The organism is Thioalkalivibrio nitratireducens DSM 14787 (assembly GCF_000321415.2).
Taxonomy (GTDB): Bacteria; Pseudomonadota; Gammaproteobacteria; order Ectothiorhodospirales; family Ectothiorhodospiraceae; genus Thioalkalivibrio; species Thioalkalivibrio nitratireducens.
This window is the reverse complement of record NC_019902.2, coordinates 1,874,131-2,331,144: the sequence shown is the minus strand read 5'-3', so window position 1 is coordinate 2,331,144 and position 457,014 is coordinate 1,874,131. Positions and strand designations below refer to the sequence as shown.

At 66.9% G+C, this 457,014-nt stretch carries 393 protein-coding genes, 6 tRNA genes and 6 pseudogenes (2 of these 405 cut by a window edge); 254 read left to right on the top strand and 151 right to left on the bottom strand.

All coding sequences use genetic code 11. From position 1 onward, the window contains the following. Nucleotides 1-2,431, bottom strand: the 5' portion of a protein-coding gene (locus tag TVNIR_RS10715; RefSeq protein ID WP_015259051.1) for a DEAD/DEAH box helicase. 467 nt of this gene lie to the left of the window's left edge; only the first 2,431 of its 2,898 coding nucleotides appear in the window; its start codon is at nucleotides 2,429-2,431; its stop codon lies off the left edge, out of view. 373 nt (nucleotides 2,432-2,804) lie between these two features. On the opposite strand from TVNIR_RS10715, the gene TVNIR_RS10710 reads away from it, so the two are divergent. The 9 genes and pseudogenes from TVNIR_RS10710 (at nucleotide 2,805) to TVNIR_RS10670 (ending at nucleotide 18,607) form a co-directional block, all read left to right on the top strand. Next, a complete protein-coding gene (locus tag TVNIR_RS10710) occupies nucleotides 2,805-5,669 on the top strand; it encodes a DEAD/DEAH box helicase (RefSeq protein WP_083499437.1) in 2,865 nt (954 codons plus the stop codon). A 528-nt stretch (nucleotides 5,670-6,197) separates the two neighbouring features. Continuing rightward, nucleotides 6,198-6,734 (top strand): REP-associated tyrosine transposase, encoded by a 537-nt coding sequence (locus TVNIR_RS10705; RefSeq protein WP_015259048.1) that lies wholly within the window; start codon nucleotides 6,198-6,200, stop codon nucleotides 6,732-6,734. Between the two features lie 304 nt (nucleotides 6,735-7,038). Then, nucleotides 7,039-12,060, top strand: coding sequence for an Eco57I restriction-modification methylase domain-containing protein (locus tag TVNIR_RS10695; protein ID WP_015259047.1), 5,022 nt, complete (start codon nucleotides 7,039-7,041; stop codon nucleotides 12,058-12,060). Between the two features lie 176 nt (nucleotides 12,061-12,236). Beyond that, nucleotides 12,237-13,601: an SIR2 family protein gene (locus TVNIR_RS10690; RefSeq protein WP_043739611.1), complete on the top strand. Its 1,365-nt coding sequence runs from the start codon at nucleotides 12,237-12,239 to the stop codon at nucleotides 13,599-13,601. Nucleotides 13,602-13,894: 293 nt separating this feature from the next. Then, a pseudogene (locus tag TVNIR_RS21385) lies at nucleotides 13,895-14,444 on the top strand (IS91 family transposase); the annotation flags it as partial. 372 nt (nucleotides 14,445-14,816) lie between these two features. Continuing rightward, nucleotides 14,817-15,587 (top strand): restriction endonuclease, encoded by a 771-nt coding sequence (locus TVNIR_RS19060; RefSeq protein WP_083499436.1) that lies wholly within the window; start codon nucleotides 14,817-14,819, stop codon nucleotides 15,585-15,587. A 1,187-nt stretch (nucleotides 15,588-16,774) separates the two neighbouring features. Beyond that, nucleotides 16,775-17,914 (top strand): transposase, encoded by a 1,140-nt coding sequence (locus tag TVNIR_RS10680; protein ID WP_015259045.1) that lies wholly within the window; start codon nucleotides 16,775-16,777, stop codon nucleotides 17,912-17,914. 223 nt (nucleotides 17,915-18,137) lie between these two features. After that, nucleotides 18,138-18,323 (top strand): hypothetical protein, encoded by a 186-nt coding sequence (locus TVNIR_RS20010; RefSeq protein ID WP_015259044.1) that lies wholly within the window; start codon nucleotides 18,138-18,140, stop codon nucleotides 18,321-18,323. Further along, nucleotides 18,311-18,607 (top strand): type II toxin-antitoxin system RelE/ParE family toxin, encoded by a 297-nt coding sequence (locus TVNIR_RS10670; protein WP_043739610.1) that lies wholly within the window; start codon nucleotides 18,311-18,313, stop codon nucleotides 18,605-18,607. Before TVNIR_RS20010 ends, TVNIR_RS10670 begins: the two co-directional genes overlap by 13 nt. 228 nt (nucleotides 18,608-18,835) lie before the next feature. Here the strand turns inward: TVNIR_RS10670 and TVNIR_RS10665 are convergent, their stop codons facing one another. Beyond that, the gene (locus TVNIR_RS10665) at nucleotides 18,836-19,090 is read right to left on the bottom strand and encodes a type II toxin-antitoxin system RelE/ParE family toxin (protein ID WP_015259042.1); all 255 of its coding nucleotides are present in this window, start codon (nucleotides 19,088-19,090) and stop codon (nucleotides 18,836-18,838) included. On the opposite strand from TVNIR_RS10665, the gene TVNIR_RS20715 reads away from it, so the two are divergent. The 4 genes from TVNIR_RS20715 to TVNIR_RS10645 all read left to right on the top strand — a co-directional run bounded on the left by TVNIR_RS20715 (nucleotide 19,004) and on the right by TVNIR_RS10645 (nucleotide 20,523). Further along, the gene (locus TVNIR_RS20715; RefSeq protein ID WP_237251813.1) at nucleotides 19,004-19,255 is read left to right on the top strand and encodes a hypothetical protein; all 252 of its coding nucleotides are present in this window, start codon (nucleotides 19,004-19,006) and stop codon (nucleotides 19,253-19,255) included. The genes TVNIR_RS10665 and TVNIR_RS20715 overlap by 87 nt on opposite strands. 198 nt (nucleotides 19,256-19,453) lie before the next feature. Further along, nucleotides 19,454-19,744, top strand: a complete 291-nt coding sequence (locus TVNIR_RS10655; protein ID WP_043740560.1) for a nucleotidyltransferase family protein — start codon at nucleotides 19,454-19,456, stop codon at nucleotides 19,742-19,744. A 120-nt stretch (nucleotides 19,745-19,864) separates the two neighbouring features. Beyond that, nucleotides 19,865-20,119 (top strand): type II toxin-antitoxin system VapB family antitoxin, encoded by a 255-nt coding sequence (locus TVNIR_RS10650; RefSeq protein ID WP_015259040.1) that lies wholly within the window; start codon nucleotides 19,865-19,867, stop codon nucleotides 20,117-20,119. Further along, entirely contained in the window at nucleotides 20,119-20,523 is a 405-nt protein-coding gene (locus TVNIR_RS10645) for a type II toxin-antitoxin system VapC family toxin (protein ID WP_015259039.1), read from the top strand. The genes TVNIR_RS10650 and TVNIR_RS10645 overlap by 1 nt, the downstream gene beginning before the upstream one ends. Nucleotides 20,524-20,842: 319 nt before the next feature. Here TVNIR_RS10645 and TVNIR_RS20710 read toward each other — a convergent pair whose 3' ends face one another. Then, on the bottom strand, nucleotides 20,843-21,094 hold the full coding sequence (locus tag TVNIR_RS20710) for a hypothetical protein (protein ID WP_052316634.1): 252 nt from the start codon (nucleotides 21,092-21,094) through the stop codon (nucleotides 20,843-20,845). Next, nucleotides 21,085-22,587 (bottom strand): IS1182 family transposase, encoded by a 1,503-nt coding sequence (locus TVNIR_RS10635; protein ID WP_015259037.1) that lies wholly within the window; start codon nucleotides 22,585-22,587, stop codon nucleotides 21,085-21,087. Before TVNIR_RS10635 ends, TVNIR_RS20710 begins: the two co-directional genes overlap by 10 nt. Nucleotides 22,588-23,012: 425 nt before the next feature. Here TVNIR_RS10635 and TVNIR_RS10630 point away from each other — a divergent pair, with 425 nt between their 5' ends. From TVNIR_RS10630 to TVNIR_RS10615, 3 genes are all read left to right on the top strand, one after another. Further along, the gene (locus tag TVNIR_RS10630; protein ID WP_043739607.1) at nucleotides 23,013-24,185 is read left to right on the top strand and encodes a Fic family protein; all 1,173 of its coding nucleotides are present in this window, start codon (nucleotides 23,013-23,015) and stop codon (nucleotides 24,183-24,185) included. Nucleotides 24,186-24,406: 221 nt separating this feature from the next. Then, nucleotides 24,407-30,832: a DEAD/DEAH box helicase gene (locus TVNIR_RS10620; RefSeq protein ID WP_083499435.1), complete on the top strand. Its 6,426-nt coding sequence runs from the start codon at nucleotides 24,407-24,409 to the stop codon at nucleotides 30,830-30,832. A gap of 340 nt (nucleotides 30,833-31,172) precedes the next feature. Further along, nucleotides 31,173-33,317 (top strand): UvrD-helicase domain-containing protein, encoded by a 2,145-nt coding sequence (locus TVNIR_RS10615; protein ID WP_015259034.1) that lies wholly within the window; start codon nucleotides 31,173-31,175, stop codon nucleotides 33,315-33,317. Between the two features lie 695 nt (nucleotides 33,318-34,012). On the opposite strand, the gene TVNIR_RS19800 is transcribed toward TVNIR_RS10615, so the two are convergent. The 3 genes from TVNIR_RS19800 to TVNIR_RS10605 all read right to left on the bottom strand — a co-directional run bounded on the left by TVNIR_RS19800 (nucleotide 34,013) and on the right by TVNIR_RS10605 (nucleotide 34,389). Then, complete coding sequence (locus TVNIR_RS19800; protein ID WP_015259033.1) at nucleotides 34,013-34,159, bottom strand: hypothetical protein; 147 nt, start codon at nucleotides 34,157-34,159, stop codon at nucleotides 34,013-34,015. A gap of 15 nt (nucleotides 34,160-34,174) precedes the next feature. Continuing rightward, nucleotides 34,175-34,250: transfer RNA gene (locus tag TVNIR_RS10610), tRNA-Thr, on the bottom strand. Nucleotides 34,251-34,302: 52 nt separating this feature from the next. Continuing rightward, a tRNA-Leu gene (locus TVNIR_RS10605) sits at nucleotides 34,303-34,389 on the bottom strand. Nucleotides 34,390-34,597: 208 nt separating this feature from the next. Between TVNIR_RS10605 and queA the strand changes: the two genes are divergently transcribed. The 5 genes from queA to secF all read left to right on the top strand — a co-directional run bounded on the left by queA (nucleotide 34,598) and on the right by secF (nucleotide 40,107). Then, a complete protein-coding gene (queA, locus tag TVNIR_RS10600; RefSeq protein ID WP_015259032.1) occupies nucleotides 34,598-35,665 on the top strand; it encodes a tRNA preQ1(34) S-adenosylmethionine ribosyltransferase-isomerase QueA in 1,068 nt (355 codons plus the stop codon). After that, complete coding sequence (tgt, locus tag TVNIR_RS10595) at nucleotides 35,655-36,770, top strand: tRNA guanosine(34) transglycosylase Tgt (protein ID WP_043739604.1); 1,116 nt, start codon at nucleotides 35,655-35,657, stop codon at nucleotides 36,768-36,770. Before queA ends, tgt begins: the two co-directional genes overlap by 11 nt. A 169-nt stretch (nucleotides 36,771-36,939) precedes the next feature. Next, a complete protein-coding gene (yajC, locus tag TVNIR_RS10590) occupies nucleotides 36,940-37,269 on the top strand; it encodes a preprotein translocase subunit YajC (protein WP_015259030.1) in 330 nt (109 codons plus the stop codon). A gap of 9 nt (nucleotides 37,270-37,278) precedes the next feature. Beyond that, nucleotides 37,279-39,144 carry a protein translocase subunit SecD gene (secD, locus tag TVNIR_RS10585; RefSeq protein WP_015259029.1) on the top strand — a complete coding sequence of 622 codons (1,866 nt, stop codon included), beginning with the start codon at nucleotides 37,279-37,281 and terminating at the stop codon, nucleotides 39,142-39,144. A 15-nt stretch (nucleotides 39,145-39,159) separates the two neighbouring features. After that, a complete protein-coding gene (secF, locus tag TVNIR_RS10580) occupies nucleotides 39,160-40,107 on the top strand; it encodes a protein translocase subunit SecF (protein WP_015259028.1) in 948 nt (315 codons plus the stop codon). 24 nt (nucleotides 40,108-40,131) lie between these two features. Here secF and TVNIR_RS10575 read toward each other — a convergent pair whose 3' ends face one another. The 3 genes from TVNIR_RS10575 to aceK form a co-directional block, all read right to left on the bottom strand. Continuing rightward, nucleotides 40,132-40,938 carry an inositol monophosphatase family protein gene (locus TVNIR_RS10575; RefSeq protein WP_015259027.1) on the bottom strand — a complete coding sequence of 269 codons (807 nt, stop codon included), beginning with the start codon at nucleotides 40,936-40,938 and terminating at the stop codon, nucleotides 40,132-40,134. A gap of 249 nt (nucleotides 40,939-41,187) precedes the next feature. Further along, the gene (locus TVNIR_RS10570) at nucleotides 41,188-45,030 is read right to left on the bottom strand and encodes a DUF3683 domain-containing protein (RefSeq protein ID WP_043739603.1); all 3,843 of its coding nucleotides are present in this window, start codon (nucleotides 45,028-45,030) and stop codon (nucleotides 41,188-41,190) included. Nucleotides 45,031-45,282: 252 nt separating this feature from the next. After that, complete coding sequence (gene aceK, locus TVNIR_RS10565) at nucleotides 45,283-47,082, bottom strand: bifunctional isocitrate dehydrogenase kinase/phosphatase (protein WP_015259025.1); 1,800 nt, start codon at nucleotides 47,080-47,082, stop codon at nucleotides 45,283-45,285. A 161-nt stretch (nucleotides 47,083-47,243) separates the two neighbouring features. Here aceK and aceA point away from each other — a divergent pair, with 161 nt between their 5' ends. From aceA to TVNIR_RS10550, 3 genes are all read left to right on the top strand, one after another. Beyond that, a complete protein-coding gene (gene aceA, locus TVNIR_RS10560; protein ID WP_015259024.1) occupies nucleotides 47,244-48,566 on the top strand; it encodes an isocitrate lyase in 1,323 nt (440 codons plus the stop codon). 231 nt (nucleotides 48,567-48,797) lie between these two features. Then, a complete protein-coding gene (locus TVNIR_RS10555) occupies nucleotides 48,798-49,391 on the top strand; it encodes a Uma2 family endonuclease (protein ID WP_015259023.1) in 594 nt (197 codons plus the stop codon). 81 nt (nucleotides 49,392-49,472) lie between these two features. Further along, on the top strand, nucleotides 49,473-50,054 hold the full coding sequence (locus TVNIR_RS10550; protein WP_015259022.1) for a class I SAM-dependent methyltransferase: 582 nt from the start codon (nucleotides 49,473-49,475) through the stop codon (nucleotides 50,052-50,054). A gap of 301 nt (nucleotides 50,055-50,355) precedes the next feature. Here the strand turns inward: TVNIR_RS10550 and TVNIR_RS10545 are convergent, their stop codons facing one another. The 3 genes from TVNIR_RS10545 to TVNIR_RS10535 form a co-directional block, all read right to left on the bottom strand. Further along, on the bottom strand, nucleotides 50,356-51,057 hold the full coding sequence (locus tag TVNIR_RS10545) for a class I SAM-dependent methyltransferase (protein ID WP_015259021.1): 702 nt from the start codon (nucleotides 51,055-51,057) through the stop codon (nucleotides 50,356-50,358). Between the two features lie 15 nt (nucleotides 51,058-51,072). Further along, nucleotides 51,073-52,341 carry an ergothioneine biosynthesis protein EgtB gene (gene egtB / locus TVNIR_RS10540; protein ID WP_043739602.1) on the bottom strand — a complete coding sequence of 423 codons (1,269 nt, stop codon included), beginning with the start codon at nucleotides 52,339-52,341 and terminating at the stop codon, nucleotides 51,073-51,075. A 175-nt stretch (nucleotides 52,342-52,516) separates the two neighbouring features. After that, a complete protein-coding gene (locus tag TVNIR_RS10535) occupies nucleotides 52,517-53,461 on the bottom strand; it encodes an L-lactate dehydrogenase (RefSeq protein ID WP_015259019.1) in 945 nt (314 codons plus the stop codon). A 200-nt stretch (nucleotides 53,462-53,661) separates the two neighbouring features. Between TVNIR_RS10535 and TVNIR_RS10530 the strand changes: the two genes are divergently transcribed. Next, nucleotides 53,662-54,198: an MOSC domain-containing protein gene (locus TVNIR_RS10530; RefSeq protein WP_015259018.1), complete on the top strand. Its 537-nt coding sequence runs from the start codon at nucleotides 53,662-53,664 to the stop codon at nucleotides 54,196-54,198. 172 nt (nucleotides 54,199-54,370) lie between these two features. Here the strand turns inward: TVNIR_RS10530 and TVNIR_RS10525 are convergent, their stop codons facing one another. The 4 genes from TVNIR_RS10525 to glcD form a co-directional block, all read right to left on the bottom strand. After that, nucleotides 54,371-56,563, bottom strand: a complete 2,193-nt coding sequence (locus TVNIR_RS10525; RefSeq protein ID WP_015259017.1) for a malate synthase G — start codon at nucleotides 56,561-56,563, stop codon at nucleotides 54,371-54,373. 259 nt (nucleotides 56,564-56,822) lie between these two features. Beyond that, nucleotides 56,823-58,073 carry a glycolate oxidase subunit GlcF gene (gene glcF / locus TVNIR_RS10520; RefSeq protein WP_015259016.1) on the bottom strand — a complete coding sequence of 417 codons (1,251 nt, stop codon included), beginning with the start codon at nucleotides 58,071-58,073 and terminating at the stop codon, nucleotides 56,823-56,825. A gap of 2 nt (nucleotides 58,074-58,075) precedes the next feature. Beyond that, a complete protein-coding gene (gene glcE, locus TVNIR_RS10515; RefSeq protein ID WP_015259015.1) occupies nucleotides 58,076-59,158 on the bottom strand; it encodes a glycolate oxidase subunit GlcE in 1,083 nt (360 codons plus the stop codon). A gap of 143 nt (nucleotides 59,159-59,301) precedes the next feature. Further along, on the bottom strand, nucleotides 59,302-60,801 hold the full coding sequence (gene glcD, locus TVNIR_RS10510; protein WP_015259014.1) for a glycolate oxidase subunit GlcD: 1,500 nt from the start codon (nucleotides 60,799-60,801) through the stop codon (nucleotides 59,302-59,304). 335 nt (nucleotides 60,802-61,136) lie between these two features. On the opposite strand from glcD, the gene TVNIR_RS10505 reads away from it, so the two are divergent. Beyond that, entirely contained in the window at nucleotides 61,137-61,790 is a 654-nt protein-coding gene (locus tag TVNIR_RS10505) for a retropepsin-like aspartic protease family protein (RefSeq protein WP_015259013.1), read from the top strand. Nucleotides 61,791-62,583: 793 nt separating this feature from the next. Further along, the gene (thpR, locus tag TVNIR_RS10500; RefSeq protein ID WP_015259012.1) at nucleotides 62,584-63,108 is read left to right on the top strand and encodes an RNA 2',3'-cyclic phosphodiesterase; all 525 of its coding nucleotides are present in this window, start codon (nucleotides 62,584-62,586) and stop codon (nucleotides 63,106-63,108) included. A 49-nt stretch (nucleotides 63,109-63,157) separates the two neighbouring features. Here thpR and TVNIR_RS10495 read toward each other — a convergent pair whose 3' ends face one another. From TVNIR_RS10495 to TVNIR_RS21045, 5 genes and pseudogenes are all read right to left on the bottom strand, one after another. After that, complete coding sequence (locus tag TVNIR_RS10495; RefSeq protein WP_043739601.1) at nucleotides 63,158-64,438, bottom strand: Nramp family divalent metal transporter; 1,281 nt, start codon at nucleotides 64,436-64,438, stop codon at nucleotides 63,158-63,160. 488 nt (nucleotides 64,439-64,926) lie between these two features. Further along, the gene (locus TVNIR_RS10490) at nucleotides 64,927-65,316 is read right to left on the bottom strand and encodes a sulfur globule family protein (protein WP_015259010.1); all 390 of its coding nucleotides are present in this window, start codon (nucleotides 65,314-65,316) and stop codon (nucleotides 64,927-64,929) included. Between the two features lie 317 nt (nucleotides 65,317-65,633). After that, a complete protein-coding gene (locus tag TVNIR_RS10485) occupies nucleotides 65,634-66,149 on the bottom strand; it encodes a tellurite resistance TerB family protein (RefSeq protein ID WP_015259008.1) in 516 nt (171 codons plus the stop codon). Nucleotides 66,150-66,229: 80 nt separating this feature from the next. Then, a complete protein-coding gene (gene arsS, locus TVNIR_RS10480; protein WP_043740552.1) occupies nucleotides 66,230-67,192 on the bottom strand; it encodes an arsenosugar biosynthesis radical SAM (seleno)protein ArsS in 963 nt (320 codons plus the stop codon). A 90-nt stretch (nucleotides 67,193-67,282) separates the two neighbouring features. Then, a pseudogene (locus TVNIR_RS21045) lies at nucleotides 67,283-67,477 on the bottom strand (DUF3047 domain-containing protein); the annotation flags it as partial. Nucleotides 67,478-67,812: 335 nt separating this feature from the next. Between TVNIR_RS21045 and TVNIR_RS10475 the strand changes: the two are divergent. From TVNIR_RS10475 to TVNIR_RS10395, 17 genes and pseudogenes are all read left to right on the top strand, one after another. Then, entirely contained in the window at nucleotides 67,813-69,963 is a 2,151-nt protein-coding gene (locus TVNIR_RS10475; RefSeq protein ID WP_015259006.1) for an FAD-dependent oxidoreductase, read from the top strand. A gap of 263 nt (nucleotides 69,964-70,226) precedes the next feature. Continuing rightward, nucleotides 70,227-71,438 carry a DNA polymerase IV gene (gene dinB, locus TVNIR_RS10470; RefSeq protein ID WP_083499433.1) on the top strand — a complete coding sequence of 404 codons (1,212 nt, stop codon included), beginning with the start codon at nucleotides 70,227-70,229 and terminating at the stop codon, nucleotides 71,436-71,438. A 311-nt stretch (nucleotides 71,439-71,749) separates the two neighbouring features. Next, a complete protein-coding gene (locus tag TVNIR_RS10465) occupies nucleotides 71,750-72,631 on the top strand; it encodes an undecaprenyl-diphosphate phosphatase (protein WP_015259004.1) in 882 nt (293 codons plus the stop codon). A gap of 269 nt (nucleotides 72,632-72,900) precedes the next feature. Further along, nucleotides 72,901-73,330: pseudogene (locus tag TVNIR_RS10460) on the top strand (YbhB/YbcL family Raf kinase inhibitor-like protein); the annotation flags it as partial. Between the two features lie 26 nt (nucleotides 73,331-73,356). After that, nucleotides 73,357-74,904: a BCCT family transporter gene (locus TVNIR_RS10455; protein ID WP_015259002.1), complete on the top strand. Its 1,548-nt coding sequence runs from the start codon at nucleotides 73,357-73,359 to the stop codon at nucleotides 74,902-74,904. A gap of 398 nt (nucleotides 74,905-75,302) precedes the next feature. Next, complete coding sequence (locus TVNIR_RS10450) at nucleotides 75,303-75,884, top strand: hypothetical protein (protein ID WP_015259001.1); 582 nt, start codon at nucleotides 75,303-75,305, stop codon at nucleotides 75,882-75,884. 481 nt (nucleotides 75,885-76,365) lie between these two features. Further along, entirely contained in the window at nucleotides 76,366-76,971 is a 606-nt protein-coding gene (locus tag TVNIR_RS10445) for a hypothetical protein (RefSeq protein ID WP_015258999.1), read from the top strand. 279 nt (nucleotides 76,972-77,250) lie between these two features. Further along, nucleotides 77,251-77,526, top strand: coding sequence for a hypothetical protein (locus TVNIR_RS10440; RefSeq protein WP_015258998.1), 276 nt, complete (start codon nucleotides 77,251-77,253; stop codon nucleotides 77,524-77,526). Between the two features lie 92 nt (nucleotides 77,527-77,618). Next, nucleotides 77,619-79,535, top strand: a complete 1,917-nt coding sequence (thrS, locus tag TVNIR_RS10435; RefSeq protein WP_015258997.1) for a threonine--tRNA ligase — start codon at nucleotides 77,619-77,621, stop codon at nucleotides 79,533-79,535. Between the two features lie 21 nt (nucleotides 79,536-79,556). Further along, a complete protein-coding gene (infC, locus tag TVNIR_RS10430) occupies nucleotides 79,557-80,108 on the top strand; it encodes a translation initiation factor IF-3 (protein WP_471546464.1) in 552 nt (183 codons plus the stop codon). 98 nt (nucleotides 80,109-80,206) lie between these two features. Further along, complete coding sequence (gene rpmI / locus TVNIR_RS10425; RefSeq protein ID WP_006748586.1) at nucleotides 80,207-80,404, top strand: 50S ribosomal protein L35; 198 nt, start codon at nucleotides 80,207-80,209, stop codon at nucleotides 80,402-80,404. Nucleotides 80,405-80,419: 15 nt separating this feature from the next. Beyond that, the gene (rplT, locus tag TVNIR_RS10420; protein ID WP_015258995.1) at nucleotides 80,420-80,779 is read left to right on the top strand and encodes a 50S ribosomal protein L20; all 360 of its coding nucleotides are present in this window, start codon (nucleotides 80,420-80,422) and stop codon (nucleotides 80,777-80,779) included. 232 nt (nucleotides 80,780-81,011) lie between these two features. Beyond that, nucleotides 81,012-82,040, top strand: coding sequence for a phenylalanine--tRNA ligase subunit alpha (gene pheS, locus TVNIR_RS10415; RefSeq protein WP_015258994.1), 1,029 nt, complete (start codon nucleotides 81,012-81,014; stop codon nucleotides 82,038-82,040). Between the two features lie 5 nt (nucleotides 82,041-82,045). Further along, on the top strand, nucleotides 82,046-84,409 hold the full coding sequence (gene pheT, locus TVNIR_RS10410) for a phenylalanine--tRNA ligase subunit beta (protein WP_015258993.1): 2,364 nt from the start codon (nucleotides 82,046-82,048) through the stop codon (nucleotides 84,407-84,409). 2 nt (nucleotides 84,410-84,411) lie between these two features. Further along, nucleotides 84,412-84,711, top strand: coding sequence for an integration host factor subunit alpha (locus TVNIR_RS10405; RefSeq protein ID WP_015258992.1), 300 nt, complete (start codon nucleotides 84,412-84,414; stop codon nucleotides 84,709-84,711). Then, nucleotides 84,695-85,051 (top strand): MerR family transcriptional regulator, encoded by a 357-nt coding sequence (locus TVNIR_RS10400; RefSeq protein ID WP_015258991.1) that lies wholly within the window; start codon nucleotides 84,695-84,697, stop codon nucleotides 85,049-85,051. Before TVNIR_RS10405 ends, TVNIR_RS10400 begins: the two co-directional genes overlap by 17 nt. Nucleotides 85,052-85,127: 76 nt before the next feature. Beyond that, nucleotides 85,128-85,204 (top strand) — tRNA-Pro (locus TVNIR_RS10395). A 369-nt stretch (nucleotides 85,205-85,573) separates the two neighbouring features. Here the strand turns inward: TVNIR_RS10395 and TVNIR_RS10390 are convergent. The 7 genes from TVNIR_RS10390 to TVNIR_RS10360 are packed head-to-tail and all read right to left on the bottom strand — an operon-like array spanning nucleotide 85,574 to nucleotide 93,173. Then, nucleotides 85,574-86,398, bottom strand: a complete 825-nt coding sequence (locus TVNIR_RS10390) for a symmetrical bis(5'-nucleosyl)-tetraphosphatase (RefSeq protein WP_015258990.1) — start codon at nucleotides 86,396-86,398, stop codon at nucleotides 85,574-85,576. 13 nt (nucleotides 86,399-86,411) lie between these two features. Then, nucleotides 86,412-86,792 (bottom strand): Co2+/Mg2+ efflux protein ApaG, encoded by a 381-nt coding sequence (gene apaG, locus TVNIR_RS10385; RefSeq protein WP_015258989.1) that lies wholly within the window; start codon nucleotides 86,790-86,792, stop codon nucleotides 86,412-86,414. Continuing rightward, entirely contained in the window at nucleotides 86,789-87,796 is a 1,008-nt protein-coding gene (locus TVNIR_RS10380; protein WP_015258988.1) for a glucokinase, read from the bottom strand. The genes apaG and TVNIR_RS10380 overlap by 4 nt, the downstream gene beginning before the upstream one ends. Continuing rightward, entirely contained in the window at nucleotides 87,793-88,623 is an 831-nt protein-coding gene (gene rsmA / locus TVNIR_RS10375) for a 16S rRNA (adenine(1518)-N(6)/adenine(1519)-N(6))-dimethyltransferase RsmA (protein ID WP_015258987.1), read from the bottom strand. Before rsmA ends, TVNIR_RS10380 begins: the two co-directional genes overlap by 4 nt. Then, entirely contained in the window at nucleotides 88,620-89,663 is a 1,044-nt protein-coding gene (gene pdxA / locus TVNIR_RS10370) for a 4-hydroxythreonine-4-phosphate dehydrogenase PdxA (RefSeq protein WP_015258986.1), read from the bottom strand. The genes rsmA and pdxA overlap by 4 nt, the downstream gene beginning before the upstream one ends. A gap of 11 nt (nucleotides 89,664-89,674) precedes the next feature. Further along, nucleotides 89,675-90,994: a peptidylprolyl isomerase gene (locus tag TVNIR_RS10365; protein ID WP_015258985.1), complete on the bottom strand. Its 1,320-nt coding sequence runs from the start codon at nucleotides 90,992-90,994 to the stop codon at nucleotides 89,675-89,677. Further along, the gene (locus TVNIR_RS10360; protein ID WP_015258984.1) at nucleotides 90,972-93,173 is read right to left on the bottom strand and encodes an LPS-assembly protein LptD; all 2,202 of its coding nucleotides are present in this window, start codon (nucleotides 93,171-93,173) and stop codon (nucleotides 90,972-90,974) included. Before TVNIR_RS10360 ends, TVNIR_RS10365 begins: the two co-directional genes overlap by 23 nt. A gap of 214 nt (nucleotides 93,174-93,387) precedes the next feature. Here TVNIR_RS10360 and ppa point away from each other — a divergent pair, with 214 nt between their 5' ends. The 9 genes from ppa (at nucleotide 93,388) to lipB (ending at nucleotide 102,380) form a co-directional block, all read left to right on the top strand. Beyond that, a complete protein-coding gene (gene ppa / locus TVNIR_RS10355) occupies nucleotides 93,388-93,924 on the top strand; it encodes an inorganic diphosphatase (protein ID WP_006748599.1) in 537 nt (178 codons plus the stop codon). A gap of 85 nt (nucleotides 93,925-94,009) precedes the next feature. Next, nucleotides 94,010-95,902 (top strand): penicillin-binding protein 2, encoded by a 1,893-nt coding sequence (gene mrdA / locus TVNIR_RS10350; protein ID WP_015258983.1) that lies wholly within the window; start codon nucleotides 94,010-94,012, stop codon nucleotides 95,900-95,902. Continuing rightward, nucleotides 95,899-97,017, top strand: coding sequence for a rod shape-determining protein RodA (gene rodA / locus TVNIR_RS10345; RefSeq protein WP_043739600.1), 1,119 nt, complete (start codon nucleotides 95,899-95,901; stop codon nucleotides 97,015-97,017). Before mrdA ends, rodA begins: the two co-directional genes overlap by 4 nt. Beyond that, complete coding sequence (gene mltB, locus TVNIR_RS10340; protein WP_015258981.1) at nucleotides 97,014-98,048, top strand: lytic murein transglycosylase B; 1,035 nt, start codon at nucleotides 97,014-97,016, stop codon at nucleotides 98,046-98,048. The genes rodA and mltB overlap by 4 nt, the downstream gene beginning before the upstream one ends. 70 nt (nucleotides 98,049-98,118) lie before the next feature. Further along, the gene (locus TVNIR_RS10335) at nucleotides 98,119-98,979 is read left to right on the top strand and encodes a septal ring lytic transglycosylase RlpA family protein (protein WP_083499530.1); all 861 of its coding nucleotides are present in this window, start codon (nucleotides 98,119-98,121) and stop codon (nucleotides 98,977-98,979) included. A 334-nt stretch (nucleotides 98,980-99,313) separates the two neighbouring features. Continuing rightward, nucleotides 99,314-100,543, top strand: coding sequence for a D-alanyl-D-alanine carboxypeptidase family protein (locus TVNIR_RS10330; protein WP_418081030.1), 1,230 nt, complete (start codon nucleotides 99,314-99,316; stop codon nucleotides 100,541-100,543). Beyond that, the gene (locus TVNIR_RS10325) at nucleotides 100,540-101,409 is read left to right on the top strand and encodes a D-amino acid aminotransferase (protein ID WP_015258978.1); all 870 of its coding nucleotides are present in this window, start codon (nucleotides 100,540-100,542) and stop codon (nucleotides 101,407-101,409) included. Before TVNIR_RS10330 ends, TVNIR_RS10325 begins: the two co-directional genes overlap by 4 nt. Beyond that, on the top strand, nucleotides 101,406-101,675 hold the full coding sequence (locus TVNIR_RS10320) for a YbeD family protein (protein WP_015258977.1): 270 nt from the start codon (nucleotides 101,406-101,408) through the stop codon (nucleotides 101,673-101,675). The genes TVNIR_RS10325 and TVNIR_RS10320 overlap by 4 nt, the downstream gene beginning before the upstream one ends. 24 nt (nucleotides 101,676-101,699) lie before the next feature. Then, nucleotides 101,700-102,380 (top strand): lipoyl(octanoyl) transferase LipB, encoded by a 681-nt coding sequence (lipB, locus tag TVNIR_RS10315; protein WP_015258976.1) that lies wholly within the window; start codon nucleotides 101,700-101,702, stop codon nucleotides 102,378-102,380. Nucleotides 102,381-102,424: 44 nt separating this feature from the next. On the opposite strand, the gene lipA is transcribed toward lipB, so the two are convergent. From lipA to TVNIR_RS10300, 3 genes are all read right to left on the bottom strand, one after another. Continuing rightward, nucleotides 102,425-103,396: a lipoyl synthase gene (gene lipA, locus TVNIR_RS10310; protein ID WP_015258975.1), complete on the bottom strand. Its 972-nt coding sequence runs from the start codon at nucleotides 103,394-103,396 to the stop codon at nucleotides 102,425-102,427. A gap of 174 nt (nucleotides 103,397-103,570) precedes the next feature. After that, nucleotides 103,571-104,134, bottom strand: coding sequence for a hypothetical protein (locus tag TVNIR_RS10305; RefSeq protein ID WP_015258974.1), 564 nt, complete (start codon nucleotides 104,132-104,134; stop codon nucleotides 103,571-103,573). Further along, a complete protein-coding gene (locus TVNIR_RS10300; RefSeq protein WP_015258973.1) occupies nucleotides 104,121-104,360 on the bottom strand; it encodes a BolA family protein in 240 nt (79 codons plus the stop codon). The genes TVNIR_RS10305 and TVNIR_RS10300 overlap by 14 nt, the downstream gene beginning before the upstream one ends. A 170-nt stretch (nucleotides 104,361-104,530) precedes the next feature. Between TVNIR_RS10300 and TVNIR_RS10295 the strand changes: the two genes are divergently transcribed. The 4 genes from TVNIR_RS10295 (at nucleotide 104,531) to TVNIR_RS10280 (ending at nucleotide 109,713) form a co-directional block, all read left to right on the top strand. After that, entirely contained in the window at nucleotides 104,531-105,283 is a 753-nt protein-coding gene (locus TVNIR_RS10295) for an MBL fold metallo-hydrolase (protein ID WP_015258972.1), read from the top strand. A 336-nt stretch (nucleotides 105,284-105,619) separates the two neighbouring features. Further along, the gene (locus TVNIR_RS10290; RefSeq protein ID WP_015258971.1) at nucleotides 105,620-107,671 is read left to right on the top strand and encodes a hypothetical protein; all 2,052 of its coding nucleotides are present in this window, start codon (nucleotides 105,620-105,622) and stop codon (nucleotides 107,669-107,671) included. 54 nt (nucleotides 107,672-107,725) lie between these two features. Continuing rightward, complete coding sequence (locus TVNIR_RS10285) at nucleotides 107,726-108,346, top strand: YdbL family probable chaperone protein (RefSeq protein ID WP_015258970.1); 621 nt, start codon at nucleotides 107,726-107,728, stop codon at nucleotides 108,344-108,346. Further along, nucleotides 108,343-109,713, top strand: a complete 1,371-nt coding sequence (locus tag TVNIR_RS10280; RefSeq protein WP_015258969.1) for a YihY/virulence factor BrkB family protein — start codon at nucleotides 108,343-108,345, stop codon at nucleotides 109,711-109,713. The genes TVNIR_RS10285 and TVNIR_RS10280 overlap by 4 nt, the downstream gene beginning before the upstream one ends. Nucleotides 109,714-109,717: 4 nt before the next feature. Here the strand turns inward: TVNIR_RS10280 and TVNIR_RS10275 are convergent, their stop codons facing one another. The 3 genes from TVNIR_RS10275 to TVNIR_RS10265 all read right to left on the bottom strand — a co-directional run bounded on the left by TVNIR_RS10275 (nucleotide 109,718) and on the right by TVNIR_RS10265 (nucleotide 112,821). After that, the gene (locus tag TVNIR_RS10275) at nucleotides 109,718-109,924 is read right to left on the bottom strand and encodes a hypothetical protein (protein ID WP_015258968.1); all 207 of its coding nucleotides are present in this window, start codon (nucleotides 109,922-109,924) and stop codon (nucleotides 109,718-109,720) included. 84 nt (nucleotides 109,925-110,008) lie between these two features. Continuing rightward, on the bottom strand, nucleotides 110,009-111,187 hold the full coding sequence (locus tag TVNIR_RS10270; RefSeq protein WP_015258967.1) for an SAM-dependent methyltransferase: 1,179 nt from the start codon (nucleotides 111,185-111,187) through the stop codon (nucleotides 110,009-110,011). A gap of 80 nt (nucleotides 111,188-111,267) precedes the next feature. Beyond that, nucleotides 111,268-112,821 carry a methyltransferase regulatory domain-containing protein gene (locus TVNIR_RS10265; protein ID WP_015258966.1) on the bottom strand — a complete coding sequence of 518 codons (1,554 nt, stop codon included), beginning with the start codon at nucleotides 112,819-112,821 and terminating at the stop codon, nucleotides 111,268-111,270. Nucleotides 112,822-113,171: 350 nt separating this feature from the next. Here TVNIR_RS10265 and TVNIR_RS10260 point away from each other — a divergent pair, with 350 nt between their 5' ends. The 3 genes from TVNIR_RS10260 to TVNIR_RS10250 all read left to right on the top strand — a co-directional run bounded on the left by TVNIR_RS10260 (nucleotide 113,172) and on the right by TVNIR_RS10250 (nucleotide 116,377). After that, nucleotides 113,172-113,900, top strand: coding sequence for a TorF family putative porin (locus TVNIR_RS10260; RefSeq protein WP_043739599.1), 729 nt, complete (start codon nucleotides 113,172-113,174; stop codon nucleotides 113,898-113,900). A 234-nt stretch (nucleotides 113,901-114,134) separates the two neighbouring features. Further along, the gene (locus TVNIR_RS10255) at nucleotides 114,135-114,998 is read left to right on the top strand and encodes an ATP cone domain-containing protein (protein ID WP_083499431.1); all 864 of its coding nucleotides are present in this window, start codon (nucleotides 114,135-114,137) and stop codon (nucleotides 114,996-114,998) included. Beyond that, nucleotides 114,995-116,377: an MBL fold metallo-hydrolase gene (locus TVNIR_RS10250; protein ID WP_015258963.1), complete on the top strand. Its 1,383-nt coding sequence runs from the start codon at nucleotides 114,995-114,997 to the stop codon at nucleotides 116,375-116,377. The genes TVNIR_RS10255 and TVNIR_RS10250 overlap by 4 nt, the downstream gene beginning before the upstream one ends. A gap of 92 nt (nucleotides 116,378-116,469) precedes the next feature. Here TVNIR_RS10250 and hemN read toward each other — a convergent pair whose 3' ends face one another. The 7 genes from hemN to ccoN form a co-directional block, all read right to left on the bottom strand. After that, on the bottom strand, nucleotides 116,470-117,852 hold the full coding sequence (gene hemN, locus TVNIR_RS10245; RefSeq protein WP_015258962.1) for an oxygen-independent coproporphyrinogen III oxidase: 1,383 nt from the start codon (nucleotides 117,850-117,852) through the stop codon (nucleotides 116,470-116,472). A 118-nt stretch (nucleotides 117,853-117,970) separates the two neighbouring features. Continuing rightward, nucleotides 117,971-118,477 (bottom strand): FixH family protein, encoded by a 507-nt coding sequence (locus TVNIR_RS10240; protein ID WP_015258961.1) that lies wholly within the window; start codon nucleotides 118,475-118,477, stop codon nucleotides 117,971-117,973. Nucleotides 118,478-118,495: 18 nt separating this feature from the next. Then, nucleotides 118,496-119,920: a cytochrome c oxidase accessory protein CcoG gene (ccoG, locus tag TVNIR_RS10235; RefSeq protein ID WP_015258960.1), complete on the bottom strand. Its 1,425-nt coding sequence runs from the start codon at nucleotides 119,918-119,920 to the stop codon at nucleotides 118,496-118,498. A 108-nt stretch (nucleotides 119,921-120,028) separates the two neighbouring features. Further along, the gene (ccoP, locus tag TVNIR_RS10230; protein WP_015258959.1) at nucleotides 120,029-120,982 is read right to left on the bottom strand and encodes a cytochrome-c oxidase, cbb3-type subunit III; all 954 of its coding nucleotides are present in this window, start codon (nucleotides 120,980-120,982) and stop codon (nucleotides 120,029-120,031) included. After that, nucleotides 120,979-121,161 carry a cbb3-type cytochrome oxidase subunit 3 gene (locus tag TVNIR_RS10225; protein ID WP_015258958.1) on the bottom strand — a complete coding sequence of 61 codons (183 nt, stop codon included), beginning with the start codon at nucleotides 121,159-121,161 and terminating at the stop codon, nucleotides 120,979-120,981. Before TVNIR_RS10225 ends, ccoP begins: the two co-directional genes overlap by 4 nt. A gap of 3 nt (nucleotides 121,162-121,164) precedes the next feature. Beyond that, entirely contained in the window at nucleotides 121,165-121,773 is a 609-nt protein-coding gene (gene ccoO, locus TVNIR_RS10220) for a cytochrome-c oxidase, cbb3-type subunit II (protein ID WP_015258957.1), read from the bottom strand. A gap of 19 nt (nucleotides 121,774-121,792) precedes the next feature. Further along, nucleotides 121,793-123,259: a cytochrome-c oxidase, cbb3-type subunit I gene (gene ccoN / locus TVNIR_RS10215; RefSeq protein ID WP_015258956.1), complete on the bottom strand. Its 1,467-nt coding sequence runs from the start codon at nucleotides 123,257-123,259 to the stop codon at nucleotides 121,793-121,795. A gap of 383 nt (nucleotides 123,260-123,642) precedes the next feature. Here ccoN and TVNIR_RS10210 point away from each other — a divergent pair, with 383 nt between their 5' ends. Then, entirely contained in the window at nucleotides 123,643-124,926 is a 1,284-nt protein-coding gene (locus TVNIR_RS10210; RefSeq protein WP_043740539.1) for an O-acetylhomoserine aminocarboxypropyltransferase/cysteine synthase family protein, read from the top strand. Between the two features lie 110 nt (nucleotides 124,927-125,036). Here TVNIR_RS10210 and TVNIR_RS10205 read toward each other — a convergent pair whose 3' ends face one another. Next, nucleotides 125,037-125,522: a DUF2390 domain-containing protein gene (locus TVNIR_RS10205; RefSeq protein WP_043739597.1), complete on the bottom strand. Its 486-nt coding sequence runs from the start codon at nucleotides 125,520-125,522 to the stop codon at nucleotides 125,037-125,039. Next, the gene (fnr, locus tag TVNIR_RS10200; protein ID WP_015258952.1) at nucleotides 125,497-126,228 is read right to left on the bottom strand and encodes a fumarate/nitrate reduction transcriptional regulator Fnr; all 732 of its coding nucleotides are present in this window, start codon (nucleotides 126,226-126,228) and stop codon (nucleotides 125,497-125,499) included. The genes TVNIR_RS10205 and fnr overlap by 26 nt, the downstream gene beginning before the upstream one ends. Before the next feature lie 160 nt (nucleotides 126,229-126,388). Here fnr and TVNIR_RS10195 point away from each other — a divergent pair, with 160 nt between their 5' ends. The 11 genes from TVNIR_RS10195 to TVNIR_RS10145 all read left to right on the top strand — a co-directional run bounded on the left by TVNIR_RS10195 (nucleotide 126,389) and on the right by TVNIR_RS10145 (nucleotide 136,106). After that, the gene (locus TVNIR_RS10195; protein WP_015258951.1) at nucleotides 126,389-127,507 is read left to right on the top strand and encodes a 4Fe-4S dicluster domain-containing protein; all 1,119 of its coding nucleotides are present in this window, start codon (nucleotides 126,389-126,391) and stop codon (nucleotides 127,505-127,507) included. Beyond that, nucleotides 127,494-128,327 carry an FAD/NAD(P)-binding protein gene (locus TVNIR_RS10190; protein WP_015258950.1) on the top strand — a complete coding sequence of 278 codons (834 nt, stop codon included), beginning with the start codon at nucleotides 127,494-127,496 and terminating at the stop codon, nucleotides 128,325-128,327. Before TVNIR_RS10195 ends, TVNIR_RS10190 begins: the two co-directional genes overlap by 14 nt. Nucleotides 128,328-128,339: 12 nt before the next feature. Then, complete coding sequence (locus TVNIR_RS10185; protein ID WP_015258949.1) at nucleotides 128,340-129,182, top strand: NADH-quinone oxidoreductase subunit B family protein; 843 nt, start codon at nucleotides 128,340-128,342, stop codon at nucleotides 129,180-129,182. Continuing rightward, nucleotides 129,179-130,477: a Ni/Fe hydrogenase subunit alpha gene (locus TVNIR_RS10180; RefSeq protein ID WP_015258948.1), complete on the top strand. Its 1,299-nt coding sequence runs from the start codon at nucleotides 129,179-129,181 to the stop codon at nucleotides 130,475-130,477. The genes TVNIR_RS10185 and TVNIR_RS10180 overlap by 4 nt, the downstream gene beginning before the upstream one ends. 21 nt (nucleotides 130,478-130,498) lie before the next feature. After that, nucleotides 130,499-130,951, top strand: a complete 453-nt coding sequence (locus tag TVNIR_RS10175) for a hydrogenase maturation protease (RefSeq protein WP_043740536.1) — start codon at nucleotides 130,499-130,501, stop codon at nucleotides 130,949-130,951. Between the two features lie 198 nt (nucleotides 130,952-131,149). Further along, nucleotides 131,150-131,458: a hypothetical protein gene (locus TVNIR_RS10170; protein ID WP_015258946.1), complete on the top strand. Its 309-nt coding sequence runs from the start codon at nucleotides 131,150-131,152 to the stop codon at nucleotides 131,456-131,458. 77 nt (nucleotides 131,459-131,535) lie between these two features. Continuing rightward, complete coding sequence (locus TVNIR_RS10165; RefSeq protein WP_015258945.1) at nucleotides 131,536-132,609, top strand: glycosyltransferase family 9 protein; 1,074 nt, start codon at nucleotides 131,536-131,538, stop codon at nucleotides 132,607-132,609. Nucleotides 132,610-132,655: 46 nt separating this feature from the next. Next, on the top strand, nucleotides 132,656-133,432 hold the full coding sequence (locus TVNIR_RS10160; protein WP_015258944.1) for a BUD32 family EKC/KEOPS complex subunit: 777 nt from the start codon (nucleotides 132,656-132,658) through the stop codon (nucleotides 133,430-133,432). 117 nt (nucleotides 133,433-133,549) lie between these two features. Continuing rightward, nucleotides 133,550-134,281, top strand: a complete 732-nt coding sequence (locus TVNIR_RS10155; protein ID WP_083499430.1) for an FkbM family methyltransferase — start codon at nucleotides 133,550-133,552, stop codon at nucleotides 134,279-134,281. After that, entirely contained in the window at nucleotides 134,278-135,048 is a 771-nt protein-coding gene (locus TVNIR_RS10150; protein ID WP_015258942.1) for a glycosyltransferase family 2 protein, read from the top strand. Before TVNIR_RS10155 ends, TVNIR_RS10150 begins: the two co-directional genes overlap by 4 nt. Then, nucleotides 135,045-136,106 carry a glycosyltransferase family 4 protein gene (locus TVNIR_RS10145; RefSeq protein ID WP_015258941.1) on the top strand — a complete coding sequence of 354 codons (1,062 nt, stop codon included), beginning with the start codon at nucleotides 135,045-135,047 and terminating at the stop codon, nucleotides 136,104-136,106. Before TVNIR_RS10150 ends, TVNIR_RS10145 begins: the two co-directional genes overlap by 4 nt. A 107-nt stretch (nucleotides 136,107-136,213) precedes the next feature. On the opposite strand, the gene TVNIR_RS10140 is transcribed toward TVNIR_RS10145, so the two are convergent. Next, complete coding sequence (locus TVNIR_RS10140) at nucleotides 136,214-137,380, bottom strand: glycosyltransferase family 4 protein (RefSeq protein ID WP_015258940.1); 1,167 nt, start codon at nucleotides 137,378-137,380, stop codon at nucleotides 136,214-136,216. Nucleotides 137,381-137,601: 221 nt separating this feature from the next. Here TVNIR_RS10140 and TVNIR_RS10135 point away from each other — a divergent pair, with 221 nt between their 5' ends. Further along, entirely contained in the window at nucleotides 137,602-140,061 is a 2,460-nt protein-coding gene (locus TVNIR_RS10135) for a VWA domain-containing protein (protein ID WP_015258939.1), read from the top strand. Between the two features lie 316 nt (nucleotides 140,062-140,377). Here TVNIR_RS10135 and TVNIR_RS19795 read toward each other — a convergent pair whose 3' ends face one another. Together TVNIR_RS19795 and TVNIR_RS10130 are read right to left on the bottom strand one after the other, a co-directional pair. Continuing rightward, nucleotides 140,378-140,551, bottom strand: a complete 174-nt coding sequence (locus tag TVNIR_RS19795; RefSeq protein WP_157092256.1) for a hypothetical protein — start codon at nucleotides 140,549-140,551, stop codon at nucleotides 140,378-140,380. A gap of 59 nt (nucleotides 140,552-140,610) precedes the next feature. Further along, nucleotides 140,611-140,832: a hypothetical protein gene (locus TVNIR_RS10130; protein WP_015258937.1), complete on the bottom strand. Its 222-nt coding sequence runs from the start codon at nucleotides 140,830-140,832 to the stop codon at nucleotides 140,611-140,613. A gap of 305 nt (nucleotides 140,833-141,137) precedes the next feature. Here TVNIR_RS10130 and TVNIR_RS10125 point away from each other — a divergent pair, with 305 nt between their 5' ends. Beyond that, a complete protein-coding gene (locus tag TVNIR_RS10125; protein ID WP_015258936.1) occupies nucleotides 141,138-142,112 on the top strand; it encodes a L,D-transpeptidase family protein in 975 nt (324 codons plus the stop codon). Between the two features lie 124 nt (nucleotides 142,113-142,236). On the opposite strand, the gene TVNIR_RS10120 is transcribed toward TVNIR_RS10125, so the two are convergent. Beyond that, the gene (locus TVNIR_RS10120; protein WP_211263112.1) at nucleotides 142,237-142,524 is read right to left on the bottom strand and encodes an Lpp/OprI family alanine-zipper lipoprotein; all 288 of its coding nucleotides are present in this window, start codon (nucleotides 142,522-142,524) and stop codon (nucleotides 142,237-142,239) included. 175 nt (nucleotides 142,525-142,699) lie between these two features. Beyond that, nucleotides 142,700-143,317, bottom strand: a complete 618-nt coding sequence (locus TVNIR_RS10115; RefSeq protein ID WP_043740533.1) for a L,D-transpeptidase family protein — start codon at nucleotides 143,315-143,317, stop codon at nucleotides 142,700-142,702. A 304-nt stretch (nucleotides 143,318-143,621) separates the two neighbouring features. On the opposite strand from TVNIR_RS10115, the gene TVNIR_RS10110 reads away from it, so the two are divergent. Beyond that, complete coding sequence (locus TVNIR_RS10110; protein WP_043739595.1) at nucleotides 143,622-144,572, top strand: NmrA/HSCARG family protein; 951 nt, start codon at nucleotides 143,622-143,624, stop codon at nucleotides 144,570-144,572. A 132-nt stretch (nucleotides 144,573-144,704) separates the two neighbouring features. Next, nucleotides 144,705-145,031: a hypothetical protein gene (locus TVNIR_RS10105; RefSeq protein WP_043739594.1), complete on the top strand. Its 327-nt coding sequence runs from the start codon at nucleotides 144,705-144,707 to the stop codon at nucleotides 145,029-145,031. Nucleotides 145,032-145,152: 121 nt separating this feature from the next. Here TVNIR_RS10105 and TVNIR_RS10100 read toward each other — a convergent pair whose 3' ends face one another. Continuing rightward, nucleotides 145,153-145,617 (bottom strand): hypothetical protein, encoded by a 465-nt coding sequence (locus TVNIR_RS10100; RefSeq protein WP_043739593.1) that lies wholly within the window; start codon nucleotides 145,615-145,617, stop codon nucleotides 145,153-145,155. Between the two features lie 970 nt (nucleotides 145,618-146,587). On the opposite strand from TVNIR_RS10100, the gene TVNIR_RS10095 reads away from it, so the two are divergent. The 22 genes from TVNIR_RS10095 (at nucleotide 146,588) to TVNIR_RS09995 (ending at nucleotide 176,873) form a co-directional block, all read left to right on the top strand. Then, entirely contained in the window at nucleotides 146,588-147,175 is a 588-nt protein-coding gene (locus TVNIR_RS10095; RefSeq protein WP_043739592.1) for a Pvc16 family protein, read from the top strand. Continuing rightward, the gene (locus tag TVNIR_RS10090) at nucleotides 147,172-147,954 is read left to right on the top strand and encodes a carboxypeptidase regulatory-like domain-containing protein (RefSeq protein ID WP_157092255.1); all 783 of its coding nucleotides are present in this window, start codon (nucleotides 147,172-147,174) and stop codon (nucleotides 147,952-147,954) included. Before TVNIR_RS10095 ends, TVNIR_RS10090 begins: the two co-directional genes overlap by 4 nt. Nucleotides 147,955-147,963: 9 nt before the next feature. Next, entirely contained in the window at nucleotides 147,964-150,171 is a 2,208-nt protein-coding gene (locus tag TVNIR_RS10085; protein WP_015258926.1) for a phage tail sheath family protein, read from the top strand. 17 nt (nucleotides 150,172-150,188) lie between these two features. Beyond that, complete coding sequence (locus TVNIR_RS10080; RefSeq protein WP_006745980.1) at nucleotides 150,189-150,650, top strand: phage tail protein; 462 nt, start codon at nucleotides 150,189-150,191, stop codon at nucleotides 150,648-150,650. A gap of 4 nt (nucleotides 150,651-150,654) precedes the next feature. Then, the gene (locus TVNIR_RS10075; RefSeq protein ID WP_015258925.1) at nucleotides 150,655-152,130 is read left to right on the top strand and encodes a hypothetical protein; all 1,476 of its coding nucleotides are present in this window, start codon (nucleotides 150,655-150,657) and stop codon (nucleotides 152,128-152,130) included. Further along, a complete protein-coding gene (locus tag TVNIR_RS10070; RefSeq protein ID WP_015258924.1) occupies nucleotides 152,127-152,633 on the top strand; it encodes a phage tail protein in 507 nt (168 codons plus the stop codon). Before TVNIR_RS10075 ends, TVNIR_RS10070 begins: the two co-directional genes overlap by 4 nt. Further along, on the top strand, nucleotides 152,633-153,520 hold the full coding sequence (locus TVNIR_RS10065) for a CIS tube protein (protein WP_015258923.1): 888 nt from the start codon (nucleotides 152,633-152,635) through the stop codon (nucleotides 153,518-153,520). Before TVNIR_RS10070 ends, TVNIR_RS10065 begins: the two co-directional genes overlap by 1 nt. Before the next feature lie 20 nt (nucleotides 153,521-153,540). After that, entirely contained in the window at nucleotides 153,541-153,702 is a 162-nt protein-coding gene (locus TVNIR_RS20005; protein WP_006745975.1) for a hypothetical protein, read from the top strand. Then, a complete protein-coding gene (locus TVNIR_RS10060) occupies nucleotides 153,702-154,745 on the top strand; it encodes a phage late control D family protein (protein WP_015258922.1) in 1,044 nt (347 codons plus the stop codon). The genes TVNIR_RS20005 and TVNIR_RS10060 overlap by 1 nt, the downstream gene beginning before the upstream one ends. Before the next feature lie 208 nt (nucleotides 154,746-154,953). Next, nucleotides 154,954-155,595, top strand: a complete 642-nt coding sequence (locus TVNIR_RS10055; RefSeq protein ID WP_015258921.1) for a phage baseplate assembly protein V — start codon at nucleotides 154,954-154,956, stop codon at nucleotides 155,593-155,595. 11 nt (nucleotides 155,596-155,606) lie between these two features. Then, nucleotides 155,607-157,253 carry a hypothetical protein gene (locus TVNIR_RS10050; protein ID WP_015258920.1) on the top strand — a complete coding sequence of 549 codons (1,647 nt, stop codon included), beginning with the start codon at nucleotides 155,607-155,609 and terminating at the stop codon, nucleotides 157,251-157,253. A 9-nt stretch (nucleotides 157,254-157,262) separates the two neighbouring features. Continuing rightward, on the top strand, nucleotides 157,263-157,658 hold the full coding sequence (locus TVNIR_RS10045; protein ID WP_015258919.1) for a GPW/gp25 family protein: 396 nt from the start codon (nucleotides 157,263-157,265) through the stop codon (nucleotides 157,656-157,658). A gap of 14 nt (nucleotides 157,659-157,672) precedes the next feature. Further along, nucleotides 157,673-159,838 carry a putative baseplate assembly protein gene (locus TVNIR_RS10040; RefSeq protein ID WP_015258918.1) on the top strand — a complete coding sequence of 722 codons (2,166 nt, stop codon included), beginning with the start codon at nucleotides 157,673-157,675 and terminating at the stop codon, nucleotides 159,836-159,838. A 165-nt stretch (nucleotides 159,839-160,003) separates the two neighbouring features. Next, nucleotides 160,004-162,376, top strand: a complete 2,373-nt coding sequence (locus tag TVNIR_RS10035; RefSeq protein ID WP_043740532.1) for a phage tail protein — start codon at nucleotides 160,004-160,006, stop codon at nucleotides 162,374-162,376. Between the two features lie 11 nt (nucleotides 162,377-162,387). Further along, complete coding sequence (locus TVNIR_RS10030) at nucleotides 162,388-163,281, top strand: hypothetical protein (RefSeq protein WP_015258916.1); 894 nt, start codon at nucleotides 162,388-162,390, stop codon at nucleotides 163,279-163,281. 19 nt (nucleotides 163,282-163,300) lie between these two features. Beyond that, the gene (locus TVNIR_RS10025; protein ID WP_015258915.1) at nucleotides 163,301-164,989 is read left to right on the top strand and encodes a hypothetical protein; all 1,689 of its coding nucleotides are present in this window, start codon (nucleotides 163,301-163,303) and stop codon (nucleotides 164,987-164,989) included. 10 nt (nucleotides 164,990-164,999) lie between these two features. Then, nucleotides 165,000-168,413, top strand: a complete 3,414-nt coding sequence (locus tag TVNIR_RS10020) for a hypothetical protein (RefSeq protein WP_043739591.1) — start codon at nucleotides 165,000-165,002, stop codon at nucleotides 168,411-168,413. A 4-nt stretch (nucleotides 168,414-168,417) separates the two neighbouring features. Further along, nucleotides 168,418-168,627 carry a hypothetical protein gene (locus TVNIR_RS10015; protein WP_058933132.1) on the top strand — a complete coding sequence of 70 codons (210 nt, stop codon included), beginning with the start codon at nucleotides 168,418-168,420 and terminating at the stop codon, nucleotides 168,625-168,627. Beyond that, the gene (locus TVNIR_RS10010) at nucleotides 168,628-170,286 is read left to right on the top strand and encodes a hypothetical protein (protein ID WP_015258914.1); all 1,659 of its coding nucleotides are present in this window, start codon (nucleotides 168,628-168,630) and stop codon (nucleotides 170,284-170,286) included. Next, the gene (locus TVNIR_RS10005; protein WP_015258913.1) at nucleotides 170,283-172,229 is read left to right on the top strand and encodes an ATP-binding protein; all 1,947 of its coding nucleotides are present in this window, start codon (nucleotides 170,283-170,285) and stop codon (nucleotides 172,227-172,229) included. The genes TVNIR_RS10010 and TVNIR_RS10005 overlap by 4 nt, the downstream gene beginning before the upstream one ends. 211 nt (nucleotides 172,230-172,440) lie before the next feature. Beyond that, complete coding sequence (locus tag TVNIR_RS10000; RefSeq protein WP_211263111.1) at nucleotides 172,441-175,917, top strand: eCIS core domain-containing protein; 3,477 nt, start codon at nucleotides 172,441-172,443, stop codon at nucleotides 175,915-175,917. Next, on the top strand, nucleotides 175,917-176,873 hold the full coding sequence (locus TVNIR_RS09995) for a tetratricopeptide repeat protein (protein WP_015258911.1): 957 nt from the start codon (nucleotides 175,917-175,919) through the stop codon (nucleotides 176,871-176,873). Before TVNIR_RS10000 ends, TVNIR_RS09995 begins: the two co-directional genes overlap by 1 nt. A gap of 415 nt (nucleotides 176,874-177,288) precedes the next feature. Here the strand turns inward: TVNIR_RS09995 and TVNIR_RS09990 are convergent. Next, a pseudogene (locus TVNIR_RS09990) lies at nucleotides 177,289-178,503 on the bottom strand (IS110 family RNA-guided transposase). Between the two features lie 1,155 nt (nucleotides 178,504-179,658). Here TVNIR_RS09990 and TVNIR_RS09985 point away from each other — a divergent pair. The 3 genes from TVNIR_RS09985 to TVNIR_RS09975 all read left to right on the top strand — a co-directional run bounded on the left by TVNIR_RS09985 (nucleotide 179,659) and on the right by TVNIR_RS09975 (nucleotide 183,558). Further along, nucleotides 179,659-180,933, top strand: coding sequence for an N-acetylmuramidase domain-containing protein (locus TVNIR_RS09985; RefSeq protein WP_015258910.1), 1,275 nt, complete (start codon nucleotides 179,659-179,661; stop codon nucleotides 180,931-180,933). 104 nt (nucleotides 180,934-181,037) lie between these two features. Then, nucleotides 181,038-182,324, top strand: a complete 1,287-nt coding sequence (serS, locus tag TVNIR_RS09980) for a serine--tRNA ligase (RefSeq protein WP_015258909.1) — start codon at nucleotides 181,038-181,040, stop codon at nucleotides 182,322-182,324. A 190-nt stretch (nucleotides 182,325-182,514) separates the two neighbouring features. Then, nucleotides 182,515-183,558: a thioredoxin family protein gene (locus TVNIR_RS09975; protein ID WP_043739589.1), complete on the top strand. Its 1,044-nt coding sequence runs from the start codon at nucleotides 182,515-182,517 to the stop codon at nucleotides 183,556-183,558. 72 nt (nucleotides 183,559-183,630) lie between these two features. Here the strand turns inward: TVNIR_RS09975 and TVNIR_RS19790 are convergent, their stop codons facing one another. Further along, nucleotides 183,631-183,801 (bottom strand): hypothetical protein, encoded by a 171-nt coding sequence (locus TVNIR_RS19790; protein WP_015258907.1) that lies wholly within the window; start codon nucleotides 183,799-183,801, stop codon nucleotides 183,631-183,633. Between the two features lie 95 nt (nucleotides 183,802-183,896). On the opposite strand from TVNIR_RS19790, the gene TVNIR_RS09970 reads away from it, so the two are divergent. Beyond that, a complete protein-coding gene (locus tag TVNIR_RS09970; protein ID WP_015258906.1) occupies nucleotides 183,897-184,262 on the top strand; it encodes a hypothetical protein in 366 nt (121 codons plus the stop codon). A 205-nt stretch (nucleotides 184,263-184,467) separates the two neighbouring features. Here TVNIR_RS09970 and TVNIR_RS09965 read toward each other — a convergent pair whose 3' ends face one another. After that, entirely contained in the window at nucleotides 184,468-184,845 is a 378-nt protein-coding gene (locus TVNIR_RS09965; protein ID WP_015258905.1) for a DUF423 domain-containing protein, read from the bottom strand. Between the two features lie 30 nt (nucleotides 184,846-184,875). On the opposite strand from TVNIR_RS09965, the gene TVNIR_RS09960 reads away from it, so the two are divergent. Then, nucleotides 184,876-185,358, top strand: a complete 483-nt coding sequence (locus TVNIR_RS09960; protein ID WP_015258904.1) for a YajQ family cyclic di-GMP-binding protein — start codon at nucleotides 184,876-184,878, stop codon at nucleotides 185,356-185,358. A 62-nt stretch (nucleotides 185,359-185,420) separates the two neighbouring features. On the opposite strand, the gene TVNIR_RS09955 is transcribed toward TVNIR_RS09960, so the two are convergent. After that, nucleotides 185,421-186,947, bottom strand: coding sequence for a WG repeat-containing protein (locus TVNIR_RS09955; RefSeq protein ID WP_083499429.1), 1,527 nt, complete (start codon nucleotides 186,945-186,947; stop codon nucleotides 185,421-185,423). 276 nt (nucleotides 186,948-187,223) lie between these two features. Between TVNIR_RS09955 and TVNIR_RS09950 the strand changes: the two genes are divergently transcribed. Beyond that, on the top strand, nucleotides 187,224-190,274 hold the full coding sequence (locus TVNIR_RS09950) for a winged helix-turn-helix domain-containing protein (protein WP_157092254.1): 3,051 nt from the start codon (nucleotides 187,224-187,226) through the stop codon (nucleotides 190,272-190,274). Between the two features lie 513 nt (nucleotides 190,275-190,787). On the opposite strand, the gene TVNIR_RS09945 is transcribed toward TVNIR_RS09950, so the two are convergent. Continuing rightward, complete coding sequence (locus TVNIR_RS09945; protein WP_015258899.1) at nucleotides 190,788-191,153, bottom strand: hypothetical protein; 366 nt, start codon at nucleotides 191,151-191,153, stop codon at nucleotides 190,788-190,790. A 335-nt stretch (nucleotides 191,154-191,488) separates the two neighbouring features. Between TVNIR_RS09945 and TVNIR_RS09940 the strand changes: the two genes are divergently transcribed. Next, the gene (locus TVNIR_RS09940; protein ID WP_043739586.1) at nucleotides 191,489-192,040 is read left to right on the top strand and encodes a Rieske (2Fe-2S) protein; all 552 of its coding nucleotides are present in this window, start codon (nucleotides 191,489-191,491) and stop codon (nucleotides 192,038-192,040) included. A gap of 188 nt (nucleotides 192,041-192,228) precedes the next feature. Here the strand turns inward: TVNIR_RS09940 and TVNIR_RS09935 are convergent, their stop codons facing one another. The 5 genes from TVNIR_RS09935 to TVNIR_RS09915 form a co-directional block, all read right to left on the bottom strand. Beyond that, complete coding sequence (locus TVNIR_RS09935; protein ID WP_043740523.1) at nucleotides 192,229-193,032, bottom strand: class I SAM-dependent methyltransferase; 804 nt, start codon at nucleotides 193,030-193,032, stop codon at nucleotides 192,229-192,231. 8 nt (nucleotides 193,033-193,040) lie between these two features. Continuing rightward, nucleotides 193,041-193,265, bottom strand: a complete 225-nt coding sequence (locus tag TVNIR_RS09930; RefSeq protein WP_015258896.1) for a SlyX family protein — start codon at nucleotides 193,263-193,265, stop codon at nucleotides 193,041-193,043. Further along, the gene (locus TVNIR_RS09925) at nucleotides 193,262-194,224 is read right to left on the bottom strand and encodes an NAD(P)-dependent oxidoreductase (protein ID WP_015258895.1); all 963 of its coding nucleotides are present in this window, start codon (nucleotides 194,222-194,224) and stop codon (nucleotides 193,262-193,264) included. Before TVNIR_RS09925 ends, TVNIR_RS09930 begins: the two co-directional genes overlap by 4 nt. 71 nt (nucleotides 194,225-194,295) lie before the next feature. Continuing rightward, nucleotides 194,296-194,976: a Bax inhibitor-1/YccA family protein gene (locus tag TVNIR_RS09920; protein WP_015258894.1), complete on the bottom strand. Its 681-nt coding sequence runs from the start codon at nucleotides 194,974-194,976 to the stop codon at nucleotides 194,296-194,298. Nucleotides 194,977-195,080: 104 nt separating this feature from the next. Further along, nucleotides 195,081-197,183 (bottom strand): SulP family inorganic anion transporter, encoded by a 2,103-nt coding sequence (locus TVNIR_RS09915; RefSeq protein ID WP_015258893.1) that lies wholly within the window; start codon nucleotides 197,181-197,183, stop codon nucleotides 195,081-195,083. Nucleotides 197,184-197,464: 281 nt separating this feature from the next. On the opposite strand from TVNIR_RS09915, the gene TVNIR_RS09910 reads away from it, so the two are divergent. From TVNIR_RS09910 to TVNIR_RS09830, 18 genes are all read left to right on the top strand, one after another. Continuing rightward, nucleotides 197,465-197,554 (top strand) — tRNA-Ser (locus tag TVNIR_RS09910). A gap of 217 nt (nucleotides 197,555-197,771) precedes the next feature. Continuing rightward, nucleotides 197,772-199,055, top strand: coding sequence for a tyrosine-type recombinase/integrase (locus TVNIR_RS09905; RefSeq protein ID WP_015258892.1), 1,284 nt, complete (start codon nucleotides 197,772-197,774; stop codon nucleotides 199,053-199,055). 267 nt (nucleotides 199,056-199,322) lie between these two features. Beyond that, nucleotides 199,323-199,547, top strand: a complete 225-nt coding sequence (locus TVNIR_RS09900; RefSeq protein WP_015258891.1) for a helix-turn-helix transcriptional regulator — start codon at nucleotides 199,323-199,325, stop codon at nucleotides 199,545-199,547. Nucleotides 199,548-199,907: 360 nt separating this feature from the next. Beyond that, nucleotides 199,908-200,267 (top strand): hypothetical protein, encoded by a 360-nt coding sequence (locus tag TVNIR_RS09895; protein ID WP_043739584.1) that lies wholly within the window; start codon nucleotides 199,908-199,910, stop codon nucleotides 200,265-200,267. Beyond that, nucleotides 200,257-201,780, top strand: a complete 1,524-nt coding sequence (locus tag TVNIR_RS09890; protein ID WP_015258889.1) for a YfjI family protein — start codon at nucleotides 200,257-200,259, stop codon at nucleotides 201,778-201,780. The genes TVNIR_RS09895 and TVNIR_RS09890 overlap by 11 nt, the downstream gene beginning before the upstream one ends. Before the next feature lie 227 nt (nucleotides 201,781-202,007). Continuing rightward, the gene (locus TVNIR_RS09885; protein ID WP_015258888.1) at nucleotides 202,008-202,496 is read left to right on the top strand and encodes a hypothetical protein; all 489 of its coding nucleotides are present in this window, start codon (nucleotides 202,008-202,010) and stop codon (nucleotides 202,494-202,496) included. Next, nucleotides 202,493-202,828 carry a single-stranded DNA-binding protein gene (locus tag TVNIR_RS09880; protein WP_157092253.1) on the top strand — a complete coding sequence of 112 codons (336 nt, stop codon included), beginning with the start codon at nucleotides 202,493-202,495 and terminating at the stop codon, nucleotides 202,826-202,828. Before TVNIR_RS09885 ends, TVNIR_RS09880 begins: the two co-directional genes overlap by 4 nt. A 677-nt stretch (nucleotides 202,829-203,505) precedes the next feature. Then, nucleotides 203,506-204,183, top strand: coding sequence for a hypothetical protein (locus TVNIR_RS09875; protein ID WP_015258886.1), 678 nt, complete (start codon nucleotides 203,506-203,508; stop codon nucleotides 204,181-204,183). Continuing rightward, nucleotides 204,167-204,328 carry a hypothetical protein gene (locus TVNIR_RS19785; protein ID WP_015258885.1) on the top strand — a complete coding sequence of 54 codons (162 nt, stop codon included), beginning with the start codon at nucleotides 204,167-204,169 and terminating at the stop codon, nucleotides 204,326-204,328. Before TVNIR_RS09875 ends, TVNIR_RS19785 begins: the two co-directional genes overlap by 17 nt. After that, nucleotides 204,325-204,507 (top strand): hypothetical protein, encoded by a 183-nt coding sequence (locus TVNIR_RS09870; protein WP_015258884.1) that lies wholly within the window; start codon nucleotides 204,325-204,327, stop codon nucleotides 204,505-204,507. The genes TVNIR_RS19785 and TVNIR_RS09870 overlap by 4 nt, the downstream gene beginning before the upstream one ends. A gap of 18 nt (nucleotides 204,508-204,525) precedes the next feature. Then, the gene (locus tag TVNIR_RS09865) at nucleotides 204,526-204,969 is read left to right on the top strand and encodes a hypothetical protein (RefSeq protein ID WP_015258883.1); all 444 of its coding nucleotides are present in this window, start codon (nucleotides 204,526-204,528) and stop codon (nucleotides 204,967-204,969) included. Between the two features lie 63 nt (nucleotides 204,970-205,032). Beyond that, entirely contained in the window at nucleotides 205,033-205,392 is a 360-nt protein-coding gene (locus TVNIR_RS09860) for a hypothetical protein (protein ID WP_015258882.1), read from the top strand. Beyond that, nucleotides 205,392-205,607 (top strand): hypothetical protein, encoded by a 216-nt coding sequence (locus TVNIR_RS09855; RefSeq protein WP_015258881.1) that lies wholly within the window; start codon nucleotides 205,392-205,394, stop codon nucleotides 205,605-205,607. Before TVNIR_RS09860 ends, TVNIR_RS09855 begins: the two co-directional genes overlap by 1 nt. Nucleotides 205,608-205,758: 151 nt before the next feature. Then, nucleotides 205,759-206,577 (top strand): DNA-binding protein, encoded by an 819-nt coding sequence (locus tag TVNIR_RS09850; RefSeq protein WP_015258880.1) that lies wholly within the window; start codon nucleotides 205,759-205,761, stop codon nucleotides 206,575-206,577. A gap of 46 nt (nucleotides 206,578-206,623) precedes the next feature. Further along, nucleotides 206,624-206,956: a hypothetical protein gene (locus tag TVNIR_RS09845; RefSeq protein WP_015258879.1), complete on the top strand. Its 333-nt coding sequence runs from the start codon at nucleotides 206,624-206,626 to the stop codon at nucleotides 206,954-206,956. Between the two features lie 21 nt (nucleotides 206,957-206,977). After that, a complete protein-coding gene (locus TVNIR_RS09840; protein WP_015258878.1) occupies nucleotides 206,978-209,107 on the top strand; it encodes a hypothetical protein in 2,130 nt (709 codons plus the stop codon). Beyond that, nucleotides 209,095-209,568: a lytic transglycosylase domain-containing protein gene (locus TVNIR_RS20700; protein ID WP_335338131.1), complete on the top strand. Its 474-nt coding sequence runs from the start codon at nucleotides 209,095-209,097 to the stop codon at nucleotides 209,566-209,568. Before TVNIR_RS09840 ends, TVNIR_RS20700 begins: the two co-directional genes overlap by 13 nt. Before the next feature lie 131 nt (nucleotides 209,569-209,699). Further along, nucleotides 209,700-210,509, top strand: coding sequence for a hypothetical protein (locus TVNIR_RS09830; RefSeq protein ID WP_043739582.1), 810 nt, complete (start codon nucleotides 209,700-209,702; stop codon nucleotides 210,507-210,509). Between the two features lie 305 nt (nucleotides 210,510-210,814). Here TVNIR_RS09830 and TVNIR_RS09825 read toward each other — a convergent pair whose 3' ends face one another. Continuing rightward, nucleotides 210,815-211,141: an addiction module antidote protein gene (locus tag TVNIR_RS09825; RefSeq protein ID WP_015258875.1), complete on the bottom strand. Its 327-nt coding sequence runs from the start codon at nucleotides 211,139-211,141 to the stop codon at nucleotides 210,815-210,817. Nucleotides 211,142-211,145: 4 nt separating this feature from the next. After that, entirely contained in the window at nucleotides 211,146-211,442 is a 297-nt protein-coding gene (locus TVNIR_RS09820; protein WP_015258874.1) for a type II toxin-antitoxin system RelE/ParE family toxin, read from the bottom strand. Nucleotides 211,443-211,558: 116 nt separating this feature from the next. Between TVNIR_RS09820 and TVNIR_RS09815 the strand changes: the two genes are divergently transcribed. The 4 genes from TVNIR_RS09815 to TVNIR_RS09805 are packed head-to-tail and all read left to right on the top strand — an operon-like array spanning nucleotide 211,559 to nucleotide 213,360. Next, nucleotides 211,559-212,290, top strand: coding sequence for a hypothetical protein (locus TVNIR_RS09815; protein WP_083499529.1), 732 nt, complete (start codon nucleotides 211,559-211,561; stop codon nucleotides 212,288-212,290). A 1-nt stretch (nucleotide 212,291) separates the two neighbouring features. After that, nucleotides 212,292-212,498: a hypothetical protein gene (locus TVNIR_RS09810; protein ID WP_043739580.1), complete on the top strand. Its 207-nt coding sequence runs from the start codon at nucleotides 212,292-212,294 to the stop codon at nucleotides 212,496-212,498. Beyond that, nucleotides 212,491-212,790, top strand: coding sequence for a hypothetical protein (locus tag TVNIR_RS19045; RefSeq protein WP_015258871.1), 300 nt, complete (start codon nucleotides 212,491-212,493; stop codon nucleotides 212,788-212,790). Before TVNIR_RS09810 ends, TVNIR_RS19045 begins: the two co-directional genes overlap by 8 nt. Nucleotides 212,791-212,793: 3 nt before the next feature. Then, nucleotides 212,794-213,360, top strand: coding sequence for a hypothetical protein (locus TVNIR_RS09805; protein ID WP_015258870.1), 567 nt, complete (start codon nucleotides 212,794-212,796; stop codon nucleotides 213,358-213,360). A 38-nt stretch (nucleotides 213,361-213,398) separates the two neighbouring features. Here TVNIR_RS09805 and TVNIR_RS09800 read toward each other — a convergent pair whose 3' ends face one another. Beyond that, nucleotides 213,399-213,923, bottom strand: a complete 525-nt coding sequence (locus tag TVNIR_RS09800) for an HD domain-containing protein (protein WP_015258869.1) — start codon at nucleotides 213,921-213,923, stop codon at nucleotides 213,399-213,401. Next, nucleotides 213,916-214,101 carry a hypothetical protein gene (locus TVNIR_RS09795; protein WP_015258868.1) on the bottom strand — a complete coding sequence of 62 codons (186 nt, stop codon included), beginning with the start codon at nucleotides 214,099-214,101 and terminating at the stop codon, nucleotides 213,916-213,918. Before TVNIR_RS09795 ends, TVNIR_RS09800 begins: the two co-directional genes overlap by 8 nt. Nucleotides 214,102-214,606: 505 nt before the next feature. On the opposite strand from TVNIR_RS09795, the gene TVNIR_RS09790 reads away from it, so the two are divergent. After that, entirely contained in the window at nucleotides 214,607-215,428 is an 822-nt protein-coding gene (locus TVNIR_RS09790; protein ID WP_237251622.1) for a hypothetical protein, read from the top strand. A gap of 43 nt (nucleotides 215,429-215,471) precedes the next feature. On the opposite strand, the gene TVNIR_RS09785 is transcribed toward TVNIR_RS09790, so the two are convergent. The 7 genes from TVNIR_RS09785 to TVNIR_RS09755 form a co-directional block, all read right to left on the bottom strand. Further along, nucleotides 215,472-216,422 (bottom strand): isoaspartyl peptidase/L-asparaginase family protein, encoded by a 951-nt coding sequence (locus TVNIR_RS09785; protein WP_043740511.1) that lies wholly within the window; start codon nucleotides 216,420-216,422, stop codon nucleotides 215,472-215,474. Nucleotides 216,423-216,432: 10 nt separating this feature from the next. Beyond that, nucleotides 216,433-219,945 carry an EAL domain-containing protein gene (locus TVNIR_RS09780; protein WP_083499427.1) on the bottom strand — a complete coding sequence of 1,171 codons (3,513 nt, stop codon included), beginning with the start codon at nucleotides 219,943-219,945 and terminating at the stop codon, nucleotides 216,433-216,435. Further along, nucleotides 219,935-220,939, bottom strand: coding sequence for an ABC transporter substrate-binding protein (locus TVNIR_RS09775; protein WP_043740508.1), 1,005 nt, complete (start codon nucleotides 220,937-220,939; stop codon nucleotides 219,935-219,937). Before TVNIR_RS09775 ends, TVNIR_RS09780 begins: the two co-directional genes overlap by 11 nt. A gap of 304 nt (nucleotides 220,940-221,243) precedes the next feature. Next, a complete protein-coding gene (locus TVNIR_RS09770) occupies nucleotides 221,244-221,633 on the bottom strand; it encodes a hypothetical protein (RefSeq protein ID WP_015258863.1) in 390 nt (129 codons plus the stop codon). Nucleotides 221,634-221,788: 155 nt separating this feature from the next. Further along, entirely contained in the window at nucleotides 221,789-222,112 is a 324-nt protein-coding gene (locus tag TVNIR_RS09765) for a hypothetical protein (protein WP_015258862.1), read from the bottom strand. 158 nt (nucleotides 222,113-222,270) lie between these two features. After that, entirely contained in the window at nucleotides 222,271-222,564 is a 294-nt protein-coding gene (locus TVNIR_RS09760) for a hypothetical protein (protein WP_015258861.1), read from the bottom strand. Nucleotides 222,565-222,629: 65 nt separating this feature from the next. After that, a complete protein-coding gene (locus tag TVNIR_RS09755) occupies nucleotides 222,630-222,947 on the bottom strand; it encodes a hypothetical protein (RefSeq protein WP_015258860.1) in 318 nt (105 codons plus the stop codon). Nucleotides 222,948-223,676: 729 nt separating this feature from the next. Between TVNIR_RS09755 and TVNIR_RS09750 the strand changes: the two genes are divergently transcribed. Continuing rightward, nucleotides 223,677-224,237, top strand: a complete 561-nt coding sequence (locus TVNIR_RS09750; RefSeq protein ID WP_157092251.1) for a hypothetical protein — start codon at nucleotides 223,677-223,679, stop codon at nucleotides 224,235-224,237. Nucleotides 224,238-224,320: 83 nt separating this feature from the next. Here the strand turns inward: TVNIR_RS09750 and TVNIR_RS09745 are convergent, their stop codons facing one another. Next, complete coding sequence (locus TVNIR_RS09745; protein WP_015258858.1) at nucleotides 224,321-224,794, bottom strand: LEA/WHy family protein; 474 nt, start codon at nucleotides 224,792-224,794, stop codon at nucleotides 224,321-224,323. Nucleotides 224,795-224,973: 179 nt separating this feature from the next. Here TVNIR_RS09745 and TVNIR_RS09740 point away from each other — a divergent pair, with 179 nt between their 5' ends. Next, a complete protein-coding gene (locus tag TVNIR_RS09740; RefSeq protein WP_015258857.1) occupies nucleotides 224,974-225,282 on the top strand; it encodes a DUF1840 domain-containing protein in 309 nt (102 codons plus the stop codon). Nucleotides 225,283-225,375: 93 nt separating this feature from the next. Then, on the top strand, nucleotides 225,376-225,630 hold the full coding sequence (locus TVNIR_RS09735; RefSeq protein ID WP_015258856.1) for a GlsB/YeaQ/YmgE family stress response membrane protein: 255 nt from the start codon (nucleotides 225,376-225,378) through the stop codon (nucleotides 225,628-225,630). 44 nt (nucleotides 225,631-225,674) lie between these two features. Here TVNIR_RS09735 and TVNIR_RS09730 read toward each other — a convergent pair whose 3' ends face one another. Beyond that, on the bottom strand, nucleotides 225,675-226,427 hold the full coding sequence (locus TVNIR_RS09730; protein ID WP_043739579.1) for a lytic transglycosylase domain-containing protein: 753 nt from the start codon (nucleotides 226,425-226,427) through the stop codon (nucleotides 225,675-225,677). Nucleotides 226,428-226,491: 64 nt separating this feature from the next. Between TVNIR_RS09730 and TVNIR_RS09725 the strand changes: the two genes are divergently transcribed. Genes TVNIR_RS09725 through TVNIR_RS09715 form a run of 3 tightly spaced genes read left to right on the top strand, consistent with a single transcriptional unit; the run spans nucleotide 226,492 to nucleotide 228,348 of the window. Next, entirely contained in the window at nucleotides 226,492-227,295 is an 804-nt protein-coding gene (locus tag TVNIR_RS09725) for a biotin--[acetyl-CoA-carboxylase] ligase (RefSeq protein WP_015258853.1), read from the top strand. After that, nucleotides 227,288-228,088, top strand: a complete 801-nt coding sequence (locus TVNIR_RS09720) for a type III pantothenate kinase (RefSeq protein WP_043739577.1) — start codon at nucleotides 227,288-227,290, stop codon at nucleotides 228,086-228,088. Before TVNIR_RS09725 ends, TVNIR_RS09720 begins: the two co-directional genes overlap by 8 nt. Continuing rightward, nucleotides 228,085-228,348, top strand: a complete 264-nt coding sequence (locus TVNIR_RS09715; RefSeq protein ID WP_169794299.1) for a hypothetical protein — start codon at nucleotides 228,085-228,087, stop codon at nucleotides 228,346-228,348. The genes TVNIR_RS09720 and TVNIR_RS09715 overlap by 4 nt, the downstream gene beginning before the upstream one ends. Before the next feature lie 19 nt (nucleotides 228,349-228,367). Here the strand turns inward: TVNIR_RS09715 and TVNIR_RS09710 are convergent, their stop codons facing one another. Next, nucleotides 228,368-229,966, bottom strand: coding sequence for a thioredoxin family protein (locus TVNIR_RS09710; RefSeq protein ID WP_015258850.1), 1,599 nt, complete (start codon nucleotides 229,964-229,966; stop codon nucleotides 228,368-228,370). A gap of 57 nt (nucleotides 229,967-230,023) precedes the next feature. After that, nucleotides 230,024-230,449, bottom strand: coding sequence for an SRPBCC family protein (locus TVNIR_RS09705; protein WP_015258849.1), 426 nt, complete (start codon nucleotides 230,447-230,449; stop codon nucleotides 230,024-230,026). Between the two features lie 27 nt (nucleotides 230,450-230,476). Here TVNIR_RS09705 and TVNIR_RS09700 point away from each other — a divergent pair, with 27 nt between their 5' ends. Continuing rightward, a complete protein-coding gene (locus tag TVNIR_RS09700) occupies nucleotides 230,477-231,091 on the top strand; it encodes a Crp/Fnr family transcriptional regulator (protein WP_015258848.1) in 615 nt (204 codons plus the stop codon). A gap of 37 nt (nucleotides 231,092-231,128) precedes the next feature. Here TVNIR_RS09700 and TVNIR_RS09695 read toward each other — a convergent pair whose 3' ends face one another. Together TVNIR_RS09695 and menA are read right to left on the bottom strand one after the other, a co-directional pair. Next, nucleotides 231,129-232,607 carry an SDR family oxidoreductase gene (locus TVNIR_RS09695; protein ID WP_015258847.1) on the bottom strand — a complete coding sequence of 493 codons (1,479 nt, stop codon included), beginning with the start codon at nucleotides 232,605-232,607 and terminating at the stop codon, nucleotides 231,129-231,131. Continuing rightward, complete coding sequence (gene menA, locus TVNIR_RS09690; RefSeq protein ID WP_015258846.1) at nucleotides 232,604-233,470, bottom strand: 1,4-dihydroxy-2-naphthoate octaprenyltransferase; 867 nt, start codon at nucleotides 233,468-233,470, stop codon at nucleotides 232,604-232,606. Before menA ends, TVNIR_RS09695 begins: the two co-directional genes overlap by 4 nt. A gap of 509 nt (nucleotides 233,471-233,979) precedes the next feature. Between menA and TVNIR_RS09685 the strand changes: the two genes are divergently transcribed. Next, on the top strand, nucleotides 233,980-234,882 hold the full coding sequence (locus tag TVNIR_RS09685; protein ID WP_015258844.1) for a bile acid:sodium symporter family protein: 903 nt from the start codon (nucleotides 233,980-233,982) through the stop codon (nucleotides 234,880-234,882). Nucleotides 234,883-235,236: 354 nt separating this feature from the next. Here TVNIR_RS09685 and TVNIR_RS09680 read toward each other — a convergent pair whose 3' ends face one another. The 7 genes from TVNIR_RS09680 to TVNIR_RS09650 all read right to left on the bottom strand — a co-directional run bounded on the left by TVNIR_RS09680 (nucleotide 235,237) and on the right by TVNIR_RS09650 (nucleotide 241,803). Continuing rightward, nucleotides 235,237-235,563, bottom strand: a complete 327-nt coding sequence (locus tag TVNIR_RS09680; RefSeq protein ID WP_015258843.1) for a hypothetical protein — start codon at nucleotides 235,561-235,563, stop codon at nucleotides 235,237-235,239. 432 nt (nucleotides 235,564-235,995) lie between these two features. After that, nucleotides 235,996-237,735, bottom strand: a complete 1,740-nt coding sequence (locus tag TVNIR_RS09675) for a nickel-dependent hydrogenase large subunit (RefSeq protein ID WP_015258842.1) — start codon at nucleotides 237,733-237,735, stop codon at nucleotides 235,996-235,998. Beyond that, on the bottom strand, nucleotides 237,732-239,096 hold the full coding sequence (locus tag TVNIR_RS09670) for a (Fe-S)-binding protein (RefSeq protein WP_015258841.1): 1,365 nt from the start codon (nucleotides 239,094-239,096) through the stop codon (nucleotides 237,732-237,734). The genes TVNIR_RS09675 and TVNIR_RS09670 overlap by 4 nt, the downstream gene beginning before the upstream one ends. After that, a complete protein-coding gene (locus tag TVNIR_RS09665) occupies nucleotides 239,093-239,746 on the bottom strand; it encodes a hypothetical protein (protein WP_015258840.1) in 654 nt (217 codons plus the stop codon). The genes TVNIR_RS09670 and TVNIR_RS09665 overlap by 4 nt, the downstream gene beginning before the upstream one ends. A gap of 2 nt (nucleotides 239,747-239,748) precedes the next feature. Then, the gene (locus tag TVNIR_RS09660; protein ID WP_083499426.1) at nucleotides 239,749-240,810 is read right to left on the bottom strand and encodes a hydrogenase small subunit; all 1,062 of its coding nucleotides are present in this window, start codon (nucleotides 240,808-240,810) and stop codon (nucleotides 239,749-239,751) included. A gap of 40 nt (nucleotides 240,811-240,850) precedes the next feature. Continuing rightward, nucleotides 240,851-241,279: a hydrogenase expression/formation protein gene (locus TVNIR_RS09655; protein ID WP_015258838.1), complete on the bottom strand. Its 429-nt coding sequence runs from the start codon at nucleotides 241,277-241,279 to the stop codon at nucleotides 240,851-240,853. Then, entirely contained in the window at nucleotides 241,276-241,803 is a 528-nt protein-coding gene (locus TVNIR_RS09650) for a HyaD/HybD family hydrogenase maturation endopeptidase (protein ID WP_015258837.1), read from the bottom strand. Before TVNIR_RS09650 ends, TVNIR_RS09655 begins: the two co-directional genes overlap by 4 nt. A gap of 376 nt (nucleotides 241,804-242,179) precedes the next feature. Here TVNIR_RS09650 and TVNIR_RS09645 point away from each other — a divergent pair, with 376 nt between their 5' ends. Genes TVNIR_RS09645 through hypA form a run of 4 tightly spaced genes read left to right on the top strand, consistent with a single transcriptional unit; the run spans nucleotide 242,180 to nucleotide 244,572 of the window. Then, on the top strand, nucleotides 242,180-242,476 hold the full coding sequence (locus tag TVNIR_RS09645; RefSeq protein ID WP_043739574.1) for a HypC/HybG/HupF family hydrogenase formation chaperone: 297 nt from the start codon (nucleotides 242,180-242,182) through the stop codon (nucleotides 242,474-242,476). Nucleotides 242,477-242,479: 3 nt separating this feature from the next. Next, complete coding sequence (gene hybE / locus TVNIR_RS09640; RefSeq protein ID WP_083499425.1) at nucleotides 242,480-243,109, top strand: [NiFe]-hydrogenase assembly chaperone HybE; 630 nt, start codon at nucleotides 242,480-242,482, stop codon at nucleotides 243,107-243,109. Continuing rightward, nucleotides 243,087-244,196 (top strand): nickel-dependent hydrogenase large subunit, encoded by a 1,110-nt coding sequence (locus TVNIR_RS09635; RefSeq protein ID WP_015258834.1) that lies wholly within the window; start codon nucleotides 243,087-243,089, stop codon nucleotides 244,194-244,196. The genes hybE and TVNIR_RS09635 overlap by 23 nt, the downstream gene beginning before the upstream one ends. Continuing rightward, complete coding sequence (gene hypA / locus TVNIR_RS09630) at nucleotides 244,189-244,572, top strand: hydrogenase maturation nickel metallochaperone HypA (RefSeq protein ID WP_015258833.1); 384 nt, start codon at nucleotides 244,189-244,191, stop codon at nucleotides 244,570-244,572. The genes TVNIR_RS09635 and hypA overlap by 8 nt, the downstream gene beginning before the upstream one ends. Before the next feature lie 344 nt (nucleotides 244,573-244,916). On the opposite strand, the gene TVNIR_RS21270 is transcribed toward hypA, so the two are convergent. Next, nucleotides 244,917-245,162: a hypothetical protein gene (locus TVNIR_RS21270; RefSeq protein WP_418081017.1), complete on the bottom strand. Its 246-nt coding sequence runs from the start codon at nucleotides 245,160-245,162 to the stop codon at nucleotides 244,917-244,919. On the opposite strand from TVNIR_RS21270, the gene hypB reads away from it, so the two are divergent. From hypB to TVNIR_RS09610, 3 genes are all read left to right on the top strand, one after another. Then, nucleotides 245,157-246,158, top strand: coding sequence for a hydrogenase nickel incorporation protein HypB (gene hypB / locus TVNIR_RS20695; protein ID WP_418081016.1), 1,002 nt, complete (start codon nucleotides 245,157-245,159; stop codon nucleotides 246,156-246,158). The genes TVNIR_RS21270 and hypB overlap by 6 nt on opposite strands. A gap of 320 nt (nucleotides 246,159-246,478) precedes the next feature. Further along, nucleotides 246,479-248,944, top strand: coding sequence for a carbamoyltransferase HypF (gene hypF, locus TVNIR_RS09615; RefSeq protein WP_015258829.1), 2,466 nt, complete (start codon nucleotides 246,479-246,481; stop codon nucleotides 248,942-248,944). 255 nt (nucleotides 248,945-249,199) lie between these two features. Then, nucleotides 249,200-249,829: a hypothetical protein gene (locus TVNIR_RS09610; protein ID WP_157092249.1), complete on the top strand. Its 630-nt coding sequence runs from the start codon at nucleotides 249,200-249,202 to the stop codon at nucleotides 249,827-249,829. A 19-nt stretch (nucleotides 249,830-249,848) separates the two neighbouring features. On the opposite strand, the gene TVNIR_RS09605 is transcribed toward TVNIR_RS09610, so the two are convergent. After that, complete coding sequence (locus tag TVNIR_RS09605) at nucleotides 249,849-250,163, bottom strand: hypothetical protein (RefSeq protein WP_015258825.1); 315 nt, start codon at nucleotides 250,161-250,163, stop codon at nucleotides 249,849-249,851. Nucleotides 250,164-250,489: 326 nt separating this feature from the next. Between TVNIR_RS09605 and TVNIR_RS09600 the strand changes: the two genes are divergently transcribed. Genes TVNIR_RS09600 through hypE form a run of 3 tightly spaced genes read left to right on the top strand, consistent with a single transcriptional unit; the run spans nucleotide 250,490 to nucleotide 252,923 of the window. Further along, a complete protein-coding gene (locus tag TVNIR_RS09600) occupies nucleotides 250,490-250,723 on the top strand; it encodes a HypC/HybG/HupF family hydrogenase formation chaperone (RefSeq protein WP_043739570.1) in 234 nt (77 codons plus the stop codon). Further along, nucleotides 250,720-251,865, top strand: a complete 1,146-nt coding sequence (hypD, locus tag TVNIR_RS09595; RefSeq protein WP_015258823.1) for a hydrogenase formation protein HypD — start codon at nucleotides 250,720-250,722, stop codon at nucleotides 251,863-251,865. The genes TVNIR_RS09600 and hypD overlap by 4 nt, the downstream gene beginning before the upstream one ends. Continuing rightward, nucleotides 251,862-252,923 carry a hydrogenase expression/formation protein HypE gene (gene hypE, locus TVNIR_RS09590; RefSeq protein WP_015258822.1) on the top strand — a complete coding sequence of 354 codons (1,062 nt, stop codon included), beginning with the start codon at nucleotides 251,862-251,864 and terminating at the stop codon, nucleotides 252,921-252,923. Before hypD ends, hypE begins: the two co-directional genes overlap by 4 nt. A 681-nt stretch (nucleotides 252,924-253,604) precedes the next feature. On the opposite strand, the gene TVNIR_RS09585 is transcribed toward hypE, so the two are convergent. From TVNIR_RS09585 to TVNIR_RS09570, 4 genes are all read right to left on the bottom strand, one after another. Then, nucleotides 253,605-253,913, bottom strand: a complete 309-nt coding sequence (locus tag TVNIR_RS09585) for a hypothetical protein (RefSeq protein ID WP_015258821.1) — start codon at nucleotides 253,911-253,913, stop codon at nucleotides 253,605-253,607. Beyond that, entirely contained in the window at nucleotides 253,891-255,744 is a 1,854-nt protein-coding gene (locus tag TVNIR_RS09580; protein WP_043739569.1) for a Na/Pi cotransporter family protein, read from the bottom strand. The genes TVNIR_RS09585 and TVNIR_RS09580 overlap by 23 nt, the downstream gene beginning before the upstream one ends. 11 nt (nucleotides 255,745-255,755) lie before the next feature. Then, nucleotides 255,756-256,907: a tRNA 2-selenouridine(34) synthase MnmH gene (gene mnmH / locus TVNIR_RS09575; protein ID WP_015258819.1), complete on the bottom strand. Its 1,152-nt coding sequence runs from the start codon at nucleotides 256,905-256,907 to the stop codon at nucleotides 255,756-255,758. A 115-nt stretch (nucleotides 256,908-257,022) separates the two neighbouring features. Continuing rightward, complete coding sequence (locus TVNIR_RS09570) at nucleotides 257,023-257,631, bottom strand: NapC/NirT family cytochrome c (protein WP_015258818.1); 609 nt, start codon at nucleotides 257,629-257,631, stop codon at nucleotides 257,023-257,025. A 367-nt stretch (nucleotides 257,632-257,998) separates the two neighbouring features. Between TVNIR_RS09570 and TVNIR_RS09565 the strand changes: the two genes are divergently transcribed. Further along, complete coding sequence (locus TVNIR_RS09565) at nucleotides 257,999-258,427, top strand: universal stress protein (protein ID WP_015258817.1); 429 nt, start codon at nucleotides 257,999-258,001, stop codon at nucleotides 258,425-258,427. A 34-nt stretch (nucleotides 258,428-258,461) separates the two neighbouring features. On the opposite strand, the gene ccmI is transcribed toward TVNIR_RS09565, so the two are convergent. The 10 genes and pseudogenes from ccmI to TVNIR_RS09515 form a co-directional block, all read right to left on the bottom strand. Then, nucleotides 258,462-259,379: a c-type cytochrome biogenesis protein CcmI gene (gene ccmI, locus TVNIR_RS09560; RefSeq protein ID WP_015258816.1), complete on the bottom strand. Its 918-nt coding sequence runs from the start codon at nucleotides 259,377-259,379 to the stop codon at nucleotides 258,462-258,464. Next, on the bottom strand, nucleotides 259,376-259,882 hold the full coding sequence (locus TVNIR_RS09555) for a cytochrome c-type biogenesis protein (RefSeq protein WP_015258815.1): 507 nt from the start codon (nucleotides 259,880-259,882) through the stop codon (nucleotides 259,376-259,378). The genes ccmI and TVNIR_RS09555 overlap by 4 nt, the downstream gene beginning before the upstream one ends. Next, nucleotides 259,879-260,409: a DsbE family thiol:disulfide interchange protein gene (locus tag TVNIR_RS09550; protein ID WP_015258814.1), complete on the bottom strand. Its 531-nt coding sequence runs from the start codon at nucleotides 260,407-260,409 to the stop codon at nucleotides 259,879-259,881. The genes TVNIR_RS09555 and TVNIR_RS09550 overlap by 4 nt, the downstream gene beginning before the upstream one ends. A gap of 122 nt (nucleotides 260,410-260,531) precedes the next feature. Continuing rightward, nucleotides 260,532-262,542, bottom strand: a pseudogene (locus TVNIR_RS09545) (heme lyase CcmF/NrfE family subunit). A gap of 3 nt (nucleotides 262,543-262,545) precedes the next feature. Next, nucleotides 262,546-263,067 carry a cytochrome c maturation protein CcmE gene (gene ccmE / locus TVNIR_RS09540; RefSeq protein ID WP_015257133.1) on the bottom strand — a complete coding sequence of 174 codons (522 nt, stop codon included), beginning with the start codon at nucleotides 263,065-263,067 and terminating at the stop codon, nucleotides 262,546-262,548. Then, nucleotides 263,064-263,234: a heme exporter protein CcmD gene (gene ccmD, locus TVNIR_RS09535; RefSeq protein ID WP_015257132.1), complete on the bottom strand. Its 171-nt coding sequence runs from the start codon at nucleotides 263,232-263,234 to the stop codon at nucleotides 263,064-263,066. Before ccmD ends, ccmE begins: the two co-directional genes overlap by 4 nt. After that, nucleotides 263,231-263,980 carry a heme ABC transporter permease gene (locus TVNIR_RS09530; protein WP_015258811.1) on the bottom strand — a complete coding sequence of 250 codons (750 nt, stop codon included), beginning with the start codon at nucleotides 263,978-263,980 and terminating at the stop codon, nucleotides 263,231-263,233. The genes ccmD and TVNIR_RS09530 overlap by 4 nt, the downstream gene beginning before the upstream one ends. Before the next feature lie 13 nt (nucleotides 263,981-263,993). Then, nucleotides 263,994-264,662, bottom strand: a complete 669-nt coding sequence (ccmB, locus tag TVNIR_RS09525; protein WP_015258810.1) for a heme exporter protein CcmB — start codon at nucleotides 264,660-264,662, stop codon at nucleotides 263,994-263,996. Between the two features lie 4 nt (nucleotides 264,663-264,666). Further along, nucleotides 264,667-265,311 carry a cytochrome c biogenesis heme-transporting ATPase CcmA gene (ccmA, locus tag TVNIR_RS09520; RefSeq protein WP_418081011.1) on the bottom strand — a complete coding sequence of 215 codons (645 nt, stop codon included), beginning with the start codon at nucleotides 265,309-265,311 and terminating at the stop codon, nucleotides 264,667-264,669. A gap of 248 nt (nucleotides 265,312-265,559) precedes the next feature. Next, complete coding sequence (locus TVNIR_RS09515) at nucleotides 265,560-267,068, bottom strand: multiheme c-type cytochrome (protein WP_015258808.1); 1,509 nt, start codon at nucleotides 267,066-267,068, stop codon at nucleotides 265,560-265,562. A gap of 474 nt (nucleotides 267,069-267,542) precedes the next feature. On the opposite strand from TVNIR_RS09515, the gene TVNIR_RS09510 reads away from it, so the two are divergent. Then, the gene (locus TVNIR_RS09510) at nucleotides 267,543-267,968 is read left to right on the top strand and encodes a hypothetical protein (RefSeq protein WP_015258806.1); all 426 of its coding nucleotides are present in this window, start codon (nucleotides 267,543-267,545) and stop codon (nucleotides 267,966-267,968) included. 260 nt (nucleotides 267,969-268,228) lie between these two features. Next, nucleotides 268,229-271,069: an FAD-binding and (Fe-S)-binding domain-containing protein gene (locus TVNIR_RS09505; RefSeq protein WP_015258805.1), complete on the top strand. Its 2,841-nt coding sequence runs from the start codon at nucleotides 268,229-268,231 to the stop codon at nucleotides 271,067-271,069. Between the two features lie 44 nt (nucleotides 271,070-271,113). On the opposite strand, the gene TVNIR_RS09500 is transcribed toward TVNIR_RS09505, so the two are convergent. The 6 genes from TVNIR_RS09500 to TVNIR_RS09475 all read right to left on the bottom strand — a co-directional run bounded on the left by TVNIR_RS09500 (nucleotide 271,114) and on the right by TVNIR_RS09475 (nucleotide 277,874). After that, nucleotides 271,114-271,554, bottom strand: a complete 441-nt coding sequence (locus TVNIR_RS09500; RefSeq protein ID WP_015258804.1) for a DsrE family protein — start codon at nucleotides 271,552-271,554, stop codon at nucleotides 271,114-271,116. Between the two features lie 115 nt (nucleotides 271,555-271,669). Next, entirely contained in the window at nucleotides 271,670-273,268 is a 1,599-nt protein-coding gene (locus TVNIR_RS09495; RefSeq protein WP_015258803.1) for an inorganic phosphate transporter, read from the bottom strand. Nucleotides 273,269-273,367: 99 nt separating this feature from the next. Then, complete coding sequence (locus TVNIR_RS09490) at nucleotides 273,368-275,059, bottom strand: FAD-dependent oxidoreductase (protein ID WP_015258802.1); 1,692 nt, start codon at nucleotides 275,057-275,059, stop codon at nucleotides 273,368-273,370. 67 nt (nucleotides 275,060-275,126) lie between these two features. Then, a complete protein-coding gene (locus tag TVNIR_RS09485; protein ID WP_015258801.1) occupies nucleotides 275,127-276,119 on the bottom strand; it encodes a thiamine pyrophosphate-dependent enzyme in 993 nt (330 codons plus the stop codon). Between the two features lie 26 nt (nucleotides 276,120-276,145). Then, on the bottom strand, nucleotides 276,146-277,321 hold the full coding sequence (gene porA, locus TVNIR_RS09480) for a pyruvate:ferredoxin oxidoreductase subunit alpha (protein WP_015258800.1): 1,176 nt from the start codon (nucleotides 277,319-277,321) through the stop codon (nucleotides 276,146-276,148). Beyond that, nucleotides 277,305-277,874 carry a 2-oxoacid:acceptor oxidoreductase family protein gene (locus tag TVNIR_RS09475; RefSeq protein ID WP_015258799.1) on the bottom strand — a complete coding sequence of 190 codons (570 nt, stop codon included), beginning with the start codon at nucleotides 277,872-277,874 and terminating at the stop codon, nucleotides 277,305-277,307. The genes porA and TVNIR_RS09475 overlap by 17 nt, the downstream gene beginning before the upstream one ends. Before the next feature lie 356 nt (nucleotides 277,875-278,230). Between TVNIR_RS09475 and TVNIR_RS09470 the strand changes: the two genes are divergently transcribed. From TVNIR_RS09470 to TVNIR_RS09445, 6 genes are all read left to right on the top strand, one after another. After that, entirely contained in the window at nucleotides 278,231-278,548 is a 318-nt protein-coding gene (locus tag TVNIR_RS09470) for a hypothetical protein (RefSeq protein ID WP_015258798.1), read from the top strand. A gap of 114 nt (nucleotides 278,549-278,662) precedes the next feature. After that, on the top strand, nucleotides 278,663-279,817 hold the full coding sequence (argE, locus tag TVNIR_RS09465) for an acetylornithine deacetylase (protein ID WP_015258797.1): 1,155 nt from the start codon (nucleotides 278,663-278,665) through the stop codon (nucleotides 279,815-279,817). Between the two features lie 163 nt (nucleotides 279,818-279,980). Further along, nucleotides 279,981-280,511, top strand: a complete 531-nt coding sequence (locus TVNIR_RS09460; RefSeq protein ID WP_043740486.1) for an NUDIX hydrolase — start codon at nucleotides 279,981-279,983, stop codon at nucleotides 280,509-280,511. A 433-nt stretch (nucleotides 280,512-280,944) separates the two neighbouring features. Beyond that, complete coding sequence (locus tag TVNIR_RS09455; protein WP_015258795.1) at nucleotides 280,945-283,962, top strand: putative bifunctional diguanylate cyclase/phosphodiesterase; 3,018 nt, start codon at nucleotides 280,945-280,947, stop codon at nucleotides 283,960-283,962. A gap of 126 nt (nucleotides 283,963-284,088) precedes the next feature. After that, nucleotides 284,089-284,418, top strand: a complete 330-nt coding sequence (locus tag TVNIR_RS09450; RefSeq protein WP_015258794.1) for a hypothetical protein — start codon at nucleotides 284,089-284,091, stop codon at nucleotides 284,416-284,418. Between the two features lie 239 nt (nucleotides 284,419-284,657). Beyond that, nucleotides 284,658-285,170 carry a GlcG/HbpS family heme-binding protein gene (locus tag TVNIR_RS09445; RefSeq protein WP_015258793.1) on the top strand — a complete coding sequence of 171 codons (513 nt, stop codon included), beginning with the start codon at nucleotides 284,658-284,660 and terminating at the stop codon, nucleotides 285,168-285,170. 102 nt (nucleotides 285,171-285,272) lie between these two features. Here the strand turns inward: TVNIR_RS09445 and TVNIR_RS09440 are convergent, their stop codons facing one another. Then, entirely contained in the window at nucleotides 285,273-285,914 is a 642-nt protein-coding gene (locus TVNIR_RS09440; protein WP_157092248.1) for a hypothetical protein, read from the bottom strand. A gap of 846 nt (nucleotides 285,915-286,760) precedes the next feature. Between TVNIR_RS09440 and TVNIR_RS09435 the strand changes: the two genes are divergently transcribed. The 7 genes from TVNIR_RS09435 (at nucleotide 286,761) to TVNIR_RS09410 (ending at nucleotide 294,464) form a co-directional block, all read left to right on the top strand. Next, nucleotides 286,761-288,818, top strand: a complete 2,058-nt coding sequence (locus tag TVNIR_RS09435) for a sodium-translocating pyrophosphatase (protein WP_015258791.1) — start codon at nucleotides 286,761-286,763, stop codon at nucleotides 288,816-288,818. Nucleotides 288,819-288,886: 68 nt separating this feature from the next. Then, nucleotides 288,887-289,096 carry a hypothetical protein gene (locus tag TVNIR_RS09430; protein ID WP_211263192.1) on the top strand — a complete coding sequence of 70 codons (210 nt, stop codon included), beginning with the start codon at nucleotides 288,887-288,889 and terminating at the stop codon, nucleotides 289,094-289,096. 526 nt (nucleotides 289,097-289,622) lie between these two features. Beyond that, complete coding sequence (locus TVNIR_RS09425) at nucleotides 289,623-290,075, top strand: hypothetical protein (protein ID WP_015258789.1); 453 nt, start codon at nucleotides 289,623-289,625, stop codon at nucleotides 290,073-290,075. Between the two features lie 145 nt (nucleotides 290,076-290,220). After that, on the top strand, nucleotides 290,221-290,373 hold the full coding sequence (locus TVNIR_RS19030) for a DUF3096 domain-containing protein (protein ID WP_015258788.1): 153 nt from the start codon (nucleotides 290,221-290,223) through the stop codon (nucleotides 290,371-290,373). Between the two features lie 38 nt (nucleotides 290,374-290,411). Further along, a complete protein-coding gene (locus tag TVNIR_RS09420) occupies nucleotides 290,412-290,807 on the top strand; it encodes a DUF6627 family protein (protein WP_043739568.1) in 396 nt (131 codons plus the stop codon). Between the two features lie 297 nt (nucleotides 290,808-291,104). Continuing rightward, complete coding sequence (locus TVNIR_RS09415) at nucleotides 291,105-293,111, top strand: CocE/NonD family hydrolase (protein ID WP_015258786.1); 2,007 nt, start codon at nucleotides 291,105-291,107, stop codon at nucleotides 293,109-293,111. Nucleotides 293,112-293,165: 54 nt separating this feature from the next. Continuing rightward, a complete protein-coding gene (locus TVNIR_RS09410; protein ID WP_015258785.1) occupies nucleotides 293,166-294,464 on the top strand; it encodes an ATP-grasp domain-containing protein in 1,299 nt (432 codons plus the stop codon). Nucleotides 294,465-294,619: 155 nt separating this feature from the next. Here the strand turns inward: TVNIR_RS09410 and TVNIR_RS09405 are convergent, their stop codons facing one another. Next, a complete protein-coding gene (locus tag TVNIR_RS09405) occupies nucleotides 294,620-295,063 on the bottom strand; it encodes a hypothetical protein (protein WP_043739567.1) in 444 nt (147 codons plus the stop codon). A gap of 448 nt (nucleotides 295,064-295,511) precedes the next feature. On the opposite strand from TVNIR_RS09405, the gene TVNIR_RS09400 reads away from it, so the two are divergent. Next, nucleotides 295,512-296,588, top strand: a complete 1,077-nt coding sequence (locus tag TVNIR_RS09400; RefSeq protein WP_237251619.1) for a PQQ-dependent sugar dehydrogenase — start codon at nucleotides 295,512-295,514, stop codon at nucleotides 296,586-296,588. A gap of 211 nt (nucleotides 296,589-296,799) precedes the next feature. Here the strand turns inward: TVNIR_RS09400 and TVNIR_RS09395 are convergent, their stop codons facing one another. The 9 genes from TVNIR_RS09395 to TVNIR_RS09355 all read right to left on the bottom strand — a co-directional run bounded on the left by TVNIR_RS09395 (nucleotide 296,800) and on the right by TVNIR_RS09355 (nucleotide 311,990). Next, nucleotides 296,800-298,104 carry an HlyD family type I secretion periplasmic adaptor subunit gene (locus TVNIR_RS09395; protein WP_015258782.1) on the bottom strand — a complete coding sequence of 435 codons (1,305 nt, stop codon included), beginning with the start codon at nucleotides 298,102-298,104 and terminating at the stop codon, nucleotides 296,800-296,802. 1 nt (nucleotide 298,105) lies between these two features. Beyond that, nucleotides 298,106-300,316 (bottom strand): type I secretion system permease/ATPase, encoded by a 2,211-nt coding sequence (locus TVNIR_RS09390; RefSeq protein ID WP_015258781.1) that lies wholly within the window; start codon nucleotides 300,314-300,316, stop codon nucleotides 298,106-298,108. Next, nucleotides 300,313-301,572 carry a TolC family protein gene (locus TVNIR_RS09385; RefSeq protein ID WP_015258780.1) on the bottom strand — a complete coding sequence of 420 codons (1,260 nt, stop codon included), beginning with the start codon at nucleotides 301,570-301,572 and terminating at the stop codon, nucleotides 300,313-300,315. The genes TVNIR_RS09390 and TVNIR_RS09385 overlap by 4 nt, the downstream gene beginning before the upstream one ends. Before the next feature lie 202 nt (nucleotides 301,573-301,774). After that, nucleotides 301,775-303,904, bottom strand: a complete 2,130-nt coding sequence (locus TVNIR_RS09380) for an Ig-like domain-containing protein (RefSeq protein WP_043739566.1) — start codon at nucleotides 303,902-303,904, stop codon at nucleotides 301,775-301,777. Next, on the bottom strand, nucleotides 303,888-304,391 hold the full coding sequence (locus TVNIR_RS21265) for a BapA prefix-like domain-containing protein (RefSeq protein ID WP_157092247.1): 504 nt from the start codon (nucleotides 304,389-304,391) through the stop codon (nucleotides 303,888-303,890). Before TVNIR_RS21265 ends, TVNIR_RS09380 begins: the two co-directional genes overlap by 17 nt. A gap of 282 nt (nucleotides 304,392-304,673) precedes the next feature. Beyond that, nucleotides 304,674-305,273, bottom strand: coding sequence for an OmpA family protein (locus tag TVNIR_RS09370; protein WP_157092246.1), 600 nt, complete (start codon nucleotides 305,271-305,273; stop codon nucleotides 304,674-304,676). 1,302 nt (nucleotides 305,274-306,575) lie between these two features. Then, nucleotides 306,576-308,750, bottom strand: coding sequence for a RelA/SpoT family protein (locus tag TVNIR_RS09365; RefSeq protein WP_015258776.1), 2,175 nt, complete (start codon nucleotides 308,748-308,750; stop codon nucleotides 306,576-306,578). Nucleotides 308,751-308,790: 40 nt separating this feature from the next. Continuing rightward, complete coding sequence (locus TVNIR_RS09360) at nucleotides 308,791-311,286, bottom strand: ABC transporter permease (protein ID WP_015258775.1); 2,496 nt, start codon at nucleotides 311,284-311,286, stop codon at nucleotides 308,791-308,793. Further along, nucleotides 311,283-311,990: an ABC transporter ATP-binding protein gene (locus tag TVNIR_RS09355; RefSeq protein WP_015258773.1), complete on the bottom strand. Its 708-nt coding sequence runs from the start codon at nucleotides 311,988-311,990 to the stop codon at nucleotides 311,283-311,285. The genes TVNIR_RS09360 and TVNIR_RS09355 overlap by 4 nt, the downstream gene beginning before the upstream one ends. Between TVNIR_RS09355 and TVNIR_RS09350 the strand changes: the two genes are divergently transcribed. Then, complete coding sequence (locus tag TVNIR_RS09350) at nucleotides 311,989-312,684, top strand: arylesterase (RefSeq protein ID WP_015258774.1); 696 nt, start codon at nucleotides 311,989-311,991, stop codon at nucleotides 312,682-312,684. The genes TVNIR_RS09355 and TVNIR_RS09350 overlap by 2 nt on opposite strands. A gap of 719 nt (nucleotides 312,685-313,403) precedes the next feature. Here TVNIR_RS09350 and TVNIR_RS09345 read toward each other — a convergent pair. From TVNIR_RS09345 to TVNIR_RS09315, 6 genes are all read right to left on the bottom strand, one after another. Continuing rightward, nucleotides 313,404-314,084 carry an ankyrin repeat domain-containing protein gene (locus TVNIR_RS09345; RefSeq protein ID WP_169794298.1) on the bottom strand — a complete coding sequence of 227 codons (681 nt, stop codon included), beginning with the start codon at nucleotides 314,082-314,084 and terminating at the stop codon, nucleotides 313,404-313,406. 387 nt (nucleotides 314,085-314,471) lie between these two features. Next, nucleotides 314,472-316,811: a hypothetical protein gene (locus tag TVNIR_RS09340; RefSeq protein ID WP_015258770.1), complete on the bottom strand. Its 2,340-nt coding sequence runs from the start codon at nucleotides 316,809-316,811 to the stop codon at nucleotides 314,472-314,474. A 13-nt stretch (nucleotides 316,812-316,824) separates the two neighbouring features. Beyond that, the gene (locus TVNIR_RS09335; RefSeq protein WP_157092245.1) at nucleotides 316,825-318,444 is read right to left on the bottom strand and encodes a hypothetical protein; all 1,620 of its coding nucleotides are present in this window, start codon (nucleotides 318,442-318,444) and stop codon (nucleotides 316,825-316,827) included. A gap of 152 nt (nucleotides 318,445-318,596) precedes the next feature. Then, entirely contained in the window at nucleotides 318,597-320,216 is a 1,620-nt protein-coding gene (locus tag TVNIR_RS09330; protein ID WP_015258768.1) for an ankyrin repeat domain-containing protein, read from the bottom strand. 558 nt (nucleotides 320,217-320,774) lie between these two features. Beyond that, entirely contained in the window at nucleotides 320,775-322,559 is a 1,785-nt protein-coding gene (locus TVNIR_RS09320; protein WP_157092244.1) for an Lcl C-terminal domain-containing protein, read from the bottom strand. 589 nt (nucleotides 322,560-323,148) lie between these two features. After that, a complete protein-coding gene (locus tag TVNIR_RS09315) occupies nucleotides 323,149-323,478 on the bottom strand; it encodes a hypothetical protein (protein WP_015258766.1) in 330 nt (109 codons plus the stop codon). A gap of 204 nt (nucleotides 323,479-323,682) precedes the next feature. Between TVNIR_RS09315 and TVNIR_RS09310 the strand changes: the two genes are divergently transcribed. Both TVNIR_RS09310 and TVNIR_RS09305 read left to right on the top strand, forming a co-directional pair. Next, nucleotides 323,683-323,759, top strand: a tRNA-Arg gene (locus tag TVNIR_RS09310). 58 nt (nucleotides 323,760-323,817) lie between these two features. After that, nucleotides 323,818-324,438: a DUF4124 domain-containing protein gene (locus TVNIR_RS09305; RefSeq protein ID WP_157092243.1), complete on the top strand. Its 621-nt coding sequence runs from the start codon at nucleotides 323,818-323,820 to the stop codon at nucleotides 324,436-324,438. Between the two features lie 19 nt (nucleotides 324,439-324,457). Here the strand turns inward: TVNIR_RS09305 and hrpB are convergent, their stop codons facing one another. Continuing rightward, on the bottom strand, nucleotides 324,458-326,938 hold the full coding sequence (gene hrpB / locus TVNIR_RS09300) for an ATP-dependent helicase HrpB (protein WP_015258764.1): 2,481 nt from the start codon (nucleotides 326,936-326,938) through the stop codon (nucleotides 324,458-324,460). A gap of 170 nt (nucleotides 326,939-327,108) precedes the next feature. Here hrpB and TVNIR_RS09295 point away from each other — a divergent pair, with 170 nt between their 5' ends. Then, entirely contained in the window at nucleotides 327,109-327,930 is an 822-nt protein-coding gene (locus TVNIR_RS09295; protein ID WP_015258763.1) for a hypothetical protein, read from the top strand. A gap of 134 nt (nucleotides 327,931-328,064) precedes the next feature. On the opposite strand, the gene glnD is transcribed toward TVNIR_RS09295, so the two are convergent. Continuing rightward, nucleotides 328,065-330,725 (bottom strand): [protein-PII] uridylyltransferase, encoded by a 2,661-nt coding sequence (gene glnD, locus TVNIR_RS09290; protein WP_015258762.1) that lies wholly within the window; start codon nucleotides 330,723-330,725, stop codon nucleotides 328,065-328,067. Next, entirely contained in the window at nucleotides 330,722-331,507 is a 786-nt protein-coding gene (gene map, locus TVNIR_RS09285; RefSeq protein WP_043739561.1) for a type I methionyl aminopeptidase, read from the bottom strand. The genes glnD and map overlap by 4 nt, the downstream gene beginning before the upstream one ends. A gap of 199 nt (nucleotides 331,508-331,706) precedes the next feature. Between map and rpsB the strand changes: the two genes are divergently transcribed. From rpsB to TVNIR_RS20685, 14 genes are all read left to right on the top strand, one after another. Beyond that, complete coding sequence (gene rpsB / locus TVNIR_RS09280) at nucleotides 331,707-332,447, top strand: 30S ribosomal protein S2 (protein WP_015258760.1); 741 nt, start codon at nucleotides 331,707-331,709, stop codon at nucleotides 332,445-332,447. Between the two features lie 62 nt (nucleotides 332,448-332,509). Further along, nucleotides 332,510-333,379, top strand: a complete 870-nt coding sequence (gene tsf, locus TVNIR_RS09275) for a translation elongation factor Ts (protein WP_015258759.1) — start codon at nucleotides 332,510-332,512, stop codon at nucleotides 333,377-333,379. Between the two features lie 85 nt (nucleotides 333,380-333,464). Further along, a complete protein-coding gene (gene pyrH / locus TVNIR_RS09270) occupies nucleotides 333,465-334,199 on the top strand; it encodes a UMP kinase (protein WP_015258758.1) in 735 nt (244 codons plus the stop codon). Further along, entirely contained in the window at nucleotides 334,196-334,753 is a 558-nt protein-coding gene (frr, locus tag TVNIR_RS09265; protein ID WP_015258757.1) for a ribosome recycling factor, read from the top strand. Before pyrH ends, frr begins: the two co-directional genes overlap by 4 nt. Further along, complete coding sequence (gene uppS, locus TVNIR_RS09260) at nucleotides 334,753-335,487, top strand: polyprenyl diphosphate synthase (protein ID WP_157092350.1); 735 nt, start codon at nucleotides 334,753-334,755, stop codon at nucleotides 335,485-335,487. Before frr ends, uppS begins: the two co-directional genes overlap by 1 nt. Next, a complete protein-coding gene (locus tag TVNIR_RS09255; protein WP_015258755.1) occupies nucleotides 335,480-336,319 on the top strand; it encodes a phosphatidate cytidylyltransferase in 840 nt (279 codons plus the stop codon). The genes uppS and TVNIR_RS09255 overlap by 8 nt, the downstream gene beginning before the upstream one ends. A 2-nt stretch (nucleotides 336,320-336,321) precedes the next feature. After that, a complete protein-coding gene (ispC, locus tag TVNIR_RS09250) occupies nucleotides 336,322-337,521 on the top strand; it encodes a 1-deoxy-D-xylulose-5-phosphate reductoisomerase (protein WP_015258754.1) in 1,200 nt (399 codons plus the stop codon). A gap of 12 nt (nucleotides 337,522-337,533) precedes the next feature. Then, entirely contained in the window at nucleotides 337,534-338,895 is a 1,362-nt protein-coding gene (gene rseP / locus TVNIR_RS09245) for an RIP metalloprotease RseP (protein ID WP_015258753.1), read from the top strand. Nucleotides 338,896-338,934: 39 nt separating this feature from the next. Next, nucleotides 338,935-341,220, top strand: a complete 2,286-nt coding sequence (bamA, locus tag TVNIR_RS09240) for an outer membrane protein assembly factor BamA (RefSeq protein WP_015258752.1) — start codon at nucleotides 338,935-338,937, stop codon at nucleotides 341,218-341,220. Nucleotides 341,221-341,277: 57 nt separating this feature from the next. Continuing rightward, on the top strand, nucleotides 341,278-341,790 hold the full coding sequence (locus tag TVNIR_RS09235; protein WP_015258751.1) for an OmpH/Skp family outer membrane protein: 513 nt from the start codon (nucleotides 341,278-341,280) through the stop codon (nucleotides 341,788-341,790). Continuing rightward, entirely contained in the window at nucleotides 341,756-342,790 is a 1,035-nt protein-coding gene (gene lpxD / locus TVNIR_RS09230; RefSeq protein WP_015258750.1) for a UDP-3-O-(3-hydroxymyristoyl)glucosamine N-acyltransferase, read from the top strand. The genes TVNIR_RS09235 and lpxD overlap by 35 nt, the downstream gene beginning before the upstream one ends. A 75-nt stretch (nucleotides 342,791-342,865) precedes the next feature. Continuing rightward, nucleotides 342,866-343,324 (top strand): 3-hydroxyacyl-ACP dehydratase FabZ, encoded by a 459-nt coding sequence (fabZ, locus tag TVNIR_RS09225; protein ID WP_015258749.1) that lies wholly within the window; start codon nucleotides 342,866-342,868, stop codon nucleotides 343,322-343,324. Next, the gene (lpxA, locus tag TVNIR_RS09220) at nucleotides 343,321-344,100 is read left to right on the top strand and encodes an acyl-ACP--UDP-N-acetylglucosamine O-acyltransferase (protein WP_015258748.1); all 780 of its coding nucleotides are present in this window, start codon (nucleotides 343,321-343,323) and stop codon (nucleotides 344,098-344,100) included. Before fabZ ends, lpxA begins: the two co-directional genes overlap by 4 nt. Before the next feature lie 151 nt (nucleotides 344,101-344,251). Beyond that, nucleotides 344,252-344,458 carry a hypothetical protein gene (locus TVNIR_RS20685; protein WP_083499420.1) on the top strand — a complete coding sequence of 69 codons (207 nt, stop codon included), beginning with the start codon at nucleotides 344,252-344,254 and terminating at the stop codon, nucleotides 344,456-344,458. A 141-nt stretch (nucleotides 344,459-344,599) separates the two neighbouring features. On the opposite strand, the gene TVNIR_RS09215 is transcribed toward TVNIR_RS20685, so the two are convergent. Beyond that, the gene (locus tag TVNIR_RS09215) at nucleotides 344,600-345,283 is read right to left on the bottom strand and encodes a HEAT repeat domain-containing protein (RefSeq protein ID WP_015258747.1); all 684 of its coding nucleotides are present in this window, start codon (nucleotides 345,281-345,283) and stop codon (nucleotides 344,600-344,602) included. Between the two features lie 39 nt (nucleotides 345,284-345,322). Beyond that, nucleotides 345,323-347,803, bottom strand: a complete 2,481-nt coding sequence (locus tag TVNIR_RS09210; protein WP_015258746.1) for a glycogen/starch/alpha-glucan phosphorylase — start codon at nucleotides 347,801-347,803, stop codon at nucleotides 345,323-345,325. A 231-nt stretch (nucleotides 347,804-348,034) separates the two neighbouring features. Here TVNIR_RS09210 and TVNIR_RS09205 point away from each other — a divergent pair, with 231 nt between their 5' ends. The 14 genes from TVNIR_RS09205 (at nucleotide 348,035) to TVNIR_RS09140 (ending at nucleotide 362,297) form a co-directional block, all read left to right on the top strand. Then, on the top strand, nucleotides 348,035-348,487 hold the full coding sequence (locus TVNIR_RS09205) for an NADH-quinone oxidoreductase subunit A (protein WP_015258745.1): 453 nt from the start codon (nucleotides 348,035-348,037) through the stop codon (nucleotides 348,485-348,487). Between the two features lie 145 nt (nucleotides 348,488-348,632). After that, nucleotides 348,633-349,127, top strand: coding sequence for an NADH-quinone oxidoreductase subunit B (locus TVNIR_RS09200; protein WP_015258744.1), 495 nt, complete (start codon nucleotides 348,633-348,635; stop codon nucleotides 349,125-349,127). Nucleotides 349,128-349,130: 3 nt separating this feature from the next. Continuing rightward, nucleotides 349,131-349,604, top strand: a complete 474-nt coding sequence (locus tag TVNIR_RS09195; protein ID WP_015258743.1) for an NADH-quinone oxidoreductase subunit C — start codon at nucleotides 349,131-349,133, stop codon at nucleotides 349,602-349,604. A 163-nt stretch (nucleotides 349,605-349,767) separates the two neighbouring features. After that, the gene (gene nuoD / locus TVNIR_RS09190; RefSeq protein WP_043739558.1) at nucleotides 349,768-350,994 is read left to right on the top strand and encodes an NADH dehydrogenase (quinone) subunit D; all 1,227 of its coding nucleotides are present in this window, start codon (nucleotides 349,768-349,770) and stop codon (nucleotides 350,992-350,994) included. Then, nucleotides 350,982-351,455, top strand: coding sequence for an NADH-quinone oxidoreductase subunit NuoE family protein (locus TVNIR_RS09185; RefSeq protein ID WP_015258741.1), 474 nt, complete (start codon nucleotides 350,982-350,984; stop codon nucleotides 351,453-351,455). The genes nuoD and TVNIR_RS09185 overlap by 13 nt, the downstream gene beginning before the upstream one ends. 1 nt (nucleotide 351,456) lies before the next feature. After that, nucleotides 351,457-352,770 carry an NADH-quinone oxidoreductase subunit NuoF gene (gene nuoF, locus TVNIR_RS09180; RefSeq protein ID WP_015258740.1) on the top strand — a complete coding sequence of 438 codons (1,314 nt, stop codon included), beginning with the start codon at nucleotides 351,457-351,459 and terminating at the stop codon, nucleotides 352,768-352,770. Next, nucleotides 352,761-354,191 carry an NADH-quinone oxidoreductase subunit G gene (locus TVNIR_RS09175; protein WP_015258739.1) on the top strand — a complete coding sequence of 477 codons (1,431 nt, stop codon included), beginning with the start codon at nucleotides 352,761-352,763 and terminating at the stop codon, nucleotides 354,189-354,191. Before nuoF ends, TVNIR_RS09175 begins: the two co-directional genes overlap by 10 nt. Continuing rightward, nucleotides 354,188-355,345 carry a complex I subunit 1/NuoH family protein gene (locus tag TVNIR_RS09170; protein WP_015258738.1) on the top strand — a complete coding sequence of 386 codons (1,158 nt, stop codon included), beginning with the start codon at nucleotides 354,188-354,190 and terminating at the stop codon, nucleotides 355,343-355,345. The genes TVNIR_RS09175 and TVNIR_RS09170 overlap by 4 nt, the downstream gene beginning before the upstream one ends. Before the next feature lie 361 nt (nucleotides 355,346-355,706). Then, entirely contained in the window at nucleotides 355,707-356,351 is a 645-nt protein-coding gene (locus TVNIR_RS09165) for a NuoI/complex I 23 kDa subunit family protein (protein ID WP_083499418.1), read from the top strand. Nucleotides 356,352-356,634: 283 nt separating this feature from the next. Continuing rightward, nucleotides 356,635-357,198 (top strand): NADH-quinone oxidoreductase subunit J family protein, encoded by a 564-nt coding sequence (locus tag TVNIR_RS09160; protein WP_015258735.1) that lies wholly within the window; start codon nucleotides 356,635-356,637, stop codon nucleotides 357,196-357,198. Further along, the gene (nuoK, locus tag TVNIR_RS09155; protein ID WP_015258734.1) at nucleotides 357,191-357,493 is read left to right on the top strand and encodes an NADH-quinone oxidoreductase subunit NuoK; all 303 of its coding nucleotides are present in this window, start codon (nucleotides 357,191-357,193) and stop codon (nucleotides 357,491-357,493) included. Before TVNIR_RS09160 ends, nuoK begins: the two co-directional genes overlap by 8 nt. A gap of 4 nt (nucleotides 357,494-357,497) precedes the next feature. Continuing rightward, the gene (gene nuoL / locus TVNIR_RS09150) at nucleotides 357,498-359,378 is read left to right on the top strand and encodes an NADH-quinone oxidoreductase subunit L (protein WP_015258733.1); all 1,881 of its coding nucleotides are present in this window, start codon (nucleotides 357,498-357,500) and stop codon (nucleotides 359,376-359,378) included. Next, entirely contained in the window at nucleotides 359,371-360,918 is a 1,548-nt protein-coding gene (locus tag TVNIR_RS09145; RefSeq protein WP_015258732.1) for a complex I subunit 4 family protein, read from the top strand. The genes nuoL and TVNIR_RS09145 overlap by 8 nt, the downstream gene beginning before the upstream one ends. Then, nucleotides 360,915-362,297, top strand: a complete 1,383-nt coding sequence (locus tag TVNIR_RS09140) for an NADH-quinone oxidoreductase subunit N (RefSeq protein WP_015258731.1) — start codon at nucleotides 360,915-360,917, stop codon at nucleotides 362,295-362,297. The genes TVNIR_RS09145 and TVNIR_RS09140 overlap by 4 nt, the downstream gene beginning before the upstream one ends. A gap of 249 nt (nucleotides 362,298-362,546) precedes the next feature. On the opposite strand, the gene TVNIR_RS09135 is transcribed toward TVNIR_RS09140, so the two are convergent. After that, entirely contained in the window at nucleotides 362,547-362,957 is a 411-nt protein-coding gene (locus TVNIR_RS09135) for a glutaredoxin family protein (protein ID WP_043739556.1), read from the bottom strand. Between the two features lie 119 nt (nucleotides 362,958-363,076). Further along, a complete protein-coding gene (locus TVNIR_RS09130; RefSeq protein WP_043739555.1) occupies nucleotides 363,077-363,778 on the bottom strand; it encodes a murein L,D-transpeptidase catalytic domain family protein in 702 nt (233 codons plus the stop codon). Between the two features lie 218 nt (nucleotides 363,779-363,996). On the opposite strand from TVNIR_RS09130, the gene TVNIR_RS09125 reads away from it, so the two are divergent. Further along, nucleotides 363,997-365,736 carry a L,D-transpeptidase family protein gene (locus TVNIR_RS09125; RefSeq protein WP_237251790.1) on the top strand — a complete coding sequence of 580 codons (1,740 nt, stop codon included), beginning with the start codon at nucleotides 363,997-363,999 and terminating at the stop codon, nucleotides 365,734-365,736. Between the two features lie 194 nt (nucleotides 365,737-365,930). Here TVNIR_RS09125 and TVNIR_RS09120 read toward each other — a convergent pair whose 3' ends face one another. Next, a complete protein-coding gene (locus tag TVNIR_RS09120; RefSeq protein ID WP_157092239.1) occupies nucleotides 365,931-367,367 on the bottom strand; it encodes a transglycosylase SLT domain-containing protein in 1,437 nt (478 codons plus the stop codon). A 455-nt stretch (nucleotides 367,368-367,822) separates the two neighbouring features. Here TVNIR_RS09120 and TVNIR_RS09115 point away from each other — a divergent pair, with 455 nt between their 5' ends. Beyond that, entirely contained in the window at nucleotides 367,823-368,044 is a 222-nt protein-coding gene (locus TVNIR_RS09115; RefSeq protein ID WP_015258725.1) for a hypothetical protein, read from the top strand. Between the two features lie 3 nt (nucleotides 368,045-368,047). Here the strand turns inward: TVNIR_RS09115 and TVNIR_RS09110 are convergent, their stop codons facing one another. Then, the gene (locus TVNIR_RS09110) at nucleotides 368,048-368,350 is read right to left on the bottom strand and encodes a hypothetical protein (protein WP_015258724.1); all 303 of its coding nucleotides are present in this window, start codon (nucleotides 368,348-368,350) and stop codon (nucleotides 368,048-368,050) included. A 147-nt stretch (nucleotides 368,351-368,497) separates the two neighbouring features. Here TVNIR_RS09110 and TVNIR_RS09105 point away from each other — a divergent pair, with 147 nt between their 5' ends. The 5 genes from TVNIR_RS09105 (at nucleotide 368,498) to TVNIR_RS09085 (ending at nucleotide 376,221) form a co-directional block, all read left to right on the top strand. Next, entirely contained in the window at nucleotides 368,498-369,061 is a 564-nt protein-coding gene (locus TVNIR_RS09105) for a glycine cleavage system transcriptional repressor (RefSeq protein WP_043739554.1), read from the top strand. Between the two features lie 123 nt (nucleotides 369,062-369,184). Continuing rightward, the gene (locus tag TVNIR_RS09100; protein WP_015258722.1) at nucleotides 369,185-370,453 is read left to right on the top strand and encodes a metallophosphoesterase family protein; all 1,269 of its coding nucleotides are present in this window, start codon (nucleotides 369,185-369,187) and stop codon (nucleotides 370,451-370,453) included. A gap of 5 nt (nucleotides 370,454-370,458) precedes the next feature. After that, nucleotides 370,459-373,992 carry an ATP-binding protein gene (locus TVNIR_RS09095; protein WP_015258721.1) on the top strand — a complete coding sequence of 1,178 codons (3,534 nt, stop codon included), beginning with the start codon at nucleotides 370,459-370,461 and terminating at the stop codon, nucleotides 373,990-373,992. 271 nt (nucleotides 373,993-374,263) lie between these two features. Then, nucleotides 374,264-375,109 (top strand): hypothetical protein, encoded by an 846-nt coding sequence (locus TVNIR_RS09090; protein ID WP_043739552.1) that lies wholly within the window; start codon nucleotides 374,264-374,266, stop codon nucleotides 375,107-375,109. A 212-nt stretch (nucleotides 375,110-375,321) separates the two neighbouring features. Beyond that, nucleotides 375,322-376,221, top strand: coding sequence for a sulfotransferase (locus tag TVNIR_RS09085; RefSeq protein WP_043739551.1), 900 nt, complete (start codon nucleotides 375,322-375,324; stop codon nucleotides 376,219-376,221). A gap of 200 nt (nucleotides 376,222-376,421) precedes the next feature. Here TVNIR_RS09085 and rfbD read toward each other — a convergent pair whose 3' ends face one another. From rfbD to rfbB, 4 genes are read right to left on the bottom strand one after another with little or no spacing between them, the layout of a single operon-like run. Continuing rightward, on the bottom strand, nucleotides 376,422-377,312 hold the full coding sequence (gene rfbD / locus TVNIR_RS09080; RefSeq protein ID WP_015258718.1) for a dTDP-4-dehydrorhamnose reductase: 891 nt from the start codon (nucleotides 377,310-377,312) through the stop codon (nucleotides 376,422-376,424). After that, complete coding sequence (gene rfbC, locus TVNIR_RS09075; protein WP_015258717.1) at nucleotides 377,312-377,878, bottom strand: dTDP-4-dehydrorhamnose 3,5-epimerase; 567 nt, start codon at nucleotides 377,876-377,878, stop codon at nucleotides 377,312-377,314. The genes rfbD and rfbC overlap by 1 nt, the downstream gene beginning before the upstream one ends. Continuing rightward, nucleotides 377,875-378,795, bottom strand: a complete 921-nt coding sequence (gene rfbA, locus TVNIR_RS09070) for a glucose-1-phosphate thymidylyltransferase RfbA (protein WP_015258716.1) — start codon at nucleotides 378,793-378,795, stop codon at nucleotides 377,875-377,877. The genes rfbC and rfbA overlap by 4 nt, the downstream gene beginning before the upstream one ends. 15 nt (nucleotides 378,796-378,810) lie before the next feature. Then, complete coding sequence (gene rfbB / locus TVNIR_RS09065) at nucleotides 378,811-379,911, bottom strand: dTDP-glucose 4,6-dehydratase (RefSeq protein ID WP_043739550.1); 1,101 nt, start codon at nucleotides 379,909-379,911, stop codon at nucleotides 378,811-378,813. A 327-nt stretch (nucleotides 379,912-380,238) separates the two neighbouring features. Here rfbB and TVNIR_RS09060 point away from each other — a divergent pair, with 327 nt between their 5' ends. The 21 genes from TVNIR_RS09060 to TVNIR_RS08960 all read left to right on the top strand — a co-directional run bounded on the left by TVNIR_RS09060 (nucleotide 380,239) and on the right by TVNIR_RS08960 (nucleotide 406,711). Then, a complete protein-coding gene (locus TVNIR_RS09060; RefSeq protein WP_043739549.1) occupies nucleotides 380,239-382,890 on the top strand; it encodes a glycosyltransferase family A protein in 2,652 nt (883 codons plus the stop codon). Then, nucleotides 382,890-384,143, top strand: a complete 1,254-nt coding sequence (locus tag TVNIR_RS09055) for a glycosyltransferase (RefSeq protein WP_015258713.1) — start codon at nucleotides 382,890-382,892, stop codon at nucleotides 384,141-384,143. The genes TVNIR_RS09060 and TVNIR_RS09055 overlap by 1 nt, the downstream gene beginning before the upstream one ends. After that, the gene (gene gspE / locus TVNIR_RS09050; RefSeq protein ID WP_015258712.1) at nucleotides 384,143-385,843 is read left to right on the top strand and encodes a type II secretion system ATPase GspE; all 1,701 of its coding nucleotides are present in this window, start codon (nucleotides 384,143-384,145) and stop codon (nucleotides 385,841-385,843) included. The genes TVNIR_RS09055 and gspE overlap by 1 nt, the downstream gene beginning before the upstream one ends. A 6-nt stretch (nucleotides 385,844-385,849) precedes the next feature. Beyond that, nucleotides 385,850-387,064, top strand: a complete 1,215-nt coding sequence (locus TVNIR_RS09045) for a type II secretion system F family protein (RefSeq protein ID WP_015258711.1) — start codon at nucleotides 385,850-385,852, stop codon at nucleotides 387,062-387,064. Nucleotides 387,065-387,134: 70 nt separating this feature from the next. Next, a complete protein-coding gene (gene gspG / locus TVNIR_RS09040; protein WP_015258710.1) occupies nucleotides 387,135-387,593 on the top strand; it encodes a type II secretion system major pseudopilin GspG in 459 nt (152 codons plus the stop codon). 17 nt (nucleotides 387,594-387,610) lie between these two features. Then, nucleotides 387,611-388,093 (top strand): GspH/FimT family pseudopilin, encoded by a 483-nt coding sequence (locus TVNIR_RS09035; protein ID WP_043739548.1) that lies wholly within the window; start codon nucleotides 387,611-387,613, stop codon nucleotides 388,091-388,093. Beyond that, nucleotides 388,086-388,517: a type IV pilus modification PilV family protein gene (locus TVNIR_RS09030; RefSeq protein WP_043739546.1), complete on the top strand. Its 432-nt coding sequence runs from the start codon at nucleotides 388,086-388,088 to the stop codon at nucleotides 388,515-388,517. Before TVNIR_RS09035 ends, TVNIR_RS09030 begins: the two co-directional genes overlap by 8 nt. Continuing rightward, nucleotides 388,514-389,167, top strand: a complete 654-nt coding sequence (locus tag TVNIR_RS09025; RefSeq protein ID WP_043739545.1) for a prepilin-type N-terminal cleavage/methylation domain-containing protein — start codon at nucleotides 388,514-388,516, stop codon at nucleotides 389,165-389,167. Before TVNIR_RS09030 ends, TVNIR_RS09025 begins: the two co-directional genes overlap by 4 nt. After that, entirely contained in the window at nucleotides 389,164-390,102 is a 939-nt protein-coding gene (locus TVNIR_RS09020) for a type II secretion system minor pseudopilin (protein ID WP_015258706.1), read from the top strand. Before TVNIR_RS09025 ends, TVNIR_RS09020 begins: the two co-directional genes overlap by 4 nt. An 8-nt stretch (nucleotides 390,103-390,110) precedes the next feature. Next, nucleotides 390,111-391,163, top strand: coding sequence for a type II secretion system protein GspL (locus tag TVNIR_RS09015; RefSeq protein WP_157092236.1), 1,053 nt, complete (start codon nucleotides 390,111-390,113; stop codon nucleotides 391,161-391,163). After that, entirely contained in the window at nucleotides 391,160-391,744 is a 585-nt protein-coding gene (gene gspM, locus TVNIR_RS09010; RefSeq protein WP_015258704.1) for a type II secretion system protein GspM, read from the top strand. Before TVNIR_RS09015 ends, gspM begins: the two co-directional genes overlap by 4 nt. After that, nucleotides 391,741-392,343: a hypothetical protein gene (locus TVNIR_RS09005; protein WP_015258703.1), complete on the top strand. Its 603-nt coding sequence runs from the start codon at nucleotides 391,741-391,743 to the stop codon at nucleotides 392,341-392,343. Before gspM ends, TVNIR_RS09005 begins: the two co-directional genes overlap by 4 nt. Then, nucleotides 392,321-394,561: a type II secretion system secretin GspD gene (gspD, locus tag TVNIR_RS09000; protein ID WP_157092235.1), complete on the top strand. Its 2,241-nt coding sequence runs from the start codon at nucleotides 392,321-392,323 to the stop codon at nucleotides 394,559-394,561. The genes TVNIR_RS09005 and gspD overlap by 23 nt, the downstream gene beginning before the upstream one ends. 77 nt (nucleotides 394,562-394,638) lie before the next feature. Next, complete coding sequence (locus TVNIR_RS08995) at nucleotides 394,639-396,489, top strand: PIG-L family deacetylase (RefSeq protein WP_169794297.1); 1,851 nt, start codon at nucleotides 394,639-394,641, stop codon at nucleotides 396,487-396,489. A 696-nt stretch (nucleotides 396,490-397,185) separates the two neighbouring features. Then, nucleotides 397,186-397,536 (top strand): hypothetical protein, encoded by a 351-nt coding sequence (locus tag TVNIR_RS08990; RefSeq protein WP_043739543.1) that lies wholly within the window; start codon nucleotides 397,186-397,188, stop codon nucleotides 397,534-397,536. 80 nt (nucleotides 397,537-397,616) lie between these two features. Continuing rightward, complete coding sequence (locus TVNIR_RS08985) at nucleotides 397,617-398,720, top strand: hypothetical protein (protein WP_015258699.1); 1,104 nt, start codon at nucleotides 397,617-397,619, stop codon at nucleotides 398,718-398,720. A gap of 86 nt (nucleotides 398,721-398,806) precedes the next feature. Continuing rightward, the gene (locus TVNIR_RS08980; RefSeq protein ID WP_043739542.1) at nucleotides 398,807-400,663 is read left to right on the top strand and encodes a sialidase family protein; all 1,857 of its coding nucleotides are present in this window, start codon (nucleotides 398,807-398,809) and stop codon (nucleotides 400,661-400,663) included. 70 nt (nucleotides 400,664-400,733) lie between these two features. Further along, complete coding sequence (locus TVNIR_RS08975) at nucleotides 400,734-401,552, top strand: ABC transporter permease (protein ID WP_015258697.1); 819 nt, start codon at nucleotides 400,734-400,736, stop codon at nucleotides 401,550-401,552. Further along, complete coding sequence (locus TVNIR_RS08970) at nucleotides 401,549-402,889, top strand: ABC transporter ATP-binding protein (RefSeq protein ID WP_015258696.1); 1,341 nt, start codon at nucleotides 401,549-401,551, stop codon at nucleotides 402,887-402,889. The genes TVNIR_RS08975 and TVNIR_RS08970 overlap by 4 nt, the downstream gene beginning before the upstream one ends. Before the next feature lie 378 nt (nucleotides 402,890-403,267). Continuing rightward, complete coding sequence (locus TVNIR_RS08965) at nucleotides 403,268-404,365, top strand: GNAT family N-acetyltransferase (protein WP_015258695.1); 1,098 nt, start codon at nucleotides 403,268-403,270, stop codon at nucleotides 404,363-404,365. A gap of 432 nt (nucleotides 404,366-404,797) precedes the next feature. Continuing rightward, entirely contained in the window at nucleotides 404,798-406,711 is a 1,914-nt protein-coding gene (locus TVNIR_RS08960) for a polysaccharide biosynthesis protein (protein ID WP_237251789.1), read from the top strand. A 24-nt stretch (nucleotides 406,712-406,735) separates the two neighbouring features. Here TVNIR_RS08960 and TVNIR_RS08955 read toward each other — a convergent pair whose 3' ends face one another. Further along, nucleotides 406,736-408,520 carry a CotH kinase family protein gene (locus tag TVNIR_RS08955; protein ID WP_015258693.1) on the bottom strand — a complete coding sequence of 595 codons (1,785 nt, stop codon included), beginning with the start codon at nucleotides 408,518-408,520 and terminating at the stop codon, nucleotides 406,736-406,738. Nucleotides 408,521-409,117: 597 nt separating this feature from the next. Here TVNIR_RS08955 and TVNIR_RS08950 point away from each other — a divergent pair. Then, complete coding sequence (locus tag TVNIR_RS08950) at nucleotides 409,118-410,035, top strand: glycosyltransferase family 2 protein (RefSeq protein WP_237251788.1); 918 nt, start codon at nucleotides 409,118-409,120, stop codon at nucleotides 410,033-410,035. Next, nucleotides 410,032-410,895: an NAD-dependent epimerase/dehydratase family protein gene (locus TVNIR_RS08945; protein ID WP_015258691.1), complete on the top strand. Its 864-nt coding sequence runs from the start codon at nucleotides 410,032-410,034 to the stop codon at nucleotides 410,893-410,895. The genes TVNIR_RS08950 and TVNIR_RS08945 overlap by 4 nt, the downstream gene beginning before the upstream one ends. 52 nt (nucleotides 410,896-410,947) lie before the next feature. On the opposite strand, the gene TVNIR_RS08940 is transcribed toward TVNIR_RS08945, so the two are convergent. Further along, nucleotides 410,948-411,940 carry a glycosyltransferase family 2 protein gene (locus TVNIR_RS08940; RefSeq protein ID WP_015258690.1) on the bottom strand — a complete coding sequence of 331 codons (993 nt, stop codon included), beginning with the start codon at nucleotides 411,938-411,940 and terminating at the stop codon, nucleotides 410,948-410,950. A gap of 233 nt (nucleotides 411,941-412,173) precedes the next feature. Between TVNIR_RS08940 and TVNIR_RS08935 the strand changes: the two genes are divergently transcribed. After that, nucleotides 412,174-413,193, top strand: a complete 1,020-nt coding sequence (locus tag TVNIR_RS08935; protein WP_015258688.1) for an MraY family glycosyltransferase — start codon at nucleotides 412,174-412,176, stop codon at nucleotides 413,191-413,193. A gap of 4 nt (nucleotides 413,194-413,197) precedes the next feature. Then, nucleotides 413,198-415,120 carry a polysaccharide biosynthesis protein gene (locus TVNIR_RS08930; RefSeq protein ID WP_015258687.1) on the top strand — a complete coding sequence of 641 codons (1,923 nt, stop codon included), beginning with the start codon at nucleotides 413,198-413,200 and terminating at the stop codon, nucleotides 415,118-415,120. Between the two features lie 128 nt (nucleotides 415,121-415,248). On the opposite strand, the gene TVNIR_RS08925 is transcribed toward TVNIR_RS08930, so the two are convergent. From TVNIR_RS08925 to TVNIR_RS08905, 5 genes are all read right to left on the bottom strand, one after another. Then, on the bottom strand, nucleotides 415,249-416,040 hold the full coding sequence (locus tag TVNIR_RS08925; protein WP_169794295.1) for a DUF4197 domain-containing protein: 792 nt from the start codon (nucleotides 416,038-416,040) through the stop codon (nucleotides 415,249-415,251). A gap of 329 nt (nucleotides 416,041-416,369) precedes the next feature. Then, nucleotides 416,370-416,445: transfer RNA gene (locus tag TVNIR_RS08920), tRNA-Ala, on the bottom strand. Between the two features lie 376 nt (nucleotides 416,446-416,821). Further along, nucleotides 416,822-417,982: a lipid-A-disaccharide synthase gene (gene lpxB, locus TVNIR_RS08915; RefSeq protein WP_015258685.1), complete on the bottom strand. Its 1,161-nt coding sequence runs from the start codon at nucleotides 417,980-417,982 to the stop codon at nucleotides 416,822-416,824. Between the two features lie 65 nt (nucleotides 417,983-418,047). After that, the gene (locus TVNIR_RS08910) at nucleotides 418,048-419,145 is read right to left on the bottom strand and encodes a DegT/DnrJ/EryC1/StrS family aminotransferase (protein WP_015258684.1); all 1,098 of its coding nucleotides are present in this window, start codon (nucleotides 419,143-419,145) and stop codon (nucleotides 418,048-418,050) included. Nucleotides 419,146-419,147: 2 nt separating this feature from the next. Continuing rightward, nucleotides 419,148-420,137 (bottom strand): Gfo/Idh/MocA family protein, encoded by a 990-nt coding sequence (locus TVNIR_RS08905; RefSeq protein WP_015258683.1) that lies wholly within the window; start codon nucleotides 420,135-420,137, stop codon nucleotides 419,148-419,150. A gap of 170 nt (nucleotides 420,138-420,307) precedes the next feature. On the opposite strand from TVNIR_RS08905, the gene rnhB reads away from it, so the two are divergent. The 14 genes and pseudogenes from rnhB (at nucleotide 420,308) to TVNIR_RS08835 (ending at nucleotide 434,942) form a co-directional block, all read left to right on the top strand. Next, entirely contained in the window at nucleotides 420,308-420,928 is a 621-nt protein-coding gene (gene rnhB, locus TVNIR_RS08900) for a ribonuclease HII (RefSeq protein ID WP_015258682.1), read from the top strand. After that, entirely contained in the window at nucleotides 420,925-424,380 is a 3,456-nt protein-coding gene (gene dnaE, locus TVNIR_RS08895) for a DNA polymerase III subunit alpha (RefSeq protein WP_015258681.1), read from the top strand. The genes rnhB and dnaE overlap by 4 nt, the downstream gene beginning before the upstream one ends. Nucleotides 424,381-424,466: 86 nt before the next feature. Further along, nucleotides 424,467-425,432, top strand: a complete 966-nt coding sequence (locus TVNIR_RS08890; RefSeq protein ID WP_015258680.1) for an acetyl-CoA carboxylase carboxyltransferase subunit alpha — start codon at nucleotides 424,467-424,469, stop codon at nucleotides 425,430-425,432. Further along, nucleotides 425,404-426,813: a tRNA lysidine(34) synthetase TilS gene (tilS, locus tag TVNIR_RS08885; RefSeq protein WP_015258679.1), complete on the top strand. Its 1,410-nt coding sequence runs from the start codon at nucleotides 425,404-425,406 to the stop codon at nucleotides 426,811-426,813. Before TVNIR_RS08890 ends, tilS begins: the two co-directional genes overlap by 29 nt. A gap of 73 nt (nucleotides 426,814-426,886) precedes the next feature. Further along, a complete protein-coding gene (locus tag TVNIR_RS08880; protein ID WP_015258678.1) occupies nucleotides 426,887-428,551 on the top strand; it encodes a CTP synthase in 1,665 nt (554 codons plus the stop codon). An 8-nt stretch (nucleotides 428,552-428,559) separates the two neighbouring features. Next, nucleotides 428,560-429,402, top strand: a complete 843-nt coding sequence (kdsA, locus tag TVNIR_RS08875; protein WP_015258677.1) for a 3-deoxy-8-phosphooctulonate synthase — start codon at nucleotides 428,560-428,562, stop codon at nucleotides 429,400-429,402. 81 nt (nucleotides 429,403-429,483) lie between these two features. Next, entirely contained in the window at nucleotides 429,484-430,770 is a 1,287-nt protein-coding gene (gene eno, locus TVNIR_RS08870) for a phosphopyruvate hydratase (RefSeq protein ID WP_015258676.1), read from the top strand. Nucleotides 430,771-430,931: 161 nt separating this feature from the next. Beyond that, nucleotides 430,932-431,204 (top strand): annotated as a pseudogene (ftsB, locus tag TVNIR_RS08865) (cell division protein FtsB); the annotation flags it as partial. 28 nt (nucleotides 431,205-431,232) lie between these two features. Further along, complete coding sequence (gene ispD / locus TVNIR_RS08860; protein ID WP_043739538.1) at nucleotides 431,233-431,961, top strand: 2-C-methyl-D-erythritol 4-phosphate cytidylyltransferase; 729 nt, start codon at nucleotides 431,233-431,235, stop codon at nucleotides 431,959-431,961. Beyond that, nucleotides 431,958-433,052, top strand: a complete 1,095-nt coding sequence (locus TVNIR_RS08855; RefSeq protein ID WP_015258673.1) for a lipoyl protein ligase domain-containing protein — start codon at nucleotides 431,958-431,960, stop codon at nucleotides 433,050-433,052. The genes ispD and TVNIR_RS08855 overlap by 4 nt, the downstream gene beginning before the upstream one ends. Nucleotides 433,053-433,079: 27 nt before the next feature. Further along, nucleotides 433,080-433,745, top strand: coding sequence for a ceramidase domain-containing protein (locus tag TVNIR_RS08850; protein ID WP_015258672.1), 666 nt, complete (start codon nucleotides 433,080-433,082; stop codon nucleotides 433,743-433,745). 18 nt (nucleotides 433,746-433,763) lie between these two features. Continuing rightward, nucleotides 433,764-434,255, top strand: coding sequence for a 2-C-methyl-D-erythritol 2,4-cyclodiphosphate synthase (ispF, locus tag TVNIR_RS08845; protein ID WP_015258671.1), 492 nt, complete (start codon nucleotides 433,764-433,766; stop codon nucleotides 434,253-434,255). A 139-nt stretch (nucleotides 434,256-434,394) separates the two neighbouring features. Beyond that, nucleotides 434,395-434,673 carry a BrnT family toxin gene (locus tag TVNIR_RS08840; protein WP_015258670.1) on the top strand — a complete coding sequence of 93 codons (279 nt, stop codon included), beginning with the start codon at nucleotides 434,395-434,397 and terminating at the stop codon, nucleotides 434,671-434,673. Beyond that, nucleotides 434,670-434,942, top strand: coding sequence for a hypothetical protein (locus TVNIR_RS08835; RefSeq protein WP_015258669.1), 273 nt, complete (start codon nucleotides 434,670-434,672; stop codon nucleotides 434,940-434,942). Before TVNIR_RS08840 ends, TVNIR_RS08835 begins: the two co-directional genes overlap by 4 nt. 101 nt (nucleotides 434,943-435,043) lie before the next feature. Here TVNIR_RS08835 and TVNIR_RS08830 read toward each other — a convergent pair whose 3' ends face one another. From TVNIR_RS08830 to TVNIR_RS08810, 5 genes are all read right to left on the bottom strand, one after another. Then, on the bottom strand, nucleotides 435,044-436,462 hold the full coding sequence (locus TVNIR_RS08830) for a Y-family DNA polymerase (protein WP_043740443.1): 1,419 nt from the start codon (nucleotides 436,460-436,462) through the stop codon (nucleotides 435,044-435,046). A 112-nt stretch (nucleotides 436,463-436,574) separates the two neighbouring features. Continuing rightward, the gene (gene imuA / locus TVNIR_RS08825) at nucleotides 436,575-437,249 is read right to left on the bottom strand and encodes a translesion DNA synthesis-associated protein ImuA (RefSeq protein WP_015258667.1); all 675 of its coding nucleotides are present in this window, start codon (nucleotides 437,247-437,249) and stop codon (nucleotides 436,575-436,577) included. A gap of 23 nt (nucleotides 437,250-437,272) precedes the next feature. Beyond that, nucleotides 437,273-437,881 (bottom strand): transcriptional repressor LexA, encoded by a 609-nt coding sequence (lexA, locus tag TVNIR_RS08820; protein WP_015258666.1) that lies wholly within the window; start codon nucleotides 437,879-437,881, stop codon nucleotides 437,273-437,275. Nucleotides 437,882-438,088: 207 nt separating this feature from the next. Further along, the gene (locus tag TVNIR_RS08815; RefSeq protein ID WP_015258665.1) at nucleotides 438,089-438,877 is read right to left on the bottom strand and encodes an ABC transporter permease; all 789 of its coding nucleotides are present in this window, start codon (nucleotides 438,875-438,877) and stop codon (nucleotides 438,089-438,091) included. A gap of 1 nt (nucleotide 438,878) precedes the next feature. Continuing rightward, nucleotides 438,879-439,784 (bottom strand): ABC transporter ATP-binding protein, encoded by a 906-nt coding sequence (locus TVNIR_RS08810; protein WP_043739537.1) that lies wholly within the window; start codon nucleotides 439,782-439,784, stop codon nucleotides 438,879-438,881. A 230-nt stretch (nucleotides 439,785-440,014) separates the two neighbouring features. On the opposite strand from TVNIR_RS08810, the gene trkA reads away from it, so the two are divergent. Next, nucleotides 440,015-441,394 (top strand): Trk system potassium transporter TrkA, encoded by a 1,380-nt coding sequence (trkA, locus tag TVNIR_RS08805; RefSeq protein WP_015258662.1) that lies wholly within the window; start codon nucleotides 440,015-440,017, stop codon nucleotides 441,392-441,394. A gap of 57 nt (nucleotides 441,395-441,451) precedes the next feature. Then, the gene (locus tag TVNIR_RS08800; RefSeq protein WP_043739536.1) at nucleotides 441,452-442,906 is read left to right on the top strand and encodes a TrkH family potassium uptake protein; all 1,455 of its coding nucleotides are present in this window, start codon (nucleotides 441,452-441,454) and stop codon (nucleotides 442,904-442,906) included. Nucleotides 442,907-443,056: 150 nt separating this feature from the next. On the opposite strand, the gene TVNIR_RS08795 is transcribed toward TVNIR_RS08800, so the two are convergent. After that, nucleotides 443,057-443,680: a Spy/CpxP family protein refolding chaperone gene (locus tag TVNIR_RS08795; RefSeq protein WP_015258660.1), complete on the bottom strand. Its 624-nt coding sequence runs from the start codon at nucleotides 443,678-443,680 to the stop codon at nucleotides 443,057-443,059. A gap of 153 nt (nucleotides 443,681-443,833) precedes the next feature. Here TVNIR_RS08795 and TVNIR_RS08790 point away from each other — a divergent pair, with 153 nt between their 5' ends. Further along, complete coding sequence (locus TVNIR_RS08790) at nucleotides 443,834-444,400, top strand: Crp/Fnr family transcriptional regulator (RefSeq protein ID WP_015258659.1); 567 nt, start codon at nucleotides 443,834-443,836, stop codon at nucleotides 444,398-444,400. A 162-nt stretch (nucleotides 444,401-444,562) separates the two neighbouring features. Continuing rightward, nucleotides 444,563-444,700: a hypothetical protein gene (locus TVNIR_RS19775; RefSeq protein WP_015258658.1), complete on the top strand. Its 138-nt coding sequence runs from the start codon at nucleotides 444,563-444,565 to the stop codon at nucleotides 444,698-444,700. A gap of 214 nt (nucleotides 444,701-444,914) precedes the next feature. On the opposite strand, the gene TVNIR_RS20675 is transcribed toward TVNIR_RS19775, so the two are convergent. Then, nucleotides 444,915-445,058 carry a hypothetical protein gene (locus tag TVNIR_RS20675; RefSeq protein ID WP_015258657.1) on the bottom strand — a complete coding sequence of 48 codons (144 nt, stop codon included), beginning with the start codon at nucleotides 445,056-445,058 and terminating at the stop codon, nucleotides 444,915-444,917. 48 nt (nucleotides 445,059-445,106) lie between these two features. Between TVNIR_RS20675 and TVNIR_RS08785 the strand changes: the two genes are divergently transcribed. Next, nucleotides 445,107-446,003 carry a DUF3179 domain-containing protein gene (locus tag TVNIR_RS08785; RefSeq protein ID WP_015258656.1) on the top strand — a complete coding sequence of 299 codons (897 nt, stop codon included), beginning with the start codon at nucleotides 445,107-445,109 and terminating at the stop codon, nucleotides 446,001-446,003. Between the two features lie 370 nt (nucleotides 446,004-446,373). On the opposite strand, the gene TVNIR_RS08780 is transcribed toward TVNIR_RS08785, so the two are convergent. After that, on the bottom strand, nucleotides 446,374-447,873 hold the full coding sequence (locus TVNIR_RS08780; RefSeq protein ID WP_015258654.1) for a DUF1538 domain-containing protein: 1,500 nt from the start codon (nucleotides 447,871-447,873) through the stop codon (nucleotides 446,374-446,376). 221 nt (nucleotides 447,874-448,094) lie between these two features. On the opposite strand from TVNIR_RS08780, the gene TVNIR_RS08775 reads away from it, so the two are divergent. The 8 genes from TVNIR_RS08775 to TVNIR_RS08740 all read left to right on the top strand — a co-directional run. Further along, complete coding sequence (locus TVNIR_RS08775) at nucleotides 448,095-448,463, top strand: hypothetical protein (protein WP_015258653.1); 369 nt, start codon at nucleotides 448,095-448,097, stop codon at nucleotides 448,461-448,463. A gap of 43 nt (nucleotides 448,464-448,506) precedes the next feature. Beyond that, nucleotides 448,507-450,021, top strand: coding sequence for a DUF1538 domain-containing protein (locus tag TVNIR_RS08770; RefSeq protein WP_015258652.1), 1,515 nt, complete (start codon nucleotides 448,507-448,509; stop codon nucleotides 450,019-450,021). Continuing rightward, on the top strand, nucleotides 450,018-450,365 hold the full coding sequence (locus TVNIR_RS08765) for a P-II family nitrogen regulator (protein WP_015258651.1): 348 nt from the start codon (nucleotides 450,018-450,020) through the stop codon (nucleotides 450,363-450,365). The genes TVNIR_RS08770 and TVNIR_RS08765 overlap by 4 nt, the downstream gene beginning before the upstream one ends. Before the next feature lie 240 nt (nucleotides 450,366-450,605). Continuing rightward, nucleotides 450,606-451,019, top strand: coding sequence for a CBS domain-containing protein (locus TVNIR_RS08760; RefSeq protein ID WP_015258650.1), 414 nt, complete (start codon nucleotides 450,606-450,608; stop codon nucleotides 451,017-451,019). 190 nt (nucleotides 451,020-451,209) lie between these two features. Next, nucleotides 451,210-451,674: an archease gene (locus TVNIR_RS08755; protein WP_015258649.1), complete on the top strand. Its 465-nt coding sequence runs from the start codon at nucleotides 451,210-451,212 to the stop codon at nucleotides 451,672-451,674. A gap of 52 nt (nucleotides 451,675-451,726) precedes the next feature. Next, nucleotides 451,727-453,157, top strand: coding sequence for an RtcB family protein (locus TVNIR_RS08750; RefSeq protein WP_015258648.1), 1,431 nt, complete (start codon nucleotides 451,727-451,729; stop codon nucleotides 453,155-453,157). A gap of 161 nt (nucleotides 453,158-453,318) precedes the next feature. Further along, nucleotides 453,319-455,802, top strand: coding sequence for an HsdM family class I SAM-dependent methyltransferase (locus tag TVNIR_RS08745; RefSeq protein ID WP_015258647.1), 2,484 nt, complete (start codon nucleotides 453,319-453,321; stop codon nucleotides 455,800-455,802). After that, nucleotides 455,802-457,014, top strand: partial view of a restriction endonuclease subunit S gene (locus TVNIR_RS08740; protein ID WP_083499411.1) — the 5' portion only. The gene runs 122 nt beyond the window's last position; 1,213 of the gene's 1,335 nt are visible here — the first part of the coding sequence; the start codon lies at nucleotides 455,802-455,804; its stop codon lies beyond the right edge, outside the window. The genes TVNIR_RS08745 and TVNIR_RS08740 overlap by 1 nt, the downstream gene beginning before the upstream one ends.

Here is a 457,014-nt window from a genome sequence, read left to right as displayed (position 1 = left end):
CTTCCTCGACCAGTTCGCGCACCATCGCGCGCAGGTGCTCGCGTTTCGCCGACCCGGTATCGCGGTAGCGTTCGGCATCGAGCAGGCGCGGGTCGCAGCAAAGCTGGCGCAATTGCAGCAGGGCGTTGAGCACGTTCAGTGGTTCCGGGCCATGATCGCCGGGGGTCGCGCGCAACTCGGCAAGGCTGCGCTGGCGCAACAGCTCGTACAGCTCGCGTTGCGCGCCTTCCAGCGGCAGCCGCAGGGTGACCTCGGTCTTGGCGGGCAGATCGGTCGCGACCTCGGCCTTGGTCCGGCGCAGCAGGAACGGGGCGATGCGATCGAACAGCGCCTGCGCGCGCAGGGTGTCGCCGTCGTCCTCGATCGGGCGGCGATAGCGCCGGCGGAACGCGGCCTCGCTGTCGAGGCAGCCCGGGAGCACGAAATCGAGCAGTGCCCAGAGATCACCCAGATGGTTCTGCAACGGCGTTCCGGTGAGACAGAACCGCGCCGATGCGCGCAACTCGCGGACCGCGCGGTGGATACGGGTCCGCGGGTTGCGGATCGCCTGCGCCTCATCCAGAAACACCGCCGAAAGTTCCTGTCCCCGCCATTGGTCGAGATCGTTGGCCAGCACCGCGTACGAAGTAACCAGCAGTTCATGGCGGTCGACGGCGGCCCATAGCGGCTGCCGGGCTGCTCCGTGCAGCAACAGAACCCGCAACTCGGGGCAGAAGCGGCGAGCCTCGGCGATCCAGTTGCCGAGCACGCTGGTGGGAGCGACCACCAATGCCGGACGGTGCAGGCGCCCCTCGGCGCGCTCCAGCATCAGATGCGCGAGGACCTGCAACGTCTTTCCGAGGCCCATGTCGTCGGCCAGAATGCCTCCCAGTTCCAGGCGTTGCCGCTGCTGCAGCCAGGCGATCCCGAGCCGCTGGTAGCCGCGCAGCTGCGCGTGCAGCCCGGGCGGCGTCCGGAAATCCTCGGTGGTGACTCCGCGGCGCAGCGTCCGGGCTTGCTCGAGCAGGCCGGTGTTGTCCGCGCCGAATACGGTCGCGCCATCGTCGAGCTCCGCGAGCCGTGTCGCCTGGGACGCCGGCAGGCGCAGATGGCCCTGGATCGTCTCCCCATCGAGCAGTTCTCCGAAGATCTGGATCCAGTGCAGCACGCGGCCCACGGGCATCAGCACCTGGCGACCGTCGTCCATGGACAACGCGATCTCCCGGTCCGCGGGCATGTTCCGCAGTTCCGATACAGGGTATCTGTCGTGCAGACGTGCCAGCAGCGGGAGTAGCGCGACCGGTTTCCCATCGAGTTCGATCCGCAACGCCAGTTCGAACCAGTCCCGATCCAGCCACCGGGTGTCCACAGCGACCGAATCCGGCCGTACCCAGTACTGGCGAAAGCCGGGTTCGATCTCGATCCGCCAGCCCTCGGCGCGCAGCGCGGGCAGCACCCGCGTCATCGCCTCGACCCAGCCCCGGGGCTCCGCGAACGCGATGTCCCTGACGTCCTGCACCCGGGGGGCGCAGGAGGAGAGCGCGGCGTGCAGCTGCAGGCGAAGCCCGTCTTCGCGAACCGGGTCGCGCTGGAAGACCAGCCGTTCCCCGGCATCGGGCGCCACCACGGTGCAGTCGCTTTGGGCGTCGCCGGCTTCGAACACGGCCTCCTGTCCCTCGTCGGTGTAACGAAACCCGAGCCGCATGCGGTCGCGTGTACCCGGAGTGCCCTCGGGCAAGCTGAACAGCCGAAGCATGCCCCCTGGTGCCGGCCGCAGCCGTCGCCGCGGCAGTGGTCTCGGTTGCGGCAGGCCCCAGGAGGCGAGTCGCGTACCCTGGTCGCGCAGGAACGCGGCCACCGCATCGGGTGGCAGCGCTGGCGCATTGGCGAGCCAGGCAACAGCCGCCGGCGGATATTCCGACCGGATTTCCCCGCATTGCCCCGTCGTCGGATCCCAATAGCCCGGCGGGCGTGTCGGCAGGGGCCGCAGCGGTTCAGGAAGCTCCCAGACGAGCCGCTGGCAACCGTCGTCGGGGTCGACGCGCCAGCCACAGCCGGCAGCGACCGGCGTGCCCCAGCACATCGGGTTTCCTTCGCCATCCTGGACCCGTCGGGTGTCGAGAAGTTGCCGGAGCCAGTCGAGGTCCAGCGAGTCGGGCAGTGGCCCGGCACTCGACTGCACCCAGCCGGGAGCATGCACCGAGAGCGCGTTCAGCAATCGCCGGTCGTCGGGGCTCAGAAACGGGGGCGGATGGCGCAGATGCGCGGGCTGAAGCCGGTAGGGGACGGTGGCTTCGATGCTGCCATTCGGCGCCACGGTGGCGACGTGCAAGCTCAAGTGCAGCGCCTCGGCGCCCGCGTCGAGTTGGTATCGCAACTGCTGCGTGGAGCGCAGGCTACTGGCGGCATGCGTCTGGGAACGACGAAGCTGTTCGATGAATCGGCTGGCCATCGTCCACGCGGAGGGTCGGATGCCGGCCGAAGTCTAGCAGACACCGGTGCGCCGCTCCTCAACCCGCGTCCGGAAAACGCGGGGCGGTTCAGCTGCGGGTGCCCGACCTTGGCGAGTGTGTTTCGCGCGCGGGCTGGAACAGTCGAGAACCGGCCTCAGGAGGAGTAGGTGCGGGATCAGGTAGCGGTGCAAGGCATCTTCTGAACAGCCGGCTGATGCTGTTGTGCCGGAGGTGGTCGCCACCTCTCGCGACGTCTTGCGTGCCGCGGGGGGCATGCTCACGCACGATCAGCCTGCAATTCCACGGTCGTGATAGGGTTCTGTCGGTGACCATGCTGCGTGAGACAGCGGAGATCGGGGGGCAGCCGCAGGAATGAATTACACGCCAGGGATGCGGGTGGAGATCCGCGATGCGGAGTGGCGGGTTCGCCACGTGGATCGCGCGACCGATGGGGGCTACCTGCTCGGTTGCGAGGGGTTGTCGGAACTGGTGCGCGGGCGCGGGGCGCGATTTCTGACCAGGCTCGAAGGCAACATCCGCATCCTCGATCCGCGCGAGACGCTGCTCACCGACGACACATCCAGCGGCTTTCAGGCCAGCCTGCTGTACCTGGAAACCGCGTTCCGCAAGACCCCGGTCGCGGGCGAGAAGGTGTTTCTGGGCCACCGCGCCGCGCTGGACCCGTTGCCGTTCCAGCTCGATCCGGCGGTACAGGCCCTGCGCCAGCCACGTACGCGCATTCTCGTGGCGGACGCGGTCGGTCTCGGCAAGACGCTGGAGGCCGGCATCCTCGTCTCCGAATTGATCGCCCGCGGGCGCGGCAAACGCATCCTGGTGCTGGTGGTGAAGTCGATGCTCGCGCAGTTCCAGCAGGAGTTCTGGAACCGCTTCACCATCGGCCTCACGCGTCTGGACTCGCTCGGTCTCCAGCGGGTGCGCAACCAGATCCCCGGCAACCACAACCCGTTTCATTACTTCGACCGGGCGATCATCTCGATCGACACGCTGAAGCAGGATATCGAGTACCGGCACTACCTCGAACAGGCCTACTGGGACATCATCATCATCGATGAGGGCCACAATGTTGCCGAGCGCAGCACGCACTCGCAGCGTTCCCGTCTCGCCCGGCTGCTCGCCACCCGATCCGACACGCTGATCATGCTGTCGGCCACGCCGCATGACGGCAAGGCGCGCAGCTTCGCGAGCCTGGTGAACATGCTGGACCCCACCGCGATCCCGGACCCGGACAACTACGCGCACGAGGACTTCCGCGACAAGGGCCTGGTGATTCGCCGCTTCAAGAAGGACGTGCAATCCCAACTCGCGCAGCACCTGCCGGAGCGCGAGATCGGGATTGAGCGCAACACCGCCTCCGACCCGGAAGAAGAGGCCTACGCGATGCTCGAGGCGCTGAGCTTCCATAGCCTCGACGGACGCCGCAACGCGGGTGGCAGCCAGCTCTTCCGGACCACGCTCAAGAAGGCGCTGTACTCCAGCCCCGCCGCCTGCCTGAGCACCATCGAGAATCGCATCCGTCGTCTTGAGAAACGGGAGTCAGCGCAGGAGGTGGCCGCCGACCTCGACAAGCTCAACGGCCTGCATCTGGCCGTGTGCGCCATCACCCCCGATGCCTTCAGCAAATACCAGCGCCTGCTCGCGCTGCTGCGTACCGGTCCGGAGTCACTGGGCTGGAATCCAGGAGATGCCGACGACCGACTGGTGATCTTCACCGAAAGCCTGAGGACCCTCGAGTTTCTCGAAGAACACTTGGCCAAGGATCTCGGCCTGCGTGCGAAGCAGCTCGCGATCCTGCGCGGCGATCGACCGGACCGGGAACTGATGCAGATCGTCGAGGACTTCGGCCGCCGTGAGAGCCCGGTCCGCCTGCTGCTGTGCTCGGATGTCGCCGCCGAAGGGATCAACCTGCACCACCTCGCGTATCGGCTGATCCACTTCGACGTGCCCTGGTCGCTGATGGTCTTCCAGCAGCGCAACGGCCGCATCGACCGCTACGGACAGACGCGCCGGCCGCAGATCCGCTACTTGATCACCGAGTCGCGCAATCCCCGCATCCAGGACGAGCAGCGCGTGCTCGAAGTGCTGATCGAGAAGGACGAACAGGCGCAGCGCAACATCGGCGATCCGTCGGAATTTCTCGGCGAGTACTCGGTGGAACAGGAAGAAGAACGGGTGGCGGAGTTCCTGGAGCGGGAGGAGGCCGATCTTGCCGCGCTGTTCGCCGAGTTCCTCGACGTCCAGCACGAATCCAGTGCCACGCCGCTGGAGCCCTTCCTGCCCGACCGTGCGCCCAGCGACACACTCGCCGAAGTGGCCGACCAACCGTTCAGCCTGTACCGCGACGACTTCCATTACGCCGCCGACGCGGTGCAATGGCTGCGGGCAAGCGGCGTGCCGATGCAGGCCGAAACCGATCGCGCCGCGCGCCGGCTGACGCTGACTGCGCCGCCGGACCTGAAACAGCGCCTGCGCCATCTACCGCCCGAGTCCCGCCCCGACGGCGACCGCTTCATCCTCACGCCGGAAGTTGCCGAGATCCAGGAAGAACTGCGCCGGCGCCGCGACGAGGACAGCCCCTGGGCGCAGCGCCAGTACCTGTGGCCGCTGCACCCGGTGATGGAATGGCTGGCCGACCGCGCGCTCGGCGCCTTCGGCCGCCACACCGCCCCGGTACTGCGTCTGCCGGGACGGCTGCAACCCGACGAGGCCGCGTTCCTCCTCCAGGGAGGCTTCCCGAACCGCCGCGGCTACCTGCTGATCCAGCGCTGGGTCGGTTTCGTGCTGCGTAACGGCGAAGTGGCCGAGGAGCTGGACCCGGCGCGTTTCTTCGCCCGGCTGGGTCTGGAACCCGGGCAGGTGCCGAACCCCGGCGTGCCCGGCGACACCACGTTCCTTCAGGCCCAGCTCCCGCGGGTGGTCGACCTCGCCATCCAGCGTCTGCGCGCGCACAAACACGATGTGGAGACCGTGCTCGACCAGCGCCTGAACACCCAGATGGCTGCGATGGACGCGCTGAAGCAGCGTCACGTGCAACAGCTCGAACTCGAACTCGCCCGCAGCAACCAACCCGAAGTGTTCAAGACCCGCCGCCGCGACGAACGCCTCGCCCACATCGACCGCATCTTCCGCGACTACGAAAGCTGGCTCGAAGAGACCCAAATGACCGAACCCGACCCCTACGTCCAGGTCATCGCCGCCTTCACCGGCCGGCCAGCATGATCGCCACCCCAGCCCACGCAGGCCGCCCTGGCATGGCAACGGCGGATGACGCTGCGCGCTTCCCCCCCCCCAGCCCCGCGTAGGGCGGAAAAGGGCGAAGCCCGTCATCCGCCGAGGAGGCTGTGCCGAAACCCCATGCGCCGGTACCGTGGCCACCGCCGCGATGGCGGATGACGCTGCGCTCTTCCGCCCTACGGGTCTGCCCCGGCCCCGCGTAGGGCGGAAAAGGGCGAAGCCCGTCATCCGCCAAACGGCGTGCGCCGAAGCCTCATGCGCCGGTACCAAGCCCACCGCCGCGATGGCGGGATGACGCTGCGCTCTTCCGCCCTACGGGTCTGCCCCACGCCCCCTGTAGGGCGGAAAAGGGCGAAGCCCGTCATCCGCCAAACGGCGTGCGCCGAAGCCCCGGACGGTTGCACCATAACGCACGCCCGAACGGTGGATGACGGCCTGTGGCCTTTTCCACCCTACGCTTTCCGGTTTACCGTACGTGTATCGATCAACCCATCATTCCAATGGACTGGAATCATGCCGAACTATCTACGGAATCGCGTTCCGGGAGGAACCTACTTTTTCACGGCCAACCTTGCGGATCGCCAAAGCGGCTATCTCGTCGAGCATATCGACACCCTGCGCGAAGCCGTGCGCCACGTCCTGCGCGCCCGTCCATTCCATATCGACGCCTGGGTCGTGCTGCCCGAGCACATGCACTGCGTCTGGACCCTGCCGCCCGGCGACCACGACTACTCCGGCCGCTGGCGCGCCCTCAAAACCGCTTTCGCCAAAAGGGTGCCCCGGCCTGCGGCAGCGCGCCCTCGCACCACCCGTCCCGGCGAGCGCGGCATCTGGCAGCGCCGGTTCTGGGAACACACCATCCTCTCCGACGAGGATTACGCTGCGCACATCGACTATGTCCACATCAACCCGATCAAACACGGATGGGTTAACGCCGTCGCCGATTGGCCGTATTCAACCTTCCACCGGTACGTGCGCGAAGGCGTGTATCCGCCCGATTGGGGCGGCGGCCTGGAAGACCGGGTGCAAGGAGGCTCCGGTGAACGTTAAGCAACACGCCGAGCGAATGCCCGACGCCGAGACGGCGGATGACGGCCTGCGGCCTTTTCCGCCCTACGCATGGGCCGCGGCCGGGGTGGGAATGGCGGATGACGGCCTGCGGCCTTTTCCGCCCTACGCATACCCGGCTCCGACCCGTAGGGCGGAAAAGCGAAGCGTCATCCGCCGCACGGCGCCCCTCGAAGCCCCGACCCGTAGGGCGGAAGAGCGCAGCGTCATCCGCCATCCGGCGCCCGCCAACGCCCGCACACCTCAAACCCACCCCACCCCCCATCTGGCCCCGGAGCTCTAACCCATGACCTGGGCCGGCATCGTCAACGACAACGAGTTCTACTCGGAGCACTACCTCAGCGAACTTTTCCTGAACGACATCGGCGATGCGCTCGAACGCTGGCAGCAGGCCGAAACCGCTGCCCGGGAGGCCGCCAGCAAAGCCGACCAGGGCCCGCTCCCCGACCACCACCTCACCCCCTGGAACCGCCTGAACCGCCTCGCGCACAGCTACCTCCAGGACCTCTCCATCCTCGAACGCGAACGCCAGATCGAGCGCCGCGTCGAGGCCCAGCGCGAACTCGTCCGCACCCTGCTCGAAGCCCTCGGCTACCACTACCAGCCGCGCCGCCTCCCCGCCGGCGACGACGCCGAATTCCCCGTGCTCTCCGAATACCTCGGCTCCGACGGCGCGCCGCTGCTCTGGGTCGTGCAGGCCGTCCCACTGGAAGAACCCGACCTCGACCCCCTCGCGGTGCCGCTGCGCGCCGCGCAGTACCTCTCGCTCTCCGCGACCCCGGTGCCGAAAGCCCTGCACGCCGAAGGCGGCGGCCTGATCGAATGGCAGACTGCGCTCGGCCGCTTCGTGCTCGCGCAGCCGCGCCCGCCGCGCTGGGTATTGCTCGCGAGCCCGCGCCAGTGGGTACTGGTCGACCGCGCCAAGTTCGCGCAGGGCCGTGTGCTGCGTCTCGATTGGGTCGAACTCTTCTCGCGCCGCGAGACCGAGAGCCTGAAGGTCGCCGCCGCGCTGCTGCACCGCGAGTCCCTGGTCGAACCCGGTGGCCAGCCGCTGCTCGACACGCTGGAAGAGAACGCCCACAAGCACGCCTATGGCGTCTCCGAGGACCTGAAATACGCGCTGCGCGAGGCCATCGAGCTGCTCGGCAACGAGGCCGCCGCGCAGCTCATCGAGCAGGCCCGCGCGCGCAAGGAAGGCATCTTCTCCGGCCAGCTCGACGCCGCGCAGCTCTCGCTGCAATGCCTGCGCTACATGTACCGGCTGCTGTTCCTGTTCTACATCGAGGCCCGCCCGGAACTCGGCTACGCGCCGATGAACGCGGCCACCTACCTGCACGGCTACAGCCTTGAACACCTGCGCGAACTCGAACTCGTCCCGCTCACCAGCAGCGCCGAGCAGCAGGGCCGCTACTTCCACGACAGCCTGAACACGCTGTTCCGCCTGGTGCAGGAAGGCTACCAGCCGCACGCGAACCGCCAGCAGGACCTGCTCGCGACGAACACCGGCGCCGACGCCTTCGACATGGCGCCGCTGCAATCGCACCTGTTCGACCCGGAGCGCACCCGGCTGCTGAACCGCGTGGTGTTCACCAACCAGACACTGCAACAGGTGATCCGCCTGATGTCGCTCTCGCGCCCGGCCCAAGGTGGACGCGGGGGCCGGCGCCGGCGCGGCCGCATCTCCTACTCACGGCTCGGCATCAACCAGCTCGGCGCGGTGTACGAGGCGCTGCTCTCCTACCGCGGCTTCTTCGCGCAGGAAGACCTGTACGAAGTGAAAAGGGCAGGGGACGACAACCCGGACCCGCTCGATACCGGCTACTTCGTAAGCGCCGACGCGCTCGAGCAGTACAAGGACGACGAACGCGTGTACGACCGCGACGAACACGGTCACCGCGTGTTGCGCCGTCACCCGAAGGGCCGCTTCCTCTACCGCCTGGCCGGGCGCGACCGCGAGAAATCCGCGTCGTACTACACCCCGGAAGTGCTCACCCGCAGCCTGGTCAAGTACGCGCTGAAGGAACTCTACGCCGAACAGCTCGACCCGCTGCCGAACGACGCCGCCCGCGCCGAGCGCGTGCTCGGCCTGCGCATCTGCGAACCGGCGATGGGCTCCGCGGCGTTCATCAACGAGGCCATCGACCAGCTCGCCGACAAGTACCTCGAACTCGCGCAGAGCGCCCGCGGCGAGCGCATCCCCCAGGCCGACTACGCGCGCGAGAAGCAGCGCGTGAAGATGTACATCGCCGACCACAACGTCTTCGGCGTCGACCTGAACCCGGTCGCGGTCGAACTGGCCGAGGTCTCGCTGTGGCTGGGCGCGCTCTCCGACGACCGCCACGTGCCCTGGTTCGGTCTGCAGCTGCGCGCCGGCAACTCGCTGATCGGCGCGCGCCGCGAGACCTACCCCAGCAGCAGCCTCGCGCTGAAGCCGAACGAAGACGCCTGCTGGCTGAACCGCGCCCCGGACCGCACGCCGCTCGGCCAGCCGCGCCCCGAGGGCCGCATCTGGCACTTCCTGCTGCCCGACGCCGGCATGGCCAACTACTCCGACAAGGTCGCGAAAACCCTCTACCGCGAGGAGATCCAGGCGATCAACGCCTGGCGCAAGGCCTTCACCCGCCCGTTCGACCGCGAACAGCGCGAGCGCCTCGAACGCCTGAGCGCGCGCATCGACGACCTCTGGCACGAGCACGCAAACAGCCTCGCCGACCTGCGCCGCCGCACCACCGACCCGTACCCCATCTACGGCCGCGACGCGAAGGGCGAACGCTCGCCGCTGCGCTACAAGGACCAGGCGCTCGCCGGCGAACTCTTCGCCGAGTACCAGAAAAACGCCACCGCCTACCGCCGCCTGAAGCTGGTGATGGACTACTGGTGTGCGCTGTGGTTCTGGCCCATTGCCGAACACGCTAGCCTGCCCGACCGCGAGGAGTTCCTGTTCGACCTCGAAAACCTGCTGCTCGGCGACACGCTCCGCGCCGGCCCGAAATACGAAGTGCGCGACCTCTTCGCCCCCACCGAAAACCCCGAAGACGGCAAACGCTTCATCAACCGCTTCGGCGTCGTCGACCTCAAAATCCTGTTCCACAGCTTCCCGCGGCTAGAGCTCGCCCAGCGCATCGCCGACCAGCGCCGCGTGTTCCACTGGGAACTCGAGTTCGCCGACGTTTTCTCGCCTCTCCCGCAAGCGGGAGAGGTTAGGTCCCCAGGGTTCGACCTCATCCTCGGCAATCCCCCCTGGATCAAAGTCGAATGGCAGGAAGCCGGCATCCTCGGCGACCACGAGCCGCTATTCATGCTGCGCAAGTACAGTGCGAGCCAGCTCACCCAGCTACGGGAACGGGCGTTTCATGAGAATGCCGGGCTGGAGGCTGCGTGGCGGAGCGAGTATGAGGAGGCGGAGGGGACGCAGAATTTTCTGAATGCGGCTGCGAACTATCCGGCGCTGACGGGGCAGAAGGCGAATCTCTACAAGTGCTTTTTGCCGATGGCGTGGAAGCTCGGGAATGAGCATGGGGTAGCCGGATTTCTGCATCCGGAGGGGATCTATGACGATCCGAACGGTGGGCCGCTGCGGCGGGAGGTGTATCCACGGCTGCGGGCGCATTTTCAGTTTGTCAACGAGGTGAAGCTCTTCGCGGACGTCGACAACCATACGCGGTACAGTGTGAACGTTTACGGTCCGCAATCTGCGCCACCACGCATCGCACACATCTCGAATCTCTTCGTCCCGCGCACTATCGACGCCTGCTTTTCCCACCGTGGCGAAGGCCCAGTGCCGGGTATCAAGGAGGAAATTGAGGGAGATGATGGGCGGAGCCGCGTTCGCTGGGGCACCCAAGGACACGCCGAGCGGATTCTCGAGCTTGGCGAGCAACAACTGGCGTTGTTTGCCCAGCTCTACGACGATGCGGGAACTCCGCCACCCGAAGCGCGGCTGCCGGCCCTGCATGCCCAACCGCTGTTATCGGTTCTGGAAAAGTTTGCCGCGCAGCCGCGCCGTCTTAGCGATTTGAAGGGAGAGTACTATTCGACTCAGCACTGGAACGAGGTTAATGCCCAGCAGGACGGTACTATACGCCGCCAAACCCGATTTCCTACGAGTCCCCGCGAATGGATCCTCTCTGGTCCCCACTTCTTCGTCGGTAACCCGTGCTTTAAAACTCCACGCACCGGGTGTAAGAGCAACAAAGACTACGACGTCCTCGACCTCGAGAGCCTCCCCGACGACTACCTCCCGCGCACCAACTACGTCCCAGCCTGTACCCCGGACGAATACCGCGCGCGGACCCCGAAAGTCCCCTGGACTGACTTGGGCGAAACCCGACCTTTGCGTGTGACGGATTATTACCGCGTGATCTCCCGTACGATGATCGGTTCCGCCTCAGAAAGGACACTTCAGTCGGCCATTGCACCGATGGAAGTAGGTCACATCGATCTTGGCTTCTCGATAGGCCTCAAAGATACGTCGCAGACTGCGTATCTCGCGGGCCTGTTCGCATCGGTAGTTTTTGACTTTTTCGTGAAGTCGACGGGTAAAGGGCATTTCCGAAACGACATAGCGTCGTTGCTTCCCCTCCCAGATTCCGCGCAAACTATCCGTCGCGGCATCGTTGTCCGAAGTCTTGCGCTAAATTGCTTGACGAAGCTGTATAGCAGTCTCTGGCGAGCCGCATGGCGATCCGACTTCCGTTCGGAACGATGGACGGTTTTTCCGGAAGGCGATAGGGTCGGCATTCTCCCCCAAGCGTTCTTTGCGAACCTCACCCCCGACTTGCAGCGAAATTGCGCCCTACGCGCGGACTTTGCCCGCCGCCAAGCCCTGCTCGAAATCGACGTCCTCGTCGCCCAAGCCCTCGGCTTAACCCTCGAAGAACTGCTCACCATCTACCGCGTCCAGTTCCCCGTCATGCGCCAGTACGAAGCCGACACCTGGTACGACGCCCGCGGCCGAATCGTCTTCACCCCCAGCAAAGGCCTCGTCGGCGTCGGCCTCCCACGCAAGGCACGCAAGGCCGACCTCGACGAAGGCACCCGCTACGGCATCCGCAGCCCAACCCGCAGCGAGCAGAACATCGCCCTCGGCTGGGAAGACATTCGCGACATCCAGGAAGGCACCGTCACCAAGACCTTCCTCGACGACACCCTCCCTGGCGGCCCGACCGAGCGCACCATCGAATACCACGCCCCTTTCCACAAACCCGACCGCGAAGAGGATTACCGCACCGCATGGGCTATCTTCGAGCACCGGGGCAGAGAAAGGAATTCAGAGCGATTGACACGCTCGAACTATTCGGCTCGCTAGCGCAGATTGCCGGGCAGCTGAGCCGGTGAGTGCGATACGGGTACCCGGACGTGTGTTCTGGAGCCCGCAAATGCCGGATATCTCAGAATCTGTCTATCGCCAATATTCTAATCTGTTATTTTTTGTCCAGATTTAGGACACGACATTTCAAGCAATTCTGAGCGAGGTAAGCTTCTATGACCAAAGAGTTTGAGCAGTACCAGGAGAGAATTCGCGATGACATTGCCACGTGCATGGACACAATGGGCGTTCAACCGATTCTGTTTGTCGGGTCTGGACTCTCGCGGAGATACTTTCTTGCTCCTTCTTGGGAAGGTTTGCTTCAAAGATTGGTCGATGCGTGCCCCCTCATCGATAAGGACTACGGCTACTACAAGCAGAAGTTCCACTCCCCGATTGACATAGGGAGTGCATTTGCTGACATCTACCGTGAGTGGGCTTGGGGCGACGGGAAAGGCGTCTTTCCTCCTGAGCTCTTTGGGCCGTCACAACCTGCCGAAATATACATAAAGTACAAAGTCGCAAGATATTTCGAGGAGCTGTTGCTATCGTCTGACGCAGAGAGCACAGAAGAAACACATAAGGAAGAACTTGAGTCTCTCCAAAAAGTGAGGCCTCATGCCATTATTACGACGAACTATGATCGTTTTCTTGAGAAACTGTTCCCTGAGTACAGCCCTATCATCGGCCAAAAAATATTAAACGGGAACTTTGCCCAGATTGGAGAGATCCTCAAGATTCATGGGTGCTCGTCCGAGCCTGAAAGCCTTGTATTCGTGCGAAATGACTATAAGGAGTTTCATGCAAAGAAAAAGTACCTGAGCGCGAAGCTCCTCACCTATTTTGCCGAGCACCCGCTCTTCTTCTTGGGATACAGTGCAGAGGATCCAAATATTCGGTCCATACTTGCGGATATTGACGAAATACTGTCGCCTCATGGCCAGCTCATACCCAACATTTACTTAGTTGAATGGAGTAACAAAGCGCAGCAGCAGATGTCATTTGCCTCCGAGAGGCTCGTTGCCATTGATGCCGAGCGTAGCGTCAGAGTAAAGAGTATTGTCGCCGATGGATTTGGGTGGGTCTTTGATGCTCTTGGTTCAAATGAAGCATTGCCATCTGTGAGCCCCAAGATCCTTCGTGCCCTGATGGCGCGCACATACTCGCTGGTTCGCCACGACATTCCGAAAAGAATTGTGGAGGTAGATTACGACACGTTGGAGCATGCAGTTTCAAGCGAGCAGGAATTGGCAAAGCTCTATGGTATTACTACGCTTGACGATCCGTCCGCCGTCAATGCAATGTATCCGTTTTCTTTGACGCATGTGGGCCAAAAGCTTGGCTACCCGGGCTGGCATCAAGCAAACCAGTTGATTAATCAAATAAAGAGCGAGCAAGGAACGGATATTAAGGCCGCAGACAATCGGTACCATATTGCGATACTTGCCGGGAACACAATGCAAGCCCACAAGTATTCGCAAGCTGCTGTGGAATTGCTCAAAAAGGTAAGAGACGGCGAGGACTACCAAGTCGAAATTTGATGCCTATGAAGGACCGCGCACAGATATGAGACGATTAGTGTGGTGAGAACGCTTTGCGGTGAGACACCCACTTAACGCTTTGTGGTGATCACACGTGTAAACACGCACGTTGTTGGCCGTCGCTGAGGCGGGGCCGTAGGCTTTCGCCGATGGCGTTCGTATGGATTCGAACCGAGAAGGAAGGGGATGCCGGAACCACGTTTCCGTCTGGGAACATGATTAGAAACACGGCTAATTGACCGGGGAGAGGGGGTCGAGGATATATGGCGGCACTGTGAGACACCCAGGGCGCCGCGGCCCTGCGCCGGGCGGCCACCGAGGGTGAACTGCATCGGGTCACGCGCCCAGGCGAGATCGACGCGGTGCTGGATCGACTCATGGCCACCGAGTGGGTGGCCTACGCCAAGGACTCTCACGAAAACACCCCCCCACTGTGATCGACTACCTGGCGCGCTATACCCACCGAATCGCGATCGACAACGCGCGTATCCTGGACATCGATGCCAAGGACGTCTCGCTGCGCTACACCGACTACCGCGACCACGACCGACCAATGTGATGCGTTTGGCAGGCGAGGAGTTCGTGCGCCGATTCCTGCTGCACATCCTGCCCAAGGGCCTGATGCGGCACTACGGCTTCGTGGCCAATCGCTGCCGGCGGACCAAGCTCCCGCGCATCTGCAGCGCGTTGAACGCACCGCCACCCGACACAACCGCTTCCCCGGAAGGCCGTTCCGCGCCCGCGACCTATTCATGTCCCCGATGCCGGGTCGGTCGCGCGTGCGTGATCACGGTACTGTGCCCGCGACCGAACCGAACCGACATCCCGGAGCACCGACGATGACCTCGGCCTGACGAGTATGAACCGCCGGATCCCTTGTGTCGCCCTTGAAAAAAGGGGGGGTGGGTCCGCCTGTGCATGCGACTGGATCTCAGCAGAAAACGGGGCTACTGTACAAGACATTGGAGCCTTCAGGGAGCCCGATCATGATCCCGACCAGACGCAAGGACCGCCGCTACGCCCAATCCCGGGTTCCTTTGACCTGCCGGCCCGGTGCGCGCTGAATACAATCCCCTTTGCATGAACCTGTGTCTCAGCCCATGGGCGGCCCAGTCCAACAGACGTTTATCCGCCATGCTGCGCACGCCGGATAAACGCTAATCTGTTAGAGCAATAACGGTCAAGCACAATTCCGGTATTGGAGGTATCGAAGAAATGGGTCAAGGCGCTATAGACGAGAAGAATGTTGCTCTTCTATCCGCCAGTCACAACTATGTGGAAGGTCTGAAGAAGATTGCATCTGATGCAAGACTGCGCGCGGAGAAAGAGGGCGTATTTGACTCGGGCGACCTGGCTCTATTAGATGCGCGTTGGTTGATAGAGAAATATCGTCAACTTTGGTTTAAAAGCGTAAACGCAGAGCGGTATATACAAGAGTTCTGCCCCAATATCTCACTTTTTGGAGCGCATGATTTTGAAAAATTAATACAGGTAATGTTCGCGGTTATTGATCGCCGACATTTTTCTCTAACACCGGTGTCGCATGATGGTGGAATAGATCTTACGTATTCAGAACTGGTCGATCCAACATGGGATGCCTATGGGCATATTGTTATTCAATGCAAACTATATAGGGGTATTGTCCCCACGAGCGAGTTGCGCGATTTCTTTGGTGTAATGACATCAAAGACCGCAACGGGGATATTTATGACAACCGGAGAAATAACAAACGCCGGACGGGAATTCGTGGCAGAGGCCAACTCTTCGCCGCACGCGAATCGATATCATGTAATTACAAGCGCGTCTTTTCAACAGTTGTTCGTAATTCTAGAGGCCATGGTTTCTAATATTGAAGCGGCCGTAGATGCTTTAGACGATGAGCAAGAAGAACTACGGCTGGCAGAACTTAATGATGATCTCGAATCGAAAGGTAAAGCGATAATTTATAGAATAGAGGTCTCGCCGTGCCAGCAAAAATTGTTCTAACAATGGGCCGCACCGGACATCCAAAAGCTGCGTCGCTCGTGCCTCGCTCTTCACTTTTTTGCTGCCGGTGAGCCCAGGCGTTATGAATCGGAACATTGTGAGACACCCACTTTGTTGACCGTCGCCGTGGCGGAGCCGTAGGCTTTAGGTGTTTCCGTTCGCATGGAATCGAACCGAGGAGGAGGCAGGGAGATGCCGCAGCCGCGTTCCAGTCTGGTCAGTCCGAGCGATACCCCCTGGTACCAGGTCGCGTCCTACGAGACACCCAATTTGTTGACCGTCGCCGCGGCGCGGTCGTAGGCTGTCGGCGTTGCCGTTCGCATGGAATCGAACCGAGAACGAGGCAGGGAGATGCCGTAGCCGCGTTTCAGTCTGGTCAGTCTGAGCGATACCCCCTGGTACCACGTCGTGTCGCGCTGTGTGCGGCGGGCGAACACTGTAGGACACCCACTTTGTTGACCGTCGCTGCGGGGGCGTAGGCTTTCGCCGATGGCGTTTGCATGGAATCGAATCGGGAAGGAGGGAGGGAGATGCCGGAACCGCGTTTCGGTCTGGGAACATGAATAGAAAACACGGTTGGTTGACCGGGGAAAGGGGGCGAGGATATATGGAGGGAATATTGGAGAACCTTAGAGACCCCTCGTGGTGGTTTACGGGGTTGTTCTTTATCGTTATTGGACTGATGATCGCGGGATTTAGCCGAAGGTGGGTTGTGCCTGGTGTGGGTGGTCTTGCCACGCGGGTCCCCTATTTTGCACGTCTGTTCGTTCGGGGTTGTCGACTGAGGAGGCTTCGTCGGATAAAGAACGCGCGTCTAGATGGCGTGTTGGCGATTCGAGAAATCGTTAAAAGCTATGTTTTTCTCATGCTGTTTCTTCTGTCAGCCTTGATTTTCTTTGCAACGTTTCTTGGGGCTTTGTTAAATGTGGATCAGGTAGCCGGAACTTTGGGGGAAAAGCGGCATGAATTTGGAGTAACCATGATGATCGTTTCGACACCAACATACGTCTTTGAGTGGTTGTATCTTAGGCAAAGCGCGTTCGTAAAACAGCTACTCGAAAGACGGAAGAAAATTCGCCGAACACGCATACTGTAAGACACCCACTTTGTTGACCATCGCCGCGGCGGGGTCGTAGGCTTTCGGTATCGGTGTTCGCATGGAGTCGAACCGAGAAGGAGGCAGGGAGATGCCGCAGCCGCGTTCCAGTCTGGTCAGTCTGAGCGATACCCCCTGGTACCACGTCGTCTCGCGCTGTGTGCGGCGGGCGTATTTGTGCGGGGAGGATGCCCATTCCGGGCGAAGTTTCGAGCACCGAAGGGGCTGGATCGTGGAGCGTCTGGAGCAGTTGGCCGGGGTGTTCGCGGTGGACGTCGCGGCCTATGCGGTGATGTCGAACCATGCTCACCTGGTGGTCCGCATTGACGCCGAGCGAGTGCAGGGCTGGGACGCCGAGGAAGTCCTGCGGCGCTGGACGCAGGTGTTTTCCGGGCCGTTGCTGGTGCAGCGCTATCTGGCGGATCCGGCATCATTGGGAGAGGCCGAAACCGCCGCAGTATTCGACTGGGTGGAGACCTACCGCAGCCGGTTGGCGGATCTGTCCTGGTATATGCGCGTGCTGAACGAGTCCATCGCCCGCATGGCGAATGCCGAGGACGGCGTGACGGGCCGGTTCTGGGAAGGTCGCTTCAAGAGCCAGGCGCTGCTGGACGATGCGGCGGTGCTGACTGCGATGGCGTATGTCGACCTGAACCCGATCCGGGCGAAACTGGCTGAGACGCCGGAAACCTCGGAGTACACCGCGATCGCCGAACGCTTGGCAGAGTTGCAGGGCAGGCTACCACGGCCTCACGTGGCGGGAAGCGCCAGCCCGAGCGGTGCAGACCGGACCGGCGAGGCGGACGAGACCGCGAAGTCGCCGGAGTCTCCCGATCTGGGCAACGAACGCCCCAGGTTGCAGAAGGAGCCGCGTCTGGCCGGATTACCGTGCGCCCCGCTGATGCCCTTCGATGCCACTGGACGCCTGGCCACCGCGGTGCCGTTCGCGTTGGAGGACTACCTGGAGCTGGTGGATGGCACCGGTCGGGTGATCCGCGAGGACAAGCGTGGGTTCATTCCCGGCGAGACGCCGGCAATCCTCGAACGGCTCAACATCGACCCGGAGCAGTTCATTCAGACCGCCGGCCGCACCCTGCACCGCTTCGGCAGCGCGATCGGTACGCCTGAGCGCCTGACCGAGCGCTGTGTTGCCAGAAATGTGGCCTACCTGCGGGGGATCCGGGCCGCGCGGGTGCTGTTCGATCGGTGCGCCTCTCGCTTCCCGGAATGATCTCGATGGGTAGGCACCAGCCCCCCTGGGCTGGCACGGCATTGGCGGCAAAGAGCCGGCACTGGGACCGTTTCTGGCGCAGGGGTTTACGGCGCATCGGCATTCGTTACACTGGTCTGGGACGTTTGCGACTTGAGCGCATCCAAGCCATCGGTTATGAACCACTGCCTGGGCGATCGCTTTTTGGTCGTCGCGGGTTCAGGTTTTGCGCATGGAGTGTGATATGTCGAGCGTGAAAGAAAAGATGACTGAGGTAATCCGTTCGCAGCCGGAAGATGCGAGCTATGAAGAAATCATGCGGGAACTTGCTTTTGAGCGCATGGTCGAGCGCGGTCTCGACGATTCTCGCCGTGGGCGCCTAATATCGAACGAAGATATGGAGCATCGGATTCGATCGTGGCAGAAATAAGGTGGACCGAGGAGGCGCATCGTTGGCTCCGCGATATCCATGACTACATCGCAGCCGACAATCCTGCCGCAGCACAAAAAGTCGTGTCCGGGATCTATGACAAAGCTCAGATGTTGAGGAGTTTCCCGGAAATCGGACACAGGTATCGTGCCGAAGCCGAAGGGGAAATCAGGATCCTTCTCTACGGGCATTATCGGATTGCTTATCTTCTCAAGTCGCCATGCAGTATCGATATCTTGGGCGTGTTCCACGGGGCACTTGATATCGACCGGTATTTTCCATAAGCCTTGAATGCAAGCAGCAGTGGGCCGGAGTGTTCGCGGTGGACCTCGCGGCCTAAGCCGTCATGTCGAATCATTTACATTTCGTGGTCTGCATCGACGCCGATGCGGGTTCAGGGCTGGGATGCCGAGGAAGTTCCGCGGCGCTGGATGCAGGTGTTGGCTGGCACGGCGTCGACACCGTTGATCCCGCCAGAGAGTCGGCAGACGATCGCGGTGTGAAGGTGGGATTCACAGGCTATCGCCGGGCGTCAAGATCGCTGGAATATCCCGGGCGCCGTGGAGGATACGGATGATCGTGATTTCCTCCGGCAACGCCACAAAGAAGATTACGTAGTTTCCGTAGGCGGAGGAGCGGATGTCGTCGCCCAGTTCTGGCCGCAGTCGGTAACCGGGTGGATTGGCGTAAAAGAACGCGGGCCCGCGTCCCGGGCGACCCGTAGGGCGGAAGAGCGCAGCGTCATCCGCCGCTCGGCGTTCGCGCATCCCCGGCGCCTGCGGCAATCCTGGCGCCGGATGGCGGATGACGGCCTTCGGCCTCTTCCGCCCTACGCGGGCCCTGGTAGGGCGGAAGAGCGCAGCGTCATCCGCCATTGCGGCGTTCGAACGGCCATTCGGCCGGGGGGCCGCCCACCCCAGGTCGGCGGATGACGGCCTTCGGCCTTTTCCGCCCTACAAGTTCTTGGGGCGCGGGGCAGCGCTGTAGGACGGGTCTGTAGGTCGTCGAAGCAGCATTTCTGACCCAGGTAATGCTGACGAACCGTGGTTGGAGTAACCGGCGCCGGTGGCAGTATGTTTAACTGTCGCTGTAGCCAATGGGGCCTCTTTACGAGGGAGATGGAGGACGCGATGACACGCGAGGAAGCCGTCCGGCTGCTGAGCAGCCATAAAGCGACCCTTGCAGAACGCTTTGGAGTGACTGACCTCGCACTGTTCGGTTCCATGGCCCGAGGTGAAGCGCTGGAGGACAGCGATCTGGATATTCTCGTCGCTTTTGACGGGCCTGCGACATCCAGGCGCTACTTCGGCGTTCAGTTCTACCTGGAGGATTTGTTGGGGGCGCGGGTGGACCTGGTCACCGAGAAGGCGCTGCGCAACGAATTGCGCCCCTACGTTGAGCGGGATGCGATCCATGTCTGATTCGACAGCCCCGGTAGGGCGGAAAAGGCCGCAGGCCGTCATCCGCCGACCGGCGCGCAGGTTGACGGCAATTGCTGTCGCGACTTAGTGTGTAGCTGTCTGCACGCGTGTAGGGAAAACATGGCGCTGAATATCCGAAATCCAGAAGCGGATCGGCTGGCAGCAGAGCTGGCCCAGGCCACGGGCGAAACCAAAACCGAGGCGGTGATTCAAGCGATGCGGGATCGCCTGGACCGGGTGCGCCGTGAGCGTGGGGGAACGCGGCTGGCGGACGAGCTGGACGAGATCGCGCGTGCCTGCGCGGCATTGCCGGTTCGCGATCGCCGCAGTGCGGAGGAGATCCTCGGTTACGACGAGCATGGTCTCCCGCGCTGATGGTCATCGATACATCGGCGCTGGTTGCCATTCTCCAGGACGAGCCGGAACGGCACGCTTTCAACGAAGCCATCGAGGCTGCGGAGTCGCGCTTGCTTTCGGTAGCCAACTGGGTCGAGACGTCCATCGTGATCGAGGTGCGCTACGGCACGGCGGGGCTGCATCTGCTCGACCGTTTCCTCGATCGCGCGGCGATCGACTGCGTGCCGGTGGATCTTCGGCAAGCAAAGGAGGCGCGCCGCGCCTTCAGCCAGTACGGCAAGGGGCGACACCCGGCCGGCCTGAACTATGGTGACTGTTTCGCTTATGCGCTGGCGCGCACGAATGGACAGCCGCTGCTCTTCAAGGGTGACGATTTCGCCCGCACGGACATCGCGCCCAGCATTGGCTCAGCCGCCCAGTAGCTACAGCGTAAGGCGGACGAGAGTTTGTAGGGCGGAAGAGCGCAGCGTCATCCGCCATTGCGGGGTTCGAATGGCCACCCGGCCGGGGACCCGCACACCGCCGGACGGCGGATGACGGCCTGCGGCCTTTTCCGCCCTACGCGGGCCCTGGTAGGGCGGAAGAGCGCAGCGTCATCCGCCATTGCGGCGTTCGAATGGGCACCCAGCCGGGGACTCGCCCACCGCCGGTCGGCGGATGACGGCCTTCGGCCTTTTCCGCCCTACGCGGGCCCTGGTAGGGCGGAATAGCGCAGAGACCGTGAAAGAATGGGCACCGATGCTAGGGAGCAGGCGTGAAACGCACTGGGACGAACGGAGCCGCGCGTGGACGGTGCGAGCCGCTAACGGTCCCGGCCATGGGCCACGGGTCATCGCGACCCCAGAACGGCTGGCAGAGGCGCTCGAGGAGCCCGTACCAAGCCGCAAGAAAGCCGCGCGCAACGCCCCGCGCCTGGCAGTAGGCGATGAAGGCCGCAACCCCCAGGATGCTGAGCACGCGGCGGAAGTTGTAACTGTGCACGATCATCGCCATCTCACCGCGCACCTTGTCAAACCCCGTACCAGGAAGTGGTCCCACCCCAGCCAGCGCTTCAGGGTTCCGAACGGGTGTTCGCAGAGCGCCGCGCGCTGGCGCATCACCTGCGGCGCCGCCGCCATCCGTTCCCGATGCCGCTCCACCGCCTCGGCGTGCTCGGAGCGGAGAATCTCCCGACGCTTGCCGGCCGGCGGCAGGCACTGCGCCTTCAGAGGACAGGACTGGCAGACCGACGCGCGGCTGCGATAGCGCCGGTAGTTCACGCCGTTACGGGTATCCGGCTGGCCGTACGGATGCAGGGCTTCCCCACCCGGACAGCGGTACCGGTCCTGCTCGGCGTCGTAGACAAACTCCCGGGCGCTCAGACGGCCGGCCCGCTCGGCCGCACCGGTCTTCTCCGGAACCGGCACATACGGCACGATGCCCCGCGACGCGCAGGCCGCGATGTCGGACTCGGTGAAATAACCGGCATCCGCCAACACCTCGAGCGGCTGTGCGGCTTCCGTGGTCTGCCCATCGAGCAGCATCTGCCGGGCCTGTTCCGCCATCGGCACCAGTTGGCCCAGGTCGTTTCCGGCGTTGGTGACCTCGTGGGTCAGGATCAGGTGGTGCTGGTCATCGACCACGCTCTGCACGTTGTAGCCGGTCACTTTCTGCCCGTTCTTGCTCAGGCGCCGGGCGTCCGGATCGGTCCGCGAGATCTGGGTCTCGCCGGTCCGGGCCAACTCCTCGAGTTGCTCTCGCCGGCGCTGCGCGCGCGCCTGCAGATCCGCAAGCTGCTGCGCGCTGACCGTTGTCGCTTCGGCCGCCGCTGCGTCGGCGTCCCCTCGCTCCAGCGCTGCCAAGTAGCCGTCGATGTCCTGTTCCAGTGCGGCCAGCTCCGCTTCCAACTGCTTCTTGGTCTTGACGCTGGCGGCACTCGCATTGCCGTGGAAGAAGCTCCCGTCCACCCCCACCCGGGTCCCGCTGATCAGCCCCAGCTCCCGGCACAGCAGCACAAACTCCCGGTTCGCCGCCTTCAGTGCCGCGGCGTTGTTCTTACGAAAATCAGCGATCGTGTGATAGTTTGGGCGCAGCCCGTTCAGCAACCACATCACCTCGAGGTTGCGGCGGCACTCGGCCTCCAGACGCCGGCTGGAATGCACCCGCTCCTGATAGCCATAGAGATACAACTTCAGCAGATCGCCGGGCGCGTACGCCGGCTGCCCCACCGTGAGCGCACCCCCGGCATGCCGAAAGCCCAACCGCTCCAGGTCCAGCATCTCCACGTAGGCCGCGATCGCCCGCACCGGATGGTTCGCCGCCACGTAGTCGTCCACGCACGCCGGCAGCAGCAGCGGCTGCTCTCCCGACGGCCCTTCCTTGTACCGCCGCGACCGGGGCAACGGCGGGCGCGGCTCCGGACCGGCCGCCGCCGGGGGTCCACCGTCCTCCGGGGACGGCCACAGGGTCAACGCTTCCGGTGGTGCAGACTCAGGCTCGCTCAGCATCGGCTTTCCTCAATCGCCCCATGCACGTGGGGGGGGCATCACAGCGTGCGCCAATTCTACCAAGCCCCCACCCCCGAACCGAGACTCGGGGCGAATACTTTCACAGTCTCGCAGCGTCATCCGCCATTGCGACGTTCGAATGGGCACCCAGCCGGGGACGCGCACACCGCCGGTCGGCGGATGACGGCCTTCGGCCTTTTCCGCCCTACGCGGGCCTCGGTAGGGCGGAAGAGCGCAGCGTCATCCGCCATCGCGGCGTTCGAATGGCCACCCAGCCGGGGACACGCACACCGCCGGACGGCGGATGACGGCCTTCGGCCTTTTCCGCCCTACGGAAGGAAGCTTTCGTTAGAGCTGATCTAGAGAAAGGATTTGCTCCTATCCCTTCGTTAGGGCATGCTCGGGAAAAGGAGTGTTTTCCGGCCATGATCTCAGCACCAGAACGGTCCCGCCTCGGGCAACGGGTGACGGTCTCGACCGCGGGTGAGCGGGTGGAGGCCTTTGTGCCGCCTGCATTGCCGCCGGATCCAGCCATTCGGATGGATCGCCTCTATCGACCGCTTGAAAACGCCAACCGCGCGCTCGGACGTCTCGACGGGGTCACGTCCATCCTGCCGGACACGCCGCTGTTCCTCTACATGTATGTCCGCAAGGAAGCGATTCTGTCGTCCCAGATCGAGGGGACGCAATCGTCTCTTTCGGACCTCCTGTTCTTCGAGAGCGAAGAGGCCCCCGGCGTTCCTCTGGACGATGTTCAGGAGGTCTCGAACTATGTCGCGGCAATGGACCATGGTCTTGTACGGATTCGAGACGGGTTTCCGGTATCGCTGCGGCTGATCCGGGAAATCCACGAGACGCTGCTTGCCCGGGGGCGCGGCAGCACGAAGCAGCCGGGGGAATTTCGCCGCTCGCAGAACTGGATCGGCGGTACGCGGCCGGGAAACGCGCTGTTCGTCCCGCCTCCACCCGACCGTGTGCTGGACCTGATGTCTGACCTCGAAGCCTTCATTCATGCCGACACGCCGGAGATTCCGGCTCTGGTCAAGGCTGGTCTGGTTCATGTGCAGTTCGAAACCATACACCCGTTTCTGGACGGGAACGGGCGCGTCGGCAGGCTCCTGATCACCTTGCTGCTTTGCGCGCAGGGTATCCTGCAGGAACCCGTTCTGTACCTCAGTCTCTACTTCAAGGCGCATCGCAGGCAGTACTACGATCTGCTCCAGCAGGTTCGGGAACGCGGCGCGTGGGAGGCCTGGATCGAGTTCTTCCTGGACGGCATCGCGGAGACCTCGCTGCAGGCGGCCGAGGCAGCGCGCGAGATTCTGGGTCTGTTCGAGGCCGACCGCGAGCGGATCGAGGGCCTCGGTCGTCCGGCCGCATCCGCGCTCCGTGTGCACCAACTTCTTCAGCAGAAGCCGCTCGTCGGAATCCCCGACGCCGCACAGAGGCTCGGCCTCTCCGCGCCGACCATCGCGAAGTCCATACAGCATCTTGCAGACCTCGGGATTGTCCGGGAAATCACGGGCAAGCAGCGCGGGCGGTTGTTCGTGTACGGCGGTTATCTCGATATCCTGAACCGCGGAACAGAGCCTCTTTGAATGGCCATCGTTAGCCAAGAGGTAGGCCAAGAGGTAGGGCGGAAGAGGCCGAAGGCCGTCATCCGCCGTTTCGGGATTTCGGGTTACCCGGAGGCTTACGGCTTCGCCCGGCGGTGCATGGCGGATGACGCTGCGCTTTTCCGCCCTACGCGGGTCTCGGTAGGGCGGAAGAGGCCGAAGGCCGTCATCCGCCATTCCCACGCGCGGCGGGATGCGGTGGCATGATCCCCTCGATCGTCGCGAGCGAGTTGCAGGAGGCGATCCGTCGCTTCCTGTACGCAAGCTTCCCGATGACTACGCCTGGGTTCCGGCGCGACGACGGCGGCACCATGCTCGACGATCTCCTCGCCGAGCCGGAGGCCATCTTCAAGGGTCCGTACTTGGGCTTGGGGCTACCGTTCCGGCGCATGGAGCCCGGCGCGACGCTGCCATTCGAGCGGATCGAGCTGGCGTTCACCCCGTATCGCCACCAGGTCAAGGCCTTCCAACGCCTCTGCGGTCCGAACCCCCGTTCCACGCTGGTCGCAACCGGAACCGGTTCGGGCAAGACCGAGTGCTTCTCGCTGCCCATCCTCGACTATTGCGCCGGGCGCCCGGAGCCGGGCGTGAAGGCGGTCATCGTGTACCCGATGAACGCGTTGGCGGCCGATCAGGCCCGGCGTTTTGCCCGCGACATCCACCGGGATCGGGAGAGCTTGCGCGGGCGGGTCAGCGTCGGTCTCTACGTGGGTGACAGCGGACCCTCGGTGCACAAGGTGATGAGCCGCGACAGCGTGATCACCTGCCGCGAGACCTTGCGCGAATACCCGCCGGACATCCTGCTCACCAACTACAAGATGCTGGACTTCCTGCTGCTGCGTCCGCGGGACCAGCGTCTGTGGCGCCATAACGAACCGGGCCGCTTGCGCTATCTCGTCGTCGACGAGCTGCATACCTTCGACGGTGCCCAGGGTACCGATCTCGCCTGTCTGGTCCGCCGCCTGCGCGATCGACTGCTGCCGGGCGAAGGGCTTGCCTGTGTCGGGACGTCGGCGACCCTGGGTGGCGAGTCGGCGGGCCAGGAACTGATCGACTACGCCTCCCAGGTGTTCGCGAGCCCCTTCGATGCCGATGCGGTGGTGATGGAGGATCGGGAAACCCCGGAGGAGTTCCTGGCAGGCGCCGAGGTCCGCTTCACGAACTGGCCCACCACCGGCACCTACGGTGGCGGCTATGCGCAGGTGCAGGACGCCGCAGTGGACAACCTGCGCAAGCTGGCGATGCGCTGGTTTGGGGGTGACGCCCCGGCGCTGGATGCACGCGATCCGGCCGTGGCGATGCAGGCCCGCTTTCAGCTCGCTGAGCGGCTGCGCGAGTGCCGCGCGTTCCGCGAGTTGCTGGAGCACGCACCGGGGTTGCTGGATGTGAATGCCGTGGTGGCCGACTGGGCGCAGCGGTTCCGAATCGAGCCGGCACAGGCGCGGCAAATGCTCGACAGCCTCCTGGCACTGGTTTCGTGGGCTCGCCGTCCGAACGATCCCCACGCGACGAGCACCGACGATCCGGGCCAGCCCTTCGTGACCCTGCGCCTGCAGCTCTGGCTGCGCGAGCTGAGCCGGTTGGTCGCGAACGTCGGAGTCCGCCCGATGCTCCGTTTCGCCGACGACCTGACGGACCTCGCATCGCCGCTGCACTTGCCGGTGGTGCACTGCCGCGAATGTCATGCGACTGGCTGGCTATCGGTGCGCAAGGCGGACGAAGGGCGGCTCGAGACCGACCTGCAAGCGATCTACCGGACCTATTTCGGCAATCACCCGGAAATGTGCCTGCTGTTCCCGCTGGAGGGGACACCGCCGGCCGAGCCGAAGGGCATCGAGGGGGCGATCTGCCCGCAGTGCGGGCAACTGCTTCCCAAGGCTGGCGCGACGCAGTGCCCGCACTGCAAGGGCGATGCCCCGGTCGTGCCGGTCTGGGAGCCCAACATGCGCCGCACGCAGGCGCGGGGCGAGCTGAACGTCCAGCGCAGCCACCACGACTGCCCGTTCTGCGGCGCGCACGAGGGGCTGAGCCTGATCGGCTCGCGCGCGGCGTCGTTGTCGAGCGTGCTGATCGGACGGCTGTTTGCCAGCCCATACAACGACCACCGCAAGCTGATCGCATTCTCCGACGCGGTGCAGGACGCCGCGCATCGGGCAGGATTCTTCGGAGCCCGAACCTACAGCACGCTGATCCGCGGGGCGATCGCGCGTTTCGTGACGGCGCAGGGGGAGGGCCTGCCGCTGTCGGTGGTCGCGAGCGAGATGCCGCGCTATTGGCGCAACCGCACCGGTAGTGAGGCGCGCTTCGTCGGCACCTTCATCGCACCGAACATGGAGTGGCTTCGGGACTACGAATATCTGAAAGTCCAGGGTCAGCTCCCGCCGCACAGCGCCGTTCCCGGGTGGGTGGAACAGCGCCTGACCTGGGAGGTGTTGCAGGCGTTCGGCCTGCGTGCCCGGATCGGGCGCACGCTGGAACGTTCCCGTGTCGCGGCCGTCGGGCCGGATCCGGGGGCGCTCCGGGAGTCCGCAACGCGCCTGGCCCAGCGGCTTTCGGAGGAGATCGGCTCCTTGCGCGGGATCGGTGAGACGCCCGTGCTGCGCTACCTGCTGGGGTTCCTCTGGCGCATGCGCGTGGGCGGTGCCTTTTATCACCCGATGCTGGATGGCTACATCCAGGATCGCGGCAAACCCTACGCGCTCTACCGCACCCCGCACATGCCGAATTACGGGGGTGCGGCCGCTCCGCCGGCGCTCGTGACATTGGGCCGGGTGGGGCGGTCGTTCACCGCACTCGCGGCCGATGGGCGCTCGGGCTATGCGGACTGGTTCGACAAGACGCTCGCGGTGGGCGATGCGGTGCTGGCCTCTGCCGAATACCGCCAGGTGATCCAGCGGGTGCTCGGGCAGCTCACGCAGGATGGTTTCCTGATCGAACAAGAGGTGGGTGGTGACTCGGTCTGGGGTCTGGACCCGGAGCGCTGGATCTGCACGACGGCGGTGGCGGCGCTGACCTGCGAACGCTGCGGTCATCAGATCCAGGTGCCACGACAGGAGCTCAGCGACTGGACCGAGATGCCCTGCTTGCGCAGCCCTTGCGCGGGCATCTACCAGCCGTCCACGGTTGCATTGCCAGCCTCCGGCGGCACGAGCGGGGCGCTGCACCGGTTGGTCGCGGCGGAGCACACTGCGCTGCTCGACAGCGAGACGCGTCACATGGTGGAGCATTCCTTCATCGATGGCGACGCGCCCTGGGACGTGAACCTGCTCTCCGCCACCCCGACGCTCGAAATGGGGATCGATATCGGCGATCTTTCTGCGGTGCTGCTGTGTTCCGTGCCTCCGGGGCAGGCGAACTACCTCCAGCGGATCGGCCGCGCCGGAAGGCGGGACGGCAATGCGCTGACCGTGACCCTGGCGAACGCACACAAACACGATCTCTATTTCTACGCCGATCCGCTCGCGATGCTGGCGGGCGAGGTGCGTCCGCCGGGCGTGTTCCTTCAGGCGACCGCGGTCCTTGAGCGGCAGCTCATCGCCTACTGTTTCGATCGCTGGGCCGCATCCGGGATCGACGATTCCGCGATTCCCGGTAACTTGCAGGAAACCCTGAACGGGGTCGAAGCGGAGGCCGGCGGTCGCTTCCCGTTGTCACTGCTTGAGTTCGTGGAACGCCACCGTGCCGAGATCCTGCGCAGCTTTCTCGGTTTCTTCCCGGATCTTCCGGACGAGTCGCGCGAGCACTTGGGCACCTTCCTGTTTGGCGGCGGCGGAACCTCCGGGATGGCGGTCCGGCTGGTGAACCGGCTGCACCAACTGGTGCAGGAGCGCAAGAGTCTTACGGCCCGGATCGATCGTCTGAAGAAACAGAAGGAACGTCTGGAGTCACAACCCCAGGACGATCGGGTCCGGGAGGAACTCGAGGCCGTGCTGGCCGAACGCGGCGCGCTGATGGCGCTGCGTCGGCGAATGAATGGCAAGCCCACGTTGAATTTCTTTACCGACGAGGGCCTGTTGCCGAACTACGCGTTCCCGGAAGAGGGAGTCACCATCCACTCGGTGATCCTGCGGCGCGTGACTCAGGCGGAGCGGGACGAGGGTGAGTCGGGACGTCGCTACGAGCGCATCAACTTTGAAATGCAGCGCCCGGCGGTGGCTGCGCTGAGTGAGTTGGCACCGATGAACCGCTTTTACGCGGTTGGCCGGCGGGTGGAGATCGATCAGGTGGATCTCTCGGTGAGCAGCGCGCAGGAGTGGCGGCTCTGCGACCGCTGCCACTACATGGAGAACGTGACCGAGAGCGGAGATGCGCACACGGTCTGTCCGCGCTGCGGGAGCCCGCAATGGGCCGATGCCGGGCGCAAACGCACGCTGCTGAAATTGCGCCAGGTGTTTGCCACCGCGGATGACCGAGGCAGCCGCATCGGCGATGACAGCGACCAGCGCACGCCGGCGTTCTTCCAGCGCCAGATGCTGGTGGACGTGCCCCTGTCCAGTGTGGGCAAGGCCTACCGGCTGGCATCGGAGGAACTGCCGTTCGGTTTCGAATACCTGCCGCGGGTGAAGCTGCGCGAGGTGAACTTCGGCCAGCCGGGTGTGGAATCCCACGAGTTTGCGGTGGCCGGCGAACTGGCCTCGCGGCCCGGATTCCAGTTGTGCCGGCACTGCGGCAAGGTGCGGCGCAAAGGCGGGCGCGAGCGCGCATCCTTCCAGCATGCCTACGACTGCAAGCTGCGCAAGCCGGGTGCCGAGGAGAGCGAAGCCGACTATTTCGACAGCCTGTACCTGTTTCGGGAGCTGGAGTCCGAGGCGGTGCGGATCCTGTTGCCGCTGGCCGAGGTGGGGTCGTCGGGAACACGGCTGCACTCCCTGATTGCGGCACTGAACCTGGGCCTGCGCCGCTTCTTCCGCGGCGATGTCGGTCATATCCAGGTGGCGCACCAGTCCGAGCCCGCGGGCGGCGAGAGCCGCAAGCACTTTCTGGTGCTGTTCGACAGCGTGCCGGGCGGTACCGGTTATCTGAAGGAGCTGCTGCGCCAGCCGGATAACCTGATGAACTTGCTGCGGGCGGCCTTTGAGGTGGTCAGTCGCTGCGAGTGTCGCGAAGACGAAACCAGCGATGGCTGCTACCGCTGCCTGCTCGCCTACCGCGAGAGCCGCCGGATGGACGAAATCTCGCGCAAGGCGGCCGAGGAGATCCTGGGCAAGATCCTGGCCGCCGCCGACACCCTCCAGCCGATCGACGGGCTCGCGTCGGTGGACATCAATGCGCTGCTGGAGAGCGAGCTCGAGCAGCGTTTCGTGGACGCGCTGGCCAACGCGCCCGGGGTGACGCTCTCGCCCCAACTCGTGCACGGCAAATCCGGGTTCTTTCTGTCGGTGCTGCCCCAGCGTGCCGGGCAGCGCGCCGCGGCCTGGAAAGTGGAACCGCAGGTGCAGCTCGGGCCGGGGCAGGGTGTTGCTGCGGTGAAGACGAAGCCCGATTTCGTGCTGTGGCCGGTACGCGAGGCGCCGGGTCTGCTGTCGGTGGCCGTCTTCATGGACGGGTTCCAGTATCACTGGAACAAGGCGGACGACGACACCCTGAAGCGTCAGGCCTTGCTCGACAGCGGCCGCTTCCGGGTGTGGAGTCTGAGCTGGCACACGCTGCCGATGCCGGGCATGAAGCAGGTCAACCCGGCGGCACAGCTGTTGAAGACGGGGCAGCAGGCGACGATGCAGACGCTGTTCACCCGACTCGCGCCCAGCGGTGGCTGGGATCCCTATTTGGCCTATGGCGGCTTCATCGACAAGGGACCATTTGGCTGGTTGTTGGCTTATTTGGCGGGCGACACGGAGAACCTGGACAGGCTGCGGTTTGCCGCGTTGTCCCGGGCATTGGGGTGGCTGGATTCGCGCAGCGTGCAGGACCCCGCGTTTCGGAATGCCTTGCTTGAGGACGTGCAGTCGCGGTTCCCGGAGGCGGTGCACGCCGGTTGGAGTGGCACGCAGCAGGACCCGAGAATCCTGGGTGGATTGCTGCCTGCAACCGGCGGTGACGACACACCGATGGCGGGGATCGATGTCGGCGTCTGCCTTCCACGCAGTGCGATGCAGGCGGCCGCCGGGGGCGATTTGCAGGGGTTGCAAGCGGACATCCGAGTGCACCTCGGGATGGACGATGAGCAGGCCCGGCAGGACAAGGATTTCGAGACCCTTTGGGGCATGTTCTGGGGTGCGGCGAACCTGCTTCAGTTCCTGCCGCGGCTGACGCTCGCTTCTGCTCGGGGCATCCAGCAGGGGCTGTACGGCGTGGTGTTTCGGGCGGCTGAACCGTCCGGGGAGGGGTCCGAGGCCGACGACGGCGATGCGTTGCAATGGCAGGAGATCGCCCAGAATTCGTTGTTTGGGGAACGTGTGCTTCGGCTGCGCGATGCCGGGGTGCCGCCACCGGAGGTCGGGATCGAGCTGGTCGACGAGGCGGGCGCGGTGCTGCCCGAGGTCGAACTCCTGTGGCGGGACCAGCGGATTGCGGTGGTGGCGGATGTGGACGAATCGGGGCGCGCGGGCCTGGAGCGGCTGGGCTGGACCGTGTTGGACGGTCTGGACGATGCGGTGATCGCCGAATTGACGGGCAGGCTTACGCCGTGAACCTGACAAACTCAGCATGGCGGATGACGCTTCGCTCTTCCACCCTACACGACCACCCTCGCCACCGTAGGGCGGAACAGGGCGCAGCCCGTCATCCGCCGGCCCCCGGCGCGGCAATGGCCCCCTGTAGGGCGGAAGAGGGCGCAGCCCGTCATCCGCCGGCCCCCAGCGCGGCAATGGCCCCCTGTAGGGCGGAACAGGGCGCAGCCCGTCATCCGCCGGCCCCCGGCGCGGCGACGCCCCCCTGTAGGGCGGAAGAGGGCGAAGCCCGTCATCCGCCATTCGACACCGCTGACCGGCACGCCTGCGATTCGGCCACCATGATCGACCGGAGACCGATGTGAGCGAAATGAGACCCACCGTTGCCATCTCGACGGATTTCCTGCAGGCCTACGCGACGATCCCGAAGGCCCAGCAGAAAAAGGTGATGAACTTCGTTACGAAGTTCCGCAACGATCCGTTCAGTTCGGGTATCAACTACGAGAGGATCAACGATGCGCGGGACGCGAACTTCCGGTCGGTTCGCATCGACCAGGACTACCGCGGGATTGTACTGAGCCCTGAAAAGGGCGACGTGTACGTGCTGCTGTGGGTGGACAAGCACGATGATGCCTACGCTTGGGCCCGCCGCCACACCTGCGGGGTTCACCCGGAAACCGGAAGCCTCCAGTTGTTCGAAGCGGACTCTGAGGTCCTGACTCCGGAGAGGGCCCCGGCGGTTGAAGTTGCGCAGCCGCCCCTGTTCAGCCTGCGGGAGCGCGAACTCCTGCGCATCGGGGTGCCGCACGATCGGCTGGCACGGGTGAAGGAAGTGAAGACCGAAGAGGAGCTCGAACGCCTCGAGACGCTGCTTCCGAAGGAAGCCTTCGAGGCGCTGTATCTGATCGCGGCGGGCAGCGATCCGCAGGAGATCATCCAGGAGTACGCGGCCAAGGCGGAGGCGGTGGACACGGAAGACTTCGCGACCGCACTGACGCGTGAGCAGAGCCAGCGTAGCTTCCACGTCGTCGAGAACGACCAGGAACTCGAAGCGATGCTCGTGGCTCCGCTCGAGAAGTGGCGGGTCTTTCTGCACCCGTCCCAGCGTCGGCTCGTGCATTGGCGTGTCAACGGTCCGATCCGGGTGCTCGGCGGCGCGGGCACCGGCAAGACGGTGGTCGCGATGCACCGCGCGCGCTGGCTCGTGCGCCACGCGCTGAGCGCACCGGACCGCAAGGTGCTGTTCACCACGTTCACCGCGAACCTGGCCACCGATATCGCCGAGAACCTGCGCAAGATCTGCTCGCTGGAAGAGCTGGAACGGATCGAGGTCGTCCACATCGATGCGTGGGTGAGCCGTTTCCTCAAGCGGCAGAACTACCCGCATCAGATCGTTTACGACGGCAATCCGCAGTACGAGGCCTGCTGGCGTGCCGCGCTGGATGCACGCCCTGCCGATCCACCGCTCCCCGAGAGTTTTTACCGCGAGGAGTGGGATCGGGTGATTCTGCCGCAGCGGGTCACGGATCGCGCCCAGTATTTCCGTGCGAAACGCGTCGGACGCGGGGTGCCGCTCACCCGTGCACAGCGCGCCGCGCTTTGGAGCGTGTTCGAGGAACTCCGGATCCAACTGCATCAGCGTGGCCTGAAATGCAGCGAGGACGCCACCCAGGATGCGGCCGACCTGCTGGCGAGCGGCAAGGCCTACCTGCCGTATGACGCCGTGGTCGTCGATGAGGCCCAGGACATGGGGCCGCAGGTGATGCGCCTGATCCGACTGTTGGTCCCGCCGGGAGCGAACGACATCTTCATCGTGGGGGATGGTCATCAGCGAATTTATCGCCGCCGCTACACGCTCAGGGCCTGCGGAATCGAGGTGCGCGGCCGCAGCCGGAAGCTGAAGATCAATTACCGCACCACCGAGGAAACCCGGCGGTTCGCGGTCGCGGTATTGGAAGGAGAGCCCATCGATGACCTCGATGGAGGCGAGGATTCCACCAGCGATTACCGGTCGTTAGTGCATGGGGTGCCGCCGACCGTCCGCGGGTTTGCCGGCCAGGAGGAGGAGCTGGACTGGCTCGCCGAGCAGGTGAGGGGTTTGCAACAGGAAGGCGCGGAGCTGAAGGACATCTGCGTGGTTGCCCGAACCAACGCACTGGTGGAGAGCTACGAGAGGGGACTCAGGACACGTGGCTCCGGCTGCATTCGACTGAGCCGCAAGCTGGCCGACAACCGTGCGCAGGAGGGCGTGCGGCTTGCAACCATGCACCGGATCAAGGGGCTGGAGTTCCGCCACGTGATGCTGGCGGCCGTGAATGAGGGTGTGATCCCGCTCCGGCAGGCCATCGAAAGCTCCGAGGATCCGACCGAACGCAGGGCCGGTGAACTCACCGAGCGGGCGCTGTTCCACGTCGCCGTCACGCGTGCCATGAGTCGTGTGTTCATCAGCTATTTCGGACAGGGCAGCGCGTTTTTGGTCGGGCCGCGATCAAGGTCTTTGTCGTGAGTATCGAAGACATGTCGCCTCCTGATTATCACGGAAGCTCCGCGAATTGGAACGGGCCGTCTTCGTTACCAACGTCATCGCGAGAAGCGAGGCCTTAAGCCGCGAGCGCAGCGTGGCAGGACGTGGCGATCCAGACGGCATCAGTTCTCCCAACGCCGCCTGGATTATTCGCTGCGCTCACCCTGCGGGCCAGCCTTCGGCTGTTCAATGCGCTGCGCGCATTAGTGCCGCGCTTCGCTCGCAATGACGACCGACGCAGAACGGTGGCCTGCTCGCGGCGGAGGCTTCGTGAAAAGGGAGCATTACACTTTTGTCCCAGACGAAATCCGTGCAAGTGGCTGATATTTCAGCGTGCGCGCCGTAACATGTTGATATTTTTGCGCCGTATCCATGTGATGGCGCTAGGCCAAAAACCGCACTGTCACAGGGTCGGGACAAAAGTGTAATGCTCCCCGTGAAAATTAAGTGTCGCCTTGTTGAACGCTGCCTGCGGCGAGGCTCTTACGCCATCCGTCTGGCCGCTTTCATTCGGCAATCTGAACGGACTGTCCCAATCCAATCGCTTCGCGTGCTCAGCTGAACAATGACTGTTGCGTGGCTTCCAGGACGTGGCCGCAGGCTGGACGGCACAGAGGCCATTTCACGCATCCGGGGTTCGGCGGATAAGCTTCCGCGGTTCAGGAACGCATTGCGCTTCACGTGGCCGGTCGTGATCTTCTACGCTTGGGCTGTCCGTGGCCCGTAACCTGGGTGCCGGCGAGACCGTCCACGCGGTCCCGGGTCGGTCCCTGGCGCTGTGCGGCCGCTGCCTTCAGCGACCGGTCGCGATCGGAGCTGTCCATGTCCGATCAAGTGTTTGGAGCCGGCGACAGGATTCGAACCCGCGACCCTCTGATTACAAATCAGATGCTCTACCAGCTGAGCTACACCGGCCGGACAGACCTTCCCCATGCCCACGGTGCCAAACCGCCGGGCCGGTCAACGATGGTGCCGGGAGCGAGAATCGAACTCGCACTCTGTTGCCAGAACCGGATTTTGAGTCCGGCGCGTCTACCAGTTCCGCCATCCCGGCGCGGGCCGGGAAGTGTACCGCAAAATCGGGCGCTGCAGTGATCCGGCCATCGCGGCTGAGCGCTGCCGGCCGGCGACCCGAACCGGGGCGGTGGCCATCGGCCGCGGCTGGCCGGTTCGGGTTGCCGGATGCGGCCGATCGCCGAACTCGGCCCCAGGTGCGTATGGACGGGCGTATGGACCGCGGGGCCGTGATAGCATCGCGCGCCATGCGCGTCGCCGACTTCGACTACTCGCTCCCCCCGGAGCTGATCGCCCAGCAGCCGCTGCCCGAACGCACCGGGGCGCGGTTGCTCGTGCTCGAAGGCGGGCAGCCGGAGGATGCAGCGCTGCGCGACGTCGCCCGCTGGCTGCGGGTGGGCGATCTGCTGGTCCTGAACGATACCCGTGTGATTCCGGCGCGGCTGCTCGGGTTCAAGGCGACCGGCGGGCGGGTGGAGGTGCTGATCGAGCGGATCGAATCGGCCGACACCGCGCTCGCGATGGTGCGCGCGAGCAAGCCGCCGCCGGTGGGAACGCGCCTGCGGCTCGAGGACGCGCTCGACGTCGAGGTGCTCGGACGCGAGGGCATGTTCTTCCGGCTGCGCCTGTCGAATCAGGGCGATTTCCTGCAGGCGTTGCAGCGCCACGGGCATGTGCCGCTGCCGCCGTACATCCAGCGTGTGGATCGGGCCGAGGACCGCGAGCGTTACCAGACGGTGTTCGCGGCCCGCGACGGTGCGGTAGCAGCGCCGACCGCGGGCCTCCATTTCGACGATGCCATGTTGCAGAACCTGAAGCAGCGGGGGGTCCGGATCTCCACGGTGACGCTGCACGTCGGCGCGGGCACGTTCCAGCCGGTGAAGGTGGAAGATACCGACGACCACGAAATGCACGCCGAGTACGCGGAGGTCGGTGCCGAGGTCTGTGCCGAGGTGGCCGCCTGCAAGGCGCGGGGGGGGCGCGTGGTGGCGGTGGGCACCACCGTGCTGCGCAGCCTGGAGTCGGCCGCCGCCGGCGGCGAGTTGCAGCCGTTCGCGGGCGAGACCCGACTGTTCATTACCCCCGGCTACCGCTTCCGGGCGGTCGACCGGTTGCTGACCAACTTCCACCTGCCGCAGAGCACGCTGCTGATGCTGGTCACGGCTTTCGGCGGCTACCGCCGGGTGCTCGACGCATACCGGCACGCGGTCGCGCAGCGCTACCGCTTCTTCAGCTACGGTGACGCGATGTGGCTCGCGCCGGGCGACCCGGGCGACCTGCCACCAAGCGTGGATACGAACCGACATGAAGTTTGAGCTGCAGGCCACGGATCGAAAAGCAAGAAGGGGTCGGATGACCTTCGAGCGGGGCACGGTCGAAACGCCGGCCTTCATGCCGGTCGGCACCTACGGCACCGTGAAGGCGATGACCCCGGAGGAGCTGCGCGAGACCGGCGCCGAGATCATCCTGGGCAACACCTTCCACTTGATGCTGCGGCCCGGGACAGACGTGATCCGCGCGCACGGCGATCTCCACGGTTTCATGCACTGGGACGGTCCGATCCTGACCGACTCCGGGGGCTTCCAGGTGTTCTCGCTCGCCAATCTGCGCAAGATCAGCGAGGAAGGCGTGCGTTTCCAGTCGCCGGTCGACGGCAGCCCGATCCACCTGACCCCGGAGGACTCGATGTGGGTGCAGCGGGAACTCGGCTCCGACATCGTGATGATCTTCGACGAATGCACGCCGTATCCTTCGACCGAGGATCAGGCCCGGGAGTCGATGGAGCTCTCGCTGCGCTGGGCGCAGCGCTCGCGCGAAGCGCACGGCGACAACCCCGCGGCATTGTTCGGAATCGTGCAAGGCGGGATGTTTCCGGAGCTGCGCGCGCGCTCGGCCGAGGCACTGCGGGCGATCGGCTTCGACGGCTACGCGGTCGGCGGGCTGTCGGTCGGTGAACCGGAGGCGAAGCGGCTCCGGGTTCTCGATGCGACGCTGCCACTGATGCCGCCCGAGCGCCCGCGCTACCTGATGGGCGTCGGGCGCCCGGAGGACATCGTCGAGGCGGTGCGCCGGGGCGTGGACATGTTCGACTGCGTGATGCCGACCCGCAACGCGCGCAACGGATTTCTGTACACGCGGGAAGGCATTCTACGCATCCGCAACGCCCGCTACCGCGACGACACGGCGCCGGTCGACCCGGCCTGCGGCTGCTACACCTGCCGCCACTACTCACGGGCCTATCTGAAACATCTGGACAAGTGCAACGAAATCCTTGGGCCGCGACTGGCCACCATCCACAACCTGCGGTACTACCAGGATCTGATGCGCGGGTTGCGCGAGGCGATCGCAGCCGGGGAACTCGAGCGCTTCGTGGTGGACTTCTATTCCATGCGCGGCATGTCTGTGCCTGCTGTGGCATAATCCGGCCCGTCTTGAATCGCTGCCGGCCCAGAGGGCCTGCCCGAGCCCGGCGAGGCCCTTGCGGTGTCCCTGCAGCGGCGTCTCTCGGGCCGGGATCTGAACAGCGCGTGGCGCGCGGTTCGGCCGGTGGCGCGAAACCAATCCCGACCCTTTCGAACGGAGCAACCAGATGGACTTTCTCATTTCCGCGGCCCATGCGCAGGAGGGCGCCGCCGCCGGTGGCGGCATGATCGAGTTCCTGATCATGATCGCGATCTTTTTCGCGATCATGTACTTTCTGATCATCCGCCCGCAGAGCAAGCGGGCGAAAGAGCACCGGGCGATGGTCGAGGCCCTGTCGAAGGGCGACGAGATCGTGACCAACGGCGGTCTGCTCGCGAAAATCACCGAGGTGGGCGAGAACTTCGTCAAAGCCGACGTGGCCGATGGCGTCAACGTCATCATCCAGCGCCAGTCGGTCGCCGCCGTCATGCCGAAAGGCACCATGAAAGACGTGTAAAGAACGCCGATGCGCAACACCTATCCTGTCTGGGTCTATGCCCTGATCGCCCTGGCCATCGTCACGGGTGGCCTGTATGCATTGCCGAACATCTTCCCGGAAGACCCGGCAGTGCAGGTCGCCAATTCCCGGACCGGGGTGGTCGACGAGAACATCGCTTCGATCATCGATGTGATCCTCGGTGCCCAGGGACTGACGCCGCACCGGATTGAGGAGCCCGATGGGCAGAAGCTGCTGCGGTTCGACAGCGCCGAGCGCCAGTTGCGCGCCGCCGATGTGCTGCGCGGTGCGCTGGACGACGACCATGTCGTGGCGTTGAGCCTTGCCCCGGCGACGCCGGAGTGGCTGCGGGCTATCAATGGCCGGCCGATGTCACTGGGGCTGGATCTGCGTGGTGGTGTGCACTTCCTGATGGAGGTGGATCTGAACGCCGTGATCGGCACGGCGATGGAGCGCTACACGAACGAGTTCCGTGGACGGCTGCGCGAGGAGCGCCTGGCGTTCGATGAGATCGAACGCGGCGCCCGCGACCTGATGATCCGCTTTGCGTCGGAACAGGATCGGGCGCAGGCGCTGACCTGGCTGCGCCGGAATTACCGGGGTGAACTCAACTTCGTCGAACGCGGTCTGGGCGCGGACAGCAGCCTCGAAGTCACGCTGGACGCGGAGCATTTGACCGAACTGCGGCGACTGGCGCTGCAGCAGAACATCTCGACGCTGCGCAAACGGGTGGACGAACTCGGAGTCGCCGAGCCGATCATCGCCCAACAGGGAGAGAGCCGCATCGTGGTGCAGCTTCCCGGGGTGCAGGATACGGCCCGGGCGAAGGAAATCCTCGGTGCCACCGCCACCCTCGAGTTTCGTATGGTCGCGGAGGGTGAGGATGCACCTGCGGCGGCCGCCTCCGGCCGGGCTCCCGCCGGAACCCGTCTCTATTACGAGCGCGACGGGGCCCCCGTCCTGCTGCAGCGGCGCGTGATGCTGACCGGGGACTACATCACCGGAGCCTCGTCCGGAATTGCGCAGGATACCGGGGGGCCGGCGGTGTTCATCAACCTGGATGGGCAGGGTGCACGGATCTTTTCCCGGGTCACGGCCGAGAACGTCGGGCGGCTGATGGCCACGGTGTTCATCGAGACCCGTACCGAGACCACGGAGGAAGACGGCGAACTGGTACGGCGGACCTCGCGCAGCGAAGAGGTCATCAACATCGCCCGCATCAACGAGCCGCTCGGCCGCCGGTTTCAGATCACGGGTCTCGAGAGTACCCGCGAGGCGCATAACCTGGCGTTGCTGCTGCGCGCCGGTGCACTGGCGGCACCGATGTCGATCGTGGAAGAGCGTACGGTCGGACCGAGCCTCGGACAAGAGAACATCGATAGGGGCATGCAGTCGGTGATCATCGGCTTCATCGCGGTGATGCTGTTCATGGTCCTCTACTACCGCGTGTTCGGGCTGATCGCGAACTTCGCGCTGGCTTTGAACCTCGTGTTCATCGTGTCGATCCTGTCGATGCTTCAGGCGACGCTGACGCTTCCGGGAATCGCCGGTATCGTGTTGGTGGTCGGCATTGCGGTGGATGCCAACGTGCTGATTTTTGAGCGAATACGCGAGGAGCTGCGCAACGGGATGTCGCCGAAGGCGGCGATTTCCGGCGGCTACGAGCGGGCGTTCTCGACCATCGCGGATGCGAACGTGACCACCCTGATCGCGGCGGTGGTGCTGTTTCTGTTTGGCACCGGCCCAATCAAGGGCTTCGCGATCACGCTTTCGATCGGGGTCGTGGTGTCGATGTTCACCGCGATCGTGGTCACGCGCGCCATCGTCAACCTGACCTACGGTCGCCAGCGGCGCATCACGCGGCTGGCGATCTAGTCCCGGAATCTATACATGCTGCCACATCTCAATTTCGCCGAATCGAACATCAACTTTCTGGGGCGCCGCAGGATTGCGATCGCCTTTTCGATCGTTCTGATCCTGGCGTCAGTGCTGCTGCTGGCCACACGGGGCCTGAATTTCGGCATCGACTTCACCGGCGGCACCTTGGTGGAGGTCGGGTATCCCGACGCTGTGGAACTGGATCCGATCCGGCAGCAACTGGACGAAGGCGGCTTCGAGCGCGCGACGGTGGTGTATTTCGGCACATCGCGGGACGTGCTGATTCGGTTGCCCCCGCGCGCGGACGATCCGGACCAGGCCGAGCTGTCGAACCAGGTGCTGCGCGCGCTGGAAGCGGGTGGCCCCGACGGCGTCGAGCTGCGCCGGGTGGAATTCGTCGGCCCGGCGGTCGGCGAGGAACTGCGCGAGCAGGGCGGCCTGGCGATGATCTATGCGCTGTTCGGGATCCTGATCTACGTGGCAGTGCGCTTCGAGTGGCGCTTCGCGGTGGGTTCGGTGCTGGCACTGGTGCACGATGTGGCGCTCACGCTGGGCTTTTTCGCATTGACGCAGTTTGAGTTCGATCTCGCGGTGCTTGCGGCGGTGCTCGCGGTGATCGGCTATTCGCTGAACGATACCATCGTGGTCTACGACCGAATACGCGAGAACTTCCGGATATTGCGCAAGGAAGGTACCGAATTCGTGATGAACAACGCGGTGAACAAGACGCTGGCGCGGACCATTGTCACCAGTACCACCACGTTGCTGGTGCTGCTGGCGCTGTTCGTGCTCGGCGGCGCCGCGTTGAACAACTTCGCGATCGCGCTGATCGTCGGCGTGCTGGTCGGAACCTACTCGTCGATCTTCATCGCCGCGGCGGCCGCGCTGATGCTCGGCGTCGACCGCAAGGTCCTGCTGCCGGTGAAGAAAGAGGGGGCCGAGCAGGAAGAGACGCCCTGATCGAAGGGCGCCGGCGCAATATCGTCAGGAACCGGCGGGCGCGGTGTCCGCCGCCAGCGCCGCGCGCAGGCGCTGCAACATGGCCTTCAGTACCTTCGGGTTTCCGGCGACCACGTCCCCGCGCCGGAACACATCGGGTTTGCCTTCCCAGTCGCTGACCAGGCCGCCGGCTTCCTGCACAAGCAGCACCCCGGCCGCGATGTCCCAGTCGCGCAGCCCCATCTCCCAGAAGCCGTCGAATCGGCCCGCCGCGACATAGGCCAGGTCCAGCGCTGCCGAGCCGGGGCGGCGTACGCCGGCGGTATCGGGAATCAGCGCTCGCAGCGTGGCCAGGTAGCGGTCGAGGTTCTGCTCGTCCCGAAACGGGATTCCGGTGCCGAGCAGGGCGCCGTGAAGGTCCGCGCGCTGGCCGACGCGGATGCGGCGGTCGTTCAGGAACGCGCCGCCGCCGCGGGTCGCGGTAAACAGCTCCTCGCCGATCGGGTTGTAGACCACCGCCTGTTCGAGCCGTCCGCGGTACCTCAGGGCGATGGAGATCGCGAAATGCGGGACGCTGTGCAGGAAGTTGGTGGTGCCGTCCAGCGGGTCGATCACCCAGACGTAGTCGTCCCCGGCCTGGTGACCGCCTTCCTCGGCGAGGATGCCGTGGTCGGGGTAGGCCTGGCGCAGGATCTGCACGATCGTCTGTTCGGCCTGCAGGTCGACCTCGGTCACGAAGTCGTTGCGGGTCTTTTCGCGGATGCTGACCTTGTCGGGGCGGTCCCAGGCACGCGTGGTCACGCGGCCAGCCGCCCGCGCGGCCTTGATGGCGGTGTTCAGCATCGGATGCATGGAAACGTCTCCGGTACGCGGTCAGGGATCGGGCCGGGAACGATACACAAGCCCGTCCGGAAGGGAAAGCGGCCCGCTCGGCGCCGGAACGGCGGATGACGGCCTTCGGCCTCTTCCGCCCTACGGGGCTGGTTCCACGATCCATGGCGAGCACGGGTAGGGCGGAAGAGCGCCAGCGTCATCCGCCGAACGGCGTATGAGGCGGCCGCGCGGCGGGTCCGACGCAGTGCGCCCATCGTGACTGAGGCGTCAGAGCAGCACCTTCTCGATGCCGCCGGCACGGGCCTGGGCGATGAAGTCCTGCTGCCAGGTATCGCCGAGCTGGCGTTTCGCGAGTTCGACCACGATGTAGTCGGTGTCCAGGCCGGTGTCCTCGCGGTAGCGGGACAGCCCCTGCTGGCAGGCGGGGCAGGAGGTCAGGATCTTCACGTTGCCGTCGTGCGCACGGTCTGCGCCGGTCAGCGCCCGGATCCCCTTGTGCAGTTCCTCCTGCTTGCGAAAGCGGACCTGGCTGGCGATGTCGGGGCGGCTGATCGCGAAGGTGCCGGCTTCGCCACAGCAACGGTCGGAGGGCAGCACCGGCTGGCCGAGCAGCGCGTTCGCGACGGTGGTCGGTGCGTGGGTCTTCATCGGCGAGTGGCAGGGGTCGTGGTAGAGGTACTGTACCCCGGGAACGCCCTCGGTCTGCACGCCTTTTTCCATCAGGAACTCGTGGATGTCGAGTAGCCGGCAGCCGGGGAAGATGCGGTCGAATTGGTATTTCAGCATCTGGTCCATGCAGGTGCCGCAGGAGACGACCACGGTCTTGATGTCGAGGTAGTTCAGCGTGTTGGCGACACGGTGGAACAGCACGCGGTTCTCGGTGGTGATCGCCTGTCCCTTCGCGGTGTCGCCGTTGCCGAGCTGCGGGTAGCCACAGCAGAGGTAGCCGGGGGGCAGTACCGTCTGCACGCCGGCATCGAACAGCATCGCCAGCGTCGCGAGCCCGACCTGGCTGAACAGGCGCTCGGAACCGCAGCCGGGGAAGTAGAACACCGCCTCGGAGTCGATGTCGGTCTTCACCGGGTCGCGCAATACCGGCACGTAGCGCGCATCCTCCAGCCCCAGCATCGCGCGGGTGGTCTGCGCGGGCAGGCCGGCCGGCATCGGCTTCTTCACGAAATGCATCACCTGCGCCGGGATCTTCATCTTGCCGGTCGTTGCGCCCGGCGGCTTCTGCTCTTTCAGCAATCTCAGCTTGCGGAAGGTCATGTGGCCGAGACGCTGCGCGGCGTAGCCCCACTGGATCAGCCCCTTGCGCATTGCCTTGATCGTGGTCGGGTCCTTCACGTTCAGGAACGCCATCGACGCGGCGGTGGCCGGCTTGAAGTGGCGCTGGCCGCGGCTTTTCAGGATCGCGCGCATGTGCATGGTCACATCGCCGAAGTCGATGTTTACCGGGCAGGGGTTCAGACACTTGTGGCAGATCGTGCAGTGGTCGGCCACATCGTTCATTTCGTCGAAATGCTGCAGCGACAGCCCGCGCCGCGTCTGCTCCTCGTACAGGAAGGCCTCGACGATCAGCCCGGTCGCGAGGATCTTGTTGCGCGGTGAGTACAGCAGGTTCGCGCGCGGCACGTGGGTATTGCAGACGGGCTTGCACTTGCCGCAGCGCAGGCAGTCCTTGATCTCGTCGTTCAGCGCGCCGAGCGCGCTCTCCTCCAGAATCAGCGCTTCCTGCTCGACCAGCCGCAGCGACGGCGTGTAGGCGTTCGCGAGGCCCGAGCCCGGCAGCAATTTGCCGGCGTTGAACACCCCTTCCGGGTCGGTCCGGCGCTTGTATTCGGCGAAGGCCTCGATCCGTTCGGGCTCCAGGAACTGCATCTTGGTGATGCCGATCCCGTGTTCGCCCGAGATCACGCCGCCGAGGTCGCGGGCCAGTTTCATCACCGCCTCGACCAGCCGCTCTGCCGTCTGCATCATCGGGTAGTCGTTGGAGTTCACCGGGATGTTGGTGTGCACGTTGCCGTCGCCGGCATGCATGTGCAGCGCGATGAACAGGCGGCTGGTCAGGATGCGGTCGTGGATCGCGGTAATCCGCTTGCGCACGGACTCGAGCTGGTGTCCGTCGAAGATCTCGAACAGGGGCCGTTCGGCCTCGCGCCGGTAGGAGATGCGCAGGCTGCGCCGCAGCAGCAGGTCGATGATCCGGTCGCCCGGACGCAGGTCGGCGCGGGCGGTGTCGTCCAGCCATTCGTCGCAGTCGGTCGCGGCACTGACGAAGTGCGCGTTGATCGCGGCCCACCGGCGCTGCACCGCCCCCAGCACTTCGACCGCCCGGGCGCGCTTGGCGTCGAACCAGTCCCAGCCCTCGCTGCCGCTCTCGCCGAGCAGCTCGCGCAACTCGGGATGTTCGCCGCGCAGGCAATCCAGGATCTCGTCGATCATCGCGCGCTTGTTCTTCAGCGATTCGCGCACGTTCAGCGTCTCGATGCCTTCGGTGTATTCGGCGAGCCGCTCCAGCGGGATCACCACGTCCTCGTTGATCTTGAAGGCGTTGGTGTGGGCGGCGATGGCCGCGGTGCGCGCACGGTCGGCCCAGAAGCGCTTGCGCGCGTCCGGGCTGACGGCGATGAAGCCGTCGCCGTTGCGCGCATTGGCGGCGCGCACCATCGCTGCGGTGCGGCGTGCCAGCGCGTCCTCGTCGTCGGAAACGATGTCGGCGATCAGGACCATCTTCGGTGCTTCGCCGCGGGCCCCTTTCGGCGTGTATTTCACCGCCTTCACGTAGCGCTCGTCGAGGTGCTCGAGCCCGGCTAACAGCACGTCCGGGTCGCCGTCCACCGCGTTCTTGATCTCGACGATCGCCGGCACTGCCTGGTGCAGGTCGCTGCCGTAGAACTCGAGACAGACGGTGCGCAGGTGTTCGGGCATCCGGTGCAGGATGAACTCGGCCGAGGTGATCAGGCCGTCGCAGCCCTCCTTCTGGATACCAGGCAGCCCCATCAGCGTCTTGTCGGTCACGTCCTTGCCGAGCCCGGCCTTGCGGAACGCCGGGCCGGGAAGTTCCAGGATCTCGGGCTCGCCGCTGGGAGTCTCGCCGTCGGGCTGGTAACGCGTGACGCGGAAGCGGACGGTTGGCGCGTCGTGGATCTTGCCCAGGTTGTGCTCGAGCCGTTCCACCTGCAGCCAGTGGGCCTGCGGCGTGACCATGCGCCAGGACGCGAGGTTGTCCAGCGCGGTGCCCCAGAGCACTGCTTTCTTGCCGCCGGCGTTCATCGCGATATTGCCGCCGATGGTGGAGGCGTCCTGCGAGGTGGGGTCTACCGCGAACACCAGCCCGTTCTCGGCGGCGAGTTCCGACACTCGGCGCGTGACCACGCCGGCCTCGACCCGTACCGTTGCGGCTTCGTGTTCGACACCCGGCAGACGCCGGTGCAACACCGACCCGATGGCCTCGAGCTTTTCGGTGTTGATCACCGCTGCACGCGGGCTCAGCGGCACCGCGCTGCCGGTGTAGCCGGTCCCGCCGCCACGAGGGATCACCGTCAGCCCGAGCTCGATACAGGCCGCGACCAGTCGACCCATCTCCGCCTCGGAATCCGGAGTCAACACCACGAAGGGCAGTTCCACGCGCCAGTCGGTGGCGTCGGTCACGTGCGAGACCCGGGCGAGCCCGCCGAACTGGATGTTGTCGCGGTGCGTGAGGCCGGACAGGCGTCTGCGCACCCGTTCGCGCAGATTGGCGGTGTCACGAAACGACGCGGCGAAACTGCTGACCGCCGCCTCCGCCCGGCGCGCGAGCTTGAGCGCTTTCTCGTTGCCGTCGGCGCGTGCGACGATCTGCTCGATGCGCTGGCGCATCGCGTCGATCAGCCCGTGCCGGCGCTTGCGGTCGCCGAGCAGGTCGTCCTGGATGTAGGGGTTGCGGGAGACGACCCAGAGGTCGCCCAGCACCTCGAACAGCATGCGTGCTGAGACCCCGGTGCGCCGCTCGCCGCGCAACTCGTTCAGCAGATCCCAGTAGGCCGATCCGAGGAAGCGGATCACGATCTCGCGATCGGAGAACGACGTGTAGTTGTAGGGGATCTCGCGGATGCGTTCGGCAGTCATGAAGGCGGGGTCCGGGTGCGGAGAGGGCGCTACAGGGTACCGGCCGCTGGCGGCAAAATCACGAACGCCCATGGCTTTTCCGTGAAGCCCTTCTGCGGGACGGCCGCAGCTAGCAGCCCAAGTCCGACCGGCTGCCAGGCGGCAGCGCGCGTCCACCGCGGTGCATACCCCTTCAGCCCTGGCGCCTCGCCCGCAAGCGGGCCACAGGCGGCCGCCCTCAGCGGCGCCGGTGTGCGCGCTGAGGTGTCCGCGTCACTGCGGGTGCGGGAAGCGGATCTGGCTCGAATAGGGAAACACGTCACCGTGGGCACCGTTGCGGATGTCCTGCTGGCGGGCCCGCCAGTAGCGGTAGTCGAACAGCTCCGGGTGGGTCTCGTTCAGGATCTGTCGGACTTCGGGATCTTGGCAGAGAAACGTCGGGAATTCCTCGGGGAAGATGTCGTGCGGACCGACCGAGAACCAGGGTTCTGCGCTCAGTTCGTCCTCGGGTGTCATTGCTGCGGGGATCCGGCGAAAGTTGCAGTCGGTCAGATAGGCGATTTCGTCGTAGTCGTAGAATACGACTTTGCCCAGGCAGTTCACGCCGAAGTTCTTGAACAGCAGGTCGCCAGGGAAGATGTTCACCGCCATCAGCTGCTTGATCGCCAGTCCCCAGTCGTCCAGCACCGCGCTGCGCTCCTCGAAGTCGGCCTCCTCCAGGAACAGGTTCAGCGGCAGCATGCGCCGCTCGATATACAGGTGCTTGATCACCAGCACGTCGCCGTCGAACTCCAGCAGCGAGGGGATCTCTGACCGCAGCTCGGCGAGCAGTTCCGGCGGGAAGCGGTCCAGCGGGAACGCCACATCCGAGAATTCCAGCGTGTCGGCCATGCGCCCGACGCGGTCGTGCAGCTTCACCTGCTGGTAGCGCTGCTTCACCTGCTCGTGGGTCACGTCCTTCGGCGGCGGGAAGCGATCACGGATCACCTTGAACACGTAGCCGTACGACGGCAGCGTGAACACCAGCATCACCATGCCCGGGGTGCCTTCGGCCAGCTTGAATTCATCGGTGCTCTGCGCCAGATGGGCCAGGAAATCGCGGTAGAACTCGTTCTTCGCCTGTTTCTGGAACCCGATGCTCATGTACATCTCGGCCAGCGGCTTGTCCGGCATCAGCGTCTGCAGAAAGGCGACCGTGGCTGCGGGGACCGGCGTCTTCGCCATGAAATAGGCGCGGGCGAAGTTGAATACCGCCTCCATCTGCTCGCGCGTGGTCAGCAGCGTGTCGGCGCGGATCGCGCCCTGCTCGTTGTTGATCAGCGGGGTCACGAACGGCTCCATTTCGTCGTCCCAGGTCACCCGACCGATCAGGTACGCGGCCTTGTTCCGAAAGAACGGAGATTCCAGCACGTCGATGCGCAGTTCTTCCATGCGCGCAGCGGCCTGCGGCGCACGCTCGCGGAATGCCTCGGCGATGCGCTGCACGTCGCGGTCGATGTCCTCGTAGGGGATGCTGAAGTAAAACGCAGACAGGATCTCCCAGACGCATTGTTCCAGCCCGGCGGCCCGCGGATGGAAGGACATGCAGACCCGGTAGCGCGCCGCCAGCTCCTCGCGGTCGATCGTCGACTCCACGAAGATATTGTCGTTGTGGTAGTACTTGCGCGCGAACAGCTGGCAGAACACCGAGTTGAAGAACGTTTCCGCCAGTTCCGGGCGGCTGTGGTGGCGCAGCAGGTCGGTGTACACCCGTTTCACTTCCTGCCACAGCGGCTCGTCCAGGCAATCGATCTCGAAGGTTGAATGCAGCTTCGAGATCGTCTCGCGCACCCGGACGTCGTAGAAGCTGATGCGCTGGGCCGAGGACTCGCGCACCGCATTCCAATCCGCGCGCTCGAACCGCTGCCGGGCGTCGCTGGTGATCTCGGCGAAAAATGAGTAGTGGCGTTCGAAACCGGTCAGGATCGCGCGCGCAAGCTGCGATGCGCGCCGGTGGCGCCCCCGGCGCGAGGCAAGGGTGTCGGAGCCTTCCTGTTCCGGGCAGGTGGCCAGTTGTTCGCGCGCTGTCGCCATGCTTCCTCGGAGGTTCCGCTTTACGAAATGCCTGATTTAGACTATTTTGCTGCAATGCACAAGTTGCGGCAAACCCCGGATGGGAGATGCCCAGCTTCTCTGCAGTGGACAACGCCTGAGTGTGAAAAGAGCCGTTTCACGGCAGCTTCGGAGGACCTGAGATGACCCAAAGCGATACCCCAAGCCGCGAGCAGCAGATCCGGGCCCTGGAGCGGGAATGGGCAGAGAATCCCCGCTGGCAGGGCGTACGCCGCGGCTATTCGGCCGCCGACGTGGTCCGACTGCGGGGGTCGGTGCGCCCCGAACACAGCTACGCGCGGATGGGGGCGGAAAGGCTCTGGAAAATCCTGCACGGCGGGGCACGCAAGGGCTACGTGAACGCCCTCGGCACGCTGACCGGCGGCCAGGCGCTGCAGCAGGCGCGTGCGGGCGTCGAGGCGATCTACCTGTCCGGCTGGCAGGTCGCGGCCGACGGCAACACCTCGGAGACGATGTACCCGGACCAGTCGCTGTACGCCTACGACTCGGTGCCGGCGATGGTGCGCCGGATCAACAACGCGTTCCAGCGTGGCGACGAGATCCAGTGGTCACGCGGTATCGGTCCCGGGGACGACGGTTATGTCGACCACTTCCTGCCGATCGTCGCCGACGCCGAGGCGGGTTTCGGCGGCGTGCTGAATGCCTTCGAGCTGATGAAGAACATGATCGTCGCAGGGGCCGCGGGCGTACATTTCGAGGACCAGCTTGCGGCGGTGAAGAAATGTGGCCATATGGGCGGCAAGGTGCTGGTGCCGACGCAGGAGGCGGTGCAGAAGCTGATCGCGGCGCGGCTCGCCGCCGACGTGACCGGCGTGCCGGCGGTTCTGCTGGCGCGCACCGACGCCGAGGCGGCGAATCTGCTGACCAGCGACGTCGACGACAACGACCGGCCGTTCCTGACCGGCGAGCGTACCTCCGAGGGCTTCTTCCGAGTGCGGAATGGTGTCGAGCAGGCGATCAGCCGTGGTGTCGCGTATGCACCGTACGCCGACCTGGTCTGGTGCGAGACCGGCACGCCGGATCTCGGCTTCGCGCGCGAGTTCGCGCAGGCGGTCCGGGCGGAGAACCCGAACCAGCTGCTGGCGTACAACTGCTCGCCTTCGTTCAACTGGAAGAAGAACCTGAGCGACGCGCAGATCGCGAGTTTCCAGGACGAGTTGTCCACGCTTGGCTACAAGTTCCAGTTCATCACGCTGGCCGGGATTCACAGCATGTGGTTCAACATGTTCGACCTCGCCTACGACTACGCGCGCGGGGAGGGTATGCGCCACTACGTGGAGAAGGTGCAGCAGCCCGAGTTCGCGGCGCGCGAGCGCGGCTACACCTTCGTTTCGCACCAGCAGGAGGTCGGCGCCGGTTACTTCGACGACGTGACCACTGTGATCCAGGGCGGCGGCTCCTCGGTCACCGCGCTGAAAGGCTCGACCGAGGAAGATCAGTTCTGACGAACGGCGCCCGGGCAACGTAGGAGGCCAGCCCCCTGGCCGATCCGGCGCTGTCCGGTCCCCGGCCACCCCTGTCGGCCTGCCGTCTGCTCGGTGTAGATGGGTAGGGCGGAAGAGGCCGAAGGCCGTCATCCGCCATTCCCACGTCGGGGCTGCCGCAGGCCCGCGCTGGCCCGTGCTTTTCGGGCGGGATAGACTTCAGGGCGAGGAATCCGCGACGGAGGGGCAGCCATGGGACTGGCGCGGCGCGACAGCATTCATCATACCTATGGCGACTACCTCGGCTGGCCCGAGGACGTGCGCTACGAACTGATCGATGGCGAGGCTTTCCTGATGGCGCCGGGCCCGGACCTGGAGCATCAGGACATCGCCGGGGAGATCTATCGTCAGCTGGGGAATGCCCTCGACGGCAGTTCGTGCCGCCCCTACATCGCCCCCCTCGACGTCCGCCTGCCCAGGGCCCATGAAGCGGACGAGCAGATCGACACGGTCGTGCAACCCGACGTGCTGGTCGTCTGCGATCCCGCCCGGCTCGACCGGCGCGGCGTGCGGGGCGCTCCCGACCTGGTGGTCGAGGTACTGTCGCCTTCCACCGCCGCCCACGATCACGTGCGCAAGCGGCGCGTATACGAACGCGCCGGGGTCCAGGAGTACTGGCTGGTCCACCCCACCGACCGGATGGTCACGATCTACCGGCTCGCCGACGGCGAGTACGGCAAGCCGGAGATTCAGGAGCTGCAGGGCGAGACGGCGGTGGCGGTGCTTCCGGGCCTCGCGATCGCCTGGGATGCACTGGTCGCTAGGCTGCCCCCGGTCGAGCCCTGATGGGGCAATTCGCGTACCGGACACGGGTACGCCCTGGCCGATGCCGACATCATGGGGCCCCAGCGATACCGAGGAATGGACATGAACGACGACATCCGCAGTAAGTGGGATGCGCGCCACGCGGAAGGCGACGTGGCCGCCGCACGGCCCTGCGCGGTGCTCGAGGCCTACGCGCACCTGCTCCCACGCGCCGGGACGGCGCTGGACCTCGCTTGCGGGCTCGGCGGCAATGCCCAGTGGCTCGCGAGCCGGGGCCTGGAAACCGCCGCCTGGGACATCTCCCCGGTGGCGATTGCCGGGCTCGGTCGGCACGCGGGCGAGCGGGGCCTGCCGATCCGGGCCGAGGTCCGCGACGTGGAACGGGCGCCACCGGAGCCGGAGCATTTCGACGTGATCGTGGTGTCCTACTTCCTCGAGCGCGAGCTGGCCCCCGCGCTGATGCGGGCGCTGCGCCCCGGGGGGCTGCTGTTCTACCAGACCTGGACGCAGGAGGCGGTCGACGCCCGCGGCCCCGAAAACCCCGCGTTCCGTCTCGCACCGAACGAACTGCTGCAGCTGTTCGCTCACCTGCGCCTGATCGCCTACCGCGAGGAAGGCGTCGTCGGCGACCCGGGGCAGGGTTTGCGCAACGAGGCCTGGCTGGTCGCGACCCGGAATCCCTAGTCGCCACGGCTGTTCCGGGAGTCCGCCAACCGTCATGGCGTGTGCGGCCACCTCCCGACCAAGGAGTACGTCGGCGGAAGAGGCCGAAGGCCGTCATCCGCCATCGGGCGCCGGGGTTTCCTCAGGCGCGGCGCGTGCCGAACGCCGCTGTAATCCACCGTGTGGGAGCGAGCCTCGCTCGCGAAACGGCGTTGGGGTGGCCGCCAGCGCCAGGCGCGCCTGCGGCGCGTTCGCGTGCAAGGCACGCTCCCACAGAGGCCCGGGCATGGTCGCGGCTTTGCCGGTGCCGCGGCGGCGGCCGCTACGCCGGGTTCCGCAGCAGCGCCACGTTCCGTGCCGGGAACTCGCAGTGCCAGCCATGGCGGTGCGCGATCGCGGCGAAGCTGCGTTCGCGGTAGAACACGACATGCGTCGGGTCGCGGCGGTAGTTCCAACGTGCGAACGCGGCGTCGTCGGTCTGGAAACAGGTCTGGATCGCAAGCCAGCCGCCCGGACGGAGCAGGGTCGCGAGCCGGTCGAACTCCCGGGCGGGGTGGTGGAAATGCTCGGTCACCTCGGTGCAGGTCACGAAGTCGTAGCGCCGCTCTAGCGCCTCGGGATTGCGGTGGAAGAACGGGTCGTACAGCCTGACCCGGTGCCCGGCTTCCTCGAGCATCGCGGCGAGCGCCGGGGCAGGACCGCAGCCGTAGTCGAGCCCCTGGCGCCCCCGTTTCAGCCGCGCCAGCAGCGGTTGTGCCAACTGCCCGAGAAACACGCGGTATGCGCGGTCATCCACGCGATTGCGATGGAGGCGGTACTCGGCAACCTCCATCTCCGGAGTCGGGAGCTGGTCGCGGCGGAGGAATGTCGCTTCGCAGGCTTCGCAGCGCAGGTAATCCCGTTCGCCGATGGTCGCGAACAGGCGGCTCGCATCGGCAAGGCAGACCGGGCATCGTCTTCGGCCCCGAAAGCCACCCGAGACCTCGCCGGCTGCAAAGCGGGCATCACCGATGGCTGCCGACATGGCCGTGACAATCGTTCAGGGCGTGTCCGATGCGAGACGGAACCCCAGCATCTGCCAGCGCTGGTGCGGGTAGAAAAAGCTGCGGTAGCTCGCGCGGATGTGGTCGGTGGACGTCAGGCAGGATCCTCCGCGCACGCTGATCTGGTTGCACATGAACTTGCCGTTGTACTCGCCCAATGAGCCGGCGAGGGGCCGGAATCCCGGATAGGCGACGTAGGGCGAACCGGTCCACTCCCAGACGTCGCCGAAGAGCTGCGTGAGCCCCGGCTGCGTGGCCGGGGCGGTCCGCAGCCAGCCGGACTCGAGCAAATTGCCGTGTATCGGGCGGGCTGCGGCCGCTGTCTCCCATTCCGCCTCGAGCGGCAACCGCGCCCCGGCCCAGCGCGCGAAGGCGTCGGCCTCGTAGAAGGACACATGGCACACCGGAGCACTGGCCAGTATCGGCTGCCAGCCTGCCAGTGTGAACTCCTGCGCAAGATCCTCCGACCAGTACAGCGGCCGTTGCCATCGTTCGCCCTGGACGTGTGCCCAACCGTCCGCCAGCCACAGGGCCGCATCCTGGTAGCCCCCGTCGTCGATGAAGTCGCGGAAATCCGCGTTCGTCACCAGCCGGTTGGCGAGACGATGAGCCGGCAGCCGAACCCGGTGGCGCGGGGTCTCGTTGTCGAAGTGGAACCCCGTATCCCCCGCACCGATCTCGACCTCGCCACCTACGCAGGGGATGAACTCGAGGCCGGGCGCCTCGACCCCGGGCGGCCGTTCGAGTTGAACGTCGTACGCAGGTCCCAGCGGGTTGGTCCAGAAGACGTGCTTGATGTCGGTGAGCAGCAGTTCCTGGTGTTGCTGTTCGTGATGCAGGCCCAGCGTCACCCTCGTGGCGACCTCGGGATCGTCGGCCGAGCTTGCCAACAGCCGCTGCATCGCGTCGTCGACATGGGCGCGGAACGCGAGTATTTCCGGCACCGTGGGCCGCGTCAGCAGGCCGCGCTCAGGCCGCGGGTGCATGGCGCCGACGGTGTAGTAGTACGAATTGAAGAGATAGTGCCAGCGCTCGTCGAAGGGTCGGTAACCGGGCAGATACGGCTGCAGCACGAAGTGTTCGAAAAACCAAGTCACGTGCGCGAGATGCCATTTCGTCGGGCTCACGTCCGGCATCGTCTGGACGACCTGGTCCTCGGGCATCAGCGTTCGGGCGAGGTGCTCGGAGAGTGCGCGCACGCGCCCGTAGGTTTCCAGGAGCGGGGATTCCGGAAGACTTTGTGCAGCGGCTGAGGCGGGGGGCATGTGAGAGCCTCCTCGGTACCGGGAAGTCGCCGCCGGCAGGGGACCGACGACCGGGGCTCCACGGTGCCCCATCGGTGGGTCAGGAATCAAGTTCGCGTGCCCCCGCAGATCGGACAACGGGGACTCGCACGAGGGACGCCGGCGATACCCCGGGGCCACGGCCAGGCTGGCTGTCCTAGTCTGCGATCGTCATCTGCCGCAGGCTGTCGCGCAGTACCCCGGCGGATGCCTCCAGCCCGCGACGCTCGGCGGAGTCGACCTCGGGCGCGAGCCGGTACTCGACGCCGTGGGCACCGATCACGCAGGGCACGCTGAAGCACACGTCGCGCTGGCCGTAGTCGCCCTCGGGGTTCACCGATACCGGGAGCACGCTGCGCTGGTCCTCGAGGATCACCCGGACCAGGTAGGCGATCACCAGGCCGATCGCCGTGTTCGTGTAGCCCTTGCGCGAGATGATGTCGAACGCCGCGGTGCGCACACGCTGGAACAGCGTTTCCATCGCTTCCGGGTCGAAACGCTGGCCGTTGATCACGTGTTGCATCACCGACAGGCCGCCGATCATCGCGCCGCTCCAGATCGGCACCTCGGAATCGCCGTGCTCGCCGAGAATGTAGGCGTGGACCGAGCGGGGGTTGACCTGGTACCAGTCGCCGAGCAGCGAGCGAAAGCGCGAGGTGTCGAGCATGGTGCCGGTGCCGATCACCCTGCGCGTCGGGCGGCGGCTCAGCTGCTGCATCACCTGAGTGAGAATGTCGACCGGGTTGGTCGCGATCACCAGCACCGCGTCGGGCGCATGGCGGTCGAGTTCCGCGGCGACCTCGCGGAAGACCGCGGCGTTTCGATTCAGCAGGTCGAGCCGGGATTCTCCCGGTTTCTGGTTGACCCCGGCGGTGATCACGATTACCTGGCATCCGGCGAGGGCGTCGTAGTCGGCCGCGCGGACCGTCACCCGGCCCACCAGCGGCTGGCCGTGCATCAGGTCCATCGCTTCGCCCTCGGCGCGCTGGCGGTTCTTGTCGACGAGCACGATCTCGCTCGCCAGCTGGCGTTGGAAGATGGCGTACGCCGCCGCAATGCCCACGTTGCCGGTGCCGATGATGCCTACGGACGATCTCGCCATGGAACTGATCCTCGAGGGGGGTGCGGAAGTCTGTTCCAGTGCTGCCGGTTTCGGGCAGTCTGGCGGGGCGCCCGGCAGGGTTCAAGAAAAAGACACCCCGGGAGGGGGCACCGCTCCGTCGGGGAATGACTGCGCCTGCCTTTCGCGGCAGCCGATCGCAGCGCGTGGTTTAATGCGACATCCCAGCCGACTGTCCGCCGATGCCCCCGCCGCAACCCGACCCAGCACTCGATCTCCGTGCCCTGTCCGGCCGTTTTCCGTATCCGGGGTGGCTGGAGGCGATCCTGCTCCGTGCCGAACGGCGCGGGCCGGTGGCGCGCGTTCCGGAGGCGCTCGCATTGACCGGACGCGGCCTGGAAGGCGATCACAGGGCCGCGGCGCGGGCGGATGCCTCCGCCAGGCGCCAGGTCACGCTGATCCAGGCCGAGCACCTGCCGGTGATCGCCGCGCTGAGTGGCCAACCGGAAGTCGACCCGCTGGCGCTGCGCCGTAACCTGGTCGTATCGGGCCTGAACCTGCTGGCCGCACGGGCACTGTTCGCCGACCAGCCGCTGGTACTGTGCATTGGCACGGAGGTGCGGCTCGAGATCACCGGCCCCTGTGAACCCTGCTCGCGGATGGAGCCGATCCTTGGACCCGGCGGCTACAACGCGATGCGTGGCCACGGCGGAGTCACGGCGCGGGTACTGGTCGGCGGGCTGCTGCGGGCTGGCGACGCGGTGACCGTCTCGCGTTGAACCTCGCCGCTCGCGCAGCGCCACTGGCGGAAAAGTCCGAAGGCCGTTATCGACCGTTCCGCTGTCCCCGGTTGCCGGGACGTGTCCGGTCTGCGCCACTGCCCGTCGGGAGACGGAGAGCCGGTAGCCGTGATGCTGCGGACCTGCGGCACGCCAAAGCGTGCCGTTGCGTTCAGGCCCCCTGCCGCTCGGCCTTCTGCACCGCGCGCCAGTGATGCAGCAGCGGCTCGGTGTAGCCCGAGGGCTGCTCGCGGCCCTTGAAGATCAGATCGGAGGCGGCGCGGAACGCGATCGACGCGTCGAAGTCGGCGGCCATCGGCTGATACAGCGGGTCGTCCCGGTTCTGCTCGTCGACCACGGCCGCCATGCGCTCCAACGTCGCATGCACCCGGCCGGCGTCGACCACGCCGTGGTGCAGCCAGTTGGCGATGTGCTGGCTCGAGATGCGCAGCGTTGCGCGGTCCTCCATCAGGCCGACGTCGTGGATGTCCGGGACCTTCGAGCAGCCGATCCCCTGCTGCACCCAACGGACCACGTAGCCGAGGATGCCCTGGCAGTTGTTGTCGAGTTCCTGCTGGATCTCCTCGTCGGGCCACTCGGGGCGTTCGACCACCGGCACCGCGAGCAGGTCGTCGAGCAGCTGCCGCTCGATGTCCGGGTCGAGGTTCGCCTCCATCTCCTGCTGGATCGCGGCGACATCGGCGTCGTGGTAGTGCAGCGCATGCAGCACCGCGGCGGTTGGCGAGGGCACCCAGGCGGTGTTGGCGCCGGCCTTCGGGTGGCCGATTTTCTGCTCGAGCATCGCCGCCATCCTGTCCGGCATCGCCCACATGCCCTTGCCGATCTGGGCACGGCCGCGCAGGCCGCAGGCGAGCCCGACGACGACATTGTTGCGCTCGTAGGCGGCGATCCACTTCGCGCCCTTCATGTCGCCTTTGCGCAGCACGGGACCGGCCTCCATCGCGGTGTGGATCTCGTCACCGGTGCGGTCGAGGAAACCGGTGTTGATGAACACCACGCGCGCGGCCGCAGCGGCGATACAGGCCTTCAGGTTCACCGAGGTGCGCCGTTCTTCGTCCATGATGCCCATCTTCAGCGTGTTGCGCGGAAGGCGCAGCAGATCCTCGACCCGGTCGAAGAGTTCGCAGGTGAACGCGACCTCGTCCGGACCGTGCATCTTCGGCTTCACGATGTACACCGAGCCGGTGCGCGAGTTGCCACCTTCGGACCGCTTCAGGTCGTGCAGCGCGAGCAGGCTGGTCACGATGCCGTCCAGGATGCCTTCGAATACCTCGCCGCCATTGCTGTCGAGCATCGCGGGGGTGGTCATCAGGTGGCCGACATTGCGCACGAACATCAGCGAGCGGCCGGGCAGGGACACGTTGCCGCCGTCCGGGGCGGTGTACTCGCGATCCGGGTTCTGCCGGCGGGTGATTACCTCGTCGCCCTTCTGGAACGAGGCCTCGAGATCACCCTTCATCAGGCCCAGCCAGTTGCGGTATACGCCGGTTTTGTCTTCGGCGTCGACGGCAGCGACCGAGTCCTCGCAGTCCATGATCGTGGTGACGGCGGCCTCGACCAGGATGTCCTTGATGCCGGCTGCGTCCTCGCGTCCGACCGGGTGGGTGGGGTCGAACTGGATCTCGAGGTGCAGGCCGTGGTTGTTCAGCAGCACGGCCGAGGGTTTCCGGGCCTCGCCTTGGTAGCCGGCGAACCGGGACGGATCCTCGAGTGCGGTCTCGTCGTCGTTGTCCAGGTTCACGATCAGTCGGCCCTCGTCGACCATGTAGCCAACCGCGTCGTGGTGTGAGCCGGACTTGAGCGGGGCTGCGCGGTCCAGCAGGTCGCGCGCGTAAGCGATCACCCTTTCGCCCCGTACCGGGTTGTAGTCGGCACGGCGTTCGGCGCCGTCGTCGTCGGGTATCGCGTCGGTGCCGTACAGGGCGTCGTACAGGCTGCCCCAGCGGGCGTTGACGGCGTTCAGCGCGTACCGCGCATTGCTCACCGGTACCACGAGTTGCGGCCCGGCCTGGACCGCGATTTCCGGGTCGACATTGGCGGTGCTGACGCGGACATCGGCGGGGGCGTCGGCCAGGTAGCCGATCTCCTCGAGGAATTCGCGGAACGCAGAGAGGTCGCGGATCGGACCGGGATGTGCTCGATGCCAGGCGTCGATCTGCTTCTGCAGCATGTCGCGTCGCTCGAGGAGATTCCGGTTGCGCGGAATCAGGTCGTGGACCAGCGCATCGACGCCGGACCAGAGGGCCTGGGGCTCGATGCCGGTGCCCGGAAGGGCTTCGTCTGCGATGAAGCGGTCCAGTTCCGCGGCCACCTGCAGCCGCTCATGGGTCACGTAACGGGTCATGCTGGCTCGGCCTCCCTTGTGAGTGGATCCTGCGCCTGTGTGTTGCCCCGGGGGCGGGTCGTTGCATGATGCCACGTCCCGTTGGGGCGTTGTCCCCCTGGGGTTTCCGTGAACGGGGAACGGCCTTGCGGTCGTCTCCCTTTCCCGCTTGCGGGAAAGGGGTGAGGGTGAGTGCATTGCGGGTGATCGTCGTGGCGGTCGGCATACCCTGAGGTGCGACCGGGTCAGAATGCCGCCCTGGTCCCTGCGCTCGGTTGTATTACCCTGGCAGGGGAGCGCGTTCCAGTGCCTCGTCGACGGCCTCGATCCAGTGGCGAACCGGTGTACGGTCGGCCGAGGCGAGGTGAGCCTGGCAGCCGATGTTCGCGGTGACGATCAGTTCGGGACTGCCGGCCTCCAGCGCTCGCATTTTCCGGTCCCGCAGCCGGCGTGCGATCTCCGGCTGGGTGATCGAGTTGGTGCCGCCGGACCCGCAGCAGATGTGAGCATCGACGACCGAGGTCAGCCGGAACCCAAGGCGGGAAAGCACCGACTCGACCGCACCGCCGAGGCGCTGCGCATGCTGTAGCGTGCAGGGGCAGTGGAACGCGAGTGACCGCGCGGTCCGCAGGCCGAGCTGTTCCAGCGGTTCTTCCTGCAGCACCTCGACCAGGTCGCGTGCGAGCCGACTGACCGCTGCGGCTTTCTCGGCGTAGGCGGGATCGTCGGCCAGCAATCGACCGTAGTCCTTCACGAAGGCGCCACAGCCGCTGGCGGTCTGCACGATGGCTTCGGCGCCGGGCTCGATTTCGGGCCACCAAGCGTCGATGTTGGCGCGGGCCCGGTCGAGGCCGTCCCGCGCTGCGTTCATGTGGTAATCCATGGCCCCGCAGCAGCCCGCGGATGCTGCGGGCCGCAGGTCGATGCCCATGCGGTCCAGTACGCGTGCCGCAGCGGCGTTCGTGTTCGGCGAGAGGCCGGGCTGCACGCAGCCTTCGAGCAGCAGCATGCGCCGCTCGTGTCGGCCGGGCAGCGGCCGCTGTCCCGCCGGCAACGCCGCGGGTGGAACCTTTTCCCGCAGGCGCGCAGGGAGCAACGGACGGATGCCGCGGGCCATCCGGAACAGCGCGGCGGCGGCGCGGGGTGACCCGAGCGCCCGGCGCAGCAGGTAGCGGAACGCGCGTTCCCGGAATCCGCGCGGCACACGGGACTCGATCTCGGCGCGGCCGATATCGAGCAGCCGGTGGAATTCGACACCCGAGGGGCAGGTGGTCTCGCAGTTGCGGCAGGTCAGGCACCGGTCCAGGTGCAGCCGGGTCTCGGCGGTGATCTTGTCGCCTGCGTGAGGCTGTTCGAGCAACGCCTTCATCAGGTAAATTCGCCCACGCGGGCCGTCGCGCTCGTCGCCGAGCAGCTGGTAGGTGGGGCAGGTCGCGTTGCAGAAACCGCAATGCACGCAGTTGCGCAGGATTCGGTCGGCCTCGCGGATGCGGGGCTCCTGCAGGGCCCGTTCGGTGAATTGCGTCTGCATCGTCAGAGGTCCGGGTAAAGGCGGCCGGGGTTGAAGATGCCGTGGGGGTCCAGTTGCGCCTTCAGCTGCCGGTGGTATTTCGCGATGGCCGGGGCCAGCGGGTGGAAGGGCTCGGCGGCACCCGGGGTGCAGCAGGTGGCATGGCCGCCCGCCCGGCTGGCGGCGTCGCGAATCCGGGGCGCGGCGACGTCGCTGCGCAGCCAGCGCTGGGCGCCGCCCCAGTCGAGGAACCAGTCGCCTTCCAAGGCCAGCGGCGGTGTGTGGTGCGGCAGCGACAGCCGCCACAGGGGGCGCGGGTCTGTGGATTCGAAGAACGGGAGGCGGTGCTCGCGCAGATCGTGCCAGAACGCCGGGTCGAGATCCTCGCCGCCGAGCCGGGCCCGGCTCGCGGCCACGGAGCGGCTGCCGCCCTCGAGACGGAGATGGAGGATGCCATCGGACCAGGCAGCGGCGGTGAGCGGTACCGGCTGACGGCCCCATTTGGCCAGCTTGGCCATTGCATGCTCCAGGGGCAGCGCGAGGCTGAGGCTGTACGCGGCTGCGGGCAGGGGCAGCACCTTCATCGAGACCTCGGTGATCACCCCGAGCGTACCCTGCGCACCGGCCATCAGCCGCGAGAGATCGTAGCCGGCGACGTTTTTCATCACCTCCCCGCCGAAGCGCAGCTCCCGGCCCCGGTGGGTGATCAGGCGCGTACCCAGCACGAAGTCGCGTACGGCACCGGACCAGGGGCGGCGCGGGCCGGAGAGCCCGGTTGCGACCATGCCGCCGACGGTCGCGGCCGTGCCGAAATGCGGTGGTTCGAACGGAAGGTGCTGACCGGCGGCGGCCAGCGTGCGTTCGAGCTCCGCGAGTGGAGTACCGGCACGCACCGAGACCACGAGTTCGACCGGATCGTAGTGGGTGACGCCACGATGGGCGGTCACGTCGAGTGGCGTGCCTGCCACCGGGCGCCCGTAGAAGGCCTTGGTACCCCCACCCGCGATCCGCAGCCGAGTGCCCGCTGCGTCGGCTTCGGCCACGCGGGTGCAGAGTTCGGCCGCGATGTCGTGGTCAACGGTGTCCGGGTGATCGGTCGGGTTCATGTGTGCGCTTGGGTCGCGGGCCGGTGAGGGGGTGGTTCTGGTGTCTGGTGCCACAACCTGTGGAACCCGGGTTGGCCCGGCAGGGTGTGCCGACGCAGGACGCATGGGGTAGCGCCCGGGATGTTCCATTCGCGCCGCATCGCTCAGAACCGGGGCAGGTCCGGGTGTGGAAGTTGATTGTTGTGTACGTGCATCGCGCCGTACTCTGCGCAGCGGGCGAGCGTCGGGATGTTCTTGCCGGGGTTGAGCATCGCGTCCGGGTCGAACGCGGCCTTCACCGCGTGAAACACCGTGATCTCGTCGGGCTGGAACTGGGTGCACATCTGATTGATCTTCTCGCGCCCGACGCCGTGTTCGCCGGTGATGCTGCCGCCGACCTCGACGCAGAGTTCGAGAATGCGTGCGCCGACGCGCTCCGCGAGTTCCAGTTCGCCGGGCCGGTTGGCATCGAACAGGATCAGGGGGTGCATGTTGCCGTCGCCAGCATGGAACACGTTCGCCACCGGTAGGCCGGATTCCGCCGACAGCGCCGCAATCCCCTTCAGCACCCTCGGCAGTTCACGCCGGGGAATGGTTCCGTCCATGCAGTAGTAGTCGGGTGCCAGGCGGCCAACGGCGGGGAACGCGTTCTTGCGTCCAGCCCAGAAGCGCGCGCGCTCGGCTTCGTCGCAGGCGAGCGCGATGTCGGTCGCTCCCGCCGCCGCCAGGACCTTGCGCACTCGCTGGCAGTCGTCGGCGACGTCGGCCTCGACCCCGTCGAGTTCACAGAGCAGGATCGCCTGTGCGTCGACCGGGTAGCCGGCATGGATGAAGTCCTCGGCTGCGCGGATCGCGAGGTTGTCCATCATCTCCAGGCCACCGGGAATGATGCCCGCCGCGATGATGTCACCGACCGCGCGGCCGGCCTTTTCGACGTCGTCGAAGCTGGCGAGAATCACCTTCGCAGTCTCGGGTCGCGGCAGCAGTTTCACCGTGACCTCGGTGATGATTCCGAGCATGCCCTCGGAGCCGTTGAACAGTGCGAGCAGGTCGTAGCCCGGCGCATCCAGCGCCGCCGAGCCGAGCGTGAGGCGTTCTCCTTCCAGGGTGATCGCCTCGATCGCAAGCACATTGTGCACGGTCAGCCCGTATTTCAGGCAATGCACGCCGCCGGCATTCTCGGCAACGTTGCCGCCGATCGAACACGCGATCTGCGAGGACGGGTCGGGGGCATAGTACAGGCCGTGGGGCGCGGCCGCCTCGGAGATCGCGAGATTGCGCACTCCCGGCTGCACTCGAGCGATGCGCGCGTCGGGGTCGAGTTCCAGGATTCGGTCGAAGCGCGACATCACCAGCAGCACGCCCTGTTCCAGCGGCAGTGCGCCGCCGGAGAGGCCGGTGCCGGCGCCGCGGGTCACCACCGGCACGCGGAGTTCACGGCAGGTGCGCAACAGGGTCACGACCTGCTCGACCGTTTCGGGCAGTGCGACCAGCATCGGCAACACGCGGTACGCCGACAAGCCGTCGCACTCGAACGGGCGCCGGTCCTCCTCACGGTACAGCAGGCTCATCCCGGGGAGAGCGGCCCGCAGGCGCTCGAGCGTGATCGCGGCGTCCACGGGGGGCAGCGGACCGTCCAGACGTTGGTCGAAAAGGATGTTCATCGCTTCGCCTTTGTCGCGAGGGGCGTGCTGCCACGGGATCCATCCGGAACCCGTCAGCGCCGGCTACTCTAGCCCGCGGGAAGTTCCGGTGTCGCGTTTACCGCATTGTGCCGCAGGGAACCGCCGGCGCGCGACCGGTCGTGCGCGGAGGCCGGATCGGACCCGGTTGTCAGGGAGACTTGCGCCGGGATCGCGGCTGTGGATTGATGGCAGCAGGGCGGCCGATCGACGCACATGTGCATCGCCCTATCGGCCGTCACCGGCTGCCGAGGTACCACGGGCTTCGGACATCCGCAGATCCGGCCGGGGCCGGACTTCCTTCTGGAGGATGCAACATGCAACGGTTTCAACAGATCGTCGTTCTGGTCGCCGCGCTTGGGTTTACCTGGGTCGCCGGGCCCGCGATGGCGGAACTCCGGGTGCAGGCACTGTTCGCGGGTAAAGCGCTGTTCCTGCTCGACGGGCAACGTTTCGTGCTGAGCGACGGGGAGACCGGCCCCGACGGGCTTCGCCTGTTGCGGGCCACGAGCGAGTCGGCGCTGGTCGAGTACCAGGGCCGGGAACAACGGCTGGGCCTTGAGCGCGGCCGTTTCGCGGGTGCCTATGAAAGCCGGTCGCTTCCGGAGCTGCGCCTGCTTCCCAATTCACAGTTCGGTGGCTACCGGGTGAACGGAACCATCAACGGGCAGCCGGTCGGCTTCGTGGTCGACACCGGGGCGACGCTGATCACCCTGAGCCAGCACGACGCGGAACGGCTGCGGTTGTCGCTGTCCGGGGGAAACCCGGTTCCGGTCGAGACGGCCTCGGGCCGGGTCATGGGGCAGCGCGTGGTCCTGGAGCGGGTGCAGATCGGCGGTCTGGAAGAACGCGACGTGGGCGCCGTCGTGTTGCCGGGCGACCGGCCTGCCACGGCCCTGCTGGGCATGAGTTTCCTGAGCCGCCTGGACATCCGCAACGAGGGCCCGACGCTGGTGCTGCAGGCACGCTGATCGCCGGGCGCGCCTGCGGCGCGTTCGCGTGCAAGGCACGCTCCCAAGGGAGCGCGCGGGCATGATCGCGACGTTCACGTTACCTTTCGGGCCAGCGGCCGCCTTGCACGATGCAAAGGCGAGCCACGGAAAGCACGGACAGACACGGGAAAACGGCTCCTCTTGAGAAACAAACTGTGTCCCTCATTGGAAATCAATCACTTGCGGAAAGGGCGCCTGCAGCAACCATCGGCCTCGCTCCGAGCACAGTTTCTCCGCGAGCGCCTGCCGCGGCCTCGGCCGGGGTTGGGAGGCTGATTATCACGGAAGCTCCGCAAATTGGAACGGGCCGTCATCGAAACCACCGTCATCGCGAGGAGCGAAGCCTTTAGCCGCGAGCGCAGCGTGGCGGGACGTGGCGATCCAAGCGGCGATGGTCTTCCCCATGCCGCCTGGATTATTCGCTGCGCTCACCCTGCGGGCCAGCCTTCGGCTGTTCAATGCGCTGCGCGCATGAGTGCCGCGCTACGCTCGCAATGACGACCGACGCTGCACGGCGTCGCACTCGCTGCGGAGGTTTCGTGATAATCAGCATCCCATCCCCGGGCCCATACCGGGGCAGGCGTTCGCGCAGAAACCGGGACTGCAGTGGGGCACCATCGGCACTCTGGTAACCCACATGATTTCATGTTGTCCTAGCAGTTTGTTTCTCAAGAGGAAACGGCTTGGTCTGTTTCATCTTCCGTGATTTGCGTGTTCTTCCGTGGCTGCTTTTCTACGTTGACTCGGGCGCGCAGTTCCATCGAGGCAAGCGATGAGTCAGGAAATTGATCGTCGGCGTGTGTTCTTTGCCCTGTGGCCGGACGATGCGCTGCGGGACCGCCTCGCGCGCCTTTCCCGGGAATTGCGCGCCAATGGCCGGCTGGTTCCGGTCGCGCACCTGCACCTGACGTTGGCATTCGCCGGGGTGGTTCCCGCGCCGGTGGTGACGCGGATCGCCACCGACGCGAATCGTCTGGCGCGGCCCGCCATCCGCCTGACACTGGATCGCCTGGGCCATTTCCGCCGACCGCGGATCGCGTGGGTGGGCCCGTCCGATGCACCGGCGGAACTGGACGCGCTCGCGCAATCACTGAGCGGGATCTGCCGCGATGCGGGAGTGGCGATGGACGATCGTCCCTTCCGACCCCACGTGACGCTGCGGCGGTTCGTGACCCGGATGGCATCCGGCCCGATCGAGCCCATCGCCTGGGTCGCGCCCGAGATGGTATTGATCGAATCGGGGCGGGGAGGCCATCCGGGACCGTACCGGGTCCTGCAGCGGTGGCGCCTGGCGTAGGTCGTGCCGCCGGCCGACTGCCGGACCCCGCCCCGCCTGGCGCGCTCGATCACGCCAGCATGCGCCAGCCGACCCAGATCAGCGCGAAACCGACGCCGAAGGCAAGCCCGAGCCAGGCCAGCGTGCGCAGCCAGAATCCCGGGCGTGCCGCCGCTGGCATGTGCGCGTCGGTGACCACGCGCAGCGTGAGCCAGGCGATCACCGGGGCGGCAAGGAAGGAAAGCGTGGTCGCGAAGTCGATCAGCTGGGTGAACGCCGCGCCGGCGAAGTACAGGATCAGCAGTGCCCCCGCGATCACCAGGGCCAGTGCCAGCAGATAGGTCGCCCGGTTATGCGGGTCCCGGGCGCGGCGATCGTCCGGGCCGAACCGCGCGACTGCAAGCAGCGCCGCGAGCACGCGTGGGTAGGCATCGGTCACCGCGAGGGTGGTGCTGAACATGGTGCTCAGGGCCGCCACCGCGATCAGCGGGCGGCTCCATTCCCCCAGCGTGCCGGCGTAGAGATCGACCAGTTGCGCCGAGAACCCCACGGCCGAGTCGGCGAAGGTCATGCCGCTGGCGTACATCAGCAGCGCGCCGAGCAGCAGGAAGGCCGCGGCCAGCAGCGTCGCGCCGATGTAGCCGATGCGGAAGTCGATCAGCGCATTGCGCAGCGTGGGCGTCTGCCCGGTCGCCTGCGCGCGTTCCTGGGTCCAGAGCGAGTGCCAGACCGCGACCTCGAGAGGGATCGGCATCCAGCCGACCAGCGCCAGCAGGAACGCGAAGCCGGTTGCCGTCCAGAGCTGGGGTGCGAGCTGCAGTCCGCTGATGGTGGTCATGTCCTGCAGACCACCGAAAGCGAGCACCACCGCGGCGACGGTCGATACCGTCAGCGCCGCCATGATCATTTTCATCGCGAGATCGAGCCCGCGGTAGTTCCCGATCGCCAGCAGCAGCACGCAGGCCAGCAGGATCCCGACCGAAAGGGTCGCAGGCGACGCGTCGATTCCCAGCACGAAACCGGCCAGCCCGGCCGTCACCACGGTGACCACCGCCAGGATGATGAACATCGTGGCGATGGTGATCAGCGCGAACAGCGCAAGCGCCCAGCGGCCGAGCCGGCGGTAGCCGACCAGCAGGTTCTCGCCGGTGGCGGCCACGTACCGCGGGCCGAATTCGAGGAAGGGGTATTTCAGCAGGCAGGCGAGCAGCACCACCGGGAGCAGTAGCAGTCCGAACTCGGCGCCCGCCCGGGTCGACTGCACGAGGTGGGAGACGCCGACCGCAGCACCGGCCATCAGCAGTCCCGGGCCGATCGCGGCGCGCAGCGGCGACATCGCGGACCGAGTCATCGGGATTGGCCGGAGGCGGGAAGCATCGCGGCACGATACGCGAAGCGCAGGCTGCGGAGAAGGGCCCGGTCGAGGGGGCCGGTCACCGGCATCCGGACTGCATCGCCCGCCACCAGGTCGGCGTGTCGGAATGCGTTGCCCCGCTCAGCTGCAGGATCCCCGGTAGCGGTATCCGGGGCAGGAACGCGTGCCGCCATAAAGACGTCTGCGTGCAGGACTTCGGCCACCGAGTGGGCCTTGGTCGTGGCCGTTGTTCGGCGGGAAGGTAACCGATTCGGGCACGGCGCGGGACCCGTTGCACTCGATCGCGCAGTGGGTGTCGCTTCCGCGACTGTTGGGCACGGCGCGGGACCCGTTGCACTCGATCGCGCAGTGGGTGTCGCTTCCGCGACTGTTGCCGTAGCCCGGCAACGAAAAAGGCCCGGTCCAGAAGGACCGGGCCTTGCCGTCATCCAGCGCTGTTGCGCTGGATGACCGGACCGCTCGCCTTATTCGGCGGGAGCGGCTTCAGGCTGCTGCTGGCCGTAGGGCATCGGGGCACCGTAGGGCGCGCCGTAGCCGTAGGGGGCGCCGTAGCCGTAGCCGCGGCCGTAGCCGTAGGGCTGGCCGTAGCCGTAGGCGTCGCCGTAGCCGCGGCCGTAGCCGTGGCCGTGGCCGCGACCGCGGGCGGAGAAGTCGAAGTCGCTGAACATGTCGCCCATGCCGAACATGTCACCCAAGCCGCGGCCGTAGCCCGGGCCGTAGCCGTAGCCGGGACCGCCGTAGCCGTAGCCCGGACCACCGTAGCCCGGACCGCCCCACTGGGCGCTGGCGTGCATCGGGATCGCGAAGGCACCAACCAGGGCGGCGGCGGCGAGAAGCTTCAGAGAGTTGCGCATGATTCAATCCTATTGGTTATGAATGGTGCCCTTTGGTACCGCTCTGGGCGGGCAGTGCCAAGGGCGGGACACCGCGGGTAAAGCCGAAACCGATCTAAAATATTAGAGAAACCTAATGTGTGGCGTAGTCTACAGAACCCGTCTGGGGATGGCAAGCGGTATTCCGAAAAAATCGAACATCGCGAGCGAAATACCGCGTTGCTGTCTCAGGAAGTGGTTGCTGTTCAGTGGCTTGAACGGTTCCCGTGTCAGCGACAATTTTCCCCGAACCGCTTCAGACGGTGGCCGCACGGGCAGCGGACCGTCGTGCCGGACTGTCAGGGATGGTCGGGATCACGGGTACCTCTGGCATTTTCGACTTCGATACGCGTCTGGACGAACACCGCGTGCGGAATGTACAGGAGGTCGGCGATCTGCCGTATGGCGGCCTCCTGGCGTGGGGCAAGTACACCGTCAGCATAGCCAACTTGCCAGAGATCCGCCATGATTCTGCGTTTGTCCTGCGGACTCATGTGGGTATTGATCACCCGGACAAAGGGGTGCAGGGACAGCAGTTCGTCGCTTTCCAGGCGGGCCAGGTGGATCAGTTCGCCGAGCTCCTCCGGTTCGAGATCGAATGCGGATGCGAGTTGCTCGCGGATCGTCACCAGTTCGTCATCGTGGATCTGGAAGTCGGCCCGACTGACTTCGAATAGCAGGGCTGCGGTCGCCAGGTGGATATCATGCTCGGTGACCGGCTGTGTAGCTGCCGACCGGCCGGGGCCGCCGGAGGGCACGATCTGATCCTGCACCGTCGCCAGGCTCCGGCGAAACAGGTCGATCAGATCCTTCATCGGCGGAGCCTCGGCATTCCGGGCGCGGCCGTGGCGGTGGACCCGGCGACGGAGTGGGCAATCAGCGGCACTTGCATCGGTCAGGCGAGGGCGCCCCCGCAACTCGAGCCCTGACCCGCGGTGCATCCGTAGCAGTGGTCGCCAACCGCGATCGTACCGCCTGCGAGCGAGGCCGGGTCCAGGTCGCGGATGTGGCTGCGCGGTCGTCCGGCCGCGGCCAGCGGGATGTGCAGCATCTGGTTGAAGTCACAATCGTAGACGAAGCCCTGCCAGTCGACCGATACCAGCGAACGGCACATCACCTGTTCCAGGTTCGCGTCCTGGTGTGCCTGTCGCAGCATCGTCAGATAGCGGTTGTATTCGCCCTTGCGCGCCAGCGTCTTCGCGAAGCGGTTGATCGGCATGTTGGCGATGGTCAACAGGCGATTGAACACGATGCCGTAACGGCTGCCGAGATGCGCGCGGTAGTCGGCCTCCAGCGCTGCCTGCGGTGGCGGCAGTTCTGGCCCCTGCGGATTGAACACGAGGTTTAGTTCGAGTCCGGAGCCGGGGTGCCCGTAGCCGAGGGCATTGAGTGCGCGCAGCCCCGACAGGCTGCCCTCGAACACGCCATCGCCGCGCTGGGAATTCACGTTTTCCTCGAGGTAGCAGGGGAGCGAGGCGATGACGGCCACCCGGTGGCTGGCGAGGAACACCGCGAGATCCTGCTGTCCGGGCTGTCCGAGCACGGTGAGGTTACAGCGGTCGATCACCTCGATCCCCAGTGCCCGTGCCCGGGTGACCAGGTCGCGGAAGTGGGGATTCAGCTCCGGTGCCCCCCCGGTCAGGTCCATCGTGCGCACACCGCCACGCGTCAGAAAGGCGAGTACATCCCCCACGGTTTCGCGCCCCATGCTCTCCTTGCGGTTGGGGCCGGCGTTCACGTGACAATGGAAGCAGGTCTGGTTGCAGACATAGCCAAGGTTGACCTGCAGCGTCGTCACCGCACTGCGCGTGATGGCGGGGAAGTCGCCAAGGAGAAGGACCGGCTCGCTGTTGGCCATGCGGTGCTCCATTTTCAGGATGGGTGATTCGGGGTCCGGGTTCACTCTGGCAGGAAGCGAATGCCGCCGTACCAAGCACACGCGCTGCCCGGTGTTGTCACAGTCGGTTGTTGTTGCGACCGCGTTCACGCGATCGGGTTCGAGGCCATGGTAGCGGAGAACGTCCGCCAGCAGGTTGGGCCGCTCGACGCGCCAGCCTGCGGCGGCGTCGGTGGCAACGGCCATCGCGATCATACGGACCTGCCGTGCAAAGGCATTTGGCCAGTCGCTGCCACCGGGCGGCATGCTGCTCGAGTGCTCTCGGTGATTCTTCGACGCATTGCCTTCGGTTTCGCCATCGGGGGGCCACGAATCGCCCATCACGTGCCATCCCTATCTTGGTGGCCCGAACATGGGTGCGGTATCGGGAAAAACCGAAATAGGCCGAAGGGCGGGGTGCAGGTATTCTGGGCCCAGGCTGGTCGGAGCGGTAGGCCCGACGGTTCCGGCCCCGGAGCCTCGGACCGCTGCAGTCGGTGCCGGCGTCGCAGGGTCTGTGCAGTCGGATCTTCCGGCACCGTTTTGACCCTGCACACTGCGGCCACGCGGGTACAGGTCGCCTTCCAACACGATACGGGGTGATGCGCGTGAACCGGACCCGATGGATCCTCCTTGCCGCGGTGGTGCTGGCTGTCGTCGCGTTCTTCGCGTTCGACCTCGACCGCTTGCTGGATTTCGATACTGTAAAAGCGGCCCAGGGGGACATCGAGGCGTATCGGGATGCCCGTCCGGTGCTCGCCAGCCTGCTCTATTTCGGCGTGTATGTGGCGGTCACCGCGCTTTCGCTGCCTGGAGCCACGGTGATGACGCTGGCCGGCGGAGCCGTCTTCGGTCTCGGCTGGGGCCTGCTGCTGGTGTCGTTTGCATCGACTTTCGGCGCGACGCTGGCTTTCCTGATCGTGCGCCTGATCGCCCGCGAACCGGTGCAGCGGCGCTACGGAGACAAGCTGAAAGTCATCAACGCCGGCATCGAGCGCGAGGGTGCTTTCTACCTGTTCGCGCTGCGCCTGGTGCCGCTGTTCCCGTTCTTCTTGATCAACATCGTGATGGCGCTGACCCCGATGCGGACCTGGACATTCTACTGGGTGTCACAGGTCGGGATGCTGGCCGGCACGGCGGTGTACGTGAACGCCGGCACCCAGCTTGGCCGGCTCGACAGCCCGGAGGGGATTCTGTCGCCAACCCTGATCCTGTCGTTCGCTCTGCTCGGGATCTTTCCGTTGTTTGCCCGCCGTGCGCTCGAGGTGCTGCGTCGCCGCCGGGTCTACCGGGGTTGGGAGCGCCCGCGGCGCTATGACCGGAACCTGATCGTGATCGGTGCGGGCGCTGCGGGCCTGGTCTCGGCCTACATCGCCGCGACCGTGAAGGCGAAAGTGACGCTGGTGGAGAAACACCGGATGGGCGGGGATTGCCTGAACTACGGCTGTGTGCCTTCCAAGGCGTTGATACGCACCGCGCGGCTGCTGGACGAGATCCGCCGTTCCGCCGACTATGGCATCCGGTCCGCGCGCGTCGACTTCGACTTTGGCGAGGCGATGGAGCGGGTTCGGCGGGTGATCGCCGAGGTCGCCCCGCACGATTCGCGCGAGCGCTACGAGGGGCTGGGGGTCGAGGTGCTCGAGGGAACGGCCCGGCTGACCGGCCCGTGGTCGGTGGAGATCACGGGAGCCGACGGGACCGCGCGCACGCTGACCAGCCGCGCGATCGTACTCGCCACCGGTGCCGAACCCCTGATCCCGCCGCTGCCGGGGCTTGCCGAGGCCGGGTACCTGACCTCGGATACGGTCTGGAACCTGCGCGCGTGCCCGCGCCGACTGGTGGTCCTCGGGGGCGGTCCGATCGGCTGCGAGCTCGCCCAGACGTTTCATCGCCTCGGCGCGCGGGTGATCCTCGTGCATCGGGGTGCGCGGCTGCTGCCGCGCGAGGATCCCGAGATCTCCGAGATGCTGCAGGTGCGTCTGCTGGACGAGGGCGTGGACCTGCGGCTCCGTAGCGAGGGCCAGCGCGTCGAGACCGGCGAGGCGGGAAAGCGCCTGGTCGTGAGACGCGACGGACGCGAGGAGGCGATCGAACTCGACGAGATCCTGGTCGCGGTCGGTCGCGCACCGCGGTTGGAGGGATTTGGCCTCGATGCGCTGGGTATCCGTACCGGCCGTACGATCGAGGTCAACGAGTTTCTGCAGGCGACCTACCCGAACATTTATGCTTGCGGCGACGCGGCCGGACGCTACCAGTTCACCCACGTCGCGGCGCATATGGCGTGGTTCGCCTCGGTGAATGCATTGTTCGGGATGTTCCGACGTTTCCGGGTCGATTATTCGGTGATTCCGTGGACCACGTTCACCGATCCGGAGATCGCACGGGTCGGGCTGAGCGAGCAGGAGGCGCGAGAGAAGGGCATCCCGTTCGAGGTGACGACCTACGGCATTGACGACCTGGACCGGGCAATCGCCGACGGCGAGGCACGGGGGATGGTCAAGGTGCTGACCCCGCCCGGAAAGGACCGAATCCTCGGCGTGACCATCGCCGGCCACCATGCCGGCGAACTCCTGGCCGAGTTCGTGCTCGCGATGAAGGCGGGCCTCGGCCTGAACCGGATCCTCGGCACGATCCACGTCTACCCGACGATGGCGGAGGCGAACAAGTACGTCGCGGGCGAGTGGAAGAAAGCGCACAAGCCCGAACGCGTGCTGCAATGGCTGCAGCGATTCCACGCCTGGCGCTTGTCGTGAACAATTCGGGACGGTCCTGGGGCCCGGTTCCAGGACCCGCACCGCACGGGGCCGAGGGCGAACCCTGCGGTCCGGCGCCGCTGGCGCGGGCGCCCTTGTGTCGAGAGTTCGTGCGACGCGAGGCCGTGTTCGGTCGAAGTGCGCGCAGGCTTCGCGGGGCCGGTAGCGGCGTGCCTCGCCGACCCGTGCGGCATCGGACCCGTTCGCGCGCCAATCGTGCCCGATGCCCCCGTGCGTCGAAGGCGGTAGGATTTCCCTCACCGATGAGACGACCATCCTCCAGTGCTGCGCGACAGCCGGTACGGGACAGCCGGCTTCCCGGTCGCGGAACCGAACGCCGGATCGCTCACCTCGACATGGACGCGTTCTACGCATCCGTCGAACTGCTGCGGTATCCACGGCTGCGGGGGCAGCCGGTCGTGATCGGTGGCCGCAGGCTGCAGCCAACAGCGGGGCAGGCGCGGGGCGATCCGCGATTTCGCCGGTTGTGCGACTACGCGGGGCGGGGCGTGATCACGACCGCGACCTACGAGGCCCGGGCGCTGGGTGTGCATTCCGGAATGGGGCTGATGACCGCGGCTCGGCTCGCCCCGGATGCGATCCTGTTGCCCGCGGACTTCGACGCCTACCGGCGTTACTCGCGGCTGTTCAAGACCGCCGTGGCGCACATCGCGCCGAGGATCGAGGACCGGGGTATCGACGAGATCTACATCGACCTGACCGAGATGTCCGCCGACACGCTGCCGCTTGCGAATGAAATCAAGGCTGCAGTGCGGGAAGCCACCGGGCTTTCCTGTTCGATTGGCATTGCGCCGAACAAGCTCCTGGCCAAGATCGCGTCGGACCTCGACAAGCCGGACGGTCTGACCGTGCTGGCGCCCTCCGACCTGGCTGCCCGCGTCTGGCTGCTGCCCGTGAACAAGATCAACGGGATCGGCCCCAAGGCTGGCGATAGGCTGCAGGGGCTGGGCATCCGAACCATCGGCGATCTCGCCGGTGCGGCCCCGGCCCTGCTGGAACGCCATTTCGGTGCCAGGATGGGCGGCTGGCTGATCCGGGCCGCCCACGGTCTCGACGAACAGCCGATCGTCACCGAATCCGAACCCAGGTCTATGACTCGCGAGACGACCTTCGAGCGTGATCTGCACCCGCGCCAGGATCGCGCGCTGCTGACCGCTGCGCTGACCGGCCTCTGCGAGAGGGTCGCAGGGGATCTCGCGGCCAGGGGGTATCGTGGCCGTACCATCGGAATCAAACTGCGCTACCACGATTTCCGTACGCTGACCCGCGACGTCACGCTGCGCAATCCGGTATGCCGTGCGGAGGATCTGCTCGCGTCGAGTCGGGAGTGCCTGCGCCGGGTGCCGCTCGACCGGCGCATCCGGCTGCTGGGTGTGCGTGCAGGCGCCCTCGTGGCGGACAGCCAGGAGGGCCCGGCCGGTGACCGGTGGGTTCAGGCCGAGCTGCCGTTCTGAGCCCGCGGGCACTGGCCGCTGCCGCTGCGTCGAGGGGGCACCCGCGCGCCGCGGGTGGGAGCGGTCGTCTCCTTGCGCGTGTGCGGGATTCATACGCCGCTAGCGTATTTCGAACGGCTGGAGGCGAGCCCGAAGGAAAGGGATGCGGGAGCGTATCCCGCGGCCAGGCAGTGCGCTCACTTCCTCCCGAACCCTGCGCCGTAAACGGGGGAGGGGTTTCTTGCCGCTGCCTGCAGCGGCAGCAAGGCGAAGCGCGTGTCGAGGATCCGATATACTGCGCGGCCCGTTGCCGGCCTGGAGTTTCGGCTGAAATGACGTTATGGATTGCCACCTTGCTCGGGATCGTGCAGGGGGTCTTCATGTTCGTGCCGGTGAGCTCTACCGCCCATCTGGTGCTGACCCAGCACTGGTTGATCGGCATGGGGCAACCCCTTCCGCCACCGGAAAGCCCGGAGATGATCCTGTTCGATCTGGTGGTGCATGTGGGCACGCTGGTGTCGATCGTGTTCGTGTTCTGGCGCAGCCTGCTGCATCTGTCCGGCAATATCGTGCGCGAATCGTGGCAGTGGGCGAGTTCGAGGGGGGCGGGTGGGCGCGAGATGCTCTATCTGCGGCTGGGGCTGCTGATCGTGCTGTCGGTGTTTGCCACGGCCGTGGTGGGTTTTACTCTCAAGCTGACCTTCGAGCGCGTGTTCGCCTATCCGTTGCTGATTGCGGGAACCCTGACCCTGACGGGGGTGCTGCTATGGTGGACGGACGGTTTGAGCCGGCGCCCTCGGGGCCTGCGCCAGATCAGCCCACGGGTGGCGTCGGTGATCGGGGTAGCCCAGGGGTTTGCGCTGGTTCCGGGGCTGAGCCGCAGCGGCATGACCATCACCTTCGCGTTGTTCAGCGGTCTCAAGCGCCGCTGGGCCGCGGAATACAGCTTCTTTCTCGCCATCCCCACCATTCTGGCTGCCACGCTGGTGCAGTCGCTGGAGGTTTTTCGTGCCGACGGCCTCGGTGACATTGGCTGGGCAGCATTGACCGTGGGGTTCGTGGTCTCGGCCGTGGTCGGTATCGTCTCTCTGAAGATGGTGCTGTATTTTCTGTACCGGGCGCAGCTCAAGGTGTTTTCCTTCTATGTCTGGGCGTTGGCGCTGCTGGTGCTGTTCGGGTTCCTGGACACCAGCATCATGTACGGTACGCATTGACCAGAACGGGTATGGCCGGTGGTGTGAAACGACGCGGGCTCCCGTCTCGGTGACGCGGAGGGTGGGACAACTCAGCGTCATCGGGCGCGCGGCGTGTGCAGTGCCCCGGTGGCCGCGGCAACCCTGGCGTGGGGATGGTGGATGACGGCTTCAGGCCTCTACGCGCTACGCATCGTTCTTGGTCCGGGGTGGTGGTCGCGCGCCGTGATCGTTCAACTGGGAGAGCAGCGATGGAACTGACCAGCCCCACCTTTGAGGAAGGCGGCCGAATGCCCTGGAGCGCGACGGCACCGAACGAGAATCGGTTGCCGGCGCTGGAGATCCGCGACGTGCCCGAGGGTGCGCGCAGCCTGGCGCTGATCCTGGAAGACCTGGATTCGCCGCTGGGCGAGGTGACCCACTGGCTGGTGTGGAACCTGCCGCCCGACACGGTTCGGGTCGATGCGCTGAACCTGCCCGAGCAAGGCCGGGTGGGCATGGATTCGTTTGGCAAGATCGGCTACCTGGGCCCCGTCCCGCCCGAGGGCGTACACCATTACCGCTTTCGCGTGCTGGCCCTCGATGCCGAACTCGAGCTCGAATCCGGTGGTACCCGTAGTCAATTCGACCAGGCGGCCGCGGGGCACGTGCTGGATGAAGGAGAGCTCACTGGCATGATCGAGCGGTCGCCGCCGGAGACGGACACCTGACCGGCCGGCCGCGCCGACGCCCCAGGAGGATTCGAGATGTCGAAGCACTACCGTCCACAGGCGTTCTTCGCTTCCGTGAACCCGACGGTGTTCATGGCCTCGGCGGTCATGGTCATCCTGTTCGTGGGCTTCGGCGTGCTGTTTCCGACGACCGCGAGCCGGGTGTTCGAGGGCATCCATGGTCTAATCACCGAGTACCTGGGCTGGGGTTACCTGCTCGCGGTGACGGTCTTTCTGGTGTTCCTGGTCTGGCTGGGCTTCAGCCGCTACGGGGCCATCCGTCTGGGGCAGCCCGACGACCGTCCGGAATTCAGCTACGGTGCCTGGTTCGCGATGTTGTTCAGCGCGGGCATGGGCATCGGCCTGGTTTTCTGGAGCGTGGCCGAGCCGATCATGCACTATCAGCAGCCGCCTCACGCCGAGGGCGAGACTGCCGAGGCGGCGCGGCGGGCGATGGTCTACACCTTCTTTCACTGGGGCCTGCACGCCTGGGCGGTGTATGTGGTGCTGGGGCTGTCGGTCGCCTATTTCAGCTTCCGGCATCGCCTGCCGTTGACGATCCGCTCGATCTTCTACCCTTTGCTCGGAGACCGCATCTACGGGCCGATCGGCCACGCGATCGACATCCTCGCGATCTTCGGGACGCTGTTCGGACTCGCCACCTCGCTCGGTTTCGGTGCGATGCAGTTGAACACCGGGCTCAATGTGCTGGTGGGCCTGCCGGTGTCGCACTGGTACCAAGTCGGCATCATCGCGGCGATCACGGCGGTGGCCGTGTTCGCGGTCCTTTCGGGTCTGGATCGCGGTCTGAAGTGGGTGAGCGTGTTCAACCTGACGCTCGCGATGGCCTTCATGCTGTTCGTGCTGCTGGCCGGGCCGACGCTGTTCCTGGTGCGATTTTTGCTCGACTCCACCGGCAGCTACCTGCAGCAGCTGATCGACCTGAGTCTGCATACCGACGCGATTGGCGGTTCCGGATGGCAGAAGGACTGGACCATGTTCTACTGGGCATGGTGGATCGCCTGGTCGCCGTTCGTCGGCATCTTCATCGCCCGCATCTCGCGCGGGCGCACGATCCGCGAGTTCATCGTCGGCGTGCTCGGAGTCCCGACGCTGTTCGTGTTCACCTGGCTGACGATCTTCGGCGGCACCGCGCTATACCTTGAATTGTTCGAGGAGGGCGCCGGCATCGCTGCAGCGGTCGCCGAGGACACGACCGTCGCGCTGTATGCCACCCTCGACCACCTGCCGTGGACGACGCTGACCTCGGCCATTGCAACGCTGCTGATCGCGACCTATTTCATCACTTCCTCGGCCTCCGGCACCTACGTGATCGATTCCCTGGTCTCGCGCGGGGCGATCCACTCGCCCAAGCGCCAGCGGGTGATCTGGGGCATCACCGAGGGGGCGGTGGCGGCCACATTGCTGATCGTCGGCGGTGAACGCGCGCTAGACAGTCTTCAGACCGCGTCACTCACCGGCGGCCTGCCGGTCGCAATCATCCTTGCCTTCTGCTGTTACAGCCTGCTGCGTGCTCTGCGGCGCGAATACCGGGTCGAGGGAGTGGAGCCGCCCTGGGGGTGATCGTTCCGGTCCGGCTTCGCGCCATCGCACCCTGTGCACGGTGCGCATGACGTGCGCATCGCCAGTCCGATGCGCTGCAGAGGCTTCGGGGATCGTAGCGGGCGATGCCGATGTGTCCGCAACGCCAATGGGCCGCCAGTGCACCTGCAGGCGATTCCCGGCCCGGCTGAATCGTGCGGGTTGCAGGGTCTTGCCGGACCCGTTTCGAGAGGCCCGATGGCAGCGCGTCGCCATAGCTGCCATGCTTGCCGTGGCTGCCGTCGTGCGCTGCGCGCGCTATCCGGGCCACGCGGGTACGTTCCCCGCGGATCACGGTTTACCCCCTTCAACAACGGAGAACACGCATGCGATTCCCACACCAGCCCCTCTTTGTAACGCTCCTTGGCGCGGGCCTTCTGATGTCAACCGCAGGTCCGGCACTCGCCGACGAGATCCAGGAGCAGATCGAACTGGGCCTGGATCTGTACCAGGAGCAGGACTACGGGGCGGCCATCACGGAACTCGAGTTCGCGATCAACGACATCCGTAAACTGATGGCCAACCGCATCGCGGACACCTTCCCGGATGCACCGGCCGGCTGGACCGCGGCGCTGGTGGAATCGCAATCCGGCGGGGGCGGAATGGCCGGGATGTTCGGCGGTGGCGGGACGATGTTGCAGCGTGCCTACACCCAGGACGACGGCTCCGGGCAACTGGAAGCGTCGCTGATCGTCGACAGCCCGATGATTCAGGGGGTGGCGGCCATATTCAACAACCCGGCGATGATGGCGGCACAACCCAATACCGAGCGCGTGCGCATCGGGCGCGAATCCGCGATGCTCAAATGGGAGCCGAATAGAGCGCAGGCTGAGGCGACGCTGTTGCTGGACGGCCGCATCATGATGCAGGTCAAGGGCAGGAATCTCGAGTCGTCGGATGTCGCCGTCGAGCTTCTGAGGAACTGGGATCTCCGGGCGGTTCGGGAGCAGACCGCGCGCTGATCCCTCCGCGCGGGCGGCACGCATGCGTGCGGCCGCTCGTCTCGCCGATGCCATGCGCGACCCGTTGGACCGCCGAGCCAGCGGTCGGGAAGGCGATGATCCGCATGGCATCGGCGCAGGGGGCGCATCGATGGCCTCGAGCGTCAAGGGCTAGACTCGACCTGATGATCACGAAACCTCTGCAGCCAGGATGGCACCGCTCTGCGTCGGTCGTCATTGCAGGCGTCGCGAAGCACCCATGCGTGTAGCGCATTGAACAGCCGAAGGCCGGCCCGCAGGGTGAGCGCAGCGAATAATCCAGGCGGCGTCGTGAGGACTCACGCCGTTTGGATCGCCACGTCCCGCCTCGCTGCGCTCGCGGCTAAAGGCTTCGCTTCTCGCGATGACGGTGCGTTCGAAGACGGTCCGTTCCAGTTTGCGGAGCTTCCGTGATAATCAGGAGACTCGATGGAACCGGCCTTGACGAGAGAGGGGGCGCACCATGAACGAAACACCACGTGAGGCGGAAGGGGCGGAGACCACGGACCTGCTGTACAAGGAGTACGTACGTCTCTCGGAAAGCTGCAACGCCTACATCAGGGGCGCGCTGTCGGATATCAAGTTGCTGGGGGCGGTCGGGGCCGTGCTCGCCTGGGATCCCATGGCGAGGATGCTGGATCTAAACGTGCGCCTCGACGAGCCGGTGACACCGGTAGGCTTCACGACGCTGCTGCTGGTGATCATGTTCGTGCTGTTCTACAACCTGCTCAAGCAGTCGATTTTCTTCTTTCATCAGGCACGCATGCGCCGCTTCGAAACACGGCTCAATGCCCTTTATCCGGGCCCGGAACCGGTGTTCGCGCTGGCATTGGCCTGGCCGGACTGGCAGCGCCGGGTGCATGACCGCGTTGCGTTCCCGACCTTCGGGATCTTTTACCTGATCCTGATCGGGTTCCCCACGACGCTGATGCTGTTGCAGGGTTTCGTACCCTGGGCCGTGTTCTACGCCGTGCTCGCGGTGTTGCTGGCCCTGGGCCACATGCTCACCGTCCTGTTCCTGATACGTTGCCTGGAGCGTGACGCGCAGGACACTCCATCGGCCTGCTGAAGCATGCCGGGCGGCCCCGGCGGCTATCGTTTTGCCGAATACCGTCGGTCCGGTGAACATGCACCGGCCGACGGCGCAGGTCGTCGTGGCCGGCGACACCGGCGCCTGCTGCGAGGAACCGGCTTTCCGCTGCGGCGGGACCGATGGCTGCGTCAGCGTGGGAAGGCAGCTGCGGACGAACACGGGAATCACGGGCGATGAGACGGACCGAACCGCATGTCCGTGTCGGTCCGTGTTCTGCGTGGCTCGCCTTTCCCTCGTTCAGGGTGGCCGCTGGCCATGAAAGTCAGCAGCGGCCGTCAGGGGCATAGCGTCGAGCGCTCGGTTCCGGCTGAGGACCTGACCTGGCAGGATCCGGTACCCGCGGTTGACCACGAACTGATCGATGCCCGGGACATCGTGTCGCTGAAGGATCGCATGCTCGCGTCGGAGCTGTCGGTCCCTGATCTGGTGTCGACGGCCTGGGCGTCGGCCTCGATCTTCGGCGGCTCCGACAAGCGCGGCAGGCCCACAGCGTTGCGGTATTTCGCTCCGGGCGGCGGGCCTCTGGTATGATCCGCCGTCCCTGACGGCCCCGGCACCACGCCGGGCGATCCATCCATCACTGCGCTCGACCCCGCGTACAGGTCGGCGAAGGAGTCCGAACGATGCCTGCAGTTTCTCTCCCCGATGGCAGCCGCCGCGAGTTCGATGCGCCGGTGACGGTGCTCGATGTTGCGCGCGACATCGGCCCGGGTCTGGCCAAGGCCGCGCTGGCCGGCAAGGTCAACGGGCGCCTGGTCGATGTCCGGCACCCGATCACCGAGGATGCGGAACTCGCGATCGTGACCGACCGCGATCCCGAGGGTGTCGAGATCATCCGGCACTCGACCGCGCATCTGCTTGCGCAGGCGGTGAAGGATCTCTTTCCGGGCGCGCAGGTGACCATCGGCCCGGTGATCGAGAACGGCTTCTACTACGATTTCTCGTTCGAGCGTCCCTTCACGCCCGAGGATCTCGAGAAGATCGAGAAGCGGATGAAGGAACTGGCCAAGGCCGACCTGCCGGTGGAGCGCTCCGTGATGCAGCGCGACGATGCGGTCGTCTATTTCCGCAACATGGGCGAGGAGTACAAGGCCGAGATCATCGAGAGCATTCCCGAGGGCATGGAAATCTCGCTGTACCGGCAGGGAGATTTCGTCGATCTCTGCCGCGGCCCGCATATCCCGTCGACGGGCCGGCTGAAGGCCTTCAAGCTGACCAAGGTCGCCGGCGCCTACTGGCGCGGCGACTCGAACAACGAGATGCTGCAGCGCATCTACGGCACCGCTTGGCCGAACAAGGAGCAGCTGAACGCCTACCTCGAGCAGTTGCGCGAGGCAGAGCGCCGCGACCACCGCCGGATCGGCACCGAACTCGACCTGTTCTCGATCCAGGACGACGCCGGTGGCGGCCTGGTGTTCTGGCATCCGAAGGGCGCGCGGATCCGCCGCGTGATCGAGCAGTTCTGGTTCGACCTCCACGAGCGTGCCGGTTACGACTTCGTGGTGACCCCGCATATCGCGAACCTCGACCTGTGGAAGACCTCCGGGCACGCCGACTTCTACTCGGAGTCGATGTACGAGCCGATGGAGGACGACAACCAGGCGTTCCAGCTCAAGCCGATGAACTGCCCGTTCCACGTGCTGGTGTACAAGGACCGGCTGCACTCCTACCGGGATCTGCCGCTGCGCTGGGGCGAGATGGGCACGGTATACCGGCGCGAGATGTCGGGCGCGCTGCACGGGCTGATGCGCGTGCGCGGCTTCACCCAGGACGACGCGCATATCTTCTGCCGGGAAGATCAGATCGAGTCCGAGATCATCGGCGTGCTCGACCTGACTCTGGAGCTGCTGAGTGCTTTTGGTTTCAATGATTTCGAAATTCATCTTTCCACGAAACCTGAGGACGCGGTAGGGTCTGTCCGAATCTGGGACCACGCGACTGCGGCGCTGCGCTCGGCGATCGAGAAGAAGGGACTGGAATACACCGTGGACGAGGGCGGCGGCGCGTTCTACGGGCCGAAGATCGACGTGAAGATCCGCGACGCGATCGGCCGGCAGTGGCAGTGTTCGACGATCCAGCTCGACTTCAATCTGCCGGAGCGTTTCGACATGGAATACGTCGCCGAAAACAACGAGCGCCGGCGGCCAATCATGATCCATCGCGCGTTGTTCGGCTCGCTGGAGCGGTTCTTCGGTGTGCTGATCGAGCACTACGCGGGTCTGTTCCCGCTGTGGTTGGCCCCGGTGCAGGTGGGGGTGCTGACCATCACCGAGCGCCAGGACCGCTACGCCCGGGAGGTCGTATCGGGCCTGCGTGCACAGGGGCTGCGGGTCGATGCGGACTTGAGAAACGAGAAGATCGGCTTTAAGATTCGCGAGCACACGCTCAAGCGCGTGCCGTACCTGCTGGTCCTCGGGGACCGCGAAATGGAATCCCAATCCGTGGCCGTGCGTACCCGGTCCGGGGAAGACCTCGGGAGCATGAGCCTCGGGGCGCTGTCGGAGCGGCTTCAGGGAGAGATCGCCAGTCGCGGTCACTGAGCGCAATCGGCCCCGGGATTCATTACCTACAATTGTCTGGAGAATAAGGCTATTAGCGGAGCCAAGAGTGTTCGACTGAACGAGCAGATCATCTGCCCGACGATCCGATTGATCGATGCCGAGGGTGAGAACCGCGGCGTGATGAAAACGGAGATCGCGCTGGGAATGGCGCTGGAAGCCGGAATGGATCTGGTGGAGATATCTCCCAACGCCGATCCCCCGGTCTGCCGGATCATGGATTACGGCAAGTTCAAGTTCGAACAGGCCAAGAAGGCTCAGGCGGCCAAGAAGAACCAGAAACAGGTCCAGGTCAAGGAAGTGAAGTTCCGGCCGGGGACCGACGAAGCGGATTACCAGGTCAAGCTGCGTAATCTCATCCGGTTCCTGGAGGCCGGCGACAAGGGCAAGGTGACGATCCGTTTCCGCGGCCGGGAGATGAGGCACCAGGAACTGGGCGGAGAACTGCTCGACCGGATCGAGTCGGATCTGGCCGACATCGCGGTGGTGGAACAGCGTGCCAAGATGGAAGGCCGGCAACTGACGATGGTGATGTCCGCGAAGAAGAAGTCGTAGCGGGCGTCGAACACAAGGGCCGGCGGGTTCCGGTATACCCGCAGGCCTCTGATAATCGGCCGTGCATGCACGTAGCGGCCTCTAGACTGGAGATACAAATGCCGAAACTGAAGACCAACCGGGGCGCAGCCAAGCGCTTCGCGAAGACCGGTTCGGGTGGGTTCAAGCGGGCGCAGTCGCACCGCCGCCACATCCTGACCAAAAAGTCCACCAAGCGTAAGCGCCACCTGCGTGGTGCGGCGATGATCCACGACAGCGATGTCGCGGCCGTCCGCCAGATGCTGCCGCACAGCTGATCGAGGAGGAGAACCATGCCACGAGTCAAGCGCGGCGTTACCGCCCACGCACGTCACAAGAAGGTTCTGGACCAGGCCAAGGGCTATTACGGTGCTCGCAAGAACGTCTACCGGGTCGCCAAGCAGGCTGTCACCAAGGCCGGGCAGTATGCCTACCGCGACCGGCGCCAGAAAAAGCGCCAGTTCCGGGCGCTGTGGATCGTCCGGATCAACGCGGCGGCCCGTCAGTTCGACCTGTCGTACAGCCGCCTGATCGACGGCCTCAACAAGGCCGGGGTCGAGATCGACCGCAAGGTGCTCGCCGACCTTGCGGTGCACGACATCGCGGCCTTCGGCAAGATCGCCAATACCGCGAAGGCCGCCTTGCCGGCATGACGGTTGCGGAAAATGCCCGGGGAGGCGCCCCGGGCGCATCATCCCGCAGGGATCGCCGAGTCCGGAGCGACTGAAGGGACTCGCCGCAGCGTGCACTCGCCTTGCGGTGGGTGTACCGGCAGCGAACCGAAGGGAGGGCCCCAGACCCTCCCTTTTTCTTTCAGGCAACCGATGCAGGATGCCCGTCGCCAGTGGTACCGCAGGCCGGCAGCGGGTCGTGGAGAAATCCGACGTGGAACAATTGCAGAAGCTGGTGGCCGAGGCCGTAGCCAGGATCGAGCAGGCCGAAGGGCTTGCCGATCTCGACGCGCTGAGGGTGCGTTATCTCGGCAAAAAGGGCGCGCTGACCGCGCTGCTGAAGGAACTCGGTCGCCTTCCCGCCGAGGAGCGACCGCGGGCGGGACAGGCGGTCAACGAGGCGAAGGGCGAGTTGTCCGGGCGAATCGAGGCGCGCCAGCGGGAACTGGCCGCCGCCGAGGTGGCGCGGAAGCTGCGCGAGGAACGGGTGGATGTGAGCCTGCCGGGGCGCCGTCCGGCGACCGGCAGCCTGCACCCGGTCACCCAGACGATCGAGCGCATCCGCGAGTTCTTCGCCGGCATGGGCTACCGGGTCGCCGAGGGGCCCGAAGTCGAGGACGACTTCCACAACTTCGAGGCGCTGAACATCCCCGAGGAACACCCGGCGCGGGCGATGCACGACACCTTCTATTTCGACGCCCACCGGGTACTGCGCACGCACACCTCGCCGGTGCAGATTCGCGCGATGAAAGAGCAGCGCCCGCCGCTGCGGATCATCGCTCCGGGGCGCGTGTACCGCTGCGATTCCGATCTGACGCACAGCCCGATGTTCCACCAGGTCGAGGGGCTGTATGTCGATTCCGGCGTCACCTTCGCGGACCTGCGCGGCGTACTCAGCGCGTTCCTGCAGGCCTTGTTCGAGAACGACGATCTGAAGACCCGGTTTCGGCCTTCCTATTTTCCGTTCACCGAGCCCTCGGCCGAGGTCGACATCCAGTGCGTGCACTGCGGGGGGTCCGGCTGCCGGGTCTGCAAGCAGACCGGCTGGCTCGAGGTGATGGGCTGCGGAATGGTGCACCCCAACGTGTTCGGCCATGTCGGGATCGACGCGGAGCGCTACACCGGCTTCGCGTTCGGTCTCGGAGTGGAACGCATGGCCATGCTTCGCTACGGAGTCAATGACTTGCGGCTTTTTTTTGAGAATGATGTTCGGTTTCTCGGGCAGTTCGCCAGAGCGGGGTAGCGACGATGCGGATCAGCATGCAGTGGTTGCGCGAATGGCTTCCGGTGACCGAGACGGAAGAAGAACTGGGGCACCGGCTGACCATGGCCGGTCTCGAACTCGACGCGATCGAGCCGGCGGCGCCCGCGTTCCGCGGGGTGCGGATCGGGCAGGTGCTGAGCGTCGCTCCGCACCCCGACGCCGACCGGCTGCGCGTCTGCCGGGTCGATGCCGGCGGCGATGCGCCGCTCGATATCGTCTGCGGGGCGCCGAACGTCGTCGGCGGGATGCGGGCACCGGTGGCCTGCATTGGCGCGGTGCTGCCGGGCGACTTCCGGATCAAGCGTTCGAAGCTCCGTGGAGTGGAATCGCAGGGGATGCTCTGTTCGGCGTCGGAGCTGGGGCTGGCGGAATCGTCCGAGGGTCTGATGGCGCTGCCCGACGATGCCCCGGTCGGGGCCGATTTCCGCGAGTGGCTCGGGCTGGATGACGCGATCCTCGAGATCGACCTGACGCCGAATCGCGCGGACTGCCTCGGGATGCTGGGTGTCGCGCGCGAGACTGGTGTGCTGCTGGACCGGGAGGTCTCCGGCCCGCGGATCGAGCCGGTGCCGCCGGAGTCGGACCTGCAGGTGGCGGTGCAGGTCGCGGACCCGGGCGCCTGTCCGCTGTATGCCGCGCGAGTGATCGACGGGCTGGACCCGGGCGCGCAGACGCCGATGTGGATGCGTGAGCGGCTCCGTCGCGCCGGGGTGCGCCCGCTGCACCCGGTGGTCGATGTGACCAACTACGTGCTGCTGGAACTCGGGCAGCCGATGCACGCGTTTGCCGCCGACGCGGTGGGCGATGGCATCGAGGTACGGTTCGGGCGATCCGGCGATCGTCTGCGGCTGCTCAATGGCGACGAGATCGAACCGGGCTCCGCAGACCTGTTGATTGCGAATGCACGCGGACCATTGGCCCTCGCGGGCATCATGGGCGGCGAGGACAGCGCGGTGACCGCGGACACGACCCGGGTGGTGCTGGAGAGCGCGCATTTCGCGCCACAGGCGCTGGCCGGGCGCGCGCGGGCGTACGGGTTGCACACCGACGCCTCGCACCGGTTCGAGCGTGGGGTCGACCCGACGCTGCCGCTGTATGCGATGGAACGCGCCACGGCGCTGATCCAGGCGATCGCCGGTGGTTCGCCCGGCCCGGTGACCCACCAGGGAGTGGTGCCGACAGCCCATGCGGATACCGCGATCGCACTGCGCCGGGAGCGGATCCCGCGGGTGCTGGGGATGGCCTTCGACCCGGCGGAGGTCGAACGGATCCTCGTCGGGCTCGGATGCCGGGTGAACGCGGTGGAGCACGGCTGGACGGTATATCCGTTGCGGGCCCGCTTCGATCTGACCCGGGAGGAGGATTTGATCGAGGAGCTTGCACGCGTCCACGGCTACGAACGCCTGCCGCAGACGCTCCCGGCCGCGACGGTCCCGGCGGCCCGCGCCGCCGAGGTCGCTCTGGTCCGGCACAAGCGCGAACTCGCGGATCTGGGTTTTCACGAGATCGTGAGCTTTTCGTTCATCGCACCCGATTGGGCCGACGCGTTCTATCCCGAAGTTCAGGGACTCGAACTTTCCAATCCCATCTCGTCCGAACTCGCGGTGATGCGCCCCGGTTTGTGGCCTGGCCTGGTGCGTACCGCGGCCCACAATCTGGCCCGCCAGCAGGGCGATCTCCGGCTGTTCGAATACGGCCTGAGATTCGTCCCGGACGCTTCCGGGCTGCGTCAGGAGCCCCGGCTTGGTGGGCTGCTGTGCGGCGGGGCGGAGCCGGAACACTGGCAGGCCGCACGCCGCGGCGTCGATTTCTTCGATGCCAAGGGGGTGGTCGAGGCGTTGTGCCCGGGCGGTGCGGGTGCGCTGCGTTTCGAACCGGCACTGCATCCCGCGCTGCACGATGGTCAGGCGGCGCGGGTGCTGCTGGACGACCGCCGCATCGGCTGGATCGGTGCACTGCATCCATCGCTGCGCGAACGCTTCGACGTGCCGGAGATGTTCTTGTTCGAGCTCGACGGCGCTGTGCTGTCGGCCGCACCGGTGCCCCGATTCCGGGCGCTCTCCGCATTTCCCGCGATCCGCCGCGATCTGGCGCTGGTGGTGCACGAGGATGTGCCCGTCGGTGAACTTCTGGCCGCGCTTGGCGAACTCGATCTGCCGCTGTTGCAGGAAGCCCGCCTGTTCGACGTGTATCGCGGCAAGGGGCTCGAAGAAAGCGAGAAAAGTGTCGCTTTTGGCTTGATTTTAAGGGCTTTTGATCGCACCCTTGAAGAAGAGGATGTACAGACTGTTACCAGGGCGGTTCTGGAGCATCTGGACGCCCATTTTGGCGCGAAACCGAGATACTGAGCATGGCAGCTGTAACGAAGGCAGAACTGGCGACGGTCCTGCACGAGGAACTGGGTCTGAACAAGCGCGAGGCGAAGGAACTCGTCGAGTTTTTCTTCGAGGAAATGCGGTTGGCACTGGAACGGGGTGACAGCGTGAAGCTGTCGGGATTCGGCAACTTCGTGCTGCGCGACAAGGGTGAGCGCCCCGGGCGCAATCCCAAGACCGGGGAGGAGATCCCGGTGTCGGCACGCCGGGTGGTCACCTTCCGTCCGGGCCAGAAGCTGCGGGAGAGGGTGGAGGCCTATGCTGGAAGCGAGTGAGCGTCAGGAACTGCCGGCGATCCCCGGCAAGCGCTATTTCACGATCGGCGAGGTCGCGGAGCTCTGCCAGGTGAAACCGCATGTGCTGCGGTACTGGGAGCAGGAATTCCCGATGCTCTCCCCGGTGAAGCGCCGCGGCAACCGGCGCTATTACCAGCGCCACGACGTATTGCTGATCCGCCAGATCCGGGCTCTGCTGTACGAGCAGGGCTACACGATTCACGGTGCGCGGCAAAAGCTGAGCGGCGAGGAGGCCAAGGGTGACCTGACCCAGACCCAGCAGCTCATCCAGGATACGATCACCGAGCTCGAAGGCATCCTGCGCATCCTGAGGCACTGAGTATCCGCGGCTCCTGTGCGCGGCGCGTATATTCGGACTTCCCCGGGGAGCTCCGATTCGCTACACTTACGCACTTCGGGGCGTAGCGCAGCCTGGTAGCGCACCTGCATGGGGTGCAGGTGGTCGGAGGTTCAAATCCTCTCGCCCCGACCAAATAAAACAAGCACGTACGAAAGCCGCCGAAAGGCGGTTTTTCGTTGGGGTCACAGAAAAGTCACGGTCACGGCGCACGAAAAACCCCGGCGCGGGGCCGGGGTCGGTGGGGTTGGGGTGCGTCAGGCCGTCATGCTGCCGCGCGGGCGGCGGCCCTCGCTTGGCAAAGCTTGTCCTCAGCCGCTTCCGTAGCGGCCTTGGCGTCGGTCAGTCCCGTAGGGCGGAATAGCGCAGCGTCATCCGCCGCTCGGCGTTCGCGCATCCCCGGCGCCTGCGGCAACCCCGGCGCCGGATGGCGGATGACGGCCTTCGGCCTCTTCCGCCCTACGCCTCTTCGTTACCGATGGGTGGCGCCGGCCTGGCGCGCAATCAGCCAGGGCAGGGCTGCTGCCACAGCGCTTCGTCGTCCGGCGCAGCGTCGAGTCGCACCATGGTCAGCTGGTTGCCCCAAACGCAGCCGCTATCGAGCGCCAGCCAGTCTGGCCCCCGGCGATGGCCCAGGGCCGACCAGTGGCCGAATACGATGCGCTGGCCCGCGCACGCGCGTCCGGACACCTCGAACCATGGGGTGAGCCAGCGCGGGGCGAGCCCGGGCGGACCGCTTTCCTCGAAGTCGAGCCCGCCATCGTCGCGAATGTAGCGCATGCGGGTGAACGCGTTCACGGTGTAGCGCAGCCGGTCGACGCCGCGCAGCCGCGCATTCCAGCGGTCCGGCTGGTTGCCGTACATCCGGGCGAGAAACGCCTCGCGCTGATCCGGATGTGCCAGAACCTCCTCGACGGCCCGGGCTTCGGCCCGGGCGCGGTCCAGATCCCATTGCGGCGGGATCCCGGCGTGGACGAGGGTCCATCCGAGGCCGGCATCGTGGTGGATCAGGGGCCGGTGCGCGACCCACTCGAGCAGTTCATCGGCGTCTGGCCGGTCCAGCACATTGTCGAGCGTATCGCGCGGTCGGGGCGTGCGCAGGCCGGCGGCGGCCGCCAGCAGGTGCAGATCGTGGTTGCCGAGCACGGTCACCGCCGCATCGCCCAGATCGCGCACCCGTTTCAAACAGCCCCCGGAGTCGGGCCCCCGGTTCACCAGGTCGCCGACCAGCCATAGACGGTCACGTGCCGGGTCGAACGCGACCCGCTCGAGCAGCCGCTCGAGAGGCTCCAGGCAGCCCTGCAGGTCACCAACGGCGTAAACAGCCATCAGGAACCCACCGTCAATGCAGCGAATGGGGGATCGAGAGAGTGAACGGGGGGATCGGGGCCTGGAAGGTGAAACCCGAATCGTCGCGCATCTCGTAGCTGCCCTCCATCGTCCCGACCGGGGTCTCGAGCACCGTGCCGCTGGTGTATTCGAATTCCTCTCCGGGCGGGATCCGTGGCTGCTTGCCCACCACACCTTCGCCGCGCACTTCCTGGGTCTGATCGCGGGCGTCGCGGATGATCCAGTGCCGGTTCAGCAGCTGGACCGCGGCCTCACCCGTATTGCGGATCGTGATGTGGTAGGCGAACACGAACCGCGAGGCCTCGGGATCCGACTGTTCTTCGATGTACGCGGTTGCGACTTCGATCTCGACGCGGTGTTCCGTAGGGCTCATGCAGTATCTCCAGGAGGTTCCATGGCCCGGTGCGCGGCCGCCGCCGCGCCCAGCAGGCCGGGTTCAGGATGGACGATCAGGTGCAGGGGCAGACCAGCCGCCAGATCCTGCATCGGTGGTTTGTTGCGGAACGCTTGAAGGAATCCCGGTGCCTCGAAATGCGCCTTCCACCGGGGAGCGATCCCGCCGGCGATGAATACACCGCCGCGAGGCAAGGCGGTCAGCGCAAGGTCACCGACCTGACCCGCATAGATGCTGACAAAGCGTTCGACGACCTGCAAGGCCGCCGGGTTGCCGCTGTCGGCCAGGGTGCCGATCGCGGCCGCCGGATCCGGTGCCGCCAGCGCATCTGCCAGCTCCGGCGCCGGCGTCTGTTCATGCACGAAGGCGGTGATCCGGGCGATGCCGGCTCCGCTCAGCAGGTGCTCCCGGGTGCAGCGTCCGAGGCGTCGGCGCACCCATTCTCCGAGCGCGGCCTGCCAGGCGTCGGCGGGCGAGAAGTCTGCGTGTCCGCCTTCCCCGGGGAAAAGGCGGTTCTGCGGCGGTGGTCCCACCAGGCAGGTGCCCAGCCCGGTCCCTGCACCGACCACCAGCCGGAGGCCGGCAGGGTCGTGATGACCGGCCTGCAGGGTGTCGAGATCTGCCGGGCGCAGCGCATCCAGGCCTGCGCCGATCGCCGCGAAGTCATTGAGCAGACGTACCGGCGCCCCGAACCGACGTGCGAGTCCACGCGCATCGAGGGGCGGCCAGTCCAGGTTGGTCAGGCGCGCCGTCGCCGAGTCGTTTTCGCCCTGGACGGGACCTGCCAGAGCCAGTCCGACCGCGGAGATCGGTTCCTCCCGATCGCCCTTGGTTGCAAGCCAGTGCTCCAGCAGATGCTCGAGGCTGGGATGGTCCTGGCTGGGCAGCCGGGCGCGGTGTTCGAAATGCCAGCCGCCGGCCTCCGGGCGTGCGACCGCGAGCAGCGTCTTGGTGCCCCCGATGTCACCGACCACGATGCTCACTGTGCACCTGCGGAATCGGCCGGTTTCGGTCGCATATCGTTGCTTCCCGGTGCGGTCAGCGACGCGAGACGGATGAACGTGGCGACCTCCAGCGCCTCCGGCCGAAGGCCGGAGGCCACACCTGCGGCGGCGAATGCGTCCGGTGGCAGCAGGCCCGCCAGAGCACGGCGCAGGGTTTTGCGGCGGTTGGAAAAGGCTTGGTGGACGAGCTGGCGGAACCGGCTTTCGAGTTCCGGTGGCACCAGGGGGCGATCCAGGGGCTCGATGCGCACGAGCGCGGATTCGACCTTCGGGGCGGGGCGGAATGCTCCGGGCCCGACCGTGAACAGCTGCTTGGCGCGCGCGCGCGCGCCCAGCATCACGCTCAGTCGGCCGTAGCGCTTGCTGCCGGGGCCGGCGACCAGCCGTTCGACGACTTCCTTCTGCAGCAGGAAATGCATATCGCGGATCGCTTCGGCCTGGTCGAGCAGGTGGAACAGCAGGGGGGTGGAGATGTTGTAGGGCAGATTCCCGACCACGCGCAGGCGCCCCGGACCCGGAGCACGGTGGGCGAAGTCGAACGCGAGTGCATCGGCAGAGTGGATGGTGAGCCGGTCGGGCGCGGCCAGCGTGCGCAGGTGGGGGATCAGGTCACGGTCGAGTTCCACGACCTCCAGGTGTTCAACTCGCTCGAGCAAGGGTCGGGTCAGAGCACCGAGTCCCGGGCCGATCTCGATCATCGAATCGTCGCGGGCCGGGGCGATCGCGGCGACGATGCGCGCAAGAACACCGGGGTCGTGCAGGAAGTTCTGTCCGAACCGCTTGCGCGCGGCGACCCCGGGGTTCACGTCCCGGCCCGTGGGCCCCGTGCGACCGGGTCGGGCCCCGCGTGCCTTCGTCGGACTACCAGTTCGCGGGCCAGCGCCTCGGCCGCAAGGAAACTGCCCGGGTCGGCGGATCCGGAACCGGCCAGGTCCAGCGCCGTTCCGTGGTCCACCGAGGTGCGGATGAAGGGCAGACCCAGAGTCACATTCACGGCCCGGCCGAAGCCGGCGTGTTTCAGTACTGGAAGCCCCTGGTCGTGGTACAGCGCGAGCACCGCGTCGACCTCGGCGAGCGCGCGGGGGGTGAAAGCGGTATCTGCCGGCAATGGCCCGCGCAGGTCGATCCCGCGCGCGCGCAGGGTGTCGAGCACCGGTATGATCACCGAACACTCCTCGGTTCCGAGCACGCCGTGTTCCCCGGCATGCGGGTTCAGGCCACACACCGCGATCCGGGGCGGGTCGATGTCGAAGCAGCTGCGCAGATCATGGTCGAGGATGGTGATGACCTCCTCGAGCAGGGCAGGGGTGATCGCATCGGGGACCGCGCGCAGCGGCAGGTGCGTGGTCGCCAGCGCGACCCGCAGGCTCCCCGCGGTGAGCATCATCACCGGGCGGCAGCCGCCGGCGCGCTCGGCGAGCCACTCGGTATGACCAGTGAAGGCGTAGCCGGCACGGTGGATCACCTCCTTGTGCACCGGCCCGGTGACCATCGCGTCGAACAGGCCGTCGATGCAGCCGGCGGCAGCGGTCTCCAACAGGGTCAGGACATGTTCGGCGTTGGCCGGATCCAGCACGCCGCAATGAACGGGTGCAGCCACCGGGACCGGAATCAGTTCGAGGGTTCCGGGTGGGGTCGGCGCACGCGGACCGTCCGGTGCAAAGGTGACAATGCGCAACGGGAGCCGGAGCTGCCGCGCACGCTGCTCCAGCAGCGCGGGGTTGCCGATCGCGACCCGCTGCGCGGCGATCGGCTGCTGTGCCAGCCGCAGCAGCAGGTCGGGGCCTACGCCGGCGGGTTCCCCGGTGGTGAGTGCCAGACGCGGTGTGGGTTCGCTGGTGGGCATCGACAGTGCCTTCAGGACCTGAGGCCCTCGATTCGGTATTCGATGAAGGCTTCGTCGCGCAGGCGGCGCAGCCAGAGTTCGGTCTCTTCTTCGCGCTTGCGGTTCTGCAGGATTTCCCGTGCCCGGGCACGGAGCAGTTCACGCGAGGCGTCCACCGCCCGGCGGTCGAGTACCTCGATGATGTGCCAGCCGAACGGGCTCTGGACCGGCGCGCTGACCTCGCCTACGGCCAGATGGGCGACCGCCTCCTCGAACGCGGGCACGGTCTCGCCCGAGCTGATCCAGCCGAGTTCGCCTCCGCGGGCGGCGGATCCCGGGTCGTCGGAGTGCGCCCGGGCGAGGTCGGCAAACGAGGCACCGTCCTGGATGCGACGATACAGGACGCGGGCCTGCTCCTCGGCCTCGAGGTCGCCGCGGATCTGGTCGGGGCTGATCAGGATGTGCCGGACGCGCGCCTGATCCACCGCAACGCTGGCGCCGCCCTCACGGTCGATCAGCTTCACGATGTGAAAGCCGTTCGGGGAACGCAAGACGGGGGTGATCTCGCCGGGGCGCATCAGGATCACGTTGCGCGCGAACAGGGTCGGGATGTCGGCGGCGCCGCGCCAGCCAAGGTCACCCCCCTCGAGCGCGTCCGGCGCGTCGGAGTGGGTGATGGCCAGGCCCGCGAAGTCTTCTCCGGCAACGGCGCGGTCCCGTAGCTCGCCCGCTTGCTCGCGTGCCCTGGCAATGGTGCCGGAGTCGGCGCCCTGCGGCAGCGCAACCAGGATGTGCGCCAGGTGGTAGCGCACGTCGCGGTCGATCGCGCCGCTTTCGGCGGCGATCAGGTCGTCGATCTCTTGCTCGCCCACGCGCAGCCGATCCTCGACTTGACGCCGCCGCAACTGCGCGATCGTGAGTTCGTCGCGGATCTGTTCGCGAAACTGGTTGAAGTCGACCCCCTCGGCTTGCAGCGCGTTGCGCAGTTGCAGCAGGGTCAGGTTGTTCTCGGCGGCGATGTTTTCCATCGTGCGGTTCAGCGCGAGTTCGTCGATCCGGATGCCGACCCGTTCCGCCTCTTGCAACTGGATGCGTTCCAGCACCATGCGCTCCATCACCTGGCGCACCAGCGCATCGCGGTCGGGGATCCCGACCCCGCGTTGAACGAGCTGCTGCTCGGCCATTTGCAGCCTCTGCACGAGTTCGCGCTGGGTGACCACATCTTCGCCGACCACGGCGACGATCCGGTCCATGAAGCGGTCGCGCTCCTGGGCCAGCGCCGGATGCAGTGCAGTGGACAGCACGATCAACACGATCGCTGCCAGTGCGCTAGTGGTTCTCGAATGTCCCATAGCCGGAGATGCCCTCGCGCAGCAGGTTGTCGAGCCCGGTATCGAAGCGCGTCAGACCGTCGAGCGTCAACTGGAAGTAGATCGCGTTATTGTACCCGCCATCGAAGTCGGTGAGGTATCGCCGGAGTGCCACGCGCAGACCGTAACAGCAGCTACGATACTCAAGACCGGCCAGCAGTTCGAGATCGCGGTCTTCGCGCAGGCTGTAATTCCAGCGCCCGATGGCCTGGATCCGGTCGCTCAGCGGCCAGTAGGCCGAGATGTCGGTCTGCTCGATCTGCCCTTCGCGCAAGCGGTAGCCCAGGTTCAGCAACGCCCGTTGCCCGGGGCGGTAGGACAGGGCGACGGTCGCGAGGCGCGCACGGTCGCGGTCGGTGTCGAACAGGATCGACCCGCGGCCATGCCAGTTCCGGCCCAGCAGCGCCTGGGCCTCGGCGGCAAGCTCGGAGCGGTTTTCCCGTCTGGGCGGCGCGCCCGGCCGAAGCCCGACACGGCGGTCGTCGAGGTAGGTGATCTGGCCGCCGGACAGGCTCAGCCGCTCGGCGCCCGTCGTGGGGTCGATGATCCGGCTGGTCACCGCCGTGGTGATCTGGTGGGTGTCTCCCACCCGGTCGGCGCCGATGAAACGCTGGGTAGTGAACAGGCTATCGAAGCTGAAGTCGCGTTCCCCGGTATCGAACAGCGGGATGTCGTCCTGATTCCGGAATGGCACATAGCCATAGAAGACCCGCGGTTCGAGGGTCTGCAGATTGCCGTCGTCCAGGATGCGTTCCAGGACCAGGCCACCGTCCACGCTCATGGCCGGGAGCGTCCGGCTCGGACTGCGGTCGGTGCCGGGCCCGATTCCGTCCAGGCGGTAGTCGGTTTGCCGGACGCTGACCCGCGGTTCGATGAAATAGCCGCCACCGTCGTGCCGAAAGCCGACCTCGGGTTCCAGATCCACGCGTGTGCCGGTGACCGAGTCGCTGCGTTCGAACCGCACCAGCTCCGAGCGCAGGCCCCAGTAAAGCCCCGAATCCAGCGAATGACCGGCCTGCAGCAGCACCTGCGGCAGGCGCTGGTACGGGCGGTCCTCCGCCGTCAGGCTCGGGTCGAGGGACTGAAACCCCTGCACGCGACCGGTCAGGCGCCAGGCCGGTTGGTCGTAGATCAGGTCCAGACGGCGCTCGACGACCGCGGTGCTGGAGCTGAAGAGGTCGGTGCCGAAGTCCTGGAAGTAACTCGGGTCCGATACGTCGGTGGCATCGATGCCCAGGAACAGATCTGGCCGCAGCGTGGCCTGCTGACGCCACCGGAACAGGTGCCGGTCGTCCCCGGTCACGCGATCGTCCGGCAGGAACGCAAGATCCACGATGCCACTCCCCCAGGGGCGCAGGTAGCGCCACTCGCTCTCCAGCATCAGACCGCGCCGGGACTGGATACGCGGCGTGAGTGTCGCGTCGTACTGCGGGGCGATGTTCCAGTACCACGGGGCGGCGATGTCGAGGCCGCTGTTGGTGCTGTAGCCAGCCCGTGGCGTGAGCAGCCCGGACTGGCGCCGGTCGTCGATCGGAAAATTGATGTACGGTGTGTAGAATACGGGGACGTTGCGCAGGCGCAGCGTCACGTTGCGGGCATGGCCGCGTCCGCTGTCCTGGTCCAGGCGCATGGAGCCCGCCGACAGCCACCAGCTGTCATTGTCTTCCGGGCAGGTCGTATAGCCGCCGGAGGTCAGGCGGATCCGCCCCGGTCCTTCCTGCTCCGCGTGGGCTGCGCTCCCGCGCGCGCGCCGGGAGCGCAGCCAGTAGTCGATGTCCGAGAACTCGCCCTGATCCTGGTCGAGCCAGTACCGGCCTTCGCCGGCCTCGACTAGCAGGTCGCCGTCGAACAGCCGGGTGCGGCCGCGCGTTTCCACCACACGCTCGCGCAGGTCGTAGTCGACCCAGTCCGAATCCACCCGGCGCCCGTCCGCGAACAGCCGGACGTCTCCGCGCGCGTGCACGCTGCGCTCGCGGATAGCCTCGACGAAATCGGATTCCACCTCGATCACGCCGGGTTCGAGTGATCGGAGCTGGGGCCAGAAGGCGTCGGGCGGGCCCGGGCAGAGGGACAGGTATTCGGAGATCGCGGGCTGCGGAAGCAGGGCCAGGAGCAGCGCAGGGACCAGCGCGGCAGGGCGTCGCAGCGGCTTGGCCGTCATGGTGTCGGGGGGGTGCGTCCGGTGAGTTCCATGATGATGTTCCTGTCGTGGTCGAGCTGTCGATCCGGGGACTGTCAGGGCCTGCCGGACGCCGCAGCCCCGGTGACATCCGCCTGCCGGACTTATACCGGTTGCGAGATCCCCCCGCAAGCCGATTCACCTGGACCCGATCACCGGTATAATGTGCCACCAACCCAGCCGTGAGGTTCCGTCCATGGACCTGAGCAAAATCCCCGCCGGCGCCGATATCCCCAACGATATCAACGTCGTGATCGAGATCCCAGCGCTGGGGCAGCCGGTCAAGTACGAGATCGACAAGGACAGCGGAGCCCTGGTCGTCGACCGGTTCATGACAGTGGCCATGTTCTATCCCTGCAACTACGGGTTCGTGCCGCATACGCTCGCGGAGGACGGGGACCCGCTGGACGTGCTGGTGATTACGCCGGTACCGCTGGTCCCGGGGGCCGTGGTGCGGACACGGCCGGTAGGGCTGCTGAACATGTCCGACGAGGCCGGCCCGGATTCCAAGGTGCTGGCGGTCCCCCTGACCAAACTCGACCCGCAATACGAGCGCATCCACGGGCCGGAGGACGTCCACCGGGAACTGCTGGATCAAATTACCCATTTCTTCGGGCATTACAAGGAAATGGAGCGCAACAAGTGGGTGAAAGTCGAGGGATGGTCGGACGCCGCCAGCGCCAAGGCGGAAATCCTCGCGAGCTACAAGCGCTATCAGAAAAGCAAGGTCTGAGCTGCTTCGACTCCGCCGTTCGGGAGCCGTGGCCCGGGTGCGAACGGACCCTCCCGCAAGGCCACCCGCTGCCGGGCCCTGACGCATGTTGATCGATCGAAACGACTCCTACGACGAGGGAAGCCGGGACCAGCGCCGTTTCTCGATCCGGGTGCTGGTCGCGATTGTGGTGCTGCTGGGCCTGGTGCTGACGATCGGCGTGCGTATGTTCAGCCTGCAGGTCGGAGCGCATGCTCACTTCACCACGCTGTCCGAGAACAATCGGCTGCGGATCGAACCGATTCCGCCGGCGCGCGGACTGATCTACGATCGCAACGGCGTGCTGCTGGCTGAGAACCAGCCGGCCTACCAGCTCGAGGTGACGGTGGAGCAGGCGGGCGATCTGGACCGACTGCTAAAGCGCCTCGCCCCCCTGGTCGACCTTACTCCGGCCGAGATCGAGCGCTTCCGGACGTCGGTGCGCCAGCGCCGCCCGTTCCAGCCGGTACTGCTGAAGGCGGGGCTGGACGACGAGGCCGTGGCCCGGATTGCGGTGGCGCGGCACGAACTCCCCGGCGTCGAGATCGAGGCCCGCCCCGTCCGTCACTATCCCCAGGGTGCCGATTTTGCCCATGTCGTGGGGTACGTGGGCCGGATCAACGAGCGGGATGTCCAGCGGCTGGATATGCGCAACTACGCGGGCAGTTCTCATACCGGGAAGACCGGGATCGAGCGCTACTACGAGGACGTGCTGCACGGAACCACCGGCCACAAGCAGGTCGAGGTCAACGCCCAGGGAAGGGTGATCCGTGAACTGTCGGTCACGCCACCGGTGCCCGGACAGGATCTGTTTCTGAGCATCGACGTGGAGCTGCAGCGGTCGGCGCGTGCTGCGCTGGCGCCACACGATGGCGCCGTGGTCGCGATCGATACCGCGACCGGGGAGGTGCTGGCGCTGGTCAGCAAGCCCGGATTTGACCCCGATCCCTTCGTGAACGGGATCTCCCACCGGGATTTTGCCGCCTTGCAATCCGATCCGCACAAACCGCTGTTCAACCGGGCGCTGAGCGGCCAGTATCCACCCGGATCCACATTGAAACCGGTGGTTGCGTTGGCGGGGCTGGAAGAGCAGGTGACCACCGCGGAACGGCGCATGTTCGCGACCGGTTACTACCAGCTGCCGGGGCACGAACGCCGCTACCGTGACTGGCGGCGCAGTGGGCACGGCTGGGTGGACATGTCGCGTGCGGTGGCCGTTTCCTCCGACGTCTACTTCTACGATCTCGGATACAAACTGGGCATCGACCGGATGGCGCCAATGTTCAAGGCCTTTGGTATCGGTGACCGCGTCGGCATCGATGCCACCGGCGAACGCCCGGGTATTCGCCCGAGCCGGGAATGGAAACGCTCGGTGCAGAACCTGCCCTGGTTCCCCGGCGAGACCCTGATTACCGCGATCGGCCAGGGCTACATGCTGACCACGCCGCTGCAGCTCGCGGATATCGCGAGCACTCTGGCGAACCGCGGGCAACGGCTGCAGCCACGCCTGCTGCGCGCGGTCCGCGATCACAGCGACGCAGAGCCGATCGTGCAACCGGTGCGCCGGCTGGCGCCGGTGTCGGCGAGCGACGACCATTGGGCTGTGATCCACGAGGCACTGATCGACGCGGTGCACGCACGTCATGGCACCGCCTGGGGCAGCATCGGCAGCACCGCGCCTTCCTACCGGATCGCCGGGAAGACCGGCACGGCGCAGGTGTTCAGCCTCGCGCCCGACCAGGAATACGACGAGTCGGAACTGGATCGCAGGCTCTGGGACCACGCGCTGTTCCTGGCCTATGCGCCTGCCGACGATCCGCAGATCGCGGTAGGGGTGCTCGTCGAGCACGGAGGCAGCGGGGGTCGGGTCGCGGCGCCCATTGCGCGCAAGGTGATCGATTTCCACCTTGCATCGCGCGGGCTGCTGGCCGATGCCGTCGAAGCCGGGGGCGTGCGTTGATCAGTGTGACCGGCAGAGAGCTTACTGCGTCGCAGTGGATTCTGCGCAGCCTGCGCCTGGACGGGACTCTAATGCTGCTGCTCGCCATCCTGCTCGCACTCGGTCTGGTCGTGCTCTTCAGCGCCTCCGGCGAGAACGTGGCGGCGATGGAACGGCAACTCGTCCGCGTTGGGTTCGGGCTGGCGGGCATGCTGTTGGTCGCCCGTATACCCGTCTCGACATTGCGGGCCTGGTCCCCCTGGCTGTTTCTGGCCGCTCTGGGCCTGCTGGTCGCAGTGATGTTCATGGGCGAAGTGGGCAAGGGCGCCCGGCGTTGGCTCGACCTGGGCATGTTGCGGTTCCAGCCGTCGGAGATCATGAAGCTGGCGATGCCGCTGATGGTCGCCTGGTACCTGTCGCTGCGTACTGCGCCCCCCCGCTTCCTCGATCTCGTGGTGGTCGCGGTGCTGATCGTCGTCCCGGTACTGCTGATCATGCGGCAGCCCGACCTGGGGACCGCGCTGCTGGTCGGTGCCGCGGGACTGCTGGTGGTGTTCCTCGCCGGGCTGAACTGGCGCTGGTTCGTCGGGCTGGGCGCGGTGGTCGCGGCGGCCATTCCCCTGCTCTGGGCGCAGATGCACGATTACCAGCGCCAGCGCGTGCTGACCCTGCTGAATCCGGAGTCCGATCCGCTGGGTGCCGGCTATCACATCATCCAGTCGAAGATCGCGATCGGATCCGGAGGGCTGTATGGCAAGGGCTGGCTGAACGGCACCCAGTCCCAGTTGCAATTCCTGCCCGAGCGATCGACCGACTTCGTGTTCGCGGTCTATGCGGAAGAGTTCGGCTTTCTGGGCGTGCTGGTGCTGCTGGCCTTGTATTTTCTGATCATCGCGCGGGGGCTCTGGATCGCGGGTATGGCTCAGGACCGGTTCTCGCGGCTGATTGCCGGTAGTATCAGCCTGACGTTTGCGGTGTATATGGTTGTTAACATTGGGATGGTGGCGGGGATGCTGCCGGTAGTCGGGGTGCCGCTGCCACTGGTCAGTTACGGGGGCACGTCGCTGGTGACGCTCATGGTGGGCTTCGGTATCCTGATGGCCGTTCACTCCCAACAGCGACTGGTGAATCGATGACTCCGACCCTGAAAACCCGGCCCGGGCTCTTGCTGCAGATCTGTATTCATGCCGTGTCCATCCTGTTGCTCGCGGCCTGTTCGCTCCCGGGCCTGGCCGTGTCGCAGTCGGAGTACCGCGCGGGCGATCCGCCGTACCTGGAGCGCCCCGAGGTCATCGCCTTTATCGACGAACTCGCGGCGGATGGGCTGGACCGCGGCGAGCTGGAGGCGCTGTTTGCCGATGTCGAGCCGCAGCAGCGGATTCTGGATCTGATCTCGCGGCCCGCGGAGGCGCGCCCGTGGAAGGATTACCGACCGATCTTCGTGAACAGTCCGCGGATCGAGCGGGGGCAGGTGTTCATGGAGGAACAGGCGTACTGGCTCGAACGGGCCGAGGAAGTCTTCGGGGTCGACCAGGCGCTGATCGCCGCGATCATCGGGGTCGAGACGAACTACGGGCGGAACCTGGGCGGGTTCCGGGTCATGGATGCGCTGGTGACGCTCGGTTTCGATTATCCTCCACGGGCGGACTTCTTCCGCAGCGAGCTGCGGCACTACCTCCAGCTCGTGGACGAGGAGGGGCTGGATACCCGCGAGACACGCGGCTCCTACGCCGGCGCGATGGGTCGCGGGCAGTTCATTTCGTCGAGCTACCGGGCGTACGCGGTGGATTTCAACGGCGACGGGCGCCGTGACCTGATCGATTCCTGGGCCGATGCGATCGGCAGTGTCGCGAACTACTTCCGCGAGCACCACTGGGAAACGGGACAGCCGGTGGTGGCCCGGGCGCAGGTGGAAGGCGAGGGCTACGAGGCCCTGCTGGGTGGGGGCTACCAGGCGCGTTTCTCGCTCGACGAGCTTGCCGCGCACGGCGTCTATCCGGCTGAAGTGGTGCCGGCGGACGGCCGTTTCTCGCTGATCCGTCTCGAGGGTGGGCACGGCTTCGAGTACTATCTCGGTTACCCGAACTTCTACGTGATCACGCGTTACAACCGCAGTCCACTGTATGCAATGGCGGTGCACCAACTCGCGGAGGCGCTACGGCAATGAGCAGCACCCGACCCGTTGCGGCACACGGCGCGGGTCGTGGTGCCACGGGTAGGGTGGTGGCAGCGTGATGATGAACCGCGGGCGCCGGCGCTTCCTTGCGCTGCTTCTGGTGCTGACGCTCGCTGGGGGGCTGTGCCTGGCCGGCTGCGGCGGCAGCCCGGGCCGCAAGGCGGTGGTGGACGGCCCGCCAGGGGCGGTGCCGCGCGACCTGGCATCGATCCCCGACGCGGTGCCGCGCGACGAACCCCGTAGTCGCTACGGAAATCCTCCCGAGTACGAGGTCTTCGGCCAGCGTTACCGGACGCTGGTGTCGAGCGAGGGATTCGAACAGCGCGGCCTCGCTTCGTGGTATGGAACCAAGTTTCACGGCCGCCGCACGTCCAGTGGCGAGCCCTACGACATGTTCGCGATGACGGCGGCGCACCGGAGCCTGCCGCTGCCCAGCTTCGTCGAGGTAACCAACCTGAACAACGGTAGGCGGGTGATCGTGCGGGTCAACGATCGGGGACCGTTCGTGGCCGGCCGCGTGATCGACCTCTCTTATGCCGCGGCCTACCGGCTGGGAATGCTGGAACGGGGAGTCGCGCCGGTGCTGGTCCGGGCGGCGGGTCCGCGCGACCACGAAGCCGGCCCGGTGCGCGTGGCCGATCAGGGCGGCGCGAACCACGAATCGATCGATTCCGGTGAGATGCCGGCGGATGATCGCTTTATCCAAGTGGGCGCGTTTGCCAGCCGTGTCGCGGCGGAGCGGGTGCAGGCCGATCTGCGGGATCTCGGCTTCGATGCGGTGCGGATCACCACGTTCGAGGCCGCGAATGGGGCATTGCATCGGGTGCGGATCGGGCCGCTGGTCGACCCCTTGGCCGTGCAGGATGCGACCGAGCGGCTGCACCAGGCCGCGCTGACCGATTACCGTGTCGTGGTGGACTAGTGGGCGATGCGGAAAATGCATCACCCGGTCGCTTCGCCAGACATGCCGTCGCTGCGTTGGGCAGGTTTGCGGTGGGTGGGTTGGTGATGGGTGGGTTAGTCCTGCACGTGCCGGCCTCGCTCCGGCGCGCCTGGCTGTGTTGCACAGGCACCGAAGTTCCCGCAGGGCCCGCTAGCGCATCGCGCGGACCGCCGGTATCCGCCGGGGTGGGCGGGCCGTTCAGCCGCGGGTAGAATCGCCGCGCGGAGGCCGGCCGGCCATGTACGGGCCCGGCGGTTAGCACGAACTCTGGTATCGTTCACTCATCAACATCATGCCCAGGTCACTCATCCTGATGAACAAGCATCTACTGGCCTTGCTCGGCTCCCTGCTTTTGATCGTCGCGTCCGTTCCGCAGCTGGGCGCGCAGCCACTGCCCACGCCGGGTCCCGCGACCGCATCGCTGGGGGTCATCCCGCAACCACCGTCGGACATCACCGCCAAGAGCTATATCCTGATCGATTTCGATTCCGGTCTGCCGCTGGCTTCCCTCGATCCCGACATGGAGCGCGAACCCGCGAGCCTGACCAAGCTGATGACCGCGTACGTGGTCTTCAGCGAGATTCGGGCCGGCAAGATCGGTCTGGAGGATCAGGTCACGATCAGCGAGCGTGCCTGGCGTACCGGCATGGACGGTGCATCGCGCATGTTCATCGAGGTCGGCGAGCGGGTCGCCGTGGAGGACCTGCTGCGGGGCATGATCGTCCAGTCGGGCAACGACGCGTCGACCGCGCTCGCCGAACGCGTGGCCGGTTCCGAGGGAGCGTTCGTCGATCTGATGAACGCCCAGGCCCGCGCACTGGGGATGCACCGTTCGTATTTCGCGAACCCGCACGGGCTCCCGGGCCACGAGGCACAGTACACCACGCCCGCGGATATGGCGCGCTTGGCGCGCGCGTTGATCCGTGATTTCCCGGAGCTTTACGGCTACTACAGCGAAAAGTCGTTCACCTACAACGACATCAACCAGTCGAATCGCAACCTGCTGCTGTGGCGCGACGAGAGTTTCGATGGCCTGAAGACCGGGTGGACCTCGGCCGCCGGCTACAACCTCGTGTCATCGGCCAAGCGCAACGATCGCCGGCTGATTGCGGTCGTGATGGGGATCGATGCGCCAAATCACCAGCGCGGCGGCATCATCCGCGCGAACGAGTCGCAGGCACTGATCAACTGGGGCATGCGTTTCTTCGAGTCGCGCAAGCTGTTCGAAGGTGGCACCGTGCTGAACGAGCCGCGCCTGTACAAGGGTGCGAGCACGACGGTGGAGGCGGGGCTCGCGGAGCCGTTCTGGGTCGTGCTGCCGCAGGGGCAGGGTGAACGGCTGCAGGCCACGATGGAACTGCATGGCCCGCACATGGCCCCGATCGAGGCCGGTGACACCGTGGGGGAGGTGCGGGTGACCCTGGGCGGCGAAACGCTGGGCCGGCAGCCGCTAGTGGCGCTCGAGACGGTCGAGGCCGGTGGCATCTTCCGCTGGCTGTGGGACAGCACCGTGCTGGCGATTCGCTCGGCCTGGCCTCTGTGATCGCATTCCTGAACGGAGACTACCGGCCGCTGGAGTCGGTCTGCATCTCTCCGCTGGATCGTGGTTTCATGTTCGGGGACGGGGTATACGAGGTCATCCCCAGCTATCGGGGGGTGTTGTTCGAAGTCGATGCTCACCTGGACCGGCTGCGCCGTTCGCTGGCGGCGATCCGGATCGCGGATCCCCTTACGGGGGACGCCTGGCGGAAGATGCTGGAACGCCTGCTCAGCCTGAATCCGGGCGCCGACCGTGCCATCTACCTGCAGGTCACGCGCGGAGTGGCCGCAAGGGATCATGCGTTCCCGCAGACGCCCTCAGCGACGGTGTTCGCGATGGTGAATCCGATCAGGCCGCCCGCTCCCGAACTGGCCGGGCGGGGCGTCGGTGCGATCACCCTGCCGGACCAGCGCTGGGGCCGTTGCGACATCAAGACCGTGACCCTGCTGCCGAACGTTCTCGCGCGGCAGCAGGCGGCCGAGCAGGGCGCGGTCGAGGCGATCCTGCTGCGCCAGGGGAAGGTGACGGAAGGCGCCGCGAGCAACGTATTCGTGGTTCGTGACGGACACGTGCTGACGCCCCCGCTGAGCGACGCGATTCTGCCCGGGATCACGCGGCGGGTGCTGATCGACGTGCTGCGCGGGACGCGATGGCCCTGCGACGAACAACCGGTCAGCGAAGACGAATTGCGCGGTGCCGACGAGATCTGGCTGACCAGTTCGACCAAGGAACTGCTCCCGGTCACGAGTCTGGACGGCAAGGCAGTGGGCGATGGACATCCAGGTGAGGCCTGGCACGAGGCGCTCGCCGCCTACCAGCGTGTGAAGCCGGCGGGCCCATCGGCGGCATCGCGAGAGGAGGGGATATGACCGACGAAGGCGACACCCTGCTGAAGTTTCCCTGCCGCTTTCCGATCAAGGTCATGGGGGAGGCGCACCCCGAACTGTTCGCCGCGGTCGAGAGCGCGATTGCGCAACATGTGCCGGACCGGGACTCGGTCGAGGTCGTTCGCCGCCCGTCCCGCGCCGGGAACTACGTCGGAGTCACCATTACCCTGACCGCTACCAGCCAGGCGCAACTGGATGCACTCTACCAGGCGCTTCAGCGGTGCAGTCGGGTGCGCATGGTGCTCTAGGACGGTCGCCAGGCATCGGCAGCCGTGCACCCCGCGATCCTGCACGCCCGTCGGCTGGGCCTGCAGCCCTACGTTCCCGTCTGGCGGGCGATGCAATTGCAGTTGTGCGAACGGGGTCCGGCAACGCCCGACGCCATCTGGCGGGTCGAGCACCCCCCGGTGTTCACGCTGGGCCGTAATGCCCGCGCGGAGCATCTGTTGACACCCGGGGCGATCCCGGTGGTCCGGATTGACCGGGGCGGACAGGTCACGTTTCACGGACCTGGGCAGGTGGTGCTCTACCTGTTGCTGGAACTGCGGCGGCACCGGCTGGGCGTGCGTTCTTTGGTCGACCTGCTGCAGGAAGCCGTGGTGGCGACACTCGGATCTTTCGGCGTTGCGGCATACGGCCGTCCCGACGCGCCGGGGGTCTACGTCGAAGGCGCGAAGATCGCCGCGCTGGGGCTGCGCATCCGCGGTGGCTGCAGCATGCACGGCGTCGCGCTGAACGTCGTGCCGCGGCTGGAGATGTTCCGGCAGATGAACCCCTGCGGGCACCCTGGCCTGGCCAGCACGTCGCTGCATGCACTCGGACAGCGCGTGGATCCGGACCGGGTCGCGTCGGTGCTCGAGGCAGAAGTCGCGGCGCGGCTGGGCTGCGTCCGCGAACCGGTTCCGGCACTGCCGGGGGAACTGGTGCGAATCTTCGCGCGCCCAATTCGCTGAGGCCCGGGCCGGCCGATCCGGCCCGCACGGTACTTCAGTCGGGTTCAGGTGCCGGTCGGGCGATCGGCCACGATCTCGTGGGCCTGCTGGTCGGCATGATACGACGAGCGCACCATCGGGCCGCTGGCGACCTGCCGGAATCCCATCTCCCGCGCGCGATCGCCGAGTTCGTCGAACTCTTCCGGATCCAGGTAACGTTCCACCGGGAGGTGATGGCGGCTGGGTTGCAGGTACTGGCCCAGGGTCAGCATCTCGCAGCCGTGGGCGCGGAGATCACGCAGAACCTCGAGCAGTTCCTCGCGGGTCTCACCGATACCCAGCATCAGCCCGGACTTGGTCGGGATCCCGGGGTGTCGCTCCCGGAACATTTCGAGCAGGTCGAGCGACCACTGGTAATCCGCACCCGGACGCGCCTTGCGGTACAGGCGGGGCACGGTTTCCAGGTTGTGATTGAACACGTCCGGCGGAGCAGCCCGCATGATCTCCAGCGCGATGTCCATTCGGCCGCGGAAATCCGGGACCAGGATCTCGATCCGGGCCTGCGGAGTGCGTTCGCGAATGGACTCGATGCAGGCGACGAAATGGCCGGCGCCACCGTCGCGCAGGTCGTCACGGTCGACCGACGTGATGACCACGTAGCGCAGCCCCAGGGCTTCGATCGTCTCGGCCAGGTGCCGGGGCTCGTCGGGATCGAGCGGGTTCGGACGCCCGTGCGCCACGTCACAGAACGGACAGCGGCGCGTGCAGATGTCGCCCATGATCATGAACGTTGCGGTGCCATGGGCGAAGCATTCGCCCAGGTTCGGGCAGCTGGCCTCCTCGCAGACGGTATGCAGCCGCTGCTCGCGCAGCACGCGCTTGATGCGCTGGACGCCCGGCTGCGTATGGCTCTGGGCACGGATCCAGCGCGGCTTGCGCAGCGGCCGTTCGGTTGGCGTGATCTTCACCGGGATGCGTGCGACCTTGTCGGCGGCGCGCTGCTTCTCTCCCGGTTGCGGTCGTTTGCGGGTCTCCATCAGGGCTCCCAGTCGGTTTCGCGGCGGCGGGCCGCGGATCTCCGGTGAACGGGTGGGGGTGGCCCGGCAGGCCATGATACGCGCCTGCGCGCGCAATCGGGCGGGGCTGGTGCGGGTGAGCGGGCCATCCGGTACCCTCGAACACGGCGGGAATCCGCCGCGCGCCTCGTTACACTATGCCATCGAGGCCTGATTGTTGCACGCAGCCGCCGGTTGCGCCGCCATCGTGTCGCGCAGCCGGAAGGTCACGCGGCCGGTGGCATCGACCAGGCCATGAAGCCGCAGCCAGTCGCGGGCGTCGCCGCTGTCGTTGGCCACCCAGGCCGCGGTGGAACCGAGACGGAAGCTGTAGCCCCAGGCATCCATGTCCGCCATCAGCCTGCGGCGCCCGACGCCCGGAAGGTGATCCGCCAGCAGAACTTGCAGCAGGCAGACCGCCTCCTCCTCGGGGTCGTTGCCGCCGGCGTCGGTATGCACGGTGCTGCGCCGGGCGGCGTCCATGCAGATCAGGTGGCAGGCCTCGTGCAGGGCGGAATGCACCGGCGTGTCGGGGCGCAGGTGCAGGGTGCTACCAACGATGCCGGCCTCGGGTTCGCCCCAGTAGCTTCCGGGAAGCCTGGCCGCGGGTGGATGTACCGCGAGCCCGATCCCGTAGCGCGCGAGAAGCTTGCGCAGATCCGCGATACGGTGCGGGTCACAGTACTGCACGCCGGACCCGTCGGGTTCAGGACCCGGCATATTCCTCCGGAGTCAGCGCCCGGATCGTCAATGCATGGACGGCGCCGCTGGCGATCTCGTCGCGTACGGTCGCATACACGGTCTGGTGCTTTTTCACCGCGCTCATGCCGCCGAAGACAGGACTGACGACCACGGCTTCGAACTTGCCTTCGCCTCCGGTGACCTCGACCTTTTCGGCCTCGGGGAGACGCGAGCGGATGAGTTCCGCAACTTCACTGGACTGCATCGGGATTCTCCGCTAAGAGTTTTCGAAAGCATGCATCATAGCCAAATCGGCTGGCGGTTACAGACGGGCGCACCTGGCGTCGGGTCACAGCCGGTGCCGTGTGTGCCTATGGAACCGCCGGCGGCCAGCGGGGCCCAAACGGGGAGTCGTCATCCAGAGGGAGTGATCCGATGATCTTCAGGCAATTGTTCGAGTCCGAGTCTTCCACCTACACCTACCTGCTCAGCTGTCCGGATACCGGCACCACCGCGCTGATCGACCCGGTGCTGGAGACCGTGGAACGCGACCTCGAGGTGCTGCAGCAGCTCGGCCTCAGGCTCGATTACGCGATCGAGACCCACATCCACGCGGACCACATCACTGGTGGTCGGGTGCTGCGCGAGCGCACCGGCTGCAAACTGGCCGGACCGGCGCTGGACGGCCTGACGTGCCGCGATATCGGCCTGCGCGAAGGCGAGCCGATGCGCATCGGCAATCTAGTGCTGAATCCGCTGTACACGCCCGGTCATACCGATACGCACCATGCCTACCTGTTCGACCACGGGGGGCTGGCGATGCTCTTTTCCGGTGATGCGCTGCTGATCGAGGCCTGCGGGCGCACCGATTTCCAGTCCGGCGACGCCAAGGCGCTTTACCATTCGATCCACGAGAAGTTCTTCACCCTGCCCGACGAGACGCTGGTCTACCCGGCACACGACTACGAGGAACGCCAGATCACCACCATCGGTCAGGAGAAGCTGCGCAACCCGCGTCTCGGCAAGGGTAGGACGCTGGAGGAATTCGTGCGCATCATGAACGAGATGGACCTGCCGTACCCGAAGAAGATCGACTGGGCGCTGCCGGGCAACGAGGGCTGCGGGAGTTGCCCGGACAACCTGCCACCGGAGAAGGAACGCCTCTGCGAGGTGGATCGCCAGGGTTGAGCCGGCATTCCGGCTGTCGCCCGGCTTGGTATCGTTGGTCGATCGGCGTCCGTGGTGCCGGCCCGGAGTCGCTCGCCGCGCTTGCACCGACACGGGCGTGTCCCGTCGCTCCACGCGGCGGCAGTTCCCGTGCCAGTACCGGATCTCCGCTTACCTCACGCCCGGCCGGGCATCGGCTCGCGGCCAGCAGCGTCGAAGGGCTTTCGCGCAACCGCAGGCGCATACCGGGGCCACGCACCGGTGTCGGCCTGCCATGGCTGCGATCGAGACGTCGCGGGCGGCCCTGCGCGGGTGGGTGATCCGCCTGTTCGGTCTGGGTCGACGGGGCTGAAGGACATGGCCCGGTGCCGGTTTCTGCAGGCACTGGCAGTGGTGGCGGTCTTGTTGGCGGTGCCCGGGGCGGGCGTGGCGGCGGGGCTCCAGATCGAGATCGATATCGGACGCGCGGTCCACCAGGCCATGGACGCCGAGAACCTGCGCGCGCGGGTGTTCCTGGAACAGCGGCAGCCGCGTTTCGAGTTGACCGCGGATGCCCTGAGCCTTCCGCAGCCGGTGGGCCGGGTCACAGAGCTGCGCCTGGATTGCCCGGCGGTCGATCTGGGCGACCGCCGCCTGGGCTGCCGCGACGGGCGCTTCAGTGCCCGGGCGCCCGGGGTGACACTGGACGCGGCGGCTCTGGAATTCCACTGGGATCGGTCTGCTGGGGAAATCGGGTTCGCCATGCCCTGGCCCGGTTTGTTCCAGGGCCGGGGCCGCATCCAGGGCTCCGCCGACCGGACGGGCCTGGGCCTCGAATTCGATCTCGGCGGGCTGGATTTGTCGAGCCTTGCGGCCTCGCCGCTGGTGCCGGTGCCGAACCTCGGGGTGACCATCGCCAGCGGCACGCTGGCGTTGTCGGGCAGGCTCGACACCCGTGAACATCTGCAGTCGCTGCGCACGGACCTGCGCGTTGCGGAACTCGCGTTCAGCGACGCACAGGGACTCCGTGCCGGCGAAGGGATCGCGGTCGCCGGCCGGTTCGTGCATCGCGCCGGAGGCTTCGACATTCAGCTCGGGTTCACCGACGGTGCGGTATTCGTGGATCCGTGGTTCCTGGATTTCTCCGAAGAGGGCCCGGTGGAGATGTCGGTGTCGAGGTTGCAGCAGACCGGGACGGCATCGTGGCAGGCTGCGGATGCGCTGCTGCGCCTGGGGGAGCATGCGGTCGCGCATCTACAGGGCTTGCGCACCACCGGCGCGCGTCTGGACCGCGGTGAGATCCGCTGGGAGGCGTCGCGTATGGACAGGGTGGGCGAGCTGCTGCTGGGACCGATGCTCGCGGGAACGGTGCTCGGGGACAGCCGTTACCAGGGTTCGGGCGAGGGCGAATTGTCCATTGCCGGGGGGCGGCTGCGTGCGGCATCCGCATCCTGGGGCGGGTTCGGGCTGGAGGATATGCGTGGGCGCTTCGGCCTGGATGCGCTTTCCGGACAGGCACACTGGCGTGACGACGGTCCTGGGCAGGCCAGCTTCGAGTTCGATCGGGGCGGTCACCTGTTCGGAATCCCGGTGGGCTCGTTCGCGGTGGAACTCGATCTCGAGCCGCGCGGCGTCCGGGTGAAGGAACCCGTCGACATCCCGACGCTCGACGGTGCCCTTGGCGTCGAGATCCTGAAGGTACGGATGCGCCCCGATGGACCCGAGGTCGAGTTCGAGGGGGCCATCCGGGCGTTGAACCTCGAGACCGCGACCCGCACGCTCGGTTGGCCGCCGCTGTCGGGAAAGCTCGCCGGCGTGATTCCCCGGGTCCGGTATGACATCGACGGCTTGCGTGTCGACGGCCGCCTGCTGGTGCAGGTGTTCGATGGCGACATCGTGTTGCGTGACCTGCGCATCCGCGACCTGTTCGGGCGCGCACCCACGCTGGAGGTCTCCGCCGACATCCGCCGGATCGAGTTGCGGCGGCTGACCGAGGCATTTGATTTCGGGCGCGTGGAGGGGCGAGTCTCCGGCAAGGCCGAGGATCTGCTGTTGGTCGGCTGGCAGCCCGAGCGCATGCGGCTTGCGATCGCCACTGCGGATGAGGATCCCGGGCGGCGCCGGATCAGTCAGCGTGCGGTGCAGAACCTGACCGAACTCGGCGGCGGCCTGCAGGGTGCGATCTCGGCTGCGTTCCTGCAGTTCTTCGAGGATTTCGGGTATCGCCGGATCGGCTTCGCCTGTGATCTGGAAGGCAAGGTCTGCCGGATGTCGGGTGTGGCCGACCGCGCCGACGGGTCGTTCGTGCTGGTGCAGGGCGGTGGTCTCCCAAGGATCGACGTGGTGGGTCACAACCGGCGGGTGGATTGGCCCGAACTGATCCGCCGTCTGAACGCCGTTCGAGACGGCCCGGGTCCTGTTGTACAGTAAGATGCGTTTCATGGAATTCTGCGGCTTGCAGCCATTGCCTCGAGGAGCAGACAGATGAAGGCCATGCAGCACCTGGTGGTGCTCTCCCTGATGGCGCTGTTGACCAGCGCCTGTGTCACGATTCACATCTACTTCCCGGCGGCCGCCGCGGAGGAGGCCGCCCGCGTGATCGTCCGCGAGGTGCTCCAGACCCCGGACGACGTGCCGGCAGCCGAGCCGCAGGACGCTCCGGAGCCCACCAGCCGCAGGGGTGCGCCCGCCGGCCTGTCGCTGCTGGCGATGGCGCTGGACCGCGTGGTGGCCCCCGCCGCGGCCCAGCAGTCTCCGGATCTGCGCATCGAGACGCCCGCAACCGACCGGATTCGTGCGTCCATGCGCGCCCGCAATGCCGACCTGGCGCCGCACCTGCGCAGCGGGGCGGTTGGATTCGGCAATGACGGTTTCGTGGCGGTCCGGGATCTTTCGGCGGTGCCGCTGCGGGACAGGGGGCAGGTGCAGCGGCTGGTGAACGAGGAGAACGCCGATCGTTCCGCGTTGTACCGGGAGATCGCGCGCGCCAACAACCGCCCCGATTGGGAACCCAACGTGCGCGAGACCTTTGCGCGGGTCTGGGTCGAGGAGGCGCCCTCGGGTTACTGGTACCAGGATGCCCGCGGGAACTGGCAGCGAAAATGAGCCCTGAACGGGGCGCGGCCGGGTCTCTGGCGCAGTGGCGCGGGAAGGCGGACTACCTGCTGAACCGGGCCGACCTGGCGGCACTGCCCCGAGTGCAGGCACTGCTCGTCGGAATCCTGCGTGGCCTGGGCGGGATCATCCGCGAGGCCACCGAGGGTCAGCTCACGCTGCGTGCGATGAGCCTGGTTTACACGACGCTGCTGTCCGTGGTGCCGCTGCTGGCGCTGTCGTTCTCCGTGCTGAAGGCCTTCGGGGCCCACAACGCGGTCGAGCCGCTGATGCTCGGACTGCTGGAGCCTCTGGGCGAGCAGGGCGTCGAGATCACCGAGAACGTGCTGTCGTTCGTGGACAACATGCGTGTCGGGGTTCTGGGCTTCATCGGGCTGATCTTCCTCGTCTACACCGTGATCGCGCTGGTACAGAAGATCGAGCTGGCGTTCAACAGCATCTGGCACATCGAGGGCACGCGCAGCCTCTCTCAGCGCTTCAGCAATTACCTGTCGGTGATCATGATCGGCCCGCTTCTGGTCGTTTCGGCACTGGGTGTGACCGCGACCGTGATGTCTTCGACCCTGATGCAGCGCATCACGGCCGTCGAGCCCATCGGGAGTCTGTTCGTGGCAGCGTCGAACCTGCTGCCGTTCGCGTTGATCGTCGCGGCGTTCACGTTCATCTACGTGTTCGTTCCCAATACCCGTGTCCGCCTGGTACCGGCGATCATCGGTGCGGTGGTCGCGGGTCTGCTGTGGCAGGGGGCGGGATGGGGGTTCGCGGCGCTAGTCGCCGGGTCGACCCGCTACGACGCGATCTACTCCGGATTTGCGATCATGATCATGCTGCTGATCTGGCTCTATCTCGCGTGGCTGATTCTGCTGATCGGTTCGAACATCGCATTCTACATCCAGCACCCCGAGTATATGCGCGTACGAGGAGCCGGCATGCGGGTCTCTGCGGCAATGCGTGAACGCCTGGGACTGCACCTGATGGCCGAGGTGGGGGCCCGTTTCCTGTCCGGCGAGAAGGCCCCGGCGCTGGACGAGGTCGCCTACCGCCTGCAGGTACCGAGCCGGGCGCTCGCAGGGATCGCCCGGGTGCTGACCCGGGCGGGTCTGCTGGTCGTGACCGGCGACGATGACCCGCGGTATCTCCCGGGGCGGGACCTCGCGGAGATCCAGGTGAACCAGATCCTGACCGCGCTGCGGGAGGGGGAAGACACCGAACGCTATCTGCGTCTGGCCGGGATACCCGCGGTGGAAGACGTGGTGGCGCGCGTGGAACGATCCCGCGTGCAGGCGCTCGAGTCGGCGACGTTGAGGGACCTGTTGACACAGCCGCAGGACACCGCTGCGGCCCGCCCGGCGCCATGACGGGTCAGCGGCGGGACTGGAACAGGAAGTAGATCCCCGCGGCCACGAACAGCGCCCCGATCACCAGGGCGCCGATGCCGCCCATGCTCTGCCCTTCGCTGACGGTCAGCCGGCTCAGGAAGATCTCGCCCTGGTACAGCGCGTAGCCGCCGATGCCGATCAGCACCAGGCCGACGATCACCAGGCCTTCATCGATCCGCCGGCGCTTCATCGGAGACCTCTGCCGGCAGGGCCCGCATCGCGGACCCTGCCGGCCTTCAGTGCCACGGGCGGGGATCCAGCATCGGGATCGGGTTCAGTCGCCACAGAGATAGTCCCTCGTGATGGGTACGGTCTGGCGATCCTTCGATAATTGCACCTGGAACACGATCTGGTCCCAGTGCCGGAAGGTGCCCTCGCAGGAGGCCAGGTAGAACTCCCACATGCGGCAGAAACGCTCGTCGAAGTGTTCCGCGGCTTCCGCGCGGATCTCCTGGAACCGGCGGAACCATTCGGCCAGCGTATCTGCGTAGTGCAAGCGCCAGACCTCGACGTCGGTGATCATCAGGTCGGTCGGTTCGCTGGCCGCAGTCAGTTCCGAGAGCGCGGGGGTGTAGCCGCCCGGGAAGATATACCGGCGCAGCCACGCATTCGTCGTTCCAGGCGGGTTGGTGCGTCCGATGGTATGCAGCAGCATCACGCCGTCATCGCCGAGCAGGTCGTCGACCTGGCGGAAAAACGCCCCGTAATAGGGTTGACCGACATGCTCGAACATGCCAACCGACACGATACGGTCGTACCGCCCCTGGTGTTCCCGGTAGTCCCGAAGGTGAAATTCGACCCGGTCGTCAAGACCGCGCCGGGTACACTCCTCACTCGCCACCCGCAGCTGCTCGCGCGACAGGGTCAGTCCATCCACGCGCACGCCATGGTGCTCGGCCAGATGCATGGCGAGCCCGCCCCAGCCACTGCCGATGTCCAGCACGCGCATCCCCGGCTGCAGACACAGCTTGCGCGCGATGATGCGGCACTTGGCCTCCTGTGCCTGTTCCAACGTCATTTCCGGCCGCTCGAAGTAGGCACAAGAATAGAACATTCCGCGATCCAGAAAACGCCGGAACAGCCACTCGTCCAGGTCGTAGTGATGCGCCACGTTCCGGTACGCTCGGCGGACCCGGTTCCCCTGCTGCAGCAGCTTGCGGAGGATCCCCAGCGGGTGGCGCGCTCGTTGCGCGAACATCGCGGCAAAGTTCCGCATCGTGATGTCCAGCACCGCCCGCAGGCCGTGCTGGCCGGGATCCCAGCCGCCCTCCATGTAGGTTTGGCCAAACTCGAAGCCGGGATCGTACGCGATCCGGCGCATCACCGCGGCATCGTGCAAGTGGATGCTGGCCTGCGGGGTTCCCGACCCGAATTCGCGGCGGGAACCGTCGGGCAGTTCGAGTCTCAGGGTTCCGTCACGGACGTATTCTTCTAATAGGCCGAGCAGGGTCATGTCTCGATCCGATGAGCTGGGTGGCACGGAGGAGCCCAGTATTCCTAAAGATGGGGTTCAGATAAAGGCCCGTCTCGAGGTCACGGCATCTTCACCAGCCCGTGGTGTGCTAGCAGCCGGAGCAGCCGGTCCAGACTGGTGCGCAGCTTCGGTAGGAGTCGCTCGGGCGGTCCGCCGCCCAGCGACCGGGCCCAGTCCGCGTCCGAAGCCGCCTCCGACAGCAGCGCGTCGACGATCTGTGGGGCGTTTCGGGTTCCGTCGAGCAGCACGACCATCCGGCGGGAAACCCGATCGAGCTCCAGCGCCTGGTGGCGCGGGGTGGGAATCAGTGCCTCCCCACGCTGCGCCAGTGTGCGCGCGAGCCGGGAGGCGCAGGGACCCGACGACCCAACCGGCACTTCGCGTCGCCACGCCTCCGACCCGATCCGCGTGACCTGCACGCCACCGGAGACGAACAGGTTGAACAGCGCCGATGCCAGGGTAGCCGGGATTCCGTCCGTGGCCCTTGCCCGCTGCTTCGCGGACAGGGAGGCCACGGCCTGTGGCCACGCCTCGGTCAGCGTGAGGGCGCGGGGAGTTGCCGCGGCCAGCACGCCGAGCACCGCCCGGGTGAGCGGATCGTCGACCCGAAACTCCTGTCCGGCGGCATTGCGGAAGCGGGGCCCGTTCCGTGCCGGAACCAGGTCCGCATACAGCGGCAGCGACAGCAGGGTATCGAGGTCGATGTCGCGATCCAACGGGTCGTTGGACCGGCACAGCAGGGACTGACGGAACGGGCGCAGGCGCAGGAAATCGGCGTACTGCTGCTCGCAGACCAGGTCGTCGAACCGGGAGAGCGCTTGTTCCGCGGCCGGCCCGAGCGTCGACGGGAACAGGGTATGCAACTGGCTGTCGGCCAGGTACTGCAGCCCGTGCCGCGACGCGGCCGCAACGAAGTCGGCGAAGAGCAGGGGATCGTTCCGGTCCTCGAGATACTCGTGATAGAGATAGCTGTCCCGTGCGCTACGCAGGTACTGCAGTTCCTGCTGCAGCCACTCGTGGCCGGCGGGCGTCTTCTCGAGCGGGGTGGCGAGAAAGTCGAGTAATTCCCGCGCTCCGGAAAGCCGCTCCCGGGGAGATTCGCGGCCGCGCAGGTGGTGCAGGAACATGTCGCGCAGCATTGCCCGCTGGCGACCCCCGGGCAGCGTGTTGTAGCTGATGTAGGCAATGCCCCCGGGCGCCAGGCGCGATCCGCAGAGCGCGAGAATGTGTTCGCGCACGTTCTCGGGAACCCAGGAAAACACGCCGTGCGCCACGATATAGTCGAAGGCCTCGCCTGCAAGCGGAAAATCCAGGATATCGCGGTGTTCGAGGGTCAGGTTGTTCAGGTCCATCGCCTCGGCGAGGGACTTGCCGCGCAGGGCCTGTTCTCGTGAAAGCTCGATCCCGACACAGCGGCTTTCGGGCAGGAACCAGGCGACCGGGAGCAGGTTCCCGCCGGCCGCGCAGCCCAGTTCCAGCACGCGCGCGCGGCGGGGATCCGGCGCCTTTAGGCCGAACAATTGGCCGATCGCGGCGAGCCGGTCGGGGTGGGTCTCCGTGATCGGGAAGCTTTCGTAGGGGATCTCGTCGTAGCCGCGTATCGTCTCGGGCATGCCTGCATCCAGTTCCGCTGGGAAGCCCGAGTCTCGGACAAAAGTACCGGCTGGACAATGCCGGATGCCGGTCGGCCGTTCCCGTCCGGTCCGATCGGCACCGTGATTCAGATGTCATTCCTGTGTCGCCGGTGAAACCTGTGCACCAGGTTGATGCGTATCTCTGGGTTGCCCGCACCCCCCTGGGGCAGCGGGCTGTTACATCACGGCAACAACTGTTGTAAGCACCCGATTCGGCCCCGTGGCGTTCCTGGCACGCCTCGTGCTGGGAGCTGGTCTGTCGATGAGCGACACGTCAACAACGTTGAATCCGTAATTCCACCGACCCATACCCATCAGGAGAACCGAAGATGAAGAGATTCACCCGCTCCACCGTTTCAGCAGCCGCGATCGCGATGGTGTCCACGGGCGGACTTGCGCTGAGTTCCACCGCCTCGGCCGAGCTCGCTGCGAACATCGGCGTGGTGTCCAACTACCTCTTCCGTGGGGTAACCCAGACCGACGACTCCGCCGCCATTCAGGGAGGCCTCGACTTCGAGCATGAGTCCGGGTTTTACGCCGGCACCTGGGCGTCGAACGTCGATTTCGGCGACGACACGGGCTACGAGCTCGATCTGTATCTGGGATTCGCGAGCGAGCTGGGCAACGGCATCGGCTACGATGTCGGCTACCTCTACTATGCCTACCCGGACTCCAGCGACAGCATCGATTTCGGCGAGATCTACGGCGAAGTCAGTTTCAACATGTTCAAGGCGGGATTGGCCTACACCGTCAACAGCGACAATGACGATGACCTGTTCGATACCGGAGATATCTACTACTACATCGGTGCGGACATCCCGCTGCCCGAGGACTTCGCACTGGGCCTGACGCTGGGCTACTACGACTTCGACATCGACGGTAAGGATGGAGTGAGCGCCAGTTACGGACATTTCGCGGCCAGCCTGGTGAAGGACGCCGCCACCTACGGCGAGTTCTCGTTCAATCTCGAGTATGCGGATATCGGCGAGACCGACGCTCTTGGCAGCTCGAACTCCGATGACCTGAAGGTCTGGGTCGGCTGGTCCAAGACGTTCTGACGCGTTGTCTGATGGCAGGAAGGGCCCGGGTTCCCGCGAACCCGGGCCCTTCGCTTTTGCTGATCGCCACTGGAATCGCGCGTTGGGGCAGCGTTGCGCTATGCTCGATATGCACAGCCGCGGCGATCGGCGGTGGGCTGCGCGCAACGCGGTCGGAACGATTGCGGGAGCCGCCGACGTGAAGACGGACCTCGGGTTTGCGGGAGGCGACAGGGTGTACAGGCGGGCGGGGTGATGCAGCGCGGGGACCCGGCGGAGGGCGGGATCGAGGTCCGCAAGAGTGACGGGCAGCGCGAAGCGTATTCGCGCGAGAAGCTCCGTAGATCCCTGCGTTGGGCAGGTGCCGGCAAGGCGATGGCGGAGGAGGTCCTCGCCGATGTCGAGCCACGCCTGCGCGACGGCATCACCACCGGAAAGCTGTACCGCATGGCGCGCAAGGCACTTCAGCGCCGATCGCGCGGGACCGCGATCACCTACAGCCTGAAGCGGGCGCTGATCGATCTCGGGCCCAGCGGGTTTCCGTTCGAGCAGTTCTGCGGCCGGCTGTTCGAGGCGATGGGCTATCAGGTGCACTACAATCGGTTTGTGCAGGGCCGCTGCGTGCAACACGAGATCGATATCATCGCCGAGCGCGATGGCGCCCGCCTGTTCGCCGAGTGCAAGTTCCACAACCGGGCGACGTATCGCAACGACGTGAAACTCCCGCTGTACCTTCGTGCGCGCTCCGTCGATCTCCTGGTCGGCGAAGACGGAAAGCACGATGCGTTCTGGGTCTTGAGCAACACCACCTACAGTGAGGATGCGCTCGCCTACGCGGATTGCGAGGGCCTGATCCTCGCGGGCCACAATACCGATCACTACCCGTTGACTCGTGGCCTGATCAATGAACATGGCTTGCACCCGCTCACCTGTCTGAACAGCCTGAAGGTGGCCCAGAAGCGCAACCTGATCGACGCAGGTGCGGTGCTCTGCCGCGATCTGCTGGAAAAGCCGCGTCTGCTCGAGCCGCTGCGGCTCGATGCGCGCCAGCGCGAGCGCGTGCGCCGCGAATGCCGGGAAATCCTGGAACGCGGCAAGGTCCGCAGGGAGTCGGCGTGAAGGTCGCGAGTTTCGGGGGTGCGGCGGGCGTCACCGGCTCCAAGCACCTGCTCGAGGCTGGTGGGCAGTGCCTGCTGGTCGACTGCGGGATGTTCCAGGGTGAGAAGGCCGGCCGGCTGCGCAACTGGGAACCGCCGCCATTCGACCCGCGCAAGATCGACGCGGTGCTGCTGACGCACGGCCATCTGGACCACTGTGGCTATCTTCCGCGCCTGGTGCGGGCCGGGTTCCGGGGGCCGGTATACACCACCCGGCCTGGACGCGAGGTCGCGCGCGTGATCCTGATGGATTCCGCGCGCTTGCAGGAGGAGGACGCCGACGCGGCGAACCGCGACGGGTGGTCCCGCCACCGGCCTGCGTTGCCGCTGTACGACACCGCCGACGTGGAACGGGCGCTGCACCAGTTCCGGAGCGTGACGTACGGCCGGGCTATGCGCATCGGGTCCGTGCAGGCAACGTTCCACTATGCCGGCCACATCCTCGGTGCCGCGGGTGTCGAGGTAGACGATGGACGACAGCGGGTCTGGTTTTCCGGTGACATCGGCCGCCCGGAGGATCCGGTGATGTATCCGCCGCGGCCACCCACGGCCGTGGACGCGGTGGTGATGGAATCCACCTATGGCGATCGCCGGCATCCTGCAGCCGATCCGCTGGACAGCCTCGCGGAGCTGCTCGAGCGGGTGCTCGAACGCGGCTCGGTGCTGCTCGTTCCCTCGTTCGCGCTCGGTCGCGCGCAGACGCTGATCGTGCTGATGGATCGCCTGCTGCGGCGTCGGCCCGAACTGGAGCTGCCGATCTATCTCAGCAGCCCGATGGCTGCCGAGGTTTCCGAACTCTACCGGAACTACCCGGACGAGCACCGGCTGACATCGGCTGATCTGGACGCCGCGTTCGGGCGGGTGCGCATCGTCGAGCACGCGCAGCGCGCACGGCGCCTGGACAAGCGCGAGGGACCGATCATGATCATCGCCGGCAGCGGCATGCTGACCGGGGGCCGCATCCTCGGGCACCTGTTGGCGCACGGTGGCGAACCGGAAAACCACGTGCTGCTGACCGGCTACCAGGCACCGGGAACGCGGGGCCGTGCGCTGCTCGACGGGGAACGCGAACTGAAAATGCACGGCCGGCATATGCGGGTGCGGGCCCAGGTCGAGGTGCTGGAAGGGCTCAGCGCCCACGCCGACCGCGACGAGTTGCGGCAATGGCTCGCGGCCGCTCCGTCCGTGCCGAAACAGGTCTGGCTGATGCACGGAGAAGCCGCGGCCCGGGCTGCGCTGGCGGAAGCATTGCGGCGCGACCGTGGGGCAGACGGCAGCGTCGATGAGCTCCCGGAAGGCGTGAGCGTCGATCTTGTCCCGGAGCGCCCCCGCGCTCCGTAGCGACGGTGCTTCCGGGCCGCGACCGGGGGGGTGGCGGTCGCTTGTGGTGGTTGTCTCCCGGGCGTTGGGAATCGTTACACCAGTGCCGGGGACTAGAGCGTCCGCGAGAAGCGCCGTTCCCCCGCGGTGTCGAGATAACGGTCGAAGGTCATGCAGATGTTGCGGATCATCAGGCGGCCGACCGGCAGTACCTGGATGCGGTTGCCGTCGACGTTTACCAGGCCGTCGTCGACGAAGGGTTCGAGGTGTTCGAGTTCGCCACTGAAGTAGTCGCCGAAGTCGATGCCGAAGCGTTCGCCGATCGCGTCGCCGTCGAGTTCGAAGTGGCAGATCAACTCCGTGATCACCGCCCGGCGAAGCTTGTCGTCGTCGTTGACCACCAGGCCGCGCTCGATCGGCAGGCGGCTCTCGGCCAGCATCGCGCGGTAGGTCTCGAGATCCTTCACGTTCTGGCTGAAGCTGTCGCCGACCTGGCTGATCGCGGACACGCCCATTGCCACCAGGTCGCATTCGGCGTGCGTTGCATAGCCCTGGAAGTTCCGGTACAGGCTGCCCTCGCGCTGCGCCACTGCCAGAGGGTCTTCCGGCTTCGCGAAATGGTCCATGCCGATCAGCACGTAGCCCGCCGAGGTCAGCCGTTCGATGCTGGCCTCGAGGATCGAGAGTTTCACCGCAGGGGCAGGGAGGTCAACTGCATTGATCCGTCGCTGCGGCATGAACCGGGTCGGCAGGTGAGCGTAGTTGAACACCGACAGCCGGTCCGGTCCTGCGTCGATCACCCGGTCCAGCGTGCGCAGGAAACTGTCGACGGTCTGGAACGGCAGGCCGTAGATCAGGTCGACGCTGATGCCATGGAAGCCCTCGGCCCGGGCCGCCTGCAGCACCGCGAGTGTCTGTCCCTCGGACTGAATGCGGTTGACGGCCTGCTGTACGGTCGGATCGAAATCCTGTACGCCGAGGCTCATCCGGTTGAAACCCAGTTCCCGCAGCACCGCGACCGTGCCGGCGTCGGCCTCGCGCGGGTCGATCTCGATCGAATATTCGCCGGTGTCGTCGGTTTTCAGCGCGAAATGTTGCCCGGTTCGGGCCATCAGTTCGCGCATCTGGTCGAGGCTCAGGAAGGTGGGCGTGCCGCCGCCCCAGTGCAGTTGTTCCACGTGCCGGCCCGGTTCGAACAGGGCCGCCTGCAATGCCATTTCCCGATAGAGGTCGTCCAGATAGGGGACGGCCTTTGCCCGGATCTTGGTGACCACCTTGTTGCAGGCGCAGTAATAGCAGACGGTGTCGCAGAACGGGATGTGGAAATACAGCGACAGCGGACCGCCGCGGGCGTTGCTGACCTCGGCCTGTCGGCGGAACTGGGTCTCGTCGAAGCCATCGTTGAACTGCACCGCGGTTGGATAGGAGGTGTACCGTGGTCCCGCCTTGTCGTAACGGCGGATCAAGTCGGCGTTGAAAATCGGGTTCGCTTGCATGTTCAGGATCCGGGCTGTTCGTGGGCCTGGCTGTCACCCGATCCCCGCCGGCACGGCCGCGCCGCAGGGCCAACGCAGCCCGATGCCCACGGGGTACGGTGGGCTGCGGCGGTCTCTCTCAGGTGCTGGGTTGCAGCACGACCTCGTGAGCATCGAGCGCATCGAGTCGGCCGCGCAGTCGCCAGGCGCCATTCTCGGGCTCCAGTTGGAGGTGCCAGCGGGCTTCCGGCAGTGGGTTGACATCGGCGTAATGCAGGCCGCGCCCCGCATCGTAGCCGAGTACGAGCGTCCGGTCGAAGTGGTTGCGGGTCGGGTGAACGAATGTCAGTTCCAGGCCGTCGCTCGGGATCGTCACATTGCTGTTCAGGTGCAGCCACACGCGCTCGCCCTCGATCAGGACCGCGGCCGAGAGCCCGAGGCTACGCGCGAATTCGGCCCGCTCGATGGAGTGGTTGATTCCGCGTCCTTCCTGGTAATAGTCATCGACGACCAGTCCGTCCGGGTCGTAAGTGGCCGCGGTCACCAGCAGGCCGCCCAGCAGGATGCCGACAAACGGTGGCGTGATCACGAACCAGAGCCAGAAATGCTTGTACCAGGGGTCGCTGTCTTCGCGAGGATAACGCATGCTTCTCTTCCTGTTCCGTCAGCGAATCGGGCCGACAAACCGGCTCGATCGCTCGTTGCTCAACTCGGGTCGATCGACGACCTGCGCGTGGAACATCAGCTCCGAACTGGCGCGGTCCAGCGCCGCAGGATCGACCCGTACGCTCGCCGGGAACTCGATCACCCGTCCCGGGGGCACCTCCACGAAACTGCCTTCTTCCCAGGCGAGTTCGGCGCCCTCGACGCCCGAGACGTCGATCACGTAATGGCGTGTCTCGTTGCTGCGGTTGGTCAGCTTCAGGGTGTAGACGTTCTCGACCTGGCCGTCCGGCAAATCCCTGTATAGCACGTTCCGGTCGCGGATCACATCGATACCGACCGGATTGCGTGCCCCCACTCCGTACACGAAGCCGGCTAGCAGCACCAGCAGCAGCATCCCATAGAGGATCACGCGCGGGCGCAGAATCTTCGCGGGTGTGCCTGCCATCGCGTTCTCGGTGGTGTAGCGGATCAGCCCCTTCGGGTAGTTCATTTTCTCCATCACCTCGTCACAGACGTCGACGCAGGCCGAGCAGCCGATGCACTGGTACTGCAGCCCGTCACGGATATCGATTCCGGTCGGGCAGACCTGCACGCAAAGCGTGCATTCGATGCAATCGCCCAGTCCCTTCGCCTTGTGATCCACCCCCTTCTTGCGTGGTCCGCGTGGTTCGCCACGTTCCTCGTCGTAGGAGATGATCAACGTATCCTTGTCGAACATCGCGCTCTGGAAACGTGCGTAGGGGCACATGTAGATGCAGACCTGCTCGCGCATGAAACCCGCGTTGCCCCAGGTCGCGAAACCGTAAAACAGGATCCAGAAGGTCTCCCAGGCGCCAGTGTTCAGGGTGAAGAAACGCGGGATCAGGTCGGCGATCGGTACGAAATAGCCGACGAAGGTCAGGCCGGTGAACAGCGCGAACGCGGCCCAGGCCGTGTGCTTGCCAGTCTTGCGCAGGATCTTGTCGCGGGTCCACGGCGCCTTGTCCAGCTTCATCTGCTTCGCTCGGTCGCCCTCGAACCAGCGTTCCATGCGCAGGAAGGCTTCGGTCCAGACCGTCTGCGGGCACGCGTAGCCGCACCAGAGGCGCCCGGCGAGTGCGGTGAAGAAGAACAACGACAGCGCAGCGATCACCAGCAGTACGGCCAGTAGGAAAAAGTCCTGTGGCCAGAACGTAAGCCCGAACACGTGAAACTTGCGCTCGGGCAGGTCGAACAGGACCGCCTGCCGGCCGTCCCACTGGACCCAGGGCAACCCGTAGTAGATACCGAGCAGCACGAGCAGCGCGGTGACACGAAGCCGCGCAAACAGGCCGTGGACCTGGCGCGGATAGATCTTCTGGTGCTTCGCGTAGAGTTCGCCTTCCAGTCCCTCTGCGGGCGTGGCGGAGCCCTTGCGTTTGCTACGTGTGTCGTTCTCAGACATGGCGGCTTTCGTGTCCAGTGGGATTTCAGGAACGGGTATTCCGGGACTCTGAAAAAACAGGGCGGGCTACAAGCGCATTGTAGCCCGCCCGTGGCTCGAGGACGACCGTCAGTTACGGTCGAGACTGTACACGTAGGCGGAGAGCACGTGCACCCGATCCTCGCCCAGCAGATCCAGGAAGCCGGGCATTTCGCCCTTGCGGCCTGCGGCGATGCTGGTCTTGATGTCCTCCAGCGAGCCGCCGAAGGTCCAGGTGTCCTGCGTGAGGTCCGGCGCACCCAGCGCGGTCATGCCGGTGCCGTCTGCGCCGTGGCAGGCCATGCAGTAGGTGTTGTAGTGCGCTTCACCCGCGCTGGCGAGGCTGGCGTCGGCATCGGGACGGCCGGACAGTTGCAGTACGTAATGGGCCGTCTGCTCGATGGCTTCCGAATCCATGAACGCCCCGTGCGCCGGCATTTCCCCGCGGCGGGTGTTCGGATCGCCATCGTAGTGGATGCCGTGCAGGATGGTCTTCTTGATCTCGTCCGGGCTGCCGCCCCACTGCCAGACGCCGTTGGCGAGGTCCGGGAAACCGCGGGCCCCGCGCGCATCGGCGCCGTGGCAGATCGCGCAGTAGTTCAGGTAGAGCCGCCGACCGGTCGTCAGGCTATCGAAATCGCGGGCCAGCGCCGGGATGCCGCGTTCGGCCATCGCGGCGAAGATCGGCTGGTAGCGTTCCTCGGCACGCTGCATCTCGCGGTGATACTGGCTGTCCTCGACGTTCAGCATGTTGCCCGAGTGCCAGCCCAGCAGCCCGGCGAAACGGCCGAGGCCCGGGTACAGGATCAGGTAGATCACCGAGAACACGATGGTGATCCAGAACATCCACAGCCACCAACGGGGCAGCGGGTTGTTGTACTCGGACAGGCCGTCCCAGGTATGGCCCATTTCCTCGCCCTGCGCGACCTCGCCTGGGCGCTTTTTGGACGTCCAGAGGATCAGCCAGACCATTCCCAGGATGTTGGCGACGGTGAGCCCAACGACCCACCAGTGCCAGAACGTTGTCATGTCGTGCTCGTTCATTTCTTATCTCCTTCGTGCGACCGCTTCGGGGCCGGGTGGTGTTCGTCATCGGCAAAGGGGAGATTGGCGGCTTCTTCGAAACGCTCTTTGTTCCGCCTGCTGAAGGCCCACCAGACGATCCCCACGAAGAGGATGATCAGCAGGACCGTCATCAGGCCGTGGATCACGCCGAAGCTCATCCATCATCTCCAGTGCGCGAGGACGGTACCCAGGCCCTGCAGGTACGCGATCATCGCATCCATTTCGGTCTTGCCGCGCACCTCGTCGGCGGCCGCGGCGATCTGCTCGTCGGTGTAGGGGACACCGAGACGCTGCAGCGCGCGCAGCTTGCGCGGGGTGATGTCCGCGTTGATCTCGCGGTCTTCGAGGAAGGCGTAGGCCGGCATGTTCGATTCCGGCACCACCGCGCGCGGGTCGATCAGGTGCAGGCGGTGCCATTCGTCGCTGTAGCGACCGCCGACCCGAGCGAGGTCCGGCCCGGTGCGCTTGGAGCCCCACTGGAAGTTGTGATCCCAGACGAACTCGCCGGCCACCGAGTAATGGCCGTAGCGCTCGGTCTCCGCGCGGAATGGACGGATCATCTGAGAGTGGCAGGTGTAGCAGCCCTCGCGGATGTAGATGTCGCGTCCCTCCAGTTCCAGCGCGGACCGGGGCTCCATCCCCTCGATCGGCTGCGTGGTGCTGTTCAGGTAGAACAGCGGCACGATCTGGACCAAGCCTGCGATGCTGATCACGATGATGATCAGCACGATCATCAGGCCGATGTTTTTTTCGACTACTTCATGACTCATGGTGTGTTCCCCCCCCTGATCAGTGTGCGGTCTGCGGCACGGTGTGCACGACCGGCTTGGTTCCCGCGATGGTCTTCCAGACGTTCCAGATCATGAAGAACATGCCGACGAAGAAGATCGCGCCGCCCAGGAAACGCAGGAAGTAGTACGGGTACATCTGCACCAGGGTCTCGACGAAGTTGTACGTCAGCGTACCGTCGGGGTTCACCGCACGCCACATCAGGCCCTGCATCACGCCGGAGATCCACATCGAGACGATGTACATCACGGTGCCGATGGTCGAGAGCCAGAAATGCCATTCGATCGCCTTGATCGAGTACATGCGCTCCTTGCCAAACAGCACCGGGATCAGCGCGTACAGCGAGCCGATCGAGATCATCGCGACCCAGCCGAGTGCTCCGCCGTGCACGTGACCGATCGTCCAGTCCGTGTAATGCGACAGCGCGTTCACGGTCTTGATCGACATCATCGGGCCCTCGAACGTCGCCAGACCGTAGAACGAGAGTGCGACGATCAGGAAGCGCAGGATCGGGTCGGTGCGCAGTTTGTGCCAGGCCCCGGACAGGGTCATGATTCCGTTGATCATTCCGCCCCAGGACGGTGCCAGCAGCATCAGTGAGAACACCATCCCGAGCGACTGCACCCAGTCGGGCAGCGCGGTGTAGTGCAGGTGGTGCGGGCCGGCCCACATGTACAGCGAGATCAACGCCCAGAAGTGCACGATCGACAGTCGGTAGGAGAAGATCGGGCGCCCGGCCTGTTTGGGAACGAAGTAGTACATCATCCCCAGGAACGCCGCCGTGAGGAAGAAGCCGACCGCGTTGTGGCCATACCACCACTGCACCATCGCGTCCACCGTGCCCGGGTACAGCGAGTAGGACTTGAACAGCGTGACCGGGATCGCCAGGTTGTTGACGATGTGCAGCATCGCGATGGTGAGGATGTAGGCACCGAAGAACCAGTTCGCGACGTAGATGTGTTTGGCCTTGCGCTTGACGATCGTGCCGAAGAACACGATCGCGTAGGCGACCCAGACCACCGCGATCAGGATCGCGATCGGCCACTCGAGCTCGGCGTATTCCTTGCCCATCGTTATCCCAAGCGGGAACGTAATGGCGGCCAGCACGATGACCAGCTGCCAGCCCCAGAACGTGAAGGCCACCAGCGGCCCTCCGAACAGCCGAGTCTGGCAGGTCCGTTGCACGATGTAGTAGGACGTGGCGAACAGTGCGGAACCGCCGAAGGCGAAGATCACCGCGTTGGTGTGCAGCGGGCGCAACCGCCCGAAGCTGAGCCATTCGTGGACGTTGAGCTGCGGCCAGACCAGCTGCGCCGCGATGATTACGCCGACCAGCATTCCGACCACGCCCCAGACGATGGTCATGATCGTGAACTGCCGGACGACCTTGTAGTTGTAGGTCTCCTGTGTCGCTTCCGCCTTGTGGGTACCTGCACCTGCTTTCTGAGTATCTGCGGTTGTTTCCATGGATTTCCCCCATCGGTGACAAAACCAGCCCGACCAGAGCCGCCACCCCGCTCGCGCTGCTCTGCGAAGTGTAGGCGAAGAAACACCGTTTGGGTTGATCCAGATCAAGACTTTTGTCCACTTCAGCCGACTTCCCGGGAACCGAACGGCCAGTCTCGTGGTCTCTACCCCCTTGGGGATAATCTTAATTGATGGTCCTGGGCCATGAATTCCTTAGGGCCGTGCCCGGCTACGTCTTGTGGCCGCGCGTCGCCGGCTGGCGCGCTGTCTCGCTCCAGCCGGGTTGTCGTATCCTTGGCGCGCACGTGGCTGCACGGCGCATCACGAACAGACGAACCCAGAGAGGCCTGCCGCTTGCCGCCCATCAACGAAGAGAGATGCCGATGAAGTTCGAGACGCAGGCGATCCACGCCGGCTTTGCGCCGGACCCGACCACCCGGGCGGTGGCCGTGCCGATCTACCAGACGACCTCCTACGCCTTCGACGACACCCAGCACGGGGCCGACCTGTTCGACCTGAAGGTTCCCGGCAATATCTACACCCGGATCATGAACCCGACCACCGACGTGCTCGAGCAGCGCGTCGCGGCACTGGAGGGCGGCGTCGGGGCGCTCGCGTTCGCGTCGGGGATGGCCGCGATCACCGCCTCGCTGATGACCCTGGCCGAGGCTGGTCACAACGTGGTGACGACCAGCACGCTGTACGGTGGTACCTACAACCTGTTCGCGCACACGCTGCCGCGCTACGGTATCGAGGTCCGCTTCGCGCCTCCCGGCGACATCGACGCGATGCGCGGGCTGATCGACCAGGACACGCGGGCGGTCTTCTGCGAATCGATCGGTAACCCGGCCGGCAACGTGGCCGACCTCGCGGCGCTCGCGGACCTGGCGCACGGGCACGGGATCCCGCTGATCGTCGACAACACCGTGCCGTCGCCATACCTCTGCCGGCCGTTCGAGCACGGTGCCGACATCGTCGTGCATTCGCTGACCAAGTACATGGGCGGGCATGGCACCACCATCGGCGGAGTGCTGGTCGATTCGGGGCGTTTCCCCTGGGCGGATCACGCCGAGCGCTTCCCGGGGCTGACCCAGCCGGATCCCTCGTATCACGGCGTGACCTACACCGAGGCGTTCGGTCCGGCGGCGTACATCGGTCGCGCGCGGGTGGTGCCGCTGCGCAACATGGGTGCCGCGATCTCGCCGTTCAACAGCTTCCAGGTGCTGCAGGGAATCGAGACGCTGGCGCTGCGAATGGACCGTCACTGCGAGAACGCGCTGGCAGTGGCCCAGTTCCTCGACCGACATGCCGCGGTGAGCTGGGTGGCCTATGCAGGGCTGCCCGACCATCCCGACCACCCGCTGGTTCAACGCTACCTGGGTGGCCGCGCCGCGGGCATTCTCAGTTTCGGAATCCGCAGCCCACACGGGGGTAGGGCGGCGGGAGCGAAGTTCATCGATGCACTGCAGCTGGTGACGCGGCTGGTGAACATCGGCGACGCCAAGAGCCTGGCCTGCCATCCGGCGACGACCACGCACCGGCAGCTCTCGGTGCAGGAACTGGAACGGGCGGGGGTACGGGAAGACATGGTGCGTCTGTCGGTCGGCATCGAGCATATCGACGATATCTTGGCCGACCTGGAACAGGCGCTCGTGGCGGCCGTCTGACTCCGCGGCCCGTTTCGTACATGCCCGGGTGGACGGGATCCAGCCTTGCGGGCCGGGTCCGGATCGGCCCGGTGCGCGGCGCCTGCGGGCCGCAGGCCGGACCGCGCGACTCAGCTGTCGCCGAGCGCGTTCAGCAACTCCGCGATTTCCGTTCCCGGCAGCCATGGGAACAGGCGTTCCAGCCGGAACTGGCGATCGGCCGGTAAGGTGCCCTCCGGTGCCGGACACGCCCTGCCGGCGAGCCAGGCGGCTTCCACGCGCTCGGATCCGAGTTCCAGTTGTTGCAGGGCGCGATAACCCTCGGGCCAGTCCAGGTGGCGGGTGCGCCGCCGGAGGCTCCGGATGCGGCGGGTCACGTCGTCGTTCCATTGGTCCGAGGCCTGTTTCAGCGCCGCCCACTGCGCGGACGTCAGTCGCGCCGGGTGCCAGCAGGCGAACAGGACGAACATCACTGCGATCCGATCCCGGTCCTGCCACAACAACAGCCGCTCGCGGACTTCATGGCTCTGCCAGACGGACAGCGCATACGACCAGAAATCGGCGTGCTCCGTTCGCGGGGCGGAGAGGCGGTCAGGCGATCCGGGAGAGGGGTTCAAACCGGATGCCGGCAATCCGGTGCAGGCTGTCCAGATCGAGCAGGGTCAGATCCCGCGTGTGGATCTCGATCAACCCCTGCTTGCGGAACTGGGTGAAAAGGCGGCTGATGGTCTCCTGCGTGAGCCCCAGGTGATTCGCGATGTCGGCGCGCGACATGCTCAGCGCGAAGTGGTCGGCCATCAGTCCGCGCGCGCGAAACCGCATGGACAGGCTCAGCAGGAATGCCGACAGGCGCTGTTCCGCGTTGCGCTGGCCGAGCAGTGCCAGCAGTGATTCATCCGAAGCGATCTCGCGGCTCATCGTGCGCATCACGTGTTGCCGGAAGCTCGGCAGGTGCCCCGCCAGCAGGTCGAGCTTGTCGAACGGAATCTCGCACAGGCTGGTCGACTCGAGGGCCACGGCGCTGACCGGGTGACGGCTCCGGTTGATCGCATCGAGCCCCAGCATTTCCCCGGCAAAGGTGAAGCCGGTCACCTGTTCGGTGCCATCGTCGGCGAGCAGCACGGTTTTCAGCGACCCGGTGCGCACCGCGTAGACGGAGTGGAACGGTGCCCCCATGCGGAAAAGCAGCTGGCCCTTCGCAATGGGCCGGCGCCGCTGGACGATCTCATCGAGCTGCCAGAGTTCGCTGTCCGGCAGACCCACGGGCAGGCACAGGAGCTTCAACGAGCACTGGTCACAGGAACCCGAAGCATGAATCGTCATGGATCCCGATGTAAGCAGAAACCGGACTCGAAAGAAAGAGGACGGGCGGCCAAGGTGGATTCTGCGAGCCCGCTGCCGGGCGTTTTCGAGCGGTGCCGTCGGCGCCGTTTCTGATTCAGGTCATCGCCTTGCGAGGGCGGATGGTCTAACCTCTCGCGCTATGACGACCTCCCCCCTATTCCTGCCGCGGGATACCCTGGATGCGTTCCTGCTCGCCCTCCGTGACTCGGGGTTCGAACGTATCCTGGGGCCGATGGCTCGGGACGGGGCGATCACCATGCGCGAGATCGATACGGCGGCGGATCTGCCCACGGGTGTGGGGGACCGTCAGCACCCCGGGCATTACCGGCTGACGGAAACCGGGCACGGTCGCTGTTTCGCCTGGGCGAATGGGCCGCAGGCGCTGAAACCGCTGACCTTCGCCCCGCGCGAGACGCTCTGGCGCTGCGAGCGCGATGACGACGGTCGGCTTGCCTTCCGGGACGCCGGCCTGCGCCACACGCCGACCGCCGTCATCGGCGTTCGCGCTTGCGACCTGGCGGCGTTGCGGATTCAGGAGCGCCACTTCCTGGGCGAGCCCGATCCTGATCCGCACTATGCCGCACGCCGCGACAGCCTGCTGCTGGTCGCAGTGCACTGCAGCCACCCGGCGGACACCTGTTTCTGCGCTTCGACCGGGGACGGTCCGAAGGCGGAATCCGGTTTCGATATCGCGCTATCCGAACTTGACGAGGGTTTTGTCGCCACCGCCGGGACCGATCGGGGGCAGCAGATCCTCGAGCGCCTGGGTCTCGCGCCGGCGACGATGGCACAAGGCGAACAGGCCGATGCCGAAATCGAAGCGGCCGTACGGTGCCAGACTCGGAGTTTGCCTGGGCAGAACCTGAAGGATGCGCTGTATGCACGCCTCGAGCACCCGCACTGGGACGACGTCGGGCGCCGCTGCCTGTCCTGCGGGAACTGTACCGCGGTCTGTCCGACCTGCTTCTGTCACGCCGAGCAGGATGAGCCGGTCCTGGACGGCGGCTCCAGCGATCACCTGCGCCAGTGGGATAGTTGTTTCACCGCGGTACACAGCTACATGGGCCATTTCCTGGTGCGCGAGGAGACCCGGCTGCGCTATCGCCAGTGGCTGACGCACAAGCTCGCGTCCTGGCACGAACAGTACGGCCGATCCGGCTGCGTCGGTTGCGGCCGCTGCATCGCATGGTGCCCGGTCGGGATCGACATCACCGCCGAGGTCTCGGCGCTGCTGGGGTCCGGCGATGCACAATCCTGACCGGCCGTTCGAGGTCGAGGTGGTCGAGCGGGTCGAGGAGACCCCGACGATCTACACGCTGCACCTGCGTTTCACCGATCCCGGGATCGAGCGGAGCTACCGCTGCCAACCGGGCCAGTTCAACATGCTGTACCTGTACGGCGTCGGCGAGATTCCGATCTCGATCGTCTCCGATCCCGACTCCCGGGGGCCGGTGGAGCACACGATCCGGTCGGTGGGCCGGGTGACGCGGGGCATGGAGATGCTCCGGGTCGGAGATCGCATCGGCCTGCGCGGTCCTTACGGCCGCGGTTGGCCGCTGCAGGAGGCCGAGGGCCGCGATGTCGTGTTCGTGACCGGCGGCCTGGGTTGTGCGCCACTGGTCTCGCTGATCCGGTACGTCGTCGAGCGCCGGGAACGCTTCGGGCGGATCGTGATCCTGCAGGGCGTCAAGCACAGCGACGACCTGATCTGGCGCCGCCAGTACGAGCGCTGGCAGCGTTTGCCCGATGTCCAGGTGCTGCTGGCCTCCGATGTCGGCGGGCCGAACTGGCCGTACAGCGTCGGCAGAGTCACTGTGCTGTTCAGCCAGGCGGCGATCGATCCCGATCGCAGCATCGTGATGCTCTGCGGGCCGGAAGTGATGATGAAGTCCTCGATCGAGCGTCTGCTGGCGATCGGCGTCCCGCCCGAGGTGATCTGGCTCAGCATCGAGCGCAACATGCAGTGCGGGATCGGCCATTGCGGGCACTGTCAGCTGGGTCCGTATTTCGTGTGCCACGACGGCCCGGTGTTTCACTACCCGGCGCTGCGTCCTTGGCTCGGCGTCACGGGCTTCTGACCGGAGGGGAACATGGCGACGACCGAGCGGGTTCTGCCGATCAGCGCACTAGACCGATTCAACGCGCGTGCGCAGCCGCGGCCGCGCATCGCGGTACACAAGTTCAGTTCCTGCGACGGCTGCCAGCTTGCCTTCCTGAACGCGGGTGAGGCGCTGCTACAGCTTGCGCAACGGGTCGATCTGGTGCATTTCGCCGAGGCCGGGCCGGTCGATCCGGAGGCTCCGGTTGATCTGGCATTCGTCGAGGGCAGCATTTCAACGCCGGAGGAGGCGGAGCGCATCCGCAGGGTGCGCGCGAACAGTCGTTACCTAGTCAGCATCGGCGCCTGTGCGACCTCCGGCGGACTGCAGGCGCTGCGCAATTTCAATGCCGACGGTGCCGTGGGTTGGACGGAGGCGATCTACGCGCAGCCAGAGTTCATCCAGAGCCTCGGTAGCGCAACGCCGGTCGCCGAGCACGTGAAGGTCGATCTCGAGCTGTGGGGCTGTCCGGTCAACGCGCGCCAGGTCTTCCAGGCGCTGCGCCAGCTGCTTTTCGGGGTCGCGCCGGTGGTCGACAAGGACAAGCTCTGCGTCGAGTGCAAGCGCCAGCAGCACGTCTGCGTGCTGGTCGCGAAGGGCGAACCCTGCATGGGCCCGGTTACGCACACCGGCTGCGGGGCGCTGTGCCCGGCGTTCGGACGCGACTGCTACGCCTGTTTCGGTCCGGCTGAGAATCCCAATACCGCCGCACTGGCGTGCCGCTTCGAGGGGCTGGGCCTGGTGCCCGAGGCGGTTGCGCGGCGCTTTCATTTCATCAACAGCCATGCGCCCTCCTTCCGCGCCGAGTGGTTGAAGTGGCAGGAGCCGGAATGAGCGAGCAGCGCGAGATCCGCATCGAGGTGCCGGTCCTGGCCCGGGTCGAGGGCGAGGGAGCGCTCGAGCTGACGGCTTCGGGGGGGCGCATCGAGGATCTGCGCCTGCGCATCTTCGAACCCCCGCGCTACTTCGAGAAGTTTCTGGAGGGAAGAGGGGCCGACGAAGTCCTCGACGTGGTCGCGCGTATCTGCGGCATCTGTCCGGTGGCGTACCAGATGACGGCAGTGCAGGCGCTGGAACAGGCCTTCGGCGTCGAACCCGCGCCTTGGATACTGGACCAGCGCCGGCTGATGTACTGCGGCGAGTGGCTTCAGAGCCATGCGCTGCACATCCACCTGCTCGCGCTGCCGGATTTCCTGGGCTTCGACAACGCGATCGCGATGGCGCAGAAGCACCCGGAAGCGGTGCGCCGGGGTCTGCGCCTGCAGCGCCTCGGCAACGACCTGATCCGGCTGTTCGGGGGGCGTTCGGTGCACCCGGTGGGCATGCGGGTCGGGGGCTTCCACCGCGCGCCCGATCCCGCGCGGGCCGCCGCGGTGCTGGCCGAACTGCGCGATGCGCTGCCCGATGCCGAGGCGCTGGTGGCGTTCACCGCCGGGCTGGATCTGCCGGAAGACGACCAGGAGTTCACCTCCGTGGCGCTGCGCCACGAGAACGAATACCCGATGTACTCGGGACGGATCGTTTCGGACCGTGGGCTGGATCTTGCGGTGCACGAGTACCCCGAGCATTTCGAGGAGTCGCATGTCGCGCATTCGACTGCGCTGTACGCCCATCTGCACGGGCAACCCTATCTGGTCGGGCCTCTCGCGCGGCTGAACCTGAACCACGACCGGCTTTCCGGCGCCGCGCGCGCTGCATTGGCCGCCACCGGGCTGCGATTGCCGAGTCGCAACATGTTCCATTCGGTGATCGCGAGGGCGGTCGAGGTGCACGAAGCGGTGCTGCAGGCGATCGAGTTGCTGGAACGCTACCGGCCGCGGGAGCCGGCCCATGATCCGGTCACCGCAAGGTTCGGCCAGGGCCATGGGGCGACCGAGGCGCCGCGCGGTCTGCTTTGGCACCGCTACCGGCTCGATGCCGACGGCATGGTCCGTCACGCGCAGATCGTGCCGCCGACGTCGCAGAACCAGGCGCGCATCGAAGATGACCTCCGGCGTTCGCTCGAGAGCTTCGGGTTGCACCACGACGACGATGCGTTGCGCCTGCATGGCGAGATGGTGATCCGCAACTACGATCCCTGCATCTCCTGCGCGACGCACTTTCTGAAAGTCCGCGTCCGGCGCAGGTGAGTGGGCAACCGGGGTGCCGCGATGCCCAGGCAGTTCCCAGCGCAGCGCTGGCGGATCCTGGGTGTGGGCTCGCCGACGGTCGGCGACGGCCTCGGTTGGGCAGCGATCGATCGGCTGCGCGACGCGGGTTTCGGCCGGCTGGTCGAACTCGAGGCGCTGGACCGCCCGGGCCCGACCCTGATCGACCATTTCGAACCCTCGATGAACGTGATCGTGATCGACGCGATCCAGGCGGGCCTGCCGCCCGGCAGCGTGCGGGAACTGGGTCTTGACGAGGTGATCGCGCACGCACGGGTAGCGTCGACCCACGACCTCGGCCTAGCCGAGACCCTGCTGCTCGCCCGCGCGCTGGGTGCCCTGCCGGCGCGACTGCACCTGATCGGCATCGAGGCGGGTTCGGCCACCGCGGGCCGCGCCTGGCGCGCCGCAGCGCTGCGCGAAGTGGCGGAACGTGTCCAGGTGCTGCTGGCCTGACAGCGCGCCGCGACCATGCCGCCCGCTGGCGCTGCTGCATCGGTCCCGCGGGCGGTACCGTTCACCCCCCAACCCGATGCAGGCTCGGGGACACGTGCCGGCGGGCCATCCATCCCCCGCAGCCGTGGGGTGGCGTCGCGTGCGAGGGCGAGCGTCTGCTATCTTCGCGTGATTGGCCCCGCGATCACGGAAACCCCCATGAGCGAACACGAAGCCCCCGAAGCCGAACTGACCAAGGAACAACGCATCCTCGCGATGGTGAAGAAGGTGCTGACCGACGTAGCACGCGATACCCATGCCCCGCCGGGCATCCAGCATCCGCTGACGGACCGGACCATCGAGGGCATCCGCGACTGCCTCTCGCTGATCGTCGCGCGAGAGCAGGAACTGGCCGATGCCCTGGGCCAGGAGATGAACATGCGGCCCCGCTATGTCGACGAGCCACGCCAGAACACTGTGGTTCCGATCAACATCGACGCCCTGCGCAAGAAGCCGAAAGGCGATTGAGGGCGTGTGGCTGGTGGCCGCGGGGCAACCTCGGCGCGGAGCCCGTGGCGTACGGCGACACGCGGTTGGATGACGGCATGGAGACGACGATTGCGTGCCGCCGGCTGTTGGTGGTCCGCAACGACCGGCTTGGCGATTTCATGCTCGCCTGGCCGGCACTGGCGCTCCTCCGGTCCTCCCTGCCGGACACCCGGATCGCGGTGCTGGTGCCCCCTTATACCGAGCCGCTCGCCCGGGAGTGCCCCTGGATCGACGACGTGGTCGTGGATCCAGGGCCGAACGCCGGTGCGGGCGCCCGGCGGACGCTGCTGGCCGAACTTCGGCGCCAGCGCTTCGACGCGATGCTCACCCTGTTTTCGACCGCTCGTATCGGCTGGCTTGGACTGCGGTCGGGGATCCCGCTGCGGCTGGCCCCGGCCACTAAGCCCGCCCAGTTCCTGTATCCGGTGCGAGTGCCCCAGCGCCGGTCGCGTTCGCTGAAGCCCGAGTATGTGTACAACGAGGATCTCGCCCGGGCGTTGCTGGGCAGGCTGGGTGCCGGGGCCCATCCAGTGGCGCCGCCATACTGGCCGCTTTCGCCGCAGGATAAGGCAGCGGAACGATCGGGCCTAGCCAGGCGGCTCAGGATTCCGCCAGAGCGCCCGTGGTTCTTCGTGCATGCCGGGTCGGGCGGTTCGTCGAACAACCTGAGCGTCGCGCAGTATGCACAGCTGGTACACGGGGTGCATGCCCGACTGACGCGCGACGCGGGAAACGATGCGCCCGTCTGGGTCCTGACCGCTGGTCCCGGCGAGGAGCCGCGGACCCGGGAACTGGCTGCCATGATGCTGGTCGAGGGCCGCGAGACCGCGGTCTATGCGTCTCGGGACGGCCTGGCGCGGTTCGCGCGCAGTCTGGCCGCCGCGGACCTGTTCGTGGCTGGGTCGACCGGGCCCCTGCATGTCGCCGGCTGCCTGGACGTGCCCACCGTGGGCTTCTTCCCTTCGAAGCGTTCGTCAACGGCGTTGCGCTGGCGCCCGTGCAACGCGGAGGGTCGCACCCTCGGCCTGGAGCCGCCGGCAGGGGCTAGCGACACGGAGATGTCGAGGATCGACCCGGGCCAGGCCGCGGACCGGATCGCTGAATTCTGGCGCGGGCTGCCGGCTGGGTGATGGCCACGACGATCCGCGCTTCGGAGTCTTGTGCCGAGCCTGTCCTGTGGTCGCGGTGCAGTTGGCGGGCATGACGGTGCCGTTGCCCCCGGAGTTCGCGATCCGCTGCCTGAAGGCTGATGGACCCCGGATCGTATGGCTGATCCATCCCCCCGGCGAGTCGCCGCAGGTGCTCAAGACCTGGCCGCTCAACCCGCGTCGGTTCCTGACCCATCTGCTCGGGATCAGCGCGGCCCAGCGCACGGTTCGGGGTAACCGCTTGCTGGGGCGGGTGGGAATTGCAGTGCCCGAGCTGTTGTCACGGCCCGAGATCCGGTTCGGTTGCCGCGGCTGGTGCGTCGATATGCGGCTGTCCTACGTGCCCGGCGTATCCGGTTGGGAAGTCCTGCAGCGGAGCGTGCAGGTTCCGGGGGGGTACGGGCTGCAGCTGCGCGCGGTCGCCCGTTCCGTCGGGATGATCGTCGGCCGCCTGATCCGGAACGGGCTGTTCCACCGGGATCTCACGATCGAGAATTTCGTGATCGGGGTTGCCGGACAGGTGTGGATCGTCGACACGGATGGCGTGCGACCCATGCGCAATCGGGTCAGGGAAACCGAGAGGATGCTGAGCCGGCTCGCGGTGCAGTCGCTGGAGGCCGGGATGCCCCTGCCCGTTGGTGTGCAGCGCACGCTGCTGCGCGCGGTGCTGCGCCCGCTTTCGCGGCGGGAACGCAGCGCGTTGATGGATCGCCTCCGGCAGCAGCCGTGGGTGCGCGATCTGCAATCGCGGCAGCATTGCGGCGATTGCAGTCCCGGCCACCGGACAGTGCCGGAGACGCCTTGATCCTGGCGCCACGATCCGTTGGCCCCCCGGCGGACGTTCGTCCGAACGGAGTGCGCGGATGCCCTGGATGACCCGTGGGGGTACCCTGTACCCCTGCATCGCTGACGGGTGAACGGGATGGCCCTCAATCAGACCTTCTACGCACGAGCCACCGCGACTGGCCATCGATTCGGCCATGTTGCGGAGGTCGGCGTGTACCATCCGGAAACGTCGAACGTGCACGATTTCATCCTGGACGGGGTCCGGGCCACATTGGTGGAGCCGGAGCCCGCGTCGGTGGAACTGATCCGGGCGTACTTCCAGGGCCGGCCGAACGTCGAACTGCACGCCTGTGCGCTCTGTGATTTCGACGGGGAAGTGAAATTGCTTTACCGGGGCAGCTCGACCCATGTCGCGACCCTGGACAGCAGCCCCGCGCTGGTCAACGACGGGGCCAACCGGGATGAAGCGCGAGCCTTCACGGCACCCTGCACGCGGTTCAGCACCATCGACGACGGCAGCATCGACCTGCTTTCCGTCGACACCGAAGGCAGCGAGTGGTTCGTGCTCAAGCACATGACCAGTCGGCCCACGATGATCTCCGTCGAGACCCATGGCGGCGCCTACACGAATCCGTATCTTCGGGAAATCCGCCACTGGATGGAGCGCAACGGCTACACGATCTGGTACAAGGACAGGAGCGATTCGGTCTACGTGCGCCGCGGCGAGATCGCGGTGACCCCGCTGGATCGGTTGCGGGTATGGGGTATGGATGCGCGCATCCGCGCGGGTGCGCTGGCCAAGCGGCTGAAGCAGTGGTTCCGGGCCTGGGCGGGTGCGCGTTCCGGTCCGGGGAGGGGAACCGGATGACGCCGTTGCCGATTACCGCGACCGTGATCACGCTCAACGAGGAGGCGATGATCGCGGGCTGTATCCGTTCGCTGCGCCCGGTCTGCGACGAGATCATCGTCGTCGATTCGCGCAGCACCGACCGCACCCGGGAGATCGCCGCGGCCGAGGGCGCGCGGGTGATCGAACAGGCCTACCTTGGGGACGGACCGCAGAAAGCGTACGGCGTGCCGCTGGCGACCAACGACTGGATTCTGTCGCTGGATGCCGACGAACGCCTCGAGGACGACGCGGTCGCGCTGATCCGTGCGCTATCGCTCGATGATCCGCAGACCGCCTACGCCCTGCGGCGCCGGAACTTCGTTGGCAACCACTGGATCCGTGCGGCCGGGTTTTATCCGGATTCGGTGGTTCGCCTGTACCATCGCGCGACGTCCGGCTACCTGCCGCGCAAGCATCATTCGCGGGTGGAGGCCCCGCGCGTGCGGCACCTGAAGGGCCACATCCGCCATTTTACCTACGAGGATCTGTCCCACTGGATCCGGCGCATCGACGAGTTGTCGGCGCTGGATGCCTGGGCGATGAAGGATCGCGGCGTCCAGCCCTCGGGCTGGCGGCCTGCAGTGCACGCGCTGGTGGCGCTGCTGCGCAAACTGGTGTTCAAGGGCGGATTCTTCCAGGGTCCGGACGGGATGACCGTTGCGGTCACGACCGCGTTCAATGCGTACATGAAGTATGCGAAGCTGAACGAGCTCTACGAGCGTGAGCAGGGTGGGCCGCGGGAGTGAACCTGCTGTTCGTCGATCCCAAGTCCTCCACCCCCTACGACGGTCAGGGCCTGCGGAGGGAGGCGGTGGGGGGCACCGAGGCGTCACTGGTCACCGTCGCCGAGGGGTTGGCCTCCGTGCATGCGGTGGCGGTGGAGCAACTGGGTCGTTCCCGGCCGGCCGAAATCTCACCGGGCGTGCGCTACCTGCCCCTGGATACGCCGGATCCGTTTGCCGGAGAACCGGCCGACGCGGTGGTGATCCTGCGACGCATCCGGCTCGCCTCCCGATACCGCCAGCGGTTCCCCGATAGCCGGCTCCATGTCTGGGTTCACAACTGGCAGCGGCCGGAGGTGATGTTGAAGCGGGCGGTGCTGGCGCGTACCCGCTGTTCCGTGATCGCGGTGTCCGATGCGCTGGCGCGGGCGAGCGACCGCCTGATCAACGGCGTTCCCGCGCGCCTGCTGGGTACGCTGTCAGGGTGCGGGTCGCGGGTGCCGATCCGGCGCATCTACAATCCTGTGGACGACCGCCTGCAGGTCGAGCCGGTACCCGTCGACCACGACCGGATGATTTTTTTCAGTACGCCGAACAAGGGCCTGCGCCGCGTACTGGAAGCGTTCCTGACCGTGCAGCGCGAGCTTCCCGCGATGCAGCTCGCGATCGCGGGAAGCGCCCCGGAGGTTCTGGAGCAGTACGTCCCCGGCTGCACGACCCGGCCAGGGATCCGCGTGCTTGGCCGGCTGCCGCGCGACGAGGTGCTGCGCCACGTGCGCGAATCATTGTGCGTCTTCTACCCGCAGGACGAGCATCCCGAGACCTTCGGCCTGGTGTTCGCGGAGGCCAACGCCGTAGGAACCCCGGTTCTGGCCCATGACTTCGGCGCTGCCGCCGAAATTCTCGGCGACCCGGTCCAACTGGTCGACGCGCGCGATCATGCCGCGATCGTTGCCCGGGTGGTTGACTGGCGTTCGGGCGGGCGGCCGCGGGTCGGAGGCCGGCCCGACCTGCGCAGATCCGCGGTGCTCGGCGAGTGGCGCCGGCTGCTGGAAGCGCCCGTTGGTTTCGATCGACCCTGAGGCCGGAACCGCCGCTGGGCCCGCGCCGGCGGGCGGTCCGCGCCGGGTCTGGCGCACGGCTTGAGGCGCGGGCTCCGGGGCAACGCCGGGACGGCCCCGGGACGGTTTCAGGATCCGGGTCTAGCGCGGGAGGCCGTTTGCCGCACATCGGCAGCGGCGTATTCCCGGGTTAGGGCCTCGACATGGGCGCGCAGGCTGAACACCTCGCAGGCGCGGTGGCGTGCCGCCAGCCCCAGGCGACTGCGCAGCTCGGGATCGGCGGCCAGTTCCGCGATGGCCGTGGCCCAGGCGGACGGATCCGACGGATCGGCGAGTCGCCCGACACGCGTGTCGAGGATCTCCGGGATTGCCCCGCTGTTCGACCCGATCACCGGCCGCGCCGCCGCCATCGCTTCGATCACTGTCAGGCCGAAGGCCTCATTCAGCGACGGGACGCAGACGATGTCCAGCGCCTCGAGCACACGCGGCAGGTCGGAACGGAAGCCGGTGAAGTGGACTCGCGACGCGAGGCCATGAGCCCGGACGTACCGCTGCAATTCTTGCACGAACTCCGGGTCGCTGCCTTCGTCGGCGTGCAGCCCCCCTGCGATGACGCCGTGGATCGCGAGCTCCGGCGCGTCGCGCTCGAGCCGGTGCAGGGCCTCGAGGAACAGCTGCTGTCCCTTCCCGGGGGTCAGGCGTCCGGGCAGCCCGACCGCGACCGCCCCGCCGGGAATCCCCAGCGAGCGGCGCATCGCCGCGCGTGGAGCCGGATCGAGCCGCGGCCGGTAGGGCTCGGGGTCGATCCCGAGGTACAGGCGCCGGATCCGCTCGGGCGGCAGCGGAAAGGCCTTCAGGTTGCGCGCCCGCGTCGCATCGCTGATCGAGAACAGCCGGTCGAGCCGGCGGTAGATCCAGCGATGCAGCAGATCCTTCTTGGGCCGAGTCGCACCCATGTGGTCGGTGAAGAACAGGCCGATCTCCGGCCAGAGGGACTTCATCAGTACTCCGACCCGCAGATCCGAGGACTTGTGACAATGGACGGTGCGGATATCTTCCCGCTTCATGCAGCGCAGCAAGCGCGGCAGGGATAGCAGGGCCCCGGCCCGCGACGACACCGTCAGCGGCGTGTCTCCCGCCGCCTCGAGGCTCGATGCCACGCGCGACCCGCGCAGGGCGAGTCCGCGGGGCTGCCAGCCCTGCCGGCGTAATTCGGGGAACACCCGCGCCGGATACATCTCCAGCCCACCCCAGCCCTCTGACAGGCAGATATGCAGAACCTTCTGCGAGAACAAGTCCGCCTCCGGGTTGGTGCGATGATGGCGGCTATTCTAGTGGCGTATGTGGAATGCGTGGTACCCGGCGGCGGTGCCAGTAGCGCTGGTGCTTCCGCCGGCTCGCGTACCGTTGTACCCTCGCCGGTTGTGGTGGGGACTTGCCCCCACCCTTGTGGTCCATGCAACCGGCGTACAGCCGTCGTCGGATTCTGCTGTCCATCAAGGAAGGAGTAACAATCGTGCGAAGCCTCTCCAGACCGTTCGCCACCCTGCTCGCCGTGGCCCTGTTCGGCACGGGCGCCGCCACCGCGGCGGATCGTGCCACCGTGATGGTATTCGATGCCTCGGGATCGATGTGGAACCGCATCGACGGCGACATTACCCGGATCGAGGTGGCCCGTGACGTGATGGAGGAGTTCTTCGCGGGCCGGGACGCCGGCGCGCCGATTTCGGTGATCGCCTACGGCCACCGGCGCCGCGGTGACTGCGCCGACATCGAGGTGCTGGCGCCGCTTGGAGTGCACGACCCGGGTGAACTCACTGCGCTGATGCGAGCGCTGAATCCCCGGGGCATGACCCCGCTGACCGACAGCCTCGAGCTGGCGCGCACCCAGATTCCGCGTACCGCGGAATCGGCCGACATCATCCTGGTGACCGACGGTCTCGAGAACTGCGGCGGCGATCCCTGCGCGCTGGCCGCGCAGCTGGCGGCCGAGGGTATCCCGATTCGTGCCCATGTGGTCGGCTTCGGGATGACCTCCGCGGAAGTGAACAGCCTCTCGTGTGTGCCGGAACAGACCGGGGGCCAGTTATTCCATACCAGCTCGGGTGTGGAGCTCGCCGAGGCCCTTGCCGCGGTGTCGATGCCACAGGCCGTCGAGCTGGTGTTCCGGGCGGTGGATGCACGTACCGAAGAGCCTCTTGGCCCGAGCGACTGGCAGATATTCGATGCGCAGACCGGAGCACGGGTCGCTGCGGCGGATGCCACGGCGTCGTTTACAGCGGCGCTGGAGGACGGGCGCTACCGCATCGCCGTGAGGCACCCGGGCTACGAGGGTGCACTCGAACTCGCGGTCGACGAGACGCTCTCGGGCGTCGTCGATATCCCTTTGCAGAGGATGTTGGCCACCGTGACATTGGAGGGGGTCGATGCCCGCACCGGTGTAGCGGTTCCCGATGTCCAGTGGACCTGGACCGATCTCGCGAGCGAGGCCGCGCAAACCGGGCGCGGTGCGGGCGAAAGGCATCGGATCCTCGTGACGCCTGGCGATTACCGGATCGAGGGCAACGCCGGGGCAATGTCCGGCGGCAGCACCATCGCGGCGACGCTGGAGCAGGATGTGACGGCGCGCGTGGAACTGGCCGAGGCCCTGCCCGAGGCCAGCGTGTCCGCCCCAGGGGAAGTCACCAGCGGGGAACGATTCCCGGTGGAATGGACCGGACCCGACGACCGGAGCGACTATATCGCGATCGTCGAGGCCGGGGCACCGGACGCTACTCATATCAGCTATGCCCGGACCCGTTTCGGCTCGCCCGCGCAGGTGACCGCGCCGGACGCGCTGGGTGCCTACGAGGTCCGCTATGTGCACCACGGGTCGGGCCGCACGCTGGCGAGCCAGGCCGTAACCCTGGTAGCGGCGAGCGCGGGCCTGCAGGCACCGGACGAGGCGGTAGCCGGGGCTGCGATCGAGGTGGCCTGGGAAGGGCCGGACAACCCGGGCGACTACATTGCGGTGGTCGAGGCCGGCGCGCCCGAGGGCACGAGCATCAGTTACGCCCGGACTCGTTTCGGTTCGCCGGCGCGGGTCACGCTGCCGGACGCATTGGGCACCTACGAGCTGCGTTATGTGATCAACCAGTCCGGGCGCACGCTGGCGAGCCGGGCGATCACGCTGGTGGCAGCGAGCGCGGGCCTGCAGGCACCGGACGAGGCGGTGGCCGGGGCTGCGATCGAGGTGGCCTGGGAAGGGCCGGACAACCCGGGCGACTACATTGCGGTGGTCGAGGCCGGCGCGCCCGAGGGCACGAGCATCAGTTACGCCCGGACTCGTTTCGGTTCGCCGGCGCGGGTCACGCTGCCGGACGCATTGGGCACCTACGAGCTGCGCTACGTGATCAACCAGTCCGGGCGCACGCTGGCGAGCCGGCCGATTACGCTGGTGGCGGCATCCGCCAGCCTCGAAGGCCCCGAGGTCATCGTTCCCGGTGGGCAGATCGAGGTGGTTTGGGAGGGTCCGGACAACCCGGGCGACTACATCACCATCGTGGAACTCGGCGCAGGCGAGGGCAGCCGCGGTGACTACTGGCGCACCAGCCGCGGAACTCCCGCGCGTCTGCGCGCACCGGAGGCGGAAGGCGACTACGAGCTGCGCTACGTGATCCAGCAATCGAGGCGCACGCTGGCCGCGCTGCCGGTCACCGTTGGTGCTGGCGATGTGTCGCTCGCGGTCGAAGGCGATGTGCAGGCCGGGGGCGTGATGACCGTGGCCTGGCAGGGCCCTGGGCGGTTCGAGGACTTCATCCAGGTGGTGAACGAAGGTGCCGCCGACGACGTGCCGGCGCTGCGCGAGGCGCGGGCGTCCCAGGGGAACCCGGTCCAGCTGTTCGCTCCCGCGGCGCCAGGTCGCTACGAAGTCCGGTATCGCGCATCCGATAGCGGGGAAGTGCTCGCGCGCACGCCGCTCGTCGTGGCCGAATAGGCAACGGCGACGCGATGCAAGCGGGTCGGGGCGCGGCGCTGGCACGGTCGCTGACGCAGCACATCGACATGCCCACGCCGTCTCCGGACAGCCGCGCAGGGGAGGGTTTGCCGGTCGGTTGGCCTCGACGGACGAACCCGCTGCTTGCGGGCTCGCCTGGAACGGCTCGACCGGCAAGGTTCGGCGTTCGCAGCCCGTTGTCGGTGGGGTGCACCCGGCGGTCGGTGGCGATGGCCCGGTCGGCAGTCCTGCGCCGTGAGCGCATAACCCGGGCGAGCTTTCCGGCAGAAGCCGTCTTGCCTGTGCCGATCGTGTGTCAGGCCAGGCGTGTGATCGTGACCCGAAGCGGTCCGTCGTGCTGGGCGGTCAACGCCCGCTTGTTCCAGTACATCCAGCGCCAGTCGTTGGCGAACAAATAGAGTGCGAGGCCGTCCGAGCCAGCGGCGGCGTCGGGTACCTCCCAGTCACATGCCCCCCACCGCGAAGGCACGCCAATCGTTGCGGCCCTGGCATCCGCAGAGCAGGAAGAACGGCTTCCCTGGCGAGCGATTAAAGCGAGTCGGCCAGCCGCACCCCCAGCCCCTCGGGCCCGCAGGTGATGGCGCCATCCCTCCACTTTCCGTGGGCCGCCAGGCGGTATCGTTTGCCGGCGCTGAGTGCGAGGCCCGCGGGCACGTACAGCGCACGCGGATCGACGTCCATCGTGATCGACATCCCCGGCGAAAGCCGCCGCAGGCGGGAATCGGGGTCACGTCGCGGAACCACGTTCATCAGGGTCTCCCTGCCACATCAGCGCTGTGTGATGTGCAGCGGGACGGCACATTCCGCTGGCTGCCGGCGGGCACTGGCACGCTGATCGCCAGTCCGGGTGCAGGAGAGTGTAGACGCGTCGACGGGGGTGCGAGCGTCATCACGGCATCGCCCGGGGGGGCGTTGTATCATCGATCCATCTCCAGCCCGGTGTGGCAATCGGTGCCGCCCGGGCGCGTATCCACGGTGAAGCACCGGGACACGGAGCGCTTCCCGAACGGTCAAGGGCCCCGCTGACGCGTGGGCCGGAAACGAGAGGACGGCTGATGTCGATTTCCCAATCCTGGTCCAGGGTCGTGCGCCAGGCGTGGATCCCGGGCCTGTGCGCCTGGCTGCTGGTGGCGGCTGCCGCGGCGGCCGAACCGTGGCCTCCCGGCCACTATCCGCTGCCCGAAACCGGCGACGTGATCGGCGAGATCCAGGTGGTCAGGGTTCGCGGCGACGAAACGCTGATCGACGTCGCGCGCAGGCACAACGTCGGGTACGAAGAGATTCGGATGGCCAACCCGGATGTCAGCATCTGGGCGCCCGAAGCCGGCGCCGAGGTGGTGATTCCCGGGCGCTACATCCTGCCCGACGCGCCGCGTGAGGGCATCGTGGTCAACCTCTCGGAGATGCGGCTCTACTACTATTCCAGCGAAGACGTGGTGGAAACCTATCCGATCAGCGTAGGCCGCGATGGCTTCGCGACACCGGTCGGCCTGACCCGCACGACGATCAAGGTGAAGGATCCGTCGTGGAACCCACCGCGCTCGATGCGCGAGGAGGCCGCCGCGCGGGGTGAGCCCCCGCCGGAAGTGGTGCCGCCGGGGCCGGACAACCCGCTGGGGCGCCACGCGATCCTGCTCGGGTTGCCCAGCTACCTGATCCATGGAACCAATCGGCCCGACGGTGTGGGCATGCGCGTCAGCCGTGGCTGCATCCGCATGTTTCCGGAGGATATCGAATCGCTGTTCGAGCGCGTGCATGCGGGGACTCCGGTCAATATCATCGACCAGCCGTTCAAGGCGGGGCGGACCGAAGACGGCAGGATCCTTGTCCAGTCGTTTCCGCAACTGGAGGAGAACGTAGGGAGTTTCGAACCGCTGAACAACGCGGTGGAAATGGTGAGGAGAGCTTCCGGCGGCGAGGAACTCAGCCCCGTGGCTTATGCCCGCCTGCGGGCGTTGGTGGAGGAACCCGACGGGCTGGCCGTGCCGCTGGAACGCCCGGTCGCCAGGCTCCTGTCGGTGCCGGAGTGAAGGCACGCGGGCGGGCGATCCCGCGCCTCGTCGCCTTGCCGGCCTGACCGGAGAACCACCGGCATTCGCTGGAGACACTCCGCGAGCGGCCGCCACCCGCCGGTGACGGGGGCGGCCGGCTGCGTCACTTCTGCATCGTGCGCTGGAACATGCGATTCATCTCTTCGCGATTCTGGTCCGCGGTCCGGCGGGCGGCTTCGGCATCCGCCTTGGCCTCGTTGGCCGTGGTCAGGGCCTGATCGGCGGTCCCCTGGGCTTGGGTGGCGATCCTGCGGGCCTCGGCCGCTTCGGCCTGTGCCGCCTCTGCGGTCATGCGCACCTCTTCCAGCGCGCTCGTGGAGGCGCATCCGCCCAGTATCGCGAGAGAAGCGGCTACGGCACCGAGTTTGAGGGACGTGATCTTCGGGTTCATGGTCATCTCCTTGCACTTCGCTGGTTGGGGACCGGGGTAAGGCCGGCTTCGAGGCGCCCCGCGTCTCCAGCACCGGTAGAGCCGCTTGGAACGCAGACGCGGGCTGCTGTACATAGGATGTACTGGAGTCGGCCGCGCGTGTCCATAGCGGGCGGGGGGCACCCGCGAATAATGTTCACCGGATCACAACGCGGGTTCCGATATCCACCAGTTCGGCCAGCCGCTCGATCTGCTCGTTGGTGACCGCAACGCAGCCCTCGGTCCAGTGGAAGCGGTTGTGGATCTCCGGGTCGCCTCCCCCGATCCCGTGAATGCCGATGGCCCCGCCCAGAATCGTATTTTGCGGCGGCTGGCCGTAGCGGTGGCGATGGCGCATGAAGGCCTGGTAATCCTGTTCGGTGAACACGCCGGACTCCAGTGCCATCCGGGCGTGCTCCGGCGTGGGATAGTCGATTCCGATGAAGATGTGCCAACGGCTCTCGTGGTTGAAACGGTTGACCCGGAACTCGCCCAGTGGCGTGACGTTGCCGCCGCGCAGCCGTTCCGGTTTCGCGCCGCTGCGTCCCAGCGACACCGGGAAGAAGCGTTCGATCACGGTGTGGCCGCGAAAGACGCTCAGGGTCGCCTCTGCGTCGTCTACCAGTACCCACAACTCGTCGTCGTGCAGGGGTTTCTGCGCGTCTGCCAGCAACGCCTCGATCGGGTTGGAACGGGCGGGTTCCATGGCCAGCAGCGCCAGCGGCACGCCCAGCATTATCCGTGTGAAACGGCGTCGGTGGGACAGGGGGCTCATCGTGTGTTCGAACAATTCCGTGGAGGACGAAGTATTCACCGCTCTTATAGCGCATCCTTGGCACGTCTGACATCTTCCAGCCGGTCCCCTGGCGCGCGGATCCCGGCCGGCAAGGTTTCCGGTGCCGATGACCTCGACGAGCCCATGCAGGGCTCGGGGATGCCGTCGGTCGCATAGGATGCTAAAAGGCAGGTTCGGGTCGTGGGAGCAACGGCCAGGGGGATGCGTTGAACCCTGAATGCCCGTGGTGGGCCCGCCGCTCCGGGGATCACCCCGCGGGATCGAATCACGGGAGGAGAATCAGATGGCTAAAGACAAAGTTATCGCGGTTATAGGGGCTACCGGCGCACAGGGTGGGGGGCTGGCGCGTGCGATTCTGGGGGATCCGCAGAGACCGTTCCGTGTGCGCGCCCTCACACGCCACGCCGCCTCCGAAAAGGCCAGGGAACTGGCCGCGCTGGGCGGCGAGGTTGTCGAAGCGAATCTCGACGATCCCGAGAGCCTGCAGCGCGCATTCCAGGGTGCACACGGCGCCTACTGCGTCACCAACTTTTGGGAACACTTCTCGCCGGACAAGGAATTGGCCCAGGCCGGAAACCTAGCGCAGGCAGCGAAGGCAGCCGGGGTGGAGCACGTGATCTGGTCCACGCTGGAAGACACGCGTCGCTGGGTTCCGCTGACCGACGATCGCATGCCGACGCTGATGGAGCGATACAAGGTGCCGCACTTCGACGCGAAGGGCGAGGCCGAGCATCTGTTCAGCGAACTCGGGCTGCCGACGACCTTCCTGCTCACCTCGTTCTATTGGGACAACCTGATTCATTTCGGCCTGGGCCCGAAACGCGGCCACGACGGCGTGCTGGCCATCGCCTTCCCGATGGGCAACCGCAAGCTTCCCGGTATTGCGGCCCAGGACATCGGCAGGTGCGCCTATGGCGTGTTCCGGCAGGGGCAAGAGCACATCGGCAAGACGGTAGGCATTGCCGGTGAGCATCTGAGCGGGCCGGAGATGGCTGTCGCGCTCACCGAGGCGTTGGGACAGGAGGTTCGCTACCACGATGTGCCGCCCGAGGTTTACCGTGGTCTCGGGTTTCCTGGCGCCGAGGATCTCGGCAACATGTTCCAGTTCAAACGCGACTTCAACGACGATTTCTGCCGTGCCCGCGACCCGGAACGGGCCCGCTCCCTGAACCCCGGGCTCCAGAACTTCCGCCAGTGGCTCGCCGAGAACGGGACGCGGATCCCGATCGATTGAGGGAACGCAAGTACCGGGCGTTCATCAGTTACAGCTTGATCGAGCAGGCGTGCCGGCGCGCCAGCCGCACGCTGCGCCAGTGCACCGAGGTGTGGGGGGCTGGAGGCGGAATCCGCGCGCGCAGCCGGTGTCGTGGCGATCCTGCGCGCACGCTTGATGGGACTGCCGGGGGCGGAGATGGACCTCAGCGCCCCGGCGGTGCAGGCGCTGCATTCGGCACCAGCGTCCGAGGCGGGGCAACTCGAGGCGATCCTGGGCGGTGAAGGGCCCGTAACCTGGCGCTGGTGGCAGACCGGGCTGGAGTGGGCGCGGGCAGTCTGCGCGGTGCGCGAACGTCTGGGCGGGCGCATCGGCACCGGATTCCTGGTGCGGGCCGGCGACCCCGCCGCCGAACGGCTGGTGCTGACCAACCACCACGTGGTGAACGACCAGGGCGTCAGCCCGGGACTGCCGCCATAGGCGGTGGAATTCGTGTTCGAGGCAGCCGATGCGCGCGGCAATACGTCGGCCCGGAATGACCCATATCCTTCCCGTGGCCGATTCGCCGGGGAAGAAGGGACGGCCTCTCCGGTAGCGCCGTTCAGCGGCTACGGCCGCGAGTGCCGTCGGAGGCAAAGTCCGGAAGGCCTGATGCGAGCCACCAGTTTTTCGAAGCATCGTCCCAGTGCCACTGCTGGCGGTCGGTCAGGCGCTGCACGACCTGGCTGTATTCGAAGACGTATTCGATCGCCGCGGTCTGCGTCGCGCGGTCGTCGGCATGTATCACTGGCGGCTGAACGATCTCGTACCGGGTAATGCGCAGGCCCGAGAAGTCGTCCAGCGCTTCCTCGTCCAGGCGCCGATCCGGAGACAGCATCCCCACCGCCGTCGCGTAATCGCCCCAGCGCAGCGCCGCCTGGTAGCTGTTCGCCGTGGCCTCCAGGCCCTTAACGCGCCGATCCTTGTGGACCGTTGCGCAACCTGCCACCAGCATGCTCGCGAGCATGCCCGCGAACACCACTCGACCGAAGTTCCGGATGCCTGCGCGATCACCTGAGCGTCTCATGTCTCCCCCGATGCTGCCATGCCAATCGTTACCCGAATCCGGCCCACGGATCGTTTGCGCCGCGCCGTGCAACCGGGAGACGGCGCTACCGCACGCCTTGCCCGGCCGACAGGCTCCTGGCAGCCCCTGCCTCGGGGTTCCCGGAGCCGGATATCAGCACCGAGAGTCCGTGACGCGATCCGCTGGCCTGTCGCGGCCGCTGCTCAATGCACCCGACGGCGGTTCGGAGCCCCGAGGGGAGTGTGCCGGCTTGGCACCGCGCGGATCCGTGCATCGTGCGCGGTGCCGGGCACGTCCCGAACCGTGCTCGCGGCCGCGGAGGCCATTCTCACGGGTCCGAGTGTACGGCGCATCGGCCCGTCCCTGCCATCCGCTACCGGTTCATCCCAGTTGCCGGCGAGGACAGCGGGTGACGCCGAGGCCCAGTGGGAAAGTACCGACGTCTGAATCTGCACATCGCGGAAAAGGTGTTGGCACGGGCAGGGGAGGGCTTTGCGGCGTTCCTGGACCCGGAGGGCGACTCCGCTACCGGAGAGCCGCCCGGCGGCGGGCTGTCGCCCGAAATAACAAGCAACCGAGGCGCCAACAGGGCGTAGTTTTCGGGTTCGGGCCGGTTGGGGTGCGAAATTTTGCAGTGTGCGTCACATATTCCTCGGGTATGCCCGGCAGGTGCCTGTGATTCGTCGGCATGCTGGACTAAGAACATTGCGACGGATGGGCCCATCTCGACCCCGCCAGGGATCCCGGTAGGTTCCACAGGTGTTCTGCAAGGGTCTGTCATCATGGCCGGCCCAAGCCTGGTGATTCTTTAGGATGGATCCCGCCGCCGTCAGCGGACTCTCCGTGGCGCGCAGGCGGATCATGGCCCGAGGGGAGATAACGTTCGGGGGGCTCCGAGCGGCTGCTGATTACGCGGTGTGTTCGGGGGCGGGCAGGAATTGCGGGTGCCGAGAAGCGGGGGCATGCGATCGTGGCATCGTATCGGGGGGTGAAGGCATCGTTGCTGGCACTCGCGGAGTTCCTTTCGCGGCGGCTGCCCAGCGAACTCCGCGACGACCCGGTCAATGGTCGTGTGTCCCTGCTCGGCAGCGCCGACGTGGCGACGGCCCTGACCGGCAACCTGCTGGGCATCTATCTGCACCGGTTGGTCGTCGATCCCCATGGCCGCAGTCGGCACTTTCCACAGACCGGCACTGGCGCCGGCGCGCCGCAGGCCGAACTGCCGCTCAATCTTCACGTCCTGCTGATCGCGAATGGCACGAGTCCCGAGCACGAGGCGGATCTGCTGACCTGGGCCATGCTCGAACTCGCGACCGATTGCCAACTGGACGTGGCGCACATGGTCGAGATCGACGATGGCTGGAGCGAGCGCGAACTGCTCACGGTGATGCCGGAAGAGATGTCCACGGAAGATCTGATGCGCATCTGGGACGTCTTCGAGGCCAAGTACACGAGCACCGCGCCCTATGTGCTGCGCACGGTGCGGCTCAGACTCAGGCCGCCACGCAGCGAGGGGCCGCCGGTGACCACGCGCGTGCTGCCCGCGGGGGTGATGTGAACCCGCGCGTGCTCGAGACCAACGTCCTGCACGCGAGCAACGTGGTCTATTTCCTGGACGCGACCACAGGCACCGATGCGAATGACCGGGAACGCGTGGACGCGCCGCTCGAGATCGAACTCAGCGACCGGCCGCCGCGCCTGCGCTGGCTGCAAAAGCCCGGGCGTCTGGCGCTGTGGCTGCACCCGGACGAGCATGCTGGCATGGTGCAAGGCAGGGCCGACGAGGCGCACCGTACCCGGCCTGCCGGTTCCCCGGTGCGCCTCGCCGGCCGCATGCGTGACCCGAACGGGCGCTACAACCCACGCAGCTTCGATATCACGGTGGGAACGGGTGGCGGCCATGTGCTGCTGGTCTATCCCACCCCATTGGGAACCCGCCTGCCCGTGGGCGGGGCCCTGATCGGGACGGTCCGCCGCGAGGATGGGACTCCACTGCCCTGGGCGCTGCTCGACCTGGCCGTCATCGTGTCCGAAGCCGGCCTCGGGTTCGTGGCCCAGACCGACGCCCATGGCGATTTCGTGCTGCCACTGCGTCGCTTGCCGCCGCTGCCGGAGAGCGTCGAGCACTATGCTGCGCAACTGACGATCCGCGCGCACCCGGCGGCGGATCCCCGCGTGCCGGCCGACCCGGCCGCCACTGACGTGCCGTTCGACATCGAGGCCGTCGATGATTCCGGATTCCATGCCCACATCGCGCTCAGCATTACGCCGGGCGAGGTCCGCTTGTTGCGATCGTTCGATAAGAACCACCTCGCGGTGCAACCACGCCAACCCTAGGAGCCCACCATGTCCCAGTACCTTGCGCCCGGCGTCTTTGTCGAGGAAGTCAGCTTCCGCGCCAAGTCGATCGAGGGCGTTGGCACCAGCGTTGCCGCCATCGTCGGGCCTACGCGCACCGGACCGTTGCGCGGGAAACCCGAGGTGGTCACGAGCTTCGGCGAGTTCGAGCGCATCTATGGCGACAGCGGCGATCTGAGCCTGGGCGGCACTTCGGTGCTGAACCACACCGCGGTTGCCGCGCGCGCCTTTTTCGACAACGGCGGCAAGCAGCTCTTCGTGGCCCGTACCCTGGCCGGGATCAACAACACCGATGCCGACGGTGGAGGCAGCACCGCTCAGCTCTCGACCGCGGCGGATCCTGGCAGCGTGGTGACGTTCCGCAGCCGATTTCCTGGCGCCGCGGGAAACTACACCCTGGAACTGCACTGGCGGGACAGCGAGAACCTGCTGCGTTTCCAGTCGGCCACTGCGCCGCTGGCCGACGGTGAGCTGGCGTACCTGGAGGCGACCGGGCTGCCAGGGGATGTCCGCGTGGGCGATATCGACGACCGGGCCCCGGACGCACGCTTTCCGATCGACGTCAGCGGACTGGTTCGCAGAGTCGGCGACCACTACGTGCTGGTGGGCAACCACGCGGTGATCGAGACTGCCGACGGCGTTGCGCTCGCAGCGGCGGACCTCCGTCCGGAAGATGCGCCGGATTCCGATGAGGGCGTTCTGGTGGCCGAGGTGGTGGTCGATGCCGGCGAGGCAAATGTGCATTTCACGCGTGTCCACGCGAGGTCCCCCGCCAGTGGCGCCCTGGCTGATGGCAGCTTCGCCACCCTCACGCTGCCCGAGGGGATCGACGTTTCCGGCATCACCGGCGGAACGGATTGGGGTGGCCTGACAGTTCTGCACGGCACCCTGAACGCGAACGGTACGGTCTTCACGGTCAGCCCCGGCGTCAATCCGGACGTGGCCGACGTGATCGAACTGCCGCTGGCTGCGCTGGCTGGAACGCCGTCGGCGCCCTCGGCGAGCGTCGTGCTCCGCAACTTCGACGTCGACGTGCGTTTGGGTGACGCCGATGGCCGGATCGTCTACAGCTATGGCGACGTGTCGACGGCCCCGGGCGGCGAGCGCAGCCTGTCGCAGGTGCTGTCCGCGGAGCCCGAGAGGCGCTACGACCGGCTGACCAGTCCCGTCGCGTGCAGCCTGGCCGACGGTGCCACCGGCGAGACCATACGGGCGGCGCTGTACGCGATGTTCGCCGCGGACGCGCTCCAGCCGCCGCCGCTGTCGGTCGAGGGGCCACGCTACCTGATCCAGATGTCCGGCGGCTCCGACGGCGACGTTCCGTCCGCTCGCGACTATGCCGGTGCGGTCGACGAGGTCAACGGTAGCACCGGGCTTGCCGCGCTCGAGGACATCGAGGATATCTCCATCGTGATGACACCTGCAGCTGCCGCGCACCCGGATAGCCACCAGGCCGTGGTCGTGGAAATGCAGAAGCACTGCCGCAGGATGCGCTACCGCATCGGCATCGTCGATGCCCGCCAGGGAATGGCGTTGTCCGAGATCCGTGACTTCGCGTCCAACTTCGATGACTCGCGGCTGGCCTTGTACTACCCGTGGGTGGTGATCTCCGACCCGCGCGGCCTCGAGGAGCACATCACGGTGCCGCCCGCCGGTTTCCTTGCCGGTATCTATGCCAACACCGACGTTACCCGCGGCGTGCACAAGGCGCCGGCCAACGAACCGGTGATCGGCGCGCTGCGTTTTGCCCAGGAGGTCAACCGGTTCCAGCAGGAACTGCTGAACCCGGCGGGCATCAACTGCCTGCGCTCGTTCCCCGGTCGTGGTCATCGCGTCTGGGGCGGGCGCACCCTCTCGAGCGACCCGGAGTGGATCTACGTCAACGTCCGCCGCTATTTCCTCTACCTCGAGCGATCCATCGACCGCTCGACCCAATGGGTGGTGTTCGAGCCCAACGGCGAGCGGCTGTGGGCGAACGTGCGCTCGTCGGTCGAGGATTTCCTCTACAACGAGTGGTTCAACGGTCGCCTGCTCGGCTCCTCGCCAAAGGCGGCCTACTTCGTGCGCTGCGACCGCAGCACCATGACCCAGAACGATCTGGACAACGGCCGCCTGGTCTGCGAGGTGGGCGTGGCCGCCCTGAAGCCGGCCGAGTTCGTGATTTTCCGCATCGGCCAGAAGACGGCTGACGCCTGAGCCCAAGGAGACAAGACATGGCTGAACTGAGGGATACCCCGTATTCGGTCTTCAACTACCTGGTGAACCTGGGCGACGGGTCCGAAGGCGACGTGCAGGGCGGCTTCTCCGAGGTGTCGGGGCTCAATGCCGAGGTCACCGTGGCCGAGTACCGCAACGGCAACGCTCCGGTGAACTACGTGAGCAAAATCCCCGCGATCCACAAGGCGGGGGACGTCACCCTGAAACGCGGTGTGATCGGCGCGCAGAACCTGTATTCGTGGCTCAACCAGATCCGCGCCGGGGACGTGACCGCCAAGCGCAACGTCGAGATCAAGCTCAAGAGCGAGGATCCGGGCGGCCAGGGCGCCGTCGTGACCTGGAAGCTGATCAACGCCATGCCCATCAAGTGGACCGGGCCGACGCTGACCGCCAAGGGAGGCAGCGACGTCGCGATCGAGGAACTGGTGCTTGCGGTCGAGTCCATCGAGCAGTCGTAGCCGCATGGAACTCCTCCAGCAACGTATCCGGGTCGCCCCGCGGCCGCCGGCCAGCCAGCGGCCGGTACTGCCGGTGCTGCTGCTCGGCCACGCCCCCGGGCGGGTGCGGCGCCCGCGCATCCCGGACGAGGCACTCGAGCAGATGCGTTCGGTGGGTCTGGGTCCGCTGCTGGAGGAGCGCCTGTTCGCGGCCCCGGAGGAACGAGCGCTATGTCATCTGCCGCTGCCGCTCAACTCCGTTGCCGAGTTCGACGACATCTTCCCCGATGCGCGCGAGGCTGCGACCGACTACCGCAGCATCCTCGCCGGTCGGCGGGCCTGGCTGCCGCAGGCGGTGACCGACTTCTTCGCCAATGGCGGCGAGCGGCTGTGGGTGCTGCGGATTCCCGAGGATGAGGCGCAGGCGGGGTTTCTGCCGTCGCGCAGGCTGGTTCCGCACGATCTGCACAGCCTGCGCGGTATCGCCCTGCTGCTGTCGCTGCCCGAGGTGGGCGTGGTCGCGCTGCCGGACCTGGAGCGGTTGCAGATTCCGGCCAACCTGCCCGACATTCCGCGCATGCGGCTGGCCAACGCGGAGCCACCGTTCCTGCCCTGTGGCACGGAGATCGACAACGGCCATCGCGAGCGGCGCAATCCCGGTGAGATCGAACACGCTCCGCCGCCGCTGCCTACCGGCGACCTGCTGCGGCCCTTGCAGTACCTGCTGGCGCGGCACCGTCCCGATGTGCAGTGCCTGTTCACGTTGCCGCTGGCCTATTCCGACACCGACAATGCCGACCGGCCGGGACTCGACCCTGCGGCGCTTGCTGACATCGAGGCGATCAAGGCGAGCAGCGACGGGCCCCAGCTGCGCCGGCTGCAGCTGCTCTTCCCCTACCTGCGTGGCGCGGGTTACCGGCTGGTCAGCAGCGTCGGTGCGCTCGCCGGCCTGCAGGCCGGCGGCGCTCGCCGACGGGGCATCTGGCGTTCGGTGGCGGGGCTGCCGATGCGCGCCGATGCGCGACCGTATCCCGCGGTGACCCTGCAACGCACCCTCGAACTGCGCGAGCGGCCGGGCATCGGCGTGCTGCAGGTCAACGGCGGCCGCGTGCACCTGGACGACGAGCGCCTCGCGGTGCCCGCGCTGCCGCCCGACCAGTACACGCTCACCGGGCGCGCGGAGTACCGCAGCGGCGAGGTGGCCCGTTTCATGGGGTTCCTGCTCCGCCAGTTGCGGGCGCTGGGCGAAGTGCTGGTGTTCAACGTGGACCACCGCGACCCGCGGCCCCGGCTGCTGCTGGAGGATTTCTTCCGGCGCCTATACCGGCAGGGCGCGCTGCGCGGCCGCAAGTCAGAGGACGCCTACCGCATCCGGCAGATCACCGGCCAGGACGCCGTAATCATCTTCGAGATCGAGGTGGCGCCGGCCTTTCCGATCGATCGCATTCATATCGCCTTCGTCCATCGCGGTGGTGACTGGACGGCGGAGCTGAGGACATGACCGAGTTCGTCCCCTTTCGCTTCCGGGTCTCGCTCTACAACGGCGACCGGTCCGAGCTCCTATGCGGTGGTCAGTTCAGCGAGGTGACCGGGCTCGAGGTGACCATGGAGCCCAAGCTGATCGCCGAAGGCGGCCGGAACTGGGGTGCTTTCCAGCGCGCCGGCCAGACCCGGTTCGCGCCGGTGGTGCTCAAGCGCGGCGTCACCAGCATCGATGATCTCTGGAAGTGGTTCGATATCACCACCCGCGGTGCGAACTACGGCTATCGCCTGGAGGGTGAGATCGAGGTACTCGGACACCCGTCGGTCACGGTCGACGGTACCGGCGACGTGACCTCGGTGCAGGACCACCCGGTTCTGGTCTGGAAGCTGGCCCAGGTACTGGCCACCAGGTTCAAGGGACCGGACCTGTCGGCTACGGCGAGCCAGGCCGCGATCGAGGAACTGCACCTCGTTCACGAGGGACTTACGCTGGTGCGCCCGGCGGCGGGGGAGGGCGCCTGATGGCCGATATCGAGCGCGCACAACTGATCCCCGTCTCCGGCAGCAACGACCAGCCGGATACCCACGACGCGATCGACGTGCAGTTCAACCCGGCCTCGCTCAAGGTCGCGCTGTCGAACACGCTGAAGGCCAACCCGCGCAACGGCACGAGCCAGGCGGCACAGTTCGTGGACAAGAGCTCGTCGACGCTGAGCGTGGAGCTGATCTTCGACACGACCGTCGGCTCGGATGCGCAGGGCGAGCCCGCGTCGAAGAGGATCGAGGAAGGGTCCGACGTGCGCAAGCTGACCGGGCAGATCGCCGAGCACTTCATGAAGCCGGTGGCGGCGGGCGATCAGCTGCAGGCCCCGCGCCGCTGCCTGTTCCAGTGGGGTGCATTCGAGTTTCTCGGCCTGGTGCAGAGCTTCGACGAGACGCTGGACTTCTTCTCTCCCGAAGGTCGGCCGCTGCGAGCCACCGTGTCGATCAAGCTCAGCGAGGACCGCTACCAGTTCCGCAGCCGGGACATCGAGCAGGCGGAACGGGCGACGCCCAGGCTCACGCCGACCGGTGGCGCCGCGCCGGACGCGGACAACCCCGCCGCCGGGAGCGACACCCCGGTGCACGAGGCGTCTGCGGCCGCCGGGCAGGATCCCCGTGACTGGCGCGAGACCGCCCTTTACAACGGGATCGAGTCGCCGCGGCTGCCGGCGGCGTCGGCCCTCGCGGTGCCGCCGGCCGGCGCCGCGGTGACCGGGGACGCGGCCTTCAGGGTCGGGGTGTCGGCCAGCGTTGGGACCGGGATCGGCGGTGCCTTCGCCAGTACCCAGACGGCCGGAAGCATGCGTGCGGAGGTCAAGACCGTGGCGACCTCCAAGCCCAGGCTGTCAGGCGTGGGTTTCGACTGACGTGACCAGAGGAACATCGAATGCCGGTAGTGATCCACGAAGTCATCGCCGAGGTCGAGGGGACGCCCGTACCGGAGCAGGCGCCAGCCGCCGAGTCGGTGCCACTCGGGCCCGACGAGCGCGACCTGATGGAGAACCTGGCGCTGCTGGAGGAACGCCGGGCGCGCCTGGCGGTGGATTGATGCACGACACCGCCTTCGCAAGCAGCCGCCCCCGGATCCGGGTCGCTGGCGAGGCGCGCCGCGATCTGCAGGACGCGCTGTCGGCGATGATCGTGAACCTTCCGCTCACCGGTTGTGCTCATGCCGAGTTGCAGCTGGCCAATTTCGGTCAGGGTGAAGGCCAGGCCCCCGGGCTGTTGTTCGAGGATCTCCGGCTGGGCGATGAGGTGGAACTGGCCATCGATACCGATGGCGAGGGCAGGATTTTCCACGGCGAAATCACCGCGCTCGAGGAGCGCTACGGCGATGGGGCCCCGCGGCTGGTCCTGCTGCTCCAGGACCGTCTCCACCGGCTGGGCCGCAGGCGTCGCAGCCGCGTGTTCGAGGACACGACGCTGGATGCGGTGGTGCGCTCGGTGGCCGATGACGCCGGCCTGGAGGTCGAAGTCAGCGCCTCGACGGTGGCCATGGACTATCACCAGCTGAACGAGAGCGACCTGGCCTTCCTGCTGAGGCTGCTCGCTCCGCTGGATATCGCGCTGCGCCTGGAGGATGGCCGCCTGCGGGTTCGTCCGGAAGAGCCCGACGCCACTCCGGTACGGGTGGACCCGCAGGACAATGCCCTGCAGGTGCGGCTGATCGCGGATCTCAACCACCAGCACGATGCCACCGAGGTCCGCGGCTTCAATGCGGCGACCGACCAGGCGGCGGTGGCCTCTGCGAGCACGCTGGCCACCCCGCCGCCGGGCACCACCGCCGCGCAATTACTGGGGAGGCTGGGCTGGCCCGGTCCGGAGGTCGTGGTGCAGCCGTTTGCACGCTCGCAGGGCGAGGCCGACGCCTTCGTCGCCGGCCGTTTCCGCCGCCGCGCGAAATACTTCGTCAGTGGCGACATCCGCATGCTCGGCCAGTCCGCGCTGCGCAGCGGCCGCGAGATCGAACTCACCGGTGTCTCCGGGCGGCTGCGGGGAACCTACCAGGTGGTGCACTGCGTGCACCGGTTCGACAACACCGCGGGCTACGAGACCGAGCTCAAAGTCCACCGCCCGGACTGGAACGATTGACCGGCATGCGCCTGTTGCCGTCAACGAGACCCCCTGCCGGAGCGGCGCCGTGTAGCGCCGGCGTGCACGACGCCACGGCCCCGGCCGCCATCGGCGCAGAGCATGTGCCTGCACGGCTGCCGGCGGTGGGCGTCCGCGCAGGTGTCGGCTTCGGCGCGCGGTGTCTGCGGTCCGCCCGGACGTCCCTTCCGCGCCGGGGGAGGGGCTCGTGACTCCACATGCGATCGGCGGTGTCTCGAGCCTGCATCTCGGCGAGGTGACCGACAACGCCGACCCGGAGGGCCGGGGCCGGGTCAAGGTGCGGCTGCACGGGGTGGACATGGAGCTCTGGGCTGCGGTGGTCGTCTCTTCCGCGGGAAGCGGGTACGGAGCGAGTTTCATTCCCCGCCGCCAGGAGGTGGTGGTGCTGGCGTTCGTCACGCCGGAGCTGCCACTGGTCCTCGGCAGCATCTGGAGCGGGCAGGGCAGTGTGCCCGACGAGGCCGAGCCGCAGGAGGAGCGCTATGTCGTGCGCACCCCGGCCGGCACCGTGCTGGAGTTCGACGACGGCGAGGGCCCCAGGCTGGAGATCCGCACCCCGCAGGGCCATCGTTTGACCGTCACCGACGGCAACGGTGGCGAGGTCGAACTCGCGCGCGGCGGCCAGAGCGTGAAGATGACCGCCAGCGAGGTCAGCGTACGCTCCACCGGCGAGGTGAAGGTCGATGCCGCCAGCATCACCGTCAGCGCCGGCATGGTGACGGTCAACGCCGGAATGTCGAAGTTCAGCGGCGTGGTGCAGGCCGATACCGTGATCACCAATGCCGTCGTGAGTTCGAGCTACACGCCGGGTGCCGGCAACGTCTGGTGAGAGGAACGCCCATGGCAAGCACAGCAGTCCGACACGCAAACGACCGGGTACGGCTGCAGCGGCCGCATTACTCGCTGGAGGCCGGAACCGAGCTGCATCGTTACCAGGAGACCGATTTCATCCCCCGCTTTTTGCAGGATCTGGAGAGTCATGCGCTGGAGCAGCCGCAGGCATCGATCTGGCAGTTCCAGGACCGCTTCAGCCGGCACGACGAAAGCGTGGTGCTGCGTCTGCCGATCCATCGCAGCTTCTACCTGATCAGCTGCGAGATCGCATGCGACCGGCCCGGCTTTCCGGCGCTGGATCCGGCCCGCATCGCGTCGGCCGGGTTTGTCATCCGCAGCGTGCGCGGCGGCGAGGAGTTTGCCTGGGTGCTGGAGGACGGCGCGGCGCTCGGCTGGCAGCCGGCTGCGGACGAGCTGCGCGACCCCGACGCGCAGCGCCGGCTGTGCCCGGACGGCAGCGTGCGGCCGCGGCAGGACAAGCCCACCTACAGCGGCGAGGAGACCCACCCGCTGCACCCGGTGGTCACCCGCGACCGCAACGGCAAATCCCGCACCGTGCTCTACGGCTACCTGCCGCTGGGCGGCTTTCATTACTACCAGCACAGCGCAGTCGAGACGCCGTTTGATGCAGCCTCCGAGCGCAGCGTGCAGCAGGCGCTGGAGCGCCAGCTGTCCTGGCCGTTTGGCCTGCGCGAGGCCCCGGCGCGGCGGCGCTGGCGTGACGGCGACGCGCGCCACGTGGAGGGCGGCCGGCCGACGATGGCGTTCTTTGAACTGCTGCGGATGCTGGTCAACCGGTACCATCTCGGTGAGGCCGGAATCGTGGAGAACGCCGGTCTGGAGGAACTGCTCGGGGAGGTCCGTTTTCTGAACGTCAGTCGCGGACGGGGTCGCGAGCAGGTGCGACCGCGCGAGAGCCTGGCCGAGTACCTGCGCAGCTGCGCCAGCCATGGTGGCGACAATCCGCTGCTGCGCTGGATCATCGGGCAGGAGGACGCGATCGACCGCCACGGGACCGCGGCCGTGCTCGCACGGCTGCCGGACGCCGCGCAGCCGGCCAGTGGTTCCAGCGCCAGCATCGAGTATCGGCTCGAGTTCACCGAGGCCCAGGCCGCCCGGCTCCGGGAGTTGCTCCTGGCCCGGGTATCCGGACAGTTGACGGAGCAGGCAAGGGAGGTGCCGATTCCGAAGTTCCAGCAAGGCCGGCACGATCTCTACCAGGTCGTCCCGTTCGTGCGTGTGCTGGACGTCGAAGGCAAGGAACACCTGGTCTGGGCCACCGCGGGCCAGCGCAGTCGGCGTTTCCGTGTTGCCGCTCCGTTCGACCCCGAGGCCAGCCGTCCGGCGCTGATCCAGATGCCGGGGTTGGCCGATCTCAAACGCGGCCTGGCGAAGGGGGTGAGCATGATCACCCCGGCGGACACCTTCAACCTGATCGACCGAATCAAATTCAAGAAGGGCGTCACCGCGGACGCGGTCCCCGACAGTGCCCCGCCGGGTGGAACGCTGCAGTGGATCTGCTCGTTCAGCCTGCCGGTCGTCACGCTGGTCGCGATGATCCTGCTGATGATCATGGTCTCGCTGTTGAACATCCTGTTCTGGTGGCTGCCGTGGGTGCGCATCTGCCTGCCGTTCCCCAAACTCAAACGCTAGGTGCCGCGAATGAACGTGCCGGTCCCCAGGCTCATCAGCTGGCCACTGCTCGGTGGCATCCAGCACGGCCGCCTGCCGTATTCCGAGCATGACCGCAGCATCCGCGAGGTGATGCTCAATATCCTGCTCACGCGCCCCGGGGAGCGGCTGATGCGGCCCGACTTCGGTGCCGGGCTGCTGGACTTCGTGCACCAACCCAACACCGAGACCACCCGGGCGCTGATGGCGCGGGTGGTACGCAAGTCGCTGGAGCGCTGGGAGCCGCGGGTCGTGGTGGAGGGAGTGGATGTGCAGACGACGCGCGAGCGCCTGTCCGAGGTGCACCTGACCGTGCGCTATCGCCTGCGTCATTCCGACGCCCCGCAGTCGCTGGCCCTCGCGCTGGATCTGAACCAGCTGACCTGAAGATGGAATGACCGATGCCGCTACCGGTGCCCAACCTGGACGATCGCCGCTTCGAAGACCTGGTCGCAGAGGCCAGGGCGAGGCTCGCCACTCATCTGCCGGAGCTCACACAGCTCGCGCCCGGCGATCCGGTGCACAACTTTATCGACTTGTTCGCCTGGCTGACCGAGACCATCCTCTATCGCGCCAATCTGATCCCCGAGCGGCAGCGGCGGGTGTTCCTGAACCTGTTGCAGATTCCGGTGCGGCCGGCACAGCCGGCGGTGGGGGTCGCCTGCGTCGGCACCGGACCGCGCTCGGTGCGCATCCCGCCGGCGGTGCCGGCCGGCGTGCAGCTGACCGGTGCGGGCCAGACCTTCACGACTGTGGGCGAGGTGCAGCCGACGCCACTCGAGCTGTCGGTCGCGATCAAGCAGACGCTGGGTGCGGAGGATCTGCAGGCGCTGGGGCTGACGCTCGATGATCTGCACGAGCAGTACGCGCTCGCGCGCGGCGAGATTCCCGCACCGTTCCAGCCGCACGTGTTCGACGTACCCCGCGAGCCACTGAGCCTCGCGCGGAGCCTGGACAAGGTGTACTACCTCGCCTTTTCGGTGCCGCGCACGCTGGTCGCCAACATCGACGAGATCCGCGCCGGGCTGGCCGGCATCGTCCTGAACATCGCGATCGCGCCGGACGATGCGGACACGGGTGAGAGTGTCAGCGACCTGCGCGCAAGGGCGCTGGACTGGACCCTGATGGTTCAGGGTCAGGAGGGCGAGATCCTTTCACTGCCGCTGGAGGTGGTGCACGACAGTTCGCTGGGCGGGCGCCGCGCCGGGGTGGCGCGCCTGCGGCTTCCGCCTAACCCGGCGCTGTTCCAGGGGCTGACCCGGGAGGATCCGATGTTTGCCGGTCTCGGCGAACTGCCGCCGGAGCTCCCGACCCAGATGGCCGCCAACCGCATCGTGTTCTGGCTCAGGCTCGGTTGTGCCGAAGAACCCGATCTGCCGCTGGGGTACCTGGACGCCAACGGTGTCGACATCGTCGGCCAGGGACTCAAGCGCGACCTGATGGTCGGGATCGGCAACGGCCGGCCCGATCAGGTCGTCGTGCTGCCGGACACTCAGATCGACGCCGGGACGCTGGAACTGACCGTGGCGGAAGAGGGGGCCTGGGTGCCCTGGCAGCGTGTGGACTTTCTGGCCGGCCGCGGCCCGGAGGACCGGGTGTTCCGGCTCGACGCGGTGGCCGGTCACGTCCATTTCGGCAACGGCCAGAATGGCAAGCGGCCGCCCGAGGGTCACCGCATCCGCGTGGCGGCTTACCGTTTCGGCGGCGGCCGCGGGGGCAACCTGCCTCCCGGCAGCCTGACCGAACTGACCGGGGCCAGCAGCCGGTTGGTGTTGCGCCAGGACTGGCCGACCCGTGGCGGGGTCGATGCCGAGACGGTGGAACAGGCCGAACAACGGATTCCGCAGTTCCTCACCCACCGCAACCGTGCGGTGACACGGGACGACTTCCGCCTGCTGACGCTGGCGAATCCCATCAATCCGGTCGCGCGCTGCGAGGTGCTGGAGGGCTTCCTTCCCGGGGCCAGCATCCGCGCGGCGCGGGAGGGTGTGCCCGGGGTCGTGAGCCTGGTCGTGCTGCCGCCTGGCGAGCCGGTGCTCGATGCCGCGCCCCGGCCCACGCAGGGGCTGTTGAAGGACGTCTTCAACTACCTGCGTCAGCGCATCCTGATCGGGACCGAGCTGTACGTGCTGAGCCCCGAGTTTGTGCCGGTTGCGGTCTCCGTGAAGATCTCGGTCCACGACGTGCAGACCGAGCAGCAGACCCTGCGGGCGGTGCGCGAGGTGCTGATGCACTACCTCTGGGCGCTGGCACCGGGCGGCGCGCAGGGCGAGGGCTGGCCGCTGGGAACTGCGGTGCGTGGCAGGGAACTGCTGACGCAGGCGGCGCGTGCGCCGGGCGTGCGGGAGGTGAACGCGCTTGCTGTATTCGTGCGCAGTGACGGTCATTGGCGGCGCCTGGAGTTCGACGAGCCACTGGACCTGGCCGCCTACCAGTTGCCCGAGCTGGTCGGCATCGGTGTCGGCAGCGGAACGGGAACGCCCGAGTTGCCCGAAGGGCTCGCACCGGCACCGGGCGACGGTGGCGCTCGCCCGGTGCCGGCGCCGGTGATCCCGGATGTGTGCTAGCAGCTCGATGATGCACTCCGCGCACTGGCAGGCAGGCCTCGTCCGGTACCCGGCGGTGGAGCCCCCGCCCCCGGTCAGCAGGCGGGGCGGGTCGCGAGGCGGTCCGTTCCGGAGCCGCCCGGCGCCAAAGCCCCTCCCACTGCAGCCGTGGCGGGGGTGCTGATCATGGACGTCAACAACACGCCGTACTTTCTGTTCAGGGAGGAAGCCGACTTCGACAATGGCTCGTCCTTCTATGCATGGAACGCCGGCTGCGGCGGCGCGCTCACGCTCGCCCAGCGGCAATCCCTGCAGCTGCCGGGCAACGCGCCGGCTGCGGCCCGGGCGCAGTGGCAGACTGCCGCGCCGCTGGTGCTCGATCCACACGGTCAGATCGGCCGCATCAGCCCGGACGGCCAACGCCTCGAATACAGTGTGGGCGGCGAGTTCTGGCCGCTCGAGGATCGGGAACTGGCCCCGGTGCAGGCGCCGGCCGGACGCTTCGTCGACCTGCACCTGGGCGGCGATGGCCGCCTCGTCGCGCCGTACCGGAACGATGCCGAGCAAGGCATGGTGGTGTTTCACCTGCGCCGGCGCTGGCAGCAGCACCTGCCCCTGCCGCAACCCGTGCTGCGTGCCGTGGTGGACCCGGACAGCCGGATCTGGTGCCTCAGCGAGGATCGCGTGTCGCTGTGCGAGGGCGAGCCCCTGCCGCTGCCGTACCGCGCGCAGCCCGAGCGCTTCGAACCGGTGCATCAGGTGCCGCAGCCGCTGCGCCTGCGCTGGCAGCAGCCGTTGCCGGATGGCCTGACACCGCTGGCCGTTGCCGCCGACGACGCGAACGTGTACGTGCTGGCGTACACCGCCTCGAACCTGCAACGGATCCTGGTGCGCCCGCGGACACCGGAGCCCGAGCGGGCGCTGAAGCCGTACCGGGTGGATCCCGCGGTGCCGTTCGCGCTGGATCTGACGGTTGCCGGTCCTGGCAGGCTGGCGCTGATGCCGCCGGGGCTGTTCCCGGGGCTGCCCCGGCGCGACCTGGGCGCGAGCCGGCAGCCGAGGGATTGCCCGGTGATCCGGCTGCAGGCGAGCGGCAAGGCGAGTTTGATCCGGGAACGCTACCCGATGCAGTCCAAGGCCGGGCTGCGGTTCGTCAGCGCGCTGGACGGCCGGTTGCGCTACCAGGCCGAAGCGGATCCGGCGTTCCCCGAGTTCTCCCCCAGGCCGCGGGAGCTGCATCCGTTGCGCCAGCCGCGTTACGCTACCGCGGCGGCCGCAACGCTGCGGCAGACGCTGGACTCCGGCCAGCCGGGCAGCGTTTGGCACCGGATCTACCTGGAGGCTTCGATCCCCCGAAGCGGCGCGATCACGATTTACGCGAAGGCCTTCGACAGTCCGGATGCGCGTACCGCGACTCCCTATCTGCGCCAGATCGCCCCGCTGTGGACGCCCCGCAGGTCGGAGCTTGCGTTCCAGTCCTGCACGGTCACACCCCGACCGAACGAGGCCGGATTGTTCGAGATTCTGCTGCAGCGGCCCGGCGGCAATGTGCGGCGCCTCTCCGGGCGCTACCTGCAGTTGCGCATCGTGATGCAGGGCGATGGTCGCCAGACGCCGTCCATCCACGCAATGCGGGTGTACGGCCCCCGCTTCTGCTACCAGGAGGCGTACCTGCCCGGGCATTTCCGCCAGGAAGAGGCGTACCTGCCCACCGCGGGCGGCGAGCCTCAAAGCGCCAACGCAGCCGACCTGCGCGAGCGCTTCCTGGCGAGTCTGGAGGGCATGCTGACACCCATCGAGGCCACCGTGGCGACCGCAGAGTCGCTCGTCTCTCCCGAAGCCACCCCGGCCGACAACCTGCCGTGGATCGCCGAGCTCCTCGGCCAGCCGATTCCCGCCGGGTGGCCCGAAGGGCGCCGGCGGCGCCTGCTGGGGCACGCCACCCGACTGCAGCAGTACCGCGGCACCGTGGCCGGCGTACAGCTGGCGCTGGATATCGCCACCGACGGCGGCGTCCAGCGGGGCGAGGTGGTCGTGGTGGAGAATTTCCGCCTGCGCCGGACGATGGCGACGATCCTGGGCGTCGACATGGATGACCGTGACCACCCGCTGACCCTGGGCACCGGCGTGACCGGCAACAGCATCGTGGGCGACAGCCTGATTCTGTCCGAAAGCGGTGCGCTGGAGTTCCTGGCGCTGTTCGCGCCGGAGCTGGCCGGGCTGGAACGCGAACAGGCGGTGCAGGCCTTCTTCGACCGCTACAGTCACCAGGTCAGCGTGCTGCTGCATGGCGACGGGCGTGCCCGCCGGCCGCAGGTGGAGGAGACGCTGTCCGCGCAGATGCCGGCACACGTGCGCTGGCGGGTACTCGAAAGCGATCATCCGTTCGTACTCGGTCTGGCGCCGCTGCTCGCGGTGGATACCTTCCTCGAGCACGCGCCGGCGCCAGGCCGCGTCACTCTGAACGACACCTATCTCGGCAGGGAAGGCCTGCTAAACAACCCGACGGCGCTGTCGCCGCGCGACGTCAACGCGCGGACCGGCGCCCCCGGAGCCTGATGGAGCCCACCATGACGTCATCGGCCAAAGACTTCGCAACCGTCGAGCACGACGCTGATCTGGAGAGCCCGCTGCGGCGCGTTGCCTACGAGGCCGGCATGATGCTGGGCCTGGAGGCGACCCGTGACGAGCAGGGGTATCACCGCCGCCGGCTGACTCGCCAGCAGTACTGGCTGCACGGGGCCGGCACACTGGCCGGAATGGCGGTGAGTATCGACCCGGACGCGGCCGAGGATCCGGACACCGACATGACGGTGCGTGTGCTGGTCGGGCCGGGATTCGGCATCGACGGGCTGGGCCGCGAGGTGCTGGTGCATGAATCGTACTGCGTGAACCTCGGGGAGTGGCTGGCCGCGCAGGGCGAAACCGCCCTGCACGATGGCTTCGATGCCGGCGAAAGCCGCCTCTGGCTGCGCGTGAGCGTGCGCCACCAGGACTGCCCGGTGGCCGCACAGCCGGTATTGGCACGCAAGCTCAACATGAGTACCGATCCGGTCCAGCCCAGCCGCATCGCCGATGGCGTGCTGCTCGAAATCCAGCCGGAACTGCCGCCAGCCGGGGAGCCCGGCTACCGGCCATGGCAGGCACACGGTCCGCTGGCGGATGCGCCCGAAGGGCTGACCGACGCCGAGCAGGCGACCCTGGCGGCCGCCGAAGCCGAGAGCGAGGCCGCCGGCCGGCTGATGAACCTGCACGCGCGGCTGCTGCACGCGCTGGACGACGGCGTCAGCCCCCAGACCGTGGCCGACCGGCTGCACGAGAGTGCCCGGCTGCTGCTTGCGCGCATCTCGATCGAGACCACCAGCCTGTCCCACATCGTGGTCAATCCTTCCCGCATCAGCGTCAACAACCTGGTCCGCCCATTCCTGGTCACGCCCGGCCAGCTCGCCCATCTGGCGCGCTAGCCCTGAGCACGAGGTCGTCATGAGCAACTCTACCGGTTTTCTACCCCTCGGCAGCGCCGTCCCCGCCGGGCGCGAGCTGGAACGCGTTGCGGACATCGATGCAAGGCTCACCCGCACGCATTACTTCGACGGCCGCCTGCTGACCGCGGAAGACCTGATCCGCGACCAGGTATACCTGGACCAGCGCCTCCGGGAGGTCGGCCAGACGCTTGGGTCGGGTGTCGTGCGCGGGCTCGAGGTATCGCTGTCCGCGGGTATGCTCGACGTCAGCCCCGGGTTGGCGGTCTCTTCGGCGGGGCGGGTGCTGCAGCTGGACCGTCGGCTGTCGCTCCATCTCGACGACCGGGCACTGATTGCACGGTTGAACGCCGGCCGTCACGGCCGCCTGGAACGCGGCCTGTACGCGGTGACGCTGCACTACGCCGAGGTCCGAACGGATGTGGCCGAGGTGTTCCCGCGAGATCTGGGCGCGCGCGCCGAGGTGCAGCACGATCGCGTCAACGAGGGGGTGCAGCTGGCGCTCACGCCCCTGCCGCAACCGCTGCCGCAGCAAAGCCAACTGCACCTGCGTGCGCTGCTGATGCGCGAATACCTGGGTGGGGCGGCTGCGGGCGTGGTGCCGGAGGATGCGGTGGCGCTTGGGGTGCTCGCGGTTGCCGGCGACCGGCCACTGTGGCTGGACGGCGAGTTGCTGCGCCAGCCGCTGCGGCCACCGCACGCGCCCAACGCCCTGCAGTCGGACCTGGCCCGCCTGTACGAGGCCCTGCTGCGCGACGTGCTCCGCGAACGCCGGATCACCAGCCCGGGCGCCGAGTTTGCCGCCGACCAGTATTTCAAGCTGCTGCCCCCGGTCGGATCCCTGCCCAAGGCGGCCATCGATCCATCGGCTGGACGCCAGAGCTATTTCCCCGAGTCCTTCCAGGTCTGGGTGGCGCCGGTGCGCGTGTCGGACCTGGAACTGGTGCGCCAGGAGTCGCTGCGCCTGGAGCCGATCGACCTCGGCCACGACCAGGCGGTGGACATCATCGTGCTCGCGCCGCTGGCCAACCGTGACTACGGCCGCTTCGCCCGGGCGCTGGAGCGCAGTCCTGCAGACGCGGCTCGCCTTCCCTTCACCGACCCGCTGATGCTGCGCATCTACCCGATGCGACCCGTGCACGAACTGGATACCGACCGGGTAACCTGGGAAGCGATCTGGGACCGCGTCGGCGACGACCGGCTCATCTACGTGCGCCGGCCGTTGCGGGTGGCCGAAACCGCGTTGAGCGGCATCGTGCTGGCCCAGGGCACCGCCCCTCCGCCGGAGCCGGACGACGGTCAAAGCCCCGCCGATGGCGTCCGACTGCTGCGGGACGAAGACTCGATACTGCTGAACCGGATCAACCTCGGGTGGCTCGCGTCGCTGCGCCCGCCGGGGGGGCGTGCCGCCGAGACCGCGCTCAGGGCGCTGATCCATGACCACGGCGACGATGCGGTCACCATCCAGGCGATGCTCGCGATCCTGCTGCGGGTCGAGCGCCGCTATGACGGCGTGATCTGGCAGACCCTGCGTCAGCTCGCCGACGACGGCCGGGTGCCCGCTTTCCGCGAGCGGCTGGTGGAGGCGCAGGCATCCGGGGAGACCACCGCCGATGCGGTCGCCCGCCTGGCCGGAGAGTTTGGCTTTGGAGCCGCCCTGGTCCGGTCCTGGCGGGCCGTGGAAGCCTGAGGAGGCCGTGATGTCGAGCATTCTGCTGCACGATCCGATCCCCGCGTCACCCCACCTGGAACGGCTGCATCTTTTCCCGGGCCGCCATCTGGGCGAGGACGAGTTCGACCGCCTACAGGCCTACGCCGATGCGCGGCTGGAACCGCTGCTGGCGGGCTACCCCCCGGGAATCCTCCACGGCCTGGAAGTCGCGGCCGACCGCGTGCCCGACGACAGTGACCCGCTACACCCGTACCGACTGGGCGACGGCTGCTCGGTGGCGCCGGGGATGGCGGTGGCCGGCAACGGCAGGGCCGTCGGCGTGTACTACCCGCTTTACCAGCACTGGAACAGCCTGATCGAAACCTATCTCGCCGAGACCGAGGCCAGCGACGCCGGCGGGATCTACTTTCTGATTCTGCGGCGCATGCCCTTGCACATCGACGCCGATCCCGACGTTGATCCCTGCCAGCGTGCCGAACTCGACCCGAACCGCGATTCCCGACGGGTGGTGGGGGCGGCGCTGGCACTGCGCCGTGTTGCCTTGCCCTCCGGCATCGCGGCCGGAGCGAGCCAGGAGCAGGCCGAGAACGCGGTGGCCGCGTACTGTGCGGACGGAGAATTCCTCGGCGACCTCGGCCACGCAGTACCCCTGGGATTGCTGGCGGTGGAGGAGACGGCCGAGGGGCCTCGGCCCCGCTGGTTCTCTGCCACCGTCGGGCGCTACCTGGCGCAGCCCGACAGCGGCTACAGGGTGCTGCACAGCCAGGTGACCGAGGCGTTTCGCCGCCTGATCACCCGGGCGCGGCGCGCGGGCGAACTTTCCGGCGACCCGGAGTTCGATTTGCTGGCGTATCTCGAGGAGCATCTGCTGCTGGATTATCTGCCGGCGGCCGGCCAGCTGCCGCTGGCGCTGCTCGAGGATGCTGCGTCGGTGACGCCGCGCGTGGCGTTTCTGCCATCGCACCTGCGCATCGACGCGGTGGCAGTCCCCGACACGGCGGTCGATGAGCTCATTGACCGCCACTTGCCGCGGCGCGTGGTGGATCTGCGCCGTCCGGCAGGCGAACACCTGCGCCTGCTGCTGGCTGTCCCCGAACGCCACTACCGGCCGGAGATGCTCGACATCCCGCAGACCGATGGCCGCCTGGAGCAGGACGTCTACCGCTATTTCATGCGCGCGCACGACAGCTGGCTTGCCTGGAGGCGCCAGTTCGAGCGACTGTATTTCGTGCAGGAGGAGGCCGGTGCGGCCCTGACGCCGGAGCAGTTGCGCGCGCTGTCGCTGCCGCAGCCGGTCCCGCCCCCGGCCGTGCCGTCGACGGTGTTCGAGGCCATCGTCGAACGTGCGCGGTCGGAGCTGGAGAGTCCGCTCCCGCATCCCTACGACCGCGCGTTCCCGGAGCCGCCGGAGCGCTATCAGCAATGGTTCGATGACGGCGCACCGCCCGCGGCCTCTGAGCCGGAGGACGACGGGCTGGTCATCCAGTACGCCATCGGCCAGGTGGAACTGGAGGCGCTCGACAACCGGATCCGCATCCTGCAGACGCGACTGAACAAGACCCAGGACTACCTGCTGCTGCAACGCCAGCAACTCGACTCGCAGACCGTGTCGCTGGCCGCACTGGCCGGCGGCGTCGCCGGCGATGGCTCGGGGCTGCAACTCGCGCGCTGGATGCCCTACACGCGGCTCAATCCGCTGCCGCTGGCGGCCGAGGCGGTGGCAGAAGCGGCCGAGCGGGAACAGCCGTCGCCGCCGGAGGAGGATGCGACGCCCCTACGTTCCTCCTCCGCCTCGCGGGAAGCGCTGTTCACGACGCTCTCGATGACGGCCGCCGACACGACCCACCGGGTCGCAATGACCCAGCCGCTGATTCCGACGCAGATCCCGTCGCTGGCCCGCAAGACGATCTCCACCACTGCCCAGAGCCAGCGTTTCTCCGTGCTGAAGCCGGCGACCCGCTCTGCGGTCGAGTTCGGCATCAACAAGGCGCGCCTGGAGCAGATGACCACGCCCGCACGGAATCCGGTGGCGCCGCCTGCCTTCCAGGCCGAAACGCCGCGGGTCGGTGTGCTGAGCCACATCCATCCCGAGTTCAACGAGTACAAGAAGGCCTACGACGAGATGGAGGCGCTGCTCGCCAACCTGGACGGGCTGTTCGACAGGAAGGAAACCAGGGCGATCAAGCGCCGGCTCGAGCGCATCCGCGACCGTGTGGGGCTGCAGCACCCGACCCAGATGGAAGAGAACCTACCCTGTGGTGATTCTACCGCCGAGCTGGTCCAGCACCGATACCAGCAACTGTTCAAGGCGGGGCAGATCCTGACCCAGCAGATTGCGATCATCGAGGCCCGTTTCGATACCCTTGAACGTGACCTCAATGCCCGCTTGCGCGAGCGCCAGGACCTGCAGCAGCGCCTGGTCAAGCTCGCGGCGATGATCGTCCAGGAACGGCAGGAACTCGATGTCCTGGACGGTCGGCGTCTCGAGCGCCTGGGGGATTATGCGGTGACGCAGCGGCTGCTCGATGAAGACTGGCGCAGGACCTACCTGCGCAACCAGGAGCGCACCCGCCTGCTGACGACCGGGCTCTCCGGGCTGTACTACGTGCGGGTGAACTCCGCCGCGGTGAGTCTGCCGCTGGCCGACCCGCTGACGCTGCGCCACGGCAGCGCGCGCGATATCGTTCCCGGCTGTCCGGCCGACGCCGAGTACGAGTTGCCGGACAGCCTGGCGGCCTTCTTCGATACCGTGCGCGAGGTGCCGGTGGCCGACTGGACGGCGCTGGCACCGGTACTTCCGCGGCTTGCCAACGCGGTACGTGTCGAGCAGGCGGCCGCACTGCGGGAGTTGCGGCTCGCCAGGCTCGGGCAGTCGGCGCCGACCCAGTCGACGCGGATCCCGCTGCAGCAGGCAATGTCGTCCCTGGGCCAGCAGAACCTCGCCGTGCTGGGTACGCTGGCCAGTCAGAAGCCGCCGGTCCGGACCGCGTCGCTGAACGCCTTCAGCCGGGGCAATGCCCGCGTGCTGTCGCTGCACGATCTGCTCACCGGCAGCGCCGGCAGGCCGCGACACGACGCGAACCAGCTCCAGACCCGGCTCGAGCAGTGCATCGGCTGCCTGGTCGAGTACCTGGAACGCCTCGACCCGTCCATTCGCCTGGAGTGGTCGCAGCTGGCCGAGGACGACCGGCTGCCGCTGCCAGGCACCGGTCATTGGCCCGGTCTCGACCGCGCCGAGCAGGACGACTTCAACACCGTGCGCACCATCGTCGAATTGGTCGACTGGTGGTTCCGCCAGCTGGCCCAGGACGCCTCCGGGGCCGGCCGGTCGGCGCTGCGGAACATGATTCGCGCGGCCGTGATTCACGCTGCGCTGGGCGACCCGGCCGAGATCCTGCGACGGGGAGGTGCAGGTGCCGCCGCGGCGCCTTGCGGTAGGTGAGCCGATGCGGCTGTCTCTGAACAAGCCGCCGCCGCCCGGAACGCTGCTGCAGCTGCTCGACCGCAGCCAGCAGGTGGTCGGTCTGCTCAGCGTCGCCGATGCCGATCCGCATGGCGTGGTGGCCAATCTCGTGCAGGTAGATCGCCCGGGTATCCGGGTCGGCAGCGGTTTCTCCGTGGTGGCGAGCAAGCTGACCAAGGGGCTGGGCCGCTAGATGCCGGCGCCGCGCTGGGGCGTGGTGGTTGATCGACTGCGTCTGCGCGGACAGGCGCCGGACCTCCGCGCCGTGGCGGCGCAGGTCGAAGCGGCCGACTGGCCGCAGCGACGCGACTGGGTGATCGTGCGCAGGATCGAGGTACGGGCGCCCCTTGGCCGCCTCGCCCGGCGCCTGGGTGAGGCGACCGATGCGCAGATCGCTCAGTCGGTGTCGCCCGGTTCGGCGGGCGCCGACCGCGCGGCGGCGATCCGCTTCGTCGACCGGGCCGATCTGCTGGCCTGGCTGAGCGAGGATCTGGCCCGGGGGCGCGCGGCGACCCGCTGGTATTGGCAGCACTGGCGGCACCTGTTCGGCCGTCCACCGCCGCGCGCGCTGGCGACACTCTGGCAGGATGACATCGCCCATCTTCCGGCGGTAACCGCCCGGCTGGCGGAACGCGGGGTCTTGGCCACCGTCTGGCAGGCACTGGATGCCGGCACTGCGGAAGGGCTGGTCGCGGCCTATGCGCGGCACGCGGGTGTGCCGCTGGCGCCCGCGGCGAATATGTCGCCACAGGCCGAGGTTACCCACGACGCCGGCCTGCCGCCGACCCTGCTCGGGCGTTGGATGGCGGTGCTGCGGGAGTGGGCGCCGGGCGATCCGCGCGTGACCCTGGCCGCGTTGCTGGTCGCGCTGGAATGGCAGCCGATCAGGGTCGTCAACCAGCCGGCCGCGCGCCTGCAATTGGTCTGCCGCGCGCTGCGTCCGCCTGTGCCGTTCGCGCCCCCGCCACCACCGGCGGACGACAGGGCGACCCCTGCGGAGCCTGGATTACCGGGAAGCGCCCATGTGGCTCGCAGCGGGGCCGGCGCGCCCCACGCCGGAACCGGGCCGGCTCAGTCCGAGCAGCCGGGTGCGGCACCGCGGCGCGGGGATGCTCCAAAGCGTCGGTCGGGCGAGCCTCGCATCGCCGAACCGGACACGACTCGACCCGGGGCGCCAGCGGGTACTCCGGCCGGGTCCGACGACCGTCCGGAGCTCGACGCTGCCGATGTGCCGCGACGGCGCGGCGCGCATCGGGCGTCCCGCGGGTCGGCTCTGCCGCACCCGGCGGCGCCGGGTCCGTCGCCGCCCCTTGCAGCGGAAACTCTGCGCCCCGATGCGCATGCGTTCACCCAGGACGAGGCCGGACCCGAGCCGAACCGGAATTCGCTGCAGACCGGGCAGGGGGGGCTGTTCTACCTGGTCAACGTGCTCGAACACCCGCAGATCAGGCGCTGGCTCGAACAGCGGCAGGCCTGGCAGGCGTTGCCCGACGGCTGGTTGTGGATGTTTCGACTCGGTCGCGAGCTGGACTTTGACCCGGAAGACCCACTCGCGCACTTCCTCGCCGGGCAGGCGGGCCTGAACGATCCGGCCGCGCTGGAGAATGCGCCCGAGCTGCCGCATCGCCGCGAGCTGCTGGCGCAGATCGTGCGCGTCTACCGTGAGCTCTGGAATCCGGACCTTCTCGCGGTGCCCGGACGGCTGGTATATACCGAAAGTCATCTCGACCTCCAACTACCGCTGCAGGCGGTACGCTTGCCCGTGCGCCTAGCCGGGCTGGACGTGAATCCGGGCTGGGTGCCGTGGTTGGGCCGGGTGGTAACCTTCATCTATACGGAGGCGGCAAAATGAGCCGTCCGGTGGAGTCGCTTCCATGGCCCCAGGCGCCTGAAGGGCTCAGGGCGCTGCTGCGGGCGGGACTTGCCGAATTCATCGCGCGCAGCCTGGGCCCGGAGGAGCCGCTGCGAGCACTGGTGCTGGACGAGCGTTCAGACTCGGGGGCGAGGCTGCCCTGGGCCGTGCGGCGCGATCTGGCGCTGCGTGCCTGGCCCCCGCGCCACGGTGCCTTGGCGCGGCTGGTCGAGGAACTCGGCCTCGACCTCCCTCAGGGGGTTCTGCTGGCGCTGGCGGGAGAGAGCGAGGCCTCGCACCCGGTCACACTGGCGGTCGCCGAACTGCAGACGCCAGGCCAGAGTGCGCGGCCAACGGTGCATCTTGCGGTGGCGCTGCTGCAGGCCCTGTTCGGCGCCGAGGTCATCGACGTCCCGAAACTGTGCACCGGCCCGTTGCTGCGGCACCAGGTACTGGAGCTCGAGGGCGATGACCCGTTGCCGCTGCAGCAGCTCAGGATCTCGCCCGCGCTCTGGGCCGTGCTGACGGACTCGGCCGTCGATTGGCCGCAGGGGCAGGTGCTGACGCCGCTGCGCGCACCGCTCCTGGCCAGCGCGGCGCGCGAGCAGGCACCGCGGCTGGCGGCCGTGATCGGTGGCGGCGCAGCGGCCGGGCTGGTGTTGCGCGGCGCGCCGGGCAGTGGCCGCTCGCAGCTGGCCGCACTGATCGGGGCCGAACTGGGCCGGCAGCCGCTGCAGATTACCGACGCACACTGGCTGCAACAGCCGGCGTTCCGGCTGGCCAGCCGTTTCGCCGGCTGGCTGCCCGTGCTGTCACCCCGGGTCGGGCCCGGCGAGGCCTGGCAGGGTGTGGTCGAGCCCGGCGTTCCGCTGGTCGTCCTGCTCGGGCGCGACGGGACCGTGGAGGGCGAGGGCTGGCTGGAGCTGGAGTTGCCTCTGCCCACACCGGCCGAGCGCCGGCGGTTCTGGCGCGAATGCCTGCCGGCCGGGTTGGCCGACGAGTGCGCCGGTGCGCTGCTGAGCGGGCCTGCGATCGCCCGCGTTGCCGCCAGCGCGAAGCTGCAGGCGGCGCAGGCGGGCATTGAGGTCGGGCGCGAACACCTGCTGCGTGCGCGACGGGAGCTGGGCGCGGCATCGCTGCGGCTGCTGGCGCAGCCGTTGGAGTGCACGGTGGGGAAGGACGCGCTGGTGGTGCCGGAGGCGGTGCAGTTCGCGCTGGAGGCGCTGATTGCCCGAGTGCACCAGCGCGAGGCAGTATGGGAAGGACTGGGGCAGACACTTGCGGCCACGCGCACCCCGGGCGTGCGCGCGCTGTTCGTCGGCGAGAGCGGCACCGGCAAGACGCTGGCGGCCAGCTATGTGGCCACCGCGCTGGCGGCGCCGTTGTACCGGGTCGATCTGGCCGCCGTAATGAACAAGTACATCGGCGAGTCGGAAAAGAACCTCGCCGCGTTGCTCGACCAGGCCGCTGCCTGCGATGCCGCGCTGCTGTTCGACGAAGCCGACGCGCTGTTCGGCCGGCGCAGTGACGGCAAGGACACCGGCGAGCGCTACGCCAACATGCTCACCAACTTCCTGCTCAGCCGGATCGAGACCCACCCGGGGCTGGTGATCCTCACCAGCAACAGCCGCGAGCGCATCGATGGCGCGTTCAACCGCAGGCTCGATGCGGTGATCGAGTTCCCGCTGCCGCGTTTTGCCGAGCGGCTGGCGTTGTGGCACAGCCATTTCGGCGCCCGTGTACCCGGTGCCGATGTCTGCCGTCAGCTTGCAAGCCACTGCGATTTGACCGGTGGCCAGATCCGCAATGTCGTACTGCATGCGGCGGTGGCGACCGCGGCGCAAGGGCCCATTGCGGTGCCGGCCCTGCTGGCGGCGTTGCGCAAGGAATACGACAAGCTGGGGCGCGGTCTGCCCACGCGGCTGGAGCGTCTGGGGGGGTGACATGGCGCAGATGATCCAGAAACCCCGCAGCGGCGCCAGGACGGTTGAAGCGAAACCCGCGTCACGGCCTTCGCGCAAGGCGATTGCGCGCAAACCGGCGTACCTGCAGGCGAAGCTCGCGGTCAGCCACCCGCAGGATGCGCAGGAGCAGGAAGCGGATCGCGTCGCCGACGAGATCAGCCGCACCCCGCGAGCCGCCGGACCGCGCGCCGTGCAGCGCAATGCCAGCGAGGGCTCGCCACAGGAGAACCACGAACTCGACGAGCAGCAGCCGGTGGTTGCGGCAGCGCGTGCGCTTTCCCGACTCTCCTCGGGGTTGCCGGCCGCGGCGCGTGAGCAGGCCGATGACGAGCTCGCGGCGGCGATGCGCCAGCCGGAGGAAGCCGAACCCGTGATGCGCGAGGTGGCTGAGCCCGACGAGGCGATGCGCGAGCCCGCCGGGCCCGAAGAGGCGATGCGCGAGGCGTTCGAGGAGTCGGAAACGCTCCAGCGCCAGGAAGGGGAAGAGATTGCCCAGGCCAGAGCCGCGCGCGAGGCCGGGACAGAAGTGGACGAGGTTGCCGGGCAGCCGCTGGACGCTGAGACCGAGGCGGCGATCGAGGCGCGGATCGGGCGCGGCGACCCGCTGCGGGAAGGCGTGCTGCACGACATGCAGACGCGCTTCGGCCGCAGCTTCGAACAGGTGCGCATCCACACCGACGCCGAGGCCGCCGCCCTCTGCGCCCGCATCAGGGCCCGTGCCTTCACCGTCGGCAGCGATGTTTTCTTCGGCCCGGGCGAGTTCGATCCGGGCACCGAGCGTGGCCGCAACCTCCTCGCACACGAACTCGCACACGTGGTACAGCAGACTGGCAGCGCCAGGCGGCAGGTGCAGCGAGACGGAGATGGCAGCACTGCGGCAGGGCGGTTCGGCGAGAAAAAGCGGGGCTACATCGAGTTTCCGCATCTCGCCGTACCGCAGGAACTCGTCAGCGACTACAGGCGGCTTGCGCCGTTCATCCTGCATAAGAGTTATTCGCGGGCGCGCAACGACCAGACGGACGTTTGGAGGCGTTCCATCAGGGTGGATGCCACCGTAACGAAGTTGCAGGCGCTGGTGCGTGGCAGCCCGGCCCATTTCCTGTTCGAGGTGCCGTCGGCACGTGCGTATCCACGTGCCAATGAAGGGCGTGGTCGGGCGACCGAATTCCTGAATACCTCATCAGTGGCGGATGCCGCAAGGCAGGCAGCCATCCCGCGCTGGGACAAGGAGGGCAACCCGCATGCCTCGCGCGGCAATCGGGGCGGAAACATGGGCAGCTACGACGTTGACCACAAGGTTGAACAGCGCTTCGGTGCGCGCGTGCCTACCGGCGATTTTGCCTTGCGCGACGATATCCACGCTATGCCCAACTTCTTCTTGTTGGACGGCAACATCAATCGCAACACCAAGGTCAACAAGCTCAATATCGCCATCGAAAGCGCGCTTGAGCGCTTCCGTCGGGACAACGATGAAGTCTACGGCGGCAAGCAGTTCAGTGAATGGGCGACCCGCGCGCTGATGGGCCGCTTGAGTCTGAAGTTCATGGGGGCCACCGGCGGCGATGCGATTGGGGCCAGCGGCAATAACGTCTGGACGCAGAGTGAGATCGAGCGCGGAGACCACATCGACGCTCTGCGGCCGGATGCGGGCGATCAGGCGCGCATTTTCTTCCGAACCGCTGAGGACCTCGAGCGACAGGTGCCTGCGAACCGCAGGCTAATTCTGTTCGGAAACACTCGGAAGACCGTGAATCCGAATGGGCCGGCGAGCTATCGGAACATGCTGGCGCCGTTCGTGCTGAGCAGGATCGAAAACGAAGACGCTGACGATCTTCTGCGCTTCAGCATTCGGCTTCCACCACGCGGCGGTCTTCCTGCCAAGGATCTCGAAGATCCGTTGGTCATCAAGTCGCTGGATGGTTCGGAGCGCATCGGTTACGCACCGATGGCCCGGTTCCCGCTGCTCATGGGGCTGTACCGGGTCGCTCGTGGCGAAAGCAGTTCGGTGCTGCAGCACAACGCGTTCAGTCCGATCTCGGTGGACAACTGGGAGGTTACCGAGCAGGGTCTGGTGATACAGGGAGAGATCCTGCCCGCGCTGCCGATGCTGGGGAATGCCGGCATCCACTTCGAAATCGCCGGCAACGATATCATTTTATACAAGACCTTCTCCGTAACGGATATCAGTGTACCGGCGCCCCTGTCCATAGATGGCTGCACGCTGACTGTCTCCGGAGGCACCCGTGGTCTGCGTGCCGAAGGGCAGGTGGATTTCGCCGTTGACAAGCTGGGCACCGGCTACCTCCGGGGGTTGGTCGGAAGCGATCGCAAATTCGGTGTGGAAGGCTCGTTCGATTTCAACAGCGAGATCTTCGATCCTGCGCGGATTACCCTCGGTTACCGCGACGACGCCTTCTATGGCGAGGGCATTATCGGCATTCCGGCTTCCAAGGTCCCGGGAATTCGTTCCGCCACCATCGCCGCGCGTTTCAACGAGGATGGTTTTGCCGCCAATGGCGACGCCGAACTGGACGTGCCGGGGGTTGAGAACGGCACGATGACAGTGAGCTACTCGGATGAAGAGGGCTTGACTGTCGGCGGCAGCTTCAACCTCTCTTCGGAGACGCCGGGCATCCGCAGTGGTACCGTCCGCGCCAGCCTGCGCGAGCGCGAGGATGGCGAAGGCTATGCGCTGTGCGCGACTGGCGAGGCAGTGCCGGATATCCCGGGTTTCCACTCACGCCTGCGCGTGAGTTACGAGGACGGCGCCATCACCGCGGAGGCCGAGGCGGAGTATGCGCGCGGGATGCTGGCGGGGAGCATACGCGCTGGCGCCACCAACCGGACGCTGGATGCCGACGGCAATCCCACAGGCGAACCGGGCGAAGAGATCGTCGTCTACGGCGGTGGGTCGGTGACGGTGCAGATCGCGCCCTGGCTGCAGGGGACTGCCGGTATCGCATTTGCGCCGGACGGCGAGGTCACCGTCACCGGGGAGATCGCGCTACCGAGCGAACTGCCCATCTTCGGCCGCCGCGAGTTCGAGCGCTCGTTCTTCAACATCTCCGTTCAGGTGCCGATCATTACCGGCGTCGTTGCCGAGATCGGCGGTGGCCTCTCCGCCAGTGCGGTGATCGGGCCGGGCGTGATCGACCGGCTGCGACTGGGAATCGAGTACAACCCGGCGCGCGAGCAGGACACGCATGTCACCGGTGCCGCGCACCTGAGCATCCCTGCCAGCGCCGGGTTGCGGCTTTCGGCCAACGCCGGTATCGGTCTGGGCATCACCGGCGCCAGCGCCACCGGTGGCCTGGAGATCGGCGGTACGCTGGGTGTCTCCGGGGCCGCCGAAGCCGGCGTGAACATCGACTGGATGCCCAGCCGGGGACTCGAACTCAATGCCCGGGTGGGCGTGCATGCGCAGCCCAGCTTCACGTTCGACATTTCTGGCTACGTGCGGGTGCGGGTGCTCGGCAAGAGCCTTTACTACAACCGCTGGGAGCTGGCATCGTTGCGTTACGGCTCCGACATGCGCTTCGGTATCCACCTGCCGGTGCACTATGTTGAGGGCGAGCCATTCGATATTTCCCTGAACGACATCGAGTTCGAGGTTCCGAATATCGACACCCGCCGGCTCGTGCGCGGACTGATTGCGAGGATCAAGTGATGACTGGCCCCCGCGACCATATCGAGCAGGGTGTGCGCCACCACCTCGCTGGTGAGCTGGAGGCGGCTGCCAGCGCGTATCGTGCGGCGCTGGAACTGCAGACGGACAACGCCTCCGCGCATAACAATCTCGGATTCATCTACGGCCAGCAGCAGCGCTGGGAAGAGGCGTTGCGCCACCTGAATCGGGCGGTCGAGCTGGCGCCCGGAATGGCCATGGCCCACAGCAACCTGGGCCAGGTCCTGGTGGCCCGGGGCGCGGGGGAGCAGGGCCTGAAGCATCTCGACCGCGCGACTGAGCTCGCGCCAGGCGAGGTGCAGGTCTGGGACAACCTCGCGCGCAATCGTCTGCACCTGGGTGATGCAGCCGGTGCCGTCGAGGCTTGGCAGGAGGCCGTGCGCCTGGTGCCGGGCGATCCCCGGCTGCTGACCCGCCTGGGCACGGCGATGGCCGCGTGCGGTCTGCTGGATCAGGCAATCGACCGCTTTCGGAGCGCGCTGGAAGTCGAACCCCGCCACGTCGACGCCTGGGTGCAGCTTGGCATCACCCTGTTCCTGCGCAAGGACCTCGGCAGTGCCCGGGAGGCCTTGCTGCAGGCGTTGGCGCTCGCGCCCAGCGACCTTTCAGCCTTGCGGCACCTGGGGCTGGTGCAGTTAGCCTGTGGCGAGCAGCGCGATGCGTTGCAGACCTTCGATGCGCTGTACCGCCTCGATGCCAGGCAACTCGACAACCGGCTGGACCTGGCCGTGCTGCTGCTGTCCCAGGGGCAGGCGCCCGACGCGCTCGCGCACTTGCGAGAGCTGTCGGAAGCGCTGGCCGGCAACGAGCGTGTTCGCTTCTACCTCGCGCTGGCCTTGCGCGAGACCGGGAACGCCGAAGAAGCAAAGGAATTGCTGGCCGCGCTGACGGCCGCCGGGGGCGAGTATGCGGAAAGGGCTGCGGAGCTTCTGGATTAGCGTGAAAATACGCCGCCCTAGAATCGTATGTCTCTGATTTATAATCGTATTTTCATCCTTCGGGGTGCCTCGCGGCCGAGGGCATGACAGTTAGCGTGAAAGAACCTGACGTTGGGGCGAGCGAGATTCTGGCGTGACGCATGCCGGTGCGCAAATGCCTGCTTGCGGGACTCGAAGAGCCTGTGTGGCGGCTCAGGTGGCGGTGAGATAGCCGTGCTTTTAGCGTGAAAATACGCCGCCCTAGAATCGTATGTCTCTGATTTATAATCGTATTTTCATCCTTCGGGGTGCCTCGCGGCCGAGGGCATGAAAGTTAGCGTGAAAGAACCTGACGTTGGGGCGAGCGAGATTCTGGCGTGACGCATGCCGGTGCGCAAATGCCTGCTTGCGGGACTCGAAGAGCCTGTGTGGCGGCTCAGGTGGCGGTGAGATAGCCGTGCTTTTCCAGCATCTTCAGCCAGCGCGGCGCGTTGCGCTGCACGACGAGAGCCTCGTAATCGACGGTGCGATCCTGGTAGGGGGCCGCATGATTGAGCATGGCGTAGACGATGCGCAGGAGCTTGTGCGCCAGGGCCACGATGGAGCGCTTGTGTCCCTTGCGGATGGACAAGGCCGAAACTTGTCCTTGAGCGCACAGCGGGTGCGGGAGGCGGCTTGCGCGAACTCGCACAGCAGGCGACGGACCCAGGCGTTGCCCTTGCGCGTGCGTCCGCTTTGCGTTTGCCGGCGCTCTCGTGGTTGCCGGGGCAGATGCCGACCCAGGACGCGAGGCGTTCGGCGCTGCCGAAGCTCGCCATGTCGGTACCGATTTCGACGAGCAGCATGGCGGCGCCAATGCGGTCGATGCCGGGCACGGTTTCCAGCAGGCACACCTGCGGCTCCCAGGGGGCCAGACCCGCAAGCAGTTCCTGTTCGAAGCGGGCGATCATGGCCTCGAGGTACTCGATGTGCGCCAGAACCTCGTTGAGCACGAAGCGGTGCCTGGTGCTCAGTTCCTCCGGTTGCAGGGCTTCGAACAGTTCTTCGCGGGAAGCCCGCAGGCGGCCGGCGAGGTCGAGGATTGCGTGCATGGGGCATCGGCGAGCAGGGCCTTGATCATGGCCCGTGCCGACGCGCCGTGTACGTCGGAGACCAGCACGTTCAGGCGAATCCCGGCATCGGTCAGCACCTTGTGCAGCCGGTTCTTCTCCGCGGCCAGCATCCCGACCAGCTTCTGGCGCTGCCGGGCGATCAGGCGCAGATGGCGGATCTCGGCCGGAGGAATGAACGAAGCCCGCAGCAGACCGGCACGGGCCAGCGTGGCCAGCCACTGGGCATCGGAGAGGTCGGTCTTGCGGCCAGGCACGTTTCGGGCGTGACGGGCATTGACCACCCAGGCCATGACGCCCACACGCTCAAGGGCCGCATAGGGGCTCTTCCAGTAGATCCCAGTGCTCTCCATCACCACGACCTCGGGGTCAAACCCGCGAACCCACTCGGCCAACGCCCGCCGATCGCGCTTGAAACCACCAAACTCCCGGTGCTCCACCGCCACACTGCCATCGGGCTGCTCGATCAGCGCACAGGCCGTGATCTTGCTCTGGTGCACATCCAGACCGACAACGCGCCGGTGAATCGGGGTAATGTCCATGCTGACCTCCTCGGGCAAACGCACTATCCTTCACGATGTGCTGTCGCCAAGGGCGCCGTCCTTCAACGGCCTGTCGGGACTCGACGGCTCTTTTTAGCGTGCGCTGTCCATGACCCTTCCAGGCCATGCCAGGCAATCCGGGGTACGAGTGAAGGGCAGCGGGTCGAGTTAGCGTGCGCGGTCAGGCGCCATCAAGAATTATCGCGACCTCAGCCCGACGCGACAGCACGCCCATTATCTTTCATCATCGGGGGTGCCGCGCGCCCGGCGGCATGACAGTTAGCGGCTCGCACCGTCCACGCGCGGCTCCGTTCGTCCCAGTGCGTTTCACGCCTGCTCCCTAGCATCGGTGCCCATTCTTTCACGGTCTCGCAAGCGTGATTCGCCATGCGGCGTATCTAATGCCCAGGAGTGTGCGGCAACCCCGGCGCTGGTCGGCGGATGACGCCCTTCGGCCTTTTCCGCCCTACGCTTCTTTCATCGTGGTGGTCTGAGCCATCGCAACGGGTGGGACGAACAGGGCGGAACCGGAACCTCCGGTAGCCATGCCGATTCGGGGTGATTCAGGCTTGGTGCCGGTGGTGCGATTGCGCGAAGACCAGTTGAATCCTGCATGCCGGGGGCCTAGGCTTCTGTAAGGGCACTCTGCGGTGTATCCCGCAAGGGTCCGTGATGCGGAAGGGAACAGATTGTCCTGGTGGTAGTAGGAACTGCGGAGCCGAGGATTGTGCCTACCGGCTGGATGCGGCGGATCTGTTACAGCAACGTGTCAGCATGAACGGAACTGAACGGAACACCGTCAAGCCATCCGTACGGGGTGTGCAAGCTTGGGAAACCGACAGACTTACATGCACTGAGTCGCAGCGAGAGCAGCGATACCGCACACGGCATCGGCGGAGAGCCGGCGGCTGGCGGCCAGACCACGGAGGATCCCGAGCCCCTTCCAGGCGCTCGGCGGAAACTCCCAACGATCTGAACGTCGTCGCCGGCGGGCCCTCCAACCCCCGGTTCAGCGTCGCCACCATCGCGTTCCGGTCACGGTGCCCCGTCGAGCCAGGCGCCCCGTGCCTCGCATACGGCCCCGTATGCGAGGCCAGCACGATGGCGCCGGGATCGAGCATCGGGGCATTTTGGAGCGCCTTGGGAGCGTGAACCATGACACTGGCTGAGCTTTCTGCCGATCCTCTGCTGCAGCGAATCCTCACCCATCCCGACGATGCCAACTCGGTCTGGCAGCGCGATCTCGAGCGCTTTCTGGCCGGGGACACGATGCTGACCCGGCGCTCGGCTGGGGAGACGGCGATCATGGCCGTGCAGCGCCTGATGGTCTTCCTCGGCTACTCCACTGCGGCTTCGGGCGGATTCCTGGTCGACGGCGATTTCGGCCGCGGGACGAACCGCGGCGTCGCGCAGTTCCAGTTCGAGCACGGACTCACGCGCAAGATCGACCGCGACACCCTGTGCTACCCCTGCCAGTGGAACACCGCGGCACGGCTGATCACCGCGATCCCCGACACCACGCTGACCGTGCCCACGCTGGAACGGATGGCGACCGTGGCGCTGGAGCGTATCGGTGCGGGGCGGGTGATGAGCGGCGACATCGAACACGCGATCTTTCACCTGAACGCGCTGCACAAGCGGCGTTTCCTGAACAGCCGCGCGATCCTGGCGCGCTACGGTGCGTATGTCCGGGCGGCATGCGATGCCCTTGATGCGGAGGAGGACATCGGGGTGCGGCCCGAGTGGGTGCTTGCGATCATCCGGCAGGAAACCGCGGGCGTGATCCGCCCGCGGTTTGAACAGCATTACCTGTCGCGCCTGAACGCCGCCGAGCCGGACACGTCGCTCGAGGATCTGCGGCTGCGTTCGATGAGCATGGGGTTGGGGCAGATCATGGGCGAAAACCACCGTGCCGTCGGCGCCGCGAACGCCGAGGCCCTGTTCAGCGCACCGGTGACCGAGCAGGTCGCGTTCATTGCCCGCTTCCTGCGCCCGCGGCACGAGGTGGTGCGCAAGGCGGCGCCCGGCGACGCCGATTTCCGCAGCGTGGCGCGGTTCTACAACGGGCCTGCGTACGAGAGCCATCACTACCACGAAAAGCTGGCACGCTGGTTCCGCGAGTTCCGGCAACTGATCGAAACCGAAGGCCTGCCCGAGCCGGCATCTCCCGCGGCGTCTCTGCCCCGCTTTTCGCGCGGAAACAGGCCCGATGGCATGACCTGGTTCCGCAAGAGCACCCGGGTGCAGTTGCTGCGGATGACCGAGCCGTTCGAGGTGGAGACGCAGGAGGGGGTGCAGCGGATCGCCCCTGATACCGTCGACGACTGGGACGGGGGCTATTACGTGGCCTTCCCCGAGGACGGCAGCAAGCCCTACGCCATCGCTCCCGCCTACGTGCGCGCGAACTACGAGCCGGCCGCCGCAGACTGACGGCACTGCGGTCGACCAGGAAATCTCCGGGTGTCACTGGCGATGGAAGTTTGCCGGGGCGGGCCTTACACTGCGCCGTTTCACCACATCCAGCGATTCGCTCCATGCTTGATATCCGGATTCTGCGGCAGCATCTCGATTCCGCTGCGGCCGCGCTCGCGCGCCGCGGTTTCGACTTCGACCGTGAACGGTTCCTGGCGCTGGAAGCCCGCCGCAAGGACGTGCAGGTCCGCACCCAGGAGCTGCAGAACGAGCGCAACACCCGGTCCAAGGCGATCGGGCAGGCGAAGGCGCGCGGCGAAGACATCGAGCCGCTGAAGGCGGCGGTTAGTGTGCTGTCCGACGAGCTGAAGCAGTGCGAGCACGATCTGCAGCAGGTGCAGCGCGAACTGGAGGACTTCCTGCTCCAGATTCCGAACCTGCCGCAGCCCGATGTTCCCGAGGGGACGGACGAGAGCGCGAACGTCGAGGTGCGCCGGGTGGGTGAGCCGCGCGCGCTGGACTTCGATCCGCGCGACCATGTCGATCTCGGGGCGCCCGGCGGCTGGCTGGACTTCGAGGCGGCCGCCCGCATGTCCGGGTCGCGCTTCGTGGTGATGCGCGGGGTGATGGCGCGGCTGCACCGCGCGCTGACCCAGTTCATGCTGGACCTGCACACCGGTACGCATGGCTACCAGGAGGTCTACGTGCCCTACCTGGTGAATCCCGGGGCCTTGCTGGGCACTGGCCAGCTGCCGAAATTCGACGCCGACCTGTTCTCGGTGAAGGGCGAGCAGGGCTTCCGGCTGATCCCGACCGCCGAGGTGCCGGTTACGAATCTGGTCGCGCAGCAGATCCTGGACGGGGACCAGCTCCCGCTGAAGATGGTCGCGCATACCCCCTGTTTCCGGTCCGAGGCCGGAAGCTATGGCCGCGACGTGCGGGGCCTGATTCGGCAGCACCAGTTCGAGAAAGTGGAACTGGTGCAGATCGTGCGCCCTGAGGACTCGGACGCTGCGCTCGAGTCGCTTCTCGGGCATGCCGAGGCGGTGCTGCAGGCACTGGATCTGCCGTACCGGGTCGTGCTGCTCAGTACCGGCGACATGGGCTTCGCGTCCACGCGCACCTACGACCTTGAGGTCTGGCTGCCCGGCCAGCAGGCGTACCGCGAGATCTCGTCCTGCTCGAGTTTCGGCGATTTCCAGGCACGGCGCATGCAGGCGCGCTACCGGCCCGAGCCCGGGGCGCGCCCGGAACTGGTGCATACGCTGAACGGCTCCGGTCTGGCGGTAGGCCGGACCCTGGTCGCAGTGCTCGAGAATGGGCAGCAGGCGGATGGGAGCATCGTGATCCCCGCGCCGTTGCAGCCCTATCTCGGTGGAACAGACAGGCTGGTTCCGCCGTCAAAGTGAAGGTGCACCCGGTGGCCGGGAGTGGCCGCCGGCGCCCGGGCATGGCCGCCCCGCGCGTGCCGGTGCGAGTGTACGTGTCCGGCGCAGCGCGTCGCTCGGAAGGTGTGGCGGCTGCGGGTACATTGGCAGCGGACGCGCCGGGCAGGCCAGTGCCTCGCCCCGTGGTATTGCAAATCGTGGAGATTCGACGATGGCTCGAGCAAAGCGTCTTCCGGTCGGGAACTGCCTCCGGATGATCCTGGCGACCGGCTTTCTGCTGTTCGCGGGCGTAGCCCTGGCGGCCACCGGTCCGGACTTCCCGAGCATCGATGACACCCCGCGGGAGATCGGACTGCACACACCGGAGTGGTTCGAACTGAGTTTCCTCGACTTCGGGGAGGATCTGGAGCGCGCGGTCGAACGGGGCAAGAACGGCCTGTCGATCTATTTCGGGATGGACGACTGTCCTTACTGCGAGGCGATGATCCACGAGAACCTCGCGCAGCCCGATATCGAGCAGTATTTTTCCGATCACTTCGATGTGATCGCACTCGATGTCCAGGGCAGCCGCGACGTGGTAACCCTGGACGGTGAAGTGATGAGCGAGCGCAACTTCGCGGTGCAGCGGCGGCTGAACTTCACCCCGGCGTTCACCTTTTTCGACGCCGAAGGCAACGAAATTCACCGGATCCGCGGCTACTACCCGCCGTATCGTTTCCGCGCAGCACTCGAGTATGTGATTGACCGGCACGACCGCGAGGGCAGTTTCCGGGAGTACCTGGAACGTGCCGATCCTCCGCCCAAGTTCGACGTCGACGACATCAATGAACGCGATTTTTTCCAGAACCCTCCGCACATGCTGGACCGCTCGCGGATCCCGGCGCAGCGACCGCTGGTGGTCTTCTTCGAGCGCCGAGCCTGCCATGCCTGCGATGTGCTGCACTCGGAGCCGCTGCAGGACGACAGCGTGCTGGACCTGATCGAGTTGTTCGATGCGGTGCAGCTCGATCTCGATGCCGAGACCCCGGTGATCACCCCGGACGGCGAGCGCACGACCGCGGAGGAATGGGGCCGGGCGCTGGATATCCACTGGGCGCCGACGATGGTCTTCTTCGACGAGCGGGGCCGGGAAGTCATCCGCATCGATTCGGTGGTGGCGCTGACGCGCCTGCGTAACGTGATGAACTACGTGCTCACGCGTGCCTACGAGGAATACCCGACCTTCGAACGCTGGCGTGCGGCCGGCGCGGAGTGATTGCAGCCGCAACCACCCTTCGTGGCAGCGCGCCCGGGACAGGTTCTGGTGTCCGTGCAACCTGCGCGGGTCTCAAGATAACAGCTGCACGCGGTCGCGGTCGATCTGCAGGGGAAAGTCGGGCAGGTCCCGGTCGTAGACGCGGCAGCACTCGGTATCCTCGCGCCGGGCCCAGCGGCCCCAGTGTCGGGCATTCTTGCGCAGCCGGTTCCCGAGCGCGGCAATGTCGGGTGTCCAGGTCATCGCGATGCCATTCGGGTAGGGCCGTGCGCGCTCATTGCCGCCGACCCCGGTGGCTTATACTGCGCGAGCCAAAGGCGGAACAGCGGAGTAGCGGCGTGTATTTCGAGCGTGAGTTCGTGGTGGAACATCGGGCCATTGTGGAGGAATTGATCGCGAGAACCCACCGGGCCGCACTCGCGATTTTCGTGGCCACGTTCGCGGGCTACGGGGTCGCCATCTGGGTCTGGTTCGCCGGGAACATGTGGGCCGCGCTGATCATCGCCACGCTGAGCTACTTGTTCTCCCGGCAGTTCCGCACGCTGTCGTTCGCGCTGGCGCGGGCACAGCTGCGCGGCCGTGCGGTCGCATTGCCCGTGGTGAAGCGGGTCGAGCAGGCGCTGGAGAAGGGCAGAGCCGTCGACGTGATGGCCGAGCTGGAAGCCCACCTGCATGCCATGGGCAAGGACCCGGCTGGCGACTGAGCCAGCAGTCGGGGCTCCGGAGAGTCTGTATTGCCGACTGGACGCGCCGGGTTCGTGCTCCGCGCGGTGTCCCTTCTCGGACGCAGTGGACCCGGCAGAATTTGAAAGCCCGGCGCGGCGACCGCAGCGATCGTGCATGGATGACGCCCGTCCGAACGGGCCGCCGGTGAACCCGATTCCCGGGCACGCAGGCGCGACCCGATGCTCAGACGCCCTGGCGCAGGGCCGCGATGGCCAGGGCAATCCAGCCAAGAATGAACAGCGTGCCGCCGATCGGTGCGACGGCACCGAGGGTCCGGGGCGCGCCCAGTGCCAACCCGTAGAGGCTGCCGGAGAAGAACACGATCCCCGCCAGCAGGGCCAGGGCGGCCGCGATGCCCCAACCGGGATCGATGCGACTCCACAGGCCTGCGATCAACACGAGCGCTAACGCGTGGATGAACTGGTATTGCACGGCCGTCTGCCAGGTTGCCAGCGCCCGTTCCGACAGCCGGGCCTCCAGACCGTGCGCGCCGAACGCGCCAAGGCCCACGGCCAGCGCGGCCAGCAGGGCTCCGGTTACAATCAGTGCGGGAATAGCCACGAGATTCAGTCCTTCAAGGGGAGGTTTTGCATGCCGTCCTTCGACGTAGTGTCCGAGGTCGAACTGCCGGAACTGCGCAACGCCGTCGACCAGGCGCGCCGCGAGATCGACAACCGTTTCGACTTCAAGGGTACGTCCGCCGCGGTGGAGCTGAGCGATACCACGATCCAGTTGCGCGGGGACGCGGAGTTCCAACTCGAACAGGTGCTCGATATTGTACGCATGAAACTGGCCAAGCGCGGTATCGACGTGGCCTGTATGGATCCGCAGGAGGTGACCAAGGCCGGAACCGGCGTCAAGCAGGACGTATATATCCGGCAGGGGATCGATGCCGACCTCGCCAAGAGGATCCAGCGGCTGATCAAGGACTCGAAGATCAAGGTCCAGGCCAGCCTGCAGGGCGACCAGGTTCGGGTGACCGGAAAGAAGCGCGACGACCTGCAGCAGGTGATCGCACTGCTACGTGCGGAGACCTTCGACCGGCCACTGCAATACATCAATTTCCGCGACTGATCGCGGGCGGCAGTGTGATTCCTCCCGCGTGGGGTGAAACAGAACCGGTGCGGGATCCGACATCATTTTTCCTGCCTCAAGATCACGTTCCCGCCGGTATCAAGGTAGACATAGTGGGCTTCTTCGTAGCGCGCCAGGCCGCGGGTATAGCCCTCGTTGCCGCAGTTCGCCCCGTCGTCGGCAACGACCAGGCGGACCAGTCCCTGGTGGAATTCGGGGAGTGCACGGCGGTTGCACACCCGAATGCCCTCGAGGTCGTCCGGCACGAAGGCTACGGTTCCGTCACGGCGGACGTACACAAGCTCGTTACCATCCCGGAATCCGGTGATGACCGGTGCGCGTCCGTCGCGGAAATCTCCGGCCTCGCTGATTTCCGCATTGGCGGGCCGGTCGCCTTTCGGGTCCGGGAAACGCACCTTCTCGAAGACGACGTCGTCGTGGCTCCAGTAGGCGAGATCGAAGGCTCCGGCGCTGACTCGGGCCAAGCCGTCGGAGAATGGACCAGCGTTGTAGAGCATCCACTTCCGCGGCAGCAGGGGGGATCCTTCCGGCGAGATGAACGCGCCCTGCCCGTCAGCCACGGCGGCAAAGGCCAATCCGTCGGAGAACCGCCCGGCCTGCGTGAACTCGGGCTCGATGGCGATATCGCCGGCGCTATCGACCCAGCCGAACCGGGCTTCTTCCCCGAAGCCTTCCCGGAACCATGCCAGACCCTCGGAGAAACGGCCAAAGCGCTGGATATCGCGGCCCCGCAGGGCCTCGGGCTGTGCCTCGCCCCGCCACCATGCTTTGCCATCGCGATCGATGAAGAAGGATGGCTGAGTCTCGGTGGTGAAGTGGGTCATGACCGTGCAGCCTTCGGAGTACGCCGAAAAGGGCGGGCTGTACCAGTTCCGGTTGTCGACGGTGACAAAAGAAGTCCCTTGGTACTGGAGGGGCACGACCTCCCGGCTGTCGCGGTCGATGATGCCCCAGTTGGCGGGGCCGCCCACGGCCGCACGCCCCTCGTGGAAATCCCTTACCTGATCCCACTGTGGCGGGATATGCCATGTGCCGTCACGATCCACGTATCCCCACTTGCCGTCGGCGGGCATGGGATAAAGTTCGGGGCCTCCGACATCCACAGACCTTCCGCATGGCAGTGAACCGATGCCACCCTCCAGGAGCCGGGGCGGACCGGCACGGCCGGTGGCCTGTTCGATCAGAGGACCCTCGCACTGGTACCAGGCCTCGCCCCCCATCAGGCAGGTCGCGACCACGTCCCGGAGATCATCCGCTGAGGCCATGCCGCTGGGGTCGATCACGAACGTGAACGACTTGCCCACCAAGGCGGGGTTGGGGTTTTCGACAAACGTGAACTCCAGGCGGCAGGCGTATTCCGTCGGCCCGAGGATCCGGTAGCGCCCACGGGCTCCGATCGCGTCGCCTTCCCGAGGCGCGAAGACGGCATCCTCACATTGGGCAACGGACTCGAGAAAGCAGGCGCTATCGGCGCATTCCACCGGCGCCGCAGCGACCGATTGAAGCACAGCCGCGCTGCCCAGCAACGCGGCGCCGGCCGCTACGAGGCCATATCGCTTCATTGACATCCGCTCGTTCTCCCGTTTTGAGGTTTCCTGATCCTGCGGGCACTATAAGACACACTTTCTTACATCTATCTCACATCTCGCCCCGGGGCCAGGGGTGACCGTGATGACCCGGTGGGGGCATCAGAAAGCCCGGGCTTTGATTGGCTGACCGGCCCCTGTCATCCATAGAGGCGGACTGGAGGGTTCATGGAACGAGATCACGAGCAGATTGCGAGCACGTCCACCCAGTCAGCCATCACAGCACGGACCAGACCTCCGCCCCGCGCTGGCGACTGGATGCAGACCCGCTGCGAAACCTGGCTGGAGCAGCTCGCCGGAGGCGGTACGCTGTGGCTCGAAGGTCCGCCCGGAGCCGGCAAGTCGGCCTTGGCCAGCGCGTTGCTGCACGCCCGCAGCGGCAGGCAGATCTGGCTGCGCCTGAGAGGTGCCCACCGGGACTTGGAGCGCCTGGAACAGGATCTGCAGGTGGCCATGCCGGTGGTGTCCAAGGGACCAACACCGCCCGCGCCGCGCCCCTACGCCGACGTACCTCCAGGACAGTGTATCGCCGGCATGCTCGAACGACTGGGACCCTGTACGCTGGTGCTGGACGGTGCTGAGGCGGTTGCCGACAGTAAGGCGTTCGGGACATGGCTGGCGGAACTGGCGACCCTGAGCGGTGTGGACAACGCGATCCTGGTTACCGCGCGTGTACCACCCCCCTGCAGCCTGGCTCGATTGCGGCTGGAGGCGCGGATGGGGCACATGGCGGCGCGTGACCTTTGTCTGTCCGCTACGGAAGCCCAAGCCCTGGCCCTCACCACGGTACCGGAGATCGCCAGCGAGCCCGAGCGGGTGCGACAGGCACTGACCGTTTCGAAGGGCTGGGTGGCTGGGTTCCTGGCAACCCTCCGGCGCGCGGCCGGCGAGGATCCGGCCCTGTTCGACCAGTACCTGGAACACGAGGTGCTCTCCGACCTGCCGCCGCAGGTGCGCGATCTTCTGACCTCCATGGCGCTGCTGGAACATACCCCGCTCGCCGTCGCCAGGGCCCTGGCCGACCCGGCCGAACAGGAGCGGCTGGACGAGCTGGCTCGAGGCAACCGCCTGCTGGAATGGAACGACGGCACCCTGGTGCTGCATCCGCTGTTGTCGGACTACCTGCGGCGGCAGGCCCGTCAGGGCGATGCGGGGCAACGATACCGACGTCTCGGCGATGCCCTCGCCGCGAGCGGGGATCCGGAACGGGCGATCGGCTACTGGCTTGCCGCCTACGCGCGAGAACCGGCTGCTGAAACCATTGCCCGGCTGGCACCCGCTATGCTCGAACGAGGCGAACACACAATCCTGGCCGACTGGATCGGCCAGTTGCCCGCTGCCATACGCCCACCCGGTTCCCGTCTGCACCTGTGGTATGGGCTGGCGCTGGCACCCCGGGACGGAACTGCGGCACAACGGCTGCTGGAAACCGCTTTGACCACGCTGCGGGACCACGGTGATACTTCCGGCAGCGCGCTCGCCTGGGCCGGTCTGGTCGACCAGGCCTGGCTGCAATGGGGTACCTTCGATCGCCTGGAATGGCTGCTCGAGGAACTCGACGCACTGGGGCCGGACGGGATGAACGAGCTGGAACCATTCGCCGCCGTCCAGCTCGCTGCCGCAGCCGTGTTGTTACTGGGCGTTATTGCCCCCGACGATCCGCGCTGCGAGGTCTGGCTTGCCACCGCCGAGCAGGTCGCCCGTTTGCCCGTGCCCGACCACCAGCGGATACGAGCGCTGCACGGTCTCCTGGTGATTGACACCTGGATGTACGGCCATCGCGGGCGCGCCGTCCGTACGCTCGAGCAGGGCCGGGTCGCCGAAGCCCGAGGCAAGCTCCCCCCCCTGCAGGAAGTGATGTGGTCGGCAGCCGTGGCGGGATATCAACTTTGGTTCGAACCCGACCCGGAGACCGCAGGTCGCCGTATCGCCGATGCGCTGCAATGCGCTCGGGAACACGACGTCCATCTGTGGGACTTCCAACTCGAAGCCCTGGGGGCCTGTGCGGCCTTGCGGCGCGGCGACCACACCAGCGCGCAAGAATGGCTCGAGCGCACCCGCCTTTCCACTCAACCGAGCCAGCCCACGGATGCCAGCTTCCAGGCATGGGTATGCGGCTGGATTCGACTACGCGCCGGGGACGTGGTCGCCGCTGCCAGCTTGGCCGAAGATGCCCACCGACTCATCGCCGGCCGCGGGCCTGCCAATGCCCAGCTTCTGGCTCGACTCGCGGTGGCGCGTTCCCTGCGCCATGGGGGGCAGCCCCGTAAATCCCTGCACAAGGCCATCGCTATCGACCAACGGGCGCGCGAACTGCACGCGCCTCTGTACCGCTGGCTGGCCCGCCTCGTCGCCAGCCAGGCGCTCGTCGATATCGGCCGCACGATCTGGGCGGATGAGTTGCTCGGGCAGACGCTGCAGGACGGGCGCGATCGAGGCTACCGGTGGATCCCGTGGTCCGACCGCCACGAGCTCGACCAACTGTGCCAGCGGGGGATCGATGTCGGCGGAGATGGCGACTACGTGGCTTTGCTGGCACGCGGAAACGGACTACCCCTGTGGCGTCCACCCGAGCATGCTCCACCCGATACATGGCCCCTGCGCATCCGTGTTCTAGGCCCGTTACGAGTGACGGGTGTCGATGGTCCGATTTACCTGAGCGGCAAGAGTGCCACGCTGCTGCGCTTGATTGCCGCGGCCGGGAGTCGCGAGCTTCCCGAGACGCATGCGCTGGATGCACTCTGGCCCGATGCCGAAGGCGATCGCGCCCGGCACGCCTTCGATACTCTGCTCCATCGCGTGCGCCGCAAACTCGGCATCGCGGAAGCCATACGCTTGCAGAACCAGCGCCTGGCCCTCGATCCGGCGGTTTGCTGGACCGACATTGGCGCCCTCGGCACTCACCTGGAAGCCGCGAATCGCGACGAACCGACCGCCTGGGAGGCCGCGCTACGAATCGCCGAACAGTCCGATGTTCCCGCAGCCGAATGGCCACACCCCCTGGGGCCTCACCTGCGCCAACACTTTCATGCCGCGGCCGATCATGCGATCCGGCAAGCCCTCAACGAACAACGGCCGAAAGCCGCCATGGAAGCCGCTCGCAGAGCGCAGGCCGTCGACCCGGCCCACGAACCATTCTGCCGCTGGCTCCTTGAATTGGCCCGCGACCACGGTAACCACGCAGTCGCCACCCAGGCCTTTAACCGCTACGGCAACGCCCTGCGCCTGGAAAACAACCGCGCACCCAACCGCGCCCTGGTTGCCTTGTATGAGATCGTCCGGGACACCGCCGAAGGTGCCAACGCTTAATTCGGGAAAGCGCAGTGGAGTGACTCGAGTCGTCCAACGACTGTGGCAAGAAAGGCGGCGCACAACTGCGTTGCCGAGCGACCAAAATGCCTTCGCCCGACAAGCGAGAGAGGTCAGCCTTGGCCGAGGCAGCCGGCACCAGGTCTACCAGGACGCCCAACGCGCCCACCCGACACGCTGGTTGCGGCACACGCGCAACTGGACGCCGATCGATCACGTCTGGCTCAACCCACTGAAGGAACATGCTCAAACCCCAGGCTCGGTGGTCGCTCAGGCCGCATGAAAAAGCGGACAACTATGTTGACAAACACCGGTGCCTCACGCCCGAGGGCATGGAAGTTAGCGCGAAAATCGCGCGCAGCGCGCACCACATCTCCCTCTCCCGTCCCTCTCCCGCTTGCGCCGGGGGCGAGGGCCGGGGTCGCCGCTGTACCACTCCCTCACCCCAACCCTCCCCCGCAAGCGGGGGAGGGGGCTTTCATCGTCGGGGGTGGTGGGCGCGCACCAAGAGAGCTAGCGTGGTGCGTCGGGCGCGAGTTCGTCGTCCTCGCGCATCTCGCTGTCCAGGTCGGCACCCGGTCGCCAGCCGAGTTCGCGTGCGCGCTCGATTGCCGCACCGTGGATCCGGTTGTGGCGTTCGCGCAGCTCCGGCGGCAGATTGCCGACGAGCAGGCCGTACTTGTCCCACTCGGCGGCGACCTGGTCGTGGAGGTTCTGCAGCTGCGATGTCTGCCAGCCCTCGCAGGTTTGCTCCTCGGAGATCAGGCCGAAGACCCAGGCATCCTTGATGATGCCACCGACCGGTGTCATGCCACCGTACAGGTCGTTGTGGATGCCGGCGTAGCCGGTGCCTGAGGAGGGAGATGGTCTGCGGCTCATGGTGCGGTTTCTGCGGGTTCGTGATGGCCCGCCAGTATATCAGTAGGTGCCGGAATCCAGGGTGCCCTCCACCGACGCATGGCGGTACCCCGAGCGTTGCGGAGCCCGGATGGACGTGGCGATGGCGGCCTCGGTCCGGCAGTTGTGAACCCTGGGTTACACCAGCGGCCCGGCGCAGGGCTGACTGGCGCGACTTTTCCACGAGTTCGGTTTCCGGACGAAGCGATGCGACCCGGGCCTTGCGAACAACAAGTACACTCGGTGTCCAAGTGAAGCGGGCCCGCCCGGTGCCACGCGGGCGGATCTCCGGAGCATTTGTGACGGCGGGGAGCGCGATGGCTCAGGACAACCTGTTGCGGCTTCGGCTGCGGGTGGCGTTGAAGCTGATGGCGCTGCTCGCGCTCGGCACCTTTGCGTTGGTGCTGCTACTGGCACTGTTGTCGCCACCCGGGGGCAACGTCGATCTGCCGCTCGAGGTCGATCTGGCCGGGATCGAGCCCGGTGCACTGCGGGAGATCGAATGGAAGGGTCGCCGCGTGCTGATTCTCCATCGAAGCCCGGAAATGCTCGACGCATTGCCCCCGGACGATGCCTTGTACGATCCGGCCTCACGACTCGATCGGCGGCCTCGCGGGCTGACCGAGGCGCATCGCGGCTTCCGGGAGCGGTGGCTGGTGGTGTTTGCCGAGAGCACCGATCTCGGCTGTCCGCTGGAACTGGTGCCGCCAGGCAGCGATCCCGATTGGGTGGGCGGATTCCGTGACCAGTGCCGGGCCGGGCGCTACGACTTTGCCGGCCGCGTATACCGCGGACAGCCGGCAATGCGCAACCTCGCGATCCCGCGCCACCGCATCGAGCGGGAGCGCCTGATCCTCGGGCGGTCCTGAGCGTCCCGGGGGCTTGCAGGGCGGGGCGGGGTCGCTGGCCGGGCCGGTGCGCGGTGTCGCGATACGCGGCGCGAGCGCGGCATCGTGCACGGGCGTCGGGAACCGTTGCCGGGGATTCCGCCCCCGGGGCCTGGCCGCCGGGGTATCGCAGTCGCACGCGCCCGCCGTGCCGTATTCGTGTCGGTCCACTAGCGCGCCCGCGGACTCGCTGCGGCGGATTCGCCGGAGCCGGGGAGCGGCAGGTAGACGTCGAAGCGGATGCTGCGCCCGCGCAGCGCGTGGGCAGGCGTTTCGTCCCCCACGGGCGGGGCATATAACGGGCGCTTCACCACCACGCGGCGGCGCACATGGCGGCGCAGGGCCGCAAGCGTTTCCGGTGCATCCGGGTCCGGGTCCGCGCCGATCAGTTGCTGCAATATCTGCATCTCTTTCTTCACCGCCGCGTCCTTGGCGCGAGCCGGAAACATCGGGTCGAAGATTGCGGCTTCGGCCACGGGTTCCAGGTCGCCAAGCGCCGTGCGCACGTCCTCGGCGCGGAGGTCGATGCGATCGAGGATCGGCCGCAGTGATGCAGACGCCTGGGCTCGATGTAACGCATCCTCCAGCAGGGCGGCAAGCACGGGGTGTCGTTCGAACGCCAGCACGCGGAAGCCCCTTGCCGCGAGCACCAGCGCGTCCCGGCCAAGGCCTGCGGAGGCGTCGAGGATGCGGCTCCCTGCGGGCAGGGTACCCAGCGCGCGCAGCAGATCCTCGCGGGCGTGACCCGCCCGTGCCAGCCGGTAGGCCTGGCGGCCCCGGGTGAAGTCGATGCGAAGCTCGAGCGGACGCGGGGCCGGCGTGACCAGGGACAGGCCCTCCGGGCCGCAATGGAGCTGCACGCCGTCCGGATCGGTGTCCTGGTCTTCGATCACCTGGCCGTCGGCGAGCAGCGCCTCCGCGAGCGCCTGCGCGTGGCCGCCACAACCGGGGCTTCGAACCAGTCGCACGGGCAGTCCGACGCTCAATAATGCGGTGGAGGCGGCTCGCCGGCAGGGTCCGCGGCGGGGCGGTCCACGAGCGCCTGCACCCGGTCGACCAGTTCCTGCAATTGCCGAAGCAGGCGGGCGTTGGTCTGTTGCAGGAGCCGCAGTTCCTCTCCCTGCTGCTCCAATGCGTATTCCTGGTGAGCCATGCGGATCTCGAGTTCCTCGATCCGGTGCTGCAGTTCGCTGCCGGAATCGCTCACGGTTTCACCACGTTGCGCGGACGACCGGCGAGAAAGGCTTCGATGTTCGCACGGACCTCGTCGAGCACGTTCTGGCGGGCGCCTCGCGCCGCCCAGGCCGTGTGCGGGGTCAGCACCAGATTGGGGATGTCCGGGGCGAGCAGCGGATGTCCGGGTGGGGGCGGCTCGGGCTCGAGTACGTCGATGCCGGCACCGCCGAGGTGCCCGGCACGCAGGCTCTGGGCGAGTGCCTCGGGGTCGACTAGGCCCCCGCGGGCGGTGTTGATCAGCAGGCTTCCGGCGGGCATCCGGGCGAGCCGGCGGGCGTCGATCAGATTCCGGGTCGATTCGGTCAGCGGCAGGTGCAGGCTCAGCACGTCGATTTCCGGAAGCAGGTCGTCGAGTTCCGGGCGGTTGTCCGTCGCCGGCACGTCAGGACGCAGGCTGCGCGCGAAGCTGACCTGCATGCCGAAGGCTTCCGCGAGTCGCCCGGTGGCCTCGCCGAGTACGCCCCGGCCGACGATCCCAAGATGCATCCCCGCGAGCGTGCGGACCGGGTGATCGAGCAGGCAGAACTGATCGGATGCGCTCCAGCGCCCGGCCCGGATGTCGGCCCGGTAGGCATCGATCCGCGTCACCAGCGTCAGCAGCAACGCGAACACGTGTTGGGTCACCGAGTCGGTCGCGTAATCCCGGGCGTTGCAGACCGGGATCTCGCGCTCGGCGGCGGTACCGATGTCGATGTTGTTGGTGCCGGTCGCGGCGGCACAGATCAGCTGCAGGCGCGGCGCTTGGGCCAGTAGGTTTCGATCCAGTGCAACCTTGTTGGTGACCACCACCTCGGCCTCACGGATTCGATCCGCCGTCTCCCGCGGCCGGGTGGTGTCGAACAAGGTCCATTCTGGCAGCGCCCGGTGCAGCGGTTCGAGGTCGAGGTCGCCCCGGTCGACCGTACTCAGATCCAGGAAAACGCCCTTCATCTCAGGTTTCTCCAGGCCCCGAACGACAACAGGCCCCGCGGAGCGGGGCCTGTGCGCGAGCGTGGGCCGGCTCAGCTGTCGCCGGTGAAGGCATGGAACAGGTTGAGCAGGTGCAGGAACATTACGTACAGGTTTGCGTATAGCGACACCGTCATCACGATGTAGTTCGCGTCCGGATCGTGGATCATCCGGCTGGTGTCGAACAGGATCGCCGCGGACAGCAGCAGCACGACCGCGGCCGAGATCGCCAGCGACAGTGCTGGGATTGCGAGGAAGATGTTCGCGACGATCGCGACCAGCGCGAGCACCAGGCCCACGATCAGGAAGCCGCCCAGGAAGCTGAAGTCCTTGCGGGTGGCGAGCGCATAGCCGGACAGCGCGACGAACGCGACGGCGGTCGTCGCGAGGGCGTTGCCGACGATCTGCGGGCCGTTCGGCAGGCCGAGGTAGGCGGTCAGGATCGGACCGAGAAAGAAGCCCAGCAGGCCCGTGAACGCGAAGGTCAGCAGCAATGCCCAAGCGGAGTTGCGCACGGCATGGATCGCAAACGGGCCGCCGATCAGCACCGCGATCATCACGATCCAGTGCACCGGGGGCGCGTTGATCGCCATGGCCACGAAGGCGGTGACCGCACTGAAGGCCAGGGTCAGCGACAGCAGCAGGTAGGTACTGCGGATGACTTTATTGGTGCGGATGGTTTCGGTAACCGACGTGGTGCCGGTACGCGCGTGAGCGAGGCGTTGTTCGGACACGGATGGTTTCTCCTGTTGAGACGACAGACGCCGCACAGTGTAGCGGCAGGACGCGTGGCGTGCAGCCTGCCTGCCGTTCACTACGGTTTCGCCCGGGGGCGGGTTCAGTCCGAAGACTCCTTTTGGTTCTTCGCCGCTTCCTTCTCCTTTTCGGCCGCCACGCGTGCCTGAACCGCGGCGATGGAGGCATCGGTCGAGCGGAAGATGTTCTCCTTGCCGATCACCTCGTCCAGCCCCGTGCGCTCCATCACCTCCAGCACCTGCGCCTTCAGGCCGGCGAAGACGAGTGTGATGCCCCGGGCTTTCAGACGGTCTACCAGCGAGTGAATAACCTCTTCGCCGGATGCGTCGATCTCGTTGATGCCCTTGGTGACCACCACCAGGTATTTCGCGTTCGGGTGTCGCGCGGCGAGTTCCAGCACCGCGTCCTCGAAGTAGGGCACGTTGGCGAAATACAGGGATCGGTCGAAACGCAGCAGGCCAATGTCCTCGCTAGCCTTCAGGCCGTAGCGCTGGGCCTCGCGCAGGGTGCCATCGGAATACCGCGCGAGTTCGGAGACGCGCGGGCGCATGCTGCGGTACAGGAACAGCGCGACCGCGAGCCCCACGCCGATCAGGATGCCGATGTCCAGGTGGGGGGCGACCGCGAGCGTCGCGACGAAAGTCACGATCGCGGCCGCACCGTCGTGTCGACTGGCAAGCCAGGCGTGGTGAATGGCTTTGAAGTTGATCAGCCCGATCACCGCCATCATGATGATCGCTGCCAGCACCGCCTCGGGCAGGTGGTAGAACAGCGGGGTCAGGAACAGCAGCACCAGCAGGATCAGCACCGCCGTGAAGGTCGAGGACAGACCCGTGCGCGCACCGGCGTTCAGGTTCACCGCCGAGCGCGAGAACGAGCCGCTGACCGGATAGGCTTGCGTGAAGCTGCCCGCGATGTTGCCGAGCCCCTGGCCGATCAGTTCCTGGTTCGGGTTCAGGCGCTGCCCGGTGCGGCCCGCGATGGCCCGGGCGATCGCGATCGCTTCCGTGAATCCGACCAGTGCGATTACGAACGCGGTCGTGAACAGTGCCGCGACGGTGGTGATGCTGAGATCGGGGACCGCAAACGTGGGCAGCCCGGCGGGGATGTCCCCCACTACCTTGCCGCCCGCGTTCATCTGGACCGACTGGCCGTCGATCCCGTCGACGCGCCAGGTCCGCCCGTCCGTCTGCTGTTCGGGGTCCAGCGCCTCGTCGGTGACGAATCGCGGGGGTTGGTCGTCAGCGGCAATCATCCTGAAGTGGACGTCACGAAGCGCCTGGCGCGCCTGTTCGGTCGCCTCGCGGACCTTCTCGGCCTCGATCCGCAGCAGATCCGCTTCGTAGCGCAGGGCAGCGGCATCGCGCGGATCGGCGCGCTCGATTACCGCCTCGCGCTCGCGGATCTCCCGGTCGATCCCGCTCTTTCTGTCCTTCAGTTCGGACCAGGACTCGATCTGTTGCGCGGCCGTCTCGGGTGCGATCTGGGCCAGCGGCACCTCGGCCTTGCGTTCGAAGCCGACCATCCAGCTCAACGCAGTGGTGATCACAACCGCGGCGAGCACCGCCGGCACCTTCGGCATGATCCGCTTGAACCCGACCATGATCGCGATTGCACCCAGTCCGAAGGCAAGCGTGGGCCAGTGTAGCCGGCCGATCTCGGCCAGCATGCCCGCCAGCCCGACCAGGAAATGGCCGCTGGTATCGATCGGCACACCCAGCAGCTTGTTCAGCTGAGACAGGCCAATGATCAGCGCCGCAGCGTTGGTGAAGCCCACGATGACCGGATGCGAGATGAAACTGACCAGCGCCCCCATCTTCAACAGGCCCATCGACAACTGGATGATCCCGACCAGGAACGCGAGGACGATCGCCAGCACGATGAACTCGCCGGAACCGGGGGAGGCGAGCGGGATCAGCGCGGTGGCAGTTAGCAACGACACCACCGCCACCGGACCGGTCGAGAGCTGGTTCGACGAGCCCCACAGCGCGGCCACGACCACCGGCAGCAGCGATGCATACAGTCCGTACACGGGTGGCAGCCCGGCCAGCTGCGCGTAAGCCATGGACTGCGGCACCAGCACCAGGGCCACCGCGATGCCGGCGGACAGATCCGCCTTCAGGGTATCCTGGTTCGGCCGTTGCCAGCGCATGAACGGGAAGAAACGCAGCAGAAGCGGATTCATCGGCGATCTTTGCTCCGAGCCGGGGCCCGCTGGTTGCAACGGGCAAGGAATTTCACCGTCCGGCCCGCCACACGCGAGGCGATTGTTGGCTGGGCCGCGCCGGGGCCGCCATCCCAGGCGGGACGCATAACTCGTGGTCAATGGATGGCCGCGGAAGTATATCCGGCTGCAGACCCATGGCTCCAATGGATAATTGTGATGCAACACATAGATATCAGTCGATCAGTCAGTCGGTTGGGACGTTGCCAAATCGCGGATCACTGCCGACAATACGTCACCGGGGAGAAGTGGCAGAGCGGTTGAATGCACCGGTCTTGAAAACCGGCAGGGGTGCAAGCCCCTCGTGGGTTCGAATCCCACCTTCTCCGCCAGTTCACTGTAGCAGCAAGTCAAAGCCCGTCAGAATATGGAGCATAAGCGCCTGTTCTGACGGGCTTTACCCTTTCTGGTCCTGTAACAGGTTGTCGCAAGAAGTCGCGTCCAATGCTATCCTCTTTGTGGGAACGGTTGTGGGAACGTGGCCCCATCCGATCTTGGGTGGTGGTCTCGGACCCGGTTTGTGGGACCAGTTGTGGGGCGGACGAACGGATGCCACTGAGATCGAAGGAGTTGTCCCCAATCGAACTCAAGCGCCTGGTCGAGCCCGGGCGCTATGCCGTCGGTGGCGTCGCCGGTCTCTACCTCGTGGTGAAGCCGACGGGGGCGAAAAGCTGGGTTTTCCGGTACGCGCTGCCGATCACGCGCACGAGTTCGACCGGCCGGCCGTTTGCCGCTCGCCGTGATGCCGGCCTCGGTGCCTACCCTGACGTCACCCTTGCCCAGGCTCGAGAGAAGGCGCGCGCTCTCCGGGAACAGATCGCGAGCGGGGTTGATCCCGTCCAGGCCCGCCGCGAGGCCCGCGCGGCCCGGGCCGCTGCCGAGGCGAAGGCGTTGACCTTCGACGAGGCGGCCCGCAAGCTCCTGGCCGCCAAGACCCGCGAGTTCCGCAACCCGAAGCATGCGCTCCAGTGGTCGGCGACGCTGAACGCCTACGCCAGCCCAGTACTGGGCGCGCTCCCTGTGGATGCCATCGAGTTGGCGCATGTGGTCGAGGCTCTGAGCCGGGACGATTTGTGGACCACGAAGCCCGAGACGGCTTCCCGGGTCCGCGGCCGAATCGAGGCGGTACTGAACTGGGCGACCGCCAGTGGCCACCGATCCGGCGACAACCCGGCCCGCTGGCGGGGAAACCTGGACGCCGTGCTGCCCAAACCAACCAGGCTGAAGCGTGTTCGGCACCACAAGGCGCTGCCGATCCCGGAAATGCACGACTTCATGATGGCCCTGCGCCAGCGCGAAGGCATGGCCGCCCGGGCGCTGGAATTCCTGATCCTGACCGCCGCCCGGTCCGGCGAGGTTCGCGGTGCAACCTGGGCCGAAATCGACTTGCAGGCCCGGACGTGGACGATTCCCGCCGACCGGATGAAGGCCGGCCGCGAGCACGTGGTTCCCCTGTGTGATGACGCCATCCGGTTATTGAAAGCCCTGCCGCAGCACGAAGGCTGCGATCTGGTATTCGCGTCCCCCCGGCTCGGGCAACTGTCGGACATGAGCATCAGCGCGGTCCTGCGCCGCATGAAAGTGGACGCGGTGCCGCACGGGTTCCGGAGCACGTTCCGTGACTGGTGTAGCGAGTTCACCAGCTACCCGCATGAGGTGGCGGAAATGGCACTGGCGCACACGATCCCGAACGCGGTCGAGCGCGCCTACCGCAGGGGCGATCTTCTGACCAAGCGCCGCCGGCTCATGGAGGACTGGGCGAAGCTCCTGAACGCGCCACACGGGGCGGCGGAAGTGCTGCCGATTCGGCGCGAGGGGGGCGCGAAAATTTAACGGTCGACTATTGTTTGCCGGGGAACCGGGGGAACCGGGGGAACCGGGGGAACCCGGGGAACCCTCAATGCTACTCATTGAAATTACTGAAATTGTCAGCTCCCCAGCGGTTCCCCCAGCGGTTCCCCGGGGCTGAATCCCGGGGAACCCCGGGGAACCCTGGGCACGTGAAGGTGTAGCGGCTGCCGACAGATGCGGCCGCGCAGTTGCGCATCGAATCATGTCGTGACAATAGGATGGCATCGGCGAAACAACACGGAGGCGCCGATGACCGACCACACCGCAGTACCGACCACCCCATCCACCGCCCCTACGCGCCTGCGCCTGCTGCGCGATGTCGACGTGGCGGCACGCTACGGGATCGCGCGCCAGAGCGTATGGCGATGGGTACGCGACGGGATCATCCCTCCACCGGTCCGGATCAGCGAGAAGATGACCCGCTGGCCCGCGGACGCGCTCGATGCGCATGACCGCGCTCGGGGGCTGCTATGAGAACGGGGGATAGAGCCCGCCCGGGGTGGCGACCCCGGGAATCGGGCGGGAGCATCGGCGAGCACCGACACGCACATGATACTCGCGCGCATACCGGGACCTGATTATCAGGGAAGCTCCGCAAATTGGAACGGGCCGTCATCGAAACCACCGTCATCGCGAGGCGCGAAGCAACGTGGCGATCCAAACGGCGTTAGTCCTCCCCGCGCCGCCTGGATTATTCGCTGCGCTCACCCTGCGGGCCAGCCCGCGGCTGTTCAATGCGCTACGGGCAGGAGTGACAAGCGACGCTCGCAATGACCACCGAGACGGAACGCTGTCGTGCTCGCTGCGGAGGTTCCGTGATAATCAGGTACCGGGATGCTACGTCCGCCGCGCGGCCGCCTGCCGCCCTACCTGCGACGGCACGCCGACCGGCTGCGGGCCGATCCATCAGCGACCGCGTGGGTCGCGATCGGCCCCGGAGCGTGGCGCTGGGCGCGGGAGCGTGCGGGGAGTCGGCTCGTGGCGCTCGTTTGTCCGACCGGCGAAGATCCGCGGGCGTTTGACTGGCGCCCCTGCGCCGGGCACGACCCGGTACTGCTGGTCCGCGCCGGTCCGACCGACGGCGACCAGGTGCGTGGGCTGATCGAGGCGCTGATCCGCGACGACACTGATCGCGTGCTCGATGCGACGACCGGGGCGCTGTACGTGGCGCAGGAGGTGGCCCATGCCGCATAGCCCCGCTCCGACGATCGAGATTGCGCGAGTGCGGCCGGAGCCCGAGCCGTGGCCGGACCTGATCCCGCTGGACACGCCACGACTACCGCGCCTGGCACCGGACGTACTGCCGGGCTGGGCCGGGGCATTCGCGGCTGAGCTGGCCGCATCGACCGAGACGCCGCCGGAGCTGGCCATCGGGCTGATACTGGCGACCTGCTCCGCGGCTGCCGCGCGCCGTTTGCGGGTGCTGGTTCAGCCGGGCCACATCGAGCCCGCCAACCTCTGGGTCGCGGTCGCCCTGCCGCCCGGAAACCGCAAGTCGGCCGTCCAGTCGGCGGCGACTGCGCCGCTGCTGGCCTGGGAGCGGGATGCAGCCCGGGACATCGAGCCGGAGATCCGGCGCACCACGTCCACGGTCGCAACGATGCAGGCCCGAGTGAAGGAACTGCGCGCCCGCGCCGCGAAAAAGGGTGACATGGGTGCCGCTGATGAGGCGTCCGACATCGAGGCAGCAATGCCCGAGATCCCCCGACCGCCGCAACTGTGGACATCGGACGCAACCCCGGAGCGCATGGGGGTGCTGCTCGCCGATCATGGGGAGTGCATGGCATGGCTGTCGTCGGAGGGAGGCATCTTCGATCTGCTGGCTGGCCGCTACTCGAATGGCATCCCGAACCTCGACATGGTCCTGAAGGCGTGGAGCGGGGACGCCGAGCGCGTGGACCGCGGCAGCCGTCCGCCTGTCTACCTGACTGCCCCGGCCCTGACGCTGGGGCTGTCTCCGCAGCCCGACATGCTGCGCGGGCTGGCGACGATGCCCGGTTTCCGCGGTCGCGGGCTGCTCGGGCGCATCCTGTACCTGCTGCCACCGTCCCCGCTGGGGTACCGCACGCTGACCCCTGCGCCGCTGCAGGACGGCACCCGGGACGCCTATGCTGCTGGCGTACGGGCGATGCTGGACTGGCCCGCACTGTCGGATGACGACGGACGAGAGCGGCGATACCTGCTGCGCCTGTCGCCGGATGCCCGTGCCGCGTGGCTGGAGTTCGCACGCGGGATCGAGGCCGACATGCGCCCGGGGGGTGAGTTCGAGCACGCCACGGACTGGGCCGGGAAAGCCCCGGGGCAAGCGGCACGGATCGCAGCGGTGCTGCATGCGACCGAGTACGCCCGCGGGAAGCCGTGGGACGCGGAGATCAGTGCGCTGACCATGACTGCCGCGCTGGAGATCGTCGCGACGGTCGCCGTGCATAGCCTGGCTGCGCTGGATCTGATGGGTGCCGATCCCAGCATCGCCGCGGCCCGAAAGGTATGGGACTGGATCGAGCGGGGCCGGCATGCGCGCGTCACGATGCGCGACGCCCACCAGGCGCTCCGCGGGACGTTCCCGCGTGCGCGCCATTTCGCCGAGGCGATCGAGCCACTCGAGGAACGGGGCTATGTCCGCACGGTCGATCGCGCCCAACCCGGCGGCGGCAGGCCGTCTACGGTGATCGAGGTGCGGCCGGACATCGCGGAGGGCTGGCGATGACCTGGCGCGCATACCTGAGGACGGACGGCGGAGAGCGAAATCTAACCCCCTATGCTCAAAACGCTCAAAACCCTCAAAACCTCCGCCCCGATGGCGGTCGCGAACGCGCCACTGGGGGTTTTGAGGATATTGAGGATATTGAGGATAGGCCACGGGAAATCACGCGCCTGGCCCCGGGCCAGTCTGCGACAGCGACACTTGCGACTGGTGCGACACCTGGGCAGCCAGTGCCACCGTCGTCCACCGAGTCGCGGGCCGGTCCCAAGCGCACTCTGACAGAACTCCGGATCGCCCTGGCCCGAGCCGCCGAGGGGCTGCCGGTCACGCTTTCTGAGCTGCTGGAGGCATTCGGCGAGGAAGGCGCCGCCGACTGGGCGGAGGGCTACGAGCCCCATTGCCATCCGCGGTTCTTGCGCGCCTTCGCCGTCGCCGTCGCCGAGCGGCTGGCCCGGGAACGGAAGACCCAGCCCGCGCCGCCCCCTGCACCGGCTGCCCGCACAGAGCGCGATGTCGGCCCGCTGGACGGACTGCCGCTGCTGCGCGAGGACTGGAAGTTCGTCGATGCCCGCACTCGGTTTCGACGCGACCGGGACGCCCTGCTGGCCGAATATGCCCGCCGCTGGCGCGAGGCTGCCGACGCTGAGCCGGTGGAAATCCGCAAGTCGAATGCTGGCCGATACGCCGCGAACGCATGGCTGCGGGGGGTGACGCGATGATCTACGCATCCGTGCATGGCCGCCTGGGCGCCGATCCCGTGGCGGGCGAGACCAAGACCGGCAAGCCGATGGTTCGCGCGTCGGTGGCTATCGACGTGACCCCGCACAACGCCGAGGAACCGGTGTGGGTATCGCTGCTGGCCTTCGGGGCTGCCGCCGAGGCCCTGGACCGGGCCGCCAAGGGCGAGATGGTCACAGCCCAAGGGCGCATGACCCGGGGGCGCTACACCGGCCGGGACGGCAGCCTGCGGGAGTCCTGGACGCTGATCCCGGACGCGGTGCTGACCGCGAGATCGGCGCGGCCGTCCGGCAAGCGGAGGGCGACCGCATGAACCCCGATCGCGATCGACCCGGCCCGCCTGCCTGCGCGCGCCCGGGATGGTCCCCGTTCCGGAGAAACCCGTTCCGCCTGCGACCGCGCCGCAAACCGAAGCCGAAGGAGTGATGACCATGACACAGCAACGCGACCTGTACCGCCCGAAACCGGGCCGAAAGCCCCGACGAGCCGGTGGATTCCGCCGGGCGGAGCCGCCGAGAACGCCCAAAGACACGAGTTGGGAGATGCCCGAGGACTTCCAGCCGGCCGCAACGAGCAAGGAGGGTCAGTGATGGGAGCAGCAAGCCGCACGAAAGGGGCTTCGGGTGAACGCGAACTGCGCCGGTTGCTCGAGGCCGAGCTTGGGCCGGGGATCGCTCGGAACCTGTCCCAGACACGGGATGGCGGGCACGATCTGGCTGGCGTCGGTCCCTGCGCTGTCGAGGTGAAGCGGTACAAGCGGGCGACACCCTCTCTGCTCGCCGCGTGGTGGACGCAGGCTGAGGCTCAGGCGGAATCCGCCGGTCTACGTCCTTGCCCTAGCCTGGAGGGAGGATCGCGCGCCCTGGCGTGTCCTGGTGCTCCTGGAGGACGTGCGACCGGGGCTAGGACCGTGGCCCGGGATCGACTGGACAGCGGCCGTGACGCTGCCTGCGTTCGCTGCGCTGGTGCGGGAAACGGGGAGGGCAACCGATGTCGCAGCGTGACCCTCGTAGTTACAACACCTGGCGGATCGCGCTTGAGGATGGCGACATCACGCCGATTGAAGCGCTACTGCGCTGGACGTATGTCGCGATGTCCCGCCGGGTGATGGATCTCGAGGAATACACCCGGCTGGTGACCAAGACACTCCCATCCGTGGAGTGGCACCAACCGGGCGAGGAAACGGAATTGCCCGGGTATTTGCCGGTGACATGGACCTGCGCCGCCGACTTCTTCGAGTGGGCCGACAGCTACCTTGGGCACATCTTCTCCCTGGGCTCATTCCTGCGCGAGTACATCGCCGAGCACGACCCCGGCAAGAAGGCCCGGCTGGTGCAGTCCAAGCAGGCCGACATCGCGACGAAGGTCCGGGAGGCTGCGGAGAATCCGTTGCCTGCGAACCCGGTAGCGGAAGGCAAGGCAGGACCGGGAAGGGGGAATAAAACGGGTGACAATGTAACCCGTTTATCTCGCGGCAATGACCAGACCTACACCCTCCGCCGCCTGGCCCGCGATAACCCCGAACTGCTGGGCAAGGTGGAAGCCGGCGAACTGACCGCCAACGCTGCGGCGATCGAGGCCGGGTTCCGGAAGCCTACCAAGAGCATCCCGGTGGACTCGGCAGAATCCGCAGTCCGGGGCACTGCTGCGCGTGTTCCAGGCGCCTGAGATCCAGGCCGCGATCACCGAGGACAAGGAGCCGAGCGCGGGGTCGATCGAGGCCGCGAAGGAAGCGTACCTGGCGCTGAGCGACGATGAACTGCGCGCGTTCCTGGAGTGGCAGGGAAAGCAGGCCAGCGGGGGCGACCAGTGAGCGCCCTGCTGAAACTGCTGCAAGCCGATGCCGCGGTCGCCGAGGCCCGCATGCTTGATGGTCGGCTGGTGGTTCGCATGGTCCGCCGGGCGCCGTCCGAGGACTGGAGCTGCGTGGACAAGCTGATCGGCGAGTTCGGACCGAAACGAAAGCCCCGGCGCCGCCGTCGGGCTGCATGACCAAGGGAGACACGAGACATGAACCACGAAAGCCGCGTAGCGAAGGCGCTGCGCACCCTGAATACCCCGGCCCGCCGGGCACCGATCGTGTGGACCGGGGCGCGCATCCAGGAGGAATTGGCGAAATCCCTGTTGCCCCTTGCCCGCCGGCAGCGCCGGGAACTCGAGGAACGTCGCGAACTAGAGCGCGAAGCCCGGCAAATCCGGTCCCTCGGTCCCGCGGGCGATGTCGCGCAAGCGCGGTTGGCCCGGATTGCCGTGCGAATTGCGGAGATCACACCGGAGCCGGAACCCACGCGGAGACAGCGCCGGGAGTACCGCAAACGCCTGGCCGAAGAACTCGCCGACCTGCGCCGCCGTGCCGATCGCTTCGACCACGATCCTGCCTGGGCCGAGGTGCTGGCCCGGGAAACGCTCGCCGAGCGCCGCGCACAGCTTGCGGAACGCCGCCGCGCGTCGTGATGCGACCATGAACCTGTACGACGTACCACGGTGCCGACGGGCGCCACAACCGAGGACCGAGACATGCTGAACACCGATCCCTACGCGGAACTCGACCGCCTGATTTCCGACTTCGGCAAGGCTGCCGGGCTCCCTGATCTTCCCGACCGCCGACCACCGAGCCGGCAGTTCACGGACTCGGGCCGAAAGCTGCGCGACTATGGCGACGATCGCCAGCGCCAGCTTGAGCAGATCCGCCGAGAGCGCCAGCAGATGAAGGCGGACTTCGAGGCCGGACGCATGCAACCGCTGGACGTGATGATGAAGGAGACGGCGCTGAATCAGCGCGAGTCCGCAGTCATGACGAAGGTTGCACCGCTGGTCGCTGCTGGTGCTCGCATGGCTGGGGCCGCAGCCACGCCGCGTGAGCGCGAGGCGCACTGATGGCCCGCATCCACGGTCCCAGGCACCTGGAAGGGCTGCTGCGCACGGTTCGCGATCATCAGCGCCAGCAGGACACGCTGATGAAGGCGCACGCAGCCCAGCGCCGCGCCCTGGGCGAGATGCTGCAGCGGCCCGACGTGAATCCCCTTGATGTCATGCGTGCCGAGACGGCACTGAACCACACGGCCCCGGTCCTGACGGTCCTGCGCCGCTGACCCGAATTCTCGTTCGCCTCCTGCCAGACTTGCCCGGCCATGTGCCGGGTTCTTTTTCCCCTTTCGGCCCGGTTTCGGTTGCGTTTCGTAGTGTATCGTATATCATATTACGTGAAGCAATACGATACGATACGAACCGGGAGAGACACCCATGGCCCGCCCAGGGATCACCTACGCACAGGTTGCCGAAGCCGCCGAAGCCCTGGCGGCTGCCGGCGAGAACGTGACCATTGCCCGCGTCCGGGACCGGCTCGGCACGGGATCGCCGAACACGATTCACCGGCACCTGACCGCCTGGCAAGACACGCGACCGGCACCGAAACGGCCCACGGAGCTACCCGAAGCCATCCAGGCCGCGATCCTGCGCGAGATCGAGCGCCAGACGGCCGAAGCCAAGGCCGAAGCGGAATCCCGGCTGGAGCAGGCGCAGGCTCGGGCAGACGAGCTTGCACGGGCGGGGGAGGCGCTGGAATCCGAGGTGGCCGACCTGACCGAGGCGCTGGCCGCGATGCGTGCCGAGCGGGATACCGCACAACTGAACGCCGAGGGGCTGGCCGAGGAAATCATGGCGCTCAAGGCCGAAGTGGTCCGGGAGCGCGAAGCCGCCGAGTCTGCCCGCATCCAGGCAGCGGAAACCCGGCTGCGTGCCGAGGGACAGGCCGAGGCCCTGCAGGAAGCCCGTGCCGAGGTTGCCCGGCTGCGCGAGGCCCTGGAGCGAGAACAGGCCGCCCGGGCCGAAGCCAGCGGCGACATGACCACCCTGCGCGGGGAACTCGTGCAAGTCCGGACCCGTGCCGACACTCTGGGCGAGGATCTTCGCGAAGCCCGCACCGACCGGGACCGGCTCCGGGAGGTCCTGGAAGCCGAGAGGCAAGCCCGCGAGGCGATCGCACAGGAAGCCGCCGAACTGCGCGGCGAATTGAAGGCGCTGCGCACGCGATCGAAGCAAGAAAAACGCCCCATCTCATGAGCCTGACAGACGGGGCGACTCACCACAGCCAACCGAGGAAACCACGATGAGCACCGACCACAATACCAGCACGACAACCCGCCTGATCGACCAGCCGGACATCATCGCCAGCCGCGCGCTGGCCCACCGGGACGAACTGCGCGACGTTCCCGCCACGATCCGCACGGCCGCGGGGATGTTGCGCCGGGATCTGTCCGACCGCCACGACAACGACGCCACCCCGATGACCGATGCCGAAGTCGATGCCCTGCTATCGCTGATCGAGACCGCGGCCCGGCGCCTGGGCGAGATCAACATCCGCTGCGTTGGCGAGGACGACTCCGATGCCGCGCCCGAGCGCTTCATGCGCGCGCCCTGTGATACCGTTTCCGCAGCGTAACCGCGGCTCAGGAGGTGGCCCGTGAGTGACGTTCGATTCAGCGCCGATCCCAGCAGCGTCCTGCGTGCGATGCAGGACATCCAGCGCGCCATCCAGCGTGCTGGACAGGAAGGCAAGGCCTTCTCCGAGATGGACCTGTCGCACCCGGAGCTGAAGGATCTCGAGCGCGATATGAGCCGGCTGCGTTCCAGCATGCTCGCGCTACAGCGGATCTCGCCTGGAAGCCAGTTCACGCGTGGCCTGCGCGATTCGGGCCAGGCGGGTCGCGATCCGTGGGCGGTGGACTGGGGGCGGGCGTTTCCGGAGCAGCAGCAGCGGGACAAGGCGCTGCATCGGCTGGTGCAGGGATCCGGGCATGCCTACGGTGGCGATGGCGGCCAGCGTCCACCGGGCGGGGGCGATTTCGCGGCACCGATGGGTGGTTCGCTGGGGACGCTCGCACGCACGGCGCTGCCTATCGCAATGGGCGGTGGCCTTGTCGCCAGCCTGATGCGAGGCCTGCGTGAGGCCGACCAGACCAGCGATGCCACCGATACCCTGATGCGCTTCGACGAGCTGGGGCGCACCTTCGACGAACTGCGCGACAGCGTGACCGGGCTGGTGACCCAATTCGGGCTGGCCAATGCCGAGGCCGCCCGTCTGACCGAGGGCTACGCGCGTGCCTCCGGCGAGGTGGAAGGCGCCACCGATGCCGTCAAGGATTCGGTGGCGCTGGCCCGCGGCCTGGGGATGAATGCCGAGGGAACCACGCGCTCGTTCGGCACCCTGCAGTTCGCGGGCGTGTTCGAGCGCCAGGACCGGCGCGAGTTCGCAACCCTGCTGGCCGAGATGATCGGCCGGTCCGGAATGTATGCCCGCGGCGATGAACTCCTGGGTCAGGTGACGCGGATGGCGGACCGGATCTGGGAATCGACGCTTGAGGCGCCCAACACGCGGGCGATCATGCAGGCCTACTCGGCGATGTTCGACGTATCGGCCGCGACCGGCAAGACCGCGTTGAAGGGCGGTGCCGGCGAGCGCATCCTGGCCGCGGCCGATACCGGGATCCGCAACATCGGTGGCGGTGAGGCTGGCGAGTTCTTCATGTACCGGGCGCTGTCCGGCGTCACCGGCGACATCTACAAGCAGCGCTACCTGCGCGACTACGGCGCGTTCGGCACCCCGGGCCAGGCCTTCGGTGGCGACGACAACCGGACCCTTCTGCAGATCGTGATGGACCAGTTCCGGCGCGATGCCGCGAACCTGAACAACCCGTATGCGTCGTACTCGGCGCTGGGCGGGTTCTTCGGGCTGTCCAGCCGGCAGGCTGAGGCCATGATGGCGGTGGACAAGCAGATGCGCCAGTCGGGCCTGGGCAACATGCAGTCGCTGCTGGAGCAGTCCGGCGTCGACCTGTCCGAGATGGACGCGTCGGGCCTGGGGCAGATCGCGAAGATCATCGAGGAAGCGCGTGCGGCCGGGCCGGTGAACGTCGAGGACGTGGCCGACCGCATCCGGAGGGCGGACGAGGAAGGGCTTATCCCGACCGTATCCACAAAGTGGAAGAGCGAGACTGCCCGCCTTTCCGACCAGCTCGAGCAACTGGTGCGCGACGCCCGCCCGTTGCTTACCAACCTGACGGGCTACATCGCGGACGGCCTGGGTGTAGTGAACGACTTGATCGACGAGCTCAAGAAGATCAACGAAAACCTCGCGTGGTTCCGCCGTGGGGGTAGGGTTGGGGCAGGGGTTGGACAGGCCATCGATGACGCGGCCCGGCCCTTGCTGCCGACCCCTAGGTCGAGCATGAGCCAGGAGGAACTGAGACAGGAACGCGAGCGCTGGGAGAACCGCGGCCCGTTCTGGTTCTTCCGCCGGCGCCGACCTGAACCGGAGTTGCCCGAACCAGAGCCCATCGAGCCAGAGCCGTCGGATGATCTGTCCTGGCTGGGGCGCATCGGCCCGGGCGATGAGCGGGAGACCCCGGAATCACAGGCCGCCAGACGATTCGGCTTGTCCGGGCTGGGACGCATCGGCCCCGGGATCATCCCGTGGTCTGACCTGCACACGGTCGGGCCGGGGATCGGCTCGACCGATGGAATCCCGTCACGGGCCGCGATGGAGCGCGTGGACGCCCATTACAGCCTGCCTCGGGCACGATCTGGGCGCTGACCCGTACCGAGAGCAATCACGATCCGAACGCGGTCTCCCATGCGGGGGCACAAGGGATTGCGCAGTTCATGCCGGGCACCGCCCGGGACATGGGCTTGAACGACCCGTTCGACCCCTATGCATCCATCGAGGCGGCCGGGAAGTACATGCGCCACCTGTGGGACAAGCCGTATATCCACACGCTGGAGGATGCCCTGGCGGCCTACAACGCCGGCCCCGGCAACTTCCGGGACGAAGGCGCCTACTACTGGCGCGAGCCTACCGAGCACCGGGAACGCTTCAACCGCCACTTCAGCGCCTACCAGCGCAACAACCCGGATCCGGTCAATGTGGTGGTGCACGTCCATCCGCAACCGGAGGGGCCGCCGGAAGTTGAGGTCGAGGTCGATGGCCGCGTCCGGGACACCAGCGTCGGCGAAGGCGCCTACCATCTCAGCGACTTCGCGTTCGGGTCTGGCTGACCAGTCCGTCATTCCCATCTGAGCCCCGGCACGTCCGGGGCGCATTCGTCCTGCCGTGAACTCGATCTGGTAAGCCGGCGCCCGGGTGGTCTAGCCTCAAGGATGTCCGTGAACGGTGTGGAGTGTCGTTGATGTTCAAGGTGGGTGTACTGCGGCTTGTCCTGGCTGGCTTTGTTCTCTTGCCGCTCATTGCGGCGATCATTCTTGCCGGTCACGGAGTTGTGTACGCCCAAACGCGAACGGCCCTTGAAGGCGAAACTGCACGATCGCTTGTCATCTACGAAGACCCGAAAGCACAGTGCACGCCCGCCAGGTCCAGCTACCATTTTTCAGATTGCGTACACGCGCTGCATACGAGCCAGGAAGAGCTACTTAGAAGATTACTCCCCCAAGCTCGAGATCACGCCGTTCGTTATCCTCGTGAATACCTGAACACGCCGGAGGATTGGCGTGAGAGGCAAGCGAGGGAATTTGATGAGATTCAATACCATTGGCGCAAGTTCGTTGAACTTGACTGCGGCCTTTACGACTCGCAGCGTGCATCTGCGGGCTCTAACCGAATGCTGGCCTGCAAGATTGTACGAATCGGACAGCGTGCCCAGCGTCTTAACGCTCTTCATCAGTTGGGGTTAGAGCTGACGGTAGCCGAGCCACCGACGGAAGCGGTCGATGTGGCTGAGTCGGAATCGTGGCACGCTGAAAACCGAGATCGCGAGTGTATGCCCTTCCAGAGCCCTGCGTTTTGGCTTCAATACCATCGTGAGAATGGAGAGGATCCATCGGCGCATGATGTGCTTGATGAGAAGGGGAATCTGACGGCCGTAGAGATCAGAACGCCAGTAAACGCATGGCAGTTCCGCCGCACCGTGATCTACCGCACACTCAAGGATTGCACTCGGGCGCTTGAAGAAAAGTACGCCATCCCGGACCGGTGGCGCTGAAGTCCAAGCAGGCCGACATCGCGGCGAGGGTTCAGGAGTTGCGCGAGCAGAACCCGGAGGCGACGCAGAGGGAGATTGCGGAGGCTATCGGGGTAACCCAACAGCGAGTGTCACAATCAATTGATTGTAACCACAAGCAGAAGGCATCCCAGCGCCAAGCCGCCCGCCAGCTCTACCTGCCGCAAGACCCGGAACGCGCAGTAGAGAAGATCCGCGCCAAGTTCGGCGAGGAATTCATGCAGCAGATCCAGGCCGCGAGCACAGAGGACAAGGAGCCGAGCGCGGGGGCGATCGAGGCCGGAGGACTACTGCGCCAGGATGCTCGGCTCGCGGTTTTCGCTCGCGCTGTGGGCATGCAGCCGAAGCCGGAGGGCTCGCACGACCTTCATGATCGTCGCGAACTCCGGATTCCCTTCAGCGGACAGCGCCTTGTACAGACCCTCGCGAGCCATGCCGGTATCCCGGGCCAGTTGGGTCATGCCGCGTGCTCTGGCAATGTCTCCGAGAGCGACCCGGATCAGGCTCCCGTCCCCTGGATCTTCAGCGAAGCAGGCGTCGAGATAGAGCGCCATCTCTTCGTCGGTGCGGAGATGGTCCACCACGTCCCAGCGCTTCAGCGTCACGTTGGTCATGTCGTTAGTCTCCAATCTGCCGGGCCAGTTCGGTGGCTGCGCGGATGTCCCGTCGCTGGGAATCCTTGTCGCCACCAGCCAATAAGATCACGATCTCGATGCCCCGCTGGGTGAAGTAGATCCGGTATCCGGGTCCGCAGTCGATCCGCATCTCCTGCACGCCCTTGCCGACCGCCTTCACGTCGCCCATGTGACCCATCTCTACGCGCCGCAGCCGGGCTTCGATCCGGGCCTTGCCCTGCCGGTCCCGCAGGGACTCGAACCACGCATCGAACGAGCTGGTTGTCTGGATCGTGACCATTGGACCGTATTGTGAACCATCGTTCACTCTTGGTCACGCGCTGATATGTCGTGATGACAATCTTCCTCTACCGGGTCGGAATCAACCGAAACCCGGTCAACCGAGGAAAGACCGAGATGCAAAACACCATGCTGGAGAAAGCCCGCGAGCGCGTGGCCCGAGCGAAATCCGAACTGGACGCCGCCGTCGCCGCTGGCGAGGACACGACCGCGATCCGTGCGACCCTGGACCTTGCCGTCGAAGAGATGGACCGGCTCGAGGACCAGGTAGCCGTCGAGAACCGGGAATCGGCAGCCGCCGCGCAGGATGCCGTCCGGGGCGCTGCTGAGGCCAGCGCCGAGATCCAGGAGATCGTGGACCGGGTGCTGGCGATCGCCAAGCCTGAGATCGAAGTACCGCCGGAGCGCGCGGTGGACCTGCTCCTGGCGCAACAGAAGGCCCAAGCCGAGGATTCTGCGATCAAGGCGCACCGACACAAGGTCGGGGAGCTTCGCGATCGCCTGGAGCGCCTGAAGGCCGAGCGTGCCGAGATCGGGCAGCGACGGGCTGCCGGCGATGAGCGCGACGACGATGCCCAGCGGGTACACCTGCTGGCGACCGATGCCGAAGCGCTGGAGGATCTGATCGCGCGAGTCGAAGCCGAAGCACCAGTCCGCGATGAACTCATCACGAAGGCGCTGATGGAGTGGGAGCGCGGCTGGACCAATGCGGTCAAGGAGGTTCGCATTCACGCGCTGGCGCTGACCTGCCAGAGGCTCGAGCTGGCGCTGATGGCAGCAGCGACCGCCCACCGGGATGCTGGCGGTATCAGGCGCATGGACCCGCGTCTGGCGCAGTGGGTGCGGTGACATGGCCGCCCCTACTGGACGCAAGCCTGGCCGACCGCGGAACCTGGCGCGCACGGCACGTCTGGCGGTTCATGATCGCCTGGAGCCCGAGGTGCCGGGACTGGTGGACGCCATGATTCGGCAGGCGAAGCTGGGCGACACGCAGGCTCTGGCCTGGTGCCTGGACCGGACGCTGTCGGGACCGGGTAGTCTGCCCGCCGATGGCTGATGACCGGCCGGACCCGGAAGGCTGGATCGTCACCGACCACGTGTGCCGGTACTGCCTGGGGTGCGTCCTGGAAGGCGAGCGGGCCGACGGCAGCATCGTTGCCCGCTGTGCCGACTGCGGCGCCCGGGGAGAGGGTGGTTATGTCGCGCTCTGCTCCTGCGGTGCCTCATTACCGAACGGCCGGCATGCTGGGCTTGCCTGCGTGAAGAACAAGGCTCAGAACCCCGAGCAATCCGCCGAGATCATCGTGGCCGAACGAGTATCCTGTGAAGGTGCACGTGAGGGAGGATGAACCATGCCGGCACTGACCCTGGACCAATGGGGAACGGCCCGAGCCGAGTACGAGATGGGCATGTCCCTCAACGCGGTCGCTGCTCGCCATGATGTGAGCCGGTCGGCGGTCCAGAAGCGTGCGAAACGCGAGCGCTGGCAGCAGGCCACGGCCGGCACGATCTACCGCGCGGTGGCCGACAGGGTGGCCAGGGTGCCGGCTGAGGCTACCCCGGAAAAAAGGGCCGCTGCCCTGGACGAGGAAGCCGGTCGGCGGGCCGTGATTATCGACCGGCACCGAGACGAACTCGAGGCCGCACGGGTGATGGCCCGGGCCGCGAAGGAGAGCCACCAGAACGTCGGGGATCAGATTCCCGCGGACATCAAGGATCCGATGGAGCGGCAGCAGTTACTGCTGGCCATGAAGCGTGCCGCCTTCGAGGGCCTGAAGGCCGCGAAGATCCACGTCGAGACCCTGAAGCTGATCCAGGACGGCGAGCGCAAGGCCTGGGGGCTGGATATGCCGGTGGATCTGAGTTCGATGACCGACGAGCAGCTTGCAGCGCTGGCGGCCGGGCGGCTGCCGGTCTGAGCGCCTACCGGCCGGAATAACCCAGCGGGGGCTGGCAGTCAGGGCCGAAGGCGGTGTACCTGGTCGAACAACTGTCCCAACCCGGGGCTCGCGTCCCGTGTGCGGTCCACGACCTGCCTGGCCCAGTCGAAGTATTCGCGCTTGCGCTCGGTGGACCAGTCGGCCGGTGGGGTGGCCGCAATATCCCGCAGGTTCGCGATCTTGTCGGCGAGCTTCACCAGCTTCGCGCGTGGAGACGCATGGGCTGCGTGTTCCACCTGCAATTGCTTCCGCTGGTCCTTGGGCAGGGTCTTGTCGTCGGTCACTTCGGCGACGATGGTCGCAATCTCCGGCCCGAAAGCGTCCTCGAGTTCTTCCAGGGTGGTTTCGGTGTCTTCGATCGTATCGTGCAGGATGGCGGCACAGAGAACCGCGGGGTCAGTGACGCCGGCCTCGTTGGCCAGAATATCGGCCAGCGCGATCGGGTGGTTGATGTAAGGCGAGGCGTCGGCATCCTTCCGCCGCTGGTCGCGGTGCTTGTGGGCTGCGAAGGCGAGTGCGCGAAGGATCAGGCCTTCATTCATCGGCGCCTGCCTTGGGATCCTTCTTCGGCGCCGGCTGCTTCACCTTCGCGAGTTCCGCGTCGATGCGCCGGTCTACCTCGGCAACGTCGATGCCGTAGTCCGCAGGGTCCACCTGGCCCATGATCTTCTTCAGCCGGCGGTCCATGCTTTCGCTCATGCTGTCGATCGAGCCGCCCATGGCTGCCTCCGTCTGTTTGGTCTGTCCACCATTATTGTAATGGTTCTGCTGGGATTCCGTGCCGTTTCCGGTGCGTTTCGTCAGGCCGGGACCGACGGGCCGCCGTGAGACCATGAGACCGTTCTGAGACTGCCGTGAGACCGCTGTGCCGGGGTTTTTCGTGGGTGGGGGGCTGGTTCCGGGCTTCCGGAAACCCCGAGTTTCCCAAGAGGGGTTTTGAGGATTTTGAGGATATTGAGTATAGGGGTTCAGAATTCGCAGCCGGGGCGATACAGTGGCCCCCGGATACCAGCAGGGAAGCCCCGGGGTCCGCCCCGCCAAGCGTTTTTCCTTTGTGGGAACGGTTGTGGGAACGATCAGAAATCCGCTTTCAAGCTATTGAATTTTTGGCTCGTATGGCGGACACCTTCTCCGCTGGTGGTGGCGGGAGGAGTGTACCAATGCCTGTCCGGCTGTGATGAAGCGTAAGGGGAACATTTTTCGGTGGGCGAGCTTGTTGCTGGCCGTGTCCCTACTGTCGGGGATGGCCGTGTTCGGGCAGGACTTCGCGCCGCAGGCACGGCACGCGGAGATGCTCGAGCGCATCGAGCGCTCGCCGCTCCCCGGACGCATCGAACTCGAGTCCACCGAAGGCAACCGGGAGATCCTTGGGAAGATCCATGCGCTGGTGCCCTACGGCTTCGACGAGGTTGCCGGCGTGCTCGGTTCGGCGGCGAGTTGGTGTGAGACTGCGTTTCTGCATCCGAACGTCAAGGCCTGTACCCACGACGAGGGCGTCGACCGGGCATCGACGCTGCATCTCTACGTCGGTCGCCGGTTTTTCGAAGCGCCCGACGAGGCCGCGGCGCTGCAGTTGCTTTTCGAAGCCACTCGTGTCGATGAGGGTTACCTGGAAGTATCGGTCGGTGGCGCCCGGGGTCCCCATGGCACCCGCAACTTTCGGATGCAGCTCGAGGCGTTTCCGATCGATGCGGACGAGACGTTCGTTCGGTTCCGGTACTCGGTGGAAATCGGGGCGCTGACCCGCTTTGCGCTAAGGGTTTACTTCGCGACCGGAGGGCGGCATCGCATCGGTTTCAGCCTGGACGAAGACGGAGAGCCGGTGCGTGGCCTGCGCGGGATGATCGAGCGCAACGTGATGCGTTTCCATCTCGGTCTGAAAGCCTATCTGGAAACCCGGCATGAGCCGCAAGCACGGCGTCTGCAGGCGCGCCTCGAACGCTGGTTCGACCTGAGTGAACGGCACCCGGAACAACTGCGCGAGCTGGACCGCGACCGCTACCTCGATCAGAAACGGCGCGAGTGGAGACAGCAGCAAAGACTTTAGATGGTGCGGGATCGATGCCGGGAATGACCCCGCCCGTCAGATCTCACAGCGCACATGCCGCGTCGCCCCCGTGCTCGATCCAGCCGTGGATCATGCGCGGGGTGGTCGTTCCAGCCGCGCAGCGGCCGTGAGCGTCGACGCAGATCACGCCCCCCTGGCCGGCGAACTTGGTGCCAAGCCGCGCGATGCCGTATTCGACGGCAGTGGCGGCCTCGAGGCCACGAAACTCGATTGCGGCCGCGATGGATCCGGCGATCAGGCTGCGCAGGAGATCCTCGCCATGACCGGTCGCGGAAATCGCGCAGGTGGCATTATCCGCATAGACGCCGGCGCCGACGATCGGTGAGTCCCCGACCCGGCCCAGTCGCTTGTTCACGGTGCCCCCAGTCGACGTCGCTGCCGCCAGATGGCCGTGCTGGTCGCGTGCGATGGCGCCGATGGTTCCCTGAGGAAATGGATCCTCGGTCCGCGGCTGTTCGGGGACGCGACGGCCGCGGACCCGAGCCCGCTGTAGTTCCCGCAGGCGCTCACCGGTAATGAAGTACGCTTCGGGGCTGGTCAGGATGCCGCAGCGTTGTGCGAAGCGCAGAGCGCCGTCCCCAGCTAGCAGGACGTGTTCGCCATCGTCCATCACCCGGCGTGCGAGCCGGATCGGGTTGGCAACGCCACGGACCGCGGCGATGGCGCCTGCAGCGAGCGTGCGACCGTCCATGATCCCGGCGTCGAGTTCCACCCGGCCGTCTTCGTTCAGAGCCGACCCGCGACCAGCGTTGAACAGCGGATCGTCCTCGAGGTGTGCGGCACAGGCTTCGACCGTATCGACCGCGCTCCCCCCGCGCGCGAGGATTCCTCGGCCGTGTTCGAGGGCGGCCCGGATGCCCTCGAGCAGGGCCGCGGCGACCCGTGGATCGTCGGCCTGTTTCAGCAAGCCTGCGCCCCCGTGCACCATCAGGGAGTACGTCCTTGTCCGCCTGCCGTCTGTCGGTCGGGCCATCGGTTCCATGTCAGCCAGTCGGGTCGCCGATGGCGGAGTCGGTTCGGACCGTCAGCCACTGCTGGAGCACCAAGGCAGGGACAGGCCGGCTTGCCAGGTATCCCTGGTAGACGCCACAGTTGTGATTGCGCAGGAACTCGAGCTGCGCGTCGGTCTCAACGCCCTCGGCGACGACCGTCAGCCCCAGGCTGCGGCCCATCGCGATGATGGTTGCGGCGATCTCAGCCGCACCCGACGTATCGGGTATTTTCTGCACGAAGCTCTGGTCGATCTTCAGCTCGTCTACCGGGAACCGCTGCAGGTAGGCGAGCGAGGAATAGCCGGTGCCGAAGTCGTCGATCGAAATGCGGACGCCGAGCGCCTTCAGGTCGTGCAGGATGCGGGCTGCGTCCGGGCCTTGTTCCATCAGTGCCGTCTCGGTGATCTCCAGGTCGAGGTGCCGGCCTGCCAGGCCGGTCGACTGCAGGATGCCGTCCACCAGCGCCGGCGTGTCGTTCAGCTGGATCTGTCGTGGCGAGAGGTTCACCGCTACCGTGTCCGGGCCGTGCCCGTTGGAAAGCCATTCCTGCATCTGCCGGCACGCGGTCTGCAGCACCCATTCCCCGATCCGGGTGATCAGACCCGTTTCTTCCGCAACAGGAATGAACTCGTCCGGGAAAACGAGCCCGATGTCGGGATCCTGCCAGCGCAGCAGGGCTTCCACGCCGACGACACGGCCATCCGAGATTCGCACCTGGGGCTGGTAGTGCAGCACGAACTCGTCGTTCTGTACCGCGCGGCGCAGCCGTGTCTCCAGCGACAGCCGGTGGATGGCTGCGTGTGTGAGCGCCTCGGTGTAGAACTGGAACGTGTTGCGGCCCAGTTCCTTGGCCTTGAACATCGCCGAGTCGGCGTTGCGCAGCAAGGCCTCGGGGTCCACTCCGTCCTCCGGGCACAGGCTGATACCGATGCTGGCGGTCATGAAAACCTCGCGGCTGTGATCCAGACTCATCGGCTCCCGGATCCAGGCCAGTGTGTCGCGCGCCATCGCAGCGGCATTCTCGGGCCGGTCTGTCCGTTCCATCAGGATCACGAACTCGTCGCCGCCGGTGCGTGCCAGGTGGTGGCCCCTGGGCAGCCGGGCTTCCAGCCGCTCGGCGATCCGCACCAGCAGCCGGTCGCCCATGGACAGCCCGAGACTGTCATTCACGTGCTTGAAGCCGTCGATGTCGATTAGGAGCACAGCGGCATGGCCGCCATGCTGCTGGATCCGCTCGGTGACCTCGGTAAGCCTGGACTCGAGCAGCACCCGGTTGGCGAGCCCGGTCAGCGAGTCATGGTGGGCCAGGTAATCCGCACGTCGCTGGCTCTCGCGCAATTCGGCCAGGTCGGTGAACACCCCCACGTAGAATTCCGGGGAACCGTCGGTGCCCGGGACCGCGTCGATGGTGAGCAGCACCGGGTAGATCTCGCCGTTGCGGCGGCGGTTCGTGACTTCTCCCTGGCAGTGGCCCGTTTCGGTCAACTGCCTCCATATCCCCCGGTAGAACGCGTTGTCCTGGTGGTCGCTCTTCAGTAGTCCCGGGCTCTTGCCGAGTACTTCGGAGGCCGGGTAACCCGTGATTCGCGTGAACGCCTGATTCACGGCGATGATGCTCCCTTGCGCATCCGTGATGGTTACGCCGTCGCGCGTGTTTTCGAACACCATGGCTGCGCGGCGCAGCGCGTCTTCGGCTTCCTTGCGGTCGGTGATGTCCTGGAATACGCCGTTGAGCCGGGTCACCCGGCCTGCTGTCTGTTCCGGGACACAGATCGTGCGTGCCCAGATCGTTTCACCTTTAGCGGTGATCCAGCGGAATTCGCGATCGTAGGAATGCCCGCGGGTCATCGCGTCCTGCAGCAGCCGTTCCAGTTCCGGACGATTCTGCGGGTGGCAATAGCGCGTCGTTTCGTCGAGAGTGGGCCGATGGTCGTCCGGGAGGCCAAGGATCCGGGTCATTTCCGGGGTCCACACCAGCGTCTCGCTCGCGAGGTCGAATTCCCAGCCGCCGACCCCGGCGATGTGTCCGGTGGTGCGTAGGAGCGCCTCGCTTCTGCGCAGCGCGTCCTGAATGGCCCTTCGCTGCGTGACATCGCTCATGTACCCGTGCCATACCGTGCTGCCGTCCGGCAGGCGTTCGGGCGTCGAGTGGGTCTCGACCCAGATCAGGCCCCGGTCGGGGTTCTGAAGGCGCAGTTCCTCGCGCCAGTCGGTCAGATCCCGGGCCGACCGCTGCACGGATTCGACGAACTGCGCACGATCCTCGGCGTGGATCAGGGAGATCGCCTGCTCCGCGTCCTCGCGCACGGACTCGGTATCGTGCCCGAACAGTGCCCGGGCACCAGCGCTGAGATAGCGGAAACGGGGGGTTCCATCGGGCAGCATCTGAAACTGATAGACCATGCCCGGGATCTGCGCGGTGATTTTGCGCAGCAGGCGGCCGCTGGCTTCGGTGCGCCGGCGCTGTTCGCGCAGCCGCAGGTTCTGGATCCAGGCCAGCATCAGCAGCGCGAGCACCAGCGCGGCCGCAGCCGCCCCGGTCATCAGCAGCAGTTGGTGCTGCCGCCAAAGGTCTTCCAGCGTAATGGTGGGAGGGCGGTCGTAGGGGGGCAGTCCCAGTTCGCGCAGCAGGTCGTCCACCACATGGTAATCAGAGGGCACCTTGAAGCCGTACAGGCCGGCCGCCTGGGCCGCCGGATGTTCGGGCCGGAGTGATAGCAGGGCGATGCTGATATCGGTGAGCAGTCGCTCGTCGAGGTGTGGCAACGCGACGAGCGGCCATTCCGGATACAGTCGTGTCGAGACCTGGAACGGGTATCCGGGAAGATCCTGGCGCCGGAGCACGTGCAAGCGGTCGATTCCCGGCGTATTCGTCTCCTGAAGACGCTCAAGCACGCCGCTCCGAAGGAACCCCGCGTCGGCGCGACCGGCAAGCACCGCATGCACTACGTGATCGTGGTCAGTGAGTTCGATCACGTCCAGAAAGGTGTCGGGTATCTTCATGCCCTCCACGATCAATTCGCGCTGAATGGCCTGATAACCACCTAGAAACTCGGTGCCAGGAATGGCTACGGTCTTGTCCCGGAGGTCGCGCAGGCTCGTGATGTCGTCCCGGGTGCGAAGCGTGATCACGGTTCCGCCCAGCAACGCCACCGGCTCCCCCTGGTGGAGTCGGATCACCGTGGCGATCGCGCCGGCCAGCGAGTGGTACTGCCGCAGCAGCTCGTAGTGGACCGGGTTGGTCAACAGCAGATCGAGCTGGTGCAACCGAACTGCCTCGTCCAGCCGCTCCCGGTCGAGCACGCGGATCTCGAACCGGTGCCTTGGGAGCTGTTCGTCCAGGTACTCCGCGAGCGGTCCGTAGGCACGTTCAACGACCTCCGCGGGCCGGTAGGCGAAGATGCCAAGCACCAGCGTCTCCTCGGCGTGGGATCCGGGCAGGGGCGTGACCAGCAGGAGCAGCAAGACGAGCCAGGGCCGGGGCGCACGCGGTCTATCGTTCATGCCGGGGAAGGTACGCGGCCGTGAACAGATCCTGCAGATCGGCGGGCTCGGTCAGGAGCCCCGATTCGGACATGACCTCAGAGAGGGTGGCGGCCGCCTGCGCGATGCGCGGGTTGCGCCCCGAAAGATAGCGTTCGTTCGCGTTCCGGTTGGGCAACTCGAGGCCGCGCAATCCGTCCAGCACGTGTCGCGCCGGAACTCCCATCCGGGCGGCCATGCGGAACGCCGCGTCGTCCCGGTTGCGACGCAGGTGGGTCAGTGCCTCGAAATGGCCGCGGGTCAGTTCTCGCAATGCCCTGCGCTGCCCCCGCGAGAGCCGCGATTCCTGCACGGCCAGCACGTCGAAGATGGTGTCCGGCATCTGTCGGCTATCGAAGATCGCGGTGAACCCTTCCCCGCGCAGCTCGCTGACGATGGGCTCGAAGGTGATCAACGCATCGATTTCGCCGGCGCGCCAAGCCTCGAGATGCTGGTCGTAGGTGATGGGCACGATCTCGACCGCTGATCGCGGCAGCTCGGCCGCGTCGAGCAGCTTGTGGAGGATCAGCGCCCCGAGCGCCGAGCGCTCGACCCCGATCCGCTTATCTGCCAGGTCGGCCAGCGATTCGATGCCCGGCCGCGCGAGTACTGCGTCGGCTCCGATGGATACGTTGAATACCAGCACGACCGTAAGCGGGAGTCCGTCCGCCCGCGCCCTGATGACTTCGTCGATGGTCAGGGCGGCCCCGAGAACCTTGCCGTGCGCCAATGCCTCGATCGACTCGGTCGCCGATCCCGTCTCGACCAGCGACAATCCGGCGTCGTGCAGGAATCCCATATCGCGTGCCATGAACATCGGTTCGTAGCCGATCCAGGTGTGTGCAGCAATGGTCAGCGGATCATGGCGCCCGCAGCCCGCCGGAAGGACCGAAAGAAACAGACTCGCGGTCGAGGCCGCGATCAGGGTGCGGCGCTGCCGGTTCACTGACGTCTGCGGGTGCCGCTTCCCGATCATCGTAATTTCTTTGGTCGGCCGGTGTTGAGCATTGCGGGTGAAGTTGCGCAGATCCGCGCTTCGATACCCCATGCACTGTATCCCCTTTTGGGCCGCTTCCGGAAGCAGGATTCAACCGATTCGCCGGGGCGTACGGATCGCGCAGCCCAGCAATGCAACCCCGGGCATGCTGACCGAGCGCGAAACCATCCGACGTTCACGTTTCCCCGACCCGTGGCGCGGAAGAGTGCAGTGGCATCCGCCCCTCGGCGTTCGGGTCGCCCCGGTGCCTACTGCACCCCCGGCAGTGGCGCCGTCGCTGCGGTCATGGGTCCGGATGCTGCCTCAACCGCTCGAGCATGCGTTGCCGGAAAGACTCGCGGGTGTCGGCGGGTTCGGTGGTGCGGAAACGGCCGTCTCCTGGAGCACGGTCGAACCGGTTGTGGCCGCCGAAGGCGCCGCCCGCCGTGCTGCGCTGTACCGTGATGTCGGTGTTGTTCCCGTCCCGGGTGATGACCTTATGCCCGTCGCGATAACGGATCACGCGCGATTCGGTGAACCCCGGACTGGCGTCATGGTGAATGACCGTCGTCGAACCGCCGGGCGTATGCACGTCGGCCGTGGCACAACCCGCATTCGCGCTGGCTGCCACCAGCATCGTGGCGATCACGAGGGCCGGTTTGAGGAGTGCGCTGGCCTGGTTTCGGTTGTTCATCGGATCTCCTCTCGTGTGCGTAGTGGCCGCGCCCGTCGTCTGGGCGATGCCGCCCCGAAGCCGGTGCATCGACTGCGGCCGGGTCTGGGGGCGCACTGGCCTGCCTGCCAACGGCGGTGCAGCCGGCCGGACGACGGGCCAGGGGGTGGACCGGTTCACCGGTGTGCCCGGGAGGCGGCAGCCGCGGAGCGCCCGGCGCGCTGAGCCGCGTGCCCGCGCTGGGTGTCGCCGGAACGGCCATAGGCATGGCCCTTGCCGCCGCATCCGCCCTGAACGGTCTGATTGATGTTGATGCGGCCGTCCTGGTGGGTCACGTTGTCGTTGGTGTCGCCGCACTGCACGGTGCGGTTGATATTGACCTGTCCCGTTTGGACGGTGGTGTTACCGTTGTCGCGAGCGGACGCGGTCGCGAGCAGGGCGGGAAGAAGTGCCAGGACCAGGACCAGGGTCAGGCTGTTCCGGGCGGTTGGCTTTTCCATCGGTTGTACCTCAAGTTAGGGGAACGGGTGCGAAATTGCTCCCGGGTGCCGGACCCCGGGGTGCACCCCACGGCTGGGGGCACTCGGCTCGGGATCCGAGGGCAGTGCGGTGGGCGGCACGCGGCCCGCGTTTCCGGCAGGCCGCGTCGCTGCCGCGTTTATCGCCCCGCCCGGTGGTGCCGGGAACCGGCCCAGTCGTGCTGATACTGGCGAACCTTGTTGTCGTTCACGCGCCCCCTCTGGATGGTTTCGACCGAATTGTGCTGCCCGGCCTGCACGGTGCGGCTGAAGGTCATGTCGCACTCCTGCCGTACCCGGGCATCGTTGACCCGGTCGCCCTGGATGGTCACGTTGAAGCAGGGTCCATGAGTACGTTCGCGCGGGGCGTCGCCGAATGCGATCGGTGCGGCCAGCAGCAGGGCCAGCCCGCTCGGGATCAGAATGCCTTTCATCGTTGGATGTCTCCGGTGGTATTCGCAGAAATGCCGGCACCCGCGGTCGGGCGCCGGCGCACGGTTCAGTTGCGGCCCCGTCCGCGCGTGAGGCTGCTGCGGTTCGAAAGGCCGGTCTGGTGCGTTTCGTTGTAATTGAACCGGCCGAACTGCCCGGTCTGGTTCCAGTTCTCGGTACCGCGCTGGCGGGTGCGGTTGGCATTGTCCCGGCCTTCCTGGTAGGTCGCGTTGTCGTTGTAACGCCCCGCCTGGTAGGTATCGTTGGTGTTGATATGGCCTTCCTGGATGGTGGTGTTGTAATTCGTCTGTGCCGATGCGGCACCACCGAATGCGAGAAGGGTGGCCGCGATGGCCAGGGACAGGAACTTGGGGTTGTTTTTCATGTGGCGATCCTCATTGGTTGGTACGGTGCGTTGCAGTTGCGCCGTCGTGATTCGCCCACTGGGTTTCTGCGTCATCACCGGGCGAAGTCTTCCGGCCGTTCCGGGTCCGGTATCCCGGTCCCCGCGACGTTCGGGAAGCGTTGTTCCCGTCGTCGAGGCCAGAATATCCGCGGTGATCTGAACAACCACTGAACGCCCTGGCGGGTAATGTGCGCGAGTTCACATTCGGTGCCGGCCCCCGGAACGGCTCGCGCTGTCGCCAACGGCGGGTGCGCCATCTGCCAGGGCCGGCAGGGCGTACCGGGTGATGGATCCCGGGCCGCGGCGATATGCGGCGACCACCGGCGCGGGGCATGCGGTACACGGGTAGGTTGGCGGGTGCAGCGTATCGCCAACGTTGCGCGGAGGCTGTTGCCGTGTGCGCCGGCCCCTGCGAGCCGGGGCGTGCGTTGACGGACGGGCACCCAAGAGACTAGATTGCCGAGGCAGGCCCCAGGGATCCCCAGGCGCGGCGTGCCGCCCGTATGCCCCCGCGCGCCGGGTATCGGGGGGTCAGGTGTGCTGCGGATAAGCCGCGCGGGAGCGCGGTCAGGGCACTTCGGTACTTCCGGGAAGCGCCCGTGTAGTCACCGGCACCGACACCGATCTCGAGGCGATCCAGGGATGTTTGAGAAAGATCCACGCACGTTCTCTCCCGAATACCAGAATCTGTCGCCGGAGCAGAAGGCGATGGTGAAGCTGGAGATCGCGCTCAGCAATTTTTTCCGCGCGTTCGAAGGCAGTGTGCGTCGATGGGAGCGGATGGTATATCCGTCGATGCTGATCACAGGCGTCCTGGTGCTGTCCGGTTTCTACCTGATCTACAATCTGACCGGAGACATGGCCCGGATGTCGCGCGCCGTGGACCCGCAAATGGAAGAGAACATGCTCGCGATGTCTGAGAACATCGCGCAGCTCTCCCAGAACATCGCGACGATGACCGGCGAGATCTCGACCCTGGTCGGTGTGATCCATGCGATGCAGTCGAGCGTCGCGAACCTCGACGGCAATATCACCGGCATGACGGCTTCGTTGGATATGGTTCAGAAGGACATGGCGCTGATGACACCGAACATCGTCGAGATGAACGACAGCATGACGGAAATGACGCAACAAATGACCCACATGAACCAGAACATGGGGGCCATGAATCAGAGCATGGGCCGGATCGGCCAGGACATCAGCCGCATGGCGCACGACATGAACCGGTTCACGCGCCCCGAGAGCATCATGATGCCGTTCATGCGCTGACGGCCTGCCTGCATCCAGCCCCCTGGCGGCAGGTGTGGCGCCAGGGGGCTGGAAACGACCGGGAACCGGGCGCCGTTTTCCGGTCAGCGCCTCAGCGCAGCGAGCGAGAGCTCGCCGGCCTCCTCCAGCGTCAGGAATCGCCACAGGCCGCCGGTGTCGAGCCGCGCGCGCAGGTTGTAGCGGAACCGGTCGCGGCGAGGGTCATTGAGCAGGTCGTTGAACAGCCGCACGCCGCTGAGCAGGTCGATACCCGCCTGGACCTCGATGATCGATTCCCCGTAAGCCGGCACGCTCGACAGATCCCCGGCGACACCCGTGATCAGCCGGTGTCCTTCGAGTTCAACGTTGTAGCTCATCCCCCGTAACGGGAGCGGCGAGGGGTTGGGGTTGACGACCCGCAGGCCGATGGCAAATCGGGGCGACAGGCCCTCGGAGGGCAAGGCCCGGAACGAGTCGAGCATCACCGACGGTTGCTCGTAACCGGGTCTCATGCCGGCGCAGCCCCCCGCAAGGGCGGCGGTTGCGGCAAACAGGAACAGGCGTCTGGCGGGTGACATCGGTTGTGGCTCTCCGGGTCGAGAATCGCGCCGCCGCGATCGGCGGGGTCTGGACGCCGACTTTGAGACATTGCCGGAGCCCCTGCAACTGCCAATGCACCGGGTAACGGGGCCGGGCGAGCGGGCTCCGCGACAATTCGGGTATGCTTCGGGCAGGCCCGATCCAGGGGAGCTTTGCGATGCTGCTGACCTTCCATACGCCCGCCTATGCCGACATCACGATGTTCGGCGATGTGGCGCAGACCCTGATCGAACGGATGGGACATATGCCGACCGTGCCCGGAGCGATCGCGGCGGAAGACGTGCCCGAAGCCCTGGAGCGATTGCGCCGTTCGATCGAGGAGGACCATCTCCGGAGCGTGCCGGAGCCCCGTCCGGACGCGGAGGACGACGAGGGCCGGGTCAGCCTCGCAAACCGCGCTCTGCCGCTGATCCAGCTGCTCCAGGCCGCGGCCGATGCCCAAGCGTACGTGATGTGGGATCGATAGGTCGGTGCGCCGGACAAGTGGGTGGCAGTCACAAGCCGGGATCGGTGGAGCGGCGCTGTGCCGAGGATCCAGAACCAAGAATGGAGGAAATGAATGAGCCTGACACACCTGGCGGTCATCCTGGTCGTCGGCGGCCTTGCGGGGTGGGTTGCCGGTATCCTGGTACACGGTGGGGGGCAGGGGATCGTGATCAATGTCGTGGTGGGGATCCTTGGGGCATTGTTGGGTGGCTGGGTCGTCGGTGCGCTCGGGATCGCCGTCACCGGCGGGCTGGGGAGCCTGTTCCTGACGGCGACCCTCGGCGCGGTGATCCTGCTCTCGATCCTGCGGCTCGTGACCCGGCGCTGAATCCGGGATTCGCGAACCGGCGCCGGCAGGATCGCTGTGACGGGCTAGTCGGTCGTGGCTTGCGCTGTCGATTCCGCTTCGGACTTCGCAACGTGCAGCCGGTAGTGGGCGTTGACGCGCTCGACATAGTTCCGCGTCTCACGAAACGGCGGAATGCCATTGTAGCGCTCGACTGCCCCGGGGCCGGCATTGTACGCGGCCAGCGCCAGGTCCAGCTGTTGATCGAAGCGGTTCAGCATCCGGTACAGGTAGGCCACGCCGCCCCGGATGTTCTGCTCGGGGTCGAAGCGGTCGGTCACGCCGAGCTCGACCGCCGTCGCGGGCATCAACTGCATGAGCCCGTGTGCGCCGACCCGGGAAACGGCCTGAGGGTCGAAACAGGATTCGACCCAGATCACGGATTTCACCAGCACCGGATCGAGATCCCGGGCAAGCGCCTCCTGCACGATGATGGCATCGTACGGACCCGAACCGACCGGCATCACGTCTTCGGCCCGGAGCCGGCAGCGTACGCTGGCTGTCGGACGGCCATAGGTCGCGATCAGCGTCAGGGCCTGGCCCTGCTGGCGCTGATTGGTAACCAGCCGTTTGCCGTCGGCCCCCTGGTATACGAACAGCTGGCTGGCCGAGCGTCCCGCACTGGATCCGGGCACCGAAACCTGCCGGTAGCTGACGTCCGATGGCGGCTGGTCGGTGTACACTCGTGTGCCATGCGCGTCGACATAGGTATACAGCTGGGCCCCTGCAATGGGCGCCCATGCGAGCAGAGCCAGGAAAAGGAATCGGATCAGGGTCATGCCGGGCGCTCTTTTGTGCTTCGTTTCACAATTTTAGCGTTTCGTGGTTGAACATTCAGCAGTGATGTGGGCGGGAGCGTTCGCCGGCCTGGCGGTCCGGCTCGAACAAGCATGTCCGCGGCGCTGGGCCGGGGTCGAGTTGCTGCCCACGGTGGACTCGACCAACCGCCGGCTGCTGGACAGTCCGGCCCTGGTCAGCGACCGGTTCCATGTCTGCGTCGCGCAGCAGCAGACCGCCGGGTGCGGCCGCCGGGGACGTGCCTGGATTTCGGCCGGGGGGGCGAGTCTGACCTTCTCGGTCGCCCGCGCGCTGCGTCCGGGCGAGCGGTCGACCGCGGCACTGGCGCTCGCGGCCGGGGTGGGGCTGACCCGGGGGTTGGCCGCCTGCGGGGTGAGCGGCTTCGAAATGAAATGGCCCAACGACCTGGTCACGCCCACGGGCGCCAAGCTGGCCGGCATCCTGGTGGAGGCGAGAGGGCGAGCCGCCGAGCGCGTGCCCGCGATCGTGGTGGGGATCGGCCTGAATCTGACGGGTGCCGAGGCACTGGGAGTGGAACGGCCGGTGGCGGATCTGAGCCAGATCGCGGGGCCTGCGGCGGTACGCATGTCCGGCCTGTTGGAGTCGATTCTGTGTGCGGTCGTCGACGCCTGGGACGGCTTCTCGGAATCGGGCCTGGCTCCTTTCGTGCAGGAGTATGCGCGAATGGACCACCTCGCCGGTCGCCGGGTCCGGGTCGTGGACAGCGGCGAGGAGGGCATCGTCGCCGGTATCGATGTGCGGGACGGGGCGCTGCTGCTGGAGCGCGCCGGGCGCCGCACCCGCCTCTACTCCGGCGATGTCTCGATCCGAGTGGCCCCCGATGGCTGAGACCTGGTTGCTGGATCTGGGCAGCAGCCGGCTGAAGTGGCAGGTGCGCTCGGACGCCGGCGAGATCCTGGCCTGCGGTGGCAGTGCCTGGCCGGGGGGCACGCCACGGCCCGAGTTGCCATCCCGGGCGCCGGATCGCATCTGGATGGCCCATGTCGGGCCGGGCGAACGCGCACAGGCGCTGCTGGCCTGGGTCCGGCAGCGCTTCGCGGCCGTGCCGGTACAGTACGTGCGCCCGGAGCCGGAGGGGCCGGCGGGCCTGCGGCTGGACTACGATCACCGGCAGTTGGGCGCCGACCGGTTCTGCGCGCTGCTGGGCGTGCTGGCGCGGAGTGGGAAACCGGCTGTGGTGATCGATGCGGGTACCGCGATTACCGTCGACGTCCTCGGTGCTGGCGGGCGTCACCTGGGCGGATACATCGCACCGGGCCTGAGGCCCGGGTGGGCCGCGGTGATGCGCCTGCTGCCCGGAGCGCTGCGCGAGCAGATCGGCGCGGCGCTGCCCGGGCCGGCGCAGCAACACGCCTCGGCGCATGTGGGGGCGCCGGGGCACGGAACGGCCGCTGCGCTGGAACAGGGCTGGAGGCTGGGTCTGATCGGTGCGGTCGAACGCCTTGGCGCCGCCGCAGAGACTGCGGCCGGCGCCGGTGCTCAATGGTGGCTGACCGGGGGCGACGCACCCTGGTTGGCCGAGTCGCTGGGGCGTCCGGTGCGGGTCGAGCCCGACCTCGTGCTCGACGGCCTCTGGCTGTATGCCTGCCGGTCAGGCGCAGGCACCGGGGAGCCACGATGATGCGCTGGGTGCTGCTTCTGCTGGTGTCGTTGAACCTGCTCTATTTTGCGTTCGGCCTGTATCGGAGCGATGCGCCCGATCCGTATGCCGATGTGCCGCCGATCGAGGTCTTTCCGGACGCGGTGATCCTCGAACTGCTCGAATTCGAACTGGATCCGCCAAGCCCGGAGCCCGCTCCCGTTCCGCGGACCGTGCCGCCCCCGGAGACGGATGAAATCGGTACCGCCCGCGTCGGGCCGGGGCGTCTGGACGTTCAGTGAACAGCGGCCGCGCCTCTGGTCAGTCCGCTGGCGTCGCTGCTGGCGCTGGGGATGCGCGCTCCAGGGCCCAGAACCCGAGTGCGGCGTCGTCCGGATCGGCGCCCGGCACCAGGCGCAGATGCGCGTGGACCCGGTCCGGATCGATCCCAGCAGCCGTAATCACCGTGTCCGGCAGGCGGGCGAGCCACCAGGCCAGCGCGGCCTGGGTCCGGACCTCCACCCAGGGCTCCAGCTCGCTGCCGATGCGTTCGCGGTAGCCTCCCAGGCCGGGATCGTGGAATGCGGCGATCGCGGCCAGGATCTCGCGTTCGCGCGCATTGTCCCTGTCGGCGGTGGTGCCGCGGTACAAATGCCAGGCGATTCCCGGCCAAACCTGCGCGGGGAGGTACCCTTCGAGTTCCGCGGGGCCATCCTCGGGCAGCGCGTGCAGGTATCCAGCCCTGGAGCGTAGGCGCTCGTCCAGCCCGTCCAGCGCCTCGCCGGCCCATGAGACCAGCGCCGGGTCGTCGAGCGCGTTTGCCGCGCGCAGCAGTGCGGCGATCGCCTGGCCCGAGGCGTCTGCGTAGGTCGTGCGGTCCACCGGAGGAGGGGCTAGGTTGTCGCGCACCGCGCGTGGCTGCGCGTAGTAGAAATTGTCCGAGTACTGGCTGGTGTAGAACCGGCGTTCCTCGGTGTCCCAGAGGTGGTTCTTTAGGTAGTTCAGGCTGCGCCGCACGAGCGTACGGTGGCGTTCGAGCCCAAACTCGGCGTAGGCGTCGGAGAACAGCCACAGAAACGCGGCGTTCTGCTCCAGGCGCTTGGACGTCTCGCGGGCGCGGTCCGGGTCGGTCTGATCCGGGTCGTAGAAAAAGAAGAATCCGCCATCCTCGGGGTCGGCCAGGTCTGCGACCAGGCGGTCCAGCAGGCCCGGCATGCGCGAGCGCCAGGCGTCCTGGCGCAGCAGGAAGCTGTAGGTCCAGGGCTGCGGGCGCTTGCTCAGCGTGCCGAACATCGCGCTTCCGCTCAGCCGGTCTGCGGCGGGATCGTAGACCTCGCCGAGCATGGCCAGAAACCCCTCGACCGTGTCGATGGGCTCGTCGTCCGGGGTCAGTTCGCGCCCGGTCACCGAGATCTGGCGCCGCCGCTCGGCGAGCACCTGGGCCAGGTCGCTCGGCCCGACGTGCCCGGTGAAGCGTCCCCGGACGTCCTCGTTCGCGTCCAGGATCACCACGAACGGCAGGCCCCGGCCGCCGTAGCGGGTGAAGAGATCGCGGCGGCGGTCCAGGTCGATCAGCACCGGGATGTAATCGCGCTCCAGTACCTCGACCACGGTCGGGTGTTCCAGGCTGTCATCCTGGAAGTCCCGGCACCAGGTGCACCATTGACCATGGAAATACAGAAACAGCGGCCGGTTCTCGGCCCGTGCCCGGGTAAACAGCGCGGGCGCGAACGAGTGCCAGCCGATCTGTGAACTTCGTGGATAATCGTGGTCGGGTAGTGCGGCCTGGCCGGCCGCCGTTGCCAGGCTGGCCAGCAGCAGCGTGAGCAGCAGCCACAGACCCGCTGCGGCTGTGTGGGGAAAGGCAACCGGCGCGACAGCCGTGCGCCGGGCCGTGGCAGGTCGTCTGCGTAATCTCATATTCATTCGGACGTTGCCGGGGCCCGTGCATTCCCCGGCACCCGCAACACAACCGGCTCAGGCCTGTCCGGAGGCCAGTCGTTGGCGGACACGATGGAGTACCTCGGCGCTGACGCGGCGCACGATCGGACCGGCTACCCGGCCGACGGTATGGTCCAGTAGCCGGCTGTTCAGGCTGTAGTCGATCACCAGCGTGACGTCGGTGCCCCCGGGCGCCGGGGTCAGCCGGTAGCGCCCGGTGTTCGCGATGCCGGTCAGGGAACGCCAGGCCAGGCGCAGCGGCGGTTCGCACTGGATCACCTCGACATCCCATTCGTAGACCACCCCGCTGATGCGAACCTGCCAGTGATAGCGTTCCGGGCCGATCGGCGTCACACGCTCGACCGCGCTGGTGTAGCGGGGAAAGTCTTCGACCTTGCGGATCATCCCGAACACCGTGTCCGGGTCTGCGGGCAACAGGGCGCGGGTTTCGATCGAGGGCATCAACGGGCCTCCCGTCTGCATTCGTGAATGGACCGTGCGGCGGTGCGGCCGCAGGTGGGCCGCCTGTGCGGCTCGGCAGCGTTGTTCCTGGGCATTGAACTCTGCGCACCCGGATCGGATACTGTGGCCGGACGCATCACCGCACCAGGGGACGACATGGGCGACACCGACAATTTCACGAGTCTGCGCAGTTCACGGTTGACGGCCGGCCTCACGGATGAGCAGGTGGAACGGCTGGCGGGCATTTCCCTGTGCCGTAGGCTCGAGGATAACGAGAAACTCTTCCAGGAGGGGGAAACGGACGATACCCTGTGCGTGATCACGTCGGGCCGGCTGGCCGTGACCCGCAACGTCGGCGGTGGCGGCGAGGTGACCCTGCATGTTCTCCAGGCAGGGGATCTGGCCGGCGAGATGGGCTTCGTGGGCGGGCGTCCGCACAGCGCCTCGCTGCGGGCAATGGGTCGGCCGACCGTATGCACCTTTACCCGGGCGGAGTTCGAGGCCCTGGTCGACAGCGATCCTTGGCTGGTGTACCGAGTGATGAAAAACATCGTTCAGGTTGGCCATGACATCCTGCACCGCATGAATGCCCAGTTTGTCGAGATGTCGAACTACATCACCCATCAGCACGGACGCTACTGAACGTACGTCCCGGGATGGCGTGCTTCACGCGTGCGGGTCACCCGGGTGCATCGCCGTCCTGCCGGGGCTGTCTCTCGGACCGGCGGGCGATCGCCCGCGTCATGCCGGCGAAGATGAAGCGGTGCGCCGGCACCAGTGCGTACCAGTAGAGCAGGCCCCAGACCCCCGCGGGGTGCCAGTAGGCCGTGGCGCGGATGCGGGTACCTGACCACTCCGGCACGAGCTCGAACTCCAGCACCCCCGAACCCGGTGCGCGCATGCCGAAGAAGAGCGTAAGCCGGCGCTGCGGTTCGATCCCGATCACCCGCCAGGAATCGACAGTGTCGCCGACCCGCAGCTCGTTGGGGTGCCGGCGCCCGTAGTTCAGCCCGGGACCGCCGACCATCCAGTCGAGGGCCTCGCGCAGCTTCCAGAGACCGTTCATGTAGAAGTACCGATTGCGGCCGCCGACGCGGCAGAGCGTGTCCCAGACGGCCTGCGGGGGCGCTTCCGAGTAGGCACTGCCGCCAGCCCGTTTCGCGTAGTAGGCATAGTCGGGCCGGTAGTTGCGGAACTGGAACGCGCCCTCGGTCCAGCGCGCGGCGACGGTGTGGCGGCGCTCGGCCTCGAAGGCCGCCCGCACCGCCTCGCGGAAGCCGAGCAGTGGTTGCGGGATCAGCCGGCGGATCTCGCTGTCGTCGGCAGTGAAGTCCTGGCGCATGCCTTCGATCAATGCCCGGGCGATCGGTGTCGGGACCGCGGTAACCAGGCGCAGCCACCACGACGACAGCCGGGGTGTGAGGACCGGGACCGGGATGATCCATGGCGGGCGGCGCCCGGCCTCCTCGGCCAGGATCCGCATCATGTCGGCATAGCTGAGGTACTCGGGACCGGCGGCGTCGAGAATGCGTCCCGCGGCCTCCGGAATCGCCGGGGCATGGACCAGATAGTTGAGGAGGTTGTCGAGCGCGATCGGCGGCGACTTCGAGTGCACCCAACGGGGCGTGAGCATCACCGGAAGGTGGAACACCAAGTCGCGCATCACCTCGAAGGCGGCCGATCCGGGTCCGACGATGATCCCGGCGCGGATCTCGGTCACCGGGACCGGTCCGCCGCGCAGCGCGTCGCCGGTCTGCCGGCGCGAGACGATGTGCTCGGTGTCCGCCGCCGGTGGCACCAGCCCGCCTAGGTAGACGATGCGCTGTACGCCCGCGTTGGCTGCGGCGCGGGCGAAGTTGCCGGCGGCCTCCCGGTCGATCGTCCCGAAGCGCTTGCCGACCCCCATCGAATGCACCAGGTAGTAGGCCGTATCGACGCCCTGCAGCGCCGGCGCAAGCGTTCCGGGCTTGAGGGCATCTGCCTCGACGAGTTCGATTCCGGACCACTGCCGGGCTTCGAGGACCGCGACCGACCGGGCGGCGGCACGTACCGGTGCGCCCGTGGCCAGCAGCCGCGGCACCAGGTGCGTTCCGATGTAGCCGCTGGCGCCGAAGACCAGCGTTCGACCCGGGCGACCAGTACCGGAACGGTAACTCATGCCAACACCAGGCGCAGGATCAGCCACAGGGAGAATCCCAGGGAATACAGTGCACTGTACCCCAAGAGCGGGTTCAGCTTTCGGCCATCCCGGCTGCGCAGGCGCAGGTTCATGTGTACTGCAGCGAGTGCGACAATCGTCCAGGCGGCCCAGGTCCAGAGTGGCAGTGCCAGGGGCAGCGCCGCGAGCAGCGGGCCGAGTGTCAGCGCCGCGAACAGCAGGCGGGTGCGTTCCGGCCCCAGCCGCACCGCGAGCGTCGCCTTGCCGGCACGCGCATCGGTGTGCCGGTCGCGCAGGTTGTTCACAACCAGGATCGCCGCCACGGGAAGGCCGACGAGCACGGCCGCGACAACGGCCTCGGGAGTAACCGGGCTGCGCTGGGCGAGCAGGCTGCCGAGCACGGCCACCGGACCGAAAAACAGCCAGACCGCGACCTCGCCCAGCGCGCGGTTCGCGTAAGGCCGCCTCCCGCCGCTGTAGCCGAGTACCGCGAGTACGGCGAGGCCGCCGAGAATCCAGAGCAGCCAGTGTCCGAAGACGATCAGCCAGAGCCCGGTCGCGATGGCGATGCCGAGGGTGACGACGAGCCCGGCGCGCAGTTCGGCTGCGTTCAGCAGGCCCGCCTGCAATGCCCGTATCGGTCCGACCCGGTCGGGCTGATCGACGCCGGAGAGACCGTCGAACAGGTCGTTCGCAATGTTCACCGCGAGCTGCAGCGCGACCGCGCAGACGACACAGAGCACCGCGGTGGCCCAGGAAAAATGCCCCGCGGCAACCAGTGCCTGTCCGAGCACCACCGGCCCCACCGCCGCCGGCAGCGTACGTGGGCGCAGGGTTTGCCACCAGATCGTTGTCTTGCGCACCAAACCCTCGCGTCCAAGGCAGCAGTTCTCCCGCCGGGGAGGAATAGCGCCCCCCAAGCGGGGCCGGGCAGAACAACCCCCTCTCCCGCGAGGGGAGAGGGGCGGATGAGCTCCCTCCCCGCTGGCGGGGGAGAGCTGGGGAGGGGGGGGAGCGCACGGCGTGGCCGCGGCGCACTCACCCTCACCCCGCCCCATGACTCCGAGCATTTTGTCCTCCGCCCTTCGGGCTTGTTCCCAGCTGTTCGAAATCTGCTCCCGGCGCCTCCGGGGACCGATTGGCAAATCTGTCCCCGGTTCTCTTGGCCACCGGGTCCCGCAAGCGGGAGAGAGGGCAACCCCGCGGCAATGGTCGAGCCGCCGGCCGGGCGGGTCAAGTGGCCCCCGTTGCCGCAGCGCGTCGGCGCGGCCTGGCAGCAATCGGTGCATCGCTCATCCAAATGGCGCCGAGGGAGCACGCACGGTAGGCTCGGGACCCAGTAAGGGCTCGCAACACATTCCAAGGGAGCAGCATGTCCGCAGAGTGGCTGGCGCAGGTGGTGCTGCCCTGGGTATTGGCCAGCGTGATGCTGGCGATGGGACTGAGCCTGCGCGGAGGCGATTTCACGCGCATCCTGCGACACCCGCGAAGGGTACTGGTCGGGCTCTCGCTGCAGGTGCTGGCATTGCCGCTGCTCGCTTGGGCGCTGGTGCTGGTGCTTCCGCTACCGGCGCTGGCGGCCGCCGGGCTTTTGCTGGTCGCGCTGGTTCCGGGTGGCGCGACCTCGAACATGTTCAGCTTCCTGGTGCAGGGCGACCTGGCACTGTCGGTTAGCCTGACCGCGATCGCAGGGCTCCTGGCCCCGTTCACGCTGCCGCTGATCATGGGCTGGAATCTGCAGCTGCTGGGACTCGCGGAACAGGGGTTCTCGCTGCCGTACTGGGCCACGGTCGGCCAACTGCTACTGGTTACAGTGGTGCCTGCGTTGCTGGGTATGGGGGTGCGCCGACTGCTCGCGGAACATACGGTCGCCACCCTGCTGCCGCTGGTGAAAGTCTTTACCGGGGTGGCCATGGTGACGGTGGTGGTGGCATTGTTCCTGGCGTATCAGCACCGCCTGCCGGCGCTGCTCAGCGTGGAGACGCTGGCGGTGCTGGCACTGTGCGTGTCGGCGATGACCCTCGGCTACCAGTTCGCGCGGCGTCTGCAGCTGCCAGCCGACAGCGTGCGTGCGATCACAGTGGAAGTGGGGGTGCAGAACGCCGGCATCGCGATGATGGTCGCATTCGCGATTCTGCAACTTCCGCAGCTCGGGCTGGTGCCGCTGCTCTACGGCATTCTGATGAACGTCCCGGTGTTCCTGTGGGTGTTCTACTGCCTCTGGATCAACCGCCACCCGACCCGACGCACCCAGCGCGTGAAGGTGGTGCGGTGAGGCAGACCACACTCGACACAGCCGCTCCAGGGCGGAAAAGGCCGTTGGCTGTCATCCACCGCACGGCGTTGCGGGCGTTCCACAACATCCAGGATGGCTTTGACCTCCCGTTGGTGGATGACGCTGTCAGGCCGCGCCGGCATTCGGCAGGAATCGGGTTGTGCGGATAAACGCCGCACCTGGGTTGCCAAGGCAATCGGCGATTGGTGCAACGCGATCCACTGGAATTGCGGATGGTCGGCTGGGAGTGGGCATCGATTCCACCGAAAAAAGCAGCCCCAAGCCTGCACAGCGTCCATGCTGTTCCGTCCTTCCCAGGTGAATCGTGTGTCCGTTGTGGGCAAGGGTCCCCGATCAGGCGCGGTAGCGGATCTCGGTGTTCTGAATCTCGCCGGTGGTGTCGAGCGACAGAGTGTCGACGCTCGGCGCACGGTTCAGGATGTAGGCCGCCATCATCCGGCCCACGTCATGGTTCTCCCGCTCCAGCGCGCTCAGTAGTCGGTCGCCGACGACGCGCAGGCGATCCTCGATCCCGGGCTGGCGCACCCACTCGCGTCCCAGCTGGCAACCCGCATCCATCTCGCGGTCCATCCGGTCGAAGAAGTCGCCGGCGTCGGTCACGATCTCGTCCGGCACGTTCAGCCTGTAGATCTGGTCGTCGATGATCACATTCAAGAACATGAGGTGGCGAGTGCTCCGTGTCGTTTGTAGCAGCGCATCAGAGTGACGGGTGAGCCGACTGCCGGTCAAGAAACGGCTGCGGGGGACGGTGGGCCATCGCCCGTGCGCAACCCGAATGCGTCGGCGCATCGACTGCCACGGAGCCGCGCCCGGTGCCCAGAAGGACCATCCGACATCCTGCTGGAGGCAGAGGCTCACCACTGGGTGACACATCCCGGCACATCGTGTGCGCAGAGGCGTTGGCGATGGTACCGGCTGAGCGTCTGCTCCCCATGGGCCGGACCGCCCCCAGGAGGGGGGCGGAACGGCGAGGAGCTCGAGTGCTGTGCCGGGGAGAAAAGCGAAAGGGCCGGGGCGATACCGCCCCGGCCCTTGAATGGCCGTGTGGGCCAGCAATGCCGGAAGCACACGGGGTGCCTCCGGAGTTCGGTCTCAGCTCACTTTGACAGTGACCCCCGGTTTGCCGTCCGGTCCGACCATGTGCACCGCGCAGGCGAGGCAGGGGTCGAAGCTGTGGATGGTGCGCAGGATCTCCAGCGGCTGGTTGACGTCATGCATTTGGTGATTGTCCATCAGCGCGGCCTCGTAGGGGCCTGGCTGGCCCTCCGGGTCGCGCGGACCGGCGTTCCAGGTCGTGGGCACCACCGCCTGGTAATTCGACAGCTTGCCATTGTCGATCACCGCGTAGTGGGTCAGTGCGCCGCGCGGGGCCTCCATGTAACCGACGCCCTTCGCATGTTTCGGCCAGCGGTTCGGATGCCAGAGTTCCTCGTTGAAGGTCTTCAGGTCGCCGGCGCGGAAGTTGGCGACCAGCGTCTCGTACCACATCATCATGTTGTCGGCGATGATTTTGCTCTCGAGCGTGCGCGCCGCGGTGCGGCCCATGGTGGAGAACATCGCCTCGAGCGGCAGGTCGAGCTGGGTCAGCGCCATCGTGGCGAGCTCGCGGGTCTGTTCGTGGCCTGCGGCATACATCATCAGCACGCGGGCGAGCGGACCCACCTCCATCGGCTTGCCGCGCCAGCGGGGCGACTTCAGCCAGGAGTAGTCGTTCTCGACGTCGAGATACTGGTACGGCGCCTTGGGTCCGGTGTAATTCAGCTTCGTCTCGCCATCGTAGGGGTGCAGGCCGACGTTCTTGCCATCCTTGTACTCGTACCACGAGCGGGACACGTACTCCTGGATCTGTTCGGGATCGTTCAGGTCGAGCGGGTGGATCTTCGACACGTCGCGGTCCAGGATCACGCCCGGCGGGATCAGGTAGCTCGAGACGTCGCCATAGCCTTCGGCCGGAAAGTCGCCGCAGGTGAGAAAGTTGCCGACGCCTTCGCCGCGCTGGAACCAGTCCTTGTAGAAGCTGGCGATGGCCAGTGTGTCGGGCACGTACACCTGGTCGATGAACTCCTGCATCTGCAGAATGACGTCGCGTACCACGCTCAGCCCGACATCGTTCAGCGAGGTCTGCCCGCTGCCGCCGGGGCCGCCGCTGAACGCGGTAGGCGCGCCGCCGACCACGAAGTTCGGATGCGGGTTCTTGCCGCCGAAGACCGCGTGCAACTTAGCCACGTCACGCTGCCAGGCAAGGGCGTCCAGGTAGTGGGCCACCGCCATCAGGTTCGCTTCGGGAGGCAGCTTGTATTCCGGGTGGCCCCAGTAGGCATTCGCGAAGATCCCCAGCTGCCCCGATTCCACCAGGTTCTTCACGTTCTTCTGCACGTCGGCGAAGTAGCCGGGCGAGGAGTTGCGGTAGGTCGAGATGGACTGTGCCAGTTCGGACGTGGCCTGCGGGTCGGCTTTTAGCGCCGATACCACATCCACCCAGTCGAGCGCATGCAGGTGATAGAAATGCATCACGTGGTCGAGCACGTACTGGGCTCCGCTCATCAAGTTGCGGATCAGCTGGGCGTTGGGCGGGATGGGGTAGTCGAGCGCGTTCTCGATCGAGCGGATCGAGGCCATGCCGTGCACCAGCGTGCAGACCCCGCAGATGCGCTGGGTGAACGCCCAGGCATCACGCGGGTCGCGGCCCTGCATCACGATCTCGAGACCGCGCACCATCGTCCCCGAACTGTACGCGCTGGTGATACGCCCGTCCGTGTCGGTTTCCGCCTCGATGCGCAGGTGGCCCTCGATGCGGGTGACGGGGTCAACAACGATTCGTTCCGAGCTCATTGCTTAGCCTCCTCCAGATTGTCCGCCACCAGTTCGAGCAGGCTGTTCATTTCCTTGCCCCAGTTCAGCTTCTCGCCGCTGTCGTCAAAGTTCTGACGGCAGTTGGAACAGCTCGTCACCATCATTTCGGCACCGGTGGCATCCAGTTGCCGGAACTTGGCGCCCATCACCTTGTAGCGCAGCGTGTCGGCCCGGTGGATGGTGATCACCCCGCCTCCGCCGCCGCAACAGATGTTCATGTCGCCACCGCTCTCGGATTCCTTCAGATCGACACCCAGGGCTTCGAGCACCTTGCGCGGTGCGGGCGTGGCGCCACCCCGGCGGGAGATCTGGCAGGGATCGTGGAAGGCGACCGTCTTGTCGAGCTTCTTCAGCTTGAGTGCCCCCGACTCCACGGCGTCGGCCAGGAACTCGGAGATGTGTTGGACCTGGAAGGGCAGGGGCTTGCCGTACATGTTCGCGCCCTGCCAGCGCAGTGCCTGGTAGGCGTGCCCGCACTCGGGCAGGATCACCAGCTTGGCACCGATATTCTCGGCCGTCTGGATGATCTTCATCGACATGTCGCGCTGCCACTCGAGGTTGCCGGAGAGCATGCCGAAGTTGGTCGCCTCGTAGCCTTCGGTGTGGAAGGTCCAGGACTTGCCCATCGCGTTCAGGATCTTCGCGGTGGCGGCCATCGATTCCGGGTACTTCTGGATCTCGATCGACGACATCAGCACCAGCACGTCGGCCTGGTCCTCGTCGACGTGCATCTCGACCTCGTGTTCGTCGCCCATCCATTCGATGCGGTCCTCGAACACCTGCGGCGTCGCGCCCAGCGGGCTGCCTTCGCGTTCGGCTTTCTCGGTCACCATGTACAGCTCATGCGGTACCAGCCCGGCGTGGAACATGCCGTGGCGCGCCATGCCGACCAGAGCGGCGATGTCGATGCTCATCGGGCAGATCAGCGTGCAGCGACCGCACATGGTGCAGGTGTCGTAGAGCAGTTCCTGCCATTCCTTCAACTCGTCGACGGTGACCTTGGGCTTCAGGTTGAACGCCTTGTAGAAGAAAGCCAGCGGGCCGGCCTCGCGCTTGTACGCCTGCTTGAAGGGTTCGATCTTCCAGATTGGCGTGAGCCGCGGGTCACCCCCGCTGGCCTCGTAGAACGGACAGGCGTGGGCGCAGGCGCCGCAGTGGATGCAAGCTTCCATGTAGGTGGCCGCGACGTGGCCGAAGTCCTTGGCGAAATTCTCCATCACCTTCTGGACGCGCTGCTCGTCGCTCATGGTGCCCTGAACGTCGTAACGCTCTTCGGGTTTCCGGACCGAGAGCCGCTTGGCCTCGAGGTCCAGGGCGATTTCAGTCGTTGTGTCGCTCATGCCATGCCCCCCCTGCGTGCGAAACGGGATCCGGTGGTGTAACGGGAAACCACGAACCAGAACGAGTGCATCAGTTTGCCGAATGGGAAGTAGATCAGCAGCAGCCAGACGCTGAGCAGATGGATCGCGAGCCCGGTCTCGTAGTGCGGCCACATGTTCCATTTGGTCATCAGGCCAGTCACGAACGGTGCCGTCGTCAGCGCCCAGGCCGCGTAGTCGTCGAAGTTCGAGATCAGCCGCTGGACTGGGTTGGTCAGCCGCTTGGCCAGCGCGATGAACAGCGCCAGCGTGGTGATGACCGCGGTCGCCGTGATCACGCCACCCGGAAGCGTCCACCAGGTGAAGCCAACGATGTCGGCGAAGAACAGCATGTGCGGCGTGCCGAAGATCAGCACGATGAACAGGCCGAGGTGGATGATATAGCCGACGATGTACTGGGTGCCCACTTTCGGCACGAACGGCTTGTATGGCCAGGCGTGCACGAACAGGCCCTTGATCCCGCCGATCCACGCGCCCTTCTGGCGCGGTTCGGACAAATCCTTCTTGTGTCGCAGCGCCCAGACGCCGACCAGACGCCAGAAGATACCCAAGATGAAGATGATGATGGCGATCTGCATCGCGGGGCCGCGTGCAAAGTCGAGGAGTGTCATGGCTACTTACCTCCCGAGATCTTGTCCTGATTCTTGCGCGACATCACCGCGGAAGCCGCACCCAGGGCAACCCCGGCGGCAGCGGCGATCGCGATGCCTTCAGCGGAACCCCACTGGCCGGCGGAAAGCGGCTTGTAGAAGCTGTCCTTGTCCCAGAAGTTGGGTTCGGAACAGCCGATGCAGCCATGGCCCGATTGGATGGGCCAGCTCAGTCCCTGGTTCCACTTCACCGAGGCGCAGGCGTTGTAGGTGATCGGGCCCTTGCAGCCGAGCTTGTAGAGGCACCAGCCCTTGCGCGCACCTTCGTCGTCGAAGGTGTCGGCGAACTTGCCCTGGTCGTAGAACGGGCGGCGGTAGCAGCGGTCGTGGATGGTGTCGCCAAAGAATGCCTTCGGGCGCTTGAGGCTGTCCACCTCGGGCAGCGCACCAAAGGCCAGGAAACTGGTCAGCACGCCGGTCATCACCTCGGGCAGCGGCGGGCAGCCCGGGACGTTCAGTATCGGCTTGTCGGTGATGATCTGGTCGACGCCGACCGCGCCGGTGGGGTTCGGTCGCGCCGCACCGACGCCGCCAAACGCCGCACAGGTACCGATGCTGACGATCGCAGCCGCACCTTCGGCGACCTCGCGCAGGGATTCCAGGTGGGTCTGGCCGTGCGACACCGAGTAGACGCCGTCATCCTTCAGCGGGATCGAGCCGTCGACCAGCAGCAGGTATTTGCCCCAGTTCTCCTCCATCGCCACCTTCAGCGCCTCGATCGCCTGGTCGCCGGCCGCGGCCTGCAGCGTGTGCTGGTAGTCGATCGAGACGAAGTTGAACAGCAGGTTCTCGACGGTCGGCGCGAACGAGCGCGTCAGCGACTCCAGGCACCCGGTGCACTCCTGGTAGGGCATCCAGATCACCGATTGGCGCCGGGCCTGGGCGAGGGATGCGGCCATCGCCGGCACCATGCTCGCGGGGATCGCCATCGACGAGGCCACCGCCGCGCAGAACTTGAGGAACGAGCGCCGGGTGATTCCCTGGCGGCGGAGTTCCTCGCCCAATGTCATTTCGTGCTCTTTCATGCCGACCCCCTCTGTGCAAGTCGTTGCTGAATGCGAGTGGTCACTGCTGGTTCCTTGCTGTCTGTTCGAACAGTTGCGTGAAGCGTTCGGCGCTGGCCCGGATGTCCTCGGCGTGGGTCTCCAGGATCATCGGTACGGCGCCGATCTCGATCTGCTCGGCGACGTAGTGGTCGCCGTCATGGAAATATTTGACCCACCAAACGCCGGGGAAAGCCGTTTCATAGACCTCGGTAAGCCCGGAGGCGAGGATTTTCGCCTCCACCTCTCCGCGCCCGAGCCTTTCCCGCAGCAACTCGCGGTCGACCTCGCTCAGCGGCAGGTTGCCGAGTTCGACCACCTGCCGCTCTCCGCCCCCGACAACGGTGGACAGGTGGTCGGCGATTTCGCGCAGCAGCGCCAGTGCCATGCCGCCGGGCTCGGCCTCGTTCGGGCTTCCTTCGAATTTGACGGGAATGTCTTTCAGGCTCATGACTGCCACCGGTTCACGATGTCCATCACCGCCTCGCAGGCCGCGGGAATGGCCTGGGCCACGGCGTTGGTCGGCCGGTCGCCCCAGTCCATGTCTTGCGGCTGGATCCCAACCAGTGCCCGGCGCCGGGGCAGCAGGCCCTCGAGCGCGGTGACCGCGAGCAGGTCGGACAGGCTGACCTCGTGCACGCTGCTCCGGGGGCCGGTGGTCACGAACTGATCCATCGCATCTCCCTCGAACACGCGGATGGCGCCGGGTGCGGCGCCGAGCGCCGCGGTGTCCACGACGATCAGCGAGTCGGTCGCGACGATGGCACCTGCGAGGGAGAAGCTCAGGGTGCCACCGTCCATGAACTCGACGTCCTCGCGCCCGGCATGCGTTTCCGCCAGCCGGGTCACCACGTGGACACCGGTGCCTTCGTCGGTCAGCAGGATGTTGCCGAGGCCCAGGACCAGCGTGGTGTCGGCCTTCTGGACCGCGGGTGACCGGGCGGTAGGGGTGGGGCTGGCTTCTCGAATAATCATGTCCGCTCTGCAGTCTCCGGCTACCCTGCCGGGTGAAACGAGGCCAGATCCGTATGACATCCTCGTAATTTTTATGAAGAAATCAGCGTTCTCTTATGTTGAGTCAAAGCATGCGTGAAGCGCCTCCGGGCGGCGGTGATCTAGATCATATTCGGCCCGGTTCCATTGTGGGAAGGTGGCTTGGAGACGTGGAAGTGTCATGCTCGGTCCCCTGGCGCGGGGCGGAGTTCGCGGGTACCTGCGGAGGGTACGTTAGCGGGCGAGTCCGGTCGAGCCGCCGGATCCTTGGCGGGCGTAGCGACCGCCGGCGGTGCCGAACGTGCTGAGGATCTCTCAAGGATCCGGATCGGGTGTAGGCCCTGGAGTGTGACTGGCGATGTGTCTTGGAATCCCGATGCAGGTGATCGAAAGTGGCGAATTCACCGCGCTGTGCGAACGGCGCGGCGAACAGCGCCGGCTGAACATGATGCTGGTGGGAGCGCAGCCGGTCGGGACCTGGGTACTGGCGCTCAAGGACCACGCCCGCGAAGTACTCGATCCCGAGCAGGCGAGTCAGATAGACCAGGCCGTCTGCGCGCTGGAGGCGGCCCTGCGCGGCGAGGGCGGGGTGGAAGACTACTTCCAGGACCTGGTGCTCCCTTCCCAGATCGGACCTCCGAAGCAGGTGGGGTAGGGCATGGACGAACGATATGCATCGGGGGCGTCGGGCGGCGGAGCGGGTAGCGGCGGGCAGGGCCTTCCGCCGCGGCCGTCCGCCGCCCGTGAACCGGTGTCTGTGGAAGCCGACGTCGAAGCTTGGGCCGAGCGCGTCGAGCAGGCTTTTCATGCGATCGAGGCCGAGCGCATGCGCGCGATGGCTCTCGTCAATCCCGCGCTGCAGGTCGAAGCCGTGGGGTTTCGCCGCATGCGCGGTGGCGTGCTCGGTGTGCTGATCACGCCGTGGTCGATGATCCTGTTGCGAATACCCGACGCCGGCACATTGCGCGTGGGTGCGACCGCGGCGCGCGATTTGCCGCGGGGGGCGGTGGACTTTGTCGGCGCGTACGAAGACAGAATCGGCGCCTACGAGAGTTGCTCGCTGTTTTCGCCGATGTTCGATTTCCCCGACCAGGCGACCGCCCGCGCGGTCGCCGACGAAGTGCTCGCGCAGCTCTGGGCGACGACGGACGAGATCCCTGCCGCGCGGCCGCAGGCACGCGCCGGCGGCGGCCCATTGGCCGCGCTACGCCGCAATGCCGATCACGACCTGGACCGGCGCGGTTTCCTGCGGGGAGCCTTTCTGCGTGACGACCCCGATTCCCGCTGAAGGCCGGGTCGAACTCCGGATCCGGTGGAACGGCGATGCGGTGACGGCTGCCACCGTGCAGTCGCACCGTCCGCAGCCGGGGCGTCTGCTGCGCGGGCAACCGCCGGCGCAGGCTCTGGCAGTGATCCCGCGCCTGTTCAGCCTCTGTGGCGATGCCCAGGCGGTTGCGGTCGAGGCTTTGCTGGCCCTGCGGGACCGGGGCGCGATCGACGCAGGCCAGCGTGCGGTATGGGCCGGGCGAATCCGGCTGGAATTCCTGCGCGAGCATCTGTGGCGCCTGGGACTGGACTGGACGCGGATGGCCGGTTCGGGACCGCTCGCGGACCCCCTGCGGGCGCTGCTGGCCGCGCAGGAACGGTTTGCAGCCGACCCGGAGGCCGCGCGCTCCTGGGCGGCGGACACGCTACGCGCCCTGTTCGGATCGCGCCCCGGCCCGGGAACGGCCATGCAGGATCCCGACGGCTTCGGGCGCTGGCTGAGTCGGGATTCGGCGCCGCTGGCCGCGTTGCTGCGGGAACTCGCTCCCCGGCTGCAAGGCCGTGGCGTGTCCCGCGCACCGCTCTTCGGTGCGACGGATCTGCAGGCCTGGGTCGCGCAGGCACCCGCGCGCCTGCAGGCCGATGGGGATTATCACTGGCGGCCCGATCACGAGGGGCGCGTCTTCGAGATGGGACCGCTGGCGCGGCTGCGGGCGCATCCGGTGCTGGCGCTCGCCGATGGCCGCGCCGACGCCTGGCACCGGGTGCTGGCGCGGGTGCTGGAACTGGGGCAGGGGTTACAATCCCTGGTGGACGAAAAACCGTGGCCGCATGCACTCCATGGCGAGACTGCGCTCGGCCAGGCAGTGGTGGCGCTGGAGATGGTACGCGGGGTATTGCTGCACTGGGTGCAGGTCGAGGATGGACGGATCGCAGAGTACCGGATCGTTGCGCCCACCGAGTGGAATTTCCACCCGCAGGGGCCGGCGGCGCAGGGGCTGATCGGGATCCGGGCGGCCGGCGAGGCGGCGCTGCGCGAACAGGTCGCGCTGCAGGTGATGGCGCTGGATCCCTGCGTGCAGCACCAACTGGAGATCGCGGATGCATGAGATGTCGCTGGCCGAGGGGATCCTGCAGATCATCGAGGACCAGGCCGCGCAGCGCGGTTTCCACCGCGTGCGACGGGTCCGGCTCGAGGTCGGAGAACTGTCCGGCGTGGAGCTCGACGCGCTGCGGTTCGGCTTCGATGCGGTGATGGCCGACAGCATCGCGTCAGGAGCCGTGCTCGAGATTGTCGAGGTGCCGGGAGAGGGCTGGTGCCTCGACTGCAACACGACGGTGGCGATCGGCGCACTGTTCGACGCCTGCCCGCTGTGCGGCAGCTACCGCGTGCGTGCGTCCGGTGGGATGGACATGCGGGTCCTAGATCTGGAGGTTGAGACCGTCGCCGATTGCACCGAGGCTGCGGAGGGACATGCGCGCTGAGAAACGTTCGCGGTTCCTGCGAAAGGCTTCGCGAACGTGAGCCAGCGCAATATCGCCGGCGACCGTGCGTGGCAAGTTTGAAGACAGGGAAACTGGCTCCAGGTGGGATCGGGGCACACAATGACGGTCTGCGGCCACCTCGGTAGCAGGAACGGTGTAGTCGACGATTACAGGAGGCTGTGATGTGTACGGTATGCGGATGCGGGGAAGGTGAGGCCCGGGTCGAAGGACAGGCCGTGCGCGGCCACGAACACGAGCATCGCCATGCCGATGGCACGGTGCACAGTCATTCCCACGCCCACGCCCACGCCCACGCCCACGCCCACGGCGCGGCACATGAACATTCACACGAACATCACCACGAGCATCGGCACGCGGACGGCACGGTTCACAGTCACGCGCACGATCATGCGGGCGAACACCTGCACGGGCACGAGCACCATCACCACCATGAGCATGTGCACGAGCACGCGGATGGTACAGTGCACCTTCACGTCCACGATCACGCCGACGAGCACGGCCACGGTGCGGGGCACGACCATCGGCACCGGCATGCGCATTCCCACCAGCATGCGGATGGTACCGTGCATGCCCATCCGCACGACCATGCTGCGGCCCACGGTCACGGCGCCGATCACGACCACGGGCATGGGCAGCCCCACCAGCACGAGCACCGCCACGCCGACAGCACCGTACACAGTCACCCCCATGATCACGATGGCGCCCACGGCCACGGGACCGCGCACGATCATGTCCACGCCGGCGAGGCAATGGCCGAGCGCGGTGATGATCTGCACTACGGCCACGGGCCGGCCCACGTCCATGCGCCGGGAATGACCCAGGAGCGCATGGTCCGGATCGAACAGGATATCCTCGGCAAGAACAACGCCTACGCGAACAGCAACCGCGAACACTTTCAGCGCCACGGCATCCTTGCGCTGAACCTCGTCTCCAGTCCCGGTTCCGGCAAGACCAGCCTGCTGACCGCGACCATCGAACGCCTGCGGGGCCGCTACCCGATCAGCGTGGTCGAAGGCGACCAGCAGACCAGCCACGACGCCGAGCGCATCCGCGCAACCGGCGCACCGGCAGTGCAGGTCAATACCGGCAAGGGCTGCCACCTCGACGCGCACATGGTCGGACACGCCGTGCAGCACCTGAAACTCGAGGGGCGCGGTCTGCTGCTGATCGAGAACGTCGGCAACCTGGTCTGCCCGTCGGCGTTCGATCTTGGCGAGGCGCACAAGGTGGTTATCCTCTCGGTCACCGAGGGCGAGGACAAGCCGTTGAAATACCCGGACATGTTCCACGCCTCCGACCTGATGATCCTGAACAAGGTCGACCTGCTTCCGTACCTGGATTTCGACGTCGAGCGCTGCATCGAGTACGCGCGCCGGATCAATCCGGATCTCGAGGTATTGCAGGTCTCGGCACGTACCGGCGAGGGCATGGACGCGTGGGTCGCCTGGCTGGATCAGGCCATGGGGCAGGACGCCCCCGCGGAATCCGCCGAGGAACTCGAAGCACTTCGCCGCCGCGTCGCGGAACTCGAGGCCCAGCTGCAGGAGGCCCGGCAGGGGCGCTGAACCGGGCATGACGTCAGCGTGAAAAGGCAGCCACGGAAGGACACGGACAGAACGGAAAATGGCTGATATTCAATGTCTTGCTCTATTTCCGTGTGCTTGCGTGGCCCGTTTTCATCCTTCGGTGTGCCTCGCGGCCGAGGGCATGAGAGTTAGCGTGAAAGAAGCGTCCCGGCGACGGAAGAGGCCGAAGGCCGTCATCGGCCATGCGGCGTTGGCAAGAACCAGGAGCGTGCGACAGCCGCGGTACTCGTCGGCGGATGACGGCTTTCGGGCGCTTCCGCCATACGCGTGCCTTGTGGTCCGGAGTGGCTGCCCGCGCCATGATCATTAGGACTGACCCCATCCGCCGCCATGTCCGCGTGCGCGGCCAGGTGCAGGGCGTCGGGTTCCGCCCCTACGTCTACGGCCTTGCCGTCGAACTCGGCCTGACCGGATGGGTCCTGAACGACGCGGCCGGTGTCGATCTCGAAATCCAGGGCGACCCGCAGGCCGTCGCGGACTTCCTGCGCCGCATTGCCGCCGAGGCACCGCCGCTGGCCCGCGTGGACGCGGTCGAGACGACCGAGCGTGCGCCGGAACCGCCGGATGGCGAACCCGCGTTCCGGATCGCCCCCAGCCGCGCCGGCGCGGTACGCACCGGGATCACTCCGGACGCCGCGGTCTGTGCGGCCTGCCTGGAAGAGCTTTTCGACCCGAACGACCGGCGCTACCGCTACCCGTTCATCAACTGCACCCACTGCGGTCCCCGCTACACGCTGACTCGAGCGCTCCCCTACGACCGCCCGAACACCAGCATGGCGGCGTTCTCCCAGTGCCCGCCCTGCCAGCACGAGTACGACGACCCGGCTCACCGCCGCTTTCACGCGCAGCCGAACGCCTGTCCGGACTGTGGTCCGCGCCTCACGCTGCTGAAGCCGGACGGTGCGCCGATCGCCGCTGCCGATCCGCTTGCCGAAACCGTGCGTCGGCTGAAAGCGGGCGAGATCCTGGCAGTGAAGGGCCTGGGTGGTTTCCATCTGCTCTGCGATGCGCGCAACGCCGACAGTGTCGCCCGTCTGCGTGCACGTAAACACCGTGAGGAGAAGCCGCTCGCGGTGATGGCAGCGGACCTGCGCGCACTGGACGGCCTGGTGGAAATCGGCGACGCGGAAGAACAGTTGCTGCGCTCCCGCGACCGCCCGATCGTGCTGCTGCGCAAGGCGCGGGAATGCGACGAGACGCTTCCCGGCGTTGCCCCTGGGCTTGCCTGGCTGGGGGCGATGCTCGCGTACACGCCGCTGCACTACCTGCTGTTCCACGAGGCCGCGGGACGCCCCGTCGGCACTGCCTGGCTCGAGGCGGAGGATGTCGACCCTTGGCTGCTGGTCTGCACCTCGGCCAACCCTGGCGGTGAACCGCTGGTGACCGATAACGCTGAAGCCGTGCAGCGTCTGGCTGGCATCGCCGACGCGCTGCTGGTGCACGACCGCGACATCCTCGTTCGCTGCGACGACTCGGTGATCCGCGTCGGCGCCGGCGGCGCGGCCTTCCTGCGCCGCGCGCGCGGCTACACGCCGAACGCGATCCGCCTGCCACACAGTGGTCCCTCGGTACTGGCATTGGGTGCCTGGCTGAAGAACACCCTCTGCGTGACCCGCGATGACCAGGCCTTCCTGTCCCCGCACATCGGCGACCTCGACAACGCCGCGACCTGCCGTTCGCTGGACGACAGCGCGCGGCACCTGCTCGGCATCCTCGAGATCCGGCCCGAACGCATCGCCTGCGATCAGCACCCGGATTTCTACAGCAGTCAGCTTGCGGCCGCGATGGCGGCAGAACTCGATGTCCCGCTGATCCGCGTGCAGCACCACCATGCCCATCTCGCGGCGGTACAGGCCGAGCACGGACTCGAGGGCCCGGTACTCGGCATCGCGATGGACGGTGTCGGTCTGGGCAGCGACGGGACCCCCTGGGGTGGGGAGCTGCTGCGCCTGGACGGTGCGGATTTCGAACGTCTCGGCCACCTCGCACCGCTCGCGCTCCCCGGCGGCGACCGCGCCGCGCGCGAGCCCTGGCGCATGGCCGCCGCCGCGCTGCACGCGCTGGGCCGGGGAGGGGAGGTCGCCGCGCGCTTCCCCGAACAGCCGCTGGCGGTCCAACTCGCCGAAGTGCTGGAGCGCGGCATCCACAGCCCGCTGAGCACCAGCCTCGGCCGCCATTTCGACGCCGCCGCCGGCCTGCTCGGCCTCAAGCCCGTTCAGCGCTTCGAGGGCCAGGCCGCGATGTTGCTGGAGGGCCTCGCCGAATGGTACGGCCATGCCGAGCCAGTTGCGGATGGCTGGCATATCGAGGCCGACCACAGCCTGAACCTGCTGCCGCTGCTCGCCTGGCTGGCGGACGTTGGGCAGCCAGGCGGCGCGCCGCTGCGTCCCACCGGAGTACAGGTCCCGACATCCGGAAATACGGGAACCAGCTTCCGCACTTCAAACGACGCTGCCACCGAACACGGGTGCTCGCCGCCGCTTTCGTTTACTCGAGATCGATGCGCCCGCCAGGCGTACGCGGCCGCCGTGTTCCATGCCACGCTCGCTGCCGCGCTGGCCGGCTGGATCGGCCCGGTCGCCGAGGCCACCGGCATTCGCCACCTCGTCTTCAGCGGGGGCTGCGTGCTGAACCAGGTCCTGATGACCGAACTCGAACGGCGATTGACCGCCGTGGACGTCCATGTCCACCTCCCGCGCCTCGCGCCTGCCAACGACGGGGGTCTCAGCCTCGGCCAGGCGTGGATCGCGATGAACGCACGATAGGGGGCGGCTTAACCCGAGTTATGCACGGGAGCAGAGAAAAAGTCTCCTTCATCCGATCCGGACCCGATCGCAATTCCGGCTACACCGCTCTCGCGCTGTTCCTGCATCAGTCAGGCATCCGTGGCCCGTTTATCGGGCGGGATTTTCATCACTGCCTGGTCGAACTGGCAGTACGTTGTGCTGGGTTTGACCCTCCTCACGACGCTGCTCGTGTACGGCGTGCCTTGGACCTGGCAGGCGTGAGGTCGATGGGCGATGAGCGGTAAACGCATGCAGTCCGCCAGGCGCCGCCGGGTGCCTCCATCCGCGGTGCTGCTCAGCTGGAACGGCACGCTGCCTTGGTTTGCGCCGATGCGCGAGGGCGGCCCGGGACGACCGATCTCGCTTGCGCTGAACACCGTGATGGCGGTCTTCCTACTGTTCCTGGGAATCGACCAGACGGAGAAAGGTGGGCTTGGAGGGGCGGGTCCGGCGCTGATTCTGCTGGCCGTCACCTGGCTGGGGTTTCTGGTGCTCTGGCTGCTGATCAAGGGCATGCTGCGTGGTCGGGATGTGACGTTCGTACTGGACACGAAAGGGGTTCATATCCGGCCCTCGGTAGGCCAGAGGAAGCTGGACCGGAGGATGTCGCGGCTGGTTCGGATCGTGTTCCTGTTCACCTGGAAAGGGGGGCAATGGGCCGCATGGCTTCCCTCAACCCGGTGGCGCGAGATCCGCGAGGTGCTGTTCGATGACCGTTCGCGCGAAATCCTTGTCCGTGGAGGCGCGTGGGATATCCGCCTGCTCTGCGATCCCGGCCACCATCGCGACGCCCGCGCGATCATCGAGGCCCGACTTCCAGCACGTTCGCGGGTGAGGACGTCGTCGTTCGGCGGCGAACTGTAATCGCAAGGCGGGAGGCCGGCTACTTGATCGGCACGATATTGCCGCTGGCGGGGGTGATGTCCTTGGCCTGCGCCAGACGGAGGAGGTCGGGAGGTACGTTCCAGCGTTCCCCCTCGTCGGTGACCACGGTCACCGTTTTCTTGTTGTACTTGACCAGCAGGCCCGTCACCCGGGGGCGCCCGGGTGGGTCGAACATGACCCGTTGCCCGATGTTGAATTTCATCATCGCGCCGTGGGCGCGCATCTGTTGGAGGAACTTCAGACGCTCGACGATCCGGTGGTTCAGGTTGATCAGTTCCGCTTCGGTGAGTTCGTCGATATCGATCTGGGGCACGGTATCATCCTCAGGATCCAGGGTATCGCACAGTTTATCGGGGGAGGGCAGGAAGCGAAATCGCGGGTCGTACGGGTTTGAGCAGCAACATGTGACGGGGTAGACGCGCCGCTCTGTTGTGCGGCAAGGCCTGCGCGCGAGTCTCCCGCCGGCCTGTCCCCTGCCGGTTTCGGGATCGCCAAGGAGCCCACGTGCAGCACGATCGTCAGTTCGGAGCGCATTTCACCCGAATGTTCCATCGACGCGGCATGGCTCCTCGCCGTGCTCGGTCCGCGGCCGGGCCGCGGTATCTTGCGCTGCACGCGGGGAGAACCGAGAATCGGCACATGTGTCTAGCGATCCCCGTGAAGGTGGTTGAACTGCTGGAGGCCGAACAGGCCCTGGTCGATGTCGGCGGCGTGCGCAAGGAAGTCGACGTGAGTCTGGTCGATGGCGTGGCTGAGGGCGACTACGTGATCCTGCATGTCGGTTTCGCGATCAACCGTCTCGACGAGACGGAGGCGCAGCGCACGCTCGCGATGCTGCGCGAGATGGGTGTCGAGCCGGGAGCCGCGGCGTGAAATACGTCGACGAGTTCCGCGACGGCAAGGTCGCCCGCAATCTCGCGAGGACCATCGCCGCCGAAGTCCAGCCTGAACGCCGCTACCACCTGATGGAGTTCTGCGGCGGCCACACGCACGCGATCTCGCGCTACGGTCTGCGCGACCTGCTGCCGCCGGAGGTACGGTTCATCCACGGCCCCGGTTGCCCGGTCTGTGTATTGCCGGTCGGGCGCATCGACAGCGCGATCGAGCTGGCGCGCGACCACGGTGCGATCCTCTGCAGCTACGGCGACCCGCTGCGGGTGCCGGCATCGGGGCGCATGAGCCTGCTCCGTGCGAAGGCCGAGGGTGCGGACATCCGCATGGTTTACTCCAGCGCCGATGCGCTGAAGATCGCGCGCGAGAATCCCGATCGCGAGGTCGTGTTCTTCGCGATCGGCTTCGAGACCACCACGCCGCCGACCGCGGTGGCCTTGCGCCAGGCCCGCGCCGAGGGGCTGAAGAACTTCAGTGTTTTCGTGAACCACGTGCTGACGCCGTCGGCGATCCAGAACATCCTCGAGTCGCCCGAGGTGCGCGAGCTGGGCACGGTGCCGCTGGACGGCTTCATCGGACCTTCGCATGTCTCGACGATCATCGGCAGCCGGCCCTACGAATTCTTCGCCGAGGAGTTCCAGAAGCCGGTGGTGATCGCCGGCTTCGAGCCGCTGGACGTGCTGCAGTCGGTGCTGATGCTGGTGCGCCAGTTGAACGAGGGCCGGGCCGAAGTCGAGAACCAGTTCAGCCGTGCGGTGACCCGCGAGGGCAACCTGAAGGCGCAGGCGCTGGTCGCCGAGATATTCGAGCTGCGCGACCGCTTCGAGTGGCGCGGGCTCGGCGAGGTGCCGTACAGCGCGCTGCGCATCCGCGACGCGTACCGCGATTTCGACGCCGAGGTCCGCTTCGAACTGCCGTACCGCTCGGTTCCGGACCACAAGGCCTGCGAGTGCGGCGCGATCCTGCGTGGACTGAAGCAGCCGCAGGAATGCAAGGTTTTCGGGACCGTCTGCACCCCGGACAACCCGCTCGGCTCGTGCATGGTCTCGGCCGAAGGCGCCTGCGCGGCGTACTACACCTACGGACAGTTCACGAAGATAACCGCGGTCGCCGAGGCGTCGTGAGCGCGAACCCGAAGACGGTGAAGCGGGGCTACATTCGCCCGCTGGACCTGAAGCACGGCAAGGTCGAGATGGCGCACGGCGGCGGCGGTCGCGCGATGGCGCAGCTGATCGACGAGTTGTTCCAGTTGGCGTTCGACAACCCCTGGCTGCGCCAGGCGAACGACCAGGCACTGCTGACCCGGCCCGAGGGCCGGATCGTGATGGCGACCGACAGCCACGTGGTCGCGCCGCTGTTTTTCCGGGGCGGCGACATTGGCAGCCTGTCGGTGCACGGTACGATCAATGATGTTGCGACCAGCGGCGCGCGCCCGCTGTGGCTCTCCGCCGGCTTCATCCTGGAGGAGGGCTTCCCGCTCGCCGATCTGAAGCGCATCGTCGACTCGATGGCGGCGGCCGCGAAGGCGGCGGGTGTGCCGATCGTCACCGGCGACACCAAGGTCGTCGAGCGCGGAAAGGGCGACGGCGTGTTCATCAACACCACCGGCGTCGGTGTGGTGCCGGACGGCATCGAGATCTCCGGGGACCGTGCGCGTCCCGGCGACAGAATTCTCGTCAGCGGCTTCCTCGGCGACCACGGCGTCGCGATCATGTCGCTGCGCGAGAACCTGAGCTTCAGCACCAGCATCCAGTCCGACTCGGCCGCACTGCACGAGCTGATCGCGGCGATGATTGCGGCCGCGCCGGGTATCCACTGCCTGCGCGACCCGACTCGCGGCGGGCTCGCGGCGACGCTGAACGAGATCGCACGGCAGTCGGGCGTGGGGATGACGATCCGCGAGGACGATATCCCGGTACGCGAAGAGGTCGATGCCGCCTGCGAACTGCTGGGGCTCGACCCGCTCTATGTCGCCAACGAGGGCAAGGTGGTTGCGGTCTGCCCGCCGGAATCGGCCGAGCGGCTGCTTGCTGCGATGCGTGCCCACCCGCTCGGCCAGGATGCTGCGATTATCGGCGAGGTGGTGGCCGACGAACACGCGTTCGTGCAGATGCAAACGAGCTTCGGCGGGCGCCGCAACGTCGATTGGATCTCCGGCGAACAACTCCCCCGCATCTGCTGATCGGCCGCTGTCCGGGTGACGGGTCGTGCTGGCAGCGCGGTTGGGGTAGTTCAGGGAACCTGTGTTTACCCGTCTGGCCACGGGTGACCCGCTCCATTCCCCGTGGTGCGACACCGAAGCCCGGCAAGCGGGGGTTACCCCGAACCCGTACCGCGCCTGCCGCGATGCCCCGCCGCAGGCTGGCCCGCAGGCCGGACGCAGCGAGTAATCCAAGCGGCACACGAGACATCAGTAGCGTATCGATCGCCACGTCCCGTCACGCCGCGCTCGTAGCTAAAGGCTTCGCTCCTCGCGACCTGATTATCACGGAAGCTCCGCAAGCTGGACTGGGCCATCTTCGAAACCAGCGTCATCGCGAGGAGCGAAGCGACGTGGCGATCCAGAGGGCGATGGTCCCCCCCCGCGCCGTCTGGATTATTCGCTGCGCTCACCCTGCGGGCCAGCCTTCGGCTGTTCAATGCGCTGCGCGCATCAGTGCCGCGCTTCGCTCGCAATGACGACCGACGCGGAGAGGTATCGCACTGGCTGAGGAGGTTTCGTGATAATCAGCTTCCCAACCCCGGGCCGGGGAAGGCGTTCGCGGAGAAACGGGACTGCGGCACGGCACGTTGGTGCTGTGGTAACCCACTGATTTTACTGGAGTCTGGAAATTTGTTTCTCAAGAGGCCTCGCGATGCCGAATCAATCTGCCTTTCCCGTCGCCCGTCGCTCGGTCACCTTGGGGTCAGGAGCTTTGCCCCGTTGGTGGGCACGCAGTTGCCGAACCCGGTCGAGGCCCTTCTGGCGCTGGGCGTGGACGACCTCGAGTTTCGCCTGGATTTCCTGGCGTTCGTCCGGGTCGGGGTGTGCCTCGAGCTTCGCGCGCAGCCGCGTCTCCTTTTCCTCGAGTTTCTGTAATACCTCCTGGATTGACTCCAGTTCCGCACGCTGTTCGGCCCAATCCTTGTCCAGGAAATGACCGAGGCGTTCAAGAAGCTTTCGGGTCTTCATCGGCGTGTTCCCCGGGATGTGGACGTTCCGCGGCACCGCTGGCCATGCGCTCGATTTCCTGCCGGTCCAGTGCCAGACGTTCGTCGGCCAGATGGTCGGCCGGTTCGTCGCTGAGCAGCAGTGCGTGGGCGGCATCAATCAGGTTTTCGGCAATCGTATAGGCGTAGGCCTCGTCATTCATCAGCGAGGTGGCGATATGCGCCGACAGGTGGTGGTCGCGAATCGCCTGGTTGATCTTTTCCATCAGGCTGCGGTGCGATGTTTCAAGCGAGAGTTTGAGCGAATCGAGTGACAGGCTGGTGACGGCCCCGGGCTCCTGGTTTCGTAACTGCCCAATTTCCCGCAGGAGCCTGGCAAGCTGCAGGCGCAGCGCATCATAATGCCGTCTCACCATCGGGTCGAATGCGGTGCCATAGCGCGCTAGGTTCTTGTGCAGATGCTTCATGGCCTTCACCGCCTCGACGATGTCGCGGCTGGCCTGCTGCAGCGCGTAAAGCCGCCGGACCCAGTGTTCCGACAGCTCGCGCCGCTGCTGCACATCCGCGATGAAGGCGACGATGGCGCTGTGCAGGCTCTTGATCTTCTGTTCGTAGGCGTCGTCCACGTCCAGCGGCATGATCCTGCGGGTATTCCGGACCGCCTCCGTCAGGGACCGCTCGGAGTCGATGACCGCACGGCGCAGGCTGAGTCCATGGGCGATCAGCCCGTGGGCATTGTCTAGCAGGTGCCCGACCTCCCGGCGTACCGCGGTTACCGCGGTTGCGGGTGTCTTCAGCGCATCCTCATAGAGGTAACGGGGCTGTTCGGCCGGACGCGGTGCGAAACGCACGCGCCGAATCAGTTCGCGTTCCAGCATGCGCACGAAGGGGGCCAGAATCGCGACGCCGAGCAGGTTGAACAGGGTATGGAACAGCGCCAGCTTCAGCAGGTAGTCGTCCTTGGCAATGCCCACCATGCCGGCGATCCGCTCCACGGCCCAGGCCATCTGCTCGATGAGCAGGATCGCGATGGCCGCGGTCAGCACGTTGAACAGCACGTGGGCGACCGCGAGGCGCCGACCGCCGAGGTTGGCGGCCATGCCCCCGGCCGCAGTGGTGATCGCGCTACCGAGGTTCGCGCCAATCGCCAGTGCCAGGGCATTATCGTAGGTGACCTGTCCGGCTGCCAGCGCGGCGATGGTCACCAGCAACGTCGCGTGGCTGGACTGCATCACGACGGTCATCAGCATGCCGATGGCGGTGAATAGCAGTACGCCGGCGAGTCCCGGAACCGCGTAGGCGGCAAGGTCGAAGCCTTCCTGGAAGGCTTCGAAGCCCTCCTTCATGAAATGGATGCCAAGGAACAGGAAACCGACGCCGAGGAACAGGTAGCCGATCCCCTTCAGGATGCGGTCCCGGTTCAGCAGCAGGATGACGCCGAACACCAGCATCGGCGCCGCATAGGCGGCGATGTCGACCCGCAGGCCGAAACCGGCGATCAGCCAGGCCCCGGTGGTGGTGCCGAGGTTCGCACCCATGATCACGCCGATGCCTGCGGCGAGGCTGATCATCTCGGCGCTGACAAACGAGATCGTGACCAGCGAAACCAGTGTGCTGGACTGCATTACCGTGGTGGTCACGATGCCGAAGCCGATACTCTTCCACAGGCGGTCGGTCGAATGGCGCAGTGCCGACTCGAGCGTGCCGCCGGTGAAGGTCTTGAAACCGGTCTCGAGCGCGATCATGCCGAACAGGAAGAGGGCAACGCCGGCGGCGACATCGCTCAGATGCGGACTTGCCCAGAATGCCCAAGCCAGCAACACGAAGGTGACTGGCAGCAGGGTTCGGCGCATCACGGGTCGGCTCAGCCGAAGGCCGCCTTCGGATCGGCAGGGATCGGCGACGCGGTACGCTCCTGCAGAAACTCGAGGATCTCATAACGGCGGCCGACGAAAACCGGCGCGGCCCCGGGTTTGCGCCGCAACGCGTGGTCGTATTGCGGATCGTAGTACTCGTGGAGGAGGCGGCCGATCCAGTCCCGATGCACCTCGGCGGAGCCGGTGCGGCGATGTTCGTCGAGCGCTTGTCTAAGCGCGGTGTTCAGCGTCGAGTGCCGCTGGCCCCCGAGCCGGTTGCGGATCCGGTCGAGGGCGGCAAGCAGTTCGGCACCGAGCCGGTCGAGCGCCTGTTCGGGTCCGTAGAAACGGGAATACTCGCCCAGCGGATCGACGATATAGTCTTCCAGCGTGACCTGTATCCGGCTGGACATCGGTTCTTCGATCAGCACGCGCGGGGCTGTCTGCATCCGGGCAAACAGTACCGGGGGAATCAGACGATGGCCGATCAGCTTGCTTTCGTCCTCCAGCACGACCGGCCGGACCCCGCCGGTCGCTTGGCGGGCGTGCAAACGCAGGAATTCGATTGCGATGGCGTTCTCGAAATCGATCTGGGTCGGCTGGCCTCCGGGGCGCCGGCCGAAGGCCGAACCCCGGTGCCGCGCATGGCCTTCCAGATCGACAGCCTGTTCCATGGCCGCGATTACCCGCGTCTTCCCGCAGCCTGTGCGTCCGGCGAGCGTCCAGATCGGGATCCCCGGCAGGGTCCGTGCGAGGCTTTCCAGCAGGAACCTGCGCATCGCCTTGTAGCCCCCACCGAGCCTCGGCAGCGGCTGCCCGGCCTCCGCCAGCCACCGCTGCACCGTGGCGGACCGCAGGCCACCACGGAAACAGTAGACCCGCCCGTCGGGGTGGCGCGCGTGCCAGTCCAGCCAGGACTCGATGCGTCGCTCGCGCTTTTGCCCGGACACCAGGCGATGTCCGAGTTCGATTGCTGCCTGCTCCCCGCGCTCCTTGTAGCAGAGGCCGACTGCGTGACGCTCCGCGTCGTCCAGCAGCGGCTGGTTGTCGGCCGTGGGGAACGCGCCCTGCCGGAATTCTCCGGGCGAGCGCACGTCCAGCAGCGGAATGCCCTCGAGAAAAATCCGCGCATAGTCCTGGAGGATGACGGTGTCGTTCATGGCACGAGCTTACAGCGGAGCACGCGGTCGAGACCACCGGACGGGGCGGCGCGGCCGCGGGCGGGCCCCTGAGGTGCCCTGCACGGGGCATTCAGCGCCCGCGCTGTCGCGATACTCAGTCGTTCGTCGCGTATTTTCGTGCGGCATCGGCAGGGTGGAGGTGAGCCACGCCCTCATGGCAGTCAATGCAGGTGTTGTCGGTAGTTTCCATCCGTTGGTGCATCCGTTCGGCCCGGGCGCTCTGACCGCTGAACGAGTCGACGTGGTGGCAGTTGCGGCAGGCCTGCGAGTCGTTGGCCCGCATCCGCTCCCAGACGCGTTCGGCCATCTCGCCGCGCCGGGCCTCGAAACGCTCGCGCGTACTGATCGAGCGCAGCACGAACTCGTGGTAGCCGTCGCGGATCCCCGCCGTGGTCTTCACGATCAGCTTGTCGGGGTACTGCTTCGGGATGTGGCAGTCGGCACAGCCGGCACGCATGCCGCTGGGGTTGGAATAGTGGACCGATTCCTTCCACTCGGGGTAGATGAACTCTTCGTGCGAGTGACAGGCGGTGGCACAGAAGGCGTCGGTGCTGGTGGCCTCGATCGCCACGCTCGAGCCGACCATCGTTGCTGCACCGACCAGGAACGCCAGAAAGCCTCCGAGCGGGATCCCGAGCAGCCATCGCGTTCGCGGCCAGCCCCACAGGCCGCGGCGTCGGGTCTTCTTCGGCTGGACGGGCATGGCGCGATGCTCCTCAGTGCTGGCTACGGATTGCAGACCTTGCGGCCCCGGTTGAGCCTGCGCCCGGGGACGCGTTGCGGATGGCCTCCGGTCGATGGCGTGTCCGTCCTGGGAAAACGCGAAGTCTGTCGTTCACACAGCGCCGAACACGATCCGACTGCCCGCGCGGTGCAAGCCGTCGTCGAGCACGGGATCGGATCAACCGGAAGTATAGGTTCCAATGGTAGATACCCGGTGGGACGAATGCCAGCCGCGCGGGTCTCGGGAGAGCCCGCCTACCGATGGTCGGAGGCAAGGCTGCCGCCGTGCGGTGATCTACGATTGTGGGAGAGATTCGGCGCAAGATGATCACAACAGGAGAGCTGGGATGGCAGGCATTGTCGTGGGTGTGGATGGCTCGGACGGTGCCCGGCGGGCACTGCGCTGGGCGCGGGAGGAGGGTGTGTTGCGGGGAACGGAGGTTCGCGCGGTGTTCGTGCTCGATCGCCGTTACGTCGAGCCCGAATGGGCATCGCTGATGGCCCCGCCGGTCGAACAGCTCCACGAGGAGGCCGGGCGCCTCCTTCAGGAGACGGTGGAGCAGGCTGGCGGGCCGGAGGTGGATCTGTCGCAGGAGGTACTGGTCGGGGAGGGGCACGGGGCCGCGAAGGCGCTCCTGGATGCCGCCAGTGATGCCGACCTGCTGGTCGTCGGTTCACGCGGCCGCGGCGGCTTCCAGGGACTGCTGCTCGGTTCGGTCAGCCAGCAAATCCTTCACCACGCGCGCTGCCCGATCGTAGTGGTGCCCGCGGGATGACTATCCCGCGGGCGGGCAGGGGCCGTGGCTGCCGTCAGTTTCCGGCGCTGACGGGGGAGTCTTCCGCCGTTGCGCCGTTGCGCATCCGCTCTTCCACCTCGTCGAGATTGCTGCGGATGATTCGAGCCTCCTCGGATCCCGGTTCGAACTGGGAAGCCAGCCGTTCCCAGTAATCCTGGGCTTGCGGGTAGTCCGAGGATCGGAACGCCGCGAGACCGGCAAGCCACAGGCCGTTCACGTGGTCCGGCTCGATGGCCAGGGCCTGTTCGATGAATGGCTTCGCGCGTGCGGAGAGATCACCCCCATCCAGCGAGCCGAGCAGGTCGGCATAGGTGGTCAGGATCTCCGGATCCTGGTTGCCGCCGTGGCGAATCGCCTGGGCATACGCGCCGGCGGCCGCCCTCGGCTGTTCGAGGAACAGCAGCGAGCGCCCGAGGAGTGCCCAGCCGTCGGGATCCTCGGGGTTGGCTTCCAGTCGCGCGCTCAGCGCCTGCACGGCAGCCTCGATGCTGCCGTCCATGCCGCCGGGCTCGGTTCCCGCCGTCTGTTGCGGAGCGCTGGCCTGTGGATCGAGTCCGGCGGGCCCGCTGCCGTAGGCCTGGTAGATCAACACCGCCAGTACCGGCACCGCGACCAGGCTGACGATGCCGCTTGGCCAGCGCCAGGATCCCTGGAGTCGCTGCGAGCCCGCCGTTTCGCGGTCCTCACTCATTTCCAGCAGACTGCGCTGGAGGTCGAGCCGGGCGGTCGTGTACTGCGCTTCGGAGATCGCACCGGCTTCCCGGTCCGCTTCGAGCTCGGCGAGTTGTGCGTGGTATACGTCGACTGCTGCTGCCATGCCTTCGGTCGAAACCGCTTCGTTCCGAGGGGAACGGGCGCGCAGCATGGGCACGAACAGGAACAGCAGGGACACGGCCGTGAGCACGGCCGCCATGGACCAGAACAGCGTCATGCCTGCCCTCCACGATCCTCGTCGAGCAGGCGTCGCAGACGCTCCTCCTCGTCGGCAGAGAGCGGGGCAGAAGTAACCCGGCTCTTGCGCCGCCACAGCACCAGGCCGAGCACGGACAGGCCCAGCACCAGCAGAATCACGGGTCCGTACCAGAGCAGGTAGGTGGTGCGATTCACCGGTGGGCGGAACAGCACGAAATCACCGTAACGCGCGACCATGTAGTCGACGACCTCGCCGGTCTCGGCGCCGTCCTTGACCATCAGCGAGATCTGCCGTCTCAGGTCGGAGGCCAGTGGCGCGTTCGACTCGATCAGGTTCTGGTTCTGGCAGACGGTACAGCGCAGCTCGCGTACCAGTTTCTGGTAGCGGGCCTCCTGTTCAGGGGTCTCGAATACCAGCGGTTCCGACGGCGGTGCGGTTGGGCCCGCGGCGAGGTGCGTGGGCGTGGCCAGGGCAAGAGCCCCGAGGCACAGCAGCGCAGGGATCCAATGGCGCGCAGTCATGACTCGGCCTCCAGTTTTCGATAAAGGGGAAGGATTTCGTTCTGAATGACGTCGGGCGTGATCATCCCGATATGCTTGAAGCGGATCATTCCGTTGCGGTCCATCAGGAAGGTCTCGGGAGTCGCGTACACGCCCCAGTCGATCCCGACGAGACCGCTTTCATCGAAGCCGATCGCGTCGTAGGGGTCGCCGAACTGCGTGAGGAAGCGCAGCGCATCCGAACGCGTGTCCTTGTAGTTCAGCCCGTAGACCGGCACCCCGGCGCGCCGCAGTTCCGCGAGCATCGGATGTTCCTGGCGGCAGGTCACGCACCACGAAGCCCAGACGTTCAGCAATGCCGGCGTGCCGAGCATCTGCTCGCTGGAGAATCGAGTCTCGGGATCCCGCAGTTCCGGCAGATCGAACTGGGGGGCCTCGCGGCCGATCAGCGGAGAGGGCAGGGCCCGGGGATCCAGGCTCAATCCCACCCACAGCAGCCCCACCAGCGCGAAGAACGCGACCAGCGGGAGCACAAAGCGGAGTTTCATTTCTGCAAGTCCTCCTCAGGCCACCCTGCCCGAATATGTCGGTCAGCGTGGTTCTGCGATTCCCGTGCACCCGCGAAGGCGGGGCACGGATCATGGTGTAGACGCGACCAGCAGGGCACCGTTCAACCCGTCGCTGCCGTGCTGGGCCTGGCGGCGGTGTCGGTGTCGTCGTCGGGCAGATCCTCCTCGCGGCGCACGCGCACGCGGTAGCGGCGGTCGGTGGCGGCCAGGAAGCCGCCCAGGCCCATCAGCACCGCGCCGGTCCAGATCCAGTTCATGTACGGCTTGTATAGACGCGCATCACCCAGGCATCCCCGCCCAGCGGCTCTCCCATGTTCACGTACAGGTCCCGGAACAGCCCCCGGTGCAGCGAGGTGTGTGCCATCGGCATGTCCTGGCTGAAGTAGTCGCGCATCTGCGGGCGCAGCGTCGCCAGGCGCCGGCCGTCGTCGCGGTACACCGCGACCGTCGCCTGTTCGGCGCTGTAGTTCGGCCCGTCGATGTGTTCCAGCGCATCGAGCCGGAACGCGTAGCCGCCGACCTCGACCGTCTCGCCCACCGCCATGCGCACGTCGCGCTCGTCGTCGTAGCCGAGCACGAAGGTGACGCCGATCACCAGCAGTGCGACGCCGATGTGCGCGATCTGCATGCCGGCGTAGCTGCGCCCGAGCCGCTTGACCCGGGTGCCGAAGCCCTGCGTGCTGCCCGGGCGCCGGCGCAGGCGCTCGACCAGGTCCTTCAGTGCCGAGCCGATGATCCACAGCCCGAGGAAGGTGCCCATTCCGGCAAGCAGCGACCAGCTGCCGACCGCCAGCGGCCAGAGCATCCCGAACACCAGGCTGAACCCGAGGATCCAGCGCAGCCGCCACAGCTGCTCGGTCGGGCTGTCCTGCTTCCAGCGCAGCCGCGGGCCGAACCCGAGCAGCAGCAACAGCGGCAGCATCAACGGCAGGAACACCGCCTCGAAGTACGGCGGGCCGACCGAGATCTTGCCCAGACCGAACGCGTCGAGGAACAAGGGGTACAGCGTGCCCAGCAGCACCGCCGCTGCGGACACCGCCAGCAGCACGTTGTTGGTCAGCAGCGCCGACTCGCGCGAGACCAGCCCGAAGCTGCCGCCGAGACCGACCTTGCCCGCGCGCCAGGCGAACAGCGTCAGCGAGCCGGCGACGACCACGCCATGAAGCCGAGCAGGTACAGCCCGCGGTCGGGGTCGACCGCGAACGCGTGCACCGAGGTCAGCACCCCGGAACGCACCAGGAGCGCGCCCAGCAGCACCAGCGAGAAGGTCAGGATCGCGAGCATCACGGTCCAGTTCTTGAACCCGCCGCGCTTCTCGGTCACCGCCAGCGAATGCAGCAGCGCGGTACCCATCAGCCAGGGCAGGAACGACGCGTTCTCGACCGGATCCCAGAACCACCAGCCGCCCCAGCCGAGCACGTAGTACGCCCACCAACTCCCGAGCGCGATGCCGAGCGTCAGAAACGCCCAGGCGACCGCGGTCCAGGGCCGCGACCAGCGCGCCCAGGCCGCATCGAGCCGGCCGCCGATCAGCGCGGCGATCGCGAACGCGAACGCGACCGAGAAGCCGACATAGCCCATGTACAGCATCGGCGGGTGGAAGATCAGCCCCGGGTCCTGCAGCATCGGGTTGAGATCGCGCCCTTCCATCGCCGCCGGCAGCAGGCGCTCGAACGGGCTCGAGGTGAACAAGGTGAAGCCGATGAAGCCGATCGCGACCAGGCCCATCACGCCCAGCACCCGCGCCAGCACCTCGCGCGGCAGGCTGCGGCTGAAGGTCGCGACCGCCGCGCTCCACAGGCTCAGGATCAACACCCACAGCAGCAGCGAGCCCTCGTGTCCGCCCCAGACCCCGGAGATCTTGTACTGGGTCGGCAGCAGCGAGTTGGAGTGGGTCGCGACATAGCGCAGCGAGAAGTCGTCGGTGACAAAGGCCCAGGTCAGCGCCGCGTACGCCAGCGCGACGAAGAACAGCTGCCCGAACGCGGCGCTGCGCCCCACCGCCATCAGCGCGACGTCGCCGCGTGCGGCGCCGATCAGCGGCAGCGTGCCCTGGGCGATCGCCAACAGCAGCGCCAGGATCAGCGCAAACAGTCCAAGCTCGGCAATCATGCCTCAGTACCCCCCGGAATAACCGCCGGAATAGCCGCCGGGCGTGCCGCCGGGATGGCCGCCCACCGCAGCGTCGGCCGCACCGACCGTGCGCGCCTGCTCGCGCTGCGCGCGCTCGATCGCCTCCGCCGCCTCCGGCGGCATGTAGGTTTCGTCGTGGCGCGCCATCACCTGGCTGGCCTTGAACACCCCGCCGTCCTGCAGACTGCCCACCGCGACCACGCCCTGGCCCTCGCGGAACAGGTTCGGCAGGATGCCGTGATACACCACCGGCACCGCCACCGCGGTGTCGGTCACCCGGAAATGCACCGTCACCCCGTCCTCGGCCCGCTGCACGCTGCCGTCCTCGACCAGCCCGCCAATCCGGAACGTCCGCTCCATCGGCACGATGTCGGCGACGATGTCCGACGGCGTGTAGAAAAACACCAGATTGTCCCGAAAGGCGTTGAGCACCAGCCCCGCCACCACCGCCAGGCTCGCCAGCCCGCCGGCCACCAGCAACAACCGCTTCTGTCGCGTCTTCATCGCGTACCCTCCTGCTCGTTCAACCGGGCCATGCGCTTGAGCCAGCCCATCAGACTGCGCCGGCGATAGCGCAACTGCACCAACTCCACCAGTAACAGCCCAGCCATCACCAAATACGAGCCCCAGACATAGGGCGCATACCCGCCCATCGCCAGAAACTCCATCATGTCTCACCCTCCAGCCGTTCCCGTACCCAGCGCGCCCGGCGCTCGCGCTCGAGCACCTCGATCCGCGCCCGCGCCAGCACCACCGCAATCGAATACATCCAGCATGCCAGCGTCATGATCAGCAAGGTCACGAACATGATCGTCGCCATCGTCGGCGCCTCGGTCACCGTGATCGACGCCCCCTGGTGCAAGGTGTTCCACCACTGCACCGAAAAATAAATGATCGGCACGTTCACCACACCCACCAGCGCCAACACCGCACTCGCGTTCGCCGCCCGCTGCCGATCGTCGATCGCCGCGTGCAACGCCATGTAGCCCAGATACAGAAACAGCAGAATAAGTTCCGACGTCAGGCGCGCATCCCAAACCCAGTACACCCCCCAGGTCGGCCGCCCCCACAACGCCCCGGTCCACAACGCCAGGAACGTGAACAGTGCCCCCGTCGGCGCAATCGCCTTCGCCATCACCTCCGCCATCTTGATCCGCCACACCAGCCCGATCCCGGCATACACGGCCATCAATACGTACAGAAACATCGACATCCACGCCGCCGGCACGTGAATGTAAATGATCCGGTAACTGTCCCCCTGCTGGTAATCCGGCGGCGCCACCACCAGCCCCAGGTACAGCCCGATCACGAACAGAATCACCGTCAGCCCGGCAAACCACGGAATCATCCGCCCCGCCAGATCGTAGAAATTCGCCGGCGCCGTGAACCGGAACCACTGGATACCCCTTTCCGACACGTCGGTACCTCCGTCAGTCGAGCATGATGCGCAGCGCCGCGGCGGTCGCCCAGGGCGTTGCGAACAGGGCAAAGGCGAGCAATGCGCCGAGCAGCGACAGATGCGCCTGTGCGCTTGCGCCGTGCATCACCGCGTCGACCGCGCCCGATCCGAGGATCAGCGGCGGCACGTACAGCGGCAGAATCAGCAGCGCGATCAGCACGCCGCCGCCGCGCAGCCCCAGCGTAAGCGCGGCCCCGATCGCGCCGATCAGGCTCAGGATCGGCGTGCCCAGCAGCAGGGCCAGCATCAGGATCAGGATCTCCTCGGCCCCGAGGTTCAGCTGCACTGCGAGCAGCGGCGAGATCAGGACCAGGGGCAACCCGGTGATCAGCCAGTGCCCGGCGGTCTTGGTCAGGACCAGCAGGCCCAGCGGCTCCGGGACGAGCAGCAGCTGTTCCAGGGTGCCGTCGCGATAGTCATCCGAGAACAGACGTTCCAACGACAGCATCGTGGCCAGCAGCGCCGCGACCCAGAGCACACCGGGCGCGAGCGTGCGCAGGAACTCGGGATCCGGCCCGACGCCCAGCGGGAACAGCGCGACCACGACCACGAAAAAACCGACCACGGTCAGCGCGTCCTGCGGACGGCGCAGCGCCAGGGTCAGGTCGCGCCGCAGCAGGGCGAACACGGATCGGAACATCGGCTTAACCGAGATGCAGGTTGTGACAGTCGCCGTCGATGTCGACAGCCTGATGGGTGGTGATGATGATCATCCCGCTCCGCGTGAGATGGGACTCGATCGACGCGCGCAGCACCTCGATCACCTGGACATCGAGCGCGGCGTAGGGTTCGTCCAGGATCCACAGCGGGCGCCGCTGCAGCAACAGTCGGGCCAGCGCCACCCGCCGCTTCTGGCCCTGGGAGAGGAACCGGGCCGGCAGATCCTCGTATCCGGCGAGCCCGATGCGTTCCAGCATCCCGAGCGCGGCATCGGGGTCGGTGGCGCTGCCCCCGATGCGGCCAGCGCTGGTGATGTTCTCGGTCGCGGAGAGGTCGTCCTTCAGCGCATTCAGGTGCCCCAGATAGCCCAGGCAGGAACCGGTCCCGCCGTCCACGGACTGGATCGGCTCCTCGCCCCAGAAAACCTGGCCTTCCGCAGGGCGCGAGAGGCCGCTCAGGATACGAAGCAGGCTGGTCTTGCCGCTGCCATTGCGCCCCGAGACCTGCAGCAATTGCCCCGGCGAAAGCGTGAAGTTCAGATGCTCGAACAGGCGGCGATCCCCGCGTTCGGCCGCGAGATCGACGGCCCGGAAAGTCCTGTCGGCCATGGAGTTCAGTTCAGCAGTCACGCGGCCCCTGGGGTCTGGTCATGCATCTGAAAGCGCCCGCATTGTGCCCGATCAGGCGCCGGGGCGGTACTTGGGGGGACAGGTACGGCCACGAATTCGGCGGCTAGTGTCTCAGATCCTGCCGTGGAATCAAGATGGGTAGACCGGGACGGCCGGTTTTCGTTCCTTCTCCAGAAGCAGGAAGGGGGCCGTTGCCGGCCCCCCAATAGCGGTTGCTGGCGCGGAACGCGCGCCAGGTTGCCGCAGAGCTAGAGCCGGGCCTCGTAGAAGGCCATACGGCGGGACTCCAGCAGTTCCTCGTCGTCCGTGAGTTCCATGATCCGGGGCTTCATGCCCTCGAACACCAGGTTGTACAGCATTTCCGCGCGCACGACGGCCGGCTGCACCGGGATGTCATAGCTGATTACGCGCCGCTCGTGCGGTTCGAGGCGCGAATCCCGTCCGACCTGAGTAGCCACCGGCGGCATTGCCGCCTTGCCCTCGTCATCGGCCAGCTGGTAGAAGAGGTAGGCCTCCGGCGCCTCTTCCTGGGCGTGCGTCTCGAAGTTCTGCCACAGCACGTTGCCCGTGGCGTCGAGCGCGGTCACGCGGACCTGGATGTTCCGGAACGGCGCCCCGGTCGGCATCTTGTGCGGCAGCTGGTTCTGCATCACGACGTCGGCACGCACGCCATCGCCATTCGGCTGTACGTCGACCGTCAGCACCACCGCGCGCGCCAGCATCGCCGGGTCATGTCCGCCTCCCATGCTGTGGTTGGCGAAACCATCGGCGACCGGCATGTGGCAGGACTGGCAGGTTACCTGCGCGCCGCTGGCCTCGATCTCGTCGCCGGTGGCACACAGCGGCACGCCCTGCGGGTTGGGCCGCAGGTGATGGCAGCCGAGGCAGAGTTCCGAGCTGCGCAGCATGCGCGGGTTCGCGTCCAGCGGCAGCGCCGCGGGAACGGCCTGTCCGAAGGCGTCGAGGGTACCGGTCGGCAGATGCGGATTGCTGCTGTTTCCCGGCTCCTGGAGCTTGTCGAACGGGAAGCCGGTCGCCGCCTGAAGCTGATCCGACGTCTCGTAGGCCAGGATCCCGAGCCGCAGCCCACCTTCGGGCTGGCGTACGCCCTTGTAGCCCGAGATCTGGTGGCAGGCGACGCAGTTCACGCCCTCGGCATAGGCGTCCTTAGCGTCGAGTTTCGTGACCTTGTCGGCCGCGGCGTTGGGCGCGTGGCACTGCAGGCAGACCGGAAAGCGCTGCGAGCGCTGATGCACCTGCCCTTCCTCGCGCGGATCGCCGACTTCCTGCCGGTAGAGCAGCTCATGGATCGGGTCCCGCAGCGCGGTGCTCTTTGCGTGCATCGAGCCCGACCACTGCTCGTAGATGTCTTCGTGGCAGCCCTGACAGACGCTTGCCGATATGTGGTGAAGCGGACCCTCGATGTGCAGTTCCGCGGCCACGGGCTCGAGGCTGGCGTAGTACGCCGCCAGGTGCACGAACTGCTCGTCGGTCATGTTCGCGCTGAGCACTCCCATCGTCGCACTCTCGCGCTCTCCCGCCTTGAACATGCGCATCGTGCGGACGAAGGTTTCCTCCGACATTCCCGCCAGCGGCGGGTTGAGCGCCATGCCGACGCCGCCGGCGCCGTGACACGCCGCGCAATATTGGTTGGCGAGTTCCTCGCCGGTCGCAACGTCGCCCTCGGGGAGGGCGTGGGATATTCCGGCCCAGCCCAGCACGAGGCTCGCTGCGAACAACAGCACGCCTTGTTTCATGATCTTCTCCTGTTGGTGTCGTTTTTGCCTTTCTACTTGCGTTGTTATCGAATCTTCGATGCCTGGCATGAGTCGCCAATCCAGGCCTGCGTGGGATGCTGCATTTCGAGGTGCTGCAGATCGGTCTCGACGCGCGAAAAAGACCGCGGCGGGACATCCATCATTGCTGGACGCCTTGCGCCTGCGGCCTGTTGGTCGCTTGCCTCGGTCTCTTGGGTGGACGATCTACCCTTTCCGAAGTACCCCCCTGCTGCATACCCCCGCTGTATATAGTCCAGGCGCGATCGATAGGGGGTGATCGTTCGAAAAAATCAGCGCCTGTTCGGGTGGTCGTCGTAGATAGTCGAATTCCCGGGGCGGGTCGCGGGATCCACACGAGGACGTTTGCCCGGTGTTTGCAATCGGGCCCGGAGCCACGTAGAACTCGCGGGCGCACCGGGCGCGTGGCCCGGCGGTGACGAGAGAGGAGCGGGCATGAAACAGAAGTCGAAGGCAGCCCCCGGTGTCCCGGGGTGGGCGAAGGTTCTGATCACGGTGGCGGTACTGGTCGGGGCCGCGGCGCTGATCTTCACGCAGTTGCCGCGTGGCGCGTTCTCGACCGACCTGTCGCTGATCGGGCAGGGGAAACCCGTCGCGGTGGTCGCGCGCGACATCAGTTTCGTGGCCGGCGCCGAGGTGATGGACCTGATGAACGGCGTCCGTCATGAATATGCGGATCGGATGGAGTTCCTGGTGGCGCATCTCGGGCGTCCCGAAGGGCAGGCCTTTGCCCGTGACTACGACGCGGCCGATGGCACCCTGGTGGTGTTCGCTGCCGATGGCTCACGGGTGACCTCGGTGCGCGCGCCCCGTACGGATGCCGAACTGCGCCGCGCGCTGGATGCCGCGATCGATCGTTGACGCTTGACGCGCCGCGGGGTACTTGCTGTCGGCGGCTCCGCGCCTGCGGCCGGAACGCCGCCGGTTCGGTACGCGCGATGCCGCGACCGTGGTTCGGGATCGCCCACCCCGGGGTAGTCGCCGTTGCTATACTGCCGGCACGCTTCCTGCCGGAGCCCTCCGGCAGCCCGGCTGGGCGGGACTGCGTGTTTCCTCCCGGTGGAGATGGCGGAGGGTGGGTAGTTCCGAAAGGCCCGTGCCGGGCGTGACGGGGAGTCCCGATGATGGCGCACGCCGATTTCGACTCGTTCCTGCAGGAACTCCGGGGCATCGTTCCACAATCCAGTCTGATCTCGGATCCGCTGCGTACGCTGGCCTACGGGACCGACGCGAGCCTGTATCGCCTGGTCCCGCGGCTCGTGGTCCGGGTGGGCGGAGAGGATGAGATCCAACGCATCCTTCCGCTGGCCGCCCGGCACGCGGTGCCGGTGACGTTCCGCGCTGCGGGAACGAGTCTCTCGGGGCAGGCGATCACCGATTCCGTGCTGCTGCTGATCGGCGACGAGTGGCGCAGCTGGAAACTGGCGGGCGACGCCTCGACGATCGCGCTGCGGCCCGCGGTGATCGGCGGGCACGCGAACCGCATCCTGGCGCCCTTCGGGCGCAAGATCGGGCCTGACCCGGCGTCGCTGAACGTCTGCCACGTCGGCGGGATCGCGGCCAACAATGCCAGCGGCATGTGCTGCGGGACCGCGCAGAACAGTTACCGGACGCTGGAAACCATGCGCGTGATCCTCGCGGACGGCGCACTGCTGGATACCGGCGATGCCGACAGCCGGGCCGCGTTTCGCGCCAGTCACCGCGAGCTGCTCGCAGCGCTGGAGGGATTGGGCCGGAAGACCCGTGCCGACGAGGCGCTGGCGAGCCGTATCCGCGACAAGTTCCGGATCAAGAACACCTGCGGCTACAGCCTGAACGCGCTGGTCGATTTCGAAGATCCGGTGGACATCCTGCAGCATCTGATGATCGGATCCGAGGGAACCCTGGGGTTCATTGCGGAGATCACCTACCGGACCGTTCCCGACCCGCAGTACAAGGCGACCACGCTGATCCTGTTTCCCGATATCCGTACGGCCTGCCACGCGGTTGGCATCATCAAGCCGCTGCCGGTCGCCGCGGCGGAACTGATGGACCGGGCTTCGCTGCGCTCGGTCGAGGACCAGCCGGGCGTTCCGGGACTGCTGAGGGAGCTGGACGATCAGGCGGCCGCGTTGCTGGTCGAAACCCGCGCCGGCGATCCGCAGCGCCTGCAGGACCAGGTGGCCGCGATCACGGCGGCCCTGAGCGCAGTGGCGACGCTTGCGCCGCTTACCTTCACCACCGACCGTGCAGAATGCGACCGGCTCTGGGCGATCCGCTCGGGCCTGTTCCCTTCGGTTGGATCGCTGCGCCCGACCGGCACCGCAGTGATCATCGAGGACGTCGCGGTGGCGGTGCCGCGCCTTGCGGACCTGACGCTGGACCTGCAGGAACTGTTCGGCCGGCACGGCTTCGACGGTTCGATCATCTTCGGTCACGCGCTCGAGGGCAATCTGCATTTCGTGATCACCCCGGACTTCGCCGAGCCCGGGGCTGTCGATCGGTATCGGCGTTTCATGGCCGATCTCAGCGAGATGGTCGTGGTCCGCCATGATGGTTCGTTGAAGGCCGAACACGGCACCGGCCGCAATATGGCACCGTTCGTGGAGCTCGAGTGGGGCGCGCAGGCGCATGCACTCATGCGCGAGATCAAGCGGCTGTTCGATCCCGCGAATCTGTTGAACCCCGGTGTGCTGTTGAACGACGATCCCCATGCGCACCTTCGTCACTTGAAGCCGATGCCGGCGGTCGACCCGTTGGTGGACAAGTGCATCGAGTGCGGCTTCTGCGAACCGACCTGTCCGTCGCGGGCACTGACGTTGACGCCGCGTCAGCGGATCGTCGCAATGCGTGAGATCGTACGGCTGGAGGGCGCGCGGGAATCGCGGGCCCTGCGGCATATGCGCAGGCTCTATCGTTACCAGGGTCTCGATACCTGTGCGGTCGACAGTCTCTGTGCGCTGGCCTGCCCGGTCGGCATCGACACCGGCAAGATGGTGAAGCAATTGCGCGGGCGTGGCTGGGGGCCGGTGGCGCACCGCGTATCGCGCTGGGTCGCGGGGCATTTCCGGCCGGTGACGGTCGTAACCCGGGGCAGCCTGGGGGCGGCGAATCTGCTGCACGCGATGCTGGGTACGCGGCTGATGTCCGGGCTGACTGGCGGTATCCGGCGACTCAGCGGCGGGCGTATCCCGCTATGGAACCCCTACATGCCACGCAGGGCCCGACCCGGGCCAGCGCCGCGGCCGACGGGTCCCTGGGCCCCCCGGGTGGTCTATTTCTCGAGCTGCGCGAGCCGGACGATGGGGCCCGCGCGAGGCGATCCCGAGGCAGAGTCGTTAGTACCGAAGACCGAAGCCCTGCTGCGCAAGGCGGGCTACGAGGTGATCCACCCGAAGCGGCTCGACGGGCTCTGCTGCGGGCAACCGTTCGAGAGCAAGGGCTTCGACGCCGACGCCGCGCGCAAGATGGGCGAACTGGAGACGGCGCTGCGCCGGGCGAGCCGTGATGGCCAGGATCCGATCGTGTTCGACACCAGTCCCTGCGCGTTCCGCGCGAAGCGGGATCTTGCGGGTTCCGGTTTGCGGATCCACGACATCGCGGAGTTCCTGCACGACTTCGTGCTGGAGCGCCTGGCGATTCGCAGGCTGCCCGAGACCGTGGCAGTGCACCCGACCTGCAGCAGCATCAAGATGGGTCTGCAGTTAAAGCTGACCGCGATCGCCGAGGCCTGCGCCGAACGCGTAGTCGTGCCGCAGCAAGTGCACTGCTGCGGCTGGTCGGGCGACCGCGGTTTCACTTTTCCCGAGCTCAATGCTGCCGCGCTCAAGGATCTGCGCCCGGCACTCCCGGATGTCTGCGAGTCGGGGTACTCGACCAGCCGCACCTGCGAGATCGGCCTGTCGCTGCACAGCGGCCGCTATTATCGCTCCATCGTGTACCTGCTGGACCGCTGCTCCACCTCGCGGAACGGCCCCCGATAGCGGGCGGAGACCGGCCCGCAGGAACGGCAGTTCAGCAGGTGAATTCAGGGCGCGATGTGGGTGTAACCCTCTGCGACCAGGTCGATGATCCGCACCGCGCCCGACGGCGTGGCCTGCGCCACCGGCAACAGGCGCGGCCGCTGACCCTCGCGTTGTTCCATGCTGTCCACGGTGATCTCGCAGTAGCTGAAGCGTACGCCCTGCGACTCGGACAGCGCGGTGACCCGTTGGGCGAACTGGCTGGTATCGCGCAACAGGGTCAGGCCCGGACCGAAAGCCACGACCTCCACGTCGACGTGATCCGCGCCGTAATGGTTGACCAGGTTGTTCGCGACGCTGAGGACCATCGACTGCCGGATCGGGTCGTGGTCACTCAGTTGCAGCGCGACGCGGACCGGGTCGGCGGGGCCACCGGCATCGGCCAGTACGGACGGCGCGGCCAGCAGCAGCGCAAGCATGAACAGCAGGGATCTTCGGGTTGGCATTGCGGGTTCTCCTGTACGCGGGTGGGGGTGCAGGTTTTCGTGCAGGGCCGGGTTGCTTCGAGGACTGCCGTGCCCGGCCCCGGCCCCGGGTTCCAAAATCCGGGTGCGGGCCGGCTCAGCCGCCGAGCAGGATGATCAGCTTGAACAGCAGGGCAGCAAGGACCGCGGTGGCCGGAACGGTGATAATCCACGCGGCTACGATGCGGAAAACCAGCGAACGTTTGACCAACTGCTGTTTGACGACTTTTTTCATTGCCTTGCGTTCCTTTTTCGCGAACAGCGGGGCCTCCGGGATTCCCGGGGAACGCGCCTTGATGTCGGCGAGCATCCGCCGTTTCTCCTCGATGGGCGCGGCTTCGAACCGGTGCAGGTACGCCTCGACTTTGGCCCGTTCCTCGCCCTCGTGTCCGGCGATGATGGTCTGCTCCATCTTCGCGTAGTTGGTCTTCAGGTATTCGCGCAGAAAACCGACGCCGAACAGGGCGCCGATGGTCACGTGGGTGGTCGAGATCGGCATACCCAGCTGGGCCGCGATGATCACCGTGATGGCCGCCGCCAGCGCGATGGAGAAGGCCCGCATCCGATCGAGCTCGGTGATCTCGCGGCCGACGGTGCGGATCAGCTTCGATCCGTACAGCGCGAGACCGGCCGCGAGGCCCACTGCGCCAAGGATCAGGATCCACATCGGAGTCGCCGCACGGGTGGCGATCTCGTCGGTCTTGATCGCCTCGTAGATCGCGGCGAGCGGTCCGATCGCATTGGCGACGTCATTGGCACCATGGGCGAAGCTCAGCAGCGCCGCGGCGAAGATCAGCGGCACGGTGAACAGGCGGTTGACGGCGCCCTTGGTGTTCTCCAGCGTCGCCGCACTCCGACGGATCGGCCCGCGGACGGCCAGGAACGCGGCGAGCGCGACCACGGCCCCGACCGGTGCCGCCTGTACCACAGGCAGCCGATACAGGTCGCCGAGGCCCTTGATCAGCATGAAAGTCGCGAATGCCCAGGCCATCAGGGCGACCAGCCACGGCACCACCTGGCCCGCGGCCTGATGCATCGCGCTGCGATACGTGATCTTGCGCTTGATCACGTAGAGGATGGTGGCTGCGATCAGTCCTCCCATCAGCGGGGAGATCAACCAGCTGGCGACGATCTGGCCGATCGTTGCCCAGTTGACCAACGCCCAGCCACCGGCCGCGATGCCGGCGCCCATCACCGCGCCGATGATCGAATGCGTGGTCGACACCGGGGCGCCCAGGGCCGTGGCGAGGTTGAGCCAGAGCGCGCCGGCAAGCAGCGCGGAGAACATCAGCCAGGCGAACTCGGAAACCTGCTCGATCTCCGCCGGGTCGATGATGCCGCCCTTGATGGTGCCGACCACCTCGCCGCCGGCGATGATCGCGCCGAGCGCCTCGAACACCGCGGCGATCACGATGGCCCAGCCCAAGGTGATCGCCCGCGAGCCGACCGCCGGGCCGAGGTTGTTGGCGACGTCGTTGGCGCCGATATTCATCGCCATGTAGGCGCCGACCACCGCCGACGCAACCAGCAGCAACAGCCCCTGCGGCGTCAGCGTCGGGATGCCCCGCGTCAGCAGCAGGGCATAGGCGAAGACGCCGATCATGAACACCATGCCTGCGGCCAGGCGCAGGTTCTCCGGGCTCCAGACCAGAGAGGCCTTTCTGTCGCCCAGCGGGTTACCGATTCGGAATGCCACGTGCCCCCTTTTCTTGTTACGGTTCTGTGACAGGGCGCAATGCTACTCCGAGTGTGTTGCTCCTGTCAGCGGCTCCGGGCGCGCGGGGCGAGCGCTGTGCTACTCCGGGATCATGCGGATGTAGCCGGTGGGGCATTCGTGGGCACAGATACCGCAGCCCTTGCAGTAGTCGTAGTCGAACACGTAGTGACTGCCGTCGGCGGCGATCTCGCGGGTCTTCAGCACCGACTGGTCCGGGCACAGGGTCCAGCAGTTGTCACAGGCCAGGCAGTCGCCGCACGACAGGCAGCGGTGGGCCTCGTTGCGCACGCCGCTGCCGTCCAACCCGCCCTCGATCTCCTCGAGCCCCTTGCGGTGTTCCGGCGGCAGCACCGGTTCCCGGGCTGCCGGCAGCGGTTCGAAGTAGTGCACGTTGAGATCGTCGAACGGGATCGGCTCGGGTGGAGCCCCCGGATCCAGGGGCTGCGCGGAAAGCCGGCGCATGATCCCCAGCGCTGCCCGTCGCCCGTCGCCGACCGCCTCGCTGACGGTGCCGTGATCGGAACGGGCGTCACCGCCGCTGAAGATGTTCGGATGCCCGCGCAGTTCGCCCCACCACGGTTCGACGTTCATCTGGCCGCGCTCGACCAGCCCGTTAAACCCCTCGGGGTCGACGTCCTGGCCGATCGCCGGAATCACGTGATCGACGTGGAGAACGGTCTCGGTGCCCTCGAACGCGACCCGGCGCAGGCGTCCGTCCTGGCCCACGAGTTTCTTCATGTGCACGAGTTCCATGCCGACGACCCGCTCGCCGCGCAGGATCAGCCGGCGTACGCCGCGGTGCTCGTGGATGGTCACGCCTTCCTCGATCGCCTGGGAGACCTCGCGAGACGTGGCCCGCATCGCGTCGTCTGCGGGGACATCCGGTGCCGGAACGCGCTGGTGGCTGATCAGGTGGACCTGTTCCACGCCCTGGCGGCGCAGCACGCGCGCCAGGTCCACCGCGGTGTTGCCGCCGCCGACGATCGCGACCGAGCGCGGCTGATCGGGCAGCGTTCCCTCGGCGACCCAGGCCTCGAGCAACTGCAGGCCAGTGTGCAGGTCTCCCGGCACCGCGAAATCGGCACTCCATTCACGACCCTTGCGCCGCCCGGGACCGAGAAACAGCGCCTGGTGCTCGGCCTGGAGTTCCTGCAGCGAGATGTCGCGTCCGAGCCGCGTTTGCGGGCGGAAGTCGATACCGGGCAGCGCGACGATCCGGTCCAGTTCCTGATCGAGGATTTCGGTCGGCAGACGGTAGCGGGGGATCGCGGTACGCATCGTGCCGCCCGCGGCGGGCATCGCGTCGATCAATGTGATACGGCAGCCGTTGCGCAGCAGGTGGTAAGCGGCCGAAAGCCCCGCCGGCCCGGCGCCGACCACCGCGACCCGCGGCGCCTCGGAACCGGGCGCTGCCACCGGATACGCCCAACCCTCGTGCAGGGCGCGATCGCCCAGGAAACGCTCGACGCCGTGGATCGTGATCGCGTCGTCATAATGCCGGCGGTTGCAGGCCGACTCGCAGGGGTGGTGGCAGACCCTTCCGGTGATCGCTGGCAACGGGTTGGCTGCGACCAGCGTTTCCCAGGCACCGCGCAAGTCCCCGACCTCGGCCTTGGCCAGGTAGGCCTGGGCGTCCTCGCCGGCCGGGCAGGCCGAATGGCAGGGAGCAGCGCGGCGTTGATGCACCGGCCGCTCCACCCGCCAGGTGCCGGTCTTGAAGTCGAGGGAGGTGCCGGGACGGGCGAAGGCGCCGCGGGGAATTTCGATCATGATCGGCTCGCTTGCATCGATGGATGGGGCAGGGGACGGAGCGATGGCATGCCGGAACGGGCCCGGGTCAGGCCCAGCGGTCGCCGCCGCGGTGTACCGTGTCGGCCCCCTCGGTGTCATAACTCTCGGGCCGGATACCCCGCAACTCGAAGCGTTCGATGTTGCGATCGGCGATCGCCTGCAGGTGTTCCAGTTCCTTCCGGGCCCGGTAGTCGTCGGCAAACAGGTGGCGGAAGCGGTTCTGCAGCCGCAGGTAGTCGGAGACCGGCCTCGGTTCCCGGATCGGCAATGTGCCGATCAGTTCGCCGCGTTCCATCTCGATGATCGGGAACAGGCCGGTTTGCACCGCCAGGCGTGCGACTTCGATCGTGGCGGCACCGTCGTGGCCCCAGCCGAGCGGGCAGGGCGAATGGATCTGCAGGAAGCTTGCCCCCTCGGTATCCATCGCGCGGCGCACTTTCTTGCGCAGGTCCGACGTGTAGGCCACCGAGGCGGTGGCGGCATAGGGAATATGGTGGGCCGCGATGATCGAGAGGATGTCCTTCTTCATGTGTCGCTTGCCCATGCGCACTTTGCCCGGCGGGGAGGTGGTCGTCATCGCCGCATGCGGCGTCGACCCCGAGCGCTGAACACCGGTGTTCATGTAGGCCTCGTTGTCGAAGCAGACGAACAGCACGTTGTGGCCGCGCTCCATCATCCCCGACAGGGCCTGGAAGCCGATGTCGAAGGTGCCGCCGTCGCCGGCGAAGGCAACCACCTGGGTCGCGCGTCCCTGCTGCTTCAGCGCGGCCTCCATGCCGGCCGCAACCGCGGCGACGTTGCCGAACACGGAGTGGACCCAGGGCAGGCGCCAGGCCGACTGGGGCCAGGGGGTACTGAACACCTCGAGGCAGCCAGTGGCGTTGGCCACGACCACGTCGGGGCCGGCGGCCTCGGTCGTCAGCCGGGCGGCGAGTGCCTCGCCGCAGCCCTGGCAGGCGCGGTGGCCGGATTCCAGACCGCGGAAACGGGGCTGGCGCGAGCGCAGCGTGTCGAGGGAATAGACGGGCTGTTCGTTCATGATCTGACCTCGCGGACCGCTGGGCCTCAGCGATCCTCCTCGGGTAACAGGGAAGGATCCGCGTCGATGATCGCGAACGGGGCCGGATCGCCTTCGCTGGTTGCGGCGGTGACCAGGCGTGCGTACAGATCGAGGGACAGGTCCCGGCCGCCGAGCCCGGCCGCGAAGTTGTGCACGCGCGGGCGCGTGGGCAGTTGTGCCAAAGCGGCCTGTACCTCGGGGCCGACGATGCCCCCGGCCCCCGGAGACAGCGCGCGTTCGAGCACGATCAATGTGTCGAGGCCGGCGCATGCCTCGCGCAGCGCCTGCGCCGGGAACGGGCGGAAGCTGCGCAGCTTCAGGAAGCGGGCACGAGGCAGGCCCGGATCCTCGTCCATCGCGTCCTCCAGCGTGCCGAGCACGGACCCCAACGTCAGGATGCCCAGGCCGGAATCCGCATCGCCCCGCACTTCCAGCAGCCCGCCGTACTGCCGGCCGGACACGGCACCCCAGTCGGCGTCCGCCTGTGCGATCTCCGCCTGTGCGCGCAGCAGGGCCTGGTGGTGAGCGTGACGCACCTCGGTGAAATGCTCGGGACCGACGAGCGTGCCGAGGCTGCGCGGCTCGGCCGGGTCGAGCCCGTGCCGGAAACGGTAGGGGGGCAGGAAACTGTCGACCTGTTCCTGCGCCGGGATCTCCAGCGGTTCCAGCGTGTGGGTCAGGGTGAAGCCATCGACACAGACCATCACCGGCAGTTCGCAGCGCTCGGCGATCCGGAACGCCTGGATGGTCGTGTCCACCGCCTCCTGGTTGGTCGCGCAGTACAACTGGATCCAGCCGGAATCGCGCATCGACATCGAGTCCTGCTGGTCGTTCCAGATGTTCAGCGGTCCGGAGAGCGCGCGGTTTGCACAGGTCATCACCAGCGGTACGCGCAGGCCGGCGATGTCGTAAAGGACCTCGGCCATCAGCAGGATTCCCTGGGACGCGCTGGCGGTGTAGGCGCGCGAACCGGCGACCGCCGCGCCCAGGGCGACTGAGGCGGCCGAGTGCTCGCTCTCGACGCTGACCATCTCGCACTCGAACTGGCCGTCTGCAACGAGCCTGGCGATGCCCTCGACGATATGGGTCTGCGGGGTGATGGGGTAGGCCGCGACCACCTGCGGACGGCACATTGCCACCGCCCGGGCCAGTGCCTGCGAGCCTTCAAGCGCCTGCGGCATGGGCCACCTCCCGCCAGCGTCCAGCCTCGACGGTTTCGGCGGCCGCCTCCACCAGCTTGCGATTCTTTTCCAAGATCGGCCCCTTGAACCGCTCACCGAGTGCATCGGTAAGTGCCGAGAGCGGCATCAGCCCGGTAAGCGTGATGAAGGCGGCAAGGAGCGCGGTGTTGGGTACCGGGCGCCCGATATGTTCCATCGCGAGATGGGTCGCAGGCATCGTGATCACCTCGTTGGGACCGCTGTCGTCGATCCGGCCGGAGGGCCCGTCGACCAGCACGGTGCCATCCGGGCGGATCCCGCTGAGTGTTCCCGGGACTTCCATCAGTGCCGGATCCTGGACGATCAGGAAGGTCGGCTCCCGGACCTGGCAGCGGCGGCGGATCGGTTGTTCGTCGATGCGGACGAATGCGGCAACCGGAGCGCCGCGGCGCTCTGCGCCAAACGCCGGGAACGCCTGGGCGTAGCGCCCCCCGTCGATTGCCGCAGATGCCAGCAGATACGCCGCCACCACGTTGCCCTGGCCGCCGCGGCCGTGAATCCTGATCTCGAGCATGCGCGCGTGTGTCTCCCTGTGACCTGTTCGGGCCTGCAGACCGAGTCGACCTCGTACGTGCCGGCGAATCCGAGTCGGCTCCCCGGCCTGGCGCGAGCGCTGCGGTTTCTCACTGGCGCCGGGGCGACCCGCGGCGCAGGCGGCCCCGCCCGGCGAGTTCTGAGAGTAGCAGACCGGCCGGGCGATTGCTGTGACAGTGCTGCTGTGGTGCCGCGCCGATTGCGATTCAGGTGCCAGCGCGTTTGAGCGCCGGCCGTGCGCATCACCCCGGGCCAGTGGTTGGCCGATTGTTGGAGCGTTACTGGAAAATATCGAATGAAGCCGTCGCCCAGGCTCGGACCCGCTAGACTTAGCGGATGGTCGAGAAAAAGGTCTTCCGTGGAGAGATGGTCAACGTCTCCGCCAGCGAGTACTGCGAGTCCCGGGGCACCCGCCTGAGTGACTACGAAATGCGGGGCGTATTCATGAAGGGCGGCTACAGCGGCAGCACGATCTTCGAGAGCTTCCGCCGGGACGTTCCGGTCGAAGCCGAGGCCGTGACCAATATCCGGTATCTTGGCACGGTGACCGGAGAGAGTTTCTTCTATGCCGCGCGCCGGCTGGAGGTCATGATCGGAACGGCGCTGATCCCGAAGCACCGAGCGCAAGGCGATCCGACCCCCGAAGATCGGTGACGCGGTGCGGCCGGGGTGGTCCGCGACCGGGGTGCTCCTTGGCTGCCGGACCGGGCAGGACGGCACAGCGGAGGAACGCGGGAATCCCGGGGCCGCGGACCGGTCCGAGGTGTGATGATGGCGACAACACTCTCCGATGTACGCGCAATGCTCGAACGGCTGGTCGCCTTCGACACCGTTTCGCGCAATTCGAACCTGGATCTGATCGACTTCGTCCGAGACCGTCTTGCGCGCCAGGGGGTCGCCGCCGATCTGATCGCGAACGGTGATGGCACCAAGGCGAACCTGCTGGCGACGGTCGGACCCCGGGTCGAGGGCGGGGTGGTGCTGTCCGGCCATACCGACGTGGTGCCCGTCGATGGCCAGGCCTGGACCACGGATCCGTTCCGTCTGGAAGAGCGCGGGGGGCGCCTCTACGGTCGCGGCAGCTGCGACATGAAGGGCTTTGTGGCGATCGCGCTGGCGCTGGTGCCAGAAATGAAGGCGCTGCGCCGGCCGATCCACCTGGCATTGTCCTACGACGAGGAGGTCGGCTGCCGAGGCGCGCCGAGCCTGGTCGAGGCGGTGGGCCGGCTCCCGCGGCCGGCGGCGGTGATCGTCGGTGAGCCGACGGGAATGCGGGTCATCACCGCGCACAAGGGCATCACGGTCGCGCGCACGCACGTGCGTGGGCACCAAATGCATTCGAGCCAGGCGCATCGGGGCGTGAGCGCGGTGGCCACCGCGGCGCGGCTGATCACCTACCTCGATGACGTCGCAGACGCGCGCGCGGTGTCCGGGCCTTTCGGGCCGGGTTTCGAGCCGTCGCACACCACCGTTCACGTGGGAGTCGTGCACGGCGGCACGGCGGTCAACATCGTCGCGCGCGACTGCCGGTTCGACTGGGACATCCGCTCGGTGCCGGGGGATGACCCGGCGCGGATCCTGAACGATTTCGCGGAGCATTGCCGGACGCAGGTCGAGCCCGCGATGCGCGAAATCGCAGCGGATACCGGGATTACGACCGAGATCCTGATGGAGGCTCCGGCCCTCGCGCACGAGGGTCGCAACCCGGCGATCGACCTGGCCTGTCGACTGAGCGGCCGTGAGGATACCGGCCGGGTGCCGTTTGCGGCGGAGGCCGGTCTGTTCCAGCGGGCAGGGTTTGCCAGCGTGGTCTGTGGGCCCGGATCGATCGACCAGGCGCATCAGCCCGACGAGTTCATCACGCTGGAACAGCTCGAGGCGGGTCTGCGCTTCCAGCAGCGGCTGGTGTCGGCTTTGTCCTGATCGCTTGCGAACATATCGCCTTGCCTGCTGCGGCTGACCCGGGCCACGGCAGCGCCTGCCTGCAAAGATCCCGGGAGCCGGGGCCGCCTCGATGGGTGAGCCGTGCCCAGGCAGCCGTGCCCAGGCAGTCGCGGATGGTTTCGACAGCAACGGTACGATGCCGATGTCCGATCAAAGCAACGACGACCCCGTGAATTTCAGCCGCCGTGTCCCGGAGGGCGATGACCGCCTGCGGCTGGTGTGCGACGCCTGCGGCTTCATTCAGTACGAGAATCCCCGGATCGTGGTCGGCGTGGTGGCCAGCTGGGAGGGTCGGATCCTGCTGTGCCGTCGGGCGATTCCGCCGCGCGAGGGATACTGGACGCTTCCGGCCGGCTATCTCGAACTCGGGGAAACCACCGAGGAGGGTGCCATGCGCGAGGCCTGGGAGGAAGCGAGGGCGGAACTGGAGATCGACCAGCTGCTGGCGGTGTACTCGATCCCCCGAATCAGCCAGGTGCAGATGTTCTACCGGGCCTGGTTGAAGAGTTCCCGGGTGCTGCCAGGGCCGGAATCGATCGAGGTGGGGTTGTTCCGGCAGGATCAGATCCCGGTGGACGAGATCGCTTTCCCCTCCGTACACTGGGCGCTGCAGGATCATCGGGAAACATTGACTGAGGCAGTGATCTCGCCACGAACGGCGCCCCCTACCTGAACGGGACGTGACGTTGAACCCCTCGGCGGCAGATGATGGTTTCCGGTTCCTTCCGCCGTGTGGTCGCGGGTGGTGCCAGGGCACGATGGAAGTCAGCGTAACCAGACGAAGTCACGGAAGACCGCAAACATCACGGAACACGGAGGGTATTCACGGTCGTTTCGGTGGGTTTCCGTGCCAGGCTTCACTTGCCGGGGTGTGTCGTGCCCGACGATGCGATTGGTGACGCGAGAATCGAGCGCGGGATGGGTTTTCACGTTGCGGGGCGGCAGGTATCGCCAGGACCGTCAGCAATGAGCTGGCGGGTCGTCGTGTTTCAGGGCGCGCCAAGAGCCGCCTGCAGTGGGAAGTCTCCCGTCGCGCGCGAACGACTCGTGGACGGGCTTTGGCGGAATGAAGACCGCCGTTCGCGCCTTCCGGGTGGGGTGTGCCGATGGCCAGGGAAGCTTGGTTCAAGAGAACCGTGACCGGTTCGGCGGGTGGAGCGATCGCGCCGAGTGCGGCAGCGGCGATGGCTGCCGGAGCGGTCGTCGCATTGTTCGGTCTTGCGGTGATGCTGGCGTGGCACGCCGGATACCCCGGGCTGTTGCCGTGGCAGGCGGACCTGGTTCCCGTTCACTACAATACGGCGCTGGCGCTGTTCCTGGTCGGCGGTGGCCTAATGTTGCTGCTCGTCGGCGTCGCCAGGGGCGCCGCGGTGGCGGGTGTGGCAGTCCTCGCTCTCGGGGCCCTGACCCTGTCGCAGTACCTGTTCTCGGTCGACATCGGAATCGATCAGCGCATCGTCGGGGCTCCCTCGATGCCCGCCACCTCGCATCCGGGGCGCATGGCACCGAACACGGCGCTGGGGCTGATGCTGACGGGGCTGGCGTTGGCGCTGCCGGCGCTCCTGGGTCGTGGCCGTGTGCTGCTGTCCATACTCGGTTCAGCGGGTGTGATCGTGTTCGGACTGGGGCTGGTGGCGCTCGCGGGTGACGCGATGAGGTTGGAGTCGGTCTATGGCTGGGGGGCGCTGACGCGTATGGCTGTGCAGACCGCGGCGGCGCTGGTGGTGATCGGAACAGCGCTGCTGTTGACGGCCTGGTACGAGGGTTCCCGCCGCGATGTGCCACTGCTGGGCTGGCTGCCGGTGCCTGCGGGGTTGGGCGTGTTCACGATCCTCGTGCTGGCATGGCAAGCATCCTTTGACATCGGCGGTGGCGCAGCAGCCCCGCAAGGGTGGAGTGTTCATGCGCTGCTGCTCTTGGGGGCGTTGCTGGCGTTCGTGCTCGCCGTTGCGCTGAACCGCGCCCATGTCGCGCAGGTCCGCTGGAAGGCCGCCGAGTCCGATCGCGGGGCGCTGCGGGCTGAGATCGCCGAGCGCAGGGGGACCGAGCAGCGGTTGCGCGCCAGCGAAAGCCTGGTGCAGATGGCCGCGAACCTGGCCCGTATCGGAGGCTGGGAGGTCGATCTGGAGGACGAGCGCGCGTGGTGGTCGGACGAGGTCTGCCGCATTCACGAAATGCCGCCTGGAACCTCGATTCGCGTGGATGAAGGTATCGCGTTCTACGCCCCGGAATGGCGCGAGCGGATCCGCGAGGTGTTCACCAGGGCGGCGCGCGACGGCATTCCTTACGACGAGGAGATGCAAATCATCACCGCATCGGGAAAGCGGCGCTGGGTGCGTGCGATCGGGCAGCCCGTGCATAACCCGGAGGGCACGATCGTCCGGGTGCAGGGAGCCTTCCAGGATATTACGGACCGCAGAAAAATCGAGGAGGCGTTGCGCCGCGCTGCAATGGTCTTCGAGCATACCCGGGACGGTGTGGTGGTGACCGATGCCGATGTGCGCATCCTGTCGGTGAACCGCGCCTTCACCGAGATTACCGGCTATACCGAGGACGAGGTGCGCGGGCGCAACCCCAGTGTGCTGGCGAGTGGTCACCACGACTCGGCATTTTATCGCAAGCTCTGGGAACAGTTGCGCGAGTTGGGTCACTGGCAGGGCGAGATCCGGGACCGGCGCAAGAACGGGGAAACCTACGCCGAGTGGCTGACGATCGACAGCGTGCGCGACGACGCCGGGAACGTCACCCATTACGTCGGCGTGTTCACCGATATCTCGGGGATCAAGGAAAGCCAGGAACGGCTCGAGTTTCTGGCCCACCACGACGCGCTGACCGGGCTGCCCAACCGCGTGTTGCTCGAATCCCGGCTCGCGAAGGCGCTCGAGCGCGCGCAGCGGCGCGGGCACCGGGTGGCACTGCTCTATATCGACCTCGACCGGTTCAAGGCCATCAACGATGGTCTCGGGCATCCGGTCGGCGATGAACTGCTGCGCCAGGTGCCGGACCGGCTGCACCCCCGGCTCCGCCGGGAGGATACCCTCGGGCGCGCCGGTGGCGACGAGTTCATGCTCCTGCTCGAGCACATGGATCGGGCGGACGAGGCGGCCCGCGTGGCGCGGGACGTGCTGGCGCTGCTGCAGGCACCCTTCACGCTGCCCAGCGGCCACGAAGTGTTCATCGGTGCCAGCATCGGCATCAGCCTGTTTCCCGATGACGGCGCGAGCAGCAGCGAGCTCGTCCGCAACGCCGACTCGGCGATGTATCGGGCGAAGGAACTGGGCCGAAACACCTTCCATTTCTATACCGAGGAGCTGACCCGCGCAGCGGGCCGCCGGCTGGCGATGGAGACCCGGCTGCGCAGGGCGATCGAGCATCGGGAATTCGTGCTGTATTTCCAGCCCCAGGTCTCGGTCGCCGATGGGCGGACGATCGGGGTCGAGGCACTGGTGCGCTGGAACGACAAGGAGAAGGGGCTGGTCGGTCCCGACGAGTTCATTCCGGTGGCCGAGGAATCGGGCCTGATCGCCCCGCTGGGCCTCTGGGTGCTGAAGGAGGCATGTCGCCAGCTCCAGGTCTGGCGGCATCGAGGGCTCGCCCTGCCGCAGGTAGCGGTCAATTTCTCGAGCCAGCAGTTTCTGCTGCAGGACGTGACGGCGCGGGTATCGGAGGCACTGGAACTCAGCGGCCTGCCTCCGGAGTTCCTGGAACTGGAGATTACCGAGTCCCTGCTGATGCGGCAGGGCGACTCGGCTCCGGCGATGCTGCGCAGTCTGAAGGATCTCGGCGTAAGGCTCGTGATCGACGATTTCGGGATCGGTTACTCGTCGCTGGCGTATCTGCGCGAGTTTCCGATCGACAGGTTGAAGATCGACCAAAGCTTTGTCCGCGATATCGAAACCGATCACAGCGCGCGCGAGATCGCGTCGACGGTGGTCGCAATGGGGCACAACCTCTCGCTAGAGGTATTGGCCGAGGGGGTGGAGAATGTTCGGCAACTGGAGATTCTGAAAATGCTGGAGTGCGATGCCTACCAGGGGTTTTTCGCCAGTGCCCCGCTGCCAGCCGAGGACCTGCCGGGCTGGCTCGCAGCCTGGCCTTCCCCATCGGGGCGTAGTAATACCTAGGTGGTCGGCAGGCTTACCCATGTCATATAGATTCGTCTATGTTCTAAGACCAAGGTTCGGGCAAGCGCGCCAGTCAGAGCGTGCAATTCCCGAATTCTCGACGATGGCGCTTGGAGGTAAGCAGCAATGGATCACCACGATGACGAATGCATCTGGGTGCGTACCGATGTCTGGCTCGATACGGGTGATGGTCTGCCGGTGAAGGTGCAAACGCGCAAACTGTGCAACAGTGGCGCATTCATCGAATATACCGGACCGATCGACGACGATGCCGTCGAAATCATCTTTCCGGAGTTCGGTTCCGATGATGGCGGCCAGCATGTGTTCGGTGTGGTGGCCGGGCGCTGGCCGGACGGGATCTGGGTCCGTTTCCAGCGCGATCTGCGGTCGTCGTCGGAGATGCTGATGCGCAATGGCCTTTCCCGGGCTGCGCGCTCGGTATATCCATCGATATAGATCCAGCACATCCTCCCGGTCGGGACCGGCCGGATCGTCTCTGCCCCGGGCGGGTTTGAGCCGCGGGTCACTGGCGAACGCGCGTGGCGACCCGCGCCCCGGGGCCGTGGCTCTTGCGGTGTTCAGGCTGGCCTGCGGCGGGTGCGCTGGAATCCAGGCGGGACGGATTACGTCCTCCAGGGGACGGCCGCGGCAGGGCCGTCCCTGTTTCGATGCTCGTGATCCTGGAGGATGCACCCATGTTCAGACTCGCTTCGAAAGCATTGACCCGAGGTTTGCCCGCACTGGCCCTGTTGGTCGTGACACCGGCCCTGCTGGCCAGCGACTTCCTGACGCAACGCGTGATGAGCATGGAAATGGCGCGGGATATCGCCCAGGCGACGGTCGACGCCTGCCGCGAGATGGGATACCAGACCAGCGCCGTGGTGGTCGACCGGGGTGGGCATCCGCAGGCGATCCTGCGCGACTCGCTCGCCGCGCCGTTCACGATCCAGATCGCGCACGACAAGGCGCGGGCGGTCATTCTGTCCAACGTCGCGTCGTCCGCGTTCCGGACCAACCGGAACGACATTCGCATGGAAATGAATCACGTGGACGGGATTCTGGTGCTCGACGGAGGTCTGCCGGTGGAAGTCGCCGGCAGCATGGTCGGAGCGGTCGGCGTTTCCGGTGCCCCCGGTGGTCACCTGGACGAGCAATGTGCTCAGGCCGCACTTGACGCGCTGGCTGACCGCATCGACTTTGCGATGTAAACCCCCGCCCCGCTGGCTCCTGGGTACCCGGCGTGCGGCCCCAGGACACATGCCCCGCCGGCGGCGTCGGTTTTACCGCCATGCGCCTGCACCCGAGGGGTTTCAGGATCGGGTTTCCTGGTCGGCCGATTCCGTCAGCGGGGTGTCGGCCCGCCGGGCATTGCCATTCAGCAGGCGTGTCCCCGGGACCATCCGGGGCAGGCTGTTGCCACCGTTCCCGCCGTTGCCACCGTTCCCGCTCGGATCGCGGCGCCGCATCTCCTGGCGGATCCGGAACAGATAGCCGGCCACCGCACCGCCCGAGGAACTGATCAGCAGCACGCCCAGCGACAGGAACTGCGTCAGCAGGAGCAGCGTACCCAGACCCGCCATCCCTGCGACTGCGCCGGCCATGCGCAGGCTCGACCGGGTCTTCACGCGCTGAGTTTCCCGCTGTACCTGCCGGCGCGCGTCCTCGGCGGCTTTTGCACGCTCCTGCTCGGTCAGGCGCCGGTGGCGCTCGCGCTCTCGGGCCAGGTGGGCCTGGGCCCGGATCAGCGCCTCGCGGTGGGCGCCACGAGCCATGGAGGCCAGCCACAGCGCGGCAAAAAGGCCACTGACCAGGCCGAGGGCGGCAAAGGTCAACGCGATGTCGGTGGACCCGGTGTGCCACCACGCCAGCACCAGTAGCACCGTGACCGCCTGCACCAGCGTGATCGCAAGGAAGTATTTCAGCGCCAGCGGCACCCGTAACCAGTTCGCCAATGCATCCTCCCGTTCGTTGTTGAGTCCATCGCCGGCCACGGGTTCAGGATCCGGGATCGGCGTATCTGCGCTCAGGCCAGCGCCTCCGTTTTGCCGCCGTAGCCCAGCCGCTCCTGTGCAACCAGCGGGACCAGGCCGCCCGGCCGGATGATACGGCCTGTGGGGTCCAGCCACTCGCAGTGCCGAATTCCGCGCGGGCGCGTTCGTGGTCCGCTTCCCGGACACAGGTTCAGGCTCCCGGCTCTGACGGTCCCGCTGCTGATGAAGGCGCGGCTTCAGGACGGTGGGCTCCGGATCGCGTGTCCTGGCTTGACGGTTCCCCCCGAAGTCTAGCCGACCCGCCGTAGCGGCGCGGCATGTTGCCGCGCCGCCAGCGTGGTCGGCTGCCGGGTACCCGCCGAGTACACAGCGCATGCCAACCCGGTCCTGCCAGTTCGGCCTTGACTCGCCGCGAAGCGGGGAGTAGGTTCGGCGCCCAGCGAAAGGCAGGGGCGCTTGCCCGGGCGATCCCGACGCGGACGTTCGCGACGGGCCGCAAGCCTTCCTGAAATCAGGTTGCGGTGCGTGCGGTGTCGAAGCCGTATCCCGTGGCCAGGCGCGGCGTTGGGGCAATGCCGCGCCGGACTCACCCTGACAAGCAACCGCATGGCTGCGGCCATCGGCGTGGGCTGCCGCATGCTCGTGTGCGCGGCGCAAATAAAAGAAGAACAGGGGAGCGCTGAAGGAGATCGAGGGGGTGTCCCCCGGGACAGTGATGGCCGGCCGTGCCGGTGATCCCCCGGGCCTGCCGTTGCTCGTGCCGCGCTTCCCGATACCACCACCAAAATGTCTCAAGGGGAGGCAGTGATGACGATGTCAGTGATGGGACTCGTGTTCGCGTTGCTATGCGGCGCGGTAGCATTGGTCTACGGCGTGTGGTCGATACGCTGGGTACTCGGGATGTCCGAGGGCAACGACGAAATGCGCCGGATTGCCCGGGCGATCCAGGAGGGCGCATCGGCGTACATGAAGCGCCAGTACACCACGATTGCGATGGTGGGCGTGGTGATCTTCGTGCTGCTCTGGCTGGTGATCAGTGCCGCCTCGGCGATCGGGTTCGTGATCGGCGCCGTGCTGTCCGGCGCCGCGGGCTTCATCGGCATGCATGTGGCGGTGCGCGCGAACGTGCGCACTGCGGCTGCCGCGATGAACGGGCTGGAACCCGCGATGAATGTCGCGTTCCGCAGCGGCGCGGTCACCGGTCTGCTGGTGGTCGGGCTCGGCCTGCTAGGGGTCGCCGGCTATTTCGCGATCCTGTGGGTGATCACGCCGAGTGGCGAGAGCGTGGGGCTGTCCCCGCTGGTCGGTCTGGCGCTGGGCGGTTCGCTGATCTCGATCTTCGCGCGTGTCGGCGGCGGCATCTTCACCAAGGGTGCGGATGTGGGCGCCGATCTCGTCGGCAAGGTCGAGGCCGGGATCCCCGAGGACGATCCGCGCAACCCGGCGGTGATCGCCGACAACGTGGGCGACAACGTCGGTGACTGCGCCGGGATGGCCGCCGACCTGTTCGAGACCTACGCGGTCACGATCATCGCGACCATGATGCTGGGCACGCTGCTGGTGCGCGACCTGGGTGTGATGGCGGCGGTATACCCGCTGGTGCTCGGCGGTGCTGCGATCCTCGCGTCGATCGTCGGCACATTGTTCGTTCGGGCACGCCATAGCGGCGAGATCATGAAGGCCCTGTACAAGGGGCTCGCAGTCTCCGGCGGCCTGGCCGCGATCGCGTTCCTGCCGATCACGATGCTGATGATCCCGGACAACGCGCTCGCCGGCAGCATCGGTGTCGAGAGCGGGGCGGTGATGCGCCTGTACGGGGCGGCACTCGTCGGCCTCGCGCTGACCGTCGTCATCATGATCGTGACCGACTATTACACCTCGACCTCGTACCGCCCTGTACGGCACCTGGCTGCCGCCTCGACCACGGGGCACGCGACCAACATCATCGCCGGTCTTGCGATCTCGATGAAGGCCACAGCGGCCCCGGTGCTCGCCGTCTGCGCCGCGATCCTGGCGTCCTATGCACTCGGCGGCCTGTACGGAATCGCGGTTGCCGCGACCGCGATGCTGTCGATGACCGGGATCATCGTCGCGATGGACTCCTACGGACCGGTCACCGACAACGCCGGCGGCATCGCCGAGATGGGAGATCTGCCCCCGGATGTGCGCGAGGTCACCGATGCGCTGGACGCGGTGGGCAACACCACCAAGGCGGTCACCAAGGGCTACGCGATCGGTTCCGCCGGCCTGGCCGCGCTGGTGCTGTTCGCCGACTACACTCACGGCCTGGCCGACCACACGGGTCTGAGCTACGTGTTCGAGCTGAGCAATCCGAAGGTGATCGTCGGCCTGTTCATCGGCGGCCTGGTGCCCTACCTGTTCGCGGCGATGACAATGGAATCGGTAGGGCGCGCCGCCTCGGGCATCGTCAACGAGGTGCGCAGGCAGTTCCGCGAGATCCCCGGGATCATGGATCGCAGCGCGAAGCCGGACTACACCAGGGCGGTGGACATGCTCACCAGTGCCGCGATTCGGGAGATGATCATACCGTCGCTGCTGCCGGTGCTGGTGCCGGTACTGGTCGGCGTGTTCCTGGGCAAGGAGGCGCTCGGCGGCCTGCTGATCGGCACCATCGTCACCGGCCTGTTCGTCGCGATCTCGATGACCACCGGCGGCGGTGCCTGGGACAACGCCAAGAAGCACATCGAGGACGACAACCATGGTGGCAAGGGCTCCGAGGCACACAAGGCCGCGGTGACAGGCGACACCGTGGGTGACCCCTACAAGGATACCTCGGGCCCGGCGATCAACCCGCTGATCAAGGTGATCAATATCATGGCACTATTGATCGTGCCGGTCCTTTGAGCGAGGCCCGGGCCCGCTTCCGCATCCGACAAGGAGAAACCAAGACCATGCCCAAGATTCGATTGCAGATGGCGCCGGAGATGGAACTGAAGATGGACCTCGACGTCGAGGGCGTCGACATCGACAGCCGCGACTGGGACGTGCAGCAGCACAAGGCAGAGGTGTACACGGAATTCGAACGCCGTATGAAGGAGGCTTTCCCGGAAGGCCTGCGGGTGCACAGCTTCGAGTTCGGTCTCGACCGGGGCTGGCACGAGGAACTGCAGGAAGAAGAGTAACCGGGCCGGCCGTTTCACGGCCGGCGGGACGGAGAGGCGGGGGCGGCGCGACAGCAGCACGGTCGTGGCCGCCCCCGATTCGTTTGGATCCGCGCGTGCATGCGTTCGAAGACCCGGGGCACCGCGATCAGGTTCGTGGGCCGAACCTGTACCGGACCCTCGCCCAACCGGCTGGTCGATCGAGCGTAGGCGATCACGATTCCGGGCGAGACCGCCGCGTAGTAGCCGACCGTGCGCCCAGCGTGTGTGACAGCGGCAGGAACGGCAGCACGCGGTCGGCGCGTTCGCCGACAGACAGCTCGGCCCCGCGAGGTGTTCAGCCTGGGTCTGCAGACCGACGCGCCGGGTGCGCCGGATGGCCGGCATTCAACAGCCAGGGTTCTGTCCGTCTTTCCCTCCTTTCCCGTATAGTCGCTTCCGCGAAATCTCCGGGGAAATCACATGGCCTTTGCGCCAGAAGAGCGCCTGGTTTGTGCCAGAATGGCGACGCCTTTGCCCGATCCGGAACCGAGCGTGTGACCCGGCCATGGAAGAGAACGAGTTCAAGACCATCTTCAGCGGATATGACCCGCAGCGCTGCCATTTCAACAAGGCGATCCTGCTCGGCTGTGCCGGCTGCAGCCGTTCGCAGCGCGTGCTGATTGCCGAGCGCGAAGCACTCAGCTGTCTGTCGCGGGCGGGCCACGCACGATGTGGCGAGTTGCTGGGCCTGTTGCGCGAGAAGGCCGCATTTGCGCTCGGCATCACACAGGTGGGCCAGCGGCTGCCGCATGGCAAGGAGATGAAGGTCGAGTGTGGCGGGCTGCAGGCGCTGTCTGTGCTTTCCGGTCATGGGCATCCCGACGACATCGATGCTGTGTTGCAGGCCGCGATCCGGCAGTACGGATCGCTGGCGGAGATTCCGTACGGGGAAGTGGTGCGGGCGGTCAGCCGGTATGCGCTGCGCAAGCGCAGCGGCAACGCCCGTCCGGACGGATAGATACTCCGGCCCCTGCGGGAACGGTAGGAGCCGATGTGATCGGTGCCTCGGAACGGGCTGCGGGGATCGCTTAAACTGCGAGTATGCACATGCGCTGCAGCCGCCCGCTGCCACGTGGAGCCATTGTCCATACGGAGGTCTTGAGATGAACCTGACGCTTGGCCTGACACCCATCGTTTCCCTGGTGGCGGGTATTCTGATCCTGCTGGTTCCCCGGTTGCTGAACTACATCGTGGCGATTTACCTGATCGTGATCGGTGTGCTCGGGCTGGTGAATTCCGGACAGGTGATGATGTGATCCGTTGCCCCCGAAGCCATCGCCAGACGAGGTGATTCATGAACGACAAAATGACCTTGAAGCAGGTGCTGGGGCTGTTGTGTGCGGTGCTGCTCGCCGCTGCGACCGTCGCGGCGCCCCTGCAGGCGTCGATGATCGGCACCGGCAGCATGATCGAACTGGAGCACGCACAGGCCGAACGTGAACGTCTGGTGGCCATGCTCGAGCGCAAGGACGTTCAGCAGCAGTTACAGGCGATGGGTGTGACCGAGGCCGATGCGGCGGCGCGCATTACGCGCATGACCGATGCGGAGGTGCGCATGCTCAACGAGCGCCTGGACGAGATGCCCGCGGGCGCTGGCGCCCTCGGCGTGTTGGTGTTCTTGTTCCTGGTGTTCGTGATCACCGATGCGCTCGGGGTTACGGACATTTTCCCGTTTGTTCATTCCCGGTGACCCGGCTGGGCACGGCCTGACTGCCGTGCCCGGGGTTCTTTGGTGTGCGTGGACGCTGTGACATTCGGGCAATGGCCTCCGTAGAGGCAGGATCGGTCGGCTAACCCGGTGGCAGCTTTGCAACGACTTACGTGCTCCAACCACCAGGGATTTTCTGGCCGAGGCATGGGCCACGATCACCGTACGCAGGGTATACAATCGCCGGTACCGGTGCGCGGCCCGAGCACCCGTAAAGACGTCGGGGCTGGCGGGCGTGATGTACAACGGGCGTGATGCACCATCGGCGGAGGTGGCGACATGGATCGGGAAACCCGCGTGCGCGTGATCGAGCATACCTGGATCACGATGTCCGACGGTTGCAGCCTCTCGGCCCGCATCTGGCTGCCCGAGGACGCCGAACAGAACCCGGTGCCGGCGATCCTCGAGTACATCCCCTACCGCAAGAACGACCACAAGGCGTTGCGCGACGCCGAGATCCACGGCTTCTTCGCCGCCCACGGCTATGCCGGGGTGCGCGTGGACTTGCGCGGCTCCGGCGACTCGGACGGGGTGCTGCGCGACGAATACCTGCAACAGGAACTCGACGACGGCCTCGAGATCCTGCGCTGGATCGCGGACCAGCCCTGGTGCTCGGGCAAGGTCGGCCTGTTCGGGTTGTCCTGGGGTGGCTTCAACGGCCTGCAGCTGGCGGCGCTGCAGCCGCCCGAGCTCGGCGCGGTGATCTCGGTGTGCTCGTCCGACGACCGCTACGCCGACGATGTGCATTACATGGGCGGCTGCCTGCTGACCGACAATCTCTCCTGGGCCTCGACCATGTTCGGCTTCAACTCCTGCCCGCCGGACCCGCGCGTGGTCGGCGACCGCTGGCGCGAGATGTGGCTGGAGCGGCTGGAGGACAGCGGCCTGTGGCTGCGCCAGTGGCTGGAACACCAGCGCCGCGACGACTACTGGAAGCACGCCTCGGTCTGCGAGGACTACAGCGCGATCGAGGTGCCGGTGATGGCGGTCAGCGGTTGGGCCGACGGCTACTCGAACACCGTATTCCGCCTGCTCGAGCATCTGCAAGTTCCGCGCGCCGGGCTGGTCGGGCCCTGGGGGCACAAGTACCCGCACATGGGCGGTCCCGGGCCGACGATCGATTTCCTCGGCGAGTGCGTGCGCTGGTGGGATCACTGGCTCAAGGGCATCGACCGCGGCGTGGACTCCGATCCGATGGCGCGGCTGTGGCTGCACGACGCCCGCAGCCCATTGGTGCCGGAGATCACCGGCGAGTGGATCGCCGAGGAGCACTGGCCCAGCCCCAATATCCATTACCGCGAGTTCGAACTGGCCAAGGGACGTCTGGTTGCCGGCGCTGAACGCACCGACGGCGCCGAGGATCTGACCATCCGCAGCCCGCTGAGCGTCGGCCTGTTCGCCGGCAAGTGGTGTTCCTATGCCGAGATCACCGACCTGCCCTCCGACCAGCGGCTGGAGGACGGCGGCGCGCTGGTCTTCGATACCGATCCGCTGGAGACCGATCTCGACCTGCTCGGGGACAGCGTGCTGGAACTGGAGATCTCGGCCGACCGGCCGGTGGCCCAGGTCGCGGCGCGCCTGTCCGACGTCGACCCCGACGACCGTGCGACGCGCGTCACCTTCGGCATCCGCAACCTGGCCCACCGCGACGGCCACGACGATCCCCAGCCGCTGGAGCCCGGGCGTCGCTACCGCACCCGCATGCGCCTGAACGAGGTCGCCCAGCGTTTCCGCCGCGGCCACCGCATTCGCCTGGCGATCTCGAGCTCCTACTGGCCGCTGGCGTGGCCGGCGCCCGAGCCCGCGCGCCTGACGCTGCATCTAGACGGCTGCCGCCTGCACCTGCCCGAGCGCCGCGCGCCCGCGGACACCCCAGTGCCGCGCGACCTCGGTGAACCGCGCCAGGCGCCGACCCCCGCACATACCCTGCTGGCACCGGCGCACCGCGAGTGGAAGGTGGAACACAACCTCGCGACCAACGAAGTCGCGCTCGATGTGACCAACAACGACCCGGTGCTGCACCTGCACGACAACGACCTGGTGTTCGGCCGCGATGTGCGGGAGCGTTACAGCTACCGCAGCGACGTCTACGACACCGTGCGCGGCGAGGTGGTGCACACCCGCCATTTCCGCCGTGGCGATTGGTCGGCACGCACGGTCACGCGCACTGTGCTGACGTCGACCCGCGATGCATTCCTGATCCGCGCGACGCTCGATGCGTATGACGGCGACGTGCGAGTGTTCGCCAAGAGCTGGGACGAGACCGTCCCTCGCGACTGCCTGTGATGCCGGCCGCCGCGTGCGGCCACCCATGAGCAACCCTTGCCGGGAGGAGTTCAGGTGAGCAGGAAAAACGTCTTCATCATCGGGCTCGATCCCTTCAACCGCGCCAAGCTGGAGCGCCTGCCGCAGGCCGCCGAATGCGATTTCCACGCGGCGCTGGACATTGCCGACATCCGGAATGTCGAGCAGTTCGACATGGCCGCACTGATCGACAAGGCCGTGCGCAATATCGAGTCGGCTGGCGGCTCGGTCGATGCGATCGCCAGCTATTACGACTTTCCTGGCACCGTGCTGGTGCCGGTCCTGGCCGAGCGCTTCGGCGTGCCCGGGCCGACGCTGGAGTCCGTGCTCAAGTGCGAGAACAAGTACTGGAGCCGGCTGGAACAGCGCAAGGCGATTCCCGAGCATATTCCGCAGTTCTGGCCGTTCGATCCGTTCGACGACGACGCCTGGAGCCACATCAACCTGCTGCCGCCATTCTGGATCAAGCCGATCAAGTCGTTCCGCTCGTTCCTCGCGTTCCAGATCAACGACGAGCGCCAGTTTCGCGCGGCGATGCCGGTCTGCCGCGAGCGCGGCGGTTTCATGAACGAGCCGTTCCGCTACCTGATGCGCCAGTTCGGTGCACCGCCGGAGATCGCCGAGATGCCCGAGAGCTTCGTCGCCGAATCACAGATCGGCGGGCGCCAGTGCACGCTCGAGGGCTACAGCTGCGAGGGCGAGGTGAACGTCTACGGCGTGGTGGATTCGGTACGCGCCCCGGACAGTTCCTCGTTCGCGCGCTACGAATACCCATCCTGCTTGCCGCTGGAAATCCAGCACCGCATGATCGATGTCGCGCGCTCGGCAGTACGGGGCATCGGGCTCGATCACTCGCCGTTCAACGTCGAGTTCTTCTACGACCCGAACGCCGATCACGTCTGGCTGCTCGAGATCAACCCGCGCATCTCGCAGGCGCACACCGATATCTTCGAGAAGGTGCACGGCGTCTCCCACCACTCGGTGATGGTGGACCTGGCGCTGGGGCGCAAGCCGAAGCCGATGGAACGCCAGGGTCCGTTCAACGTCGCGGCGCACTTCATGTTCCGCACCGTGGAAAGCGGGCGTGTAGTGCGTGTCCCGAGTCCCGGCGCGATCGAGCGCCTGAAGAGCCGCCAACCGGGCACCGAGGTGAAGATCCCGGTCAGGCCCGGGCAGCACCTGAGGGATCTTCAGGGCCAGGACATGTACAGCTACGAGATCGCCAACGTGTTCATCGGCGGGCGCGATCAGTCGGAACTGCTGGACAAATACGACGAGGCGCTCGCGGTACTGCAGTTCGACATCGAGAAGGATACCGGGACGGTCATTGCCTGAGCGCGTTGGCGACGGTCCGGGCGGGAAAGGCCCGGCACCCGGAGCTGATGCGTACGCAGCGCGGCGCGTGATCAACGGGTTGCTGCGCTCCGCGAAGTGGTGCTCCGCGAAGTGTCGCTGCGGGACAATGCGGGTGTGGCAGCGCGCGCTGGCGATCAGCGCGGGCCATGCGGCCGGATCCAGAGCGCGAACAGCCACCCACCGAGCGCGCCCGCCGCCGCGAGCGCGCCGATGCCCGAGGCAAAGCGCGCGGCGCCGATCATCGTCGCCGGGAGCAGCGCGTTCATTACCAGCAGCGCCCCGGCGATCGCGGCAAACCCGGCCAGCGCATGCAGTGCGATGCGCGCGCGGGGCCACCGGCGGGCGAGCAGGCCGCTGACCGGAAGCGCGACCAGAAATCCCGCAGCGACCAGCAGCGCGTAGGTCGGAGCGAAGCCCGCCAGGTCGTGCAGCGTGGTTTCGAGCCGCACCGGCCAGGGAATCGGGGCGCCCAGGCGCTGGATCATCGCCAGATTGAACTGGGTCTGGATCACGCTGCCGGCCGCCGCGGTCACGACGACCGCTCCGAACCACGCCAACGCCGCTCTGAGCCTTTGCATCCGATTGGAACTCCCCAGTTGTGTTACGGAACCGCCGCCGCCCGGCCCGATGCATCTGCTATTCTTGCAGCCACAACCCGCAAAATCATCCCGTGATGTCCCTCGGGAAGCGCAGAGGAATCCATCCTGTGATTGCGAGCGAAACGCGGCACGAATGCGCGTAGCGCATTGAACAGCCGAAGGCTGACCCGCAGGGTGAACGCAGCGAATAATCCAAACGGCGCGGATTGAATCAATGCTTTATGGATCGCCACGTCGCTCCGCTCCTCGTGACGACGGTTTAATCAGCATCCCATCCCCGGTCCATACCGGGGCAGGCGTTCGTGGAGAAACGGGGACTGCAGTGGGGCACCATCGACACTCTGGTAACCCACTGATTTCATGTTGTTCTGGCAGTTCGTTTGTCAAGAACGATTCCCTCGTTTGCCTGTGCCGTGGACTGCTGCTCGTGCTGTTCGTCGTTTCCGGGGGCGTCCAGGCGGTCGAATACCGGATCGAGACCGTCGCGTCCGGGCTCGAACATCCCTGGGCCATCGCTTTCCTCCCGGACGACCGGATGCTGGTGACCGAGCGCGCGGGCCGGCTGCGCATCATCGACGAGGGGCGCTTGCTGGACGCGCCGGTGGCCGGAGTGCCCGAGTCCTTCGTTCGCAGCCAGGGCGGCCTGTTGGAGGTGCTGCCCGATCCCGGTTTCGACGACAACGGCCTGATCTACCTGACCCAGGCGCACGGAACGGGCGCCGCGAACACGACGCGCCTGTTGCGCGCACGGCTCGACGGCGAGCGGCTGGCGGATGTCGAGGTTCTGTTCGAGGCACGCCCGATGCGTGCGACCCCCGTGCATTTCGGCGGACGCCTGGCGCTGCTTCCGGACGGCACGCTCGTGCTGGGTCTGGGCGATGCCTTCGACGATCGCGAGGACGCGCAGCGCCTGGACAGCCACACTGGCAGCATTGTCCGCGTGCATCGCGACGGGCGGGTGCCGGCAGACAACCCGTTCGTCGGCAGGGCCAACGCACTTCCCGAAATCTACAGCTACGGGCACCGAAACGTGCAGGGGATCGTCTTTGATGCGGAGAATGGGGTGCTCTGGGCGCACGAGCACGGGCCGCGTGGCGGCGACGAACTCAACCTGATCGAGCCCGGTGTGAACTACGGATGGCCGGTGGCGAGTCATGGCATCGATTACTCGGGGGCCCGGATCACGCCCTATACCTCGTTGCCGGGCATGCGTGACCCGGTGCGTCACTGGACACCGGCCATCGCGCCGTCGGGAATGACGCTGTACCGCGGCGATCAGTTTCCCGAGTGGCGGGGGAGCCTGCTGATCAGTTCGCTGGTGCAGCGCCAAGTGCGCCGGCTGTCGCTCGACGGTACGCGGGTGATCGGCGAGGAGGTGCTGTTCGTGGAAGTCGGCGAGCGCCTGCGCGACGTGCGTGAGGGCCCGGACGGCGCGCTGTACCTGCTGACCGACAAGCCAGACGGACGCGTGCTCCGCGTCACACGGGCAGACGCAGGCGGATGACCGCGGTCCCCGGCCGACGCGCACATCCCGCTGGCGCGGAATCGGTTTGGGAGGGGATGCACGGGGCCGGCAGATCCTCGATCCAGCCGGAACCCGGGCGCCACTCGCACGAGTGGCAGGATCGGATGGGAAGCGGGATCCACCTGTGCGCGACGGCCGCCAGCGGTGATGGGGTGGGTTTGTCCGGACCGCGCGACGGGAGGATTTTCGGTCAGCGCTCGCGCAGAGCCTCCCCCGCGCGGTTCAGCGGCTTGGTGAGGTACTGCCAAACGGTTTTGCGGCCGCTCCGGATATCGACCTGCGCAATCATGCCCGGTTCGATCGGGAACCGCCGCCCTGCTCGGTTGATCAGGGCATCCGACTCGGTCTCGATGAACACGCGGTAATAGAACACCTCGGGGTTGACCTCGTCGCGGATCGTATCCGGCGAGATACTGACCACCTGACCGTCGAGTGCGCCATAGGTCGCGTAGTCGTACGCGGTGACCTTGACCTTGGCATCCTGGCCCGGCCGGATGAACGCGATATCGCGCGGGGAAATCCGAGCCTCGATCCGCAGCTGGTCCTCAATGGGGACGATCTCCATCAATTGGCCGTTGGCCGGCAGTACACCGCCGAGGGTCGTGACGTGGATGCTCTTGACCACGCCACGCACGGGCGAGCGCAGGGTCTGGCGTTGGACCGCGTCGCGCAGGCCGCGCAGCACGGACGCAAGCGCCTCGACCTCGGTGCTGGCTCGTGCCATCTCCTCGCGGGCGCGCACGAGGAACTCCGATTCCAGTTCGTGCAGCTGACGCGTGAGGTCGGCCTCCTGGCGACGCAGCTGTAGCAGCTCCACCTGGCTTGCGGCACCCCCTGAGACGAGCCGTTCGGTGATGCGCCGTTCCTGCTGTACCATGTCGAGCGATTCCGCGAGTCCCTGCCGCGATTGCTCAAGGCCCTGCTGGCGCGATTCATACAACGCAGACTCCGAGGCGATCAGGGCAGGGTGATCCAGGAGTTCATCCGGGAACGTCAGTGGCTCTCGGTTCACCTCCGCTTCCAGACGGCTCGCGCGGGCAAGCGCCCCGCGATAGCGGGCCTCGGTCTCCTCGAGATCGGATTCGGAACGGGTCGGGTCGAGCCGTGCCAACGGCTGTCCGGGTGACACGGTGTCTCCTTCGAACACGTACAGTGCCTGCAGGATCCCGCCCTCCAGCGACTGGATCACCTGGGAGCGGGTATGCGGGATGACCGTTCCCTGCCCGCTGGAGACCTCGTCGACCGTCGCAAAGTACGACCAGATCAGGAACACCGTGATGAATCCTGCTGCCAGCCAGATGATCCGGGTGGCGCCAGTCATCGCCGAATCGTCGATCTCGTCGCGGTCGCTGTGTCGGTGGTCGCCGAGGACGTTGCCGCGGAGTAGGCGGTTGGCAAGGGATCTGGCCGGGATACGCCCCCAGAAAGCACGCAGCCGCTGGCCCCAGGCGACAGCATGCTGATGGGCCGCCTTGATGCCGGTCCGGAGTACCATGCTAGCCACCGCGTCGTGTTCCAGGGTTCGGACGTGCGGGCGTTCCCGATGCCAGACGTGCGAGAGCCTGCTTCTTGCTGTCGTCGAGTACGATGCGGCCCCGGTCGACGACGATGATCCGGTCGACGAGTTCCAGCACGCTGCGCCGATGGGTCGCGACCACGAGCGTCCGGCCTTGCGACCAGGCACCCAGGCTGGTGATCACCTGCCGCTCCGAAGCCTCGTCCAGCGCCGTCGTGGGTTCGTCGAGCAGCGCGATGCGTGGCTCGCGCAACATGAGCCGTGCGAGCAGAAGCGCCTGGCGCTGCCCGCCCGAGAGACCTTGTCCGCCTTCCTGGACGACGTGGTCCAGGCCGCTGGAGAGGCTGTTCAGCATCTCGCGTGCGCCCACCAGGGTCAAGGTCTCGAGCAGCGCCTCGTCGCGAGCGCCGGGGATCCCGAGCGTCAGGTTCTCGCGCACGGTGCCGTGGAACAAACGAGCATTCTGCGTAAGCAGTCCGACGTCGCGGCGCACGTCCGCAGGGTCCAGATGGGCGAGCCGTACACCGTCCAACAGCACCTGACCCTCAGAGGGTTCCAGCAGCCCGGACAGCGCCTGCAGCAGCGTCGATTTGCCGGCGCCGTTGCGGCCCAGCACGGCGATGCGCTCGCCCGGGCGAACGGTCAGCTCCTGTACCTGCAGCGCTGTCCCGGGTTCCTCGGCCGAGTAGCGGAAGGCTGCGTCCCGGAACCGATAGTGCCCGTTGAGTGCAGGCCGGTGTACGCGTTTGTCGCCTTCTGGATGGTCGACTGGCCGAGCCATGATCTGGTCCAGGCCCGAGAGGGCGATCCGGGCATGCTGCCAGCGGCTCAGCAACTGGTTCAGCTGGGCCATCGGTACCAGCATCCGCGATGCCAGGATCGACGCGGCGACCAGTGCCCCGGTCGTGAGATCTCCAGTCATGGCCATCGGCGCGCCGAACAGGATCACGACCGCGAACACGCCGGTCTGCACCGTCTGGCTCCAGGCCGTGAGCGAGTTGGTCAAGAAGCGCAGCTGCAGGTTGGTGTCGGTGGTCAGCGTGTTGTAGTGGTTCCACTGGTTCTGAAAGCGCGGTTCGGCTTGCAGGGACTTGATGTCGTCGACGCCCTGCACGGATTCGACCAGCAGCGCATTGCGCAGCGACGATTCCCGCATCGATGCGTGCGCGAGCTGGTTCAAACGCCTCTGGGACAGCAGGCCCGGGGTCACCAGTACCAGGAGACCGAGCAGCGGGATCAGCGCGAGCGGCCCTGCGAGATACCAGAACACGAACAGGAATAGAACGAAGAAAGGCATGTCCGCCAGCACCGACACGGTCGTCGAGGTCATCATCTCGCGGACCCGCTCGATCTCGCGGATCTGGTTGATGAAGGTGCCGGTCGATCGTGGGCGTACCGTGTTCTTCAACCGCAACGAGTGTCCGAAAATCCGGTCGGAGAGCCGCAGGTCGGCGCGTTTGCCCAGCACGTCGATCAGCCGGACCCGCGCTACCCGCATCGTCAGCTCGAATGTCAGAGCCAGCACGACCCCGCTGAACAGCACATACAAGGTCGGGAAGGACTCGGCGGGAATGACCCGGTCGTAGACCTGCATCGCGAACAACAGGCCGGCGAGCGACAGCGTGTTCGCGAGCAACGAGGCGACCATCACATGCCCGTAGGGGCGCAGGTCGCGCAGTACGATCTCGCGGAACCAGTGCTCGCGGTAGGGTGCGACGTACTCGTCCACGCGCGGATCGGCACCGGTCCGGGCGGGCCTGAGGGTCAGGATGCGGACGATCGAGTCTTCGATGCGGTCGCGGGGCAGGGGTTTCGATAGCCCCTGATCCTGAGGAAATGCAAGATAGTAGGCGTCGCCGTCGATTGACTCGAGCACGGCCACCTGCCTGTCCGAAAGTTCCACCACCAGGGGAAGCCGCCATGGTGTCGGCGCGTTCAGGGGCGGATGCTCGATCCTGAGGGACAGACCGAGTTGCCGGGCGATCGACTGCAGCACCCGGTCCGGGTCGTTGGCCCCGTGTTCCCAGGCCGTGGCCACCCGCACGTTCTCCTCGGAGAAGTCGCAGCGATAGTGGCGCGCGACCTGGAGAAAGGCATCGAGCCAGGGCTGGAAGGTTTCGATGCCCGATGGGGCTTCCGCTGCCAGAGTCTCCGCCTCGTCGGCAGCGCGGTTGACGTCGCCGGTACTCACGGCAGGACTTCGACCCCCTGGACCCGGGTGGTGTCGAGGGCGAACGCCTGGCGCAGTTCGCCGCCGCTGGCCAGGCAATCGACCTGGATGCGGCGCAGGTCGTAGACGGCGTTCAGCGCGTCGAAACGCGCCTGGTGATACTCCTGTTCGACGTTCAGAAGGTCGAGCAGCGAACGCGTACCGAGGGACAAATGCTGGGTGCGATACAGATCGCGGGTTTCGGCCAGATGCTCGATTCGGCGCTCGAGGGTCGCGATCCGGTCCTGTAGGTCCGCGGCCGTGCGCCGGGCGTCGTCGAGAACCTGCCTGGCGCGGATATGCACGGATTCGCCGGCCGCATCGGCCGCCTGTTGCCGGTATCGCGCCGCGGCCTGGTGGGCGCGGTTCGCGCCTCCGCGAAACAGGTCACTGCGCACGTTGAGCAAGACGCTGGACGCGGTCTGGTCGTCAAGGGCGCTGTCGAAGAAGCGGTCGACGCGAAGATCGAGCGAAACCGTGGGCAGGCCGGCGGCGCGGGCCGCATCCCGTTGCGCCTTGGCCTCCTCGCGGACGGCCCGGGCTGCTTGCATGCGGGGAAGGTCATCGATTTCGTCGCCGACGGTGGCACAGGCACGGGCGACCGGCGCCGGCAGATCCGGGTCGAGTACTTCGGGAGAGTCTAGCGGGACGTACACGCGCAGCCGGGACATCGCGTCGGCGAGGGCCGACGCGATCTCGGAACGAACCACCGCCGCCGCGTCCTGGCGGGCGGCCGCCTGGCGCACGTCGGACCGTGCCGCGGCGCCATCGCGGGCACGGCGCCGGGTCAGCTCCACCAGCGAGGAAACCCCCTGGACCTGGTCTTCGGCGACTGCCAGCAGCGCATGATTGCGCTGCACTTCGATCACGGCGTTGCCGGTATCCTCAGCCACCCGGTCCACCGCTTCCAGCAGTTCGGCGTGCCGGCGCTGCTTGCCGGCGCTTGCCTGATCCACCGCGCTGCCGGTCTTGTTGAAATCGTACAAGAGTTGGGACGCGGTGACGCTGGCGACGTTCACGTTGCGGTTGAGCGAGCTGTTGAACTCCGAGCGGGTGCCGACGGTGACCTGGGGGAAATAGGCGGAGCGCGCGACCGCGACCGCCTCGCCCTGTTCCAGCAATTGGGCAAGCGCCTCGGTGACCGAAGGGTCGGTTTCGACCGCCTGGGTGACCGCCGCGGTCATTCCGAGTGGCGGAGCCTGGTTCTGCGCCATGAGCGGCGCGGCGATCAGCAGCATGCTAGCGCCGGCCGCGGGTAAGATGCGGGGAACACGCATTGTCAGCACCATGAGGGTCTCGCGATGGGCGGCCGGGCAGCCCCCGGCGGCGCGACCGGCCGCCGGTCCGCCGCCGGGAACAAGATTGGCCCAGAATGCGGCGGGCCAGCCGCAAGGAGATTTCCGGCTGTGGCCCGCGCAGGGTGGACGTCCAGTGCCGAGCTTATACCATCGATAGGTGGTTTTGGTCCATGTCGTCCGCGGTGCCGGGAGGTGGGCCTTCGTCATGGTACTCGACCGTCATCGGGTCGGACTCGGCCCCGGACGGTGCGGGTTCACCTGCGGCGGATCCGCTGGCTTCATCTCCCATCGGAGTCGTATCGGGGCCCGGATCCTCGTCCATCAGCGCCTGCATCTCGGGGAGCGATTCCTCATCCGCTTCGGAGCCGCCTTCACTGGCTTCGTCGACGGAAGAATCCTCCATCGCTGCGAGCACGACCGCGTCACCGTCGGCCTGCGTGTCCATCGGCTGGATCGGCACTTCCTCTGCCTCGATGGTGATCGTCAGGGTGGCCTCCGCGGTATCGCCGTTGGGGTGCGTCAGCTTGTAGGTAAAGGTATCCGTCTGGCCGATGCCCTGGGCATCCGGGTTTGGCTCGTAGCGGTAGTTGCCGCTCGCATCGATGAACAGGGAACCGTATTCCCCCTGCACCGTCCGGCCTTCCGGGCCGACGACGACGAAGATCCCGCTCTCGGTCAGGATGCTGATGCTGGTGTCGGCGTGGCCCGGAATGTCGGGGCGGCCCTGGTCGCCGGGATCGGTGATCACGTTGCCGGTGATCGGAGAAACGCCGACCACGTCGAACTCATCGGGATTCACGAGGAACAGCTGGACGTCGGTCAGCGATGCACTGCTCAGCAGGCTCAGCACCGACGACTGCGAGAGTACCAGCTTGTATTCGCCGGGCGGCAGGCCGCTCTCGGCAACGGAACCGCTGGTTCCGAACAGCCCGAGCAGGTCGAGGCCCAGCAGAAACGGGTCGCCGTCCCATTCGCCGACCTTGACGAAGTTCCCGAACTCGTCCTTGCGCTGGAGTTCGACATGCAGGTCGTTGCCCAGGACTTGCAACAGAGAGGCGCTTTGTGCGCCGAAGGACAGAGCGCCGACGCTGCCTTCCGGCACCGTAAACTCGAGCTCATCGCTGTCGGTGCCCAAGAGAAACAACACGTTCGAAACCTCGAGGTCGTCGAGCTCCTGGGTCTCGAACGCGGGCTGGATCTGGATTCCAGCGGACGCCGAATTGTCGAACGCGAACAACGACGGGACGGCGAAGTCGGCGGGGTCGGATTCGCGGCCCTGGGCATCGCGCGCGGTGGCCTGGCCCTCGACGCCGACGCTGCTGCCGCCGGGGAAATCCGACGCCGGCACGAACCAATTGCCGGACGCATCCACCGAAGCGACGATTGGGGCACCCTGGTCATCGAGCAGGGGGTGGCCGTCGGCATCGTTCAGATGCACGGTCGTACCGACTTCGGCGGTACCGCCGACGCCCTCGAAGTCCGCCTGGGTGATGATCGGTGCATCCGGACCCTCGTCCGTCAGATCGGGGGCGAACACGATGCCGGGCAGCGATTCGACGCCGGCGTCGTTGACGATCCGAACTTCGAGCCGCTCGCCTTCGACGAACGGCTGCGCAAGGTGAACTTCGAAGGTGCCATCCGGGTTGACGAGGGCGTTACCGACAATGTTGCCCTGCGGATCGCGCACGACCGCCGTCAGGCCCGGGGTCCCCTTGCCGGTGACCATCGTGCCCTCGTCGTTGATCGCGAGATCCTCGGGCGGGGCAGGCCGGTCATCGGGCGGGTCGACGTCGGTTGGCGCGTCGACGAATACGGCGTCCGATTCGAGCCCGGTGTCGTCGTCCCTCAGGCGGACCTCGAGCTGTTCACCGTCGGTGAACGCCTGGTCCAGCAGCACCCGGAAGGTCCCGTCGCCGCGAACCTGCGCCTCGCCGACAATCTGGCCATCGGGGTTGCGCACCACCGCCACCAGGCCGGCTTCGCCTTCGCCCGTCACCACGGTGCCGTCGTCACTGACCTCGACGTTCTCGGGTGGGTTCGGTCGTTCCGCGGGGTCGATATCGGGTGCCTGTATTTCGAGCTGGTCGAGTACTGCGCCGTCCGCGTCATGCAGCGCGAGCATCAGGGTTTCCCCCCCGGTGAACGCTTCGTCCCACTCCAGATGGAACTGCCCCTGGTCGTCGACGTCGCCTTCGGCGAGGGGTGTGCCGTCGGGTGACCGAATCACCACCGTCAGATCGGGATGTCCCTCCCAGTCAACCAACTGACCCATCGCTTCCCGTCCGGAGTCTGCGATCGAAGCGCTCTCGAACCGGGGGTTGCGGGGACCGTCCGAGCTGCTCGAGCCCGCTGCGGCCGCCGCTGCCAATGCACCGAGCGCCAGTAGGGCTGCGGCTCCGGCGCCACCTTCGTCCTCTGCTACCAGAAGCCCGGTCAATTCGTTGATCTCGGTGAACGAGAACTCGGCCCAGGGTTCTTCGTACTGGCCCCACCAGAGAACCCCGTTGCTGTCCTCGGAGGATCAGTTCGTGGCGCCCTTCGGCCGGCGCGAAGAACCCGTCTACCGTGATCTCGCGTCCCGACTTAAGCAGGATGACCAGATCGTCGCCGATCTGGCGGAACGAAGCCACCTCCTCGGGCCCTACCGGGAGCTGGACAATACTCGCCGGTGCCTGCGTTAGTGCGAGCGCATCGATTGCGACTTCCGAGGATGCGCCGGTCGCCTTGTCGACAACGATTACTTCAGTAGAAGGCCGCATTCACTCACCTCTCGTTATGGTCGTTGGGTAGGCAATGCGACTGACAGCCGTCAGCAGCATGTGCACGGCTACCCGATTTCTTCTGGAAACCGTTTCCTGCCGCAGGCGGGTGATGCCGTTCGTTCGCAGGCCGGCTGATGTAGGTTCGGTTCGACGTCTTGGAGGATACCCAACCCATCGGTGCGAAGGTCCGCGTGTCATGCGTGGGATGAAACTCCGAGACTCCGATCTCTGTCACGGCACCTTGTAGGGCGCCGGCGCGCGGCCGGACGCCGGCGGAGATCACTCGGGCACCTCGCGCGGCGCTGCGCGTTCGACGACCTGCACCTCGACGCGGCGATTGGGTTGCAGGCAGTTCTTCAGTTGCTGGGTCACCTGGAATCCCTCGCAGAACACCAGAGGTTCTCGATGGCCGCGCCCTTCGGCCACCATGGACCTACGGGGCAGGCCGCGGGTAGCAAGGTAGGTACGCACGGCATTGGCACGGCGTTCGGAAAGCCCCTGGTTGTACGCGGGGTCGCCGATCCGGTCGGTGTGTCCGACGAGCGTGATCATGGGATCCGTGTATTCGTTCCTCAAGTGCTCGGCAACGCGATCGAGCTCGCGGCGCCCGTCCGGGGTGATATGGTCGCTGTCGAACTCGAACAGGACGTCCGCGCCCAGCGTGAGAACCTCGAACTCCGGGATGCGGGGCGGAACCCCCAGCTCATCGAATATGCGCTCACAGGCAAAGCGCCTCCAGGAGGTTTCGGCAACGTTGCGATTCCGGTCGAAACGCACCCGGAACTGGCAGACCAGGACATCGGTCCCGTCCGCGATGGGGAGATTGATGTTGTAGAACCAGTCGACGCCTGCCCTGCGCGACGCCTGGCTTTCGGGCATACCCAACCGATCCAGGACCCTTGCCTGCGGTGTTCCCGGGACCAGTTCAAGAAGCGTTGTTTTCTCGATGTCCTCGCCGATTCGCAGGAATCCTTCGCCCAGCCGCGAAACGGGAACTTCAAGATCGGGAAACGCACTGGCGACCCTGTCGGGAATGACGGCGAATGCGATCAATCCGACCAAGGCCAGCGAAACAATCCGGTGTTCTTTTAGTGATGGCCCCACAACTCCCCCCTTCAGATTCCGATGATCGACATTCGTGGGAACTCTCAACGAGCGCCCCGCATTTCGGGGGACCCCAAGCGTGTGTCGTACGAAAGTTTGCGCAGAAAGGATCTTCCAGCGGGGTCGTGTTGTCAACACCAGGACGGGCTGAGAAACGAAGGTTTTTTTCCGTGTAGAGAAGAGCTTGCATAAGGAGAAGAACAGTATAGTTTGACTGACCTTATCAGTAGTGACGATAGCAAGAACGAACTAATCACAAAGAGTCACCTGATTATCACGGAACCTCCGCAGCGAGCACGACAGACGTTCCGTCTCGGTGGTCATTGCGAGCGTCGCTTGTCACTCCTGCCCGTAGCGCATTGAACAGCCGCGGGCTGGCCCGCAGGGTGAGCGCAGCGAATAATCCAGGCGGCGCGGGGAGGACTAACGCCGTTTGGATCGCCACGTTGCTTCGCGCCTCGCGATGACGGTGGTTTCGATGACGGCCCGTTCCAATTTGCGGAGCTTCCCTGATAATCAGGTAGCCGGGAGGACGAACTCCGTATGGATTGCCACGTTGCTTCGCGCCTCGCGATGACGGTGGTTTCGATGACGGCCCGTTCCAATTTGCGGAGCTTCCCTGATGATCAGGTAGCCGGGAGGACGAACTCCGTATGGATTGCCACGTCCCGCCATGCTGCGCTCGCGGCCAAAGGCTTCGCGCCTCGCGATGACGGTGGTTACGAGACGGCCCGTTCCAGATTGCGGAGCATCGGTGATAATCAGGAAGAGTCATAAGGGCCTTCGTGCCAGTGGGCGGGGACGAGGTCAATTGAGTACAGCCGGCCGGCGAGGGTCGGGATTTCGTCTACGTCCGTGCGCCGGAGGGTCTGGAAGAACCCCCGGCTGGAGAACGGGCAACCATTGATGCGATCCGGCCGCGTGGGCTGCACTGCAAGCAGCGTCGTCACCTTGCCTGCCGGTTGTCGAGGGGTGTGGGGCGGGGTCTACGGGAAGTAGTCAGGGCGGGAATGATCGGCGTGCACGCCAGACAGCGCATCCGTGCGGCGCCCATGCCGCGGTGCTGGCCGTTCAGGGTTAGCGAGCAGAGGTGGTGGCGACGCTGGAACGCCGGTGAACGCTGTAGACATTGGCCAGCGACTGGATCCGGTCGAACAGACCGCTGAGCTGGCTCAGGCTTTCGACCTCGGCGGTCAGTTCCATGCGCACCGACCGGTCGATCGGATCGGTGCGCGTCTGGACCGCGAGCAGGTTCACGTTCGCGTTCGCGAACACGTTGCTGATGTCGCGCAACAGCCCGGGCCGGTCCTGTGCGTCGACCAGCAGGTCGACCGCCTGGGTCGGCGGTTCCTGACCCCAGCTCACCGCGATCAGGCGCGAGCGCTTCTCGTCCGGCAGGCGCAGGACGTTCACGCAGTCGCGCCGGTGCACCGACACGCCCTTGCCGCGGGTGATGAAACCGATGATCGCGTCGCCGGGCACCGGCTTGCAGCAATTCGCGAGCGTGGTCAGCAGCCCGCCGACGCCGCGGATGTGGATGTCGCCGCCGCCGGCCGGCGTGCCATCGTTGACCGGCCGGCGGCGCGGGCGCGGGGCCAGGATCGGCGTCGCCGCGTCGACCTGCAGCTTCTGCGCGACCTGCGCGGTGGTCAGATCGCCGGCGCCGAGCGCGACCAGCATGTCCTCGGAGCGCCGATAGCCGAGCTTGGTCGCGAGTTCGTCGTGGTCCACCTGGCTCACGCCGAGACGCTGGCACTCGCGGTCCAGCAGGTTGCGCCCGTTCGCCAGATGTTCCTCCTGGTTCTGCTGACGGAACCAGCTGCGCGCCTTGTTGCGCGCGCGGGTGGTATGCAGGTAGCCGAGCGCCGGGTTGAGCCAGTCGCGGCTCGGACCACCCTGGCGCGTGGTCAGGATCTCGACGCGCTGGCCGGAACGCAGGCGGTAGGTCAGCGGTACGATGCGTCCGTCGACCTTCGCCCCGCGGCAGCGGTGGCCTACCTCGGTGTGCACCCCGTAGGCGAAGTCCAGCGGTGTGGCGCCGGCCGGCAGGTCGAGCACCTCGCCGCGCGGGGTCAGCACGAACACCCGCTGGTGCAGCATCTCGCTCTGGAATTCCTCCAGCAGGTTCTGGTCGTCGCCATCGGATTCGAGCAGCTGGCGCAGCGAATTGATGGCCCTGGCCAGCGCCAGATCCTCGCGGCCGCCTTCCTTGTAGCGCCAGTGCGCCGCGACCCCGAGCTCGGCGAATTCATGCATCGCGCGGGTCCGGATCTGCACTTCGACGACCTTGCCCTCGGGCCCGACCACTGCGGTATGCAACGACTGGTAGCCGTTGTCCTTCGGGTTGGCGATGTAGTCGTCGAACTCGCGCGGCAGGTGCGGCCACTGGTTGTGCACGATCCCGAGCACGGTGTAGCAGGCGGAGAGGTCGTCGACGATCACACGCGTCGCGCGCAGGTCGGTCAATTCTTCCAGTGCCAGTTGCTTCTTCTGCATCTTGCGCCAGATGCTGTAGATGTGCTTCGGGCGGCCGTACACGCGGGCCTGGATGCCTTCCGCCTTCAGCGCCGATTCCAGCGTTCGCGTGAAGGTCTCGACATATGCTTCCCGGGCACGGCGGTTCGCATCGAGCCCGTTCGCGATCGCGCGGTACGCCTCGGGTTCCAGGATGCGCAGCGACAGGTCTTCCATCTCCCACTTCAGCGAGCCGATCCCGAGGCGGTTCGCCAGTGGCGCGATCACGTCCAGGGTCTCCTGGGCGAGCAGCTTCGTACCGGGTTCCATCTGCTTCACCGCCAGGCGCAGGTTCTGCAGGCGAAACGCGAACTTGATCAGCACCGCGCGCACGTCATCGACCATTGCCAGCAGCATGCGCCGCAGCCGCTCGGCCTGTTCGGGCCGCCCGGTCGGGGCCTCGAAGCGACGCCGCACCAGTTCGCTGACGTTTTCGGCCAGGCGCGCGACCACCTCGCCGAACTGCTGACTCATCTGTTCGTGCGTCAGACGCCGGGCAAACACCGCGGGAATCAGCAGCGTCGCAATCAGCGTCTGGCGATCGACGTTCAGCCGGCGCAGCATCTCCGCAACGTCCAGCGGGTGCGCCTGCAGCCCGGATTGGTCGACCGAGTCGAGCGCATAGTGGATGGCCGCCGAGACCTGGACGTCCGGGGTTTCGGACCCGGAAAAGTGGCGTGCAAGCGCCTCGCGCTCGAGTCCCTGCAGCTTCTGGTCGGTCAGCAGTGAGTGACGCATCGGCTCAGTATATCCACGCAGGCCGCGAAAGCACGCCAGCTCATTCCGGGCCGCGCAGCACCGTCAGCGGCGCCTGGTGCAGCACCTGGCGCGTGCCCAGCCATCCGGCCAGCCCGATGCCCAGTGCACCGCCACCGATGCCCAACACGAACGTCATCGGATTGACCGCGTAGTCGAAGCCGAACACCTGCCAGGCCAGCAGTGCTCCGACCGCGCTGGCGATCACCGCGGCGAGCAGGCCCGAGAGCAGCCCCAGCGTGCCGAACTCGGCCAGCAGCGCGTTGCGAATCTGTGGCCGGCGCGCTCCCAGCGTACGCAGCAGCGCCGTCTCGCGCCGACGTACCTCGCGGGTCGCCTGCACGGCCGCGTAGAGGACCGTCAGCCCCGCGAACAGCGTGAACAGGAAGACGTACTCGACCGCGCGCGTGGCCTGGTCGATCACGCTCCGGACCTGGGCCAGCAGCGCCGCGACGTCGATCGCGGTCACCGCCGGAAATTCCCGCAGCCAGCGGTTCTTGTCCGCCTCGCGTTCCGGGGGCAGATGGAGGCTGGTGATGTAGGTGCGCGGCTGGTCCGAGAGCAGCGCTGGCGGGCCGATCACGAAAAAGTTCACTTGGAAACTGTCCCAGTCGACGTCGCGGACGCTGGTGATACGCCCGCTCACCGGAACCCCGGCAACGCGGAAGGTGAGCTCGTCCCCGAGATCCAGTCCGAAACGCTCCATCAGGCCACTTTCTACGGACCATTCGTCGCCCGTGCTGTGGTCGAACCAACGCCCCGCGGCGAGGCGGTTGTGACTCGGCATGGCCTCGGCATGGGAGAGGTTGAACTCCCGTTCCAGCAGGCGGCGGGCGCGTTCGTCGGCGAAATCCTCGGCCCGTACCCGCTCGCCGTTCACCGCGACCAGCCGGCCGCGGATCATCGGTTCCATCTGTGGGCGCGGCAGCCCGGAGGCCGCGACGCGGTCCGCGAAGGCCTGTTCCTCGCCCGGCTGGATGTTGATGAAGAACAGGTTCGGCGCATCGGGCGGGATATTCCGTTCCCAGGCCGCGAGCAGGTCGACGCGCACGATCGCGAGCAAGAGCAGCGCGAGGATCCCGATGCTGAAGGCGACCATCTGGATCGCGCTCAACCCGCCCCGGCGCGACAGGTTCGCGAGTCCGAAGCGCAGCGCCATCGTGCCGCGGTCGCGCAATGGCCGGAGCAGCACGATCAGCACCAGGCCGAGCGCCCCGAGCAGCAGCAGCGCCAGCACGGTACCCAGCAGCACCCAGAGCGCGAGCGCCGGGTCCGCCGCCTGCCAGTAGAGCAGGGCGCCGAAGGTCAGCAGCGCGAGCAACCCGGACAGCCATACCGACACTGGTGGCAGGCCCAGATCGCGGCGCAGCACGCGCAGCGGCGGGACGCGGCCGATGCGCAGCAGCGCCGGCAGCGCGAAGCCGGCGGCGGTCACCAGCCCGACTCCGAGCCCCGCGGCGACCGGCCGCATGCCCGGCGGCGGCAGCCCGGTGGCCAGCCATTCGCCGAGCAACGTGCTCAGCACGAATTGCGCCGCGAAGCCCAGTGCCAGCCCGATGCCGCTGGCGAGCGCCGCGATCGCCAGTACGCGCAGGAAGAACAGGCGCAGCACGCGCCGTCCGCGGGCGCCCAGCGCGCGCATCACCGCAGCCGCATCGGCGCGTTGTTCGGCGTAATGGTGGGCGGCCACCGCGATCGCGGCCCCGGCGAGCAGCACCGCCATCAGCGACGCGAGCCCGAGGAAGCGGCGCGCGCGGTTCACGGCCTCGCGTAGTTCCGGGTTGGCGTCCTCGAGGTCGAGCAGGCGCTGCCCGGCGTCGAGTTCCGTCTGCATCCAGCCGCGGAAATCCTGCACCGCAGCGGGCGGCCCGGCGACCAGGAGTTGATAATGCACGCGGCTGCCCGGTCCGATCAATCCGGTTCGGTCGAGGTCGTCGAAATGGATCAGCAGGCGAGGTGCGATATCGAACAGGTTGCTGCCGCGGTCGGGTTCCAGCAACAGTTGCGCGTCGATCGCCAGCGGCAGCCGGCCCAGTTCGACACTGGCGCCGGGTGCGATCTCCAGCGCCTGCAACACGGCCCCGTCGGCCCATGCCGTGCCTGGCGTGGGGCCACGCGTACGTTCCTCCGGCTGCGGGTCGCCCGCGACCTGCGCCGCGCCGCGCAGTGGCCAGCCCGGATCGACGGCGCGCACCGACACCAGCAGCGACTCGTCGTCCGGGGTGAACAGCACGCTGGGCAGGGTCGCGCTGCGGATCGATTCGAGGCCGAGCGCGCGCGCTTCGCTGCGCCAGCGCTCGGGCATCGGCGCGTCCGAGACCACGGCCAGGTCGCCGCCCAGCAGCGTTGCGGCCTGCTGTTCCATCCCGCGGTCGACGCGGTCGGTGAAAAAACCCACTGCGGCGACCGCGGCGACCGCGACCACCAGCGCGGCGGCGAGCACCCGCAGCTCCGGGCTGCGCCATTCGCGCAGGGTATCGCGCAGGAAGCCGTACAGGCGCGAGCGGCCGGCGCTCATGCCAGGATCCCGTCCTGGAGGTGGATCACGCGGTCGCAGCGCTCGGCCAGCGCCGGGTCATGGGTGACCAGCACCATCGCGGCCCCGGTGCCCGCATCGCCCGAGCCGGCCAGGCGGAACAGCAGGTCGATGATGCGGGTGCCGGTGTCGGCGTCGAGGTTGCCGGTGGGCTCGTCGGCGAACAGCACTGCCGGGCGGTCCACGATCGCCCGCGCAATGGCCACCCGCTGTTGTTCGCCGCCGGAGAGCTGATACGGGTAGTGCGCTGCGCGCGCGGCCAGCCCGACCTGATCCAGCGCTTCTCGCGCCCGCGCGGTGATTGCCGTCGACGCCAGGCCATCGTGGGCGGGGTTGAGTTCGAGCGGCAATACCACGTTCTCCAAAGCGGTCAGTGCCGGCAGCAACTGGAACGACTGGAACACGAAGCCGACGCTTCCTGCGCGCAGCGCCGCGCGACCGTCCTCGTCGAGTTGGCCGATGTTCTCGCCGAGCAGGCGAACTTCTCCGGCACTCGGAGCGTCCAGACCGGCAAGGAGTCCCAGCAAGGTCGACTTGCCCGAGCCGGAGGCGCCGAGGATCGCAACGCTCTCGCCCGGCGCGACCGCGAGCGTGATTCCGCGCAGAATGTCCAGCGGGCCGCTGGGTCCGTCGATCCGCTTTTCCAGGCCCTGTGCCTGCACGATGGAGTTCGAGGTTGCATCCATGTTCCGTTTCCTGATCGCTGTCGCGAGAGCAATGGTACTGGCACTGACGGTGGCCGCGGGGGCGGCGTTGCCATGGACTGTCGTCGCCGCCGGAAATGCCTCGGATCCGGAGGTGCCCCATCGGCTGCTGGTCTTCGGAGACTCGCTCAGCGCGGCCCACGGGATCGCCGGAGACGCCGGCTGGGTGACGTTGCTGGAACGACGCCTGATGGACCGGGATGCGGCCTGGAAGGTTCACAATGCCTCGGTAGGCGGGGAGACCACCGCCGGCGGCCGAACCCGCCTGCCGACCGTGCTGGAGGATTTTCGTCCCGATCTCGTGATTCTCGAACTCGGCGGCAACGACGGCCTGCGCGGGCTGTCGCTGCGCGCGATGCGCGCGAACCTCGAGGCGATGCTGGACGCGATCGATGCGGCCGGCGCGCAGGTGCTGCTGGTCGGGATCGAGATCCCGCCCAACTACGGCCCGCGGTACACGGAACGATTCTCCGGAATCTTCGCCGAACTGGCCGAGGCGCGCGCGTTGCCACTATTGCCGTTCCTGCTCGACGGGGTCGCGCTGGATGCCGATCTGATGCTGGACGACGGCATCCACCCCGCTGCCGGTGCCCAGCCACGCATCCTGAAAAACGTCTGGGCGGAGCTCGAACCGCTGATCGTCCGGATCGAGCCGGAAGGTGTTCCGCAATCGTGACATCGGGACCCGAAACGCCAGGACCTCAACGCGTCGTTTCCCCCTTTCCGGACGGGGGCTCACCGGGCGGTGGCCCGGCTGCCGCCTCGCCCTCGGGCCGGCGGCCGATCGGGTAGCTGCCGACCGGACAGAATAATTGACGTCAGACATTCCGCCACGGTCGCGGTGAAGAGTATCGCGGCCAAAGTGCCAAGCAGAGCTGCGAACGCCGCCGCGCCCCGTATTGAGTGACGGTACCGTGTAAAGGACGTCTTCGTGCTCCTGACCGAAACGTGAGACTTCGCCGACCTTGCGATGTCTGCGAATTACGACTAACCCGTCTGGGATTGGAGGTTCTATGGCTACAACCGCCCCAGATGACCACACAATCTTTAATGATAAGGGTAGACCATGGGGCCGCATTGCTGGTGGAATCTGAGGGCAAGTGGCCGGGATGTCGGTTCGCAGAAGGGCTGTACCCCCCGGCGCTTCCTGATCGCACCCGAAACTCCTTTGCAGCAGCCACCCTGCGATGATGCTGCGGTTCCGGGCGTTGACAATGGCCCCGACCGGTTGATCGGGCGGATCCCCGTCCATGGATTCGATTTCCACGGCTGGGTCCACTCTTGCCCTGCCCGTAACGATCTGCCTTGGAGACCCGGAGTGCCGAGGGAAGGATCGCCAGACTGCGCATCTCGTCTACCGCTGCCAGATCTCAGGCACGGCGAAACGCTCGCCGGTCAAGGCTGTTCGCGTTCCTGGGCCTCCAGAAGTCGGGACAGGACTCTCGACGATCCAAGCTCCTGCGCGATGGCCGCCGCCGTTTGGCCTTCACGATCCCGAAGGCTGGGATCGGCTCCGAGGCGCAACACGCTCTCCGCCAGCGGCAGGTTGTCGTTGTGCGCGGCAACGTGCAGCAGGGTGGCGCCGTGCCGATCACGCTCGTCCACATCCCAACCGGCGGCGACCAGCATCTCGAGCAGGATCTCGCCCTCGTGGTATCGCCGCCACTCGATGAAGCGGACCGCGAGTTCCCTTAGCAGCGGGGAACTGCTGCGCTGCGGAGCCACCCCGTGCTCCAACAGCACGGGTACGAGAGACAGCGCGGCATCGGACCAGAGGTGATAGTGCAGGACCGTGTACCCATCGCGGTCCGCTGCGTTCGGATCGGCGCCTTGGCGAAGCAGGAAATCGGCCACCTCGCCGTTTTGGGCACACATCAGTGTGGTGCGACCCTTGTCATCGGCGATATCGATATCCAGCCCATGGCGTACCATCGCGCCGAGAAACTTGAGGTCGCCCTGCGCCGCGGCATCGCAAACGTCGTCGCGCCGGGTCGGGTCGTGCTGGCCGTGGAATCGCCACTCCGATGCGGGACCTGGCAAACCCTGGCCGATCGCTTTGCCGGTCCGGAGGGTCACGTCCGGGTCCGGGGCCAAGGGAACGGACCGTTCATCTGAAGCCTCGCAATGCTTAACCAGACCGGCTTCCTCAGGGAGAACGGCGGCCGGTTCCACCACGGCCGCTCCCGGAGAGGCGTTTGTGGACTGCAGGACCAGCAACAATCCGAGTGGAATAGCAACGCACAGGACCGCGACGCGGCACGTTCGAGAGGGCCGTGGCGTCCGTTCCGGACGGCATCGCCGGACCGTTGCCCGGCCGTGCTTGACCGCCGACCGGCGATGCAGGGAGGAGTCGGGCAGCACCGGGACAGCCCGACTCGCCCCTGAAAGGTGCGAGTGCGATGCCTCGATCATCGAACTGCCATCCGGTTGCGGACCGACCCCATCGGCACGGCGGCTTTCCCGTTATCGAACCGAAGGAGCGGGCGCGAATTCCGGGGTCAGGCTGTAGGACCCGGCACCCTCGGAAAGGCTGACCTGGATGAGATAGATGCCTGCCGTGAGTCCGGATGCATTGACCGAACGCGATGCACTGATTCCCTGGGCGTCGGCTCCGATCGCGCGCCGGTCGCCGGCGCGGAACAGATGCAGCTGGAGCCTCAACGCCTCTTCGCCTTGAGCGTTTACGGTCAGCGTGCCGGGCTTCGGCAGTGTCACCCGAAACCAGTCTTCGCTGTCGGTACCGCCGTCCCTTCGCCCATAGCCCAGGAGCCCCGCCTGCGCCTCATCCAGTTCGATTGCCCGCGCCATTTCGCGGTTATCGTTGGGTTCCGGATCGCTGGGAACGGTTTGCGGGTTGAAGGTGGGGGTCAACACGTAGGCCCCATGTCCATCGCTGCGCCGCAGTTGAATCAGGTATTCGCCTGCCGCTGCGCCGATCGGGCCGATCGCGCGTGTGGGCGCCGCGCCGTCGCTGTCGGCAGCCAGCGCGCGGGTGTTGCCAGCGGCGAAGAGTTGCATCGTGAGCGTCAAGGCCTCCTCGGCTTCGACCGCGAGCCGCAGCTGGCCGGGGTCGTCGAGCCGCAGACGGAACCAGTCCTCGTTATCGGTCGCCCACGGCAGGCCGTAGCCCAGCAGCCCGCTTTGTTCCGCATTGGGCATGATCGGAGCCGCCAGTTCGCGATGATCGTTGGGTTCGGGATCGCTCGTCCCGCTGGCCGCGACCAGTTCCGGCAGCAGCCGATAGGCGCCAAAACCGCCGGTGCGTTGCAGATGAATCAGGTACGTTCCGGGAGCCAGCGCCGAAGCGGTGGCCGCCCGCGTTGAGGCGGCCCCGTCGGTATCGGCGGCGAGCGCCCGCGTTTGACCGGCTGCGAACACGCTGAGCCGAAAGGCCAGTTCCTCTTCCGCCTTGGCGTTGACCTTCAGTGCGCCATGGGTGTCGGTCGTCACGCGGAACCAGTCATCCCGCTCGAAATTCGGAGGGATGCCGTATCCGAGGAGTCCCCGGGTTTCTGCGCCCAGCGCGATATCGCGGGCTGTGTCGCGGTGGTCGTTGGGACCGTGATCATCGGACACCGACGCGGGGACGAACGTTGGCAGGAACCGGTAGGCACCGTGCCCAGTGTTGCGGTGCAACTGCACCAGCCATTCCCCCGGCTCCAGCCCGCCCAGACGCAGCGACCGCGCCGATTGGGTGCCCGACCTGTCGGCCGCGATGCTTCGCGTCGAATCGATGTGAAAGGCCGACATCCGCACACCGAGGGTCTCGTCTCCCTGGACCGTGAGCTCCAGCGTGCCGGGCGATTCGGTGCGCAGGCGCACCCAGTCCTCGGTATCGGTCGCCGTCGGCGTGCCGTAGCCCAGCAGCCCGACCCGGGGCGTGTCGAGCGCCGCCAGCGGAGCCTCGTCGCGACGGTCGGAGGCTACCGGCGGGGTGATCTCCGCCGCCGGTGCGAACGCGGTGTCGAGCCGGTAGCCGCCGTGACCGGAGCGTCGACGCAGTTGCAGCAGCCAGGTGCTGTCAGCCAGGGCTTCGGCCGTAATCGCCCGGGAGGCCGCAGTGCCCGAGGTGTCGGACGCCACCGTCCGGCCACTCTCCTGGTGGTAGAGGTAAAGCTGCAGAGCGAGTCCTTCGTCGCCCTGGACGTTGACCTGCAGTTGTCCAGGGTTGTCGGTGGTCAGTACGAACCAGTCTTCGGTATTGGTGCCTTCGACGTTGCCGAACCCGAGATGCCCCCGAACCGACGAGCTCGGTTCGATGCCCCGCGCGGTGTCCCGGGTGCCGTGCGGTTCCGGATCGCCGGGCTCCTCCAGCAGGGCGGGTTGGCTCTGCAGCACGAAGGTGCCGCTCCCGCTGCTGCGTCCCACCTGCGCGAAGTAGGTGCCCGCGGCGAGCCCATCGGCGCGAACGGAGCGTGTGGCGGATACGCCGGACTGATCGGCCGCGATCCTGCGTGTCCCGTTGAGATCGAGCAGGAACAGTTGAATGGTCAGGTCAGCGCCGGCTTCGGCCGTCAGTTCCAGGCTGCCCGGTGCCGCCAGGGTGATCTCGAACCGCGCTTCGGTCGTCTCTGCGTCGAGCGCGCCACGAAACTGTTCGCTCTCTTCCTGCGCCTGCCGTTCGAGTCCGGCGGCCGTGTCCGGCGCATCAAGACCGATCAGGTTGGGAAGATCGCTTGCCGCCACCGGGGCTGCCAGCAGCGGCGCAAGCAGGCATGCGGGTACCAGCGGGGCGAGCAGTCGCTGCGAAACCGAGCGGGAAACTGGTCGTGTTAGGCCGGAATCGTGTTCGGTACGTAGCATGGAATGTCCTCCTTTAATGGTGTTGGCAACGCAATCTCACCATTTCGGATTCGATCTCCGAGATCTGTGCCCGCCGCTCCGAGAGATCTTCTTCGTATTGTCTCCTGAGCAGCACGAGGGCACGTGCAGTCTTCTCTATCCTTTCTTGCATTTCGGCAATCATCCGGGCACGACCATCGTGCCATATGGGAATTTGTCTCGACCAATTTTCTACCCCGCTCGGGGCGTTTTGCTTTCTGTAAGACTCGATTGTGCGTTTGATTCCGCTGAGAGTTTTTGTGCGAAAGATTGTGAAGTTGTCATCCGTTACCCTTGCATCTTCGCCTGCGTCAATGAAATCCTGCAAATTATTACGTTCACGCTCCAAGCGCTCTTCTAATCCACGTTTGGAAGGGGGCCAATGGAAACGGGGGCTCTTTTGTTCATAGGTGCCCTTGTCCCAACTGGCTTGCAATCGTTCGAGTTGTCCATTGATCTGGTTCAGCCTTCCACGCAATCTCCGGCAGGCCGCTGGATCCACTTCCTCGTCTTGGATAGTCGGGGTTTCATCATCCGGCTCGGGCTGTGGTGGTACCGGTTCCGGGGCGGGTCGGGGCGGATCCAGGAAGTCATCCGTATTTGCGGCTACAGTAAGGAACTCCTGGAACGAGCCCCTGAACTCGCGCGAGGCGAGGCGGAACTCATCGGCTAACCGGATTGCACGTTCGGGGCTGATTTCGCCCAGCAATAGTGCTTCTGTAAGCCGCTCGACGAAATGATCGCGGGTAATAAACTCCCCGGCATGCCGTGGCAGCAGCTTTTGCATCCCCGAGGGCGCTTTGAGAAACGAACGCAACGGAACCAAACCGAGCGTGTTGGTGAGCTCCCACCAATCCTGCGCTTCCTCGAGCGACCAGGTGCCCCGTATGTCTTCCCAATCGCTCGGTCGACCGGTCGCGGCGGTACGGTCGATCGAGGCCTCGATCTGACGGCTGAGCATGGCGACGGTTTTCTGCTTTTCGCGTACTTCGCTGAGATCCATCCGTTTTGCGGTTTCGATTTGGTGTTCGACCTCCTTGAAGCGCTGCTGGAGTGCGGCAAGGTCCATTTCCCGGTACTCCTGCGGCCAGTCACTGCGTAGCGGCATGTCCAGCCGTCGCTGCTCAAGTCGCTGCAGCTCCTGTTGCAATTCCGCCTGGTCGCGCACGGCTTGTTGCGCTGCGGCGATTTCGCGGCGCAACTCGCGTTCCTGGGCGCGCATCGTGCTGTTCAAGTACCAGATGGTTTGCCGAAAATTGAGCCAGTCGACGACCGGCCAGATTCCCGGCTCGCCGTCGAACACGCGCATGCCCAGGTCGATTTTCCACAGGTGGAAACGCTCGTTCGCGACTTCGAGACGCTCTTGGGCCTGGACCAGTTGTTGCCGGATGTCATCGATGCGGCGCTGAATTCCGAGTAGCGAGTTCGGATCTTCTGGTCCGTCACCTTCGAGCAGCGCGCTCAGTGTGGCTCGCTCACGCTCGAGCTGGTCCCGTTGTTCCCAGGGCTCCAGTTTGATTTGAAGTCGCTCCAGTTGTGCAGTCAGCAGCTGAGTGGGGTCCGGGCGTGCGGGATCGGGATCCGCGAGGGCAGGGGTCGGGTAGAAGCCGGTCAAGAAAAGGCCACAGAGCATGGCGACCAGGCTGTGCGTCAGACGGGGGATGGTCTGCCGATGTATCGTGGTCTCGCGCCCCCCTGCTCGCGAAGGGAGACCCGGCAGGTCTCGCGCCGCCCGACGTTCACATGTCGCATGCATTTCTGGCAATCTCATGGCTGCTCACCCGTGGGCTCGACCCGCGAATCCGTCACCCGCCAGTCGTCGTCTCCGGTCCAATCCTCGAGCAAGAGCTCGAACTGGAAACGATCCCAATTCGGCGGCGCGTCGTGAAGTTCGAGGAAACCCTGCGCTCGGGCCCGACCGCCGACCGCGTGGAAACGCCGAATCTGGTAATCGAAAGCGCCAGAGTCTGGTTCGAGCAAAGGAAGAATCCCGTCGGGGAACTCGGCCACCGTCCTGCGCACGGCGTCGATGTTCCCCTGTTGTGCACCCTGCAGAAAGCGCTCGAGTGTCTCGAATGCCGTCTGGTAACCGGATTGTCGCCGATAGGTGTCGGTCGCCATCCGGATGCTGCGGGCCATGGCATCGTCGCGTGCCCAGTCGACCGGCGGCCGACCCGCTGCATCCGGTGCGCTGGTGTCCGCACCTCGAGCGATCAGTGTCGCGGCGAGCGCCGGGGCTCCATGGCGAGCTGCGAGGTGCAGGGGGGTAACACCATCCTCGGTCGAGGCGTTGATGTCCGCGCCGGCGTCCAACAGGACTTTGGCCACAGCCTCGTGCCCGCCTGTCGCTGCCAGATGCAGGGGTGTCAGGCCTTGCCCGTCCCGTGCCTCGAGCTGGCGCATAAGGTCTACGAAATCGTCGAAACGCAGGGCAGGTCGTGGCGCGCTCAGGCCTTCGCCGAGCACCGTGGGCGGCGCCTCTCTTGCTTCAGTCCAAGGTGGTAACGACGGCTGTTCGAGGAGGAATTCGACTGCTGCGACGTGGCCGTGAGCCGCAGCATGGTGCAGCGGTGTGCGCCCGTATGCATCCACGGTCGTCACGTGGTTCGCCAGGTGCACCAGATCCCTCAGGCGATCCAGGTCGCCATCGCGTGCCGCGCGAATAAGGCGTGCCTTCGCGGACGGGAACTCCGCCACCTGCCGAGTGGCGGGTGGCGCTCGGGCCGCGTCCCGCGTATCCGGGAACAGCCAGATCGCGTAGACCTGTTCGCCGTCGACTCCGAGCACCGCACCGGAAGCCCGGTGGGAGCGTAGTTCGCCTTGGCGGGTCGGGTGGGGGCGCGAACCGCTTGCGGGCCCGAGTGCCAGTGCCGCCTCCAATTCGTTGACGGCCAACGGAACCCGAGGTTCCAGCATCAGTTGTTGCAGGATCCCGTCTTCGTCGAACCCGGCCAGCAGGCGGCTCAGGAACAGGAGATCAAGTACTGCGCCTTGGTCCCAGGCAGCCTCGGTCTGGGAAGACGTACCGGGCGTACCTAGTGCTGCTCGAACCAGGTCGCGTGGGCTCTGCCCGACGGTCAGCACGTGAAACCGGACACCCCGAGCTGGTGTATTCGGGCCCAGCATCTCGAGCAGGCGTTGCCGGGCGAGTTCGGGGGGCTCGGTCATCGGCGTTCGCAACCGTGGAGCCTCGCCGGCTCGTGCCAATGCGATACCTGCGGGGTTGGTCAGCGCCTCAGGAGAGATGGTTGCGGGTTCCGCAGGCCCGCCAGCCGTGGTCGCCGCGTCCAGCGGCGACAGGGCAAGAAAAGCTGCGGCGATCAGACAGCCCGCGAGCAGGGCTGGCCAAGGCTTGGAGCAAGGTTCGCGTTCGTGCTCGGTGTTCATGGGATTTCCTCGCATCGCCATTCACCTATGCGGTGGGCCCCAATCAGTGTCGGCCATTCAGACCGGTCGCCACCGGGATCGCGGTTCCGATTACCACCCCGGAGTGCCACCGGCACGTGTCGCGGGCGGCCGTTGCTGAGGCGCTGGATCTGTCCAGTACGCAGGATCCCGATCGGTCCGGTAGCCCAGAATCGAGGGCGTTCTGGAACCGTTGGAAGGTGAGCCCACGGTCGACGAGCATGGTGTTCTCGATCTGCTGGAAGAGCGCTGCCAGCGCGGGTGAGGGCTGGAAGCTATAGGATTGCTGGGCCATGCCGGGCGATGTCATCACCAGTAGTACTATGGTGGCGAGTGCCCAATAAGCGCGCAGAAGGCGAGCACGTCGATGGGTTGCAGTTCGGTATGAACGTTTATCCATGATCGTAACTCCTTCTCAAAGGATCCGGCGCCATCTGCTGGTCAATCATCGCTGACGCATTCGTGGATCACATGCAACGACGAAGAACCAAAGATTACTATCTGTCGTGCACCAACCGAACCTCGAAGCTGTAACCGCTCTTAGAGCCCCACCCGTCTATGCCAGCGTAGAAGCTGACACCCCATGCGCGGTCTCGAGGGGGGAGCGGGAAAAGGCGAGGCCGACCAGAAAAAGCTTTCTGGAGTATTGGGAAATGCCTCGGTAACGATCGTTGGCCGCTGGAATTGGCCCCGGCAGCGGTCACGGGTGTCGTGGTCGAAAAACCGCGCCGGTTCACCGCTGGAGCAGAACACCAGCGTTCGCAGCTCCTCGATGGTGGGCAGCCGCCAGCCTGCGATTTCGCTTGCCGCCTGTTGTGCTTCCCTCTGCGTGTAGCCCGTAGCCTCGCCCACGCAGGTTTGCCCGTCCCAGGTATGTCCCAGACTACAGCGCTGCCATTCCAGGCCGGTGACAACATCCCGCACGATTGCACCCTCAGTACCGATCACCTCGTAACGCTCGGCAATGGTCTGGATCATCTCCCCTTGCGTCATGCATCGTCCGTCCACGCAAACTGTCTTGTCGTGGCATTCTGCATAGCGTTCGCAGCAGGGGTTGCCAACCCGCCCGCAGGCAATGCAGATTGGGGCGCCTTCGTTGAATAGGCTAAAGCCCCGACACGGGTCCGGACCGGGGCACGGCGGTAGGCCCTTATGTCCGCATTCCCGGGTCTGATCGGGAGCAAGTCCGCAATACCGTTGTCCGCCGGGTCCGGGTATCGGGGCGTACCCGAGGTGTTCCTCATAGCAAATGGGCGGGTGATCGCAGGCGATGTTGCTTTCCAGCAGCTCTCCGTTCGGCCCGTACCGATGTCGCCAGATCTCATCCGGCGTCTGCTTCTCCACGAGGCGACCGGCCGGGTCGTAGGCGAAGTGCAGTTCTTGGCTACGCGCGTATTCGAAGCGTGTGAGCGCGCCATTGGCATCCAGGGCGCGCAGGCGCCCGCCCGGAGCGTCGTAGTCGAACCATTGGTAGGTGCCGGTCGAAGCCTCCTGGCTCAGCAGCCGCCCGTCGCGATCATAGCTCAGGCGGACCGAGGATCCGTCGGGGTATGTTCGCTCGAGCAATTGCCCTGCATCGTTCCAAGCCCAGCTTTCACGCGTATCGGACGCGTCGGTGCGCCACAGTGGCCGCCCTTCATCGTCATGGGCTTGTACCCACTCATCGCCCCGAGAATCCGAGCCTCGCAGCGTCCTGCCATCGTAGGCGAACCACTCGGTCCGGCCGTCCGTATGCACCCGTTCACTCAGGCGCCCAAGGTCGTCATACCGGTATTCTTCCCGGCGTTCATCGGGATACTCGACGGCCTCCAGGCGCCCGATGGAGTCGTATCCGTAGGCCAGGGTGCGCCCGTCGACGTCGACCACCTCGCTCAGCAGGCTACGGTCATCGTACCTGTACTTGACCCGGCGTCCTTGGTCATCCTCCAAGCTGCGCAGTTTTCCGTCGGCATGGTAGGAGAATCTGAAAGTGGTCTCGGGGCCGCCGACCATCTCGGTGACCCGTCCCTGCTGATCCCGGGCGATGCGGATCCGATTCCCGTTGGCGTCTTCCCGCAGACGCTCATGGCCTTCGGCGTCGAATGCGATCCACGAACCGCCGGGGAGGGCCAGCCTGTATGCGCCCTCGTCGACGATCAGAACGGCGCCCTCCGGCCCGAGGTAGCCCCCCTCCCGGTCACCGCGGAAGGTCCATGCGCCTGCGGGGCTAGTGACGAGACGGCGTTCCGGGTCGATCCGATGCACCTGCCAGGCGAACTCAAGACTCCAGCCAAAGCCCAGCGTGTCTTCCAGAAGGCTGCTGTGGTAACGACGCGTGATTGGCACCAAACCCGTTGGTGTCGTTAGCCAGGCGTCCGTCTCCACGCGTTGCAGTTCACCCTGCGGGGATACCGTGGTGAACCCCGCAAGTGCTGGCGAGCAGAGTGCGGCGATCAGGATGGTGGCCAGTAACGACCATGGCAACCAGTGGTGGGAATGGCAAGTTGCCGGCGTGTCGCGCAGGGACAGGCGTCGCGATCTCGGTGTGCGTGCGTGCCGAGGGACCGGGCCACCGGGTTCGTGTTCGCTCACCGCATGATACCGAATGCGCCAGTTTCAACACACGACCATCGTGACCATGTCGCGGGCTGCCGCGTCTAGCGCCTGAATGTGCTTCCCAAAAGTATAGGCGTCTACCCGCGCTCGTGGAATGGTTTTTTGTGCGAAAGGTGGGGAGCACGGTCTCCGCTGTTGAGGGCTGGCTGGTTTAAACCGGCATTCCGGTACCATGCGTCGAGTCCTGGACCGCTGTCTTTGGCCGGAGGCATCGCATCGAATTCAAGACTCCAGCCCGTGAGGCTGTCGGGATCCTCGTGGATCCCGCCGATACGGCAGTCTACGACCTGTGGCCGAAGTTGCAGGGGTAGCTCGAATCTCAGTCTCCTGCCAGGCCGCGAGCATCGTTCAGGCTGCGCAGCTGCAGGAGGATCGCTTCGGGCAGCAGTTCCCGCAGCGCGGGATGGATGTCGTCATCGATCGGGCTTACCACCGGGATGGTCAGCGTCCGCGGCTGGCGGGAGAGCGGATCGCCATACTGGTTCGCCTGGATTCCGGGAGTTGAGCTGAGGTCCAGCAGGGCCACTTGCGGTCCGTCCGCGAGCACCTCGACCAGTTCCAGGGTGCGGCCCTGAAAGCGGCCGCGTATGCCGATCAGCGGGGTCAGCAGTGTGACGGCATTGCGAGGCCGGGGGGGTGTCGCGGTCATCGGGTTGCCCCGATGCGTTGGCACCTGCTGCGCAGGGCGAGGTCGATGTTCATCGGTATGCTCCGGATCTCCGCGGTCGGGGAGGGCGGTGGGCCATTTGCGCCATTTTCGCCCAGCAGGACCCGCGCGCTGCATTACCCCGCGCGCACCGTGGCAACATCGAGGCCCGCGATCCGCGCCCAAGGCGTTATAATCGGCCTTCAGGTCCCCGTAGCTCAGCTGGATAGAGTGGCCCCCTCCTAAGGGGCAGGTCGCAGGTTCGAACCCTGCCGGGGACGCCAGATTCGGGGCATGCCCGCCCGCTGGGGCGCGGCCCTCCCCGGCGTGTGGAGAGAGGCCATGCGGGTCCGAGCACTCACGCCCTTGCTTTTTTTGTGCCTGGTGGCGGCTTTCGGCCCGGTGCCGCCGGCGGCGGCGCAGGGCATCTTCCAGTGGGTCGATGAACACGGCCGGATGATCTACTCGGACCGGCCACCGCCGGGGCGGGAGTACCGGGAGCTCGGCCCCGTGCCGGATCCATCCGAGGATGAGATTGAGGCCGCCCGGGAGCGCGCCCGGGAATGGCGGCGGCTCGCGGACGCGTTGGCCGAAGAGCGGCGCCAGCGCGAGGAACGCGCCGCAGCGCGTGAGCCACCCTGGCCGGACCCGCCGGCCGCCAAGCCTCCGCCGGAGCGATCGGTCGAGATCCGGTACTATCCCTGGCCGTTGTACCGGCACTACCGTCCGGGCGGCTGGTTTCCTCCCGGACACCGACCGCCCCACCTGCGGCACCCGCCGCCCGAAGACCCGTCCGCGCGTGTTCGGGCACCGGAGTTCACGCAGCCCCGTCGAGCTCCCGAGTTCGTCCAGCCGCGTCGGGCGCCCGAGTTCGTCCAGCCGCGTCGGGCGCCCGAGTTCGTCCAGCCGCGTCGGGCGCCCGAGTTCCAGGCGCCGCCCTGGCCTGCTGAACGCCGGCGTTGATGCACTTCGGTTCCCCCGGTCACTGCCGTGCTCTTTTCGTGCCACGCAGCGCCCGGGCGTTCAGCGGGTCATCGGGCCAGGCGTGCTTCGGGTAGCGCCCCTTCAGGTCTTTCTTCACTTCAGCGTAGGTGCGCGCCCAGAATCCGGCCAGGTCGCGTGTCACCTGCACCGGCCGCCGCGCCGGCGAGAGCAGATGCAGAGTCAGTGGTACGCTGTCATTGCCGATCCGGGGCGTATCGGACCAGCCGAAAACCTCCTGGATCCGGACCGCGAGGACCGGGTTGCCAGGGTCGCCGTAGTCGATAGCTACGCGTGAGCCGCTGGGTACCGTCAGGTGGGTGGGCGCGATGCGGTCCAGTCGCTGCTGCTGCGGCCAGTCGAGCAGCGCGCGCAGCGCGGCGCCGAGGTCCAGCGTGCGCAGGTGGCTCATCCGGCCCATCCCGGTGACCCAGGGCGCGAGCCAGGTGTGCAGGATACGGCGCAGCCCCTCGTCGCTGACGTCCGGCCAGGCGTCGCCGTCCTGTGCGCGGGCAAAAGCCATGCGCGCGCGCAGCCTGCGGCTCTCCGGGGTCCAGGGCAGCGATTCCGGGCCCCGGGCCGCGACCGCGTCGAGCAGCATCCGGGCTGCGACCTCAGGAGCGACGCCGTCCAGCGGCCGGCTCTCGAGCACCAGCGCGCCCAGCCGCTGTTCGACGCGGGCGTTCACCGCTCCGGCGTCGGCGTCCCACTCCACGTGTTCTTCGCTGCGCACCAGTCCGGGGAGCAGGAACGCGAGGGCGGAGCGGTCCAGCGGTGCCGCGAGATGGATCAGCGCCTCGCGCTGGCCGGCATCCAGAACCGCCGCGACGATGCAGGGGGCCTGCGCGAGGTCATCCTCGCGCGGAAAAAACGCGCCGCGCCCGCTCGCCAGCAGGAAGCGGCCCTCCGGCCCCGGGCGGCGCAGCGCGACCCGATCCGGGTAGGCGAGGGCGAGCAGTGCGCCGGCGACCTCGGGATCGAGCTGCGCGGGCTCCCGGCATTGCAGTTGCTTCGCCCACCGGGCCGCCTGGGTACGGAGCCGACGGCGCGCTGCCGATGACATCGACGCGTCGGTTGCCGTCAGGGCACGCAGTCGGGCACGAATGTCGCTGCCGGCCAACGCCCGGTCCAACGGGTCGCGCTCCTCCAGCAGCGCAGCCAGCAGCGCCGCTTCGTATCCCAGGCCACGTTCGTTTGCGGTCAGCAGCATGTGCGCAACTCGCGGATGCGTGCCGAGCGCGTCCATCGCCCGCCCGTGTACCGTAACCGTGCCGGTGTCATCGAGTGCGCCAAGCTGTTGCAGCAGGTCGCGCGCCTGGGCCAGTGCGGGTGCCGGCGGGGGATCCAGCCAGGCGAGCTCGTCCGCGTCGGCGCCCCAGCAGGCGAGAGTCAGCGCCAGCGGCGCGAGGTCGGCCTCGAGGATCTCCGGTGACGCATGAGCAGGCAGCCGCTGCTCGTCGGATTTCGACCACAGGCGGATGCAGACTCCCGGACCCAGTCTGCCGGCACGGCCGCAGCGCTGGGCGGCGCTCGCCCGGCTGATTCGCACGGTCTCGAGCCGGCTCAGTCCGCGGCGCGGGTCGAAGCGCGGCCTGCGCGCCAGCCCGGAATCGATCACCACCGCGATGCCCTCGATGGTCAGGCTGGTTTCGGCGATGTCGGTGGCCAGCACGACCTTGCGCGTTCCCTCCGGTGCCGGACGGATCGCCTCGTCCTGGGCCTCGGGAGGCATCTGCCCGTGCAGCGGCGTGACCCGGATTCCGGATCCTGCCAAGGCCTCGAGCCCGTGGGTTGCGCGATCGATCTCGCGCCGCCCCGGCAGGAAGACCAGGATGCTGCCGGGGAGGGTCGCCAGTGCCCGTTTCACGGCGACTGCGGTTGCATCGGCCGCACGTGCGGGGGCCGGCGCCGGAGGGCGGTGGTCGATATGCACGGGATGGCTGCGGCCCTCGGTGCGGATGACCGGGGCGGCGGGCAGCAGGCGCGTGATGCCCCCGGTTTCCAATGTCGCCGACATCACCAGCAGCCTCAGGTCGGGGCGCAGCAGTTCGCGGGCCTGCAGGCACAGTGCCAGGCCGAGGTCCGCCTGCAGGCTGCGTTCGTGAAACTCGTCGAAGATCACCAGGCCGGTGTCTTCCAGCGCCGGGTCGCGCTGCAGGCGCCGGGTCAGGATGCCCTCGGTGACAACCTCGATCCGGGTGCCCGGTCCGACCTTGCGCTCGACCCGAGTGCTGATGCCGACCGTGGATCCGACGCGTTCGCCGAGCATCGTCGCCATACGGCGGGCCGCGGCGCGCGCCGCCAGCCGCCGGGGCTCCAGCAGCAGGATCCGGTCCCGGCGCCACGGTGCGTCCAGCAGGGCCAGCGGCACCACGGTGGTCTTGCCGGCACCGGGTGGGGCCTGCAGCAATGCGACGCCCGGGTCGTTCAGGGCCGCGGCCAGGGCCGGCAGGACCGTGGCGACGGGCAGCTCCGTATTCAAGCGGAGCCGTGACGGCGGGGGCTGGTCATGGCCGGGATCATAGCGGCGGTACGGCGCAACTGGCCAGCGGCGCCGAGGCCTGGCCGGCGCGATGCGTTTCGTGGCGCCATCTGGTCTGCCGCCACCCGGTCCACTAAACTGTCACCGGGATACTGCAGCGGAGGCAATTCATGCACGACGGCGAACCGGCGGTCGAAGTGCCGGAGGTCGATCCCTCGGTCGAACGGGTTGCGGATCCGCTGGCCGGGATGGGTCCGGTGCGCGCATGGATCGTCCGGCACGACCGCAGCCTGCTGTTCGCCTCGGCCTATGTCACCCTGACCATCGTGCTCAGCGTGTTCGTAAGCTATTTCTGGCTGCTGGCGGTGGTCGCTGTCCACATCCTGCTGGAGTGGCTGAAGAAGGGGTACCTGGGCTATCGGCCGGGGTTGCATCGTACGGCCTGGACCGTCTGGGATACCAAGTTCGACGTTGCGCTGGTGTTTCTCGCCTTCACGCTGCTGAGCTACACGGGTGTGAACGCCGGTGTGGCCGGGGCGCAGAGTGCGACGCGTGCCGGCCTGCTGGGAGGGCGCCTCGGCGCGGTGACGGGCCGGGCGGGTTCGCTGTTCGCGCGGCTGGGTCGGCTGCTGCGTGTCGGCGGCGCCTTCCGCGGCCTGGGTATCAAGGCGGTCGACGTTTTCTTCTCGGCGCGGGTGCTGCTGTTCCGCAAGGCGGACATGGCGCGGGCGGCCAGCGATGAGGGCTATCTCGCGCCCGGCGCGGCATCCGGTCGCGCACGCACGGAGAAGGAACGGGCGCAGGACGCCGAACTGTTGCAGATCCCCGAGCACCTGCCCTGGCAGCGCCGGCTCGGCGGCGCTGCCTGGTTCGTGCTGATCGTGATTGCATTCAATGTCGTCGCGGTACTGGCATCGCCGCTGATCACCGATCACAGTTACCTGAGCCTGTTTCAGAGCCTGGGAGCGAAGTTGCACCCCTGGCCTCTCTGACATTCGTCGCCTATCGTTTCACGGCGGGGCGTGCACTCGCCCCCTCCCCAACCCATCCTCGGTGACCGCAGGAGGGGCCCTTCTCGCCTCGCCCGCTCGCGGGGAAAAGGCTGTCGGCGTGGAGGGGCAGGGGCTCAGATCTCCTCGACCAACTGGCGGCGCAATGCATCCTGCTGTTCCGGGGTGAGTTCCCGGCCGTCGGTGTTGAACAGCAGGAAGATGTCCTCGACCTGCTCGCCGGCCGTGCTGATCCGGGCGGTGCGCACATTGACGTTCTGCTCGGCGAACACGCAGCCGATCGTCGACAGCAGTCCCGGGCGGTCGAGCGCGCGCACGCGCATCCGGGTGCTCGAGACGGCCGGCACGCCGGGGCCGAACTCGATCTGGGTGGCCACGTCGAAATGCTTCAGCCGGCGCGGCAGGCTGCGCTGGACCGCGTGGTGGTCGCAACGCGGATCGACCAGGCGCTCGCGCAGGGTCTCGCGGATCTCGTCCACCCGGAACCCGGGTTCCACCGCGTGACCCATGCCCTCGAGTACCAGGAAGGTGTCGAGTGTGCGGCCGCTGTGGGTGGTGATGATCCGGGCATCGACGATATCCAGCCCGAGCTGGGTCAGGGTGGTCGTGATCCGCGCGAACAGCCTGGGGTGGTCGTCGGTATAGACGAAGATCTCGGTGCTGCCGCGGGGTGTCTCGTGCCGGACCAGGACCAGGGGCAGGTCCGAGTCCCGGATGCCGGCAATGGCCCGGGTATGCCAGGCGATCTCGTCCGCCGAATGGCGCACGAAATACTCGACCTCGAATTCTTCCCAGATGGCCTCGACGGCTTCCTCGTCCAGGCCATGGCTGGCCAGGATCTGCAGGGCCTCGCGGCAGGTCTGGCCGATCTGCTCGTCGGTGTCGGGGGGTGTGTCTAGTCCGCGTTCGAGCACCAGCAGCGCCGCCTTGTAGAGGGTTTGCAGCAGCGAGGCCTTCCAATTGTTCCAGAGCTCGGGGTTGGTGCCCCGGATGTCGGCAATCGTGAGCAGGTACAGCAGGTCCAGCCGCTCCCGGGTGCGGACTTCGCGCGCGAAGTTCAGCACGACCTCGGGGTCCGAGATGTCCTTGCGCTGCGCGGTCAGCGACATCAGCAGGTGGGAACGGACCAGCCAGCTGACGAGGGCGGCGTCCTCGTTGCCGAGACCGTGGTGCTGGCAGAAATGCAGCGCGTCCAGCGCTCCGAGCTCGGAGTGGTCGCCGCCGCGGCCCTTCGCAATGTCGTGGAACAGCGCGGCGAGAATCAGCCGTTCCGGCCGTTGCACCCGGGAATAGATGTCGCTGGCGAGCGGTTGTTCATCGGCGAACTCGGGCAGTGCGAAGCGGCGCGTGTTGCGCAGTACGTTCAGCGTGTGCTCGTCGACGGTGTAGACATGGAACAGGTCGTACTGCATGCGCCCGATGATCCGGCCGAAGGCGGGAATGTAGGCTCCCAGCACGCCGTAGCGGTTCATCCTTCGCAGCTCGGTGGTCACGCCGCGGGGCGCGCGCAGGATCTGCATGAACAGGTTGCGGCAGACCGGGTTGCGGCGGAACTGGGCGTCGATCATATGCCGGTGGGCGCGGATCAGCCGGATCGTCGACGCGCGGATTCCCTGGACCTCGGGGTGAGTCTGTACCAGCAGAAAAGCCTCGAGCAGGGCCGGCGGGTAGATCATGAACACCTGGTCGTGCACCAGTTCCAGGTAGCCGCCCCGGATCTGGAAGCGCTGGTGAATTCGGTGTACCTCGCTCATCGAACCGGGATCCTGGAGGATCGCCTCGTTGAAATGTTGCAGCAGCAGCTCGTTCAGACGCTGCAGATCGCTGATGGTGCGGAAGTAGCGCTGCATGAACTGCTCGACCCCGAGGTTCTGGTGCTGGTCGACGAAGCCGAAGGTGCCGGCCAGCGTCCGCTGCAGGTCGAACAGCAGCCGGTCCTCGCGGCGTCCGGTGATCATGTGCAGCGCGAAGCGCACGTTCCACAGGAAGCGCTGGCCCTCGATCAGGTCGCGCAGTTCCCCCTCGCGCAGGAATCCGTGCGCGACCAACTGCTCGAGCCGCTCGGCAGCGAAATGCCGTTTACTGACCCAGCCGATCATCTGGATGTCGCGCAGGCCGCCCGGGCCTTCCTTCACGTTGGGCTCGAGGCGGTAGGCGGTCTCGCCGAAGCGCTGGTGACGCGCCTGCTGCTCCGCGAGCTTGGCGGCGTAGAACGAACGCGAGTCCCAGATGCGGTCCGGGTGCATCGCCTCGCGGAAGGCCTCGAACAACGCGCGCGCGCCGCAAAGGTGCCGGGCCTCGAACATCGTGGTCGCGATGGTGATGTCGTCGCGGGCCTCGCGCAGGCAGTCGTCGATGCTGCGCACGCTGTGCCCGACCTCGAGCCCGACGTCCCACAGGAAGGTCACGAAGCGGCTGATGGTGTCGCCGTGACGGGCCTCGGCGTCGCGCTCGGCGAGCACCAGGATGTCGATGTCGGAACCGGGATGCAGTTCGCCGCGCCCGTAGCCGCCGACCGCGACCAGGCAGAGGTCAGACTGTGCCGCGAACTCGAACTGCCGCCAGATCAGGGTCAGCAGGGCATCGACCAGCGCGGCGTGGCCGTGAATCAGGGCATCGATATCCGCCCCGTCCTGGAAGCCCTGGTGCAGCCGGTCGATGATGTCACGCCGGTACTGGCGGAAACGCGCGGTATCCCGGGGATGTTCGCGTAGTTCGTCGAGGCCCGGTGCCGCGCTGGCCGCTTGCGCGGACCAGACCAGCGCGGCAGGACTCATGCGGCCAGGGCCTGGGGCGGTGTCTCGCCTGCGCGCAGCGTCAGGATGTCGCAGCCGTCCTCGGTGACGAGGATCGTGTGTTCCCATTGCGCCGAGGGGCTGTGATCCTTGGTCACCGCGGTCCAGCCATCGGCGAGTAGCCGGGTGTGCCGGCGTCCGGCGTTGATCATCGGTTCGATGGTGAAACACATTCCGGGCTCGAGGCGCAACCCGGTGCCGGGCTTGCCGTAGTGCAGCACCTGGGGATCCTCGTGGAACGACTTGCCGATCCCGTGGCCGCAGTATTCGCGCACCACCGAGCAGCGGTGGGTCTCGGCGTAACGCTGGATCGCATGGCCGATGTCGCCCAGCGTCGCGCCGGGCCGAACCTGCTGGATGCCAAGGTACATGCAGGCGCGGGACACGTCCACGACGCGCTTGGCCTGGATGCCCGGCTTGCCGATGCAGAACATCTGGCTGGTGTCGCCGTGGTAGCCGTCCTTGATCACGGTGATGTCGATGTTGACGATGTCGCCGTTCTTCAGCTGTCGATCGCCGGGGATTCCGTGGCAGACCTGGTGGTTCACCGAAGTGCAGATCGACTTCGGGAAACCGCGGTAGTTCAGCGGCGCCGGGACCGCCTTCTGGTGGTTCACGATATAGTCGTGGCAGATGCGATCGAGCTCGTCGGTGGTGATCCCGGCCTCGACGTGGGGCGCGATCATTTCGAGCACTTCCGCGGCCAGCCGGCCGGCTACGCGCATGCGTTCGACTTCTTCCGGGGTCTTGATGGTCACAGGCATTCAGGGCTTCCGACCCGCGGCCCCGGATCGGGCCCGCGCGTTTGGTTTGAACCAGGGTCCTATGCTATAAAGCGCGCGCCCTCGGGGCAACGAAAACCCTAAATCCACACACGTATCGGCACGGTCTGTCGGGTGCCCGTCCCTCGCGGTTGGGTTTCAGGCCGGGATGCGTGGAGGCTCAACCCGTCAGGAGACTGTCATGTCATTCGTCACTATGCGCCAGATGCTCGAGGCCGGCGTGCACTTCGGCCACCAGACCCGCTACTGGCATCCCAAGATGGCCCCGTACATTTTCGGGGAACGCAATAAAATCCATATCATCAACCTGGAAAAAACGCTGCCGCTGTTCAACGACGCGATGAACTTCGTCGGCAAGGTCGCTGCCGATGGCGGCAAGATCATGTTCGTTGGCACCAAGCGTTCGGCGCGCGAGGTGGTTGGCGAAGAGGCGCGCCGCTGCGGCATGCCTTACGTGAATCACCGCTGGCTAGGCGGCATGCTGACCAACTTCAGCACCGTGAAGCAGTCGATCAAGCGCTTGAAGGACATCGAGGCGATGCGCGCCGACGGCAGCATCGACCGTCTGAACAAGAAAGAGGGGCTGATGCTGATCCGCGAGCAGGACAAGCTCGAGCGCAGCCTCGGAGGCATCAAGGACATGAATCGCATGCCCGACGTGATGTTCGTGATCGACGTCGGCTACGAGAAGATCGCTGTGGCCGAGGCGAAAAAGCGCAGCATCCCGGTGGTCGCAATCGTCGATTCGAACAACAGCCCCGAGGGAGTCGATTACGTGATCCCCGGCAACGACGACGCGATGCGCGCGATCCAGCTCTACGTGGCTGCCGTTGCGGACACGATTGTCGAGGCCAAGGGTGCGAACGCGACCGCGGTGAAGGAAGAGGAATTCGCGGCCGCCGAGTCCGGCGTCCAGGCCTGACCCCTCCTGCCGGCCGCAGCGCGGCGCGCGCGGCCGGCCCATTATCATTTCAGGAGTTTTTCATGCAGATTTCCGCTGCTCTAGTCAAAGAACTGCGCGAGCGCACCGGCGCCGGCATGATGGAGTGCAAGAAGGCGCTCACCGAAACCCAGGGCGATATCGAGGGTGCGATCGAGCTGATGCGCAAATCCGGCCAGGCCAAGGCGGACAAGAAGGCCGGCCGAGTCGCCGCCGAGGGCCGCATCGAGATCGCGGTGCAGGGTTCCGACGCGGTGATCATCGAGGTCAATTCCGAGACCGATTTCGTCGCCAAGGACGACAGCTTCCGCCAGTTTGCCGCTGCCTGCGCACAGGCGGCGCTGGCATCGGCTGCGTCCGACGTCGCGTCGCTGATGGCCGTGGAGGTGGACGGCCAGAGCCTGGAGGCCCGTCGTGCGGCACTGATCGCGAAGATCGGCGAGAATATCCAGGTGCGCCGCTTCGAGCGCGTGCACAGCGCCGGACCGCTGGGTGCCTACCTGCATGGCAACCGGATCGGGGTGCTGGTCAGCCTCTCCGGGGGCGACGAGGAACTCGCGAAGGATGTCGCGATGCATATCGCGGCCAGCCGCCCGGTCTGCGTCGACGCGGATCAGGTTCCTGCGGAGACCGTCGAGAAGGAACGCGAGATCTTCCGCGCTCAGGCGCTGGATTCCGGGAAGCCGGCCGATATCGTCGAGAAGATGGTCGACGGACGGATCCGCAAGTTTCTGGGTGAGATCACGCTGGTCGGTCAGCCCTTCGTGAAGAATCCGGACCAGACGGTCGGGCAGCTCCTGAAGGATCGCGGGGCCACGGCCACGGGTTTCGTGCGCTATGAAGTGGGCGAGGGCATCGAGAAGAAGGTCGAGAATTTCGCCGAGGAGGTCATGGCTCAGGCGCGGGGCGCGTAACGGTCCGCCCGGGTACAAGACGGGCGGCGCACGCCGCCCCGTTCCGACGCTATCCTAGAGTTTCCGTTCGCCATCGAGGAGCACCATGAATCAGGAAGGCCAGCCGGCGTACAGGCGCATTCTTCTCAAGCTGAGCGGTGAGGCCTTCATGGGAGCCCAGGAGTACGGCGTCGATCCGGCCGTGCTCGACCAGGTGGCGCAGGAAGTGGCCGAACTCTCCACACTCGGGGTCGAAGTCGGGATCGTGATCGGCGGCGGCAATATTTTCCGGGGCGCGGGTCTGGCCAAGGGCGGGATGGACCGGGTCACCGGCGACCACATGGGGATGCTGGCCACGGTGATCAACGCGCTCGCGCTGCAGGATGCGATCGAGCGGACTGGCCGGTTCTGTCGGGTGATGTCGGCGATCCGGATCAACCAGGTCTGCGAGGATTACATCCGGCGCCGCGCGGTGCGCCACCTGGAGAAGGGCCGGATCGTGGTGTTCGCGGCCGGTACCGGCAATCCCTTTTTCACCACGGATTCGGCTGCGGCCCTGCGTGCGATCGAGATCAACGCGGAATTGATGATCAAGGCGACCAAGGTCGACGGGGTGTACGATGCCGATCCGATGCAGCGCAGCGACGCCCGGCGCTTCGAGCGTCTGACGTTCGACGAGGCGCTGGAACGCCGCCTGGGCGTGATGGATACGACCGCGCTGGTGATGTGCCGGGACAACCAGCTGCCACTGCGAGTAATGAATATGTTTGCCAAGGGCGACCTGCAGCGGCTGGTGATGGGCGAGCCGGTGGGTACCCTGGTCGAGGGGGCCATTCAATGACGCAAGCCATCTTCAACGACGCAAGCCAGCGCATGGACAAGTCGCTCGAGGCGCTGCGCTCGGAGTTCACCAAGATTCGTACCGGACGGGCCCACTCCAGCCTGCTCGATCATGTGCTGGTCGAGTACTACGGATCGGAAGTGCCGATCAACCAGGTCGCGAACGTCAACGTCGAGGACGCCCGGACGCTGACGGTGACGCCATGGGAACGGAACATGGTCGGCAAGGTCGAGAAGGCGATCATGACGTCCGACCTGGGCCTGAACCCGGCGACGGTAGGCACCGTGATCCGGGTGCCGCTGCCGGCGCTGACCGAGGAGCGGCGGCGCGACTTGGTCAAGGTCGTGCGCGGAGAGGCCGAAAACGCCCGGGTAGCGATCCGCAACATCCGGCGCGATGCGAACCACGCGCTGAAGCAGCAGGTGAAGGACAAGGAGATCTCGGAGGACGAGGAACGGCGCGCCGGGGAGCGGATCCAGAAGCTGACCGACGAGCACGTGGCCCGCATCGACGAAATGCTGGCCGAGAAGGAAGCGGAGTTGATGGAGGTTTGATCTCCGCAACCCCGAAGCTCGCCGATGCAGGACCGGCCCATGTAGCGATCATCATGGACGGCAACGGTCGCTGGGCCGAATCCCGTGGTCTGACGCGCAGCGACGGGCACCGGGAAGGGCTGAAGGCGACCCGCCGGGCGGTCGAGTTCTTCGCAAATCGCGGGGTCCAAGCGCTGACGATTTTCGCGTTCAGCAGCGAGAACTGGCAGCGGCCCCGGGGCGAGGTGGACGCCTTGTTCGACCTGTTCGTGAGCGCGATCGAGGCCGAACTCCCGGAGCTCTCGGAGAAGGGGATCTGCCTGCGTTTTATCGGCGAGCGTGCGGATTTTCCGCAGCCGCTGCAGCAACGGATGGCCGAGGCCGAGGCCGCGACCGCGGCCAACGAGGTGATGACGCTGGTGGTGGCGCTTGGTTACGGGGGGCGCTGGGATATCCTGCAGGCCGCCCAGCGCTGGTTGCGCGACAGTGCGGGCGGTGCGCCCGACCCCGAGCGCTTCGAAGACTACCTGAGCACGACAGGCCTGCCCCCGGTGGATATGCTGATTCGCACCGGTGGCGAGAAGCGCATCAGTAACTTCCTCCTGTGGCAGTCCGCCTATGCCGAACTCTTCTTCCTGGATACGCTCTGGCCCGACGTCACGGAGCAGGATCTGCTGGGCACGCTGGAAACCTACCTGAAGCGCCAGCGCCGATTCGGCCAGACCCCGCATCAGGCCGAGGCCCGCGATGCTTAGGCAGCGAGTCGTCACCGCGATCGCGGTCATCGTCCCCGTCTTCTTGCTGATCGCGTTCGCACCGAGCGGGGTGGTCGCGGGCTTCGTGTTGCTGGTGGTCGCGCTGGGTGCCTTCGAATGGGCGCGGCTCGGCCGCTTCGCCACCAAGGGCACGCGTGCCGCGTTTGCGGTGCTGGTGCTGGCGGTGCCGGCGAGCCTGCTGCTGGCCTGGGGCGGTGCCGGGTGGACCGAGATGCATGCCTGGGTGCTCTGGCTCGGGGTCGTCTGGTGGGGGCTGGTGTTTGTCGGGCTGCCGACGTACCGTCCCGGGCTCGGCGCGGGAACGTGGGGCCGCTGGCTGCTGCGCGGTGCGGCTTTCCCAACGCTGGCCCCGGCAGCGCTGGCGCTGGTATGGCTGCATGCCAGTGCCCCGATGCTGGTGATCTATCTGCTCCTGCTGGTGGCGGCTGCGGACACCGGGGCATTCGTCGTCGGTCGGCGTTTCGGCCGCAGCAAGCTGGCACCCGACATCAGCCCTGGCAAGACCCGGGAGGGCCTGCTCGGTACGCTGGCTGCCACCGTCCCGGTGGCGCTGGTCGGTGCCTGGGGCTTCGGGCTGCTGGCCATGGATGCGCTGGTGTTCGTGCTGCTGGGGATCGTGGTGGCACTGGTCTCGGTTGCCGGGGATCTGCAGGAGAGCGTGCTCAAGCGTGAGGCAGGCGCAAAGGATAGCGGGGCCTTGCTGCCCGGGCATGGCGGCATCCTCGACCGGGTCGACAGCCTGACCGCCGCGGCGCCCGTCTTCGCCGCTGGGTTGCTATGGACCGCCCTGTTCCCGCAAGGGGGGGGGTAAGCGTGCCGCGGGAACGGGTTACGATCCTGGGATCGACGGGCAGCATCGGCGTTAGCACGCTCGATGTGCTGGCGCGCCAGCACGACCGCTTCGAGGTCTACGCGCTGACTGCGCAGTCGAACGTCGAGCGGTTGGCCGAACAATGCCTCGAGCACCGTCCGGCGGTGGCGGTGATGGTCGATCCGGAGGCCGGCGCGGCACTGCGCGACCTGTTGGCACGGGCCGGCAGCCTCACCGAGGTCCGAAGCGGTGCGCAGGCGCTGGCGACCGCTGCCGCGGCCCCGGAGGTCGACATCGTGATGGCCGCGATCGTCGGTGCTGCAGGACTGCTGCCGACCCTGGCGGCGGCCGAATCGGGCAAGCGGCTGCTGCTCGCGAACAAGGAGTCGCTGGTGATGTCCGGCGCGTTGCTGATCGATGCCGTTGCGCGCAGCGGCGCCCGGCTGCTGCCGGTGGACAGCGAGCACAATGCGATCTTCCAGTGCCTGCCCGCCGGCTATCGCTGTGCGGACCCGATTCATCCGCACGGTGCGCAGCGGATCTGGCTGACCGCGTCCGGCGGACCGTTCCGGGACCGCCCCCTGGAAACGTTCGACGCGATCACGCCGGACGAGGCCTGCGCGCACCCGAACTGGGAGATGGGCCGAAAGATCTCGGTCGATTCGGCGACGATGATGAACAAGGGTCTTGAGGTGATCGAGGCGCGCTGGCTGTTTGCGCTGGAAGCAGATGCCATCCGGGTGGTGCTGCACCCGCAAAGCATCGTCCACTCGATGGTGGCCTATAGCGATGGCTCGGTGCTGGCCCAGCTTGGCCAGCCGGACATGCGCACACCGATCGCGCACGCGCTGGCCTGGCCGGGGCGAATGGCGTCCGGAGTGGGCGCGCTGGACTTGCTGAGCGTTGGACGGCTCGACTTCGCCGAGCCGTCGCCCGAACGCTTCCCTTGCCTGGGACTGGCCTATCGGGCGCTGACGGCGGGCGGGACCGCCACAACCGTGCTGAATGCGGCGAACGAGGTCGCTGTGGCGGCCTTTCTGGACGAGAGGATGCCGTTCACCGCGATCGCGCGCGTGATCGACGACACCCTGGCGGCGATCCCGGTCGAGCCGGCGGATTCGCTGGAAAGGATTCTTGCGTTGGATGCCCGGGCGCGGGACTATGCTGGGGAATCCGTCGCAGGTCGCGCTACCGAGCAATGACAGACTGAATCGATGACTATCCTGACCAGCCTCGCCGCGTTCATCGTGGCTATCGGCGTCCTCGTCACCGTGCACGAGTACGGCCATTACCTGGCGGCCCGGCTGATGGGCGTGAAGGTGCTGCGCTTCTCCGTCGGCTTTGGCAAGCCGATCTATCGCCGCCTGTTCGGTCGCGACCGCACGGAGTTCGTGGTGGCGGCGATCCCGCTGGGCGGTTACGTGAAGATGCTCGACGAGCGCGAGGCGCCGGTTCCGGAGCGCGATGCCGGGCGTGCCTTCAACCGCAAGCCGCTGGCCGCCCGCAGTTTCGTGATCGTCGCCGGGCCGGCCGCGAATTTCCTGTTCGCGATGGTGGCCTATGCACTGATGTTCATGATTGGCGTGCCGGGGCTGAAGCCGGTCGTCGGGGAGGTGGAACCGGGGAGTGCCGCGGCGGCCAGCGGGATGCAATTCGGTGACGAGATCCGAATGGTCGGCCGACACCGGGTTCAGGACTGGGATCAGGCCAATCTGCGCCTGCTCGACCACGCGGTCCGCGCCGACGAAGTGTCGGTGGTCGTGATCGACCGTGACGGCCGCGAACGGGTGCGCAGTATCGCGCTGGAGAATCGGCGCGAACTGCTCGGCGAAGGCCAGTTTCTCACGCGTTTGGGCCTGCGTCCCTACCGGCCCGCGCTGGAGCCGCTGATCGGGAGCGTCGAGCGCGGTAGCCCGGCCGCGGAGGGTGGGCTGCAGCCGGGGGACCGCGTCGTCAGTGTCGACGGCGACGGCGTCGAGACTTGGGAAACCTGGGTGGCGGCCATCCAGGCGGCTCCCGGTCAGCCCCTGCAGCTGCGGGTGATCCGCAACGGCGATACGATCGAGCTGACCGTGGTTCCCGCCGAGGTCGAGACCGATGGTGAGCGGCACGGGCGCATCGGTGCGGGCGTGGATACCGATCAGCCGCAGTTGCGGGAGATCTCCACGCTGGTGCGCCTGGGGCCGGTGGACGGGCTGGTGGCGGGCGTGGCTCGGACCTGGGAGGTCAGCATCCTGACTCTGCGAGTGCTCGGACGGATGATCATTGGCGAGGCGTCGGTCAAAAACATCGCCGGACCGGTTACAATCGCTGAGTTCGCGGGCATGACCGCGATCATCGGTATCACGGCCTTCCTCGGGTTCCTTGCGCTCGTCAGTGTCTCGCTCGGTATCATTAATCTCCTGCCGATTCCGGTGCTGGATGGCGGCCACCTGATGTTCAATCTGGTGGAATGGATCAAGGGCAGCGCGGTCTCCGAGCGGACACAGCTGATCGGCCAGCAACTCGGGCTGGTGGCGATCGCCGGGCTGATGATGCTGGCGCTGTACAACGACATCACGCGCCTGTTCGGCTAGTCCGGCGGCGCTTGTGGCTCGATCTACCTGGCGACGGATATGACGCGACACCTATTGCAGACCTTGACGCTGTGCGGACTGCTGCTGGCTTCCGGGATGGCCTGGGCGCCGACCTACGTGATCGAGGACATCGAGATCGAGGGGCTCGAGCGCATCACCGCTGGAACGACGTTGACCTACCTGCCCGTTCAGGTCGGCGACGTGTTCGACGATGCGCGCAGCCCCGAAGTGATCCGCGCGCTGTTCCAGACCGGTTTTTTCAGCGACGTGGAGGTGGCGCGGCGCGGCGACGTGCTGGTCGTGATCGTGCAGGAGCGACCGGCGATCAACGACATCCGGTTCTCGGGCAACCGCGACATCCCGACCGATGCGCTGACCGACGCCCTGCAGGGGGTCGGTCTGCAGCGCGGGCGGGTATTCAACCGCACCATCCTCGACCGCATCGAGAACGAGTTGCGGCAGCAGTACCTCGCGCGCGGGCGCTACAACGTACAGATCGACATCGAGATCACCGAGCTGCCGCGCAACCGGGTCGACGTGGAGATCACGATCGCGGAAGGCCAGGTGGCCCGGATCCGCGAAGTGAACGTCGTGGGCAATGAGACCTTTGACGATCGCGCCTTGACCCGGCGGTTCGAGTCCGGTGTCCCGCGCTGGTGGGCTTTTCTGAGCCGGCGTGACCACTATTCCCGCCAGAAGCTCTCCGGCGATCTGGAACAGCTGCGCTCGCATTATCTCGATGAAGGGTTCCTGAATTTCGATATCGATTCCACCCAGGTGACGCTGACCCCCGACCGCAAGGATATCTACATCACGATCAACATCGACGAGGGCGAGCAGTACCGGATCGGATCGGTGGATCTCGCGGGCGATCTGATCGTGCCGGCCGAGGAGCTGCGCGAACTGATCGAGGTACAGCCCGGTGAGGTGTTCTCCCGCCGCGAGGTGGTGGAATCCGCCGAGCGCATCTCCCGCCGTCTGACCACGGACGGGTTCGCGTTTGCCAACGTGAATCCGATCCCGGAGGTTGACGAGGACACCCGGGAAATCGCATTGACCTTTTTCGTCGACCCGGGGCCGCGTGTATACGTGCGCCGGATCAGCATCACCGGTAACAGCCGGACCCTGGAGACCGTGTACCGTCGCGAGCTGCGCCAGATGGAGGGAGCCTGGTTCAATGGCGACCAGGTCGACCGATCGCGGGTCCGTGTGCAGCGTCTCCCGTTCGTCGAGAGGGTGAACATCGAGACGCGCCGAGTCGCCGGGAGCGACGACGAGGTCGATCTCGAGATTGCGGTGGTCGAACGGATGTCCGGGGCCCTGTCGCTCGGAGCGGGGTTCTCCCAGAACCAGGGGCTCTTGCTCACCGGCAGCCTGACCCAGGATAATTTCCTGGGCAGTGGCAACCGGGTCTCGATCTCGCTCAGCCGCAGCGATGTCTCGCAGCTGGTGAACTTCAGCGTGCTGAACCCGCATTACACGATCCACGGTGCGAGCCGCGGGTTCTCGGTCTTCTACCAGGAGCTCGACGCGGAAGAAGCCGATATTTCGCGTTTTGCGACCAACCGGCTCGGGGCGAACGTGACCTACGGCATCCCGCTGTCCGAGTTCGGGACCGTGACCATCCGACCGCAGTTGGAGGATGTCGAGATCGTCACGGTTGCGAGTACCCCGGGGGAGATCCTCGATTTCATCGACCGCGAGGGCGACCGCTACAACCTGTTCTCGACCGAGGTGTCCTATACCCACGATACGCGGGACAGCGTGATCTTCGCGGCTTCCGGTCGGCGGCACCGCGTCGGTGCCGAACTGGTCCTCCCCGGGAGTGACCTGCAGTATTACCGCTTGAACTATTCGGGTCAGGAAATCTTCAAGCTCTCCGATACCTACTCGCTCAGTCTGTCGGCGGGCGTCGGCTATGGTGACGGCTACGGCGGTACGGATGGGCTGCCTTTCTTCGAACACTACTTCGGTGGCGGTATCCGCTCGGTGCGGGGCTTCAAGGACAATAGCCTCGGACCGCGTGACAGCAACGACGAGCCCTTCGGAGGCAGCTTCCGCACCACCGGTTCCGTCGAGTTGTATTTCCCGCTGCCGTTTGCCGCGGACAACGACGCGGTGCGCATGAGCTCCTTTGTCGATGCCGGACAGGTATTCGAGCGCGTCAGCGACTTCGAGCCTGACGAACTTCGGGTGTCTGCCGGTCTGGCGATGACCTGGATGTCTCCGGTGGGCCCGCTGACGCTGAGCTACGGTGTGCCGCTGCGCGAGAAGAGCGGCGATGAAACGCAGAGCGTGCAGTTCTTGCTCGGGGCTGCGTTCTAGAACGGGACCAGGGATGCCCCGCATGACTGCAATTTCACCCATGTGGCAGGAGGGTGCATGAAGACTTGGACCGCCATCGTCGCCAGCGCGCTGGTCTACGGCGCGGTGTTGTGGCCGGGGGTGCTGGTGGCACAGAACGTGGCGTTCGTCACGATGAACCGGATCCTGGAAGATTCGCCTCAGGCGGCCCAGGCCATGCGCGAACTCGAACGCGAGTTCTCACCGCGTGATTCGCAACTGGTCGCCGAGCGCGAGGAGCTCCAGAAGCTGCGGGATCGGCTCGAGCGCGAAGGCGAGTTGATGACCGCGAACCAGCGAGCGGACCTGGAGCGCGAGTTCACTGCACGCTCGCGCGAATTCCGCCGGGCGCAGGAAAGCTTTACCGAAGACCTGAACGTCCGGCGCAACGAGGAACTGGCGAAGCTCCAGCGAATGATCAACGATGCGATCATCGATTTGGCCCGGGAACGGGACATCGACCTGATCCTCACCGAACGCAACGTGCTGTATTCCAGTGAACGTATCGACATAACCGATGACATCATCGCCGCGATGCAGCGTCGCCGGTGACCGCGGCCTTGCCGCACTGGAGCTGGGCGATCTTCTTGACGGACGGGTCCTCGGGTCCCCGGAGCGCCGCGGCTTTCGCCTGGCGCCGCTGGATCGGGCGGGTGACGGTGATATTTCCTATGCAACCGCCCGGCACCACATCGCGGCACTGAATGCGGCGGGAGGAATCGTCCTGCTGCGCGACGGCCTGGTCGCACCGGCGGAACTGGATACCTCCTGCCGCAGCTTTGTGCTGGTCGCCAATCCGCATGCCGCCTTCGCCCGGCTGAGCACGCTGCTGTACCGAAAGCGCCCGGTGCATTCGGGCGTGGAGGCCGGTGCGCGGGTCCACCCGGAGGCGGTCGTGGACCCGTCGGCCCGGGTCTGTGCCGGGGCCAGCATCGGCGCCGGTTCCCGCATCGGTGCCCGTGTCCATGTCGGTGCGGGCACCGTCATTGGCGACGATGCCGAAGTGGGAGCCGACGGGTACATTTATGCCAACTGTTCGATCCTGGACGGTGTCCGGATCGGATCCGGCGTAATCATCCAGCCGGGGGCGGTGATCGGTGCGGACGGCTTCGGATTCGCCGCGGATCAGGGAGAATGGATCAAGGTCGAGCAGCTGGGCACCGTGATCATCGGTGACGGGGTGGAGATCGGGGCCAACACCACCATCGATCGCGGGGCGCTGGACGATACCGTGATCGGCAGCGGTGTCAAGATTGATAATCTGGTCCATATCGCCCATAACGTACGCATTGGGGACCATACCGCGATCGCGGGCTGTGCCGGGATCGCGGGAAGCGCGCATATCGGGAAGCACTGCGCGATCGGTGGGGGAGCCGGTATACTCGGGCATCTCCAGATTGCCGACCACGTGACCATCCATGCGATGACGCTGGTGACGCGGTCGATCCCCCGCTCCGGGCACTATGCCTCGGGCGTGCCGCATCAGGAGGCCCGGGTCTGGAATTTCAGTCTGGCCGCACTCCGGAGGCTGGGTCGCCGCCAACGGCAGTGATTCAGGCCCGCACGGTAGGGTAGGGAGGGGTGCCGCCGGCACCGGAATCCAGAACAAACAGAAGGGAACGATCACGTGGACGGTCTGAGCATTCTTGAGGTGATGCGCTATCTTCCGCATCGGTATCCTTTCCTCCTCGTGGACCGGGTGACCGATTACCAACCGGGGCGCTACCTGACGGCGATCAAGAACGTCAGCTTCAACGAGCCCTTCTTTCAGGGGCATTTCCCGATCAAGCCGGTGATGCCCGGCGTGCTGATTCTCGAGGCTCTGGCGCAGGCGACGGGACTGCTGGCCTTCAAGACCGAGGAACACCGGGGGGTCAACCAGGATAAGCAGCAGTTGTACCTGTTCGTAGGTATCGACCAGGCGCGGTTCCGCCGCCAGGTCGAACCCGGCGACCAGCTGCTGCTGCGGGTGGAGCACGTGCGTACCGTGCGCGGCATCTGGCGTTTCACTGCCGAGGCGCATGTGGGCGAAGATCTCTGTGCATCCGCCGACCTGATGTGTGCAGGGAAGGACATCGACGCATGATCGACCCGCGCGCCGACGTCCACCCGAGCGCGGAGATCGACTCTTCGGCGCATGTCGGGGCCTTCTCGGTGATCGGCGCGAATGTACGAATCGGGGCCGATACCTGGATCGGTCCTCATGTGGTGATACAGGGTCCGACGGAGATCGGGCGCGAAAACCGCATCTACCAGTTCGCCTCCGTCGGCGAGGCACCCCAGGATCGCAGCTACCGTGGCGAGCCGACACGCCTGGTGATCGGGGACCGGAACGTGATCCGGGAATGCGCGACGCTGAGCCGCGGCACCGAGAAGGGCCGCGGGGAGACGGTCATCGGTCACGACAACCTGATCATGGCCTATGTGCACATCGCCCATGACTGCATCATCGGCAACGGCATCATCTTCTCGAACGCGGCCTCGCTCGCCGGCCACGTTGAGGTCCAGGACGGCTGCACGCTGGGCGGGTTCACCCTGGTGCACCAGTTCTGCCGTGTCGGAATGCATGCATTCACCAGCATGGGGGCCGCGCTGAACCGCGATCTTCCGCCGTACTGCCTCGCCAGTGGCAATTACGCCCGGCTGATCGGCATCAACAAGGTGGGGCTGCGCCGCAAGGGTTTCCCGGAGGAGGGCATTCAGGCGCTGCACCGGGCGTTCGCCGAGGTTCTACGGGGGCGCAGCGATCGCAAGGCCCGAGTCGCGAGCCTGCTGGCCGAGACCGACGTGGCCGAGGTCAGGCGACTGCTGGAATTCATTCAGACCAGCACGCGGGGCATCCTGCGTGCAGGGCGCAGCTGACGATCCGGGCGCTGCGTGCCGTCTCGAACAAGGAAGACCAGCCACGGAAGGACACGGAAATCACGGAAGATGAAACAAATCAAATCCTTTTTCCGTGTCTGTCCGTGCTTTCCGTGGCTCGCCTTTTCATGTTGCGGGGTGGCCGCTGGCCATGACAGTTGGCGTGAAAGTCACGGCCTGTCTCGTGTCCCTGGCGACCCGTAGGGCGGAAGAGCGCAGCGTCATCCGCCACATGGCGTTCGCAGTGCCCAGGCGCCCGCAGCATCCCCAACGCCGGTCGGCGGATGACGGCCTTCGGCCTCTTCCGCCCTACGCCTCTTTCATCATCGGGGGTGGCTGCCCGCGCCATGACAGTTAACGTGAAAGTCACGGTCATGGCCTCGCTCCTACACGGTGGATTCCAACGTCGCGGGCCACCCTAAACAGCACTGCGCCCCCCGGAGGCCAGCCCTCTGGCCGATCGCCTTTCATGGTCGGGGGTGGCCTAGGGTCATGAGAGTTAACGTGTTTCCCGCGCCGGTCGGGCCTTGGCCAGCATTTCGAGCGCGTCGGCCGCGGTCTCGCGCACCTCGGGATCCGGGTCGTTCGTGCAGGATTCGACCCACCCGATCGCATCGGTCGAACCGGTCAGGGCCAGGGCATGGCAGCCATCGGCGCGTACTCGGGGCTCCGGATGCCGGGTGAGCGGGGCGAGCGACTCCGCCAGTCCATCCAGCATGCCCGAATCCTGCAGCTCCTCGAAGGTTGCCATCACTCCGATCCGGACACTGAGCCCGGTGTCATCGTCGCCGAGAAGGTCCACCAGTCGTTGCAGCAATGCGGGATCCTGTCGAACGCGTTCTGCCACCTGGGACCGGCGCCCGGTCGCGAGCAGGTCGGCAAGGTACAGCGTCATGCCGTTTTCCTCGCCCGCCAGCCGTGTCCAGTGTCGGAGTTCTTCCAGCGTGTGGAGCCCCGCCAGGTCGAAGGCTCCGACGCGTGCCCATGGAACCGAGCGTACCGACAACTCGGCCGCGACCGACGGTGCGGCGGCGATGTTCACGACCTCGAGGCGGGCCAGCGTGCCTTCCTTGACCAGTGTGCCCAGCCCGTCGAGCATCGTGGCGCAGTGCGGGCACCCGGGCGCCACCAGCAGCAGCGCATGTGCCGGGGGGGCGTCGTCGGTTGGGTTGGTCTGGGCCATCGGCGGCTCCGTGTAGTAGGCGGGTGACAGTGCGACATCCTACGGCCTGATGGTCACCGGCTCCAGCCTCCAGATGTCGCGGCAGTACTCCTGCACCACCCGGTCGGAGGAAAAGCGCCCCATGCGGGCGACGTTCAGCATCGACATGCGCGTCCACGAGTCGGCATCCCGAAACGCTCGATCCACCCGGTCCTGGCAGTCGACATAGGACTGGAAGTCGGCCAGGAGCATGTAGTCGTCCCGGTGCAGCAGGTGATCGACCAACGGCCGGAACAGGTCCCGGTCGCCGTGCGAGAACAGGCCCTCCGCCAGCAGGTCGATTGCCTCTCGCAGTAGCGGATTCTCGCGGTAGCAGCCGTACGGGCAGTAGCCCGAACGTTTCAGCGCATCCACCTCGGCGCTGGTCAGTCCGAACAGGAAGAAGTTCTCCGGACCTACTTCCTCCCGGATTTCGACGTTTGCGCCGTCCAGGGTCCCGATGGTCAGCGCACCGTTCAGCGCGAACTTCATGTTTCCGGTGCCCGAGGCCTCCTTTCCCGCGAGCGAGATCTGTTCCGACAGGTCGGCGGCCGGGTAGATGCGCTGGGCTACCTTGACGTTGAAATCCGGTACGAACACCACCCGCAAACGATCCCGGACTGCCGGATCGCGGTTCACGACTTCGCCCACCGAGTGAATCAGCTTGATGATCAGCTTGGCCATGGCATACCCGGGGGCCGCCTTGCCGCCAAATACGAACGTGCGGGGCACCGGGTCCAGTGCCGGATCCATCTTGATCCGGCTGTAAAGCGCAATGATGTGCAGCACGTTCAGGTGCTGGCGCTTGTACTCGTGGATCCGCTTGACCTGGACGTCAAACATCGACTCGGGGTCGACTGCGACGCCGGTCTGAGCGGCGATGTACCGGGCCAGCGCACGCTTGCGCTCGAGCTTGATACGTCGCCATTCCGGGTAGATCTCCGGCTGGTGGGCATACGGCTCGAGCAGGCGCAGGCGTTCGGCATCGGCGGCCCAGCCCGGGCCCGCCACCCGGGAGAGCAGCGCGCAGAGGCCGGGGTTGCTCAGGTTGCTGAAGCGGCGCGGCGAGACACCGTTGGTCTTGTTGTTGAAACGCTCGGGCCACAGCGCATGAAAGTCGCGCAGGACGGTGTCCGTCAGGAGCCCGGTATGCAGCCGTGCGACCCCGTTGATCGAGAAACTGCCGACACAGGCGAGGTGCGCCATGCGCACGTACCGGGGCCCGGTCTCGTCGATCAGCGACAGCCGAGTGGCGAGCGCGTCGTCATGCGGGAAGCGTATGCGCACCTCGTCCAGGAAGCACTGGTTGATGTCGAAGATGATCTCCAGGTGCCGCGGCAGCGTCTCCTCGAACAGCGGCAGCGGCCACTTTTCCAGTGCCTCGGGCAGCAGCGTGTGGTTGGTGTAGGCGAATGTGCGGCGAGTCAGCTCCCAGGCCGGATCCCACCGCATGCCATGCTCGTCGAGCAGCAGGCGCATCAGTTCCGCGACCGCGATCGCGGGATGCGTGTCGTTCAGTTGCACCACGAAACGCTGGTGGAACCGGTCGAGGCTGTCACCGCTGCCCAGATGGATCCGGAGCATGTCCTGCAGGGAACAGGATACCAACAGGTAGCCCTGGAGCAGGCGCAGGCGCTTTCCGGTTTCCGGTTCGTCGTTGGGATACAGGACCCGGCTGACCGTCTCGGAGCGGATCTTCCTGCGCATTGCGCCCTGGTAGTCGCCGGCATTGAAGCTGCCGAAGTCGAAGGATTCGGTCGCTTCCGCCGCCCAGAGCCGCAGGAGGTTGCTGTTGTAGACGCCGTAGCCGGGGATCGGCGTGTCATAGGCGACACCACGGATGAGCTCGCCTCCCACCCAGCGCACCCGGCTGTGCCCGTGCGCGTCCAGGTACCGTTCGGTGTGCCCGCCGAGCCTGATCTCGAATGCGATGTGCGGGCGGCGCAGCTCCCACGGGTTGCCGTCACGTAGCCAGCTGTCGGCGACCTCCACTTGCCAGCCCTCGTCGATGCGCTGGCGGAAGATGCCGTACTCGTAGCGCAAACCGTATCCGATCGCGGGCAATTGCAGGGTGGCCAGCGAATCCAGATAGCAGGCGGCAAGACGGCCGAGCCCGCCGTTGCCGAGCCCCGGTTCCGCCTCTGCCTCGATCAGATCCTCCAGCTCGAGTCCGGCCCGGCGCACGGCCTCGCCGGCATTGTCGGAGATGCCCAGGGCGAGCAGGTTGTGTCCCAATTGCGGGCCTGGCAGGTACTCGGCCGACAGATAGCAGACGGTGCGGCTGCGTTCCGCCTTGTAGGTCTGCACGGTCCGGAGCCAGCGGTGCAGCAGGCGGTCGCGAACGGTGAAAGCGAGTGCGCGGTAGTAGTCCTGCTGCGTCGCCACTGCCGGGAAGCGGCCGACCACGTAGAACAGGTTGTCGAGCAGCGCCCGGTGCAGTGCGTCGACGCTGAGGCCAGTCCGGGTGTGTTCGTGTTCCGTCGGGGATGCGGTTTCGTCCATGGTGGTTTCAGCGTTTGCGAGGTGGCGGGGAGGGTGGTGGCATCGTCCAGCCAGGGGCTGTTCGCTGGCCGTCGAGCCCCGGTGCGCGGTGGGCTGCCTGAAAGTGTAGTCCCGATGCAGCGGAGCGGGCCGGCAACAATACGCGGGACTGTGTATAGGCTGTGTATCGCACGGTTCTGCGGAAGAAGGGAGCAGGCGCAACGGCGGTGGAACGTGCCCGGAGAATACCCTATGCTTTCGCGGAGTTCCGCAAGCCGGGTTCCGAGGGGGGCCGGCGGCCACTACAACAAGAACCGGAATGGGGGCTGGTCATTCGTCGTGAATCCGTACGCGATCTTCCTGTTGTATTTGCTCGCGATCCTGGGCTTTGTAGCGGTCACGCTGTTGCTGAACCGTGCGCTGGGGCCGAAACCCGCTGCCAGCGCGATGAAACTCGAGCCCTTCGAATGTGGAGCGGCTCCGGTCGATCGCATGAACGTGAAGGCGGTGCCGGTGAAATACTACGGAATCGCGGTGGTGTTCATCCTGTTCGAACTGGAGACGGTCTTCCTGTTCCTCTGGGCACTGGGCGCGCAGCCGCTGACCGGCACGCTGCTGCTGGTGTTCGGATTTTTCCTGCTGCTGCTCGTCCTGCTCGTGCTCTACGTCTGGAAATCGGGGCTGCTGGAGGACGTGCGCGCATGATCCGGTTGTCTTGCAGTGCGGAAGAACGCAGCATCATCCGCCATCCGGCAACGGGTCCGGTCTACTGCGTTCGGCGTCATGATCACCGCCGGAGGGCGGATGACGGCCTTCGGCCTTTTCCGCCCGGTTTGGAGGCGCTGGTTTCATGAACCCGGGTCACGAGAAGACGGGTGCTTTCGAGTACCTGACCACGCGCAAGGACGAATTGGTCGGCTGGGCCCGGAAATTCTCGATCTTTCCCTATCCCTTCGTCACCGCCTGCTGCGCGATGGAGTTCATGTCGGTGAGTTCGACGATGTACGACACCGACCGCTTCGGCGCTGCATTGCCGCGCTTCTCGCCACGCCAGTCGGACCTGATGATGGTGGTCGGCACGATCACCCATAAGCAGGCGCCGATCCTGAAGAAGGTCTACGAGCAGATGTGCGAGCCGAAGTGGGTGATGGCTTTCGGCGTCTGCGCGACCAGCGGCGGCTTCTACCAGAACTACGCGGCGCTGCAGGGAATCGACCGGATCATTCCGGTCGACGTGTACATTCCCGGCTGCCCGCCGCGCCCGGAGTCGGTGATCGACGGCATCATGCAGTTACAGGACAAGATCGCGAACGCCCGCCATCCGATCGTGAACGAGAAGTTCTGACCGATGAACACCGAACTGCTGGAGCGCGTGCGCGAACGGCTGGCCGGAGAAGGGCGCGAGGCGGCTTTGGCGCACGGTTTGCTGGCCGTGCAGCTGCCGCGCGACGCGCTGCTCGACACCGTTCGCGTGCTAAAGGAGAGTTTCGGCTTCGACCTGTTTCTGGACGTGACCGCGGTCGACTGGCCGGAGCGTGAAGCGCGTTTCGACGTCGTGTTCCACTTCTACTCCACCCGCGACCACGTGCGCGTGCGTTTGAAGACCGCGGTGACCGAGGTCGACCCCGAGGTCGATTCGCTGGTGCCGCTGTACGGTTCTGCCGCGTTCATGGAACGCGAATGCCACGACATGTACGGTATCCGTTTTCGCGGCAACGCCGACCTGCGCCCGATCCTGCTCTACGAAGGCTTCGAGGGTCACCCGCTGCGCAAGGATTACCCGAAGGACCGCGAGCAGCCGCTGGTGAGGTACCGCGAATGATGCCGCCTGCATCCAACGTAGGGCGGAAAAGGCCGAAGGCCGTCATCCGCCGCAGGGCGCCGGGGCGTGCCGGAGCGTGCGGTGCCCAGGTCGTGCGCCGCATGGCGGATGACGCTGCGCTTTTCCGCCCTACAGTGGGTCGCGGGCACTACGGGTAATGACGATGCGCGACACGGAGGAGACCTTGCCGAACCCGGTGCGCCCGGCATTCGAAACGCCGTCGACTGAGGACGGCGTGATCGTGAACATCGGACCCTCGCACCCGGCGACCCACGGCACGCTGCAGATCATCGCCGAGTTGAGCGGCGAGAAAGTCGTGCGCGCCGACGTGCACTGCGGCTACCTGCACCGCGGCTTCGAGAAGGAATGCGAGGCGCACACCTGGCACACACTGATCCCGTACGTCGACCGGCTGAACTACTGCTCGGCGCTGATCAACGACTTCGCGTACTGCGACGCGGTCGAGACGCTGATGGGGGTCGAAATCACGCCGCGCACCCGTTACCTGCGCACCTTGCTGTCCGAATACTCGCGCATCGCCGACCACATGACCTGTATCGCCGCGTCGGTGATGGAGCTCGGCGCGATGACCGCGTTCCTGTACCTGATGACGATCCGCGACTGGATCTACGAGCACCTCGCGGATCTGACCGGCGCGCGCGTCACCTACAGCTACGGGCGCATCGGCGGGCTCGCGCACGACTTACCCGACGGCTGGCTGAAGCGGCTCGAGGAGATCCTCGATGAGTACGAGGAATACATCGGCCGCATCCACGGGCTGATGGACCGCAACCGCATCTTCATCGATCGCACGCGCGACGTCGGCGTGATTTCCACCAAGGACGCGATTCACTGGGGTTTCACCGGCCCGATCCTGCGCTCGACCGGCGCACCCCGCGACCTGCGCAGGGACACGCCGTACCTCGCCTACGGTGAGCTCGATTTCGAGGTGCCGGTGGGGATCAACGGCGACAACTACGACCGGTACTACGTGCGCATGCGTGAAATGGACGAGTCGGTCTACATGATCCGGCAGCTGATCGAGATGCTTCCGGAAGGCCCGATCAATGTCGACGACCGCCGCTGCACCCTCCCGGAAAAGGAACGCGTGTACACCGAGATCGAATCGCTGATCAACCACTTCAAGCTGGTGATCGACGGCCCACAGGTGCCCGCCGGCGAGGTCTACCGCGCCCACGAGGCGGCCAACGGCGAGCTCGGGTTCTTTCTCGTCAGCGACGGCACCGGCAGGCCGCACAAGGTGCACGCGCGCGCGCCGAGTTTCGTGCACATGGGCGGGTTGCACAAATTGCTCGAGGGCTACCAGTTCGCCGATATCATTTCGACCTTCGGCACCGTGAACATGATCGGCGGTGAATGCGACCGGTGAAACACTTGATCCCCGAGTTCGAACGCCTGAAGACGCGGCTGCCGCCCGGACACGACGCGACGCTACTGCTGCCCTGCCTGCGCCGGATTCAGGAAGACCGCGGCTACATCGACAACAGCGACATCGACGGCCTGGCCGAGTACCTCGGCGTTCCGCGCATCCAGATCGAGGAAGTGCTGTCGTTCTACTCGATGCTGCGGCGCAGGCCGATCGGGCGCTGGCACCTGCAGGTCTGCCGCAACGTGTCGTGCTCGATGCGCGGCGCCGAGTGGCTGCTCGAGCACCTGAGCGAGCGGCTCGGCATCGGTCCCGGCGAGACCACCGCGGACGGGCGCTTCACGCTCTCCACTGTCGAATGCCTGGGCGCCTGTGGCACCGCGCCGGTGCTGATGGTCAACGAGGTCTACCACGAGAACCTGGGCACCGCGGATCTCGACGCGCTGATCGCGAGGCTGGACTGACATGACCGGGCGCAAGGTGCTGATGGACTTCGAGGTGACCGCGGACTCGCACACGCTGGCTGCGTACCGCGCGCGCGGCGGCTACCGGGCGCTGGCGAAGGCGCTGCAGACGATGCGGCCGCGTGACGTCACGCAGGAGGTCGTCGATTCGGGAATCCAGGGGCGCGGCGGGGCGGCCTTTCCGGCCGGGCGCAAGTGGCAGGGGATCGATCCCGACGACGGCCAGCCACACTACCTGATCGCGAACGCCGACGAGGGCGAACCGGGGACGTTCAAGGACCGCTGGGTGCTCGAGTTCGACCCGCACGCCCTGCTCGAATCCATGCTGCTCGCGAGCTATGCGCTCGGGGTGCGCCACGCGTTCGTGTACATCCGCGGCGAGTACGATCGGCCCTGGCGGCGCCTCGACGCGGCCGTCGAGGAAGCCTATGCCGAGGGGCTTTTCGGCGAGAACATCCTGGGCAGCGGGTTTGCCTGCGACCTGTTCGTTTTCCGCGGTGCCGGTGCCTACGTCTGTGGCGAGGCGTCGTCGCTGCTGGGCTCGATCGAGGGCACCCGTGCGTATCCGCGCAACCGGCCGCCGCGGATGACCGTGCGCGGCCTGTACCAGGCGCCGACGGTGGTGAACAACGTCGAGACGCTCGCGAGCGTCGCGTGGATCGTCCGCAACGGCGCGCGGGCATTCCGGGAAATCGGCACCGAGAAAAGCCCGGGCACCCGGCTGATCTCGGTCTCCGGGCATATCCGCAAGCCGGGCGTGTACGAGGTGGAACTCGGTTATTCCTGGGCGAAGTTCCTGCACGAGGATTGCGGCGGACTGCTCTGCAACAAGGCGCTGAAAGCGGTGATCCCGGGCGGCATCTCGTCGGCTGTGCTGACCGGGAAGGACGCGAAGGTGCTGACCGCGGGCGAGGTCGAGGACCTGACGCTCGATCACGAGAAACTGCGCGCCGCGGGTTCGTCGCTCGGGTCCGGCGGGATGATCGTGATTGCCGAAGGCACCTGCATGGTGCGCCTGCTGCAGATCATGCTGCGTTTCTACCACCACGAGTCCTGCGGGCAGTGCACGCCCTGCCGCGAGGGCACCGGCTGGATGCACCGCGTGATCGACCGGATCGTCGCGGGCCAGGGCCGTCCCGAGGACATCGACACGCTTTACCACGTCGCCCGTTTCAACGATGGCACCACGATCTGCGGCCTCGGCGATGCCGCGGGCTACGCGGCGACCGCGATGCTCGACAATTTCCGCGACGAGTTCGAGTACTTCATCGAACACCGGCATTCGAAGTTCGGGGGGAACCTCGAATGCCGGTGATCTTCATCAACGGCGAGGCGGTGGAGACCGGCGAGCACCGCACGGTGTTGCAGGCGGCGCTCGCCAACGGCTTCTACGTGCCGCATTTCTGCTGGCATCCGGAGCTGTCGATCGTCGGCAACTGCCGCGTGTGTGTGGTCGAGCAGGAGGGCAGGGGGGTCAACATCGCCTGCAACATGCCGGTGGTCGACGGCATGCGCGTCCAGACCGACTCCGAGCCGGTGCGCGCCCAGCGCAAGGCGATGCTGCAGTTCATCCTGCTGAACCACCCGGTCGACTGCGGCATCTGCGACAAGGCCGGCGAGTGCACCTTGCAGGACTACCATTACGCCTACAACGGCGAGCCGGCGCTGTCGCAGGACCCGAAGCTGCATTCGACCAAGTTCTACCCGCTGTCCGATCGGATCATCCTCGACAATGAGCGCTGCATCCTCTGCTCGCGCTGCGTGCGTTTCACCCGCGAGGTGTCGCAGTCGAACGTGCTCGGAATCGAGTACCGCGGCGATTCCGCGCTGGTGCGACCCGCCGAGGACCGCACGCTCGACGACGACCCCTACTCGGACAACGTGATCGACATCTGCCCGGTCGGCGCCTTGCTGTCGCGCTCGTTCCTGTACCAAGCCCGTGCCTGGTACCTGGAGCCGACGCCGTCGGTTTGCCCGGGCTGCGCGCGCGGCTGCACCGTGCAGCTCTGGCACCGCAAGCCCGAGTGGCGTGTGAAGGGCCTGGATCCCCGTCACAATACCCGGATCCTGCGCGTCACGCCGCTGGAAAACCCGCGCGTCAACGGACCCTGGATCTGCAACAAGGGCCGTGACCTCGGCGGTGCGCTGGAGCGGCCGCGGGCCGAGGTCGCGATGCTCAAGGGCGAGCCGGTGACGACGACGCGGGCGATCGAGGCGGCCCGGGAATTGATCCGCGCGTCGGGGCGTCGGGTCGCGCTGGTTTCGAGCGGGGGATCGAACGAGGAGTTGCGTGCGTTCCACAGTGCACTGGTGGCGAATTTCACCACCTTCGTGAAACCGGACCACCTCCCGCAGGACGGCGAGGTGGTCGAGGACGACCTGCTGATCCGCGCGGACAAGAACCCGAACACGCGCGCGGCCCGATCGCTGTTCGGCGACTCCCCGACGGAGATCTCCGCGGACACGGAGCTGGTCCTGGTCTGGGGTGAGGGAGCGGACTTCGGTGCGTTCCCGCGCGGTGCGAAGATCGTTCTGCTTGGTTCCTGGCTCGCGCCGGAGAACGGTTACGCCGACGTGTTCATCCCGCTGAGCATCCAGACCGAGCGGCGCGGGCATTACACGAACTTCCAAGGTGTGGTCAGCGCGTTCGAACCCTGCTGCTGGCGTCCCGACGGCGTGATCGACGCCGAGACCCTGTTCCCGCTACTGGCAGCACCGCCGGGGAGCACGGCATGATGCAGGATCTGGTCGTGCACGGCGTGTTCATCGTCTACGCGGTGCTGATGCTGATGACGGTCGGACTGATCCTGACCTGGGTCGAGCGCAAGCAGGCCGCGATCATGTCCGACCGGATCGGCGCCAACCGCGCCTACCTGCGCATCCCGTTCACGCAGGTGAAGCTGGTCTGGTGGGGCCTGTTCCACGGTCTCGCCGACGGGCTGAAGATGCTGTTGAAGGAGGACTGGAAGCCGCAGTCGTACGACCGCGTCGCCTACGCGCTCGCGCCGTGGTTCGCGTTCGTGCCGGTGATGGCGGTGTTCGCGGTGATTCCGTTCGGCGGGGAACTGGCCCCCGGCACCTTCTTTGGCTGGTTCGAGGGCCCTTCCGAGTGGTTCGGCGAACGCAGCTACGCGATGCAGGTGGCGCCGCTCGATGCCGGACTGCTGATCGTGTTCGCGCTCGGTGGCATCGCGGTGATCGGTGCAATGCTCGCGGGCTGGTCGTCGAACAACAAGTTCTCGCTGCTCGGCGCGGTGCGCGCCGGCTCGCAGATGATCTCCTACGAAGTGGTGATCGGGCTGACCGTGATCGGGCTGATCCTGATCTACGGCACGGTGAACCTGGTCAGCATCGTCGAGCAGCAGTCGGGGCTTCTGTTCGGGTTCCTGCCGGCCTGGGGGATCTTCGTGCAGCCGTTCGCGGCGATCCTGTTCCTGGTTGCGGCGCAGGCGGAAAACCAGCGCATCCCCTTCGACCTCCCGGAAGCCGAGTCGGAGCTGATCGCCGGCTACTTCACCGAATACAGCGCGATGAAGATGGGCCTGTTCATGTTCGCGGAATTCATCCACATCGCGATCATCGCCGCGCTGTTCACCACATTGTTCCTCGGCGGCTACAACCTGCCGTACATGAACGACGCGGGCTTCCTGCTGCCCGGCGGATTCGAGATCGCGCTGCCGCACGTGCTGGTGGTGATCCTGCAGATCACAACCTTCTGGGTGAAGGTCTTCCTGATGTGCGGGTTCCTGATCCTTGTGCGCTGGTCCCTGCCGCGCTTTCGCTACGACCAGCTGCTGCGTTTCGCGTGGCGCTTCCTGCTGCCGCTCGCGCTGATCAACCTGGCGGTGACCGCGATCGCCGTCTGGGCACTGCGGGGGGTGGGATCGTGATGGGTGGGGTCAGGTTTGCAGCGGCTTCTCGGCCCGGAACCTGGGCCGGGGCAGGGGCAGGGGCGGGACCGGGCTGGGGACAGCCGGACCCGCTCAAGCCGTCCATGGGCGCTCGAAGTCGGCCATCCATGGCCTCCTACGGTCCGGTTGTCCCCACCCCGGTCCCACCCTCGAAGGTTTGGCAAGGACCACAAGACCGGAGGCCCGATGGGGTGAGCGGATGCGTAGGGCGGAAGAGGCCGAAGGCCGTCATCCGCCGTTCCGGCGCCTGCGCCTGCACCGGGGTATGCGGTTTCACCCGCAGCGGTGTGGCGGATGACGCTGCGCTCTTCCGCCCTACGCAGTGGCGTGGGGGGTGCGTATGAACGCACCGCAACGCGGACAGCCGGCCGGCCGAAAGACCCGCCCACAAGTGATCGACCGGCGGCGCAAGTACTGGAACGAGCCGAAGCTCGGGTGGTGGGAGAGCTTCTACCTGTTCGAGGTGGTGCGCGGGCTTTCGGTCACCGGCGGCGTGTTTCTGCGCAACATGAAGCGCTGGATGACAGGCAAGAAGGGGGCCTTGACCGCGTATTACCCGGAGGAGATCCGCGCCGACTACGCGCGCCACAACCGCGGCAAGCACGTGCTGACACAGCGCCCGGACGGCCGCCCGCAGTGCATCGCCTGCAATCTCTGCGCGACCGTGTGCCCGGCGCGGGTGATCGAAATCGAGGCCGGCTTCGACCCCGACGACCCGGCGCACCCGAAATACCCCGAGCGCTTCGAGATCGATTACTCGCGCTGCATTTTCTGCGGCTTCTGCGTCGAGGTCTGCCCGGAAGACGCGATCCGGATGGTGCCCACGGTTCCCGGGTTCCCGGTACCCGATCGCCGCGCGGGAATGTGGCTCGGCAAGGAAGAGCTGCTCAGCTGGCAGCCGGCCCGTGACGCGGCGAAGCCCTACCCGCCGAAAGACGGCAGCGGTGGTGAAGCCGCCGATGCCATGCCCAGGGGGAACCGATGATCGGGTTCCGCGGGGTGTTCTTTCCGGGGCGGTCTGCCGTTGCCGGATGCGCGCCTGCGGCGCGTGCGCGTGCAAGGCACGTTCCTGATATGGATCGCATCGCAACGATCGGTGCCAGAACGTCCTTTCTTGGGCGCAGATGTTGCCAGAATCCGACGACCGCACCGATGGCGATGCCATCCATGAGGCCTACAGCCTTCGCAGAGATATGTGGGAGCGTGCCTTGCACGCGAAAGGGCGTAACCGGGGGTCGCGGGCCTGCGCCGACCAACGGGGGAAAGGGATGACGATCGAAACCGTGTTTCTCGGCATCTTCTCGTTCGGCGCGCTGGCCGGGGCGGTGGCGCTGTTCTTCCTGCGCCACCCGATGCGGGTCGCGCTGGCGCTGATCGGCACGATGCTGTCACTGGCCGCGATCTATGCCCAGCTCGGGCTGCACGTGATCGCGGTGTTCCAGGTATTGATCTACGTCGGCGCGGTGATGGTGTTCATGGTCTACGCGATCATGCTGCTCGACGTGCGCGATCGCTCGTTCACCGAACGGTTCTCGCCGCTGCTCGTCGCCGGGCTTGCGGGCCTCCTGCTGCTGGCCGGCGTGCTGGTCGACGGGCTGCTGCGGGGCGAGCCGATCGTCGCGGTCGACGTGCCTGCAGACACGTTCAGCGTCGGTGCCTTCGCGACCGCGTTCATGGACGAGTACTGGGTGTTTTTCGCGCTGGCGGCGGTGTTGCTGCTGGTCGCGGAGATCGCGGCCAGCGCGGTGATCGAGATCCGGCGCCGGGGGGAGGACCAGGCCGCAGCCCGGGCCGCGCAGCTGCGCCGCGGCGAGGAGGGGAAGCATGGCTGACGCCAACCTGCTGCTGGCGGTTTCGGGAATCCTGTTCACGCTGGGTCTGGTCGGCGTGATCGTTCGCCGCAACCTGCTGGTGATGCTGATGTTCCTGGAACTGATGCTGAATGGCGTACTGCTGAGTCTCGCGGTGTTCACGCAGCTGCTCGGCGCCGAGGCCGGTGCGGTGCTGATGTTTCTGGTGTTCACGGTGGCGGCGGCCGAGATCGCGATCGCGGTGCCGATCGTGCTGCTGCTGGTGCGCGCGGGCCACACGCTGGATCCGGGCGCGTACGCCCGGTTGAAGGGCTAGGGCGATGGACGGGATGCTGACCCTGCTCGTGCTGCTGCCGCTGGCCGGATTCGTGCTGAACGGCGTGTTCGGCCGGCGGTTCGGTACCGGGTTCGTGAACGCGGTGGGCGTGGGCCTGCCGTTTCTGGCCTTCGTCACCGCGCTCTGGGCCTGGCGCACGCTGGAGGCCGGCGGCGGGGCGCCGATCGTCGAGACCGTGTTTACCTGGGCGGTGGTCGGCGAGTACGTGTTCGAGGTGTCTTTCTACCTCGACCGCCTGAGCGCGGTGATGGCACTGATCGTGACCGGGGTCGGGGCGCTGATCCACCTGTATTCGATCGGCTACATGAAGGGCGACGAGGGCTACGCGCGCTACTTCGCGTACCTGAACCTGTTCCTGTTCTTCATGCTGCTGCTGGTGCTCGGCCGCTCGCTGCTGGTGCTGTTCGTCGGCTGGGAGGGGGTGGGTCTCGCATCGTACCTGCTGATCGGCTTCTGGTTCCAGGACGCCGCGAAGGCGCGCGCCGGGCGCAAGGCCTTCATCACCAACCGCGTCGGCGACGCCGGCTTTCTGCTCGGCATGTTCCTGGTGTTCGTCTTCGCCGGCACATTGGAGATGGATGGGATCAACGAAGCCTTCGGCGCCGGGTTGATCCCGGCGGGAATCGCGACCGCCGCCGGGATCCTGCTGTTCATCGGCGCGACCGGCAAGTCGGCGCAGATCCCGCTGCATGTCTGGCTGCCGGACGCGATGGCGGGTCCGACGCCGGTCTCCGCGCTGATCCATGCGGCGACGATGGTCACCGCGGGCGTGTATCTGGTCGCGCGGCTGTCCGGTGTGTACCTGGAGACACCGGCCGCTTCCACGCTGATCGCGGTGATCGGGGTGTTGACCGCGTTCCTGGCCGCGACCATCGCGCTGGTGCAGACCGACATCAAGAAAGTGCTGGCGTATTCGACGATCTCGCAGCTCGGCTTCATGTTCCTCGCGCTCGGCGTCGGTGCCTACGGTGTGGCGGTGTTTCACCTGTTCACGCACGCCTTCTTCAAGGCCGCGCTGTTCCTCGGTGCCGGCAGCGTGATCCACGCGTTGAACGGCGAGCAGGACATCCGCCGGATGGGCGGGCTGGCGCGGCCTATCCCCTGGACCTTTGCGACCTTCGCGATCGCGACCGCCGCGATCGCCGGACTGCCGCCGCTGGCCGGTTTCTTCTCGAAGGACGAGATTCTGTGGTTCGCGCTCGCGAGCGGGCAGGGCGGTGCCGCCTGGCTCTGGGCGCTCGGGTCTTTGACCGCGCTGCTAACCGCGCTGTACATGTTCCGGCTGCTGTGGCTCGTGTTCCTCGGTCGCTCGCGGATGGCACCGGAGACCGAGCGCCACGTGCACGAGTCGCCGGTCACGATGACCGGTGTGCTGGTAGTGCTCGCGTTCTTTTCGGTGATCGCGGGCTGGTTCGCATTGCCGCAGTATCTGGAGCCGCTGCTGCCGCTGCCCGAGCTGTTGCCCGAACGTGCGGGGCTGCATTTCGCGCAGGTGGTGTTCGCGGTGCAACTCGCACTGCTCGGCCTGATCGGCGCCTGGGTGCTGTACCGCGACGGTGGGCGGCCTGCCGAGGCCCTCTGGGCGCGGGCAACGCGCCTGCATCGCGTGCTGGAGGGCAAGTATTTCGTGGACGAGCTTTACGCCCGCCTGCTCACGCGGCCCTGGCGCTGGGTGTCCGACCGGGTCTTCCTGCGCCTGGGCGACCGGATCCTGCTGGATGGCACCCTGCATGGCCTCGCGGCGCTCGCCCGCGCGGGGGCCGCGGCGCTGACGCGGGTGCAGAGCGGAAGTCTCCACTGGTACGCCTGGATCACGCTGTTCGGGCTGGCCGCGGTACTGATCTGGATGTGGCGCCATGTCTGAGATCATCGCGGTGAACCTGCTGCTGTTCCTGCCGGTGCTCGGCGGCGTGTTGCTGCTCGCGCTGCCGGAGCGCCGGCCGGATATGGTGCGCGGGCTGTCGCTGCTGGTGCTCACCGCGCAGCTCGTGCTGGCAGCCTGGCTCTACCTGCAGTTCGAAGCCGGTGTGCCGGGGCTGCAGTTCGAGACGCGCATTCCGTGGATTCCGGCCTGGGGCGTGCATTACCACGTCGGCCTCGACGGGCTGAACCTGTTGCTGGTGCTGCTCACCGCCTTCCTCGGGCCGCTGGTCGTCGCCGGTGCATTTACCTCGACCACGCGGGACGTGAAGCTCTTCCACGGCATGGTGCTGTTCCTGCAGTTCACGATGCTCGGCACCTTCCTGGCGCAGGATCTGTTCCTCTTCTACCTGTTCTGGGAAGCGATGCTGATCCCGATGTTCCTGATCATCGGGATCTGGGGCGGCGAGCGGCGTATCTACGCGACGCTGAAGTTCTTTCTGTACACGGCGTTCGGCAGCATCCTGATGCTGGCCGCGGTGATCTACCTCGCGTTCACGGTGCTCGCCCAGGACGGCACCCCGTCGTTCGCGTTCACCGACCTGTACGATCTCGGCCTCGCGGTGGATGTGCAGCTCCTGCTGCTGGCCGCGTTCGCGCTGTCGTTCGCGATCAAGGTGCCGATGGTGCCGCTGCATACCTGGCTGCCGGACGCGCACGTCGAGGCGCCGACAGCCGGCTCGGTCATCCTGGCCGGCGTGCTGCTGAAGATGGGCACCTACGGGTTCCTGAAGCTGGGCTTTCCGCTGTTTCCCGACGCAGCGCAACTCGCGACGCCGCTGATCATGACGCTGGCGGTGCTCAGCATCATCTACGGCGCGGGGCTAGCATTGGTGCAGGACGACATCAAGAAAATCATCGCCTACTCGTCGGTGAGCCACCTCGGCTACGTGATGCTGGGGCTGGTCAGCTACAGCCTGCTCGGCGTGCAGGGCGCGATCATCCAGATGGTCAGCCACGGGCTCGTCGCGGGTGGGCTGTTTCTGATGGTCGGCATGATCTACGAGCGCTGCCACAGCCGCGACCTCGCCGCCTATGGCGGGTTCGCGAAGCTGCTGCCGGTGTACTCGGTGTTCTTGATGCTGCTGACGCTCGCCGCGATCGGCCTGCCGACGACCAGCGGCTTCACCGGCGAGTTCCTGGTGCTGCTCGGGGCGTTTCACGCGGCGTGGCCGCAGTTCGAGCAGGGAATCACGTATCCGTTGGCGCTTGCGTCGGCGGCGGTGCTCGGCATCGTGCTCGGTGCGTTGTACATGCTGCGTCTCGTGCGGCGGCTGCTGTTCGGCGGGCCGCGCGCACCCGAGGCCGATGGCGGTGTATTGCGAGACCTCAGCCTGCGCGAGATGGGCATCCTCGGTGCGCTGGTCGCCGCGATCTTCTACATCGGCCTGTTCCCGAACGGCTTCCTGCAGAAGACCGAGCAGGCGGTCATCGAGTACCAGCAGCGGGTGTTGCCGGCGCAAGGCGGGGAGGATCGGCAATGACCCCGGACGGCCTGCTGCTCGCCGCGCTGCCCGAGCACCTGCTGCTGCTCGGCATCCTCGCGATCCTGACGATCGACCTGGTGTCCAGTCGGCCGCGTGACCCGTTCATGCCGGCGCTGATCACCGTACTCGCGGCCGGTGCCGCTGCCTTCTCGCTGCACACTGCTGGCCACGCGGGCGCACCGTTCCCCGGGCATTTCTCGGTCGACGCCGACGCGTTCGCGGCAAAGACACTGCTGTTCGGGCTGGCCGTGCCGGTGCTCTTCCTGGCGCGCGCCGAGCGCTTCGACGGCCGTTTCGCGATGCTGCTGCTGGCCTCGCTCTATGGCGCCGGGTTGCTGCTGTCGGCAGACAGCCTGGTGATGTTGTTCTTCGGGCTGGAGCTGCTGTCGTTGCCGCTGTACGCGCTGGTCGTGCTGACGTTCCGCCGGCCGGAGAGCGCGGAGGCCGCGCTCAAGTACCTCGTGCTCGGCGGTGTCGGTACCGCGGTGCTGCTGATGGGCGTGTCGCTGACCCTCGGCGCCACCGGCGGACTGACGGTCGACGATTTCCGCGCCGCGCTGGCCAGTGGCGACGTTCTCGCTCGGGGCGCGGTGGTGCTGGTGGTTGCGGCATTCATGCTCAAGGCGGCGATCGTTCCGTTCCATGCCTGGGCGCCGGACGCGTACGAGGGTGCCAGCGTTCCGGCCACCGCGTTCATGGCGACGATCGTGAAAGCTGCGGTCGTGCTGGCGCTGGTGCGGCTGTTCGGGCCGGCCGGTGCCGGACCGGGGCTGGTTGCGGTGCTGATCGCGCTGCCGCTGCTGTCGATGGTCTGGGGCAACCTCGCGGCGATGCGCCAGCAAGGGTTCCGGCGCCTGATCGCGTATTCGTCGATCGCCCACGCCGGCTACCTGTTCCTGGCCCTGCTCGGGCTGCCAGACGCGCGATTCGAGGCGATGGCCTTCTACGTGCTCGTCTACGGGCTGACGACGCTGCTCGCGCTGGCCTGCCTGCCCAGCGGCGAAGACTGGCTGCGCGACCGCCTGAACAGTCTGAAGGGCCTGTACCATCGCGACCCACGTGCGGCGATCCTGATCGCGGTCGCGATGCTGTCGCTCGCCGGCATCCCGCCGTTCCCCGGCTTCGTTGCCAAGTTCCTGATCTTCCGCACCGTGATGGACGCGGGCCTGGTCGCGGTCGCGGTGATCGGATTGATCGCGAGCTATCTGGGCATCTACCTGTACCTGCGGGTCATCCAGTACATGTTCATGAATCCGGCGGCGTCGCATCCGCGCACCGAACCGGCGAGCGGCCATGCGGCTGCCGCTGCGCTGTTGCTCGTTGCGGCAGTGGTGCTGGTGGGTGTCTTCCCCGGGGTAGTGCTGGGCTGGCTGTAACGCCGGGGGTTACCGGCAACCGTCGAGGGGATCGGTCCGCGCGTCGTGGCCCGCTGCCTGCGCCGGTTCGCCAGGCCGGTCAAAAGAATCCCGTTGTCTACTTCGCATGGTTGGCCCGGAAAACGCAGGGGAGGGCGCAGACTATCGGCCGACCGGGCGCGACCCTGACGACCGTGACACGCCTGCGCGAACATCCACGCGTCCTCCTCCCTATGGGCCGGCGGGATGCGAACGGTGAGCGTCGTTCCGTCAACGGGTGACGGCGGCGCCCGGATTGCCGAAACGTTCCTCGAGGTATTGGATGATGTCCGAGGATTCGTACATCCATTCCACCCGGCCGTCCGGATGTTCAATGCGCAGGCAGGGCACCTGAATCTTGCCGCCGCCCTCGAGTAGCGCCTGCCGGTGCTCGGTGTCGAGCTGCGCGTCACGCAGTTCGATATTCAGCCCCAGGCGCTTGATCGCACGGCGCGTCTTTACGCAGAACGGGCAGGCGACGAACTGATACAGGGCCAAGTGCCGGGTTTCGGCATCCACCTTTGCCTGTTCAGCCGGGTCGCGCTCCATGCTCTTCGGTGTGGTCAACTTGTCACCCAGAAGCAGGATGGGGGTCAGCACTGCACGCAGTGCGCGGAAGAAGGTTCGGATCAGGATGCGCATGGCGCGCAAGGATGCCATGGTCGGGAGTTGTCATCCAGTCCCGTTCTCTAAGGCTTCGCCCGCAGCCCCGAAATCCCCGGTGGCAGGTCCCCCGCAGGGCTGCCACCGCGGCGTGGTGCTCAGGGCTGCATCAGGCTCGCCAGGAGCTCGGGCTGGCAGTTCAGATACTCGGACGACGCCAGCCACTCCTGATCCGGATAGTACGAGAACATGAACTGCCCGTCCTTCAGGTGATCGACAACCGCGTCGGCGATCTCGGGGCGCACGGCAGGGCAGCCCTGGCTGCGCCCGATGCGGCCCTGCCGTTCGATCCAGGCGGGATCGACGTAATCGGCCGCATGGATCACGATCGCGCGGGTGCGGGCGTTGTCGTTGATGCCCGGCTCCAGGCCGTCCATCCGCAGCGAGTAGCCGTGGCGCCCGTAATAGCTTTCCTGGGTGCGGAACAGGCCGATACTGGACTGGTGGCTGCCCCTGACGTTGGAGAACCGGGTCGCGAGGTTGTCGCCGGAACCCTGTCCGTGGGCGACGAGTTCCTCGAGCAGCAGCGCCCGGCTGTGCAGGTCGAAGATCCACAGCCGCGGTTCGGAGGAGGGCAACGAGAAGTCGATTACCGCCAGCCGCTCGGCCGGGCCCGTCCCGCTGGTGATTGCGCAGTGCATCGCAGCAACGGCCTTGGCCAGCACCACGCGGTTCAGTGCCGGGGCCTCGGCGGCGAGCGTTTCCACCAGGGCACGATCGGCAGTCGTCGCTGCCGCCGGGTTCCACAACAAAAAGGCGATCGCGGCTGCCAGCAGCAGCCGGCGCAGGGTCATCGGCATTCGGTACCTTCCTGAAATCGGGTTGGTGCGGATCACCGGGCGGGCACGCGAGAGCGCCAACTGCCCGATCCACGAAATGAACACAATGGCGCATCGCGCGGTCCACTCCATACAGGGTCGTGGTGGCCGCCAGGCGCCGGTCCGGATGCGGCGGGCCCCTTCGGCCGCCGCGTTTGGCGCGACATGGTACCAGCCCCGGGAGGCGAGAAAAACCGTTGGTGGCGCTCGGATACATGCTGGCCCTGCTCGTTGTGCTGCTGCCCGCGGCGGTGACGGCAGTCGACCATGGCGGGGAGACCACCGCAGACCGGATTCGGATGGCACTGGTTGCGTCTCCGGCCGCAATGCGTTGCACGGCGCCCGGGGACCACCGGTCGGAGTGGTGGGAACCCGGTGCGCTGGCACGTTTCTATCGCGACCGGGACTACCGGCCGTTCTGGAACACGGGCGACCGCCTGGATCAACTGCTTCGGGCCCTGGATGGGCTGGTCGATGACGGACTGGATCCGCGGTCGTATGGCGCCGCGGCGATCCGCCGGCATCGGGCGGACGAGCAGCACGCGGTGCACGACGTCGCCTGTCTCGACCTACTGGCCACGGATGCGTACCTGAGCGCGTTCTTCGACCTGGCGCTGGGGAGCCTGGACCCGGCCCGGATGGAACCCTTGTGGCGCGCCCCGGGCGTGCGCCGCGCGGAGCCGGACTGCGAGCGGCTGATGGAGATCGCGGTCAGCACGCCCGACGACGTCGCCGCCGGCTTCGCCCGCGCGCGCCCCGCGTCACGCGAATACCATCTGCTGCGCGAAGCCCATTCCCGGCTCCGGAGGCAGGCAGAGGACACCGACTGGCACCGTATCCCGGACGGGCCGCTGTTGCGCGAAGGCATGACCGACGGGCGCGTGCCGGCGCTGCGCGCGCGACTGGAGGCATTTGCCGGGTCAGCCGCTCACCCTGCACCCGTGCCGGCGCTCCGCGCGCGACTGGAGGCTGCAGGTTTCGACAGCAGCGTGGAGTCCGGCGCTCCGGTCGAGCGCTACGATGCCGCACTGGCCAAGGCCGTCGCGGACTTCCAGCAGATGCACGGCCTGGCGGTCGATGCAATCGTCGGGCCGGCGACGCTCGAGGCACTGAATACGTCGCCGGAAGCCCGGCGCGCGCAGATCGCGGTCAACCTCGAGAGGATGCGCTGGCTGGCCGGGGAGCAGGAAGACATCTACCTGCTGGTGGACGTTGCCGGGGCCCGGATCTGGTACTTCCGCCACGGCGAGGCGGTCTGGAACTCCCGCGCCCAGGTCGGCCAGCCGACGCGCCGGACCCCGATGCTGAAATCCGAGATCACGCACCTGACATTCAACCCGACCTGGACCATCCCGCCGACGATCCTGCGCAACGACGCGCTGCCCGAGATCCGCCGTGACATCGGCTACCTGGAGCGCAACCGGATCCGGGTGCTCGATCGTGCCGGGAACGAACTGCCGCCGGAAAGCGTGGACTGGACCGATCCTGGCGGTATCATGCTCCGCCAGGACGCGGGGCCACACAGCGCACTGGGGCGTGTGGCGATCCGTTTTCCGAATCCCTTCCATGTGTACCTGCACGACACTCCCAATCAGCAACTGTTCGCCGCCGATCAGCGCGCGTTCAGTTCCGGCTGCGTTCGCGTCGAACGGGCGATGGAACTCGTCGACCTCCTGGTCGCGGACGGGACCGATGACGAAGCCGAGCGGGTCGAGGCATTGCGCGCGGGCCGGCGCACCGTGAATTTCGACCTGACGCGCCCGGTGCCGATCCTGATCGCCTACTGGACCGCCAGTGTCGACGACCGTGGCGAGGTCGTGTTCCGTCCCGATCTCTATGGACGCGACGACGCGCTTGCCCGCGCCCTGTCGGCAAGGCAATCCGGCCGCCCCGTACGTCCACCCTGTTCGTTCCAGGCCGCAACTGCCCAGTCGCCGTAGGTTGTGCCACAGGCACAACGCCTCGCGTCTCGGGGGATCCGTAGGGCGGAAGAGCGCAGCGTCATCCGCCATGCGGCGTTCGCAATGCCCCGGCGAGTGTGGCAACCCCGGCGCCGGATGGCGGATGACGGCCTTCGGCCTCTTCCACCCTACGCCTGTTCATGGTCGCGGGTGGTGGCCGGGCACCATGGCAGTCAGCTCCCGCAGCCGATCAGTTCCAGCTTCTGCCCCGGCCGGATCAGGTACCGGGGCCCCGCGATGCCGTTGGTGTGGGCGATGCCCCGGGTGCTAGGACAGCCCTGCTCGCTGGCGATGGTCGAGAGCGTATCCCCGGAACGCACCGTATAGATGCGCGTCGCCAGCAGATCCCGGCGTTCGTCGCGCGAGTCGTGCAGATTCTGCGCGAGATCCCGCCGGGGGCCGGCGACGCAGTGCCGGCGGTAGGCACCGACCAGCGCAGCCGGGGCCGCCAGGCGGGTGCCGGCCGGCAGGCGCTGGTCGTGCTCGAAGCGGGGGTTGAGATTGCGCAGGGTGCGGAACCAGCCGGCACGCGTGCCGTCCTGGCCCAGACAGATCGCGAGTTCGCCCAGCGTTTTCGGGTGCTGCAGTTCGAAACGGGTATGGGCAGTATCCGCGCGTGGGAACTCGAGTCCGTATTCGTTCGGGTGCAGGAACAGCCAGGCGGCTGCCAGCACGTAGGGCACATATTCCTGTGTCTCGCGCGGCAGTTGCCCGAAGATCGCCGGGTTCCAGAAGCTTGGGTCGTCACTGCCTGCAACCAGCCGCCGAATGCGGCCCTCACCGCCGTTGTACGCGGCGAGGGCAAGCGCCAGGTCGTCGTCGAGCTGAGCGAACTGTTCCCTGAGGTAGGCGACGTTGGCCCGCGTAGCCGCCGTCGGATCGAAGCGCGTATCGAAGCCATCGTCGTGGCCGAGCCCGAAGCGCCGTCCGGTGTGCGCCATGAACTGCAGCGGCCCGGCCGCCCCGGCCCGGGACACGGAATGCACCCGGCCGCCCGATTCCTTCGCGAGGATGCCGAACAGCAACGCCTCCGGCAGTCCTGCCGCCTCGTAGGTCGGCCACATCAGCGGTCGCAGGTAAAGGTAATGCTCGTAGGCATCGATCAGCGACGGCCGCATCCAAGTCAGCCAGTCGTGCAGCGCGGCCCGGACCAGACTGTTGAGGTCGATGAGTTCGATCAAGTCCCGGCCGTCGAAGGGAGCGGTGGTGTCCGCAACGTCCGGTTGCAGCACGGCCTGCGGGGTCTCTGCGTCGAGCTCGGGCTGGAGTTCAACGTACTCCTCGGCCGCTCCGGCGAGCACATCGCTGCGCAGCGTCAGCAGGTTGTGATAGGCGGCCATGAAGCGCTGCACTTCACAGCCCGAGGTTTCGGCACAGACCGCGCCTGCGGCAGCGAGATCCGCGATGGCGCGCTCGATGTTGTCCCGGCCCGCGGCCGGCTGCCCGGTGCGGATTTCGTCGACTCCGGTTTGGTAGCGGGCCGCCACCGTGTCGACCACCCGGTAGGCCCCGTCGATCGGTTCTTCCTTGGCCGGAGTCACGACCGCCGTGAAGCCTAGCCCCCAGCCGACCGCCAGGAACAGTGCTGCCACCCCAATAAGCCTGATCATCACGCTAGCTCCGCAGTTCCAAAAAAGGCAGAAGCCAACCCGGCCGTCATCGCGATCAACGCAGCCTTTAGCCGCGAGCGCTGTATGGCGAGACGTGGCGATCCATCCGGCGTAAATCCACCTGATGTGGCTTGGATTGCTCGCTGCGCTCGCTCTGCGGGCCCGCGTGCGGCTGTTCAATGCGCTACATGCGCAATGACGACCGCCGTCCAGCGGTGTTTCACTCACCGCAGAGTTTCCATGATAGAGGAAAAGCTCGGCCGTCAGGTTCCGTGCCTCGCGGAACCACCCGGCCGACCTTCTCGCTGCACCCCGGTCGGGTTGCGGTCGTCGACGCGCGGAGCCGCCGTGCGGATCGCCGCTCCCGGGAGCTCGCGCGCCCAAGATCCGGATCCTGCTTGCAATCCCGGACCCCGGGTCCATACTCGTTGGAAACCCCGAAGAGGAGGCCACGCATGTTTCTCAAGGACAGCAGTAACGGCCACCTGGTGGAGGTTCTGGACACGGCGGCGCTGTTCGACCCGTCGGAGACGCACTTCGAGGGACGCTACAACTGGGGAGAGGATCTTCCGGATCCGGAACCTTTCGCAAAGGCCGCGATGATCTTCCCCTCCGGCGAGGCGCTGCCCCGCTGCTGGCTCGACACCCATTACCGGGACGACGAGTTGCGTCGTTGACGGTCAGCGCGCGCGGCGACCACTCCCGACCATGAAACGAGCGCAGACGCCATGGATCGCATCGCAATCCATGAAGTCTTCGAGGTCGCCCACTATCCGCACCAACGAAAGGTCCTCATTGGAACAGAGAGTTGCCATGCGATCCCAATCGGGGCGGAAGAGGGCGGAGGCCGTCATCTGCCGTTCCCTCGCCGGAACTGTCGCGGGCGCCGGACACGCCGAACGGCGGATGATGATGCTGCTGCGCGGATCCGCCCTGCGGATCGCCGGGATACGGACGGTGTTTTCCGTCACGTCGACTGCCATGACCGGTGGCCACCCCTGACAATGCCCCCCTTCCCTGCTTGCGGGGAAGGGGGAACAGGATCATCGGGCTGTGCATTGCACCGGGGGGCACCCGTCCTGACGTACCATGGCGCACTCGAGGATCGTTCGGCCTGAAAGGGGACTGCCGTGAATACGTCGTTGATCGTTACGCTGATCGGACCGGATCGCCCGGGACTGGTCAGTGTCGTTGCCACCCGCGCGCAGCGCGCGGGGGCGAACTGGATGGAGAGCCGGATGGCCCAGCTCGCCGGCCAGTTCGCAGGAATCGTGCGGCTGGAAGTCGATTCCGACGCTGTTGAGCAACTGGAGGCGGCGCTGCGCGGGCTCGAGGCCGAGGGCTTGCACCTGACGATCGAGCGCGGCCGCGAAGTTGCGGAGCCGTCGATACGGCGCGTGCGGCTGAATCTGACGGGCCACGATCACCCGGGAATCGTGCGGGACATCTCCGGCGTCCTTCTGCGGCACGGAATCTCCATCGACGGGCTGGAGACCGGATGCGAGCCCGCGCCGATGTCCGGTCATCCCGTTTTCCGGGCGGAAGCCGACCTGGCCGTTCCCGCTTCGGCCGATCTTCATACCCTCCAGGACGACCTGGAGGCCTTGGCCAACGAGCTCATGGTCGATTTCGACCTACACGACGCGGCGCATCGCGAGCCGCCGAATCGATCGAACGCAGCCACGGGCCGCTGATACCCCGCGATTTCGAGTAGTCGGCCGCCACTGTGCTAGCCTTTTGGGATCGCCGGCCGGGGCGACCCCGGCCGCGCGCCGGCATCGCCGGGCGCGTGGACTCCGGACCAGGGAGGGCAGGGCTTGGGATCGTTTCGTTTCCTGCACGCAGCGGACATCCACCTGGACAGTCCGCTGCGCGGGCTGAGCGGGCACGAGGGCAGTGCGGCAGAACGCATCCGCACCGCGACCCGCGAGGCGTTCGTCCAGCTCGTCGGGGATGCGATCGACCGGCGGGTCGACTTCGTCGTGATCGCCGGCGATCTCTACGACGGCGACTGGCGCGACTACCGTACCGGGCTGTTCTTCGCGGCGCAGATGGGGCGCTTGAACGAGGCCGGCATCCCGGTGTTCCTGCTGCACGGCAACCACGACGCCGAGAGCCAGTTGACGCGCCGGCTGACGTTGCCGGACAACGTCCGGGTGTTCGGTGCGCGCAGGCCCGAGACCTTCCGGCTGGACGCTTGCGGGGTCGCGCTCCATGGTCAGAGCTTTGCACAGCGGGAACTGCGCGAGAATCTGGTGCCCGCCTATCCGGATCCGATGCCGCATCATTTCAATATCGGCGTGCTGCATACCGGTCTCGGCGGGCTCGGCGGGCACGAGAACTATGCGCCCTGCGCGCTGGGCGATCTGCTCGCGAAGGGCTACGACTACTGGGCGCTGGGACACGTGCACCAGTTCCAGATCCTGCACCCGCGGCCTCCGGTGGTGTTCCCCGGCAACCTGCAGGGGCGCCATATCCGCGAAACCGGCGACAAGGGGGCCGTATTGGTCACCGTGGAAGCGGGCACGGCGGTGGACGTGGCGCCGCTGGCCGTCGATGTCGTGCGCTGGAGCCGGGTTCAGGCGGATCTGACCGGCGCCGGCAGCCTCGGCGAGGCGGTCGAACGCCTGCAGGCGGCGATCGCCGATGCCGTGGCGGCCGAGGGGCAGGGGCGCCTGCTCGCGTGCCGGGTCGAATGCCAGGGATCGACGCCGATCCACGGCGAGCTGCAGGTGTCGGGCGACCGCTTGCTCGCGGAGGCGCGGGCGGCGGCAGTCGGGCTCGGCACCGATGCGGCCTGGGTGGAAAAGGTCGTGGTGGCGACCACGGCGACCGGAGCCGAGCGCACCGATCCCGCCGGCGAACTCGAAGCGCTCTGGCAGGAGGCGGCCACGGACCCGGAATTGCTGGCGCGGCTGGCCGAGGATCCGGGGGCGATGCTGCGCCGGCTGCCCTACGAACTGCGGGCCGAGCTGGAACCGGATTCGATCCTGACGACCGCCCTCGCGGAGGATCCCGCGGCGCTGGCGACGGCCGTGGTGCCCTGGCTTTCGCAGCGCCTGGCGGGCGAGGGCGAGGAGGACTGAACATCGTGCGAGTCGCCCGGCTGGACCTGCTGCGCTACGGACACTTCACCGGACGGTCGATCCCGCTGCCGCAGAACGGCACGGATTTCCACATCGTGTTCGGGCCCAACGAGGCCGGAAAGTCGACCGCGCTGGCGGCGATCGAGGATCTGCTGTTCGGGATCCCGATGCAGAGTCGCTTCGGCTTTCTGCACGAATACCGCGACATGCGGGTCGGCGCGCGGCTCGAGCACGATGGAGCCTCGCTTGAGATCGTGCGCCGCAAAGGCAACCGGGAAACGTTGCTGGACACCGACGAGGTGGCCATTCCCGAGGGCGAGTCGGCTCTGGCCCCTTTTCTCTCGGGTGCCGACCGCGCGTTCTTCGAGCGGATGTTCTCGCTGGACCATCCACGGTTGCAGCAGGGCGGGCGCGAGATCCTGGAGGCCAGGGACGAGATCGGACAGGTGCTGTTCTCGGCAGGCGCCGGCATCGGCGGGCTTCGCCAGCGGCTCGCGGCGCTGGAGCGCGAGGCGGACGCGATCTGGGGTCCGCGCCGTGCGGCGCGCCGCCGGTACACCCAGGCGGTCGATCGGCTCGAGCAGGCCGACCGCGAACTGCGCGAACACACGCTGACCGCGAGCCAGTGGCAGAACTACCGGGAGAGGCTCGACGCGGCGAACCAGGCCTACGCCGACGTCGCCGACGAACTCGAACGCCGTTCGGCCGAGGCGCGCCGGGTGGCGCGGATTCGGCGCGTCTACCGGGAGGTCCGGCAGCGGTTCGAACTCGAATCGCGCATCGCCGACCTGGGCCCCGTGATCGAGTTGCCCGAAGACGCCGGCGAGCAGCTGGCCGACGCCGAACGCGTCGAGGCCGATGCCGGCATTCGCATCGAGATCCTCGCCGACCAGCTGCGGCAGGCGCGCGAGCAACTCGCCGGGATCCCATGCGATCACCGGCTCCTCGCGGCCGAAGACGAAGCCGAGCGTCTGCAGGTCTGGGGCATCGAGGTCGCCCGCGGGCAGCGCGATCTGCCCAAGCGCGAGGCCGAACTCGACGCCGCCGGGCAGGCGCTGAGACGGCTCGCGGCCGAACTCGGCGTTCAGGCAACCGAAACGGAGGCGATCGTCGCGGCGATCCCCTCCCGCGCCGCACTCGCGGCGGTCCGTGTGCTGGGGCAGCAGCGTGGCGGGCTTGCCGCAGCGCTCGCGGCGGCCGATGCGGCCCTGCGCGACAGCCAGGCGCAATGCGAACACCTCGACCGGCAACTGGCCGCGATCCCTCCGGTGCCGGACCGCGAGCGGCTCGCTGCGGTCGTCCGTGCAGTGCGCGAACTCGGCGATCCGGGCGCGCGGTTGCAGGCCGCGCAGGCCGCCGCGCGCGACGCCGCGACACGGGTCGAGCAACTTGCAGTGGCGTTGCATCCGCCGGTGTCCGCGATCGCAGGGCTTCCGGAAGTGCCGGCGCCCCCGCTGGCGGCGATTCAGGCGCAACGGGACCGGATGCGCGAACTGGACCAGCGGCTGGCCGACCTGAGTCGCGAGCGCGATGCAGCCGGCGTCGAGCTGACGCGCGCACGGCAGCAGTACCAGGAGGCGTTGACCGCTGGCGAGGTGATTACCCGCGACCAGCTGCAGGCGGTGCGGAAGCACCGCAACCGGCTGTGGCGCCTGGTCAAGGCTCGGCATCTCGGAACCGGCGCGGTCTGCGCCGAGGACCGGGAATGGATGGACCGGTCCGGAGCCGATCCGCTGACTGCATTCGAACCCGCGCTGCACGAGGCCGACGCGGTGGCTGACCGGCGCTTCGAGCAGGCCGAAACGCTCGGTCGGCTGGACGAGCAGGCGCGCCGCATCCGGGGCGGCGAGGCGGTCGACGCGGAGCTGCGCGGCCAGCAGGACCGCCTGCTGGAACAGCAGGCCGCGCAACGGGCGGAATGGGCGCAAATGTGGGACGCGGCCCCGTTCGCGCCGCTCGATCCCGACACGATGCTGGACTGGATGGAAACCCGGCGCGGGCTGCTCGACGCCCTGCAGGCGCAGGCCGCCGCGCAGGCCCGGCTCGAATCGGAACGGCAGGGCGAACAGGCGGCCCGGAAACGCCTGCTGGAGGCCATGGCCGACGTCGGCGGTACGGGGGACGAACTCGCGGCCGAACCCGTGGCCGTGCTGCTGGAACGCGCATCCGAGCGACTGGCGCGTCTGCAGGAGGCCGCACGCGAGCGCCAGACGCTGCAGCAGGCGCGCGCCGAGGCGGAAAGGGACCGGTTGCGTCGCACGGCGCAGCACGGCAGCGCGGACGCGGCGTGGCAGGACTGGCGGCGGCGCTGGGACAGCGCGGTGACCGGGCTTGGTCTGCACGCGGGCGCCGAGGTCGAGGAGATCGACCGGCAACTCGCCAGCTTCGAGGAAATGCGCGAACTGGCCCAGCAGATGGCCGCGTTGCAGCACGATCGTATCGACCGGATCCGCGCCGATGCCGCCGAGTTCGAGCGGGCCGCCGCGGCACTGCTGCCCCGGGTCGCCCCGGATCTCGCGGCCCGGCCCGCCGGCGACGCGGTGCGAGTACTGAAGCAGCGCCTCGATGCCGCCCGGGCCGCGCATGAGCGCGAGCAGGAGCAGCACAACGAGATCCGGCGGCTGGAGGAAGCGCTCGCTGCGCGCGAACGGGATCGCCGCGCCGCACACGAGTCCATCGGGCACCTGCTGCAGGCCGCGCGGGTCGAGCGCATCGACGAACTGCGCGAGGCGCTCCGGCGGTCCGATCAGTGGCGCCGGCTGAACGGCGAACGCGACCGCGTGGTCGCGTCGCTGGAGCGCGAGGGCGACGGCCTGCCGCCGACAGCGCTGGCGCAGGAATGCGCGGACGTCGACATCGACCGCCTGGCGGCACAGGAAGAGACGCTGCACGAACAGCTGGCGGAGCTGCGGCAGCGCCTGGCGGCCAGCGCCGAACGGCGTTCGGAGGCGCGCGAGGCCTTCGAGGCGCTGGGTGGCGGCGACGCGGCTGCGCGTGCCGCGAGCGAGCGCCAGGAAGCGCTGGCGGAAATGCGCGATGCGGCCGAGCAGTACGTGCAGGCGCGCACAGCGGCCACGGTGCTCCGCTGGGCCATCGACCGGTACCGGCGCCGAAAACAGGGGCCATTGCTCAGGCGCGCGGGCGAACTGTTCGCGCTGTTGACCCTCGGCACGTTTCAGGCGCTGCGGGTCGACTACGATGATCAGGACCGTCCGCAACTGACCGGCCTGCGCGACGGGAACCGGGCGGTGCCGGTGCTCGGACTGAGCACCGGCACCGCGGACCAGCTCTACCTGGCACTGCGGGTCGCGTCGGTCGAGGATTATCTCGAGACTGCACCGACACTGCCGTTCGTCGCGGACGATTTGTTCATCAACTTCGACGACGCGCGCGCCGGCGCCGGGCTGGAAGTGCTGGCCCGGCTGGCGCAACGCACGCAAGTGCTGTTCTTCACCCACCACCGGCACCTGGTCGACATCGCCCGCGAACGCCTGGGCAGCGCGGTGCAGGTGGTGTCCCTGGCCGAGGGTGGCGGATAGTGGCAGATGCGGTTCGTGCAGCGAATGCGGCGAGCGGCCGATCAAGATATTCCCGTGCCGGGAGATCGGCGGGAAGCTGCATCCGGCGGCATCGGGACAGCCGCTTGACGGGGCTTTTCGTGAATCGTCGCAGTGAACTCGCACCCGCTCCTCGGATCGGCGATGGTCCGATCCCGAACCTCCGGCCGAGGCTGGGCTGCCCGACCTTCCGCCAGACCACCCGGAATGGACGGCCGCGCGCATTCCGGGCAAAATCGCCGCCGAACCAACCATGGCGACGACCCTTCACATGGCAGACAGCCCGGCCCATATCCTGATCCTCAGCCCCGGAAAATCGGGTAGCACCGGGCTGTACTTCAAGATCAAGAACAGCCTGGAATCGTGCACCGGTGTGTTCGAACCGCGGGATTTTTCCGACGTGGCGCCGCACCTCGAGGGTGCCCGGCCGGTGCTGGTCAAGGCCCTGCTCCGCCCCTCCCGTGGTTTTCTCGGGCCGATGCTGGCTGCGTTCGACAGGCGCATCTTTCTCGTCCGCGATCCGCGCGACCTGCTCATCAGCGCGTTGCTGTACACCGGGGTTCACGACTACCTGTGGAGGCAATCGGACGCGGATATCCGTGCCGCGTTCGCGACGCTGGCCCGAAAGCACGAACATCCCCGCGAAGTGACGTTATCCGAGCTGTTTGCCCGGCTCTGGGGAGTGGCGCAGGAAGAGGTGGTCGCCACCAGCCGTGAACTCGGGGCACTCTCGGTTTCGCTCGCCGACGCGAGGCCTGGCGTTTTTGTCTTTCGCTACGAGGATTTCGTCGCCGACCGCCTGGCCGAGTTGGAGGCATACTTGGGTTTCCCATTGCAGGGGAGTTCGGACGTCGGCCCGGAGTTCCAGCGTGTCGTGCGCACTCGCGGCAGCGGCGCATGGCGCCACTGGTTCACCCCCGAGGATGTGGCGGTGTTCGGGCCACTGTTTCACGATTACGTGCTTCGCTTCGGTTACGATCCCGATGACTGGACGCTCGCCGAGGATCCGGTTATCGAACGGCGCCATGCTGTCGACTACGTGCAGCGGATCCTGAATGAGCGGCGGCAGAAGGAAGGACTTCCAGCCTTCGTCGGGTGAGTGCCGCAGGCTGTAATGCAAAGATGGAAGATGGAGATGGAAGATGGAAGGCGGTACTGGAAAATGGATGACGGTAACGGACGAGGCAATCCATTGAGGGGCATTTCTTTCCTGGCGGGGATCCGTAAGCCGCCCGAAGGTCACCGGTTCCGGGTTGGCGAGGCCCTTCGGCCGGCGCGAAGCGCCAAGACGACGCTGTGGAAGTGCGCCGGATGAGGCCGGCCTTCATCGGTGGTTTTCGAAGCGGGACGACCCTTCTGGTGAACCTGCTCGGCCTGAACCCCCAGGTGGCGGCGTGGTTTGAGACCAAGGAAGTGGCCGAAGCCCTGCGCTGGCTCAGGGTGTTGGAAGATCCACAACTTGAGGCGGTCGAGGCTGGGCTGGTTCGACCGGCCGAGCCCCCCGGCTTCGCACCGGCGGCGGTTGCGGCCCGGATGGAAGCGCAGATGCAGCGCACCTTTCAGCAGATCCAGGGACAGGTTCCGGATGGCAAGGCGGCATACGAACAATACCCCTTGGGAAGTGACCGGATCCTGTATTCCGTTGCGGAGGCAGAAGCGGAGTTGGCTCGCTGGCGTTCGGAGGTGGAAGCGGCGTCGTCTCCCGCTGCGGTCGCCCGTGCGACCGGCGCGTTGATCACCGCACTGGGTCAGCGCCAGGCGGAGCTGGCGGGTCGCCGCTATTGGATCAACAAGACCCCCGAACTTCCCCGTTTCGGCGGCGAACTCCGTCGGTGTCTCGGGGAGTGTCGGATGATCCTGATGATCCGCGATGGCTGGGAAGTGGCGCAGTCGGCGAACGCGTTGGGCTGGGCGAGCGTGCCGGAGCTTGCGGCCTGGTGGCGGGGGCTGATCGAAGAGAGCCGTGCGGCAGGCGAACCGGGCGCCTATCTGGAGATTCGCTACGAGGATCTGATCGCAGCGCCTGCCGAGACGCTCGATCGCGTATTGGGTTTTCTGGGCCTGCACGGTTCGGGAGAAGCATTGTGCCGCGTCTACCACCTTCTGGGTGGTGAGTTCGAACGGCGTCCGCCATGGCAGGACGGTGCCGACGGCGATCGTGCCGCGTTTGACGCAATCGCCGGCGACCTGATGCAGGAGTTGGGGTACTAGCCAGGTACGGGTAGTGGGGCAGGCAGGCGGAAGGTCGGCACCCGCTCGCTGCGCCGGACACGCCGCCGCTGCACGGTCGAGTTCGAACGCGGTGGGCTGCTCCTGCGCTTGTCCGTTTTGCCCTGCGGTCAGCGCGTTGCCCGCAGGGTTCACCGCCGATCATCGCCCGCCCACGAGGGGGGATCGGAGCACCCCCCGGTTCAGGCCGGACCCAGGGCCTTGAAGCTGAGTCGCAATTCCTCGCGCCAATGGCGCCCGTCGTTTCCCGTCAGCGCCCGCAGGGAGTCTTTGTCGAGCAGCGAACACGGCGGGCGGGCGGCCGGTGTGGGGTATTCGCGGGTCGGAATGGGCTCGACGCGGCAGCCGGCGACGTCGAACCCGTTGCGCAGGGCCTCTTCCTGGATTGCAACCGCGAAATCGTACCAGCTCGCCACGCCGGCGTCGGTCCAGTGGTGGATGCCAGACCCCTGATGCTCGATGCTCGCCACGACCGCAGCGGCCAGGCTCGCGGCATGCGTCGGCGTCCCGATCTGGTCTTCCACGACCCGCAGCGTGTCCCGCTCGCGCAGCAGTTTCAGCATCGTGCGCAGGAAATTGTGGCCCTCGGCGGCGTAGACCCACGATGTCCGCACGATCAGCGCCCGATCGCCCAGGATGTCCCGGGTAAAGGTTTCACCGGCGAGTTTGCTGCTGCCATAGACGTTCAGCGGCCCGGTGGTGTCGTCGGGGCGGTACGGGCGTGCTGCTGTACCGTCGAATACGTAGTCGGTGGAAACCTGGGCCATGCGCGCACCCGAGCGCGCCGCCGCCCGCGCGAGGTGCGCGGCGCCCTCGGCATTGATCGCGAAGGCGGCGTCCCGATCGGTCTCGGCGCGGTCGACGGCGGTGTACGCCGCCGCGTTGACGATCCAGTCGGGCCGGGAGCCGGCCACCGCAGCCGTGACTGCGGCGGCCTGCGTGATGTCCAGCGACCTGCGGTTGAACGCCAGCCACTCGAAGCGATCGCCCGCACAGGCCTGCAAGGCCCGCCCGAGCTGCCCGTCGGCGCCGGTCAGCAGGACCCGTGTCCGGCGGCGTGCCGCAGCCGCCATCACGTTGCAGTTCCTTCGTAACCGGGCAGCTTCGCGGGATCGATCGCGTGCAGGCAGGCGGCCTGTGCATCCTTGTCCGAGACGCGGGGTTCGCGGACCGGCCAGTCGATCCCTAGCGCGGGATCATCCCAGCGAACGGAGAGCTCGGCCTCCGGGTGATAGCGATCGGTGCATTTGTAGCAGAAAAGTGCGCGTTCGCTGGTCACGCAGAACCCGTGGGCGAATCCTTCCGGAACCCAGAGCTGGCGATGGTTCGCGGCAGAAAGATACTCGCCCACCCACTGCCCGAAGGTTGGCGAACCCACGCGGACATCGACCGCGACGTCGAACACCTCGCCCTCGAGCACGTACACCAGCTTCCCTTGAGGATGCGGGTTCTGCAGGTGCAGTCCGCGCAGGATCCCCCGCCCAGACGCGGACACGTTGTCCTGCACGAATGCGGCGGGGATTCCGAACTCGGCATAGCGTGCGGCGTGGTAGCTTTCCATGAAGTAACCGCGAGGGTCGCCGAACACCTTCGGTTCGATCCGCAGCACCTCGGGGATGCGCATCGCGGTCACGATCATGCGAACACCGGCTCTTCGAGGATGCTCAGCAGATACTGGCCGTACCCGTTGCGTGCCAGCGGTTCCGCGAGACAGCGCAGTTCCTCTGCACCGATATACCCCATGCGGAACGCAATCTCTTCCGGGCAGGCGATTTTCAGCCCCTGGCGCTTCTCGATGGTCTGGATATAGGTCGATGCCTCGAGCAGGGATTCGTGCGTACCGGTATCCAGCCAGGCCATACCGCGCCCCAGAACCTGCACATCGAGCAGCTCGCGCTCCAGATACCAGCGGTTCACATCGGTGATTTCCAGTTCGCCGCGCGCCGAAGGCCGGAGCTGTGCCGCCACTTCGATGACCTGGGAGTCGTAGTAATACAGGCCGGTGATCGCATAGCGCGAACGCGGTTTCGATGGTTTCTCGTCGAGCGCGACCGCGCGGCCCTGCGCATCGAAAGTCACCACACCGTAACGTTCAGGGTCGTGCACAGGGTAGGCGAATACCGTACTGCTGCGGGTGTCGCGATTCGCCTGCACCAGCTGCCGGGTCAGATCGTGTCCGTAGAAGATGTTGTCCCCCAGGATCAGCGCGCAGGGGCTCCCACGGACAAAATCGGATGCGATCAAGAATGCCTCGGCGATGCCGCCCGGCTTCGACTGCACCGCGTATTCGATGGAGATGCCCCAGCGGCTGCCGTCCCCCAGTAGCTGTTCGAAACGCGGCGTGTCCTCCGGCGTGGAGATCAGCAACACCTCGCGGATACCCGCCAACATCAGCGTCGTCAGCGGGTAATACACCATCGGCTTGTCGAACACCGGCAGCAGTTGCTTCGATACGACGTGGGTCACCGGATACAGGCGGGTGCCGGAGCCGCCCGCGAGAATGATCCCCTTGCGAGCGGGCAGCGAGGCCCGCTCGGGTGCGTTTGGTAAATACATGGTGCGTTGGTCTCGTCAGCCAGGGTGGCGGGTTGGCGGCTCCGCGGCTGCGCCCAGCCGCTCCAGCCGGTAGGCGCCCGAAAGCACACGGCGCCACCAGGGTTCGTGGTCCAGATACCAGCGCACGGTCTTGCGCAGGCCCGACTCGAAGCTCTCGCGGGGAGACCAGCCGAGTTCCGACGTGATCAAGCCGGAATCGATCGCATAGCGGTGGTCGTGGCCCGGCCGGTCGGCGACGAAGGTGATCAGGTCGCGGTGGCTACGCCTGCCCGAATCCGCCCCGAGAGAGCCGGGGCGCAGCTCGTCCAGGAGCGCGCAGAGCATCTCGACCACCTCGATGTTGCGCCGCTCGCAGTTGCCGCCGACGTTGTAGGTTGCGCCGGGCCGGCCGCGTTCGAGCACCGTGCGCAGTGCGCGCGCGTGGTCGTCCACGTACAGCCAGTCGCGCACGTTGGCGCCGTCGCCATACACGGGCAGGGGCCTTCCGTCGAGCGCGTTCAGGATCATGTGCGGGATCAGTTTCTCGGGAAACTGATAGGGGCCGTAGTTGTTCGAGCAGTTGCTGGTGACAACCGGGATGCCATAGGTGTGGTGCCAGGCGCGTGCCAGATGGTCGGACGCGGCCTTGCTGGCCGAGTACGGCGAGTTCGGCTGGTAGGGGGTGTCCTCCCGGAATGCGCCGGAATCGCCGAGCGAGCCGAAGACCTCGTCGGTGGAGACGTGGTGAAAGCGGAAACGCGCCCGGGAATCCGCTTCCAGCGCCGACCAGTAATCGCGCACCGCCTCCAGCAGCGTGTAGGTTCCGACCACGTTGGTGTCGATGAATGCAGCCGGTCCCGTGATCGAGCGGTCCACGTGCGACTCGGCAGCCAGGTGCATGACCGCGTCCGGGCGGTGTTCCCGGAAGACCCGGGCCAACGTGCCGGCGTCGCGGATATCGACCTGCTCGAAGGCATAGCGGGGCGAGTGCGCGACCGGGGCCAGCGAATCGAGGTTTCCTGCATAGGTGAGGCTGTCCACGTTGACCACGCGCACGTCGCTGTGGTCGATGAAATGCCGCACCACCGCCGATCCGATGAACCCTGCGCCCCCCGTCACCAGTAGGGTATATGACATGGGCTGTGTGCTGGAATGTCCAAAATGCCGAACAAGCCGCTTAATATACCATGGATTTTCTGCCTGTCGGGTTTCGTGTTCCGTCGATTTGTGCGGTCGTTTGCCTGTATGATGCGCGGCTTCCGCGATTTTCGGGGGTGGTCGGAAATCGACCTGTCCGGAATCGCCGGGGCCGCCGCTTGTGGCTGCCGGCCTTTAGTTTCCTGTGTGCATGGGTGTGACAGCTGTGACCTTTCTGGAATGGAGCCCTTGTCCGGGCCCCGGCCGCGCCGGGGTTCCGGCGCGGCGCTGCGATGAACCGGTGCGGTGGTGCCGCAAAGCGCGGGCATGACGCGTGCCAGTGGGGGAACCGTGGACGTGCTGGTCCGGTCGATGGGGCGGCCTTCGCTGGTCCGGGCGATCGAGTCGGTGCGGGCGCAGGAAGGGGTTTCGTGTCGCGCCATCATCCTCGCTGCGCACGGCCAGCCGATCCCTGCGGGTCTGCTGCCGGCCGGTGCGCCGTGGGTGCAGGTGCTTGCGCCGGAGCGGCCACTCGGGCGCGCAGCCGCCGCGAACCGGCTCCTCGACGCGGCGCAAGCGGAGTTCGCACTGTTTCTGGATGACGACGATTGGCTGTTGCCGGGGCATTTGCAGCGCCTTGCCGAAGCGCTCGCGCGGCACCCCGGCGCCATTGCTGCGCACGCCGGGGTGCGCTGTGTGGCGGACGCCGAAGGCACCGAACGCCTATGCCGCGTCTATGACGCCGATCTCGACCGCAATCTGATGCAACTGGAGAACCAGCTTCCGATCCATTCGACGCTGTTCCGTGTCGAGTCCCAGCGTGCCGATCCCGCCGTGCGCTTCGATGAAACGCTCGATCACTTCGAGGACTGGGATTTCTGGCTGCAGCTTCTGCAGCGCGGGGATTTCGTTCGCGTTCCGGGCGTTTCGGCCGTCTACGTGCTCGATGCCGAACGGGGGTCCGGGCACGCGGATACCGCCGACCCGGAGCGGCGCCGACGGCTCGCCGCGTTCGGCCGCCGTCAGCTCGCGCGCTGGCAGGGCGAAGACGTCGCCGACCTGATCGAGACGATGGCGGCGCAACGCGTGCGGCTGGGCGACCTCGAGCAGCGCCTGGACCAGGAGCGGGCCCGGGGGGAAGGACTCGAGCGGCAGTTGACTGGCGAGCAAAAGCGCGTGGCTGAGGCGGCGCAGCAGCTCACAGAAGCACACAATGCGGCGCGCCGGCTCGAGGAGCAGCGGCGCACGCTGCAGGCAGAGATCGACGGCGAGCGCCGCACGGCCGAAACCGTTCGTGCGCAACTCGAAGCCGAACGTTCGGAAAACCGGGCGCTGGCTGCGGAGATGCATGCGCAGCGCCGCGAGGCGGAGCACCTCGCCGTAGTTCGCCGAAATCTGCTGCGCCAGGTCGAAGGCCTGAATGCGCATATCGCCGGCATCCACCAATCCCGCTCCTGGCGGCTGACGCGGCCGCTGCGGGCCGGTCGGCGGCTGGTCGGCTGGGTGGGCGAAGGCGGGGTCGGCGTCCTCTGGAACAACGCCTGGCTCGCTTCCCGGTCCGAATTGCGCCGCCATGGCTGGACAGGCGTGTTCCGGCGCAGCCCGTTCTACCTGCGCAACCTGCGGCGCCTGACGGCCGTGATGGCGTTCCGGAATCGGGCTTCGGGGGACAATCCGTTCATGGGCGCCGCTCCTGCGGTTCCGGGGCCCGTGCGCTTGCATCCCGATCTGCTCCAATCGGTCGAACCCATCGAGCAGCGGGTGTCCGTGGTGATCCCCACCTTCAACGCCGGTGCCGAGTTCGCTCTCCTGCTGCGCAAGCTGAAGGCGCAGCGGGACGTGCGCGAGGTCGAGATCGTGGTCGTCGACTCGGGGTCCACCGACGGCACCGCCGAGCGCGCCCGGGCGGCCGGCGCGCGGGTGGTCGCGATCCGCCAGGAGGAGTTTTCGCACAGCCGTGCCCGAAACCTGGGAGCGCGGGCGGCGACCGGCGACCTGCTGCTGTTCATGGTGCAGGATGCGTACCCGGTCGGCGACCGATGGATTCATGGCATGGCCCGGTGGCTGGCCGATCATGCCGCCGAGGGGGTAGCCGCGGCATCGTGCTCGGAGTACAGCCGCAGCGACAGCGACCTGATGTACGACAGCATGATCGCCACGCATTACCGGTTCCTGGGCTGCAGCGAGGGCGATCGCATCGGCAGGTTCACCGGGTCGGACCATCTCGCGCTGCGCACCCAGGGCCAGCTCTCCGACGTCGCGTGCATGATCGGACGGGAGCTGTTCCTTCGGTACGAGTACCGTGGCGATTACGCCGAGGATCTGGATCTCGGCATTCGGCTGATCCGTGCCGGGCACGCGGTGGCGATGCTCGCGTCGATCAAGGTGATCCACTCGCACAACCGTGCGCCCTGGTATTATCTCAAACGCACGTTCGTCGATGTCGTGTTCCTGGTACAGGTGTTCGAAGACTTCGAGATCCTGCGCTGTCCCTCGGCCAGCGCGATGCTCGCTGCGGTGGAGCGCGCTGCGGCTGTCCTCGGGCGCTGGCTCGAAGCGACTGTCGAGCCCCGGGTGACCTGGAGTATCGCCGGGTTCAAGCCGCGCGAACTGCTGCGCTCGGGGGCGGTGGCGGCGGAAGGAGCCGGGACCGGAATCGGGGATGCGTCCGTCGACCGCTTCCTGCAGACGCTGCGCGAGAGCCGCGAAGCGCTGCCTCCGGCCGCGGGCGTTCACGAGCCTTTCACCGAGATGCTGCTCGGTCGGCTCGACCATGTTCAGCAGTTTGCGCTGTCGATCCACCCCTCCGAGGACGGGCGTGTCCGCACCGAGTTTGTCGAGGCGGTGCGCAAGACGTTCGCCGGAACGGTGGGGGCGGCCCTGGCGTATCTGTATCTGGACCGCCGGGACGCAGCGCCGGACGATGTCGATCGCAGATGGGTCGATGGGCTGTACCTGCAGCTGAAATCGGGGGTCTGATGCGGATCCTGTACGTTGTCCACCAGTTCTTTCCAGAGTTTCACACGGGGACCGAGCGCGTCACGCTGAATCTCGCCCGGATGGCGCAGCGTGCCGGGCACCGGGTTCACGTGCTCAGCTGCGCCCTGAACCCGGAGGGGCTCGGCTGGAGACGGGCCGATAGCCTTTCCGGGGGCTGGGAAGGGTTATGGGAAGGGGTGCCGGTCGTGGCCATCGACCGGCGAGCGCTCCCCGCCGCTGTCGAGACCTCGTTCGACGTCTCCGAACGTTCCGTGAACGAGCTGCAGGCCTGGTTTCACCAGCAGCGTTTCGATGTCGTCCACGTGATGCACAGCATGCGCATGGCATCGGCCGTAGCCGCCGCCCAGCGGGCCGCGATCCCGATCGTCGTCACCGCCACCGATTTCTTCCTGCCGTGCCTGCGGATCAACCTGATCGATGCCGAAGGGCGGGTCTGTACCGGCCCCGACGGCGGCCGCCGCTGCGTCCAGGGTTGCGGCAACGCCGCCTGGACGCCTGCGGCGCTGCGCGGACGCTGGGAGCACGCACGGGCGATACTGGCATCCGCCAGCGTGCGGGCGGCCCCGTCTCCCTATGTGGCGGCGCGCATGCAGGATGCGTTTCCCGGTCTGGACTTCCGGGTCGTGGCGCATGGCGTCGATCTGCGGGCCATTGCCGATGCAGAGCCACCGGAACAACCCGGTGCCAAGCCCGCTCTGCGTCTCGCCTACGTCGGTTCGATTGTCGAGGCCAAGGGTCTGCACGTGTTGTTGGAAGCGATGGCGAAGGTGCCCGATGCTTCGCTGCGGCTGATCATTGCCGGACGCGCGCACGAGGCCGCGTATACCCACAGGATTGCGCAGCTTGCCGATGCCGACCCGCGGGTCAGGCCACTCGGCCTCCTTGCGGCGGAGGAGATTGCGGCGCTGATGCGTGCGACCGACCTGCTGTGCGTGCCTTCGCTGGTTCCTGAGAGTTTCTCGCTGGTACTGCACGAGGCGGCTGCGGCGGGCGTGCCGGCGCTCGTCAGCGCGCTTGGCGCGCCCGCAGAGTGGGTGCAGGCCCACGGCAGTGGCGAGGCACTGCCGCCAGGCGCCGTGGATGCCTGGGCGCAGGCGCTGCGGGCGGTTGCGGAAGATCCGGGCCGTGTAGCCGGATGGCGGGAATCGGTGCCGCTGCCGGCGCGGATCGAGGAGGAAGCGTTCTTTTACGAGAATCTCTACCGCAGTATTCGTCGGGCGGGTGCGGCATGATGGGAGAGGCAGTCCTGGATCTGGACATTCCGGACGAAGAGCTCGCTGCCTGGCTGGTGACGCAGGGCCGGCTGCGTACTGCAGACCTGGAGCGCTCGCGCCGCCTCGCCCAGAGCGAGGGACTTGCATTGGCGGCGGTGTTGCTTCGCCTTGGTGTGGTCGGCGACCGCGACCTTGCCGACGCACTCGCGGCGCTGACCGGCGTCGCCATCGTGCGTGCGGAGGACAGCCCCGATTTGCTCGAGCCCCCCGCAGATCTGCCCGAGCGTTTTTTGCGCGAGGTGCGCGCGGTGCCGCTCGGTGAGGAAGACGGCCGGCTGGTGCTGGCGCTGGCGGATCCGAGGGACCGTTTCGTGCTCGATTCCGTTGCGCTGGCAGCCGGTCAGGAAGTGACGCCGCGGATCGCCCTTCCGGCCGACATCACGACGCTGCTCGACCGCCTTGCGCACCAAAGTCTCGCGCCCGACGCGGCGGATGCCGTCTACGACGACGAGGTGCGCGAGGAGGACATCGAGCACCTGCGCGACATGGCCAGCGAAGCCCCGGTGATCCGGCTGGTGAACGCGATTTTGCAGCAGGCGGTCGATGCGCGCGCCTCGGACATTCACATCGAACCCTTCGAAGGCAGCCTGAAGGTGCGCCTGCGCATCGACGGCATCCTGCACGAGATCGACGCACCGCCGGCCCGGTCCTCCGCGGCGGTGATCTCCCGGGTCAAGATCATGGCCCGGCTCAACATCGCGGAGCGACGGTTACCCCAGGACGGCCGGATCAAGATCCGCATTCTTGGCAAGGAGCTCGACCTGCGTGTATCCACCGTGCCTACGCTCTACGGCGAAAGCGTCGTCCTGCGCCTGCTCGACAAGGAAAGCGTGGTCCTCGATTTCGAGACTCTCGGCTTCGAGGGGGATGCGCTTGCGCGTTTTCTCGACGTGCTGAATCTGCCGCATGGCATCATTCTCGTCACTGGTCCGACCGGCAGCGGCAAGAGCACTTCCCTTTACACGGCGCTGTCGCGGCTCAATACTGCGGAACGCAAGATCATCACGGTCGAGGATCCGGTCGAATACCAGCTCGACGGCGTCAACCAGATCCAGGTCAAGCCGCAGATCGGCCTGACCTTCGCGACGGCGCTGCGGAGTATCGTGCGTCAGGATCCGGACATCATCATGGTCGGCGAGATGCGCGACCTCGAGACCGCGCAGATCGCGGTCCAGTCCGCGCTGACCGGCCACCTCGTGTTGTCCACGCTGCACACGAACGACGCGGCGGCGAGCATCAGCCGGCTGCTCGACATGGGGGTCGAGGAGTACCTGCTGACCTCCACCGTCAACGGTATCCTGGCGCAGCGCCTGGTGCGCAGGCTCTGCCCCGACTGTCGCGAGCCGGTCCACCTGGTGCCCGAGCTGGTCGCGGAAACCGGTCTGGAACGCTTCGCACCGCCGGAAGGTCTGCAGGTGTACCAGGCGGTTGGCTGCCCGGCCTGCGCGCACACCGGCTTCCGCGGTCGGCTGGCGATCACGGAGTTCCTGGTGATGAGCGATCCGATCCGCAGCCTGGTGATGCGGCAGGCGCCCGCGGGCGACATCGCGAAGCAGGCACGGGAGGAAGGCATGCGCACCCTATACGAGGACGGTCTCACCAAGGTCGCGCGCGGCCTGACCACACTTGACGAAATCCTGCGGGTGACGGAGAGCTAGCCGGTCGTGCCACTGTTCCATTACAAGGCATCCACCGGTGAAGGCGAGGTCGTCGAGGGCGAATACGAGGCGCCCGACGCGCAAGCGGTGGTCCGTTATCTGCAGTCCTCCGGGCAGATCCCGATCCGGGTGCGCGAAGCGCACGGCATGGCCGCACTGCACCTGCCGGGCATCGGGCGGAACCGGCGTGTCCGCGCGCAGGACCTGCACGCGTTTACCGAAGAGCTCGCCACGCTGCTTCGGGCGGGACTGCCGCTCGAGCGTTCGCTGCAGATGCTGGTGGAACTCTCGGGGGATTCGCCTCTCGGCGGTCTCGTGGCGCGGGTGCTCGACCGCGTCCGTAGCGGTTCGTCCTTGTCCGACGCACTCGAGGCACAGGGCAGCGTGTTCTCGCGTCTCTACGTGAACATGGTCCGGGCCGGCGAGCTGGGCGGTTCGCTGGATGGGGTACTGACACGCCTCGCGGACTATCTGCGCCGGTCGCGGGAACTGCGCGAGACCATCGTATCGGCGCTGGTCTACCCGGCGATCCTGGTCGTGGTGTCGGTGATCTCGGTCCTGGTGTTGCTGACGTTCGTCGTGCCGCATTTTACCCAGCTGTTCGAGGATGCCGACCAGGCGTTGCCCCTGATGACGCAGGTGGTCGTCGCCAGCGGCGATTTCATGGCCGGATACGGCTGGACGATCCCGATCGGAGCCGTGCTCCTGTACCTGTTCCTGCGCCGGCAGCTGCGGCGTCCGCAGAGCCGGTTGCGCTGGGACCGCCGCCTGTTGCGCCTGCCGCTGTTCGGCGATCTGATCCGCAAGCTCGAGACCGCGCGCCTGTCACGGACCCTGGGCACGCTCCTCGGGAACGGCGTACCGCTGCTGGCAGGGCTGTCGATCGTGCGCGAGACGTTGGGCAACCGGGTGCTCGCGGAAGGTCTGGGTACCGCCGTCGACGGTCTCAAGGAAGGAAAGGGCATGGCCGATCCGCTGCTCCAGGCAGACGTGTTCCCGAAGCTCGGCGTGCAGATGATCAAGGTCGGCGAGCAGACCGGGCGTCTCGAAGACATGCTGATCCAGGTCGCCGACGTCTACGACCGCGAGGTCCGCACCGCGATCCAGCGGATGCTGACGCTGCTCGAACCCGTGCTGATCGTGGGCCTGGGTCTGGTCATCGCGTTCATCATCATCTCGATCCTGGTGGCGATTGTCAGCGTGAACGAACTCGCCTTTTGAACGCCGGTCCAACGCCGGTAGAATTCCCGCCGACTGACCATCCAACCGACACTGGAAGTGAATGAAAACGATGATTCCGATTCCTGCGACGCCGTTTCCGGCGCGCGCCGCCGCGGGCACCCGTGTTCGCGGATTTACCCTGATCGAACTGCTCGTCGTCCTGGTGATCCTCGGGCTGCTGGCCGGGCTGGTGGGTCCGCAGGTGATGCGTTATCTCGGCGAGTCGAAGACGCGCGCCGCCCAGGTGCAGATCCAGGAATTGAGTTCCGCGCTCGATCTATACCGCCTGGACGTCGGCTCCTATCCGACGACCGAGCAAGGCCTGTCGGCACTGGTGCGGGAGCCCTCAGGTGCGCAGCGCTGGAACGGCCCCTATCTGCGCAAGCGCGAGGTGCCCGAGGATCCCTGGGGCAACGCCTATCGTTACCGGTTTCCCGGGCAGCACGGTGCGTTCGACCTCTGGTCCTACGGGGCTGACGGCCGTGAGGGTGGTGAAGGCGAAAGCGCAGATGTCGTGAGCTGGGAGTAGCGACGGTTTTGGTCGCCATGTCCCGGACCGTCGCGGTCGGCGATCGCCGGGGGTTCACGATGATCGAATTGATGGTCGTGCTGGTGATCCTTTCGGTGGGGCTGGTACTCGTCGTGCCGCGTTTCGACGGGGCGCTGGCGGGGCTGGAGATCAAGGGTGCCGCCCGCGACCTCGCGTCGGGCCTGCGCTACGCGCGGGGCCGCGCCATCGCCTCCGGAGAGCCGGTCGGCTTGTTCGTCGATGTGGAACAGGGCCTCTACTGGATCGGCGACGACGCCCGTCAGCGCAAGCTCCCCGGCGGCATCGACCTGCGGATGGTGACAGGAACCACCGAAGTCGTCGGCGACAGCGTGGGCGCGATCACCTTCTTCCCCGATGGTTCGGCCACCGGCGGCAGGCTGACGCTGGCGGCGGGGCAGCGTCGCTATCGGGTCGACGTCCAGTGGCTGACCGGGCGGGTGGGCATCACCGCTGGCGGCGGAGCCGGCGGCGATGCCTGACCGAACCCGGCGGCGGACGTGCCCGAAGACCCGTCCGGGGCGGGGCCGAGGGTTTTCGCTTCTCGAAGTGCTGGTCGCCTTCGTGCTGATGTCGGTCACGCTCGCGGTGCTGTTTCAGGTGTTTTCCGGCGGCTTGCGCCTCTCGGCGCAGGCTGGGGAATATGCCACCGCGCTGCGCCTGGCGCAGAGTCAGCTCGCGCTGGCTGGCGTCGAGGAACCGTTGCAAGTCGGGGAAACCCGGGGCGACTTCGGCCGCGACGGCTACCGGTGGCGCCAGACGGTCGCACCCCACGAATGGATCGATGGCGGTCTGGCACAGCCCGCTGGGCTGGACGCCTTCCTGGTCACGCTGGAAGTGTATTGGGGCGAGGCACGGCCGCGATCGCTACAGTTGACCACACTCCGGGTGGTGGCGTCCCGATGACGCGCGTGCGGTGGCGGTCGGGTCCGGCGCGTGGATTCACGCTGCTGGAGGTGATGATCGCGCTGGTGCTGCTCGGTCTGCTGCTGAGCCTGCTGTTCTCGGGGCTGCGCCTGGGCGCGGGAAGCTGGGATGCCGCGGAACGCGCCGGCCGCGAGGTCGCCGACCGCATGCAGGTGCTCGAGTTCATCGACCGCAGCCTGGCGCGCGCCGAGCCGGTGTTCCGGCAGACCGCGGACCAGGGCCCGGTGCTCGTTTTCGAGGGGCGCCCGGATGGTGTCGACTGGGTGGCGGCCCTGCCCGGGCACCGCGGCGGCGGCGGCCTGTACCGCCTCTCGCTCGAGGTGGCGGGTGCAGGTACCGCGGAAGCCGCGCTGGTCCTCGGGCAGCGCCTGTTCCATCCGGATACGCTCGCGGCGACGCAGACCGACCGCGAGACCCTCGCCGACGGCGTGCAGGAAATCGCGCTTGAGTATTTCGGCACCCAGGCGCACGGCCGCGAACCGAACTGGACCGACCACTGGCGGGCGGACCGCCTGCCGCGTCTGGTGCGGATGCGCATCCGCGACCGGGAAGGCGAATGGCCGCCGCTGATCGTCGCGCCGCGCCAGGATTATGGCGCCCAGATCTGGATCACGGAGCCGCGGCCATGACGCGGAAGCGGACGCTGGCAGCGCGCAGGCGCCGGCGCGGGGTTGCGCTGGTCACCACGCTGTGGATCATAACATTGCTGACGGTGATCGCCGGCAGCCTGACGCTGGGCATGCGCCGGGAAGCCGGGATCGTGCACTACCTGCAGCAGGTCACCGAAGCGCGCACGCTGGCCGAGGGCGGCATCCACCACGCGGCGCTGATGCTGAGCCACCCGCAGCCGGAACAGCGCTGGAGCGGCGACGGCGCGCTGCGGCGCATCGTGCTCGGCGACCGGGAGATCTGGGTCCGGGTCCGCGATGCGGCCGCCTACGTCGACCTGAACCACGCGCCGGGCGAGCTGCTCGACGCGCTGCTGCTTTCGGCCGGAGCCGACGAAGCCGCGCAGCGCAGCCGGCTGGTCGACAACATCCTCGACTGGCGGGATCCGAGCCCGGAGCGCCGGCTGCATGGCGACGGTGCCGCAGGCTATGCGGCCGCCGGGCGTGCCGACGGCCCGCGCAACGGACCGTTTCCGGCGGTCGAGGAGCTCCAGCGCGTTCTTGGCATCACGCCGACGGTCTATCGTCGGGTTGCGCCATGGCTGACGGTATATTCCGGGGTTGCGGGCATTGCCCCGGAGATCGCGGACCCGCGCCTGCTGACCGCGCTGTCGGCTGCGGAGCCGGTGGTCCTGGACGGCTTCGTGCAGGAACGCGAGGCGGCGCTTGCACAGGGGAGACCGGGGCCGGCTTTCCCCGGCGCGTTCGCGCACGTAGCCTCGCCCGCCGGAATCGCGTATATTGTCGAGTCTTTCGTCGTGCTGCCGGGAGGGGGCTCCGCGGGCCTGCGGGCCACACTCGTTCCTGCGAATGACGGCGGCGGGAAGCCCTTCACGATCGTGGCCTATCGCGATCGCGGCCGCGTTACGGGGGCAGGCGATGGGGCGAGCAGGTGAATGTGGAAGTGAACCGGAAATCGGCAGGGGCGGCAGTCGCCGCCTTGTGGCGCTGGTGGTGGGGCGAATTGCGCGCCCTGCTGCCGCGCCGCGTGTTTCCCGAACGCGAAGCGCTGGTGCTCGAGCTCGGCGGCGAACAGGTCGTCGCATCGGTGCGGGCCGCAGGTGGCCGTCGGGAACTGGGCGCTTTCGCGCTCGCCGAGATCGAATCGGCGGGAGCGTTTCCCCGGGAGCTGCGCCAGGAACGCGCACGGCGTGACCTGGAACTGGTGTTGCCGCCCGGCCAGGTGCTCGCGAAGACGCTGGATCTTCCGCTGGCCGTCGAGGAGAACCTCGCCCAGGTAATTGGCTTCGAAATGGACCGGCACACGCCGTTCAAGGTCGATGCGGTCTACCATGCGTTCCGTGTTCTCGAGCGCCGGCCCGCTCAGGGGCGGCTGCGGATCCGGCTGCTGGTGATTCCCCGCCCGCGGCTGGACGCGTGGCTGGACCGGCTGGCCGCGCTCGATCTCCGCCCCGACCGCGTGCTCGCTGCAGGCGAGAAAGCGATCGATCTGCTGCCACGCGGGCCCCGGGCGCAGGGCAGTGCTGCGGCCCGGGCCAATACCTGGCTGGCGCGGGCGGTTGTCGTGCTTCTGGTCGCGGCCGCGCTCGTGCCGCTGGGCTACCTGCGTCAGGTGGTCGTCGTGCTGAACCATGAGGTGTCGCGCTACGAAGGCGTCGCGCGCCAGGTGGAGGAATTGCAGGCGCGCCACGGGGATCTGCGCCAGCAGGCGGAGTTCCTGGTGCAGCGCCGGCTGGCGCGGCCGTATACGGCCGAGGCGCTCGACGAGCTGGCCCGGGTGCTGCCGGACGATACCTGGGTGCAGAGCCTGGAGCTGTCCGGAAACCGTGTCGACATCGGCGGCTTGTCGGAATCGGCGTCGGGGTTGATCGAGCGGATCGAGGCATCGCCGATGTTCGAAAGCGTGTCGTTTTCGGCCCCGGTCACGCGTGACCGCATGGGCGGTGCCGCCGACCAGTTTCGGATTACCGCGCGTATCCGCAGGGCCGACGGATGACGCTGGAAAATCTGCAGCCGCGCGAGCGCCGCGCGCTTGCGCTCGGGATCCTGCTGCTCGTGCTCGTGGCCGTCGGCGTGGGCGTGGTGAAGCCGGTCGTCGACCGGTATCGCCTCTACCACGATGCGGTTGCCGACCTCGGCTTCCGGCTCGAGCGGCTGGCGCAGGTCGCGGCCCAGGGGCCGGCACTCGATGAACGGGTCGCCGATCTGACCGAGACGGTGCGCAGTGCCGGGCTGGCGGTCGAGCGGGAGACGCCGGCCCTTGCCGCCGCCGATCTGCAGCGCCGCCTCGGCGAGGTCGTGGCCGACAAGGGGGGCAACGTGCGCTCGACCCTGGTCATGGCGCCGCAGGAAGAGGAGGGCTTCGTGCGCGTGGCGGTACGGATGCAGATGAGCGGCGACAGCGAGGTGCTGGCCGAGGTGCTCGAGGCGGTGGAATCAGCGCGCCCGCTGATTTTCGTCGACAACGTCCGCATTCAGGGGCGGCGGGGCGTGGTGCGGCGTGGAACGCCCGACCCGGGCGCCGAGCAGGTCGAGGCGCAGTTCGATGCGATGGTCTTCATGCGAGGCGGGGAATGACCGTGCGTGGCGTCCGCGTCCCGCTGGCGCTGGTGGCGCTGCTGCTGCTGGTAGCGCTAGCCGTCGAGGCATGGTTGATGCATCGCTGGTACGAGGAGCGGCGCGACGCACTGCTCGCGACGGTACAGCGGGAGCTTCCGGCGGTGGCGCCTGCCGACCTGGCGCTGCCGGTGCTGCCGGAACTGGCGCCCGCGCTGGAGCTGCGCGACCGTCCGCTGTTCGTGCCCGGGCGCCGGCCGCGTGTCGACGAGGCGGAGGCCGTGCCGGCGCCGTTGGAACGCAGCCCCGAGGCCTGGGTGCTGACCAGCACCGTGATCGCGCCCGAAGGGCGTTTCGCGATCGTGCGCGATCGCGAGAGCGGCCGCAGCTTCGTGCTGCGCGAGGGCGACGCGCGGGGAGACTGGGTGCTGGAAGCGGTCGCGGCCGACCAGGTCGAACTGCGCTCGCAGGCCGGGACCATGATCCTGCCGCTGCGGCCGGAACGGCGGACCGGAGAAGCCGCCCGGCGTATCGGGGATCAGGTGCCGGACGGCAGGCTGGAAGAGATTCCAGGCAATATATTCGAAGAGGACACAAATGGTATCGGGAACGAAGGGTAGAGTGCGTGTGGCCGGGTCGCCCGGGGCAGCGTGGCGGGTTGCTCGGCTGGCGCTGCGTGCCGGGGGGCTCGTCGCGGCCGCGCTGTTCCTGTGGTCCTGCGCGACGCTGGAGCCTGACAGCGGATCCGGCGGACCGCGGACACTGCCGGGTCAGGCGACGCCGCCGCCGGATGCCGCGTTGCCCGGTACACCGGCCGCGCGCCAAGCGCCGGATGCCCCGGGCGGGCTGCGCGCGGATGCGCGCATCGAGGACGAAATTCTCCGGGGTTCCGGCGAGTTCTTCGACGCCGAACGCGCCGCGCGTGCCGTTCGTGCCGAGGAGCCGACCGGAGACGTCTCGCTGAACTTCGAGGCCGCGGACCTGCGCGAGGTGGTCAGCTTCGTGCTGGGCGAACTCCTGGAGCTGAACTACCTGATCGAGGACGGCGTGCAGGGGCAGGTCACGTTGCAGACCACGCGGCCGTTGTCGCGCGACGCGCTGTTGCCGACCCTCGAGCAGATCCTGCGCCTGCGCGGGGTGGTGATCGTTCCGGTCGATGGAGTCCACCAGGTGATGCCGCGCGACCGGGCGCTGCAGGGCACTGTCGCGCCGGGGCTTCGGGCGGGCGACCCCGGTTTCGGCGTGCGTATCGTGCCTCTGGAGTACATCGGTGCCGCCGAGATGTACAAGATCCTGGAACCCTTTCTCACTCCCGGTTCGGCGGTACGCGTGGACCGGAACCGCAATCTGTTGATTCTGGCGGGGACGCGGCGCGAGCTGGCGCAGTGGCTGGAAACCGTCGAGATCTTCGACGTCGATTGGCTGAAGGGGATGTCCGTTGGCCTCTTCACGCTGAAGAATGCCGAGGTGGACGCGGTGGCCGATGCCTTGCAGCGCGTTCTGGCCGATCCGGAGTCTCCGGTGTTCGGGCTGTTCCGCCTGATCCCGGTGCAGCGACTGAACGCATTGCTCGTGATCACCCCGCAGCCGCGTTACCTCGACGAGGCGAAGGAATGGATCACCCGGCTCGACCGCAGCCGCGACGTGCACACGCCGCGGCTGCACGTCTACCGGATGCAGAACGGCAAGGCCGCGGACGTTGCCGAGGTGTTGACGCAGGTCTACACCGGCTCGGGGGTGCCCCGCGCCGAACCGGAGGCCTCGCTGGCGCCGGGCATGACCGCGGTCGAACTCGGCGGCACGCAGGAAGCATCGGCCGAACGGGCCGGCGGCCGGTCGGTTGCCGAGGCGACGGTGATCGATGCCGGGACGGTCTCCGGCACGCTCGACGGCGAGGTCCGCATCATTGCCGACGACCGCAACAACGCGCTGCTGGTGCTCGCGAGTGCGCGCGATTACGAAGTCATCGAGGCGGCGGTCCGCGAGCTGGATATTCCGCCGATGCAGGTGTTGGTCGATGCGACCATCGTCGAAGTGACCCTGTCCGACGAACTGCGATACGGGCTGCAGTGGTTTTTCAAGGACAACCTCGGCAGTGGTTATCGGGGTCGCGGCATATTCGGGTCGAGTGACTCCGCGACGCTTGCGCAGACCTTTCCCGGGTTCAACTACTCGATCGTCGACAGTGCGAGCCAGGTGCGTGCGGTGCTGAGCGCGCTGGCGGAGGACTCGCTCGTCAACGTGCTGTCCTCGCCGTCGGTGATGGTGCTCGACAATCAGACCGCCGTGATCCGGGTCGGCGACCAGGTACCGGTGCGCACGACCGAGACCGCGTCGGTGGTGACCGACAGCCCGGTGATCGTCAGCAACATCCAGTTCCGCGACACCGGCGTGAGCCTCGAGGTCACCCCGCGGGTGAACGCGGGCGGCATGGTGCTGATGGACGTGAAACAGGAGGTCAACGATGTGGCGCGCACCACCACATCGGGCATCGACTCGCCGACGATCCAGCAGCGCCTGATCGAGAGTTCCGTCGCGGTGCAGAGCGGCGAGACCGTGGTACTGGGCGGGCTGATTCGCGACAGCAACAGCCGTACCGAGACGGGGGTTCCGGGTCTGCACCGGATGCCGTTGTTCGGCCCGCTGTTCGGAACGACGCGTACCTCGATGCAGCGCACCGAACTGCTCGTTCTGATCACGCCGCAGGTCGCGCGCGACGTGACCGAGACGCGCGTGGTCACCGAGGAGTTCCGGCGCCGGATGGAGGGGCTCGGTGACTGGGCTTCGCAGCCTGCGCAGGCGCCCGTTGAACCGGCGGCCGGAGTGAACGCAGAATGAACTGCGGGAGCCACCCCGCGGCAGCCCGCTAGGGCGGATCCGGGAGGGACGGGGCCGGTGCCGGGGAAGGGATGCTGATGGAAGAACGGCACGTACCCTACGAGTGTGTGCAGGCACTGGGTCGCGGCCCAGCGGTGGTGCTCGCTCCGCATCCCGACGACGAGGTCTTCGGCTGCGGCGGGGCGATCCTGCGCCACGTCGATGCGGGCGATCCCGTGCGCGTGATCGTCGTCACCGACGGGGCGGCGGAAGCCCCGCCTGACAGCGGCAGTGCCGTCGACTACGCCCGCGAGCGCCAGCGCGAGAGCCGGGCGGCGGGCCGGTTGCTGGGGTATGGGGATCCGGAGTTCTGGGGGCTCCCGGACCGCGGCGTCCGTTATGGCGAGTGGCTGGTGCAGCGCGTGGTCGATACGCTGCGCGGGTCCGGCACGCGCCTGCTCTATGCGCCCTCGGTGCTCGAGATGCACCCGGACCACCGGGCGCTTGGCATGGTGGCGGCGGAGGCGGTGCGCCGCGTCGGCGGCGAACTGCGGCTCGCGATGTACGAAGTGGGGGTTCCGCTGCGGCCGAACCGGCTGCTCGACGTGACCGATCTACTGCCGCGCAAGCGCGCGGCCATGGCGGTGTTCGCCAGCCAGATACGCCAGCGCGACTACCAGGGGCATGTCGAGGCGCTGAACCGGTTCCGGTCGTATACCCTCGGTCCCGAGGTCGAGGCCGCCGAGGCGTACTGCGTGGCCACCGCGGCCGAGATCGCCAAGGACCCGATGGCGCTCTACGCGAGCGCGGCGCGCTGGGCCGCGGAACGCGGCCTGCCGCTCGACGAACAGACCCAGCCGTTGGTATCGGTCGTGGTGCGCAGCATGGGGCGTGCGGCGTTGCAGGAAGCGCTCGATTCGCTGGCGCTGCAGACCTATCCCCGGGTCGAGGTCGTCGTGGTCGACGCGCTCGGGCGCGGGCATCCGCCGTTGCCCGAATGGTGCGGTCGCTTCCCGCTGCGCTCGGTGGCGGCCGGCGTGCCGCTGTCGCGCAGCCGGGCCGCCAATCGGGGGCTGGACGCGGCCAACGGAACGTTCATCGCGTTTCTCGACGACGACGACCTGCTCGATCCCGACCACCTGGCCGGGCTGGTCGGGCATCTGCAGAACCATCCCTCGCTGCGCGCCGCGTACGCGGGCGTGCGCGTCGTCGACCGGGGGCCGGAGGGGCAGGGCGGGATCGTGCGGGTGATGCACGAGCCGTTCAATGCCCACCGGCTGGCGTACGAGAACTTCATCCCGATCCACGCGGTGGTATTCCATCGCGACCTGCTGGCCGCCGGATGCCGGTTCGACGAGGATCTGGACGTCTACGAGGACTGGGATTTCTGGCTGCAGGCCGCGTGCCATACGCCGTTCGCCCGTGTCGACCGCCTCTCCGCGACCTACCGCAGCGGCGGCGGTTCCGGCGTCGGGCTGGTGCACGCGCGGTCGGCCGATGCATCGGCACATCGCCAGCGCCTGTACGCGAAATGGCGCGCGCGTTGGGACGCGTCGGCGCTGGACGCGATCTTCGGCGAATACCGCCGCGTGCGCCAGGAATCGCTCGAGCGCGAGCAGGCACGGCAGCGCCTCGCGGAGGAAACGGCGCGTCAGCGCCACGCGCTGGAGGCGCAGCAGCGGCTGCACCAGGCGCTGGCCGAGCAGCATCGGGACCTGCAGGACCGTAGTGCCGGGATGCAAGAACAGCATCGCCAGGAGATCGACCGCCTGCGGCAGCAGCATCGCCAGGAGATCGATGCCGTTGCGGAGCAGCATCGGCAAGCGGCCGCGCGCCTCCAGCAGCTGGAACAGGCGCACTCCCGGCGCCTGGTCGTGCGGGTGTATCGCCTCCTGCGCCGCGGGCGGCAGCGGCTCGGGCGCGTCCGGTCGCCGGGCGGGCGCCGGTGAGCCGCCGCAGTGCTTCACCGGCGCCCATCCGATGGCGCCTGGGCGCGCCCCGTCGCCGGATCGATCAGCGCCCTGGGCGACCCCCGGCGCTGCGCGAATCGCCCGCGCCAGCGACATCCGGCGCTGCAGCCACTGCCGGAGCCCCGTGGCCGTGCGCGTTTCCTGGCCGCGCCAAACGTCGGAGTCTTCGGTCTCGCGCTCCACCGGGATACGACTCGACCGCTCGGTCCTCGAAATACTGCGTTGTGCCCGCTCGCCGGTAGAAAAAAATCGTCGACCCGCGGGGTGCAGCCCTTGCGCCGCGGTTGCCGTCAGTCTACATTAGCTTTTAGGGAATCGGTTCAACATCCCCGATGCGCAGGCGGGCAGGAGCGTACGTCATGGAAGCTTTCGGACCGGGTTATCGACTTGCAGCCCCCCCCCCGCCCCACGGCAGCGACTTCACAGCGATACCACGCCCGCGCGCCCGCGCGGTGGGGTTAACGCGTGCGGGATAAGCGGCGCGTCTCCGGGCGGGGCGCGCTCCGATGACATCTACGGGGCTGGAGATCCCGGGTTGCACGCCTTGACAGTTGGGCCGCCGGCCGCGTAGTCTTGCGCCAGGTGTTGGTTTTGCGCACCGGGTGTTGTAAATGGGCGTCATCTGGGTGGGCGCCTTTTGTGGAAACGAACAGGGCAATAAGGAGAAGCGATCAGATGAAGACGGCATTGAAACTTGTCGCCGCGGGAGCCGCGGTGGGCATGCTGTTCGGGGCTGGGCCCGTCCAGTCGAACAGCGATGGTAAAGATGGTAAATATGACAACTGCTGGTTTGTGGCTGAACGAGCGGGGATCAGCGAAAGTCGTGCAAAGCACATCTGCGGCAAAGTTCCCAGTGGCTATAAGGTTCCGTATGTAGAAATGTGCGCCTTGGCCAGCGATGACGCGATCGTCCTCTCCTCGGAATGGGAGGACCACTCGATTGCCGGCGTTCCGGTGCCTAAGAACCTCCACGAAGGGTGGGTGATGGGCACCTGCGACGTGGTTCAAAAGGACAACAGCGATTAGTGATGCGACTGGGCCGAGATCGATGTCGGTCAGTAACCATGTTAGATATACCAGCTAAAGATCAATAAGGAGCCTCAACGATGAAAAAGAAAGTCCTGTCTCTCGCTCTGGGTGCGGCGCTTGCGCTGGGTGCGACCCAGGCCCAGTCCGACGAACTGCTGTTCCCGTATTTCAAGACCGGGGCGGGCAGCTTCTCGTTCCTCTCGCTGCAGTCGTCGCTCGGTGGCTTTATCAAGCGGACCGTCATTGACGGCGCAGCCCCTCCGGCTGCGTGGTCTTCCGGGAACATCCCCGGTGTCGGGATCAATAGCCCCGATTTCCAGGCGAACCGGCTGCACTACGTGTGGCAGTACGAGGATCCGGTCAACGGCACCTGCTGGCACAACGACGCGTCCGGCAGCATGTCCGACTTCGACCTGATCCAGCAGACCGTGAACGACCCGTCCTTCAGCGGGCTCGACATCGCAGGCCTGACCGGTGATGCATCGTTCCCGGCCTATCTGTTGATGGATCAGACCGAGGGCTTCCTGATCGTTGCCAACGACGATCCCGAGGCGGCCATGTGGGGTCAGATCATCATCGTCGACGCCGCGGACGGTTTCGTGACCGCGTACAAGGGCATCAATGACATCGCGAACGGCGGCGCGCTGTCCGGCGGCCAGGCGATCGGCAACTTCAACACGCTGGGCCTGACCACGCATCTGACGCACATGTACAGCTGGTACCCGACCGGCCCGGTGGATACCGAGTGGTTCGTGCTGGTCACCGGCACCAACATGGCACGGCTGCCGAACTGGGACGGCGAGGTGCTGATCCAGCCGCTGTTCGGCGGTGTCTGGAACCGCGACGAGGTGTTCAACTCGGGTGCCCGGACCAAGCGCGTGACTTGCTACGACACGATCACGCGGGACGACTTCCTGACCGCTCCGGGGCAGAACCACACGCAGAGCGGCGGGATGTACTGGGCGTTCAACGATCCGCGTCTGAACGAGAATCTCTTTGGAACTCCTTTCAATGCGGGTGATAGCTGCATCGGTGCCGGTATTTTGCCTGGAACCGACGTCGCTGGTGTTGCGGAATGCCGTGCCACGGGCACGCTCGTGACCAAGTTCGAAAGCACGAATGCGATGGGCGTTCCGATGAAGACGATGAGCGAGGAGAACCCCTGGCCGAACATCCGCTGATCGAGGCGCGGATCGCGTGACGGGGCGGGCCTGCGGGCCCGCCCTTTTTTTCGGAAGGATCGGTAGGTTTTGCGAGGTACGATTTGATGCGTTGGTATTGGATGGTGTTGGCGCCGGCCCTGCTGCTGGGTCCCGGCGTGTCGGCAGCGGCCGAAGACGGGACTGCGGGGGATGCCGGGGCCGAGTCGAAGGCAGAAGCGTCGGTGGGCGACGCATTGCCGCGTCCGCGGCCGGCGATCGCTGCGCCGGGCGGGCGCGTGCCCGAGCAGGCGGCTGGGGTCGCGATGGCGGACGGCAGTCCGCGACTGTTGTTTCTGAACCCAGAGGGCCGCGTCGTCTACCGCGGCCGCGGCGCCGACACCGTGGTCGACGATGACGATGAGGTCGAGAAACCGGGCGGCGGGTATTTCCAGGTGCACTCGCGCCCCGAGGGGCTGTTCCTGCTCTGGTGGCAGAAATTGGACGACGCCGGCAAGCACCTGTACCTGCGCCGGGTACTCGAAGACGAAGCGGAGGGCACGCCGGTGCTCGGCGAACCCGTGAAGGTGAACGCCTCGAACGGCGTGCTGCCGCCGCCGCAGCTGGCCAGCGACGGCACAGGGCGCGTCGCGGTCGTCTACCACGACGAGCGCGTGGCGCGCTACCGGGTGTTCGTGACTATCTCGCGCGACGGCGGCGAGACCTGGCCGGAGCAGGATGTACTGCTCGACCGCGCCGAGGGGCGGGCGCCGGTCGCCTTCGAACCGTTTGTCACGGTTTCGGGTGAGCGGCTGGTCGTGACCTGGCGCGAGTTGGTCGGCGGTCAGCAGGAGGAAGGGACGCGTTTCATGGTGCGCGTATCCGACGCAGACTGGGAGGAATGGAGCGAGCCGCGCGAACTGGCGCGTTTCGATCAGGGATTTTTCACCGGTGACGTGCTGGTCGACGCCGACGGCACGCCGGTGATCCTGGGCTACCATCAGTGGGAGCGCCCGGGCTTGTACGGCTTTCGCTCGCCCGATGGCGGTACCACCTGGGAGGATATCCCGCCGCTTCCGGGCACCGAGGAACTGGACGAGGTCAGCCAGACCGTCGCCGCGGTGCACGACGGCGTGGTGCATGTGCTGTTCACCTGGCGGCCCGAAGGGCGCAACGAGTTCAACCGCCCGTTCGGCTACCGGATCGGCGCCGGCCGGCTCGATGCCCGGGAAGGTGTGTGGCTGGGCGAACTCGAGCGTCTCGACGTCGGCAAGGATCCGGATCTGACGCGCTCGTGGAACCCGGCGTTGGCGGTGACGCCTGAGGGTACCCTGGTCGCGGCCTGGGAGGATTACCGCGAGGTGCGCGCGAACATCTACCTCAGCCGCTCGGTCGACGGCGGCGAGAGCTGGAGCCCGGCTGCGGCGGTCGAGGCGGCAGGCGATGGGCCGCGCAGGTTTCCCGCATTGCACGCCGAAGAGAACGCGGTGACGCTGTTCTACGAGCAGTTCGAGGGCCATCGCGAAGCCCGGCGCGCGTTCCAGATGGTGCCGCTCGGCGACGATGGCTGGGCGGTCGATGCGCTCGCGGCCGCAGCGGTCGGCGAGGGCGAGGCCACGCGCGAACGGCTGATGGAGCGCGTCGCCGAGTTCTGGAAGCTGCGGGTCGAGGGCGACCACGCAGCGGTGTACGATTACTTCGACCCGGCGTACCGGGCGATCGTCAATCGTCAGGGTTATACGTCGGCGCAAGCGCAGCTGCAGTTTCTCGAGCAGGAAGTCGTCGGCGGCGATGTCCATGGCCGCTTCGGGGCGACCGTGACCCAAGTCAAGATTGCGGTTCCCGAAACCATCGTCGAGGGCGAGGCCTTCGAGATGGAGCCGCGCGAGGATCACGTGCCGCAGGAATGGGTCTGGATCGACGGCGACTGGCACGTGGTGTTCGGCGGCGGCGGCCGCGGCGGCCGTTCGCTCCTGAAGTACTGATGCACGCAAGAGCCGGAGGTGCGGCGGGGGGTGATCTTCCCGCCGCGCCGGCGAACGGCGGGGTCAGCAAATGCGTGCGCTGACGTTTGCGCCGCGCTACCTGCGCCGTACCGTCGACGGAATCGGCGGGCCGGCGGCCGCGCTGTGGCGCGAGCGCGATTTGCTCGGCCTGCTGTTCCGGCGCGACCTGCGGATCCGGACCTCGGGGACGCTGCTCGGCGGCGTGTGGATGTTCGCACAGCCGGCGCTGCAGGTCGTGGCGTACTGGTTCCTGCTGGAACTCGTGCTCGGCGTGCGCTTTCCGGGCGCGGTGCCGTTCGTCGACTATTTTCTCGTGGGCATCGTCGCTTGGCTGATGATCGCGGATGTCCTGAACCGTTCGCTCGCGGTGCTCGGCGAGTTCGCGCCGCTGTACGCCCGCGCGGTGTTTCCGTTGCCGATTCTGCCGCTGCTGCCGGCACTGGTTTCCGGTGCGGTGTACGCGGTCGCGTACACCGCGGTGATCGCGGTGGTGAAGGGGCCGGGGGCGGCATTGCTGGCGCCCGGCGTGATCCTGGTGCTGCTGCTGTGGCTGGTGCCGCTGTGTTATCTGCTCGCGCTGGTCGGCGTGTTCCTGCGCGATCTGGCGCAGGTGTTTCCGTTCCTGATCACGATGACGTTCTTCCTGACCCCGATCCTGTATATGCCCGAGATGCTGCCCGAGGCGATGCAGGCGGCGATGGTGTTCAATCCGTTCGCCGATCTGATGGCGCTGGTGCACGGGGTGTTGCAGGGCACCGAAGTAACGCTCGGCAACGTATTGCGCCCGCTGGCGCTTTGGCTGTTGCTGCTGGGGCCGGCCTGGGTATTGTTTCACCGGGCGGTTCCGCATGTGCGGGAGGCGTTGTGACCGCGATCCGGCTGCGCGGCGCGGGGCGTTCGTACGCACTCTATGAACGGCCATTGGATCGGCTGCTCGAGGTGGTGACGCAGCGCCCCCGGCATCGGGAGGTGGCGGCGTTGCGGCCGGTCGACCTGGACGTGTCTCCGGGCCAGGTGCTGGGGCTGGTCGGCAACAACGGCGCCGGCAAGAGCACCTTGCTGAAGCTGGTCGCGGGCACGCTGACGCCGAGCTCGGGTACGGTCGAGGTGAACGGCACCGTCGGCGCGCTGCTCGAGCTCGGCGGCGGGTTCCATCCCGAGATGAGCGGCCGTGACAATGTGTTCCTGAAAGGCGCGATCATGGGCGTGGGGCGCGACGCGATGCGCGAGCGCTACGCCGAGATCACCGAGTTTGCCGGGCTCGGCAAGTTCATTGACCAGCCGGTCAAGACGTACTCGTCCGGAATGTTCATGCGCCTGGCGTTCGCGGTCGCGACCTGTATCGAGCCCGACGTGCTGCTGATCGACGAGGCGCTCTCGGTGGGCGACGGCGCGTTCGCGCGCAAGTCCTTCGACCGGATCATGCAGTTCAAGAACGGCGGTCGCACGATCGTGTTCTGCTCCCATTCGCTGTATCAGGTGGAGGCGATCTGCGACCGCGTGATCTGGCTCGACCAGGGCCGCCTGGTGCGCGATGGCGAGCCTGCGGCAGTGATCGCGGCGTATAGCAGTTTCATGAATACCGATGCGCTGACGGCGACGGCCGACGTGGCTGCGGAAGTGTCGCAGAACGCGGGCGCGAACGATGCAGCGGACGCGCACGCGGACGCGGCGGCCGATGCAGCGCCGGCGCAGGAGGTCGCCGAAGCGTCGCAGCAAAGGGAATTCTCGGCGGTGGCACCGGTCGGGATCGCAGCGGGAGGCGCGCGGCTGCAGTCGGTGACCGTGCGCGTCGACGGGAATGCCGGCCGGCGCGTTGCGGTGCGGTCGGGTCATTCGGAAGTCTGCGTCGAGGTCGATTTCGTTTCGGATCCCGCGATTCCGCCCCCGTCGGTGGCGGCGGCGGTCACCCAGATGGACGGCCGGATCGTCTGCAGCGCCGGCACCCACAACGACGGAGTCGTGCTGGAACGCGACGCCGAAGGTCGGTCGTGGGTGCGGCTGTGCTTTCCCCGGATTCCGATCCTGAAGGGAACCTACGGGGTGAATGTCTACCTGCTTTGCGAACGCGGGATCCATTGCTACGAGCGGGCGATCATGGTCGCCGAGCTGAACGTGACGCAGGCGGGGCTGGAACAGGGCGTGGTGTCGCTGCCGCATCGCTGGGAGGCCCTGGAGGAGCGGATCCTGGCGAGTGTGGGCTGATGGGCGAACGCCACGGATGCGCCGGCTGGCCCGAGGCGTTGCAGGAATGGCTGCCGGAGCACGGTGCGGTGCGCGTGCTGCAGCGCGCCGGGCTGCCCGTGGTGCCTGCGCAACTCCCTCGACTCGAAGAGGCCGAGCAGGTGCTGGAGCCTGCGCCGGCGCAGGGGGGCTGGCTCCCGGTGGATGCCGACCCGCCCGCGCCAGCGGAGCCGTTGGCCGCGGTGGTGGCGCTGGGCAATACGCGCGCCCGAGATGTGCTGACGCTTTTGGGCAGGGCCTACCGCTGGCTCGAGGCCCGGCGGCCGGCTGCTGCTGCTCGATTTTTTTGTCGGCGCGCAGCGACGGCCAGGGCGTGCCGGGTGGCTGGTCCGCGAACAGGTGCTGAGCCTGGCCTCGCGCGCAGGGTTCCGGCTGGAGGGACAGTGCGCGGTGCAGCTGCCGTGGGCCGGGCCGGCCGGCGAGCGCGGCGCTGCGGCGGCCGGGGAGCTGCTGGTGCTCGCACGCGAGCAGGCGGCGGGGCGCTGGCGGGTGACCTACCAGGAGCCGGAGTTGTTGCCGGAGGTGCAGGCATTGTTCCAGCGGGTGTTCGGCCACCCGATGAGCGAGGCGCTGTGGCATTGGAAGTACGGCCAGGGGCGGGGTCAGGGGGCATTGACGCTGCGCGACGGCCGTGTGGTTGCGCATTATGGCGGGCTGACGCGCGAGGTGCGCTTTCTGGGGCGCAGGGAATGGGCGGGGCAGGTCGCGGACGTGATGGTGGAAGCGGGTGACCGCGGCGTGCTGACACGCCAGGGAGCGTTTTTTCGTGCGGCGGCCAGCGTGCCGGAGACCTGCTCCGGGTACGGGAGCAAGCACCTGATCGGGTTCGGCTTCCCGAACCGGCGACATTTCACGCTGGCCGAGCGGTTGGGCCTGTACGCCGAGGTCGGGCGCATGGTCGAGCCTCGGTGGCCGGCCGCCGCTGCGACGAACGGACGGTGGCGTCTGGCGGATCTGGCGGAGTTGCCGGCCGGGCGCGCGGCGCGTGCGGTCGAACGGCTCTGGGCCGCGATGGCGCGTGATCTGCAGGAGGCGATCGTCGGCGTACGCGACTACGCCTGGCTGCGCTACCGCTACCTGCAGCACCCGGAGTATCGCTACCGGGTTTTCGGCGTGCGCCGGCGCTGGCGGCCCGGCTGGCGGGGCGTGATCGTGCTGCGCGAGCACGCGCAGCGGGTGGAGTTGATGGATCTGGTCGGGTCGCTTGGGTCGTTGCCGGAGTTGGTGGCCGCAGCGCGGGACTGGGCGGCGGCTGCCGGGTATCCGGAAGTGTTCGCGTGGATCACGAGCACACACGCGGCGAGCCTGGGCTTGGACGACGCCACGGTGACCGATCCGGATGTCGTGGTGCCGACCAGCATCCGGACGCCGGGTCCGGCGCCCGCCGAGTTGAACGGGCGCTGGTGGCTGATGTCGGGCGATACCGATTTCCGGTAGGAAGTCGGTGTTCCCGGGCGGGAACGCGTGTGCATGACCGCGGCCGCATGCCGAAGGGAAGTGCTCGTGCGGCGATGCCGAGGGCGGCGTGAAGACGCAGGGCGACGTGGGGCCAGGGGCCGAGCACGACAGTGGGTGTCGGGCCTTGACGCAGGCGGGAGTTCGCCGCGCGTCGGCGCGGTGCCGCCGTCAGGCTCCAGGAGCGGGAGGCGTTCGGTTTCCCCCGTGACCAGCCGGCCGGAACGGGCCCGGTGCGGGCCGTCGATGGGCGGATGGCGGCCGCGCTGGGCGCGATCGCATTAGTCGGATCCGACGGTCATTCCCGGATCGGGGTCAGCCCGGCTGGACCGTGGTCTGTGCCATACTTTTCGTGAATTCAGCGTCGTTGCCGCGGCTGGGGGGTCGACATTGGGGTTTCATGTGTTGCCGTTGGTGTTGAACCGATGGGCGGCGTTTCTGCACGACCTGCTGTGGGTGCCCCTGGCGTTGTTGCTGGCATTCCTGGTCCGCTTCGATCTCCAGTTTCTGGACAGCGGCAGCCACCTGGCGGCGTTCGTTCTGCTGCTGGCGCTGAGCCTGCCGGTGCAGGCGGTCACGTTTACCTATTTCGGCCTCTATCGCGGCATCTGGCGCTTCGCGTCGGTGCCGGACATGATGCGGATTCTGCGTGCGGTCTGGGTCGGGGCCGCGGTCACGATGCTGCTGCTGGCCGTCTCCGGGCGGGCGGGCAGCCTGCCGGTGGCGGTGCTGGCCGCGTATCCGCTGTTTCTGACGATCGGGCTGACGGCGCCGCGGCTCACGTATCGGTGGTTCAAGGATCATTACCGGCCGTCCGGGAACCGGCGCCGCGCGCTGGTGATCGGCGCGGGTTGGTCCGGCGACCTGCTGGTGCGAGAACTGATCAAGACCCGCGCGTATCTTCCGGTCGGGTTCTTGGACGACGATTCGCGCAAGCTGGGACGCGACCTTCATGGTGTGCCCGTGCTCGGGCCGATCTCCGAGCTCGACGCGCGGCTGCGCGAGCTGGACCTGCATATCGTGCTGATCGCGATGCCGGGGGCTGGCGCAGCGCTGATGCGCAGGATCGTCGATGTGGCGGCTCACTACGGTGTACCGTGCGTGACTTTGCCGTCGCTGGAGAAACTCGCGGATGGGCGTGTGGAGGTATCCCGGCTGCGCGAAGTGGAGCTCGAGGATCTGCTCGGTCGTGAGGTGATCACGCTCGACGACGCGGGCCTGCACGCGTTTCTCGAGGGCAAGCGGGTGCTGGTGACCGGCGCGGGGGGCTCCATCGGTTCGGAGCTGTGCCGGCAGGTGGCGCGTTACGCGCCACAGTGCCTGATTATGCTGGAACACGCCGAGTACGGACTGTACGCGGTTGAGCGGGACATGCAACGCCTGGATGGGGGCGTTGCGTACGCGGCGCTGCTGGGGGATGTGACTGACCCGGTGCGCATGCGCCAGGTGTTCGACGCGCATCGGCCGCAGGTGGTGCTGCATGCCGCTGCGTACAAGCATGTGCCACTGGTCGAACACAACGCGGTCGAGGGCGTCAAGGTGAATGTGTTCGGCACGAAGCTGGTGGCCGATCTCGCCGCAGCCTATGGCTGCGAGAAGTTCCTGCTAGTATCCACCGACAAGGCGGTGGGGCCGACGAACGTGATGGGGGCGAGCAAGCGTATCGCCGAGCTGTATTGCCAGAGCGTGGCCGAAGCGGGAGGCGCGGCGTTCATCGTCACGCGGTTCGGCAATGTGATGGGGTCGACCGGTTCGGTGGTCCCGCTGTTTCGACGACAGATCGCCGAAGGCGGCCCGGTTACGGTCACGCATCCCGAGATCACCCGCTATTTCATGACGATTCCGGAGGCGGTGAGCCTGATTCTGCAGGCGGCAGCGATGGGGTCGGGCGGCGAGGTGTTCGTGCTGGATATGGGCAAGCCGATCCGGATCCGCGATCTGGCCGAGGAAATGATCCGCCTTTCCGGACACGAGCCCGGACGGGATATCGAGCTGCGCTTCATCGGCCTGCGCCCGGGCGAAAAGCTGCACGAAGATCTGTTCCACGAACACGAGAACCCGATCGGCACCGGCCACCCCAAGATCCTTCAGGCCCAGGCGCGGCGTGTGAGCAGGGGTTGGGTCGCGCCGCGGCTGCAGGCACTGGAACAGGCCTGCAGCCGGTTCGACGAGGCGGCACTGCAGAACGTGCTGCGCGAGCTGGTGCCCGAGTACCAGGCGGCGGCACCGCTCCCGGCGGCAAGCGTGCCGCCCCCGGCAGCAAGCGTTCCGCCGGCGGCGGTGCCGAAACTGGCCGTGGTTCCCGGTATACACCCGGGCGGCGCCTGATCGTATCCGCTGCGCAGGCGCGGGTTAGTCCTGTGAAAGCACCACCGCGAACTCCTGCGCGAGCTCGGGCTGCACGGTAATCGCAGCCGAGACCTTGTTGCTGAACGGGTTGACGCGCGAGCCGGGAATCGGCTCGACGCTGGCGCCGTAGCGCCGGGCCATCACCAGTTCCCATTGGCGCCCGAGCGGCACGAACCCCCCTGTGTACCAGTTCTCGAGATTGGGAGGCAGTTCGTTCCGGTAGTAGAGGGTCAGCTGCGCTTCGAACTCGGGCACCGTGCTGCGCAAGGTCCATGCCCGGTCGACGCCGTCTTGAGCCGGGTCGGGGCGAACCTCGACGTCGATCTTCCCCCAGGCTTCGATCGTGTCGACGGGATCGAGGCGGGCAATGGTGAAGCCGGCGCGGTCGGTGAACACCAGCGGCTCGCCGGCGCGGACGGTACCCAGGATTTGGCGCGAGGCCTGGTAGCGTTCGCCATCGATTGGCGGCGAGATCTTGCGTTCGATGAACGCGTAGCGCAGTGCAACGAAATCGCGCAGGAGTTCCAGATGCAGCTCGGGGACGCCCTGAACGCTGTGGTGGTTCTGCGGGTGGACCTCGAACGCCGGCGAGGGCCCGGGGGCACCCGGCGCGCGCAGCACGCTGGGACCGATTTCGGCCCACGCTGCTTCGATCTGCCGCTCGAACCACGACTCGGTAAACGCGTTGCGCATCAGGTCGCGCATGCGTGCGTCGAGCGTTTCCCGCAGCTCGGGCGTGTTCAGGAACAATTGCACCAGCCGGTTGCCCCAGGTGTCGGCCAGCGGATACTCGTAGGCAAAGAAGTCGTTGGCGATGCCGTAGTCGGCGCGGGTATGCGAGCCGAAGGAGAGATCGTGATCCCAGGGAATCACCACCCATCGGGCATCTTCGCGCTCGTGGTCGAGGTACAGCCAGTAGTCGTCGCCGAAGGAGTCGATGTCGCCGATCAGGAAATGGATCGCGAGCCAGTCGATGAAGACGTCGGTGTCGAACCGTTCCCGGAACGCCGCGGCGAACGCCGGGCCAGGGGCCGCCTGCTCGACCCAGAGCAGGAGTTGTTCGAGGTCGCTCCAGCTCGGGGATCCGCGGCTGTTGAACGCGTCGGCGAGCAGGCTCGCACGCTCGCTCTCGGGAATCGTGGACCATGGGAATCCGAACGCGGAGGTGGCATCGACGCGCGGATCGACCCCGCGCAGGTCGCGGAACTGGTCCCGGACCAGCGTGCCGGAGGGGTTCAGGCCGGCGTTTCGCAGCAGATCCTGGTCGACCCGTTCAATATGCAGGTACAGCCCTTCGTACACTCCGTTGATCGAGAGGTCGAGGTATCGCGTGCGCGACGCGGGGCGTTCCAGCTGGGCGAACATGCCCCAGGTGAGATGTTCGCGCATCATCGACGGATCGGTGTACATCGCGTTCGCGTTCATGCGTTCGCTGCCGAACAGCAGATCCTGCTCGCCATCGAAGCGGATGTTGAACGATTTCTTGGGCAGAAAGCGGGTCGAGCTGCCGCGAAAGCGCATGTTGACGTCCGCAGGCGGGCTGTCGTCGCCGAAACGAGCCACCGCCGGCAGCCGGTCGTTCGACGTCGGGTCGCGCGCGTAGAGTTCGGCGAGGTCTTCGGGTGCGAGGGTCAGATCGAGAGGCACCACGGGCAGCAGCGGTACGTCCGCTGCGTCGCTGGAGCCGGAGCCCATGCAACCGGCGGTCATCGTGCTGAGGAAAAGTACCAGCGCGAGCCCGGTCACCCAGCGCAGATATCCATACGGTACGCGGCCGAAACCTTCCATTGGGAGCCTCCCTGTGACTCTTGGATGTGTTATAGGCGTCTTATGAGCGTCGCTGTTGTTGCAATGGGCTGCTGAAACTGCGGTGCCCACGAATGGAGCGTAGCAGGGACCGGTCGTTCGGCCAAACGGGTGGTTCGTTGGGGAGCAGCCCCCGACGACGCACTGTGGTGACGCTGCGCCGCCTGTGACGATGAGAATCTCTCTCCGCGCTTGTGGGTTGGGAGGGGCGCGGCACGCGATTTTCCCGCGAACTCTTTAGCCCGCGGGCGTGCGGCACCCCGAAGGATGAAAACGAGCCGCGGAAGAACACACATGAACATCGATACCCGATCGAAAAACAACCCGTGTCGGCTTCGGGGGCGGCAACTGATAGCGGCTTCCGCAAGTGGCCGGCGTGGCGCATGACGCGGTTTCGCCCATTTTGCCGAGGGCGGCCGGTTCGCCTATGCTGCGTGGCTGCAAGACTCCATCGGATCGCTGGGATCTGGGGCTGCCTGAACAGGGAATCGGACCGCCGCGGCGAGGAGGGGGTACTGAACGTCAACGCGAAGGCGGGGCTCGCGAGCAGGCTTTTTCGCTACGCGCGGGGGGATGGCAGTGGACCGAAGTGACGCACGCGGACCGCAGCGTGGTTTGGTGCCGCAGGTCTCGGTGATCGTGGTGAGTTTCAACAGCGGGCCCCTGCTCGCTGAATGCGTGCATGCGGTGTGGGCATCGACCGTCGCGGTCGAGGTGCTGGTTTCGGACAACGGATCCGTGGACGGCAGCGTCGACGACTTGATCGCCACCGCGGAGGCGGGTACGGCGTTGCGCGTACGGCGCAATGGCCGGAATCTCGGCTTCGCCGGCGCCGCCAACGCCGCGCTGCCGCAGGCCCGCGCGCCCTGGCTGCTGTTCCTGAATCCCGATTGCCTGGTGCGCTCCGACACGCTCGAGCGCATGCTGGAGGTGGTTTCGAAATGCCCCGAGGTGGGGATCGCGGGCTGTCTGATCCGGAACCCGGACGGCAGCGAACAGGCCGGATGCCGGCGGCGCGAGCCGACCCCGTGGCGCAGTCTCGCGCGGGTGCTGCACCTGAACCGGTGGCGCCCGGACGATCCCCGTTTCCGTGATTTCAATATGGTGGCGGAGCCGCTCCCGCTCGAACCGGTCCCGGTAGACGCGATCTCCGGGGCCTTCATGCTGGTTCGCCATACGGCGCTGGCGGCGGTCGGGCCGTTGGATCCCGGCTATTTTCTGCATTGCGAGGATCTGGACTGGTGCCGCCGTTTCCGGGATGCCGGCTATACCGTGCTGTTCGTTCCCGGGGTCGACGTGCTGCACCACAAGGGCGTGAGCAGCCGGGGACGTGCGGTACGCGTCGAGCTGCACAAACACCGCGGGATGCTGCGCTATTACCGCAAGTTCTTTCGCGAACGCTACCCGCGGCCGCTGATGTGGCTGGTGCAGTCGATGGTCTGGGCGCGCTTCGGCGTGCTGGCCGTCGTGCTTGGGCTGCGCCGGAGGCGGACGTGAACACGGTGCTGGTGACCGGGGCCGGCGGCGTGGTCGGGCACTTTCTGCTGCCGCGGCTGGCGCGGGCGGGCCTGCGAGTTCACGCGTTGAGCCGTTCGCCACGATCCGGTCAGCACGTGGTCTGGCACCGGGGCGATCTGAGTACCGCCGGCTGGCACCGGAGCCTGCCGCGCATCGATACCGCGTTTCACCTCGCGCCGGTGTGGCTGCTGCCGCCGATGCTGCCCGAGCTCGAGCGGCTGGGTGTGCGGCGCCTGGTGGCCTTCAGTTCGACCAGCCGGCACACCAAGGCGGATTCGCGCAGCGCAGCCGAGCGGGCCCTGGCTCGCCGGCTTGCGGACGCTGAGTTCCGGATCGCGCGCGAGGCCCGGTTTGTCGAGTGGACCGTACTGCGGCCGACGCTGATCTACGGCGCTGGTCTCGATCACAACGTCTCCGGCGTCGCGCGTTTCATCCGCCGCTTCGGGTTTTTCCCGGTCGCCGGCCGGGCCGGCGGGCTGCGCCAGCCGGTGCACGCGGACGACCTCGCGCGCGCCTGCATCGCGATACTGGAGCCCCGGCCTACCGGCGGGCGGCTGATCGACCTGGGCGGCGGCGAGGTGCTGACCTACCGGGAGATGGTGCGGCGTGTGTTCGACGCACTGGGCCGGCGGACCCGGATCGTTCCGGTGCCGCCGGGCATGCTTCGGGCTGCGGTGGCAACTACGGCCCGGTTCGGTATGAGCGGCCATCTCGATCCGGCACTGGTCGACCGCATGGCGCAGGACATGGTCTTCGACCTTGCGCCCGCGAAGTCGCTGTTCGGGTACGCACCGCGGGATTTCCATCCCTCGGCGCCGGACCTCGGAGTCGACGCCTGATGCGCCGGCACGATGGTTGCCGAGCCCGCCGCGCGCAAGCGGGCCTGGCCCGCTAGCGTTTCCCGGTGGGGCCAGGGCGGCAGCGCGGCCAGGGCCGCCCCTTGTCGAGCGCCTGCCAGATGGCAGCGCTGCCGGTTCGGCGCTGGCGCTGGATGCGGCCGCGCTCCCGCCAGACCCGCGGCAGAGCGCGCAGCGCATCGCGCTTGGCGCGCCCGATCACCGCTGCGCGACCGCGCACGGTGAACAGCACGATGGTTGCCAGGTTCAGCAGCAGGTGTCCGGGAAGCAGCGGCCAGAACAGGATCGCGGGCATGTTGCGGACGAAGGTCCAGACCAGGTTACGGTGGCCGTGATAGATGGAGAAATCCGAGTGCCGCCCGGTGACCGCCGAACCGATATGGCGCACGCGGGCGGCCGGGGCGTATACGCAGCGGAAGCCGGCCAGGCGCAGCCGAAACCCGAGGTCGACATCCTCGAGGTAGCAGAAAAAGTGCTCGTCGAATCCGCCTGTGGACTCGAACGCGTCCCTGCGATACATCCCGGCCCCGGCGCAGGCCGAAAAAACTTCGCCGTCGCCGGCGTCGGCCGGGTCCACCGAACAGCCCTCGGCACGGCGCCAGACGCGCCCGCTCAGGTGGTAGACGTCGCCGGTGCCGTCGAATCGGTCGGCGGGCGTCACTTTCAGCATGCAGCTGGCGAAAGAGGCTGCACCGGGGTGCGCCAGGGCCGCCGCTGCCAGGGCCTCGAGCCAGCCGGTTTCTGGGAACGCATCGGGGTTCAGAAAGGCCAGCCAGTCGCAGTCGCCGAGTTCCCGGGCGCCGCGGTTCGCACCTCCCGCGAAGCCCAGGTTCTCGTCGAGCATAACGAAGGTGACCCCGGGAAAGGCCCGGCGCCGCGCGGCAGCGTCGAAATCCCTGCTGGCATTGTCGACCACGACGGTTCGGGCGGGCTGGAGGGTCTGTGCGGCGAGATGGCTCAGGCAGGTATCCAGGAGCTCCGGGGAGTTCCAGTGCACGATCACCACACCGATGCGCGGCGCACTCATCCGGCCGCCAGGCTCCGGCGGCCTCGGTACGGAAGGCGGCGGGTGTCCCCGCGTGGGCTCCGGTCGGGCGGGTTTTCCGTCGAGTCGCGGCGCTGCGTGCGGCCCGAGGTGGCTGCTTCGAACATCGGCCGATCTTACCATCGTCGCCACGGCGGGCCCCGGCCGGCGCGGACGGAGGGCCTGCGGCGGCCTCGCCGTCGGTCGGGGTACCCCTCGGTGTACACTGGGCGCCCATGGAAGGCTTGCTAGCCGTTGCGCTCAGTCTCGGACTCTCGGCCGGGGGCACCGCCTACCTGGCGAGCCCCGGCGCGCGGCTGCAGTGGATGGATCATCCCAACGAGCGCTCGCTGCACCAGTGTCCGGTGCCGCGCACGGGGGGGCTGGCGATATTGGGCGGGCTCCTGGCCGGTTGGGCGGTACTGGCCGCGTTCCGGGTTCTGCCGGCATGGCTGGGTTGGATCGCCGCGGCAGCGGCCCTGGTGGCGTTCGCCTCGCTGCTCGACGACCGGCGCGGCGTCGGGGTCGGGCCGCGGCTGGCGGCCCACGGGCTTGCGGCCCTCGTACTGCTGTTCGCGGGATTGTTCCCGGAGTCCCTGACCTTTCCGGGCTGGATCTGGATCCCGGCGGGCTGGGCGCTGGCGATTCTGGGCACTTTGTTCGTGGTCTGGATGGTCAATCTCTACAATTTCATGGACGGGATGGACGGTTTCGCCGGGGGCATGGCCGCGATCGGCTTCGGCTTCATGGCCTGGCTCGGTTGGAACGCGGGCGCCGATGGGTTCGCGCTGGCCAGCCTTTGCGTGGCCCTCGCGGCCGCCGGCTTCCTCTGGTTCAATTTTCCGCCGGCGCGGATCTTCATGGGCGATACCGGGGCCTCCACGCTGGGCCTGTTGGCTGCGGCCCTGATGCTGTGGGCGGAGCGCGACGGGATCTTCCCGCTGTGGACCGGAGTGCTGATCTTTTCGCCGTTCATCGTCGACGCCACGGTGACCCTCGCGGCGCGGGCCGTGTCGGGCGAGCGCGTATGGCAGCCGCACCGCCAGCATGCGTACCAGCGGCTGGTGCGCTCGGGCTGGACGCATCGGCGTACCGTGCTGGCCGAGTACCTGCTGATGGCCGCCGCGGGCCTTTCGGCCCTGGCGCTACTGGACGCGAAGGCAGGTGTCCAGGCGGGCGCTTTACTCGTCTGGACAGGGGTTTATGGCATAATTCTATTTTGGGTATGGCGCCGTGACTGGCGCGGGTGGGGGTAGACCCTTGGGCTTTCACATCTTGCCGTTGGTGCTGAACCGATGGGCCGCGTTCCTGCACGATCTGGCATGGGTGCCACTGGCGCTGCTGCTGGCCTTCATGGTGCGCCTGGATTTCCAGTTCTTCGGTGGCGATTTCCTGGGCATGTTCTTGCTGCTGCTCGCGTTGAGCCTTCCGGTGCAGGCGGTGGCCTATATGTATTTCGGTTTGTACCGGGGGATCTGGCGGTTCGCGTCGGTGCCCGACCTGATGCGAATCCTGCGCGCCGTCTGGGTGGGGGCGGCGACGACGATCCTGCTGCTGTTCCTGCTGCGCCGAGTCGGGGACGTGCCGAGAGCGGTGCTACTGGTGTATCCGGTGTTCCTGACGATGGGTTTGACCGCGCCGCGGCTGTTCTACCGCTGGTTCAAGGATCATTTCCAGCCGAAGGGTAGCCGGCGCCGCGCCTTGATCGTGGGGGCGGGCTGGTCTGGCGATCTGCTGGTGCGTGAGTTGATCAAGTCGCGGGAGTACCTTCCCGTCGGGTTTCTGGACGACGATCCCCGCAAGCTCGGCCGTGATCTCCACGGAGTGCCGGTGCTCGGTTCGGTGGGGGAACTCGACCGCCTGCTGCGCGAGCTCGATGTCGAGATGGTGCTGATTGCGATGCCCACGGCCGACGCTCGGCTGATGCGCCGCATCGTGGACGTGGCGGCGCACGAGGGCGTGGCCTGTGTGACGCTGCCGTCGCTGCGCGAACTCGCGGACGGACGGGTCGAGGTTTCGCGCCTGCGCGAGGTCGAGATCGACGACCTGCTCGGTCGGGAGGTCATTACGCTGGACGACGCCGGGCTGCACGCTTTCCTGGAAGGGAAGCGGGTGCTGGTGACCGGCGCCGGGGGGTCGATCGGGTCCGAGCTGTGCCGCCAGGTGGCGCAGTACGGGCCCGAGCGCGTTGTCATGCTCGATCACGCCGAGTACGGGCTGTACTCGATCGAACGGGACATGCAGCGCCTGCCTTCGCCGGTCGATTTCACACCGGTGCTGGGGGATGTCACCGACGCAGTGCGGATGCGGGAGGTCTTTGCGTCGTTCCGGCCCGATATCGTGCTGCACGCCGCAGCGTACAAGCACGTGCCGCTGCTCGAGGACAACGCGGTCGAGGGCGTGAAGGTCAACGTGCTGGGCACGCGCATGGTGGCGGATCTCGCGGCGACGCACGGTTGCGAGAAGTTCGTGCTCGTGTCCACTGACAAGGCGGTGCGCCCGACCAACGTGATGGGTGCGAGCAAGCGCGTCGCGGAGCTCTATTGCCAGAGCGTGGGCGAAGCGGACGGCACTGCGTTTATGGTCACACGCTTCGGCAACGTGATGGGATCCGCCGGGTCAGTGGTACCCCTGTTCCGCCGGCAGATCGCGGAGGGCGGGCCGGTCACGGTCACGCACCCGGACATCACCCGCTATTTCATGACCATTCCGGAAGCGGTCAGCCTGATCCTGCAGGCGGCTTCGATGGGCGCCGCCGGCGAGGTGTTCGTGCTGGATATGGGGAAGCCGATACGAATCCGGGATCTGGCCGAAGAGATGATCCGGTTGTCCGGGCACGAGCCGGGGCGCGACATCGACGTGGCCTTCATCGGATTGCGGCCCGGCGAGAAGCTGCACGAGGAGCTGTTCCATGAACACGAGAACCCGGTGGGTACCTCGCACCCGAAGATCCTGCGGGCCGAGGCGCGCAAGGTCAGCGCACAATGGCTGGTACCCCGGCTCGGCTCGCTACAGCGGGCCTGCGCCGGACACGATGAGCCGAGGGTGCAGGGGCTGCTGAAGGAGCTCGTTCCGGAGTTCCGGCCGGCACAGCCGGCCGCTGTGCCGACGCCGGAGTTTCGGCCGGCTGAGCCCGCCACGGTCGCATTGAAGGTGGTCGGGGGAACCGAGAGATCGCACTGAGCGGCGGTTCGAGGCCCGCCGCAACAGCCCGGGCCGTGATGCGGGTGGGCGTTGCGGCTGCCTTCCGGCGTTCGGCGAGGCGTGCCGAGGACGGCCGGGACCGTACGGCGGCCGCTGGGACGACCGAATCAGTCGGAGCCGCCGAAGACCTCGCGCAGCAGGTCGGTGGTGCGTGCGGCAGGATCTGCGCGGATCTTCTTCTCTTCCTCGGCCAGCAGCACGAACAGGCCGTCTACCGACTTGCGGGTGACGTAGTCCGGCAGGTCCAGCGCATCGGCGGTCTCGAGCGCTGGCAGCCGCTGCTTCGCCTGTTCCGATAACGCGGTGAATGCGGCGGTGACGCCCTGTTCCTGCATCGATTCGGCAATGATCGGGCGGAATTCATCGGCGATCGGGTCGCCTGCGCGCCGGCGCAGGAATCGGGTCGCGCCATCCGGAGAGCCGACGAGGATCGAGCGGGCATCGTCGATGGTCATCTCGCGCACGGCGTCGACGAGAATCCCGGCCGCCTTTGGGGCCGCTTTCTCGGCAGCGCGGTTCATGCTCTTCTCGAAGGCGTCCACCTGCCGGCCCAGCCCGATGCCGCGCAACATGCTGCTGGCATCTCCGAGGAGACCGGGCATCGGGATCCGGATGGCCGGGTTGCCGAGGTATCCGTCGGTCTTGGATGCGGTCTCGACCGCCCGTTGACTGCCGATCGCCAGCGCCTCCTTCAGGCCGGCAGCGAGCGTCTCGTGTTCCACCCCGACGGGCACCGAGGGTGCCGCCTCGTCGGTCGCGGGTTCGGAGACCGGCGGCACGACGGGAAGGGTGCCCTTCAGGCGGTCCGCCCAGGGCGCCTGTGCCAGGGCGAGGGAGGGAAGGGCGCCCAACGCGCAGGTCAGGGCGATGGCGCCGGCCAATCGGTATCGAACGTTCATCGTATGGTCCACCGTTGGTTGCATCGCCGGACCGCGGGCCGGCGGGTCGACAGCAGGAGTATCGCTCCCCGGAAGCCGGCGGCGGGCGGAACCCGGCCGGTAACCGGAAGCACACGGATACGCAGATTGGCGCAAAGACCGGCACGGGTCAATCGCGCGCAGCAGTGCCGCTATGCGATCGCACAGGCGTGCATGGTGCCAGACACAATAGAAAGCGGGCCCCGGCCCAGGGATGGATCCGTCGCAGGAAGGTTGCGCCTTGCGGCGAAAGCCATCGTGCAGCGCCAATGCAAACAGGCGCATTGGGGCGCCTGTTTGCATGGGAATGGTGGTGGAGCGGAGGAGGATCGAACTCCCGACCTTCGCATTGCGAACGCGACGCTCTCCCAGCTGAGCTACCGCCCCGATCCGAATATCATAACAGGCCTCGGCCCGGCGGGGGAAGCACCTGCGGCTTCCAGCGACGCGCGAGCCTGCGCGACCCATGACGATGAAGATCCCCGTCCTCCGTTGCGGCGCGTGCGCTGGGAGGGGGCATTGCCAACGATTTTCACGCTACGCTGGCTTTTGTGGCCAGCGGCCACGCTGAAAGACGAAAAGGCGAGTCACGGAAAGCTACGGACAGACACGGACATAGGGTCCGATCCGTTTCATCTTCCGTGATTTCCGTGCCCTTCCGTGGCGGTTTTTCACAGTAACGGCCGTTCCCAGTGGGCCATGCGGAAGACGCGCTTGGTGCGTCGCGATCGCGCGTGCACGGAGTCCAGGGGCGGGTTGACGATCAGGGTGGGTCGTCGAGTCGGCCGCGCTCGAGCATTTCCAGCGCGGTCTCGGCCACTCTGCGGTCGGCGCCGCCGGGGCCGAGCCGCTGCCGCACCTGATCCAGCGATTCCCGGATGGCTGCGAGCTTCTCGGGGTGGTCGAGCCAGTCGAGCGCTTCGCGGCACAACGCTTCGGGATTTGCCGCGCGTTGCAGGCGCTCCGGAACCACGCGCCGTCCGGCGACGATGTTCGCCAGCGCAACGTGCGGAACCCGGATCAACCGGGAGAACAGCGCGTAGCTCAGCGGTGCCATGCGGTAGATCACGATCATCGGCGTGCGCAGCAGCGCGGCCTCCAGGGTCGCGGTGCCGGAGCTGATCAGCACCAGCTCGCTCGCTGCCATGACCTGGTGCGCCCGTGCGTTCCCTTCCAGCGTCGAAATGGGCAGATCGCGGTACGGGGCCAGCGATTGCAGGATCCCGACGCCGACGCCGGAGGCCAGCGGCACTGCGAAGTGCAGGTCCGGACGCAGCCGGTGGAGACAGCGGGCGGTCGCCACCAGCACCGGCCAGTGGCGCCGGAGTTCGCCGCTGCGCGAGCCGGGCAGCAGTCCGACCACGCGGGTGGCCGGGTCGAGTTGCAATTCCGCCCGCAGGTCGACCCGCGGGCGTTGTACCCGGTCGACCAGCGGGTTGCCGACATAGCGCACCGGGATTCCTTGCTCCCGGTAGATGGTTTCCTCGAACGGGAACAGCACCGCCATCGCATCGACGCAGCGCCGAATCCGGTGGATGCGCTTCTGCCGCCAGGCCCAGACCTGCGGGCTGACGTAGAAGAGCACCGGGATGCCGAGTCGGCGCGCGTGTTCGCCTAGGCGCAGATTGAATTCGACGTAGTCGACCAGCACCAGCAGTCGGGGGCGGGTCTCCTCCAGATGGCGCTGCATCCGGCGCAGCAGCCGGCGCAGGCGCGCGTACTGCGTCAGCACTTCCCAGAGGCCCATCACCGCGAGTTCGGACACGTCGATCAGCGTGTTCGCGCCCGCCGCACGCATCTGCTCGCCGCCCATGCCGGAAAAGGCGACGTCCGAACGCCGTTCGGACAGGGCCCGGATCAGGCCGGCGGCGAGACTGTCGCCGGAGGTTTCGCCGGCGCAGACGACGACATGGGGCTGCGTCATCTTAGTTCACCGCATGGGCCGGCCCCCGGCGGGGCCTGCTCGTCGGGACGGCTGGGTGTTCGGCCTCAGGCGAGTGCCGCGCGGATACATTCGCCGATGGCGTCGATCTGGGCATCCTCGAGTTCCGGAAAGACCGGCAGGGACAGGCAGCGTCCGGCCACCGACTCGGAAACCGGAAGGCTGGGCGGCGGCCGGGTGCGATCGTCGAACGCGGCCTGGCGATGCAGTGGGATCGGGTAATAGATCGCGTGCCCGATGTCGGCCTGCTGCAGTGCGGCCATGATCGCGTCGCGGCGATCGGTCAGTACCGTGTACTGGTGATATACGTGGACGCCGATCCCGTCCTCGTGGGGGATCTCGAGATCCAGTCCCGCGAGGGCCTGGGCATAGCGGGCGGCGACGCGGCGCCGCTCGGCGTTGTAGCGGTCGATGTGTCGCAGCTTCACGCGCAGGATCGCCGCCTGGATTTCGTCCAGACGGCTGTTGTAGCCGATCTCGTCGTGGTGGTAGCGCACCTTGGAACCATGATTGCGCAGCTTCAGCAGGCGCTCGGCGGCCGGGGTGTAGCCGGTGGTGATCAGGCCGCCGTCGCCGTAGGCGCCGAGATTCTTGCTGGGAAAGAAACTGAAGCAGCCGAACGCGGAGGCACTGCCGGTCTGGATGCCGTCGACGCGGGCACCGAACGACTGTGCACAGTCCTCGATCAGCAGCAGCTGGTGATCTTCCGCGAGCTGCGTCAGCGCCGGCATGTTCGCCGGTTGCCCGAACAGATGGACCGGCAGGATTGCGCGCGTGCGCGGGGTGATCGCGGCGGCCACGGCATCGGGGTCGAGGTTGAAGCTGCGCGGGTCGATGTCGACGAACACCGGCTCCGCGCCCACGTACCGGATCGCCTCGGCGGTTGCGATAAACGTGAACGGCGTAGTGATGATTTCGTCGCCGGGGCCGAGGTCGGCCGCCCGCAGCGCCAGGTGCAGCGCATCGGTTCCGGACGCGCAGGTCACCGCATAGGGCACGCCGAGGTATTCCGCGAGTTCCGATTCCAGCGCCTGCACGTTCGGGCCGAGGATGAAACGGGTGCTTTCGAGTACCTCGGCGATCGCCGCGTCGATTTCGCCGCGAAGCGCCTGGTACTGCCGTTGGAGATCCACCATCGGGATCATGGCTATCCTCCTCCCTGGGGGCGTTTTTCGTCCCGGGTCATCACGTTCAGATTGGAATAGACGAGGTCGGTGATCCGGATCGCGGCCTCCAGTGCACGCTGCCCGGCCCGGCCACCGACGACCACCGGCTGCTCGCCGCGAATGGCGGCGACGAACGCGCGGATCTCCGCCAGCAGTGCGTCGGCATCGTCGAACGCCAGTTCCTCGGAAAGAATCTCGGGTACGCCGATCTCCGGATCTTCGTCGCCGAGATGATGCAGCGACAGGATCCGGTTCTGGAAGTCGATCGACGCATAGCCATGGGGCTGGAAGATGCGCATCCGGCGTTCGGACTTGGTGCTCACGCGGCTGGAGGTCAGGTTGGCGACGCAGCCGTTGGCGAACTCCAGGCGTGCGTTCACGATGTCGATGTCGCTGGTGAGGATTTGTGCGCCGGATGCACGCAGGTCGATCAGCGGGGCATTCACGAGATCGAGCACGATGTCGATGTCGTGGATCATCAAGTCGAGCACGACGGACACGTCGGTCGCCCTCGGCTTGAACGGCGCAAGCCGGTGGGATTCGATGAACCGCGGGTTCAGCGGTGTCTCGAGCAGCCGGCGCAGTGCCGCATTGAACCGCTCCAGATGCCCCACCTGCAGCACCACGCCGTGCTGATTGGCCAGAAGGTTCAGCGCATCGGCTTCCTCGACGGTGGTCGTGATCGGTTTCTCCACGAGCACGTGGCAGCCGGCATCGATGAAGTCGCGCGCGATCGGATAATGCAGCGTGGTCGGCGCGGCGATGCTGACCGCGTCGACGCGCCCGAGCAACTCGCGGTGGTCCAGCACCGCTGCGCAGCCGTGCTCGGCGGCGACGCGCTGTGCGGTTTCGGCATTGCTGTCGGCGACCGCGACCAGTTCGGTCTCGGGCAGCAGGGCATATTTCGCCGCGTGCCACCGGCCGAGGTGGCCGACGCCGATCACGGCACAGCGAAGGGGAGTTGAGGACATGACGGGTTCCGCCGAATTGTGGGTCGTTGCTGTGATAGTGTAGCGCGCCGAAGCGGCGGCTGCGGGCGGGAACGTCCCGCGCGGCGCGGGCAGCGCCTGTGCCGGGGTGGTCGGGGTAGTGTACGCAATCCGGTCGGAGGGTTTTCGTGCAAGAGGGGAGCGCCGGGTGCATGCAGCGGCAACAGGACGATGAACGGATCGCTGGCAGGCTCTGTGCCGGCGTCGACGAGGTCGGGCGCGGGCCGCTGGCCGGGCCGGTGGTCGCGGCCGCGGTGATCCTTCCCGCGGGCTACGTGCTGTCTGGACTGACCGATTCCAAGCGCCTGTCGGCGCGCCGCCGGGAAGCGCTGGCCGCAGCGCTGCGCGACGAAGCGCAGAGCTGGGCGTTGGGCAGCGCCAGTGCCGCGGAGATCGACACGCTGAACATCCACCATGCGACCTTGCTGGCGATGCGCCGGGCGCTGCTGGCGCTGCCGCGGGCGCCGCGGCAGGTGCTGGTCGATGGCCGCTTCGTCCCGGAAGGCCCCTGGAACGGGACGGCCGTCGTCGGAGGCGATGCCGCCGTGCCGGCGATCAGCGCTGCCTCGGTGCTGGCGAAGGTGGCGCGGGATGCGTGGCTTGCGGAGCTTCACTTGCAGTACCCGGCCTACGGTTTTGATCGCCACGCGGGTTATCCGACGCGCGCGCACCTGGCGGCGCTGGCCACGCATGGGCCGTGCCCGGAACACCGGCGCAGCTTCGGGCCGGTCGCGCGGCAGTTGCGGCTGGCGGCGGGAGCAGCCGGGCGATGAACGGCTTCGTGCACCTGCGGGTCCATTCCGAGTATTCGTTGGTCGATGGCCTGGTGCGCCTGAAGCCGCTGGTGCAGGCGGTTGCCGGGGCCGGGATGCCGGCGGTGGCGGTGACCGACCACTGCAACCTGTTCGGACTGGTGAAATTCTACCGCGCCGCGCTGGTGGCCGGGGTGCAGCCAATCGTCGGCGCGGACGTGCTCCTGCGCGACGCGAGGTCGGACGGATCGCTAGCGCGCCTGACCCTGCTGGCGCAGAACGATGTGGGCTATCGGCATCTGACCCGGCTGATCTCCCGCGCCTGGCAGGAGGGGCAGGAGCGCGGCGTGCCACGGCTCGACTGCGCGTGGCTGGAAGGCGCCAGCGATGGCCTGATCGCGCTGTCGGGCACCATCGACGGCCTCTTCGTGCAGGGCTCGGGGGCCCCGGTTCGGCTCAGTGGCGAGGTGCTCGCTCCCTGGCTCGCGCTGTTCCCCGACCGCTTCTACCTGGAGCTGACGCGCAGCGGCCGCCCCGGCGAGGAGGCCTGGATTGCGGCCGCGCTCGACGCGGCGGAGGCGTTCGGCGTCCCCGTGGTGGCGACGAACGACGTGCGCTTCCTGGCCTCGGAGGATTTCGAGGCCCACGAGGCGCGGGTCTGCATCCACGACGGCGTAGTCCTCGCGGACCCACGCCGCCCGCGCCGCTACAGCGAACAGCAGTACCTGCGTACACCGGAGGAGATGGCCGAGCTGTTCTCGGATATCCCGGAGGCGCTGGCCAACGCTGTCGCGATCGCCCGCCGTTGTAGCGTGCGCCTGACACTGGGCGAGTCGGTGCTTCCCGACTTCCCGGTGCCGGAGGGGCGCTCGGTCGACGAGCATCTGCGCCTGACGGCGGCCGAGGGGCTGGACGCACGGCTCGAGCGTCACTGTTTCGCGCCGCGCAGCGATTACACGCAGCGGCTCGAGCGGGAACTCGACGTGATCTGCCAGATGGGGTTCCCCGGTTACTTCCTGATCGTCGCGGATTTCATCCGCTGGGCGCGGAACAACCGGATTCCCGTGGGTCCGGGCCGCGGTTCGGGTGCGGGTTCGTTGGTGGCTTATGCGCTGGGAATTACCGATCTGGATCCATTGCGTTACGAACTTTTATTCGAGCGCTTTCTGAACCCGGAGCGGGTGTCGATGCCGGACTTCGATATCGACTTCTGCATGGATCGGCGCGACCGCGTGATCGACTACGTGGCCGAGCGCTACGGCCGCGACCGGGTATCGCAGATCATCACCCACGGCACCATGGCCGCGAAGGCGGTGGTGCGCGACTGCGGCCGCGTGCTCGGGCACGGCTACGGCTTCGTCGACCGGATCGCGAAGCTGATCCCGTTCGAACTGGGCATGACCCTGACCCGGGCGCTGCAGGAAAGCGAGGAGCTGAAGGCGCTGTACGACGAGGACGAGGAGGTCCGGGGCATCCTCGATCTCGCGCTGAAGCTCGAGGGCCTGACCCGCAACGCCGGCAAGCACGCGGGCGGGGTGGTGATCGCGCCCTCGGCGCTGACCGACTTCTCGCCGCTGTACTGCGAGGAGGGCGGGGGCAGCCTGGTCACCCATTTCGACAAGGACGACGTCGAGGCGGTCGGGCTGGTCAAGTTCGACTTCCTCGGGCTGCGCACGCTGACCATCATCGACTGGACGCTCGAGTCCATCCGCCAGATGCCCGGGCAGCAGCCGGTCGATCTGGACCTGATTCCGCTGGACGACCCGGCCGCCTTCCAGCTGCTGCAGGCCTACCAGACCACCGCGGTGTTCCAGCTCGAATCCGGCGGCATGAAGGACTTGATCCGCCGCCTGCAGCCGGACACCTTCGAGGACATCATCGCGCTGGTGGCGCTGTATCGGCCCGGGCCGCTGCAGTCGGGAATGGTCGACGACTTCATCGATCGCAAGCACGGGCGCGCGCAGGTCGAATATCCGCACCCGGATCTGGAACCCATCCTGAAGCCGACCTACGGCGTGATCCTGTACCAGGAACAGGTGATGCAGATCGCGCAGGTGCTGGCCAGCTACACGCTGGGCGGCGCCGACCTGCTGCGCCGCGCGATGGGCAAGAAGAAGCCGGAGGAGATGGCGAAACAGCGCGAGATCTTCCTGAAGGGCGCGCTCGCCCGTGGGGTGGCCGAGGCGACCGCGACCTACATCTTCGACCTGATGGAGAAGTTCGCCGGCTACGGTTTCAACAAGTCGCACTCGGCCGCCTACGCGCTGCTGGCCTACCAGACCGCCTGGCTGAAGGCCCACTACCCGGCGCCGTTCATGGCGGCGGTGCTGTCGGCCGACATGGACAACACCGACAAGGTCGTCGGCCTGATCGAGGAATGCCGGAGTCTGGGCCTGCGAGTGGAACCCCCGGACGTGAACCGCTCCGCCTACCGGTTCTCGGTACGGGATGCCGGGACCGTCGTGTACGGTCTTGGCGCGATCAAGGGCGTCGGCGAGTCCGCGATCGACACGTTGCTGAAGGCGCGCGGCGACGACGGCGCGTTTCACAGCCTGGTGGACCTGTGCCAGCGCGTCGACCTGGGCAAGCTGAACAAGCGCGTGCTCGAGACGCTGATACGGGCCGGGGCGATGGACAGGATCGGGGCGAACCGGGCGACCTTGCTGGCCGCGATGCCGCTGGCCGTGGCTGCCGCCGAGCAGGCCGGGCGCAATGCCGAACTCGGGGTGGTCGATCTGTTCGGCGAGCCAGCCAGCGCGGTGCTGCCCGAGTTCGAGACGCTGCCCGAGCTCGATGACGACGAGCGCCTGCGCGGGGAAAAGGACACGCTGGGGCTGTACCTGACCGGCCATCCGGTGGCGCGCTACCGGGAGGAACTCAGGCGCCTGACCGGGACCACGCTGCAGGAACTGGAGACCCGTCTCGAAAGTCGCCCCGACCGCAACGCGTATCGGGGGCGGCAGGATACGGCCCGCATCGCCGGTCTCGTGGTCGGGGTGCGGCTGCGCAACAGCCAGAACGGGCGGATGGCGGTCGTCACTTTGGACGACCAGACCGGGCGGGCGGAACTCGCGCTGTTCGGCGAACACTACCGAGAACACCAGTCGCGCCTCGTGCCCGATTCCCTGATCGTCGCGGAGGGCACGGTCATGCTGGACGACTACGCAGGCGGCATCCGCATGCGCGCACAGCGCGTGCTGACCCTGGACGAGGCGCGGGCGGAATGGGCGCGGGTGCTGGATCTCAGCCTTGCGGCGGTGCGGCCCGAACACATCCATTCGTTGCATCGGGCGCTCACCGAGCACGATCCGGGTTCATGCCGGCTGCGCATGCGCTATCGGTGCGGCGATACCTGCGCCGAACTGCGCCTGCCCGAGGAGCTCCAGATCCGGCCGGACGAGCAGCTGCTGCGCCGCCTGCACGAGATCCTGGGCACGCAGAGCCGGGTCGCGCTGATCTACGGAAACGCCTGAAAACGCCGGAACGGGGGGCAGACTGAGCGCCCCTGGAGCGTATTCGGTACAATTCGCGGTTTGAACGGCCAGGAATGGGACGCGGCATGAATCCCGATTTTCTCGATTTCGAACAGCCGATTGTCGAGCTGGAAGCCAGGATCCAGGATCTGCGTTTCGTCGGCGACGATGCCGAAGTGAACCTGCAGGAAGAGATCCAGCGCCTCGAGGAGAAATGCCTGAGCCTGACCGAGAGCATCTTCGCGCGGCTCACACCCTGGCAGGTTGCGCAGCTTTCCCGCCACCCGCGCCGCCCGTATTCGCTGGACTACATCCCGCAGATCTTTACCGAGTTCGTCGAACTGCGCGGGGACCGCGCCTTTGCCGACGACCCGGCCATCGTGGGTGGCCTCGCGCGGCTCGACGGTCGTCCCGTGATGCTGATCGGGCACCAGAAAGGGCGCCAGACGAAGGAGAAAATCCATCGCAACTTCGGCATGCCGCGGCCCGAAGGGTATCGCAAGGCGCTGCGCCTGATGGAACTCGCCGAGCGTTTCCGGCTGCCGGTGTTCACGTTCATCGACACCCCGGGCGCCTATCCCGGCGTCGGGGCGGAAGAGCGCGGCCAGAGCGAGGCGATCGCCCGCAACCTGATGGTGATGGCGCGGCTCGATACCCCGATCGTCTGCACGGTGATCGGGGAGGGGGGTTCGGGCGGCGCGCTGGCGATCGGCGTCGGCGACGCGACGATGATGCTGCAGTATTCGACCTACTCGGTGATCTCGCCGGAGGGCTGCGCGTCCATTCTCTGGAAAAGCGCGGAAAAGGCACCCGAGGCCGCGGAAGCGCTGGGGATCACCTCCGAGCGTCTGCGGGACCTGGGGCTGGTCGACCGGGTGATCGACGAGCCCCTGGGCGGGGCGCATCGCGCCCCGGAAATCATGGCGACCCGGATCAAATCGGCGCTGCTCGAGACGCTCGAGGAGCTCGAAGGCCTCGACGCGGAGCGGCGCCTGGAGCGGCGCTACCAGCGGCTGATGGACTATGGCGCGTTCCAGGAACCGGCAGGCTGACGCGGTCACGGCGGCGCTGCGGGCCTTTCTCGCGGATCAACCCGAAATCGACGCCCTGCGCGTCGCGTTCAGCGGCGGCCGGGATTCCACTGTGCTGCTGCACGCGCTCGCGCGGCTCGACTCCGGACGGGGGCTGACCGCGATGCATGTGCACCATGGCCTGCACGAACACGCGCAGGCTCAGGCGGAACACTGCCGGCGGTTTGCGGCCCGGCTCGGGGTGGACTGCGAGGTGCGTAGAATCCAGGTTCCGGGAGGCAGCGGTGAGGGGCTGGAGGCGGCTGCAAGAAGATTGCGGTATCAGTCGCTTGCAGAGGGTTTGTCAATCGGATCCTGCGTTCTGACCGCGCACCACGCCGGGGACCAGGCCGAGACCTTCCTGCTCGCGGCGCTGAAGGGCAGTGGCCCCTCCGGTCTTGCCGCGATGCCGCCGCTGCGCGCGCTCGGATTGGGCTGGCTAGGCCGGCCGCTGCTCGGCGTCGGAGCCGCGGCCATCGCCGCCTATGCGCAGGCACAGGATCTGAAATGGGTCGAGGATCCGAGCAACCGCGACACCCGCTTCGATCGCAACTACCTGCGCCGGCGGATACTGCCCCTGCTGACGCAGCGCTTTCCGGTCGAACCGCGGCTGGGTGCCGCCGCGGGTCTGCAGGCGGAGGCGGTCGAGGTGCTCGAGGGTCTGCTCGATCCGATCCTCGATCGCCTGTACGGCCCCGTGCCGTGGACGCTGCGCATGGACGCGTTCCTGAGGCAGCCTCCCGGCCGTCGATCCTGGCTGCTCCGCCGTTTCCTGGAACGTGCCGGCGCCCCTGCGCCCCGGCGCGGACCGTTGCTCGAGTTCCTGCGCCAGCTCGCCGAGGCCAGGCCTGATTCCAGCCCCGGACTGCAGTGGAGCGGGTGCAGCCTGCGCACCTACCGCGGTGTGCTGTACCTGCTTCGCGCGGGGGAACTCGCGCAACCGGCACCACCCGGCACGCTTCTCGACTGGCCATCGGGGGCGCCGGAGATGACGCTCCCCGATGGCCGCGTGCTGACCACAGCCGAACTGCGGGCAGTGGGGATCCACTCGGGCGAAGGCGTGCGCATCGGGTTCCGGCAAGGCGGCGAGGTGCTGCGCACGCCTGGCGGGCGGCGCTCGCTGAAAACGCTGATGCAGGCGCGCGGCATTCCACCCTGGCAACGCCCGCGGGTACCGCTGGTGCGCCTGGGTGATGAATGGGTCGCGGCCCTGTGGCAGCACGCGGAGCGTAGCCCGGATCGGTCGGCGTGCGACCATTCCCCTGCGGCGGCCGTGATGCCGAGACGCCGCGGGCCTGTTGCAGCGCCGGCTGATGGGCGCCGCGAGTCGGGGAGCGCGCGCGCGCCGAGCGATTCCGATTGAGGGTTGCGTGCGCTTTTGATAACCTTCGCCGGCGTTCCGGCCGCTTGCCGGCCGTAGATCGACGGGTTCCCGCATGACGCGTTACGTATTCATTACCGGAGGCGTGGTGTCGTCTCTGGGCAAAGGCATTGCATCGGCATCGCTCGGTGCGATCCTCGAGGCGCGGGGTCTGAAGGTCACCCTGCTGAAGCTCGATCCCTACATCAACGTCGATCCGGGGACCATGAGCCCGTTTCAGCACGGCGAGGTCTTCGTCACCGACGACGGAGCCGAGACCGACCTCGATCTGGGGCACTACGAGCGTTTCGTGCGCATTCGCACCGGTCGGCGCAACAACTTCACCACTGGCCAGATCTACGAGAACGTGATCCGCAACGAGCGCCGCGGTGACTACCTCGGCGGCACGGTGCAGGTCATCCCGCACATCACCGACGAGATCAAGCGCTCGATCCGCGCTGGCGCCGCGGACGCGGACATCGCGCTGGTCGAGATCGGCGGAACCGTGGGCGATATCGAGTCGTTGCCGTTCCTCGAGGCGATCCGCCAGATGGGCGTGGAACTCGGTCACGAGAACGCGCTGTTCGTCCACCTGACCCTCGTCCCGTTCATCGCGGCGGCGGGCGAGATCAAGACCAAGCCCACCCAGCATTCCGTGAAGGAACTCCGTTCGATCGGGATCCAGCCGGATGTGCTCCTGTGCCGCACGCACCAGCCGCTTCCGGAAGGGGAACGGCGGAAGATCGCGTTGTTCACGAACGTCGAGGAAAGGGCGGTCATTTCGGCGGTGGATGTCGACAACATCTACAAGATCCCGCTCTGGCTGCATTCCCAGAAGCTCGACGAGATCGTGTTGCGCAAGCTGCATATCGAGGCGCCCCAGGCCGACCTGTCCGACTGGAAGCACGTGGTGACGGCGATGGAGTTTCCCGACTCCGAGGTCACGGTCGGCATGATCGGCAAGTACGTGGAATTGACCGAGTCCTACAAGTCGATCAACGAGGCGCTGACGCATGCCGGGATCCATACCGGCACCCGGGTACGCATCCGCTACGTCGATTCCGAGAAACTGGAGAGCGCCGAATCCGGGGGGGTCCCCGAACTCGACGGGCTCGACGCGATCCTGGTTCCTGGAGGGTTCGGCGCCCGCGGCGTCGAGGGGAAGATCGAGGCCGTGCGTTATGCCCGCGAGCAGGGCATTCCCTACCTCGGGATTTGCCTCGGCATGCAGGTGGCGGTGATCGAGTTCGCGCGCCATGTCGCGGGACTGGATGGCGCGCACAGCACCGAGTTCGCCCCGGACAGCCCGCACCCGGTGATCGCGTTGATCACCGAATGGCAGGATCGCGAGGGCCGGGTCGAACAGCGGGACGCGGCCAGCGACCTGGGCGGCACGATGCGCCTGGGTGCGCAGAGCGCGGCACTGGAAGAAGGTTCGCTGATGGCGCGCACCTACGGGAGCACGCGGATCCAGGAACGCCACCGGCACCGCTACGAATTCAACAATGCCTACAAGCAGCGACTGCAGGAAGCCGGTCTCGTGTTCTCCGGGCACTCGGAGGACGGCGCGCTGGTCGAGGCGATTGAACTGCGCGAGCACCCCTGGTTCGTCGGCTGCCAGTTCCACCCCGAGTTCACGTCGACGCCGCGCGACGGGCATCCCCTGTTCACCGGTTTCGTCGCCGCCGCGCGGCGTCACCAGGAAGCCAAGGCGGGCCGGGCACAGCCGCCCGTCGCATGAGAGGTCCGATGCAACTCTGCGAGTTCGAAGCCGGTCTGGATCGGCCAATCTTCCTGATTTCGGGTCCCTGCGTGATCGAGTCGGAAGGGCTCGCGCTGGATACCGCCGGAACCCTGAAGTCGGTCACTGCAGCGCTCGGCATCCCGTTCATCTACAAGTCGTCGTTCGACAAGGCCAACCGTTCGTCCACCCGCAGCTTCCGCGGGCCGGGGCTGGAACAGGGCCTGCGGATCCTCGAGAAGGTGAAGCGGGACCTGGGGGTGCCGGTACTGACCGACGTGCACGAGGACACCCCGCTGGACGAAGTCGCCAGCGTGGTCGACGTGTTGCAGACCCCGGCGTTCCTCTGCCGCCAGACGAATTTCATCCAGAACGTCGCACGGCAGGGCTTGCCCGTGAATATCAAGAAGGGCCAGTTCCTCGCGCCCTGGGACATGGACAACGTCGTCGACAAGGCGCGCGAGGTCGGCAACGACCGGATCATGGTCTGTGAACGCGGTGTATCTTTCGGATATAACACATTGATTTCCGATATGCGCGGCCTGGCCGTGATGCGTCGTACCGATTGCCCGGTCGTGTTCGACGCGACCCACTCGGTGCAGCAACCGGGCGGGAAGGGCAGCGCTTCGGGGGGGCAGCGGGAGTTCGTCCCGGTGCTCGCCCGCGCCGCCGTGGCGGCCGGGGTCTCCGGGCTGTTCATGGAGACCCACCCGGACCCGGAGCAGGCATTGTCCGACGGCCCCAACGCCTGGCCGCTGGCGCGCATGCAGGAACTGCTCGAGACCCTGGTGGAACTGGATCGCGTCGTCAAGGCGCGACCGTTCGCCGAGGCGGCGTTTGATTTGGGCTGAGCGCTGCCGCCAGCGCACGCGCCAACACCGGATTCCACTCCCGGGCGGGTTCCGGGAGTCCAGTCTTCCAAGGAGAAAGTCATGTCGCAGATTGCCGAGATTCACGCCCGGGAGATCGTCGATTCCCGGGGCAACCCGACCGTCGAGGCCGACGTCGTGCTGGACTCCGGCGCCCGCGGGCGCGCGGCCGTGCCGTCGGGCGCATCCACAGGAACGCGCGAGGCGATCGAACTGCGCGACGGCGGTGACCGCTACGGCGGCAAGGGCGTGCAGCGCGCGGTGGGGCACGTAAACGGCGAGATCCGCGACGCGCTGCGGGGTGCGGAAGCGGACCAGCAGGCGGTGGACCGGCGCATGATCGAACTCGACGGGACCGCGAACAAGGAACGCCTCGGGGCGAACGCGGTGCTCGCGGTGTCGCTGGCGCTGGCGCATGCGCGGGCGGCGGACGAGGGGCTGCCGCTGTTTCGCAGCCTCGGCGGTCCGCATGCCAACCTTCTGCCGGTGCCGATGATGAACATCATCAACGGTGGCGCACACGCCGGCAACAGCGTGGACATGCAGGAATTCATGATCGTGCCGGTCGGGGCCGCCAGCCTGGGCGAGGCCGTGCGCTACGGTGCCGAGGTGTTTCATGCGCTGAAAAAGGTGCTGGAGGGGCGTGGGCTGGTCACCGCGGTGGGCGACGAGGGCGGCTTCGCGCCCGATCTGCCGTCGAATGCCGCCGCGATCGAGGTGATCCTGGAGGCGATCGACAGCGCCGGTTTCAAGGCCGGCGACGACATCTGGATCGGGCTGGACTGCGCGAGTTCGGAGTTCTTTCGCGACGGGCGTTACCATTTGGCCTCCGAGGGGCGTGCGTTCACCGCCGACGAGTTCACCGACTACCTCGCGGACTGGGTCGAGCAGTACCCGATTCTGACTATCGAGGATGGCATGGCCGAGGACGACTGGGCCGGCTGGAAGACGCTGACGGATCGGCTCGGCGATCGCGTTCAGCTGGTCGGTGACGACCTGTTCGTGACCAACACGTCGATCCTGCGGGACGGCATCGACCGCGGCGTTGCCAACTCGATCCTGATCAAGGTGAACCAGATCGGGACGCTGACCGAGACCCTCGAGGCCATCGGCATGGCCCGCGCGGCGAACTACACTTCGGTGATCTCGCACCGATCCGGCGAGACCGAGGACGTGACCATCGCCGATCTCGCGGTTGCGACCGGAGCCGGCCAGATCAAGACCGGGTCGCTGTCGCGCTCGGACCGGGTTGCGAAGTACAACCAACTGATCCGCATCGAAGAGATGCTGGGCGCGCGCGCGCGCTACCCCGGCATCGCCGCGTTCCGGGCCGCGGCTTCGGCACCATGACCGCGTTCCCGCCGCTCCCGGATGCCCGGCTGCGGAAGTGCCGCCGGGAGGCGATCTGAATGGGATCCCGGGCGGTGCGTTCCAGCACCGGCGTGGCCGCACGCATGCTGCGTGTGTCAGGGTGTGGCTGACCGGATCGATGTGGGCGCGGGTACCGGCTGATGCGCTGGGTCATGGGACTGCTGTTCCTGGCGCTGCTGGCGTTGCAGTGGCCGTTGTGGTTCAGCGAGGGAGGGTGGCGCGATGTCCGGGAACTGCGCGACGTGAAGCGGCTGCAGGAGGCGGAGAACGAGCGGCTCAGGGCCCGGAATCGGGCGCTGGAGGCCGAGGTCGACGATCTGCGCAGCGGCACCGAGGCGGTCGAAGAAAGGGCCCGGCGGGATCTCGGCATGATCCGGGAAGACGAGACGTTCTTTTTCCTGATCGGATCGGAGGTGGCGCCCGGGGCGCCCGCGGGCAATCATGGTGACTGAGGCCGCCAAGCCTGCGTATTGGGCCCTGATCCCGGCGGCCGGGGTCGGCCGGCGCATGAACTCGGATCGGCCGAAGCAGTTTCTGACGCTGGGCCGGCGCACGGTGCTGGCGCATACGCTGTCCATTTTTCTCCAGCATCCCCGCATCCGCGGGGTGGTGCTGGTAGTCGGTTCGGGAATCGACCCCGATGCACTGGACCTTCCCGAGGCCGGCGGACGCCTGTTTCAGGTCACCGGAGGCGCCGAGCGTGCCGATTCGGTGCACAATGGGCTCGCCTTTCTGGCCGAACGGGCGCACGCCGACGACTGGGTGCTGGTGCACGACGCTGCACGCCCCTGCCTGCCGGCCGAGGATCTGGACCGCTTGTTGCAGACCCTGACCGGAGATCCGGTGGGGGGGCTGCTGGTGGCGCCGAGTACCGACACGCTGAAGCTGTCGGATGCGGCGGGCCGGGTGGAACGGACTCTGGATCGCAGCCGGGTCTGGCGGGCCCTGACGCCGCAGATGTTCCGGTTGGGCGTGCTCCGCGATGCGCTCGCGGCGGCCGCGGCGGCCGGCGTGGCCGTCACGGACGAAGCGAGCGCGATGGAGCGGGTTGGATGGCATCCGCGCCTGGTGGAGGGAAGCCCGGTGAACATCAAGATCACGCGGCCCGAGGATCTCGAGATCGCGCATCTCTATCTTTCAAGGCAAGACCGACTGGGAGACCGACCATGAAGCGAATTCGCGTAATCGATGCCGGCTTCGTGTCGCCACTGGAGTCGATGGCCATTTTCCATGCCGTGGCCGAGATGATGGGGCCCGACGACGACCCGGTGGTGACGCTGGTGAACCCGACTCGTCCGTTCGTGTCGGTAGGCCTGCATCAGGACGTCGAGCAGGAGGTGGACACGGCCTACTGCGAGCGCCAGGGCCTGCCGCTGATCCGGCGCGATGTCGGGGGCGGCGCGGTCTACCTGAATCGCGACCAGATGTTCTTCCATTTCGTGTATCCCCACCGGTTCGCGCCGGCCCGGGTCGAGGCGATCTACTCGCATTTCGTCGCGCCGGTACTGGCGACCTACCAGGCACTGGGCGTTCCCGCGGTGTTCCGCCCGGTGAACGACATCCACGTGAACGGGCGCAAGATCGGGGGCACCGGGTCGGCGCGCATCAACGATGCCACCGTGATGGTCGGCAGCTTCATGTTCGATTTCGATATCGACACGATGGCGAAGTGTCTTAAGGTGAGTTCCGAGAAGTTCCGCGACAAGCTTCGCCAGGGGATGCACGACTACATGACCACCCTGACTCGGGAATTGGGGCAGGCGCCGGAGCGCGAGCGCGTGAAGACGCTGTTCCTGGACGCCGTCGAGACGCATCTCGGACTGGAGCCTGTGGCCTCCGAACTGACCGATGCGGAACGGGAGGCGCTGGTCGGGGTCCGCGATCTGCTGCAGGATCCGGAATGGACCCTGCAGAGCGGTCGGCGTCTCGTCGCGTCCGGCGTGAAGATCGCCGCAGGAACCTACCTGGTCGAGGGGATGCACAAGGCCCGCGGCGGGCTGATCCGCACCCGCATCCTGACCCGGGACAACGTCGTCGACGACATCGAGTTCTCGGGTGATTTCACCGTGTTTCCGTCGGATGGCATCCAGCGGCTTGCCGAGCGGCTGCGCGGTGCGGTGCTGCCGACCAGCGCCGAGGCCGATGCCGCGCGGCTGCAGGGGCGCATCGCGACCGCGATGAGCGATCTGGGATTGGACATCCCGGGCGTCGGGGCCAGCGATTTCCTCGGTGCGATTCTGCAGGGGCTGCATCGTGAGTGATCGGCCGGACACCTGCGGAGACGGGGCATGACCCCGTACTACTGCGAGCGGACTGCCCCGGGCTGGTTTGCGGAACCGCTGAACACTGCCTCGGGGCTGGCGTATTTCGTCGCGGCCTGGCAGTCGTGGAAACAACTCGAGCGTGCGCGCTGGCGCGAGCAATGGGATTTGCACCTGCTCGCCGCGCTGATGGCCGCGGTGGGTCTGGCCGCCGTGCTCTGGCACGCGAGCGGCATTGCCTGGCTGCATTGGCTTGACCGCGCCGCGCTGGGCGCGTTCGTGATCGCGTACTGGAGCGTGTTCCTGGTGCGCACGCAGCGGCTCGGCCCGGGCGGTGTGTCGATTGCGTGGCTGCTGACCGCGATCGGGTTGGCGGCGCTGGCGACCGGCCTGCCCCTGGAGGTGTTCGGAGGCACGGGGGGCTATGTGCCACTGCTGGCGCTGCTGTTGGTGGGGATCGGGCTGGCGGCACGCGTCGACCGGCGTCTGGCGCGCGACCTGCTGCTGGCCAGCGCGATCTTCCTGCTCGCCCTGGTGGTCCGGGCACTCGATCTGATGCTCTGCGACTGGGCGGTGGTCGGAACCCACTGGCTCTGGCACCTGCTGACCGCCGGTGTGCTGTTCGTGCTGGTGGACGGAATGATCCGCCACGTCCGGCTGCGCGAGATGCAGGCGGCGCAGGCCGCGGGCTGAGGTGGAGGGACGCGGACGATGGGATCGGAACTGCGCATCGGGCAGGGCTTTGACGTCCACGCGTTCGGCGCGGGCGATCACTTGGTGCTCGGAGGCGTAAGGATCCCGTTCGACCGGGGATTCGTGGCCCATTCCGATGGCGACGTGCTGCTGCACGCCCTCTGCGATGCGCTGCTCGGGGCCGCGGCGCTGGGGGACATCGGTCGGCACTTCCCCGATTCCGACCCCCGGTTCCGGGGTGCGGATAGCCGGCGGCTGCTGGCCGAGGTGCTGGCTCGCGTCCGGGCCGAGGGCTGGGTCCCGGTGAACGTCGACAGCGTGATCATCGCCCAGGCGCCGAAGATGGCCGCGCATATCCCCGCGATGCGCGAGCACATCGCCGCCGACTGCGGACTGCCGCTGACCGCCGTGAACGTGAAGGCCACCACCACCGAGCGCCTCGGCTTCACCGGCCGCGGCGAGGGCATCGCCGCGGAAGCCATCGTGCTACTGCGCCGGGCGTCCGCCTGACTCGACGACTTCTCGAAGGCGCTTCTACGGTAAGTTCCCCAGTATCTCGTTCGTGGTGCCTTCGTCCGTGGACCAGACGGAGTTCCGCGCAGCGGGGCCTTTGAGTACAAAAGGCACCTTTTGTGCTACCTTGAGGTGCATGAAGCCGATCACCTGGGATCCGGAGAAGAACAGGCAACTGCAACAGGAAAGGCATGTTTCCTTCGAGGATGTCGTGTTCCATATGTCGGCAGGCGGCATTCTGGATACGTTGGAGCACCCGAATCAGGAGCGTTATCCAGGCCAGCAGATCCACGTGATCGAAATGGAGGGGTATGCCTATCTCCTACCCTTCGTGGAGTCGGAAGACGAGGTCTTTCTGAAGACGATCATTCCGAGTCGGAAAGCGACCAAGATTTATTTAGGAGGTCCGAGATGAGCAGGCTGGATCAAGACGAGCACGAACTCTTGGAGGCTTTTGAGGCCGGCGAGCTCAAGCAGGCACCCGATGCAGCGGACATCCAGAAACGGCATCGGGAATACGCGGAAGCGATGTTCAGGAAGGACGCACGGATCAATATCCGGCTTTCCTCCAGGGATCTGCGCGGCCTCCAGAAGAAAGCCCTGGCGGAAGGCATTCCCTACCAGACCCTGGTCGCAAGCATTCTCCACAAGTACGTCGAAGGTCGCCTGCGCGAGGAGCGGTAGTGGCGTAGGGCGGAACACGCTAACGTAAGGCGCAAAAGGGGGTGGTGTGGAGGTGGCCCCAGGACCGTGCCTCGGCGGATGCGGAACCCCGCTGCCGGCGATCAGCCCCAGAAGCCCAGCAGCTGCCATTTGCCACTGCGCAGATCCCGGAAGAGCCAGAGCAGCCGTCCGTCGCGGTCGCGTGCGAGCGCGTAGTCGCGGCGCTGATCGTTGCCGTCGGCCCACCAGCCTCCCTCGAGCCGCCCCAGCCATGCCGGCGCGGCCGGTGCGGCACAGGGCTGCGGCGGGCACAGCCAGAGCGCCGCGCCGGCCGCATACTGTGCCGGGGTCACCGCCGCCGGTGCATCGCGTGGCGGGTTGTCCGCGGTGCGTTCGGCCTGCGCATGTTCGGGCAACGGGTGGAGTGTCGGTTCGAGCCGCAGCACCGCGCGATCGCCGAGGCGGGCCCGGATCCGGGCCAGCAGCGTGGAATCGTCAGGCGCTCCGGAGGCGGACGCATGGAATAGACCTGCGGTATCCGTGGTGCCGGGCAGCAGACATCCCGGGTGCAGCCGCAGGGCACGCACCGGTGCCGGCAGCGTCAGCCGGGAAAGACGGATGTTCCACAGTTCCAGCCAGTCGTCCGCGCGGCTGCCGGCGTGGCTGCGTTCCAGTGCCAGCCGGGTCGTGCGTTCGCGGTGCAGAAGGTCGAGTTCCAGGCGCTGGACGCCACGCTGCCGGGCACGCAGCGCGTGTTCCATTTGCAGCAGCAGGCGCCTCAGCGGAAAGCGCAGCGCGCCGGACGTGGTGATCTCCCGGTCGAACTCCAGCTGAAAGACCGGGGTTTCCGGCGGCCGGAACCGCGGCAGCACTTCCGGGGTGTCCCCGAGCAGCCGGTCGAGCAGCACCGGCAGCACGGTTCCGTGGCGCTGGGCGAGTTCCCCGCGCGGAAGACGCAGCAGTTCGCCGATCCGGCGCAGGCCGACGGCCCGCAGCCCGGCGAACGTGTGCCCGGGCAGGGGCAACGCGGCCAGCGGCAGCGGCGACAGCGCGCGACGCAGCGCGTCGCGGTTCGCGGGCCGCGCCGCGCCGCGCTGCCCGGCCAGAAGCCGCGCTGCCGCCGGTGTCCGGGCAATGCCGATCCGGGCGCTGTAGCCGAGCCCGCGCAGCGTATCCGCGATCTGCCGGGCAAGCACTTCCATGCCGCGGAACAGGCGCAGGCTGCGACCGATCTCGAGCAGGATACGCGGCCCGTCCGGTTCCGGGCAGACGTGGTCGCTGAACTGCAGCAGGACCGAGGCGAGTGTGTGCAGGTGCAGTTCCAGGGTGTCGGGGCGGTGTTCGACCACCGTCGGCGCATTCAGTACCGCCAGCGCGTCGGCCAGCGGCATCCCCGGCACGACGCCGGCGCGGCGCGCCGCCCGGTTGCCGTCGTGTACCCGGGGCCGACCCTGCTCTTCCACGACGATCAGCGGCCCCGGCTGGGCATTCCCGGTCTGCACCAGGGCATCCAGTGCCAGGTGCGGAAGCCAGACCGCCAGCCACAGCGGCCGGCCGGGTTCTGGCCCCGGATAGGGAGCCACCCGGGACGCTTCCGGCAGCAATGCGAGCTGAATGCGGCCGCTGTTCCCGGCCGGCGGCACTCCCGGCCGTTCAGCTCCCGTCTTCATGGGGGTGCCGCATGTTCGGCCCCGGCGGCGGCCGATTCCAGGTGGCCAGGGAAACCCGTATCGGCCGCTCCTGCGGCGGCACGCCGCCGGTGCATTTCAGGATCTGCAGATACAGGTGGTCCTGCCGTGCCTGCCAGTGGATACGTAAATGGGCCGGGGAGGGGTGTCGTGCCGCCGGTGCCGGGCGGTAGACGAACCCGCAGGCATGAGCCGAGGCCGCAGCCAGGCGCAGCCGGCGCAGCGAGGCGCTGCCGGCATCCCGCAGCCAGGCCAGCAGAACCCCGGTGCCGGGAGAGCGCAGCACCTGCTCGCAGCACCAGATGGCGTCGTCGCCGCTGCCGGCCCGGATCAGCAGGATCCGTTCCGGATCCATTCCCAGTTGCCGCCAGCCGAGTGTCCAGGGCGTGGCGGGCGGCGCGACCAGCACGATCCGCCGATGTTCGCGGGCGCAGTCCGCGAGCACCGGCAACAGCAGCCGCGTCTCGCCGCTGCCGAATGGGCTCCCAATCAGCTCGATCAGCTGTCCCTGCGGCCAGCCGCCGCGCAGGGCCTGGTCCAGCGCCGCGATGCCGCTGGGCCGGACCGGGGTCCGGGTGGCCCCGGCGGCGTCTCCGCGCCAGATCCGGGGGTGGGACAGCAGTTCCTCCAATGCCGTCATCACGCGCTTTCCGGTGACTGAATCTATTCCTTCAGCGCGCGCAGCACGCCGACCCCGATCCCCTCGATGACCAGTTCCCGGTGGCCGGGGTCGATCGCGATCGGCGTGAAGTCGGGGTTCGCCGGCAGCAGGCTCACGCGGTCTCCGGTGCGCTGGAAGTACTTCACCGTGACCTCGTCGTCGATCCGGGCGACCACGATCTGCCCGTTCCGGACCTCGGGGCTCTGCCGCACCGCGAGCAGGTCGCCGTCGAGGATTCCGGCATCGCGCATGCTTTCGCCCCGAACCCGGAGCAGGTAATCCGGACGCGGATGGAACAGCCGCGGGTCGACCCGGTAGCGGCCTTCCAGGTGTTCGACGGCCAGGATCGGCGCGCCGGCGGCGACCCGCCCGACCAGGGGCAATTCGTCTGCCGGTCCGGAACCGCGAGGCAGGCGGATCCCGCGGGCACTGCCGCTGACCAGTTCGATCGCGCCCTTGCGGGTCAGCGCACGCAGGTGGCACTCGGCCGCGTAGGGCGAGCGAAAGCCGAAGGCCCGGCAGATCTCCTCCCGGGTTGGGGCCGAGCCCCGCTCCTCGACCTGCCCGCGGATGAACGCGAGGATCTCCTGCTGGCGCGCGGTGAGTTTCATGGCTGAAGCCGTCGCTGGATGCTGTTCATATGAACAGTATCCAGCGACGGCTGAGCCGGTGCAAGTGGCGCTGTTGTGTCTGCGGGCCGCGCCTTCCGCGCAGGTTGTGCCGACGCAGGACGCACGACCCCGGCGCTTGGCGCATGTGCAGGCGGTGGGGGAGATGCCGTGCCTGCCTGCCTGCCTGCCTGCGTGCGGGCCGTGTCGTCAGCGGATCAGGCGGTGGCGGATCAGCGCGGTGGCGGCGACCAGCGCGGCGACGCCGTAGGCGGCGATCACAGCCAGGTGGAGGCCGACCTGGGTCGGCCAGGAACCCGTCATCAGCGGGCGCACGACCTCCACCACGTGGGCCAGCGGCAGCGCGAATGCCAGGTGCTGTACCCAGTCGGGAAACTCTCGAAGCGGGAAGAAAACGCCTGAAAGCAGTAGCATGGGTGTAACAGCTAAAGTGAAATAATAGAGAAAGAAGTCATAGCTGCGCGAGAATGCGGTGACCACCAGCGCCAGTGAACCGAAGGTGAACCCGGCGAGGAACACGATCGGCAGTGCCAGCAGTGCCCGCGGGTCGCTGACCAGGCCGAGCAGACTGGCGACGATCAGGATCGCGCCGGAACTGATCAGCCCCTTGGTCGCGGCCCAGACGGCCTCGGCGAACACGATGTCGTCCAGCGTCAGCGGCGTCGCGAGCATCGCCAGCCAGGTGTTCTGTTCGGCCATGCGCGTGTAGGCCGAGTACATCCCCTCGAAGCTCGCGGTAAACATCGCGCTGGAGCAGATGATCCCCGAGGCGATGAACACCATGTAGCTCATGCCCTCGACCTCTCCGACCAGGCGCCCGAAACCGTAGCCGAACGCCAGCAGGTACAGCACCGGTTCGCCGAAGTTGCCGAGCAGAGACGGCATGATGAGCTTGCGCCAGACACGCAGGTTGCGCCGCCACACCGCGACAAAGCGCAGGCTCGGCCGCAACAGCAACGGTTGCAATGCGTTGTGCATCTCAGTCGCGCAGTTCGTGGCCGGTGAGTTTCAGGAACACGTCCTCGAGATTGCCGGCACGGGTCGAGTGGGCCAGCCCCGCCGCCTCCAGCGTACCCCGGACTGCCGCGGGATCGGCGGTGTAGATCAGCCAGGTGTCGGCGATTTCGTGCATCCGGGCCGGCAGGTCGCCGCGTTCGGCCAGGAATTCGCGCGCGGAAGGCGTGTTCAGGCTGATCACCCAGGGTTCCACGTGGGCCGCGATCAATGCCCGCGGCGAGTCGCAGGCGATGATCCGGCCGCGATCGATGATCGCGACGCGGTCGCAGAGCTCCTCGGCTTCTTCCATGTAGTGTGTGGTCAGCACCAGCGTCACCCCGCGCTCGCGCAGCCGCCGCAGCTGGCGCCACAGGTGATGCCGCGCCTGCGGGTCCAGGCCGGTGGTCGGTTCGTCGAGGATCACCAGTTCCGGGGCGTTGACCAGCGCCCGCGCCAGTGTCAGCCGGCGCTTCATGCCGCCGGAAAGGGTATCGATGCGCGACTGGCGCCGGCTTTCGAGGTTCGCGAGTTCGAGCAGGTCGCCGACGCGCCGCTCGAGGGCCGGACCCGAGAGCCCGAAATACGAGGCGTAGGTGAACAGGTTTTCTTCCACCGTGAAATCCGGGTCCAGCGTGTCGAACTGGGGCACCACGCCGAGCCGCAGGCGCACCTCGCGCTCGCACTCGGGGATCGGGTGCCCGAGCACCTGCACTTCGCCCTCGTCGATCGGCGTCAGCCCCAGCAGCATGCGCAGCGTGGTGGTCTTGCCGGCCCCGTTGGGTCCGAGCAGGCCGAAGAACTCGCCGGACGGGACGGTCAGGTCGACGCCGTCGACCACGGCGACTCCGTTGTAGCATTTGCGCAGGCCGCGGATGCCGATCGCTGGCACCCGATCCGCCGAGCCGGTGTCGGGTCGGGCGCCGGTGGGTTCGGATTGCGGGTGTATCGCCGATTGCCTCGGCGATGCCTGGGGAGTTGGGACCATGACGTGGGGCGGATTCTCCGGGACGGGCGGTGGCCAGGGACGGGGCAGGGCAGTAGCATACGGGAGCACAACGCCGGCAGCATCCGCGCGGGCGGCGTGCCAGGGGGCGCGACAGCCGTGGGCTTCGGATATTCATGAAGAAGATCATCATCCTGGGTGCCGGTCAGGTGGGCTATTCGCTGGCCGAGGCGCTCGGTGCCGATGGCCACGAGATCACCGTGGTCGACCGGGATCCCCGGTGCCTGGAGGTATTGCGGGACGATCTCGGCGTGCGGGTCGTGGCGGGGTTCGGCGCGCATCCGCCGGTGCTGAAGGCCGCGGGTGCCGAGGACGCCGAGCTGCTGGTCGCGGTGACCGACTCCGACGAGGTGAACATGATGGCCTGCCAGGTCGCGTCGACGCTGTTCAACGTCGAGACCCGGATCGCCCGGGCCCGGGCCGAGGACTACCGACGGTATCCGCAGCTGTTTGCGCGCGACGCGGTGCCGGTGGACATGCTGATTTCCCCCGAGGAGATTGTGACCACCCAGATCCACCGGCTGATTCAGCACCCCGGGGCGTTGCAGGTGCTGGATTTCGCCGGCGGCCGGGTCGCGCTGGTCGCGGTCCGCGCGTACCGCGAGGGTCCGCTGGTCGGGCGCGAGCTGCGCCGGTTGCGCGGGAGCCGTACCGGGGTCGAGACCCGGGTGGCCGCGATCTTCCGGCGCGACCGCCCGGTGCCGCCGGACGGTGACACGGTGATCGAGGGCGACGACGAGGTCTTCTTCGTTGCCGCCAAGCGCAACATCCGTGCGGTCATGTCCGAACTGAGGCATCTGGAGCGGCCCTACCGGCGAGTGGTGATCGCGGGTGGCGGCAACATCGGTCGGCGGCTGGGCGAGACGCTGGGCGAGGACTACCACGTGAAACTGATCGAGCGCGACCCGGCCCGGGCGGCGCTGCTCGCGGTCGATCTGCCGACGGAAATCCTGGTGCTCGAGGGCGACGCGTCCGACGACCGTTTCCTGGAAGAGATTGGCGTGGAGCACGCGGACGTGTTCTGCGCCGTGACCAACGACGACCAGGCCAACATCTTTGCCGGCATGCTCGCGAAGCGCCGCGGAGTGCGCAAGGTGATCAGCCTGATCAACCGGCCGAGCTATGTGGACCTGGTCCAGAGCGGTACGATCGACATCGCGATCTCGCCACAGCTCGTCACGGTGGCGGCACTGCTCGCGAAGGTGCGAGAAGGCGGGACCACGGCCGTGCACAGCCTGCGCCGCGGCGCGGCCGAGGCGATCGAGACGGTGGTGCACGGGGATGCGCAGACTTCGCAGGTCGTCGACCGCACGGTGGCCGATCTGGAACTGCCCGGGGGCACCAGCATCGGTGCACTGGTGCGTGGCGACGAGGTAATCATCCCGCATCACGACACCGTCGTCCGGGCCGGAGATCACGCGATTCTGTTCCTTGCGGACGCCGCTCAGGTTCCGGCGGTGCAGCGGCTGTTCCAGCCCAGCCCCCTGTTCTTCTGATCCGATGCCGACCGGTCCCGCTCACCCGTTCCCTTCGAATCCCGGCGTGCGTTGCGGATGATCCAGCTCGCCACCACCTTGCGGCTGCTCGGCATCCTGGTGACGCTGTTCAGCCTGACCATGCTGCCCCCGGCGCTGATCGGCTGGATATACGGCGAGGCCAGCCTCTGGGTCTTCCTGCACGCCTTTTTCATTCTGCTGGCGGCCGGTTTGCTGATCTGGGTTCCGTTTTTCTGGTCCCGCGGCGACCTGCATGTGCGCGACGGGTTCGTGGTGGTGGTGATGTTCTGGCTGGTGCTGGGTATTTTCGGGGCCTTGCCGCTGCATCTCGACCCCGCGCTTCATATCTCGCTCACGGACGCGGTATTCGAATCGATGTCCGGCCTGACCACCACCGGCGCGACGGTGATCGTCGGCCTCGACGACCTGCCGCGGGCGTTGCTGTGGTACCGGCAGCAGCTGCAGTGGCTCGGCGGCATGGGGATCATCGTGCTGGCCGTGGCGATCCTGCCGCTGCTGGGGATCGGCGGCATGCAGCTGTTCCGCGCCGAGATGCCCGGCCCGCTGAAGGACAACAAGCTCACGCCGCGCATTGCCGAGACCGCGCGCAACCTCTGGTTCATCTACCTGGGTCTGACGGTTGCCCGCGCGCTCGCGTACTGGGCGGCCGGAATGGAGGCGTTCGACGCGGTCACCCACTCGTTCAGCACGGTCGCGATCGGTGGGTTCTCCACCTACGACGCGAGCATCGGCCATTTCGACAGCGCCCTGATCGAATCCGTGGCCGTGGTCTTCATGCTGTTGGGCGGGATGAACTTCGCGCTGCATTTCCTGGCGGTGAGGCGCCAGGGTCTCGCACCCTACGCGCGGGACGAGGAGGTGCGGTTCTACCTGCTGCTGCTTGCGGCCGGCGCCGCGATCGCGGTTGGCTATCTGCTCTACGCGGGAGTGGTCGCCGACGCCCCCGAGGCACTGCGCCAGGGGATCTTTCATGCCGTATCGATCGGCACCACCACCGGCTATGCGACCACCGAGTTTCACCTGTGGCCGGGATTTCTGCCGGTGATGCTGGTGTTCCTGTCCTTTGTCGGCGGCTGCACCGCATCGACCGGCGGCGGGATGAAAGTCATCCGTGTACTGCTGCTCGCCAAGCAGGGATTGCGCGAGATCCAGCGGCTGATCCATCCGCATGCGCATATCGCGGTCAAGGTGAACGAGCGGGTGATGCCGGATCGGGTGGTCGAGGCAGTCTGGGGCTTCATGGCCGCCTACATTCTCGTGTTCGCGCTGATGACGCTGGTGTTGATGGCTTCGGGGCTCGATCAGGTCACCTCCTTCTCCGCGGTGGCGGCGACGCTGAACAATCTGGGGCCTGGCCTCGGCGACGTCGGCGCGAACTACGCCGGCATCAGCGATTTCAGCAAGTGGGTGCTCGTTTTCTCGATGCTGCTCGGGCGCCTGGAGATCTTCACCGTGCTGGTACTGCTGTCGCCCGCGTTCTGGCGGCGGTGAGCGAGGGGCCTGCGCTGGCCGCGTCCGGCGTCGCTATGCCACGCGGAGCGCGTGCGGCACCATGCCCGGCGGTGGCGTCCGCTGGGCGGGTACGCGTTATCGCCTGCGATCGCCTGCCGCCGAGAGGCCGTGCTCCGCGGCGGAACCCGCTCAGTGGTACCCGCGTACCGTGTTGTAGCGTTCGACCTGTTCGGGCGTGAGCACGTCGATCATGTGCAAGTGGTACCGAAGGTGGGTTGCGCGCAGCTCTCCCTGCGCACGGGCGGCCTCGAGTGCCGCGGCCAACACGTTTTCGGGAGTGGCATCGCCGTCGCGGAACAGCCGGTCCAGTACTTCTTCCGCGGCGATCAGCCGTTCGCCAAGTGCGCGCGCCTCGTGCTGCATCTCGGCGTACAGTTGGCGGGTCTGCCGCTCCTGCTCGGCCGAAAGATCGAGTTCCCGAGCCAGTTCCAGGGTGTGTACCGGGCCGGGGTACCCGTTGAGTTCGGCGGGCAGGGCCATCGACATCCCGCGCCCGGCCATCAGATCCTCGATCTGCTGGTCGGACAGGGCCTTGATCCGCCGATCCTGGAGTCCTGCATACGTGGCATGGTGATGATGGTCAGCGGCCTTGGTGCCGTGGCCGGCATTCGGGCCGGACGCGGTCTCGGCCGTGTGCCCGGGATCCGGGTGGATGTGCGATTCGCCGTGGCCCGGATGGGGGTGCGCATGGGGCGGTTGTGCCAGGGCAGGCAGGGCAATGCACAGGATCGGGAGCAACAGAGCCTTTTTCATCGATGGATTCTCCGGTCCGGTTCGTGGACCGCGATCATGGCGGCAACGGGCTCGCCGATATATGATTGGGATCATATGGAGCGGAACGCATCAGGCGACCAGCGATCTGCCGGGCCGCGTCGAACGGGTACCGGGTATCCGTCGATCGCCGGCGTGCAGCCGGTGCTGCGCCAGCTGCCGGCCGGTGCACTGTTGTTCCATCGCAACGCCCCGGCTTACGGCATCTTCCGGCTCGTGACCGGCCGGGTTCGTCTGGAACGCGTGACACCTGACGGTACGACGGTGCCGGTCCATACCGTGCGCCCTGGGGAACTGTTCGCGGAGGCGTCGCTGTTTTCTTCCTGCTATCACTGTGACGCGCGCGTCGTGCACGATGCCGAGCTGCATTTCTACCCGCGGACGGCGTTGGTGGCCCGCTTTCGCGGCGACCCCAATGCGTTGTTCGATTTCGCCGCTGGACTGGCTCGCCGCGTGCAGGGTCTGCGCACGCGGCTCGAGGTGCGGCAGGTGCGTGCGGCTGCGGAGCGGCTGTTACTGTTCCTGCGCCTGCAGGTGGACGCGGGAAGGTTCTACCGGCCGGAAGGTACCTGGAAGGACGTCGCCGAGGAAATCGGCCTGACCCACGAGGCGCTGTACCGCGCGCTGGCGAAGCTCGAAGCGACGGGGCGCATCGAACGCCTGCGTGGTGCGGTCCGCGTGCTTCGAACCAGACCCGGGTGAAGGAACGCGCGGCGAGGGGTTGTTTCGCCGGTAGGCTCGCTCTTGTGCTGTGGGCGCTCGGTTGCCAGTGGCCACCGCCGGCACCCGGGCGTTGCCGTCCGACCTCGCAGTGCTGGACTCGGGATCCTGGTTTCTGCGCCATGGCCCATGCCGGTTCCGATAGTGGCTGATTCCGATCCCGGTGTGACCGACCTGGAACTGCGCGGCCGCCTGGCGCTGCGGACCGGCGGCCGCGACAGCGAGTTCGGCGAACGCCAGAACGACTGGCGCGTCGAGGTTCGGGCCCGTTACCGCTTCTGAGCGCGAGCAAGGCCGCAGCTGCGCTACGCGATACCACGTACTCCATCGCGGCCTGGCCGTCGGTACCTTGTAAGCGGAGGGTACCAATATGAACCATTTCAAGATCAGAAAAACACCGGAGAATGCGCTCCGAAACGGCGAGTCGAGCGCTGCCATCCAGGCGCGGCCCGGCAGATCGACCGGCACTCGAGCGCCAGGCCGTGCCGCGCTGCGCTCACGGCTGAAGGCCCTGTTCGCGCATCGAGACCATGGAACCGTTCAGCGTTCCCCGCACGGCCGCGATGATCAGGCGGGGGGCGCGCTGCTTGCCGCGGGGTTCCTCGCCACGGCCATGCTCGCATTCGCGCTGTTCGCGCACGGCTGCTCGCCCAATAACACCTCGCCCGATAACACACGGGCTCAGACGATGAACGGCTTCGACGTATCGAACAGTGCGGTCCCGCTGGACGAGATCCATCGCGGCGGACCGCCGCGCGACGGGATTCCCGCGCTGACCGATCCGGAATTCATTGGTGCCGGCGGCGCCCACGGGTTGCGGGACGACGACCGGGTGCTGGGGGTCTTCCGCAACGGTGTGGCCAAGGCGTATCCGCTGGGCATCATGAACTATCACGAGGTCGTGAACGACCTGTTCGGCGCGGAACCGATCGCGGTGACATACTGCCCGCTGTGTTTCACTGGCATCGCGTTCCAGGCCGGGCAGCCGGACGGCTCGCGCCGGACGTTCGGCGTGTCCGGGCTGCTATATAACTCCGACGTGCTGCTGTACGACCGCGAGACCGAGTCCCTGTGGTCACAGATCGCGGCGCGCGCGATCGCAGGCCCTCGGCGCGGTGAGACGCTGGCGATGGTGCCGCTCGCGAATACCACCTGGGAAGCCTGGCATGCCGAGCATCCAGATACCCGGGTGCTGTCGCGCGACACCGACTACGCTCGCAACTATGATCGCGATCCGTACGCGGCCTATGCCGAGGACGAGGCCCTGATGTTCCCGGTCCGCTTCCGGATGCAGGCCATGCACCCGAAGACCCCGGTGCTGGGAGTGCGGATCGGCGACCATGCCCGCGCCTATCCGTTCGCGGAATTCCCGGAAACGGGCCGCCATCGCGTCGAGGACACGCTCGGAGGCGAGGTGATCACGCTCGACGTCGACGCGGATGCCCAGACCGGCCGTGTGTTCGATTCCCGGGGCGAAGAACTGACGAGTCTCATCGCGTTCTGGTTCGCCTGGTTCGCTTTCCATCCCGAAACGGAACGTTACACCGGCGATCCCCCGGCGGTTCCGATCGAGGATGGGGTCTGAGCCTTGGGGGGCTCGGCCTTGGGGGCGCGGCCTCGGTTGACCCGGTGCAAGGCAAGGCTCGGCCTTCAGGCCGGCGAAGGAGAACGCGACCGTTTGGGGCGGCTCGACGCCGCGCCAGCCGTCTAGCAGCCCAAGTCCGGCAGGCTGCTAGCGCGAAAATACAGCCACGGAAGAACACGGAACCCACGGAAGATGAAACGGATCAAGCCCTTTTTCCGTGTCTGTCCGTGCTTTCCGTGGCTCGCCGGGTCTTGGCAATCGGCCGGGGTACCCGGTGCGCCGCATGTGCAGGTGGGGACACCGGCCGGGACTGCGCTCCCGGTCCGCGGGATGGAGGAGCCCGTGAGGCTTGTCGTGAAACGGGATCTGCTCAATGCCGCTCCGAGGGCGCCGCGCGGGTGAAGATCGAATAGAGCAGCACCACGCCGATCGGATACAGCGACGCCAGCGCGACCAGTCCGAAGCCGTCCAGCAGCACGTCGTCGCTCTCCAGTGCGACTGCGAGCCCGACGCCCAGTGCGGCGATCACCGGGACGGTGACGTCCGAGGTTGCGATGCCGCCCAGGTCGAACGAAAAGCCCACGAGGTCGCGTGGCGCGAGCAGGGTCAACAGCATCAGCCCGAGCACCGTGAATACCAGCACGTGGTCCAGTGGCCATCCGGTGACCAGGCGCACGGTGCCGACTCCCAAGCCGAGTCCGACGCCCAGGGCCACCAGGCCCCGGATCAGCGGCGGATGCAGGCGCCGGGGCGCCAGCGTGCCGGCGCGCTGTGCCACCGCGATCAGCGCCGGCTCGACCAGTGTCGCGGCGAAGCCGAGCAGGAATACGAACAGGTACAGGAACACGGCGCTGCCGGCACCTGCCAGACCCGCGGCGAGATGCTCGCCGATCGGGAACAGGCCGAGGTGCAGCCCCTCGGTGAACGCGAACAGCCCGGCGACCAGGAACAAGAAACCGCCCGCCAGCCGGTGCGGATGCAGCAGCGGGCGGCGGATTACGAGCAGCTGGAACGCCAGGACCACCGCGACGATCGGCAGCAGGTTGCCGAGGATCCGCAGCAGGTCGGTCGCGAGCAGAACCAGCGCAGCGTGTCCCGCACGGCCGTCGTCCGCGGGCAGTGGAGCCGTTGCTGCCCCGGTGTAGCCCGCGAGCGCGCCCGGCTCGAACGCGTAGACGACGATCCCGTAGATCTGTACCGCGACCCGGGGCGCGAACACGGCCAGCGCGACCAGGCCGAAGCCGTCGGCCAGCACGCTGCGACCGCGCAGCGACGCCATCAGGCCGATCCCGAGCGCGGCCACCAGCGGCACGGTCACGATGTTGGCGCTGACCGCCCCGGCGTCGTAGGCCAGCCCGGTGACCTCCGGCGGCGTCAGGTAAGTAACGGGCACCAGCAGCAGGTAGCCGCCGATCAGGTACCAGTGGACGGGGTGGTTCAGTACCGCGCGCAGGATGCCGAGTGCGACCACGGCCCCCACCGAGCCGGCGACGACGATGCGCAGCGTCCACGCCTGGATCAGGCCGTCGCTGACGGTCTGCGCCTTGTGCGCGACCGCGATCAGTGCGGGCTCGGCGATCACCGCCGCGAAGCCGAGGCAAAAGCCGAACGCGAGCAGCCACGGCAATGAGCCCTTCTCTGCGAAGGCATTGGCGAGGCTGCGCCCAACCGGAAACACGCTCAGTTCGAGGCCGCGCAGGAACAGCCCGATTCCGACCGCGACCAGCGCCAGACCCGCGATCACGGGGAGGACCCCCTCCGGGATTTCGCGCAGCACCACCGCTTGGAACAACGCGACGACCGCGATCACCGGCAGCAGGTTGCGGCCGGACTTCAGTACGCCGCGCGCCAGTTCGCCGAACTCACCCATCAAGAATCCCTTGCCGTTCCCTGCACGCGATCTCCTGCCGAGCATCCGCCGGCCGTCTGCGCACTGCAGGTCGCCGAATCCGCGCGCCTCATTGCCCAAGAAGGGTCATGGTGCCCGAGTTGGCGCGACCTTCCCACCCGGGGCCGGCCCTGCCGGGCGGTGCCGGCCATTCCGGCGGCTATGGTATTGTCGGCGCAGGTTCGAAGCTGCGGGGACTGGCCGTGAAGGCGAAGCTTCTGGTGGCCGTGGTGGCCGACGAACTCGAGGAGGCGGCAAGGGAGATCGCGCGCGAGGAGGGTGCCCGCGGCATGACGCTGCTGTCCGCGCGCGGGATGAACTTCCCGGAACACATCACCTTCTTCGGCCTGACCTATCTCGGGATCGAGACGGTGCTGGCCGCGCTGCTGGACGAGGCCACCGCCGTGCGGATCGCGGAGCGGATGAACGTGGAGCTGAAACTGCTGGAACCGTTCCAGGGACTCGCGTTCTGCCTGCCGGTCGACGGCACCGGCGGGATCGACATCGACGCGCTGCACCGGCATATTGCCGAACACGCCCCGGCCGGTCGGCTGGAAGGCGGCGAGCGCTGAAACCCACCCCGGACCGACTTATCCAACGGACTGCACCGCGCCCGTGAGCCAGCTCAGGGAATTCCTGCACCTGCTGAACCACGCGTTCCGCAACCTGCTGCCGATCATTCTGGTGGTCAGCGTGTTCCAGTTCCTGGTGATCCGCCAGGTGCCGGACGCCTGGCTGCCGATGGCGGTCGGGTTGCTGGTGGTGGTGCTTGGCGTCGCGCTGTTCCTGCACGGGCTGGAACTCGGGATCTTCCCGATCGGGAAGAACCTGTCGAACGAGTTCGCGCGCAAGGGTTCATTGCCGCTGCTGATGGTCTTCGGCTTTTGTCTCGGCTTCGCGGCGGTGATCGCCGAGCCCGCACTGATCGCGGTCGCGAGCCAGGCCGAGATCATCAGCGAGGGACGCATCAGCGGGCTCACGCTGCGGCTGCTGGTCGCGGTGTCGGTCGGGCTGGTGGTCGCGCTGGGCGTGGTCCGGATCCTGCTGGGGCACAGTCTGCACTGGTACATGATCATCGGTTACATCGTGGTGGTGATCGTGACCTTCTTCGCCCCGGCGGAGATCGTCGGGCTGGCCTACGACTCCGGCGGCGTGACCACCAACATCGTCACCGTGCCGCTGATCGCGGCATTGGGAATCGGGCTGGCGATGTCGATCCGCGGCCGCAACGCGCTGATCCACGGTTTCGGGCTGGTCGGGCTCGCGGTGATGGTGCCGATGATCTCGGTGCAGATCTACGGGATCATCGTCTACAGCTTCGGCGAGGCCCGCGAGGTCGCCGAGGGGATCCGGGAAGCGGTGGATCCCGAGGTGTCCGAGGTGGTCCACGAGGTCGCCGGCAGCGTGCTGCTGGGGATGCTGCGCGACCTGATGATCATGTTCCGCGACGTGCTGCCGATCATCGCGGTGGTGCTGGTGTTCCAGTATCTGGTGATCCGCAAGCACGTGGCCCACTTGCACAAGGTGATGGGCGGTTTCGTGCTGGTGATCGTCGGGCTGTACGCGTTCGTCGTCGGCCTGAAGATGGGCCTGTTCCCGATCGGCCAGAGTATGGCGGAACAGCTGATCGGGCTCGACCGCTGGATTTTCGTCTACCTGTTCGCGTTCGCGATCGGATTCGCGACGACGATGGCCGAGCCCGCGCTGATCGCGATCGGTCAGAAGGCCGAGGAGGCCGCCAAGGGGAAGCTGAACGGCACGGTGATCCGGCTGCTGGTGGCGGTCGGCGTCGCGGTCGGCATCACCATCGGCGTGCACCGGATCATCAGCGGCGACTCGATCCACTACTACATCATGGCCGGCTACACGGTGGTGATCCTGCTGACCTTCCTGTCGCCGAAATACATCGTCGCGCTGGCCTACGACCTCGGCGGCGTGACCACCTCCGAGGTGACCGTGCCGCTGGTGACCGCGCTGGGCATCGGCCTGGCCACCCACATCGAGGGGCGCAACGTGATGATCGACGGCTTCGGCCTGATCGCGTTCGCTTCGATCTTTCCGATAATATCCGTGATGCTTTATGCCATCGCGGCCGAACTCGCCAACCGATGGAGAGGAACTGAATCATGAAATTTGCGCTGCTCGTCGCGATCCTCGCCGAGGATCTCGAGGAAAAGGCGATCGACATCGCCAAGAACGCCGGTGCCGGCGGGGTCACATTGCTGGACGCGCGCGGCATCGGCGCGAAGGAGAAGAAGACCTTCTTCGGGTTGACCTACGAGGGCTCGCAGGCGGTATTGATCTGCGTGCTGGAAAAGAAGCTCTCGCTGGCCGTGATGAAAGCGCTGACCGTGAAGCTCGACCTCGCGAGGCACTCCAAGGGCGTTGTGTTCACCGTGCCGCTGGATCACATCGCCGGGATCGACACCCGCCAGCTCGAGCGCTTCGAGGAGCGGATCAAGGACGACATCTGAGCACGCAGCCCCGAACGCCCCGCGGTGGCTGCGCAGTGAGCCAGGTCTTCCCGCTCCCGGGCCGGAGCCATACCCGCGAGCGGCCGTGGCCCCGCGCCCTGAGAGGGGAAACGAAAGCGCAGCTCCGGAATCGCCAGCACCACCGGCCGGCGCGGCGGGCGATATGCCGAACTCACCGAGGCGGGCCGCCTGCCGTGGCGGCTGCCCGATTTCCGACATTGCGAATGCACTGGAGACACCATGCTGGTTAAGGACATCATGCAGACCGAGGTAGTCACCATCTCGCCGCTGGCCACATTGCGCGAGGCGATGGCGAAGATGAAGGCCCACCGCGTGAAATCGCTGATCGTCGAACGTCGCGACGAGCACGATGCCTACGGGATTATCACCTACACGACAATCCTGGGGACGATCGTCGCCGAGGAGGGCGACATCGATCTGGTCAACGTCTACGACGTCTGCACCAAGCCCGCGCTGATCGTGCCCCAGGTAATGGACGTCAAGTACGTCGCACGCATGATGGTCGCCCAGAACCTGCAGCGACTGGTCGTTCTCGAACACGGCAATCTCGTCGGCTTGGTCACGATGAACGACATCGTCGGTGAGGTGTTGGCGATGGCCGAACGGAGCCACATCGAAGGGGCCGGGGAGTAGCCGGGTTGCGCAACCGTCGCTGGGCCGGCACCCAGACACCTCCGCCCGCGTGACCGCTTGGCCGGCGGCTCCGCGAGCGCGGCGGGGAAAGACCGGTTCGACTACACTCGAAACCAGGGACCGGAGGATGCCGCACGTGAACCCGGCCACCGGGGGCGTGCGGGCCTCGGGTGTTGCCGGGAGACTGGGCATGCACGCATCCGTGCGCGAATCCGCGAAGAACCGTATTCCCGCACTGCGCGGTGGCTGGGAGCATTTTCCCCACGAGGCCGACATGGGGGTTCGCGGGCATGGCGACACGCTGCCGGACGCCTTTGCGGCGGTGGCCGAGGCGACGATTGCGGTGGTGACCGACCCGGCCGGGATCGACCCGGCGGAGCGGGTCGAGTTCGCGTGTTCCGCGTCCGACCCGGACCTGCTGCTCTACGATTTCCTGAACGCGATCGTGTACGAAATGGCGGTTGGTGGACGGCTGTTTTCCCGGTTCCGGGTGGAGATCGAAGGCGAAACGCTGCGCGCCGAGGCCTGGGGCGAGCCGGTGGACGGCAGGCGCCACCAGCCGGCGGTCGAGATCAAGGGCGCCACCTTCACCCAGCTTGCCGTGCGGCAGGCCGCCGACGGCTCCTGGATCGCGCAGTGCGTGCTGGACATCTGACCGGCGCGCGCGCCAACTGCTGAATCCGGTCGGACCGGGGAGGGCAGAGACCATGGACATCAACCGATTCACGAAGGTATCCGATACGGCCTGGCGGCTCGAGCCGCAGGGCGCGATGCGGGTACCCGCGGTGATCTATGCCGACGAAGCGCTCCTGGCCGACATGGACGACAAGGTTGCCGAACAGGCGTCGAACGTCGCGATGCTGCCGGGGATCGTGCAGGCCTCCTACGCGATGCCCGACGCCCACTGGGGCTACGGCTTCCCGATCGGCGGCGTCGCGGCCTTCGATGCCGAGCAGGGCGGGGTGGTCTCTGCCGGCGGCGTCGGCTTCGACGTGTCCTGCGGCGTGCGCACGCTGCTGACCGGGCTGGATCACCGGGCCATCGAGGCAGTCCAGCCGCGACTGGCCGATGCATTGTTCGCGGGCATTCCGGCGGGCCTGGGCAGCACCGGCCAGATCCACCTGCGGGACCAGCAGATGACCGACATGCTGCGCGGCGGGGCCGCCTGGGCCGTCGAACGGGGTTTCGGCCAGCCGGAGGACCTGGAGCGGATCGAGGAACGCGGGCAGATGGCGGGCGCCGATCCCGAAGCCGTGTCGCAGCAGGCGCGCAAGCGCCAGCGCAACGAGATGGGCACGCTGGGGTCCGGCAACCACTACCTCGAGGTTCAGCACATCACCCGCGTCTTCGACCCCGAAGTGGCGGCCGCCTTCGGGCTTGCGGAGGGTCAGGTCGTGGTGTCGATCCATTGCGGATCGCGGGGCCTCGGCCACCAGATCGGCACCGAGTTCCTGCGCGAGATGGCGATCGCCGCCAAGGGGCATGGAATCGAGCTGCCCGACCGGGAACTGGCCTGCGCGCCGATCCATTCGGAAATCGGCCAGCGTTACCTGGGTGCGATGCGCGCGGCAATCAACTGCGCGCTCGCGAACCGGCAGATCCTGACGCATCTGGCCCGTGAGGTCTTCGCCGAGGTGCTGCCCGATGCCAACCTGCGCCTGCTCTACGACGTCTCGCACAATACCTGCAAGACCGAGCGCCACGTGGTCGACGGGCGCGATCGCGAACTCTACGTGCATCGCAAGGGCGCGACCCGGGCGTTCGGTCCCGGCCATCCGGATCTGCCCGAGGCGCTGCGCGGCGTGGGCCAGCCGGTATTGATCGGCGGTTCCATGGGCACCGCGTCGTACATTCTCGTCGGCACGAACGAGGGCGAGCGACTTTCGTTCAACTCCGCCTGCCACGGCGCGGGTCGGGCGATGAGCCGGCATCAGGCGACGCGTCAATGGCGCGGGCGGGCGCTGGTCGACGAACTCGCCGCCCGCGGGATCCTGATCCGCAGCCCCAGTCTGCGCGGCGTCGCCGAGGAGGCTCCAGGCGCCTACAAGGACGTGAGCCGGGTGGTTCAGGCGAGCCACGACGCCGGCCTCGCGCGCCTGGTCGCCCGGGTCGAACCGATGGTCTGCATCAAGGGCTGAGCCTGCCTCTGCCCAATTCCCTGCTCCACGCGGCCCGCGACTCCGGGCCGGGAATCCGCTACGCGCCGACGGTCCACCGCGGCTGCCCGCCGCGTCCGCTGGGGTATGCTGTTCGGCGGCTACATGGCCCTTGGTGCTTGGAAAAGTGAGCGCATAACCGAATGGCAATCAAGAAATCCGAACTCTACTCCTCCCTCTGGGCTGGCTGCGACGAACTGCGCGGCGGCATGGACGCGTCCCAGTACAAGGACTACGTCCTGTTCATGCTGTTCATCAAGTACATCTCGGACAAATACGCCGATTCCGACGATTTCGCCCCGCCGGTGATCATTCCCGAGGGCGCCAGCTTCGCCGACATGGTTCAGCTCAAGGGCAGGAGCGATATCGGCGACAAGATCAACACCCAGATCATCCAGCCGCTGATCGAGGCCAACCAGCGCCTGGCGCGCAGCGACTTCCCCGACTTCAACGACCCCAACAAGCTTGGCGAAGGCAAGGCGATGGTCGATCGCCTGACCAACCTGATCAGCATCTTCCAGAAGCCTGAGCTGAACTTCGCCAGGAACCGCGCCGAGCATGACGACATCCTGGGCGATGCCTACGAATACCTGATGCGCCACTTCGCCCAGGAGAGCGGCAAGAGCAAGGGCCAGTTCTACACCCCGTCCGAGGTCAGCCGCATCATGGCCCAGGTGATCGGCATCGCGCCTGAAAACACCAAGGCCGCCACCATCGCCTACGACCCGACCTGCGGCTCCGGGTCGCTGCTGCTGAAAGTGGCCGCCGAGGCCGGCAAGCACATCACCCTGGAAGGGCAGGAGAAGGACGTCACCACCGCCGGTCTGGCGCGCATGAACATGATCCTGCACGACTTCCCCACCGCCAACATCGTGCAGGGCAACACCCTGGCCAACCCCAAGTTCAAGGACGGCGAGCTGCTTCGCACCTACGACTACGTGGTCGCCAATCCGCCCTTCTCGGACAAGGGCTGGAGCGCCGGCATCACGCCGGAAGAGGACCCCTTCCAGCGCTTCGCCTGGGGCGTGCCCCCAGCCAAGCAGGGCGACTACGCGTACCTGCTGCACATCGTCCGCTCGATGAAATCCAGCGGCAAGGGCGCGGTCATCCTGCCCCACGGCGTGCTGTTTCGCGGCCATGCCGAGGCCGCCATCCGCAAGCGACTGGTGCGCTCGGGCTATCTCAAAGGCATCATCGGCCTGCCCGCCAACCTGTTCTACGGCACCGGCATCCCTGCCTGCATTCTGGTGCTGGACAAGGAAAACGCTCCGGCTCGCCGTGGCATCTTCATGATCGACGCCGCCAAGGGCTTCACCAAGGACGGCAACAAGAACCGCCTGCGCGAGCAGGACATCCACCGCATCGTCGATACCTTCAACAAGCAGGCCGATGTGCCGCGTTACGCCCGCATCGTGCCCTTCGACGAAATTGCCGACCCGAAGAACGACTACAACCTCAACCTGCCGCGCTACATCGATGCCAGCGAACCGGAAGACCGCCACGACCTGCACGCCCACATGAACGGCGGCATCCCCGAGCGTGACATCGACGGTGACCCGGCGGCTATCCCACCGGTGCCGGGCCTGGCCGCTTACTGGCGGGTCTTTCCCACCCTGCGCCGCAGGCTTTTCTCCCCTCTCCCGCTCGCGGGAGAGGGGCCGGGGGTGAGGGAAGGGTATACCCACCTCGCCGTCGAGCCCGCCGCCATCAAGCCCACCATCCTGGAACACCACGAGTTCGCCGCCTTCCGAGGCCGTATCACCTCACTGTTCAACGACTGGCGCAGCCGCAATCGTCCCGTGCTCACAGGCTTCGGCGTGGACGGCCTGCCCAAGGCCCTGATCACCGAAATCGCTGAAGACCTGCTGGACCGCTTCCGCGGCGCGCCCCTGCTCGACCCCTACGACATCTACCAGCACCTGATGGACTACTGGTACGAGACCCTGCAGGACGACGCCTACGAAATCGCCGCCGATGGCTGGGTGGCCAAACCCCGCCCAATGCTGGAGGAGATCAAGACCGGCAAGAAGAAAGGCCAGATGAAGGAGAAGGGCTGGGCCTGCGACCTGATCCCCAAGCCCTACATCGTCGCCCGCTATTTCAAAGCGCAGCAGGCTGAGCTGGACGCCCTGCAGGGCGACCTCGACACCGTCGCCGCCCAGCTTACTGAACTGGAAGAAGAACACGGCGGCGAGGACGGCGCCTTTTCCGAGCTGGACAAGATCAACAAGGGTGAAGTCAGCAAGCGCCTCAAGGCGCTCAAGGGCAATGCCGAGTACGCCGAGGAGGCCAGGATCCTCAAGCAGCGGACCCAACTCGACCAACGCCAGAGCGAGCTGAAAAAACTGATCAGGGACGCTGACGCCGCCCTCGACCAGCTCGCCTACGAGAAATATCCCGAACTCAGCGAGGACGAAATAAAGGCCCTGGTGGTCGACGACAAATGGCTCACCGCCCTGGAAACCGCCGTGCAGAACGAGCTTCAGCGTGTCTCCCAGACCCTCACCGCCCGCGTGCGCCAACTTGCAGAACGCTATGAAACCCCGCTGCCCAAACTGGCCGATGAGGTGGAGACCCTGTCGGCGCGCGTGGACGAGCACCTGAAAACCATGGGGGTGGCTTGGTGATGAAGGGCGAGGCAATGGAAGTGCGCGATGCTTCGCCGGGGTATGCACCACAGGTGGAAATGCGGGTGGTGCCCGACGGCTACAAGCAGACCGAGGTAGGGGTGATTCCTGAAGACTGGGACGTGGCTGCAGTTGATCAAAAGGGAGAGGTTCTCGCAGGGAAGGCATTGGCCATCAATGCGCCAGGAGTACAACGCCCATACCTTAGAACCAAGAATGTCTTCGACGGGCGAATTGACACCACTGATGTGCTCACGATGCCGATGACCGACGAACAGTTTAGGCAGTTTCAAGTTCAGCGCGACGATGTCCTGCTTAACGAGGGGCAGAGTCTGGAACTTGTTGGACGGTGCGCCATTTACAACAATGAGTATCCAGAGCCCTGTGCCATGCAGAATGCCCTCTTGCGTTTCAGGGCTCGAGCGGGCGTTTGCGCTAATTTCGCCTCGCATCTGTTCCGGTATTGTCAGCAAACGGGAGTCTTCGCACGAATTGCGCTCCAAACCACCTCGGTTGCACACCTTGGCGCAAGTCGATTTGAGCGGCTGCGTCTAGCTTGGCCTACTGAAGCTGAGCAGCGCGCCATCGCCACCGCCCTGAGCGATGTGGATGCCCTGCTGGAGGCGCTGGACCGCCTGATCGCCAAAAAGCGCGACATCAAACAGGCCACCATGCAACAACTCCTCACCGCCCAAACCCGCCTGCCGGGGTTTGAGGGGGAGTGGGCGGTAAAGCGGATGAGCGAAGTGGCTGACATAGATCCAGAAAACCTCAGCAGCTCAACTCATCCCGCCTACGCATTTAATTACATCGCACTTGAAGACGTGAATATCGGAAAGCTGGAAAGTTACTCTGAGGTCACTTTCTCATCTGCACCATCGCGCGCGCGACGAAAGTTGCGGGCTGGCGATATTATTATGGCGACAGTTCGGCCAAGCCTGAAAGCGCATTTGTACTTCAGTATAGCTGAGGGTGAGTGGGTTTGTTCGACAGGCTTCTGTGTTATTCGTTGCAGGCAAGAGGTGTCACAACCTGGTTATGTGTTTCAGCACCTTTTCGCGCACCCAATCAGTAAGCAAATAGAAGCATTAATCGCGGGATCGAATTATCCGGCAATAAGCAACAAGGATGTGCGCGACCTTGAACTGAGAACCCCGCCGTTCGAGGAGCAAGTGGGGATCTCTGATGTCCTGTCCGAGATGGACGCTGAAC

What these genes read in the sequence shown, in the direction of transcription:
- TVNIR_RS09030 (WP_043739546.1), top strand. Translation starts at nt 388,086, where the DNA reads ATGCCTGACCGAACCCGGCGGCGGACGTGCCCGAAGACCCGTCCGGGG.
- TVNIR_RS09550 (WP_015258814.1), bottom strand. Translation starts at nt 260,409, where the DNA reads ATGAAACTCCGCTTTGTGCTCCCGCTGGTCGCGTTCTTCGCGCTGGTG.
- TVNIR_RS09825 (WP_015258875.1), bottom strand. Translation starts at nt 211,141, where the DNA reads ATGACCAACGTGACGCTGAAGCGCTGGGACGTGGTGGACCATCTCCGC.
- TVNIR_RS10295 (WP_015258972.1), top strand. Translation starts at nt 104,531, where the DNA reads ATGATCTTCAGGCAATTGTTCGAGTCCGAGTCTTCCACCTACACCTAC.
- TVNIR_RS09745 (WP_015258858.1), bottom strand. Translation starts at nt 224,794, where the DNA reads ATGTCACCCGCCAGACGCCTGTTCCTGTTTGCCGCAACCGCCGCCCTT.
- TVNIR_RS09350 (WP_015258774.1), top strand. Translation starts at nt 311,989, where the DNA reads ATGTTCCGTTTCCTGATCGCTGTCGCGAGAGCAATGGTACTGGCACTG.
- TVNIR_RS09955 (WP_083499429.1), bottom strand. Translation starts at nt 186,947, where the DNA reads ATGTCAATGAAGCGATATGGCCTCGTAGCGGCCGGCGCCGCGTTGCTG.
- TVNIR_RS09025 (WP_043739545.1), top strand. Translation starts at nt 388,514, where the DNA reads ATGACGCGCGTGCGGTGGCGGTCGGGTCCGGCGCGTGGATTCACGCTG.
- TVNIR_RS10475 (WP_015259006.1), top strand. Translation starts at nt 67,813, where the DNA reads ATGCGCGTGAACCGGACCCGATGGATCCTCCTTGCCGCGGTGGTGCTG.
- TVNIR_RS10285 (WP_015258970.1), top strand. Translation starts at nt 107,726, where the DNA reads ATGAAGGCCATGCAGCACCTGGTGGTGCTCTCCCTGATGGCGCTGTTG.
- TVNIR_RS09995 (WP_015258911.1), top strand. Translation starts at nt 175,917, where the DNA reads ATGACTGGCCCCCGCGACCATATCGAGCAGGGTGTGCGCCACCACCTC.
- TVNIR_RS21265 (WP_157092247.1), bottom strand. Translation starts at nt 304,391, where the DNA reads ATGCGGCCTTCTACTGAAGTAATCGTTGTCGACAAGGCGACCGGCGCA.
- ispD (WP_043739538.1), top strand. Translation starts at nt 431,233, where the DNA reads ATGGTGACTGAGGCCGCCAAGCCTGCGTATTGGGCCCTGATCCCGGCG.
- TVNIR_RS09485 (WP_015258801.1), bottom strand. Translation starts at nt 276,119, where the DNA reads ATGAACGAACAGCCCGTCTATTCCCTCGACACGCTGCGCTCGCGCCAG.
- TVNIR_RS20010 (WP_015259044.1), top strand. Translation starts at nt 18,138, where the DNA reads ATGTCGAGCGTGAAAGAAAAGATGACTGAGGTAATCCGTTCGCAGCCG.
- TVNIR_RS10320 (WP_015258977.1), top strand. Translation starts at nt 101,406, where the DNA reads ATGACCGACGAAGGCGACACCCTGCTGAAGTTTCCCTGCCGCTTTCCG.
- mnmH (WP_015258819.1), bottom strand. Translation starts at nt 256,907, where the DNA reads ATGAACGACACCGTCATCCTCCAGGACTATGCGCGGATTTTTCTCGAG.
- TVNIR_RS10330 (WP_418081030.1), top strand. Translation starts at nt 99,314, where the DNA reads ATGAACAAGCATCTACTGGCCTTGCTCGGCTCCCTGCTTTTGATCGTC.
- TVNIR_RS09135 (WP_043739556.1), bottom strand. Translation starts at nt 362,957, where the DNA reads ATGCGCATCCTGATCCGAACCTTCTTCCGCGCACTGCGTGCAGTGCTG.
- yajC (WP_015259030.1), top strand. Translation starts at nt 36,940, where the DNA reads ATGGACTTTCTCATTTCCGCGGCCCATGCGCAGGAGGGCGCCGCCGCC.
- TVNIR_RS20005 (WP_006745975.1), top strand. Translation starts at nt 153,541, where the DNA reads ATGCCGGTAGTGATCCACGAAGTCATCGCCGAGGTCGAGGGGACGCCC.
- TVNIR_RS10125 (WP_015258936.1), top strand. Translation starts at nt 141,138, where the DNA reads ATGTCGATTTCCCAATCCTGGTCCAGGGTCGTGCGCCAGGCGTGGATC.
- TVNIR_RS09600 (WP_043739570.1), top strand. Translation starts at nt 250,490, where the DNA reads ATGTGTCTAGCGATCCCCGTGAAGGTGGTTGAACTGCTGGAGGCCGAA.
- TVNIR_RS10535 (WP_015259019.1), bottom strand. Translation starts at nt 53,461, where the DNA reads ATGGCGAGATCGTCCGTAGGCATCATCGGCACCGGCAACGTGGGCATT.
- pyrH (WP_015258758.1), top strand. Translation starts at nt 333,465, where the DNA reads ATGAATCAGGAAGGCCAGCCGGCGTACAGGCGCATTCTTCTCAAGCTG.
- tgt (WP_043739604.1), top strand. Translation starts at nt 35,655, where the DNA reads ATGAAGTTTGAGCTGCAGGCCACGGATCGAAAAGCAAGAAGGGGTCGG.
- TVNIR_RS10450 (WP_015259001.1), top strand. Translation starts at nt 75,303, where the DNA reads ATGTCAACCGCAGGTCCGGCACTCGCCGACGAGATCCAGGAGCAGATC.
- TVNIR_RS10555 (WP_015259023.1), top strand. Translation starts at nt 48,798, where the DNA reads ATGGGACTGGCGCGGCGCGACAGCATTCATCATACCTATGGCGACTAC.
- TVNIR_RS09900 (WP_015258891.1), top strand. Translation starts at nt 199,323, where the DNA reads ATGACCGACCACACCGCAGTACCGACCACCCCATCCACCGCCCCTACG.
- TVNIR_RS10130 (WP_015258937.1), bottom strand. Translation starts at nt 140,832, where the DNA reads ATGAACGTGGTTCCGCGACGTGACCCCGATTCCCGCCTGCGGCGGCTT.
- TVNIR_RS09130 (WP_043739555.1), bottom strand. Translation starts at nt 363,778, where the DNA reads ATGCCGATGACCCTGCGCCGGCTGCTGCTGGCAGCCGCGATCGCCTTT.
- gspD (WP_157092235.1), top strand. Translation starts at nt 392,321, where the DNA reads ATGGTATCGGGAACGAAGGGTAGAGTGCGTGTGGCCGGGTCGCCCGGG.
- TVNIR_RS09950 (WP_157092254.1), top strand. Translation starts at nt 187,224, where the DNA reads ATGCAGACCCGCTGCGAAACCTGGCTGGAGCAGCTCGCCGGAGGCGGT.
- dinB (WP_083499433.1), top strand. Translation starts at nt 70,227, where the DNA reads ATGAGACGACCATCCTCCAGTGCTGCGCGACAGCCGGTACGGGACAGC.
- TVNIR_RS09940 (WP_043739586.1), top strand. Translation starts at nt 191,489, where the DNA reads ATGGCTCAGGACAACCTGTTGCGGCTTCGGCTGCGGGTGGCGTTGAAG.
- serS (WP_015258909.1), top strand. Translation starts at nt 181,038, where the DNA reads ATGCTTGATATCCGGATTCTGCGGCAGCATCTCGATTCCGCTGCGGCC.
- TVNIR_RS09730 (WP_043739579.1), bottom strand. Translation starts at nt 226,427, where the DNA reads ATGACCCTGATCCGATTCCTTTTCCTGGCTCTGCTCGCATGGGCGCCC.
- trkA (WP_015258662.1), top strand. Translation starts at nt 440,015, where the DNA reads ATGAAGAAGATCATCATCCTGGGTGCCGGTCAGGTGGGCTATTCGCTG.
- TVNIR_RS09205 (WP_015258745.1), top strand. Translation starts at nt 348,035, where the DNA reads ATGCTTTCGCGGAGTTCCGCAAGCCGGGTTCCGAGGGGGGCCGGCGGC.
- TVNIR_RS10445 (WP_015258999.1), top strand. Translation starts at nt 76,366, where the DNA reads ATGAACGAAACACCACGTGAGGCGGAAGGGGCGGAGACCACGGACCTG.
- gspM (WP_015258704.1), top strand. Translation starts at nt 391,160, where the DNA reads ATGACGCTGGAAAATCTGCAGCCGCGCGAGCGCCGCGCGCTTGCGCTC.
- TVNIR_RS10260 (WP_043739599.1), top strand. Translation starts at nt 113,172, where the DNA reads ATGAAGAGATTCACCCGCTCCACCGTTTCAGCAGCCGCGATCGCGATG.
- TVNIR_RS10390 (WP_015258990.1), bottom strand. Translation starts at nt 86,398, where the DNA reads ATGGCTGTTTACGCCGTTGGTGACCTGCAGGGCTGCCTGGAGCCTCTC.
- TVNIR_RS08980 (WP_043739542.1), top strand. Translation starts at nt 398,807, where the DNA reads ATGCGTTGGTATTGGATGGTGTTGGCGCCGGCCCTGCTGCTGGGTCCC.
- TVNIR_RS10440 (WP_015258998.1), top strand. Translation starts at nt 77,251, where the DNA reads ATGAAAGTCAGCAGCGGCCGTCAGGGGCATAGCGTCGAGCGCTCGGTT.
- TVNIR_RS09385 (WP_015258780.1), bottom strand. Translation starts at nt 301,572, where the DNA reads ATGCTGCTGATCGCCGCGCCGCTCATGGCGCAGAACCAGGCTCCGCCA.
- TVNIR_RS08990 (WP_043739543.1), top strand. Translation starts at nt 397,186, where the DNA reads ATGAAGACGGCATTGAAACTTGTCGCCGCGGGAGCCGCGGTGGGCATG.
- rpsB (WP_015258760.1), top strand. Translation starts at nt 331,707, where the DNA reads ATGTCATTCGTCACTATGCGCCAGATGCTCGAGGCCGGCGTGCACTTC.
- TVNIR_RS08905 (WP_015258683.1), bottom strand. Translation starts at nt 420,137, where the DNA reads ATGTCCTCAACTCCCCTTCGCTGTGCCGTGATCGGCGTCGGCCACCTC.
- glnD (WP_015258762.1), bottom strand. Translation starts at nt 330,725, where the DNA reads ATGAGTCCTGCCGCGCTGGTCTGGTCCGCGCAAGCGGCCAGCGCGGCA.
- TVNIR_RS10180 (WP_015258948.1), top strand. Translation starts at nt 129,179, where the DNA reads ATGAGCGAGCAGCGCGAGATCCGCATCGAGGTGCCGGTCCTGGCCCGG.
- tsf (WP_015258759.1), top strand. Translation starts at nt 332,510, where the DNA reads ATGCAGATTTCCGCTGCTCTAGTCAAAGAACTGCGCGAGCGCACCGGC.
- TVNIR_RS10210 (WP_043740539.1), top strand. Translation starts at nt 123,643, where the DNA reads ATGAAGTTCGAGACGCAGGCGATCCACGCCGGCTTTGCGCCGGACCCG.
- TVNIR_RS10265 (WP_015258966.1), bottom strand. Translation starts at nt 112,821, where the DNA reads ATGCCCGAGACGATACGCGGCTACGACGAGATCCCCTACGAAAGCTTC.
- TVNIR_RS19030 (WP_015258788.1), top strand. Translation starts at nt 290,221, where the DNA reads ATGAACCTGACGCTTGGCCTGACACCCATCGTTTCCCTGGTGGCGGGT.
- dnaE (WP_015258681.1), top strand. Translation starts at nt 420,925, where the DNA reads ATGAACGGCTTCGTGCACCTGCGGGTCCATTCCGAGTATTCGTTGGTC.
- frr (WP_015258757.1), top strand. Translation starts at nt 334,196, where the DNA reads ATGACGCAAGCCATCTTCAACGACGCAAGCCAGCGCATGGACAAGTCG.
- hemN (WP_015258962.1), bottom strand. Translation starts at nt 117,852, where the DNA reads ATGCAAGCGAACCCGATTTTCAACGCCGACTTGATCCGCCGTTACGAC.
- TVNIR_RS08765 (WP_015258651.1), top strand. Translation starts at nt 450,018, where the DNA reads ATGAAATTTGCGCTGCTCGTCGCGATCCTCGCCGAGGATCTCGAGGAA.
- TVNIR_RS10110 (WP_043739595.1), top strand. Translation starts at nt 143,622, where the DNA reads ATGGCTAAAGACAAAGTTATCGCGGTTATAGGGGCTACCGGCGCACAG.
- TVNIR_RS10695 (WP_015259047.1), top strand. Translation starts at nt 7,039, where the DNA reads ATGACCTGGGCCGGCATCGTCAACGACAACGAGTTCTACTCGGAGCAC.
- aceK (WP_015259025.1), bottom strand. Translation starts at nt 47,082, where the DNA reads ATGGCGACAGCGCGCGAACAACTGGCCACCTGCCCGGAACAGGAAGGC.
- mrdA (WP_015258983.1), top strand. Translation starts at nt 94,010, where the DNA reads ATGTTGATCGATCGAAACGACTCCTACGACGAGGGAAGCCGGGACCAG.
- rfbB (WP_043739550.1), bottom strand. Translation starts at nt 379,911, where the DNA reads ATGTCATATACCCTACTGGTGACGGGGGGCGCAGGGTTCATCGGATCG.
- TVNIR_RS10655 (WP_043740560.1), top strand. Translation starts at nt 19,454, where the DNA reads ATGACACGCGAGGAAGCCGTCCGGCTGCTGAGCAGCCATAAAGCGACC.
- glcD (WP_015259014.1), bottom strand. Translation starts at nt 60,801, where the DNA reads ATGAACATCCTTTTCGACCAACGTCTGGACGGTCCGCTGCCCCCCGTG.
- TVNIR_RS10190 (WP_015258950.1), top strand. Translation starts at nt 127,494, where the DNA reads ATGCACAATCCTGACCGGCCGTTCGAGGTCGAGGTGGTCGAGCGGGTC.
- TVNIR_RS09715 (WP_169794299.1), top strand. Translation starts at nt 228,085, where the DNA reads ATGATGCGCTGGGTGCTGCTTCTGCTGGTGTCGTTGAACCTGCTCTAT.
- TVNIR_RS09570 (WP_015258818.1), bottom strand. Translation starts at nt 257,631, where the DNA reads ATGCCCGTCCAGCCGAAGAAGACCCGACGCCGCGGCCTGTGGGGCTGG.
- TVNIR_RS09140 (WP_015258731.1), top strand. Translation starts at nt 360,915, where the DNA reads ATGACCCCGGACGGCCTGCTGCTCGCCGCGCTGCCCGAGCACCTGCTG.
- TVNIR_RS10405 (WP_015258992.1), top strand. Translation starts at nt 84,412, where the DNA reads ATGGCAGCTGTAACGAAGGCAGAACTGGCGACGGTCCTGCACGAGGAA.
- TVNIR_RS08755 (WP_015258649.1), top strand. Translation starts at nt 451,210, where the DNA reads ATGCACGCATCCGTGCGCGAATCCGCGAAGAACCGTATTCCCGCACTG.
- TVNIR_RS09975 (WP_043739589.1), top strand. Translation starts at nt 182,515, where the DNA reads ATGGCTCGAGCAAAGCGTCTTCCGGTCGGGAACTGCCTCCGGATGATC.
- TVNIR_RS08815 (WP_015258665.1), bottom strand. Translation starts at nt 438,877, where the DNA reads ATGCACAACGCATTGCAACCGTTGCTGTTGCGGCCGAGCCTGCGCTTT.
- TVNIR_RS09420 (WP_043739568.1), top strand. Translation starts at nt 290,412, where the DNA reads ATGAACGACAAAATGACCTTGAAGCAGGTGCTGGGGCTGTTGTGTGCG.
- TVNIR_RS10165 (WP_015258945.1), top strand. Translation starts at nt 131,536, where the DNA reads ATGGAGACGACGATTGCGTGCCGCCGGCTGTTGGTGGTCCGCAACGAC.
- TVNIR_RS09395 (WP_015258782.1), bottom strand. Translation starts at nt 298,104, where the DNA reads ATGGTACTCCGGACCGGCATCAAGGCGGCCCATCAGCATGCTGTCGCC.
- TVNIR_RS10040 (WP_015258918.1), top strand. Translation starts at nt 157,673, where the DNA reads ATGCCGCTACCGGTGCCCAACCTGGACGATCGCCGCTTCGAAGACCTG.
- TVNIR_RS10680 (WP_015259045.1), top strand. Translation starts at nt 16,775, where the DNA reads ATGCCGCAGCCGCGTTCCAGTCTGGTCAGTCTGAGCGATACCCCCTGG.
- TVNIR_RS08760 (WP_015258650.1), top strand. Translation starts at nt 450,606, where the DNA reads ATGCTGGTTAAGGACATCATGCAGACCGAGGTAGTCACCATCTCGCCG.
- TVNIR_RS09865 (WP_015258883.1), top strand. Translation starts at nt 204,526, where the DNA reads ATGAACCACGAAAGCCGCGTAGCGAAGGCGCTGCGCACCCTGAATACC.
- TVNIR_RS09185 (WP_015258741.1), top strand. Translation starts at nt 350,982, where the DNA reads ATGCGACCGGTGAAACACTTGATCCCCGAGTTCGAACGCCTGAAGACG.
- TVNIR_RS09750 (WP_157092251.1), top strand. Translation starts at nt 223,677, where the DNA reads ATGGTGAAGCTGGAGATCGCGCTCAGCAATTTTTTCCGCGCGTTCGAA.
- arsS (WP_043740552.1), bottom strand. Translation starts at nt 67,192, where the DNA reads ATGGCCAACAGCGAGCCGGTCCTTCTCCTTGGCGACTTCCCCGCCATC.
- TVNIR_RS10060 (WP_015258922.1), top strand. Translation starts at nt 153,702, where the DNA reads ATGCACGACACCGCCTTCGCAAGCAGCCGCCCCCGGATCCGGGTCGCT.
- TVNIR_RS08975 (WP_015258697.1), top strand. Translation starts at nt 400,734, where the DNA reads ATGCGTGCGCTGACGTTTGCGCCGCGCTACCTGCGCCGTACCGTCGAC.
- TVNIR_RS09660 (WP_083499426.1), bottom strand. Translation starts at nt 240,810, where the DNA reads ATGAAAGAGCACGAAATGACATTGGGCGAGGAACTCCGCCGCCAGGGA.
- TVNIR_RS09170 (WP_015258738.1), top strand. Translation starts at nt 354,188, where the DNA reads ATGATGCAGGATCTGGTCGTGCACGGCGTGTTCATCGTCTACGCGGTG.
- TVNIR_RS09685 (WP_015258844.1), top strand. Translation starts at nt 233,980, where the DNA reads ATGTCCGCAGAGTGGCTGGCGCAGGTGGTGCTGCCCTGGGTATTGGCC.
- bamA (WP_015258752.1), top strand. Translation starts at nt 338,935, where the DNA reads ATGACGCGACACCTATTGCAGACCTTGACGCTGTGCGGACTGCTGCTG.
- TVNIR_RS10115 (WP_043740533.1), bottom strand. Translation starts at nt 143,317, where the DNA reads ATGAGCCCCCTGTCCCACCGACGCCGTTTCACACGGATAATGCTGGGC.
- TVNIR_RS08840 (WP_015258670.1), top strand. Translation starts at nt 434,395, where the DNA reads ATGAAGCCGATCACCTGGGATCCGGAGAAGAACAGGCAACTGCAACAG.
- TVNIR_RS09195 (WP_015258743.1), top strand. Translation starts at nt 349,131, where the DNA reads ATGAACACCGAACTGCTGGAGCGCGTGCGCGAACGGCTGGCCGGAGAA.
- TVNIR_RS09490 (WP_015258802.1), bottom strand. Translation starts at nt 275,059, where the DNA reads ATGATCGAAATTCCCCGCGGCGCCTTCGCCCGTCCCGGCACCTCCCTC.
- TVNIR_RS19790 (WP_015258907.1), bottom strand. Translation starts at nt 183,801, where the DNA reads ATGACCTGGACACCCGACATTGCCGCGCTCGGGAACCGGCTGCGCAAG.
- TVNIR_RS09800 (WP_015258869.1), bottom strand. Translation starts at nt 213,923, where the DNA reads ATGAATGAAGGCCTGATCCTTCGCGCACTCGCCTTCGCAGCCCACAAG.
- TVNIR_RS09145 (WP_015258732.1), top strand. Translation starts at nt 359,371, where the DNA reads ATGTCTGAGATCATCGCGGTGAACCTGCTGCTGTTCCTGCCGGTGCTC.
- lpxA (WP_015258748.1), top strand. Translation starts at nt 343,321, where the DNA reads ATGATCGACCCGCGCGCCGACGTCCACCCGAGCGCGGAGATCGACTCT.
- TVNIR_RS09120 (WP_157092239.1), bottom strand. Translation starts at nt 367,367, where the DNA reads ATGATCAGGCTTATTGGGGTGGCAGCACTGTTCCTGGCGGTCGGCTGG.
- TVNIR_RS08835 (WP_015258669.1), top strand. Translation starts at nt 434,670, where the DNA reads ATGAGCAGGCTGGATCAAGACGAGCACGAACTCTTGGAGGCTTTTGAG.
- TVNIR_RS20710 (WP_052316634.1), bottom strand. Translation starts at nt 21,094, where the DNA reads ATGGCGATGATCGTGCACAGTTACAACTTCCGCCGCGTGCTCAGCATC.
- lipA (WP_015258975.1), bottom strand. Translation starts at nt 103,396, where the DNA reads ATGGAGACCCGCAAACGACCGCAACCGGGAGAGAAGCAGCGCGCCGCC.
- TVNIR_RS10550 (WP_015259022.1), top strand. Translation starts at nt 49,473, where the DNA reads ATGAACGACGACATCCGCAGTAAGTGGGATGCGCGCCACGCGGAAGGC.
- TVNIR_RS19060 (WP_083499436.1), top strand. Translation starts at nt 14,817, where the DNA reads ATGGGTCAAGGCGCTATAGACGAGAAGAATGTTGCTCTTCTATCCGCC.
- nuoK (WP_015258734.1), top strand. Translation starts at nt 357,191, where the DNA reads ATGGCTGACGCCAACCTGCTGCTGGCGGTTTCGGGAATCCTGTTCACG.
- TVNIR_RS08890 (WP_015258680.1), top strand. Translation starts at nt 424,467, where the DNA reads ATGAATCCCGATTTTCTCGATTTCGAACAGCCGATTGTCGAGCTGGAA.
- TVNIR_RS09695 (WP_015258847.1), bottom strand. Translation starts at nt 232,607, where the DNA reads ATGAGTTACCGTTCCGGTACTGGTCGCCCGGGTCGAACGCTGGTCTTC.
- TVNIR_RS10275 (WP_015258968.1), bottom strand. Translation starts at nt 109,924, where the DNA reads ATGAAGCGCCGGCGGATCGATGAAGGCCTGGTGATCGTCGGCCTGGTG.
- rpmI (WP_006748586.1), top strand. Translation starts at nt 80,207, where the DNA reads ATGCCGAAACTGAAGACCAACCGGGGCGCAGCCAAGCGCTTCGCGAAG.
- TVNIR_RS09785 (WP_043740511.1), bottom strand. Translation starts at nt 216,422, where the DNA reads ATGGCCCGACCGACAGACGGCAGGCGGACAAGGACGTACTCCCTGATG.
- TVNIR_RS09460 (WP_043740486.1), top strand. Translation starts at nt 279,981, where the DNA reads ATGTCCGATCAAAGCAACGACGACCCCGTGAATTTCAGCCGCCGTGTC.
- TVNIR_RS09160 (WP_015258735.1), top strand. Translation starts at nt 356,635, where the DNA reads ATGACGATCGAAACCGTGTTTCTCGGCATCTTCTCGTTCGGCGCGCTG.
- TVNIR_RS10255 (WP_083499431.1), top strand. Translation starts at nt 114,135, where the DNA reads ATGCAGCGCGGGGACCCGGCGGAGGGCGGGATCGAGGTCCGCAAGAGT.
- TVNIR_RS08780 (WP_015258654.1), bottom strand. Translation starts at nt 447,873, where the DNA reads ATGGGTGAGTTCGGCGAACTGGCGCGCGGCGTACTGAAGTCCGGCCGC.
- TVNIR_RS09755 (WP_015258860.1), bottom strand. Translation starts at nt 222,947, where the DNA reads ATGAAAAACAACCCCAAGTTCCTGTCCCTGGCCATCGCGGCCACCCTT.
- TVNIR_RS10490 (WP_015259010.1), bottom strand. Translation starts at nt 65,316, where the DNA reads ATGCGCAACTCTCTGAAGCTTCTCGCCGCCGCCGCCCTGGTTGGTGCC.
- TVNIR_RS10645 (WP_015259039.1), top strand. Translation starts at nt 20,119, where the DNA reads ATGGTCATCGATACATCGGCGCTGGTTGCCATTCTCCAGGACGAGCCG.
- TVNIR_RS21270 (WP_418081017.1), bottom strand. Translation starts at nt 245,162, where the DNA reads ATGCACGGTACCATCCGCATGCTGGTGGGAATGCGCATGCCGGTGCCG.
- TVNIR_RS10020 (WP_043739591.1), top strand. Translation starts at nt 165,000, where the DNA reads ATGTCGAGCATTCTGCTGCACGATCCGATCCCCGCGTCACCCCACCTG.
- TVNIR_RS09680 (WP_015258843.1), bottom strand. Translation starts at nt 235,563, where the DNA reads ATGTTCTTGAATGTGATCATCGACGACCAGATCTACAGGCTGAACGTG.
- TVNIR_RS09565 (WP_015258817.1), top strand. Translation starts at nt 257,999, where the DNA reads ATGGCAGGCATTGTCGTGGGTGTGGATGGCTCGGACGGTGCCCGGCGG.
- TVNIR_RS08995 (WP_169794297.1), top strand. Translation starts at nt 394,639, where the DNA reads ATGGAAGAACGGCACGTACCCTACGAGTGTGTGCAGGCACTGGGTCGC.
- TVNIR_RS09430 (WP_211263192.1), top strand. Translation starts at nt 288,887, where the DNA reads ATGGCGCCGGAGATGGAACTGAAGATGGACCTCGACGTCGAGGGCGTC.
- lexA (WP_015258666.1), bottom strand. Translation starts at nt 437,881, where the DNA reads ATGAAACTCACCGCGCGCCAGCAGGAGATCCTCGCGTTCATCCGCGGG.
- TVNIR_RS10650 (WP_015259040.1), top strand. Translation starts at nt 19,865, where the DNA reads ATGGCGCTGAATATCCGAAATCCAGAAGCGGATCGGCTGGCAGCAGAG.
- lpxD (WP_015258750.1), top strand. Translation starts at nt 341,756, where the DNA reads ATGACATCATCGCCGCGATGCAGCGTCGCCGGTGACCGCGGCCTTGCC.
- TVNIR_RS09235 (WP_015258751.1), top strand. Translation starts at nt 341,278, where the DNA reads ATGAAGACTTGGACCGCCATCGTCGCCAGCGCGCTGGTCTACGGCGCG.
- TVNIR_RS09090 (WP_043739552.1), top strand. Translation starts at nt 374,264, where the DNA reads ATGGCGACGACCCTTCACATGGCAGACAGCCCGGCCCATATCCTGATC.
- eno (WP_015258676.1), top strand. Translation starts at nt 429,484, where the DNA reads ATGTCGCAGATTGCCGAGATTCACGCCCGGGAGATCGTCGATTCCCGG.
- TVNIR_RS10185 (WP_015258949.1), top strand. Translation starts at nt 128,340, where the DNA reads ATGGCGACGACCGAGCGGGTTCTGCCGATCAGCGCACTAGACCGATTC.
- gspE (WP_015258712.1), top strand. Translation starts at nt 384,143, where the DNA reads ATGGGAGAGGCAGTCCTGGATCTGGACATTCCGGACGAAGAGCTCGCT.
- TVNIR_RS09115 (WP_015258725.1), top strand. Translation starts at nt 367,823, where the DNA reads ATGTTTCTCAAGGACAGCAGTAACGGCCACCTGGTGGAGGTTCTGGAC.
- TVNIR_RS09720 (WP_043739577.1), top strand. Translation starts at nt 227,288, where the DNA reads ATGGCTGAGACCTGGTTGCTGGATCTGGGCAGCAGCCGGCTGAAGTGG.
- TVNIR_RS09850 (WP_015258880.1), top strand. Translation starts at nt 205,759, where the DNA reads ATGGCCCGCCCAGGGATCACCTACGCACAGGTTGCCGAAGCCGCCGAA.
- TVNIR_RS09815 (WP_083499529.1), top strand. Translation starts at nt 211,559, where the DNA reads ATGCAAAACACCATGCTGGAGAAAGCCCGCGAGCGCGTGGCCCGAGCG.
- TVNIR_RS10085 (WP_015258926.1), top strand. Translation starts at nt 147,964, where the DNA reads ATGTCCCAGTACCTTGCGCCCGGCGTCTTTGTCGAGGAAGTCAGCTTC.
- apaG (WP_015258989.1), bottom strand. Translation starts at nt 86,792, where the DNA reads ATGAGCCCTACGGAACACCGCGTCGAGATCGAAGTCGCAACCGCGTAC.
- TVNIR_RS09810 (WP_043739580.1), top strand. Translation starts at nt 212,292, where the DNA reads ATGGCCGCCCCTACTGGACGCAAGCCTGGCCGACCGCGGAACCTGGCG.
- TVNIR_RS09795 (WP_015258868.1), bottom strand. Translation starts at nt 214,101, where the DNA reads ATGGGCGGCTCGATCGACAGCATGAGCGAAAGCATGGACCGCCGGCTG.
- TVNIR_RS09035 (WP_043739548.1), top strand. Translation starts at nt 387,611, where the DNA reads ATGTCCCGGACCGTCGCGGTCGGCGATCGCCGGGGGTTCACGATGATC.
- TVNIR_RS10035 (WP_043740532.1), top strand. Translation starts at nt 160,004, where the DNA reads ATGGACGTCAACAACACGCCGTACTTTCTGTTCAGGGAGGAAGCCGAC.
- TVNIR_RS10070 (WP_015258924.1), top strand. Translation starts at nt 152,127, where the DNA reads ATGACCGAGTTCGTCCCCTTTCGCTTCCGGGTCTCGCTCTACAACGGC.
- TVNIR_RS10635 (WP_015259037.1), bottom strand. Translation starts at nt 22,587, where the DNA reads ATGCTGAGCGAGCCTGAGTCTGCACCACCGGAAGCGTTGACCCTGTGG.
- TVNIR_RS08795 (WP_015258660.1), bottom strand. Translation starts at nt 443,680, where the DNA reads ATGAAAAAGGCTCTGTTGCTCCCGATCCTGTGCATTGCCCTGCCTGCC.
- nuoL (WP_015258733.1), top strand. Translation starts at nt 357,498, where the DNA reads ATGGACGGGATGCTGACCCTGCTCGTGCTGCTGCCGCTGGCCGGATTC.
- TVNIR_RS09370 (WP_157092246.1), bottom strand. Translation starts at nt 305,273, where the DNA reads ATGCCCGAAAGCCAGGCGTCGCGCAGGGCAGGCGTCGACTGGTTCTAC.
- TVNIR_RS09085 (WP_043739551.1), top strand. Translation starts at nt 375,322, where the DNA reads ATGAGGCCGGCCTTCATCGGTGGTTTTCGAAGCGGGACGACCCTTCTG.
- imuA (WP_015258667.1), bottom strand. Translation starts at nt 437,249, where the DNA reads ATGACGGCATTGGAGGAACTGCTGTCCCACCCCCGGATCTGGCGCGGA.
- TVNIR_RS09945 (WP_015258899.1), bottom strand. Translation starts at nt 191,153, where the DNA reads ATGAGCCGCAGACCATCTCCCTCCTCAGGCACCGGCTACGCCGGCATC.
- TVNIR_RS09725 (WP_015258853.1), top strand. Translation starts at nt 226,492, where the DNA reads ATGTGGGCGGGAGCGTTCGCCGGCCTGGCGGTCCGGCTCGAACAAGCA.
- TVNIR_RS09675 (WP_015258842.1), bottom strand. Translation starts at nt 237,735, where the DNA reads ATGAGCTCGGAACGAATCGTTGTTGACCCCGTCACCCGCATCGAGGGC.
- thpR (WP_015259012.1), top strand. Translation starts at nt 62,584, where the DNA reads ATGAGTCAGGAAATTGATCGTCGGCGTGTGTTCTTTGCCCTGTGGCCG.
- TVNIR_RS09740 (WP_015258857.1), top strand. Translation starts at nt 224,974, where the DNA reads ATGCTGCTGACCTTCCATACGCCCGCCTATGCCGACATCACGATGTTC.
- TVNIR_RS10485 (WP_015259008.1), bottom strand. Translation starts at nt 66,149, where the DNA reads ATGAAGGATCTGATCGACCTGTTTCGCCGGAGCCTGGCGACGGTGCAG.
- hypF (WP_015258829.1), top strand. Translation starts at nt 246,479, where the DNA reads ATGATCATTAGGACTGACCCCATCCGCCGCCATGTCCGCGTGCGCGGC.
- TVNIR_RS09735 (WP_015258856.1), top strand. Translation starts at nt 225,376, where the DNA reads ATGAGCCTGACACACCTGGCGGTCATCCTGGTCGTCGGCGGCCTTGCG.
- TVNIR_RS10690 (WP_043739611.1), top strand. Translation starts at nt 12,237, where the DNA reads ATGACCAAAGAGTTTGAGCAGTACCAGGAGAGAATTCGCGATGACATT.
- TVNIR_RS10280 (WP_015258969.1), top strand. Translation starts at nt 108,343, where the DNA reads ATGAGCCCTGAACGGGGCGCGGCCGGGTCTCTGGCGCAGTGGCGCGGG.
- TVNIR_RS09515 (WP_015258808.1), bottom strand. Translation starts at nt 267,068, where the DNA reads ATGAAACAAGGCGTGCTGTTGTTCGCAGCGAGCCTCGTGCTGGGCTGG.
- TVNIR_RS10400 (WP_015258991.1), top strand. Translation starts at nt 84,695, where the DNA reads ATGCTGGAAGCGAGTGAGCGTCAGGAACTGCCGGCGATCCCCGGCAAG.
- TVNIR_RS08925 (WP_169794295.1), bottom strand. Translation starts at nt 416,040, where the DNA reads ATGAACGTTCGATACCGATTGGCCGGCGCCATCGCCCTGACCTGCGCG.
- TVNIR_RS08800 (WP_043739536.1), top strand. Translation starts at nt 441,452, where the DNA reads ATGATCCAGCTCGCCACCACCTTGCGGCTGCTCGGCATCCTGGTGACG.
- TVNIR_RS09555 (WP_015258815.1), bottom strand. Translation starts at nt 259,882, where the DNA reads ATGACTGCGCGCCATTGGATCCCTGCGCTGCTGTGCCTCGGGGCTCTT.
- TVNIR_RS08785 (WP_015258656.1), top strand. Translation starts at nt 445,107, where the DNA reads ATGAACGGCTTCGACGTATCGAACAGTGCGGTCCCGCTGGACGAGATC.
- TVNIR_RS09655 (WP_015258838.1), bottom strand. Translation starts at nt 241,279, where the DNA reads ATGAGCCTGAAAGACATTCCCGTCAAATTCGAAGGAAGCCCGAACGAG.
- TVNIR_RS09985 (WP_015258910.1), top strand. Translation starts at nt 179,659, where the DNA reads ATGACACTGGCTGAGCTTTCTGCCGATCCTCTGCTGCAGCGAATCCTC.
- TVNIR_RS10630 (WP_043739607.1), top strand. Translation starts at nt 23,013, where the DNA reads ATGATCTCAGCACCAGAACGGTCCCGCCTCGGGCAACGGGTGACGGTC.
- TVNIR_RS10225 (WP_015258958.1), bottom strand. Translation starts at nt 121,161, where the DNA reads ATGAGCTTCGGCGTGATCCACGGCCTGATGACGGTCCTGCTGATCATC.
- lpxB (WP_015258685.1), bottom strand. Translation starts at nt 417,982, where the DNA reads ATGACGCAGCCCCATGTCGTCGTCTGCGCCGGCGAAACCTCCGGCGAC.
- TVNIR_RS10710 (WP_083499437.1), top strand. Translation starts at nt 2,805, where the DNA reads ATGAATTACACGCCAGGGATGCGGGTGGAGATCCGCGATGCGGAGTGG.
- TVNIR_RS09770 (WP_015258863.1), bottom strand. Translation starts at nt 221,633, where the DNA reads ATGAACAACCGAAACCAGGCCAGCGCACTCCTCAAACCGGCCCTCGTG.
- TVNIR_RS10465 (WP_015259004.1), top strand. Translation starts at nt 71,750, where the DNA reads ATGACGTTATGGATTGCCACCTTGCTCGGGATCGTGCAGGGGGTCTTC.
- TVNIR_RS09005 (WP_015258703.1), top strand. Translation starts at nt 391,741, where the DNA reads ATGACCGTGCGTGGCGTCCGCGTCCCGCTGGCGCTGGTGGCGCTGCTG.
- TVNIR_RS10170 (WP_015258946.1), top strand. Translation starts at nt 131,150, where the DNA reads ATGAGCGAACACGAAGCCCCCGAAGCCGAACTGACCAAGGAACAACGC.
- TVNIR_RS09765 (WP_015258862.1), bottom strand. Translation starts at nt 222,112, where the DNA reads ATGGAAAAGCCAACCGCCCGGAACAGCCTGACCCTGGTCCTGGTCCTG.
- TVNIR_RS08935 (WP_015258688.1), top strand. Translation starts at nt 412,174, where the DNA reads ATGGAAGGCTTGCTAGCCGTTGCGCTCAGTCTCGGACTCTCGGCCGGG.
- TVNIR_RS08855 (WP_015258673.1), top strand. Translation starts at nt 431,958, where the DNA reads ATGAAGCGAATTCGCGTAATCGATGCCGGCTTCGTGTCGCCACTGGAG.
- TVNIR_RS08955 (WP_015258693.1), bottom strand. Translation starts at nt 408,520, where the DNA reads ATGGAAGGTTTCGGCCGCGTACCGTATGGATATCTGCGCTGGGTGACC.
- TVNIR_RS08985 (WP_015258699.1), top strand. Translation starts at nt 397,617, where the DNA reads ATGAAAAAGAAAGTCCTGTCTCTCGCTCTGGGTGCGGCGCTTGCGCTG.
- rfbC (WP_015258717.1), bottom strand. Translation starts at nt 377,878, where the DNA reads ATGATCGTGACCGCGATGCGCATCCCCGAGGTGCTGCGGATCGAACCG.
- TVNIR_RS09665 (WP_015258840.1), bottom strand. Translation starts at nt 239,746, where the DNA reads ATGACACTCCTCGACTTTGCACGCGGCCCCGCGATGCAGATCGCCATC.
- TVNIR_RS09470 (WP_015258798.1), top strand. Translation starts at nt 278,231, where the DNA reads ATGGTCGAGAAAAAGGTCTTCCGTGGAGAGATGGTCAACGTCTCCGCC.
- ccoG (WP_015258960.1), bottom strand. Translation starts at nt 119,920, where the DNA reads ATGTCTGAGAACGACACACGTAGCAAACGCAAGGGCTCCGCCACGCCC.
- TVNIR_RS08880 (WP_015258678.1), top strand. Translation starts at nt 426,887, where the DNA reads ATGACGCGTTACGTATTCATTACCGGAGGCGTGGTGTCGTCTCTGGGC.
- TVNIR_RS09505 (WP_015258805.1), top strand. Translation starts at nt 268,229, where the DNA reads ATGATGGCGCACGCCGATTTCGACTCGTTCCTGCAGGAACTCCGGGGC.
- TVNIR_RS09415 (WP_015258786.1), top strand. Translation starts at nt 291,105, where the DNA reads ATGGATCGGGAAACCCGCGTGCGCGTGATCGAGCATACCTGGATCACG.
- TVNIR_RS10495 (WP_043739601.1), bottom strand. Translation starts at nt 64,438, where the DNA reads ATGACTCGGTCCGCGATGTCGCCGCTGCGCGCCGCGATCGGCCCGGGA.
- TVNIR_RS09775 (WP_043740508.1), bottom strand. Translation starts at nt 220,939, where the DNA reads ATGATCGGGAAGCGGCACCCGCAGACGTCAGTGAACCGGCAGCGCCGC.
- TVNIR_RS08850 (WP_015258672.1), top strand. Translation starts at nt 433,080, where the DNA reads ATGACCCCGTACTACTGCGAGCGGACTGCCCCGGGCTGGTTTGCGGAA.
- glcE (WP_015259015.1), bottom strand. Translation starts at nt 59,158, where the DNA reads ATGAACCCGACCGATCACCCGGACACCGTTGACCACGACATCGCGGCC.
- TVNIR_RS09580 (WP_043739569.1), bottom strand. Translation starts at nt 255,744, where the DNA reads ATGCGCCGAACCCTGCTGCCAGTCACCTTCGTGTTGCTGGCTTGGGCA.
- TVNIR_RS10010 (WP_015258914.1), top strand. Translation starts at nt 168,628, where the DNA reads ATGCCGGCGCCGCGCTGGGGCGTGGTGGTTGATCGACTGCGTCTGCGC.
- TVNIR_RS10305 (WP_015258974.1), bottom strand. Translation starts at nt 104,134, where the DNA reads ATGCCGGGTCCTGAACCCGACGGGTCCGGCGTGCAGTACTGTGACCCG.
- aceA (WP_015259024.1), top strand. Translation starts at nt 47,244, where the DNA reads ATGACCCAAAGCGATACCCCAAGCCGCGAGCAGCAGATCCGGGCCCTG.
- TVNIR_RS09780 (WP_083499427.1), bottom strand. Translation starts at nt 219,945, where the DNA reads ATGAACGATAGACCGCGTGCGCCCCGGCCCTGGCTCGTCTTGCTGCTC.
- ccoP (WP_015258959.1), bottom strand. Translation starts at nt 120,982, where the DNA reads ATGAACGAGCACGACATGACAACGTTCTGGCACTGGTGGGTCGTTGGG.
- TVNIR_RS09315 (WP_015258766.1), bottom strand. Translation starts at nt 323,478, where the DNA reads ATGACCGCGACACCCCCCCGGCCTCGCAATGCCGTCACACTGCTGACC.
- TVNIR_RS09650 (WP_015258837.1), bottom strand. Translation starts at nt 241,803, where the DNA reads ATGATTATTCGAGAAGCCAGCCCCACCCCTACCGCCCGGTCACCCGCG.
- rnhB (WP_015258682.1), top strand. Translation starts at nt 420,308, where the DNA reads ATGCAGCGGCAACAGGACGATGAACGGATCGCTGGCAGGCTCTGTGCC.
- TVNIR_RS19800 (WP_015259033.1), bottom strand. Translation starts at nt 34,159, where the DNA reads ATGGACAGCTCCGATCGCGACCGGTCGCTGAAGGCAGCGGCCGCACAG.
- TVNIR_RS09405 (WP_043739567.1), bottom strand. Translation starts at nt 295,063, where the DNA reads ATGCAAAGGCTCAGAGCGGCGTTGGCGTGGTTCGGAGCGGTCGTCGTG.
- queA (WP_015259032.1), top strand. Translation starts at nt 34,598, where the DNA reads ATGCGCGTCGCCGACTTCGACTACTCGCTCCCCCCGGAGCTGATCGCC.
- porA (WP_015258800.1), bottom strand. Translation starts at nt 277,321, where the DNA reads ATGCCGCAGGCGCTTGAAGGCTCGCAGGCACTGGCCCGGGCGGTGGCA.
- rplT (WP_015258995.1), top strand. Translation starts at nt 80,420, where the DNA reads ATGCCACGAGTCAAGCGCGGCGTTACCGCCCACGCACGTCACAAGAAG.
- pdxA (WP_015258986.1), bottom strand. Translation starts at nt 89,663, where the DNA reads ATGCCCACCAGCGAACCCACACCGCGTCTGGCACTCACCACCGGGGAA.
- TVNIR_RS10300 (WP_015258973.1), bottom strand. Translation starts at nt 104,360, where the DNA reads ATGCAGTCCAGTGAAGTTGCGGAACTCATCCGCTCGCGTCTCCCCGAG.
- TVNIR_RS09895 (WP_043739584.1), top strand. Translation starts at nt 199,908, where the DNA reads ATGCTACGTCCGCCGCGCGGCCGCCTGCCGCCCTACCTGCGACGGCAC.
- TVNIR_RS09165 (WP_083499418.1), top strand. Translation starts at nt 355,707, where the DNA reads ATGAACGCACCGCAACGCGGACAGCCGGCCGGCCGAAAGACCCGCCCA.
- TVNIR_RS09450 (WP_015258794.1), top strand. Translation starts at nt 284,089, where the DNA reads ATGGATCACCACGATGACGAATGCATCTGGGTGCGTACCGATGTCTGG.
- TVNIR_RS19045 (WP_015258871.1), top strand. Translation starts at nt 212,491, where the DNA reads ATGGCTGATGACCGGCCGGACCCGGAAGGCTGGATCGTCACCGACCAC.
- TVNIR_RS09295 (WP_015258763.1), top strand. Translation starts at nt 327,109, where the DNA reads ATGCACGACGGCGAACCGGCGGTCGAAGTGCCGGAGGTCGATCCCTCG.
- TVNIR_RS09670 (WP_015258841.1), bottom strand. Translation starts at nt 239,096, where the DNA reads ATGAGCGACACAACGACTGAAATCGCCCTGGACCTCGAGGCCAAGCGG.
- TVNIR_RS09475 (WP_015258799.1), bottom strand. Translation starts at nt 277,874, where the DNA reads ATGCTCGAGATCAGGATTCACGGCCGCGGCGGCCAGGGCAACGTGGTG.
- TVNIR_RS09585 (WP_015258821.1), bottom strand. Translation starts at nt 253,913, where the DNA reads ATGAAGACCCGAAAGCTTCTTGAACGCCTCGGTCATTTCCTGGACAAG.
- thrS (WP_015258997.1), top strand. Translation starts at nt 77,619, where the DNA reads ATGCCTGCAGTTTCTCTCCCCGATGGCAGCCGCCGCGAGTTCGATGCG.
- TVNIR_RS10195 (WP_015258951.1), top strand. Translation starts at nt 126,389, where the DNA reads ATGACGACCTCCCCCCTATTCCTGCCGCGGGATACCCTGGATGCGTTC.
- TVNIR_RS09915 (WP_015258893.1), bottom strand. Translation starts at nt 197,183, where the DNA reads ATGAATCCGCTTCTGCTGCGTTTCTTCCCGTTCATGCGCTGGCAACGG.
- TVNIR_RS09830 (WP_043739582.1), top strand. Translation starts at nt 209,700, where the DNA reads ATGTTCAAGGTGGGTGTACTGCGGCTTGTCCTGGCTGGCTTTGTTCTC.
- TVNIR_RS10705 (WP_015259048.1), top strand. Translation starts at nt 6,198, where the DNA reads ATGCCGAACTATCTACGGAATCGCGTTCCGGGAGGAACCTACTTTTTC.
- argE (WP_015258797.1), top strand. Translation starts at nt 278,663, where the DNA reads ATGATGGCGACAACACTCTCCGATGTACGCGCAATGCTCGAACGGCTG.
- TVNIR_RS10030 (WP_015258916.1), top strand. Translation starts at nt 162,388, where the DNA reads ATGACGTCATCGGCCAAAGACTTCGCAACCGTCGAGCACGACGCTGAT.
- TVNIR_RS10050 (WP_015258920.1), top strand. Translation starts at nt 155,607, where the DNA reads ATGGCAAGCACAGCAGTCCGACACGCAAACGACCGGGTACGGCTGCAG.
- TVNIR_RS09805 (WP_015258870.1), top strand. Translation starts at nt 212,794, where the DNA reads ATGCCGGCACTGACCCTGGACCAATGGGGAACGGCCCGAGCCGAGTAC.
- TVNIR_RS10005 (WP_015258913.1), top strand. Translation starts at nt 170,283, where the DNA reads ATGAGCCGTCCGGTGGAGTCGCTTCCATGGCCCCAGGCGCCTGAAGGG.
- nuoD (WP_043739558.1), top strand. Translation starts at nt 349,768, where the DNA reads ATGCGCGACACGGAGGAGACCTTGCCGAACCCGGTGCGCCCGGCATTC.
- TVNIR_RS09255 (WP_015258755.1), top strand. Translation starts at nt 335,480, where the DNA reads ATGCTTAGGCAGCGAGTCGTCACCGCGATCGCGGTCATCGTCCCCGTC.
- TVNIR_RS08910 (WP_015258684.1), bottom strand. Translation starts at nt 419,145, where the DNA reads ATGATCCCGATGGTGGATCTCCAACGGCAGTACCAGGCGCTTCGCGGC.
- TVNIR_RS09215 (WP_015258747.1), bottom strand. Translation starts at nt 345,283, where the DNA reads ATGGCCCAGACCAACCCAACCGACGACGCCCCCCCGGCACATGCGCTG.
- mltB (WP_015258981.1), top strand. Translation starts at nt 97,014, where the DNA reads ATGACTCCGACCCTGAAAACCCGGCCCGGGCTCTTGCTGCAGATCTGT.
- TVNIR_RS09360 (WP_015258775.1), bottom strand. Translation starts at nt 311,286, where the DNA reads ATGAGCGCCGGCCGCTCGCGCCTGTACGGCTTCCTGCGCGATACCCTG.
- TVNIR_RS10155 (WP_083499430.1), top strand. Translation starts at nt 133,550, where the DNA reads ATGGCCCTCAATCAGACCTTCTACGCACGAGCCACCGCGACTGGCCAT.
- TVNIR_RS10100 (WP_043739593.1), bottom strand. Translation starts at nt 145,617, where the DNA reads ATGAGACGCTCAGGTGATCGCGCAGGCATCCGGAACTTCGGTCGAGTG.
- TVNIR_RS09905 (WP_015258892.1), top strand. Translation starts at nt 197,772, where the DNA reads ATGCCACTGAGATCGAAGGAGTTGTCCCCAATCGAACTCAAGCGCCTG.
- ccoN (WP_015258956.1), bottom strand. Translation starts at nt 123,259, where the DNA reads ATGGAAACAACCGCAGATACTCAGAAAGCAGGTGCAGGTACCCACAAG.
- TVNIR_RS10570 (WP_043739603.1), bottom strand. Translation starts at nt 45,030, where the DNA reads ATGACTGCCGAACGCATCCGCGAGATCCCCTACAACTACACGTCGTTC.
- TVNIR_RS10045 (WP_015258919.1), top strand. Translation starts at nt 157,263, where the DNA reads ATGAACGTGCCGGTCCCCAGGCTCATCAGCTGGCCACTGCTCGGTGGC.
- kdsA (WP_015258677.1), top strand. Translation starts at nt 428,560, where the DNA reads ATGCAACTCTGCGAGTTCGAAGCCGGTCTGGATCGGCCAATCTTCCTG.
- ccmD (WP_015257132.1), bottom strand. Translation starts at nt 263,234, where the DNA reads ATGATGGAGTTTCTGGCGATGGGCGGGTATGCGCCCTATGTCTGGGGC.
- TVNIR_RS09710 (WP_015258850.1), bottom strand. Translation starts at nt 229,966, where the DNA reads ATGAGATTACGCAGACGACCTGCCACGGCCCGGCGCACGGCTGTCGCG.
- secF (WP_015259028.1), top strand. Translation starts at nt 39,160, where the DNA reads ATGCTGCCACATCTCAATTTCGCCGAATCGAACATCAACTTTCTGGGG.
- TVNIR_RS10505 (WP_015259013.1), top strand. Translation starts at nt 61,137, where the DNA reads ATGCAACGGTTTCAACAGATCGTCGTTCTGGTCGCCGCGCTTGGGTTT.
- TVNIR_RS09380 (WP_043739566.1), bottom strand. Translation starts at nt 303,904, where the DNA reads ATGGGTCAGTTGGTTGACTGGGAGGGACATCCCGATCTGACGGTGGTG.
- ccmB (WP_015258810.1), bottom strand. Translation starts at nt 264,662, where the DNA reads ATGTTCCGATCCGTGTTCGCCCTGCTGCGGCGCGACCTGACCCTGGCG.
- TVNIR_RS09820 (WP_015258874.1), bottom strand. Translation starts at nt 211,442, where the DNA reads ATGGTCACGATCCAGACAACCAGCTCGTTCGATGCGTGGTTCGAGTCC.
- TVNIR_RS10015 (WP_058933132.1), top strand. Translation starts at nt 168,418, where the DNA reads ATGCGGCTGTCTCTGAACAAGCCGCCGCCGCCCGGAACGCTGCTGCAG.
- map (WP_043739561.1), bottom strand. Translation starts at nt 331,507, where the DNA reads ATGCCTGTGACCATCAAGACCCCGGAAGAAGTCGAACGCATGCGCGTA.
- glcF (WP_015259016.1), bottom strand. Translation starts at nt 58,073, where the DNA reads ATGCAGACGCAATTCACCGAACGGGCCCTGCAGGAGCCCCGCATCCGC.
- TVNIR_RS10335 (WP_083499530.1), top strand. Translation starts at nt 98,119, where the DNA reads ATGAACCGCGGGCGCCGGCGCTTCCTTGCGCTGCTTCTGGTGCTGACG.
- TVNIR_RS09020 (WP_015258706.1), top strand. Translation starts at nt 389,164, where the DNA reads ATGACGCGGAAGCGGACGCTGGCAGCGCGCAGGCGCCGGCGCGGGGTT.
- TVNIR_RS10150 (WP_015258942.1), top strand. Translation starts at nt 134,278, where the DNA reads ATGACGCCGTTGCCGATTACCGCGACCGTGATCACGCTCAACGAGGAG.
- ccoO (WP_015258957.1), bottom strand. Translation starts at nt 121,773, where the DNA reads ATGAGTCATGAAGTAGTCGAAAAAAACATCGGCCTGATGATCGTGCTG.
- rfbD (WP_015258718.1), bottom strand. Translation starts at nt 377,312, where the DNA reads ATGGCGGCTGCGGCACGCCGCCGGACACGGGTCCTGCTGACCGGCGCC.
- TVNIR_RS09890 (WP_015258889.1), top strand. Translation starts at nt 200,257, where the DNA reads ATGCCGCATAGCCCCGCTCCGACGATCGAGATTGCGCGAGTGCGGCCG.
- TVNIR_RS10270 (WP_015258967.1), bottom strand. Translation starts at nt 111,187, where the DNA reads ATGACCCTGCTCGGCCTATTAGAAGAATACGTCCGTGACGGAACCCTG.
- ccmE (WP_015257133.1), bottom strand. Translation starts at nt 263,067, where the DNA reads ATGAAGACGCGACAGAAGCGGTTGTTGCTGGTGGCCGGCGGGCTGGCG.
- TVNIR_RS09365 (WP_015258776.1), bottom strand. Translation starts at nt 308,750, where the DNA reads ATGCGTCACTCACTGCTGACCGACCAGAAGCTGCAGGGACTCGAGCGC.
- TVNIR_RS10620 (WP_083499435.1), top strand. Translation starts at nt 24,407, where the DNA reads ATGATCCCCTCGATCGTCGCGAGCGAGTTGCAGGAGGCGATCCGTCGC.
- ccmI (WP_015258816.1), bottom strand. Translation starts at nt 259,379, where the DNA reads ATGACGCTGTTCTGGTCCATGGCGGCCGTGCTCACGGCCGTGTCCCTG.
- TVNIR_RS09210 (WP_015258746.1), bottom strand. Translation starts at nt 347,803, where the DNA reads ATGGACGAAACCGCATCCCCGACGGAACACGAACACACCCGGACTGGC.
- TVNIR_RS10530 (WP_015259018.1), top strand. Translation starts at nt 53,662, where the DNA reads ATGCCCCCGCCGCAACCCGACCCAGCACTCGATCTCCGTGCCCTGTCC.
- tilS (WP_015258679.1), top strand. Translation starts at nt 425,404, where the DNA reads ATGGCGCGTTCCAGGAACCGGCAGGCTGACGCGGTCACGGCGGCGCTG.
- TVNIR_RS09330 (WP_015258768.1), bottom strand. Translation starts at nt 320,216, where the DNA reads ATGAACACCGAGCACGAACGCGAACCTTGCTCCAAGCCTTGGCCAGCC.
- nuoF (WP_015258740.1), top strand. Translation starts at nt 351,457, where the DNA reads ATGACCGGGCGCAAGGTGCTGATGGACTTCGAGGTGACCGCGGACTCG.
- TVNIR_RS10075 (WP_015258925.1), top strand. Translation starts at nt 150,655, where the DNA reads ATGGAACTCCTCCAGCAACGTATCCGGGTCGCCCCGCGGCCGCCGGCC.
- TVNIR_RS09760 (WP_015258861.1), bottom strand. Translation starts at nt 222,564, where the DNA reads ATGAAAGGCATTCTGATCCCGAGCGGGCTGGCCCTGCTGCTGGCCGCA.
- TVNIR_RS09175 (WP_015258739.1), top strand. Translation starts at nt 352,761, where the DNA reads ATGCCGGTGATCTTCATCAACGGCGAGGCGGTGGAGACCGGCGAGCAC.
- ppa (WP_006748599.1), top strand. Translation starts at nt 93,388, where the DNA reads ATGGACCTGAGCAAAATCCCCGCCGGCGCCGATATCCCCAACGATATC.
- TVNIR_RS10575 (WP_015259027.1), bottom strand. Translation starts at nt 40,938, where the DNA reads ATGCATCCGATGCTGAACACCGCCATCAAGGCCGCGCGGGCGGCTGGC.
- TVNIR_RS09200 (WP_015258744.1), top strand. Translation starts at nt 348,633, where the DNA reads ATGAACCCGGGTCACGAGAAGACGGGTGCTTTCGAGTACCTGACCACG.
- hybE (WP_083499425.1), top strand. Translation starts at nt 242,480, where the DNA reads ATGGACGAACGATATGCATCGGGGGCGTCGGGCGGCGGAGCGGGTAGC.
- TVNIR_RS10175 (WP_043740536.1), top strand. Translation starts at nt 130,499, where the DNA reads ATGCCCAGGCAGTTCCCAGCGCAGCGCTGGCGGATCCTGGGTGTGGGC.
- TVNIR_RS10290 (WP_015258971.1), top strand. Translation starts at nt 105,620, where the DNA reads ATGGCCCGGTGCCGGTTTCTGCAGGCACTGGCAGTGGTGGCGGTCTTG.
- TVNIR_RS10545 (WP_015259021.1), bottom strand. Translation starts at nt 51,057, where the DNA reads ATGTCGGCAGCCATCGGTGATGCCCGCTTTGCAGCCGGCGAGGTCTCG.
- TVNIR_RS09355 (WP_015258773.1), bottom strand. Translation starts at nt 311,990, where the DNA reads ATGGATGCAACCTCGAACTCCATCGTGCAGGCACAGGGCCTGGAAAAG.
- TVNIR_RS09055 (WP_015258713.1), top strand. Translation starts at nt 382,890, where the DNA reads ATGCGGATCCTGTACGTTGTCCACCAGTTCTTTCCAGAGTTTCACACG.
- TVNIR_RS09645 (WP_043739574.1), top strand. Translation starts at nt 242,180, where the DNA reads ATGTGTCTTGGAATCCCGATGCAGGTGATCGAAAGTGGCGAATTCACC.
- pheT (WP_015258993.1), top strand. Translation starts at nt 82,046, where the DNA reads ATGCGGATCAGCATGCAGTGGTTGCGCGAATGGCTTCCGGTGACCGAG.
- TVNIR_RS09700 (WP_015258848.1), top strand. Translation starts at nt 230,477, where the DNA reads ATGGACCGTGCGGCGGTGCGGCCGCAGGTGGGCCGCCTGTGCGGCTCG.
- TVNIR_RS09110 (WP_015258724.1), bottom strand. Translation starts at nt 368,350, where the DNA reads ATGGCAGTCGACGTGACGGAAAACACCGTCCGTATCCCGGCGATCCGC.
- TVNIR_RS09610 (WP_157092249.1), top strand. Translation starts at nt 249,200, where the DNA reads ATGAGCGGTAAACGCATGCAGTCCGCCAGGCGCCGCCGGGTGCCTCCA.
- TVNIR_RS08745 (WP_015258647.1), top strand. Translation starts at nt 453,319, where the DNA reads ATGGCAATCAAGAAATCCGAACTCTACTCCTCCCTCTGGGCTGGCTGC.
- TVNIR_RS10455 (WP_015259002.1), top strand. Translation starts at nt 73,357, where the DNA reads ATGTCGAAGCACTACCGTCCACAGGCGTTCTTCGCTTCCGTGAACCCG.
- TVNIR_RS09455 (WP_015258795.1), top strand. Translation starts at nt 280,945, where the DNA reads ATGGCCAGGGAAGCTTGGTTCAAGAGAACCGTGACCGGTTCGGCGGGT.
- TVNIR_RS09960 (WP_015258904.1), top strand. Translation starts at nt 184,876, where the DNA reads ATGCCGTCCTTCGACGTAGTGTCCGAGGTCGAACTGCCGGAACTGCGC.
- TVNIR_RS09445 (WP_015258793.1), top strand. Translation starts at nt 284,658, where the DNA reads ATGTTCAGACTCGCTTCGAAAGCATTGACCCGAGGTTTGCCCGCACTG.
- ispF (WP_015258671.1), top strand. Translation starts at nt 433,764, where the DNA reads ATGGGATCGGAACTGCGCATCGGGCAGGGCTTTGACGTCCACGCGTTC.
- rfbA (WP_015258716.1), bottom strand. Translation starts at nt 378,795, where the DNA reads ATGTATTTACCAAACGCACCCGAGCGGGCCTCGCTGCCCGCTCGCAAG.
- TVNIR_RS10365 (WP_015258985.1), bottom strand. Translation starts at nt 90,994, where the DNA reads ATGGGACATTCGAGAACCACTAGCGCACTGGCAGCGATCGTGTTGATC.
- gspG (WP_015258710.1), top strand. Translation starts at nt 387,135, where the DNA reads ATGATTCCGATTCCTGCGACGCCGTTTCCGGCGCGCGCCGCCGCGGGC.
- TVNIR_RS10360 (WP_015258984.1), bottom strand. Translation starts at nt 93,173, where the DNA reads ATGACGGCCAAGCCGCTGCGACGCCCTGCCGCGCTGGTCCCTGCGCTG.
- TVNIR_RS09510 (WP_015258806.1), top strand. Translation starts at nt 267,543, where the DNA reads ATGAAACAGAAGTCGAAGGCAGCCCCCGGTGTCCCGGGGTGGGCGAAG.
- egtB (WP_043739602.1), bottom strand. Translation starts at nt 52,341, where the DNA reads ATGCCCCCCGCCTCAGCCGCTGCACAAAGTCTTCCGGAATCCCCGCTC.
- TVNIR_RS09855 (WP_015258881.1), top strand. Translation starts at nt 205,392, where the DNA reads ATGGCCCGCATCCACGGTCCCAGGCACCTGGAAGGGCTGCTGCGCACG.
- TVNIR_RS09860 (WP_015258882.1), top strand. Translation starts at nt 205,033, where the DNA reads ATGCTGAACACCGATCCCTACGCGGAACTCGACCGCCTGATTTCCGAC.
- TVNIR_RS10120 (WP_211263112.1), bottom strand. Translation starts at nt 142,524, where the DNA reads ATGAACCCGAAGATCACGTCCCTCAAACTCGGTGCCGTAGCCGCTTCT.
- secD (WP_015259029.1), top strand. Translation starts at nt 37,279, where the DNA reads ATGCGCAACACCTATCCTGTCTGGGTCTATGCCCTGATCGCCCTGGCC.
- fnr (WP_015258952.1), bottom strand. Translation starts at nt 126,228, where the DNA reads ATGACGATTCATGCTTCGGGTTCCTGTGACCAGTGCTCGTTGAAGCTC.
- TVNIR_RS09340 (WP_015258770.1), bottom strand. Translation starts at nt 316,811, where the DNA reads ATGCTACGTACCGAACACGATTCCGGCCTAACACGACCAGTTTCCCGC.
- TVNIR_RS09880 (WP_157092253.1), top strand. Translation starts at nt 202,493, where the DNA reads ATGATCTACGCATCCGTGCATGGCCGCCTGGGCGCCGATCCCGTGGCG.
- rseP (WP_015258753.1), top strand. Translation starts at nt 337,534, where the DNA reads ATGACTATCCTGACCAGCCTCGCCGCGTTCATCGTGGCTATCGGCGTC.
- TVNIR_RS09060 (WP_043739549.1), top strand. Translation starts at nt 380,239, where the DNA reads ATGACGCGTGCCAGTGGGGGAACCGTGGACGTGCTGGTCCGGTCGATG.
- TVNIR_RS09705 (WP_015258849.1), bottom strand. Translation starts at nt 230,449, where the DNA reads ATGCCCTCGATCGAAACCCGCGCCCTGTTGCCCGCAGACCCGGACACG.
- TVNIR_RS08750 (WP_015258648.1), top strand. Translation starts at nt 451,727, where the DNA reads ATGGACATCAACCGATTCACGAAGGTATCCGATACGGCCTGGCGGCTC.
- TVNIR_RS10525 (WP_015259017.1), bottom strand. Translation starts at nt 56,563, where the DNA reads ATGACCCGTTACGTGACCCATGAGCGGCTGCAGGTGGCCGCGGAACTG.
- TVNIR_RS10025 (WP_015258915.1), top strand. Translation starts at nt 163,301, where the DNA reads ATGAGCAACTCTACCGGTTTTCTACCCCTCGGCAGCGCCGTCCCCGCC.
- TVNIR_RS10240 (WP_015258961.1), bottom strand. Translation starts at nt 118,477, where the DNA reads ATGCGTTATCCTCGCGAAGACAGCGACCCCTGGTACAAGCATTTCTGG.
- TVNIR_RS09875 (WP_015258886.1), top strand. Translation starts at nt 203,506, where the DNA reads ATGTCGCAGCGTGACCCTCGTAGTTACAACACCTGGCGGATCGCGCTT.
- TVNIR_RS09925 (WP_015258895.1), bottom strand. Translation starts at nt 194,224, where the DNA reads ATGAAGGGCGTTTTCCTGGATCTGAGTACGGTCGACCGGGGCGACCTC.
- TVNIR_RS09435 (WP_015258791.1), top strand. Translation starts at nt 286,761, where the DNA reads ATGACGATGTCAGTGATGGGACTCGTGTTCGCGTTGCTATGCGGCGCG.
- TVNIR_RS20685 (WP_083499420.1), top strand. Translation starts at nt 344,252, where the DNA reads ATGACAGTTGGCGTGAAAGTCACGGCCTGTCTCGTGTCCCTGGCGACC.
- hypA (WP_015258833.1), top strand. Translation starts at nt 244,189, where the DNA reads ATGCATGAGATGTCGCTGGCCGAGGGGATCCTGCAGATCATCGAGGAC.
- TVNIR_RS08940 (WP_015258690.1), bottom strand. Translation starts at nt 411,940, where the DNA reads ATGAGTGCGCCGCGCATCGGTGTGGTGATCGTGCACTGGAACTCCCCG.
- TVNIR_RS09425 (WP_015258789.1), top strand. Translation starts at nt 289,623, where the DNA reads ATGGAAGAGAACGAGTTCAAGACCATCTTCAGCGGATATGACCCGCAG.
- TVNIR_RS10080 (WP_006745980.1), top strand. Translation starts at nt 150,189, where the DNA reads ATGGCTGAACTGAGGGATACCCCGTATTCGGTCTTCAACTACCTGGTG.
- TVNIR_RS09845 (WP_015258879.1), top strand. Translation starts at nt 206,624, where the DNA reads ATGAGCACCGACCACAATACCAGCACGACAACCCGCCTGATCGACCAG.
- TVNIR_RS09500 (WP_015258804.1), bottom strand. Translation starts at nt 271,554, where the DNA reads ATGCCAACCCGAAGATCCCTGCTGTTCATGCTTGCGCTGCTGCTGGCC.
- TVNIR_RS10065 (WP_015258923.1), top strand. Translation starts at nt 152,633, where the DNA reads ATGGCCGATATCGAGCGCGCACAACTGATCCCCGTCTCCGGCAGCAAC.
- TVNIR_RS10665 (WP_015259042.1), bottom strand. Translation starts at nt 19,090, where the DNA reads ATGCGCGAACGCCGAGCGGCGGATGACGCTGCGCTCTTCCGCCCTACG.
- TVNIR_RS09305 (WP_157092243.1), top strand. Translation starts at nt 323,818, where the DNA reads ATGCGGGTCCGAGCACTCACGCCCTTGCTTTTTTTGTGCCTGGTGGCG.